General features: G+C 56.4%; 440 protein-coding genes, 5 tRNA genes, 4 rRNA genes, 1 other RNA gene, 4 pseudogenes and 1 riboswitch (2 of these 455 only partly in view). Of the genes and pseudogenes, 274 read left to right on the top strand and 180 right to left on the bottom strand.

The window, feature by feature from the left end:
* The 11 genes from livH to ugpQ form a co-directional block, all read left to right on the top strand.
* Nucleotides 1-519 carry the 3' portion of a high-affinity branched-chain amino acid ABC transporter permease LivH gene (livH, locus tag ES815_RS08395; protein ID WP_039032510.1) on the top strand. Its footprint begins 408 nt before the window's first position, so only the last 519 of its 927 coding nucleotides appear in the window; the start codon falls outside the window, past its left edge; its stop codon occupies nucleotides 517-519.
* Nucleotides 516-1793: a high-affinity branched-chain amino acid ABC transporter permease LivM gene (locus ES815_RS08390; protein ID WP_142487423.1), complete on the top strand. Its 1278-nt coding sequence runs from the start codon at nucleotides 516-518 to the stop codon at nucleotides 1791-1793. Before livH ends, ES815_RS08390 begins: the two co-directional genes overlap by 4 nt.
* Complete coding sequence (livG, locus tag ES815_RS08385; protein WP_142487422.1) at nucleotides 1790-2557, top strand: high-affinity branched-chain amino acid ABC transporter ATP-binding protein LivG; 768 nt, start codon at nucleotides 1790-1792, stop codon at nucleotides 2555-2557. The genes ES815_RS08390 and livG overlap by 4 nt, the downstream gene beginning before the upstream one ends.
* Nucleotides 2558-2574: 17 nt before the next feature.
* The gene (gene livF, locus ES815_RS08380; protein ID WP_072250910.1) at nucleotides 2575-3288 is read left to right on the top strand and encodes a high-affinity branched-chain amino acid ABC transporter ATP-binding protein LivF; all 714 of its coding nucleotides are present in this window, start codon (nucleotides 2575-2577) and stop codon (nucleotides 3286-3288) included.
* Nucleotides 3289-3435: 147 nt separating this feature from the next.
* On the top strand, nucleotides 3436-3657 hold the full coding sequence (locus tag ES815_RS08375; RefSeq protein WP_142487421.1) for a type II toxin-antitoxin system Phd/YefM family antitoxin: 222 nt from the start codon (nucleotides 3436-3438) through the stop codon (nucleotides 3655-3657).
* Nucleotides 3654-4022, top strand: coding sequence for a type II toxin-antitoxin system death-on-curing family toxin (locus tag ES815_RS08370; protein WP_142487420.1), 369 nt, complete (start codon nucleotides 3654-3656; stop codon nucleotides 4020-4022). The genes ES815_RS08375 and ES815_RS08370 overlap by 4 nt, the downstream gene beginning before the upstream one ends.
* Before the next feature lie 152 nt (nucleotides 4023-4174).
* Entirely contained in the window at nucleotides 4175-5491 is a 1317-nt protein-coding gene (gene ugpB / locus ES815_RS08365; protein ID WP_142487419.1) for a sn-glycerol-3-phosphate ABC transporter substrate-binding protein UgpB, read from the top strand.
* A gap of 100 nt (nucleotides 5492-5591) precedes the next feature.
* Complete coding sequence (ugpA, locus tag ES815_RS08360; RefSeq protein ID WP_142487418.1) at nucleotides 5592-6479, top strand: sn-glycerol-3-phosphate ABC transporter permease UgpA; 888 nt, start codon at nucleotides 5592-5594, stop codon at nucleotides 6477-6479.
* Nucleotides 6476-7321 (top strand): sn-glycerol-3-phosphate ABC transporter permease UgpE, encoded by an 846-nt coding sequence (gene ugpE, locus ES815_RS08355; protein WP_142487417.1) that lies wholly within the window; start codon nucleotides 6476-6478, stop codon nucleotides 7319-7321. The genes ugpA and ugpE overlap by 4 nt, the downstream gene beginning before the upstream one ends.
* Nucleotide 7322: 1 nt before the next feature.
* Nucleotides 7323-8393: a sn-glycerol-3-phosphate import ATP-binding protein UgpC gene (locus ES815_RS08350; RefSeq protein ID WP_142487416.1), complete on the top strand. Its 1071-nt coding sequence runs from the start codon at nucleotides 7323-7325 to the stop codon at nucleotides 8391-8393.
* Complete coding sequence (gene ugpQ, locus ES815_RS08345) at nucleotides 8390-9130, top strand: glycerophosphodiester phosphodiesterase (protein ID WP_142487415.1); 741 nt, start codon at nucleotides 8390-8392, stop codon at nucleotides 9128-9130. The genes ES815_RS08350 and ugpQ overlap by 4 nt, the downstream gene beginning before the upstream one ends.
* Here the strand turns inward: ugpQ and ES815_RS08340 are convergent.
* Nucleotides 9127-9504, bottom strand: coding sequence for a DUF2756 family protein (locus tag ES815_RS08340; protein ID WP_106995241.1), 378 nt, complete (start codon nucleotides 9502-9504; stop codon nucleotides 9127-9129). The genes ugpQ and ES815_RS08340 overlap by 4 nt on opposite strands.
* Nucleotides 9505-9626: 122 nt before the next feature.
* On the opposite strand from ES815_RS08340, the gene ggt reads away from it, so the two are divergent.
* Nucleotides 9627-11372 carry a gamma-glutamyltransferase gene (ggt, locus tag ES815_RS08335; protein WP_185902394.1) on the top strand — a complete coding sequence of 582 codons (1746 nt, stop codon included), beginning with the start codon at nucleotides 9627-9629 and terminating at the stop codon, nucleotides 11370-11372.
* A gap of 77 nt (nucleotides 11373-11449) precedes the next feature.
* Here the strand turns inward: ggt and yhhY are convergent, their stop codons facing one another.
* Entirely contained in the window at nucleotides 11450-11938 is a 489-nt protein-coding gene (gene yhhY, locus ES815_RS08330) for an N-acetyltransferase (protein WP_142487414.1), read from the bottom strand.
* A 218-nt stretch (nucleotides 11939-12156) separates the two neighbouring features.
* Nucleotides 12157-12807 carry a polymer-forming cytoskeletal protein gene (locus tag ES815_RS08325; RefSeq protein WP_142487413.1) on the bottom strand — a complete coding sequence of 217 codons (651 nt, stop codon included), beginning with the start codon at nucleotides 12805-12807 and terminating at the stop codon, nucleotides 12157-12159.
* Between the two features lie 173 nt (nucleotides 12808-12980).
* Between ES815_RS08325 and ES815_RS08320 the strand changes: the two genes are divergently transcribed.
* The 5 genes from ES815_RS08320 to gntU all read left to right on the top strand — a co-directional run bounded on the left by ES815_RS08320 (nucleotide 12981) and on the right by gntU (nucleotide 17930).
* Entirely contained in the window at nucleotides 12981-14018 is a 1038-nt protein-coding gene (locus ES815_RS08320; RefSeq protein ID WP_142487412.1) for an oxidoreductase, read from the top strand.
* Between the two features lie 123 nt (nucleotides 14019-14141).
* A complete protein-coding gene (locus ES815_RS08315) occupies nucleotides 14142-14837 on the top strand; it encodes a pirin family protein (RefSeq protein WP_142487411.1) in 696 nt (231 codons plus the stop codon).
* A gap of 99 nt (nucleotides 14838-14936) precedes the next feature.
* Complete coding sequence (gntR, locus tag ES815_RS08310) at nucleotides 14937-15932, top strand: gluconate operon transcriptional repressor GntR (RefSeq protein WP_142487410.1); 996 nt, start codon at nucleotides 14937-14939, stop codon at nucleotides 15930-15932.
* Nucleotides 15933-16058: 126 nt separating this feature from the next.
* Nucleotides 16059-16586 (top strand): gluconokinase, encoded by a 528-nt coding sequence (gntK, locus tag ES815_RS08305; protein ID WP_142487409.1) that lies wholly within the window; start codon nucleotides 16059-16061, stop codon nucleotides 16584-16586.
* Between the two features lie 3 nt (nucleotides 16587-16589).
* Nucleotides 16590-17930: a gluconate transporter gene (gene gntU / locus ES815_RS08300; RefSeq protein ID WP_142487408.1), complete on the top strand. Its 1341-nt coding sequence runs from the start codon at nucleotides 16590-16592 to the stop codon at nucleotides 17928-17930.
* Between the two features lie 91 nt (nucleotides 17931-18021).
* Here the strand turns inward: gntU and ES815_RS08295 are convergent, their stop codons facing one another.
* The gene (locus tag ES815_RS08295; RefSeq protein WP_032614883.1) at nucleotides 18022-18615 is read right to left on the bottom strand and encodes a YhgN family NAAT transporter; all 594 of its coding nucleotides are present in this window, start codon (nucleotides 18613-18615) and stop codon (nucleotides 18022-18024) included.
* A 177-nt stretch (nucleotides 18616-18792) separates the two neighbouring features.
* Here ES815_RS08295 and asd point away from each other — a divergent pair, with 177 nt between their 5' ends.
* The 6 genes from asd (at nucleotide 18793) to glgP (ending at nucleotide 29518) form a co-directional block, all read left to right on the top strand.
* Entirely contained in the window at nucleotides 18793-19896 is a 1104-nt protein-coding gene (asd, locus tag ES815_RS08290) for an aspartate-semialdehyde dehydrogenase (protein WP_142487407.1), read from the top strand.
* A 248-nt stretch (nucleotides 19897-20144) separates the two neighbouring features.
* Nucleotides 20145-22331 carry a 1,4-alpha-glucan branching enzyme gene (gene glgB, locus ES815_RS08285; protein WP_142487406.1) on the top strand — a complete coding sequence of 729 codons (2187 nt, stop codon included), beginning with the start codon at nucleotides 20145-20147 and terminating at the stop codon, nucleotides 22329-22331.
* Nucleotides 22328-24304, top strand: a complete 1977-nt coding sequence (gene glgX / locus ES815_RS08280; RefSeq protein ID WP_142487405.1) for a glycogen debranching protein GlgX — start codon at nucleotides 22328-22330, stop codon at nucleotides 24302-24304. Before glgB ends, glgX begins: the two co-directional genes overlap by 4 nt.
* Nucleotides 24305-24322: 18 nt before the next feature.
* The gene (gene glgC / locus ES815_RS08275; protein WP_142487404.1) at nucleotides 24323-25618 is read left to right on the top strand and encodes a glucose-1-phosphate adenylyltransferase; all 1296 of its coding nucleotides are present in this window, start codon (nucleotides 24323-24325) and stop codon (nucleotides 25616-25618) included.
* Nucleotides 25618-27051: a glycogen synthase GlgA gene (gene glgA / locus ES815_RS08270; RefSeq protein WP_142487403.1), complete on the top strand. Its 1434-nt coding sequence runs from the start codon at nucleotides 25618-25620 to the stop codon at nucleotides 27049-27051. The genes glgC and glgA overlap by 1 nt, the downstream gene beginning before the upstream one ends.
* A 19-nt stretch (nucleotides 27052-27070) precedes the next feature.
* Complete coding sequence (gene glgP, locus ES815_RS08265; RefSeq protein WP_142487402.1) at nucleotides 27071-29518, top strand: glycogen phosphorylase; 2448 nt, start codon at nucleotides 27071-27073, stop codon at nucleotides 29516-29518.
* Between the two features lie 90 nt (nucleotides 29519-29608).
* Here glgP and glpD read toward each other — a convergent pair whose 3' ends face one another.
* Nucleotides 29609-31117: a glycerol-3-phosphate dehydrogenase gene (glpD, locus tag ES815_RS08260; RefSeq protein ID WP_142487401.1), complete on the bottom strand. Its 1509-nt coding sequence runs from the start codon at nucleotides 31115-31117 to the stop codon at nucleotides 29609-29611.
* 207 nt (nucleotides 31118-31324) lie between these two features.
* Between glpD and glpE the strand changes: the two genes are divergently transcribed.
* Genes glpE through ES815_RS08245 form a run of 3 tightly spaced genes read left to right on the top strand, consistent with a single transcriptional unit; the run spans nucleotide 31325 to nucleotide 33306 of the window.
* The gene (gene glpE, locus ES815_RS08255) at nucleotides 31325-31654 is read left to right on the top strand and encodes a thiosulfate sulfurtransferase GlpE (RefSeq protein ID WP_032614862.1); all 330 of its coding nucleotides are present in this window, start codon (nucleotides 31325-31327) and stop codon (nucleotides 31652-31654) included.
* 44 nt (nucleotides 31655-31698) lie between these two features.
* Nucleotides 31699-32529, top strand: coding sequence for a rhomboid family intramembrane serine protease GlpG (glpG, locus tag ES815_RS08250; protein ID WP_142487400.1), 831 nt, complete (start codon nucleotides 31699-31701; stop codon nucleotides 32527-32529).
* Between the two features lie 18 nt (nucleotides 32530-32547).
* Nucleotides 32548-33306 carry a DeoR/GlpR family transcriptional regulator gene (locus tag ES815_RS08245; protein ID WP_142487399.1) on the top strand — a complete coding sequence of 253 codons (759 nt, stop codon included), beginning with the start codon at nucleotides 32548-32550 and terminating at the stop codon, nucleotides 33304-33306.
* A gap of 130 nt (nucleotides 33307-33436) precedes the next feature.
* On the opposite strand, the gene malT is transcribed toward ES815_RS08245, so the two are convergent.
* Entirely contained in the window at nucleotides 33437-36142 is a 2706-nt protein-coding gene (malT, locus tag ES815_RS08240) for an HTH-type transcriptional regulator MalT (protein ID WP_142487398.1), read from the bottom strand.
* 584 nt (nucleotides 36143-36726) lie between these two features.
* On the opposite strand from malT, the gene malP reads away from it, so the two are divergent.
* Together malP and malQ are read left to right on the top strand one after the other, a co-directional pair.
* Entirely contained in the window at nucleotides 36727-39120 is a 2394-nt protein-coding gene (gene malP, locus ES815_RS08235; protein WP_142487397.1) for a maltodextrin phosphorylase, read from the top strand.
* A gap of 9 nt (nucleotides 39121-39129) precedes the next feature.
* Nucleotides 39130-41217 carry a 4-alpha-glucanotransferase gene (gene malQ / locus ES815_RS08230; RefSeq protein ID WP_142487396.1) on the top strand — a complete coding sequence of 696 codons (2088 nt, stop codon included), beginning with the start codon at nucleotides 39130-39132 and terminating at the stop codon, nucleotides 41215-41217.
* An 85-nt stretch (nucleotides 41218-41302) separates the two neighbouring features.
* Here malQ and ES815_RS08225 read toward each other — a convergent pair whose 3' ends face one another.
* The 6 genes from ES815_RS08225 to gntX all read right to left on the bottom strand — a co-directional run bounded on the left by ES815_RS08225 (nucleotide 41303) and on the right by gntX (nucleotide 50787).
* Nucleotides 41303-42484: a T6SS immunity protein Tli4 family protein gene (locus ES815_RS08225; protein ID WP_142487395.1), complete on the bottom strand. Its 1182-nt coding sequence runs from the start codon at nucleotides 42482-42484 to the stop codon at nucleotides 41303-41305.
* Between the two features lie 2 nt (nucleotides 42485-42486).
* Nucleotides 42487-44904 (bottom strand): phospholipase D-like domain-containing protein, encoded by a 2418-nt coding sequence (locus ES815_RS08215; RefSeq protein ID WP_260609677.1) that lies wholly within the window; start codon nucleotides 44902-44904, stop codon nucleotides 42487-42489.
* Between the two features lies 1 nt (nucleotide 44905).
* On the bottom strand, nucleotides 44906-47671 hold the full coding sequence (locus ES815_RS08210) for a type VI secretion system Vgr family protein (RefSeq protein WP_142487394.1): 2766 nt from the start codon (nucleotides 47669-47671) through the stop codon (nucleotides 44906-44908).
* A gap of 177 nt (nucleotides 47672-47848) precedes the next feature.
* Entirely contained in the window at nucleotides 47849-49165 is a 1317-nt protein-coding gene (gntT, locus tag ES815_RS08205; protein WP_142487393.1) for a gluconate transporter, read from the bottom strand.
* Nucleotides 49166-49469: 304 nt separating this feature from the next.
* The gene (gene nfuA, locus ES815_RS08200) at nucleotides 49470-50045 is read right to left on the bottom strand and encodes a Fe-S biogenesis protein NfuA (protein ID WP_142487392.1); all 576 of its coding nucleotides are present in this window, start codon (nucleotides 50043-50045) and stop codon (nucleotides 49470-49472) included.
* A 58-nt stretch (nucleotides 50046-50103) separates the two neighbouring features.
* Entirely contained in the window at nucleotides 50104-50787 is a 684-nt protein-coding gene (gene gntX / locus ES815_RS08195) for a DNA utilization protein GntX (RefSeq protein WP_142487391.1), read from the bottom strand.
* Nucleotides 50788-50823: 36 nt separating this feature from the next.
* Here gntX and bioH point away from each other — a divergent pair, with 36 nt between their 5' ends.
* Together bioH and ES815_RS08185 are read left to right on the top strand one after the other, a co-directional pair.
* Entirely contained in the window at nucleotides 50824-51597 is a 774-nt protein-coding gene (bioH, locus tag ES815_RS08190; protein ID WP_142487390.1) for a pimeloyl-ACP methyl ester esterase BioH, read from the top strand.
* Nucleotides 51598-51710: 113 nt separating this feature from the next.
* On the top strand, nucleotides 51711-51980 hold the full coding sequence (locus tag ES815_RS08185) for a YdgH/BhsA/McbA-like domain containing protein (RefSeq protein WP_142487389.1): 270 nt from the start codon (nucleotides 51711-51713) through the stop codon (nucleotides 51978-51980).
* Nucleotides 51981-52020: 40 nt separating this feature from the next.
* Here the strand turns inward: ES815_RS08185 and feoC are convergent, their stop codons facing one another.
* From feoC to greB, 5 genes are all read right to left on the bottom strand, one after another.
* Entirely contained in the window at nucleotides 52021-52257 is a 237-nt protein-coding gene (gene feoC, locus ES815_RS08180; protein ID WP_142487388.1) for a [Fe-S]-dependent transcriptional repressor FeoC, read from the bottom strand.
* 8 nt (nucleotides 52258-52265) lie between these two features.
* Entirely contained in the window at nucleotides 52266-54584 is a 2319-nt protein-coding gene (gene feoB / locus ES815_RS08175; protein WP_142487387.1) for a Fe(2+) transporter permease subunit FeoB, read from the bottom strand.
* A gap of 30 nt (nucleotides 54585-54614) precedes the next feature.
* Nucleotides 54615-54842 (bottom strand): ferrous iron transporter A, encoded by a 228-nt coding sequence (gene feoA, locus ES815_RS08170; protein ID WP_142487386.1) that lies wholly within the window; start codon nucleotides 54840-54842, stop codon nucleotides 54615-54617.
* Nucleotides 54843-55193: 351 nt separating this feature from the next.
* The gene (locus ES815_RS08165) at nucleotides 55194-57518 is read right to left on the bottom strand and encodes a Tex family protein (protein ID WP_142487385.1); all 2325 of its coding nucleotides are present in this window, start codon (nucleotides 57516-57518) and stop codon (nucleotides 55194-55196) included.
* 101 nt (nucleotides 57519-57619) lie between these two features.
* Nucleotides 57620-58093: a transcription elongation factor GreB gene (greB, locus tag ES815_RS08160; protein WP_142487384.1), complete on the bottom strand. Its 474-nt coding sequence runs from the start codon at nucleotides 58091-58093 to the stop codon at nucleotides 57620-57622.
* A 227-nt stretch (nucleotides 58094-58320) separates the two neighbouring features.
* On the opposite strand from greB, the gene ompR reads away from it, so the two are divergent.
* Together ompR and envZ are read left to right on the top strand one after the other, a co-directional pair.
* The gene (gene ompR, locus ES815_RS08155; protein WP_001157751.1) at nucleotides 58321-59040 is read left to right on the top strand and encodes a two-component system response regulator OmpR; all 720 of its coding nucleotides are present in this window, start codon (nucleotides 58321-58323) and stop codon (nucleotides 59038-59040) included.
* Complete coding sequence (gene envZ, locus ES815_RS08150) at nucleotides 59037-60383, top strand: two-component system sensor histidine kinase EnvZ (RefSeq protein ID WP_142487383.1); 1347 nt, start codon at nucleotides 59037-59039, stop codon at nucleotides 60381-60383. The genes ompR and envZ overlap by 4 nt, the downstream gene beginning before the upstream one ends.
* 38 nt (nucleotides 60384-60421) lie before the next feature.
* On the opposite strand, the gene pckA is transcribed toward envZ, so the two are convergent.
* The 5 genes from pckA to ES815_RS08125 all read right to left on the bottom strand — a co-directional run bounded on the left by pckA (nucleotide 60422) and on the right by ES815_RS08125 (nucleotide 66605).
* Nucleotides 60422-62041: a phosphoenolpyruvate carboxykinase (ATP) gene (gene pckA / locus ES815_RS08145; RefSeq protein ID WP_142487382.1), complete on the bottom strand. Its 1620-nt coding sequence runs from the start codon at nucleotides 62039-62041 to the stop codon at nucleotides 60422-60424.
* 380 nt (nucleotides 62042-62421) lie between these two features.
* Nucleotides 62422-63300, bottom strand: a complete 879-nt coding sequence (gene hslO, locus ES815_RS08140) for an Hsp33 family molecular chaperone HslO (protein WP_142487381.1) — start codon at nucleotides 63298-63300, stop codon at nucleotides 62422-62424.
* 23 nt (nucleotides 63301-63323) lie between these two features.
* The gene (gene hslR / locus ES815_RS08135) at nucleotides 63324-63725 is read right to left on the bottom strand and encodes a ribosome-associated heat shock protein Hsp15 (RefSeq protein WP_142487380.1); all 402 of its coding nucleotides are present in this window, start codon (nucleotides 63723-63725) and stop codon (nucleotides 63324-63326) included.
* Nucleotides 63722-64405, bottom strand: coding sequence for a GMP/IMP nucleotidase (yrfG, locus tag ES815_RS08130; protein ID WP_142487379.1), 684 nt, complete (start codon nucleotides 64403-64405; stop codon nucleotides 63722-63724). Before yrfG ends, hslR begins: the two co-directional genes overlap by 4 nt.
* A gap of 64 nt (nucleotides 64406-64469) precedes the next feature.
* On the bottom strand, nucleotides 64470-66605 hold the full coding sequence (locus tag ES815_RS08125) for an intracellular growth attenuator family protein (RefSeq protein ID WP_142487378.1): 2136 nt from the start codon (nucleotides 66603-66605) through the stop codon (nucleotides 64470-64472).
* A 326-nt stretch (nucleotides 66606-66931) separates the two neighbouring features.
* On the opposite strand from ES815_RS08125, the gene nudE reads away from it, so the two are divergent.
* On the top strand, nucleotides 66932-67492 hold the full coding sequence (nudE, locus tag ES815_RS08120) for an ADP compounds hydrolase NudE (protein ID WP_142487377.1): 561 nt from the start codon (nucleotides 66932-66934) through the stop codon (nucleotides 67490-67492).
* 41 nt (nucleotides 67493-67533) lie between these two features.
* Here nudE and mrcA read toward each other — a convergent pair whose 3' ends face one another.
* The gene (gene mrcA / locus ES815_RS08115; protein ID WP_142487376.1) at nucleotides 67534-70086 is read right to left on the bottom strand and encodes a peptidoglycan glycosyltransferase/peptidoglycan DD-transpeptidase MrcA; all 2553 of its coding nucleotides are present in this window, start codon (nucleotides 70084-70086) and stop codon (nucleotides 67534-67536) included.
* Nucleotides 70087-70206: 120 nt separating this feature from the next.
* Here mrcA and ES815_RS08110 point away from each other — a divergent pair, with 120 nt between their 5' ends.
* From ES815_RS08110 to trpS, 12 genes are all read left to right on the top strand, one after another.
* A complete protein-coding gene (locus tag ES815_RS08110) occupies nucleotides 70207-70989 on the top strand; it encodes a DNA utilization protein HofM (RefSeq protein ID WP_142487375.1) in 783 nt (260 codons plus the stop codon).
* Complete coding sequence (locus ES815_RS08105) at nucleotides 70986-71525, top strand: PilN domain-containing protein (protein WP_142487374.1); 540 nt, start codon at nucleotides 70986-70988, stop codon at nucleotides 71523-71525. Before ES815_RS08110 ends, ES815_RS08105 begins: the two co-directional genes overlap by 4 nt.
* Complete coding sequence (locus tag ES815_RS08100; protein WP_142487373.1) at nucleotides 71509-71970, top strand: hypothetical protein; 462 nt, start codon at nucleotides 71509-71511, stop codon at nucleotides 71968-71970. The genes ES815_RS08105 and ES815_RS08100 overlap by 17 nt, the downstream gene beginning before the upstream one ends.
* Complete coding sequence (locus tag ES815_RS08095; protein ID WP_142487372.1) at nucleotides 71960-72355, top strand: HofP DNA utilization family protein; 396 nt, start codon at nucleotides 71960-71962, stop codon at nucleotides 72353-72355. The genes ES815_RS08100 and ES815_RS08095 overlap by 11 nt, the downstream gene beginning before the upstream one ends.
* Nucleotides 72270-73505, top strand: coding sequence for a DNA uptake porin HofQ (gene hofQ / locus ES815_RS08090; RefSeq protein WP_142487371.1), 1236 nt, complete (start codon nucleotides 72270-72272; stop codon nucleotides 73503-73505). Before ES815_RS08095 ends, hofQ begins: the two co-directional genes overlap by 86 nt.
* A 296-nt stretch (nucleotides 73506-73801) precedes the next feature.
* Nucleotides 73802-74323: a shikimate kinase AroK gene (aroK, locus tag ES815_RS08085; RefSeq protein ID WP_010436374.1), complete on the top strand. Its 522-nt coding sequence runs from the start codon at nucleotides 73802-73804 to the stop codon at nucleotides 74321-74323.
* 57 nt (nucleotides 74324-74380) lie between these two features.
* Nucleotides 74381-75469, top strand: coding sequence for a 3-dehydroquinate synthase (aroB, locus tag ES815_RS08080; protein ID WP_077226865.1), 1089 nt, complete (start codon nucleotides 74381-74383; stop codon nucleotides 75467-75469).
* 92 nt (nucleotides 75470-75561) lie between these two features.
* Nucleotides 75562-76848 (top strand): cell division protein DamX, encoded by a 1287-nt coding sequence (gene damX / locus ES815_RS08075; protein WP_142487370.1) that lies wholly within the window; start codon nucleotides 75562-75564, stop codon nucleotides 76846-76848.
* A gap of 67 nt (nucleotides 76849-76915) precedes the next feature.
* Nucleotides 76916-77728 carry an adenine-specific DNA-methyltransferase gene (gene dam / locus ES815_RS08070; RefSeq protein ID WP_142487369.1) on the top strand — a complete coding sequence of 271 codons (813 nt, stop codon included), beginning with the start codon at nucleotides 76916-76918 and terminating at the stop codon, nucleotides 77726-77728.
* 41 nt (nucleotides 77729-77769) lie between these two features.
* On the top strand, nucleotides 77770-78447 hold the full coding sequence (rpe, locus tag ES815_RS08065; protein WP_142487368.1) for a ribulose-phosphate 3-epimerase: 678 nt from the start codon (nucleotides 77770-77772) through the stop codon (nucleotides 78445-78447).
* The gene (gene gph / locus ES815_RS08060; protein ID WP_142487367.1) at nucleotides 78440-79201 is read left to right on the top strand and encodes a phosphoglycolate phosphatase; all 762 of its coding nucleotides are present in this window, start codon (nucleotides 78440-78442) and stop codon (nucleotides 79199-79201) included. Before rpe ends, gph begins: the two co-directional genes overlap by 8 nt.
* Entirely contained in the window at nucleotides 79194-80198 is a 1005-nt protein-coding gene (gene trpS / locus ES815_RS08055; RefSeq protein WP_142487366.1) for a tryptophan--tRNA ligase, read from the top strand. The genes gph and trpS overlap by 8 nt, the downstream gene beginning before the upstream one ends.
* 141 nt (nucleotides 80199-80339) lie before the next feature.
* Here trpS and ES815_RS08050 read toward each other — a convergent pair whose 3' ends face one another.
* From ES815_RS08050 to nirB, 5 genes are all read right to left on the bottom strand, one after another.
* Nucleotides 80340-80510 carry a YhfL family protein gene (locus ES815_RS08050; RefSeq protein ID WP_032614785.1) on the bottom strand — a complete coding sequence of 57 codons (171 nt, stop codon included), beginning with the start codon at nucleotides 80508-80510 and terminating at the stop codon, nucleotides 80340-80342.
* 134 nt (nucleotides 80511-80644) lie between these two features.
* On the bottom strand, nucleotides 80645-82018 hold the full coding sequence (gene cysG, locus ES815_RS08045; protein ID WP_142487365.1) for a siroheme synthase CysG: 1374 nt from the start codon (nucleotides 82016-82018) through the stop codon (nucleotides 80645-80647).
* 14 nt (nucleotides 82019-82032) lie between these two features.
* Entirely contained in the window at nucleotides 82033-82842 is an 810-nt protein-coding gene (nirC, locus tag ES815_RS08040; RefSeq protein ID WP_142487364.1) for a nitrite transporter NirC, read from the bottom strand.
* A 156-nt stretch (nucleotides 82843-82998) separates the two neighbouring features.
* Nucleotides 82999-83325 (bottom strand): nitrite reductase small subunit NirD, encoded by a 327-nt coding sequence (gene nirD, locus ES815_RS08035; RefSeq protein WP_039031530.1) that lies wholly within the window; start codon nucleotides 83323-83325, stop codon nucleotides 82999-83001.
* Nucleotides 83322-85865: a nitrite reductase large subunit NirB gene (nirB, locus tag ES815_RS08030; RefSeq protein WP_142487363.1), complete on the bottom strand. Its 2544-nt coding sequence runs from the start codon at nucleotides 85863-85865 to the stop codon at nucleotides 83322-83324. Before nirB ends, nirD begins: the two co-directional genes overlap by 4 nt.
* Before the next feature lie 240 nt (nucleotides 85866-86105).
* Between nirB and ES815_RS08025 the strand changes: the two genes are divergently transcribed.
* Nucleotides 86106-87422: a cytosine deaminase gene (locus tag ES815_RS08025; RefSeq protein ID WP_142487362.1), complete on the top strand. Its 1317-nt coding sequence runs from the start codon at nucleotides 86106-86108 to the stop codon at nucleotides 87420-87422.
* A 4-nt stretch (nucleotides 87423-87426) separates the two neighbouring features.
* Here ES815_RS08025 and tsgA read toward each other — a convergent pair whose 3' ends face one another.
* Nucleotides 87427-88611, bottom strand: a complete 1185-nt coding sequence (gene tsgA, locus ES815_RS08020) for an MFS transporter TsgA (protein WP_142487361.1) — start codon at nucleotides 88609-88611, stop codon at nucleotides 87427-87429.
* Between the two features lie 278 nt (nucleotides 88612-88889).
* Between tsgA and ppiA the strand changes: the two genes are divergently transcribed.
* From ppiA to ES815_RS07995, 5 genes are all read left to right on the top strand, one after another.
* Nucleotides 88890-89462, top strand: a complete 573-nt coding sequence (ppiA, locus tag ES815_RS08015) for a peptidylprolyl isomerase A (RefSeq protein ID WP_142487360.1) — start codon at nucleotides 88890-88892, stop codon at nucleotides 89460-89462.
* A gap of 108 nt (nucleotides 89463-89570) precedes the next feature.
* The gene (locus ES815_RS08010) at nucleotides 89571-89738 is read left to right on the top strand and encodes a YhfG family protein (protein ID WP_142487359.1); all 168 of its coding nucleotides are present in this window, start codon (nucleotides 89571-89573) and stop codon (nucleotides 89736-89738) included.
* Nucleotides 89728-90330 carry a putative adenosine monophosphate-protein transferase Fic gene (locus ES815_RS08005; RefSeq protein WP_142487358.1) on the top strand — a complete coding sequence of 201 codons (603 nt, stop codon included), beginning with the start codon at nucleotides 89728-89730 and terminating at the stop codon, nucleotides 90328-90330. The genes ES815_RS08010 and ES815_RS08005 overlap by 11 nt, the downstream gene beginning before the upstream one ends.
* 30 nt (nucleotides 90331-90360) lie before the next feature.
* Nucleotides 90361-90924, top strand: a complete 564-nt coding sequence (pabA, locus tag ES815_RS08000) for an aminodeoxychorismate synthase component 2 (protein WP_142487357.1) — start codon at nucleotides 90361-90363, stop codon at nucleotides 90922-90924.
* A gap of 87 nt (nucleotides 90925-91011) precedes the next feature.
* Nucleotides 91012-92232, top strand: coding sequence for an aspartate aminotransferase family protein (locus ES815_RS07995; RefSeq protein WP_142487356.1), 1221 nt, complete (start codon nucleotides 91012-91014; stop codon nucleotides 92230-92232).
* 75 nt (nucleotides 92233-92307) lie between these two features.
* Here ES815_RS07995 and ES815_RS07990 read toward each other — a convergent pair whose 3' ends face one another.
* Together ES815_RS07990 and crp are read right to left on the bottom strand one after the other, a co-directional pair.
* The gene (locus ES815_RS07990; protein WP_142487355.1) at nucleotides 92308-94395 is read right to left on the bottom strand and encodes a YccS/YhfK family putative transporter; all 2088 of its coding nucleotides are present in this window, start codon (nucleotides 94393-94395) and stop codon (nucleotides 92308-92310) included.
* Between the two features lie 56 nt (nucleotides 94396-94451).
* A complete protein-coding gene (gene crp / locus ES815_RS07985; protein ID WP_000242758.1) occupies nucleotides 94452-95084 on the bottom strand; it encodes a cAMP-activated global transcriptional regulator CRP in 633 nt (210 codons plus the stop codon).
* 309 nt (nucleotides 95085-95393) lie between these two features.
* On the opposite strand from crp, the gene ES815_RS07980 reads away from it, so the two are divergent.
* Complete coding sequence (locus ES815_RS07980; RefSeq protein WP_142487354.1) at nucleotides 95394-95798, top strand: OsmC family protein; 405 nt, start codon at nucleotides 95394-95396, stop codon at nucleotides 95796-95798.
* Between the two features lie 88 nt (nucleotides 95799-95886).
* Here ES815_RS07980 and ES815_RS07975 read toward each other — a convergent pair whose 3' ends face one another.
* From ES815_RS07975 to ES815_RS07965, 3 genes are read right to left on the bottom strand one after another with little or no spacing between them, the layout of a single operon-like run.
* Nucleotides 95887-96756, bottom strand: coding sequence for a phosphoribulokinase (locus ES815_RS07975; RefSeq protein ID WP_142487353.1), 870 nt, complete (start codon nucleotides 96754-96756; stop codon nucleotides 95887-95889).
* 30 nt (nucleotides 96757-96786) lie between these two features.
* Complete coding sequence (locus ES815_RS07970) at nucleotides 96787-97005, bottom strand: YheU family protein (RefSeq protein ID WP_106995183.1); 219 nt, start codon at nucleotides 97003-97005, stop codon at nucleotides 96787-96789.
* Nucleotides 97002-98024, bottom strand: a complete 1023-nt coding sequence (locus ES815_RS07965) for a hydrolase (protein ID WP_142487352.1) — start codon at nucleotides 98022-98024, stop codon at nucleotides 97002-97004. The genes ES815_RS07970 and ES815_RS07965 overlap by 4 nt, the downstream gene beginning before the upstream one ends.
* A 227-nt stretch (nucleotides 98025-98251) precedes the next feature.
* On the opposite strand from ES815_RS07965, the gene mdcA reads away from it, so the two are divergent.
* The 8 genes from mdcA (at nucleotide 98252) to mdcH (ending at nucleotide 105306) form a co-directional block, all read left to right on the top strand.
* Nucleotides 98252-99907 (top strand): malonate decarboxylase subunit alpha, encoded by a 1656-nt coding sequence (mdcA, locus tag ES815_RS07960; RefSeq protein WP_142487351.1) that lies wholly within the window; start codon nucleotides 98252-98254, stop codon nucleotides 99905-99907.
* Nucleotides 99907-100764, top strand: coding sequence for a triphosphoribosyl-dephospho-CoA synthase (locus ES815_RS07955; RefSeq protein ID WP_142487350.1), 858 nt, complete (start codon nucleotides 99907-99909; stop codon nucleotides 100762-100764). The genes mdcA and ES815_RS07955 overlap by 1 nt, the downstream gene beginning before the upstream one ends.
* A 9-nt stretch (nucleotides 100765-100773) precedes the next feature.
* Nucleotides 100774-101073 (top strand): malonate decarboxylase acyl carrier protein, encoded by a 300-nt coding sequence (mdcC, locus tag ES815_RS07950; RefSeq protein WP_142487349.1) that lies wholly within the window; start codon nucleotides 100774-100776, stop codon nucleotides 101071-101073.
* Nucleotides 101066-101899 (top strand): biotin-independent malonate decarboxylase subunit beta, encoded by an 834-nt coding sequence (locus tag ES815_RS07945; RefSeq protein WP_142487348.1) that lies wholly within the window; start codon nucleotides 101066-101068, stop codon nucleotides 101897-101899. Before mdcC ends, ES815_RS07945 begins: the two co-directional genes overlap by 8 nt.
* Complete coding sequence (mdcE, locus tag ES815_RS07940) at nucleotides 101899-102699, top strand: biotin-independent malonate decarboxylase subunit gamma (RefSeq protein ID WP_142487347.1); 801 nt, start codon at nucleotides 101899-101901, stop codon at nucleotides 102697-102699. Before ES815_RS07945 ends, mdcE begins: the two co-directional genes overlap by 1 nt.
* 128 nt (nucleotides 102700-102827) lie before the next feature.
* On the top strand, nucleotides 102828-103787 hold the full coding sequence (locus ES815_RS07935; RefSeq protein WP_142487346.1) for an AEC family transporter: 960 nt from the start codon (nucleotides 102828-102830) through the stop codon (nucleotides 103785-103787).
* Nucleotides 103788-103789: 2 nt separating this feature from the next.
* Nucleotides 103790-104410, top strand: coding sequence for a malonate decarboxylase holo-ACP synthase (locus ES815_RS07930; RefSeq protein ID WP_142487345.1), 621 nt, complete (start codon nucleotides 103790-103792; stop codon nucleotides 104408-104410).
* Complete coding sequence (gene mdcH / locus ES815_RS07925; RefSeq protein WP_142487344.1) at nucleotides 104407-105306, top strand: malonate decarboxylase subunit epsilon; 900 nt, start codon at nucleotides 104407-104409, stop codon at nucleotides 105304-105306. The genes ES815_RS07930 and mdcH overlap by 4 nt, the downstream gene beginning before the upstream one ends.
* Here mdcH and ES815_RS07920 read toward each other — a convergent pair.
* Together ES815_RS07920 and ES815_RS07915 are read right to left on the bottom strand one after the other, a co-directional pair.
* Nucleotides 105296-106234 (bottom strand): LysR family transcriptional regulator, encoded by a 939-nt coding sequence (locus ES815_RS07920; RefSeq protein ID WP_142487343.1) that lies wholly within the window; start codon nucleotides 106232-106234, stop codon nucleotides 105296-105298. The genes mdcH and ES815_RS07920 overlap by 11 nt on opposite strands.
* Before the next feature lie 15 nt (nucleotides 106235-106249).
* Nucleotides 106250-108154 carry an ABC transporter ATP-binding protein gene (locus tag ES815_RS07915; protein WP_142487342.1) on the bottom strand — a complete coding sequence of 635 codons (1905 nt, stop codon included), beginning with the start codon at nucleotides 108152-108154 and terminating at the stop codon, nucleotides 106250-106252.
* A gap of 121 nt (nucleotides 108155-108275) precedes the next feature.
* Between ES815_RS07915 and kefG the strand changes: the two genes are divergently transcribed.
* From kefG to slyD, 4 genes are all read left to right on the top strand, one after another.
* Entirely contained in the window at nucleotides 108276-108830 is a 555-nt protein-coding gene (gene kefG / locus ES815_RS07910) for a glutathione-regulated potassium-efflux system ancillary protein KefG (RefSeq protein WP_142487341.1), read from the top strand.
* A complete protein-coding gene (kefB, locus tag ES815_RS07905) occupies nucleotides 108830-110635 on the top strand; it encodes a glutathione-regulated potassium-efflux system protein KefB (protein ID WP_142487340.1) in 1806 nt (601 codons plus the stop codon). Before kefG ends, kefB begins: the two co-directional genes overlap by 1 nt.
* An 11-nt stretch (nucleotides 110636-110646) precedes the next feature.
* A complete protein-coding gene (locus tag ES815_RS07900) occupies nucleotides 110647-110847 on the top strand; it encodes a YheV family putative zinc ribbon protein (RefSeq protein WP_039031545.1) in 201 nt (66 codons plus the stop codon).
* A gap of 94 nt (nucleotides 110848-110941) precedes the next feature.
* Nucleotides 110942-111532 carry a peptidylprolyl isomerase gene (gene slyD, locus ES815_RS07895; protein ID WP_142487339.1) on the top strand — a complete coding sequence of 197 codons (591 nt, stop codon included), beginning with the start codon at nucleotides 110942-110944 and terminating at the stop codon, nucleotides 111530-111532.
* A gap of 45 nt (nucleotides 111533-111577) precedes the next feature.
* Here the strand turns inward: slyD and ES815_RS07890 are convergent, their stop codons facing one another.
* A complete protein-coding gene (locus ES815_RS07890; protein ID WP_142487338.1) occupies nucleotides 111578-111796 on the bottom strand; it encodes a protein SlyX in 219 nt (72 codons plus the stop codon).
* A gap of 236 nt (nucleotides 111797-112032) precedes the next feature.
* Between ES815_RS07890 and fkpA the strand changes: the two genes are divergently transcribed.
* The 11 genes from fkpA to bfr all read left to right on the top strand — a co-directional run bounded on the left by fkpA (nucleotide 112033) and on the right by bfr (nucleotide 120228).
* On the top strand, nucleotides 112033-112851 hold the full coding sequence (gene fkpA / locus ES815_RS07885; RefSeq protein WP_142487337.1) for an FKBP-type peptidyl-prolyl cis-trans isomerase: 819 nt from the start codon (nucleotides 112033-112035) through the stop codon (nucleotides 112849-112851).
* 164 nt (nucleotides 112852-113015) lie between these two features.
* Complete coding sequence (locus tag ES815_RS07880) at nucleotides 113016-113738, top strand: transcriptional regulator (RefSeq protein ID WP_032614730.1); 723 nt, start codon at nucleotides 113016-113018, stop codon at nucleotides 113736-113738.
* Nucleotides 113738-114124 carry a sulfurtransferase complex subunit TusD gene (gene tusD, locus ES815_RS07875; protein WP_142487336.1) on the top strand — a complete coding sequence of 129 codons (387 nt, stop codon included), beginning with the start codon at nucleotides 113738-113740 and terminating at the stop codon, nucleotides 114122-114124. The genes ES815_RS07880 and tusD overlap by 1 nt, the downstream gene beginning before the upstream one ends.
* A complete protein-coding gene (gene tusC / locus ES815_RS07870; RefSeq protein ID WP_142487335.1) occupies nucleotides 114124-114483 on the top strand; it encodes a sulfurtransferase complex subunit TusC in 360 nt (119 codons plus the stop codon). Before tusD ends, tusC begins: the two co-directional genes overlap by 1 nt.
* 7 nt (nucleotides 114484-114490) lie before the next feature.
* The gene (gene tusB, locus ES815_RS07865; RefSeq protein ID WP_142487334.1) at nucleotides 114491-114778 is read left to right on the top strand and encodes a sulfurtransferase complex subunit TusB; all 288 of its coding nucleotides are present in this window, start codon (nucleotides 114491-114493) and stop codon (nucleotides 114776-114778) included.
* 124 nt (nucleotides 114779-114902) lie between these two features.
* Nucleotides 114903-115277: a 30S ribosomal protein S12 gene (gene rpsL, locus ES815_RS07860; protein ID WP_003023654.1), complete on the top strand. Its 375-nt coding sequence runs from the start codon at nucleotides 114903-114905 to the stop codon at nucleotides 115275-115277.
* Nucleotides 115278-115373: 96 nt separating this feature from the next.
* Complete coding sequence (gene rpsG / locus ES815_RS07855; RefSeq protein ID WP_004106370.1) at nucleotides 115374-115844, top strand: 30S ribosomal protein S7; 471 nt, start codon at nucleotides 115374-115376, stop codon at nucleotides 115842-115844.
* 96 nt (nucleotides 115845-115940) lie between these two features.
* Nucleotides 115941-118055 (top strand): elongation factor G, encoded by a 2115-nt coding sequence (gene fusA / locus ES815_RS07850; protein ID WP_142487333.1) that lies wholly within the window; start codon nucleotides 115941-115943, stop codon nucleotides 118053-118055.
* A gap of 69 nt (nucleotides 118056-118124) precedes the next feature.
* A complete protein-coding gene (gene tuf / locus ES815_RS07845; protein ID WP_142487332.1) occupies nucleotides 118125-119309 on the top strand; it encodes an elongation factor Tu in 1185 nt (394 codons plus the stop codon).
* 177 nt (nucleotides 119310-119486) lie between these two features.
* Nucleotides 119487-119681, top strand: coding sequence for a bacterioferritin-associated ferredoxin (bfd, locus tag ES815_RS07840; RefSeq protein WP_003863268.1), 195 nt, complete (start codon nucleotides 119487-119489; stop codon nucleotides 119679-119681).
* A gap of 70 nt (nucleotides 119682-119751) precedes the next feature.
* Nucleotides 119752-120228, top strand: a complete 477-nt coding sequence (gene bfr / locus ES815_RS07835) for a bacterioferritin (protein WP_142487331.1) — start codon at nucleotides 119752-119754, stop codon at nucleotides 120226-120228.
* On the opposite strand, the gene ES815_RS07830 is transcribed toward bfr, so the two are convergent.
* Complete coding sequence (locus ES815_RS07830; RefSeq protein ID WP_142487330.1) at nucleotides 120212-120685, bottom strand: prepilin peptidase; 474 nt, start codon at nucleotides 120683-120685, stop codon at nucleotides 120212-120214. The genes bfr and ES815_RS07830 overlap by 17 nt on opposite strands.
* Before the next feature lie 387 nt (nucleotides 120686-121072).
* Here ES815_RS07830 and rpsJ point away from each other — a divergent pair, with 387 nt between their 5' ends.
* The 31 genes from rpsJ (at nucleotide 121073) to ES815_RS07675 (ending at nucleotide 135930) form a co-directional block, all read left to right on the top strand.
* The gene (gene rpsJ / locus ES815_RS07825; RefSeq protein ID WP_001181005.1) at nucleotides 121073-121384 is read left to right on the top strand and encodes a 30S ribosomal protein S10; all 312 of its coding nucleotides are present in this window, start codon (nucleotides 121073-121075) and stop codon (nucleotides 121382-121384) included.
* A 32-nt stretch (nucleotides 121385-121416) separates the two neighbouring features.
* Nucleotides 121417-122046: a 50S ribosomal protein L3 gene (gene rplC, locus ES815_RS07820; protein WP_016538466.1), complete on the top strand. Its 630-nt coding sequence runs from the start codon at nucleotides 121417-121419 to the stop codon at nucleotides 122044-122046.
* Between the two features lie 10 nt (nucleotides 122047-122056).
* Entirely contained in the window at nucleotides 122057-122662 is a 606-nt protein-coding gene (rplD, locus tag ES815_RS07815) for a 50S ribosomal protein L4 (RefSeq protein WP_003031119.1), read from the top strand.
* Nucleotides 122659-122961: a 50S ribosomal protein L23 gene (gene rplW, locus ES815_RS07810; protein ID WP_004868363.1), complete on the top strand. Its 303-nt coding sequence runs from the start codon at nucleotides 122659-122661 to the stop codon at nucleotides 122959-122961. Before rplD ends, rplW begins: the two co-directional genes overlap by 4 nt.
* Nucleotides 122962-122978: 17 nt before the next feature.
* Nucleotides 122979-123800, top strand: coding sequence for a 50S ribosomal protein L2 (gene rplB, locus ES815_RS07805; protein ID WP_000301869.1), 822 nt, complete (start codon nucleotides 122979-122981; stop codon nucleotides 123798-123800).
* 16 nt (nucleotides 123801-123816) lie between these two features.
* A complete protein-coding gene (gene rpsS / locus ES815_RS07800; protein ID WP_001138115.1) occupies nucleotides 123817-124095 on the top strand; it encodes a 30S ribosomal protein S19 in 279 nt (92 codons plus the stop codon).
* A 14-nt stretch (nucleotides 124096-124109) separates the two neighbouring features.
* Nucleotides 124110-124442, top strand: a complete 333-nt coding sequence (rplV, locus tag ES815_RS07795) for a 50S ribosomal protein L22 (RefSeq protein ID WP_002919773.1) — start codon at nucleotides 124110-124112, stop codon at nucleotides 124440-124442.
* Nucleotides 124443-124459: 17 nt separating this feature from the next.
* A complete protein-coding gene (gene rpsC / locus ES815_RS07790; protein WP_000529945.1) occupies nucleotides 124460-125161 on the top strand; it encodes a 30S ribosomal protein S3 in 702 nt (233 codons plus the stop codon).
* A 12-nt stretch (nucleotides 125162-125173) separates the two neighbouring features.
* The gene (gene rplP / locus ES815_RS07785; protein ID WP_002919759.1) at nucleotides 125174-125584 is read left to right on the top strand and encodes a 50S ribosomal protein L16; all 411 of its coding nucleotides are present in this window, start codon (nucleotides 125174-125176) and stop codon (nucleotides 125582-125584) included.
* On the top strand, nucleotides 125584-125775 hold the full coding sequence (gene rpmC / locus ES815_RS07780; protein ID WP_032614707.1) for a 50S ribosomal protein L29: 192 nt from the start codon (nucleotides 125584-125586) through the stop codon (nucleotides 125773-125775). Before rplP ends, rpmC begins: the two co-directional genes overlap by 1 nt.
* The gene (gene rpsQ / locus ES815_RS07775) at nucleotides 125775-126029 is read left to right on the top strand and encodes a 30S ribosomal protein S17 (protein WP_008503489.1); all 255 of its coding nucleotides are present in this window, start codon (nucleotides 125775-125777) and stop codon (nucleotides 126027-126029) included. Before rpmC ends, rpsQ begins: the two co-directional genes overlap by 1 nt.
* Before the next feature lie 165 nt (nucleotides 126030-126194).
* Entirely contained in the window at nucleotides 126195-126566 is a 372-nt protein-coding gene (gene rplN / locus ES815_RS07770) for a 50S ribosomal protein L14 (protein ID WP_004160583.1), read from the top strand.
* 10 nt (nucleotides 126567-126576) lie between these two features.
* Nucleotides 126577-126891: a 50S ribosomal protein L24 gene (gene rplX / locus ES815_RS07765; RefSeq protein ID WP_003863287.1), complete on the top strand. Its 315-nt coding sequence runs from the start codon at nucleotides 126577-126579 to the stop codon at nucleotides 126889-126891.
* 14 nt (nucleotides 126892-126905) lie between these two features.
* Nucleotides 126906-127445 (top strand): 50S ribosomal protein L5, encoded by a 540-nt coding sequence (gene rplE / locus ES815_RS07760; protein ID WP_032614703.1) that lies wholly within the window; start codon nucleotides 126906-126908, stop codon nucleotides 127443-127445.
* Between the two features lie 14 nt (nucleotides 127446-127459).
* Nucleotides 127460-127765: a 30S ribosomal protein S14 gene (gene rpsN, locus ES815_RS07755; protein WP_032614701.1), complete on the top strand. Its 306-nt coding sequence runs from the start codon at nucleotides 127460-127462 to the stop codon at nucleotides 127763-127765.
* Between the two features lie 30 nt (nucleotides 127766-127795).
* Nucleotides 127796-128188, top strand: coding sequence for a 30S ribosomal protein S8 (rpsH, locus tag ES815_RS07750; protein WP_032614699.1), 393 nt, complete (start codon nucleotides 127796-127798; stop codon nucleotides 128186-128188).
* A 12-nt stretch (nucleotides 128189-128200) separates the two neighbouring features.
* Nucleotides 128201-128734, top strand: a complete 534-nt coding sequence (rplF, locus tag ES815_RS07745) for a 50S ribosomal protein L6 (RefSeq protein ID WP_142487329.1) — start codon at nucleotides 128201-128203, stop codon at nucleotides 128732-128734.
* 9 nt (nucleotides 128735-128743) lie between these two features.
* Nucleotides 128744-129097: a 50S ribosomal protein L18 gene (gene rplR, locus ES815_RS07740; RefSeq protein WP_032614694.1), complete on the top strand. Its 354-nt coding sequence runs from the start codon at nucleotides 128744-128746 to the stop codon at nucleotides 129095-129097.
* Between the two features lie 14 nt (nucleotides 129098-129111).
* Nucleotides 129112-129612, top strand: coding sequence for a 30S ribosomal protein S5 (gene rpsE, locus ES815_RS07735; protein ID WP_007369821.1), 501 nt, complete (start codon nucleotides 129112-129114; stop codon nucleotides 129610-129612).
* A 6-nt stretch (nucleotides 129613-129618) separates the two neighbouring features.
* Nucleotides 129619-129798, top strand: a complete 180-nt coding sequence (gene rpmD / locus ES815_RS07730; protein ID WP_003863301.1) for a 50S ribosomal protein L30 — start codon at nucleotides 129619-129621, stop codon at nucleotides 129796-129798.
* 3 nt (nucleotides 129799-129801) lie between these two features.
* A complete protein-coding gene (gene rplO / locus ES815_RS07725) occupies nucleotides 129802-130236 on the top strand; it encodes a 50S ribosomal protein L15 (RefSeq protein WP_032614692.1) in 435 nt (144 codons plus the stop codon).
* A gap of 7 nt (nucleotides 130237-130243) precedes the next feature.
* Nucleotides 130244-131575: a preprotein translocase subunit SecY gene (gene secY / locus ES815_RS07720; RefSeq protein ID WP_039032064.1), complete on the top strand. Its 1332-nt coding sequence runs from the start codon at nucleotides 130244-130246 to the stop codon at nucleotides 131573-131575.
* Nucleotides 131576-131606: 31 nt separating this feature from the next.
* A complete protein-coding gene (gene rpmJ / locus ES815_RS07715; RefSeq protein ID WP_000868187.1) occupies nucleotides 131607-131723 on the top strand; it encodes a 50S ribosomal protein L36 in 117 nt (38 codons plus the stop codon).
* Nucleotides 131724-131869: 146 nt separating this feature from the next.
* Nucleotides 131870-132226, top strand: coding sequence for a 30S ribosomal protein S13 (gene rpsM, locus ES815_RS07710; protein WP_003031135.1), 357 nt, complete (start codon nucleotides 131870-131872; stop codon nucleotides 132224-132226).
* A gap of 16 nt (nucleotides 132227-132242) precedes the next feature.
* Entirely contained in the window at nucleotides 132243-132632 is a 390-nt protein-coding gene (rpsK, locus tag ES815_RS07705) for a 30S ribosomal protein S11 (RefSeq protein ID WP_003863312.1), read from the top strand.
* Between the two features lie 34 nt (nucleotides 132633-132666).
* Nucleotides 132667-133287 (top strand): 30S ribosomal protein S4, encoded by a 621-nt coding sequence (rpsD, locus tag ES815_RS07700; protein ID WP_032614687.1) that lies wholly within the window; start codon nucleotides 132667-132669, stop codon nucleotides 133285-133287.
* 25 nt (nucleotides 133288-133312) lie between these two features.
* Nucleotides 133313-134302 carry a DNA-directed RNA polymerase subunit alpha gene (locus ES815_RS07695; protein WP_002919219.1) on the top strand — a complete coding sequence of 330 codons (990 nt, stop codon included), beginning with the start codon at nucleotides 133313-133315 and terminating at the stop codon, nucleotides 134300-134302.
* Nucleotides 134303-134342: 40 nt separating this feature from the next.
* A complete protein-coding gene (gene rplQ / locus ES815_RS07690) occupies nucleotides 134343-134726 on the top strand; it encodes a 50S ribosomal protein L17 (protein WP_001216368.1) in 384 nt (127 codons plus the stop codon).
* 106 nt (nucleotides 134727-134832) lie between these two features.
* Nucleotides 134833-135201: a DUF1992 domain-containing protein gene (locus ES815_RS07685; RefSeq protein ID WP_142487328.1), complete on the top strand. Its 369-nt coding sequence runs from the start codon at nucleotides 134833-134835 to the stop codon at nucleotides 135199-135201.
* Between the two features lie 2 nt (nucleotides 135202-135203).
* A complete protein-coding gene (zntR, locus tag ES815_RS07680; RefSeq protein ID WP_142487327.1) occupies nucleotides 135204-135629 on the top strand; it encodes a Zn(2+)-responsive transcriptional regulator in 426 nt (141 codons plus the stop codon).
* Between the two features lie 55 nt (nucleotides 135630-135684).
* Entirely contained in the window at nucleotides 135685-135930 is a 246-nt protein-coding gene (locus tag ES815_RS07675; protein WP_142490029.1) for an alternative ribosome-rescue factor A, read from the top strand.
* On the opposite strand, the gene mscL is transcribed toward ES815_RS07675, so the two are convergent.
* From mscL to def, 5 genes are all read right to left on the bottom strand, one after another.
* On the bottom strand, nucleotides 135898-136314 hold the full coding sequence (gene mscL, locus ES815_RS07670) for a large-conductance mechanosensitive channel protein MscL (protein WP_142487326.1): 417 nt from the start codon (nucleotides 136312-136314) through the stop codon (nucleotides 135898-135900). The genes ES815_RS07675 and mscL overlap by 33 nt on opposite strands.
* 147 nt (nucleotides 136315-136461) lie before the next feature.
* On the bottom strand, nucleotides 136462-137838 hold the full coding sequence (gene trkA / locus ES815_RS07665; protein WP_142487325.1) for a Trk system potassium transporter TrkA: 1377 nt from the start codon (nucleotides 137836-137838) through the stop codon (nucleotides 136462-136464).
* A 22-nt stretch (nucleotides 137839-137860) separates the two neighbouring features.
* Nucleotides 137861-139147, bottom strand: coding sequence for a 16S rRNA (cytosine(967)-C(5))-methyltransferase RsmB (gene rsmB, locus ES815_RS07660; RefSeq protein ID WP_142487324.1), 1287 nt, complete (start codon nucleotides 139145-139147; stop codon nucleotides 137861-137863).
* Between the two features lie 52 nt (nucleotides 139148-139199).
* On the bottom strand, nucleotides 139200-140147 hold the full coding sequence (gene fmt / locus ES815_RS07655; RefSeq protein WP_142487323.1) for a methionyl-tRNA formyltransferase: 948 nt from the start codon (nucleotides 140145-140147) through the stop codon (nucleotides 139200-139202).
* Between the two features lie 25 nt (nucleotides 140148-140172).
* Complete coding sequence (gene def / locus ES815_RS07650) at nucleotides 140173-140682, bottom strand: peptide deformylase (RefSeq protein ID WP_142487322.1); 510 nt, start codon at nucleotides 140680-140682, stop codon at nucleotides 140173-140175.
* A 127-nt stretch (nucleotides 140683-140809) separates the two neighbouring features.
* Here def and dprA point away from each other — a divergent pair, with 127 nt between their 5' ends.
* The 6 genes from dprA to ES815_RS07620 are packed head-to-tail and all read left to right on the top strand — an operon-like array spanning nucleotide 140810 to nucleotide 144593.
* Nucleotides 140810-141934, top strand: coding sequence for a DNA-protecting protein DprA (gene dprA, locus ES815_RS07645; RefSeq protein WP_142487321.1), 1125 nt, complete (start codon nucleotides 140810-140812; stop codon nucleotides 141932-141934).
* Entirely contained in the window at nucleotides 141906-142379 is a 474-nt protein-coding gene (gene smg / locus ES815_RS07640; RefSeq protein WP_142487320.1) for a DUF494 family protein Smg, read from the top strand. Before dprA ends, smg begins: the two co-directional genes overlap by 29 nt.
* A 26-nt stretch (nucleotides 142380-142405) precedes the next feature.
* The gene (locus tag ES815_RS07635) at nucleotides 142406-142960 is read left to right on the top strand and encodes a type I DNA topoisomerase (protein WP_142487319.1); all 555 of its coding nucleotides are present in this window, start codon (nucleotides 142406-142408) and stop codon (nucleotides 142958-142960) included.
* Nucleotides 142953-143525 (top strand): L-threonylcarbamoyladenylate synthase type 1 TsaC, encoded by a 573-nt coding sequence (gene tsaC / locus ES815_RS07630; protein WP_142487318.1) that lies wholly within the window; start codon nucleotides 142953-142955, stop codon nucleotides 143523-143525. The genes ES815_RS07635 and tsaC overlap by 8 nt, the downstream gene beginning before the upstream one ends.
* A 4-nt stretch (nucleotides 143526-143529) precedes the next feature.
* A complete protein-coding gene (aroE, locus tag ES815_RS07625; protein ID WP_142487317.1) occupies nucleotides 143530-144348 on the top strand; it encodes a shikimate dehydrogenase in 819 nt (272 codons plus the stop codon).
* Nucleotides 144345-144593: a DUF1488 domain-containing protein gene (locus ES815_RS07620; protein WP_142487316.1), complete on the top strand. Its 249-nt coding sequence runs from the start codon at nucleotides 144345-144347 to the stop codon at nucleotides 144591-144593. The genes aroE and ES815_RS07620 overlap by 4 nt, the downstream gene beginning before the upstream one ends.
* Here the strand turns inward: ES815_RS07620 and ES815_RS07615 are convergent.
* A complete protein-coding gene (locus tag ES815_RS07615) occupies nucleotides 144569-145123 on the bottom strand; it encodes a gamma carbonic anhydrase family protein (protein ID WP_142487315.1) in 555 nt (184 codons plus the stop codon). The two genes, ES815_RS07620 and ES815_RS07615, sit on opposite strands and share 25 nt — an antisense overlap.
* Nucleotides 145124-145594: 471 nt before the next feature.
* On the opposite strand from ES815_RS07615, the gene ES815_RS07610 reads away from it, so the two are divergent.
* The 6 genes from ES815_RS07610 to rrf (ES815_RS07585) all read left to right on the top strand — a co-directional run bounded on the left by ES815_RS07610 (nucleotide 145595) and on the right by rrf (ES815_RS07585) (nucleotide 150868).
* Nucleotides 145595-147136 (top strand): 16S ribosomal RNA (locus tag ES815_RS07610).
* 87 nt (nucleotides 147137-147223) lie between these two features.
* Nucleotides 147224-147298 (top strand) — tRNA-Glu (locus ES815_RS07605).
* 210 nt (nucleotides 147299-147508) lie between these two features.
* A 23S ribosomal RNA gene (locus ES815_RS07600) occupies nucleotides 147509-150414 on the top strand.
* Nucleotides 150415-150508: 94 nt separating this feature from the next.
* A 5S ribosomal RNA gene (gene rrf, locus ES815_RS07595) occupies nucleotides 150509-150624 on the top strand.
* A 14-nt stretch (nucleotides 150625-150638) separates the two neighbouring features.
* Nucleotides 150639-150714 (top strand) — tRNA-Thr (locus ES815_RS07590).
* A 38-nt stretch (nucleotides 150715-150752) separates the two neighbouring features.
* Nucleotides 150753-150868: ribosomal RNA gene (gene rrf, locus ES815_RS07585) — 5S ribosomal RNA — on the top strand.
* The 16S, 23S and 5S rRNA genes sit together here with 2 tRNA genes alongside, the layout of an rRNA operon.
* 99 nt (nucleotides 150869-150967) lie before the next feature.
* On the opposite strand, the gene ES815_RS07580 is transcribed toward rrf (ES815_RS07585), so the two are convergent.
* From ES815_RS07580 to ES815_RS07550, 7 genes are all read right to left on the bottom strand, one after another.
* Nucleotides 150968-151726 carry an amino acid ABC transporter ATP-binding protein gene (locus tag ES815_RS07580; protein ID WP_142487314.1) on the bottom strand — a complete coding sequence of 253 codons (759 nt, stop codon included), beginning with the start codon at nucleotides 151724-151726 and terminating at the stop codon, nucleotides 150968-150970.
* Between the two features lie 7 nt (nucleotides 151727-151733).
* Nucleotides 151734-152837: an amino acid ABC transporter permease gene (locus ES815_RS07575; protein ID WP_142487313.1), complete on the bottom strand. Its 1104-nt coding sequence runs from the start codon at nucleotides 152835-152837 to the stop codon at nucleotides 151734-151736.
* A 9-nt stretch (nucleotides 152838-152846) separates the two neighbouring features.
* Nucleotides 152847-154028 (bottom strand): amino acid ABC transporter permease, encoded by a 1182-nt coding sequence (locus ES815_RS07570; RefSeq protein WP_142487312.1) that lies wholly within the window; start codon nucleotides 154026-154028, stop codon nucleotides 152847-152849.
* Nucleotides 154029-154096: 68 nt separating this feature from the next.
* Nucleotides 154097-155122, bottom strand: a complete 1026-nt coding sequence (locus ES815_RS07565; RefSeq protein ID WP_142487311.1) for an amino acid ABC transporter substrate-binding protein — start codon at nucleotides 155120-155122, stop codon at nucleotides 154097-154099.
* 418 nt (nucleotides 155123-155540) lie between these two features.
* Complete coding sequence (locus ES815_RS07560) at nucleotides 155541-155762, bottom strand: lipoprotein (RefSeq protein WP_142487310.1); 222 nt, start codon at nucleotides 155760-155762, stop codon at nucleotides 155541-155543.
* Between the two features lie 318 nt (nucleotides 155763-156080).
* Nucleotides 156081-159194: an efflux RND transporter permease subunit gene (locus ES815_RS07555; protein ID WP_142487309.1), complete on the bottom strand. Its 3114-nt coding sequence runs from the start codon at nucleotides 159192-159194 to the stop codon at nucleotides 156081-156083.
* Between the two features lie 10 nt (nucleotides 159195-159204).
* The gene (locus ES815_RS07550; RefSeq protein WP_142487308.1) at nucleotides 159205-160344 is read right to left on the bottom strand and encodes an efflux RND transporter periplasmic adaptor subunit; all 1140 of its coding nucleotides are present in this window, start codon (nucleotides 160342-160344) and stop codon (nucleotides 159205-159207) included.
* A 394-nt stretch (nucleotides 160345-160738) separates the two neighbouring features.
* On the opposite strand from ES815_RS07550, the gene envR reads away from it, so the two are divergent.
* Entirely contained in the window at nucleotides 160739-161386 is a 648-nt protein-coding gene (envR, locus tag ES815_RS07545; protein ID WP_142487307.1) for an acrEF/envCD operon transcriptional regulator, read from the top strand.
* Between the two features lie 14 nt (nucleotides 161387-161400).
* Here the strand turns inward: envR and ES815_RS07540 are convergent, their stop codons facing one another.
* The 13 genes from ES815_RS07540 to ES815_RS07480 all read right to left on the bottom strand — a co-directional run bounded on the left by ES815_RS07540 (nucleotide 161401) and on the right by ES815_RS07480 (nucleotide 173519).
* Nucleotides 161401-163482 carry a putative bifunctional diguanylate cyclase/phosphodiesterase gene (locus ES815_RS07540; protein WP_142487306.1) on the bottom strand — a complete coding sequence of 694 codons (2082 nt, stop codon included), beginning with the start codon at nucleotides 163480-163482 and terminating at the stop codon, nucleotides 161401-161403.
* Nucleotides 163483-163609: 127 nt separating this feature from the next.
* The gene (locus ES815_RS07535; protein WP_142487305.1) at nucleotides 163610-163774 is read right to left on the bottom strand and encodes a DUF2556 family protein; all 165 of its coding nucleotides are present in this window, start codon (nucleotides 163772-163774) and stop codon (nucleotides 163610-163612) included.
* A gap of 201 nt (nucleotides 163775-163975) precedes the next feature.
* Complete coding sequence (gene fis, locus ES815_RS07530) at nucleotides 163976-164272, bottom strand: DNA-binding transcriptional regulator Fis (protein ID WP_000462905.1); 297 nt, start codon at nucleotides 164270-164272, stop codon at nucleotides 163976-163978.
* Nucleotides 164273-164295: 23 nt separating this feature from the next.
* Nucleotides 164296-165261, bottom strand: a complete 966-nt coding sequence (dusB, locus tag ES815_RS07525; protein ID WP_142487304.1) for a tRNA dihydrouridine synthase DusB — start codon at nucleotides 165259-165261, stop codon at nucleotides 164296-164298.
* A gap of 377 nt (nucleotides 165262-165638) precedes the next feature.
* On the bottom strand, nucleotides 165639-166520 hold the full coding sequence (gene prmA, locus ES815_RS07520; protein ID WP_142487303.1) for a 50S ribosomal protein L11 methyltransferase: 882 nt from the start codon (nucleotides 166518-166520) through the stop codon (nucleotides 165639-165641).
* A gap of 11 nt (nucleotides 166521-166531) precedes the next feature.
* Nucleotides 166532-167983, bottom strand: coding sequence for a sodium/pantothenate symporter (gene panF, locus ES815_RS07515; RefSeq protein ID WP_142487302.1), 1452 nt, complete (start codon nucleotides 167981-167983; stop codon nucleotides 166532-166534).
* Nucleotides 167973-168218, bottom strand: a complete 246-nt coding sequence (locus ES815_RS07510; protein WP_142487301.1) for a YhdT family protein — start codon at nucleotides 168216-168218, stop codon at nucleotides 167973-167975. The genes panF and ES815_RS07510 overlap by 11 nt, the downstream gene beginning before the upstream one ends.
* Before the next feature lie 108 nt (nucleotides 168219-168326).
* Nucleotides 168327-169676, bottom strand: coding sequence for an acetyl-CoA carboxylase biotin carboxylase subunit (gene accC, locus ES815_RS07505; protein WP_142487300.1), 1350 nt, complete (start codon nucleotides 169674-169676; stop codon nucleotides 168327-168329).
* A 10-nt stretch (nucleotides 169677-169686) separates the two neighbouring features.
* Nucleotides 169687-170157, bottom strand: a complete 471-nt coding sequence (gene accB, locus ES815_RS07500) for an acetyl-CoA carboxylase biotin carboxyl carrier protein (protein WP_142487299.1) — start codon at nucleotides 170155-170157, stop codon at nucleotides 169687-169689.
* Nucleotides 170158-170179: 22 nt separating this feature from the next.
* Nucleotides 170180-170632 (bottom strand): type II 3-dehydroquinate dehydratase, encoded by a 453-nt coding sequence (gene aroQ / locus ES815_RS07495; RefSeq protein ID WP_142487298.1) that lies wholly within the window; start codon nucleotides 170630-170632, stop codon nucleotides 170180-170182.
* A 233-nt stretch (nucleotides 170633-170865) separates the two neighbouring features.
* Entirely contained in the window at nucleotides 170866-171465 is a 600-nt protein-coding gene (gene msrQ / locus ES815_RS07490) for a protein-methionine-sulfoxide reductase heme-binding subunit MsrQ (protein ID WP_142487297.1), read from the bottom strand.
* Complete coding sequence (msrP, locus tag ES815_RS07485; RefSeq protein ID WP_142487296.1) at nucleotides 171466-172467, bottom strand: protein-methionine-sulfoxide reductase catalytic subunit MsrP; 1002 nt, start codon at nucleotides 172465-172467, stop codon at nucleotides 171466-171468.
* Between the two features lie 77 nt (nucleotides 172468-172544).
* Nucleotides 172545-173519 (bottom strand): MDR family oxidoreductase, encoded by a 975-nt coding sequence (locus tag ES815_RS07480; RefSeq protein ID WP_142487295.1) that lies wholly within the window; start codon nucleotides 173517-173519, stop codon nucleotides 172545-172547.
* A gap of 184 nt (nucleotides 173520-173703) precedes the next feature.
* Here ES815_RS07480 and csrD point away from each other — a divergent pair, with 184 nt between their 5' ends.
* From csrD to tldD, 8 genes are all read left to right on the top strand, one after another.
* Complete coding sequence (gene csrD, locus ES815_RS07475; RefSeq protein WP_142487294.1) at nucleotides 173704-175644, top strand: RNase E specificity factor CsrD; 1941 nt, start codon at nucleotides 173704-173706, stop codon at nucleotides 175642-175644.
* Nucleotides 175645-175923: 279 nt separating this feature from the next.
* Nucleotides 175924-176967, top strand: a complete 1044-nt coding sequence (gene mreB, locus ES815_RS07470) for a rod shape-determining protein MreB (RefSeq protein WP_000913396.1) — start codon at nucleotides 175924-175926, stop codon at nucleotides 176965-176967.
* Nucleotides 176968-177029: 62 nt separating this feature from the next.
* Nucleotides 177030-178046 (top strand): rod shape-determining protein MreC, encoded by a 1017-nt coding sequence (gene mreC / locus ES815_RS07465; protein WP_142487293.1) that lies wholly within the window; start codon nucleotides 177030-177032, stop codon nucleotides 178044-178046.
* On the top strand, nucleotides 178046-178534 hold the full coding sequence (gene mreD, locus ES815_RS07460) for a rod shape-determining protein MreD (protein WP_032614566.1): 489 nt from the start codon (nucleotides 178046-178048) through the stop codon (nucleotides 178532-178534). Before mreC ends, mreD begins: the two co-directional genes overlap by 1 nt.
* Before the next feature lie 9 nt (nucleotides 178535-178543).
* A complete protein-coding gene (locus ES815_RS07455; RefSeq protein ID WP_142487292.1) occupies nucleotides 178544-179137 on the top strand; it encodes a Maf family protein in 594 nt (197 codons plus the stop codon).
* The gene (gene rng, locus ES815_RS07450) at nucleotides 179127-180596 is read left to right on the top strand and encodes a ribonuclease G (protein WP_142487291.1); all 1470 of its coding nucleotides are present in this window, start codon (nucleotides 179127-179129) and stop codon (nucleotides 180594-180596) included. The genes ES815_RS07455 and rng overlap by 11 nt, the downstream gene beginning before the upstream one ends.
* Before the next feature lie 44 nt (nucleotides 180597-180640).
* Entirely contained in the window at nucleotides 180641-184438 is a 3798-nt protein-coding gene (yhdP, locus tag ES815_RS07445; RefSeq protein ID WP_142487290.1) for an AsmA2 domain-containing protein YhdP, read from the top strand.
* Between the two features lie 86 nt (nucleotides 184439-184524).
* On the top strand, nucleotides 184525-185970 hold the full coding sequence (tldD, locus tag ES815_RS07440) for a metalloprotease TldD (protein ID WP_142487289.1): 1446 nt from the start codon (nucleotides 184525-184527) through the stop codon (nucleotides 185968-185970).
* A gap of 37 nt (nucleotides 185971-186007) precedes the next feature.
* Here the strand turns inward: tldD and aaeR are convergent, their stop codons facing one another.
* Nucleotides 186008-186931 (bottom strand): HTH-type transcriptional activator AaeR, encoded by a 924-nt coding sequence (gene aaeR / locus ES815_RS07435; protein ID WP_142487288.1) that lies wholly within the window; start codon nucleotides 186929-186931, stop codon nucleotides 186008-186010.
* Nucleotides 186932-187108: 177 nt separating this feature from the next.
* On the opposite strand from aaeR, the gene aaeX reads away from it, so the two are divergent.
* The 5 genes from aaeX to ES815_RS07410 all read left to right on the top strand — a co-directional run bounded on the left by aaeX (nucleotide 187109) and on the right by ES815_RS07410 (nucleotide 192085).
* Nucleotides 187109-187312, top strand: a complete 204-nt coding sequence (gene aaeX / locus ES815_RS07430; protein WP_032614553.1) for a p-hydroxybenzoic acid efflux pump operon protein AaeX — start codon at nucleotides 187109-187111, stop codon at nucleotides 187310-187312.
* Nucleotides 187313-187319: 7 nt separating this feature from the next.
* Nucleotides 187320-188252, top strand: a complete 933-nt coding sequence (gene aaeA / locus ES815_RS07425) for a p-hydroxybenzoic acid efflux pump subunit AaeA (protein ID WP_142487287.1) — start codon at nucleotides 187320-187322, stop codon at nucleotides 188250-188252.
* Nucleotides 188253-188257: 5 nt separating this feature from the next.
* Nucleotides 188258-190225, top strand: a complete 1968-nt coding sequence (gene aaeB / locus ES815_RS07420) for a p-hydroxybenzoic acid efflux pump subunit AaeB (protein WP_142487286.1) — start codon at nucleotides 188258-188260, stop codon at nucleotides 190223-190225.
* 87 nt (nucleotides 190226-190312) lie between these two features.
* On the top strand, nucleotides 190313-191767 hold the full coding sequence (locus tag ES815_RS07415; protein ID WP_142487285.1) for an NAD-dependent succinate-semialdehyde dehydrogenase: 1455 nt from the start codon (nucleotides 190313-190315) through the stop codon (nucleotides 191765-191767).
* Between the two features lie 45 nt (nucleotides 191768-191812).
* On the top strand, nucleotides 191813-192085 hold the full coding sequence (locus ES815_RS07410) for a barstar family protein (RefSeq protein ID WP_142487284.1): 273 nt from the start codon (nucleotides 191813-191815) through the stop codon (nucleotides 192083-192085).
* A 59-nt stretch (nucleotides 192086-192144) separates the two neighbouring features.
* Here the strand turns inward: ES815_RS07410 and yhcN (ES815_RS07405) are convergent, their stop codons facing one another.
* The 3 genes from yhcN (ES815_RS07405) to argR form a co-directional block, all read right to left on the bottom strand.
* Complete coding sequence (gene yhcN / locus ES815_RS07405) at nucleotides 192145-192411, bottom strand: peroxide/acid stress response protein YhcN (protein ID WP_142487283.1); 267 nt, start codon at nucleotides 192409-192411, stop codon at nucleotides 192145-192147.
* 113 nt (nucleotides 192412-192524) lie between these two features.
* Nucleotides 192525-192788 (bottom strand): peroxide/acid stress response protein YhcN, encoded by a 264-nt coding sequence (yhcN, locus tag ES815_RS07400; protein ID WP_142487282.1) that lies wholly within the window; start codon nucleotides 192786-192788, stop codon nucleotides 192525-192527.
* Nucleotides 192789-193166: 378 nt separating this feature from the next.
* Nucleotides 193167-193637, bottom strand: coding sequence for a transcriptional regulator ArgR (argR, locus tag ES815_RS07395; RefSeq protein WP_032614540.1), 471 nt, complete (start codon nucleotides 193635-193637; stop codon nucleotides 193167-193169).
* A 404-nt stretch (nucleotides 193638-194041) separates the two neighbouring features.
* Between argR and mdh the strand changes: the two genes are divergently transcribed.
* On the top strand, nucleotides 194042-194980 hold the full coding sequence (mdh, locus tag ES815_RS07390) for a malate dehydrogenase (protein WP_032614538.1): 939 nt from the start codon (nucleotides 194042-194044) through the stop codon (nucleotides 194978-194980).
* 68 nt (nucleotides 194981-195048) lie between these two features.
* Here mdh and degS read toward each other — a convergent pair whose 3' ends face one another.
* The 3 genes from degS to zapG form a co-directional block, all read right to left on the bottom strand.
* Entirely contained in the window at nucleotides 195049-196116 is a 1068-nt protein-coding gene (gene degS / locus ES815_RS07385) for an outer membrane-stress sensor serine endopeptidase DegS (RefSeq protein ID WP_142487281.1), read from the bottom strand.
* A gap of 88 nt (nucleotides 196117-196204) precedes the next feature.
* Nucleotides 196205-197569 carry a serine endoprotease DegQ gene (degQ, locus tag ES815_RS07380; RefSeq protein ID WP_142487280.1) on the bottom strand — a complete coding sequence of 455 codons (1365 nt, stop codon included), beginning with the start codon at nucleotides 197567-197569 and terminating at the stop codon, nucleotides 196205-196207.
* Nucleotides 197570-197739: 170 nt separating this feature from the next.
* The gene (gene zapG / locus ES815_RS07375; RefSeq protein ID WP_142487279.1) at nucleotides 197740-198138 is read right to left on the bottom strand and encodes a Z-ring associated protein ZapG; all 399 of its coding nucleotides are present in this window, start codon (nucleotides 198136-198138) and stop codon (nucleotides 197740-197742) included.
* A gap of 190 nt (nucleotides 198139-198328) precedes the next feature.
* Here zapG and zapE point away from each other — a divergent pair, with 190 nt between their 5' ends.
* From zapE to ES815_RS07320, 10 genes are all read left to right on the top strand, one after another.
* Nucleotides 198329-199453 carry a cell division protein ZapE gene (zapE, locus tag ES815_RS07370; RefSeq protein WP_142487278.1) on the top strand — a complete coding sequence of 375 codons (1125 nt, stop codon included), beginning with the start codon at nucleotides 198329-198331 and terminating at the stop codon, nucleotides 199451-199453.
* A gap of 289 nt (nucleotides 199454-199742) precedes the next feature.
* Entirely contained in the window at nucleotides 199743-200171 is a 429-nt protein-coding gene (rplM, locus tag ES815_RS07365; RefSeq protein ID WP_024551131.1) for a 50S ribosomal protein L13, read from the top strand.
* A gap of 15 nt (nucleotides 200172-200186) precedes the next feature.
* A complete protein-coding gene (rpsI, locus tag ES815_RS07360; RefSeq protein WP_003025138.1) occupies nucleotides 200187-200579 on the top strand; it encodes a 30S ribosomal protein S9 in 393 nt (130 codons plus the stop codon).
* Between the two features lie 312 nt (nucleotides 200580-200891).
* Complete coding sequence (gene sspA / locus ES815_RS07350) at nucleotides 200892-201530, top strand: stringent starvation protein SspA (protein WP_059307097.1); 639 nt, start codon at nucleotides 200892-200894, stop codon at nucleotides 201528-201530.
* 5 nt (nucleotides 201531-201535) lie between these two features.
* A complete protein-coding gene (gene sspB, locus ES815_RS07345; protein ID WP_142487276.1) occupies nucleotides 201536-202027 on the top strand; it encodes a ClpXP protease specificity-enhancing factor in 492 nt (163 codons plus the stop codon).
* 356 nt (nucleotides 202028-202383) lie between these two features.
* Entirely contained in the window at nucleotides 202384-203097 is a 714-nt protein-coding gene (locus ES815_RS07340) for a DUF1120 domain-containing protein (protein ID WP_142487275.1), read from the top strand.
* Between the two features lie 224 nt (nucleotides 203098-203321).
* Entirely contained in the window at nucleotides 203322-203933 is a 612-nt protein-coding gene (locus ES815_RS07335) for a fimbria/pilus chaperone family protein (protein WP_185902393.1), read from the top strand.
* A gap of 20 nt (nucleotides 203934-203953) precedes the next feature.
* Nucleotides 203954-206326, top strand: a complete 2373-nt coding sequence (locus ES815_RS07330; RefSeq protein WP_142487274.1) for a fimbrial biogenesis usher protein — start codon at nucleotides 203954-203956, stop codon at nucleotides 206324-206326.
* The gene (locus ES815_RS07325) at nucleotides 206323-206853 is read left to right on the top strand and encodes a hypothetical protein (RefSeq protein WP_142487273.1); all 531 of its coding nucleotides are present in this window, start codon (nucleotides 206323-206325) and stop codon (nucleotides 206851-206853) included. The genes ES815_RS07330 and ES815_RS07325 overlap by 4 nt, the downstream gene beginning before the upstream one ends.
* Nucleotides 206850-207551, top strand: a complete 702-nt coding sequence (locus ES815_RS07320) for a DUF1120 domain-containing protein (protein ID WP_260609669.1) — start codon at nucleotides 206850-206852, stop codon at nucleotides 207549-207551. The genes ES815_RS07325 and ES815_RS07320 overlap by 4 nt, the downstream gene beginning before the upstream one ends.
* Nucleotides 207552-207589: 38 nt before the next feature.
* Here the strand turns inward: ES815_RS07320 and ES815_RS07315 are convergent, their stop codons facing one another.
* Both ES815_RS07315 and gltB read right to left on the bottom strand, forming a co-directional pair.
* The gene (locus tag ES815_RS07315) at nucleotides 207590-209008 is read right to left on the bottom strand and encodes a glutamate synthase small subunit (protein WP_142487272.1); all 1419 of its coding nucleotides are present in this window, start codon (nucleotides 209006-209008) and stop codon (nucleotides 207590-207592) included.
* A 9-nt stretch (nucleotides 209009-209017) separates the two neighbouring features.
* Nucleotides 209018-213478: a glutamate synthase large subunit gene (gene gltB, locus ES815_RS07310; protein WP_142487271.1), complete on the bottom strand. Its 4461-nt coding sequence runs from the start codon at nucleotides 213476-213478 to the stop codon at nucleotides 209018-209020.
* A gap of 683 nt (nucleotides 213479-214161) precedes the next feature.
* Between gltB and ES815_RS07305 the strand changes: the two genes are divergently transcribed.
* On the top strand, nucleotides 214162-215103 hold the full coding sequence (locus ES815_RS07305; protein ID WP_142490027.1) for a TIGR01212 family radical SAM protein: 942 nt from the start codon (nucleotides 214162-214164) through the stop codon (nucleotides 215101-215103).
* Here the strand turns inward: ES815_RS07305 and ES815_RS07300 are convergent.
* A complete protein-coding gene (locus ES815_RS07300; protein ID WP_142487270.1) occupies nucleotides 215083-216585 on the bottom strand; it encodes a helicase HerA-like C-terminal domain-containing protein in 1503 nt (500 codons plus the stop codon). The genes ES815_RS07305 and ES815_RS07300 overlap by 21 nt on opposite strands.
* A 137-nt stretch (nucleotides 216586-216722) precedes the next feature.
* On the opposite strand from ES815_RS07300, the gene ES815_RS07295 reads away from it, so the two are divergent.
* A complete protein-coding gene (locus ES815_RS07295; protein ID WP_142487269.1) occupies nucleotides 216723-218360 on the top strand; it encodes a dihydroxyacetone kinase subunit DhaK in 1638 nt (545 codons plus the stop codon).
* A 44-nt stretch (nucleotides 218361-218404) separates the two neighbouring features.
* Here ES815_RS07295 and ES815_RS07290 read toward each other — a convergent pair whose 3' ends face one another.
* The 5 genes from ES815_RS07290 to pepA form a co-directional block, all read right to left on the bottom strand.
* On the bottom strand, nucleotides 218405-219424 hold the full coding sequence (locus ES815_RS07290) for an NAD(P)-dependent alcohol dehydrogenase (RefSeq protein WP_142487268.1): 1020 nt from the start codon (nucleotides 219422-219424) through the stop codon (nucleotides 218405-218407).
* A gap of 82 nt (nucleotides 219425-219506) precedes the next feature.
* Nucleotides 219507-220010: a GNAT family N-acetyltransferase gene (locus tag ES815_RS07285; protein WP_142487267.1), complete on the bottom strand. Its 504-nt coding sequence runs from the start codon at nucleotides 220008-220010 to the stop codon at nucleotides 219507-219509.
* Nucleotides 220011-220021: 11 nt separating this feature from the next.
* Complete coding sequence (locus ES815_RS07280) at nucleotides 220022-222877, bottom strand: valine--tRNA ligase (protein WP_142487266.1); 2856 nt, start codon at nucleotides 222875-222877, stop codon at nucleotides 220022-220024.
* On the bottom strand, nucleotides 222877-223320 hold the full coding sequence (gene holC / locus ES815_RS07275; RefSeq protein ID WP_142487265.1) for a DNA polymerase III subunit chi: 444 nt from the start codon (nucleotides 223318-223320) through the stop codon (nucleotides 222877-222879). The genes ES815_RS07280 and holC overlap by 1 nt, the downstream gene beginning before the upstream one ends.
* Before the next feature lie 121 nt (nucleotides 223321-223441).
* On the bottom strand, nucleotides 223442-224953 hold the full coding sequence (gene pepA, locus ES815_RS07270; RefSeq protein ID WP_142487264.1) for a leucyl aminopeptidase: 1512 nt from the start codon (nucleotides 224951-224953) through the stop codon (nucleotides 223442-223444).
* Nucleotides 224954-225219: 266 nt separating this feature from the next.
* Between pepA and lptF the strand changes: the two genes are divergently transcribed.
* The 5 genes from lptF to mtgA all read left to right on the top strand — a co-directional run bounded on the left by lptF (nucleotide 225220) and on the right by mtgA (nucleotide 231474).
* Nucleotides 225220-226320: an LPS export ABC transporter permease LptF gene (lptF, locus tag ES815_RS07265; protein WP_142487263.1), complete on the top strand. Its 1101-nt coding sequence runs from the start codon at nucleotides 225220-225222 to the stop codon at nucleotides 226318-226320.
* The gene (gene lptG / locus ES815_RS07260; protein WP_142487262.1) at nucleotides 226320-227402 is read left to right on the top strand and encodes an LPS export ABC transporter permease LptG; all 1083 of its coding nucleotides are present in this window, start codon (nucleotides 226320-226322) and stop codon (nucleotides 227400-227402) included. Before lptF ends, lptG begins: the two co-directional genes overlap by 1 nt.
* A gap of 134 nt (nucleotides 227403-227536) precedes the next feature.
* Entirely contained in the window at nucleotides 227537-229870 is a 2334-nt protein-coding gene (gene arcB, locus ES815_RS07255) for an aerobic respiration two-component sensor histidine kinase ArcB (protein WP_142487261.1), read from the top strand.
* Between the two features lie 228 nt (nucleotides 229871-230098).
* On the top strand, nucleotides 230099-230752 hold the full coding sequence (gene elbB, locus ES815_RS07250) for an isoprenoid biosynthesis glyoxalase ElbB (protein ID WP_142487260.1): 654 nt from the start codon (nucleotides 230099-230101) through the stop codon (nucleotides 230750-230752).
* Nucleotides 230749-231474, top strand: a complete 726-nt coding sequence (gene mtgA, locus ES815_RS07245) for a monofunctional biosynthetic peptidoglycan transglycosylase (protein ID WP_370649949.1) — start codon at nucleotides 230749-230751, stop codon at nucleotides 231472-231474. Before elbB ends, mtgA begins: the two co-directional genes overlap by 4 nt.
* Here mtgA and npr read toward each other — a convergent pair.
* The 11 genes from npr to ES815_RS07190 all read right to left on the bottom strand — a co-directional run bounded on the left by npr (nucleotide 231471) and on the right by ES815_RS07190 (nucleotide 239390).
* Nucleotides 231471-231743: a PTS phosphocarrier protein NPr gene (gene npr, locus ES815_RS07240; protein ID WP_032614489.1), complete on the bottom strand. Its 273-nt coding sequence runs from the start codon at nucleotides 231741-231743 to the stop codon at nucleotides 231471-231473. The genes mtgA and npr overlap by 4 nt on opposite strands.
* Nucleotides 231740-232594 (bottom strand): RNase adapter RapZ, encoded by an 855-nt coding sequence (gene rapZ / locus ES815_RS07235; RefSeq protein WP_142487259.1) that lies wholly within the window; start codon nucleotides 232592-232594, stop codon nucleotides 231740-231742. The genes npr and rapZ overlap by 4 nt, the downstream gene beginning before the upstream one ends.
* A 45-nt stretch (nucleotides 232595-232639) precedes the next feature.
* Nucleotides 232640-233131 (bottom strand): PTS IIA-like nitrogen regulatory protein PtsN, encoded by a 492-nt coding sequence (ptsN, locus tag ES815_RS07230; protein WP_039031625.1) that lies wholly within the window; start codon nucleotides 233129-233131, stop codon nucleotides 232640-232642.
* 82 nt (nucleotides 233132-233213) lie between these two features.
* On the bottom strand, nucleotides 233214-233501 hold the full coding sequence (gene hpf, locus ES815_RS07225) for a ribosome hibernation promoting factor (RefSeq protein WP_142487258.1): 288 nt from the start codon (nucleotides 233499-233501) through the stop codon (nucleotides 233214-233216).
* Between the two features lie 22 nt (nucleotides 233502-233523).
* Nucleotides 233524-234957 carry an RNA polymerase factor sigma-54 gene (gene rpoN / locus ES815_RS07220; RefSeq protein WP_142487257.1) on the bottom strand — a complete coding sequence of 478 codons (1434 nt, stop codon included), beginning with the start codon at nucleotides 234955-234957 and terminating at the stop codon, nucleotides 233524-233526.
* A 47-nt stretch (nucleotides 234958-235004) separates the two neighbouring features.
* The gene (lptB, locus tag ES815_RS07215; protein WP_142487256.1) at nucleotides 235005-235730 is read right to left on the bottom strand and encodes an LPS export ABC transporter ATP-binding protein; all 726 of its coding nucleotides are present in this window, start codon (nucleotides 235728-235730) and stop codon (nucleotides 235005-235007) included.
* Nucleotides 235731-235736: 6 nt separating this feature from the next.
* On the bottom strand, nucleotides 235737-236291 hold the full coding sequence (lptA, locus tag ES815_RS07210; RefSeq protein WP_142487255.1) for a lipopolysaccharide ABC transporter substrate-binding protein LptA: 555 nt from the start codon (nucleotides 236289-236291) through the stop codon (nucleotides 235737-235739).
* Nucleotides 236260-236835, bottom strand: a complete 576-nt coding sequence (gene lptC, locus ES815_RS07205) for an LPS export ABC transporter periplasmic protein LptC (RefSeq protein ID WP_142487254.1) — start codon at nucleotides 236833-236835, stop codon at nucleotides 236260-236262. The genes lptA and lptC overlap by 32 nt, the downstream gene beginning before the upstream one ends.
* A complete protein-coding gene (kdsC, locus tag ES815_RS07200) occupies nucleotides 236832-237398 on the bottom strand; it encodes a 3-deoxy-manno-octulosonate-8-phosphatase KdsC (protein ID WP_106994894.1) in 567 nt (188 codons plus the stop codon). The genes lptC and kdsC overlap by 4 nt, the downstream gene beginning before the upstream one ends.
* A gap of 14 nt (nucleotides 237399-237412) precedes the next feature.
* Complete coding sequence (gene kdsD / locus ES815_RS07195; protein ID WP_142487253.1) at nucleotides 237413-238399, bottom strand: arabinose-5-phosphate isomerase KdsD; 987 nt, start codon at nucleotides 238397-238399, stop codon at nucleotides 237413-237415.
* Nucleotides 238400-238412: 13 nt separating this feature from the next.
* Complete coding sequence (locus ES815_RS07190) at nucleotides 238413-239390, bottom strand: calcium/sodium antiporter (RefSeq protein WP_142487252.1); 978 nt, start codon at nucleotides 239388-239390, stop codon at nucleotides 238413-238415.
* Between the two features lie 230 nt (nucleotides 239391-239620).
* Between ES815_RS07190 and mlaF the strand changes: the two genes are divergently transcribed.
* The 7 genes from mlaF to murA all read left to right on the top strand — a co-directional run bounded on the left by mlaF (nucleotide 239621) and on the right by murA (nucleotide 244411).
* Nucleotides 239621-240433 (top strand): phospholipid ABC transporter ATP-binding protein MlaF, encoded by an 813-nt coding sequence (gene mlaF, locus ES815_RS07185; RefSeq protein ID WP_032614468.1) that lies wholly within the window; start codon nucleotides 239621-239623, stop codon nucleotides 240431-240433.
* A gap of 7 nt (nucleotides 240434-240440) precedes the next feature.
* Entirely contained in the window at nucleotides 240441-241223 is a 783-nt protein-coding gene (gene mlaE, locus ES815_RS07180; protein ID WP_142487251.1) for a lipid asymmetry maintenance ABC transporter permease subunit MlaE, read from the top strand.
* A 4-nt stretch (nucleotides 241224-241227) separates the two neighbouring features.
* On the top strand, nucleotides 241228-241788 hold the full coding sequence (gene mlaD, locus ES815_RS07175; RefSeq protein ID WP_106994830.1) for an outer membrane lipid asymmetry maintenance protein MlaD: 561 nt from the start codon (nucleotides 241228-241230) through the stop codon (nucleotides 241786-241788).
* Between the two features lie 3 nt (nucleotides 241789-241791).
* Nucleotides 241792-242427, top strand: coding sequence for a phospholipid-binding protein MlaC (gene mlaC, locus ES815_RS07170; RefSeq protein WP_142487250.1), 636 nt, complete (start codon nucleotides 241792-241794; stop codon nucleotides 242425-242427).
* Nucleotides 242427-242720, top strand: a complete 294-nt coding sequence (mlaB, locus tag ES815_RS07165; protein ID WP_142487249.1) for a lipid asymmetry maintenance protein MlaB — start codon at nucleotides 242427-242429, stop codon at nucleotides 242718-242720. Before mlaC ends, mlaB begins: the two co-directional genes overlap by 1 nt.
* 125 nt (nucleotides 242721-242845) lie before the next feature.
* Nucleotides 242846-243100, top strand: a complete 255-nt coding sequence (ibaG, locus tag ES815_RS07160; RefSeq protein WP_032614457.1) for a BolA family iron metabolism protein IbaG — start codon at nucleotides 242846-242848, stop codon at nucleotides 243098-243100.
* A gap of 51 nt (nucleotides 243101-243151) precedes the next feature.
* Complete coding sequence (murA, locus tag ES815_RS07155) at nucleotides 243152-244411, top strand: UDP-N-acetylglucosamine 1-carboxyvinyltransferase (protein WP_039031637.1); 1260 nt, start codon at nucleotides 243152-243154, stop codon at nucleotides 244409-244411.
* A gap of 60 nt (nucleotides 244412-244471) precedes the next feature.
* Here the strand turns inward: murA and sfsB are convergent, their stop codons facing one another.
* Both sfsB and ispB read right to left on the bottom strand, forming a co-directional pair.
* Nucleotides 244472-244759 (bottom strand): DNA-binding transcriptional regulator SfsB, encoded by a 288-nt coding sequence (gene sfsB, locus ES815_RS07150; protein WP_142487248.1) that lies wholly within the window; start codon nucleotides 244757-244759, stop codon nucleotides 244472-244474.
* A 228-nt stretch (nucleotides 244760-244987) separates the two neighbouring features.
* Nucleotides 244988-245959 carry an octaprenyl diphosphate synthase gene (gene ispB, locus ES815_RS07145; protein ID WP_142487247.1) on the bottom strand — a complete coding sequence of 324 codons (972 nt, stop codon included), beginning with the start codon at nucleotides 245957-245959 and terminating at the stop codon, nucleotides 244988-244990.
* A gap of 256 nt (nucleotides 245960-246215) precedes the next feature.
* On the opposite strand from ispB, the gene rplU reads away from it, so the two are divergent.
* The 4 genes from rplU to cgtA all read left to right on the top strand — a co-directional run bounded on the left by rplU (nucleotide 246216) and on the right by cgtA (nucleotide 249056).
* Nucleotides 246216-246527, top strand: coding sequence for a 50S ribosomal protein L21 (rplU, locus tag ES815_RS07140; protein WP_106994824.1), 312 nt, complete (start codon nucleotides 246216-246218; stop codon nucleotides 246525-246527).
* Nucleotides 246528-246546: 19 nt separating this feature from the next.
* Complete coding sequence (rpmA, locus tag ES815_RS07135) at nucleotides 246547-246804, top strand: 50S ribosomal protein L27 (protein WP_007673187.1); 258 nt, start codon at nucleotides 246547-246549, stop codon at nucleotides 246802-246804.
* A gap of 96 nt (nucleotides 246805-246900) precedes the next feature.
* The gene (locus tag ES815_RS07130) at nucleotides 246901-247884 is read left to right on the top strand and encodes a DMT family transporter (protein ID WP_142487246.1); all 984 of its coding nucleotides are present in this window, start codon (nucleotides 246901-246903) and stop codon (nucleotides 247882-247884) included.
* The gene (gene cgtA, locus ES815_RS07125) at nucleotides 247881-249056 is read left to right on the top strand and encodes an Obg family GTPase CgtA (RefSeq protein ID WP_106994822.1); all 1176 of its coding nucleotides are present in this window, start codon (nucleotides 247881-247883) and stop codon (nucleotides 249054-249056) included. Before ES815_RS07130 ends, cgtA begins: the two co-directional genes overlap by 4 nt.
* A 37-nt stretch (nucleotides 249057-249093) precedes the next feature.
* Here the strand turns inward: cgtA and pmrB are convergent, their stop codons facing one another.
* Genes pmrB through dacB form a run of 3 tightly spaced genes read right to left on the bottom strand, consistent with a single transcriptional unit; the run spans nucleotide 249094 to nucleotide 252232 of the window.
* Nucleotides 249094-250137 (bottom strand): two-component system sensor histidine kinase PmrB, encoded by a 1044-nt coding sequence (gene pmrB, locus ES815_RS07120; protein ID WP_142487245.1) that lies wholly within the window; start codon nucleotides 250135-250137, stop codon nucleotides 249094-249096.
* Nucleotides 250134-250796 carry a two-component system response regulator PmrA gene (gene pmrA / locus ES815_RS07115; RefSeq protein ID WP_142487244.1) on the bottom strand — a complete coding sequence of 221 codons (663 nt, stop codon included), beginning with the start codon at nucleotides 250794-250796 and terminating at the stop codon, nucleotides 250134-250136. Before pmrA ends, pmrB begins: the two co-directional genes overlap by 4 nt.
* A gap of 2 nt (nucleotides 250797-250798) precedes the next feature.
* A complete protein-coding gene (dacB, locus tag ES815_RS07110) occupies nucleotides 250799-252232 on the bottom strand; it encodes a serine-type D-Ala-D-Ala carboxypeptidase (protein WP_142487243.1) in 1434 nt (477 codons plus the stop codon).
* Between the two features lie 246 nt (nucleotides 252233-252478).
* On the opposite strand from dacB, the gene greA reads away from it, so the two are divergent.
* On the top strand, nucleotides 252479-252955 hold the full coding sequence (gene greA / locus ES815_RS07105) for a transcription elongation factor GreA (RefSeq protein ID WP_142487242.1): 477 nt from the start codon (nucleotides 252479-252481) through the stop codon (nucleotides 252953-252955).
* A 152-nt stretch (nucleotides 252956-253107) separates the two neighbouring features.
* Here the strand turns inward: greA and yhbY are convergent, their stop codons facing one another.
* Complete coding sequence (yhbY, locus tag ES815_RS07100) at nucleotides 253108-253401, bottom strand: ribosome assembly RNA-binding protein YhbY (RefSeq protein WP_095099897.1); 294 nt, start codon at nucleotides 253399-253401, stop codon at nucleotides 253108-253110.
* 122 nt (nucleotides 253402-253523) lie between these two features.
* On the opposite strand from yhbY, the gene rlmE reads away from it, so the two are divergent.
* The 6 genes from rlmE to ES815_RS07070 all read left to right on the top strand — a co-directional run bounded on the left by rlmE (nucleotide 253524) and on the right by ES815_RS07070 (nucleotide 259114).
* Nucleotides 253524-254150 (top strand): 23S rRNA (uridine(2552)-2'-O)-methyltransferase RlmE, encoded by a 627-nt coding sequence (gene rlmE / locus ES815_RS07095; protein ID WP_032614435.1) that lies wholly within the window; start codon nucleotides 253524-253526, stop codon nucleotides 254148-254150.
* Nucleotides 254151-254252: 102 nt separating this feature from the next.
* Nucleotides 254253-256187, top strand: coding sequence for an ATP-dependent zinc metalloprotease FtsH (ftsH, locus tag ES815_RS07090; RefSeq protein WP_142487241.1), 1935 nt, complete (start codon nucleotides 254253-254255; stop codon nucleotides 256185-256187).
* A gap of 94 nt (nucleotides 256188-256281) precedes the next feature.
* Nucleotides 256282-257130 (top strand): dihydropteroate synthase, encoded by an 849-nt coding sequence (folP, locus tag ES815_RS07085; protein ID WP_142487240.1) that lies wholly within the window; start codon nucleotides 256282-256284, stop codon nucleotides 257128-257130.
* Nucleotides 257123-258460, top strand: a complete 1338-nt coding sequence (gene glmM, locus ES815_RS07080) for a phosphoglucosamine mutase (protein ID WP_142487239.1) — start codon at nucleotides 257123-257125, stop codon at nucleotides 258458-258460. Before folP ends, glmM begins: the two co-directional genes overlap by 8 nt.
* Nucleotides 258461-258681: 221 nt before the next feature.
* A complete protein-coding gene (secG, locus tag ES815_RS07075) occupies nucleotides 258682-259014 on the top strand; it encodes a preprotein translocase subunit SecG (protein WP_032614427.1) in 333 nt (110 codons plus the stop codon).
* Nucleotides 259015-259027: 13 nt separating this feature from the next.
* Nucleotides 259028-259114: transfer RNA gene (locus tag ES815_RS07070), tRNA-Leu, on the top strand.
* A gap of 146 nt (nucleotides 259115-259260) precedes the next feature.
* Here the strand turns inward: ES815_RS07070 and argG are convergent.
* On the bottom strand, nucleotides 259261-260607 hold the full coding sequence (gene argG / locus ES815_RS07065; protein WP_142487238.1) for an argininosuccinate synthase: 1347 nt from the start codon (nucleotides 260605-260607) through the stop codon (nucleotides 259261-259263).
* Between the two features lie 286 nt (nucleotides 260608-260893).
* Between argG and ES815_RS07060 the strand changes: the two genes are divergently transcribed.
* The 12 genes from ES815_RS07060 (at nucleotide 260894) to mtr (ending at nucleotide 274597) form a co-directional block, all read left to right on the top strand.
* Nucleotides 260894-260970 (top strand) — tRNA-Met (locus tag ES815_RS07060).
* Nucleotides 260971-261177: 207 nt separating this feature from the next.
* Nucleotides 261178-261630, top strand: coding sequence for a ribosome maturation factor RimP (gene rimP / locus ES815_RS07055; RefSeq protein ID WP_142487237.1), 453 nt, complete (start codon nucleotides 261178-261180; stop codon nucleotides 261628-261630).
* 27 nt (nucleotides 261631-261657) lie between these two features.
* Nucleotides 261658-263145 (top strand): transcription termination factor NusA, encoded by a 1488-nt coding sequence (nusA, locus tag ES815_RS07050; protein ID WP_142487236.1) that lies wholly within the window; start codon nucleotides 261658-261660, stop codon nucleotides 263143-263145.
* Between the two features lie 24 nt (nucleotides 263146-263169).
* A complete protein-coding gene (gene infB / locus ES815_RS07045) occupies nucleotides 263170-265860 on the top strand; it encodes a translation initiation factor IF-2 (protein ID WP_142487235.1) in 2691 nt (896 codons plus the stop codon).
* A 104-nt stretch (nucleotides 265861-265964) separates the two neighbouring features.
* Nucleotides 265965-266366: a 30S ribosome-binding factor RbfA gene (gene rbfA, locus ES815_RS07040; RefSeq protein WP_039031654.1), complete on the top strand. Its 402-nt coding sequence runs from the start codon at nucleotides 265965-265967 to the stop codon at nucleotides 266364-266366.
* A complete protein-coding gene (gene truB / locus ES815_RS07035) occupies nucleotides 266366-267310 on the top strand; it encodes a tRNA pseudouridine(55) synthase TruB (protein WP_142487234.1) in 945 nt (314 codons plus the stop codon). The genes rbfA and truB overlap by 1 nt, the downstream gene beginning before the upstream one ends.
* Nucleotides 267311-267462: 152 nt before the next feature.
* Nucleotides 267463-267732 (top strand): 30S ribosomal protein S15, encoded by a 270-nt coding sequence (gene rpsO / locus ES815_RS07030; RefSeq protein WP_032614416.1) that lies wholly within the window; start codon nucleotides 267463-267465, stop codon nucleotides 267730-267732.
* 241 nt (nucleotides 267733-267973) lie between these two features.
* Nucleotides 267974-270106 carry a polyribonucleotide nucleotidyltransferase gene (gene pnp, locus ES815_RS07025; RefSeq protein ID WP_142487233.1) on the top strand — a complete coding sequence of 711 codons (2133 nt, stop codon included), beginning with the start codon at nucleotides 267974-267976 and terminating at the stop codon, nucleotides 270104-270106.
* A 110-nt stretch (nucleotides 270107-270216) separates the two neighbouring features.
* Entirely contained in the window at nucleotides 270217-271101 is an 885-nt protein-coding gene (gene nlpI, locus ES815_RS07020; RefSeq protein ID WP_142487232.1) for a lipoprotein NlpI, read from the top strand.
* Between the two features lie 110 nt (nucleotides 271102-271211).
* Entirely contained in the window at nucleotides 271212-271292 is an 81-nt protein-coding gene (yrbN, locus tag ES815_RS24125; RefSeq protein WP_138370335.1) for a protein YrbN, read from the top strand.
* Nucleotides 271285-273210, top strand: coding sequence for a DEAD/DEAH family ATP-dependent RNA helicase (locus ES815_RS07010; protein WP_142487231.1), 1926 nt, complete (start codon nucleotides 271285-271287; stop codon nucleotides 273208-273210). The genes yrbN and ES815_RS07010 overlap by 8 nt, the downstream gene beginning before the upstream one ends.
* 142 nt (nucleotides 273211-273352) lie before the next feature.
* Nucleotides 273353-274597 (top strand): tryptophan permease, encoded by a 1245-nt coding sequence (gene mtr, locus ES815_RS07005; protein ID WP_142487230.1) that lies wholly within the window; start codon nucleotides 273353-273355, stop codon nucleotides 274595-274597.
* A gap of 84 nt (nucleotides 274598-274681) precedes the next feature.
* On the opposite strand, the gene ES815_RS07000 is transcribed toward mtr, so the two are convergent.
* The 3 genes from ES815_RS07000 to ES815_RS06990 form a co-directional block, all read right to left on the bottom strand.
* Entirely contained in the window at nucleotides 274682-275689 is a 1008-nt protein-coding gene (locus ES815_RS07000; RefSeq protein WP_142487229.1) for a luciferase-like monooxygenase, read from the bottom strand.
* A 78-nt stretch (nucleotides 275690-275767) separates the two neighbouring features.
* Nucleotides 275768-276646: a U32 family peptidase gene (locus ES815_RS06995; RefSeq protein WP_142487228.1), complete on the bottom strand. Its 879-nt coding sequence runs from the start codon at nucleotides 276644-276646 to the stop codon at nucleotides 275768-275770.
* A gap of 8 nt (nucleotides 276647-276654) precedes the next feature.
* A complete protein-coding gene (locus ES815_RS06990; protein WP_142487227.1) occupies nucleotides 276655-277650 on the bottom strand; it encodes a peptidase U32 family protein in 996 nt (331 codons plus the stop codon).
* A 221-nt stretch (nucleotides 277651-277871) separates the two neighbouring features.
* Between ES815_RS06990 and ES815_RS06985 the strand changes: the two genes are divergently transcribed.
* Together ES815_RS06985 and ES815_RS06980 are read left to right on the top strand one after the other, a co-directional pair.
* Nucleotides 277872-278396, top strand: a complete 525-nt coding sequence (locus ES815_RS06985; RefSeq protein WP_142487226.1) for an SCP2 domain-containing protein — start codon at nucleotides 277872-277874, stop codon at nucleotides 278394-278396.
* On the top strand, nucleotides 278390-278893 hold the full coding sequence (locus tag ES815_RS06980; protein ID WP_142487225.1) for a GNAT family N-acetyltransferase: 504 nt from the start codon (nucleotides 278390-278392) through the stop codon (nucleotides 278891-278893). Before ES815_RS06985 ends, ES815_RS06980 begins: the two co-directional genes overlap by 7 nt.
* Here ES815_RS06980 and ES815_RS06975 read toward each other — a convergent pair.
* A pseudogene (locus ES815_RS06975) lies at nucleotides 278880-279220 on the bottom strand (GIY-YIG nuclease family protein). The gene ES815_RS06980 and the pseudogene ES815_RS06975 sit on opposite strands and share 14 nt — an antisense overlap.
* A gap of 14 nt (nucleotides 279221-279234) precedes the next feature.
* Between ES815_RS06975 and ES815_RS06970 the strand changes: the two are divergent.
* Nucleotides 279235-279663 carry a YhbP family protein gene (locus ES815_RS06970; protein ID WP_142487223.1) on the top strand — a complete coding sequence of 143 codons (429 nt, stop codon included), beginning with the start codon at nucleotides 279235-279237 and terminating at the stop codon, nucleotides 279661-279663.
* On the opposite strand, the gene ES815_RS06965 is transcribed toward ES815_RS06970, so the two are convergent.
* On the bottom strand, nucleotides 279649-280167 hold the full coding sequence (locus ES815_RS06965) for a type 1 glutamine amidotransferase domain-containing protein (protein ID WP_142487222.1): 519 nt from the start codon (nucleotides 280165-280167) through the stop codon (nucleotides 279649-279651). The two genes, ES815_RS06970 and ES815_RS06965, sit on opposite strands and share 15 nt — an antisense overlap.
* A gap of 126 nt (nucleotides 280168-280293) precedes the next feature.
* Between ES815_RS06965 and ES815_RS06960 the strand changes: the two genes are divergently transcribed.
* The gene (locus ES815_RS06960; protein ID WP_142487221.1) at nucleotides 280294-280938 is read left to right on the top strand and encodes an NAD(P)H-binding protein; all 645 of its coding nucleotides are present in this window, start codon (nucleotides 280294-280296) and stop codon (nucleotides 280936-280938) included.
* A 34-nt stretch (nucleotides 280939-280972) separates the two neighbouring features.
* On the opposite strand, the gene dolP is transcribed toward ES815_RS06960, so the two are convergent.
* The 4 genes from dolP to ES815_RS06940 are packed head-to-tail and all read right to left on the bottom strand — an operon-like array spanning nucleotide 280973 to nucleotide 284613.
* Nucleotides 280973-281548: a division/outer membrane stress-associated lipid-binding lipoprotein gene (gene dolP, locus ES815_RS06955; RefSeq protein WP_142487220.1), complete on the bottom strand. Its 576-nt coding sequence runs from the start codon at nucleotides 281546-281548 to the stop codon at nucleotides 280973-280975.
* A 9-nt stretch (nucleotides 281549-281557) separates the two neighbouring features.
* A complete protein-coding gene (gene diaA / locus ES815_RS06950; protein ID WP_032614385.1) occupies nucleotides 281558-282148 on the bottom strand; it encodes a DnaA initiator-associating protein DiaA in 591 nt (196 codons plus the stop codon).
* A gap of 21 nt (nucleotides 282149-282169) precedes the next feature.
* Nucleotides 282170-282565, bottom strand: a complete 396-nt coding sequence (locus tag ES815_RS06945) for a YraN family protein (RefSeq protein WP_142487219.1) — start codon at nucleotides 282563-282565, stop codon at nucleotides 282170-282172.
* Entirely contained in the window at nucleotides 282523-284613 is a 2091-nt protein-coding gene (locus tag ES815_RS06940; RefSeq protein WP_142487218.1) for a penicillin-binding protein activator, read from the bottom strand. The genes ES815_RS06945 and ES815_RS06940 overlap by 43 nt, the downstream gene beginning before the upstream one ends.
* 62 nt (nucleotides 284614-284675) lie before the next feature.
* Here ES815_RS06940 and rsmI point away from each other — a divergent pair, with 62 nt between their 5' ends.
* Nucleotides 284676-285539 (top strand): 16S rRNA (cytidine(1402)-2'-O)-methyltransferase, encoded by an 864-nt coding sequence (gene rsmI / locus ES815_RS06935; RefSeq protein WP_142487217.1) that lies wholly within the window; start codon nucleotides 284676-284678, stop codon nucleotides 285537-285539.
* Nucleotides 285540-285543: 4 nt separating this feature from the next.
* A pseudogene (locus ES815_RS06930) lies at nucleotides 285544-286337 on the top strand (Fic family protein).
* An 88-nt stretch (nucleotides 286338-286425) separates the two neighbouring features.
* Here the strand turns inward: ES815_RS06930 and garD are convergent.
* Entirely contained in the window at nucleotides 286426-287997 is a 1572-nt protein-coding gene (gene garD / locus ES815_RS06925) for a galactarate dehydratase (protein WP_142487216.1), read from the bottom strand.
* 415 nt (nucleotides 287998-288412) lie between these two features.
* On the opposite strand from garD, the gene garP reads away from it, so the two are divergent.
* The 8 genes from garP (at nucleotide 288413) to ES815_RS06885 (ending at nucleotide 296580) form a co-directional block, all read left to right on the top strand.
* Nucleotides 288413-289747 (top strand): galactarate/glucarate/glycerate transporter GarP, encoded by a 1335-nt coding sequence (gene garP / locus ES815_RS06920; protein ID WP_142487215.1) that lies wholly within the window; start codon nucleotides 288413-288415, stop codon nucleotides 289745-289747.
* Nucleotides 289748-289762: 15 nt separating this feature from the next.
* Nucleotides 289763-290533, top strand: a complete 771-nt coding sequence (garL, locus tag ES815_RS06915; protein ID WP_142487214.1) for a 2-dehydro-3-deoxyglucarate aldolase — start codon at nucleotides 289763-289765, stop codon at nucleotides 290531-290533.
* Nucleotides 290534-290564: 31 nt separating this feature from the next.
* A complete protein-coding gene (garR, locus tag ES815_RS06910; protein ID WP_142487213.1) occupies nucleotides 290565-291455 on the top strand; it encodes a 2-hydroxy-3-oxopropionate reductase in 891 nt (296 codons plus the stop codon).
* A gap of 60 nt (nucleotides 291456-291515) precedes the next feature.
* Nucleotides 291516-292661: a glycerate 2-kinase gene (gene garK / locus ES815_RS06905; protein ID WP_142487212.1), complete on the top strand. Its 1146-nt coding sequence runs from the start codon at nucleotides 291516-291518 to the stop codon at nucleotides 292659-292661.
* Between the two features lie 32 nt (nucleotides 292662-292693).
* An RNA gene (gene rnpB / locus ES815_RS06900) (RNase P RNA component class A) lies at nucleotides 292694-293071 on the top strand.
* 156 nt (nucleotides 293072-293227) lie between these two features.
* Nucleotides 293228-293638: a Spy/CpxP family protein refolding chaperone gene (locus tag ES815_RS06895; RefSeq protein ID WP_142487211.1), complete on the top strand. Its 411-nt coding sequence runs from the start codon at nucleotides 293228-293230 to the stop codon at nucleotides 293636-293638.
* Nucleotides 293639-293922: 284 nt separating this feature from the next.
* The gene (locus ES815_RS06890; RefSeq protein ID WP_142487210.1) at nucleotides 293923-295254 is read left to right on the top strand and encodes an amino acid permease; all 1332 of its coding nucleotides are present in this window, start codon (nucleotides 293923-293925) and stop codon (nucleotides 295252-295254) included.
* Nucleotides 295255-295275: 21 nt separating this feature from the next.
* The gene (locus ES815_RS06885; protein ID WP_142487209.1) at nucleotides 295276-296580 is read left to right on the top strand and encodes a serine dehydratase subunit alpha family protein; all 1305 of its coding nucleotides are present in this window, start codon (nucleotides 295276-295278) and stop codon (nucleotides 296578-296580) included.
* Between the two features lie 38 nt (nucleotides 296581-296618).
* Here ES815_RS06885 and ES815_RS06880 read toward each other — a convergent pair whose 3' ends face one another.
* Nucleotides 296619-297320, bottom strand: coding sequence for a pirin family protein (locus ES815_RS06880; protein WP_142487208.1), 702 nt, complete (start codon nucleotides 297318-297320; stop codon nucleotides 296619-296621).
* 105 nt (nucleotides 297321-297425) lie between these two features.
* Between ES815_RS06880 and ES815_RS06875 the strand changes: the two genes are divergently transcribed.
* Nucleotides 297426-298322 carry a LysR family transcriptional regulator gene (locus tag ES815_RS06875; protein ID WP_106994774.1) on the top strand — a complete coding sequence of 299 codons (897 nt, stop codon included), beginning with the start codon at nucleotides 297426-297428 and terminating at the stop codon, nucleotides 298320-298322.
* Between the two features lie 39 nt (nucleotides 298323-298361).
* On the opposite strand, the gene ES815_RS06870 is transcribed toward ES815_RS06875, so the two are convergent.
* The 11 genes from ES815_RS06870 to ES815_RS06820 all read right to left on the bottom strand — a co-directional run bounded on the left by ES815_RS06870 (nucleotide 298362) and on the right by ES815_RS06820 (nucleotide 305715).
* A complete protein-coding gene (locus ES815_RS06870) occupies nucleotides 298362-298727 on the bottom strand; it encodes a DUF805 domain-containing protein (RefSeq protein ID WP_142487207.1) in 366 nt (121 codons plus the stop codon).
* Between the two features lie 107 nt (nucleotides 298728-298834).
* Nucleotides 298835-299821 carry a glutathione S-transferase family protein gene (locus ES815_RS06865; RefSeq protein ID WP_142487206.1) on the bottom strand — a complete coding sequence of 329 codons (987 nt, stop codon included), beginning with the start codon at nucleotides 299819-299821 and terminating at the stop codon, nucleotides 298835-298837.
* A gap of 65 nt (nucleotides 299822-299886) precedes the next feature.
* Complete coding sequence (locus ES815_RS06860; RefSeq protein WP_181247303.1) at nucleotides 299887-300279, bottom strand: DoxX family protein; 393 nt, start codon at nucleotides 300277-300279, stop codon at nucleotides 299887-299889.
* Between the two features lie 221 nt (nucleotides 300280-300500).
* Nucleotides 300501-300815, bottom strand: coding sequence for a YqjK-like family protein (locus ES815_RS06855; protein ID WP_142487204.1), 315 nt, complete (start codon nucleotides 300813-300815; stop codon nucleotides 300501-300503).
* The gene (locus ES815_RS06850) at nucleotides 300812-301210 is read right to left on the bottom strand and encodes a phage holin family protein (RefSeq protein WP_142487203.1); all 399 of its coding nucleotides are present in this window, start codon (nucleotides 301208-301210) and stop codon (nucleotides 300812-300814) included. The genes ES815_RS06855 and ES815_RS06850 overlap by 4 nt, the downstream gene beginning before the upstream one ends.
* 2 nt (nucleotides 301211-301212) lie before the next feature.
* Nucleotides 301213-301518, bottom strand: coding sequence for a YqjD family protein (locus ES815_RS06845; RefSeq protein ID WP_142487202.1), 306 nt, complete (start codon nucleotides 301516-301518; stop codon nucleotides 301213-301215).
* A 29-nt stretch (nucleotides 301519-301547) separates the two neighbouring features.
* A complete protein-coding gene (locus ES815_RS06840) occupies nucleotides 301548-301916 on the bottom strand; it encodes a DUF1090 domain-containing protein (protein WP_142487201.1) in 369 nt (122 codons plus the stop codon).
* A 155-nt stretch (nucleotides 301917-302071) separates the two neighbouring features.
* The gene (mzrA, locus tag ES815_RS06835) at nucleotides 302072-302455 is read right to left on the bottom strand and encodes an EnvZ/OmpR regulon moderator MzrA (protein ID WP_142487200.1); all 384 of its coding nucleotides are present in this window, start codon (nucleotides 302453-302455) and stop codon (nucleotides 302072-302074) included.
* Between the two features lie 4 nt (nucleotides 302456-302459).
* Entirely contained in the window at nucleotides 302460-303122 is a 663-nt protein-coding gene (gene yqjA, locus ES815_RS06830) for a DedA family general envelope maintenance protein YqjA (RefSeq protein WP_059307126.1), read from the bottom strand.
* Between the two features lie 351 nt (nucleotides 303123-303473).
* Nucleotides 303474-304250, bottom strand: a complete 777-nt coding sequence (gene exuR / locus ES815_RS06825; protein WP_142487199.1) for a transcriptional regulator ExuR — start codon at nucleotides 304248-304250, stop codon at nucleotides 303474-303476.
* Between the two features lie 166 nt (nucleotides 304251-304416).
* Entirely contained in the window at nucleotides 304417-305715 is a 1299-nt protein-coding gene (locus ES815_RS06820) for an MFS transporter (RefSeq protein WP_142487198.1), read from the bottom strand.
* 479 nt (nucleotides 305716-306194) lie between these two features.
* Here ES815_RS06820 and uxaC point away from each other — a divergent pair, with 479 nt between their 5' ends.
* The gene (gene uxaC, locus ES815_RS06815) at nucleotides 306195-307607 is read left to right on the top strand and encodes a glucuronate isomerase (RefSeq protein WP_142487197.1); all 1413 of its coding nucleotides are present in this window, start codon (nucleotides 306195-306197) and stop codon (nucleotides 307605-307607) included.
* An 18-nt stretch (nucleotides 307608-307625) separates the two neighbouring features.
* A complete protein-coding gene (locus ES815_RS06810; RefSeq protein ID WP_142487196.1) occupies nucleotides 307626-309113 on the top strand; it encodes a UxaA family hydrolase in 1488 nt (495 codons plus the stop codon).
* A gap of 76 nt (nucleotides 309114-309189) precedes the next feature.
* Here ES815_RS06810 and sstT read toward each other — a convergent pair whose 3' ends face one another.
* From sstT to ES815_RS06790, 4 genes are all read right to left on the bottom strand, one after another.
* Nucleotides 309190-310431 carry a serine/threonine transporter SstT gene (sstT, locus tag ES815_RS06805; RefSeq protein WP_142487195.1) on the bottom strand — a complete coding sequence of 414 codons (1242 nt, stop codon included), beginning with the start codon at nucleotides 310429-310431 and terminating at the stop codon, nucleotides 309190-309192.
* Between the two features lie 261 nt (nucleotides 310432-310692).
* Complete coding sequence (locus tag ES815_RS06800) at nucleotides 310693-311661, bottom strand: TerC family protein (RefSeq protein WP_142487194.1); 969 nt, start codon at nucleotides 311659-311661, stop codon at nucleotides 310693-310695.
* Between the two features lie 424 nt (nucleotides 311662-312085).
* Nucleotides 312086-313084, bottom strand: a complete 999-nt coding sequence (locus tag ES815_RS06795) for a Gfo/Idh/MocA family protein (RefSeq protein ID WP_142487193.1) — start codon at nucleotides 313082-313084, stop codon at nucleotides 312086-312088.
* 70 nt (nucleotides 313085-313154) lie between these two features.
* Nucleotides 313155-313658, bottom strand: a complete 504-nt coding sequence (locus ES815_RS06790) for a YgjP-like metallopeptidase domain-containing protein (protein WP_142487192.1) — start codon at nucleotides 313656-313658, stop codon at nucleotides 313155-313157.
* Between the two features lie 85 nt (nucleotides 313659-313743).
* Here ES815_RS06790 and rlmG point away from each other — a divergent pair, with 85 nt between their 5' ends.
* A complete protein-coding gene (gene rlmG / locus ES815_RS06785) occupies nucleotides 313744-314880 on the top strand; it encodes a 23S rRNA (guanine(1835)-N(2))-methyltransferase RlmG (protein ID WP_142487191.1) in 1137 nt (378 codons plus the stop codon).
* Between the two features lie 130 nt (nucleotides 314881-315010).
* On the opposite strand, the gene ES815_RS06780 is transcribed toward rlmG, so the two are convergent.
* From ES815_RS06780 to lsrR, 3 genes are all read right to left on the bottom strand, one after another.
* Nucleotides 315011-317032: an NADPH-dependent 2,4-dienoyl-CoA reductase gene (locus tag ES815_RS06780; protein ID WP_142487190.1), complete on the bottom strand. Its 2022-nt coding sequence runs from the start codon at nucleotides 317030-317032 to the stop codon at nucleotides 315011-315013.
* A gap of 182 nt (nucleotides 317033-317214) precedes the next feature.
* A complete protein-coding gene (gene lsrK / locus ES815_RS06775; RefSeq protein WP_142487189.1) occupies nucleotides 317215-318792 on the bottom strand; it encodes an autoinducer-2 kinase in 1578 nt (525 codons plus the stop codon).
* 32 nt (nucleotides 318793-318824) lie between these two features.
* Entirely contained in the window at nucleotides 318825-319796 is a 972-nt protein-coding gene (gene lsrR, locus ES815_RS06770) for a transcriptional regulator LsrR (protein WP_142487188.1), read from the bottom strand.
* Between the two features lie 214 nt (nucleotides 319797-320010).
* Here lsrR and lsrA point away from each other — a divergent pair, with 214 nt between their 5' ends.
* Genes lsrA through lsrG form a run of 6 tightly spaced genes read left to right on the top strand, consistent with a single transcriptional unit; the run spans nucleotide 320011 to nucleotide 325697 of the window.
* The gene (lsrA, locus tag ES815_RS06765; protein ID WP_142487187.1) at nucleotides 320011-321498 is read left to right on the top strand and encodes an autoinducer 2 ABC transporter ATP-binding protein LsrA; all 1488 of its coding nucleotides are present in this window, start codon (nucleotides 320011-320013) and stop codon (nucleotides 321496-321498) included.
* Nucleotides 321495-322526, top strand: a complete 1032-nt coding sequence (gene lsrC / locus ES815_RS06760; protein WP_142487186.1) for an autoinducer 2 ABC transporter permease LsrC — start codon at nucleotides 321495-321497, stop codon at nucleotides 322524-322526. Before lsrA ends, lsrC begins: the two co-directional genes overlap by 4 nt.
* Nucleotides 322527-323507: an autoinducer 2 ABC transporter permease LsrD gene (gene lsrD / locus ES815_RS06755; RefSeq protein WP_142487185.1), complete on the top strand. Its 981-nt coding sequence runs from the start codon at nucleotides 322527-322529 to the stop codon at nucleotides 323505-323507.
* A complete protein-coding gene (gene lsrB, locus ES815_RS06750) occupies nucleotides 323507-324508 on the top strand; it encodes an autoinducer 2 ABC transporter substrate-binding protein LsrB (protein ID WP_142487184.1) in 1002 nt (333 codons plus the stop codon). Before lsrD ends, lsrB begins: the two co-directional genes overlap by 1 nt.
* Nucleotides 324509-324519: 11 nt before the next feature.
* Nucleotides 324520-325407, top strand: coding sequence for a 3-hydroxy-5-phosphonooxypentane-2,4-dione thiolase (lsrF, locus tag ES815_RS06745; RefSeq protein WP_142487183.1), 888 nt, complete (start codon nucleotides 324520-324522; stop codon nucleotides 325405-325407).
* The gene (gene lsrG / locus ES815_RS06740) at nucleotides 325404-325697 is read left to right on the top strand and encodes a (4S)-4-hydroxy-5-phosphonooxypentane-2,3-dione isomerase (protein ID WP_142487182.1); all 294 of its coding nucleotides are present in this window, start codon (nucleotides 325404-325406) and stop codon (nucleotides 325695-325697) included. Before lsrF ends, lsrG begins: the two co-directional genes overlap by 4 nt.
* A 184-nt stretch (nucleotides 325698-325881) precedes the next feature.
* Here the strand turns inward: lsrG and ES815_RS06735 are convergent, their stop codons facing one another.
* The 4 genes and pseudogenes from ES815_RS06735 to ES815_RS23945 all read right to left on the bottom strand — a co-directional run.
* Nucleotides 325882-326277, bottom strand: coding sequence for a hypothetical protein (locus ES815_RS06735; RefSeq protein ID WP_142487181.1), 396 nt, complete (start codon nucleotides 326275-326277; stop codon nucleotides 325882-325884).
* Nucleotides 326278-326279: 2 nt separating this feature from the next.
* A complete protein-coding gene (locus ES815_RS06730; protein WP_142487180.1) occupies nucleotides 326280-327458 on the bottom strand; it encodes a hypothetical protein in 1179 nt (392 codons plus the stop codon).
* A gap of 2 nt (nucleotides 327459-327460) precedes the next feature.
* On the bottom strand, nucleotides 327461-327982 hold the full coding sequence (locus ES815_RS06725; RefSeq protein WP_142487179.1) for a PAAR domain-containing protein: 522 nt from the start codon (nucleotides 327980-327982) through the stop codon (nucleotides 327461-327463).
* 58 nt (nucleotides 327983-328040) lie between these two features.
* Nucleotides 328041-328290: pseudogene (locus tag ES815_RS23945) on the bottom strand (resolvase); the annotation flags it as partial.
* 14 nt (nucleotides 328291-328304) lie between these two features.
* On the opposite strand from ES815_RS23945, the pseudogene ES815_RS06715 reads away from it, so the two are divergent.
* A pseudogene (locus tag ES815_RS06715) lies at nucleotides 328305-328472 on the top strand (antibiotic biosynthesis monooxygenase); the annotation flags it as partial.
* A 92-nt stretch (nucleotides 328473-328564) separates the two neighbouring features.
* Here the strand turns inward: ES815_RS06715 and ES815_RS06710 are convergent.
* Nucleotides 328565-329254, bottom strand: a complete 690-nt coding sequence (locus ES815_RS06710) for a B3/4 domain-containing protein (protein ID WP_142487178.1) — start codon at nucleotides 329252-329254, stop codon at nucleotides 328565-328567.
* A 63-nt stretch (nucleotides 329255-329317) separates the two neighbouring features.
* Here ES815_RS06710 and ES815_RS06705 point away from each other — a divergent pair, with 63 nt between their 5' ends.
* Entirely contained in the window at nucleotides 329318-329899 is a 582-nt protein-coding gene (locus tag ES815_RS06705; protein WP_409518833.1) for a helix-turn-helix domain-containing protein, read from the top strand.
* A gap of 90 nt (nucleotides 329900-329989) precedes the next feature.
* Here the strand turns inward: ES815_RS06705 and ygjG are convergent, their stop codons facing one another.
* Nucleotides 329990-331369: a putrescine aminotransferase gene (gene ygjG, locus ES815_RS06700; protein ID WP_185902392.1), complete on the bottom strand. Its 1380-nt coding sequence runs from the start codon at nucleotides 331367-331369 to the stop codon at nucleotides 329990-329992.
* A gap of 430 nt (nucleotides 331370-331799) precedes the next feature.
* On the opposite strand from ygjG, the gene ES815_RS06695 reads away from it, so the two are divergent.
* On the top strand, nucleotides 331800-333320 hold the full coding sequence (locus ES815_RS06695) for a PAS domain-containing methyl-accepting chemotaxis protein (protein ID WP_142487175.1): 1521 nt from the start codon (nucleotides 331800-331802) through the stop codon (nucleotides 333318-333320).
* Between the two features lie 336 nt (nucleotides 333321-333656).
* On the top strand, nucleotides 333657-335216 hold the full coding sequence (locus ES815_RS06690) for a methyl-accepting chemotaxis protein (protein ID WP_142487174.1): 1560 nt from the start codon (nucleotides 333657-333659) through the stop codon (nucleotides 335214-335216).
* Here the strand turns inward: ES815_RS06690 and ES815_RS06685 are convergent.
* Entirely contained in the window at nucleotides 335213-335758 is a 546-nt protein-coding gene (locus ES815_RS06685; protein WP_142487173.1) for a PadR family transcriptional regulator, read from the bottom strand. The two genes, ES815_RS06690 and ES815_RS06685, sit on opposite strands and share 4 nt — an antisense overlap.
* 237 nt (nucleotides 335759-335995) lie before the next feature.
* Between ES815_RS06685 and ES815_RS06680 the strand changes: the two genes are divergently transcribed.
* Nucleotides 335996-336760 carry a siderophore-interacting protein gene (locus tag ES815_RS06680; protein ID WP_142487172.1) on the top strand — a complete coding sequence of 255 codons (765 nt, stop codon included), beginning with the start codon at nucleotides 335996-335998 and terminating at the stop codon, nucleotides 336758-336760.
* Here the strand turns inward: ES815_RS06680 and ES815_RS06675 are convergent, their stop codons facing one another.
* On the bottom strand, nucleotides 336761-337930 hold the full coding sequence (locus tag ES815_RS06675; RefSeq protein WP_142487171.1) for a DNA repair protein: 1170 nt from the start codon (nucleotides 337928-337930) through the stop codon (nucleotides 336761-336763). It lies immediately after the preceding gene.
* Between the two features lie 530 nt (nucleotides 337931-338460).
* Here ES815_RS06675 and bcsO point away from each other — a divergent pair.
* Genes bcsO through ES815_RS06640 form a run of 7 tightly spaced genes read left to right on the top strand, consistent with a single transcriptional unit; the run spans nucleotide 338461 to nucleotide 349809 of the window.
* Nucleotides 338461-339078, top strand: coding sequence for a cellulose biosynthesis protein BcsO (gene bcsO / locus ES815_RS06670; RefSeq protein WP_142487170.1), 618 nt, complete (start codon nucleotides 338461-338463; stop codon nucleotides 339076-339078).
* The gene (gene bcsQ / locus ES815_RS06665; RefSeq protein WP_142487169.1) at nucleotides 339069-339875 is read left to right on the top strand and encodes a cellulose biosynthesis protein BcsQ; all 807 of its coding nucleotides are present in this window, start codon (nucleotides 339069-339071) and stop codon (nucleotides 339873-339875) included. Before bcsO ends, bcsQ begins: the two co-directional genes overlap by 10 nt.
* Before the next feature lie 20 nt (nucleotides 339876-339895).
* A complete protein-coding gene (gene bcsA / locus ES815_RS06660; protein ID WP_142487168.1) occupies nucleotides 339896-342016 on the top strand; it encodes a UDP-forming cellulose synthase catalytic subunit in 2121 nt (706 codons plus the stop codon).
* Nucleotides 342013-344457 carry a cellulose biosynthesis cyclic di-GMP-binding regulatory protein BcsB gene (gene bcsB, locus ES815_RS06655; RefSeq protein WP_409518824.1) on the top strand — a complete coding sequence of 815 codons (2445 nt, stop codon included), beginning with the start codon at nucleotides 342013-342015 and terminating at the stop codon, nucleotides 344455-344457. Before bcsA ends, bcsB begins: the two co-directional genes overlap by 4 nt.
* Nucleotides 344458-344470: 13 nt before the next feature.
* Nucleotides 344471-348343, top strand: a complete 3873-nt coding sequence (locus ES815_RS06650) for a cellulose biosynthesis protein BcsC (protein WP_142487167.1) — start codon at nucleotides 344471-344473, stop codon at nucleotides 348341-348343.
* Nucleotides 348343-348810, top strand: a complete 468-nt coding sequence (gene bcsD, locus ES815_RS06645) for a cellulose biosynthesis protein BcsD (RefSeq protein WP_142487166.1) — start codon at nucleotides 348343-348345, stop codon at nucleotides 348808-348810. Before ES815_RS06650 ends, bcsD begins: the two co-directional genes overlap by 1 nt.
* A 9-nt stretch (nucleotides 348811-348819) precedes the next feature.
* Nucleotides 348820-349809, top strand: coding sequence for a glycosyl hydrolase family 8 (locus tag ES815_RS06640; protein WP_142487165.1), 990 nt, complete (start codon nucleotides 348820-348822; stop codon nucleotides 349807-349809).
* A 40-nt stretch (nucleotides 349810-349849) separates the two neighbouring features.
* Here the strand turns inward: ES815_RS06640 and ES815_RS06635 are convergent, their stop codons facing one another.
* Nucleotides 349850-351103, bottom strand: a complete 1254-nt coding sequence (locus ES815_RS06635) for a PTS ascorbate transporter subunit IIC (protein WP_142487164.1) — start codon at nucleotides 351101-351103, stop codon at nucleotides 349850-349852.
* A gap of 707 nt (nucleotides 351104-351810) precedes the next feature.
* On the opposite strand from ES815_RS06635, the gene ES815_RS06630 reads away from it, so the two are divergent.
* The 15 genes from ES815_RS06630 (at nucleotide 351811) to ES815_RS06560 (ending at nucleotide 365788) form a co-directional block, all read left to right on the top strand.
* The gene (locus ES815_RS06630) at nucleotides 351811-352929 is read left to right on the top strand and encodes a 1-propanol dehydrogenase PduQ (protein ID WP_142487163.1); all 1119 of its coding nucleotides are present in this window, start codon (nucleotides 351811-351813) and stop codon (nucleotides 352927-352929) included.
* A 139-nt stretch (nucleotides 352930-353068) separates the two neighbouring features.
* A complete protein-coding gene (locus ES815_RS06625; RefSeq protein WP_142487162.1) occupies nucleotides 353069-353755 on the top strand; it encodes a phosphate propanoyltransferase in 687 nt (228 codons plus the stop codon).
* Nucleotides 353748-354566, top strand: a complete 819-nt coding sequence (eutJ, locus tag ES815_RS06620; RefSeq protein WP_142487161.1) for an ethanolamine utilization protein EutJ — start codon at nucleotides 353748-353750, stop codon at nucleotides 354564-354566. The genes ES815_RS06625 and eutJ overlap by 8 nt, the downstream gene beginning before the upstream one ends.
* A gap of 10 nt (nucleotides 354567-354576) precedes the next feature.
* Nucleotides 354577-355293, top strand: a complete 717-nt coding sequence (locus ES815_RS06615) for a flavoprotein (RefSeq protein WP_142487160.1) — start codon at nucleotides 354577-354579, stop codon at nucleotides 355291-355293.
* A gap of 11 nt (nucleotides 355294-355304) precedes the next feature.
* Nucleotides 355305-355577 carry a EutN/CcmL family microcompartment protein gene (locus ES815_RS06610; RefSeq protein WP_142487159.1) on the top strand — a complete coding sequence of 91 codons (273 nt, stop codon included), beginning with the start codon at nucleotides 355305-355307 and terminating at the stop codon, nucleotides 355575-355577.
* 23 nt (nucleotides 355578-355600) lie between these two features.
* Nucleotides 355601-356098, top strand: coding sequence for a GlcG/HbpS family heme-binding protein (locus ES815_RS06605; protein WP_142487158.1), 498 nt, complete (start codon nucleotides 355601-355603; stop codon nucleotides 356096-356098).
* A gap of 30 nt (nucleotides 356099-356128) precedes the next feature.
* The gene (gene tdcD / locus ES815_RS06600) at nucleotides 356129-357328 is read left to right on the top strand and encodes a propionate kinase (protein WP_142487157.1); all 1200 of its coding nucleotides are present in this window, start codon (nucleotides 356129-356131) and stop codon (nucleotides 357326-357328) included.
* 204 nt (nucleotides 357329-357532) lie between these two features.
* On the top strand, nucleotides 357533-357814 hold the full coding sequence (grpH, locus tag ES815_RS06595; RefSeq protein ID WP_002438304.1) for a propanediol utilization system shell hexameric protein GrpH: 282 nt from the start codon (nucleotides 357533-357535) through the stop codon (nucleotides 357812-357814).
* Nucleotides 357815-357835: 21 nt separating this feature from the next.
* Complete coding sequence (gene grpI, locus ES815_RS06590) at nucleotides 357836-358621, top strand: propanediol utilization microcompartment protein GrpI (protein WP_142487156.1); 786 nt, start codon at nucleotides 357836-357838, stop codon at nucleotides 358619-358621.
* A gap of 47 nt (nucleotides 358622-358668) precedes the next feature.
* Nucleotides 358669-360189: an aldehyde dehydrogenase family protein gene (locus tag ES815_RS06585; RefSeq protein WP_142487155.1), complete on the top strand. Its 1521-nt coding sequence runs from the start codon at nucleotides 358669-358671 to the stop codon at nucleotides 360187-360189.
* Between the two features lie 23 nt (nucleotides 360190-360212).
* Nucleotides 360213-360512, top strand: coding sequence for a propanediol utilization system shell hexameric protein GrpK (gene grpK / locus ES815_RS06580; RefSeq protein WP_142487154.1), 300 nt, complete (start codon nucleotides 360213-360215; stop codon nucleotides 360510-360512).
* A gap of 10 nt (nucleotides 360513-360522) precedes the next feature.
* On the top strand, nucleotides 360523-361098 hold the full coding sequence (locus ES815_RS06575) for a DJ-1/PfpI family protein (protein ID WP_142487153.1): 576 nt from the start codon (nucleotides 360523-360525) through the stop codon (nucleotides 361096-361098).
* Nucleotides 361099-361146: 48 nt separating this feature from the next.
* Nucleotides 361147-363699, top strand: a complete 2553-nt coding sequence (gene grpM / locus ES815_RS06570; protein ID WP_142487152.1) for a glycyl radical diol dehydratase GrpM — start codon at nucleotides 361147-361149, stop codon at nucleotides 363697-363699.
* Between the two features lie 111 nt (nucleotides 363700-363810).
* Entirely contained in the window at nucleotides 363811-364728 is a 918-nt protein-coding gene (locus ES815_RS06565; RefSeq protein WP_142487151.1) for a glycyl-radical enzyme activating protein, read from the top strand.
* Between the two features lie 154 nt (nucleotides 364729-364882).
* On the top strand, nucleotides 364883-365788 hold the full coding sequence (locus ES815_RS06560) for a permease (RefSeq protein WP_142487150.1): 906 nt from the start codon (nucleotides 364883-364885) through the stop codon (nucleotides 365786-365788).
* A 66-nt stretch (nucleotides 365789-365854) separates the two neighbouring features.
* On the opposite strand, the gene ES815_RS06555 is transcribed toward ES815_RS06560, so the two are convergent.
* The 5 genes from ES815_RS06555 to ES815_RS06535 form a co-directional block, all read right to left on the bottom strand.
* Nucleotides 365855-366328, bottom strand: coding sequence for a BMC domain-containing protein (locus ES815_RS06555; RefSeq protein WP_142487149.1), 474 nt, complete (start codon nucleotides 366326-366328; stop codon nucleotides 365855-365857).
* 47 nt (nucleotides 366329-366375) lie between these two features.
* A complete protein-coding gene (metK, locus tag ES815_RS06550; RefSeq protein ID WP_142487148.1) occupies nucleotides 366376-367527 on the bottom strand; it encodes a methionine adenosyltransferase in 1152 nt (383 codons plus the stop codon).
* Nucleotides 367528-367645: 118 nt separating this feature from the next.
* Nucleotides 367646-368710: an AraC family transcriptional regulator gene (locus tag ES815_RS06545; protein ID WP_142487147.1), complete on the bottom strand. Its 1065-nt coding sequence runs from the start codon at nucleotides 368708-368710 to the stop codon at nucleotides 367646-367648.
* A gap of 17 nt (nucleotides 368711-368727) precedes the next feature.
* Entirely contained in the window at nucleotides 368728-369957 is a 1230-nt protein-coding gene (locus ES815_RS06540) for a PocR ligand-binding domain-containing protein (protein WP_142487146.1), read from the bottom strand.
* Between the two features lie 380 nt (nucleotides 369958-370337).
* A tRNA-Ile gene (locus ES815_RS06535) sits at nucleotides 370338-370413 on the bottom strand.
* 125 nt (nucleotides 370414-370538) lie between these two features.
* Between ES815_RS06535 and mug the strand changes: the two genes are divergently transcribed.
* Nucleotides 370539-371045 (top strand): G/U mismatch-specific DNA glycosylase, encoded by a 507-nt coding sequence (gene mug, locus ES815_RS06530; RefSeq protein ID WP_106995868.1) that lies wholly within the window; start codon nucleotides 370539-370541, stop codon nucleotides 371043-371045.
* 212 nt (nucleotides 371046-371257) lie between these two features.
* On the opposite strand, the gene rpoD is transcribed toward mug, so the two are convergent.
* The 3 genes from rpoD to rpsU form a co-directional block, all read right to left on the bottom strand.
* The gene (rpoD, locus tag ES815_RS06525) at nucleotides 371258-373105 is read right to left on the bottom strand and encodes an RNA polymerase sigma factor RpoD (protein WP_142487145.1); all 1848 of its coding nucleotides are present in this window, start codon (nucleotides 373103-373105) and stop codon (nucleotides 371258-371260) included.
* 149 nt (nucleotides 373106-373254) lie between these two features.
* Nucleotides 373255-375000, bottom strand: a complete 1746-nt coding sequence (dnaG, locus tag ES815_RS06520) for a DNA primase (protein WP_142487144.1) — start codon at nucleotides 374998-375000, stop codon at nucleotides 373255-373257.
* A gap of 236 nt (nucleotides 375001-375236) precedes the next feature.
* Nucleotides 375237-375452 carry a 30S ribosomal protein S21 gene (rpsU, locus tag ES815_RS06515; RefSeq protein ID WP_001144069.1) on the bottom strand — a complete coding sequence of 72 codons (216 nt, stop codon included), beginning with the start codon at nucleotides 375450-375452 and terminating at the stop codon, nucleotides 375237-375239.
* 236 nt (nucleotides 375453-375688) lie between these two features.
* On the opposite strand from rpsU, the gene tsaD reads away from it, so the two are divergent.
* Nucleotides 375689-376702 (top strand): tRNA (adenosine(37)-N6)-threonylcarbamoyltransferase complex transferase subunit TsaD, encoded by a 1014-nt coding sequence (tsaD, locus tag ES815_RS06510; RefSeq protein WP_142487143.1) that lies wholly within the window; start codon nucleotides 375689-375691, stop codon nucleotides 376700-376702.
* Between the two features lie 17 nt (nucleotides 376703-376719).
* On the opposite strand, the gene ES815_RS06505 is transcribed toward tsaD, so the two are convergent.
* Entirely contained in the window at nucleotides 376720-377391 is a 672-nt protein-coding gene (locus tag ES815_RS06505) for a response regulator transcription factor (protein ID WP_142487142.1), read from the bottom strand.
* Nucleotides 377392-377749: 358 nt separating this feature from the next.
* On the opposite strand from ES815_RS06505, the gene ES815_RS06500 reads away from it, so the two are divergent.
* The gene (locus ES815_RS06500; RefSeq protein ID WP_142487141.1) at nucleotides 377750-379729 is read left to right on the top strand and encodes a S8 family peptidase; all 1980 of its coding nucleotides are present in this window, start codon (nucleotides 377750-377752) and stop codon (nucleotides 379727-379729) included.
* Between the two features lie 32 nt (nucleotides 379730-379761).
* On the opposite strand, the gene ureG is transcribed toward ES815_RS06500, so the two are convergent.
* The 10 genes from ureG to plsY all read right to left on the bottom strand — a co-directional run bounded on the left by ureG (nucleotide 379762) and on the right by plsY (nucleotide 388166).
* Nucleotides 379762-380379: an urease accessory protein UreG gene (gene ureG / locus ES815_RS06495; protein ID WP_142487140.1), complete on the bottom strand. Its 618-nt coding sequence runs from the start codon at nucleotides 380377-380379 to the stop codon at nucleotides 379762-379764.
* A gap of 9 nt (nucleotides 380380-380388) precedes the next feature.
* Entirely contained in the window at nucleotides 380389-381060 is a 672-nt protein-coding gene (locus tag ES815_RS06490) for an urease accessory protein UreF (protein WP_142487139.1), read from the bottom strand.
* On the bottom strand, nucleotides 381060-381599 hold the full coding sequence (locus ES815_RS06485; RefSeq protein ID WP_142487138.1) for a HupE/UreJ family protein: 540 nt from the start codon (nucleotides 381597-381599) through the stop codon (nucleotides 381060-381062). Before ES815_RS06485 ends, ES815_RS06490 begins: the two co-directional genes overlap by 1 nt.
* Before the next feature lie 9 nt (nucleotides 381600-381608).
* Entirely contained in the window at nucleotides 381609-382073 is a 465-nt protein-coding gene (gene ureE / locus ES815_RS06480; protein ID WP_142487137.1) for an urease accessory protein UreE, read from the bottom strand.
* 9 nt (nucleotides 382074-382082) lie between these two features.
* Entirely contained in the window at nucleotides 382083-383786 is a 1704-nt protein-coding gene (gene ureC / locus ES815_RS06475) for an urease subunit alpha (protein ID WP_142487136.1), read from the bottom strand.
* Complete coding sequence (locus ES815_RS06470; RefSeq protein ID WP_142487135.1) at nucleotides 383779-384093, bottom strand: urease subunit beta; 315 nt, start codon at nucleotides 384091-384093, stop codon at nucleotides 383779-383781. The genes ureC and ES815_RS06470 overlap by 8 nt, the downstream gene beginning before the upstream one ends.
* 9 nt (nucleotides 384094-384102) lie before the next feature.
* Complete coding sequence (locus tag ES815_RS06465; protein WP_142487134.1) at nucleotides 384103-384405, bottom strand: urease subunit gamma; 303 nt, start codon at nucleotides 384403-384405, stop codon at nucleotides 384103-384105.
* 10 nt (nucleotides 384406-384415) lie between these two features.
* Nucleotides 384416-385243 (bottom strand): urease accessory protein UreD, encoded by an 828-nt coding sequence (locus ES815_RS06460; protein ID WP_142487133.1) that lies wholly within the window; start codon nucleotides 385241-385243, stop codon nucleotides 384416-384418.
* A 722-nt stretch (nucleotides 385244-385965) separates the two neighbouring features.
* Entirely contained in the window at nucleotides 385966-387432 is a 1467-nt protein-coding gene (locus ES815_RS06450; protein WP_142487132.1) for an MFS transporter, read from the bottom strand.
* A 119-nt stretch (nucleotides 387433-387551) separates the two neighbouring features.
* Nucleotides 387552-388166 carry a glycerol-3-phosphate 1-O-acyltransferase PlsY gene (gene plsY / locus ES815_RS06445; protein ID WP_142487131.1) on the bottom strand — a complete coding sequence of 205 codons (615 nt, stop codon included), beginning with the start codon at nucleotides 388164-388166 and terminating at the stop codon, nucleotides 387552-387554.
* Between the two features lie 107 nt (nucleotides 388167-388273).
* Here plsY and folB point away from each other — a divergent pair, with 107 nt between their 5' ends.
* The gene (folB, locus tag ES815_RS06440) at nucleotides 388274-388642 is read left to right on the top strand and encodes a bifunctional dihydroneopterin aldolase/7,8-dihydroneopterin epimerase (RefSeq protein ID WP_106995853.1); all 369 of its coding nucleotides are present in this window, start codon (nucleotides 388274-388276) and stop codon (nucleotides 388640-388642) included.
* 105 nt (nucleotides 388643-388747) lie between these two features.
* Entirely contained in the window at nucleotides 388748-389566 is an 819-nt protein-coding gene (bacA, locus tag ES815_RS06435; RefSeq protein WP_142487130.1) for an undecaprenyl-diphosphate phosphatase, read from the top strand.
* A 13-nt stretch (nucleotides 389567-389579) separates the two neighbouring features.
* On the opposite strand, the gene ES815_RS06430 is transcribed toward bacA, so the two are convergent.
* Nucleotides 389580-390821 (bottom strand): multifunctional CCA addition/repair protein, encoded by a 1242-nt coding sequence (locus ES815_RS06430; protein WP_142487129.1) that lies wholly within the window; start codon nucleotides 390819-390821, stop codon nucleotides 389580-389582.
* 61 nt (nucleotides 390822-390882) lie between these two features.
* Entirely contained in the window at nucleotides 390883-391503 is a 621-nt protein-coding gene (locus ES815_RS06425; RefSeq protein ID WP_106995850.1) for a TIGR04211 family SH3 domain-containing protein, read from the bottom strand.
* Between the two features lie 238 nt (nucleotides 391504-391741).
* Here ES815_RS06425 and ES815_RS06420 point away from each other — a divergent pair, with 238 nt between their 5' ends.
* From ES815_RS06420 to hldE, 3 genes are read left to right on the top strand one after another with little or no spacing between them, the layout of a single operon-like run.
* Nucleotides 391742-393043: an inorganic triphosphatase gene (locus ES815_RS06420; protein WP_142487128.1), complete on the top strand. Its 1302-nt coding sequence runs from the start codon at nucleotides 391742-391744 to the stop codon at nucleotides 393041-393043.
* 18 nt (nucleotides 393044-393061) lie between these two features.
* The gene (glnE, locus tag ES815_RS06415) at nucleotides 393062-395920 is read left to right on the top strand and encodes a bifunctional [glutamate--ammonia ligase]-adenylyl-L-tyrosine phosphorylase/[glutamate--ammonia-ligase] adenylyltransferase (RefSeq protein ID WP_142487127.1); all 2859 of its coding nucleotides are present in this window, start codon (nucleotides 393062-393064) and stop codon (nucleotides 395918-395920) included.
* Nucleotides 395921-395960: 40 nt separating this feature from the next.
* Entirely contained in the window at nucleotides 395961-397391 is a 1431-nt protein-coding gene (gene hldE / locus ES815_RS06410; RefSeq protein ID WP_142487126.1) for a bifunctional D-glycero-beta-D-manno-heptose-7-phosphate kinase/D-glycero-beta-D-manno-heptose 1-phosphate adenylyltransferase HldE, read from the top strand.
* 101 nt (nucleotides 397392-397492) lie between these two features.
* On the opposite strand, the gene ubiK is transcribed toward hldE, so the two are convergent.
* The gene (gene ubiK, locus ES815_RS06405; RefSeq protein ID WP_142487125.1) at nucleotides 397493-397789 is read right to left on the bottom strand and encodes a ubiquinone biosynthesis accessory factor UbiK; all 297 of its coding nucleotides are present in this window, start codon (nucleotides 397787-397789) and stop codon (nucleotides 397493-397495) included.
* Between the two features lie 120 nt (nucleotides 397790-397909).
* Nucleotides 397910-398060: riboswitch (FMN riboswitch) on the top strand.
* 104 nt (nucleotides 398061-398164) lie between these two features.
* On the opposite strand from ubiK, the gene ribB reads away from it, so the two are divergent.
* A complete protein-coding gene (gene ribB / locus ES815_RS06400) occupies nucleotides 398165-398818 on the top strand; it encodes a 3,4-dihydroxy-2-butanone-4-phosphate synthase (RefSeq protein ID WP_142487124.1) in 654 nt (217 codons plus the stop codon).
* Nucleotides 398819-398858: 40 nt separating this feature from the next.
* On the opposite strand, the gene zupT is transcribed toward ribB, so the two are convergent.
* Nucleotides 398859-399632 carry a zinc transporter ZupT gene (gene zupT, locus ES815_RS06395; RefSeq protein ID WP_142487123.1) on the bottom strand — a complete coding sequence of 258 codons (774 nt, stop codon included), beginning with the start codon at nucleotides 399630-399632 and terminating at the stop codon, nucleotides 398859-398861.
* 196 nt (nucleotides 399633-399828) lie between these two features.
* On the opposite strand from zupT, the gene ygiD reads away from it, so the two are divergent.
* On the top strand, nucleotides 399829-400617 hold the full coding sequence (ygiD, locus tag ES815_RS06390; RefSeq protein ID WP_142487122.1) for a 4,5-DOPA dioxygenase extradiol: 789 nt from the start codon (nucleotides 399829-399831) through the stop codon (nucleotides 400615-400617).
* Nucleotides 400618-400696: 79 nt separating this feature from the next.
* Here ygiD and ES815_RS06385 read toward each other — a convergent pair whose 3' ends face one another.
* The 3 genes from ES815_RS06385 to tolC all read right to left on the bottom strand — a co-directional run bounded on the left by ES815_RS06385 (nucleotide 400697) and on the right by tolC (nucleotide 404130).
* Nucleotides 400697-401857, bottom strand: a complete 1161-nt coding sequence (locus ES815_RS06385; RefSeq protein WP_142487121.1) for a glutathionylspermidine synthase family protein — start codon at nucleotides 401855-401857, stop codon at nucleotides 400697-400699.
* 2 nt (nucleotides 401858-401859) lie between these two features.
* Nucleotides 401860-402534 (bottom strand): DUF1190 family protein, encoded by a 675-nt coding sequence (locus ES815_RS06380; RefSeq protein WP_142487120.1) that lies wholly within the window; start codon nucleotides 402532-402534, stop codon nucleotides 401860-401862.
* Between the two features lie 174 nt (nucleotides 402535-402708).
* Complete coding sequence (tolC, locus tag ES815_RS06375; protein WP_142487119.1) at nucleotides 402709-404130, bottom strand: outer membrane channel protein TolC; 1422 nt, start codon at nucleotides 404128-404130, stop codon at nucleotides 402709-402711.
* A gap of 203 nt (nucleotides 404131-404333) precedes the next feature.
* Between tolC and nudF the strand changes: the two genes are divergently transcribed.
* From nudF to parE, 5 genes are read left to right on the top strand one after another with little or no spacing between them, the layout of a single operon-like run.
* Complete coding sequence (nudF, locus tag ES815_RS06370) at nucleotides 404334-404966, top strand: ADP-ribose diphosphatase (protein ID WP_142487118.1); 633 nt, start codon at nucleotides 404334-404336, stop codon at nucleotides 404964-404966.
* Nucleotides 404963-405385, top strand: a complete 423-nt coding sequence (locus ES815_RS06365; protein ID WP_032614182.1) for a DUF1249 family protein — start codon at nucleotides 404963-404965, stop codon at nucleotides 405383-405385. The genes nudF and ES815_RS06365 overlap by 4 nt, the downstream gene beginning before the upstream one ends.
* A gap of 27 nt (nucleotides 405386-405412) precedes the next feature.
* Nucleotides 405413-406240, top strand: a complete 828-nt coding sequence (cpdA, locus tag ES815_RS06360; RefSeq protein WP_142487117.1) for a 3',5'-cyclic-AMP phosphodiesterase — start codon at nucleotides 405413-405415, stop codon at nucleotides 406238-406240.
* Nucleotides 406240-406821 (top strand): esterase YqiA, encoded by a 582-nt coding sequence (yqiA, locus tag ES815_RS06355; protein WP_142487116.1) that lies wholly within the window; start codon nucleotides 406240-406242, stop codon nucleotides 406819-406821. The genes cpdA and yqiA overlap by 1 nt, the downstream gene beginning before the upstream one ends.
* Before the next feature lie 28 nt (nucleotides 406822-406849).
* Nucleotides 406850-408742, top strand: a complete 1893-nt coding sequence (parE, locus tag ES815_RS06350; protein ID WP_142487115.1) for a DNA topoisomerase IV subunit B — start codon at nucleotides 406850-406852, stop codon at nucleotides 408740-408742.
* A gap of 131 nt (nucleotides 408743-408873) precedes the next feature.
* On the opposite strand, the gene ES815_RS06345 is transcribed toward parE, so the two are convergent.
* Complete coding sequence (locus tag ES815_RS06345; RefSeq protein WP_142487114.1) at nucleotides 408874-409710, bottom strand: helix-turn-helix transcriptional regulator; 837 nt, start codon at nucleotides 409708-409710, stop codon at nucleotides 408874-408876.
* A gap of 166 nt (nucleotides 409711-409876) precedes the next feature.
* Between ES815_RS06345 and ES815_RS06340 the strand changes: the two genes are divergently transcribed.
* From ES815_RS06340 to ES815_RS06330, 3 genes are read left to right on the top strand one after another with little or no spacing between them, the layout of a single operon-like run.
* Nucleotides 409877-411685 carry a DUF2264 domain-containing protein gene (locus ES815_RS06340; RefSeq protein WP_142487113.1) on the top strand — a complete coding sequence of 603 codons (1809 nt, stop codon included), beginning with the start codon at nucleotides 409877-409879 and terminating at the stop codon, nucleotides 411683-411685.
* Between the two features lie 31 nt (nucleotides 411686-411716).
* Entirely contained in the window at nucleotides 411717-412961 is a 1245-nt protein-coding gene (locus ES815_RS06335; RefSeq protein WP_185902391.1) for an oligosaccharide MFS transporter, read from the top strand.
* 28 nt (nucleotides 412962-412989) lie between these two features.
* Nucleotides 412990-414177: a glycoside hydrolase family 88 protein gene (locus ES815_RS06330; protein ID WP_142487111.1), complete on the top strand. Its 1188-nt coding sequence runs from the start codon at nucleotides 412990-412992 to the stop codon at nucleotides 414175-414177.
* 18 nt (nucleotides 414178-414195) lie between these two features.
* Here ES815_RS06330 and ES815_RS06325 read toward each other — a convergent pair whose 3' ends face one another.
* The 6 genes from ES815_RS06325 to qseB all read right to left on the bottom strand — a co-directional run bounded on the left by ES815_RS06325 (nucleotide 414196) and on the right by qseB (nucleotide 418405).
* The gene (locus ES815_RS06325) at nucleotides 414196-414723 is read right to left on the bottom strand and encodes a hypothetical protein (RefSeq protein WP_142487110.1); all 528 of its coding nucleotides are present in this window, start codon (nucleotides 414721-414723) and stop codon (nucleotides 414196-414198) included.
* Nucleotides 414724-414746: 23 nt separating this feature from the next.
* Complete coding sequence (lysM, locus tag ES815_RS06320) at nucleotides 414747-415187, bottom strand: peptidoglycan-binding protein LysM (RefSeq protein WP_142487109.1); 441 nt, start codon at nucleotides 415185-415187, stop codon at nucleotides 414747-414749.
* A gap of 180 nt (nucleotides 415188-415367) precedes the next feature.
* Nucleotides 415368-415682 (bottom strand): putative quinol monooxygenase, encoded by a 315-nt coding sequence (locus ES815_RS06315; protein WP_142487108.1) that lies wholly within the window; start codon nucleotides 415680-415682, stop codon nucleotides 415368-415370.
* 29 nt (nucleotides 415683-415711) lie between these two features.
* Entirely contained in the window at nucleotides 415712-416293 is a 582-nt protein-coding gene (locus ES815_RS06310; protein ID WP_032614156.1) for an NAD(P)H-dependent oxidoreductase, read from the bottom strand.
* Between the two features lie 106 nt (nucleotides 416294-416399).
* Nucleotides 416400-417749, bottom strand: coding sequence for a quorum sensing histidine kinase QseC (gene qseC / locus ES815_RS06305; RefSeq protein ID WP_142487107.1), 1350 nt, complete (start codon nucleotides 417747-417749; stop codon nucleotides 416400-416402).
* On the bottom strand, nucleotides 417746-418405 hold the full coding sequence (gene qseB / locus ES815_RS06300; RefSeq protein ID WP_142487106.1) for a quorum sensing response regulator transcription factor QseB: 660 nt from the start codon (nucleotides 418403-418405) through the stop codon (nucleotides 417746-417748). The genes qseC and qseB overlap by 4 nt, the downstream gene beginning before the upstream one ends.
* 285 nt (nucleotides 418406-418690) lie before the next feature.
* Between qseB and ES815_RS06295 the strand changes: the two genes are divergently transcribed.
* The 5 genes from ES815_RS06295 (at nucleotide 418691) to ES815_RS06275 (ending at nucleotide 426137) form a co-directional block, all read left to right on the top strand.
* Complete coding sequence (locus tag ES815_RS06295) at nucleotides 418691-419092, top strand: YgiW/YdeI family stress tolerance OB fold protein (RefSeq protein ID WP_142487105.1); 402 nt, start codon at nucleotides 418691-418693, stop codon at nucleotides 419090-419092.
* Between the two features lie 119 nt (nucleotides 419093-419211).
* Nucleotides 419212-421470, top strand: coding sequence for a DNA topoisomerase IV subunit A (gene parC, locus ES815_RS06290; protein WP_142487104.1), 2259 nt, complete (start codon nucleotides 419212-419214; stop codon nucleotides 421468-421470).
* 122 nt (nucleotides 421471-421592) lie between these two features.
* Nucleotides 421593-422330 (top strand): 1-acylglycerol-3-phosphate O-acyltransferase, encoded by a 738-nt coding sequence (plsC, locus tag ES815_RS06285; RefSeq protein WP_142487103.1) that lies wholly within the window; start codon nucleotides 421593-421595, stop codon nucleotides 422328-422330.
* A 59-nt stretch (nucleotides 422331-422389) separates the two neighbouring features.
* Complete coding sequence (gene ftsP / locus ES815_RS06280; protein ID WP_142487102.1) at nucleotides 422390-423802, top strand: cell division protein FtsP; 1413 nt, start codon at nucleotides 422390-422392, stop codon at nucleotides 423800-423802.
* A 163-nt stretch (nucleotides 423803-423965) separates the two neighbouring features.
* A complete protein-coding gene (locus ES815_RS06275; RefSeq protein ID WP_142487101.1) occupies nucleotides 423966-426137 on the top strand; it encodes a YgiQ family radical SAM protein in 2172 nt (723 codons plus the stop codon).
* 31 nt (nucleotides 426138-426168) lie between these two features.
* Here the strand turns inward: ES815_RS06275 and dkgA are convergent, their stop codons facing one another.
* Nucleotides 426169-426996 (bottom strand): 2,5-didehydrogluconate reductase DkgA, encoded by an 828-nt coding sequence (gene dkgA / locus ES815_RS06270; protein WP_142487100.1) that lies wholly within the window; start codon nucleotides 426994-426996, stop codon nucleotides 426169-426171.
* A gap of 105 nt (nucleotides 426997-427101) precedes the next feature.
* Entirely contained in the window at nucleotides 427102-428265 is a 1164-nt protein-coding gene (yqhD, locus tag ES815_RS06265) for an alcohol dehydrogenase (RefSeq protein ID WP_142487099.1), read from the bottom strand.
* Nucleotides 428266-428448: 183 nt separating this feature from the next.
* Between yqhD and ES815_RS06260 the strand changes: the two genes are divergently transcribed.
* On the top strand, nucleotides 428449-429345 hold the full coding sequence (locus ES815_RS06260; protein ID WP_142487098.1) for an AraC family transcriptional regulator: 897 nt from the start codon (nucleotides 428449-428451) through the stop codon (nucleotides 429343-429345).
* A 50-nt stretch (nucleotides 429346-429395) separates the two neighbouring features.
* Here the strand turns inward: ES815_RS06260 and yghB are convergent, their stop codons facing one another.
* Nucleotides 429396-430055, bottom strand: a complete 660-nt coding sequence (gene yghB / locus ES815_RS06255) for a DedA family general envelope maintenance protein YghB (RefSeq protein ID WP_142487097.1) — start codon at nucleotides 430053-430055, stop codon at nucleotides 429396-429398.
* Nucleotides 430056-430196: 141 nt separating this feature from the next.
* A complete protein-coding gene (gene metC, locus ES815_RS06250) occupies nucleotides 430197-431384 on the bottom strand; it encodes a cystathionine beta-lyase (RefSeq protein WP_142487096.1) in 1188 nt (395 codons plus the stop codon).
* Nucleotides 431385-431635: 251 nt separating this feature from the next.
* Here metC and exbB point away from each other — a divergent pair, with 251 nt between their 5' ends.
* A complete protein-coding gene (gene exbB / locus ES815_RS06245) occupies nucleotides 431636-432367 on the top strand; it encodes a tol-pal system-associated acyl-CoA thioesterase (protein WP_142487095.1) in 732 nt (243 codons plus the stop codon).
* A gap of 6 nt (nucleotides 432368-432373) precedes the next feature.
* The gene (exbD, locus tag ES815_RS06240; RefSeq protein ID WP_142487094.1) at nucleotides 432374-432799 is read left to right on the top strand and encodes a TonB system transport protein ExbD; all 426 of its coding nucleotides are present in this window, start codon (nucleotides 432374-432376) and stop codon (nucleotides 432797-432799) included.
* Nucleotides 432800-432918: 119 nt separating this feature from the next.
* On the opposite strand, the gene ES815_RS06235 is transcribed toward exbD, so the two are convergent.
* The 3 genes from ES815_RS06235 to ES815_RS06225 form a co-directional block, all read right to left on the bottom strand.
* The gene (locus ES815_RS06235) at nucleotides 432919-433815 is read right to left on the bottom strand and encodes an SDR family oxidoreductase (protein WP_142487093.1); all 897 of its coding nucleotides are present in this window, start codon (nucleotides 433813-433815) and stop codon (nucleotides 432919-432921) included.
* Between the two features lie 119 nt (nucleotides 433816-433934).
* Nucleotides 433935-434387: a cytoplasmic protein gene (locus tag ES815_RS06230; RefSeq protein WP_142487092.1), complete on the bottom strand. Its 453-nt coding sequence runs from the start codon at nucleotides 434385-434387 to the stop codon at nucleotides 433935-433937.
* Nucleotides 434380-434784: a hypothetical protein gene (locus ES815_RS06225; RefSeq protein ID WP_142487091.1), complete on the bottom strand. Its 405-nt coding sequence runs from the start codon at nucleotides 434782-434784 to the stop codon at nucleotides 434380-434382. The genes ES815_RS06230 and ES815_RS06225 overlap by 8 nt, the downstream gene beginning before the upstream one ends.
* Nucleotides 434785-434889: 105 nt before the next feature.
* Between ES815_RS06225 and ES815_RS06220 the strand changes: the two genes are divergently transcribed.
* Nucleotides 434890-435393: an ESA_00282 family adhesion-associated protein gene (locus ES815_RS06220; protein WP_142487090.1), complete on the top strand. Its 504-nt coding sequence runs from the start codon at nucleotides 434890-434892 to the stop codon at nucleotides 435391-435393.
* 81 nt (nucleotides 435394-435474) lie between these two features.
* Nucleotides 435475-435963 carry a TIGR00645 family protein gene (locus tag ES815_RS06215; protein WP_103822854.1) on the top strand — a complete coding sequence of 163 codons (489 nt, stop codon included), beginning with the start codon at nucleotides 435475-435477 and terminating at the stop codon, nucleotides 435961-435963.
* Nucleotides 435964-436009: 46 nt separating this feature from the next.
* Here the strand turns inward: ES815_RS06215 and ES815_RS06210 are convergent, their stop codons facing one another.
* Nucleotides 436010-437050: an aldo/keto reductase gene (locus tag ES815_RS06210; RefSeq protein ID WP_142487089.1), complete on the bottom strand. Its 1041-nt coding sequence runs from the start codon at nucleotides 437048-437050 to the stop codon at nucleotides 436010-436012.
* Between the two features lie 82 nt (nucleotides 437051-437132).
* On the opposite strand from ES815_RS06210, the gene yghX reads away from it, so the two are divergent.
* Both yghX and ES815_RS06200 read left to right on the top strand, forming a co-directional pair.
* Nucleotides 437133-438020, top strand: coding sequence for a YghX family hydrolase (gene yghX, locus ES815_RS06205; RefSeq protein ID WP_142487088.1), 888 nt, complete (start codon nucleotides 437133-437135; stop codon nucleotides 438018-438020).
* A gap of 370 nt (nucleotides 438021-438390) precedes the next feature.
* Nucleotides 438391-439938, top strand: coding sequence for a methyl-accepting chemotaxis protein (locus ES815_RS06200; RefSeq protein ID WP_142487087.1), 1548 nt, complete (start codon nucleotides 438391-438393; stop codon nucleotides 439936-439938).
* Here the strand turns inward: ES815_RS06200 and fucR are convergent.
* The gene (fucR, locus tag ES815_RS06195; protein WP_142487086.1) at nucleotides 439935-440651 is read right to left on the bottom strand and encodes an L-fucose operon activator; all 717 of its coding nucleotides are present in this window, start codon (nucleotides 440649-440651) and stop codon (nucleotides 439935-439937) included. The genes ES815_RS06200 and fucR overlap by 4 nt on opposite strands.
* Nucleotides 440648-441631, bottom strand: a complete 984-nt coding sequence (locus ES815_RS06190; protein ID WP_142487085.1) for a GGDEF domain-containing protein — start codon at nucleotides 441629-441631, stop codon at nucleotides 440648-440650. The genes fucR and ES815_RS06190 overlap by 4 nt, the downstream gene beginning before the upstream one ends.
* A 167-nt stretch (nucleotides 441632-441798) precedes the next feature.
* Between ES815_RS06190 and ES815_RS06185 the strand changes: the two genes are divergently transcribed.
* Together ES815_RS06185 and ES815_RS06180 are read left to right on the top strand one after the other, a co-directional pair.
* Nucleotides 441799-442851: an ABC transporter substrate-binding protein gene (locus ES815_RS06185; protein WP_142487084.1), complete on the top strand. Its 1053-nt coding sequence runs from the start codon at nucleotides 441799-441801 to the stop codon at nucleotides 442849-442851.
* The gene (locus ES815_RS06180) at nucleotides 442851-443534 is read left to right on the top strand and encodes a molybdate ABC transporter substrate-binding protein (protein ID WP_142487083.1); all 684 of its coding nucleotides are present in this window, start codon (nucleotides 442851-442853) and stop codon (nucleotides 443532-443534) included. Before ES815_RS06185 ends, ES815_RS06180 begins: the two co-directional genes overlap by 1 nt.
* An 84-nt stretch (nucleotides 443535-443618) precedes the next feature.
* Here ES815_RS06180 and yghU read toward each other — a convergent pair whose 3' ends face one another.
* A complete protein-coding gene (yghU, locus tag ES815_RS06175; protein WP_142487082.1) occupies nucleotides 443619-444488 on the bottom strand; it encodes a glutathione-dependent disulfide-bond oxidoreductase in 870 nt (289 codons plus the stop codon).
* A 262-nt stretch (nucleotides 444489-444750) separates the two neighbouring features.
* Between yghU and ES815_RS06170 the strand changes: the two genes are divergently transcribed.
* From ES815_RS06170 to cobT, 11 genes are all read left to right on the top strand, one after another.
* On the top strand, nucleotides 444751-446340 hold the full coding sequence (locus ES815_RS06170; RefSeq protein WP_142487081.1) for an ABC transporter substrate-binding protein: 1590 nt from the start codon (nucleotides 444751-444753) through the stop codon (nucleotides 446338-446340).
* A 58-nt stretch (nucleotides 446341-446398) separates the two neighbouring features.
* Entirely contained in the window at nucleotides 446399-447352 is a 954-nt protein-coding gene (locus ES815_RS06165; protein WP_142487080.1) for an ABC transporter permease, read from the top strand.
* Nucleotides 447353-447358: 6 nt separating this feature from the next.
* Nucleotides 447359-448204 (top strand): ABC transporter permease, encoded by an 846-nt coding sequence (locus ES815_RS06160; RefSeq protein ID WP_142487079.1) that lies wholly within the window; start codon nucleotides 447359-447361, stop codon nucleotides 448202-448204.
* Nucleotides 448197-449174, top strand: a complete 978-nt coding sequence (locus ES815_RS06155) for an ABC transporter ATP-binding protein (RefSeq protein ID WP_142487078.1) — start codon at nucleotides 448197-448199, stop codon at nucleotides 449172-449174. The genes ES815_RS06160 and ES815_RS06155 overlap by 8 nt, the downstream gene beginning before the upstream one ends.
* Nucleotides 449171-450148 (top strand): ABC transporter ATP-binding protein, encoded by a 978-nt coding sequence (locus ES815_RS06150; RefSeq protein WP_142487077.1) that lies wholly within the window; start codon nucleotides 449171-449173, stop codon nucleotides 450146-450148. The genes ES815_RS06155 and ES815_RS06150 overlap by 4 nt, the downstream gene beginning before the upstream one ends.
* A 174-nt stretch (nucleotides 450149-450322) precedes the next feature.
* Nucleotides 450323-450874: a peroxiredoxin gene (locus ES815_RS06145; protein ID WP_142487076.1), complete on the top strand. Its 552-nt coding sequence runs from the start codon at nucleotides 450323-450325 to the stop codon at nucleotides 450872-450874.
* A gap of 31 nt (nucleotides 450875-450905) precedes the next feature.
* On the top strand, nucleotides 450906-452429 hold the full coding sequence (locus ES815_RS06140; RefSeq protein WP_142487075.1) for a cobyric acid synthase: 1524 nt from the start codon (nucleotides 450906-450908) through the stop codon (nucleotides 452427-452429).
* Entirely contained in the window at nucleotides 452426-452971 is a 546-nt protein-coding gene (gene cobU / locus ES815_RS06135; protein WP_142487074.1) for a bifunctional adenosylcobinamide kinase/adenosylcobinamide-phosphate guanylyltransferase, read from the top strand. Before ES815_RS06140 ends, cobU begins: the two co-directional genes overlap by 4 nt.
* Nucleotides 452968-453726, top strand: a complete 759-nt coding sequence (cobS, locus tag ES815_RS06130; RefSeq protein ID WP_142487073.1) for an adenosylcobinamide-GDP ribazoletransferase — start codon at nucleotides 452968-452970, stop codon at nucleotides 453724-453726. The genes cobU and cobS overlap by 4 nt, the downstream gene beginning before the upstream one ends.
* A gap of 2 nt (nucleotides 453727-453728) precedes the next feature.
* Nucleotides 453729-454328 (top strand): alpha-ribazole phosphatase, encoded by a 600-nt coding sequence (gene cobC / locus ES815_RS06125; RefSeq protein WP_185902390.1) that lies wholly within the window; start codon nucleotides 453729-453731, stop codon nucleotides 454326-454328.
* An 11-nt stretch (nucleotides 454329-454339) separates the two neighbouring features.
* Nucleotides 454340-455389, top strand: coding sequence for a nicotinate-nucleotide--dimethylbenzimidazole phosphoribosyltransferase (gene cobT, locus ES815_RS06120; protein ID WP_142487072.1), 1050 nt, complete (start codon nucleotides 454340-454342; stop codon nucleotides 455387-455389).
* On the opposite strand, the gene ES815_RS06115 is transcribed toward cobT, so the two are convergent.
* On the bottom strand, nucleotides 455373-455816 hold the 3' portion of the coding sequence (locus tag ES815_RS06115) for a DUF2238 domain-containing protein (protein WP_142487071.1). 174 nt of this gene lie beyond the right edge of the window; the window shows 444 of its 618 coding nt (coding positions 175-618); the start codon falls outside the window, past its right edge; its stop codon occupies nucleotides 455373-455375. The genes cobT and ES815_RS06115 overlap by 17 nt on opposite strands.

Raw genomic sequence — 455816 nt, 5'->3', positions numbered from 1 at the left:
TTCAACGGCCAGTGGATTGTCGGGGCCAGCGAGAACTTCTCGGCGTCGATCACCACCATGCAGCTGGTGATCTGGATTGTCACCTTCCTCGCCATGCTGGCGCTGACCCTTTTCATCCGCTACTCCCGCATGGGTCGCGCCTGTCGCGCCTGCGCGGAAGACCTGAAGATGGCGAGCCTGCTGGGTATCAACACCGACCGCGTGATTGCCCTGACCTTCGTGATTGGTGCGGCGATGGCGGCGGTGGCTGGCGTGCTCCTCGGTCAGTTCTACGGCGTAATCAACCCGTACATCGGCTTTATGGCCGGGATGAAAGCCTTTACCGCAGCGGTGCTGGGCGGGATCGGCAGTATTCCGGGCGCCATGATCGGCGGCCTGATCCTCGGCGTGGCCGAAGCGCTCTCCTCTGCGTACCTGAGTACCGAATATAAAGACGTGGTGTCGTTTGCCCTGCTGATTCTGGTTCTGCTGGTCATGCCTACCGGTATTCTGGGTCGTCCGGAGGTAGAGAAAGTATGAAACCGATGCATTTTGCCATGGCGCTGCTCTCAGCGGCGATGTTCTTTATCCTGGCGGCCGTCTTTATGGGCGTTCAGCTGGAGCTGAGCGGCACTAAGCTGGTAGTGGATTCCGCGTCGGATATCCGCTGGCAGTGGGTCTTTGTCGGCACCGCGGTGGTCTTCTTCTTCCAGCTGCTGCGTCCGATGTTCCAGAAGACACTGAAAAGCGTCTCCGGGCCGAAGTTTGTCCTGCCAGCGATTGACGGCTCGACCGTCAAACAGAAGCTGTTCCTGGTGGCGCTGCTGGTGGCTGCCGTGGCCTGGCCGTTCGTGGTCTCCCGCGGCACGGTGGATATCGCCACCCTGACCATGATTTACGTGATCCTCGGCCTCGGTCTGAACGTGGTGGTGGGCCTGTCCGGCCTGCTGGTGCTGGGCTACGGCGGCTTCTACGCCATCGGCGCTTACACCTTCGCCCTGCTGAACCACTATTACGGTCTCGGCTTCTGGACCTGTCTGCCGCTGGCGGGGCTGGTCTCTGCTGCCGCCGGTTTCCTGCTTGGTTTCCCGGTGCTGCGTCTGCGCGGCGACTATCTGGCGATTGTGACCTTAGGCTTCGGTGAAATCGTCCGTATCCTGCTGCTCAACAATACCGAAGTGACCGGCGGCCCGAACGGTATCAGCCAGATCCCGAAACCGACCTTCTTCGGACTGGAGTTCAGCCGTTCCGCGCGTGAAGGCGGCTGGGACACCTTCAGCAACTTCTTTGGTATCAAGTACGACCCGTCCGACCGCGTGATCTGGCTCTATCTGGTGGCGCTGCTGCTGGTGGTCATCACCCTGTTCGTGATTAACCGTCTGCTGCGCATGCCGCTGGGCCGTGCGTGGGAAGCGCTGCGTGAAGATGAGATCGCCTGTCGCTCCCTGGGCCTGAACCCGACCCGCATCAAGCTGACCGCCTTTACCATCAGCGCCGCGTTTGCCGGTTTCGCCGGAACCCTGTTTGCCGCGCGTCAGGGCTTTGTCAGCCCGGAATCCTTCACCTTTGCGGAGTCCGCTTTCGTGCTGGCGATTGTAGTGCTCGGCGGGATGGGCTCGCAGTTCGCGGTGATTCTCGCGGCTGTCCTGCTGGTGGTCTCCCGTGAGCTGATGCGTGACTTTAACGAATACAGCATGCTGATGCTGGGTGGTTTGATGGTACTGATGATGATCTGGCGTCCGCAGGGCTTGCTGCCGATGACCCGTCCACAGCTGAAACTGAAAAACGGGCAAGCGAAAGGAGAGCAGGCATGAGTCAGCCATTATTATCCGTTAACGGCCTGATGATGCGTTTTGGCGGCCTGCTGGCGGTCAACAACGTCTCGCTGGATCTGCACCAGAAAGAGATTGTCTCCCTGATCGGCCCGAACGGTGCCGGTAAAACCACGGTCTTTAACTGTCTGACCGGTTTCTACAAGCCGACGGGCGGTACCATCATGCTGCGCGATCAGCACCTCGAAGGCTTACCGGGCCAGCAGATTGCCCGCATGGGCGTGGTGCGTACGTTCCAGCACGTGCGTCTGTTCCGCGAGATGACGGTAATTGAGAACCTGCTGGTGGCGCAGCATCAGCAGTTGAAAACCGGGCTCTTCGCCGGCCTGCTGAAAACCCCGGCGTTTCGCCGGGCGCAGGACGAAGCCCTGGATCGCGCCGCCACCTGGCTCGACCGTATCGGCCTGCTGCAGCACGCCAACCGTCAGGCCAGCAACCTGGCCTACGGCGATCAGCGTCGTCTGGAGATTATCCGCTGCATGGTAACGCAGCCGGAGATCCTGATGCTCGACGAACCGGCGGCGGGACTGAACCCGAAAGAGACCAAAGAGCTGGACGAGCTGATCGTCGAACTGCGTGACCATCACGACACCACCATCCTGCTGATTGAGCATGATATGAAACTGGTGATGGGCATTTCTGACCGCATCTACGTGGTGAACCAGGGCACGCCGCTGGCGAACGGTACGCCGGAAGAGATTCGCAACAACCCGGACGTGATCCGCGCCTATTTAGGTGAAGCATAATGGGGGCGAGCCATAAGATGGATAAAGTAATGTTATCGTTTGACAAGGTTAATGCCCACTACGGCAAGATCCAGGCCCTGCACGACGTCAGCCTGCACATCAACCAAGGCGAAATCGTCACCCTGATTGGGGCTAACGGCGCGGGGAAAACCACGCTGCTCGGTACCCTGTGCGGCGATCCGCGCGCCACCAGCGGACGTATCGTCTTTGATGGTAAAGACATTACCGACTGGCAGACGGCGAAAATCATGCGCGAAGCGGTGGCGATAGTCCCGGAAGGGCGTCGCGTCTTCTCGCGTATGACGGTAGAAGAGAACCTGGCGATGGGCGGCTTCTTTGCCGAGCGCGAGCAGTTCCAGACCCGCATCAAGCGCGTGTATGACCTCTTCCCGCGCCTGTTTGAGCGCCGTATTCAGCGGGCAGGCACCATGTCCGGCGGGGAACAACAGATGTTGGCAATCGGCCGCGCGCTGATGAGCCAGCCGCGTCTGCTGCTGCTCGACGAACCTTCGCTCGGGCTGGCGCCGATCATCATCCAGCAGATCTTCGACACCATCGAACAGCTGCGTAGCGAAGGGATGACCATCTTTCTCGTGGAGCAGAACGCCAACCAGGCGCTGAAGCTCGCGGATCGCGGCTACGTGTTGGAGAATGGCCGTGTGGTGCTGGAAGACACCGGTGACGCGCTGCTGGCGAACGAAGCGGTGCGGAGTGCTTACCTGGGCGGCTGAGCCGTCTGTATTGCCCGGTGGCGCTACGCTTACCGGGCCTACAACAGCGTGCCGTACGTAGGCCGGGTAAGGCGAAGCCGCCACCCGGCTTTTTTGTTTTTTGTACGCTTTACTTGTACAATTGACTTGTACTTAAAAGGGGGCAATATGCGTACAATGAACTATAGCGAAGCACGTCAGAATCTTGCCTCAGCGCTGGATTCTGCCGCGACGGGAACACCCGTCACCATCACGCGTCGCGGTCATAAACCTGCCGTGATTATCAGCGCAGAAGAATTTGAACGTTATCAGGTGGCAAAACTGGATGCCGAGTTTGACGCCATTATGGGTATTCATGGCAACGAAATTAGGGAACTGGCTGACAAATGACCCTGCAATTTATCTCAGCGGAAGAGATAGTCCTGTTTCATGACAAACTCCTCAGCGTCACGCCTGGCGTCGCGGGAATGTCGGATCCGGGTCGTGCTGAAGCGCTGCTCTATCGCGTGTTAAACAAATATCAATACGAAGGGGTGACCGATGTCTGGATCCTGGCGGCGATGCATTTGCTGGCCATCTCCCGCGGCCATATCTTCAATGATGGTAATAAACGCACGGCATTGTTTATCACCTTGCTTTTCCTCAAACGTAACGGCATTTCGCTGAAGGCCAATCCGGATTATGTGGCGATGACGGTTGAGGCTGCTGCGGGCCGTCTGTCGCTTGAAGAAATTGTGGAGCGTTTACGCCGCTAGCCACTGCCTTCACATTTCCATCATCCCTCTGACGCTCTGCTGTCATATCTCTGTAAACAAACGGTTATTTTTCTGTAATTCGAGCATGTCATGTTACCTCGCGAGCACAAAACGCGTGATATCGCGCATCCGGCACAATAAGAGAGATGACAATGACATCGTTACGACACACAGCTTTGGGTCTGGCAATGGGTCTGGTTTTTGCGGGCAACGCAATGGCCGTCACCACTATTCCGTTCTGGCATTCCATGGAAGGGGAGTTGGGTAAAGAAGTTGACTCCCTGGCGCAGCGTTTCAACGACACCCACCCGGATTACAAAATTGTGCCGGTGTACAAAGGTAACTACGAGCAGAGCCTGAGCGCCGGTATCGCCGCGTTCCGTACCGGCAACGCCCCGGCGCTGCTGCAGGTATACGAGGTAGGCACCGCCACCATGATGGCTTCCAAAGCCATCAAGCCGGTGTACGAAGTGTTCAAGGACGCGGGCATCAACTTCGACGAATCCCAGTTTGTGCCGACCGTCTCCGGGTACTACACCGACTCCAAAACCGGGCACCTGCTTTCTCAGCCGTTTAACAGCTCCACCCCGGTGCTCTACTACAACAAAGACGCCTTCAAGAAAGCTGGCTTAGATCCTGAGCAGCCGCCAAAAACCTGGCAGGATCTGGCCGCGTACACCGCCAAACTGAAAGCGGCGGGCATGAAGTGCGGCTACGCCAGCGGCTGGCAGGGCTGGATCCAGATCGAGAACTTCAGCGCCTGGCATGGTCAGCCTGTTGCCACCGAGAACAACGGTTTCAACGGCACCAACGCGGTACTGGAATTCAACAAGCCGGAGCAGGTGAAGCACATCGCGCTGCTTCAGGAACTGAACAAGAAGGGCGATTTCAGCTACTTCGGGCGTAAAGACGAATCCACTGAGAAGTTCTACAGCGGTGATTGCGCCATTACTACTGCTTCATCCGGCTCGCTGGCGGATATCCGTCACTACGCCAAATTCAACTACGGCGTGGGCATGATGCCGTACGACGCCGACTCGAAAGGCGCGCCGCAAAACGCCATCATCGGCGGGGCCAGCCTGTGGGTGATGCAGGGTAAAGACAAGGACACCTACAAGGGCGTAGCGGAGTTCCTCGACTTCCTGGCAAAACCGGAAAACGCAGCCGAATGGCACCAGAAGACCGGCTATCTGCCGATCACCAAAGCCGCGTATGACCTGACCCGCGAGCAGGGCTTCTACGACAAAAACCCGGGCGCAGACATCGCCACGCGCCAGATGCTGAACAAGCCACCGTTGCCGTACACCAAAGGCCTGCGCCTGGGCAACATGCCGCAGATCCGTACCATCGTGGATGAAGAGCTGGAGAGCGTGTGGACCGGTAAGAAATCCCCACAGCAGGCACTGGATGCTGCAGTAGAGCGCGGCAACCAACTGCTGCGCCGCTTTGAGCAGTCGACCAAATCGTAATGTGAAATGCCGGGTGGCGGCTTCGCCTTACCCGGCCTACGCGAACCTGTAGGCCGGATAAGCGTAGCGCCATCCGGCGCTGTTCAGGAACTCAATCCCCATGTCATCTTCCCGTCCGGTGTTCCGTTCCCGTTGGCTGCCGTACCTGCTGGTCGCGCCGCAACTGGTCATCACCGTCATCTTCTTTATCTGGCCTGCGGGCGAAGCGCTGTGGTACTCGGTACAGAGCGTCGATCCGTTCGGGCTCTCCAGCCAGTTCGTCGGCCTGGATAACTTCGCCGCCCTGTGGCACGACAGCTACTACCTCGATGCTTTCTGGACGACGATCAAATTCAGCACCCTGGTCACCGTCAGCGGTCTTCTCGCCTCGCTGTTTTTCGCCGCGCTGGTGGATTACGTGGTGCGCGGCAGCCGTCTGTATCAAACCCTGATGCTGCTGCCCTATGCCGTAGCGCCGGCGGTCGCCGCCGTGCTGTGGATCTTCCTGTTTAACCCGGGGCGCGGACTGATCACCCATTTCCTCGGCGAGTTCGGCTATGACTGGAACCATGCCCAGAACAGCGGTCAGGCGATGTTCCTGGTGGTCTTCGCCTCGGTGTGGAAGCAGATCAGCTACAACTTCCTGTTCTTCTTTGCCGCGCTGCAGTCCATTCCGCGCTCGCTGGTAGAAGCCGCGGCGATTGACGGCGCAGGCCCGGTCCGCCGCTTCTTCAGGCTGGCGCTGCCGCTGATCGCCCCGGTGAGTTTCTTCCTGCTGGTGGTCAACCTGGTCTATGCCTTCTTCGACACCTTCCCGGTGATCGATGCCGCCACCGCCGGCGGCCCGGTACAGGCCACCACTACGCTTATCTATAAGATCTATCGCGAAGGTTTTGCCGGTCTGGATCTCTCGGCCTCTGCCGCCCAGTCGGTGGTGCTGATGTTCCTCGTCATCATCCTCACGGTGGTGCAGTTCCGCTATGTCGAAAGTAAGGTGCGCTACCAATGATTGAGAACCGTCGCGGGCTGACGATTTTCAGCCATACCATGCTGATTTTGGGCATCATCGTCATCCTGTTCCCGCTGTACGTGGCCTTCGTCGCCGCCACGCTGGATCGCAACGCCATCTTTGAAACCCCGATGACGCTGGTCCCGGGCGGGCATCTCTTTGAGAACATGGCGACCATCTGGACCCAGGGCGTCGGCGTTAACAGCGCCCCGTTCTGGCTGATGATGCTCAACAGCTTCATCATGGCGTTCGGCATCACGGTGGGCAAAATCACGGTGTCGATGCTGTCGGCGTTTGCCATCGTCTGGTTCCGCTTTCCGCTGCGCAACCTGTTCTTCTGGATGATCTTTATCACCCTGATGCTGCCTGTGGAGGTGCGCATCTTCCCGACGGTGGAGGTGATCGCCAACCTCGGGATGCTCGACAGCTATGCGGGGTTAACCCTGCCGCTGATGGCCTCGGCCACCGCCACTTTCCTGTTCCGTCAGTTCTTTATGACCCTGCCGGACGAGCTGATTGAGGCGGCGCGCATCGACGGTGCCTCGCCGATGCGCTTTTTCCGCGACATCGTGCTGCCGCTGTCGAAAACCAACCTCGCGGCGCTGTTTGTTATCACCTTTATCTACGGCTGGAACCAGTATCTGTGGCCGCTGCTGATTGTCCAGGACGTCAATCTCGGCACCGCCGTGGCGGGCATCAAAGGGATGATTTCAACCGGCGAAGGCACCACCCTCTGGAACCAGGTGATGGCGGCGATGCTGCTCACCCTTATCCCTCCCGTAGTCATTGTTTTAGCCATGCAGCGTGCGTTTGTCCGCGGCCTGGTCGATAGCGAGAAATAAAATGGCAGGTTTAAAATTACAGGCAGTCACCAAAAGCTGGGATGGCAAAACCCAGGTCATTCAGCCGTTAACGCTCGACGTGGCGGACGGGGAATTTATCGTGATGGTCGGCCCGTCCGGCTGCGGCAAATCCACCCTGCTGCGGATGGTGGCGGGGCTGGAGCGCGTAACGTCCGGGGATATCTGGATTGACCGCCAGCGCGTCACCGAGATGGAGCCGAAAGACCGCGGGATTGCGATGGTGTTCCAGAACTACGCCCTCTATCCGCACATGAGCGTGGAGGAGAACATGGCCTGGGGGCTGAAAATCCGCGGAATGGGCAAAAGCCATATCGACGAGCGCGTCAAAGAGGCAGCGCGCATTCTGGAGCTGGATGGTCTGCTGAAGCGCCGCCCGCGCGAGCTCTCCGGTGGCCAGCGTCAGCGCGTGGCGATGGGCCGCGCCATCGTGCGCGATCCGGCGGTGTTCCTGTTCGATGAACCGCTCTCTAATCTCGATGCCAAACTGCGCGTGCAGATGCGCCTCGAGCTGCAGCACCTGCACCGTCGCCTGAAAACGACTTCACTCTACGTCACCCACGATCAGGTGGAAGCCATGACCCTCGCCCAGCGGGTGATGGTGATGAACAAAGGCATCGCCGAGCAGATTGGCACCCCGGTGGAGGTGTATGAAAAGCCCGCCAGCCGCTTTGTGGCGAGCTTTATCGGCAGCCCGGCAATGAACCTGCTGGAGGGGCGCATCAGCGCCGCGGGTACCCATTTCGAACTGGAGAGCGGCATGGCGCTGCCGATCAACTGGTTCTATCGCGGCTATGCCGGACGCAAAATGACGCTGGGTATCCGCCCGGAACATATTGCGCTAAGCTCCCAGTCGGAAGGCGGGGTGCCGCTGGTAATGGATACCCTCGAGATGCTGGGTGCCGATAACCTGGCGCACGGACGCTGGGGCGAGCAGAAGCTGGTGGTGCGTATGTCGCATCAGGAGCGCCCGAAAGCGGGCAGCACGCTGTGGCTGCATCTGCCGGAAAATCATCTGCATTTATTCGATGGCGAAACAGGACAACGTGTATGAGTTATTGGCCTTATCCCCACATCGTCGCCCACCGTGGCGGCGGTAAACTGGCACCGGAGAACACCCTGGCGGCGATTGACGTCGGTGCGCGCTACGGCCACACCATGATCGAATTCGACGCCAAACTGTCGCAGGACGGGGAGATCTTCCTTCTGCACGATGACAACCTCGAGCGCACCAGCAACGGCTGGGGCGTGGCGGGTGAACTGCCGTGGCGCGATCTGCTGAAGGTGGATGCCGGAAGCTGGTTCAGCGGGGAGTTCAAAGGCGAGCCTTTGCCGCTGCTGGCTGAAGTGGCCGACCGCTGCCGGAAGCTAAGGATGATGGCCAATATCGAAATCAAGCCGACCACCGGCACGGGACCGCTCACCGGCAAAGTGATTGCGCTGGCGGCACGTGAGCTGTGGGAAGGCATGACCGCACCGCTACTGTCATCCTTTGAGATCGACGCCCTGGAAGCGGCGCAGGTAGCAGCCCCCGAGCTGCCGCGCGGTTTACTGCTGGATGAGTGGCGTGAAGACTGGCGCGAGCTAACCACCCGGCTGGGCTGCGTGTCGCTTCATCTCAACCATCGTCTGCTGGATGAGACGCGGGTGAAAGCAATTAAGGCCGCTGGCCTGCATATCCTGGTCTATACCGTCAACCAGCCCCAGCGGGCAGCGGAGCTGCTGCGTTGGGGCGTGGATTGCATCTGTACCGATGCGATTGCCCTGATTGGTCCGGACTTCCAGCCCTAAGGGTTATTCAGCATTGAGCCGTTCTGCTGCTGCGGCAGCATATGTTGCTGCTGCACACCGCCCGACGACTCTACGCCGCTAAGCATCCCGCCGCTGGTGTTAGGCAGAACCTGCACGCCCGGCTGGCTCTGCTGAACCCGCAGGGTGTTGTTGTTCATCTGCGTTTGCAGATGCTGCTGCTGGACGCGGGTCTGCGTCTGCAGCTGCTGATTGAGCATCCCTGTCTGTTGCTGCTGCTGGATCATCATCTGATTTTGCATCCGCTGCTGGCTGGGGTTTTGATAGCCCGGCTGGTTGGGGTTGTTCAGGGTGTTGATGGGCTGCGCGAGCACGGCAAACGGCAGTAACGCCGCAACAAGAATCAGTCGTTTCATTGTTACTCCCTCCTTCTGAGGCCTCCTTTAAGTTTACCTCGGATCCTGCACTACGATGATTTTTTAAGAGTTATGAACCAGGCTTAAGCGGGAGCATGAGTCCCTGTACCTGGAGAATAACAATGATGAAACCAACGTTTTTACGCTGGGTAGCGATTGCTGCCCTGACGGCAGGCGGTACGTTTTGCGTGGCAGCGAATCCGCCTGCTGCGCCCCCGGTCTCCTACGGCGTGGAAGAAGATGTGTTCCATCCCGTGCGGGCGCAGAAGGGGATGGTCTCTTCGGTGGATGCCCTCGCCACCCAGGTAGGGGTGGATATCCTCAAACAGGGCGGTAATGCGGTGGATGCGGCGGTGGCGGTCGGCTATGCGCTGGCGGTGACGCACCCGCAGGCGGGTAACCTCGGCGGCGGCGGTTTTATGATGCTGCGTACCAAAGATGGCGTGACCACGGCGATCGACTTCCGTGAAATGGCCCCCTCCCAGGCCACGCGCGACATGTTCCTCGACGAGCAGGGCAACGCCGACAGTAAAAAATCCCTCACCTCCCATCTGGCTACCGGCACACCGGGTACGGTTGCGGGCTTCTCGCTGGCGCTGGATAAGTACGGCACCCTGCCGCTGAACAAAGTGGTCCAGCCGGCCATCAAGCTGGCGCGCGACGGTTTTGAGGTCAACGACGCCCTGGCCGACGATCTGAAAACCTATGGCAGTGAAGTGCTCCCTAACCATGAGAGCAGCAAAGCGATCTTCTGGAAGGAGGGCGAGCCGCTGAAGAAGGGTGACAAGCTGGTGCAGACCAACCTCGCCAAAAGTCTGGAGATGATTGCCGAGAACGGCCCGGACGCCTTCTATAAAGGGGTCATTGCCGACCAGATTGCCGAAGAGATGAGCAAGAACGGCGGGCTGATCACCAAAGCCGATCTCGCGGAGTACAAAGCCGTGGAGCGCACGCCGATTAGCGGGGACTATCGCGGGTATCAGGTCTACTCCATGCCGCCGCCGTCTTCCGGCGGGATCCACATCGTGCAGATCCTCAACATCCTCGAGAACTTCGATCTGCATAAGTTTGGTTTCGGCAGTGCCGATACCATGCAGGTGATGGCCGAGGCGGAAAAATATGCCTACGCTGACCGCTCGGAGTATCTGGGTGACCCGGATTTCGTCAAGGTACCGTGGCAGGCGCTGACCAATAAAGCCTATGCCAAAACCCTGGCCGATCAGATCGATATCAACAAAGCCAAACCCTCTAGCGAGATCCGCCCGGGCAAACTGGCGCCGTACGAGAGCAACCAGACCACCCACTTCTCGGTGGTGGATAAAGACGGTAACGCGGTGGCGGTGACCTATACGCTCAACACCACCTTTGGTACCGGGATCGTGGCAGGTAACAGCGGTATTCTGCTCAACAACGAGATGGACGACTTCTCCGCCAAACCGGGCGTGCCGAACGTCTACGGGCTGGTGGGCGGGGATGCCAACGCCGTCGGGCCGAAGAAACGCCCGCTGTCGTCGATGTCGCCGACCATCGTGGTGAAAGATGGCAAAACCTGGCTGGTGACCGGCAGCCCAGGCGGCAGCCGCATTATCACCACCGTGCTGCAGATGGTGGTCAACAGCATCGATTACGGGATGAACGTGGCAGAGGCCACCAACGCGCCGCGCTTCCATCACCAGTGGCTGCCGGATGAGCTACGGGTGGAGAAAGGCTTTAGTCCGGACACCCTGAAGCTGCTGGAGCAGCGCGGGCAGAAGGTGGTGGTGAAAGAGGCGATGGGCAGCACCCAGAGCATTATGGTCGGGCCGGATGGCGCGCTGTATGGGGCATCGGATCCGCGTTCAGTAGATGATTTGACGGCGGGGTATTAAACCTTTTACCTCTCCCCAATGGGGAGAGGTATCCATAACCGTAGGCCGGGTAAGGCGAAGCCGCCACCCGGCAATGCTTACCTGATGCGCGCCATAAAGTGCGCATCCACATACTCGCCGTTACGCAGGGCGAACTTCTTCCCGGTGCCTTCCACCACAAAGCCGTATTTACGATACAGGGCGATGGCAGAGGCATTGTCGACAAACACCGTCAGCTCGATGCGCTCGATGCGCAGCCAGTTGTCGCACAGGTTGATCATCTCCCGCATTAACGCGCTGCCCGCGCCGCGGCCTTGCACCTCGGCTGAAACGCCGATCCCGAACGTCGCGACATGGCTGCGACGGGGGTTTTCCATCACGTCCAGCACCAGGTGACCGATGACCTTATCGTCCAGGCAGGCTACCAGATGGCGCCTGCCCGGTTTTGCGGCCACGCGTTCCTTCCACATGTCCATCGATGGATGAGGAAGCTGTAGTGTGTTGTGATACACCCCTGGCTGGGCGTTAATCAGGCGTAAAGCTTCGGCATCGGCGGCTTCAACGTGGCGTATCACTATCTCACTCATTCCTTCTTCCTCAGTCAGTTAGGTTCCTTTTCAACATCCATGAGTTTGAAATGTGAGTCAACAAGCATTTTTTGCAAAAAAGGAGTGGACAAGTGCGAATGAGAATGATTATTATTGCTCTGCATTCAGGAGAACCGACACGGGAACCTGAAAGCACGACATTGCTCACATTGCTTCCAGTATTATTTTAGCCAGCTTCCAGCTGGCTTTTTTTTGCCCTAAAGCTTTTGCAGCTGCACGAGATCGAGCGGGTCGGGGGTGCTCTCTTTCATCAGACCCACCACGTTGTTCTTTTCTGCGACAGCCGGCAAAAGCTCAGCCTGGCCGGAAAACTGACCGCCTTTTTTAACCGCCAGAGTGCGATAGCCAAGGGTGCCCGTGACCTGACCATGCTCGCAGATCTCAATCACATCGCTGCTGCACTGGCCGACGATCTTGCCATCCACGATCAGCTCCCGACAGGTAACGTTCCCCTCCACCTGGCCCCCACGCATAATCTTTATCAGGCTCTCACTGGAATCGATATTGCCGATAAGCGTCCCGTGAACGTAGACGTGCCCGCCGGAAACGATATTACCTTCAAAGCGCACATCGCTGGCGATAACCGTGGTGCCGTGTTTCTCCGTAACGGTGGGCTCTTTTTCGCTGACGGGCACCTGTGGAAGGGCGATGTCTGGCTTGCCAGTCTCGATGGTTTTGCTCTTTTTAAACATGATCTTGACCTGATTAAGTAGAAGGGAGGTGCCAAAGCTCAGTAAGGACAATGCAGCGAACAGCCACGTCAGGAAGAGGGCGCCTGAGCACCAGGACACCAGCGCGAGCAGCCAGAAGAGAAGTGCGCTATTTAACGCGAGATATTTTCTTTCCATAGAAAATGAGCGCGACTCCTTTCGCGAGCATGGGGTTTTGGCCGTCCCCTTATCCTGTTAATTCCGGCCAGGATCAAGGTTCCGACCGCCATTTTAGGATTCGTTATAGAAATATATTTCGCCGCCAGGTTGCGCTATGGTTGAAAGCAGAGACCTAAGCCAGGAAAACCACTATGACACTACACTGCGCATTTATTGGATTTGGCAAAAGCACCACCCGCTATCACCTTCCGTATGTTCTCACCCGTAAAGCCAGCTGGCATGTGGCGCACATCTTCCGCCGCCACCCGAAACCGGAAGAGCAGTCCCCGCAGTACGCCCATATTCATTTCACCAGCGATCTCGATGAGGTCCTGAACGACCCCGAGGTTAAGCTGGTGATCGTCTGCACCCACGCCGACAGCCACTTTGAGTACGCGAAACGCGCCCTGGAAGCCGGTAAAAACGTGCTGGTGGAAAAACCCTTCACCCCGACGATGGCCGAAGCGAAAGAGCTGTTCGCGCTGGCTCGCAGTAAAGGGCTGACCGTGAGCCCGTATCAGAACCGTCGCTTTGACACCTGCTTCCTGACCGCCAGACAGGCGATTGAGAGCGGTAAGCTGGGCGAAATCGTCGAAGTAGAAAGCCACTTCGATTACTACCGTCCGGTGGCGGAGACCAAACCCGGCCTGCCGCAGGATGGCTCCTTCTATGGCCTCGGCGTCCACACCATGGACCAGATCATCTCCCTGTTCGGTCGTCCGGACCATGTGGCCTACGACATCCGCAGCCTGCGCAATAAAGCCAACCCGGACGATACCTTCGAAGCCCAGCTGTTCTATGGCGATCTGAAAGCGATCGTCAAAACCAGCTATCTGGTGAAGATCGACTACCCGAAATTTATCGTCCATGGCACCAAAGGCTCGTTTATCAAGTACGGCATCGACCAGCAGGAGACCAGCCTGAAGGCCAACATCATGCCGGGCGAGCCGGGGTTTGCGGCGGATGAGTCCGTGGGCGTGCTGGAGTACGTCAACGACGCGGGCGTAACGGTGAAAGAGGAGATCAAACCGGGCACCGGCGACTACGGGCAGGTCTACGATGCGCTGTATGAGACGCTGACAAAAGGTACCCCTAATTACGTCAAGGAAATTGAAGTGATGACCAATCTTGAAATCCTTGAACGGGCCTTTGAACAGGCCTCACCTGCCACGGTAACCCTTGCCAGATAAGCCTGAAAGACTCCTCTGTTCTTGTTCAGATATTTTGAACAGAGGAGTCAATTTTCACCCTCTATGATCCCGGGTCGATTGCGTCCACACTTACTCCATCGAAACGAACTGAGGGTAAAAACAATGATCTTCTTACGCAAAGCAAACGACCGCGGTCACGCAAATCATGGTTGGCTGGACTCATGGCACAGCTTCTCGTTTGCCGATTATTATGACCCGAACTTTATGGGTTTCTCGGCACTGCGAGTGATTAACGATGACGTGATCGATGCCGGCCAAGGCTTTGGTACCCACCCGCACAAAGACATGGAAATCCTGACCTACGTTCTGGACGGCGCAGTTGAGCACCAGGACAGCATGGGTAACAAAGAGCAGGTTCCTGCGGGTGAGTTCCAGATTATGAGTGCGGGTACCGGGGTGCGTCACTCCGAATACAACCCAAGCAAAACCGACCGCCTGCGTCTGTACCAGATCTGGATCATTCCGGAAGCGAAAGGTATCACCCCGCGCTACGAGCAGCGTCGCTTTGACGCCGAGCAGGGGAAACAGCTGGTTCTGTCTCCGGATGCCCGTGACGGCTCGCTGAAAGTGCATCAGGATATGGAGCTGTACCGCTGGGCGCTGGCGAAAGACGAGCAGTCCGTGCACCAGATCGCCGCGAACCGCAAAGTGTGGATCCAGGTGGTAAAAGGCGAGGTGACCATCAACGGCACCAAAGCGACCACCAGCGATGGTCTGGCCATCTGGGATGAGCAGGCGATCTCCGTCCATGCCGACAGCGCCGCTGAAATTCTGCTGTTCGACCTGCCGCCAGTCTAAAGAGTAAATAATTGTCCAGCCTTCCCTAATGGCAGGGAAGGTTGGTCTTTGTCCGTGATAAACTGAGGGAATCTATCACTACCGGTTTCTCTCAGGACGATGAAAAAGAAAAGACCCGTACTTCAGGATGTAGCCGATCGCGTCGGTGTGACTAAAATGACGGTCAGCCGTTTCTTACGTAACCCGGAGCAGGTTTCCGTGGCGTTACGTGGCAAGATTGCCGCTGCTCTCGATGAACTGGGTTATATCCCCAACCGCGCTCCCGATATTCTCTCCAATGCGACCAGCCGTGCGGTAGGCGTCCTGCTCCCCTCCTTAACCAACCAGGTCTTCGCGGAAGTGCTCCGCGGCATCGAAAGCGTCACCGACGCCTTTGGCTATCAGACCATGCTCGCTCACTATGGGTACAAACCGGAACTGGAAGAAGAACGTCTGGAGTCGATGCTCTCCTGGAACATTGACGGCCTGATCCTGACCGAACGCACCCACACCGCGCGCACGCTGAAGATGATCGAAGTGGCGGGTATTCCGGTGGTCGAGCTGATGGACAGCCAGTCGCCCTGTCTTGATATCGCCGTCGGGTTCGATAACTTTGAAGCCGCCCGCCAGATGACGGCAGCAATCATCGCCCGCGGTCATCGTCATGTCGCCTATCTTGGCGCACGTCTGGATGAACGTACTATCATCAAACAGAAGGGATACGAGCAGGCGATGCTCGACGCGAGCTTAACGCCCTACAGCGTGATGGTAGAGCAGTCTTCTTCCTACACCTCCGGCATTGAGCTGATGCGCCAGGCCCGTCGCGAGTATCCGCAGCTTGATGGCATCTTCTGTACTAACGATGACCTCGCGGTCGGCGCCGCCTTTGAATGCCAGCGTCTGGGGCTGAAGATCCCGGGTGATATGGCGATTGCCGGTTTCCACGGTCACGACATCGGTCAGGTCATGGAGCCGCGTCTGGCAAGCGTCCTGACCCCGCGTGAGCGCATGGGCCGTATCGGTGCGGAACGCCTGCTGGCGCGCATTCGTGGCGAAACGGTGACGCCTAAAATGTTAGATTTAGGTTTCACGCTGTCACCAGGTGGATCTATTTAGGGTGACAAGTTTGAACTAGCTCACACTTATTCACTTCGCACACGTTTGGATATTGCTTCTCGTCAGCCCCGGCAGGACAATGTTACCGATAACTGTTACCCGTAACAATTGACTGAGGGACATACTTTGAGCACCACAAATCCAGATCACCACGTTTATGTCCTGATGGGCGTTTCCGGTAGCGGTAAATCCGCCGTTGCCAGCGAAGTGGCGCATCAAATTCATGCCGCGTTTCTTGATGGTGACTTTCTCCATCCGCGCAGCAATATCAACAAAATGGCCTCTGGCGAGCCGCTGAACGACGACGATCGTAAGCCGTGGTTACAGGCGCTGAACGATGCTGCATTTGCCATGCAGCGCACCAATAAAGTGTCGCTGATTGTCTGCTCCGCGCTGAAAAAGACCTACCGCGACCAGCTGCGTGAAGGTAACGCCAATCTCTCCTTTATCTACCTGAAGGGCGATTTCGACGTGATTGAAACCCGCCTGAAAGCGCGTAAAGGGCACTTCTTCAAAACCCAGATGCTGGTAACGCAGTTCGAAACCCTGCAGGAGCCGGGCGTGGATGAAAGTGATGTGCTGGTCGTGGATATCGATCAGCCGCTGGACGGTGTTGTCGCAAGCACCATTGAGGTCATTAACAAAAGGCAGTAAGTTTTGAGTACGTTAACGCTTGTTTTAACAGCAGTCGGCTCCGTGCTGTTGCTGCTGTTTTTGGTAATGAAGGCCCGTATGCACGCCTTCGTTGCTTTGATGGTGGTATCCATTGGTGCAGGTCTCTTTTCCGGAATGCCGCTCGACAAAATCGCCGCGACCATGGAAAAAGGGATGGGAGGCACGCTAGGCTTCCTGGCGATTGTGGTCGCGCTTGGCGCGATGTTTGGCAAAATCCTGCATGAAACCGGCGCGGTCGATCAGATCGCCGTCAAAATGCTGAAATCTTTCGGCCACAGCCGGGCGCACTACGCGATTGGTCTGGCCGGTCTGATCTGCGCGCTGCCGCTGTTCTTTGAGGTGGCCGTCGTGCTGCTGATTAGCGTGGCCTTCTCCATGGCGCGCCATACCGGCACTAACCTGGTGAAGCTGGTGATCCCTCTGTTTGCCGGTGTGGCAGCGGCGGCGGCATTTCTGCTGCCGGGGCCTGCGCCGATGCTGCTGGCCTCGCAGATGCACGCTGACTTCGGCTGGATGATCCTGATTGGCCTCTGCGCCGCGATCCCGGGCATGCTGATTGCCGGTCCGCTGTGGGGCAACTTCATCAGCCGTTACGTTGAGCTGCACATCCCGGGCGACGTCACCGAGCCGCACCTGGGCGAGGGCAAAATGCCGTCGTTCGGCTTCAGCCTCGCGCTGATCCTGCTGCCGCTGGTGCTGGTGGGGCTGAAAACCATCGCCGCGCGCTTTGTTCCGGTCGGTTCAAGCGCTTACGAGTGGTTTGAGTTTATCGGCCATCCGTTCACCGCGATTCTGGTCGCCTGTCTGGTTGCCATCTATGGCCTGGCGATGCGTCAGGGGATGCCGAAAGACCGGGTGATGGAGATCTGCGGTGCTGCGCTGCAGCCTGCGGGTATTATCCTGCTGGTTATTGGTGCGGGCGGCGTGTTCAAGCAGGTGCTGGTGGATTCCGGCGTCGGCCCGGCTCTAGGCGAAGCCCTGACCGGGATGGGCCTGCCGATTGCGGTGACCTGTTTCGTGCTGGCTGCGGCTGTACGTATTATTCAGGGCTCCGCCACCGTAGCCTGCTTAACGGCAGTGGGCCTGGTGATGCCGGTGATTGAGCAGCTGAACTACTCCGGTGCGCAGATGGCAGCGCTGTCTATCTGTATCGCGGGTGGGTCGATTGTGGTGTCACACGTTAACGATGCGGGCTTCTGGCTGTTCGGTAAATTTACCGGCGCGACCGAAGCGCAAACCCTGAAAACCTGGACGATGATGGAAACTATCCTCGGCACCACCGGGGCGATTGTCGGGATGATTGCGTTTACGCTGTTGAGCTAGCGGCAGTGCCCGGCGGCGCGTTGCTTGCCGGGCCTACAAAACCAGACCGTAGGCCGGGTAAGCGCAAGCGCCACCCGGCTTTTTTACATCCTCACCCCTTCATCCACGCCCTGATCCCATCCAGGAACATCTGCGTCGCCATCATCACCAGAATTAACCCCATCAACCGCTCCAGCGCATTGACCCCTTTCTCGCCCAGCAGGCGTAAAAACAGCGATGACTGCAGCAGGATGATGAAGGTCCCGCCCCAGGCTATCAGCAGGGCAATCACCAGATGGCTCATCTGATTCGGGTACTGATGCGACAGCAGCATCAGGGTTGCCAGAATGGTCGGCCCGGCGACCAGAGGAATGGCCAGCGGCACAATAAATGGCTCTTCACCCGCAGGCAGGCCGCTGCTGCTGCCTTCGCTGCTCGGGAAAATCATTTTGATGGCAATCAGGAACAGAATAATCCCGCCGGAGATGGAGACCGTTTCAGCGCGCAAATTCAGGAATGCGAGGATTTTCTCGCCGGCAAACAGGAAGATAAACATCACCAGCAGGGCGATGAGCAGCTCGCGGATCATGATGGCCCGACGGCGCTTCGGCTCGGTGTGCTTCAGCACCGACATGAAGATCGGCAGGTTTCCGAGTGGATCCATAATTAGGATCAATAAAACAGCTGCGGAAATGATTTCACTCATCGTAGGTTATCCCTGATACTTGTATGGTTTCTCGGATGATTAGCTCTTTTTCTGATAGCCGGGCAATCATCGATTAATTTCGCTTGCGACTTTGGCAGCATTTTGTAATGTGAAGCATATCCCAGTTCAATACTGGCTTGCATAAACAGCACACACCCTCTGCAGGAAAAAAATGCTATGAAAAACGTTGGTTTTATCGGCTGGCGCGGTATGGTCGGCTCTGTACTCATGCAACGCATGGTTGAAGAGCGCGATTTCGACGCTATCCGCCCGGTCTTCTTCTCCACTTCCCAGCTCGGCCAGGCTGCACCGTCCTTTGGGGGTACCACAGGCACGTTGCAGGATGCTTACGATCTGGAAGCGTTGAAGGCGCTGGACATTATTGTCACCTGCCAGGGCGGCGATTATACCAACGAAATTTATCCAAAGCTTCGTGAAAGCGGCTGGCAGGGCTACTGGATTGACGCGGCCTCTTCGTTGCGCATGAAAGACGACGCGATCATCATTCTTGACCCGGTTAACCAGGACGTCATCACCGATGGCCTGAACAAAGGCGTCAAAACCTTCGTGGGCGGTAACTGTACGGTCAGCCTGATGCTGATGTCGCTGGGCGGTCTGTTTGCCCAGGATCTGGTGGAGTGGGTCTCTGTGGCGACCTACCAGGCGGCCTCCGGCGGCGGCGCGCGCCATATGCGCGAGCTGCTGACCCAGATGGGCCAGCTGCACCACAGCGTGGCACAAGAGCTGGCAAACCCGGCGTCCGCTATTCTCGATATCGAGCGTAAAGTCACTCAGCTGACCCGCAGCGGCGAGCTGCCGGTAGATAACTTCGGCGTACCGCTGGCCGGTGGCCTGATCCCGTGGATCGACAAACAGCTGGATAACGGCCAGACCCGCGAAGAGTGGAAAGGCCAGGCGGAGACTAACAAAATCCTGCGTACCGCTTCCGCGATCCCGGTTGATGGCCTGTGCGTGCGCATCGGCGCGCTGCGCTGCCACAGCCAGGCATTCACAATTAAAATGAAAAAAGATGTATCCATACAAACTGTGGAGGAATTGCTCGCTTCGCACAATCAGTGGGCAAAAGTCATCCCTAATGACCGCGATATCACCATGCGTGAGCTGACCCCGGCTGCGGTCACCGGCACATTATCTACCCCTGTAGGACGCCTGCGTAAACTAAATATGGGCCCGGAATACCTGTCCGCCTTTACCGTCGGCGATCAGCTTCTGTGGGGTGCCGCAGAGCCGCTGCGCAGGATGCTACGCCAGCTGGCGTAATAAATACTTAATACTTAGGGGTGATTTATCACCCCTTTTTTTGCGTACTAAAGGACGAAAACGCAAATGATTCATTATTTTTCGGGAGTCATATAAAGCGTTGGCTATGCTTTATGCGGGATGTCACATATTCCGCCTGGAGGTTGGATGGAACAGAGAGGATGCACAAGGTGCTGTTCCATCCAGGTCACATTAAGGTCGTACCCGGTGGCGAAAGGGGCGGCAACTAAAAAAACAGGATGAATACCATGTCCGTTCGTATTGATAGAGACGTGATTAATGCGCTTATTGCGGGTCACTTTGCGGATCCATTTTCTGTACTTGGCATGCACCGCACTGAAGCTGGACTGGAAGTCCGTGCACTGTTACCTGACGCGACGGAGGTGTGGGTCATCGAACCCAAAACCGGGCGCAAGGTCGGTAAACTCGAATGTATCGATTCACGCGGCTTCTTCGCCGGCGTGATGGCCCGCCGTAAAAACGTCTTCCGTTATCAGCTCGCCGTCATCTGGCATGGTCAGCAGAACCTGATCGACGATCCCTATCGCTTCGGTCCGCTGCTGCAGGAGATGGATGCCTGGCTGCTGTCTGAGGGGACGCACCTGCGTCCCTATGAGACGCTCGGCGCCCATTCTGACACCATGGACGGCGTGACCGGCACCCGCTTTACCGTCTGGGCTCCGAATGCCCGGCGCGTGTCGGTGGTGGGGCAGTTCAACTACTGGGATGGCCGTCGCCACCCGATGCGCCTGCGTGGCGAGACCGGCATCTGGGAGCTGTTTATCCCCGGCGCGCAAAACGGCCAGCTGTACAAGTACGAGCTGATCGATGCGCACGGCAATCTGCGCATCAAAGCCGATCCCTATGCCTTCGAAGCGCAAATGCGCCCGGAAACCGCATCGCTCATTTGCGGTCTGCCGGAGAAAGTCGCCCAGAGCGAAGAACGCATCCGGGCCAACCAGTTCGATATGCCGATCTCCATTTATGAAGTCCATCTTGGCTCCTGGCGTCGTCATACCGATAACAACTTCTGGCTCAGCTACCGGGAGCTGGCCGACCAGCTGATCCCGTATGTGAAATGGATGGGCTTTACCCATCTGGAGCTGCTGCCCATTAATGAACACCCGTTCGACGGCAGCTGGGGTTATCAGCCGACCGGCATGTATGCCCCAACCCGCCGTTTCGGCACCCGCGACGACTTCCGCTACTTTATCAACGCCGCACACGCCGCCGGGCTGAACGTGATCCTCGACTGGGTGCCGGGCCACTTCCCGTCCGATGACTTTGGTCTGGCGGAGTTCGACGGCACCAGCCTGTATGAGCACAGCGATCCGCGCGAAGGCTATCACCAGGACTGGAATACCCTGATCTACAACTACGGTCGTCGGGAAGTGACCAACTATCTGGTGGGCAACGCGCTTTACTGGATCGAGCGTTTCGGCATTGATGCCCTGCGCGTGGACGCCGTCGCCTCGATGATCTACCGCGACTACAGCCGCAAAGAGGGAGAGTGGATCCCGAACGAGTTCGGCGGTCGTGAAAACCTGGAAGCCATTGAGTTCCTGCGTAACACCAACCGTATTCTTGGGGAGCAAACACCGGGTGCGGTGACGATGGCGGAAGAGTCCACGGACTTCCCGGGCGTTTCTCGGCCACCTTCGATGGGCGGCCTCGGCTTCTGGTTCAAGTGGAACCTCGGCTGGATGCACGACACCCTGGACTACATGAAGCTGGATCCGGTGCATCGCCAGTATCACCACAACAAGCTGACCTTCGGCATGCTCTACAACAGCACCGAAAACTTTGTTCTGCCGCTCTCCCACGACGAAGTGGTCCACGGCAAAAAATCGATTCTCGACCGTATGCCGGGCGATGCCTGGCAGAAGTTTGCCAACCTGCGCGCCTACTACGGCTGGATGTTCGCCTTCCCGGGCAAAAAACTGCTGTTTATGGGCAACGAGTTCGCCCAGGGCCGGGAGTGGAACCACGATACCAGTCTCGACTGGAACCTGCTGGAAGGGGGCGACAACTGGCATCACGGCGTTCAGCGTCTGGTGCGCGACCTCAACCATACCTATCGGCACCACAAAGCGCTGCACGAGCTGGACTTTGATGATTACGGCTTCGAGTGGCTGGTGGTGGATGACAACGAGCGCTCGGTGCTGATCTTTGTCCGTCGTGACAAAGTGGGTAACGAAATCATCGTTGCCAGTAACTTCACCCCGGTCACGCGTCACCACTACCGTTTCGGCATCAATCAGCCGGGCAAATGGCGTGAGGTGCTGAACACCGACTCCATGCATTACCACGGCAGCAACGCGGGCAATGGCGGGCTGGTGCAGAGCGATGAGCAGGAGAGCCATGGTCGACCACAGTCCCTGAGCCTCACTCTGCCGCCGCTGTCCACGATCTGGCTGGTGCGGGAGGGGGAATGACGCAGCTCGCTGCAGGTAACCCGGCGCCGCTCGGCGCACGCTACGATGGCAAAGGGGTGAACTTCACCCTCTTTTCCGCCAATGCGGATCGGGTTGAACTCTGCGTGTTTGACGAGAAGGGCATTGAACATCGTTACGATCTGGTGGGTCGCAGCGGCGATATCTGGCATGGCTACCTCGAGCATGCCCGGCCAGGCACCCATTATGGTTTCCGGGTGCATGGCCCCTGGGATCCGGCCAAAGGGCTGTTCTTTAACCCGGCCAAGCTGCTGCTCGACCCCTGTGCGTATCAGGTTGAAGGCACGCTGAAGGACGATGTTCTACTGCACAGCGGCAAAGTGACCGCCGATCACCGGGACAGTGCCGCGGTGGCACCCCGCAGCGTGGTGGTCAGCGACGATCGCTACGACTGGGAAGAGGACGCCGCCCCCAATACGCCCTGGGGCAAGACGGTCATCTATGAAGCCCACGTGAAAGGGCTGACGTATCTGCACCCTGGCATTCCGGAGGCGATCCGCGGCACCTACCGGGCGCTCGGTCACCCGGTGATGATTGCTTATTTTAAGCATCTCGGGATCACCGCCCTGGAATTATTACCGGTAGCCCATTTTGCCTCCGAGCCGCGACTGCAGCGCCTCGGTCTCAGCAACTACTGGGGCTATAACCCGATGGCGATGTTTGCCCTCGACCCGCGCTATGCCTCGCATCCCGAGCGGGCCCGGGATGAGTTTCGTGATGCGGTGAAGGCGCTACACGAAGCGGGTATTGAGGTCATTCTGGATATCGTGCTCAACCACAGTGCCGAGCTGGATCTGGAAGGCCCGACGTTCTCCCTGCGCGGAATTGATAACCCTAGCTATTATTGGTTAAGAGAGGATGGCGATTACCACAACTGGACCGGTTGCGGTAACACCCTCAATCTCAGCCATCCGGCGGTGGTGCAGTACGCGTATGAATGCCTGAAGTATTGGGTGGAAACCTTCCATATCGACGGCTTTCGTTTTGACCTGGCGTCAGTGATTGGACGCACGCCGGAATACAGCCCGCAGGCGCCGCTGTTTGAGGCAATTAAGAACTGCCCACTGCTCTCGGGCGTGAAGCTGATCGCGGAGCCCTGGGATATCGGCCCGGGCGGCTACCAGGTGGGGAATTTCCCGCCGCCGTTTGCCGAGTGGAACGACCACTATCGCGATACCGCGCGCCGCTTCTGGCTGGCGCGCGATCTGTCACTCGGCCAGTTTGCCGGGCGTTTCGCAGCTTCAAGCGATCTGTTCAAGCGCAACGGGCGACTGCCCTCCGCGTCGATCAACCTGGTCACCGCGCACGACGGGTTCACCCTGCGTGACTGCGTTTGTTTCAATCAGAAACACAATGAAGCCAATGGCGAAGAAAATCGTGATGGCACCTTCAATAACCACAGTTTTAACCATGGTATTGAAGGATTAAGTGGCAATCTGAATGTGATTGAGCGGCGCCGCGCCAGCGTGCACGCGCTGCTCACCACGCTGCTTTTGTCGCAAGGAACGCCGATGTTGCTGGCAGGCGATGAACATGGCCACAGCCAGCACGGTAACAACAATGCGTATTGCCAGGATAACCCGTTAACCTGGCTGGACTGGCAACAGGCCAACAGTGGATTAGCCGACTTTACCGCTGCGCTGATCCATCTGCGTCAGCAGATCCCGGCGCTCACCCTGAATCAGTGGTGGGAAGAGGGCGACGGCAATGTGTGCTGGCTGAATAAAGAGGCGCAACCGTTGGAAGCGAGTGAGTGGCAAAGCGGCGTGCCGTGCCTGCAAATCCTGCTTTCGGATAGCTGGCTTATCACGCTTAACGCCACAGATGAGGTCGCAGAAATTGTTTTACCCGAAGGGGAGTGGCGGGCCATCCCCCCATTTGCCGGAGAGGATAATCCGGTCGTTATGACTGCCTGGCATGGGCCTGCGCACGGTGTATGTGTATTCCAGAGATGATAATAAAAGGAGTTGATCATGGTTAGGTTAGATAAGAACGACCCTCTAATGTTGGCGCGTCAGCTGCCATTGAAGTCTGTTGCCCTGATTCTTGCTGGCGGCCGCGGTACCCGATTAAAAGATTTAACGATTAAGCGCGCCAAGCCCGCCGTCCACTTCGGCGGTAAATTCCGTATTATCGATTTTGCCCTGTCAAACTGCCTGAATTCAGGCATTCGCCGTATTGGCGTGATCACCCAGTACCAGTCACACACTCTGGTGCAGCATATTCAGCGCGGCTGGTCGTTCTTCAGTGAGGAGATGAACGAGTTTGTCGACCTGTTACCTGCCCAACAGCGCGTGCACGGCGAAAACTGGTATCGCGGTACTGCCGATGCGGTGACGCAAAACCTCGACATTATTCGTCGCTACGACGCCGAGTATGTGGTGATCCTCGCCGGGGACCACATCTACAAGCAGGACTACTCGCGCATGCTCATCGACCATGTCGAAAAAGGGGCGCGCTGCACCGTAGCCTGTATGCCGGTGCCCGTTGCCGAAGCGACGGCCTTTGGCGTGATGGCGGTGGATGAAAACGACAAAGTGATCGATTTCGTTGAAAAACCGGCGAACCCGCCATCCATGCCGGGGGACGACACCAAAGCGCTGGCCAGTATGGGGATCTATGTCTTTGATGCTGATTACCTTTATCAGCTGCTGGAAGAAGACGACAAGGATGAGAAATCCAGCCACGACTTCGGCAAAGATATCATCCCGAAAATCACCAAATCTGGCATGGCCTATGCACATCCGTTCCCACTGTCCTGCGTACAGTCCGATCCTAATTCAGAACCTTACTGGCGCGATGTCGGCACCCTGGAAGCGTACTGGAAGGCGAACCTCGATCTGGCCTCGGTGACCCCGGAACTGGATATGTACGACCACAACTGGCCGATCCGTACCCATATGGAATCCCTGCCGCCGGCGAAATTTGTGCAGGACCGCTCGGGCAGCCACGGCATGACGCTGAATTCGCTGGTCTCCGGCGGGTGCATTATTTCCGGCTCGGTGGTGGTGCAGTCGGTGCTGTTCCCGCGCGTGCGGGTGAACTCCTTCTGCAACATTGATTCGTCAGTATTGTTACCCGACGTCTGGGTTGGCCGCTCGTGCCGCCTGCGTCGTTGCGTTATCGACCGTGCCTGCGTCATTCCGGAAGGCATGGTAATTGGAGAAAACGCGGAAGAGGACGCGCGCCGTTTCTACCGCTCAGAAGAAGGCATCGTGCTGGTTACGCGTGAAATGCTGCGTAAACTGCAGATCAAACAGGAGCGATGATGCAGGTTTTACACGTTTGTTCTGAGATGTTCCCGTTGCTGAAAACCGGCGGGTTGGCGGATGTGATTGGGGCGCTACCGGCGGCGCAAATTGCCGGTGGGGTCGATACTCGCGTGCTGTTACCCGCTTTTCCCGATATTCGTCGCGGCATCCCTGACGCCCAGATCGTCAGCCGCCGCGATACCTTTGCCGGGCGCATCACATTACTGTTTGGTCATTACAACGGTGTGGGCATTTACCTGATTGACGCCCCGCATCTGTATGACCGCCCAGGGAGCCCGTACCACGACACCAACTTATTTGCCTATACCGATAACGTGCTGCGTTTTGCGCTGCTCGGCTGGGTCGGGGCGGAGATGGCCTCCGGGCTGGATCCGTTCTGGCGCCCGGACGTAGTGCACGCCCACGACTGGCACGCCGGGCTGGCTCCGGCGTATCTGGCGGCGCGTGGCCATCCGGCGAAGTCGGTCTTTACCGTGCATAACCTGGCCTATCAGGGGATGTATTTAGCCAAACATATGGATGACATCGATCTGCCATGGTCGTTCTTTAATATCCATGGGCTGGAGTTTAACGGGCAGATTTCATTCCTTAAGGCCGGGCTGTACTACGCCGATCACATCACCGCCGTGAGCCCGACCTACGCGCGGGAGATCACCGAGCCGCAGTTTGGCTACGGCATGGAGGGGCTGCTCGCGCAACGCCAGCGCGAAGGACGTCTGTCGGGCATTCTCAACGGCGTGGATGAAAAAATCTGGAGTCCGGAGTCGGACCTGCTGCTGACCGCGCGCTACAACCGCGATTCGGTGGAAGATAAGGCCGAGAACAAACGTCAGCTACAGATCGCCATGGGGCTGAAGGTCAACGAAAAGGTGCCGCTGTTTGCGGTAGTGAGCCGTCTGACCAGCCAGAAAGGGCTCGATCTGGTGCTCGAGGCGCTGCCGGGCCTGCTGGAGCAGGGCGGACAGCTGGCGCTGCTGGGTGCCGGCGATCCGGTATTGCAGGAGGGCTTCCTCGCGGCCGCGGCCGAGCATCCGGGTCAGGTGGGCGTGCAGATCGGCTATCACGAAGCGTTTTCGCACCGCATCATGGCGGGCGCCGACGTTATCCTGGTCCCGAGTCGTTTTGAGCCCTGTGGCTTAACCCAGCTGTATGGCCTGAAGTACGGCACGCTGCCTCTGGTGCGTCGTACCGGCGGGCTGGCGGATACCGTATCCGACACCTCGCTGGAGAACCTGGCAGACGGAATCGCCAGCGGATTTGTCTTTGAGGACAGTAATGCCTGGTCGCTGTTACGCGCGATTCGGCGTGCCTTCGTGTTGTGGTCCCGTCCCTCTTTGTGGCGTTTTGTTCAGCGCCAGGCGATGGCCATGGATTTTAGCTGGCAAGTTGCGGCGCAGTCCTACCGCGATCTTTATCAACGCTTGATGTAACAATGCTGGAATCAGAGATATGAATGCACCTTTTTCCTATGCGTCTCCCACGGTAAGCATTGAGGCGTTAAAGCACTCAATCGCTTACAAGCTGATGTTCACCATCGGCAAAGATCCGGTGATTGCCAACAAACACGAATGGCTTAACGCCACCCTGTTTGCCGTGCGCGACCGGCTGGTTGAACGCTGGCTGCGCTCTAACCGCGCCCAGCTCTCACAGGAGACCCGTCAGGTTTATTATCTGTCGATGGAGTTTTTGATTGGCCGCACCCTCTCCAATGCGCTGTTGTCGCTGGGAATCTATGACGACGTAAAGACCGCACTGGAAGAGATGGGGTTAGATTTAGAAGAGCTGATTGACGAAGAGAACGACCCCGGCTTAGGCAACGGCGGTCTCGGTCGTCTGGCGGCCTGTTTCCTCGACTCGCTGGCAACGCTCGCCCTGCCGGGACGCGGCTACGGTATCCGCTACGATTACGGCATGTTCAAACAGAACATCGTCGATGGCCGGCAGAAAGAGTCCCCGGACTACTGGCTGGAGTACGGCAACCCGTGGGAGTTCAAGCGTCACAACACCCGCTATAAAGTCCGCTTTGGCGGCCGTATCCAGCAGGAAGGCAAAAAGAGCCGCTGGGTCGAAACCGAAGAGATCCTGGCCGTGGCCTACGACCAGATCATCCCGGGCTACGACACCGACGCGACCAACACGCTGCGCCTGTGGAATGCCCAGGCCAGTAGCGCGATTAACCTCGGTAAATTCAATCAGGGCGACTACTTCGCGGCGGTGGAAGACAAAAACCACTCCGAGAACGTCTCCCGTGTGCTGTACCCGGATGACTCCACCTATTCCGGGCGCGAGCTGCGTCTGCGTCAGGAGTACTTCCTGGTCTCCGCGACCATTCAGGACATCCTGAGCCGCCACTACCAGCTGCATAAAACTTACGCCAACCTGGCGGAAAAAACCGCCATCCACCTCAACGACACCCACCCGGTGCTGTCGATCCCGGAGCTGATGCGCCTGCTGATCGACGAACATAAGTTCAGCTGGGAAGAGGCGTTCGAGGTGACCTGCCAGGTCTTCTCCTACACTAACCACACGTTGATGAGCGAAGCGCTGGAAACCTGGCCGGTGGATATGCTCGGCAAAATCCTGCCGCGCCACCTGCAGATCATTTTTGAGATCAACGACTTCTTCCTGAAAACCTTGCAGGAGCAGTACCCGCACGACACCGGCCTGCTGAGCCGTACCTCGATCATTGATGAATCCAATGGCCGCCGGGTGCGCATGGCGTGGCTGGCGGTGGTGATCAGCCACAAGGTCAACGGCGTGTCGGAGCTGCACTCCAACCTGATGGTGCAGTCGCTGTTTGCCGACTTCGCGAAGATCTTCCCGATGCGTTTCTGCAACGTGACCAACGGGGTAACGCCGCGCCGCTGGCTGGCACTGGCGAACCAGCCGCTCTCCGACGTGCTCGACGAGAACATCGGCCGCAACTGGCGTACCGACTTAAGCCAGCTAAGCGAGCTGGAACAGCACGCCGATTTCCCGACGGTGAATAAAGCGGTGCGTGATGCCAAGCTGCTGAACAAAAAGCGGCTGGCGGTGTGGATGGCGCTGCATCTCAACGTGGTGGCCAACCCGAAAGCGCTGTTCGACGTGCAGATCAAACGTATCCACGAGTACAAGCGTCAGCTGATGAACGTGCTGCACGTGATCACCCGCTACAACCGCATCAAGGCCGATCCCGATGCCGACTGGGTGCCGCGTGTGAATATCTTTGCCGGTAAAGCGGCCTCGGCCTACTACATGGCGAAGCACATCATTCACCTGATCAACGACGTGGCGAAGGTGATCAACAACGATCCGCAGATTGGCGACAAGCTGAAGGTCGTCTTTATCCCTAACTACAGCGTGAGCCTGGCCCAGCTGATTATCCCGGCCGCCGATCTCTCCGAGCAGATCTCCACCGCGGGCACCGAAGCTTCCGGCACCAGTAACATGAAGTTTGCTCTTAACGGCGCGCTGACCATCGGCACGCTGGATGGCGCAAATGTCGAGATGCTGGAGCACGTGGGCGAAGATAATATCTTCATCTTCGGTAACACCACGGAAGAGGTTGAGGCCCTGCGTGCCAAAGGCTACTCGCCGCGTGATTATTACGAGAAGGATGAAGAGCTGCGTCAGGTGCTGACCCAGATCGCCACCGGGGTCTTTAACCCGGACGAGCCTGGCCGCTATCGCGACCTGGTGGATTCGCTGATTAACTTCGGGGATCACTACCAGGTGCTGGCAGACTACCGCAGCTATGTGGATTGTCAGGACAGGGTCGACGAGCTGTACCGCAAGCCGGAAGAGTGGACCACCAAAGCGATGCACAACATCGCCAACATGGGCTACTTCTCATCCGATCGCACCATCAAAGAGTATGCCGAGACCATCTGGCATATTGATCCGGTGAAGTTGTAAAAAATGCCGGGTGGCGGCTCCGCCTTACCCGGCCTACGATCCTGTGTCTTTTGTAGGCCCGGTAAGCGTTAGCGCCACCGGGCATTACTCTCAGGACGCCAGCGATAACTCACGCTTTCCCGTCCGCTCGGCCAGCCACAGCGCCACGCGGGACTGCTGCTCCGCATTCAGCCACATCCCTTCTTTGGTGCGACGCCACAGCGCATCGTCCGCGCGGCGTACCCACTCGTGGTCGGCTAAATAACGTAATTCCGCCTCGTAGAACTCGTGACCAAAATGTTCGCCCAGATCGCTGAGATCCTTCGCGTCACTCAGGATCAGCTCACTGTTGCTGCCGTAGGTGCGGGCAAAGTGGCGGGCCATGGATTCGCTGATAAACGGATAGCGACGGCGCAATTTCGCCGCGTAGTCATCGCGGTTGCCGCCGATATCACCGCCGGGCAGCACCGCGCCTTTGGTCCACGCCGGGCCGATACCCTGATAGAACGGGGCCAGTTTTTCCATCGCATGCTCTGCCAGCTTGCGATAGGTTGTGAGCTTACCGCCAAACACCGACAGCAGCGGCGCCTTGCCGTGGTCATCGTGAATATCGAGGGTGTAGTCGCGGGTGATGGCCTGCGGTGAGTCAGACTCGTCATCGCACAGCGGACGCACCCCGGAGTAGCTCCAGACCACATCGTCACGCGCCAGCGATTTCTTGAAGTGCGCGTTATACACCTTCAGCAGATAGCTGATTTCGCTTTCGTCGATAGCGACGCTTTTCGGATCGCCTTTGTACTCCACGTCGGTAGTACCGATGATAGAGAACTCATCTATCCATGGGATCACAAACACGATGCGCTTGTCTTCGTTTTGCAGAATATAGGCCTGCTTCTGGGTATGTACCCGCGGCACCACGATGTGGCTGCCTTTAATCAGACGGATGCCATACGGCGACGGCAGTTGCATCCCCTCGTCGAAGAACTGCTTCACCCACGGGCCGGTGGCGTTCACCAGACCGCGGGCCTGCCAGCTGAAACGCTCGCCGGTATCAATATCTTCGGCCTCGACGATCCACAGCCCTTTTTCCCGGCGGGCGGAAATGGCACGGGTACGGGTTTTCACCTCGCCGCCTTTGCGTTCAACCATTTGCGCGTTGGCGAGCACCAGGCGGGCATCATCCACCCAGCAGTCGGAATATTCGAATCCGCGCACGATTTCAGGCTTCAGCACCGAATCTGAGCCAAAACGCACACCGGCAGAAGCGGGCAGGCTGGTGCGTTTGCCCAGGTGATCGTACATAAACAGGCCAATGCGGATCATCCAGGCCGGACGCAGATGCGGACGGTGCGGCAGACGAAAACGCATCGGAGTCGCGATATGGGGGGCCATTTTCAGCAGCACTTCACGCTCGGCCAGCGCCTCACTGACCAGGCGGAACTCGTAGTGCTCCAGATAACGCAGGCCACCGTGGATCAGCTTAGAGCTGGCGGAGGAGGTAGCGCAGGCGAGATCCTGCGCTTCCAGCATCAGGACAGATAATCCGCGCCCGGCAGCGTCCGCCGCAATGCCCGCTCCGTTGATTCCGCCACCGATAACAATCAGATCTTTGGTTTCCATTGTATCCTCACGCACTTTCGTTAAAGCTCAAAAATGTTCGATATCGCTCATACTAGCAAAGGAAATGGATTTTAGTAACATCAAAAAAACAAATTTGAGTGATACAGCTAACATAATGGCGTTTACCCGCCGCCAGGACGTACACTAGCCGATAAGATAGTGAGGGCATCAGGCCGCACTGCACCTGCACAAACAACAGAGAGCACCATGGAACAATTTGAATGTATTAACGTAGAAGAAGCCCACCAGAAGATGCACCAGGGACTGGCGGTGCTGGTGGACATTCGCGATCCGCAAAGTTTCGCGATGGGCCACACGCCGGGCGCGTTTCATCTGACCAACGCTTCCCTGAGCGAATTTATGCGCGATAACGATTTTGAAACGCCGGTGATGGTGATGTGCTATCACGGCAACAGCAGCAAAGGCGCGGCGCAATACCTGCTGCAGCAGGGCTTTGAAGCGGTCTACAGCGTGGACGGCGGATTCGATGCATGGCACCGTCATTTCCCGGCAGAAGTCGAGCACGCCGGCATTTAGGGTATATACTGTCCCCTTTTGTGTGGAATAAGCGACTGCCGCCGATGCTGATGATTACCTCTTTTACCAACCCGCGCGTCGCCCAGGCGTTTGTCGATTACATGGCGACGCAGGGTGTTATCCTCACCATTCAACAACATACCCAGACCGACGTCTGGCTGGCGGATGAGAGCCAGGCCTCCCGGGTCAACGCCGAGCTGGCGCGTTTTCTGGAGAATCCCGGCGATGCGCGCTATCTGGCGGCAAGCTGGCAGTCCGGCCATACCGGCAGCGGGCTGCACTACCAGCGTTTTCCTTTTCTGGCGACCGTGCGTGAACGCGCGGGGCCGTTCACCCTGGTCTTAATGGCGGCCTGTATTCTGGTCTTCATTCTGATGAGCGTGGTGGGCGATCAGCAGGTCCTGCTGATGCTGGCCTGGCCGTATGATGCCTCCGTTGAGTTCGAGTTCTGGCGCTACTTCACCCACGCGCTGATGCACTTCTCGGTGCTGCATATCCTCTTTAACCTGCTGTGGTGGTGGTATCTCGGCGGGGCGGTGGAGACACGGCTCGGCAGCGGCAAGCTCATCGTGCTTACCCTTATCAGCGCACTGCTCAGCGGCTTTATCCAGCATAAGTTTGGCGGCCCATGGTTTGGCGGCCTCTCTGGCGTAGTCTACGCGCTGATGGGCTATGTCTGGCTGCGCGGCGAGCGCGATCCCGCGAGCGGCATCTACCTGCAGCGCGGTTTAATGGCCTTTGCATTAATCTGGATTATTGCCGGATGGTTTGATCTGTTTGGCATGGCGATTGCCAACGGCGCACACATGGCCGGGCTGGCAGTCGGGCTGGCGATGGCGTTTGCCGATACGCTAAATGCGCGAAAACGAACATAATTCTGGCAGGGAACTCTGATGAAACAAACACAACGTCATGACGCCATTATTGAACTGGTGAAAAAGCAGGGATACGTCAGCACCGAAGAGCTGGTGGAGCAGTTTGCCGTCAGCCCGCAGACCATTCGTCGTGACCTCAACGATCTGGCCGATCAGAACCGTATCCTGCGCCATCACGGGGGCGCGGCGCTGCCGTCCAGCTCGGTGAATACCTCCTGGCACGATCGCAAGGCGACGCAGACCTCTGAGAAAGAGCGTATTGCCCGCAAGGTGGCGAGCCAGATCCCCAATGGCGCGACGCTGTTTATCGACATCGGCACCACGCCGGAAGCGGTGGCCCACGCCCTGCTGAACCATGAGAACCTGCGGGTCGTCACCAACAACCTCAACGTGGCCACCACCCTGATGCAGAAAGAGGATTTTCGCATCATCCTGGCGGGCGGCGAGCTGCGCAGCCGTGACGGCGGCATTATTGGCGAAGCGACCCTCGACTTTATCTCCCAGTTCCGCCTCGACTTCGGCATCCTCGGCATCAGCGGGATCGATACCGATGGCTCATTGCTGGAGTTTGATTACCACGAAGTACGCACCAAGCGGGCGATTATCGAGAACTCGCGCCACGTGATGCTGGTAGTGGATCACTCCAAGTTTGGCCGTAACGCGATGGTGAATATGGGCAGTATCAGCATGGTGAACGCGGTTTACACCGACGTGATGCCGCCAGCGGGTGTGTTGAAGGTCATTAAAGATAATAACTTGCAGTTAGAACTGTGCTGAGTTTGTGCCGGGTGGCGGCTTCGCCTTACCCGGCCTACAAAACCGTAGGCCCGGCAAGCGTAGCGCCGCCGGGCAATGAATGGCAACAAAACCGTAGGCCCGTGCAAGCGTAGCGCCGCCGGGCAATGAATTACACCCCGTACCCCATCATCTTCAACAGCTGCTGCGCATGCAGCACCGCGTCCTGGCGGTGGGCGACACCCAGCTTCTGATACAGATTCCGGATATGCGTTTTGATGGTGGTGGCCGCCACGGCCAGCTCGCCGGCGATCTGCTCGTTGCTGTAACCTGAGTAGATCAGCCCCAGCACCTGCCACTCACGCTGGGTCAGCGGGCTGGTGCGGATCAGTTCCGGCACTTCCGGATGGGTCAGCAGACGCTCCACGAAAGTCTCATCGAAATGGGCGAACTTATGGCGATGATGCTGGTTAATCTCCCGCAGGATGCGCTGGGCGCGATGCTGGTCCAGCTCCGGCAGAGTGTTCAACTGAATCAACTGACGCAGCTGCTGCGCCATGGTCTCGCCTTCAATCACAAAGTGGCTGATAAACCCGGTGCGGTTCGCCAGCTGCAATGCTTCCAGCAGCACGCGCTGGGCGTCATTCTTGCGGCCGGCCTGCCAGTAAAGCTGGTTCTGCAGCAGCAGGTTGCGGTTGAGATCGCTCATCAGTCGCAGGCTGCGGGCATTTTCATTTAACTCTTCCAGCACCATTTCGGCCGGTTCAAATTCGCCTAACAGGATCTGCGCCCGGGCAATATTGCGCCACTGGCTCTGCAGGAAGTGGTTATTAGCAAACTCCGGCTTCGGCGTCTGGCGCAGCCAGTTGGCCGCCGATTTCTTGTCGCCGGTCATCTGCCAGTAAATCACCCGCACCTTATCGGCGTTGGATACCCAGTCGCTGTGATACTGACCGTTGCCGAGCAGGTTCTCCAGACGGTTAAGGTGGTTGCGGGCGTTATCCAGATCGCCGCGTGCCAGCGAGCACTGCACCAGCAGGCCCAGACACTGCAGCTGCTGCTGCGGCTGATAGGTGGAGAGCACGTCGACCCCATGACGGGCGGTGCTTTCGGCTTCGTCCAGTCGGGCCCATGCCCACAGCAGCTGGGCGCGGATGCGCAGCAGGAACTCGTGCATCGGCAGCTGTTCCAGGTGCTGATCGCGGATCAGTGTAAAGGCTTTCTCCTGGGTCTCCCAGGCGGCCTGCAGGAAGCCCTGGGCAAACAAAATTTCGCTCTGCTGGATCAGGCTCCACAGGGCGTAGTGCCAAACGTCATGGCGGCGCGCCATCTGCTCCGTCTGCTGCATCAGCGACAGGGAGCGGGTGAGATCGCCTTTACAGTGCAGCACTTCGCCGTGCACCGAGGTGGCGACGATACGGCTGTAGAAGTTCGCCAGCGGCAGCTCCTCCAGCGCTCCCAGGGCCAGGCGCTGGGCCTCTTCCGGGTTGCCGTCGTTGATGGCTACCTGCGCGCGTAGGGCGTTGAATTCGCCGTGCAGGGCGGCGTCCATCTCGCCTTTCATCTCCTGCTCGGCGCGGGCCAGCAGGGTATTCACTTCGCTGTAGCGGTGCTGGCTCTGCATCAGCCAGGCCTGCAGCAGCACAAGACGCGGATTCTCCAGCAGGCTCTCCCACGGCAGGGCGCGGAGCGACTCCTCCAGCAGGGCCAGCTCGCTGTGGTTAAACAGGCTCCAGGCATGGTTGAGCAGAATATCGCGCAGCATATGGGCATCGCCCGCCGCCAGGGCGTGGTGAATGGCCTCGCTCGGGAAACCCTGCGCCATCCAGCTTTCGGCGGCGGCACGGTGAATTTCCGGTAATTCGGTTGCCAGCTCCCACTGACAGCGCTGGCGCAGGAAGCTGCCAAACAGCGGGTGGTAGCTGAACCACTCCCCGGAGTCGTCCATGCGCTGCAGGAACAAGCCCTGACGTTCGATCTCCTCCAGGCGCATCTGGCCGTTGTCTTCGCCGGTGACGCGCACGATCAGCGCATCGTTCATCGAGCGCAGCAGGGAGCTTTTCAGCAGGAACTGACGGGTGGATTGATCGACGCTGTCGAGCACTTCATCCACCAGGTAATCGGAGAGGTGGCTGGCATTGATCCCCGACAGACGACGGGCGGATTGCTGCGTCGAGCTGTTGTTATGTCGGGCCGACAGGGCAATCAGCTGCAGGGCGGTGGCCCAGCCTGCCACGTCATCGCACAGGCGGCTGCTTTCGGCCACTTCGATTGGGGATTTCAGGCGACAGTCAAAGAACTGCTTCGCTTCCTGATGGGTAAAGGAGAGCTGTTGGCTGCCCACTTCCAGCAGCTGATCGCGCACGCGCAGGTTGGCAATGCCCAGCTGCGGCAGGTTACGCGACAGGATCACCAGGGTCAGGTTTTCCGGCTGGTGGCGCAGGAAAAAGCGCATCGACTCATGGATAACCGGATTGGTGATCAGATGGTAGTCATCAATGACCAGGTAGAGCGGGCGGTGCCATTCGGCTAGCTCGATAAACAGTTGGGAAAACAGGGACGAGAGGCTGGCGTACTGACGCTTTTGCACCATCACTTCGCTGGTCACACAGTGTCCGTTGGTCGCCTGCTGAATGGCGGCGATCAAATAGCTGGCAAAACGCTCCTGCTGGTTGTCGCCCTCATCAAGGGAGTACCAGCCGAGATCGGTCTTACCGGAAGCCCACTGTGAAATGAGCGTGGTTTTGCCGTAGCCGGCAGGGCTCGTTACCAGCGCCAGTCGAAAATTGTTCGCGCCGGAAAGTTTCGCCAGCAAGCGTTCGCGGACCACAGTATGGTCAAGACGAACCGGGCGACTTAATTTGGACGGAATCAACATAGTTTTCACTTCACTGTGTGGAAATCGAGATTTTTGATTTTTTTGCGCTTCGTAATTAATCCTTATAAGGTCGGTCAGAAACCCTTTTATTGCAAGTTATGTCCGGGTTTTATGTCCCTTAATTTGCACTCGGTCACAAAAATATATCGATGGGGGAGGGAACTTTTTCGATGGGCCTCGAAAGCGCATGGATACTGGCGTGGCGTGTTTCCAGGAGGTTAAGCATAAAAAGGAATATAGAAGCGTAAAGGCGGTGAAAAGTTAATAAAGTTCCGGGAAGGTTACGGGGCTGAAATAACATTCTGCTATGCAGTAAATTCTGAGCAATATTACGTCGGGTAAGTAATTATTTCCGCATGCCTATATTTCAGGCGAAACCGCATTTCATTTTTTTGACTCCCTTCCCGGAAATCGCGGCCTGAATGCCCCACACTTTCGCCGCAGAAGGTGGCCGCGATCACACTTTAGCGCTCATCCCCGCTACTCCTCCCTGTCTAATCCCCGCCAGGAGGAGGAAGAGGCATGAGGAGCCAGGCACACTAGCACCAACGCCTCATTTTCTCTCTACAGGATGCAGATTCCCTATGTCACAGCCTACTTTCAACAAAGCTCAATTCCAGGCTGCCCTGACGCGTCAGTGGCAGCGTTTTGGTTTACACGCCGCCGAAGACATGACCTCCCGCCAGTGGTGGCAGGCCGTCAGCGGAGCGCTCGCCGAGCTGCTGAGTGCCCAACCCGCGGTGAAGCCCGTCGAAGGCCAGCGCCACGTTAACTATATCTCTATGGAATTCCTGATTGGCCGTCTGACCGGCAACAACCTGCTGAACCTCGGCTGGTATCAGGAGGTCAGCGATGTGCTGAACACCCATAACATCCACCTGACCGACCTGCTGGAAGAGGAGATCGATCCGGCGCTGGGCAACGGCGGTCTGGGTCGTCTGGCGGCCTGCTTCCTCGACTCGATGGCGACGGTAGGCCAGTCGGCGACCGGCTACGGTCTGAACTATCAGTATGGCCTGTTCCGCCAGTCCTTTGCGGGCGGCCAGCAGATGGAAGCCCCGGACGACTGGCATCGCGGCAGCTACCCGTGGTTCCGCCACAACGAAGCGCTGGACGTGCAGGTCGGCATTGGCGGTAAAGTGACAAAAGCGGGCCAGTGGGAACCGGGCTTTACCATTACCGGCCAGGCCTGGGATCTGCCGGTGCTGGGCTATCGTAACGGCGTGGCACAGCCGCTGCGCCTGTGGCAGGCGACGCACGCTCACCCGTTCAACCTGACCAAATTCAACGACGGCGACTTCCTGCGTGCTGAGCAGCAGGGCATCGACGCCGACAAGCTGACCAAAGTCCTCTACCCGAACGACAACCATCTGGCGGGCAAAAAGCTGCGCCTGATGCAGCAGTACTTCCAGTGCGCCTGTTCCGTGGCCGACATCCTGCGTCGCCACCACCTGGCGGGCCGCAAGCTGGTGGAGCTGGCGGATTACGAAGTGATCCAGCTGAACGATACTCACCCGACCATTGCCATTCCGGAACTGCTGCGCGTGCTGATCGACGAACATCAGCTGAGCTGGGACGACGCCTGGGCGATCACCAGCAAGACCTTCGCCTACACCAACCACACCCTGATGCCAGAGGCGCTGGAGTGCTGGGACGAGAAGCTGATTAAAACCCTGCTGCCGCGCCATATGCAGCTGATCAACGAGATCAACAACCGCTTTAAGAAACTGGTGGATAAAACCTGGCCGGGCGACAAAGCAGTATGGGCGAAGCTGGCGGTGGTGTTCGACAAGCAGGTGCGTATGGCTAACCTGTGCGTGGTCAGCGGCTTTGCGGTGAACGGCGTGGCCGCGCTGCACTCTGACCTGGTGGTGAAAGATCTGTTCCCGGAATATCACCAGCTGTGGCCGAACAAGTTCCACAACGTCACCAACGGCATCACGCCGCGTCGCTGGATCAAACAGTGCAACCCAAAACTGGCCGCGCTGCTGGATTCCTCGCTGGATAAAGAGTGGGCGAACGATCTCGACCAGCTGATCAACCTGGAGAAGTATGCCGACGATGCGGCGTTCCGCGAGACGTACCGCAACATCAAGCTGGACAACAAGGTGCGTCTGGCGGCGTTCGTCAAAACCCGTACCGGGATTGAGATCAGCCCGAACGCGATTTTCGATATCCAGATTAAACGTCTGCACGAGTACAAGCGTCAGCACCTGAACCTGCTGCACATTCTGGCGCTGTACAAAGAGATCCGCGAGAACCCGCAGGCCGACCGCGTGCCGCGCGTGTTCCTGTTCGGTGCGAAAGCGGCGCCGGGCTACTACCTGGCGAAAAACATCATCTTCGCTATTAATAAAGTGGCCGACGCGGTGAACAACGATCCGAAGGTGGGCGACAAGCTGAAGGTGGTCTTCCTGCCGGATTACTGCGTCTCGGCGGCGGAGCTGCTGATCCCGGCGGCGGACGTCTCTGAGCAGATCTCTACCGCGGGCAAAGAGGCCTCCGGCACCGGCAACATGAAGCTGGCCCTGAACGGCGCGCTAACCGTCGGTACGCTGGACGGCGCGAACGTTGAGATTGCCGAGCAGGTGGGCGACGAGAACATCTTTATCTTCGGCCATACTGTGGAAGAGGTGAAAGCCATCAAAGCCAAAGGTTACGACCCGGTGAAATGGCGTAAAAAAGACAAACTGCTGGATGCGGTGCTGAAGGAGCTGGAGAGCGGCAAATACAGCAACGGCGACAAGCATGCGTTCGACCAGATGCTGCACAGCATCGGCAAACAGGGCGGCGATCCGTACCTGCTGATGGCTGACTTTGCGGGCTACGTTGAGGCCCAGAAGCAGGTCGATGTCCTGTATCGCGACCAGGAAGCCTGGACCCGGGCGTGCATTCTGAATACCGCGCGCTGCGGCATGTTCAGTTCTGACCGTTCAATCCGCGACTACCAGGCCCGTATCTGGCAGGCAAAACGCTAAGGAAGCGCGATGGAAAGTAAACGTCTCGATAATGCCGCCCTGGCGGCGGGGATCAGCCCCAGCTATATCAATGCTCATGGTAAACCGCAGTCTATTGGTGCTGAGACCAAGAGGCGTTTGCTGGATGCTATGCACAAAGCCAAACCCGTCGCGAAAGCGGCGGTCACCGCCGTCCCGAACGTGATGGTCTATACCGCGGGCAAAAAGATGCCGCTGATGATTGAAGGCAGCGGCGACTTTAGCTGGCTGCTGACCACCGAAGAGGGGCATCAGCACAAAGGCCACGCCACGGGCGGCAAAAATCTCAACCTGCCGGCAAAACTGCCGGAGGGTTACCACACCCTGACGCTGACTCAGGATGCCCATCGCTGGCACTGCCGGGTGATCGTCGCGCCAAAACGCTGCTACGAGCCGCAGGCGCTGAAAGAGGGCAAGAAACTGTGGGGCGCCTGCGTGCAGTTATACACGCTGCGCTCGGAGGCTAACTGGGGCATTGGCGACTTCGGCGATCTGCAGAAGATGCTGACCGACGTCGGCAAGCGCGGCGGGGCCTTTATCGGCCTCAATCCGATCCATGCGCTCTATCCGGCGAATCCGGAGAGCGCCAGCCCGTACAGCCCGTCATCCCGCCGCTGGCTGAACGTGATTTACATCGACGTTAACGCCGTGGAGGATTTTCGCAACAGTGACGAGGCGCAGGCCTGGTGGAAGATGGAGACCACCCGGCAGGCGCTGCAACGCGCCCGCGATGCCGAGTGGGTCGATTATGCTTCGGTCACCGCGCTGAAGATGGCCGCACTGCGCATGGCGTGGAAAGGCTTTGCCCGGCGTGACGACGAACAGATGGCGGCCTTCCGGGCGTTTGTTGCCCGCGAAGGGGAGAGCCTGTACTGGCAGGCGGCGTTCGATGCGCTGCACGCGTATCAGGTGAAAGAGGACGAAATGCGCTGGGGCTGGCCGGTGTGGCCTGAGCAGTACCAGTCCGTTGATTCCCCGGCGGTGAAAGCGTTTTGCGAAGAGCATACCGATGAGGTCGATTTCTATCTCTGGCTACAGTGGCTGGCGTACACCCAGTTTGCCGCCTGCTGGCAGGAGAGCCAGGGCTACGATATGCCGATTGGCCTCTACCGTGACCTGGCGGTCGGCGTGGCCGAGGGCGGGGCAGAGACCTGGTGCGATCGCGAGCTCTACTGCCTGAAAGCCTCCGTCGGTGCGCCACCGGATATTCTTGGCCCGCTGGGTCAGAACTGGGGCCTGCCGCCGATGGACCCGCACGTGATTGCGGCTCGCGCCTATGAGCCCTTTATCGAGCTGCTGCGCGCCAACATGCAGAACTGCGGCGCGCTGCGTATCGACCATGTGATGTCGGTCCTGCGTCTGTGGTGGATCCCCTACGGTGAAACCGCCGACCACGGGGCCTACGTGCATTATCCGGTCGACGATCTGCTCTCCATCCTTGCGCTGGAGAGTAAGCGCCATAACTGCATGGTGATCGGGGAAGATCTCGGCACCGTGCCGGTTGAAATCGTCAGCAAGCTGCGTGACAGCGGCGTTTACTCTTATAAAGTGCTCTATTTTGAAAACGACCTTGAGAAGAACTTCCGCGCGCCGGAGGCGTATCCAGAACAATCAATGGCAGTCGCGACGACGCATGACCTTCCTACGCTTCGTGGCTGGTGGGACAGCGGCGACCTTACCCTGGGCAAAACGCTGGGCCTCTACCCTGACGAAGTGATGCTGCGTGGGCTGTATCAGGATCGCGAGCTGTCGAAGCAGGGGCTGCTGGATGCGTTGCACGCGCACGGTTGCCTGCCGAAGCGCACCGGGCGCAAGGCATCGTTGATGTCGATGACCCCGACGCTCAACCGCGGGTTGCAGCGCTACATTGCCGACAGCAACAGCGCCCTGCTGGGGCTGCAGCCGGAAGACTGGATTGATATGGCGGAGCCGGTCAACATCCCGGGCACCAGCTATCAGTACAAGAACTGGCGTCGCAAGCTCTCTACGTCTCTTGAAGCGATGTTTGCCGATGACGGGGTGAACAAGCTGATTAAGGATTTGGATAAGCGCAGAAGGGCTGTGGGTAAGAAGCGTTAATTATTTCTTTTGTAAGTACTGGTCTCAATACGATAAAACGTATTGAGGCCAGGGCCGCGGGGATCTCCGGAAAAGTACAAATGAATTACCGCCGTTTAATCGAACTGACGATTTGTTCAGCCATTTTTTTCAGCTGATCCTTGTCCATTGGCGGGTTGCCTTTGGCCTGTCGGCTGTCACGCATAACATAAAATAACAAATCAGGTTCGTCAGGGATTGTGCCTTTGACAAATGCTACGTATCCATAATCTATTTCTTTACTGAATCGCGTGAATTTTGCGAATGCTGCAACAGCTTTTCGATTATCTATCTCAGGGTAAGTAAATTCCTTGCCGTATAATTTTATCTTGCGGAATGAATGCCCATACCTCCTGTTCCAGAAGTAAGTCACGTAATCCTTTGCACTCATATTGGGGTCTGGGCGTCTTTCTCCGGGGCCTGGGTTTGGTCCTAAATCCTGAAAAAATATGGTTATATCCGGGTGGTTTTTAAGCCGGTATGTCACTCCCATATTACGGGGCTCATGGCCTGAATCACCTGCAATAAAGCCGTAGGGAATACAGAATCCCGGCTCTGGGGGTACTTCGTAGAGCTCACGTGGTCTGAAACGCTTCAGAAGAGAAAGCACTTCAGGTTCGGATTTTTTTATTTGCGCTTCAGCAGTCTGAGATTTTTCTCCTGTCGATTTTTGGTTCTTTCCCCAAAAATGATATAAGTGTTTGCCTCTATTTATATATATTGTATATCCCCTGTAATCGTAATCTACGAAAGCACTGGGATAATCCTTAAGGATATGTTTATGTTTCCTTAAGAATTCAGACTTTTCATCCATCGGTTTATTAAGTAATTTCAAATCACGCTCTTGGTATTTCCTATCTACCTCGCTACCAAAAGTTATATTATCAACTATCATATTTTTATATTTAGTGAAATTTACTTGGGTTTCGCTTTCAGATGAAATATCAAGTTCATAATCACCGTAATAAAATGAAGTAAATTGCGCCTGAACAGTATCTATTGTCGCTGTATCAAATTTACCACCAAATGTTATACCATTGTTTGCATATCGACCAGTTATGAAAAAACCATTGGTTTCTGGTTGTCTGTCTGGTTTAATGAAACCTTCAATAGGATATAACCCCGCTTCTAGGTTATCAGGTAACTGCATTTGATAATAACCTACGCATTCGTTCTTCCATTCTTGGCCCAGTGCATTGTGTGATATTACAAGAGTAATCCCCAGTAGTTGTAATGAGAATATTTTCATGGTTAACTTACCTGTGATTTATTTGTGTTTTCATTATTGGCAATCTGAATGGAATTATCGCTCTGCAAACGATTGCTGGCGATTAGTCGAATGTTATATGGAATTAAATTATTTTCACCTTCCGTCCAGTGAACAGGGAGCGTAGTAAAAAATCCTTTTATATTTTTTAAATTAAAACTTTGCCTTTTATATCCATTCCAAAAAGATGTGGAAAACGGCATGCTATCTTCATTAGCAATGATCTCTCGTGAATTAGCTGCTATAACTGGCCATAATGATGTTCGAATTTTAACGCTTTGACCTTTATCTCCCTTTCTGTCGTTGCTATGATCAGATTCATTAGTTATGAAATCATTTCGTGGGATAAAATTGAATATGTTCTCATAAACTACTACATTTTCCTTGGCGAGAGTTTGAATCTTCTCCCAACTGGCTGGTAAAGCTGGTTTATCGAGCGCCTCCGCACATTCTCCCGCCGCGCTCCCCAACCATTTACGCCACGCCTTTTGCCGCAGTTCGCGGGCAAAATTACGGCAGGGGACGGCGGTTCTACTACCATTCAGGTCGGTGTAACCATGTCCAGTATCTGATATCAGCACCGCCAGCTCAGAGTCCCTGTCGCCCATCAGGCTGCGGTCATTAATGTTCGCGCTGCCCACCAGGACATAGCGGTCGTCCACAATCGTTAGTTTACTGTGCACATAAATCTGCTCTGTCACTGCCATTCCGTTGAGTTCCGCATGGTCACGCAGGTTTAATAGCGTCACGTATTCATCGCAGCCTTCCAGTGCAATAGTGGTATACGCTTTCCCGCATTGTGCTTCCAGCTCCGCTATTTTCCTGCACCATTCCTTGCGCGGTATCGCCTGTGTTTCAAGCTCCTGCCGGACCCACAGGCTACGCCGGATACGGTTTAACAGGCTGTGTGAACCAAATACCAGCGACTGCCGGGTCAGATGAATCTGCGCCACTATGGCCGGGTCATCAAGTCGCCCTTCCGGATATACCGGCAGCACGATATAGACATGAAAAGGCTGTTTCATGTGGCTGAAAATCGCCCGCTTAATTCTGTCTCCCAGCCATTCCGCTACCGGGTTTTGTGGCATGTCATCGTCCGGTAACAGACGGGTTGCCCAGCTACCTAATTTCGGATTCAGTTTGTCAGCAACCGGACTCAGTTCACTATCGTGAGGAATTGATGATTCCCCAAATGCCGATACAAAAAACTGATTCTCAATATAAATATAGTGTTCTGCCTTGCTGATAAGCAGATGAAGGCTGCGTAAGATATCATCCTGTTTCATTCGTGCCTTCGGCGCAACGTCTGGCATTCCCTTATATTCTTCGCGCCGCATATACAGTGAGGCACTGCGTAATACCTGTACCTGACAGTTCCCTTTGTTTACGGAGTGAGTAACGGGCATTTCCAGTTCGGGGATTTGCGTCTGTAATGGGTTATCAGGATAAGGATGCGAATAGCTGTTCCAGCGCAGCACAAAGTTTCTGACCAGGTCACCCACTGCAGGGCCTTCAATCTGCACCTGATAATCCTGCCAGGGCATCCGCGGCTGAATTTGTGGATTCAGATACAGACTGTCTTTCGAACTGCCTTGGGATTGCCAGAGCTCATGCTTTGCTACGGTAGTAATAACACGCTGGACGCTGTCAGCCTGATGCTTTTCCTTCTGTTTAAGCGCATCACCTTGCTGTTTTCGTGAATACTCGTTAACCGGGACGACATATTCATTCATCGGGTCATAGCCTTTACTGTGAACCATTGGCGGAATGCAGGGATTGTACATGTTCATGCCTTGCCGCCCTTCTGCATCTGCCTGCAAGCCATAATTATCATCGTAACGTCCGTAAGCCAGATCAATACCGCCGACGAACGCCACATTTTCATCAACAATTACGCATTTCTGGTGATGGGAAAAGAAAACACCGGATTTCTCACCTGCACACTGAATATAAAAAGCCTGCCGTCCGAGATGGGTATTCATGGCAGCAAACACGCGCTTCGTGGCCGCCGCATAGGTTTCTACCAGTGCTGGGTTCTCCCACGGCATAATATAAATCTTTAGGTCTGGCGTTTTCTGCGCAGCCTCCATTAATGCATCAACCAGGCGAATTCCCTCTGCCAGTTGTGCATCCCAGTTCACCTGCCAGCCAGTGATATAAATTTTCTTTTTTGCCTGATTAAAGTTTGCCAGAAGTGCTGCGAAATATTCTTTTCCACCAAGAAATGCCTTTACAGCATTACCTTCTGTGTATTCTGAGAAGTTTTCTGACTGACGTTCCGGGCCGCTGGTGTAATGCACCCAGTGATTATGAGTAGCCGTTGCCACGAAACTTTCTTCGTGCTGGTCATCAAAGTAGATGCTGCATTGGTTCATGCCATCATCAAGCTTAAGCGATCCCATCTTATTTACCCTCCCTGAGTGATTTGAGCATTGTTCCATTCACCTGCTGCTCGGTCTTAATACACACGTTGAGTTTTTCACCCGGAATTATCTTCCCGGAAATAGTATTAAAGGCACGATGGAAGCCCATCGTATCCTGTGCACAATAATCTTTAACGTCTTCGTGGGCAGTATCAGAAATCACATTGAAATACAGGCGGTGGGCTCGATGTCCGGCAACCAGCCATAACTGGTTCGCATATTGTGTCGCCAGTTCTGTCAGCTGAAGCTGCTGTGCATCAGACTGCAACACTTTACCTTCTGCATCAGACTCGCCGTTCATTAAGACTTCATCTGTTGTCACGGCCTGCATATAAGAATCAGCTAAAACAATTTGCCACTTACAGCCAGGCTGAACTAGTCCGTTGACTCCTGGTGCTTCTGCAATACGAAATACCGGCTTCAGCTTTGTTTTCTTCTGTTCTGGAGAATCCCCTGTTGCCTGGCTTGCTACCCGAGAGATAAATAGATCTGCCAGGGGCATTAAAGGTAAATGTAAAGGCAGTGAGGCTGGCCCGGCTTTCATTGTCCGCTTCGTCCGCCGCAGGTAGGTTCCCAGGGTCCCGTACTCGATTTTCCCCGCCTCAAGCCGCAGGTAGCTCCCGCCACCAATCAGCATGATGCGCTTCTTCCCCGCAAACGAAATGTCACCCGCCGAGCTCAGGGTGAGCTTCTTCTCTGCAAACAGCTGCATCCTGCCGTTCTGGGCCTGCACCTCCACCGGCCCTTCTCCGGATTTCAGACTCAGCTGGCCCGTCCGGGCAAACAGCCCGAGTTTTTCTCCGGCCAGCGCCGTCATGTTGCCCATCACCCCGAGGCTAGCATCCCTGCCTGAATTGATGGCGACATTCTTCGCGGCTGTCATCTGCATATGCTCCCCGCTGGTGAAGGCCATCCCGTCCGGGGCGGAGAACAGCAGGGCCTCGTTGAGCGGTTTCAGCCGTTGCTCAAACATCTGTATCTGGTCGTCCACATGTGCCTTCAGGGCCTGCGCCTGCTCTGCCGCCATCTCCAGCTGCTGCAGCTGCTGATTAAGCTGGTCGATTTCCTTCAGCGTGGCATCCATGTCCAGCACCTCACCCTGTGCCTTTGGCTGCCCGTCGGCGCTGACAAACAGCCCTTTCCCGGCGCGTATTGTGCCCCACTCATCGGTGCGCAGCTCTGAGCCCTGGCCACGAAGTTTCCCCTGATTATCCACCAGATGCCCGCTATTCAGCTGCGTTTTGCCGTACTCCGTGGCGAGCTTGATATGCTCCTCCCCGCGCCTGTCTTCCATCCGCAGCTTGTTGTTCGAGGGCGTGCGCAGGATGTTGCGGGTGTGGTTGTCGCGGGTGACGGGGTCAGGGTGTTCTGAATCGTGCAGGGCATATGCAATGTACGGCAGGTCAATATCGCCGTTGCTGTACGCAATCGCCACTTCGGTGCCGTCGGTGAGCGGGGTGTGCCAGCCGTAAGTCTCGCCAGAATACGACTTCGCCATCCGCAGCCACAGGTACGCGAACCCCTGCTCACTGTCGCTCCGGTCAAAGTCCAGCCTGACGCGGTAGCGGCCCTGGTCGTCCAGGTGGGCGTAAACAGCATTTTTCTCCCGGCTCTCAATCCGGGCCGGAAGCGAGCCGTGAATTTCAGGACGCGGGATTTCTGCCGGACGGTAACAGTAGCGCTCGGTGTAGGGCATGCCGTCGACGGCGACATGCAGCCGGGTATCCCGGGCGGCGTGGTAGTTTATCTCGGTGATGAGCACGCCCTCCCTGAGTGCCCGGATGACATTGCCCTGCGGCTCCAGCACCTGGCCCGGCAGCAGGCAGGCGGCGTTACTGTCGAGATGAATGCGGGCCGACTGGTTCAGCTCCCGCTCATGGTGGATGCGGGCATAAAACGCCCCGGATTCGGTTTCCGGAGCTGGGTCAGTGTCATCCCCTGCGATTCGGTATGGCTCTGCGTAGCGCCAGTGCTCCCCGCTGGTCACCGCCTCGCTGCGCACACTTACCGTCGCATCCATCGGCGTGGTGGCGGTGCGGTAGTTATAGTCCCGAGTGCTGACCATACCGGTGACCACCAGATTTGTGGTGCGCACGTCCCAGACCGATTCCGCCGCCCCGTCGTACAGCCCGGAGGGCTCGCTGTACGGCAGGCGCACGTCAAAGCGGTAGTTAAGCTGGCTGTCGGCCAGGATATATACATCCAGACCGCGCCCGTCATCCATCTCCGTGCGCCAGTAAATCCCCACTTCAGACAGAATACGCTGAATGAACTGCAAATCCGTTTCCCGCCACTGGGTGATAATTTCACGCGCCGGGTAGGTGTGCTCCAGGCGGAAGTCAAAATCCGCGCCTTCCAGGCCGTGCTGACGCAAAACCTGCTCCACCACCTCCGGCACCGACAGGTTCTGATAGACGGTGTTCTGCCGGGTGTATCCCAGCAGCGCCAGGCGGGAGCTCAGGACCACCCGGTAACGGGACTGGTCGGCAGTGGTGGAAATCCACTCCAGACCGGTAAGGATGCCGTGAACGGTTTTCCCGCTGCGCATCCGCAGGGAGGCGTATTTCATCAGCACCTGTTCCGGGGTGATATTATCCTGCTGCGTGGTGAAGTCGATTTCCCAGCGAAACGGCTCGGTGAGTGCTTCGTGTCCGGTAAAATTCAGCACGTCAGGTTTTACCGTACTGTCGTTAATATCCAGAGAATAGCGGGTCTGTCCGTCGAAAAGTGCCAGCCAGTTATCCATAACAAAGACCTGATTTAGCTTAAGGTTAATCAGGATGGTTGCATGAAGCAGGGAAACTGTAAACGGCTGAAAAAGGGATTAAATTCTTAAAAATGGATGAATGAAACGAAGTTCTTACGAAGGAATGAGAGAAGACTAGCCGGGTGAGCAATCGCACCCCCCCGGCTTATTTTTACATCACACCACCGCACCCAGCAGCAGACACCCAATCAGCCCGCAGACGGAGATGATGGTTTCCAGCATCGACCAGGACTTGATGGTCTCACCGATGGTCAGGTTGAAGTACTCTTTGAACAGCCAGAAGCCCGGATCGTTTACGTGAGAGAAAATCACGCTACCGGAACCCACCGCGATAACCATCAGTTCTGGGCTGACGCCGGTGGTGGCAATCAGAGGGGCAACGATACCGCCCGCGGTAATGGCCGCAACGGTCGCAGAACCCAGGGCAATACGCAGCACCGCCGCGATAGACCACGCCATCAGGATTGGGGAGATGTTGGTGTCATGCATCATGGAGGCGATGTATTTGTCCACGCCGCTATCAACCAGAACCTGTTTGAACGCACCGCCACCACCGATGATCAGCAGCATCATGGCGATGATTTTGATCGAAGAGCTCAGGGTATCGTTAATCTGATCCATGGAACGGCCACGGTTCAGACCGAAGGTGAACAGCGCAATCAGGACCGCAATCAGCGTTGCCATGACCGGGTCACCGAGGAACTCCGCCACGCCGAGAACCGGATGGCCTTTCGGCAGCACCATTTCACAGACGGCACGCAGGGCCATCAGCACTACCGGTACCAGAGAGGTCCAGACGCTGACGCCAAAGCTCGGCATCTCTTCTTCAGTAAAGGTTTTCGCGCTGTACAGACCTTCCGGGATCGGCTTGTCGATGCCTTTCAGGCAACGCGCAAACACCGGCCCTGCGAGGATAACGGTCGGGATCGCCAGAATGGTACCGAACAGCAGGGTTTTACCCATGTCCGCATGGAAGATGGTGGCGATAGCGGTTGGGCCCGGGTGCGGCGGCAGGAAGCCGTGGGTCACGGACAGCGCAGCGGCCATTGGCACACCCACGTACAGCAGCGGGATGCTGGCAGAGGCGGCGATGGTGAACACCAGCGGCAGCATCAGCACGAAGCCCACTTCGTAGAACAGTGCAAAACCGACGGTGAAGCCGGTTAAGACCACTGCCCACTGAATATTATTTTTGCCGAACTTTGCAATCAGCGTGGTCGCGATGCGCTGTGCGCCACCGCAGTCAGCCAGCATTTTGCCGAGCATAGCGCCGAAGCCCATGATCAGCGCGAGGCTACCGAGCGTACCGCCCACACCGGCTTTAATGGAGCTGATAACTTTTACCAGCGGCATCCCTTGCATCAGGCCGACAGCAAGGGCCACCAGTACAAGGGCAATGAAGCCGTTCATTTTGAAACGGATCATCAGGAGCAGTAACAGGACTACACCGATAGCGACGATGACTAATGGCATGATTATCTGGCCTTTAAAATTGTTATGGGTAACGTCATTGTTTCAACGACATATTAATGTTGCCCCAACTGGGAACAGCGTACTTCCTGGCACAAAGACAGGCTGCCTTCTAAATCATTAAGCTTAGTCGGTCGGCGTGAAGGTGTTTGAGTGCCCGCGAGAATGATACGGGTAACATGTGCGGATTGAGAATGACCCTGGCGGTCAAAATGTGAAATCTGAGACGCAGGTCATGTTCTGAAGCAGGGGAGAAGGGGGAGAGGCCCGGATCGCTACGCGTCACCGGGCAACAGATAACGGCAACTTAATAGTAGGAGTGTTCGCCGCGCTGGTGTTCGGTGAGATCGCGCACGCCTTTCAGCTCCGGGAACTCGTTCAGCAGCTGCTTCTCGATCCCCTCTTTCAGGGTCACGTCGACCATGGAACAACCGTTACAGCCGCCGCCAAACTGCAGAATGGCCAGACCGTCTTCGGTGATCTCCATCAGAGTGACGCGACCACCGTGGCCTGCCAGCTGCGGGTTAATCTGGGACTGCAGCAGGTACTCAACGCGCTCCATCAGCGGGGCGTCATCGGTCACTTTACGCATTTTGGCGTTGGGTGCTTTCAGGGTTAACTGGGAACCCAGTTGGTCGGTCACAAAATCAATTTCCGCATCTTCCAGATACGGGGAGCTCAGCTCATCGACATAGGCAGTGAGTTGCTCAAATTTCAGGGCAGTGTCAGTTGCTTCCACAGCATCCGGTGGGCAATAAGAGACGCCGCATTCTGCATTCGGGGTGCCCGGGTTGATCACGAACACGCGGATCTGGGTCCCTTCTTCCTGATTTGCCAGCAGTTTGGCAAAGTGCGCTTGTGCAGCATCGGAAATACGGATCATAGCATTGGCCTAATAGTTGACTAAAATACCTGGGTATAATACGCCCAACCTGAGGGCGCTACAAGGTTCGACACAGACACCATACCTGAACCGACGCCGCGCCGCTTCGCAAAAGCAGGCGGGAGAGTTCCGCGACGGTAGCGCCTGTGGTCACGACATCATCCACCACAGCGATATGGCGCCCGACGACCGGTAATTCAAGAGTAAAAGCGTGCTGCAGGTTGCGTTTACGCAACCTGGCGCTGAGCTGATGCTGGGCCGGGGTGGCGCGGTTGCGGCGAATGGCATCGGGAACATAGCAGCAGTTTAGCCAGCGGGCCAGCGGGCGACAGAGCAGGTCGCTCTGGTTAAACCCGCGCCGCCAGTGACGCCGTGACCAGAGCGGTACGCAGACCAGCATATCAACATCCGGCAACCCCCGGCTGCGCCTGGCGCGCAGCAGCGCCAGCAGTAACAGCCTCGCCAGCGGTTTTGCCAGCTGACTGCGGCGGGAAAACTTCAGCTGATGCACCAGCTGGCTCAGCGGCGGTGTATAGCCGCTCACCGCCACCAGCGCCTGCCAGGGCGGCGGTCTGCGCAGGCAGCGGCCGCAGGGCAGGTGGAGATGAATGGCCGGTAAACCGCACTGCGGACAAACACCTGTCCGCCCTGTCAGCCCCTTTTCGCACACGGAACAGACGCCCCAGTGGCTGAGCGCAAGCGGCATCCGGCATAGCCAGCACAAGCCGGGCACTGTTAGCATAGACAACCTCCTTGTGAAAAAAGAGAACAGTAATCGATGAATAACCTTTGGTGGCAGACCGTCGGGACAGGAAATTGCCATCTTGTGCTGCTGCACGGATGGGGGCTGAATGCCGAAGTATGGCGTTGCATCAGCGAGGAACTGGCCTCGCAATTCACGCTGCACCTGGTGGATCTGCCGGGCTTTGGCCGCAGCCGTGATTTCGGCGCAATGCCTCTTGCCGACATGGCGGAGCAGGTGCTGGCGCAGGCCCCGGATAAGGCGATCTGGCTGGGCTGGAGCCTGGGCGGGCTGGTGGCGAGCCAGATTGCCCTGACGCATCCTGAGCGGGTGCAGGCCCTGGTGACCGTCGCCTCCTCCCCGTGTTTTAGCGCCCAGGCGGAGTGGCCGGGGATCAAACCCGAGGTGCTGGCCGGTTTCCAGCAGCAGCTGAGCAACGATTTCCAGCGCACGGTGGAGCGTTTTCTTGCGCTACAGACCATGGGCACCGAAACCGCACGCCAGGACGCCCGGACGCTGAAAACCACGGTGCTGGCGTTGCCAATGCCGGAGGTGGAAGTGCTGAATGGCGGGCTGGAGATCCTGAAAACGGCCGATCTGCGCGCGCCGCTGGCGTCGCTGACGCTGCCGCATCTGCGTATTTATGGTTACCTCGACGGGCTGGTCCCGCGCAAGATCGTGCCGCTGCTGGATGAGCAATGGCCGCAGAGCGAAGCCCTGATTGTCGCCAAAGCGGCGCATGCGCCCTTTATCTCTCACTCCGCCGAGTTTTGCGCGGCGTTGATTGCCTTAAGTCAGCGTTTAAACTGATTATTTTTCATTCCCGCTGGAAAAAGTGACATACCGCAACAATACTCAATATATCGTTGCGGGTATCCCGCCTTCGATAATCAAAACTACAATCCTCTTTGGGAGTCATGGCTATGAAACTTGTTACAGGTATTGTTGCTTCTCTGGTTATTGGTTCACTCTCTTTTGGCGTTATGGCGGCAGAAGAGATCCAGAAAGATAAAGTGAAAGAGATGAATTTGACGAAGGTTGGCGATATCTCTACATCTGATACCACTGCGCCAATGGATGCGAGAAAAGAGCTTTCCCAGAAAGCAGATGAGCTGGGCGGTAAGTACTATGTCGTCACCAGCGCCAACAAAGATCAGAAAGACATCCGCGCGACCGCAGACGTCTACAAATAAACACATAAAGCCGGGCAGAGTTGCCCGGCTTTATTAACGATTAACGCAGCGCCCACCACTCCCTGAGGCAGGCTTTTCCTTCAGGACAGCTTTTACAGCTGCCGGATAAGCAGCCGTCGGGATCCTCCTGGATGCGCTGCGCTTTCCCCATCGCCTCCAGACGCTCCAGCATGGCCTCGATCATCGCCTGCGGCATGCGCAGGATCTGGCTGAGCTGGGTGGCTTCCATTCTCCCCTGTAGCGCCAGTAAATCACGAACCTCAATTAACGATGCCATGCCGCCTCCTAATGACAGTTGCTGGCCGGGCTGTCACAGCAGGCCGCTGCGGTTCTGCCTTTCGCCAGCAGGTTAACGTCCACGCGGCTGCGCGCCCGGCGTAACAGGCCCATCACCACCACGTTAAACAGCACCACCGCCAGGATACAGACCAGGCTGTAGTGCGGATGCTGGCTGAAATTGACCGTCTGGTAGTACACCGTTGCCAGCGAGTAAGCGATATTCAGCCCCCACAGGACGGAGAAGCCCATCCAACCGCGGCTCGATTCGCGGGCAATCGCCCCCATCACCGATATGCACGGAATGTAGAGCAGGACGAAGATCAGGTAGCTGTAGGCCGCCGAGGCGCTGCCAAACTTCTCGCTCATCACGCCCATCGCCCCGGTCGCCATCTCCCCGTCGCCTTTGCTGGCTTCAATCGGGTTCGCCAGCACGCTCAGGCTGAAGGTCTCTTTCAGGCTCTGCCAGGTTTCATCCACGGCGCTGAACAGTTCGTCCCCGAGGTGAAACGCCGCCGGGTTAAACGCCTCTTCCTGAATATTCTCTGCGGTGTAGAGGGTGTTCAGCGTGCCGACCACCACCTCTTTCGCCATCGCGCCGGTGAACAGCCCGACGGTGGCCTGCCAGTTGTCTTCATGTACGCCAATTGGTTTAAACAGCGGGGTGATGACGCGGCTGACGGAGGCCAGCGCCGAGTCGTTAATGTTGTCTACCGCCTTGCCGCTGAGTGAGAAGCTGTTCAGCGCGCTGAGGAAAATACTGACTACCACAATCACTTTACCCGCCCGCAGGACAAAACCTTTCAGCCGCTGCCAGGTCTGGATCAGCAGGCTTTTCATGTGCGGAACGTGATAGACCGGCAGCTCCATCACGAACGGCGACGCCTCGCCACGCATGATGGTGTGTTTGAGCATCAGGCCGGTGAGGATCGCCATCACGATGCCGAGCACGTACAGCGAGAAGACCGCCAGCGCCCCCTCCTGGCCGAAGAAGGCCGCGGCAAACACCGCGAAGATCGCCAGCCGTGCGCCGCAGGACATAAACGGCGCCATCATGATGGTCATCAGCCGTTCGCGAGGCGCATCCAGAGTGCGGGCGCCCATCACCGACGGCACGTTGCAGCCGAAGCCGACAATCAGCGGTACAAAGGATTTGCCGGGCAGGCCGAGCGCCTGCATCAGGCGATCCATCACAAAGGCCGCGCGGGCCATATAACCGGAGTCCTCAAGGAACGAGAGGAACAGATACATCATGCCGATCTGCGGCACCAGCGGCAGCACGGTGTTGATCCCGCCGCCCAGCCCCTGGGCGAGGAAAATGGTCAGCCATTCCGGCAGGTGCAGGGTGTAACCCAGCCACTGAATGCCGTGAATGAAGATGGCCACCGAGCCGACATCAAACAGCGGCTGTAGCGCGCCGCCGATGTTAATGGCCAGCAGGAACATCACGTACATCACCAGCAGGAAGACCGGCAGGCCGAGAAAACGGTTGAGGATCAGGGTGTCCATCGCCCGGGTAAAGCGGCTTGGTTCGGCGGTAAGGGCGTTGCTCACCACGTCGCAAATGGCATTGATGCTCTGATAGCGCGCATCGGCAATGTGCAGGGCCGGGTCGTCCAGCTCATCGTTCAACCGTGCGAGGGAGACATCCAGATATTGCGCGGCATCACCGGCATAGGCGCGGCTGTAGATATCGCCTTCCAGCATCTGCAGGCCGAGCCAGTGACGCTGTTTGAACGGCATGCTGTGCGCCATCTCCTGGGCGAGGATCCCGGCTTCCCGCAGCAGCGGCTGGGCGTAATGCACCAGCTCCACGTCGGCATTGCGGGTGTGGCGGTCAATGGCCAGCTTAAGGGCGTCGATCCCGCGGGCACGGGTGGAGACCAGCGGCACCACCGGGCAGCCCAGACGGGCGGAGAGGGCGTCGACGTCGATGCGGATCTGCTGCTTTTCCGCAATATCGAGCATGTTCAGCGCCACCACGCAGGGGATGCCCAGCTCCAGCAGCTGTAACGTCAGGTAGAGGTTGCGCTCGAGGTTCGAGGCATCCACCACGTTGATCAGCAGGTCGGCGTCGCCGCTGAGAATGTAGTGGCAGGCGATCTGCTCATCCAGCGAGGTCTGGGAGGAGATGGTGGTTAATGAGTAAGTGCCGGGCAGATCGACGAGGGTGACCTGATTATCGGTGGTGGCGAACTGGCCCTCTTTACGTTCGACCGTCACACCCGCCCAGTTACCGACCCGCTGACGCGCGCCGGTAAGCTGGTTAAATAAGGTGGTTTTGCCGGAATTCGGATTGCCAATTAAGCCAATGGTTAATTTTTTCATTGTATTCGACTCGCTGCGGGAGCTGGCGTGTTATTGGGACAGGGCTTCAACTTCTATTAAGGCGAGATCTTTCTTACGCAGAACCAGATTCACACGTCGGGTTTCGATATGCACCGGATCGCCCAGCGGGGCAACGCGCACCACCTGGAAAGAGGAGCCGGGTAGCATCCCTAATGAGAGCAGTTTCTGCCGATAGGCCGGGCTTATTTCGCGGGTGAAGCCGGTAATTTTCCACGCGCTGGCTGGAGTGAATTGCATAGTGCCTACTTAACGGACGGTTAAATAATCAACAGGCACAATGGTAATGAGAATGGTTTCTCTCATCAATATTAAATATGTGACGGAATGTAGATACGGCTATTAATTTGCGGGCTGATTGACCTTGCTCAATATTTTCGGGCAATGATGGTAAGCGATAAAAAGATTTATTGTTAACGGAGTGATAATTATTGGTTTAAATACGGATATGCAATCGGTTCCATATTTATAAGAAATAAGAGAGTATATTTTTATTTTAATTTTTGCGGTCTGTTTGCCGGGCGGCACTGCGTTTGCCCGGCCTACAAACCGTAGGCCCGGTAAGCGAAGCGCCACCGGGCACTGCCTATGTTAGCGCTTTTTACCCATCGCCGCCGCCAGCGCATCCATCATCGCGCTGTTGCCGGATGGCTGTGCTTCACGCCCGCGCGGTTTCGCCGCTGGACGCTGCTGCTGGCGCGCATCGCTGTTGCCGCCGCCACGACGGGCGTTGGTCTCGCCAGGCTGCTCGTCCAGACGCATGGTCAGGGCGATACGCTTGCGCTGCAGATCCACCTCCAGCACCTTCACCTTCACGATGTCGCCGGCTTTCACCACGGTGTGCGGATCTTCCACGAACTTATCGGCAAGAGAGGAGATATGGACCAGGCCATCCTGATGCACGCCAATATCGACAAAGGCACCAAAGTTGGTGACGTTGGTGACTGCACCTTCCAGCACCATGCCCGGCAGCAGGTCGTTCATGGTCTCGACGCCTTCGGCGAACTGCGCGGTTTTGAACTCCGGACGCGGGTCGCGGCCCGGCTTCTCCAGCTCTTTGATGATGTCGGACACCGTCGGCACGCCGAACTTCTCATCGGTGAAATCCACCGCTTTCAGATTACGCAATTCGCTGCTGTTGCCCATCAGCACTTTCAGCGCCTGCTGGGTGGCAGCCAGAATGCGCTCGACAACCGGATAGGCTTCCGGGTGAACGGTGGAGGCATCCAGCGGGTTGTCGCCGTGGTTGATACGCAGGAAGCCCGCGCACTGCTCGAACGCTTTCGGCCCCAGACGGCTCACTTTCAGCAGCTGTTGGCGGTTCTGGAACTGACCGTTCTCATCACGCCAGGCGACGATATTCTGCGCCATCATCCGGGTTAACCCCGCCACGCGGGTCAGCAGGGCGACGGAGGCGGTGTTCAGATCAACGCCGACGGCGTTCACGCAGTCTTCCACCACCGCATCCAGCTTGCGCGCCAGCTGCGTCTGGCTGACGTCGTGCTGGTACTGGCCCACGCCGATGGATTTCGGGTCGATCTTCACCAGCTCAGCCAGCGGATCCTGCAGGCGGCGGGCGATAGAGACCGCACCGCGCAGGGAGACGTCCAGATCCGGGAACTCCTGCGCGGCCAGCTCGGACGCCGAGTACACCGACGCGCCCGCTTCGCTGACAATCACTTTTTGCGCCGTCACTTTCGGGAACTGCTTTTGCAGATCGAGGAAGAAGCGCTCGGTTTCGCGGGAGGCGGTGCCGTTGCCGATCGCCACCAGCTCCACGTTGTGCTTCTCGCACAGCGCCGCCACGGCGACCGCAGCTTTGGCTGCCTGGCCGGTGTGCGGATAAATGGTGTCGGTGGCAACCAGTTTGCCGGTGCCATCCACTACCGCCACCTTCACGCCGGTACGCAGGCCCGGATCGAGACCCATGGTCGCGCGCAGGCCTGCCGGGGCGGCCATCAGCAGATCGTGCAGGTTACGGGCAAAGACGTTAATCGCTTCGTCTTCGGCGCGTTCGCGCACGGTGCCCATCAGTTCGGTTTCGAGATGCATCAGCACCTTGATACGCCAGGTCCAGCTCACCACCCCTTTGCGCCAGCTGTCCGCCGGAGCGTTGTTCAGGCGCAGGCCAAGATGGTCGATGATGATCTGCTCGCCGTGGCTCTCTTTCGGCGGCTCGTCAAACTGCGGGTCGGCATTCAGGGAGAGTTGCAGCACACCTTCATTGCGGCCGCGGAACATTGCCAGGGCGCGGTGAGAAGGGGTGGAGGAAATCGGTTCATGATGATCGAAGTAGTCGCGGAATTTCGCCCCTTCTTCCTCTTTGCCGTTCACCACGGTGGAGACGATATGGGCGTTCTTCCACAGGTAATCACGCACTTTAGCCAGCAGGGCGGCGTCTTCGGCAAAGCGCTCCATCAAAATGTAGCGTGCGCCATCGAGGGCGGCTTTAGTGTCGGGCACGCCTTTATCGGCATCGATAAACTTCGCGGCTTCGGTTTCCGGGTCGTGGGACGGCGTCGTCCACAGCAGATCCGCCAGCGGCTCCAGACCGGCTTCAATAGCGATCTGCCCGCGGGTGCGGCGTTTTTGTTTGTACGGCAGATAGAGGTCTTCGAGTTCAGTCTTATTCAGGGTGCCGTTGATGGCTTTGGCCAGCTCGTCGGTCAGCTTGCCCTGTTCACCGATGGATTTCAGGATCGCCTGACGCCTGTCTTCCAGTTCACGCAGATAGCCAAGGCGGGTTTCCAGGTTACGCAGCTGCGTATCATCCAGACCGCCAGTCACTTCCTTACGATAACGTGCGATAAACGGCACGGTGTTCCCTTCATCAAGCAGGCGAACGGCAGCTTCTACCTGTTCAGCCCTTGCCTGAAGTTCACCCGCAATAATGCGGCAGAGCGAATCTTTCATCATGGCTATTTCATCTTGTGGGTCGAAAAATCAGGGGATAGTTATACGGACTGGCACGGCAAAATGCCAGTCGCCGCGCCAGGCTCTCGGATTGTTCCGGCGGGTTATTTCACATAGTCGATGGCGTTCACATACCAGGTCGCTTCCCCGGCCGGAGTGTGCACGACGGCCAGATCGCCGACCTCTTTTTTCAGCAGCGCCCGGGCCATGGGCGAGTCGATGGAGATGTAATCCTTACGACCAAAAATTTCATCGTAGCCGACAATCCGAAAACGCTTAAGCTCGCCGTCGTCGTTTTCGATCTCCACCCACGCGCCGAAAAAGACTTTGCCCTCCTGCTGCGGGGAGTAATCGACGATTTTCAGGTTCTCAAGGCATTTGGTCAGATACCGCACCCGGCGGTCGATTTCGCGCAGCCGTTTCTTGTTGTACTGGTAGTCGGCGTTTTCACTGCGGTCACCGAGGCTCGCGGCCCAGGTCACTTTTTTGGTCACCTCCGGGCGCTCTTCCCGCCACAGCGTGTCCATCTCTTTCTTCAGATTTTCATACCCTTCGCGGGTGATCAGGGGCGTTTTCATTCTCTGGCCTTACGACTTAGGTTGCATACCTTGCGCACATTACGTATCACTTAGCTTAACAGACAGGATTAATAATGAGTTATGTGATGAAATGTGCAGATAAGCTCCTGTTAAATATGCTTTGTAACAATTTCGACTAGAATTTATACCAGAATTAGCTGGTCGTGAACGCCCACTTTTTTAGAATACGCTGTTCAAGATTATCCGAACCTTTGGGAGTACTGACAATGCAAGAGAATTATAAGATTCTGGTGGTGGATGACGACATGCGCCTGCGCGCACTGCTCGAGCGTTATCTGACCGAGCAGGGCTTCCAGGTTCGTAGCGTTGCCAACGCCGAACAGATGGATCGCCTGTTGACCCGCGAATCCTTCCACCTGATGGTGCTGGATCTGATGCTGCCTGGCGAAGATGGCCTCTCCATCTGCCGTCGTCTGCGTAGCCAAAGCAACCCGATGCCGATCATTATGGTAACGGCGAAAGGGGAAGAGGTTGACCGTATCGTGGGCCTGGAAATTGGCGCCGACGACTACATTCCAAAACCGTTTAACCCGCGTGAACTGCTGGCGCGTATTCGCGCCGTACTGCGTCGTCAGGCAAACGAACTGCCTGGTGCACCGTCGCAGGAAGAGGCGGTGATCGCCTTCGGTAAGTTCAAGCTGAACCTCGGTACCCGCGAGATGTTCCGTGAAGACGAGCCTATGCCACTCACCAGCGGCGAGTTTGCGGTACTGAAAGCCTTAGTCAGCCACCCGCGTGAGCCGCTCTCCCGCGATAAGCTGATGAACCTGGCGCGTGGCCGTGAATATTCCGCGATGGAGCGTTCCATCGACGTGCAGATCTCCCGCCTGCGTCGCATGGTGGAAGAGGATCCGGCGCATCCGCGCTATATCCAGACCGTCTGGGGTCTGGGCTACGTGTTTGTCCCGGACGGCTCTAAAGCATGAGGCGAATGCGTTTCTCGCCGCGTAGCTCGTTTGCCCGCACCCTGTTACTGATCGTCACCCTGCTGTTTGTCAGCCTGGTGACGACCTACCTGGTGGTGCTGAACTTTGCGATCCTGCCGAGCCTCCAGCAGTTTAATAAGGTCCTGGCCTACGAAGTGCGTATGCTGATGACCGATAAACTGCAGCTGGAAGATGGCACGCAGCTGGTGGTGCCACCGGCGTTTCGCCGTGAAATCTACCGTGAGCTGGGGATATCGCTCTATTCCAACGAAGCGGCGGAAGACGCAGGCCTGCGCTGGGCGCAACACTACGAATTCCTCAGCCAGCAGATGGCGCAGCAGCTGGGCGGCCCGACGGAAGTGCGCGTTGAGGTCAACAAAAGCTCCCCGGTAGTCTGGCTGAAAACCTGGCTGTCACCCAACATCTGGGTGCGCGTGCCGCTGACCGAAATCCATCAGGGCGACTTCTCGCCGCTGTTCCGTTACACCCTGGCGATCATGCTGCTGGCGATAGGCGGCGCCTGGCTGTTTATTCGTATCCAGAACCGACCGCTGGTCGACCTTGAGCACGCGGCGCTCCAGGTCGGTAAAGGCATTATCCCGCCTCCGCTGCGCGAGTATGGCGCGTCGGAAGTGCGGTCGGTGACCCGCGCCTTCAACCATATGGCGGCTGGCGTTAAACAGCTGGCCGACGATCGTACCCTGCTGATGGCCGGGGTCAGCCATGACCTGCGCACTCCGCTGACGCGTATTCGCCTCGCCACTGAAATGATGGGCGAGGAGGATGGCTACCTGGCGGAGTCCATCAACAAGGACATCGAAGAGTGCAACGCCATTATCGAACAGTTCATCGACTACCTGCGCACCGGGCAGGAGATGCCGATGGAGATCGCAGAGCTGAACGCGGTGCTGGGCGAAGTGGTGGCGGCCGAAAGCGGTTACGAGCGTGAGATTGAAACCGACCTGCAGCCGGGCGATATCACCGTGCGCATGCACCCACTCTCCATCAAGCGTGCAGTGGCGAATATGGTGGTTAACGCCGCCCGCTACGGCAACGGCTGGATCAAGGTCAGCAGCGGCTCTGAACTGAACCGCGCCTGGTTCCAGGTTGAAGATGATGGTCCGGGCATCAAGCCGGAGCAGCGTAAACACCTGTTCCAGCCGTTTGTGCGCGGAGACAGCGCGCGCAGCACCAGCGGCACCGGTTTAGGCCTGGCGATTGTGCAGCGTATCGTGGATAACCATAACGGTCTGTTGGAGATTGGTACCAGCGAGCGGGGCGGATTAAGTATCCGCGCGTGGCTGCCGGTTCCGTTTACCCGTGGACAGGTGAAAGAGAGTTAAAAATACGCCGGGTGGCGCAGCGCCACCCGGCACAGCCTCTACAGCTTAGGCCCCGCACTCACCAGCGCCGCACCTGCCGGCGTATCGGTGTACTTCTCGAAGTTTTCCACGAACAGTTTCGCCAGGGTGGTGGCTTTTTCCTGCCACTGCTCCGGCGAAGCGTAGGTATTGCGTGGATCGAGGATACGGCTGTCCACGCCCGGCAGTTCGGTCGGGATCGCCAGATCAAACATCGGCAGGGTGAAGGTTTCCGCATCATCGAGCGAACCGTTCAGAATGGCGTCGATAATAGCGCGGGTATCTTTGATTGAGATACGCTTGCCGGTACCGTTCCAGCCGGTGTTGACCAGATACGCCTGGGCGCCAGAAGCCTGCATGCGTTTCACCAGCACTTCGGCGTACTGCGTCGGGTGCAGCGACAGGAAGGCCGCGCCGAAGCAGGCGGAGAAGGTCGGGGTCGGCTCAGTCACGCCACGCTCGGTACCGGCCAGCTTGGCGGTAAAACCGGAGAGGAAGTGATACTGGGTCTGGCTTGCGGTCAGGCGTGAAACCGGCGGCAGCACGCCAAACGCGTCGGCGGTGAGGAAGATCACCTTGGTCGCATGGCCTGCTTTCGACACCGGCTTAACGATGTTATCGATGTGGTAGATAGGGTAGCTGACGCGGGTGTTCTCGGTTTTCGACGCATCGTCAAAATCGACCGTGCCGTCGGCACGCACCGTTACGTTCTCCAGCAGCGCATCGCGACGGATGGCCTGGTAGATATCCGGCTCCGCTTCTGCCGACAGACGAATGGTCTTGGCGTAGCAGCCGCCTTCGAAGTTGAACACGCCGTCATCATCCCAGCCGTGTTCGTCGTCGCCAATCAGGCGGCGTTTCGGATCGGTGGAGAGGGTGGTTTTACCGGTGCCGGACAGGCCGAAGAACACCGCCACGTCGCCTTTCTCGCCAACGTTCGCCGAGCAGTGCATGGAGGCAATGCCCTGTAACGGCAGCAGGTAGTTCATTACCGAGAACATCCCTTTCTTCATTTCGCCGCCGTACCAGGTCCCGCCGATCAGCTGGATACGCTCGGTCAGGTTAAAGGCGACAAAGTTCTCCGAGTTCAGCCCCTGCTCTTTCCAGTTCGGGTTGGTGCACTTCGCGCCGTTCATCACCACAAAGTCAGGTTCGAAGCTCCGCAGCTCTTCATCGGTGGGGCGAATGAACATGTTCTTCACGAAATGCGCCTGCCAGGCGACTTCGGTGATAAAGCGGACGGAAAGGCGGGTGTCGGCGTTAGCGCCGCAGTAAGCATCGATGATGAACAGACGCTTGCCGGAGAGTTGTTGGGTAACGAGGGATTTCAGCTGCTGCCAGGTTTCAGGGGAGATCGCTTTGTTGTCGTTCTTCCCTTTGCCATTATCTGACCACCACAGGGTGTCGCGGGTGGTGTCGTCACGGACAATGTACTTATCTTTCGGCGAACGGCCGGTAAAGATACCGGTATCGACAGCGATAGCGCCGGTGGTCGTCAATATACCGCGTTCGTATCCTTCCAGTGCTGGATTGAGCTCTTCCTGGTACAGCGTATCGTAATCGGGGTTGTAGACGATATCGTGAGCGTCGTTGATACCATAAGCCTTGAGATCTTGCGGGGTTAAACCATTAACACGCATATCACTGCTCCTTAGCCAATATATACTGCCTGAAATTGTAGGGTTTTTCCTCGAATGTTAACCGCGACCGGGCTCATAGATTTGCGTATCTGGACAAAAACCCTTTATGACGGAAAACGCTGTGACTCCTGTCACTTCGCGGAGCAGATTATGGCAGGAATCACTTTTTGGTTGGTGAAAATGTTCTGAAAAGGTTAATTGCTGGTAAATTTAACTGCGAGAATGTGAGTGTAAGCGCATACATGAAAGAAAGTTACGAAAGTCTTTCATCACTGATAACGATTCAGCAGGTGAGGGGAAATAGTGAATAAAATGAAAGGGTAGCCGAGCGGAAGGAAAGGGCAACTGCCCCCACGTGAGAGGGCAGTTAACGGGACAACTTAGTGCAGCTGAGGATCGGCCGGGGAGGCGTTATTGCGGATCTCGGCAATGTCCATCGAATTGAAGATGTAATGCGAACCGCAGTAGTCGCAGTGCATGTCGATCTTGCCCTCTTCCGCCATGATGCTGTCGATCTCTTCATCCGGCAGGGTTTTCAGCGCGCCCGCGCAGCGTTCACGGGAACAGGTGCATTTGAACTCGACGTCCTGCGGATCGTACAGCGTCACCTCTTCTTCGTGGTACAGGCGCCACAGCACTTCGTTCGCTGGCAGGGTGAGCAGCTCTTCGGCTTTGATGGTTTCGGTCAGCGTTGCCAGATGCTCGAAATCATTGGTCTGCGCATCCTGCGCAGGCAGTACCTGGAGCAGCATACCGCCGGCTGCAGGCTGGCCATCCACTTCACCGGTACGGATGAACAGGCGGGTTGGCAGCTGTTCGGAACGCATGAAGTAATCTTCCAGGCAGGCGGCAAGCGTATCGCCTTCCAGACCGACCACGCCCTGATAGCGTTCACCCTCTTCCGGAGAGATGGTGATCACCAGGTAGCCGTTGCCGACCAGCGTTTTCAGGTCTGCGCCTTCCGGGATTTCGCCCTGTACGCGCGCCACGCCGCGCATCTGCTGCTGGTTGTTGCCGTTGATCACCGCCAGGCTCATCGGGCCATCGCCCTGCAGCTGCACGGTGATATCACCGGCGAATTTCAGGGTTGCGGTCAGCAGGCTGGTGGCAACCAGCAGCTCGCCCAGCATGGTTTTCACCGGCAGTGGGTAGTTGTGGTTTTCCAGGATCTGTTTCCAGGTTTCGGATACCGTCACCAGCTCGCCGCGAACGGCAAATTGTTCAAACAGATAGCGGTGTAATTGGTCGTGTTGGGCCATAGTCATCTCTCGTTCAGCAAGAATCACTCATTCTCGCCATTTTTAAATTTAATCAGATCGCGACGTTCTTTCTTGTCCGGTCGCCTGTCGGGATGCGGCATGGTCAGGGCATTCAGCTTACGTGCCTGCGCCATCTTCTCTCGCTTTTCAACGCTCTCGGCCGTCTCTTCATACAGGGTGCTGGCTTCCGTTGCCGGACGACGCTGTTCGGTGACGTTTTTCACGATCACTGTCCGTTCGTCGTTGCCCTGACGCAGGGTCAGGGTGGCGTTCAGCTCCACGAGCTTGCTCGGTTTGCTGCGCTGCCCGTTGTAATGCACTTTGCCGCCTTCAATCATTTCCCGGGCGAGGGCGCGCGTTTTATAAAAGCGGGCAGCCCACAGCCATTTGTCCAGTCTTACCCCTTCGGAGGGCTTCTCTTTCATGGCTTCTCCTTCACGGTGAGTGAGGGGATCATCCGGCGATAGTCGTTCAGCCCCGGATGCCGCAGATAGCTTTTTTCAGCCAGGCCAGAATCAGGATTGGTCACGCCAAGGCAATAACGAATGCCAAAGGTTGCCGCCGCATCCAGAATCGGTTCGCTGTCATCAATGAACAACGTTCTCTCTGGTTGCAGGCCGGTCTCTTCTGCCACCGCCTGCCACAATCGCTGATCCTCTTTCGGATAACCAAATGTGTGGGTGGAAAGTAATAAATCAAGGTGTGAGGCCAGACCGGTATGTTCCAGCTTCACCGCCAGATTATGCGGATGCGCGTTGGTCAGCAGGATACGCCGCTTGCCGCTCGCTTTCAGGGCATCGAGAAAGGGAACGGTATCTTCACGCAGCACGGCGTGCGGGCCCTGAGCGGTAGTCATCGCGCAAATATCCAGACCGAGGCGTTCGCTCCAGTAGTCCAGGCAGTACCAGTTTAGCGTATGTTGTACGGCGGTATATTGCTGGCGTATGAATTCCTGCGCTTCTGCCGGGGAGATCCCCTGCTGCTCGCCGTAGGTCTCCGGCACCAGTTTTTGCCAGAAGTGATTATCAAACGCGAGATCGAGCAACGTGCCGTCCATATCCAGCAGGACGGTATCGACGTCCTGCCAGGCGATATCAAAATGCATGGGGGAATACTCCAGCCAGAAGAAACGTGCGCGACAGGGTAGCATATCCTGTCGCGCGGGAGCGTTATCCGATCAGGCTCTCAGGCGCGGGGATAAGCTTCGGGTTGAGGCAATTTTCGTAGTATTGCTGAATATCGGCCAGGCGGGTGCGCGAGCGCTGATAGCGGCGCAGCGCCATAAAGGCGTTCCAGAGCATGCAGACCACCATCGTCAGCATCAGCAGCGAGGTAGCGATGTAGCGCCATAACCCGGCGCTGTCCGGCATGCTGTGCAGCTCGACATGGCGGGTACCGTTGGCATCGGTAAAGAGGCCGGTCACAATCCCTTCGGCGCTGAACGGCGTGCGCATCAGCATCTGCGCCAGGCGCTGGAACTCGCCCCATTGCTGTTGGGCCGGGTAATCATACAGCGCTACCGATGGGTAAGGCTGATCGACCAGCTCGCTGCCTTCGTCGCTGACGATCACAAAGCCGCCGGGGGCAGGGCTGTTAAGTGCCTGGGCGGCACGTGAGGTTTCGCGCATGACGAACGGCGCGGTAGAGGTGGCGACCAGATTTTCCAGCGACTCTGCGCTGACCGGACGCAGCAGCACGTTGACGCCATCGAGACGGCCGCCATCGGCACGTTTCACCAGCGCCTCCCAGTCTTTGCTGTTGCCGAGGTTAACCAGCGCATTTTTCAGCCTGACGCACTCGTCCTGCTCTGCACACAGCTCCTGGGTTTTCAGGACGATATCGCCAAAGTCATCCAGCAGGATCATGCCGGACTTCTGAATAGCGGAGCGTAATGCCGGGCTGACGCGTGAATTATCTTCCGGTTTGGGATGCAGCTGGCTCGTCAGGGCCTGGGTCAACGCCGTGGCTTTGTTGACGATATCGGATTCCGGCAGCGGCAGGGGCGCCGCGTCATTCCAGATCACCTGCGAGCAGTCAAACGGCGTAAAGGGTGAGCTCTGGCGGGCGTTCCAGGTTCCAGGAGCATGGATATTACACATCCCGGTACCCTTCAGGCGCAGCGTATCGCCAATACGTACACCTGCACTTTCGAGCTCCCCGACGCTGGTGGCTTCAATGGTCTGGGCGCCTTTAATCCACGACAGGGTAAATTTGATCGGCATATCCAGCGGGACGAGGAAAACCAGCATCGCCAGCACCAGCCCGGCGCCACCGGCAATCACCGTGCTGCGCAGCCAGTGCTGCAGCGGGAAATTTTTGACCTCATCATGCAGGGATAGATAGCGGCCCTGGCGTACGACGTGCCGGTCCAGATAGATATCAATATCGGTTTTTTGCCCTAAATCCTGGGCCAGCCACGGCTGCCAGTGGCGGGGATAGATCAGATCGATAATGCCCAGCGAGATATTGTTGACGTGATCCTGATCGTTTTCGCCAAACAGGCCCCAGCGTTTTGGCGTGCCGCGCAGGCAGTGGATCTCACGCAGCGCATTTTTGGCAGGCGGGGCGAATAATCCCCAGAGTCCCGCCGCCAGTAGCAGCACGCCGCCCCCGGCAAGCCAGGGAGCAAAAACATCAGGGCTCATCAGGCAGAAGAAGAAGAGCAGGAACGCGGCGACAATCAGCAGCGCTTCCCGAATGCCATCCGGGCGGCTCAGGGCGTACTCTTCGTGGGTTTCCTGACGAATATTCAGCAGCTCAATCTGCTCGGTCTCTTCGCCACGAATCGACGCCTGGGTTGAACTGACATGCTCCAGCGCAAAGTGGGGCGCTTCCTGGACATACTCCGCGATGGAGTGACCATTGAGGGCGATCACCAGCGGGATGGAGTCGGTGTGGATCAGCTCAACGCTGTTTTCATCATTAATGTACTGTTCCCAGAACGGCGGCAGATGCACCTCAGCCGAGTCGAGGTAGTAACGCCATTTATTGGGATCGTCAGTGGTAATACCGTAGCGGGTAATGGAGCGCGTCACGCAGAGCACGGTGTTGCTCTGGGCATTGAGGCTTAACGAGACCGGCGCGGCGCTGGCGCCTGTCGCCGGCGTCTGCTGGATGCGGTTAAAGGACTCGAGATATTGCTCAATCGCGCTGCGTTCTTCAGCGGTGAGCTTGCGGGTGTTCGCCCCGGCAAAGGCATTGAGATACGGCAAGCGATATCGACGCTGTGCCCGACGCCTGTACAACCACCCTGCAATGAATGCGCAGGCCAGCATAGCAGCGATGACAATTACAATGGTGCTCATGCTTTCCCCATCTTACTTTTTCTTACAGGTGTAGTCAGTAGCACCTTATTTAACAGTGAACGCGTGTCTGTGGTTGGCTATCGGCATGTAAGGTGTTGAACTTGAGCAATATGAAGCGCATCCCAGTGATCGCTGATAATAGCAAAGCTAACCCTGACGGGATATCAGCAAATTCCTGGAATAATTTCAAGCTCTTGACTTTTGACCTGAAATAAGGAATGAATCTGCACAGGTTACATAAATGTAAATAAAGCGCGATTGACATTGCCGAAACCGTGCGGCGTATCGCACAATGACGCCAGTTCACTCAGCAAAGACCCGTCAAAATGAGCAAACCTTTACAAAAGCCCACCATCCTGAATGTTGAGACCGTCGCGAAATCGCGTCTGTTTAATGTTGAAAGTGTGGACCTGGAGTTCAGTAACGGCGTGCGCCGCGTCTACGAGCGTATGCGTCCCTCCACGCGCGAAGCCGTCATGATTGTGCCCATTGTTGACGAGCATCTGATCCTGATCCGCGAATATGCGGTGGGGACCGAGTCATACGAACTTGGCTTCTCCAAAGGGCTGATCGATCCCGGTGAATCGGTTTTTGAAGCCGCGAACCGCGAGCTGAAAGAAGAGGTTGGGTTTGGTGCGAAGGAGTTAACCTTCCTGAAAAAGCTCAGCATGGCTCCCTCCTATTTTTCCAGCAAAATGAATATCGTGCTGGCGGAAGATCTCTATCCGGAATCGCTGGAAGGGGATGAACCCGAGCCGCTGCCGCAGGTGCGCTGGCCGCTGGCGCATCTGATGGATCTGCTGGAAGAGCCCGACTTTAACGAAGCCCGGAACGTGAGTGCGCTGTTCCTAGTGCGGGAGTGGCTGAAAGGGCAGGGAAGGCTGTAGCCGAAGGATCCCCCTCTCCCAACGGGAAAGGGGGCAGACGTTTAGAACAGTTCTTGTGTCTCGCCGTTGTCAATCAGCGTTGTACCCACCTCATGCACCGCCTGATGCGTTGGCTGCGTGCCTTCGATGAAATACTCTTCCCGGCTGCTGCCGCCATTGGACAGCTGACCGCTGTAGCGATCGATATTGACCGTCACCACGCCTGGCGGTGGCGTTAATGGCTGCTCTGGCACGCCGTCCAGCAGCATCTTCATAAAGGCATCCCACGCGGGCTGAGCGCTTTTGGCCCCGCCTTCGTAACCGGAAATTTGATCCTTGATCGCCCCGGAGGCCGTGGTACGACCTAAATCACGGCGGTGATCGTCAAAGCCGATCCACACCGAGGTCACCGCGCCTGGACCATAACCCGAGAACCAGGCATCTTTCGAGCTGTTGGTGGTCCCGGTTTTGCCGCCGATATCCTTGCGCTGCAGATCGCGACCGGCACGCCAGCCCGTACCCTGCCAGCCTGGCTCGCCAAAGATATTGCTGTTCAAGGCGCTTTTGATCAGGAACGCCAGCGGTGTGTTAATCACGTGCGGGGCGTACTCCTGAGCACCGGTCTGCGCAACCAGCGCCTGGTTTGCCTGCTCGAGCTGCGGCATTGGCACTGCCGCGTTTTGCTGCGCCTGAGAAATGGCGACATCTTCCATATCCTGATTGTTCAGGGATTCTGATTTAGGCGTATCGCCATAAATCACCGGAATATCACACTCTGCGCAGGCGATTTTCGGTTTCGCTTCGAACAGGACACCGCCCTGATCGTTCTCGATTTTGCTGATGAAGAACGGATCGACCAGGAAGCCGCCGTTCGCCATTACCGCATAACCGCGCGCAACCTGCAGCGGGGTAAAGGAGGCAGAGCCCAGCGCCAGCGACTCGGTATGCACAATATTCTGTGCCGGGAAGCCAAAGCGTTGCAGATACTCCGCCGCATAATCGACCCCCATGGCGCGCATGGCGCGAACCATCACCACGTTCTTAGACTGTCCCAGACCCTGACGCAGACGAATCGGCCCGGCGTACTCGGCCGGTGAGTTCTTCGGTCGCCAGTCGGAACCGGCCCCGGCATCCCAGCGGGAGATGGGCACGTCATTGAGGATGCTGGCGAGGGTCAGGCCTTTATCCATTGCCGCGGTGTAGAGGAACGGCTTGATATTGGAACCGACCTGGCGCAGCGCCTGGGTGGCGCGGTTAAATTTACTCTGGTTGAAATCGAAGCCGCCGACCAGCGCCAGCACCGCGCCGTTATGCGGATCGATAGAGACCAGCGCGGAGTTAACGTCCGGGATCTGCCCCAGCCACCAGGCGTCGTTAACCTGACGGACCCAAATCTGCTGACCCACCTGTACCGCATCGGTCACTTTGCGCGGGGTCGCGCCCTGCTGCGTATCAGAACGATACGGACGCGCCCAGCGGACGCCCTCCATGCGCAGCGACACCGAGGTGCCGTCCGCGAGCATCGCGGTGGCTTCCTGCGGACTGGCTTGGGTCACGACAGCCGCAACAAACGGCCCGTAGCCCGGGAGCGGTTTCAGGGTGTCGGCGATCTTTTTACTGTCCCAGGCGGATTCACCTACCTTCCACAGCACGTTTGACGGGCCGCGGTAGCCGTGGCGCATGTCGTAATCAATCACGTTATTACGCACCGCCTGCTGCGCGCCCTGCTGGACGTTGCGGCTGATGGTGGTGTAGACGCGGTAGCCATCTTCGTAGGCCTGCTCGCCGTAGCGGGAGACCATCTCCTGACGCACCATCTCGCTGAGGTACGGCGCGGAGAACGCAATTTCCGGCGCATGGTAGTTGGCGTCAATCACGTCGCTGCGGGCCTGATCGTACTGGGTCTGGCTGATATAGCCTTCGCTCAGCATACGCGACAGCACCACGTTGCGGCGGGCGGTAGCGCGATCCAGCGAGTAGAGCGGGTTGAAGGTGGAGGGGGCCTTCGGCAGACCGGCGATGGTGGCCATTTCACTCAGGGTTAACTGGTCAATGGATTTGCCAAAATAGACCTGCGCTGCCGCGCCCACGCCGTAGGCACGGTAGCCGAGATAGATCTTGTTGAGGTAGAGCTCGAGGATCTCATCTTTATTCAGCATCTGCTCAATACGGATTGCCAGGAACACTTCCTTGATCTTACGCATCAGCGTTTTTTCAGGACTCAGGAAGAAGTTACGCGCCAGCTGCTGGGTGATAGTACTCGCACCCTGAGAGGCATGGCCGGAGAACAACGCCACGCTTGCGGCACGGAAAATCCCCACCGGATCGACGCCATGGTGCTCATAAAAACGGCTGTCCTCGGTGGCAATAAAGGCTTTCACCATGACGGGTGGGATCTGATTCAGGGTCAGCGGGATACGGCGCTTTTCACCGTACTGGGCGATAAGCTCGCCGTCCGTGCTGTACACCTGCATCGGGATCTGGAGTCGTACATCACGAAGCGTAGCGACATCAGGCAGTTGCGGCTCAATATATTTGTACAAACCAAAAATCGAGCCTGCTCCAAGCAGAATGCAACAGACTGCAAGGATCAATAAATACTTTACGAACTTCACTGGAGATTTCCCATTTAGTTTGAACTGGGCAGTTTCTAAACAATCGCGCGGTAGTATAAAGGCAAGCCTGTAGCATTGATATAGCCGTTATCCCCCGGGACGATAAGGAGATCGTGAAGCATGGCGTTTAAAACATGGCATACAGGCGTTCATATTCAACAGGATAAGGTTCTGGCCGTCGCGCTGGTACGCGAAAAGTCGGGGTGGGGATTGCGCCGCTGGTGGCAGCTCCCCCTGGCGGCGGACATTATCCGCGACGGGCAAATTCTTCAGCCCGAACAACTGGCTGCGGCACTGCGCGAGTGGCGCCAGATGCTGCCTCATCAACATCAAATCTTTCTCGCCTTTCCGGCCGCCCGCACTCTACAGCGCACGCTACCGCGCCCTTCGATGATCCTGCGCGACAGCGAACGGACCGCCTGGATCGCCTCGGCGATAAGCCGTGAGCTGGAGATGCCCCCCGACGCCCTGCGGTTTGACTATGCGGAGGATACCTTCAGCCAGGCTTATCACGTAACGGCGGCACAGAATAAGGAGATTGCGACGCTGCTCGAACTGGCCCAGGTGCTGCGTCTGCGGCTGGCCGCGATCACGCCCGACGCCGGAGCGCTGGCCCACCTGTTGCCCTTTGTGCAAGCTCCGGCCCAGTGCGTCGCCTGGCGCGACCGGGATCAGTGGCTATGGGCGATGCGTCACCAGTGGGGCAGGCGCGGGCTGGCGGAGGCTCCTGACGTCGATCGGCTGGCTGCTCTGCTGGCACTCAGGGTCGACGAGATCGCCTGCTGTGGTGCAGGCAGTTTTGACCCCTGGTGCGCGTTATCCCGCACGCAGCCGCCGCTGCCTGAAAATGGGGCGGATTTCAGCGTCGCGCTGGCGCTGGCGACCGGAGAACACTCGCGATGAGGGCGGCCAATCTTCTGCCTTGGCGCCAGCGGCAACAGCGTCGCTGCCTGCGCTACTGGGGGCTGATGTTTACCGGTTCGTTGCTGGTGACGCTGATGCTCTGCGCAGCCAGTCGGGCCTGCGATCCTCTGGTAACACGCGCCAGCGCGCTGCGGCATGCCAGCGATCTGGCGCTACGTCAGGGGCTGGAGCAGCGGCAAAAGCAGTGGACGGCTTTACAGGCCCGGCATCAGCAACAGCAGCGGTGGGCGCTGCAAAAAGCGAAAACGGAAGCCTGGCAACCGGCATTGATCGCCTTATCCCGCCTCCTGCCGGAGCAGGCATGGCTGGCGCAGCTGCACTTTCAGCAGTCCACCCTTTCGCTGACCGGCTATGCCGCCACGCTGCCCGCCCTTGCCGGGCTGGAGACGGCGCTCCGCCAGGTGCCGGGCTTTACCCCCGGAGCACCGGGCGAGATGCGACAGGACGCCCAGGGGCGCTGGCTGTTCAGCTGGACGTTGACCCGCAAGGAGCGTGCTGATGCGGATCCATCCTGACAGCTGGTATGCCATGACGCCGCGCGGGCGCTGCCTGTGCTGGGGCATCAGTTCAGCGTTACTCCTGGCTGGCGTCACCGGATGGCAGTGGCGAATGCAGGATCGGCAGATAGCAACGCAGGAGGCCAGGCTGGTACGGAACGCAGAGACCCATTCCCGGCTGTGGACCGCGGTGCGTAAGCTCTCACCCCCTGACAACGCGCAACCTTCCGTGGCGGCACTGCCTTTTTCATCTTTGGCGTTTGATACCGATGAGCTGCGGATGGTTCGCTGGCAGCCCAGGGGAGCAGGAGGAGAACTGGTGATTAAGGCGACCTGGGCGCAGATCCCCTCGCTGTTTGCCACTCTCGCCCGGCGAGATATGGCGGTGGGGCGCTTTAGCATTCAGCCAGAGCAGAACCGGTTACAGATAGTGATGCAGCTGGAGCGCCAGGATGCGGGTTAAGTGCAGGGTGCTGTTATTACTGCCGCTGCTTCTCGGCATGCGCGATCCCTTTCAGGCCCCGGTCTCACGCTGCCCGGATGCCGCGCTGCGGCAGTGGCGCTATACCGGGGTGGTGCTGGGTCCGGTGCCGGTGGCGATCGTCAGAGATGAAAAGTCGCGCTGGCTGCGCCTTCGTCGCGGCGACACGCTGACGCAAGGCGGGAAGGTGAGGGCGTTGGACGAAAAGGAACTGGTCATCGATATGCCCGGGGCGTGTGAGCCCTCGCAGTGGCGATGGCAACGACAAGGAACCAAACAGGATGAAAACAGGGATCGTGGGATTACTGCTGACAGGCAGTCAGGCGCTGGCCGCGGGGCCAGCTCCGGTGAGCCTGGTGGTGGATGAGGTGCCGGTGGCCCAGCTTCTGCAGGCGCTGGCGGAGCAGGAGAACCGCAACATGATTATCTCCCCGGACGTCAGCGGCAATGTCTCTCTGCGTCTGCAGGAGGTCCCCTGGCTGCAGGCGATACAGACGGTGGTCACCGGTGCCGGGCTGGTGATGCGCCAGCAGGCGGGCATTTTTTATATCCACACCGCCGCCTGGCAGCAGCAACAGCAGGCCAAAAAAGAGGCCGAGCGAACAAAGCGGCAACTCAGCGCGCCGCTGGAGGCACGCAGTTACCCCCTCTCCTATGCTGATGCGGGGGATTTGCAGTCAGCTGCCGAAAAGCTCCTCAGCCCGAAAGGCAGCCTGGCGGTAGACAAGCGCACCAATCGCCTGCTGGTACGCGACAACCGGGCTGCGCTGGAGGCATTACAACACTGGGTGGCGCAGATGGATCTTCCTGTGGCTCAGGTAGAGCTGGCCGCGCACATCGTTAGCATGAGTGAAAAAAGCCTGCGCGAGCTGGGGGTGAAGTGGAATCTGGCCCAGGGGCAGCAGGCCGGTAAGCCAGGACAGCTGACGATGCTCAGCAGCGATCTGGCCGTTACCAACGCCACCACCCAGGTGGGATTCAATATCGGGCGGATTAATGGCCGGTTACTGGATCTCGAACTTTCCGCCCTGGAACAAAAACAGCAGGTCGACATTATCGCCAGCCCTCGCCTGCTGGCCTCACACATGCAGCCCGCCAGCATTAAGCAGGGCAGCGAGATCCCCTATCAGGTTTCCAGCGGCGAGAGCGGCGCGACCTCGGTTGAGTTTAAAGAGGCGGTGCTGGGGATGGAGGTGACGCCGGTGGTACTGGCCAACGGGCGCGTGCGCCTGAAGCTGCGCATCAGCGAGAACGCCCCGGGCCAGGTTTTGCAGCAGGCCGACGGCGAAACGATGGCAATAGATAAGCAGGAGATTGAAACTCAGGTAGAGGTCAAAAGCGGTGAAACGCTGGCCTTAGGCGGAATTTTTTCCCAGAGGCATAAAACCGGCAGCGAAAGTGTGCCAGGCTTGAGCCGTATTCCCTTACTGGGGAAACTTTTTCGCCATCAGGGGAAAGACAACGAACGCAGGGAGTTAGTGGTTTTTATCACCCCTCGTCTGGTTGCGACGCCATAATGTCCCGCGATGCCCCGCGTGATTTTGCATTCTGTTTGTTGCAGATGTTTGACGTGGGGCATGAATTAGCATACAAGGAGTACCGATTTGAGAATCAGCTTACTCAATCACACTCCTTAATAACTTAAGCGGCAAGCCTGATGATTTAATCTGTTGCCAAACAAGCCGGAGTATTGAGATAATTTTTAGTCTGACTCTCGCTCTATCGCATATGAGGTTTCAGTTCATGTCCTGCTACGCCCGATATCGGTGAAGCGGGTTTACCATTAACGAATAGTCTTAGTAGTACCGAAAAAATGGCAGAGAAACGCAATATCTTTCTGGTTGGGCCTATGGGTGCCGGCAAAAGCACTATTGGGCGCCAGTTAGCTCAACAACTCAATATGGAATTTTACGATTCTGATCAAGAGATTGAGAAACGAACCGGAGCTGATGTGGGCTGGGTCTTCGATGTAGAAGGCGAAGAGGGTTTCCGTGACCGTGAAGAAAAAGTCATTAATGAACTTACGGAAAAACAGGGCATTGTGCTGGCAACTGGCGGCGGCTCTGTAAAATCTCGCGAAACTCGCAACCGTCTCTCCGCCCGCGGTGTCGTGGTCTATCTTGAAACGACCATCGAGAAACAACTGGCGCGTACGCAGCGTGATAAAAAACGCCCGTTGCTGCAGGTTGAGACGCCTCCACGCGAAGTTCTGGAAGCCCTTGCTGGTGAACGCAATCCGCTGTACGAAGAGATTGCCGACGTCACCATTCGCACAGACGACCAGAGCGCTAAAGTGGTCGCAAACCAGATTATTCATATGCTGGAAAGCAACTGATTCTGGCTTTATATACACTCGCCTGCGGGTAAAAGCATTTAAGGTGGATGTCGCGCTATGGAGAGGATTACAGTCACTCTCGGTGAACGGAGTTACCCTATCACTATCGCGGCTGGTTTGTTTAACGACCCAGCTTCCTTCTTACCACTGAAAGCGGGTGATCAGGCAATGCTGGTCACCAATGAGACTCTGGCTCCGCTTTATCTCGACAACGTGCGTCAGCGCCTTGAACAGGCTGGCGTAAAGGTCGACAGTGTGATTCTGCCTGATGGCGAGCAGTATAAAAGCCTGACGGTACTGGATACCGTCTTTACCGCATTACTGCAAAAACCGCATGGTCGCGATACTACACTGCTGGCATTAGGCGGCGGTGTTGTTGGCGATCTTACGGGGTTTGCTGCGGCAAGCTATCAGCGCGGCGTCCGTTTTATTCAGATTCCTACCACGCTGTTGTCGCAGGTCGACTCATCTGTTGGCGGCAAAACGGCCGTTAACCATCCGCTTGGCAAAAACATGATTGGCGCGTTCTACCAGCCCGCTTCGGTGGTGGTGGATCTCGACTGTCTGCAAACGCTGCCTCAGCGTGAGCTGGCTTCAGGTCTGGCGGAAGTGATCAAGTACGGCATTATTCTGGACGGCGCATTCTTTAGCTGGCTGGAAGAGAATATGGATGCCTTACTGCGCCTGGATGGTCAGGCGATGGCGTACTGTATTCGCCGCTGCTGTGAGCTGAAAGCAGAAGTCGTGGCCGCAGACGAGCGCGAAACAGGCTTACGTGCTTTACTGAATCTTGGGCATACCTACGGTCATGCTATCGAAGCCGAAATGGGCTACGGTAACTGGCTGCATGGCGAGGCCGTTGCGGCGGGGATGGTGATGGCCGCGCGCACCTCGGAGCGTCTGGGTCAGTTCAGCAAGGCGGATACGCAGCGCATTATCACGCTGCTTGAGCGTGCCGGGTTACCGGTTACGGGGCCGCGTGAAATGTCGGCGCAGGCCTACCTGCCGCATATGATGCGTGATAAAAAAGTATTAGCAGGCGAGATGCGTCTGGTGCTCCCGCTTGCAATAGGTAAGAGTGAAGTGCGTGGCGGTGTGCCGCACGATGTGGTTCTTGGCGCTATTGCTGATTGCCAGCAGGCGTAACTATTAGAAAGGTCCGGCTGCGGTAAAACGTAGCCATTTTGCTTCAGGTGATGTGCAAAGTCGTAGGCATAAGCCTTTTAGTGGGGTGTTAAATGGATGAATTCAAACCAGAAGACGAGCTGAAACCCGATCCCAGCGATCGTCGTACTGGTCGTACTCGCCAATCTTCAGAACGTGATAACGAGCCGCAAATTAACTTTGACGAGGTCGATCTCGAAAACGATGACCCTCGTCCTTCGCGTGGCCGTGCTGCCCGCGACGAGCGTGAAGAAGAAGATTTTGAGTCTGAAGATGATTCAGTGGATGAAGTGCCCGTAGAGCGCCGCCCGCGTAAGCGTAAAGCCGCGCTGGCGAAGCCCGCTTCCCGCCAGTACATTATGATGGGGCTGGGCGTGCTGGTCCTGCTGCTGCTGATTATCGGCGTCGGCTCTGCACTCAAAGCCCCGTCGAGCAATCCGGCCGATCAGAGCGCCTCTGCTGAGAAGAGTGTCGATCTGTCCGGCAATGCGGCCGATCAGGCCAACGGCACCCAGCCTGCGCCGGGTACCACTTCCGCCGAGCAGACTGCCGGCAATACCCAGCAGGAGATCTCTCTGCCGCCGGTCGCGTCCACGCCAACGCAGGGTCAGACACCGGCAACCCCGGCAGGCCAGCAGCGTGTTGAAGTGCAGGGCGATCTGAACAATGCACTGACGCAGCCGCAGAACCAGCAGCAGGTCAACAACGTGGTGGTCAACTCCACGCTGCCGACCGAGCCTGCGACCGTGGCGCCAATTCGTGGTGCGACCGGGCAACAGCAGACGGCGGCGACAGAGAGTGCGCCACGTCAGACTAAGCCTGCCCAGCATCAGGAACGTAAGCAGACGGTGATTGAGCCGAAGCGTGAAGTGAAGCCGCAGCCTGTTGCGAAAGCGGAAGAACCGAAAGCGACTGCCCAGCCGAAGCGTAGCGAAACCGTGACCAGCGCACCGGCGAAAGCCCCTGCTACGACAGCGACGGCACCGAAAGCGACCGCAACGCCAGCCCCGACGGCGACAGCCTCTGCGCCAGCGGCAGCAGCACCTGCGGCCACTGCCAGCACCGGTAAAACGACAGGGAACGTGAGTTCACTGAAGTCTGCCTCATCCAGCAACTACACGCTGCAGTTGAGCAGTTCTTCCAGCTATGACAACCTCAACAGCTGGGCGAAAAAGTCGAACCTGAAAAACTTCGTTGTCTATGAGACTACCCGTAACGGTCAGCCATGGTATGTGCTGGTGAGCGGCGTGTATGCTTCGAAAGATGAAGCAAAACGCGCGGTCGCAACACTGCCAGCTGATGTTCAGGCGAAAAACCCGTGGGCGAAGCCGATCCGTCAGGTTCAGTCCGATTTGAAGTAATCTGTGAAGCGCAGGATGCTGTCGGAGCTTTCTCCACAGCCGGAGAAGGTGTAATCAGTTAGTCAGCATGAAAAAAAATCGCGCTTTTCTGAAATGGGCAGGGGGGAAATACCCCCTGCTCGATGATATTAAACAACGCCTGCCTGCGGGCGAGTGTCTTGTCGAACCCTTTGTGGGCGCGGGCTCGGTATTCCTCAATACCGACTACTCCCGTTATATCCTTGCGGATATCAACAGCGACCTTATCGACCTCTATAACATCGTAAAGCTGCGTACCGACGAGTACGTTGATGAGGCGCGCAAGCTATTTACCCCAGAGAACAACAACCCGGACGTTTACTACCTGCTCCGCGCTGAGTTTAATCAGTGTCAGGATAAGTTCCGTCGGGCGCTGCTGTTCCTCTACCTTAACCGCCATGGCTACAACGGCCTGTGCCGGTATAATCTGCGTGGTCAATTCAACGTGCCTTTCGGTCGCTACAAGCGCCCCTATTTCCCTGAGGCTGAGCTGTATCACTTTGCTGAAAAAGCGCAGAATGCGGAGTTCTACTGCCTCTCGTATGAAGAGTGTATGGACCGTGCTGACGGTAACTCGGTAGTCTACTGTGACCCACCGTACGCCCCTCTGTCGGCAACGGCGAATTTTACCGCCTACCACACCAACAGCTTCAGCCCTGCCGAGCAGGCGCGTCTGGCGGAAATGGCGGAAAAGCTGGTCAGCAAAAGAATTCCGGTGTTAATTTCGAATCATGACACGCCTGATACGCGCGAATGGTACAAAGCCGCAGAGCATTTTCAGGTCAAAGTCCGGCGCAGCATCAGCAGCAACGGCGGTACACGTAAAAAGGTGGACGAACTGCTGGCTCTCTATCTACCCTGAGCCGTTTCGCCCGCCGTTAAACAAAGTTCAAGGAGATGCGGATGAAACAGTATTTGATTGCACCCTCAATTCTTTCGGCTGATTTTGCCCGGCTGGGCGAAGATACCGCGAAAGCCCTCGCTGCCGGTGCGGATGTCGTTCATTTCGACGTTATGGATAACCACTACGTGCCTAACCTGACCATCGGCCCGATGGTCCTCAAGGCACTGCGCAACTACGGCGTGACCGCCCCTATTGACGTGCACCTGATGGTGAAGCCGGTCGACCGCATCGTGCCGGATTTTGCCGCCGCGGGTGCCAGCATCATCACCTTCCATCCTGAAGCCTCCGAACACGTTGACCGCACCCTGCAGCTGATCAAAGAGCACGGCTGTAAGGCGGGCCTGGTATTTAACCCGGCCACGCCGCTGAGCTATCTCGATTACGTGATGGACAAGCTGGACGTGATTCTGCTGATGTCCGTCAACCCCGGCTTCGGCGGGCAGTCTTTCATCCCACATACTCTGGATAAGCTGCGTGAAGTGCGTCGTCGCATCGACGAATCAGGCTTTGATATCCGTCTCGAAGTGGACGGCGGCGTGAAGGTAAGCAATATTGGCGAAATCGCCGCGGCGGGCGCAGATATGTTCGTGGCCGGTTCGGCGATTTTCGATCAGCCGGACTACAAAAAAGTCATTGATGAAATGCGCAGTGAACTGGCGAAGGTAAGTCATGAATAATTTGCAGGCAATTCGGGGCGTTGCGTTTGACCTCGACGGCACGCTGGTGGACAGCGCGCCAGGCTTAACCGCGGCGGTTGACCAGGCGCTGTATGCGCTGGAACTGCCGGTGGCGGGCGAAGATCGCGTGATAACGTGGATTGGTAACGGGGCAGACGTGCTGATGGAGCGCGCGCTGACCTGGGCCCGTCAGGAGCGCGCCATTCAGCGTGCGGCGCAGGGCAAACCTGGCGTCGATCACGCGGATATCCCGCAGGAAGAGCAGATTCGCCTCCTGCGTAAGCTGTTCAACCGTTTCTATGAAGAGACGGTAGAAGAGGGCAGCTTCCTGTTCCCGGATGTGGCCGGTACGCTGAGCGCGCTGCATGAAGAAGGCATGCCGCTGGGGCTGGTGACCAACAAACCAACCGCCTTTGTTGCACCGCTGCTGGAAGCGCTGGATATCGCAAAATACTTCTCGGTGATTGTCGGTGGCGATGACGTGCAGAATAAGAAGCCGCATCCCGAACCGTTGCTGCTGGTGGCAGGAAAATTATCCTTAACACCGGACGCGCTGCTCTTTGTAGGGGATTCGCGCAATGATATTCTGGCGGCCAGGGCCGCAGGTTGCCCGTCCGTTGGCCTGACCTATGGCTATAACTACGGTGAATCCATTACGTTGAGTGAGCCGGATTTCGTCTTCGACCACTTCAAAGATTTACTGCCCGTTCTCGGGCTTTCGCACAGTGAAAATCAGGAATTGAAAAATGACTAAGCCCATCGTATTTAGTGGCGCACAGCCCTCAGGTGAACTGACCATTGGCAACTATATGGGTGCGCTGCGTCAGTGGGTGAACATGCAGGATGACTATCACTGTATCTACTGCATCGTTGACCAGCATGCCATTACCGTGCGCCAGGATCCGCAGCAGTTGCGTAAAGCGACGCTCGACACCCTTGCGCTGTATCTGGCCTGCGGTATCGATCCTGAGAAAAGCACCATCTTCGTTCAGTCTCACGTCCCGGAACATGCGCAGCTGGGCTGGGCCCTGAATTGCTACACCTATTTCGGTGAACTGAGCCGTATGACCCAGTTCAAGGATAAATCTTCCCGTTACGCTGAAAACATCAACGCCGGTCTGTTTGACTATCCGGTACTGATGGCGGCTGACATTCTGCTGTATCAGACCAACCAGGTGCCGGTGGGTGAAGATCAGAAGCAGCACCTGGAGCTGAGCCGCGACATTGCCCAGCGTTTCAACGCGATTTATGGCGACGTCTTCAAGGTGCCTGAGCCGTTCATTCCGAAGTCCGGTGCCCGCGTGATGTCCCTGCTGGAGCCGACCAAGAAGATGTCCAAGTCGGACGATAACCGCAACAACGTGATCGGTCTGCTGGAAGATCCGAAAGCGGTGGTTAAGAAGCTCAAGCGTGCAGTCACCGACTCTGACGAGCCGCCTGTTGTGCGTTACGACGTGCAGAACAAAGCGGGTGTCTCTAACCTGCTGGATATTCTCTCTGCCGTGACTGGCCAGAGCATTCCAGAGCTGGAGCAGCACTTCGAAGGCAAAATGTATGGCCATCTGAAAGGTGAAGTGGCGGATGCGGTCTCCGGCATGCTGACCGAACTGCAGGCGCGCTACCACCAGTTCCGCAATGACGAAGCCTTCCTGCAGAAGGTGATGAAAGACGGCGCCGAGAAAGCCAGCGCACGCGCTTCTGTGACCCTGAAAGCGGTGTATGAAGCGATTGGGTTTGTGGCTAAACCTTAAGTTTTTTTGCCGGGTGGCGGCTGCGCCTTACCCGGCCTACGCGAACTTACAGGCCGGGTAAGCGTAAGCGCCACCCGGCGAGACAGCCGCACTAATAAAAAAACCGGGGAATCCCCCGGTTTTTTTGTACCTGAAAAAGAGTTACTGATTTGCCGCCGGGCCGCAGCCGCCGATGATCTTGGAGATGGAGATCGCCGGGTGCAGCAGGTAGTCGTAGCTGCAGTTATTTTTGGTGTTTTGCACGTGGCCGGTGCACGCCGTCAGGGTAGTTAAGATGCCTGCAACCAGGGCAATCTTTGCCAGTTTGAACATAACGCTTCCTTGTCTGTAACATGAGGGAATATATAGAAAATGTGCTTTCGCGGAAGGTATGTTATCGACAGCGGTAAGCGAGGAGTAGTCCATAACAGGACTACTCATTTCGCGGGGAATATGTTCAGTCTGACTTAATGGTTTGAAAACCAGTTGAGCTTGTCGCGCAGCGCCACCACACGGCCTACGACAATCAGCGCCGGGCTTTCAACCTGCTGCGCCAGGTCGCCCAGCTGGGTCAACACGCCACTGACCACACGCTGTTTAATCGACGTGCCGTTCTCCACCAGCGCCACCGGCATTGCTGCATCCATACCATGTTCGAGTAGCTTAGCCTGAATGGTCGCCGCCTGGTTCAGGCCCATATAGAACACCAGGGTCTGTTTCTCTGCGGCCAGGTTATGCCAGTCCAGCTCGCTGCCGGTTTTCAGGTGGCCGGTAACCAGACGCACGCTTTGGGCATAGTCACGGTGAGTCAGTGGAATGCCCGAATAGGCAGAGCAGCCTGAGGCGGCGGTAATACCCGGTACCACCGAGAACGGAATGCCCGCTTCACAGAGGGTTTCCAGCTCCTCGCCGCCGCGTCCGAAGATAAAGGGATCTCCGCCTTTCAGACGCACCACGCGTTTACCCTTCTGCGCTTCACGCAGCAGGATCTGGTTAATCTCTTCCTGAGGTACGCAGTGATATCCGGCACGTTTGCCAACAAACACCCGATCCGCATCGCGACGCACCAGGTTCATGATGTCGTCGGAGACCAGACGGTCATAAACCACGATATCCGCCTGCTGGATCTGCTGTAGCCCTTTCAGGGTCAGCAGGCCGGCATCCCCTGGACCCGCGCCCACCAGCACCACTTCGCCCCGGTGATCGAGCGGGGCATTGATCAGCTGCTCTGTGGTTTCATCCACGGCTTTCCGATCCTGGTTCGCCAGCGACTGCGCCAGCCGGTCGTTCACAAAGAATTTTTCCCAGAAGCGGCGGCGTTCACCCACTGTGGCGAACTGCTTTTTCACGCGCGAGCGCAATTGCCCGGCATAGTGGGCCACCTGGCCGAGATGCTGCGGCAGGATCGCTTCCAGCTTTTCGCGCAGCAGGCGCGCCAGCACTGGCGACGTCCCGCCGGAGGAGACGGCGACCATCAGCGGCGAGCGGTCGATAATCGACGGCATGATAAAACTCGCCTCTTTCGGCGCATCCACCACGTTGCAGAAGATCCGCCGCGCTTCACAGGCGTCGCTGACGCGCTGGTTAACCGCATCGTCGTCGGTGGCGGCAATGGTCAGCCAGCAGGTATCAAGCAGTGATTCGTTGAACTCACCCTCGACGAGGGTGAGCATCCCTTCCTGCGCCCACACGGTAAATTGTGGGGCGAAGGCAAGGGCGTTGACGGTGAGCCGGGCACCTGCCTCCAGCAGCAGGCGGGCTTTGCGTTCAGCCACATCGCCACCCCCCACGAGCAGGCAGTCGCGATTGCGTAATTGACAGAATATTGGCAGGTGATCCACGACATTACCTCTTCTTACTGGTTGGCTTTCGCCTGAACGGTTGCGATGGTAGCCGGAGTCGGACGCTCCGCTTTAGGGGTAGCATACCAGTAACCCCAACCCATAAATACAACCCCAGAAAGAGTATTGCCAAGCGTTACCCACAACAGGTTATGGCCGATACCAGACAGGGTATAGGCTTCGCTGTGGTGACCGAACCAGGAGAGGGCAAACAGCGTCATGTTGGCAACGGAGTGTTCGTAGCCGGAAGCGATAAAGGCCAGCAGACACCACCAGATGGCGATGAATTTCGCGGCGCCTTCAGTACGGATTGCCATCCAGATAGCAAGACACACCAGCCAGTTACAGAGCGCGCCTTTGAAGAACAGCACCATCGCCGGTGCGGAGGTTTTTGCCAGCGCGACGGTGTGCACGAGGCTGGTATCGACCGGCAGGAGGCTACCGCCGCCCCAGCTGTAGAGCAGGGCGACAAACACGGAGCCGACCAGGTTGCCGAGCCAGGTTTGCGGCAGGATCGCCCACATCTGGCCCTGAGTGATAGTGCCCGCTTTTACGCCCAGGGTCAGGAACATGGTATGACCGGTGAACAGTTCAGAACCGGCGATGATCACCAGAGTCAGGGCGATACCAAAGGTGGCACCCATCACCAGCGGACGCACGGAGGGATCGAGCAGATTGCCGAGGGTGAAAATTAAAATAATCCCCAGTCCGACATAGGCACCCGCCATGGCGGAGCTGACCCAGAATCCGAGAGGACTGTTTTTACTGAGGCGTGCAATTCGCGCAGCGTTATCCGCACACTTATTAATAGTGTCTGTAAACATTTGATTATCCTGAGTAATGAAAAAGAAAAGCTAAAAATTAAATCGTAGGCCGGATAAGAAGCTTGCTTCGCCATCCGGCAATTGCCCGGCGGCGCTGCGCTTGCCGGGCCTACAAAATCAAAAACAAATAACGGGGGCGTTGCATCCCCGTATTAATCAGCCTCTCAGCTGTACCTTGCCGTCTTTGACCCGCACGTCATAGTGCTTCACGGAGTGGCTCTCATCTTCCATGCAGTGACCGTCGCTCAGGCGGAAACGCTGCTTTTTCAGCGGGCTGGCAACCCATAGCTCGCCCTGGTGTTCAGCGATGATCCCGCGGGAGAGCACGCTGGCCTCGAAGAACGGGTCGATATTGCTGATGGCAAAGACCTGTTCGTCGTGGCGTGGACGGAAAATGGCAACCTGCTCATGACCTAACAGCGCGCACACGCCGGTGGCAGGCAGGATCTCGTCGATTTTGCAGATGTTGACCCACTGACTCATACGTTTTCCTCCACTAGCATGACCGGAATGCGTTCATAAGGTGTCGCCGGGCGATGCTGCTCGCGCTCTGGCACCACCTGCACGCTCGGGTCGCGCTGGGTGCTGTTGATAAAGTGTTTGAAGCGAACCTGCGCCGCTGGGGTGTTGACGGTTTCAGTCCATTCACAAATCACGGCGTCACGCAGGCGCGCCATCTCTTCTTCCAGCGTCGCGTTCAGGCCAAGTTTGTCGTCGATAATGACGGATTTCAGGTAGTCGATGCCGCCTTCCAGGTTATCCAGCCACGGCGCGGTACGGGTCAGTTTGTCCGCGGTACGGATGTAGAACATCATGAAGCGGTCGAGATACTTGATCAGCGTTTCACGATCGATATCCGCCGCCAGCAGATCCGCATGACGCGGTTTCATCCCGCCGTTACCGCAGACGTACAGGTTCCAGCCTTTCTCAGTGGCGATGATACCCACGTCTTTACCCTGCGCTTCGGCACATTCACGGGTACAGCCGGAGACGCCGAACTTCATTTTGTGCGGGGTACGGATGCCTTTGTAGCGGTTTTCCAGCTCAACGCCGAAGCCGACGCTGTCGCCCACGCCGTAGCGGCACCAGGTGCTGCCCACGCAGGTTTTCGCCATACGCAGCGCTTTGGCATAGGCATGGCCGGTTTCGAAACCTGCTTCAATCAGCTGACGCCAGATTTCCGGCAGGTCGTCTTTCTGCGCACCGAACAGGCCGATACGCTGGGAACCGGTAATTTTGGTGTACAGATTAAACTCGCGGGCGATGCGGCCCACTGCCACCAGGCCTTCCGGGGTAATTTCACCGCCGGCAGAGCGTGGGATGACGGAGTAGGTGCCGTCTTTCTGGATGTTCGCCAGGAAGTTGTCATTGGTGTCCTGCAGCGGGGTGTGCTGCGGCTTGAGCACATACTCATTCCAGCAGGAGGCCAGCAGAGAACCGACGGTCGGTTTACAGACTTCACACCCATAACCCTGGCCATGTTTCTGCAGCAGCTCGTCGAAGGATTTGATGCCTTCAACGCGGATCAGGTGGTACAGCTCCTGGCGAGAGTAAGCGAAGTGCTCGCACAGGTTGTTGTTTACTTCGATACCCTGTTTCGCCAGCTCGGCGTTGAGCACCTGAGTAACCAGCGGGATACAGCCGCCGCAGCCGGTACCGGCTTTGGTTTCGGCCTTCAGCGCCGCCACGGTGTGGCAACCTTTGTTGATGGCGGAAATCAGCATGCCTTTGGTGACATCGAAGCAGGAGCAAATCTGCGCGCTGTCCGGCAGTTTATCGACACCAATCGAAGGCTTACCGCTGCCAGCGTGGGCAGGCAGGATCAGCGCGTCCGGGTTTTCCGGCAGTTCGATGGCGTTCAGCACCAGCTGCAGCAGGTTGCCAAAATCGCTGGTATCACCCACCAGCACCGCACCGAGCAGGGTTTTGTTATCCGGGCTGACGATAAGACGTTTATAAACTTCTTTGCTTTCATCGAGGTAGACGTAGCTGCGGGAGTTTGGCGTGCGGCCGTGCGCATCGCCGATACCGCCCACGTCAACGCCCAGCAGTTTCAGCTTGGCGCTCATGTCTGCGCCTTCGAAGGCGTTTTCATTGCCGAGGATATGGTCAACGGCGACCTGCGCCATTTTGTAGCCAGGGGCAACCAGACCGTAGACGTGATTTTCCCAGCTGGCGCACTCGCCAATGGCGTAGATATCCGGATCGGAGGTCTGGCAGGTGGCGTTGATCATAATGCCGCCGCGCTGGGCAACCGCCAGGCCGCACTGCGTAGCCAGCTTGTCGCGCGGGCGAATACCGGTGGAGAAGACGATGAAGTCGACTTCCAGCTCGCTGCCGTCAGCAAAGCGCATGGTTTTACGCGCCTCGGTGCCTTCCTGCACGATCTCTTTGGTATTTTTGCTGGTGTGAACTTTCACACCCATGCTCTCAATTTTGCGTTTGAGCTGATCGCCACCCATGTGGTCGAGCTGCTCTGCCATCAGCATCGGGGCAAATTCGATGACGTGGGTTTCAACGCCTAAGTTTTTCAGCGCGCCCGCGGCTTCGAGGCCGAGCAGGCCGCCGCCGACTACCGCGCCGCGTTTGCTGCGGCGGGCGCAGGATTCGATAGCGTTGAGATCTTCAATGGTGCGATAGACGAAGCAATCCTGAGTTTCTGACCCTTTGATCGGTGGGATCCACGGGTAAGAGCCAGTCGCCATGATCAGTTTGTCGTAAAAAACCGTGCGTCCCGCACTGGAATGAATCACTTTTTCCTGACGGTTGATGGTAATCGCGCGTTCGCCTACCAGTACCTTCACGCCATGTTTCTCGTATAAACCTTCGCGTACCAGAGAGAGCTCTTCGGCGGTGTGGTGAGAGAAATAGGAGGAGAGGTGCACGCGGTCGTACGCCTTACGGGGTTCTTCACAGAACACGGTAATGTCGAACTGGGCGGCATCGGCTTTATCAAGAAGATCCTCAATAAAGCGGTGACCGACCATGCCGTTACCGATAATCGCGAGTCTGACTTTGCTCATTTTTGCCTCGATTTCTTTTCTATTACTGCCTACCTTAACGATTCAGCAAAGCCACTTATTGATGCAAATCAAATACGCCTTCAACTACTCCTTAGTGAGTAGATGGCTGATTTGTCAGGTTTTTTCTAAGTAGCGGAATTAGCAGGCTTTTCGTGATAGCCGATTTTGTGTACAAATTAGGGGCCTAATCTTTAATTTTCGTTACCTCTAAATTTCAGCCCTCTTTTTCGGGAGAATATGATGTCTACAGCACCGCTTTGGCTTATCCAGAACGTCCGATTACCGGGTCGGGACGGGTTATGGCAACTGGCTATTGAGAACGGTCGTTTTGGCGAAATCACCCCGACGGGCGAGGGACAGAGCGAGAGCTATGAAGTGTTAAACGCGCGCGGTGGGCTGGCCCTGCCGCCGTTTATCGAGCCGCATATTCATCTTGATACCACCCAGACCGCGGGTGAGCCGAACTGGAACCAGTCCGGCACGCTGTTTGAGGGCATCGAGCGCTGGGCAGAGCGCAAGGCGCTGCTCAGCCATGAGGATGTCAAAACCCGGGCGTGGAAGACCCTGAGATGGCAGATCGCCAACGGCATCCAGTTTGTGCGTACCCATGTGGACGTCTCCGACCCGACCCTCACCGCCCTGAAGGCGATGCTGGAGGTGAAGCAGGAGGTGGCCCCGTGGGTCGAGCTGCAAATTGTCGCCTTCCCGCAGGAGGGGATCCTCTCTTACCCCAACGGCGCCGCCCTGCTTGAGGAAGCGTTAAAGCTGGGGGCCGACGTGGTAGGCGCCATTCCGCACTTTGAGTTCACCCGCGAGTACGGCGTGCAGTCGTTGCATATCGCCTTTGAACTGGCGAAGAAGTACGACCGGCCGCTGGATATTCACTGCGATGAAATCGACGACGAGCAGTCGCGATTTGTCGAAACGGTAGCAACGCTGGCGTACGAGGCCGGGATTGGTTCGCGCGTCACCGCCAGCCATACCACCGCGATGCACTCTTACAACGGGGCTTATACTTCACGGCTGTTTCGTCTGCTGAAGCTCTCCGGGATTAACTTTGTGGCCAATCCGCTGGTGAATATCCATCTGCAGGGGCGCTTTGACGACTATCCGAAACGCCGGGGTATCACCCGCGTGAAGGAGCTGCTGGAGGCGGGGATTAACGTCTGCTTCGGTCATGATGACGTGTTTGACCCCTGGTATCCGCTGGGCACCGGAAATATGCTGCAGGTCCTGCATATGGGGCTGCACGTCTGCCAGATGATGGGCTATCAGCAGATCGACCGCGGTCTTGACCTGATCACCCACAACAGCGCGCGTACCTTTGGCCTGACCGGTTACGGTATTGAACCGGGGAACCCGGCGAATCTGGTGATCCTGCCTGCGGAGACGGGTTTTGATGCGGTGCGTTGTCAGGTGCCGGTACGCTGGTCGATTCGTCAGGGGCGGGTGATAGCCACCACGCAGCTGGCACAGACGTGGATACAGACGGATCGTGGGGGAGAAGAGGTGTGTTTTACCAGAAACCGCCCCTCTGCAGAAAGCAAAGGGGCGTAAGGGATCAGTGAGACGCTGCCGCTGTGTTGTGCTGGCGGTGGCGGGTCACAAAGCCCAGCACCAGGCACATCACGAACACCACGGCATAGAGACCGTTAGCGGTGTGTAACGCTGCCAGCGGGCCGCTGTGCGCCACAATCGGGCCAGTGACCACGAAGGTCAGCATGGTGCCGATGGTGCCGCAGGTGAGCACGAAGTTAACCAGTTTTGGCGAGGCTACTTTGGTCTGCAGGGAGCCCAGGGTAATGATCGAGGTGTAAATGGCGCTGGAGAAGAAGCCAAGCGTCAGGATAAACCACGGCATATGTTCCGGCGAACCGTTGATAAACAGGTACATCAGCACGGTGGCGGCACCCGCCAGCACGGTGAGGATCCGCTGCAGATCGAAGAAGCGCAGGATAAAGCTGAATGCCCACATGCCGAACATGTACGACATCCAGAAATCACTCACCAGCTGACCGGCATCGTTCAGGCTCATTCCCAGCCCCTTGGCATACTCCGGCACCCAGGAGATAAAGCCCAGCTGGCCGAGGATGTAGCACAGGGCGGCAACGGCGAGGAACAGCACGCCGACACCCCACTTCTCTTTCACCACCGGCTCGCTGGTGGTCTGGGCTTTTTTACCGAGAACCGGGAAATCACAGCCGAAGGTCAGGACAAAAATCGCCACGTAGACCAGGCCAATGCAGGCATAAACCCAGTACCATTCAATGCTGCGTGCCAGCAGCGCTGCGGCCACCATCGGGAAGATCATCCCTGCCATGCTGAAGAAGGAGTCGGTAAACAGCAGACGCGCGCCGCGCTGGCGGCCTTCATACATGTGGGTAATGAGAAATGTCCCGATGGACATGGTGATCCCGCTCACCAGCCCGAGCACAAACATAGCGGCGGAGAACAGGGCGATGCTGTGGCTGAGCATCAGGCCGGCGACGGCAAGCACCATCAGCACAAAGCCGAAACGCAGCTGCGTCTTCAGGGGGACGATTTCCATCAGCCAGGCGTTCAGGAAGATGGAGATCAGGATCCCGGCGTTCAGGAAGGTGAAGGTGTTACTCATGCTGGAAACGGGCAGGTTGAAATAGTCTGCGATATTCCCCATCACCATCCCGGTGACGATCACCAACGCACCGGTAAGGGCGTAGGAGAAGAAGCTGATCCATGTGAGCTTGATACGATTGCTGTTAGTCATGACTGGCCTGTGAATAGAAATGTAAAGCGCGTTGACGGCGCTGCGAGCGGCCAGATTTTAAGCGCGAATGTGATCTAATTAAATCTTTTATGATTAATTAAACGAAAATTGCAGTTTTCAGTGTGATTTAGATCACGTTAATGACCGTGGCGCCAGTTTGCCCGACGGTTACATCTGTTTCAAATGCGTAAAATTAGGTAAATGGCTGGCCTGGATTCATACTGCTCTTTAGAATCAAGCCATTCGCTTTCTTTACTGCGCTTTGTTAAGGAATTCTCATGCTCAAATCAACCCTGGCGGCTGTCGCGGCTGTACTTGCTCTCTCAGCCCTCTCTCCTGCTGCGCTGGCAGCCAAAGGAGACCCGCACGTTCTGTTGACCACCTCTGCCGGTAACATTGAGCTGGAACTGAACAGTCAGAAAGCCCCTGTTTCTGTGAAAAACTTCCTCGATTATGTGAACAGCGGTTTTTATAACGGCACCACCTTCCACCGCGTGATCCCGGGCTTTATGCTCCAGGGCGGCGGTTTCAACGAACAGATGCAGCAGAAACAGCCGAACCCGCCAATCAAGAACGAAGCGGATAACGGCCTGCGCAACAGCCGCGGCACCATCTCAATGGCGCGTACCGCCGATAAAGACAGCGCCACCAGCCAGTTCTTCCTCAACGTGGCGGATAACGCCTTCCTCGACCACGGCCAGCGTGATTTTGGTTATGCGGTCTTTGGTAAAGTTGTGAAAGGCATGGACGTGGCCGACAAAATTTCTCAGGTACAGACGCACGACGTCGGCCCTTACCAGAATGTGCCGACAAAACCGATAGTTATCCTCTCTGCGAAAGTCCTGCCTTAATCCCTACTGGCGCGGGCAGGCATTGCCCGCGTTGCCTTTACCTCCCTGCGAAACCGCAGTTTGCTGCTTATACTTGTGGCAACACGAGCACAATCAGGGAGGTAACAGGTGAAAAAGCTCACTGAAAAGCAAAAATCCCGTCTCTGGGAACAACAGCGAAACGCGAATTTTCAGGCCAGTCGCCGCCTTGAGGGGGTCGACAGCCCGTTAGTTACCCTCAGCGCAGATGAGGCGCAGATCCGTCTTGAAGCGTTAGGGAGGCAGCATGAGCGATAAATACGGCAACGATCGCGATCCTTATCTCTATCCGGAACTGAATGTGATGCGTAACCGGCTGGGCATTCGTCAGGCTGAGCGTCTGGCGCAGGCGGCGTATGAATTCACCGCGCTACGTGCGGCAACCCTGAGCCTGGGGCCGCTGTTGCGCGGTCTGCCGCACCTGTGCGCCATCCACCACCATCTCTACCAGGACATTTTTGACTGGGCGGGAGATATTCGTGAAATGGATATTTATCAGGGCGACACCCGGTTCTGCCACTTTGCCTATATCGAAAAAGAGGGCAATGCCCTGATGCAGGATCTTGAGGAGGAGGGGTATCTCGTCGGGCTCGAGAAAGCGGATTTTATTAACCGCCTCAGCCACTACTACTGCGAAATCAACGTTCTGCATCCTTTCCGCATCGGAAACGGGATTGTTCAGCGCATCTTCTTTGAACAGTTAGCGATCCATGCAGGCTATCAACTTGACTGGCGCGGTATCGACCCGGAAGAGTGGGCGCAGGCCAACCAGAGCGGTGCGATGGGCGATCTGAGCGCGCTGAACACAATCTTCAGCAAAGTGGTAAGCGAAGCCCGGGAAACTGAGTAGAATAGGGCGGCCATTTTTTCGGGAGCCGCCATGATTCTGCTGATTGATAACTACGATTCCTTCACCTGGAACCTGTACCAGTATTTTTGCGAGCTGGGGGCGGAGGTGGTGGTCCGGCGCAACGACGTGCTCTCTCTGGAAGATGTCGCGGCGCTGAACCCGCAGAAAATCGTTATCTCTCCCGGCCCCTGCACGCCGGACGAGTCCGGTATCTCGCTGGCGGCGATCGAGCACTATGCCGGTAAATTGCCGATCCTCGGCGTCTGCCTCGGGCATCAGGCCATCGGTCAGGTTTTTGGCGCGACCATTGTTCGTGCCGCTAAAGTGATGCACGGCAAAACCTCTCCCGTCACCCACACCGGTACGGGGGTCTTCTCTGGCCTCAATAACCCCCTTATCGTGACCCGCTATCACTCCCTGGTTATTGACCCACCCACCTTACCCGACTGCTTTGAAGTCACCGCCTGGAGCGAGACCCGGGAGATTATGGGTATCCGCCACCGGGAATGGGATCTGGAAGGGGTGCAGTTCCATCCGGAAAGTATTCTTAGCGAACAGGGCCACCAGCTGCTGGCTAATTTTCTGCATCGTTGATTTTTAGTTGCCATAAAGTGATTTTTTAAGCATATTTCGTGATTATATTTTCACTTCTGCTTCTTGCTTAAAAAAGGGTGGGGTTACATGGCAACTGAACAATCTGCAATTACGCGCGCAACATTCGATGAAGTTATCCTGCCAATTTATGCACCGGCTGAGTTTATCCCGGTGAAGGGGAAAGGCAGCCGCGTCTGGGATCAGCAGGGTAAAGAGTACATTGATTTTGCGGGTGGTATTGCGGTGACGGCGTTAGGCCACTGTCACCCGGCGCTGGTCGAGGCGCTTAAAACGCAGGGCGAAACCCTGTGGCACACCAGCAATGTCTTTACCAACGAACCGGCGCTGCGTCTGGGGCGTAAAATTATCGACGCTACCTTTGCCGAGCGCGTGCTGTTTATGAATTCCGGCACCGAAGCCAACGAAACGGCCTTTAAGCTGGCGCGCTACTACGCTTCCACCCGCCACAGCCCGTTCAAAACCAAAATCATCGCCTTCCACAACGCCTTCCATGGCCGGTCGCTGTTTACCGTGACCGTGGGCGGACAGCCAAAATATTCTGATGGCTTTGGCCCGAAACCGGCCGACATTATTCACGTCCCGTTTAACGATCTGCATACGGTGAAAGCGGTGATGGACGATCACACCTGCGCGGTGGTGGTGGAGCCGATTCAGGGCGAGGGCGGCGTAATGGCGGCGGCCCCGGAATTCCTGCAGGGGCTGCGCGAGTTGTGCGACCAGCACCAGGCCCTGCTGGTGTTTGATGAGGTGCAGAGCGGCATGGGCCGTACCGGGGATCTGTTTGCTTACATGCACTACGGCGTGACGCCAGATATCCTCACCAGCGCCAAAGCGCTCGGCGGCGGTTTCCCGGTCAGTGCGGTGCTGACCACCCAGGATATCGCTTCGGCGTTCCACGTGGGTTCTCACGGCTCCACCTACGGCGGTAACCCGCTGGCGTGTGCCGTGGCTGGCGCGGCGTTTGATATCATCAACACCCCGGAGGTGCTGAGCGGCGTCAACACGAAGCGCGAGCAGTTTGTGAAGCACCTCCAGCAGATTGATGCCCAATACGATGTCTTCAGCGATATTCGCGGTATGGGGCTGTTGATTGGCGCCGAGCTGAAGCCGCAATACAAAGGCCGGGCGCGCGATTTCCTCTACGCTGCCGCCGGTGAAGGGGCAATGGTCCTCAACGCCGGGCCGGACGTGATGCGCTTCGCCCCGTCGCTGCTGGTGGAGAGCGAGGATATCGATGAAGGGATGAATCGCTTTGCCGCCGCGGTGAAGCGGGTGGTTCAGAAGTAGCTGTGTTGCCCGGCGGCGCTACGCTTACCCGGCCTACGGTTTTGTAGGCCGGGTAAGCGCAGCGCCACCCGGCATTTAGTACGGCGTCCGCTTCAGCCGTCGGATCAACCAGATCCCATGATGCGGGCGCTGACGCCATGCCACCGACGAAATGGTGTGCATGGTGTTCAGATGCCCAATGGTGCGCTGCAGATGCTGCTCCAGCGTACTCATGGGGCCTTGCGTCAGGGTCTCTGGCGCTTCCAGAATATTGCTGTCCCCGCTTTCGCCCGGCGCGTCATACTCCAGACGCTGCTGGCAGCGCTGAAGCGCAATTTCACACGACTGCAGATATCGCTGCGCCAGGTCTGGCGTCAGCATCGTATGCTCCCGCGCCAGGGTCGTCATCGCGTTGATATGCTCGACGATAAACTGGCTGTGCGTCACCCACAGCTTCATGTCCGCCAGATACGCCGAATTGAAGCCCGGCTCCTGCATCGCCTGGTTCAGAGAGTTGAACAGCGCGTTGTGCGCCTGATTGACCTTCATGCGTTGCCACGCCAGCGGCGTCGGCTGCGGATCGTCGCTGAGGATCAGGCGGATAGCCTCCTGATCCGCTTCCAGCGCGTCGTGGGCATTCTGCCGCAGAAGCCCGCTCTGCCACTGCGGCCATAGCCAGACCATCCCCCCGAAGGCGATCAGGCAGCCAATCAGGGTATCGGCCAGCCGGGCGACAATAAACTGCTCGCCGTTCAGGGTCAGCAGCTGCAGGGTGTACACCGCCGTGACCGTAAAGCCCACCGTCGCCCAGCCGTAGCTCTTGCGTATGATCAGGTAGCTTACCAGCGTCACCATCAACATCCCGGCAAGGGTGTAGCCTTCCGGGACGTGGAAGTGCAGGGTCACGCCGGCAATAATCAGCCCCGCCAGCGTGCCGGCCGCCCGGTGGAGAATACGCACCCGCGTCGCGCTATAGCCGTTTTGCGTCACCAGCAGTACGGTCATTAAGATCCAGTAGGGTTTCGGCAGGTGCAGCGCCACGCCCATCAGGCTGGCGATACTCAGCATCACGCTGATGCGCGCCGCGTTACGCAGGGCGGCAGACTTCAGCGACAGATAGCTTCTCAGGGCGGGGATCAGCGGCAGGCGTTTCTGCTTGTCCGCCATCAGGTCGCGCGGGTAGAGCGGACGCTGGGTGCGCAGCACGCGGGCGATACGGCTGAAGTGCCAGGCGCAGAACTGACCCACCGGGTTATCCGGATGCTGACGGGCGATTTTTTCCAGGGCGCCGAGCTGCTTGTCCATGGTGAAACGGGTGGGGTAGCGATGATAGAGAATGTCGTCTGCCAGCACCCGCAGGCGTGCCGCAACGGTCTGCGCGTTCCAGCGGATCACCGCTTCAGCGTGACTGCGCTCCACCAGCTTCTGCACCTCCTTCGGGTGATGCAGGCTGACGGAGATGTGCTCCTGTAGATCCAGCCCCACCTGGAAGGTGCGCAGCAGGCGTTTGTATTCATGATTCCTGTTGGCCGCCAGCATATGCAGCTGTTGGTAACAGAGGCTGATGAGATCCACCACCTTCTGCTGGCGGGCCAGCAGCGGCGGCAACGATTTTTCAGGGTCGGTGTGCTGCGTCAGCAGGGTGTATTTTGCTTCGCAATAATCCGCCAGCTGTTGATAGAGCATGCTCAGCGACTCACGCAGCGGCTGTTCACGCCACATCCAGAACCAGAACCAGTTAAACAGCCCGTACCAGAGGGTGCCCAGCGTATAGAGGAGTAGCGGTTCCCAGACCGGCATATTCCCCGCCAGGCTCAGGGTAAAGATGGCCGCAATCAGCGAGGCGGGCAGCAGTCGCGCATGCAGGGCGCTGATCTCAGCCGTGACCCCTAGCGTCATCGCCAGCACGGTCAGAATCAGAGGCAGCGGAATATCCCGCGCCAGCAGCAGCTGTACGGCCAGGCTACAGCCCGCGAACAGGCAGCCGCCAATAGTCAGACGTTTAAAGAAGCGCTTATGCGGCGTGTCCAGACCGGCAATGTTGCAGCAGGCAGGAACGAGAGAGAAGAGCAGGCCGTGTTGCAGATGACCGAAGATCAGACCCACAGCCACAGGGAGACACAACACCAGGGTTTGCCGCAGTGCGTAGTTAACTTCCGGGTGATAAATGAGCCTGCGCCACATGGGGATAGAGACAAAAACGGCGTGTCATCGTGCGATGCCACGCCGTTTTAGCGGAATTAACGTGTTCCGTAAACCACGATGGTTTTACCGTGGGCGGAAATCAGGTTTTGATCTTCCAGCATTTTCAGGATACGACCCACTGTCTCACGAGAACATCCGACGATCTGACCAATTTCCTGACGGGTAATTTTAATTTGCATACCGTCCGGGTGGGTCATGGCGTCTGGCTGTTTCGCCAGGTTCAGCAGGGTCTGGGCAATACGGCCCGTTACGTCGAGGAAGGCGAGGTTACCCACTTTCTCGGACGTGACCTGCAGACGGCGAGCCATCTGCGAAGAGAGGCGCATCAGGATATCCGGATTCACCTGGATCAGCTGGCGGAATTTCTTATAAGAGATCTCAGCCACTTCACAGGCCGTTTTTGCACGAACCCAGGCGCTACGCTCCTGACCTTCTTCAAACAGGCCCAGTTCGCCGATAAAGTCTCCCTGATTCAGGTAAGAGAGGATCATCTCTTTGCCTTCTTCATCTTTGATCAGCACTGCCACTGAGCCTTTGACGATGTAGTACAACGTTTCCGCTTTTTCACCCTGGTGAATCAGCGTGCTCTTCGATGGGTACTTATGAATATGGCAATGAGACAAGAACCATTCGAGAGTCGGGTCTGTTTGCGGTTTGCCAAGCACCATGCGCTGTTATCCTCTGTTATAAGCTGTCTCCAGAGTCTGGCTATGTACCTGTACTCTGGGGTTGCAATCGAATTCTTCCCCCTGCCTGGGGTCTGGCTGGCACAATAATTAGCAGCCTGTAATGTGTGATGTCCTCTGCATACATGTGTAACGTCAATGTATTACTGTAGCATCTCGACTGTTTTAGCATAGCTTTTGCCGCGTGTCTCCTGGTGTCTCGCTTCAGCTTGATGCAGGTCGACTTCCGTTGTCAGAATTGTTACTGGCGCGTAATCTGTCAGGAAAAATGCAATCCTGGAGTTAATAAAAATGCAAGCACGTGTGAAATGGGTTGAAGGGCTAACGTTCCTCGGTGAGTCGGCTTCCGGGCACCAGATTTTGATGGACGGTAACTCCGGCGATAAAGCGCCAAGCCCGATGGAAGTGGTCCTGATGGCGGCAGGAGGATGCAGCGCGATCGACGTGGTGTCGATCCTGCAAAAAGGGCGTCACGATGTGACCGACTGTGAAGTGAAACTGACCTCAGAGCGTCGTGAAGAGGCGCCGCGCCTGTTCACCCATATCAACCTTCACTTCGTGGTCACCGGCAAAGCGCTGAAAGACGCGGCGGTATCCCGCGCGGTCGATCTTTCTGCGGAGAAGTACTGCTCCGTGGCGCTGATGCTGGAGAAAGCGGTAAATATTACCCACTCGTATGAAGTGATCGAGGCGTAAGCCCGTTGCCCGGTGGCGCTGCGCTTACCGGGCCTACAACGGCACGAACGTAGGCCGGATAAGCGCAGCGCCACCGGGCAACAAGGCTTCAATCGATTTTCTTGCCTTCCATCAACCGCTGCACCAGCGGCATCATGATTAACTCCATCGCCAGCCCCATCTTCCCGCCCGGAACCACCAGCGTATTGATATGCGAAATAAACGAACCCTGTAGCATCGCCAGCAGCCAGGGGTAATCGATATTGTCCAGATTGCGGAAATGGATCACCACGAAGCTCTCGTCCAGGGACGGGATAGCCTTGGCGGCAAAGGGGTTCGAGGTGTCTACGGTCGGAACGCGCTGGAAGTTAATGTGGGTGCGGGAAAACTGTGGCGTCAGGAAGTTAATGTAATCTTCCATTGAGCGCACCACGGAGTCCATCACCGCCTCGCGGGAATGACCGCGCTCGCTGGTATCCCGCGTCAGCTTCTGGATCCACTCCAGGTTAACAATCGGCACCACGCCCACCAGCAGATCGACATGGCGCGCCACGTCGTGTTGCGGCGTGACCACCCCGCCATGCAGGCCTTCATAAAACAGCACGTCGGTGGGTTCCGGCAGCGGCTGCCAGGGTGTGAAAGTGCCCGGCACCTGGTTCCAGGGCACCGCTTCGTCATAGGTGTGCAGGTATTTGCGCGCCTGACCGGTGCCGCTTCGCCCGTATTCAGCGAAGGTTTGCTCCAGCAGACCAAAGTCGTTGGCATCCGGGCCAAAGTAGCTGATGTGTTTGCCGAGATCGCGGGCCTTGCGGATCGCCATATCCATTTCAGGGCGGGTAAAGCGGTGAAAACTGTCGCCTTCCACTTCCGCGGCGCGCAGATGCAGCTGCGAGAAGATCTTACGAAAGGCGAGGCTGGTGGTGGTGGTACCCGCACCACTCGACCCTGTAACGGCAATAACCGGATGTCTGGCGGACATAGCAACTCCCTGAATGGAAAGATGTCGCGGTTAACCGCGAAATTGATTGCGAGGCATGATGTTGACGGTTTCGTGCAGCTCGGACCATACGACCAGCACCTCACCGCTTTGCAGCTGGCGCCTGACGTCGGCAACCTTCTGCTCAAGCGAAAGCTCCTGTTCACCATAATCGGTGCCTTCGCGTAACACAAAGCTTTCAATCAGATTATCCAGCGTTTCGGGAGCCAGATCTTGCCAGGGAATAATCATCTTATCGGTTCCAGGTATGTGGTCAGCCAGTCCGGGATACGCGTTTCCAGCCACATCATCGGGCGACGCAGCGTGCCGCCGACAAAACCCACGTGTCCGCCGTGTTCGGTCAGCTGATACTGCACGTTAGCGGGCAAAAATTCCTGCGCGGGTATCGAGTGATGATCCATAAAGGGATCGTCTTTAGCATGAATAATCAGCACAGGTTTCGTGATGTTGCTGAGCAACGGCATGGCGCTGCACTGGCGATAGTAGTCAATAGCATCGGCAAAACCATGAATTTTGGCGGTGATCAAATCGTCAAATTCGCGCAGGCGACGCACTTTTTTCAGCTGTCGCAGACTGACCGGCAGCGTATCCGGGTATGCCTTCAGTTTGCGTGCCGCATTGGCTTTGAGCAAGTTAAGCAGATAACGCTGATAAACGCGCGAAAAGCCCTTATCCATATGATAGCTGCAGTGTTCCAGCATGAACGGAGCAGAGACGATGGCGGCGGCGTCCAGAGGAATATTGTCGCCCTCTTTTGCCAGCAGGCAGGCGAGCATGTTTCCGCCCAGCGAATAGCCCACCGCCGCCGTAGGGGCCGGGCCGTGGGTCTCTGCCAGCCAGCGCAGGAACCAGGTGCCATCTTCTGTTTCGCCGGAATGATAGATGCGTTTCTGGCGATTGGGTTCGCCGCTGCATCCCCTGAAGTGCATCACTACCCCCAGCCAGCCGCGCGCTTTCGCCGCCTGAATCAGGCCGTGAGCATAGGGGCTGTGCAGGCTGCCCTCGAGGCCATGAAAGACCACCAGCCGGGGTTTGTGCCGGGCCTGAAGCGGATCTTCACTCCAGGCTAAATCAACGAAGTCATCATCCGGCAGGTCAAGGCGCTGCCAGACGGGGGTGAAAAGCACTTTACGACGGATGAGGCGCGGCAGCATGGTCTGCAGATGGCGATTAGCCACGCCCCGCATGGGGACAAATTCTGCGCTCTCGTCGGGTGCAATGTTGAAGTCTGATGGAATGATTTGGGCCATAAAGGTGATGCTAATTATTGTCTGTTATTTACGATACCTTCCGAATTGTACCCCGTTTAGCCTGGTTTTCCGAAACATGAACTGATCCCGATCACAAATATTTACCTTGATTATTACTCTCAGGCTAATGATTCACCTGCGCGCTTAATTGATGACTTTATCACCAGGGCGCACACTTAACTCAACGTTAAGCAAACCTAAAGATGTGCTGAATCAGGAGGTTAACAATGTTATCAGGGCAAACGCCAGCCCGGAACTGGAACACGCGTCGCACTGAAAAAGCGCGCCGCCTGGCTTCCGTCCCGGTGCAGGGCAAGGTACTGCCAACAGGCGACCTTGTCGCCATGCTGGAAAAACTGATCGCCCCAGGCGACAAAGTCGTACTGGAAGGGAATAACCAAAAACAGGCAGACTTTCTCTCCCGCTCGCTGGCCGAAGTGAACCCGCAAATTGTTCACGATCTGCATATGATTATGCCGAGCGTCGGTCGTAGCGAACACCTGGATATTTTTGAGAAGGGCATCGCCCGCAAACTCGACTTCTCTTTCTCAGGTACCCAAAGCCTGCGTATTTCGCAGCTGCTGGAAGACGGGCAGCTGGAGATCGGTGCCATCCACACCTACATCGAACTCTACTCCCGCCTGTATGTCGATCTCTCGCCGAACGTGGCGCTGATTGCCGGTTTTAAAGCCGACCGTAAAGGTAACCTTTATACCGGTGCCAGTACCGAGGATACCCCGGCGCTGGTCGAAGCCGCCGCCTTCCACGACGGCATCGTCATCGCTCAGGTGAACGAGCTGGTGGACGACGAGTGCGATCTGCCGCGTGTGGATATCCCCGGCTCCTGGATTGATTTCGTGGTGGTGGCAGACAAGCCGTTCTTTATCGAACCGCTGTTCACCCGTGACCCGCGCCTGATCAAACAGGAACACATTCTGATGGCGATGATGGCCATCAAAGGCATCTATGCGGAACACCAGGTTCAGTCCCTGAACCACGGTATCGGCTTCAACACCGCCGCTATTGAGCTCCTGCTGCCGACCTACGGCGAGCAGCTCGGCCTGAAAGGCAAAATCTGTAAACACTGGACGCTGAACCCGCATCCAACGCTGATCCCGGCTATTGAAAGCGGCTGGGTGGAGAGCGTGCACTGCTTCGGCGGTGAGCTGGGGATGGAAGAGTACATTCGTGCCCGCCCTGACATCTTCTTTACCGGCGCCGACGGCTCCATGCGCTCCAACCGCGCCTTCTGCCAGCTGGCAGGGCAGTACGCGGTGGATATGTTTATCGGCTCCACGCTGCAGGTTGATGGCTATGCCAACTCCTCTACCGTGACCCGCGGCCGTCTTTCCGGCTTCGGCGGTGCGCCCAACATGGGACACGACCCGCACGGTCGTCGTCATGCCACCCCGGCCTGGCTGAACATGATCACCGAACCTGACCCCATGCAGCGCGGTAAAAAGCTGGTGGTGCAGATGGTGGAAACCTTCCAGGCGGGCGTGAAACCGACCTTCGTCGAAAAACTCGATGCTGTTGAGGTGGCGAAAGCCTCCGGTATGCCGCTGGCCCCGGTCATGATCTACGGCGATGACGTCACCCACGTGCTGACGGAGGAGGGGATTGCTTACCTCTACCGGGCCAAAGATCTTGAGGAACGTCGTGCCATGGTCGCTGCCGTCGCGGGTATTACCGACATCGGCCTGGGTGTGGACGCCAAACGCGTCGCCGAGCTGCGCCAGAGTGGCAAAGTGCTCTACCCGGAAGATATGGGCATTCGCCGCACCGACGTCACCCGCTCTCTGCTGGCGGCTGGCAGCGTGTCTGACCTGGTTGAATGGTCGGGCGGTCTGTACAACCCACCTGCGAAATTCCGGAGCTGGTAATGAAACTTCTCCCCCGGATCCAGGTTGAAGGCGGTGCCGAATGGCTGGCGCGAACCGCCACGCAGTGTCTGATTGACGAAGCGCGACTCAGCCCGAAACCCGGTCTGGTGGACAGTCGGGGGAACGGCGCGCATCACGATTTATCGCTCGCGCTGATGGAGCGTTCGGCGCATAGCCTGACCCCCACGTTTCAGGCGCTGGCGCTGCAAAGCTGGCAGCGTCCGGCCGATATCGCGCTACGGCAGACCGTGGGGCGGCTGGGGCGCGAAGGCGAGCAGCAGATGATGGCCGCCACCGGCGGGGTGAATACCCACCGGGGCGCTATCTGGGCGCTGGGCTTGTTAGTCAGCGCCGTGGCGATGCTCGGTGGCAATGCGCAAGCCCGGACGATAGCCGACACCGCCGCGCAGCTGGCGAAACTGCCGGATGACGCCGCGCCGAAAGTGTTCAGTAAAGGACTGCGCGCCACCCACCGTTATCGGGTGCCGGGCGCGCGCGAAGAGGCGCAGCAGGCATTTCCGCACATTATGCAGCGAGCGTTGCCTCAGCTTCGCCTGAGCCGGCTTAACGGCGGTACCGAAGCCCATGCCCGGCTCGATGCGCTGATGGCGATCATGACCTCGTTAACCGATACCTGCGTGCTCTCCCGCGCCGGTATGGAGGGGTTAGACACCATGCAGGACGGGGCCAGGGCGGTATTAGCCGCCGGCGGCACCGCACAGCCAGAGGGGCAACGCGCGCTCGCCGTATTAGATAAAAAGATGCTCTTGCTCAATGCCTCTCCGGGCGGCGCGGCCGACCTGCTTGCCGCCACGCTGTTCCTTGACCGCATAGAGACGCCTTATTTAGCGAATTAAGAGGATGTTATGGAAAAAATTACATTAACTCTGCCCGCCAGCCGTAACCTGAACGGCAAAGCGCTGGCAGGCGTTGTTGGCTCCGGGGATATGGAGGTGTTATTTACCGCCGACCAGGGCCAGTCATTAACCATCGAGATCACCACCTCGGTCGATAACAGCCGTAACCGTTGGGATGCGCTGTTCAACAGATTGCAAACCGTCAGCAGCCTGCCGGCGGGCAAACTGACCATCCACGACTTTGGCGCAACGCCGGGCGTGGCACGCATTCGTATCGAACAAGTCTTTGAGGGGGTGAGCCATGCGTGATGACAGCAGCTTTATCGAATTAAAAGCGCGCCAGCGTGCGCAGGCCCTGCTCGACGAGGGCAGCTATCGCGAACTGCTGGATCCGTTTGAAGGGATTATCTCTCCGTGGCTGGGGCCGCAGGGCATTGTGCCGCAGGCCGATGATGGCATGGTGGTGGCGAAAGGCACCATCAACGGCAAACCCGCGGTAGTCGTGGCAATTGAAGGCGCGTTCCAGGGCGGCAGCATGGGCGAAGTGTCTGGTGCAAAAATGGCGGCTGCGCTGGAGCTGGCGGCGGAAGATAACCGTAACGGCATTCCAACCCAGGCGGTATTAAGCCTTGAAACCGGCGGCGTACGTTTGCAGGAGGCGAATCTCGGCCTGGCGGCGATTGCCGATATCCACGCCGCGATTGTCGATCTGCGCCGCTATACCCCGGTCATCGGCATTGTCGCCGGTACCGTTGGCTGCTTCGGCGGGATGTCCATTGCGGCCGCGCTGTGCAGCTATCTGATTGTGACCCGCGAAGCGCGTCTGGGGCTGAACGGCCCGCAGGTTATTGAGCAGGAGGCGGGCATTGAAGAGTATGACTCCCGCGACCGTCCGTTTATCTGGAGCATGACCGGGGGCGAGATTCGCTATCAAAGCGGGCTGGTGGATGCGCTGGTGGGCGATGGCGTCAACGCGGTGAAAGCGGCGATGAACGACGCGATTGCGAAAGGCGTGCCGGCAAAACACCGCACCGACAATTACGACTGGTATCTCGAACGCCTGACCAACTTCGATACCCGCAAACAGGCGGATACTGAACAGATTCACGCGCTCTTTGCCCGGGAGGTGAAATGATGAGTACTTCAATTAGCCGTGGTGAGCTCTGGCTGGAAACCCTTGCGCCGAATGCCAAACGTCTGGAGGGGCTCTGCCCGTCGGTTCAGGCGGCGGACGGCGAGCTGAATGGCGAAGCGGTGCGCTTTGTTGCGGTGGTACCGGATGCCAACAACCACTATCCACGTGCGGCACGAGGTGAAGTCGGTCTGCTGGAAGGCTGGACCCTGGCCAAAGTGGTGAGTGAAACCGTCGCGGCCGATGCTGACAAAGCGGTTAAACGCCCGATTGTGGCGGTGATCGACGTGCCGAGCCAGGCCTATGGCCGTCGCGAAGAGGGATTTGGTATTCACCAGGCGCTGGCCGGTGCTGCTGCGGCCTATGCTAATGCGCGTCTGGCGGGCCATCCGGTGATTGGCCTTATCGTCGGCAAAGCGATGTCCGGGGCGTTTTTGGCCCACGGCTATCAGGCCAACCGGCTGATCGCTTTTAATGACCAGGGCGTATTAATCCACGCGATGGGGAAAGAGTCTGCCGCACGCATCACGCTGCGTACCGTGGACGCACTGGAAAAACTGGCGGCAACCATCCCGCCAATGGCGTATGACATCAGTAACTACGCCACCCTGGGACTGCTGGAAAACCTGCTGGATATCAGCAATCCGGACGCACCTTCCTCTCTCGATCTGGCGCTGGTTAAAACCACCTTACAACAGGCCATTGATGACGCTCGCCGGGATCCGACGCTGAAAAGCCGTCTGGGTGCCGACAATCGCCACAGCTCGGCTCTCGTACGCGAACGTATGCGAGCAAGCTGGTAACACCAAAAAGAAAAGACCTGCCAGATGCACGCCCCGTGGGCGCACCCGTTGCGCCCACGAGGGAACCTGCATCCTGAAAATAATAACCATCGCGTCAGTGCTTAAACTTCTTTTTTTACAGGTGATTTATGACTTATGTGATTGTTCATGCCCTTGCACCCATTTTTGTCATCATGCTGCTCGGCTTCTGGGCCGGTAAAGCCAAAATGGTGGATAACAAAAATGTGTCTCTGCTTAATATCTTCGTGATGGATTTTGCATTGCCCGCCGCGCTGTTCAGCGCCACGGTGCAAACGCCCTGGACAGGTATCATTGCCCAGTCGCCGCTGATCCTGGTCCTGACCCTGGCGATGTGGATAACCTATGCGGCCATCTACTTCCTCGCCACCAAAGTTTTCAAAAAGTCACCGCAGGATGCCGCCGTGCTGACCCTGACCGTGGCGCTGCCGAACTATGCGGCGCTGGGCCTGCCGATTCTGGGCAGCGTGTTGGGCGAAGGTTCTGCAACTTCACTCTCCGTGGCGGTTTCCATTGCCTGTGGCTCCGTGCTGATGACGCCGTTCTGTCTGCTGATTCTGGAACGCGAGAAAGCCCGTGCGGAAGGCGCAAACAGTGGCTCTACCCTGGCGATGCTGCCGGTGCTGATGTGGCGCTCAATTAAGAAACCAATCGTGATGGGCCCGCTGCTGGGTGTGATTCTGTCCGCGATTGGCATCAAAATGCCAGACCTGGTGCTGGCAGCGATTAAACCGCTCGGCCTGGCAGCAACTGCGGCAGCGCTGTTCCTGACCGGCGTGATCCTGTCGGCCCGTAAGCTGCAGATCAACACCATGGTGATTAGCGCGACCATCACCAAGCTGCTGATCCAGCCGGCGATTGCCTGGGGTATTGTGCTGATTTTGGGTCTGCACGGCTCGGTGGCGATTACCGCAATCCTGATGATTGCCCTGTCTGCCGGTTTCTTCGGCGTCGTGTTTGGTAACCGCTTTGGCGTACAGTCTCCGGATGCGGAAGCGGTGCTGCTGTTAAGCTCCGTCCTGTGTATCCTGTCGCTGCCGCTGTTTATCTCGCTGACTTCAGGAATGTAATCATGACCACAACATTACGCCCGCACGACTTAATCTGGTTGACCACACGTGATGCGCTGGAGGATATCCACGAGTCCTGGGTGGATACGGCCTGGCATACCGGGCTGCCGGTAGTGGTGCGGCGTGATGTTGATGGTAACGGGCGTATACCGGTCGGGGTACGTGGCCTTAAGCGCGATCAGCGCGCGGCGGGCTGGGTTAACCCCCACCAGATTGCCCGTATCGTCTCCCCCGAACAGCTGAGCGCAGAAGAGAGTCTGCTGCGCTCGCCCTTTATCACTCAGCCACCGGTTCAGGTGGCGGTACAGCTTTCCCGCACCTCGTGGCCCTGGACATGGGGCATCACCGGCAGCACCGGCTATGCGCTGTCCACCGGCATTGCGGTGATCCACGCCGACAGCGATCTCGATCTGCTGATCCGCGCGCCGGAGCCGCTTTCGCGTACGGTGTTACTCAACTGGCAGTCACAGCTTGAAGGGGCGCTCTGCCGGGCCGATACCCAGGTTGAGACGCCGCTGGGCGGCTTTGCGCTCAACGAATGGCTACGTGATGGAAAAACGTTGCTGAAAACCGACCGGGGGCCGCGCCTGACGGCGAACCCCTGGGCATGGGAGGAACAATGAAGATCCTGTTTACCTTTCCGGGTCAGGGGACGCAGCATCCCGGTATGCTGCAAAACCTGCCGGGAACCGAGCTGGCTCAGGCGCGTGAAGTGCTGGGTGCCAGTGAAGTGGACGCGCTGGACTCCCCGGCGGCGCTACAGCACACCCGCGCGGTACAGCTGGCGCTGTTGATCGCGGGCGTCGCCTGGGCGCGTGAGCTGGCACGTCGCGGCGTGGCGCCGGATATCGTCAGCGGCCTCTCTATCGGCGCATACCCTGCGGCGGTCATCTCCGGGGCGCTCGATTTTGCTGATGCCCTGAAGCTGGTGGCCCTGCGTGGCGATCTGATGGAGCAGGCTTATCCGCAGGGCTACGGCCTGACGGCGATTATGGGGTTAACTCTTGCGCAGGTCGAAACCCTGATGGAAGGCACCGGCACCTATATTGCCAACCTGAATGCCGAGACGCAGATTGTGATCGCTGGTGCCGATGACGGCATGGCGGAAGTGGCGGCACGCGCGCTGGCGAAAGGGGCCAATAAAGCCCGCCGTCTGACGGTAAGCGTCCCGTCGCACTGCGAACTGCTAGCTGAACCGGCGCAAAAACTGGTCGCGGCCTTCAGCCGGGTCACGCTCTCTCGCCCCCGCTGCGCTTATCTGAGCGGCAGCACCGGACGCGTGCTCTGGCAGCCAGAGAAAATAGCTGATGACCTGGCCATGAACATGGCCCGGACGGTGCGCTGGCAGGAGGCGGTGATTGCCGCTAACGAGCGTGAAGCGCGGCTGGCGATTGAGATGCCACCCGGCGGTGTGCTCACCTGTCTGACGCGTCAGGCGGCCTGGGAAGGGGAGTCTGTCTCTCTGGAGCGCAGCGGCATCGACGTCGCGGTGCATCTCGCACGGCGTCTTAAGGTGTAGTGTTCTGCTCAAGGCGGCGGGCGTACATGCGGCCTTCCGCCGCCAGCGCCCGCAGGCTCGGATCCTGCTCGCGGTTGCGGGCAAAGACGATGGCGATCAGCTGCTGCATTTGATAAGGCTGGGCCAGCTTTAACAGCTGTACCGAGTTTTCATACACCTTTTTCATCCTGCCCGGCATCAGCGTAAAGCCCACCCCCGCCTGTACCAGACTCAGCATCGAAAAAATATCGTTTACCCGGGTGACGATCTCCGGCTCGAAACCGGCGATATGAAACGCCTCCTGGAAGCCCGCGTAGGTGGCGAAGCCCTCAGCCAGAGCAACAAACTTCTGGTCCTTATAGTCGCGTAGATCTGCCAGCTCGTCGGTATTGAGCTGCGCCGAGGCCGGGGCGGCAAGACAGATATCATCGTGGAACAGGGGCAGCACTTCGAGGTTATTACGGTCAATTTCGCTTTCGGAGATTGAGATGAGAATGGCATCGAGCGAGCCTTCATCCAGCATATGCAGCAGGGTGTCGTTGGATCCCATGGTGAGATCCATCTCCAGATCCGGGCGACGCAGCTTCATGCCCATAATCAACTGCGGCACCGTTTCGAGCGTCAGAGAGTAGAGCGTCCCCACCCGCAGACGGCCCTGGCCGATGCCAGCCGTTTTACGCGCCTCTTCCAGCCCGCGCTCCATCACCTGCATCACCTCCTGGCAGTACTCCAGCAGCGTCCAGGCGGCGGGCAGGGCGATCAGATTCCGGCCTTTGTGGGTGAACAGCGGGCAGCGGACGTTCTCTTCCAGGGTGTGCAGGGCACGATGGACGCTGACCCCGCTGAGGTTCAGTACCTCAGCGGCACGGGCGATATTGCCCGTCTCCATAAAGGTCATGAAGATGCTAAGTTTGCGGAAGGTAATCTCGCTGGTCAGGTCCGGTATCATTGCCCCTCTCCCGGGTTAGTCGCTCTGGAGCATCCCTTCGAGCTGTTCCTGTGCGTCCAGCCAGGCCATCTCGCACTCCTCAAGGCTGGATTTGGTTTTGGCCTGCACCTGCAGACATTCGGTTAGCTCGGCTTTACGCGTCTGGTCATACAGCCCGCTGTCGCCCAGCTTCTCTTCAACTGTGGCAAGCGTGGCGTTGAGCTTCTCCATCTCTTTTTCCAGACGGGTGATCTCTTTACGCAGCGGCTGGGTTTGCGTACGCAGCTCCGCGTCGCGGCGCTTCTGGTCTTTACGCGCCTGGGCGCTGTTGGCGTTCTCTTTCGTTGCCTCTTCCGGCTGGTTTTCCTGCTTCTGCACGTCCGTCAGCCACTGCTGATAATCCTCCAGATCGCCGTCGAAAGGCTCAACTTTACTGTCGTGTACCAGGTAGAGATCGTCGGTGGTGGAGCGGATCAGGTGACGATCGTGCGAAACGACAACCAGCGCGCCTTCAAACTCAATCAGCGCTTCGGTCAGGGCCTGGCGCATGTCCAGATCCAGGTGGTTAGTCGGTTCATCGAGCAGCAGCAGATTCGGGCGCTGCCAGACGATAAGCGCCAGCACCAGACGGGCTTTTTCGCCGCCGGAGAAGCGCTCGGTCTTCTCGGTCACTTTATCGCCCTGGAAGCCGAAGCCGCCCAGGTAATCCCGCAGCTTCTGCTCCATCTCCTGCGGGGCCAGACGCGCCAGGTGCTGCAGCGGCGATTCATCCGCGCGTAAAAATTCCAGCTGATGCTGGGCGAAATAGCCCAGCTTGATGCCCTTCGCCAGACCGATATCCCCGCGGACCGGCGCCAGCTCGCCCGCCAGCAGCTTAATCAGGGTCGATTTACCGGCACCGTTGCGCCCGAGCAGACCGATACGGGAGCCCGGGACCAGGTTGAGCTTAATCGAGTCGAGAATGATGCGGTCACCATAGCCGGCGCTGACCTTTTCCATTTTCAGCAGTGGATTAGGCAGGCTTTCCGGGGCGCGGAAGCTGAAGTGGAACGGGTTATCGACGTGTGCCGGGGCAATCATCTCCATCCGTTCCAGCATCTTGATGCGGCTCTGGGCCTGTTTGGCTTTGGAGGCCTTGGCCTTGAAGCGATCGACAAAGCTCTGCAGATGCGCCACCCGCTGCTGCTGGCTTTCGTACATCGCCTGCTGCTGGGAGAGACGCACCGCGCGCTGGCGCTCAAAGGAGCTGTAGTTGCCGGTATATTCGAACATCGATTCCTGTTCGATATGAATAATTTTGTCCACCACCGGGTCGAGGAAGTCACGGTCGTGCGAAATCAGAATCAGAGTGCCCTGATAGCTTTTCAGCCACTTCTCCAGCCAGATAACGGCATCGAGATCGAGGTGGTTAGTCGGTTCATCGAGCAGGAGCAGATCGGAGCGGCAGATCAGCGCCTGGGCCAGGTTGAGACGCATACGCCAGCCACCGGAGAAGTCGCTGACCGGACGTTCCAGCTGTTCATTGCTGAAACCCAGCCCGTGCAGAAGCGTGGAGGCGCGGGAGCGGATGGTCCAGGCGTCGATAGCGTCGAGTTTGCCGTGGACGGTGGCAATCGCGTGGCCGTCGTTGCGTTCGTTGGCGGCGTGCAGTTCGGCTTCCAGCTTGCGGTACTCCCGGTCGCCGTCAATAACATAGTCCATCGCCGGTACGCTCAGGGCAGGCGTCTCCTGGTTTACCCAGGCCAGCTGCCAGTTGCCAGGGTAGGTAAAGTTACCGCCGTCGGCACCGATCTCGTTTTTCAGCAATGACAGTAACGTGGATTTACCGCAGCCGTTTTTGCCCACCAGGCCCACTTTCTGGCCCGGGTTAATGGTGGCTGTAGCGTTGTCCAGCAGGACGCGTACGCCGCGACGAATTTGTAATGAGGAGAAAACAATCATAGAGCGCCGTATGTTCCGACTATGTTAAGTTGTCATTATAATCAGGTTAAATGTGCCGCCACGCGCCGCGTGGGTGTGCCATGGTAGCCCAAAATAACAGTGATGACGACCCGGGAGAGGAATGATGTCCCAGACAGCAAAAGTGCTGCTGCTGTATGCCCATCCGGAGTCGCAGGACTCGGTCGCCAACCGGGTTTTGCTCCAACCGGCATTACAGCTCAGTAATGTGACGGTGCACGATCTCTACGCGCACTACCCCGATTTTTTTATCGACATCCCTCATGAGCAGGAGCTGCTGCGCCAGCACGACGTCATCGTGTTCCAGCATCCGCTTTATACCTACAGCTGCCCGGCGCTGCTGAAAGAGTGGCTGGACCGCGTGCTGAGCCGCGGCTTTGCCAGTGGCCCGGGAGGAAACCAGCTGGCGGGAAAGTACTGGCGGAACGTCATTACTACCGGCGAGCCGGAGAGCGCGTATCGCCACGATGGGCTTAACCGCTACTCAATGAACGATATCCTGCGCCCGTTCGAGCTGACGGCGGCCATGTGTCGCATGCACTGGCTGAGTCCGATCGTTATCTACTGGGCGCGTCGGCAGCATCAGGATGAGCTGGCCAGCCATGCCAAAGCCTACGGTGCCTGGCTGGCTGCACCCAATCTGACGGGAGGCCGCTGATGGAAGGTTCCGATCTGTTACTGGCGGGAGTGCTGTTTCTGCTCGCCGCCGTGGTGGCGGTGCCGCTGGCTGCGCGACTGGGTATTGGCGCGGTGCTCGGCTATCTGCTGGCGGGTATCGCCATTGGCCCCTGGGGGCTGGGATTTATCAGTGATGTGGACGAAATCCTGCACTTCTCGGAGCTGGGCGTCGTCTTTCTGATGTTTATTATCGGCCTGGAGCTGAACCCGGCGAAGCTCTGGCAGCTACGGCGCTCCATCTTCGGCGTGGGCGCCGCACAGGTGATCGGTAGCGCGGTGATCCTTGGTGGGCTGCTGATGCTGGACCATTTCTCATGGCAGGCGGCGGTAGTGGGCGGGATCGGGCTGGCGATGTCCTCCACCGCGATGGCCCTGCAGCTGATGCGCGATAAGGGCATGAACCGTAATGAGGCGGGGCAACTGGGTTTCTCCGTGCTGCTGTTTCAGGATCTGGCGGTGATCCCGGCGCTGGCCCTGGTTCCGCTGCTGGCGGGCTCAGGCGACGAACATTTCGACTGGATGAAAATCGGCATGAAGGTGCTGGCCTTTGCCGGCATGCTGGTGGGCGGGCGCTATCTGCTGCGTCCGGTGTTCCGCTTTATTGCGGCGTCCGGGGTACGGGAGGTGTTTACCGCGGCCACGCTGCTGCTGGTGTTAGGCTCGGCGCTGTTTATGGATGCGCTGGGGCTGTCGATGGCGCTGGGAACCTTTATTGCCGGCGTACTGCTGGCGGAGAGCGAGTACCGGCATGAGCTGGAGATCGCCATCGATCCGTTTAAAGGGCTGCTGTTAGGGCTGTTCTTTATCTCGGTCGGTATGGCGTTGAACCTGGGCGTGCTTTATACCCATATCCTGGCCGTGGTGCTGGGCGTGGCGGTGCTGATCGCCGTTAAAATGCTGGTGCTGTACGGGCTGGCGCGGGTATACGGCCTGCGGCACCCGGAGCGCGCGCAGCTCGCCGGGGTGCTGAGTCAGGGGGGAGAGTTCGCTTTTGTGCTCTTCTCCACAGCATCGTCCCAGAGATTGTTTCAGCATGATCAGATGGCGTTGCTGCTGGTGACCGTCACGCTGTCGATGATGACCACGCCGCTGCTGATGAAGCTGATTGATAAACGCCTGTCGCGCCGTATTAATGCTGCTGACGATGAGCATGAAGCGCCCTGGGTCGACGATGATAAACCGCAGGTGATCGTGGTGGGCTTCGGACGTTTTGGTCAGGTAATTGGCCGCCTGCTGATGGCGAACAAAAAGCGTGTGACGGTGCTGGAGCGCGATATCAGCGCGGTTAACCTGATGCGGAAGTACGGTTACAAAGTCTATTACGGTGATGCCACCCAGGTCGAACTGCTGCGCTCTGCTGGCGCAGAGGCGGCGGAGTCGATCGTCATCACCTGTAACGAGCCGGAAGACACCATGAAGCTGGTGCAGATCTGCCAGCAGCATTTTCCCCATCTGCACATCCTGGCGCGAGCGCGCGGGCGTGTAGAGGCGCATGAACTGCTTCAGGCCGGGGTGAAGCAATTCACCCGCGAGACCTTCTCCAGTGCGCTGGAGCTGGGGCGCAAAACGTTAGTGACGCTGGGTATGCATCCGCATCAGGCCCAGCGCGCGCAGTTACACTTTCGCCGTCTGGATATGATGATGCTGCGCGAGTTGATGCCGGTGCATACCGATACGGTGCAAATTTCCCGGGTACGGGAAGCGCGCCGCGAGCTGGAAGAGATCTTCCAGCGTGAGATGCAGCAGGAGCGTCGACAGCTGGACGGCTGGGATGAATTTGAATAACGAGGTGGAGAATGGCGGTACGTAAACGCTTTATCGCCGGTGCGAAATGCCCGGCCTGCCAGGCGCAGGATTCCCTGGCCATGTGGCGAGAGAACAATATCGATATTGTTGAGTGTGTTAAGTGCGGGCACCAGATGCGTGAAGCGGACAAAGAGGCTCGCGAGCATGTTCGCAAGGAAGAGCAAGTGATCGGGATTTTTCATCCGGACTAGCGATATGCCCTGAGTTTTTTTAAGCTAAAGGGTACACGGGTGCAGATTTCCGTTACAATCTGCGCCAGCAATTTTCCCACGCTCAGGAGATATCATGAAAGTAGCAAAAGACCTGGTGGTCAGCCTGGCCTATCAGGTACGTACAGAAGACGGTGTGTTGGTTGATGAGTCTCCGGTGAGTGCGCCGCTGGACTACCTGCACGGTCACGGTTCCCTGATTTCCGGTCTGGAAAACGCGCTGGACGGTCACGAAGTTGGCGACAAATTTGACGTTGCTGTAGGCGCGAACGACGCTTACGGTCAGTACGATGACAACCTGGTGCAGCGCGTTCCTAAAGACGTGTTCATGGGCGTTGACGAACTGCAGGTTGGCATGCGTTTCCTGGCTGAAACTGATCAGGGTCCGGTTCCAGTAGAAATCACCGAAGTTGAAGATGACCACGTTGTGGTTGATGGTAACCACATGCTGGCTGGCCAGAACCTCAAGTTCAACGTTGAAGTGGTTGCAATCCGCGAAGCCACTGAAGAAGAGCTGGCTCACGGCCACGTTCACGGTGCGCACGGCCATGACCACGATCACGATCATGGTCACGACGGCTGCTGCGGCGGTCACGGCCACGATCACGACCATGGTCACGACCACGGTAAAGGCGGTTGCGGTAATGGCGGCTGCGGTTGCCACTAAGCTTCAGGCTCCAAAAAAGCGGGAATATCCCGCTTTTTTTACGTCTCAATAATGGGGCGGTGGCGTCTCTTCCGACTGCGACGCAATGTGCGATGCTTGCGACGCTTTCACTTTTTCGGTTAACAGACGCAGCAGATCCCGCAGCTTTGCCATCTCCAGCTCGTGGGCCGTCACGGTCTGGTTCAGCTCATCGATGGTGATCTCCTGAAAAGCCAGGCGGCTTTCAAGCTCAGCCAGTCGTGCTTCCATATCTGTATTCTGCATGATTCACCTCGTTGGTCTCGTTTACCCCGTTCGGGGCTGGCGGCGGCGGATTTTACCCGAGATTATCCGCGCGCGCAGTAAACATCCCCTTGCTGCGAAACTAATTTAAACAAAAATAGTCTGAAATGTGGTGCTAATCAGGGGTGTCTACCTGTAGATTTGTTCCTCAACGTTTTATAGTACGCTTCTCATTTACGCTTAATACGGGGTGAGAGTCCCCGGCCCTGGAGAAATGGATGAAATCACTGTTTAAAGTAACGCTGCTGGCGACCACGATGGCTGTCGCTCTGCATGCGCCGCTGACTTTCGCTGCCGATACCGCGGCGAAGCCTGCTGCGGCAGCTGACAGTTCTGCGGCGTTCAAAAATGACGACCAGAAGTCAGCCTATGCGCTGGGCGCATCTCTGGGCCGTTACATGGAAAACTCTCTGAAAGAGCAAGAAAAACTGGGCATTAAACTGGATCAGACTCAGCTGATCGCCGGTGTTCAGGATGCGTTTGCTGATAAGAGCAAACTGTCAGACCAGGAAATCGAGCAAACTCTGCAGGCTTTCGAAGCGCGCGTGAAAGGCGCAGCGCAGGAGAAGATGGAGAAAGACGCGGCTGAAAACGAAACGAAAGGCAAAACCTACCGTGAAGCTTTCGCTAAAGAGAAAGGCGCTAAAACCTCTTCTACTGGCCTGGTCTATAAAGTAGAGAAAGAAGGTACCGGCGACGCACCGAAAGACAGCGATACCGTCGTCGTAAACTACAAAGGTACTCTGACCGACGGTAAAGAGTTCGATAACTCTTACACTCGTGGTGAGCCGCTTTCCTTCCGTCTGGACGGTGTTATCCCTGGCTGGACTGAAGGCCTGAAGAACATCAAGAAAGGCGGTAAAATCAAGCTGGTCATCCCACCGGATCTGGCCTACGGCAAAACTGGCGTCCCGGGTATCCCGGCTAACTCCACGCTGGTATTTGACGTAGAGCTGCTGGATATCAAGCCAGCGCCAAAAGCGGATGCCAAGGCGGACGCGAAGTCAGAAGCGCCTGCTGAAGCCACCAAGAAGTAAATCGGTAACAACCGCCGCCTCTGAAGCGGCGGTTTTTTTATTATGGTGCAGATATAATTAACACTGGAAGCGCTACCTACGCTGTATTAATTTAGTTGCCCGTGTAAATAATGAGCCTGCCCTGAAAACCTACCGACAGGCTCCTGAAAAGGAGTGTTTTTTTCATGACCAGGTCGCTTTTAACCAACGAAACCAGCGAACTTGATCTGCTGGATCAACGTCCTTTCGATCAGACCGATTTCGATATTCTGAAATCCTACGAAGCGGTAGTGGACGGGTTAGCGATGCTCATTGGGTCCCACTGCGAAATCGTATTGCACTCCCTGCAAGATCTGAAATGTTCTGCCATCCGCATTGCCAATGGTGAGCATACTGGCCGTAAAATTGGCTCGCCAATCACCGACCTTGCACTGCGTATGCTGCACGACATGACCGGCGCGGACAGCAGCGTCTCAAAATGTTATTTCACCCGCGCGAAGAGCGGTGTCCTGATGAAGTCCGTGACGATTGCTATCCGCAACCGCGACCATCGGGTGATTGGTTTGCTGTGCATCAACATGAACCTCGATGTACCGTTCTCCCAGATCATGAACACCTTCATTCCGCCAGAAACCCCGGATGTCGGCTCTTCCGTTAACTTTGCCTCCTCGGTTGAGGATCTTGTCACCCAGACGCTGGAGTTCACCATCGAAGAGGTGAATGCCGATCGCAATGTGTCTAACAATGCCAAGAACCGCCAGATCGTGCTTAACCTTTATGAAAAAGGCATTTTCGATATCAAAGATGCGATTAACCAGGTAGCCGATCGTCTCAATATTTCCAAACATACGGTGTATCTCTATATCCGTCAGTTCAAAAGCGGCGATTTCCTGGGGCATGAGAAGTAATGCGTTTTGCGTTAATGGTGACAGGCCCGGCTTACGGTACGCAGCAGGCCAGCAGTGCGTTGCAGTTTGCGCGCGCGCTGCTTGCAGCAGGACATGAACTGGTCAGCGTCTTTTTTTATCGGGAAGGCGTCTATAACGCCAACCAGCTGACGTCACCCGCCTCTGATGAGTTTGACCTGGTGCGTGCATGGCAATCGCTAAACCAGCAGCACGGCGTTGCGCTGCACATCTGTGTGGCGGCTGCGCTGCGTCGCGGCGTGAGCGATGCGAACGAAGCGCAGCGTCTGGGCCTGCCTGCCGCCAATCTTAATGACGGCTTTTCACTTAGCGGCCTCGGGGCGCTGGCAGAAGCTGCATTAACCTGCGACCGAATGGTGCAATTCTGATGAACCGCGTTGCTTTTGTCTTTACCTCTGCGCCTCATGGTAGTGCCGCCGGAAGGGAAGGGCTGGATGCATTACTGGCGACCTCCGCGCTTACTGAGGAGATCGGTGTTTTCTTTATTGGCGACGGTGTGTTTCAACTGCTTACCGGGCAACAGCCGCAATCTGTGCTGGCGCGCGACTACATCGCGACCTTTAAAGTCCTGCCGCTGTATGACATCGAGACGTTTTACGTCTGTGCTGCCTCCCTGCAGAGGCGCGGTTTGAGTGAAAACACGCCTTTTGTTCTCGACACCACGGTGGTTGTGCCGGAGGTGTTGCGTGAACATCTCTCCCACTTCGACACTATCCTGACATTCTGAGGCCGTCATGCTCCATACCCTGAGCCACTCTCCCTGGCAATGTGACATCGAAAGCCTGTTAAGCATGGTGCGTGAAGGCGATGCTCTACTGTTGATCCAGGATGGGGTCCTGGCGGCGGTAGAAGGCAGCCGCTTTGTTGATATTCTCAATAATGCCCCCATCTCTGTCTCTGCGCTTAAAGATGACATCGATGCCCGCGGTCTTGCTGGTCAAATTTCAACCAAAATTAACGTGGTTAGCTATACTGATTTCGTTAATCTGGCTGTCCAGCACACCGGTTACATGAACTGGTGATGCGAGATCGCTGTATATTTCTTGACACCTTTTCGACGTAGCCCTAAAATTTCGCGTCCTCATATTGTATGAGGGCGTTTTATTACGTGTTTACGAAGCAAAAGCTAAAACCAGGAGCTATTTAATGGCAACAGTTAACCAGCTGGTACGCAAACCACGCGCTCGCAAAGTTGCAAAAAGCAACGTGCCAGCGTTGGAAGCCTGCCCGCAGAAACGTGGCGTATGTACTCGTGTATATACCACCACTCCTAAGAAACCAAACTCCGCACTGCGTAAAGTATGCCGTGTGCGTTTGACTAACGGTTTTGAAGTGACTTCCTACATCGGTGGTGAAGGTCACAACCTGCAGGAGCACTCCGTGATCCTGATCCGTGGCGGTCGTGTAAAAGACCTTCCGGGTGTTCGTTACCACACCGTTCGTGGTGCGCTTGACTGCTCCGGCGTTAAAGACCGTAAGCAATCTCGCTCCAAGTATGGCGTGAAACGTCCTAAGGCTTAATGGTTCTCCGTTAAGTAAGGCCAAACTGATTTATCTTAATGTCATACTAAACTCTTAGAGTTTTGGACAATCCTGAATTAACAACGGAGTATTCCCATGCCACGTCGTCGCGTCATTGGTCAGCGTAAAATTCTTCCAGATCCGAAATTCGGATCAGAACTGCTGGCAAAATTTGTAAATATCCTGATGGTAGATGGTAAAAAATCTACTGCAGAAGCAATCGTATACAGCGCGCTTGAGACCCTGGCTCAGCGTTCTGGTAAAAATGAACTGGAAGCTTTCGAAGTCGCTCTCGACAACGTTCGCCCAACTGTAGAAGTTAAGTCCCGCCGCGTTGGTGGTTCTACTTATCAGGTTCCAGTTGAAGTTCGTCCGGTTCGTCGTAATGCTCTGGCAATGCGTTGGATCGTTGAAGCTGCTCGTAAACGCGGTGATAAATCCATGGCTCTGCGTCTGGCGAACGAACTTTCTGATGCTGCAGACAACAAAGGTACTGCAGTTAAGAAACGTGAAGACGTTCACCGTATGGCAGAAGCCAACAAGGCGTTCGCACACTACCGTTGGTAATCCCTTCGGAGTCTTAGTCACCAGGCGGGCGCTTCAGCGAAGCAGCCCGCTTTGGGTTACTTAACTGAACGCCTAAAAAGATAAACGAGGAATCAAATGGCTCGTACAACACCCATCGCACGCTACCGTAACATTGGTATCAGTGCGCACATCGACGCCGGTAAAACCACTACCACCGAACGTATTCTGTTCTACACCGGTGTAAACCATAAAATCGGTGAAGTTCATGACGGCGCCGCTACCATGGACTGGATGGAGCAGGAGCAGGAGCGTGGTATTACCATCACCTCCGCAGCGACTACTGCATTCTGGTCTGGTATGGCTAAGCAGTATGAACCGCATCGCGTAAACATCATCGACACCCCGGGGCACGTTGACTTCACAATCGAAGTAGAACGTTCCATGCGTGTTCTTGATGGTGCGGTAATGGTTTACTGCGCAGTTGGTGGTGTTCAGCCGCAGTCTGAAACCGTATGGCGTCAGGCAAACAAATACAAAGTTCCACGCATCGCGTTCGTTAACAAAATGGACCGTATGGGTGCTAACTTCCTGAAAGTTGTTGGTCAGATCAAATCCCGTCTGGGCGCGAACCCTGTTCCGCTGCAGCTGGCAATTGGTGCTGAAGAAGGCTTCACCGGTGTTATCGACCTGGTGAAAATGAAAGCCATCAACTGGAACGAAGAAGACGCAGGCGTTACCTTCACCTACGAAGATATCCCAGCAGACATGCAGGACCTGGCTGACGAATGGCACCAGAACCTGATCGAGTCCGCAGCGGAAGCTTCAGAAGAGCTGATGGAAAAATACCTGGGTGGTGAAGAACTGACTGAAGAAGAGATCAAAAAAGCTCTGCGTCAGCGCGTTCTGAACAACGAAATCATCCTGGTAACCTGTGGTTCTGCGTTCAAGAACAAAGGTGTTCAGGCGATGCTGGATGCGGTAGTTGACTACCTGCCATCCCCGGTAGACGTTCCTGCGATCAACGGTATCCTGGACGACGGTAAAGACACGCCGGCTGAGCGTCACGCAAGTGATGATGAGCCGTTCGCTGCTCTGGCGTTCAAAATCGCTACCGACCCGTTCGTAGGTAACCTGACGTTCTTCCGTGTGTACTCTGGTGTGGTTAACTCCGGTGACACCATCCTGAACTCCGTGAAATCTGCACGTGAGCGTTTCGGTCGTATCGTACAGATGCACGCGAACAAACGTGAAGAGATCAAAGAAGTTCGTGCGGGCGACATCGCTGCTGCTATCGGTCTGAAAGACGTGACTACTGGTGACACCCTGTGTAACCCAGATCACCCAATCATTCTGGAGCGTATGGAGTTCCCTGAGCCGGTAATCTCTATCGCCGTTGAACCAAAAACCAAAGCTGACCAGGAAAAAATGGGTCTGGCTCTGGGCCGTCTGGCTAAAGAAGACCCATCATTCCGCGTATGGACTGATGAAGAATCTAACCAGACCATCATCGCTGGTATGGGTGAACTGCACCTCGACATCATCGTTGACCGTATGCGTCGTGAATTCAACGTTGAAGCTAACGTAGGTAAACCTCAGGTTGCTTACCGTGAAGCGATTCGTCAGAAAGTTTCCGATGTTGAAGGTAAACACGCTAAGCAGTCTGGTGGTCGTGGTCAGTATGGTCACGTTGTGATCGACATGTACCCACTGGAGCCGGGCTCTAACCCTAAAGGTTACGAGTTCATCAACGACATTAAAGGTGGTGTGATTCCTGGCGAATACATCCCTGCCGTTGATAAAGGCATCCAGGAGCAGCTGAAGTCTGGTCCACTGGCTGGTTATCCGGTAGTAGACATGGGTGTTCGTCTGCACTTCGGTTCTTACCATGACGTTGACTCCTCTGAACTGGCGTTTAAACTGGCTGCTTCTATCGCCTTTAAAGAAGGCTTTAAGAAAGCGAAACCAGTTCTGCTTGAGCCGATCATGAAGGTTGAAGTAGAAACTCCTGAAGAGAACACCGGTGACGTTATCGGTGACTTGAGCCGTCGTCGCGGTATGCTGCGTGGTCAGGAATCTGAAGTAACTGGCGTTAAGATCCACGCTGAAGTTCCGCTGTCTGAAATGTTCGGATATGCAACTCAGCTGCGTTCTCTGACCAAAGGTCGTGCATCATACACCATGGAATTCCTGAAGTATGATGATGCGCCGAACAACGTTGCTCAGGCCGTAATTGAAGCCCGTGGTAAATAATCCACAGGATTAAAACCTAAGTCCCGTGCTCTCTCCAAAGGGGAGAGCACTATAGTAAGGAATATAGCCGTGTCTAAAGAAAAATTTGAACGTACAAAACCGCACGTCAACGTTGGTACTATCGGCCACGTTGACCACGGTAAAACTACCCTGACTGCTGCAATCACTACCGTTCTGGCAAAAACCTACGGCGGTGCTGCTCGTGCTTTCGACCAGATCGATAACGCACCAGAAGAAAAAGCTCGTGGTATCACCATCAACACTTCCCACGTTGAATATGACACCCCGACTCGCCACTACGCACACGTAGACTGCCCGGGCCACGCCGACTATGTTAAAAACATGATCACCGGTGCTGCGCAGATGGACGGCGCGATCCTGGTTGTTGCTGCGACTGACGGCCCTATGCCTCAGACCCGTGAGCACATCCTGCTGGGTCGTCAGGTAGGCGTTCCTTTCATCATCGTGTTCCTGAACAAATGCGACATGGTTGATGACGAAGAGCTGCTGGAACTGGTTGAGATGGAAGTTCGTGAACTCCTGTCCCAGTACGACTTCCCGGGCGACGATACCCCAATCGTTCGCGGTTCCGCGCTGAAAGCGCTGGAAGGCGAAGCAGAGTGGGAAGAGAAAATCATCGAACTGGCTGGCTACCTGGATTCCTACATCCCGGAACCAGAGCGTGCGATTGACAAGCCGTTCCTGCTGCCTATCGAAGACGTATTCTCCATCTCCGGTCGTGGTACCGTTGTTACCGGTCGTGTAGAGCGCGGTATCGTTAAAGTTGGCGAAGAAGTTGAAATCGTTGGTATCAAAGAGACTGCCAAGTCTACCTGTACCGGCGTTGAAATGTTCCGCAAACTGCTGGACGAAGGCCGTGCCGGTGAGAACGTTGGTGTTCTGCTGCGTGGTATCAAACGTGAAGAAATCGAACGTGGTCAGGTTCTGGCTAAGCCAGGCTCCATCAAGCCGCACACCAAGTTCGAATCTGAAGTGTACATCCTGTCCAAAGACGAAGGCGGCCGTCATACTCCGTTCTTCAAAGGCTACCGTCCACAGTTCTACTTCCGTACTACTGACGTGACCGGTACCATCGAACTGCCAGAAGGCGTTGAGATGGTAATGCCAGGCGACAACATCAAAATGGTTGTTACCCTGATCCACCCAATCGCAATGGACGATGGTCTGCGCTTCGCAATCCGCGAAGGCGGCCGTACCGTTGGCGCGGGTGTTGTTGCTAAAGTTCTGGGCTAATTAATTATCCCTGAATTAAAAAGGACGCTTCGGCGTCCTTTTTTGTTGTCTGGCGCTTCTCCCTGTCACAAATTTTCGCATTTTTTGTTGGCCCCCGCCCCGTATCTGCGCGCTTGTGCTATTGTAATCATAATTATTCTCACTTACACTTTGCGCATATTTTGAACGGGAGTGGTTATGTACGTTTGCTTATGTAATGGTGTGAGTGATAAAAAAATTCGTCAGGCCGTTCGCCAGTTTCAACCACAATCTTTTCAGCAGCTGCGTAAGTTTGTTCCAGTGGGAAATCAATGCGGTAAGTGCGTTCGCGCTGCCCGTGAGATCATGCAGGACGAATTGATGCAGATCCCGGAATTCAAAGAGATTGCCTGAGGCTCGTTCTTTTTTTTGACATCCCTGTAGCCCCATCTACGCTTCAATAAGTGGAAGCGGAGGGACTATAATGAAAGGTGATATTAAAATCATAAGTTATCTCAATAAATTATTGGGAAATGAGCTTGTCGCAATCAATCAATACTTTCTCCACGCGAGAATGTTCAAAAACTGGGGCCTGACTCGCCTCAACGATGTTGAATACCATGAATCCATTGATGAAATGAAACACGCCGATAAGTACATTGAGCGTATTTTGTTTCTTGAGGGGATCCCCAACCTGCAGGATCTCGGCAAGCTGGGTATCGGTGAAGACGTCGAAGAGATGCTGCGATCCGATCTGGCGCTGGAACTTGATGGAGCAAAAGATCTTCGTGAAGCTATCGCTTATGCGGATAGCGTTCACGATTACGTCAGCCGCGATATGATGATTCAGATCCTGGCCGATGAAGAAGGGCACATCGACTGGCTCGAAACTGAGCTGGATCTTATCGGTAAAATCGGCCTGCAAAATTACCTCCAGTCGCAGATTAAAGTGGAAAGCTGACCAGGCTTTCTCCACCTGTCATCAAACCTGCTGCCGCCATGAAAGGTCCAAAAGGCAGCGGGTTTTTTAATACCTGTTCCCGGGGTTTACACAGAGATAGTATCAAAAGATACAGTGTCGCCAGCAGGGCTGCCGATAATGCCAGAGCAGGAAGCACACACCAGCCATGCCATGCGCCTAGCGCCCCCAGATATTTCACATCACCGTATCCCAGCCCTTCACGTTTGCGTATCAGTTTATAAGCCCAATAAATAATCGCGAAGCCGGCATATCCCGCGATCGCACCTAAGACCGCACTTGTCAGGAAATCGGGATGAAGACAGAGGTGATACAGCAGACCTGCCCAGAGAAGGGGACAGAGGTATTTGTCCGGAAGCAGATGCGAACGAATATCCTCTCGGACTAATAAACAGGTTAAACCCAGGTAGACAAACAGGAAGGGGAGGGTAGTGAGCATCGTTCATGGCCTCTATATAATGTGTGCGGCCATACTCCACTCAATCCGTAAGGTTAAACAAACCGCAAAACAAAACTCTGCGTAAAGCCTTCCCGACTATCGACATGCCGCTGCAATATCACAAAATAATTACGAGCCGCCACGCAAAACTGAACAGTGCCGTCTATTTCCTAAACGGGGCTTGCGTCCTGCCCAGATTTACGTATAATGCGCGGGCTTGTCGTAATTGACAGCTGGTTCAATCTGAACCCAGGCAACACTGTTTTTCGTTGCCTAACAATGCTCCCAATTGGGGGGCTACGTAAGAACGGTTACACTCTCCCATCAATCGTAATGGGTTTGAGTAGTAATCATTTTCGTTTATAAAATAATTGGAGCTCTGGTCTCATGCAGAACCAAAGAATCCGTATCCGTCTTAAAGCGTTTGATCATCGTCTGATCGATCAATCAACCGCGGAAATCGTCGAGACTGCTAAGCGCACTGGTGCGCAAGTCCGTGGTCCGATCCCGCTGCCGACCCGCAAAGAGCGCTTTACCGTTCTGATCTCTCCGCACGTTAACAAAGACGCGCGTGATCAGTACGAAATCCGCACTCACAAGCGTCTGGTTGACATCGTTGAGCCAACCGAGAAAACCGTTGATGCTCTGATGCGTCTGGATCTGGCTGCCGGTGTAGACGTGCAGATCAGCCTGGGTTAATCAGGTCATCGAGCGATTGAGAGGTTGATACAATGATTGGTTTAGTCGGTAAAAAAGTGGGCATGACCCGCATCTTCACTGAAGATGGCGTATCTATCCCAGTAACCGTAATCGAAGTTGAAGCAAACCGCGTTACTCAGGTTAAAGACCTGGCTAACGATGGCTACCGTGCCGTTCAGGTTACCACTGGTGCTAAAAAAGCTAACCGTGTAACCAAACCGGAAGCGGGTCACTTCGCTAAAGCTGGCGTTGAAGCTGGCCGTGGTCTGTGGGAATTCCGTCTTGCTGAAGGCGAAGAGTTCACCGTAGGTCAGGACATTAGCGTTGAGCTGTTTGCAGAAGTTAAAAAAGTTGACGTAACCGGTACCTCTAAAGGTAAAGGTTTTGCTGGTACCGTTAAGCGTTGGAACTTCCGTACTCAGGATGCCACGCACGGTAACTCCTTGTCCCACCGCGTTCCGGGTTCTATCGGTCAGAACCAGACTCCGGGCAAAGTGTTCAAAGGCAAGAAAATGGCAGGTCAGCTGGGTAACGAACGTGTGACCGTTCAGAGCCTGGACGTAGTACGTGTTGACGCTGAGCGCAACCTGCTGCTGGTTAAAGGTGCAGTTCCGGGTGCAACCGGTAGCGACCTGATCGTTAAACCAGCTGTGAAGGCGTAAGGGGATAGCAATGGAATTAGTATTGAAAGACGCGCAGAGCGCGCTGACTGTTTCCGAAACTACCTTCGGTCGTGATTTCAACGAAGCGCTGGTTCACCAGGTTGTTGTTGCTTATGCAGCTGGTGCTCGTCAGGGTACTCGTGCTCAGAAGACTCGTGCTGAAGTAACTGGTTCCGGCAAAAAGCCGTGGCGCCAGAAAGGTACCGGCCGTGCGCGTTCAGGTTCTATTAAGAGCCCGATCTGGCGTTCCGGTGGTGTGACCTTCGCTGCTCGCCCGCAGGACCACAGTCAAAAAGTTAACAAAAAGATGTACCGCGGCGCGCTGAAAAGCATCCTGTCCGAGCTGGTACGTCAGGATCGTCTGATCGTTGTCGAATCTTTCTCTGTAGAAGCGCCTAAAACTAAGCTGCTGGCACAGAAACTGAAAGACATGGCTCTGGAAGATGTGCTGATCATCACCGGTGAGCTGGACGAGAACCTGTTCCTGGCCGCACGTAACCTGCACAAGGTTGACGTACGCGATGCGACTGGTATCGACCCGGTTAGCCTGATCGCCTTCGACAAAGTCGTAATGACTGCTGATGCTGTTAAGCAAGTTGAGGAGATGCTGGCATGATTCGTGAAGAACGTCTGCTGAAGGTGCTTCGTGCACCGCACGTTTCTGAAAAAGCGTCTGCTGCGATGGAAAAAACAAACACCATCGTTCTCAAAGTTGCTAAAGACGCGACCAAAGCAGAAATCAAAGCTGCTGTGCAGAAACTGTTTGAAGTCGAAGTCGAAGTCGTTAACACCCTGGTAGTTAAAGGGAAAGTTAAACGTCACGGACAGCGTATCGGTCGTCGTAGCGACTGGAAAAAAGCTTACGTCACCCTGAAAGAAGGCCAGAACCTGGACTTCGTTGGCGGCGCTGAGTAAGTCGGAGGAGTAATACAATGGCAGTTGTTAAATGTAAACCGACATCTCCGGGTCGTCGCCACGTCGTTAAAGTGGTCAACCCAGAGCTGCACAAGGGCAAACCTTTTGCTCCGCTGGTTGAAAAAAACAGCAAATCCGGTGGTCGTAACAACAATGGCCGTATCACCACTCGTCACATCGGTGGTGGTCACAAGCAGGCTTACCGTATTGTTGACTTTAAACGCAACAAAGACGGTATCCCAGCTGTTGTTGAGCGTCTTGAGTACGATCCGAACCGTTCCGCGAACATCGCGCTGGTTCTGTACAAAGATGGCGAGCGCCGTTACATTCTGGCCCCTAAAGGCCTGAAAGCTGGCGACCAGATTCAGTCTGGCGTTGATGCTGCAATCAAAGCAGGTAACACCCTGCCGATGCGCAATATCCCGGTTGGTTCTACCGTTCATAACGTAGAAATGAAACCAGGTAAAGGCGGTCAGCTGGCACGTTCCGCTGGTACTTACGTTCAGATCGTTGCGCGCGATGGTGCTTATGTCACTCTGCGTCTGCGTTCTGGTGAAATGCGTAAAGTCGAAGCAGACTGCCGCGCTACCCTGGGCGAAGTTGGCAATGCTGAGCATATGCTGCGCGTTCTGGGTAAAGCAGGTGCTGCACGCTGGCGTGGTGTTCGTCCTACCGTTCGCGGTACTGCGATGAACCCAGTCGACCACCCACATGGTGGTGGTGAAGGTCGTAACTTTGGTAAGCACCCGGTAACTCCGTGGGGCGTTCAGACCAAAGGTAAGAAGACCCGCAGCAACAAGCGTACTGATAAATTTATCGTACGTCGCCGTAGCAAATAATATTAGAGGATAAGCCATGCCACGTTCTCTCAAGAAAGGTCCTTTTATTGACCTGCACTTGCTGAAGAAGGTAGAGAAAGCGGTGGAAAGCGGAGACAAGAAGCCCCTGCGCACTTGGTCCCGTCGTTCAACGATCTTTCCTAACATGATCGGTTTGACCATCGCTGTCCATAATGGTCGTCAGCACGTTCCAGTCTTTGTTTCCGACGAAATGGTCGGTCACAAACTGGGTGAATTCGCACCGACTCGTACTTATCGCGGCCATGCTGCTGATAAAAAAGCGAAGAAGAAATAAGGTAGGAGGAAGAGATGGAAACTTTAGCTCAACATCGCCATGCTCGTTCTTCTGCTCAGAAGGTTCGCCTTGTTGCTGACCTGATTCGCGGTAAGAAAGTGTCGCAGGCCCTGGACATCCTGACCTATACCAACAAGAAAGCTGCGGTATTGGTTAAGAAGGTACTGGAATCTGCCATTGCTAACGCTGAACACAACGATGGCGCTGACATTGACGATCTGAAAGTCGCGAAAATCTTCGTAGACGAAGGCCCAAGCATGAAGCGCATTATGCCGCGTGCGAAAGGTCGTGCAGATCGCATCCTGAAGCGCACCAGCCACATTACTGTGGTTGTGTCCGATCGCTGAGACTCTGGAGACTAGCAATGGGTCAGAAAGTACATCCTAATGGTATTCGCCTGGGTATTGTAAAACCATGGAACTCAACCTGGTTTGCGAACACCAAAGAATTCGCTGACAACCTGGACAGCGATTTTAAAGTACGTCAGTACCTGACTAAGGAACTGGCTAAAGCGTCTGTATCTCGTATCGTTATCGAGCGTCCAGCTAAGAGCATCCGTGTGACCATTCACACCGCTCGCCCTGGCATCGTAATCGGTAAGAAAGGCGAAGACGTAGAAAAACTGCGCAAGGTCGTAGCGGATATCGCTGGCGTTCCTGCACAGATCAATATCGCTGAAGTTCGTAAGCCTGAACTGGACGCTAAATTGGTTGCTGACAGCATCACTTCACAGCTGGAACGTCGCGTTATGTTCCGTCGTGCTATGAAGCGTGCTGTACAGAACGCAATGCGTCTGGGCGCTAAAGGTATCAAAGTTGAAGTTAGCGGCCGTCTGGGCGGCGCGGAAATCGCACGTACCGAATGGTACCGCGAAGGTCGCGTACCGCTGCACACTCTGCGTGCTGACATCGACTACAACACCTCTGAAGCGCACACCACTTACGGTGTAATCGGCGTTAAGGTATGGATCTTCAAAGGTGAGATCCTGGGTGGTATGGCTGCTGTTGAACAACCGGAAAAACCGGCTGCTCAACCTAAAAAGCAGCAGCGTAAAGGCCGTAAATAAGGAGCGTCGCTGATGTTACAACCAAAGCGTACAAAATTCCGTAAAGTGCACAAAGGCCGCAACCGTGGTCTGGCGCAGGGTACGGATGTTAGCTTCGGCACTTTCGGTCTGAAAGCTGTTGGCCGTGGTCGTCTGACTGCACGTCAGATCGAAGCAGCACGTCGTGCTATGACCCGTGCAGTTAAGCGTCAAGGTAAAATTTGGATCCGTGTATTCCCGGACAAACCAATTACCGAGAAGCCGCTGGAAGTTCGTATGGGTAAAGGTAAAGGTAACGTGGAGTACTGGGTTGCCTTGATCCAACCGGGCAAAGTCCTGTATGAAATGGACGGTGTTCCGGAAGAGCTGGCCCGTGAAGCCTTCGGCCTGGCAGCAGCGAAACTGCCTATCAAAACCACCTTTGTAACTAAGACGGTGATGTAATGAAAGCAAATGAGCTGCGTGAAAAAAGCGTAGAAGAGCTGAACGCTGAGCTGCTGAACCTGCTGCGTGAGCAGTTCAACCTGCGTATGCAGGCTGCAAGTGGCCAGCTGCAACAGACTCACCTGCTGAAGCAGGTTCGTCGTGATGTTGCACGCGTTAAGACTTTACTGACTCAGAAGGCGGGTGCGTAATGACCGATAAAATCCGTACTCTGCAAGGTCGTGTTGTTAGCGACAAAATGGAGAAATCCATCGTTGTAGCTATCGAACGTATTGTGAAACACCCGATCTACGGTAAATTCATCAAGCGTACGACCAAACTGCACGTACATGACGAGAACAACGAATGTGGTATCGGCGACAAGGTTGAAATCCGTGAATGCCGTCCACTGTCCAAGACTAAGTCCTGGACGCTGGTTCGCGTTGTAGAGAAAGCGGTTCTGTAATAGAGTAGCCTTCTCGATACGAATAAACGGCTCAGCAATGAGCCGTTTATTTTTTCTACCCATATTGCAGAAGCGGTGTTATAATGCCGCGCCCTCGATATGGGGCTTTTTAACGGCTCTGATTTTAGAGTCTCAGGTAGTAGTTGACATTAGCGGAGCACTGAAATGATCCAAGAACAGACTATGCTGAACGTCGCCGACAACTCCGGTGCACGTCGCGTAATGTGTATCAAGGTTCTGGGTGGCTCGCACCGTCGCTACGCAGGCGTAGGCGACATCATCAAGATCACCATCAAGGAAGCAATTCCACGTGGTAAGGTCAAAAAAGGTGATGTGCTGAAAGCGGTAGTGGTGCGCACCAGGAAGGGTGTTCGTCGCCCTGACGGTTCTGTCATTCGCTTCGATGGTAATGCATGCGTTATTTTAAACAATAACAGCGAGCAGCCTATCGGCACGCGTATCTTTGGGCCGGTAACTCGTGAACTTCGTACTGAAAAGTTCATGAAAATTATCTCTCTGGCACCAGAAGTACTCTAAGGAGCGAATCATGGCAGCGAAAATCCGTCGTGATGACGAAGTTATCGTGTTAACCGGTAAAGATAAAGGTAAACGCGGTAAAGTAAAAAATGTTCTGTCTTCCGGCAAACTCGTCGTTGAAGGTATCAACCTGGTTAAGAAACATCAGAAGCCGGTTCCGGCCCTGAACCAGCCAGGTGGCATCGTTGAAAAAGAAGCTGCAATTCAGGTTTCTAACGTTGCAATCTTCAATGCGGCAACCGGCAAGGCTGACCGTGTAGGCTTTAGATTCGAAGACGGCAAAAAAGTCCGTTTCTTCAAGTCTAACAGCGAAACTATCAAGTAATTTGGAGTAGTACGATGGCGAAACTGCATGATTACTACAAAGACGAAGTAGTTAACAAACTCATGACTGAGTTTAACTACAATTCTGTCATGCAAGTCCCTCGGGTCGAGAAGATCACCCTGAACATGGGTGTTGGTGAAGCGATCGCTGACAAGAAACTGCTGGATAACGCAGCAGCTGATCTGACAGCAATCTCCGGTCAAAAACCGCTGATCACCAAAGCACGCAAATCTGTTGCAGGCTTCAAAATCCGTCAGGGCTATCCGATCGGCTGTAAAGTAACTCTGCGTGGCGAACGCATGTGGGAGTTCCTTGAGCGCCTGATCTCTATTGCTGTTCCACGTATCCGTGACTTCCGTGGCCTGTCCGCTAAGTCTTTCGACGGTCGTGGCAACTACAGCATGGGTGTCCGTGAGCAGATCATCTTCCCAGAGATCGACTACGATAAAGTCGACCGCGTGCGTGGTTTGGATATTACCATTACCACTACTGCGAACTCTGACGAAGAAGGCCGCGCTCTGCTGGCTGCGTTTGACTTCCCGTTCCGCAAGTAAGGTAGGGTTACTGAATGGCTAAGCAATCAATGAAAGCACGCGAAGTAAAGCGCGTAGCTTTAGCTGATAAATTCTTCGCTAAACGCGCTGAACTGAAAGCGATCATTTCTGATGTGAACGCTTCCGACGAAGATCGTTGGAATGCTGTTCTCAAGCTGCAGTCTCTGCCGCGTGATTCCAGCCCGTCTCGTCAGCGTAACCGCTGTCGTCAAACAGGTCGTCCACATGGTTTCGTGGGCAAGTTCGGGTTGAGCCGTATCAAACTGCGTGAAGCCGCCATGCGCGGTGAAGTACCAGGCTTGAAAAAGGCTAGCTGGTAATTACCAATTGAATCACGGGAGTAAAGACAGATGAGCATGCAAGATCCGATCGCGGATATGCTGACCCGTATCCGTAACGGTCAGGCCGCGAACAAAGTTGCGGTCACCATGCCTTCCGCCAAGCTGAAAGTGGCAATTGCCAACGTGCTGAAGGAAGAAGGTTTTATCGAAGATTTTAAAGTTGAAGGCGACACCAAGCCGGAACTGGAACTTACTCTTAAGTATTTCCAGGGTAAAGCTGTTGTAGAAAGCATTCAGCGTGTCAGCCGCCCAGGCCTGCGCATCTATAAGAAAAAAGATGAGCTGCCAAAAGTTATGGCCGGCATGGGTATCGCAGTTGTTTCTACCTCTAAAGGTGTTATGACTGATCGTGCAGCGCGCCAAGCTGGTCTTGGTGGCGAAATTATCTGCTACGTAGCCTAATCGGAGGAAAAAATGTCTCGTGTTGCTAAAGCACCGGTCGTTATTCCTGCCGGCGTTGATGTAAAAATCGACGGTCAGGTTATTACGATCAAAGGTAAAAATGGCGAGCTGACTCGTACCCTCAACGATGCTGTTGAAGTTAATCATGCAGACAATGCTCTGACCTTCGGCCCACGTACTGGTTACGTTGATGGCTGGGCTCAGGCTGGTACCGCGCGTGCCCTGCTGAACTCAATGGTTGTTGGTGTTACCGAAGGCTTCACTAAAAAGCTTCAGCTGGTTGGTGTAGGTTATCGTGCAGCGATCAAAGGGAATGCAGTAGGCCTGTCTCTGGGCTTCTCACACCCTGTTGAGCATCCGCTGCCGGCCGGTATCACTGCAGAATGCCCGACTCAGACTGAAATCGTGCTGAAAGGCGCTGATAAACAGCTGATCGGTCAGGTTGCAGCAGATCTGCGCGCCTACCGTCGTCCTGAGCCTTACAAAGGCAAGGGTGTTCGTTACGCCGACGAAGTCGTGCGTACCAAAGAGGCTAAGAAGAAGTAAGGTAACACTATGGATAAGAAATCTGCTCGTATCCGTCGTGCGACCCGCGCACGCCGCAAGCTCAAAGAGCTGGGTGCAACTCGCCTGGTGGTACATCGTACCCCGCGTCATATTTACGCACAGGTAATTGCACCAAACGGTTCTGAAGTTCTGGTAGCTGCTTCTACTGTAGAAAAAGCTATTACTGAACAATTGAAGTACACCGGTAACAAAGACGCCGCTGCAGCTGTAGGTAAAGCTGTTGCTGAACGCGCTCTGGAAAAAGGCATCACAGTTGTGTCCTTTGACCGTTCCGGGTTCCAATATCATGGTCGCGTCCAGGCACTGGCAGATGCTGCCCGTGAAGCTGGCCTTCAGTTCTAAGGTAGAGGTGTAAGATGGCTCACATCGAAAAACAGGCTGGCGAACTGCAGGAAAAGCTGATCGCGGTTAACCGCGTATCTAAAACCGTTAAAGGTGGTCGTATTTTCTCCTTCACAGCTCTGACTGTTGTTGGTGATGGTAATGGCCGCGTTGGTTTTGGTTACGGTAAAGCGCGTGAAGTTCCAGCAGCGATCCAGAAAGCGATGGAAAAAGCCCGTCGCAATATGATTAACGTCGCGCTGAACCACGGCACCCTGCAGCACCCAGTTAAGGGTACTCACACGGGTTCTCGTGTCTTCATGCAGCCAGCTTCCGAAGGTACCGGTATCATCGCCGGTGGTGCAATGCGCGCCGTTCTGGAAGTTGCTGGAGTTCATAACGTTCTGGCTAAAGCATATGGTTCCACCAACCCGATTAACGTGGTTCGTGCAACTATTGATGGCCTGGAAAATATGAAATCTCCAGAAATGGTCGCTGCCAAGCGTGGTAAATCCGTTGAAGAAATTCTGGGGTAATTGACCATGGCAAAGACTATTAAAATTACACAAACCCGCAGTGCAATCGGACGTCTGCCGAAACACAAGGCAACGCTGCTTGGCCTGGGTCTGCGTCGTATTGGTCATACCGTTGAGCGCGAGGATACTCCTGCTGTTCGTGGTATGGTCAACGCGGTTTACTTCATGGTTAAAGTTGAGGAGTAAGAGATGCGTTTAAATACTCTGTCTCCGGCCGAAGGCTCTAAAAAGGCGGGTAAACGCCTGGGTCGTGGTATCGGTTCTGGCCTCGGCAAAACCGGTGGTCGTGGTCACAAAGGTCAGAACTCTCGTTCTGGCGGTGGCGTACGTCGCGGTTTCGAGGGTGGCCAGATGCCACTGTACCGTCGTCTGCCGAAGTTCGGCTTCACCTCTCGCAAATCAGCGATCACAGCCGAAGTTCGTCTGTCTGACCTGGCGAAAGTTGAAGGCGGCGTTGTAGACCTGAACACGCTGAAAGCAGCAAACATTATCGGTATCCAGATCGAGTTCGCGAAAGTGATCCTGGCTGGTGAAGTTTCTACTCCGGTAACTGTTCGTGGCCTGCGTGTTACTAAAGGTGCTCGTGCTGCTATCGAAGCTGCTGGCGGTAAAATCGAGGAATAAGTAGCAGATGGCTAAACAACCGGGATTAGATTTTCAAAGTGCCAAAGGTGGCTTAGGCGAGCTGAAACGCAGACTGTTGTTTGTAATCGGTGCGCTTATTGTGTTCCGTATTGGCTCTTTTATTCCGATCCCTGGTATTGATGCCGCTGTACTTGCCAAACTGCTTGAGCAACAGCGTGGCACCATCATTGAAATGTTTAACATGTTCTCTGGTGGTGCTCTCAGCCGTGCTTCAATCTTTGCATTGGGTATCATGCCGTACATTTCGGCATCGATCATTATCCAGCTGCTGACGGTCGTTCATCCGACCCTGGCAGAGCTGAAGAAAGAAGGGGAGTCTGGTCGTCGTAAGATCAGCCAGTACACCCGTTACGGCACTCTGGTGCTGGCAATATTCCAGTCGATCGGTATTGCTACCGGTCTACCGAATATGCCTGGTATGCAGGGCCTGGTTATTAACCCAGGCTTTGCATTCTATTTCACCGCTGTTGTAAGTCTGGTCTCAGGAACCATGTTCCTGATGTGGCTCGGCGAACAAATTACTGAACGTGGTATCGGTAACGGTATTTCGATCATTATTTTCGCTGGTATCGTTGCGGGACTCCCGCCAGCCATTGCCCATACTATCGAGCAAGCGCGTCAAGGCGACCTGCACTTCCTCCTGTTGCTGTTGGTTGCAGTATTAGTATTTGCAGTGACGTTCTTTGTTATCTTCGTTGAACGTGGTCAACGCCGCATTGTGGTAAACTACGCAAAACGTCAGCAAGGTCGTCGTGTCTATGCTGCACAGAGCACACATTTACCGCTGAAAGTGAATATGGCAGGGGTAATCCCGGCAATCTTCGCTTCCAGTATTATTCTGTTCCCGGCGACCATCGCGTCATGGTTCGGGGGCGGGACTGGTTGGAACTGGCTGACAACAATTTCGCTGTATTTGCAGCCTGGGCAACCACTTTATGTGTTACTCTATGCGTCTGCGATCATCTTCTTCTGTTTCTTCTACACGGCGTTGGTCTTCAACCCGCGTGAAACAGCAGATAACCTGAAGAAGTCCGGTGCATTTGTACCAGGAATTCGTCCGGGAGAGCAAACGGCGAAGTATATCGATAAAGTAATGACTCGCCTGACTTTGGTTGGTGCGCTTTATATTACTTTTATCTGCCTGATCCCGGAGTTCATGCGTGATGCAATGAAAGTACCGTTCTACTTTGGTGGGACTTCACTGCTTATCGTTGTTGTCGTGATTATGGACTTTATGGCTCAAGTGCAAACTCTGATGATGTCAAGTCAGTACGAGTCTGCATTGAAGAAGGCGAACCTGAAAGGCTACGGCCGCTAACAGGGCGCCCGAGAAGTTACGGAGAGTAAAAATGAAAGTTCGTGCTTCCGTCAAGAAATTATGCCGTAACTGCAAAATCGTTAAGCGTGATGGTGTCATCCGTGTGATTTGCAGTGCCGAGCCGAAGCATAAACAGCGCCAAGGCTGATTATTTCGCATATTTTTCTTGCAAAGTTGGGTTGAGCTGGCTAGATTAGCCAGCCAATCTTTTGTATGTCTGTACGTTTCCATTTGAGTATCCTGAAAACGGGCTTTTCAGCATGGTGCGTACATATTAAATAGTAGGAGTGCATAGTGGCCCGTATAGCAGGCATTAACATTCCTGATCAGAAACATGCTGTGATCGCATTAACTTCGATCTACGGCGTCGGCAAGACCCGTTCCAAAGCCATTCTGGCTGCAGCGGGTATCGCTGAAGATGTTAAGATCAGTGAGCTGTCTGAAGAACAAATCGACACGCTGCGTGACGAAGTTGCCAAATTTGTCGTTGAAGGTGATCTGCGCCGTGAAGTTAGCATGAGCATCAAGCGCCTTATGGATCTTGGTTGCTATCGCGGTTTGCGTCATCGTCGTGGTCTCCCGGTTCGCGGCCAGCGTACCAAGACCAACGCACGTACCCGTAAGGGTCCGCGCAAACCGATCAAGAAATAATCGGGGTGATTGAATAATGGCAAAGGCACCAGTTCGTGCACGTAAGCGTGTAAGAAAACAAGTCTCTGACGGCGTGGCTCATATCCATGCTTCTTTCAACAACACCATCGTTACTATTACTGATCGTCAGGGTAACGCACTGGGTTGGGCAACAGCCGGTGGTTCCGGTTTCCGTGGTTCACGCAAATCAACTCCGTTCGCAGCTCAGGTTGCAGCAGAGCGTTGCGCTGAAGCCGTAAAAGAATACGGCATCAAGAATCTGGAAGTTATGGTAAAAGGTCCGGGTCCGGGTCGCGAATCTACTGTTCGTGCTCTGAACGCCGCTGGTTTCCGCATCACTAATATTACTGATGTGACTCCGATCCCTCATAACGGTTGTCGTCCGCCGAAAAAACGTCGCGTATAACGCGTTCGTTTTCTAGGATTGTTGGAGATAGAAAATGGCAAGATATTTGGGTCCTAAGCTCAAGCTGAGCCGTCGTGAGGGCACCGACTTATTCCTTAAGTCTGGCGTTCGCGCGATCGATACCAAGTGTAAAATTGAACAAGCTCCTGGCCAGCACGGTGCGCGTAAACCGCGTCTGTCTGACTATGGTGTGCAGTTGCGTGAAAAGCAGAAAGTTCGCCGTATGTACGGTGTGCTGGAGCGTCAGTTCCGTAACTACTATAAAGAAGCAGCACGTCTGAAAGGCAACACCGGTGAAAACCTGTTGGCTCTGCTGGAAGGTCGTCTGGACAACGTTGTATACCGTATGGGCTTTGGCGCCACTCGTGCTGAAGCACGTCAGATGGTTAGCCATAAAGCAATCATGGTAAACGGTCGTGTTGTTAACATCGCTTCTTATCAGGTTAAAGCGAATGACGTTGTTAGCATTCGTGAGAAAGCGAAAAAGCAATCTCGCGTGAAAGCCGCTCTGGAGCTGGCTGAGCAGCGTGAAAAGCCAACCTGGCTGGAAGTTGATGCTGGCAAGATGGAAGGTACGTTCAAGCGTCAGCCGGAACGTTCTGATCTGTCTGCGGACATTAACGAACACCTGATCGTCGAGCTTTACTCCAAGTAAAGCTTAGTACCAAAGAGAGGACACAATGCAGGGTTCTGTGACAGAGTTTCTAAAACCGCGCCTGGTAGATATCGAGCAAGTGAGTTCGACGCACGCCAAGGTGACCCTTGAGCCTTTAGAGCGTGGCTTTGGCCATACTCTGGGTAACGCACTGCGCCGTATTCTGCTCTCATCGATGCCGGGTTGCGCGGTGACCGAGGTTGAGATTGATGGTGTACTTCATGAGTACAGCACCAAAGAAGGCGTTCAGGAAGATATCCTTGAAATCCTGCTCAACCTGAAAGGGCTGGCGGTGAGAGTTCAGGGTAAAGATGAAGTTATTCTTACTCTGAATAAATCTGGCATTGGCCCTGTGACTGCAGCCGATATCACCCACGACGGTGATGTCGAAATCGTCAAGCCGCAGCACGTGATCTGCCACCTGACCGATGAGAACGCAGCTATTAGCATGCGTATCAAAGTTCAGCGCGGTCGTGGTTATGTGCCGGCTTCTGCCCGAATTCATTCGGAAGAAGATGAGCGCCCAATCGGCCGTCTGCTGGTCGACGCATGCTACAGCCCTGTAGAGCGTATTGCCTACAATGTTGAAGCAGCGCGTGTAGAACAGCGTACCGACCTGGACAAGCTGGTCATCGAAATGGAAACCAATGGCACAATCGATCCTGAAGAGGCGATTCGTCGTGCGGCAACCATCCTGGCAGAACAACTGGAAGCTTTCGTTGACTTACGTGATGTACGTCAGCCGGAAGTGAAAGAAGAGAAACCAGAATTCGATCCGATCCTGCTGCGCCCTGTTGACGATCTGGAATTGACTGTCCGCTCTGCTAACTGCCTCAAGGCAGAAGCTATCCACTATATCGGTGATCTGGTACAGCGTACCGAGGTTGAGTTGCTGAAAACGCCGAACCTGGGTAAAAAATCTCTTACCGAGATTAAAGACGTGCTGGCTTCACGTGGTCTGTCTCTGGGCATGCGCCTGGAAAACTGGCCACCGGCAAGCATTGCTGACGAGTAACCGGATCACAGGTTAAGGTTTTACTGAGAAGGATAAGGTCATGCGCCATCGTAAGAGTGGTCGTCAACTGAACCGCAACAGCAGCCATCGCCAGGCTATGTTCCGCAACATGGCAGGTTCACTGGTTCGTCATGAAATCATCAAGACGACCCTGCCTAAAGCGAAAGAGCTGCGTCGCGTAGTTGAGCCGCTGATTACTCTTGCCAAGACTGACAGCGTTGCTAATCGTCGTCTGGCATTCGCCCGTACTCGTGATAACGAGATCGTGGCAAAACTGTTTAACGAACTGGGCCCGCGTTTCGCGAGCCGTGCCGGTGGTTACACTCGTATTCTGAAGTGTGGCTTCCGTGCAGGCGACAACGCGCCGATGGCTTACATCGAGCTGGTTGATCGTTCAGAGAAAGCAGAAGCTGCTGCAGAGTAATCTGTAGTAACGTAAAAAAACCCGCCCCGGCGGGTTTTTTTATATCTACTGGATCCCCACTTTCCTACAATAGTTATATTCTTTCCATTTTCTGCGGAGTTTTGCTATGTGGTTACTCGACCAGTGGGCAGAACGACACATTCTTGATGCCCAACGCCAGGGCGAATTTGATAACCTGCCCGGAAGTGGCCAAGCGCTGATACTGGACGATGATTCACATGTTCCTCCTGAACTGCGGTCAGGCTATCGGATGTTGAAAAATGCAGGTTGCCTGCCGCCAGAGCTTGAGCAGCGTAAAGAGGCGGTTGAGCTTACCCAATTACTCAATACGGTCAGTCAGGGCTCTGCCGAGCACATGGAGTACAGCCGTCGTCTCACGCTTCTGGAGCTTAAGCTTCGACAGGCGGGCGTGAGTACAGAATTCCTGCACGGCGACTACGCTGATCGGTTAGCGCGAAAAATGAGTGAGGACTAACGATGTATCGTATTGGTGAAATTGCGAAGCTGGCTGACGTCACGCCTGACACCATTCGTTATTACGAAAAGCAGCAGATGATGGAGCATGAGGTACGCACTGAAGGGGGCTTTCGGCTGTATACCGATAAGGATCTTCAGCGTCTGAAATTTATTCGCCATGCCCGACAGCTGGGATTTACCCTGGAATCGATCCGCGAGCTGTTGTCGATCCGCATCGATCCTGAACATCATACCTGCCAGGAATCAAAAAGCATTGTGCAGGCGAGGCTGAGTGAAGTCGAAGCGCGCATTGAAGAGTTACAAACGATGCGTCTGTCTCTGCAGCGGCTGAACGATGCCTGTTGTGGCACTGCGCACAGCAGCGTTTACTGCTCCATCCTTGAAACACTTGAACAAGGTGCAAATGGAGGAGCGCACGGCTGTTGATTTTATTGCCAACGACTTCTACACTTGCGTCGATTTACATTATACCGGAGAAATTATGAGCCATTATCAGCACAAGAAAGGTCAAATCAACGATAACGCTATCGAAGCATTATTACATGATCCTTTATTCAGGCAGCGGATTGAGAAGAATAAGAAAGGGAAAGGAAGTTATCTGCGTAAAACTAAACATGCAAAACGGGGTAACTGGGAGGCCAGTGGCAAGCAAGCAAATCGCTTTCTTACCACTGGCCTTCTTGCTTTCAGAGTCTTACAAAGTGCGGTTGGTCTGCGCTTTCAGTAAGTCACGAATTTCCGTCAGCAACACTTCTTCTTTCGATGGAGCTGCAGGCGCAGCCGGTTCTTCTTTTTTCTTACGGTTCAATCTGTTGATGAGCTTAATAGCCATGAAGATGGCGAAAGCAACAATCACAAAATCAAATACGTTCTGAATAAACACGCCGTAGTGCATGACTACCGCAGGTATATCACCCTGGGCTTCACGCAGGGTTATAGCGAATTGTTTGAAATCAATCCCGCCAATCAATAGTCCGAGTGGGGGCATGATGATATCGGCAACCAGTGATGAAACGATCTTACCAAACGCTGCACCAATAATTACACCCACAGCCAAATCCACTACATTTCCGCGCATCGCAAATTCGCGAAACTCTTTAATAAAACTCATTATGTTCTCCTTGTGCCAGCTGACAGATACAAGTTTAACAAATCATTAGCGGATTGCCATTGAAGAGAGACATGCGTCACAGAAATATAACCCTTACATATTATTGGGTTAAAAAGAAAAGGTGCTGATAACAGCACCTTTCTGGTATTACAGGAAGAAAGGACTTGGCTGGAACAGGCGTTCGACGTCGGTAATAAACTTTTTATCAGTCAGGAACATGATGACGTGATCGCCCTGCTCGATACGCAGATTATCATTGGCGATCATCACATCATTACCCCGCACTACCGCACCAATGATAGTACCCGGCGGGAGCTTAATCTCGTCAATGGTTCGTCCAACTACGCGGGACGTGCTCTCATCGCCATGAGCCACGGCTTCGATAGCCTCCGCAACTCCACGACGCAGGGAAGACACCCCCACGATATCCGCTTTACGTACATGGCTCAGCAGGGCAGAAATGGTGGCCTGTTGTGGGGAAATCGCAATATCGATAACGCTTCCCTGCACCAAATCGACATAGGCTTTGCGCTGGATGAGCACCATAACCTTCTTCGCACCCATCCGTTTTGCCAGCATCGCTGACATGATGTTGGCTTCGTCGTCGTTGGTGACCGCAATGAAAAGATCGACTTGATCGATATGTTCTTCGGCAAGCAACTCCTGATCCGACGCATCACCATAGAAAACGATCGTATTCTGCAGTTTTTCTGCCAGCTCAGAAGCACGCTGCTGATCGCGTTCGATCAATTTTACGCTGTAATCTTTTTCCAGCTGGCGAGCCAGACCAGCACCGATATTACCGCCCCCGACCAGCATGATCCGTTTATAGGGTTTCTCCAGTCGCTGAAGCTCACTCATCACGGCACGAATATGCTGCGATGCGGCAATAAAGAAGACTTCATCCCCGGCTTCGACAATGGTAGAGCCTTGTGGTCGGATAGGGCGGTCATGACGGAAAATCGCGGCAACACGGGTATCGATGTGCGGCATATGTTCGCGCATGGTGGAGAGCGCGTTACCAATTAATGGGCCCCCGTAATAGGCTTTCACCACCGCAAGGCTGACTTTGCCTTCCGCAAAATTCACCACCTGCAGCGCACCCGGGTATTCGATAAGCCGGTAGATACTGTCGATAACCAGCTGTTCTGGCGCGATCAAATGATCGATAGGAACCGCATCGGAATTGAACAACTTATCGGCGTCACGCACGTAATCCGGGGAACGGATGCGTGCGATGCGGTTCGGAGTGTTGAATAGCGAATAGGCGACCTGACAGGCAACCATATTGGTTTCATCTGAACTGGTAACAGCAACCAGCATGTCGGCATCATCAGCACCGGCTTCACGTAACACCCGCGGATGAGAGCCATGCCCCTGAACCACGCGCAGATCGAATTTATCCTGCAGGCCGCGCAGACGATCGCCATTAGTATCAACGATAGTGATGTCGTTATTCTCACCGACCAGGTTTTCTGCCAGCGTTCCGCCCACCTGTCCCGCGCCCAGAATGATTATCTTCATATCTTGTGACCCGTTATCAACATCACTCTTTGATTAGCTTAGCGTAAAAGAAGCCGTCGCCTTCTTCTGCCCCAGGCAGGTTTTGTTTGCCGGGCTGCTCTGGTGTACCGGTCAGATGCAGACGGGCATCAGGCGTACGCTTCAGGAACGCCGCGATCTGCTGACAGTTTTCCTCTGGCAGTACGGAACAGGTAGCATAAACCAGCGTGCCACCTGTTTTCAGATGTGGCCAGATGGCGTCCAGGATCTCTGACTGCAGCTGCGCCAGCTCATTGATATCCCGGTCACGGCGTAACCATTTAATATCCGGATGACGGCGGATCACTCCGGTAGCGGAACAAGGCGCATCCAGTAAAATACGGTCGAACTGCTCATCTGCGCACCACTGAGCAGGCGTCCGTCCGTCGCCCTGCTTAACCTCGGCCTTCATGCCCAGACGTTTGAGATTCTCATAAACACGGGAAAGACGCTGTTCGTCAACGTCGACGGCCATAACGCTTGCCTGCGGTGCGACTTCAAGGATATGCGTGGTCTTGCCGCCTGGCGCGGCGCACAGATCGAGAATACGCTCGCCATTTTGCGGTTCAAGCCAGGTCATACAACCCTGGGCGGAGGCATCCTGAACGGTAACCCAGCCTTGTTCAAATCCAGGAAGAGCATGCACCGGCGCCGGTGCGGCCAGACGAACCGCATCGCTATAATCCGGATGCGGGAATCCGCTCATCCCGGCTTCTTCCAGCAGTGCCAACCAGGCATCGCGAGAGTGGTGGTTGCGGTTGACGCGTAACCACATTGGCGGCCGCTGGTTATTGGCCTCAATCAGTGTTTCCCACTGCTGCGGATAGGCTTTTTGCAGACGCTTTAATAACCAGTCAGGATGCAGGAAGCGTTTTTCCGAGCGGGCAAATTCACCCAGCAACTCATCCTGTTGGCGCTGGAACTGACGTAACACGCCGTTAACCAGTCCTTTAAGCTGCGGGCGCTTTACCGCAACCGCACCTTCTACTGTCTCGGCCAGTGCAGCATGAGGCGGAATACGGGTATGCAGTAACTGATAGAAACCGACCATGATCAGATAGTGAAGCACGCGCTGTTTACCCGCCATCGGGCGTGCCATCAGTTTGCCGATCAGCCACTCCAGCTGGGGCAGCGTGCGCAGGACGCCAAAGCACAACTCCTGAAGCAGTGCCTTGTCTTTATCGGAAACTTTTTGCTGGAACGGTGGCAGGACATTGCTCAGTGATTGGCCCTGTTCGACCACTTGCTCAATCGCCTGTGCTGCCAGGCTGCGTAAATTTTGTTTTTTCATAAGTGCAAAAATAAAAATGCCCGGAAACACCGGGCCTTAAATGGAGATGATCTCAGGCGAGACTATTGCCAGGCGTAAACCATTCACGGCGTGAGTTCAGAAGGTCCTGCGCGCTCATGGCTTTTTTACCTGCAGGTTGTAAGGATTCCAGATTCAGGATCCCTTCAACAGTTGCGACCTGGATACCCTGCTTGCTGGCTTCAATAATCGTGCCGGGAGCGGCGCTTGCCTGTCCGGCAATTACGGAGGCCTGCCAGACTTTCACCGGCTGCCCGTCTATCTCCAGCCAACTCATTGGCCAGGGATTAAATGCGCGGATACAACGTTCAAGCTGAGCAGCGGAAAGTGACCAGTCGAGGCGAGCCTCTTCTTTGCTGAGCTTTTCGGCATAGGTCACCAGGGCTTCGTCCTGGACTTCAGGCTGAGTACGGTTATCTGCCAGCTGTTGCAGCGTCTCAATTAGACCTTTTGGCCCAAGCTCCGCCAGTTTGTCATACAGCGTAGCGCTGGTGTCTTCGGCAGTAATCGGGCAAGACAGCTTATAAAGCATGTCGCCAGTATCCAGACCCACGTCCATCTGCATGATCGTCACACCTGTATCGGCATCCCCTGCCCACAACGAACGTTGTATTGGTGCCGCACCGCGCCAGCGCGGAAGCAGTGAGCCGTGGACATTAATGCAACCCAGGCGCGGCATATCCAGCACCGCTTTTGGCAGGATGAGGCCATATGCCACAACCACCATGACATCCGCATTTAAATCAGCGACCAGCTGCTGGTTTTCCTGCGGCCGTAACGAAGCAGGCTGAAACACCGGTAAGCCGTGTTCTTCTGCCAGCACCTTAACCGGGCTCGGCATCAATTTTTTACCGCGGCCTGCCGGGCGATCGGGCTGAGTAAAAACGCCAACAACCTGATGGCCAGACGACAACAGCGCGTCCAGATGACGCGCTGCGAAGTCAGGTGTTCCTGCGAAGATGATACGTAGTGATGTAGACACGTTATTCCTTGTATCCGGGGTCACGTTATGCGCGAGCGCGCATGCGATCCAGTTTCTCTACTTTCTGACGAATGCGTTGCTGTTTCAGTGGAGAGAGGTAATCGATAAACAGTTTACCAACCAGATGATCCATCTCGTGCTGAATGCAGATGGCCAGCAGATCGTCCGCTTCCAGTTCGAATGGCTTACCGTCGCGATCGAGCGCGCGGATTTTAACTTTCTCTGCACGAGGAACCAGCGCTCTCTGCTCAGGAATAGAGAGGCAGCCTTCTTCGATACCGGTTTCGCCGCTTTTTTCCAGTAATTCCGGGTTAATTAATACCAGGCGTCCTTCACGGTTTTCGGAGACATCAATCACGATGATGCGCTGATGAATATCAACCTGCGTAGCCGCAAGACCGATGCCTTCTTCGGCATACATTGTATCGAACATATCATCGACGATACGTTGAATTTCTGCATTCACTTCTTTAACCGGCTCGGCGACTTTGCGAAGGCGCTCGTCCGGGATATGTAACACTTGCAAAACTGCCATATTTTTCCAGAGTCGTGTTCAGGAGTTGATAAGAATATACCCTCTATTCTAGACAAAACCCCCTCTGATTGACAGCATCAGTGACCAATCGCAAAGATTGCTATAGCGGCTTGTGGCAGGGGAAAGGATGACATCCACAGAGATATGGTTACGCCTCATAAGCATTGGGGATTTGTACGGCGATAAGATGGTGGCAATAGCGCAGCAGCTGCAGCGCGAGATCCATATTGACGACGCTGTGCTGGCAGGAATGGGGCTGACTCAAAAGCAAAAGACGCGGTTTTTTTCATTTTCGCCGCGTGAAATTGAGCGCAGCATGCAGTGGTTGGCTGAGCCGGGTCATCATCTGATATGTGCAGATAGCGTCCTGTACCCAGCCCAGCTACGCGCAATTGCGGACTATCCGGGTGCACTTTTCGTCAGGGGGAACGTGCAGGCGCTATCGAGCCTGCAGCTGGCTGTCGTTGGCAGTCGTTCCCACTCCTGGTACGGGGAGCGCTGGGGAACGATTCTTTGCGAACAGCTAGCCCAGGCGGGCCTGACGATTACCAGTGGTCTGGCATGCGGGATTGATGGAGTCGCGCATCGTGCCGCACTCACCGTTAAGGGGAAAAGCGTGGCGGTTTTGGGGAATGGCTTATCAGAGGTCTATCCACGCCGGCATACTTCGCTGGCCACGCGCCTTGTTGACAGCGGTGGCGCCGTAGTGTCGGAGTTTCCCCTTGCTACATCCCCCTGGCCCGGTAACTTCCCCCGGCGCAATCGCATCATTAGCGGCCTCAGTCAGGGGGTATTCGTCATAGAAGCCCAGATAAGAAGCGGTTCACTCGTTACCGCGAAATGCGCACTTGAACAGGGACGTGAAGTCTTTGCGCTGCCGGGCGCGATAGGAAATCCCGGATGTGAAGGTCCTCACTGGCTAATAAAACAAGGCGCCACGCCAGTGACGGAGGCAGCCGATATTCTGGAAAGTTTGCGACATGGCTTTAACTGGCTGCCTGAGGATCCCGAAAACTGGCTTTATTCATCAGATCAGGACCAGGTAGCATTGCCATTTCCTGAGCTCCTGGCTAACGTAGGAGATGAGGTAACACCTGTTGACGTTGTCGCTGAACGTGCCGGCCAACCTGTGCCAGTAACGGTAGCACAGCTACTCGAACTGGAGTTAGCAGGATGGATCGCAGCTGTACCCGGCGGCTATGTCCGATTAAGGAGGGCAAGCCATGTTCGACGTACTCATGTATTTGTTTGAGACTTACATCCATAACGAAGCTGAAGCACGCGTGGATCAGGACAAACTTACACGCGATCTTACCGATGCAGGTTTCGAACGGGAAGATATTTACAACGCGTTAATATGGCTGGAAAAATTGGCTGATTATCAGGAAGGCCTTGCCGAACCGATGCAGTTGATTTCCGACCCGCTGTCTGTACGCATCTATACGGCTGAAGAGTGTGAAAGGCTGGATGCCAGTTGCCGGGGATTTATCTTATTCCTTGAGCAGATTCAGGTGCTGAACCTCGAAACGCGAGAAATGGTGATAGAGCGTGTCATGGCGCTGGATACGGCAGAATTTGAGCTGGAAGATCTGAAATGGGTCATCCTGATGGTTCTGTTCAACATTCCAGGCTGTGAAAATGCCTATCAGCAAATGGAAGAATTACTCTTTGAAGTGAATGAAGGTATGCTGCATTAATTCACGATGCAGCACCAAGAGTTGTTATGGCCAAATCAGCACTATTTACGGTGCATAAAAACGAGCCCTGCCCGCAGTGCGGGGCAGAGCTTGTTATCCGGTCCGGTAAGCACGGGCCGTTTCTCGGTTGTTCACATTATCCAGACTGTGATTATGTCCGTCCCCTGAAAAGCCAGGCGGATGGGCATATTGTTAAAGTTCTGGAGGGACAGGCATGCCCGCAATGTGGCGGCGATCTGGCGCTACGTCAGGGCCGTTTCGGCATGTTTATCGGCTGCAGCCGCTATCCTGAATGCGATCACACTGAACAAATTGATAAACCCGATGAAACAGCCTTAGCCTGTCCGCAATGCGACAGCGGCCATCTTGTTCAACGGCGTTCACGTTATGGTAAGACATTCTACTCCTGCAATCGGTATCCTGAATGTCAGTTCGTTACCAATTTCAAACCGGTGGCGGGGAGTTGTCCTGAGTGCCACTACCCGCTACTTATCGAGAAGAAAACGGCGCAAGGCACGAAGCTTTTTTGCGCCAGTAAACAATGTGGAAAGCCGGTTTCGGCGGATCAAAAAAGTGAATAATAACCTGCAATCAGGCTCCATTGCGCATGCGGTGGACGTACTGAATAACGAAGACGTCATCGCTTATCCAACAGAAGCTGTTTTTGGGGTGGGATGCGATCCCGACAGCGAAATTGCCGTAACGCGCCTGTTAACACTCAAGCAGAGACCGGTTGAAAAAGGGCTGATTCTCATCGCCGCCTGTTTCGAACAGCTTAAACCTTATATTGATGATTCCACGTTGACGTCAGCGCAGCGTGAGACCATTTTTGCGGCCTGGCCGGGTCCTGTGACCTTTGTATTCCCGGCTCTGCCAACAACGCCGCGTTGGCTGACGGGACGGTTTGATTCACTCGCCGTTCGCGTGACAGACCATCCATTGGTGATCGAACTCTGTAATCGTTTTGGTAAACCGCTGGTCTCTACCAGCGCCAATCTGACGGGCTTGCCTCCTTGCCGCACTTCAGAAGAGGTGTTGGCGCAGTTTGGTGACGATTTCCCTGTGGTTATCGGTGAAACCGGTGGCCGCCTGAATCCGTCAGAAATCCGTGATGCTTTGACCGGCGAACGTTTTCGCCAGGGGTAATCAAATGGAAGCATACGCCGTTTTTGGTAATCCAATCGCTCACAGCAAGTCACCGTTTATACATCAGCAGTTTGCGCAGCAGCTGCGGATCGAGCACCCATATGGTCGTGTGCTTGCGCCTGTTGATGCCTTTGTGACGACGCTGGATAGCTTCTTTGCTGGTGGCGGAAAAGGTGCCAATGTCACCGTGCCTTTTAAAGAGGAGGCATTCGAGCGCGCCGATGAGTTAACGGAGCGTGCGTCCCTGGCAGGCGCTGTGAATACCCTTAAGCGGCTTGAAGATGGTCGGATTCTGGGGGACAACACGGACGGTATTGGCTTACTGAGCGATCTGGAACGCCTGTCATTTATCAAACCTGGCGCACGTATTCTGCTGATCGGTGCGGGTGGTGCTTCGCGTGGGGTGATCCTCCCGCTGCTCTCGCTGGATTGCGCAGTGACCATTACCAATCGTACTTATTCTCGTGCGGTAGAGCTGGCCACCCTGTTTGCCCATACCGGCAGTATTCACGCAGTAGCCATGGACGACCTGAGCGGGCATGAATTTGATCTGATCATTAATGCAACCTCAAGCGGTATTGCTGGCGACGTTCCCGCCATTCCCTCTTCATTAGTTAACGCGCAGGTTCACTGCTATGACATGTTCTACCAAAAGGGCAAAACGCCTTTTCTGAACTGGTGTGAACAGCAAGGCGCAAAACATCTCGCTGATGGGCTGGGGATGCTGGTGGGGCAGGCCGCACATGCCGTAATGCTGTGGCACGGTGTATTGCCTGCAGTAGATCCGGTTATTGAAAAGCTTAAACAGGAACTGTCAGTATGAATCAGGCGATCCAGTTTCCGGATCGGGAAACGTGGGACGATGAAAAGCTGGCCGTCTGTTTTCCCGCTCTGGTGCATGGCATGCAAATGATGTGTGCTATTGAAGGGGCAACGCTGGTGCGTCGTTTTGGCGACGGTCTTCCACTGGATCTTTTTCGCGAACATCGCTGGGATCTGGAAGAAGAAGCCAGCGATGTGATTCGCGCGGGCGAAGAAGACGATCAGGGATGGTTCTGGCTCTGCTGATCCAGATAGTCATTCTTCCATTTAACATAGTTATTGGCTGAATACTTCAGACCTTCCTTTTCCGCTTCCGTCAGGGGGCGGATCTGTTTTACCGGACTGCCTAAATAGAGAAAGCCACTTTCCAGCCGTTTGTTTTGCGGCACCAGACTCCCGGCACCAATCATCACCTCATCTTCTACTACTACCCCATCCAACAAAATCGATCCCATACCCACCAGAACGCGATTGCCAATCGTGCAGCCGTGCAACATCACTTTGTGGCCGACAGTTACTTCTTCGCCAACGATCAGTGGATTGCCTTCGGGGTTATAAGAGGATTTATGGGTGACATGCAGTACGCTGCCATCCTGAATATTGGTGCGTGCGCCAATAGAGACATAGTTAACATCGCCGCGTATAGCGACCAGGGGCCAGATACTGACGTCATCGTCCATTCGGACATCGCCAATGACCACGCTACTGCTGTCGATCATGACGCGATCGCCTTGTTTAGGGAAAAGATCTTTATAGGGACGGAGTACTGCGGACATATCAACCTCTACTAATGAGCATTATAGAGAAGACTGTGATCCTATTATTCGGCTTGATCAAGGGAGAATTGCGTCATTATTTGAGCGGATCGCGTGGGATTTCGGCGAAAAGAACGAAAAAAGAACAGTCAGCAGAAAAGATCGAAAAAATGCTTGTGCTAAAAACTGGGATCCCTATAATGCGCCTCCATCGACACGGCGGATGTGAATCACTTCACACAAACAGCCGGGTCGGTTGAAGAGAAAAGCGAAAATAAACGCTTGACTCTGAAAGAGGAAAGCGTAATATACGCCACCTCGCAACGGTGAGCGAAAGCCGCGTTGCACTGCTCTTTAACAATTTATCAGACAATCTGTGTGGGCACTCAAAGTGACATGGATTCTTAATGTCTTCGGACAATAAATGAATACCAAGTCTCTGAGTGAACATACGTAATTCATTACGAAGTTTAATTCACGAGCATCAAACTTAAATTGAAGAGTTTGATCATGGCTCAGATTGAACGCTGGCGGCAGGCCTAACACATGCAAGTCGAGCGGTAGCACGGGGGAGCTTGCTCCCTGGGTGACGAGCGGCGGACGGGTGAGTAATGTCTGGGAAACTGCCTGATGGAGGGGGATAACTACTGGAAACGGTAGCTAATACCGCATAACGTCGCAAGACCAAAGAGGGGGACCTTCGGGCCTCTTGCCATCAGATGTGCCCAGATGGGATTAGCTAGTAGGTGGGGTAATGGCTCACCTAGGCGACGATCCCTAGCTGGTCTGAGAGGATGACCAGCCACACTGGAACTGAGACACGGTCCAGACTCCTACGGGAGGCAGCAGTGGGGAATATTGCACAATGGGCGCAAGCCTGATGCAGCCATGCCGCGTGTATGAAGAAGGCCTTCGGGTTGTAAAGTACTTTCAGCGAGGAGGAAGGTGTTGCGGTTAATAACCGCAGCAATTGACGTTACTCGCAGAAGAAGCACCGGCTAACTCCGTGCCAGCAGCCGCGGTAATACGGAGGGTGCAAGCGTTAATCGGAATTACTGGGCGTAAAGCGCACGCAGGCGGTCTGTCAAGTCGGATGTGAAATCCCCGGGCTCAACCTGGGAACTGCATTCGAAACTGGCAGGCTAGAGTCTTGTAGAGGGGGGTAGAATTCCAGGTGTAGCGGTGAAATGCGTAGAGATCTGGAGGAATACCGGTGGCGAAGGCGGCCCCCTGGACAAAGACTGACGCTCAGGTGCGAAAGCGTGGGGAGCAAACAGGATTAGATACCCTGGTAGTCCACGCCGTAAACGATGTCGACTTGGAGGTTGTTCCCTTGAGGAGTGGCTTCCGGAGCTAACGCGTTAAGTCGACCGCCTGGGGAGTACGGCCGCAAGGTTAAAACTCAAATGAATTGACGGGGGCCCGCACAAGCGGTGGAGCATGTGGTTTAATTCGATGCAACGCGAAGAACCTTACCTACTCTTGACATCCAGAGAACTTAGCAGAGATGCTTTGGTGCCTTCGGGAACTCTGAGACAGGTGCTGCATGGCTGTCGTCAGCTCGTGTTGTGAAATGTTGGGTTAAGTCCCGCAACGAGCGCAACCCTTATCCTTTGTTGCCAGCGGTTAGGCCGGGAACTCAAAGGAGACTGCCAGTGATAAACTGGAGGAAGGTGGGGATGACGTCAAGTCATCATGGCCCTTACGAGTAGGGCTACACACGTGCTACAATGGCGCATACAAAGAGAAGCGACCTCGCGAGAGCAAGCGGACCTCATAAAGTGCGTCGTAGTCCGGATTGGAGTCTGCAACTCGACTCCATGAAGTCGGAATCGCTAGTAATCGTAGATCAGAATGCTACGGTGAATACGTTCCCGGGCCTTGTACACACCGCCCGTCACACCATGGGAGTGGGTTGCAAAAGAAGTAGGTAGCTTAACCTTCGGGAGGGCGCTTACCACTTTGTGATTCATGACTGGGGTGAAGTCGTAACAAGGTAACCGTAGGGGAACCTGCGGTTGGATCACCTCCTTACCTTAAAGAACCTGCCTTTGCAGTGCTCACACAGATTGTCTGATGAAAAGTAACGAGCAAGACGGCTGCGAAGTCGCGACACATCGTGTCCCCTTCGTCTAGCGGTTAGGACTCCGCCCTTTCACGGCGGCAACAGGGGTTCGAATCCCCTAGGGGACGCCACTTGCTGGGTGTGAGTGAAAGGCACAACCAATCAGTATCTCAAAACTGACTGTTAAGTCATGTTTGAGATATTTGCTCTTTAAAAATCTGGATCAAGCTGAAAATTGAAACGACACGCCGTGTCTGTTCTCCGAAACAGGAACAGATAAGCGGTGTGTCAGAGTCTCTCAAATTTTCGCAATCATGAAGTGAAACATCTTCGGGTTGTGAGGTTAAGCGACCAAGCGTACACGGTGGATGCCTAGGCAGTCAGAGGCGATGAAGGACGTGCTAATCTGCGATAAGCGTCGGTAAGGTGATATGAACCGTTATAACCGACGATTTCCGAATGGGGAAACCCAGTGTGACTCGTCACACTATCGTTAAGTGAATACATAGCTTAACGAAGCGAACCAGGGGAACTGAAACATCTAAGTACCCTGAGGAAAAGAAATCAACCGAGATTCCCCCAGTAGCGGCGAGCGAACGGGGAGCAGCCCGGAGTCTGAATCAGCATGTGTGTCAGTGGAAGCGTCTGGAAAGTCGCAGGGTACAGGGTGATACTCCCGTACACGAAGATACACTTGCTGTGAACTCGAAGAGTAGGGCGGGACACGTGGTATCCTGTCTGAATATGGGGGGACCATCCTCCAAGGCTAAATACTCCTGACTGACCGATAGTGAACCAGTACCGTGAGGGAAAGGCGAAAAGAACCCCGGCGAGGGGAGTGAAAAAGAACCTGAAACCGTGTACGTACAAGCAGTGGGAGCACCCTTGTGGTGTGACTGCGTACCTTTTGTATAATGGGTCAGCGACTTATATTCTGTAGCAAGGTTAACCGTATAGGGGAGCCGAAGGGAAACCGAGTCTTAACTGGGCGTTAAGTTGCAGGGTATAGACCCGAAACCCGGTGATCTAGCCATGGGCAGGTTGAAGGTTGGGTAACACTAACTGGAGGACCGAACCGACTAATGTTGAAAAATTAGCGGATGACCTGTGGCTGGGGGTGAAAGGCCAATCAAACCGGGAGATAGCTGGTTCTCCCCGAAAGCTATTTAGGTAGCGCCTCGTGAATTCATCTCCGGGGGTAGAGCACTGTTTCGGCTAGGGGGCCATCCCGGCTTACCAACCCGATGCAAACTGCGAATACCGGAGAATGTTATCACGGGAGACACACGGCGGGTGCTAACGTCCGTCGTGAAGAGGGAAACAACCCAGACCGCCAGCTAAGGTCCCAAAGTCATGGTTAAGTGGGAAACGATGTGGGAAGGCACAGACAGCCAGGATGTTGGCTTAGAAGCAGCCATCATTTAAAGAAAGCGTAATAGCTCACTGGTCGAGTCGGCCTGCGCGGAAGATGTAACGGGGCTAAACCATGCACCGAAGCTGCGGCAGCGACACTATGTGTTGTTGGGTAGGGGAGCGTTCTGTAAGCCGTTGAAGGTGTGCTGTGAGGCATGCTGGAGGTATCAGAAGTGCGAATGCTGACATAAGTAACGATAAAGCGGGTGAAAAACCCGCTCGCCGGAAGACCAAGGGTTCCTGTCCAACGTTAATCGGGGCAGGGTGAGTCGACCCCTAAGGCGAGGCCGAAAGGCGTAGTCGATGGGAAACAGGTTAATATTCCTGTACTCGGTGTTACTGCGAAGGGGGGACGGAGAAGGCTATGTTGGCCGGGCGACGGTTGTCCCGGTTTAAGCATGTAGGCGGAGGTTCCAGGTAAATCCGGAACCTTGTTAACGCTGAGGTGTGATGACGAGGCACTACGGTGCTGAAGCAACAAATGCCCTGCTTCCAGGAAAAGCCTCTAAGCATCAGGTAACATCAAATCGTACCCCAAACCGACACAGGTGGTCAGGTAGAGAATACCAAGGCGCTTGAGAGAACTCGGGTGAAGGAACTAGGCAAAATGGTGCCGTAACTTCGGGAGAAGGCACGCTGATATGTAGGTGAAGCCCCTGCGGGTGGAGCTGAAATCAGTCGAAGATACCAGCTGGCTGCAACTGTTTATTAAAAACACAGCACTGTGCAAACACGAAAGTGGACGTATACGGTGTGACGCCTGCCCGGTGCCGGAAGGTTAATTGATGGGGTTAGCGGCAACGCGAAGCTCTTGATCGAAGCCCCGGTAAACGGCGGCCGTAACTATAACGGTCCTAAGGTAGCGAAATTCCTTGTCGGGTAAGTTCCGACCTGCACGAATGGCGTAATGATGGCCAGGCTGTCTCCACCCGAGACTCAGTGAAATTGAAATCGCTGTGAAGATGCAGTGTACCCGCGGCAAGACGGAAAGACCCCGTGAACCTTTACTATAGCTTGACACTGAACACTGGTCCTTGATGTGTAGGATAGGTGGGAGGCTTTGAAGCGTGGACGCCAGTCTGCGTGGAGCCATCCTTGAAATACCACCCTTTAATGGCTGGTGTTCTAACGTAGACCCGTAATCCGGGTTGCGGACAGTGTCTGGTGGGTAGTTTGACTGGGGCGGTCTCCTCCTAAAGAGTAACGGAGGAGCACGAAGGTTAGCTAATCCTGGTCGGACATCAGGAGGTTAGTGCAATGGCATAAGCTAGCTTGACTGCGAGAGTGACGGCTCGAGCAGGTGCGAAAGCAGGTCATAGTGATCCGGTGGTTCTGTATGGAAGGGCCATCGCTCAACGGATAAAAGGTACTCCGGGGATAACAGGCTGATACCGCCCAAGAGTTCATATCGACGGCGGTGTTTGGCACCTCGATGTCGGCTCATCACATCCTGGGGCTGAAGTAGGTCCCAAGGGTACGGCTGTTCGCCGTTTAAAGTGGTACGCGAGCTGGGTTTAGAACGTCGTGAGACAGTTCGGTCCCTATCTGCCGTGGGCGCTGGAGAATTGAGGGGGGCTGCTCCTAGTACGAGAGGACCGGAGTGGACGCATCACTGGTGTTCGGGTTGTCATGCCAATGGCACTGCCCGGTAGCTAAATGCGGAAGAGATAAGTGCTGAAAGCATCTAAGCACGAAACTTGCCCCGAGATGAGTTCTCCCTGACTCCTTGAGAGTCCTGAAGGAACGTTGAAGACGACGACGTTGATAGGTCGGGTGTGTAAGCGCAGCGATGCGTTGAGCTAACCGATACTAATGAACCGTGAGGCTTAACCTTACAACGCCGAAGCTGTTTCGGCGGATTTGAGAGATTTTCAGCTCTGATACAGATTAGTCACTGCGCCTGCGGGCGGGGTGAACAACAGAATTTGCCTGGCGGCTGTAGCGCGGTGGTCCCACCTGACCCCATGCCGAACTCAGAAGTGAAACGCCGTAGCGCCGATGGTAGTGTGGGGTCTCCCCATGCGAGAGTAGGGAACTGCCAGGCATCAAATTAAGTGTGCTGATATGGCTCAGTTGGTAGAGCGCACCCTTGGTAAGGGTGAGGTCCCCAGTTCGACTCTGGGTATCAGCACCAGTTTTTAGGTTAAAGTTCGGCGCTTAGAAAAGAATTTGTCTGGCGGCTGTAGCGCGGTGGTCCCACCTGACCCCATGCCGAACTCAGAAGTGAAACGCCGTAGCGCCGATGGTAGTGTGGGGTCTCCCCATGCGAGAGTAGGGAACTGCCAGACATCAAACAAGTGAAAAGGCCATCCGGAAGGATGGCCTTTTTGCGTTTGCGCGACAAAAAATGCCAGACCCGGGGCGCAAAGCGCCACCGGGCAGGGTATTTAGTGAATAACCTGGGATAAAAACGCGCGCGTACGTTCTGATTTCGGGTGGGAGAAGAACTCTTCCGGCGGTGCCTGCTCGACGATTTCCCCGCGATCCATAAAGATCACCCGATCCGCTACGGTTCTGGCGAAACCCATCTCATGCGTCACACAGAGCATTGTCATTCCCGATTCTGCCAACCCTATCATGGTATCCAGAACCTCTTTCACCATCTCCGGATCCAGGGCTGAAGTGGGCTCATCGAACAGCATAATTTTAGGTTTCATGCACAGAGAGCGGGCGATCGCCACGCGTTGCTGCTGCCCACCTGAGATCTGCCCCGGGAATTTATGGGCATGTTCTGCAATGCGTACGCGTTCCAGATAGTGCATGGCCAGCGCCTCCGCTTCCTTTTTCGGCATTTTACGCACCCAGATGGGCGCCAGGGTGCAATTCTGCAGCACGGTCAGGTGCGGGAATAAATTGAAATGCTGGAAAACCATGCCGATTTCCTGGCGAACACGCTCCACGTTACGGATATCATCGTTCAGCTCGATACCATCAACAACGATCCGTCCCTGCTGATGCTCTTCCAGATGGTTAATACAGCGGATAGTCGTGGATTTACCCGAGCCTGAAGGCCCACAAAGAACAATACGCTCGCCTTGTTTCACCTTCAGGTTAATGTCTTTCAGAACGTGAAATTGCCCGTACCACTTATTCACATTATCCAGGGTAATCATCGCGTCAGTGGGGGTCATAGTTATCTGGCTCATAGGTTCCTCAGTGCGGTGTACGCCCGGTGTTAAAGCGCTTTTCCAGATGCTGGCTATAGCGCGACATGCTAAAACAAAAAATCCAGTAGATAAGTGCTGCAAAAACATAGCCTTCTGTCGACATACCGAGCCACGCCGGGTCAACGGTAGCCTGCTGCACACTACTGAAAAGATCGAATAATCCAATGATAATCACCAGACTGGTGTCTTTGAACAGCGCGATAATGGTGTTCACCAGCCCGGGGATGACCAGCTTTAGCGCCTGCGGCAGGATCACTAATCCCTGGGTTTTCCAGTACCCCAGCGCCAGCGATTCGGCGGCTTCGTACTGGCCCTTAGGCAGCGCCTGTAACCCACCGCGTACGACTTCAGCCACATAGGCAGACTGAAAAAGAATGACGCCAACCAGGGCGCGGAGCAGTTTGTCGATGGTAGTGCCCTCCGCCATAAACAGCGGCAGCATCACTGAAGACATAAACAGCACCGTGATCAGCGGAACGCCGCGCCAGAACTCAATAAAAATCACCGAGAGGACGCGAACGACCGGCATGGTTGAGCGGCGGCCCAGTGCCAGCAAAATGCCTAATGGCAATGCGCCGGCGATCCCGACCGAGGCGATGATCAGCGTCAGCGTCAGACCACCCCACTGCCGGGTTTCCACCCGCTCAAGTCCCAGCATCCCGCCATACAGCAGGAACCAGACGATAAGCGGATAGACCACCGCCCAACAGACGATGTACCGTCCCCGCTGCGGCATTCCTTTCCAGAACATCGGGATAATGGAGAGCAGCCCGACGAGCAGCGCAAGATTGATGCGCCAGCGCTGGTCGTGCGGGTAGAGCCCATACATAAACTGGCCGAAGCGCTGATGAATAAAGACCCAGCAGGCTCCCTCTTTCGTACAGTCGGCGCGGGTGGTGCCGACCCAGTTAGCCTGCAGAAACGCCCAGTTGAGCAGCGGCGGGATCAGCTCCCACATCAGCCAGAAGCAGAACAGGGTGAGCAGGCTGTTGCTCCAGCTGGAGAACAGATTTTTACGTGCCCAGAGAATAATGCGCCCGTTGCCGGTAGTGGCCGGACGCGCAGGGTGAGACAAGACGGCTTTTGTCATCATGGTTCCTTAGCGTTCAACCAGGGCGATGCGACGGTTATAGATATTCATCAGCAGGGAGATGGTCAGGCTGATAATCAGGTAGACCGACATGGTGATGGCGATAGTCTCGATGGCCTGGCCCGTCTGGTTAAGGACGGTGCCGGCAAACAGAGAAACCATATCTGGATAGCCAATCGCAGCCGCAAGGGATGAGTTCTTCACAATGTTGAGATACTGGCTGGTCAGCGGCGGAATGATGACCCGCAGAGCCTGGGGGATAATGACCTGACGCAGCGTGATCGGATTCGGCAGGCCGAGTGAGCGGGCGGCTTCATGCTGACCATGAGGTACGGCCTGGATCCCGGCGCGAATAATCTCTGCGATAAAGGCCGAGGTGTAGATCGAGAGTGCCAGCGTCAGAGCGGCCAGCTCCGGGATCAACACCATGCCGCCGCGGAAGTTAAAGCCCTGTAAATGCGGCACATCCCAGTGCATCGCCGGGCCCACAATCCCGTGCGCCAGACCCGAAAGGATCACCAGCAAGGCCAGCGAGACAGGCCAGGTGCGCCGTAGCTGCCCGGTTTTCATCTGATGCATGCGGTTGTAGCGGAACAGCCCGACTGAGACCACCGCCACACATCCCAGAGCCGCCAGCAGCGCCAGCATCCCTTCGGCAATCTGCGGTGCTGGTATATACAAACCGCGATTGCTTAAGAAAGCCAGATCGAACGCATCCACCGCCTGACGTGGCCCGGGCAGATTGCGCAATACGGCGAAATACCAGAAGAAGATCTGCAGCAGCGGCGGGATATTACGGAAGGTCTCGATATAAAATGTGGAGAGCTTACGCAGCAGCCAGTTATCAGACAGGCGAGCGAGCCCAAGGAAAAAGCCCAGCAGAGAAGCAAAAACAATGCATAACCCGGAGACCAGCAGGGTATTCATCAGGCCGACCAGGAATACGCGGCCGTAAGTATCCCCTTCATCGTAATCAATTAAATGCTGAACGATGCCAAATCCCGCACTGCGGTCAAGGAAGGCAAAGCCCGAAGTAATGCCGCGTGTGCTCAGGTTGATAACCGTGTTATGGAACAGGTAGATCGCGACGGCCAGGACAGCGAGAACGGCGAGGATTTGGAACAGCCAGGCGCGAACCGCAGGATTGGAAAAGGAGAGGGCTCCTTTCAGGGCTAAGCGGCGATGGAACATAAAAAACCTCGGGTAACCATGACTCTGGACTGGGCACCGCACCGGCAGTGCCCGTTACAGCAAGCTGCTTAGCGTACTGGCGGTGCGTACTGGATGCCGCCATTGTTCCAGAGGTTATTCTGACCGCGGCTGATCTTCAGCGCGCTTTCAGAGCCGACGTTGCGCTCGAAGATCTCAGCGTAGTTCCCCACCTTTTTAATGATGTTGTACGCCCATTTGTTATCCAGCTTCAGATCCTTGCCGTAATCCCCTTCTTTACCCAGCAGGTGGGCCATATCCGGTGTGGATGGATTGGCGGCTTTCTCATCGACGTTCTTCGAGTTGACGCCCATCTCTTCTGCGTTGAGCATGGCAAACAGCGTCCAGCGCACAACCGAGTTCCACTCCTCATCTCCGCGGCGTACCACCGGCCCCAGCGGCTCTTTGGAGATCACTTCCGGCAGAACGATCCACTCTGCCGGATTACTTAGCTTGATCCGCAGCGCGTACAGCTGGGACTGATCCGAAGCGAGGGTGTCGCAGCGGCCCGATTCCAGCGCTTTGGCGGATTCGTCAGAGCGGTCGAAAGTGACTGGCGTATATTTCATGTTGTTGGCTTTGAAGTAATCCGCGACGTTCAGCTCGGTATCAGTACCTGCCTGAATACAGACCGTCGCGCCATCCAGCTCTTTTGCACTCTTCAGGCCTGCTTTATTGTGGGTCAGGAAGCCAATGCCGTCATAATAGGTCACGCCGGTAAAGGACATGCCCATACCGGTATCACGGGACGAGGTCCAGGTAGTATTACGCGACAGCATATCCACTTCGCCGGATTGCAGGGCGGTAAAACGCTCTTTCGCCGTCAGCGGGGTATATTTCACTTTGGTGTCGTCGCCTAATACCGCGGCAGCAACGCCACGGCACACGTCGACATCGATACCGGAGAATTTACCGTTGGCATCTGCGTAAGAGAAACCCGGCAGACCGTCGCTGATCCCACATTGCACAAAACCTTTCTGCTTAACGGCATCCAGAGTCGCACCCGCCTGAGCCTGGCCGGTCATTGCAACAAGCACACCTGCAGCGGCGAGGCTGGCCATCATCATCTTTTTCATAATGCATCCTGTGTGGCGAAAAATTATCGTTATAGTGAAGCGCTTATAAACGCTTTAACCTGTCTGTGGCTGTGGCCGACGTTAATAAAGCAAACGCGATGCCAGGTTTTGCATTTGACGTAATAAACGATTACGCAACGCGTAAAGCAGAGTGTAGACAGTGATAATTAAATCAAGCGCCCTGAAATGGTGCGAAATTACAACCTGCGCCACAAATCAGAGCAAAAGTCTGATTAAGAAAAGAGGAATTTAAGGGGCGTTTTATGGCGTGAATATTAGAAGTCAGCAAGCTGTGAATAACATCACGTCGCTGGATTGAAAAGAAAATAAAACAGCAAAAAGATGTGAGTAAATGCAGGTTTATTTATTAACCTAAATCGGAAAAAGCAAAAGCGCGAACGAATTCGCGCTTTCCGGATTACTTAGACACGGCAATGATGCCCAGCGTCAGGCCTGCAACAGCTGCTGCGCCACCGGCTATCGCCCCTGCAGTTTCCCAGTTGTCCTGTGTGGTCCCTTTCATACAGGTATTGGTATGAACCAGTCGGCCTTGATCGTCGTATGTCGGTACGCACGGAGAGTCGTGCGCGCAGCCCGCAAGTAACGCGGTAAGGAGTGCAACCGAAATGAATCTTTTCATGGTGTTACCTCAAAATGAAATCTAACTTTGCGATATAGTCAGTAAGGTCTTCTGCAAAGCTGATGGCTATATTACCACCGCTTAAAAACAGCCATGAAGAGTGAATAATCTCAAATTATTTGGATTGTAAAAAAGATGGAGGAATCCTTCTTACGCATGCCAATTATGGAGAGATAAGGGAGGCGGATTGATTAAATGTGCAAGTTAAAAATCGCAAGCAAACAATTCATTGGCGTGCTAATTAATAAGAAGAATATATAGGTAAAACGAATTTTTTGTTTATTATCATAAATAAAGGCGCCGAAGCGCCTTTATCGATTACTGTTCCTGATGACGCGTAAAGCGTCTGCGAACCACCACAAAGAAGACCGGCACAAAGAAGATAGCCAGCAGGGTGGCCGACAGCATGCCGCCCATCACCCCGGTACCGACGGCGTTTTGCGCGCCGCTGCCAGCTCCGTGGCTGATGACCAGCGGCATCACGCCGAGAATAAACGCCAGCGAGGTCATCAGGATCGGACGCAGGCGCATGCGGGATGCCTCCAGCGTGGCTTCAACAATGCCTTTCCCCTCTTTCTCCATCAGGTCCTTGGCAAACTCGACGATCAGAATGGCGTTCTTTGCCGACAGGCCGATAGTGGTGAGCAGACCCACCTGGAAATAGACATCGTTATTCAGCCCACGCAGGGATGCGGCCAGCAGGGCACCTACCACCCCTAAGGGCACCACCAGCATCACCGAGAACGGAATCGACCAGCTCTCATAGAGTGCAGCAAGGCAGAGGAACACTACCACCAGCGAGATGGCGTACAGGGCGGGTGCCTGGTTGCCTGACAGCCGCTCCTGGTATGACATCCCCGTCCAGTCGTAACCAATACCTGTAGGAAGCTTCGCCGCCAGTTGCTCCATTAACACCATCGCTTCACCGGTACTTTTCCCTGGCGCGGCCTCACCGAGGATCTCCATGGACGGGGTACCGTTATAGCGTTCGAGGCGCGGCGAACCGTAGATCCAGTGCGACTGGCTGAATGCCGAAAGCGGCACCATTTCACCGCTGGCGCTGCGAACATACAGGCGATTGATATCCTCGGGTAGCATCCTGAATTGCGCATCCGCCTGGACATAAACTTTCTTCACCCGGCCACGATCGATGTAGTCGTTAACGTAGGTCCCCCCCAGGGCGGTAGAGATGGTCTGGTTGATGTCCGACACGCTAACTCCCAGCGCCTGGGCCTTTTCCTGATCGATATCCAGCTTAAACTGCGGCGTATCTTCCAGACCATTAGGCCGCACGCGAACCAGCAGATCGGAGTGGGCTTTGATCATGCCCAGCAGCTGGTTTCGGGCCTGCGTCAGCTGGTTATGACCCAGGTTGGCCTGGTCAATCAGCTCAAAGTCAAAACCTGTCGCGGTACCCAGTTCGATAATGGCGGGCAGGTTAAACGGGAAAACCAGCCCATCTTTGATCTTGCTGAAGGCCCGCGTGGCACGGCTGACGATGGCCCCAACGCTGTTAGCGGCACCCGGGCGCTCCTCCCAGGGTTTAAGGCTGATAAACGCCCCGCCGGCATTTTGCCCCTGGCCGCTGAAGCTGAAGCCGTTAACGGTAAAGACCGACTCGACGTTGGCTTTTTCGGTGGTGAGATAATAGTGCTCAACCTGATCCAATACCTGCTGAGTGCGGGTTTGGGTGGCGCCCGCCGGGAGCTGCACCATGGTCATAAAGACGCCCTGGTCCTCTTCTGGCAGGAACGAAGTCGGCAGGCGCAGGAACAGTACCGCCATGCCGCCGACAATCAGGACATAGACCACCAGGTAGCGGCCGGTCTTACGCAGAATATGGCTGACGCTGTTGCTGTAGTGCGCCACGCTCCTGTCGAACAGGGCATTAAACCAGCCGAAGAAGCCGCCTTTGTGCTCATGATGCTCGCCCGGCGCTTTAAGCAGGGTGGCGCACAGCGCTGGGGTGAGGATCAGCGCCACCAGTACGGAAAGCGCCATCGCGGAGACAATCGTCAGGGAGAACTGACGATAAATCGCCCCGGTAGAACCACCGAAAAAGGCCATCGGGATGAACACCGCCGACAGCACCATGGCGATGCCGACCAGCGCCCCCTGGATCTGCGACATCGATTTTTGCGTTGCCTCTTTTGGCGGCAGCTTCTCCTCAACCATCACGCGCTCGACGTTCTCCACCACCACGATGGCGTCATCCACCAGCAAACCTATCGCTAACACCATGCCGAACATGGTCAGGGTGTTGATGGAGAAGCCAAACGCCGCCAGTATCGCGAAAGTGCCCAGCAGCACCACCGGCACGGCGATGGTCGGGATCAGTGTAGCCCGCAGGTTTTGCAGGAAAAGGTACATCACCAGGAAGACGAGAATGATGGCTTCAAACAGCGTCTTCACCACTTCATGAATGGAGATCTTCACAAAAGGCGTGGTGTCGTAGGGGTAGACCACCTTCAGCCCCTGCGGGAAGAAGGTCTGCAGCTGCGCCAGTTTGCTTTTGATCGCCGCAGCGGTATCCAGCGCGTTGGCACCGGTGGCGAGCTTGATCCCCAGCCCGGTCGCCGCCTGGCCGTTAATTTTGGTCACCATGTTGTAGTTTTCACCGCCGGGCGCAATCCGGGCCACATCTTTCAGATGCACCATCGACCCGTCCTGATTGACCTTCAGGGTGATGTTGCCAAACTCTTCGGCGGTTTTCAGGCGCGTCTGGGCGATGATCGAGGCGTTGAGCTGTTGGCCCGGCACCGACGGCGTACCGCCCAACTGACCGGCGGCAATCTGGTTATTCTGGGTTTTGAGCTGATTGATCACGTCCAGCGGCGTCAGCTGATAGGCGTTCAGCTTATTCGCATCCAGCCAGATACGCATCGCATACTGCGCGCCAAACAGCTGCACATCCCCCACGCCGGAGGTGCGGCTGATGGCATCCTTGACGTTAGAGGCCACATAGTCAGAGATATCGTCCTGGCTCAGGTCCTTATTGTCCGAGACGAAGCCCGCTACCAGCAGGAAGCTGCTGCTCGATTTCTCCACGCCGATCCCCTGCTGCTGTACTTCCTGCGGCAGCAGCGGCATCGCCAGCTGCAGCTTGTTCTGCACCTGAACCTGGGCGATATCCGGGTCGGTACCCGACTGGAAGGTCAGGGTGATGGTCACGCTGCCCGCCGAATCGCTGGTGGAGGACATGTACATCAGATTATCGATGCCGTTCATGTTCTGCTCGATCACCTGGGTCACCGTATCCTGCACCGTCTGCGCGTCAGCGCCGGGGTAGGTCGCCGAGATCGCCACGGCAGGCGGGGCAATGGTGGGATACTGGGCGATCGGCAGCTTCAGGATCGCCAGCCCGCCCGCAATCATCAGGATGATGGCAAGAACCCACGCAAAAACCGGGCGCTGAATAAAGAAGTTGGCCATGCTCTGTTCCTTATCCCGCTTTCTGCGCGGCGGTATCTGGCGTTGCGATAACCGCGACGCCAGGACGCACTTTTTGCAGCCCGCTGACGATCACCCGATCGCCCTCCTGCAGGCCGTCAGCGATCAGCCATTGATCGCCAATTGCCTGAGGGGCGACAACGCTTCGCGCTTCGGCCTGATTTTTCGCATTCACCACCATCACGCTGGCCTCACCGCGTGGGGTGCGAGTGACCCCCTGCTGCGGCACCAGGATGGCGTGGGGCTGGGTGCCCTCATCAATGCGCGCCCGGACAAACATGCCGGGCAACAGGATATGCTGCGGGTTGGGGAAGATCGCCCGCAGGGTAATGGAGCCGGTGCTCTCGTCCACGGTGACATCGGAGAACTGCAGCGAGCCTTTCAGCGGGTACGGCTGCCCATTCTCCATCAGCAGCTGTACGCTGCTGGCGCCATCGCCCGTCTGCAGGCTGGACTGCTTAAGACGCATAAAATCGTTGCTGGATTGGGTCACATCGACATAAATCGGATCCAGCTGCTGCACCGTAGCCAGCGCCGAGGCCTGGCCGTTCGCCACCAGCGCTCCTTCGGTGACGCTGGATTTGCCGATACGCCCGCTGATAGGGGATGTCACTTTGGTATAAGCCAGATTAATGCGCGCGGTCTCGACGGCCGCCTTGGCCGCAATCACCGAAGCATCGGCCTGCCGGGCAGTGGCAACGGACTGATCGTACTCCTGCTTACTGACGTACTGGGTGCCCATGAGCGGTAAATAGCGTTTCACGGTCAGGTGGGCGATGTTGGCAGCGGCCTGAGCTTTGGCCAGCTCGCCTGACGCACTGTCAAAGGCAGCCTGATAGGTGGCCGGATCGATCTGATACAGCGATTCCCCTGCTTTTACGTCGCTGCCCTCGGTAAAGTTGCGCTTCAGGACAATGCCGCTCACCTGGGGGCGAACCTCTGCGACGCGATACGCATCGGTACGGCCTGGCAGTTCGGTGGTAACAACCAGCGGTGCGCTTTTCACAACATGGACCACAACCTGCGGTGAAGGCGGCTGCTGGGCTTGTTCACTGTGGTCATCACAACCCACGAGTAATGCGGCACCGATGATAAAACCGGATAAGGGTAAATACCTGAAATGAGGCGTCATGGCTATTCCTTCAAAATCATCAACCCGCATTAACCGACAGCGGTTAAGCGTTAAGAGGAGGTAAACAGAAAACGGCGGGCGCCATAATAAAGAATGGCCGGGCGGCTTTTTGATTTATAAGTGCGGAGAAAGAATTGAAGAGAAAAAAAACGGGGATGAATGTGATTAAACAACGGGATAGCATTTCAGATTATGGATTCACATCCGTTTTGCTTTAGATGTACATATGTGTTTAATGAATGAAATCATATTCAAATATCATTGAGATTTATAAATTAAGCGCGTTGACGTTTTTTGTTCAAAATTATTTTCCGCAGTGATGGATAATTCACGTTCTGACGATTATCACCGTTGTTTGATAAATGTAATTAATCCGTTAATAGAGTGACTCCCTATGGCGCGCAAAACGAAGGCCGAGGCGCAGAAGACACGCCAGTTGTTGATTGAGGCAGCGATCGAGCAGTTTGCCGTACGGGGTGTGGCAAACACCACGCTGACCGATATTGCTGATGCCGCCAGCCTGACCCGGGGGGCCGTTTACTGGCATTTCAGCAGCAAAACGGAGATATTTAATGCCATCTGGCAGGAGCAATGCCCGCTGCGCGAGATAATCCGCGGTTTGTTATCTCAGGGAAAAGAGGACGATCCGTTGGTTATTTTACGAGAACTGTTTGTTACCGCTTTGCAATATATTGCCCGGGATCGTCGCCAGCGCACGCTATTGCAGATCCTGTATCACAAATGCGAATTTGAATCGGGCATGATTTCAGAATATGAAATTCGGGAGCGGATCGGCTTCAACTATGAAAACGTTCGCCAAATCCTGAAAAAATGCATTGCGGCAGGGCGTATTTCAACGCAGATCAATATCGATATGACGTTAATTGTTTTTCACGGTTTTTTTTGCGGGCTGATTAAGAACTGGTTAATGAGCCCGGAAAGGCTGGATCTGTATCAACAGGCCCCGGAGCTGGTGGATAACATTCTCTCGACGTTACCGGCGGCCCCGGCGGCGCGCCGGTTTTTTGAGGCCGCCTCGTAGCGGAACCGGCCCGGTCAGATTTGCTGCGCCAGCATGGCTTGCGGATCGTGGCTCAGGGCCTTAATGGTCTGCGCCGAAACGGGTTTTCCCAGCAGATAACCTTGCAAGGTGTTACACCCCAGCTCGGTCAAAAACGTTTGTTGCTCCTGGGTTTCCACCCCTTCGGCAACCACCTTCAGGTTGAGGGTCTTTGCCAGCGCCACAATGGCGGAAACGATAGTGGCATCGTCACCTTCGCCGTTGAGATCTTTGACAAACGCCCGATCGATTTTCAGCTCACAGGCCGGCAGCTTTTTCAGGTACAGCAGGCTGGAATAGCCCGTACCAAAATCATCGATGGACGCTTTCACCCCCGCCTGCGTCAGTTCGGTCAGCACCCGCACGCTCTCATCCGGGTTATTCATGGCCGTCGTCTCGGTCACTTCCAGGATCAGGGTATGGGGCGGAATTCGGTGTCGCGCCAGGCTGTTCATCACCGTATCTACCAGCTGGGGCTGTTCAAACTGTAGCGTGGAGAGGTTCACCGCCATCGACCATTCTGTATGCCCTTCAAGATGCCAGACGCGGAGCTGGCGACAGGCCTCATCGATCACCCAGTTGCCGATAGGAATAATCAGCCCGCTCTTTTCTGCCAGCGGCAGGAACTGGTCAGGGGATAACAACCCCTGCGAAGGATGCTGCCAGCGCAGCAAGGCCTCAAAGCCAACGATGGGGCCAACCGGGGCCTGGAACTTCGGCTGATAAACCAGATGCAGTTCCTGGCGCTCCTGCGCCAGCCAGAGATCGTTCATCAGCTGCAGCTGTTTCTGCGCCAGGGTATTCATCGACGGCTGGAAGAAATGGTAGCCGTTACGCCCCATATGCTTGGTGTGGTACATCGCCGCATCGGCGTTAAACATCAGCTCCCGCTGGTTTTTACCATCGTGCGGATAGATAGCAATCCCCACGCTGAGGGTCACCATCAGGTCGTACAGCTCAAGGCTGAAGGGTTGGTCGATCGCATGCACCAGCGAGCTTGCCAGCGATGCGGCATCATTCGGGGTATCGATCTCGGCCAGCAGCACAAACTCGTCGCCGCCAATACGGGCAAGGGTGTACTGACCTTTCAGCGGCTGTTCCAGACGTTCGGTAACGGCAACCAGCAGCTTATCGCCGGTGTCATGCCCGTAGGCATCGTTGACGGCTTTGAAGCCGTCCAAATCCATAAACAGCAGCGCGAAGAGCTTCCCTTCGCGATCGGCTTTGTTAATCGCCTGTTCAAGACGGTCCTCCAGCAGGACGCGGTTTGGCAGGCGCGTGAGCGTGTCGTGCAGCGCCAGCTGCGCCAGTTCGCGGTTCGCTTCCGCCAGCGACGAGGCCAGAAGGGCGGTGCGGGCCTGTAGCCTGGCATCAAACATCGAGACCAGCAGCGTAATGCCCAGAATGGAGAGCGCAACGACGCTCACCAGCACCGCCAGCCAGCTGCCGTTTACGCCCTGATGATGCATATGGGTCTGAACCGGGAACTGGGCGGCCTTCATCCCCGTGTAGTGCATGCCGGCAATGGCAACGCCCATCAGCACGGCGGCGCCCGCACGCATCAGCGCGACCTGGGCGGCATCGCGACGCAGACGAAACGTGAGCCACAGGGCGGCCAGCGAGGCGAGCAGGGCAATCACTACCGACAGCGCAACCCAGCGCATATCCCAGACGATAGCGGGCTCAACCTGCAATGCCGCCATTCCGGTGTAGTGCATCGCGACGATGCCGGTGCCCAGAATCACTGCGCCGGTGGACAAACGACGCCTGCGCAAGTGATCCCGGCTCACCAGCCAGAGGGCGAACAGTGAGGCGCCGATAGCAATGAACATCGAGAGGGCCGTTTGCGGCAGGTTATAGTTCAGCCGCATGGAGACATCCATCGCCAGCATGCCGATAAAATGCATGGCCCAGATGCCGATGCCCATGGCAATACCGCCGCCCGTCAGCCAGATACGTGCCGCGACGCCCGTACTGCCAACAACCCGGCCTGCCATATTCAGGGCGGTGTAGGAGGCAAGAATGGCGACAACAAAAGAGATAACCACAAGAAGTTGGTCGTATTGGCTAACCAGCATGATCTCATCAACTCAGACGCAGGGAGGTATTACGTGATACGGGGTGTGACGGGCTGAGACATTATCATCCAACAGGGATGCCTCAAAGGCTTTTAAGCCCGCACATTTTTCGAGGGAAACCAGGGGATTAATCCAGATCCGAGCAATTGATGAGCTTGAGTGGGTTCACCGAATCCATGTTGCGGCATTTGTCCGTTTCCGTAGACATCAACTCAATCCACTGCATTATCAGTGCATCAAAAAGGAAAACGCTAATCGCGAAGACGACTAACCACCCATACTTACGGATCATTCGGAGTTTCCGACAACAAAGGAAAAAGAGTGCAGGAAATATACACGAAAAATAGCGGCTGAGAAGTGGGCAGACGGATGTTTACGTTTCGGCTGTTAGCAGCGTGATGAGGGGAGCAAAACGGGGAGAGGCAGGGCATAAAAAAAGGCGCTTCCCCATGCCGGTTCGCGCCTTTTTATACAAGCATTTAGCTAATCGAAATTAGTTCATGCCGTACTTTTTCAGTTTCTTACGCAGCGTACCACGGTTGATGCCCATCATCAGGGCAGCACGGGTCTGGTTACCGCGGGTGTATTGCATCACCATGTCCAACAGGGGCTGTTCAACTTCAGCCAGTACCAGCTCATACAGGTCGTTAACGTCCTGACCATTCAGTTGAGCAAAATAGTTCTTCAGTGCCTGTTTAACCGAGTCACGCAGGGGCTTTTGAGTTACTTGATCCTGAGAGTTAACGGTGGAAACGGTCAGTACGTCAGAATTTACGCGTTGTTCGAACATAGTTCTGTCAGCTCTTTATTTCATTACGCAAGATTTTCGAAGTATGCCTCCAACGCCTCCAGCTGATCGCTGGCATCCTCTATGGCGTTGAATGTGCGCCGAAACTGGTCATTTGGAGCGTGCTCCTGGAGATACCAGGAGACGTGTTTACGCGCAATTCGGTACCCTTTTGTCTGACCATAAAAGTCATGCAATTCCCGAACGTGCGAACAAAGCAAGCGCTTAACCTCTGCCAGCGGCAGCGGGGTAAGCAGCTCCCCAGTGTCCAGATAATGCTGGATTTCCCGAAAGATCCAGGGTCTTCCCTGAGCCGCACGTCCTATCATCAGAGCATCAGCTCCCGTATAGTCGAGCACAGCTCTGGCTTTAAGCGGGTCAGTAATGTCGCCATTCGCGATAACCGGAATGGAAACTTTCTGCTTAACTGCCCGAATGCTGTCGTATTCAGCTTCGCCGTTGAACAAACAGGCGCGGGTGCGTCCATGTATGGTCAGGGCCTGAATGCCACAATCTTCGGCCAGTTGGGCAATCTCTACACAGTTACGGTGATCCGGCGACCAACCCGTGCGAATCTTCAACGTAACAGGAACGTCCACTGCGCTGACAACCGCCGTCAGGATGGACTTCACCTGGTCGGGGTATTGCAGAAGGGCTGAACCTGCAAGCTTGCGATTCACCTTTTTGGCCGGGCACCCCATATTGATATCAATAATCTGGGCACCACTTTCCACGTTAATACGCGCGGCGTCTGCCATCTCTTCAGGCACGCTCCCGGCAATTTGCACGGTGCGGATACCTGGTTCGTCAATGTGCACCATCCGAAGACGGGATTTATCGCTTTCCCAAACCTGCGGGTTAGACGACATCATCTCAGAAACGGTTAATCCTGCTCCCATCTCATAGCACAGCGTCCTGAAGGGCCGGTCGGTAATACCTGCCATAGGTGCTGCGATCAGGCGATTTCTGAGCTGGTGGTTTCCGATACGCATGAGTTAAGAAATGACCATACTGTGACTGCAAGGCGGCGTATCTTACGCATTTTTTGCACGAGATGAAAGGCCAAACTTTGAACAATCACCTGTTGCAGATCATGGAATCAGGCACAAAGCATAAGCCATAAAATTATATTCCATACAAATCATTCACTTAAATGCGTGTGGCGATTTTATGGTCGCTTACAATTTCCCAAAACTTCTCGTTTTTTCTTAAAGAATGAAACCTTAAGCGGAATAATCTGCTGTTTTAAGCAGCAGATTTCCGCAGTTCTTTGCGATCTGCGTCGCATTTTAGAACATGATCGTGATAGCTGGATTGCCTGTTCCTTAACCAAAAGGGGAGTTTAAAAAACAGGCAAACGAATAACCACTTACTTTTTACGACCGGTAATGCGGCACCACTCTTCTTTTTCAACCACCGGGTCGAGTGCGAAGAGATCGGTGTAGGCTTCGCATACGCTTTCAGCCTGGGTGGCAAGAATACCGGACAGGCCCAGCAGACCGCCCTCAACGGGCAGGACGCTGATTAACGGTGCCAGCTCGCGTAGCGGGCCAGCCAGGATGTTGGCGACCACCACGTCGGCTTTCATCACCGCTGGCTGGTCATTCGGCAGGTAGAGCTCAAGACGGTCGGAGACGCCGTTGCGCTGCGCGTTATCGCGGCTGGCCTGAATCGCCTGCGGATCGATGTCGATCCCGATCGCTTTTGCGGCACCCAGCTTCAGGGCGGCGATAGCGAGGATCCCGGATCCGCAGCCAAAGTCGATCACCGTTTTACCGTCCAGATCCAGACCATCCAGCCATTGCAGACACAGGGAGGTGGTCGGGTGGGTGCCGGTACCGAACGCCAGGCCCGGATCGAGCATCACGTTAACCGCATTTTCGTCCGGCACGTCGCGCCAGCTCGGGCAGATCCACAGACGCTTGCCGAACTGCATCGGGTGGAAGTTATCCATCCACTCGCGCTCCCAGTCCTTGTCTTCCAGCTGTTCAATCTTGTGCGCAAAACCGGCGCCCAGCAGCGGGTGATTTTCCAGAATCGCGACCACTTCGGCCATATCAGTTTCGGCATCAAACAGGCCGATGACGTCGGTATCGCCCCACAGGCGGGTTTCACCCGGCAGCGGTTCAAACACCGGAGTGTCATGCGTGTCCTGGAAGGTGACAGAGACCGCACCGGTCTCTACCAGCGCATCACTCATCTCTTCGGCGTTAGCACCGGTTGTATTCAGTTTTAGTTGGATCCACGGCATGGCAAAACTCTTTATTTATCAGTAGAAATCACGGCTGCCTGCGGCAGGGATTGGCCGAAACGGTTCCCTACCACAAACGCCAGCAAACTTAGCAGTAGCGAGGGCACAATCGGATGGAAGCCCAGATACTGAATTTTAAAGGAGGCGAGCACGGCATAGAGCACGCCACCGACGATCATTGCGCTCAGGGCACCGGCCGCGTTGGCGCGCTCCCAGTAGAGGCCCAGCACCAGCGGCCAGAGGAACACCGCCTCCAGACCCCCAAATGCCAGCAGGTTCAGCCAGATAATCATCTCAGGCGGCTTCCACGCGGCCAGCAGCAGCAACGCCCCCAGCACCAAGGTGATCATCGCAGACATCCGTTTCAGGCGACGCTCATTAGTCATCTGCTCCGGGCGCATGTTCAGGTAGAGATCTTTAATGATCGTAGCGGAACTTTGCAGCAGCTGGGCGTTAATTGTCGACATGATCGCCGCCATGGGTGCAGCAAGGAAGATCCCGGCAGCAAACGGAGGCAGTACTTTTACCATCAATGTTGGGATCACCAGGTCCGGCACGGTTAAGTCCGGGATCACCGCCCGGCCCAGTGCCCCGGCCAGGTGCATACCGAGCATCAGGATCGCCACCACGATGGTGCCGATGATAATCCCGCGGTGTACTGCCTTGCTGTCTTTATAGGAGATGCAGCGCACGGCCGTATGCGGCAGACCAATCACCCCGAAGCAGACCAGTACCCAGAAGGAGGTCATAAAGGTAGGGGAGAGGATGTCATCCGCGCCCTGCGGCGATACCAGCTTCGGATCGATGGTCTGCAGCGTTTCCACCGCATGGGTTAAACCCCCCGCTGCATGCACCACGCCTACCAGCAGCACAATGGTGCCAATCAGCATCACCATGCCCTGCATGGTGTCGTTGAGCACGCTGGCGCGGAAACCGCCAAACGCGGTGTAGAGCGCGATACTGATACCAAAAATCAGCAGCCCCGTTTCGTAAGGGATCCCGGCGGCAGTTTCTAGCAGGCGCGCGCCGCCGATAAACTGCACGGTCATGGCGCCGATAAAGGCCACCAGCAGGCTCAGGCTGGCCAACCAGACCAGCAGGCGGCTCTGATAGCGGGCAAACAGCATGTCGTTGAGGGTCACCGCATTATAGCGGCGCGCCAGAATCGCGAATTTTTTCCCCAGAATACCCAGCGAGAGCCAGACGGCAGGCAGCTGGATCATCGCCAGCAGCACCCAGCCCAGCCCGTACTTATAGGCTGCACCTGGGCCGCCAATAAAGGAGCTGGCGCTGATATAGGTGGCAGTAAGGGTCATCGCCAGCACAATACCGCCCATCGAGCGGCTACCGAGGAAATACTCGTTCAGGAAGGTGCCCGCCGTTCTTTTACGCATGGCGTAAACGGACAGACCAAAAACAACAAACAGATACGCGACGAGCGGCAGGATTACTTCAAGCTGCATTATCGTCATCCTCCAGCGGAATATCGCGATAGATGAACTTCACCATCGCCCAACAGAGCAGAATAAACACCAGCGGGATCAGCAGACAGGCCATCTCAAACCAGTGCGGAAGGCCGGTAACACCGATAGCAGAATCAGGTAAGTAAGCAGCTACTAACCACGCGGCGAGATAGAGAAGGGTTAACCACAGCGCCCAACGCGCTTCTTTGTGGGCCTGAACAAAACGTTTGTCCATTTTTTGTCCCTTGTGGATGAAGAAAGCGGGGATTGTACATGATGGGGCGTTCCAGGCCCCAAAAATAAAAAAGGCCGGATTATCCGGCCTTTTAGTAAAGATGCTGTATTACTTCTCGTTCAGACCGAGTTTCTTCTCCAGATAGTGGATGTTGGTGCCACCATGCTGGAAGTTCTCGTCGCTCATAATACGCATCTGCAGATCAACGTTGGTTTTGATACCGTCGATGATCAGCTCCTGCAGGGCGTTCTTCATGCGGGCAATCGCCACGTCACGGGATTCGCCGTAGCAGATCAGCTTGCCGATCATTGAGTCATAATACGGCGGTACGGTGTAACCGGCGTAAATATGGGACTCCCAGCGCACACCAAAGCCACCCGGCGCGTGGAAACGCGTGATTTTACCCGGGCTCGGCAGGAAGGTGTTCGGATCTTCGGCGTTGATACGGCATTCCACCGCATGGCCTTTAACCTGAACTTCTTCCTGCTTGATGGAGAGCGGTTGACCCGCCGCGATACGCAGCTGCTCTTTGATCAGGTCAACGCCGGTGATCATTTCGGTAACCGGGTGTTCAACCTGAATACGGGTGTTCATCTCGATGAAGTAGAACTCACCGTTTTCGAACAGGAACTCGAAGGTACCTGCCCCGCGATAGCCGATATCCACGCAGGCTTTGGAGCAACGCTCGCCGATGTAGCGACGCAGTTCCGGGGTGATACCCGGCGCTGGTGCTTCTTCGACCACTTTCTGGTGACGACGCTGCATGGAGCAGTCACGTTCCGCCAGATAGATCGCGTTACCCTGACCGTCTGCCAGCACCTGAATTTCGATGTGGCGTGGGTTTTCCAGGTATTTTTCCATGTACACCATGTCATTGCTGAAAGCTGCTTTCGCTTCCGCTTTGGTCATGGAGATGGACTGAGCCAGTTCAGCATCGCTGCGCACAACGCGCATACCGCGACCGCCGCCGCCGCCAGACGCCTTGATGATAACCGGGTAGCCAATGCGTTTCGCATGAGCACGGTTAGCATCCATGTCGTCGGTCAGAGGACCGTCGGAGCCCGGTACGGTTGGAACACCGGCTTTTTTCATCGCGGTGATCGCAGACACTTTGTCGCCCATCAGGCGGATGGTGTCGGCTTTCGGGCCGATGAAGATAAAGCCAGAGCGTTCTACCTGTTCAGCAAAGTTGGCGTTCTCAGAGAGGAAGCCATAACCCGGGTGAATCGCTACCGCGCCAGTGATCTCAGCGGCGCTGATGATAGCCGGGATGTTCAGATAGCTTTTTACGGACGGAGCCGGGCCGATACAGACCGTCTCATCCGCCAGTAATACGTGTTTCAGATCGCGGTCCGCGCTTGAGTGCACAGCGACGGTCTTGATGCCCAGCTCTTTACAGGCACGAAGAATACGCAGTGCGATCTCGCCGCGGTTGGCGATAACAATTTTATCCAGCATGTTCGCCTCGTTACTCGATGACGACCAGCGGCTCGTCAAATTCAACCGGCTGACCACTTTCGACCAGAATCGCTTTCACAGTACCTGACTTGTCAGCTTCGATCTGGTTCATCATTTTCATGGCTTCAACGATGCACAGGGTATCGCCCGCGTTAACTTTCTGGCCCACTTCGATGAACGCTTTAGCGTCCGGGCTCGGGGTGCGGTAGAAAGTACCAACCATTGGGGAACGTACGATGTGACCACTGATTTCCGCTGCTGCTGGCGCTTCCATTGCTGGAGTAGCCGCCGGAGCGACAGCGTTAGACAGAGCTGGCTGCTGCATCATTGGTGCAGCATAAGCTTGTTGCATAACCGGGAAGCCTGCGTTTGGCGCGGCACGGCTGATGCGTACAGACTCTTCGCCTTCAGAAATTTCCAGTTCGGAGATGCCTGATTCTTCAACCAGCTCGATCAGTTTTTTAATCTTACGAATATCCATGAGTGGGTTCCGTACTCTTTGTTTAGTGTGATTGTGACAGGCGTTTTACCGCTGTCTGTAAAGCGAATGAATAACCGTCAGCCCCCAGTCCACAGATGACGCCAGAGGCGATATCCGACAGGTAGGAGTGGTGGCGGAACGGCTCCCGCGCATGCACGTTGCTGAGGTGGATCTCAATAAATGGGATGCTCACTGCCAGCAGCGCGTCGCGGATAGCAACACTGGTGTGCGTAAACGCGGCCGGATTAATCAGGATATAGTCCGTTGTGTCTTTAGCCTGATGAATGCGGTCGATGAGTGCGTACTCCGCGTTTGACTGAAAATGGTCAAGTTCCACATTGAGCGTCGCCGCTTCGCTACCCAGACGGTTAACAATATCGGTTAACGTCAGCGTGCCATACTTCTCGGGTTCACGGGTGCCGAGCATATTCAGGTTCGGTCCGTTTAAAACTAAGATGTGAAACTTGTCAGCCATTGTGCCGCTATCTCCTGCGATTCTCCGGTAAAAAACAAAATATACCTTAGATGCGCGATTGTCACCCTTTCCGGGTCTGAAAAACCCGTCGGGGAAACCAAAGTCGCACATTATAACGATTTCGTAGCATTTGGCAGCTAAATACTGGTCTTATCAGGGAAGATTATCAACAGCATTCGGATAAACACCCGGGAAGGATAAACGATCTGCGGGAATCAGCACATTTTCGCCCGTTATCGCCACCACTGGCGAAACTTCTTATAACGCCATGCCAGAAGCACGCCTGCCAGCACAGCGTAGATGATCGGCTGCGGCGAGAGGATTTTCACTGACCAAAGGTAGTGGATGGGGGCAAGGATCGCGACAAGATAGACAAAATTATGCAGAAGTTGCCAGCGCCTTCCCAGTTTTCGCTGGGCGTACTGGGTAGAGGTGAGGGTCAATGCCAGTAAAACTATCCAGCTGATAATCCCCAGGGTTAAGTAAGGACGAGTCACCAGTTCGCGTCCCAGCAGAGCCAGATTGTTAATCCCCAGCTCCAGAAACGCATAGCTGGTGAGGTGCAGCGTCGCCCAGGCGAAACACCATAGCCCAAGCAGGCGGCGGGTGCGGATCAGTAAGGGCTGTTTCGCGTAGCGCGCCAGAGGGGGGACCAGCAGGGTCGCCAGTAAAAATTTCAGCGCGGTGCGGCCGGTAAAATGTTGAATATCTTTTGCCGGATCGGCACTCAGGCCGCCGTGATTGATGGCCCAGAATAGCCATATAAAAGGAAGCAGCCCCGCAAGATGCAGGGCGACCTTCAGCCAGGTAATCTGTTTTGCCGTCAGACGCACTTAGAAAAACTCCCGTAAGTCGAGACCGCGGTAGAGCGATGCTACCTGGTCGGCATAGCCGTTAAACAGCAGGGTGGGCTGACGTTTGACATCCAGCGCGCCGCCCGAGCCAATAAACCGCTCGGTAGCCTGCGACCAGCGCGGGTGATCCACGTGCGGGTTCACGTTAGCGTAGAAGCCGTACTCATCCGGGGCCGCAAGGTTCCAGGTGGTGGGTGGGCGCTCGCGGGTCAGCTTGATACTGACGATCGATTTGATGCCCTTAAAGCCGTATTTCCACGGCACGGTCAGGCGGATGGGGGCGCCGTTTTGCGGCGGCAGGGCTTTACCGTAGACGCCAACGGTAAGCAGCGTCAGCGGGTGCATCGCCTCATCAATACGTAATCCCTCCACGTACGGATAATCGAGTCCGCCGCCAATGAACCGGTCTTTCTGACCGGGCATGATCTCCGGTGCGTAAAGGGTCTGAAAGGCGACGTACTTCGCGTTGCTGGTGGGCTCTACCATCGCCAGCAGTTTATGCAGCGGAAAACCAATCCACGGCACCACCATCGACCAGGCCTCGACGCAGCGCATGCGGTAGATACGCTCTTCCAGCGGGAAGCGGGTGGTCAAATCGTTATAATCAAGGGTCAGGGGTTTTGCCACTTCCCCGTCGATTTTCAGCGTCCAGGGATCGGTCTTCAGGCTGCCGGCGTTGGCCGCCGGATCGGCTTTATCCAGGCCGAACTCATAGAAGTTGTTATAGCCTGTCACTTTCTCTTCAGGGGTTTTGGCGAGGTTGCTTTGCCACTGGGCGGGCTGGGTAAAAGTCAGGGGCTTCCCGGAGGGCGCTTTCGGACGATCGTTGCCCTTAAACCAGTCCAGCAGGTCGGCCTGGGCGAGAGGCGAGAGCGTCAGCGCACCGGCACCGATCCCCAGCATCTTCAGGATCTGGCGGCGCTTGAGCATAAAAACGGATTCCGCGGTGATATCGGCTTCCGTCAGGGGTTTCACTTTCATGGCATCCTCCGTCATGCGTTTTTCTAAGCATGACGGAGGAGCAGGGTTAAAGCGAATATGTCACGAAAATTTGAAGATTAACCCAGCTTCACCAGCGTACGGCCCTGAATCTGGTTACTGATGATCTTCGCGGCATACTCCGGGGCCTGCTCAAGGCTAATCTGGGTGGCGCTTTGCGTATAGAAGGAGGCTGGCAGATCGCGAACCAGTCGCTCCCATGCCTGGGCGCGACGCTCTGGCGGGGTCATCACCGAATCGACGCCCTGCAGGCGGACGTTGCGCAGAATAAACGGCATCACCGTGGTCGGCAGGGCAAATCCGCCCGCCAGGCCGCACGCCGCCACGCAACCGCCGTAGTTCATCTGCGCCAGCACTTTCGCCAGCACTTTATCCCCGACGGTATCGACGGCACCGGCCCAGATCTGTTTCTCCAGCGGGCGGGTCTCAGCGAACTCGTCGCGGCCCAGAATGCGGCTGGCACCCAGGGAACGCAGATAGTCATGGGTGCTTTCACGGCCGGAAACCGCCGCCACCTGATAGCCCAGATTGTGCAGCAGGGCAACCGCGGTACTGCCGACGCCGCCGCTGGCACCTGTTACCACTACTTCACCGGACTGCGGGGTGACCCCGGCCTCTTCCAGCGCCATCACGCACAGCATGGCGGTAAACCCGGCGGTGCCGATGATCATCGCCTTACGGCCATCGAGCCCGTTCGGCATTGGCACCAGCCAGTCGCCGTTGACGCGTGCCTGCGCGGCCAGCCCGCCCCAGTGATTTTCGCCCACGCCCCAGCCGGTCAGCAGCACCTGCTGGCCGACATGGAAACGCGGGTCTTCGCTGGCGTGCACGCGGCCCGCAAAGTCGATACCTGGAACCATTGGGAAATTACGAATAATCTTGCCGGTGCCCGTAATGGCGAGCGCGTCTTTGTAATTCAGACTGGACCAGTCGATATCAACGGTCACGGCCCCTTCCGGCAGGCGGCTCTCTTCGATAGATTGCACTGATGCAAGAGTTTTGCCTTCCTGCTGTTCTAAGATCAAAGCCTGCATACGAATTCCTTACTCAGCATGATGATTGGAAAAAATTTTTTGAAGACTATACTCGCTCATTGACATGCAATGCCGATTTAACGCAATAAATTGCCAGATACACCGGATTTGGTAGTATGCCGATGCCGTATTGCGAGTTAGTGCTCACTTGCTATCCTCATCAACTCACGGAGTAATCTCAAGGATGCGATTATCGACGAAGTTCTCCGCTTTTATCGCCTTGCTAACCGGGTTGACCATCTTTGTCACCCTGATCGGCTGTTCGCTCAGTTTTTATAATGCGATCCAGGGAAAGCTGGTGAACCGCGTCCAGTCCGTGGCGTCGGTGGTTGATTCCCGCCTTGTCAGCACGCCCTTTCCAGAACTTTCCCGTCAGTTGGACGAGCTGATGGCTCCGGTTGATATCACGCGTGTGGAGATTAAGCAGGGCGGAAAAACCATTTTCAGCCACAGCGGGCAAAAGGGTTATCGACCGGCCGGTGCGCCCCCCCAGATTTTCGAGCTAACCGTCCCCTCCCTGAAAAACCCCGGTATGACCATAAGCCTGGCCTATCTGGACCCGATGAACAGTTATTTTCGTTCATTGATGACCACTGCGCCGCTGACGGTGGCGGTGATCTTCGTGGTGATGCTGATCTTCCTGGCGGTGCGCTGGCTGCGTCGCCAGCTCTCGGGGCAGGAGCTGCTGGAGTCGCGTTCGGTGCGGATCCTTAACGGAGAACGTGGGGCCCAGGTGCGCGGGTCCGTCTATGAATGGCCGTCACGCACCAGCAGTGCGCTGGATGTTCTGCTGTCCGAAATTCAGTTTGCCAGCGACCAGCGCAGCCGGATGGATACGCTGATCCGCTCCTATGCCGCCCAGGACAACAAAACCGGCCTCAACAATCGTCTTTTCTTTGATAATCAGCTGGCTACCCTGCTGGAAGATCCTGAAAAAGTGGGCTCGCACGGGGTGGTGATGCTTGTCCGCCTGCCAGACTTCGACCTGCTGAAAGACAACTGGGGGCGGGCGGTGGCGGAAGAGCATCTGTTTATGCTCATCAATATGCTTTCCACCTTTATGATGCGCTATCCCGGCGCGCTGCTGGCGCGCTATCACCGCAGTGATTACGCCGTGTTGCTGCCGCATCGCACCCTGAAAGAGTCAGAGAGCATTGCCAGCCTGCTGTTAAAGTCGGTGGATGCGCTGCCGCCCAGCAAAATGCTGGATCGTGATGACATGGTGCATATCGGCATTTGTGCCTGGCGCGGCGGTCAGACCACCGAGCAGGTGATGGAGCACGCGGAAGCCGCCACCCGCAATGCCGTATTGCAGGGGGCCAACGGCTGGGCGGTTTATGATGACTCCCTGCCGGAGAAAGGGCGCGGCAACGTGCGCTGGCGGACCTTGATTGAACAGATGCTTACCCGCGGCGGGCCGCGGATTTACCAAAAGCCGGCGGTACTGGCCAATGGCCAGGTCCATCACCGGGAGCTGCTCTGCCGCATCTTTGACGGCAACGAAGAGGTGGTGTCGGCGGAGTATCTGCCGATGGTATTGCAGTTTGGTCTGTCCGAAGAGTATGACCGCCAGCAAATTTCGCGATTGATGCCATTCTTATCCTTCTGGCCGGAAGAACATCTGGCGCTGCAGGTGACGGTAGAGTCGTTGATCCGCCCGCGATTCCAGCGCTGGCTGCGCGATGTGCTGATGCAATGTGAAAAATCGCAGCGTAGACGGATTATTTTTGAACTTGCAGAGGCGGATGTTTGTCAACACATCAGTCGGTTACAGCCGGTCGTTCGGCTGATCAATGCGTTGGGGGCTCGTGTAGCGGTGACGCAGGCGGGTCTGACACTGGTCAGCACCAGCTGGATTAAGGCGCTGGAGGTAGAGCTGCTGAAGCTGCATCCGGGGCTGGTAAGGAATATCGAAAAACGTACGGAAAACCAGCTGCTGGTACAGAGCCTGGTTGAAGCCTGTAAGGGAACGCAAACGCATGTATTTGCCACAGGTGTACGGTCACGAACGGAATGGCATACGTTGACAGAGCGCGGAGTTACAGGGGGTCAAGGAGATTTTTTTGCGGCCTCTCAGCCTCTTGACAGCAATGTGAAAAAATATTCGCAAAGATACTCTGTTTAACCTGCCGTTTAGTGAGTTTTCACGTAGAATATCGCGCCTGTAGCGTGATGTATGACGAGCAAAATGACAGTGAGCGACCTTTAACGGGTTACAAATGAACGTGAGGAACGCTGTTTTTTCTCAGCCCTGAGGGAGTCAGGCGACGATTTGTAACAAAGGAAACGTGCTGCACAAATTTTCACCGTAGCAGGCGATTTTTGCGCCTTGTCGCTGCTGCGTGTGGTTGGTAAAGTAAGCGGATTTTGTTTTCCGCCCCAGCTTTCAGGATTATCCCTTAGTATGTTGAAAAAATTTCGTGGCATGTTTTCCAATGACCTGTCCATTGACCTGGGTACCGCGAATACCCTCATTTATGTAAAAGGACAAGGCATCGTACTGAATGAGCCTTCAGTTGTGGCCATTCGTCAGGATCGTGCTGGTTCACCGAAAAGCGTAGCGGCCGTCGGCCATGACGCTAAGCAGATGCTTGGTCGTACGCCGGGTAATATCGCTGCCATTCGTCCGATGAAAGACGGCGTTATCGCTGACTTCTTCGTGACCGAGAAAATGCTTCAGCACTTTATCAAACAGGTGCACAGCAACAGCTTTATGCGTCCAAGCCCGCGTGTTCTGGTGTGTGTGCCGGTTGGCGCTACCCAGGTAGAACGTCGTGCTATTCGTGAATCCGCTCAGGGCGCTGGTGCGCGTGAAGTCTTCCTGATTGAAGAGCCAATGGCTGCCGCTATCGGTGCTGGCCTGCCGGTTTCCGAAGCGACCGGCTCCATGGTGGTGGATATCGGTGGCGGTACCACTGAAGTGGCCGTTATCTCCCTGAATGGTGTGGTTTACTCCTCTTCCGTACGTATCGGTGGTGACCGCTTCGATGAAGCCATCATCAACTACGTTCGCCGTAACTACGGCTCTCTGATCGGTGAAGCCACCGCAGAGCGTATTAAGCACGAAATCGGTTCTGCTTACCCGGGTGACGAAGTGCGCGAGATCGAAGTGCGCGGTCGTAACCTGGCCGAAGGCGTTCCACGTGGCTTTACCCTGAACTCCAACGAAATCCTCGAAGCGCTGCAAGAGCCGTTGACCGGCATCGTCAGCGCCGTCATGGTTGCCCTCGAGCAGTGCCCGCCGGAACTGGCTTCCGATATCTCTGAGCGCGGTATGGTTCTGACCGGTGGTGGTGCGCTGCTGCGTAACCTCGACCGCCTGTTGATGGAAGAGACAGGAATTCCTGTCGTAGTTGCAGAAGATCCACTGACTTGCGTAGCCCGTGGCGGCGGCAAGGCGCTGGAAATGATCGACATGCACGGCGGCGACTTGTTCAGCGAAGAGTAGTCAGGTGTGAAAGGGTAGCGGATGGCTACCCTTTCTCTCTGACGCGAGAGTACGCATAGCCTATGAAGCCAATTTTTAGCCGTGGCCCGTCGCTACAGTTTCGCCTGATCCTTGGGGTGTTGGTAGCGCTTGGTGTCATTATTGCCGATAGCCGCCTCGGTACGTTCAGCCAGATCAGAACGTACATGGATACCGCCGTCAGTCCTTTCTACTTTGTATCAAATGGTCCCCGTGAATTACTCGACAGCGTCTCGCAAACCCTGTCCTCACGAGATCAACTCGAACTTGAAAACCGCGCGTTACGTCAGGAACTGCTGCTGAAAAACAGCGAGATACTGATGCTGGGCCAGTACAAGCAGGAGAATGCTCGTCTGCGTGAGCTGCTGGGTTCCCCGCTGCGTCAGGATGAGCAGAAGATGGTGACCCAGGTGATTTCCACCGTTAACGATCCGTACAGCGATCAGGTGGTGATCGACAAGGGCAGCGTCAATGGCGTGTACGAAGGCCAGCCGGTGATCAGCGATAAAGGCGTCGTCGGCCAGGTGGTTGCAGTCGCCAAGCTGACCAGCCGCGTGCTGCTGATTTGTGATGCCACCCATGCGCTGCCGATCCAGGTACTGCGTAACGATATCCGCGTGATTGCGGCCGGTAACGGCTGTACGGACGATCTGCAGCTGGAACATCTGCCGGCGAATACCGATATTCGCGTGGGCGATGTGCTGGTGACATCGGGTCTGGGCGGTCGCTTCCCGGAAGGTTATCCGGTTGGGGTGGTCTCCTCCGTGAAGCTGGATACCCAGCGCGCCTACACCGTGATTCAGGCTCGTCCAACGGCGGGTCTGCAGCGCCTGCGCTATCTGCTGCTGCTGTGGGGTGCCGATCGTAACGGGACTAACCCGATGACCCCGGAAGATGTGCATCGCGTGGCGAATGAACGTCTGATGCAGATGATGCCGCAGGTTCTGCCTGCGCCAAACTCGATGGGGCCGCCTGCGCCAGTTCCTGCGCCGGCAACCGGGCTGACCCAGCCGCCGCCTGATGCGCCACCGCCACCGCAACTCTCCCCGGGAGGGCAATAGTGGCAAGCTACCGTAGCCAGGGACGCTGGGTTATCTGGCTCTCGTTTTTGATCGCGCTGTTGCTGCAAGTGATGCCCTGGCCGGACGACATTCTCGTTTTCCGGCCAAACTGGGTGCTGCTTATTCTGCTCTACTGGATCCTCGCCCTGCCGCACCGCGTAAATGTGGGCACAGGTTTTGTGATGGGTGCCATACTGGATCTGATTAGTGGCTCAACGCTTGGCGTTCGCGCTCTGTCCATGAGTATCATCGCATACCTGGTCGCTCTGAAATTCCAGCTCTTTCGTAATCTGGCGCTCTGGCAACAGGCGCTGGTGGTGATGTTGTTATCCATGGCCGCGGATATCATTGTTTTCTGGGCAGAGTTTTTAGTGATCAACGTCTCTTTCCGTCCGGAAGTGTTCTGGAGTAGTGTAGTAAACGGTGTGCTCTGGCCATGGTTGTTCCTGCTGATGCGTAAGGTTCGTCAGCAATTTGCCGTGCAATAAAAGGTTTCTATGACGTCTTTGTATCTCGCTTCCGGCTCTCCGCGCCGTCAGGAACTCCTGACGCAGTTAGGGGTATCTTTTGAACGCATCGTCACCGGCATTGAAGAGCAACGTGCCGAGGGTGAAAGCGCACAACAGTATGTTTCCCGTCTGGCACGGGAGAAAGCGCAGGCAGGCGTGGCGCAGGCGCCGCGTGATTTACCGGTGCTGGGCGCAGATACCATCGTGATCCTTAACGGTGAAGTCCTCGAGAAACCGCACGACGATGAACATGCGTTTACGATGCTGCGCAAATTGTCCGGCCATACGCATCAGGTGATGACCGCCGTCGCGCTGGCAGACCGCCAGCACGTGCTCGACTGTCTGGTGGTCACCGATGTCACGTTCAGAGTACTCACAGAAGAGGATATCGCCGGTTATATCGCCAGCGGTGAACCAATGGATAAAGCAGGTGCATACGGTATTCAAGGGTTGGGTGGCTGTTTTGTCAGGAAGATCAATGGCAGCTATCACGCCGTAGTCGGCTTACCGCTGGTGGAAACGTATGAGTTGCTAAGCAATTTTAACTCACTGCGTGAGGGAAGGGATAATTATGACGGCTGAATTGTTGGTAAACGTAACGCCCTCGGAAACCCGTGTGGCCTATATCGATGGCGGAATTCTTCAGGAAATTCATATCGAGCGTGAAGCGCGGCGCGGAATAGTAGGCAATATCTACAAAGGTCGTGTCAGTCGTGTACTACCGGGTATGCAGGCGGCATTTGTAGATATTGGCCTGGATAAAGCGGCATTTCTGCATGCCTCCGATATCATGCCGCACACCGAATGCGTGGCGGGTGAAGAGCAAAAACAGTTTACCGTCCGTGATATCTCCGAGCTGGTGCGTCAGGGCCAGGATCTGATGGTGCAGGTGGTAAAAGACCCGCTGGGCACCAAAGGCGCGCGTCTGACCACCGACATCACCTTACCTTCCCGTTATCTGGTCTTTATGCCTGGCGCCTCTCATGTTGGCGTTTCCCAGCGTATAGAGAGCGAAAGCGAGCGCGACCGGCTGAAAAAAGTGGTTGGCGCCTACTGTGATGAGCAGGGCGGGTTTATCATTCGCACCGCCGCAGAGGGGATCAGCGAAGAAGACCTCGCCTCTGATGCCGCCTACCTGAAACGCGTCTGGACCAAGGTGATGGAGCGTAAAAAACGCAACCAGACGCGCTATCAGCTGTACGGTGAGCTGGCGCTGGCCCAGCGCGTACTGCGCGACTTCGCCGATGCCCAGCTGGATCGCATCCGCGTCGATTCCCGTCTGACCTATGATGCGCTGCTCGAATTTACCGCCGAGTACATTCCGGAAATGCCGGGTCTGCTGGAGCACTACACCGGACGCCAGCCGATCTTCGATCTCTACGATGTCGAGAACGAAATCCAGCGCGCGCTGGAACGTAAAGTCGAACTCAAGTCCGGTGGCTATCTGATTATCGACCAGACCGAAGCGATGACCACCGTGGATATCAATACCGGGGCGTTTGTCGGTCACCGCAATCTGGACGACACCATTTTCAATACCAATATTGAAGCGACGCAGGCCATTGCGCGTCAGCTTCGTCTGCGCAATCTGGGTGGTATTATCATCATCGACTTTATCGATATGAGTAACGAAGACCACCGCCGCCGCGTGCTGCACTCCCTGGAGCAGGCGCTGAGTAAAGATCGCGTGAAAACCAGCATCAACGGCTTCTCCCAGCTTGGGCTGGTTGAGATGACCCGCAAGCGCACCCGTGAGAGCGTGGAGCATGTGCTGTGCAACGAGTGCCCGACCTGTCATGGCCGCGGCACGGTGAAGACGGTGGAAACGGTCTGCTATGAGATCATGCGGGAGATTGTTCGTGTGCATCACGCCTACGACTCCGACCGCTTCCTGGTCTATGCTTCTCCTTCGGTGGCGGAAGCCCTGAAAGGGGAAGAGTCCCACGCGCTGGCAGAAGTGGAAATCTTCGTCGGCAAACAGGTAAAAGTGCAGATAGAGCCGCTCTATAACCCGGAGCAGTTTGACGTGGTGATGATGTAATCCGCAGGTACTGCGAGACAAGAACGGCTGACAAGGAGAGACGCGTGAGGCGACTGCCGGGGATTTTACTGCTTACAGGGGCAACGCTGATCGTGATTGTCGCGCTGCTCGTAAGCGGGCTGCGCCTCATATTGCCGCATCTGGACGCCTGGCGCCCGCAGGTGCTGGAGAAGATCGAATCCGCGACCGGCATGCCCGTCGCGGCCAGCCAGCTCAACGCGAGCTGGCAAAATTTCGGCCCGACTCTTGAAGTGCGCGACATCAACGCGCAGTTGAAAGACGGCGGCCATCTGAAAATCAAACGCGTGACTCTGGCGCTGGACGTGTGGCAAAGCCTGCTGCACCTGCGCTGGCAGTTTCGCGATCTTACCTTTTATCAACTGCAGTTTCTGACCAACACCCCGCTGCGCAGTGACGACCAGGGCGAAGGCTTCGAGGCCAACCGCGTCAGCGATCTGTTCCTGCGCCAGTTCGATCATTTCGATCTGCGCGACAGTGAAATCAGCTTTATTACTCTCTCAGGACAGCGTGCCGAACTGGCGATCCCTCAGCTTACCTGGCTCAACGGCAAAGAGCGGCACCGTGCGGAAGGCCAGGTCAGCCTCTCCAGCCTGAACGGACAGCATGGCGTGATGCAGGTGCGGATGGATCTGCGTGATGATAAGGGGCTGCTGAATAACGGCAAAGTATGGATGCAGGCCGATGACGTGGACGTCAAACCCTGGTTGGGTGAGTGGGTGCAGCAGAATATGCAGCTGGAAACCGCGCGCTTCAGCATTGAAGGATGGATGACCCTCACCGATGGCCAGTTCGCCAGCGGCGATATCTGGCTGAAGCAGGGGGGCGCCAGCTGGCCGGGGAAGGCGCGCCAGCATCAGCTTTCGGTTGATAATCTGACCGCGCACGTCACCCGCGAGAAAGAGGGCTGGCAGTTCGCCATTCCGGATACCCGCATTACCATGGACGACAAGGCGTGGCCGCGCGGGGCGCTGGCCCTGGCCTGGATCCCCGGGCAGGACGTGGGCGGTGCTAATAACACACGCAGCGACGAGCTGCGCATTCGTGCCAGCAATCTGGAGCTGTCAGGCCTTGAGGGGCTGAGAACCATTGCAGCGAAGCTCTCCCCGTCGCTGGGCGACGTCTGGCAGGCTACCCAGCCGGTGGGCGCGATCAACGCCCTGGCGCTGGATATTCCACTGCAGGAGACGGAAAAAACGCGCTTCAACATCGCCTGGACCGATCTCGCCTGGAAGCAGTGGGAGCTACTGCCGGGCGCCGAGCATTTCAGCGGCACATTGCAGGGCAGCGTGGAAAATGGCCGCCTGGTGGCCCATATGCGCGATGCGAAAATGCCTTACGAAACCGTCTTCCGCGCCCCGCTGGAGGTGGAGAAAGGCACCGCTACCCTCCACTGGTTGAAGAACGAGAAGGGTTTCCAGCTCGACGGACGTGACATCGACGTGAAAGCCAAAGCGGTGCATGCCCGGGGTGATTTCCGCTATCTGCAGCCGGCTGGCGATGAGCCCTGGCTGGGGATCCTGGCGGGCATCAGCACCGACGATGGGTCACAGGCCTGGCGCTATTTTCCTGAAAACCTGATGGGCAAAGCGCTGGTGGACTACCTGAGCGGCGCCATTCAGGGCGGGCAGGCGGATAACGCCACCCTGGTGTATGGCGGTAACCCGCACCTGTTCCCCTACAAGCACAACGAAGGCCAGTTCCAGGTTCTGGTGCCGTTACGCAACGCCACCTATGCCTTCCAGCCTGAGTGGCCGGCGCTGAAAAACCTCGATATTGAGCTTAACTTCATCAACGACGGGTTGTGGATGAAGACCGACGGCGTGGCGCTGGGCGGGGTAAAAGCCAGTAACCTGACCGCAGTGATCCCGGACTATTCGAAAGAAAAGCTGCTGATTGACGCTGATATCAACGGGCCCGGAAAAGCCGTTGGGCCGTACTTTGACGAGACGCCGCTGGATGATTCCCTGGGCGCCACCCTTCAGCAGCTCCAGCTGGATGGTGATGTGAATGCTCGCTTACATCTGGATATCCCGTTCGACGGCACCATGACCACCGCCAAAGGCGACGTCAGGCTGAAGAATAACAGCCTGTTCATCAAGCCGCTGAACAGCACGATTAACAATCTGAGCGGCCAGTTCAGCTTTGTGAATGGCGATCTCAAAAGCGGGCCGCTGACCGCAAGTTGGTTTAATCAGCCGGTGAATATCGACTTCTCCACCACCGAAGGCGCGAAAGCCTATCAGGTGGCCGTGAATCTCGATGCCAGCTGGCAGCCTTCGCGGATGGATGTACTGCCAAATGTCATCAGCCAGTCGCTGGAAGGCCGCCTGCCGTGGAACGGCAAAGTCGCGATTGAGCTGCCTTATCGTGGCGATGCCCAGTATAAAGTGGATATCAGCGGCGAGCTGAAGAACGTCAGCAGCGACCTGCCGTCGCCGCTGGAGAAGAGCGCGGGTGAGCCGCTGCCGGTGAAACTGAACGTCGACGGGGATCTCAACAGCTTTACCCTGACGGGCAATGCCGGTGGTAAGAATCACTTTAACAGCCGCTGGTTGCTGAACCGCAAGCTGACGCTGGATCGCGCCATCTGGACCAGCGACAGCCGCACGCTGCCGCCGCTGCCGGAACAGGCGGGCGTCGAACTCAACCTGCCGCCGATGGATGGCGCCGAGTGGTTAGCCCTGTTCCAGAGCGGCGTCGGGCAAAACGTGGATGAGTCGGCACAGTTCCCGCAACATATCACGGTACGCACTCCGGCCCTGACGCTGGGTGGACAGCAGTGGAATAACCTGAGCATCGTCTCGCAGCCGACCCTGAACGGCTCAAAAGTCGAGGCGCAGGGGCGGGAGATCAACGCCACCCTGCTGATGCGCGACACCGCGCCATGGCAGGCGGCGATCCGCTATCTTTATTACAATCCGGCGAGCGTCACTGCCGGGAAAGGCAATACAGTTTCGCCGTTAGCCAGTACCTCGCGGGTTAATTTCAGCAGCTGGCCTGATTTACAGCTGCGCTGCGCCGAGTGCTGGCTGTGGGGGCAAAAGTACGGTCGTATCGATGGCGATTTCACCATTAAGGGCAACACCCTTACCCTGGCGGGCGGACTGATTGATACCGGCTTTGGTCGTCTGACCGCCAACGGCGAGTGGGTGAACGGTGCCGGGGAGCAGCGCACCTCGCTGAAAGGGCAAATCAAAGGCAACAAGCTGGATGCGGCATCAAATTATTTCGGTATCACCACGCCGATTCGCGGTTCGTCGTTTGATCTCGACTACGATCTGCACTGGCGCGACCAGCCGTGGAAGCCTGACGAAGCCACGCTGAACGGCATTCTGAAGACCCGGTTAGGCAAAGGTGAAATAGCGGATCTGAGCACCGGCCATGCGGGGCAGCTGCTGCGTCTGCTCAGCTTCGACGCTCTGCTGCGCAAGCTGCGCTTTGACTTCAGCGATACCTTTAATGAAGGATTCTACTTTGACTCCATCCGCAGCACCGCGTGGATCAAGGATGGGGTCCTGCACACGGATGATACGCTGGTCGACGGGCTGGAGGCGGATATTGCCATGAAAGGCTCCGTCAATCTGGTGCGTCGCGAACTGGATATGGAAGCGGTGGTGGCACCGGAAATCTCCGCCACCGTTGGCGTGGCAGCAGCCTTCGCCGTTAACCCGATTGTCGGCGCGGCGGTGTTTGCCGCCAGTAAAGTGCTGGGGCCGCTGTGGAGCAAAGTCTCTATTCTGCGCTACCACATCACCGGCCCGGTCGATAAACCGCAGATTAATGAAGTGCTGCGTCAGCCACGCAAAGATGCACAGCAATGATTTGACGCGGGCAATTAATTGCCTCACTCTCAATAGATAATATCTTAGATACGTCCTGTGGACGGCAACGAACGAGTAGCAAAACGATGAGTCTGAACCTGGTAAGTGAACATCTGCTGGCAGCGAACGGCCTGAGCCATCAGGACCTGTTTTCCATTCTTGGTCAACTGACCGAACGCCGTCTCGACTACGGCGATCTCTACTTTCAGTCGAGCTATCACGAATCCTGGGTTTTAGAAGACAGCATCATCAAAGATGGCTCTTATAACATCGACCAGGGCGTTGGTGTCCGCGCCGTTAGCGGTGAGAAAACCGGTTTTGCCTATGCGGACCAGATTAGCCTGACTGCTCTGCAGCAGAGCGCGCAGGCAGCACGTACCATCGTGCGCGACAGCGGTGATGGTCGGGTGAAAACCCTGGGCGAAGTGCAGCACTCTGCGCTCTACACCAGCGTCGATCCGCTGCAAAGCATGAGCCGCGAAGAGAAGCTGGATATTCTGCGTCGGGTAGACAAAGTCGCCCGTGCGGAAGATAAGCGCGTGCAGGAAGTCTCTGCCAGCCTGAGTGGCGTATATGAGTTGATTCTGGTGGCGGCAACCGACGGCACCCTGGCCGCCGACGTGCGTCCGCTGGTCCGTCTCTCCGTCAGCGTGCTGGTGGAAGAGGACGGCAAACGCGAGCGTGGCTCCAGCGGCGGCGGCGGTCGTTTCGGTTACGAGTGGTTCCTGAACCCGGTTGAGGGCGAAGTGCGCGCCGACGCCTGGGCGAAAGAGGCGGTGCGGATGGCGCTGGTCAATCTCTCTGCCGTCGCGGCACCTGCGGGTACTCTGCCGGTGGTTCTGGGCGCAGGCTGGCCTGGCGTGCTGCTGCACGAAGCGGTGGGTCACGGGCTGGAAGGCGACTTCAACCGTCGCGGCACCTCGGTCTTCAGCGGCCATATGGGCGAGCTGGTGGCCTCTGAGCTTTGCACCGTGGTGGATGATGGCACCATGACCGATCGTCGTGGCTCGATCTCCATCGATGATGAAGGAACGCCGGGTCAGTACAACGTCCTGATCGAGAATGGTATCCTGAAGGGCTACATGCAGGACAAACTGAATGCGCGCCTGATGGGTGTGGCGCCAACCGGTAACGGCCGTCGCGAATCTTACGCGCACCTGCCGATGCCGCGTATGACCAACACCTATATGCTGGCGGGTAAATCCACGCCGCAGGAGATCATCGAGTCGGTTGAATATGGCATCTACGCGCCAAACTTCGGTGGCGGCCAGGTGGATATCACCTCCGGTAAATTTGTCTTCTCAACCTCAGAAGCCTATCTGATTGAGAAGGGCAAAGTGACCAAAGCGGTGAAAGGGGCGACCCTGATTGGCTCCGGCATCGAAGCGATGCAGCAGATCTCGATGGTCGGTAACGATCTGAAGCTGGATAACGGCGTCGGCGTCTGCGGTAAAGAGGGCCAGAGCCTGCCGGTGGGCGTCGGTCAGCCGACCCTGAAGGTGGATAACCTCACCGTCGGCGGTACCGCATAATTCCCCTTCCGAAATACCCTCTCCCTGTGGGAGAGGGTTATTCCTTCCTTCCCCGCATCTCCTGAAACAGCGCCGCCACCTGCACGAAATAATCCGTCAGATAGTTAATGCACACCTGCACCTTCAGCGGCAGTTTGTCCTTTTCGGTATAGACCGCATAAACCGGGCGCGGGTCCGACTGATAGCGCGGGAAGAGGATCTCCAGCTCGCCGCTGTTGATCTCGTTGATCACCCACATCAGCGGGACGTAAGCGATCCCGGCCCCGGCCACCAGCCAGCGGGAGATCGTCATCGGATCGTTGGTAACAAAGCGCCCCTGCGGCAGCAGTTTTGTCGAGAGCCCTTCCGGCGCGACCAGCTCAAATTCATTATCCGGGCGCACGCTATACTCCAGCCAGGCGTGATTGCTGAGATCCGCCGGCTTCTCCGGGCTCCCCGCTCTGGCGAGATACTTTTTCGCCGCGCATACCACCATCGGCATACTGCCCAGGCGGCGGGAAAAGAGGCTGGAGTCCTGCAACGCCCCGACCCGGATCACCACATCCAGCCCGTCGGCAATCAGATCCGGGGCGGGAATACCAGTGACCAGATTGACCGTCAGCCCCGGGTACTCCTGCAACATGTCGGCGGTCATTCCGGCCAGCACATTTTGTGCCATAGTTGAAGAGCACCCGATACGCAGCGTACCGATGGGAGTGTTGTTGAAGGCGTAAAGTTGCTCATGCACCGACTGGGCCTCATACAACATCCGCCGACAGCCCTGATAATAGATTTTGCCGGCTTCGGTCAGACCAAGGCTGCGGGTGCTGCGGTTGAGGAGCTTCACCTGGAGGTCATCTTCCAGTTTGGCGACGGTCTGACTGATTGACGAGACGCTCATTTGTAGTTGCCTGGCCGCGGCTGTGAAGGAGCCCAGCTCAACGACTTTGGCAAAAACTGACATCCGTTTTAGACGTTCCATTATTCACTCTGGCTTAAAAGTGATTTAGATCACATATGATAGATAACAGCATAACAGTTACGCTAATATATTATTAATACATTATAGCTACGCCACTCTCGCCCGGCTTTTCTTGCCCCTTCTGCGGTGCCGTATGCTGAATAATTCTTTCGCCTGCTCGCTCTAATCAAGGTCAACATGAGTCTGTTTCCCGTTATCGTGGTGTTCGGATTATCGTTCCCCCCGATATTCTTCGAACTTCTTTTATCACTGGCGATTTTTTGGCTGGTGCGAAAGGTGCTGGCTCCTACCGGGATCTATGATTTCGTCTGGCACCCTGCATTGTTCAATTCCGCGCTGTATTGCTGCCTGTTCTATCTGGTATCGCGCCTGTTTGTTTGAGGTAGATGTGAAAACGCTAACAAGAAAAATCTCCCGTACCGCCATTACCCTGGCACTGGTTATCCTCGCGTTCATCGCGATTTTTCGCGCATGGGTTTATTACACCGAGTCGCCCTGGACGCGCGATGCGCGCTTTAGCGCCGACATCGTCGCCATTGCGCCGGACGTGGCGGGCCTGATCACTGCCGTCAATGTGCATGACAACCAGCTGGTGAAAAAGGATCAGGTGCTGTTCACCGTCGATCAGCCTCGCTATCAGAAATCGCTGGAAGAAGCGGAGGCGGATGTCGCCTACTACCAGGCGCTGGCTGCGGAGAAACGCCGTGAGGCGGGGCGCCGTAATCAGCTGGGTGTGCAGGCGATGTCCCGCGAGGAGATCGATCAATCCAACAACGTGCTGCAAACCGTGCTGCATCAGCTGGCGAAGGCCGAAGCCACGCGCGATCTGGCGAAGCTCGATCTTGAGCGTACCGTGATCCGCGCGCCGTCCGACGGCTGGGTGACCAACCTCAATGTCTATACCGGGGAATTTATTACCCGCGGCTCCACCGCCGTGGCGCTGGTCAAACAGCACTCCTTCTATGTGCTCGCCTATATGGAAGAGACCAAGCTGGAGAACGTCCGTCCGGGCTATCGGGCGGAAATCACCCCGCTGGGCAGCAACCGTGTCCTGAAAGGGATGGTCGACAGCGTGGCGGCAGGGGTGACCAACTCCAGCGCCACCCGTGACAGTAAAGGGATGGCGACCGTCGACTCCAATCTTGAGTGGGTGCGTCTGGCGCAGCGCGTGCCGGTGCGTATTCGACTGGATGAACAGCAGGGCAACCTGTGGCCTGCGGGCACCACCGCCACGGTGGTGATCACCGGTGAGAAAGATCGGGACGCCAGCCATGACTCGCTGTTCCGCAAAATTGCTCACCGCCTGCGTGAGTTTGGTTAATCGCCATGGGCATCTTCTCCATCGCCAATCAGCACCTGCGCTTTGCGATTAAGCTGGCCTTCGCCATCGTGCTGGCGCTGTTCGTTGGCTTTCACTTTCAGCTGGAAACGCCCCGCTGGGCGGTACTGACCGCGGCGATTGTCGCCGCAGGCCCGGCCTTTGCGGCGGGCGGGGAACCTTACTCCGGGGCAATACGCTATCGCGGGATGCTGCGTATTGTCGGCACCTTTATTGGCTGTATCGCCGCGCTGACCATCGTCATTTTGATGATCCGCACCCCGCTGCTGATGCTGATGGTGTGCTGTATCTGGGCCGGTTTTTGCACCTGGATCTCCTCCCTGGTACGGGTGGAAAACTCTTACGCCTGGGGCCTTTCCGGCTATACCGCGCTGATCATTATCATCACCATTCAGACCAACCCGCTGCTGGCGCCGCAGTTTGCCGTGGAGCGCTGCAGTGAGATCGTGATGGGGATTGTCTGTGCGATCGTGGCGGATCTGCTGTTCTCCCCCCGCTCCATTAAGCAGGAGGTGGATCGCGAGCTGGATGCGCTGATCGTCGCCCAGTATCAGCTGATGCAGCTGTGCATTAAGCATGGCGACAGTGAAGAGGTCGATAACGCCTGGAGTGCGCTGGTGCGACGTACCACCGCGCTGGAAGGGATGCGCAGCAACCTCAATATGGAGTCGTCGCGCTGGTCGCGAGCCAACCGCCGCCTGAAGGCGCTCAATACCGTCTCCTTAACCCTGATCACCCAGGCCTGCGAAACCTATCTGATCCAGAATACCCGCCCCGAAGCGATCACTGATACCTTCCGGGAGCAGTTTGCCACCCCCGTTGCCACCGTGCAGGATGTGCATAAACAGCTCAAAAGGATGCGGCGAGTCATCGCCTGGACCGGCGAGCGCGATACTCCGGTCACCATCTACACCTGGGTTGGGGCGGCGACGCGCTACCTGCTCCTCAAGCGTGGCGTGATTGGCAATACCAAAATCAGCGCCACCGAAGAGGAAGTCCTGCAGGGCGAGGTAGTGGTTAAAGCCGAGTCGGCGGAACGTCACCATGCGATGGTCAACTTCTGGCGCACCACGCTCGCCTGTATGCTCGGGACGCTGTTCTGGCTATGGACCGGCTGGACCTCCGGCAGCGGTGCGATGGTGATGATCGCCGTGGTCACTTCGCTGGCGATGCGTCTTCCCAATCCGCGGATGGTGGCGCTCGATTTTCTCTACGGCACCCTGGCAGCACTGCCGCTTGGGGCCTTCTATTTCCTGGTGGTTCTGCCCTCGACCCAGCAAAGCATGCTGTTGCTCTGTATCAGTCTTGCCGTAATGGCCTTCTTTATTGGTATCGAGGTACAGAAGCGACGCCTGGGCTCGCTCGGGGCGCTGGCCAGCACCATCAATATTCTGGTGCTGGATAATCCGATGACGTTCCACTTCAGCCAGTTTCTCGACAGCGCGCTGGGGCAGATTGTCGGCTGTTTCCTCGCGATGATGGTCATTCTGCTGGTGCGTGATAACTCACAGGCCCGCACCGGACGCGTGCTGCTGAACCAGTTTGTTTCTGCCGCCGTCTCTGCGATGACCACCAACACCGCCCGGCGCAAAGAGAACCATCTGCCCGCGCTCTATCAGCAGCTGTTTTTACTGCTGACCAAATTCCCGGGCGACATCGCCAAATTCCGTCTGGCCCTGACCCTGATCATCGCCCACCAGCGTCTGCGCAATGCGCCGGTGCCGGTTAATGACGATCTCTCGGCGTTCCACCGCCAGCTGCGGCGCACTGCCGATCATGTCATTTCGGCCACCAGTGACGATAAGCGGCGCCGCTATTTTGCTCAGCTGCTTGAGGAGCTGGACATCTACCAGGAAAAACTGCGCATCTGGGAGGCACCGCGACAGGTGACCGAACCGGTGCAGCGGCTGGTGGGGATGCTGCATCGCTACCAGAATGCACTCACCGACAGCTGATCCTCCTGAAAACCGACGCCGTAAGCGTCGGTTTTTTTGTGACTATACTTATTCGGGCAAGTACTTAAACCCGGAATGGGAGGATACATGACTACCCAGGCTCTTCAGGACAGCGCGCTATTTCAGACAGGATATCTGGTTGATGGCGTATGGAAAACGCTCGACACCACATTCGATGTACTTAACCCGGCCACCGGCGAGGCGATCGCTAAAGTGGCAAAAGCGGGCACCAAAGAGACCGAAGAAGCTATCGCCGCCGCAAGCCGTGCTTTTCCGGCTTGGCGGGCCAGAACCGCAAAAGAGCGCTCGACCATCCTCTACCGCTGGTATGAATTAATCATTGAAAACAAGCAGTGGCTTGGACAACTGATGACCACCGAGCAGGGCAAACCGCTGAAAGAGGCGGAAGGCGAGGTTGAGTATGCGGCCAGCTTTATTCAGTGGTTCGCCGAGCAGGCCAAACGCGCCAACGGCGAAATCATTCCCCCGGTTAAACCCGGCTCCCGCATTCTGGCCACCCGCGAACCGGTTGGCGTGGTGGCGGCCATCACGCCGTGGAACTTCCCGATGGCGATGCTGACCCGCAAGCTGGGTCCGGCGCTGGCAGCAGGCTGCACCGGGGTGATCAAACCAGCTAACAATACGCCGCTCAGCGCTTTTGCACTGCTGACCCTTGCCAAAAAAGCGGGCGTCCCGGACGGTGTACTCAATGCGGTGGCGGGCAACACCTCTGAGATAAGCGATGCGATCATGGCCAGCCATGAAGTGCGCAAAATCTCCTTTACCGGCTCGACGGCGGTCGGCAAAACGCTGGTGCGCAATGCCGCCGAGACCATGAAAAAAGTCTCGATGGAGCTGGGCGGGAATGCGCCTTATATCGTCTTCGACGATGCCGATATTGATGCTGCGGTAAAAGGGGCCATCGCCAACAAATTCCGCAATGCGGGCCAGGTCTGCGTCAGCGTTAACCGTTTCTATATTCAGGAGTCAGTGTATGACGCCTTCGTCAGCCAGCTCGCCGCCGCCGTCAACGACTTAAAAGTGGGTAACGGCCTGGAGGAGGGCACCGTTGTCGGTCCGCTGATTGAACCTGCCGCAGTGAAAAAAGTGCGCGAGCATGTCGAGGACGCGGTCGCCAAAGGGGCGACGGTACTGGCAGGGGGCAAGGCGCACGATCTGGGCGGCAATTTCTGGCAGCCGACGGTATTGGGCGATTGCCATGAAGGGATGGCGCTGGCCAGCGAAGAGACCTTTGGGCCCGTGGCGGCCTGCTTCCGTTTCACCTCGGAAGAGGAAGTGATTCAGCGCGCCAATAATACGCCCTTTGGTCTGGCCGCCTATTTCTATACCCAGAATCTGCAGCGGGTGTTCCGCGTTTCGCAGGCCATTGAGAGCGGGATGATCGGGATTAACGAATGCGCGGTCTCCACCGAGCTGGGGCCGTTTGGTGGGGTAAAAGAGTCCGGGCTGGGTCGTGAGGGCTCTGTACTGGGACTGGAGGAGTTCCTTGAAGTAAAAACCCTGCATATCGGGGGATTATAATTGGCAGGGCGGCATCAGCCGCCCGCCTGGACGGGGTAGCGGGAAATGAATATTTATACCTTTGATTTTGATGAAATCGACAGTCAGGAAGACTTTTACCGTGAGTTTTCACGTACCTTTGGCATCGCGCGGGAGAGTGTGACCAACCTGGATTCTTTATGGGAGATCGTAACCGGCAATCAGCTGCCGCTGCCGCTTGAAATCGAGTTTACCCATTTGCCGGAGAAGCTGCGCAGACGCTTCGGCGCGCTGATCCTGCTGTTTGATGAAGCGGAAGAGGAGCTGGAAGGCCAGATCCGCTTTAACGTTCGCCCGTAAAAAGGCAAAAAAAAGCCCCTGCGAAGCAGGGGCAAGTCGTAGTTCAATACGACGAGGGTTTATTTGTACAGCTCAGCGGTTGCATGCCAGTGGTCACCGGTATTCAGCTCGGTAACGCGATAGCTGCTGGCACCCGCTTTTTCAGCTTTTGCTGCCAGGGCCTGACGGATATCCATCGGGGAACCGGCAACTTCGGTAACGCCTACGCTACCCATTGATTGCAGGCCTTGTGCTTGTTCCGCGGTAACCTGATGCACAGCTGCACTGGCACCGAATGAGAGAACGGAAGCTAAACCAAGGGTGGCGATAATTAATTTAGTGTTCATAGTCTTTACTCCTTACAGGGCACATTCAACGACCAGAAGGGTTGTGCTGCTATTTTTATACCTGGTGTCGTTGAACTGAGATAACGGGTATATCGGATATTGCTCGGTACGGCTTATTTGTACAGCTCAGCAGTAGCATGCCAGTGGTCACCGGTACGCGCTTCGATAACGCGATAGGAGGAGGCACCCTGTTCCTGCGCTTTCTTGTTCAGCATCTGATTCATGTCCATCGGAGAAGTACCGACTGCACCAACAGAAACGGTACCAATTGACTCACGGGACTGAGCCTGATCGGCGTTAATCGCATCGGCGGCAAAAGCACCGAAAGACAGAACAGAGAGAATGCTTAGTGTGGCTACGGTAGTTTTGATTTTCATGATTTTCTTCCTCGTCATATTCTTTACTGGGGTCTTCGTTTCGTGACCCTCATCACAAAATCAAGTATACACTAATAACGGCAAAAATTAATACCATGCTAATTGTTTCTCGTGAAATTACGTATTAAGAAGATAGATTTTTATAACTGATAGGAATAAAAAAGGCTTGGTTAAACGCGTGGTATCGATTTATTTCCATTAAAATCATGGGGATGAGGTGATTTGATTATTTGTGCGGTCGCGCAGCGGATCATCCACTGTATGAATGAATTGAACCAGAAAAACGCACTATTTGTTAAATCACAGATAACAGATTGTAAGGAGAAACGAGGCGGGAGCCGAAGATTCCCCGCTGCGGTACGCAGCAGGGCAGGGGGATCAGAGTTCCTGTTCGAACAGCACCAGAATGGCTTCGTAGAGATCTTTCACCGAGAAACCATTGGCCGGGGTAGTGAAGATGGTATCGTCCCCGGCGATAGTGCCGAGAATACCTTCTGCTTTGCCGAGCGAGTCGAGCAGACGCGCAATCAGCTGGGCTGCGCCCGGGCTGGTGTGGATCACCACCACGGCATCGTTATAGTCAATATCCAGCACCAGATTCTTCAGCGGGCTTGAAGTTGTCGGTACGCCCAGCTCAGCAGGCAGACAGTAAACCATCTCCATTTTGGCGTTGCGGGTACGCACCGCGCCAAATTTGGTTAACATGCGGGAGACTTTCGACTGGTTGATATTTTCGAAGCCTTCTTCCTGTAAGGCCTGGACGATCTCACCCTGAGAACTAAACTTTTCTTCTTTAAGCAGCGCTTTAAACGCCTTAACCAATTCTTCTTGTTTAGAAGAGATTCGCATAAATCACCCGAAATATAGCGGTAGAAACAACATTATTATGCACATGGATGAATTTTTATGCAAACTATCTGCCCAATCTTAGGCTGAAATAATGTTATGAAAGGGAGTGATTTTATCAAATTTCGTTATCAAGGAACATGCCTGCGTCACGCCTCGCAAATAAGGTTAAAAGTAAATTAAATGTTATCAAATTGATGTTGTTTTGGTGGCTGGCGAGGGTGTATTGTAATCCCCTCTTAATTCGTTGCTTAGTTATCGCATAACGCCCGATAGTCTTCCGGCAGAGGCGAAAAGCGCGTGACCGCTAATTCTCACATTATGAAGATTGTAATTATTGATCTGCTGAATTAAGGTCGCCGCGACGGAGTAACAGAAAGTTAGCTCACCATAATAAGGAGTTTAGGATGAAAGTCGCAGTCCTCGGCGCTGCTGGCGGTATCGGCCAGGCGCTTGCCCTACTACTGAAAACTCAGCTGCCTGCAGGCTCAGAACTCTCTCTGTACGACATCGCCCCGGTAACCCCTGGTGTGGCGGTTGACCTGAGCCACATCCCGACGGCTGTCAAAATCAAAGGCTTCTCCGGTGAAGATGCGCGCCCGGCGCTCGAAGGCGCAGACGTTGTGCTGATCTCCGCAGGCGTGGCGCGTAAGCCTGGTATGGATCGTTCCGACCTGTTCAACGTGAATGCGGGTATCGTTAAGAACCTGATTCAGCAGGTAGCAACAACTTGCCCGAAAGCCTGCATCGGTATCATCACTAACCCGGTTAACACCACCGTGGCTATTGCAGCAGAAGTGCTGAAAAAAGCGGGCGTGTATGACAAGAACAAACTGTTTGGCGTGACCACGCTGGACATCATCCGCTCCAACACCTTTGTGGCGGAACTGAAAGGCAAGCAGCCAACCGAGCTCGAAGTTCCGGTTATCGGCGGCCACTCTGGCGTGACCATTCTGCCACTGCTGTCCCAGATCCCAGGCGTCAGCTTCACCGAGCAGGAAGTGGCTGACCTGACCAAACGCATCCAGAACGCTGGCACCGAAGTGGTGGAAGCGAAGGCGGGTGGCGGCTCTGCAACCCTCTCTATGGGTCAGGCTGCAGCACGTTTCGGTCTGTCTCTGGTACGCGCCCTGCAGGGCGAGCAAGGCGTGGTGGAATGTGCGTACGTTGAAGGCGACGGCGAGCACGCACGCTTCTTCTCTCAGCCGCTGCTGCTGGGTAAAAACGGTATCGAAGAGCGTAAATCTATCGGCACCCTGAGCGCGTTCGAGCAGCAGGCGATGGCCGGCATGCTGGACACGCTGAAGAACGATATCGTCCTGGGCGAAGAGTTCGTTAATAAGTAAGCGACTCGCTTCCCGTCAGGGCAATAAAAAACCGGAGCCAATGCTCCGGTTTTTTTATCTCTGCTGACTCAGTTGGTGGCCGGGTATTCCTGAATGGTCACCTGCAGCGTCAGTTTCTTATCATCCCGCATCACTTCCACCGGAATGATGGAGCCAGGCCTGATTTCAGCCACCTGATCCATGGTCTCGAGAGCCGATATCGCCGGTTTACCGTTCACCGAGACGATAACGTCGTTGACCTTGATGCCCGCTTCCGCCGCCGGACCGCCAGAGGTGACTTCGTTCACTACAATCCCCTGAATCTGGTCGATGCCGCCACCCTGGGTATGCAGCGGAGCAATCTCACGCCCGCCAATGCCAATGTAGCCACGGATAACCCGTCCATCGCGAATGAGCTTATCCATAATCTTGTTGGCCAGCTGGAACGGGATGGCGAAGCCGATGCCTTCGGGGGTTTCCCCATCGTTGCTCTTATCAAACGAGAGGGTATTGATGCCCATCAGTTCGCCCAGCGAGTTCACCAGCGCGCCGCCGGAGTTACCGTGGTTGATGGAGGCATCCGTCTGCAGGAAGTTCTGCCGCCCGGAGGGGTTCAGGCCAATACGCCCCGTCGCGCTAATAATCCCCTGGGTGATGGTCTGCCCGAGGTTATACGGGTTACCGATCGCCAGCACCACGTCACCGATATGCGGGGTACGTTTACGGTTGATGGGGATGACGGGCAGGCCGCCCGTGGCGGTGATTTTGAGGACCGCCAGATCCGTCAGGCTGTCGGAGCCGACCAGCAGGGCTTCAAAGACGCGGCCATCCTGCAGCGCAACGATGATCTGATCGGCATCGTTGATCACATGTTTGTTAGTAATGATGTAGCCGCGTTCATCCATAATTACCCCGGAGCCCAGAGTGCGGATCTCCAGCTGATTATGGCTGGTGCTGTTCAGCCCACGGTTATAGACGTTAACCACCGCAGGGGCGGCGCGGCGTACTGCCTGATTGTAACTGGCAGGCGTTTCATCTGCGCTGTCAAACTGCGGCGCAGCCAGCTGATTAAACTGACGTAAAGAGGGCATCGCGACCAGTAACAGGCCACCTACAACCAGGCCGATGGCGACCGAACGAATGAGCTTTAAAACCATGATACGGGCGTCGTTAAGGGAAGATCGCAAGCAGCATAGCATGACTTATCCGGACATCACACGGGGTGATGCCCGGACGCGTACAGGCTTAACGCAGCAGAATATAGAGTGTGTCGTTGCCGCGTACGATCTGCAGGGCAATAACGGTAGGTTTACTTTCCAGCACTTTGCGCATTTCGGCAATGGACTGCACGCGAACGCGGTTCACCCCGACGATCACATCATTCTCATGCAGACCGGCCTGCGCGGCAGGGCTGCTTTTCTCGACGCTGTCGAGAGTGATGCCTTTGGTACCGTCTTTTAACTGCCCGTCGCTTAAGGTCGCCCCCTGCAGTGCCGGGGCAATCATCTCTGCGCTGGCCGATGATGAGGTGCTTTTATCCAGCGTGACCTGTAGATCCAGCGGTTTGCCTTCACGCAAAATGCCGAGCTTAACCGTGGCACCCGGCTCCGTGGTGGCAATGCGCGAGCGCAGTTCGGCAAAACTGCTTAACGGTTTATCATTCAGGCTAACGATCACGTCCCCGGATTTGACCCCCGCTTTTGCCGAGCCGGAATTCGGTATCACTTCGCTGACGAAAGCGCCGCGCTGAACGTTCAGGTTGAACGCTTTGGCAATATCTGCGCTCATTTCCGTGCCTTTAATGCCCAGCAGCCCGCGCTTCACTTCACCAAACTCAATCAGCTGCTGTGCCAGGGTGCGGGCCATGTTGCTGGGAATCGCAAAACCAATCCCCACGCTGCCGCCGCCAGGCGCCAGAATGGCGGTGTTAATGCCGATCAGCTCCCCGTTCAGGTTCAGCAACGCACCGCCGGAGTTGCCGCGGTTAATGGAGGCGTCGGTCTGGATAAAGTTTTCCAGACCCTCAAGGTTTAGGCCACTGCGGCCCAGCGCAGAGACGATGCCCGAGGTAGCCGTCTGGCCCAGACCGAAAGGATTACCGACCGCGACGGCGAAATCCCCAACGCGCAGCTTATCGGAATCGGCGATGGCGATTTGCGTCAGGCCGGTTGGGTTCTGTAACTGCAGCAGGGCGATATCGCTCTGATCGTCCCCGCCAATCAGTTTGGCGTCAAACTCCCGCCCATCGTTCATCTGGACGCTAATTTTATCGGCATGACTGATAACGTGGTTATTGGTCAGCACGTAGCCTTTCGCGGCATCGATCACCACGCCGGAGCCCAGCCCTTCAAAAGGCTGCGCCTGGTCGGGGGCATCGTCGCCAAAATACTTTTTCAACTCTTCCGGGATGCGCTGGCTTTGCACGGCGGTGCCTTCGACCTGCACGCTGACCACCGCGGGCAGGACTTTTTCCAGCATCGGCGCAAGGCTCGGAAGCGCGGCCTGGCCCGGAACCTGTGAAGGGATGGCTGCCGCCGCTGGATACGATGCCGACAGCGATAATCCGATACTCAATGCTAACGCGCTCAACAGCTGATTTTTTTTGTTCATTTATGCTGGCTCTCGCAACCTGGAATGGAGGAATAACGGCCCTGAAACAGTCTGATGTTATTGAATTTTAAAACGCTGAACAATGAGGTGTTTGACTAAATAATAGCTGGGGTCGGGAAGAAAGGACGGGCGCAATGGCTGCGCCCGTAAAATTTATTTGCGATGTGCGATTAATCGCGCTTTGCACCACCGCGCAGCAGGCCGGATGCGCCTTCGGAGTAGTCACGTGGCATCTGCACTGGCGCCTGATCGTTACCGGCTTCGGACTCTGCCAGACGGTTGCGGAACGGGTTGTTCTCTGCGCTCATCTCCGGCAGCAGGCTGCTGGAGCTTTTCGCCATGTGCTGATAAAGCTTGCGGTAATCATGAGCCATGTTGTCCAGCAGCTCGGCGCTCTGGGCAAAGTGGTTTACCAGCTCTTCACGATACTCATCCAGTTCAGCTTTGTTCTTTTCCAGTTCGTACTGCAACGCCTGTTGCTGGCGCAATTTGCGATTTCCAAAACGCATGGCCACGGCACCGATAGCGATGCCGACGACTAAACCAATTAGCGCATATTCCCAGGTCATGAACTTCTCCCGTTGTCTTGTGGTTCCGTAGGGTATTGGCTCGGCTTCATGCCTGTGCCTGATTATGCCACTATAACCGCTATTTCCTTAGAAGTGGAATCCCACCGCATCATCGCGTACTGTAGAACGGCCTTTTTTTCGCCAACTGAACAGGCTGGCGGGTATTAATTGAAGGAATAACAATAAGATTATGCAAAGCCTTTCCCCAACATCGCGTTACCAACAGGCCCTGAACGAGGGCTCCCACCAGCCAGATGATGTACAGCATGAAGCGGTAAGGCGTCTGGACAGCATCTGGCAGGCGCTGACCACCCAGCCGGCCGAAGCCGCGCCTGCTGGGGGACTCAAAGCCGCGTTTGGGCGGTTATTGGGGAAGAAAGCGCCGCAGAGCGTCACGCCGGTACGCGGCTTATATATGTGGGGAGGGGTCGGACGCGGCAAAACCTGGCTGATGGATCTGTTCTATCAGAGCCTGCCGGGAACGCGTAAGCAGCGCCTGCATTTTCACCGCTTTATGCTGCGGGTACATGAAGAGCTGACGGCCCTGCAGGGACAGAGCGATCCGCTGGATATCGTTGCCGAGCGTTTCAAAGCCGAAACCGACGTGCTGTGCTTCGATGAGTTTTTTGTCTCTGACATTACCGACGCCATGCTGCTGGGCGGGCTGATGAAAGCGCTGTTTGCTCGCGGCATTACGCTGGTAGCAACCTCCAACATCCCACCGGATGAGCTGTACCGTAACGGTCTGCAACGCGCCCGCTTCCTGCCCGCGATCGATGCGATAAAAGCGCATTGCGACATTATGAATGTGGATGCCGGCGTCGATTATCGCTTGCGCACCCTGACCCAGGCCCATCTGTGGATTTCACCGTTAAACGATGACACGCAACAGCAGATGAACAAACTGTGGCTGGCGCTGGCCGGGGCCGAGCGTGATAACGCCGCCGTGCTGGAGGTGAACCATCGCCCACTGCAAACCCTGGGCGTTGTCAATCAAACCCTCGCGGTGTCGTTTGCCACCCTGTGTGTCGATGCCCGCAGCCAGCACGACTATATTGCGCTCTCGCGCCTGTTCCATACGGTGATGTTGTTCGATGTGCCAGTGATGACCACGCTGATGGAGAGCGAAGCCCGACGCTTTATCGCGCTGGTTGATGAGTTTTACGAACGCCACGTCAAGCTGGTGGTGAGCGCCGCCGTCCCTTTATATGAGATCTATCAGGGGGAGCGACTAAAGTTTGAGTTCCAGCGCTGCCTGTCGCGCCTGCAGGAGATGCAAAGCGAAGAGTACCTGAAGCGCGAACACATGCCATAAATGCCATCCTCGAAACACCCATTAGCCGGGTAGGACGCAGCCGCCACCCGGCTTTTCGACCTACCCGGAAAAACCCGCGTCAAATCACAATTAGGGGTCGACCTTTACCCCCGACTTCTCTATAATCTTGCGACCCCACGTTACAAGAAGGTTTTTTTCCCAAAACTTTCTCTGCGCCGGCATAGGCTATTCGAAGGGGTAGGTTTGCTGGACAATGTCGTGTGAACCTCAACTACTAAACGTTTGGGTGTTCACCAACGTGTAACTTATTTATTTGGGTAAGCTTTTAATGAAAACTTTTACAGCTAAACCAGAAACCGTAAAACGCGACTGGTATGTTGTTGACGCGACCGGTAAAACTCTGGGCCGTCTGGCTACCGAACTGGCTCGTCGCCTGCGCGGTAAGCACAAAGCGGAATACACTCCGCACGTAGATACCGGTGATTACATCATCGTTCTGAATGCTGACAAAGTTGCTGTAACCGGCAACAAGCGTACTGACAAAGTGTACTATCACCACACCGGCCACATCGGCGGTATCAAACAAGCGACCTTTGAAGAGATGATTGCCCGCCGTCCTGAGCGTGTGATTGAAATCGCGGTTAAAGGCATGCTGCCAAAAGGCCCGCTGGGTCGTGCTATGTACCGTAAACTGAAAGTTTACGCAGGTAACGAGCACAACCACGCGGCACAGCAACCGCAAGTTCTTGACATCTAATCGGGATTATAGGCAATGGCTGAAAATCAATACTACGGCACTGGTCGCCGCAAAAGCTCCGCCGCTCGCGTGTTCATCAAACCGGGCAGTGGTAAAATCGTTATCAACCAACGTTCTCTGGAACAGTACTTCGGTCGTGAAACTGCCCGCATGGTAGTTCGTCAGCCGCTGGAACTGGTCGACATGGTTGAGAAACTGGATCTGTACATCACTGTTAAAGGTGGTGGTATCTCTGGTCAGGCTGGTGCGATCCGTCACGGTATCACCCGCGCTCTGATGGAGTACGACGAGTCCCTGCGTGGCGAACTGCGTAAAGCTGGCTTCGTTACTCGTGACGCGCGTCAGGTTGAACGTAAGAAAGTCGGCCTGCGTAAAGCACGTCGTCGTCCACAGTTCTCCAAGCGTTAATTGGTTTCTGCTTCGGCAGACAACAATTGGCGAAAAACCCGCTTCGGCGGGTTTTTTTATGGGTAACGTTCAGGTTATCCACATGCAGACATCCTTTGTGACCTCTTTTTCCGCATTTCCAGAATCCCCTCACCACAAAGGCCGCAAAATCTGGTAAACTATCATCCACTTTTCTGTCCAAATAACGGTGAATGCTCGATTTTTGTTCTCTTTTTGAACAAGAGGAGAAATTCTCAGGGATGGACAACAAAACATCTGGCTGGCCTGTATGGCTGGTAGCAGTAAAAATTCTGAATATACCTGGAGGTTTTCATGGCTGTCGCTGCCAACAAACGTTCGGTAATGACGCTGTTTTCTGGTCCTACTGACATTTATAGCCATCAGGTTCGTATCGTGCTGGCCGAGAAGGGTGTCAGTTTTGAGATCGAGCATGTGGAAAAGGATAACCCGCCTCAGGATCTTATCGATCTCAATCCAAGCCAGAGCGTGCCAACGCTGGTGGATCGTGAGCTGACCCTGTGGGAATCCCGTATCATTATGGAATACCTGGATGAGCGTTTCCCGCATCCGCCGCTGATGCCGGTCTACCCGGTTGCGCGTGGTGAAAGCCGCCTGTACATGCAGCGTATTGAGAAAGACTGGTATACGCTGATGAACGTCATTGTGAATGGCTCCTCCTCAGAAGCTGATGCAGCGCGTAAACAGCTGCGTGAAGAGCTGCTGGCGATTGCACCGGTGTTCGGTCAGCGTCCCTTCTTCCTGAGCGACGAGTTCAGCCTGGTCGATTGCTACCTGGCACCATTGCTGTGGCGTCTGCCGATTCTGGGCGTCGAGTTTAGCGGCCCGGGTGCGAAAGAGCTTAAAGGCTATATGACCCGTGTCTTCGAACGCGATTCTTTCCTTGCTTCTCTGACTGAAGCTGAACGTGAAATGCGTCTCGGCCGGGGTTAATGATTGTGGAAATGTCACAGCTGTCTCCGCGCCGTCCGTATCTGCTGCGTGCCTTCTATGAATGGCTGCTGGATAACCAGCTCACGCCGCACCTGGTAGTGGATGTGACGTTACCGGGCGTGCAGGTTCCTATGGAATATGCACGTGACGGACAAATCGTACTGAACATCGCGCCGCGTGCGGTGGGTGGTCTTGAGCTGGCGAACGATGAAGTACGCTTCAATGCCCGCTTCGGTGGCGTACCCCGTCAGGTTTCTGTGCCTCTGGCTGCCGTACTGGCTATCTACGCCCGTGAGAACGGTGCAGGCACCATGTTTGAGCCTGAAGCGGCTTATGATGAAGAGGTTGCCAGCCTGAATGATGAAAATGGCGTGGCCGGGAGCGAAAGCGAAACGGTGATGTCGATCATTGATGGTGATAAGCCGGATCATGATGACGATCCTGACGATACTCCGCCTCCGCGCGGCGGCCGTCCGGCTTTACGTGTCGTAAAATAAAATAAAAGGACCTTAGGGTCCTTTTTTATTATCAATGATTTAATCTCTGAATGTATTATCAAGTAAATATCTTTGATTTTTAAAATGGCATGCATAATTTATAAATATGAAGGGTTCATTTCTTATTTTTTGAGGTTGTATTCATTCAATATATTTCAGACAAATATGTTTTAAGTCAAAGTTGATAAAATATGTAGATATCTTAAATGTCCTTCGTAAGAATGTCCTGTAATCTTGCTGACACTATTTATTACAAATAGTCTATGAATGATGTATTTCATAGTAAACCGTATGCAGTTGTAGAAATGTGGCCAACCGGGAAAGTTGTTGGTTGATAAAATTAAGGAAAGAACAAAATGACTCTATTTAAGAAGAATGCCGCGGTGCTGGCAATGGGTGCTGCGCTGCTGGTGGCAGCTCAGGCGAATGCCGCAGGAGATGTAACGCTGAAAGTATCTGGCAACATCATTCCGGCTGCATGCACCCCAGCATTAAGCAACAGCGGTGAAGTCGCTTTTGGTTCCATTGCTGCCGCATCAATTCGTAATGCTGCTTCTGACAATACTCTGGTGCAACTGGGTTCTAAAGAAGTTACCCTGACCGTCAAATGTGATGCAGCAACGGCCATTGGCTTCAAAATCCTCGATAACCGCTCTGCTTCAGCTGTAGCGCTCTCTTCAACCGCATTTATTAATGCTCCGATCGAAGGCGGCGCGAGCGCAACACAAAGCTATTTCGGCTTTGGTCTGGGTTTAGCTAACAATGAGGCGAAAGTCGGCGCGTATACTGTTGCCGTAGACAGCGCAACCTTAACCGCAGATGGTGCACCGGCAAGCCTGCTTGTTTCTGATGATGAAGGCGAGAACTGGCAGACCGGTGGTGCTGCTTATCAGCTTAATGACAACTCGCGCATTATCACTGCCGGTAACACGGGTTCCACAGAACCGAAGATGTTCAGCGAACTGTCTGCGCCTCTGAAAATTTCAGCAGCCGTGCAGACAAGTTCTGTTTTGGGTTCTGATGAAATTACTCTGGATGGTAATGCCACTCTGAGCCTCGTTTATCTGTAAGCCGTTATAATAATATGTGCGGCGATTTAATAATAAAAACACGCCGCATTGCATTTAACTTTAAATAAATTATTTACTGTAAATATTTTTAATTTCAGGGTTCATAATAAATTCCCTCTGGGAATTAACACTCACTTTCTTTATTAGCATTTGATGGGAATATTATGAAGCGTAGCATTATTCTCTCTCTTTTATTTATTTCTGTGCGAATTTAGGCTTCCGGTATGGTACCAGAAACATCGGTCTTATTAATTGACGCCGAAAAAGGGGAAGCCAGTATGAACGTGACGAATACGGATTCCAGACCTGCGTTGCTTTATACCAATATTGTGGATTTACCGGAAAGCGATGAATCTGTACGCCTGATTGTTTCTCAGCCTGTTGTCAGAGTGGAGGCGGGAGCGGTGCAACGGATGCGTTTTATATTGCAGACGCAAAAGCCGCTTATGCAGGAAGAGCTCAAGAGAGTGACCTTCGAAGGTATTCCGCCGAAAGAAAAAGGTAAGGAACGTCTCGCGGTCACCATTCGCCAGGATCTACCGGTAATTATTCACCCTGCGGGTCTTGCGCAAGATCTTGCCCCCTGGAAGCATCTTAAATGGCACAAACAGGGAAGCTCTCTGGTTGTCACAAATCCATCGAGCTATGTCGTTCGTATGGCGACAGGGTTTAGGTCATTACCCTCCGGTAAACAAGGGGCGTTGAAAACTACCTATTTATTGCCACAGTCCAGTATGACCCTGGCATTGCCGAATAAAGCGGATACAAAAGTGGAATTTTATCCCGCCAGTCGTTACGGGTACAAAGGTGACAGCTATATAGCGCCATTACAGTAAGTCGTTCAGGGAAAACATGGATGTTTAAAAGAACGCTGCTCATGTGCGCAGTCAGCTTGATCTGTGCGCGACAAGGGAAAGCCGCAGAAATCGAAGCCGGCGCCCTCGAATTTGATAATGAAACGTTAAAATCGCTGGGTATCAACCCCGCGGTTTCGGCATATTTTGCAACGAAATCACGCTTTATGCCCGGGCAGGCGACCGTGACCCTGAAAGTGAACGGACAGGAAAGAGGGCGCATGGTTGCGCGTTTTCAGCCGCAGGGCGAACTCTGTTTCGATAAGTCATTAATGGAATATGCGCATATACGCATCCCCGACGACTATCAGGAAGGGTGTTACGATTATCTGAGTTTTCGCCCGGAAACCGTTGTAACTGCCGATCCCGGGCAAGAGTTGATTGAATTAATTGTATCCCCCGATGAAATCAACCGTCAGGGCATGCCCGTAACGGACTTTGCTATGGAGGGGTCGGGGGGCGTCCTGAACTATTCGGTCATGTCGTCCCGCAGTGAATACAGCGGCGGCAGCTCCACCTGGTCTCAGGCCCAGCTTGATGGTGGGGTGAATGTTGCGGGCTGGCTACTGCGTACCAATCAGCTATTAAGCCAGTCGCAAGGTCAATTTAACAGCGAAAACAGCCAGACCTATATGCAGCGTACCTTCGTCAATTTGCGCACTACTGCAAAAATGGGTGAAGTCACTATGAATAACGCGTTGCTGGAGGGCGCTGGCTTATATGGTGTGTCGTTATCGCCGGAACATGGCCTTGATGCACAGGAGAACATGGTCAGAGTAAGCGGGATCGCCAATACGCCGCAGGCACGAGTGGAGGTACGCCAACAGGGTACATTGGTCTATTCGACGCTGGTTCCCGTGGGGCCTTTTACGCTCACCGATTTTTCTCTGCGCAACTATACCAGTGACCTCAACGTGACGGTGGTCGAGACCGATGGCACGCAGCATAGCTATGTGATCCCCGCCTCCCTTTATCTTCAGCGTCTGGGGAAACCGGCAGGCCTGTTCCTGGCCTTTGGGCAAGTGAGTGATGATTACAACAAAAAACCGCTGGTGCTGAGCGCGTCGGGCGGCTGGCGGCTTCTGCCCGGCAGTAACATTAACCTGGGGATGATCCTGGCCCAGGATTTCCAGACTGCTGGCGTCAGTATTAACACCGCCCCCTCTGCTTCAACCCTGCTGAGCCTTAAGATCAATCAGTCCTATGATCATGAAAATGCGCGGCAGGGACAAAGCTATCGTATGGAAGCCAGTCTTACATCGGCGCTGGGCGTAAGCGTGACCGCGTCGACGGGCTACTATTCGCCAGGCTATCGGGAGTTCTCGCAGTTTATTGATAGTGGTTTAACAACGGTAAAACAGCATGAATATGCCGTTGGATTGCAATGGCAAACCCGTAAGGCAGGAACGTTCAGTGCCAGCCTCTATGAAACGAAAAACCGCAACCAGTCAGGTAAAACGCGTTATATCAATGCAGGGTGGGGCAGTAACCTGTTTTCGGCCTATGTTTCTGCTAACTGGCAGCATCAGTTAGGTGATGGAAAGGGGAAGAAGGACGATCTGTTCTATTTCAATATCAGCTTCCCGCTGGGCAAAAACAGTATGAACACCTACGCACGCCGTGAGGGCGGTGCGACCCGCTATGGATCCACACTCATGGGGAATCTCTCTGACGATAACGCTTATTCGTTAGGGACCGAGTATGACCATAAAGAGAAGGATAGCAGCATCAGTGCGGGGCTAAGCAGCAATCTGCACTATTCCCAGCTGATGCTAAATGCCAGCGTGGCCAGTGAAAACCGCCGTAGCTATTCTGGCTCTCTGCAGGGGGGGATCGTGGCACATGACGAGGGTGTGACGTTTTCACCCTTGCCAGTACGTGACACCTTCGGTGTTGCCTCGCTGGATCAACCCGTCGCGGGCGTTAAAATCGACACGCCACAAGGACCGGTGTGGACGGATGAACGCGGCTATGCGGTGCTGCCTTCGCTGAATGCGTGGCAAAAATCGCGCGTGGAGGTGAGTACCGAAACCTTGCCTAAGAATATGGATATCGGTAACGGTACACGTTTCCTCAGCCAGGGGCGGGGCTCGGTAGGTAAGGTTCAGTTTGCGGCAGTGACCCAGCGTCGCGTCTTGCTCGAAGTCACTATGAAGGATGGCAAAAAACTGCCAAAAAACAGAGCCATTACGGATACACAGGGTAATTATCTCACCACCTCGGTTGATGATGGCGTGGTATTCCTGAACAACGTCAGCACCCGGCAAGTTCTGGTGGCACAAGACGACTCCGGCAGTTGCCGCATCCCGCTGACCCTGCCAGAAAAAGCGCAGACGGGGGTATTTTATGAAACGGCAAAAGGAGTGTGCCAATGAAACGTTATTTGCTGATGGCGGCGATAGGGTTAGTACCTTGCCAGAGCTGGGCGGCGTGTGAGCTTATCGCCAGCCAGCAAAAGATCGTTTACAGCCGCCTGACGCCAGCAGAACGGCAGCAGGGCAACATGCCATGGATAACGCTACCGGAAAAACAGATTCAGGTACAAGTTAACTGTAGCGAACCGCAGCGTATCCGCCTGTTCCTCGGCAGTGACCTGCCGCGTAATGGTACCTTTTCATTGGGTAGCGAAGGGGAAATGCGCATTACCGCTTCACATGCATATGTTGACGATCGCCCTGTGCGTATCGCACCAGTACACAGAACAGATACCGTGCTCCGTTCCGGTGGCAGCGAAGCGCTACAGGCATCGCTGAATGAGGGTTTGGGGTTCAGCAACGGTGAGGAGGTATACGGGAAAAACGCCTCGGTTTCACTGTTGGTGGCAGCCCGGATAAAACTCGGTCCAGTGACAGAACTCACCACCTGGCGCGGAAACCTGAATATAAACCTGGAGGTGCAATGATGCGTGGCATTTGCCTGCTTCTTGCGGCCTTCATTGCTGTGCCTGTGGTCGCGAAGGACAGCGTTAGTATCGATTTTGAGCTGACCGCGGATGCTGCGGCCTGTATTCCCGTTCTGAGCAATAACGGCGTCGTGGATTTCAACTCCCGCAGCGCCGGGAGCTTATCCCGCAATGCCTTTACGCAACTTGGGACACGCGATCTGGTCTTAAGCCTCACCTGTGAGTCGTCCACGGCGGTCGCTATTACCGCGCGGGATACACGGGCCGCTTCGGTCACCTGGGGCAAAGATGAAAAAGGCCAGCAAGGTCCACGCTTCCAGATTAATGGTGGTCAGTATGTCAATGAGGGATCACGACTGTTTGGCCTGGGCATGACGGCGGAAAACAAGCCTGTCGGCAGCTATGCCGTACAGATTGATGCCACGAACGTAATGGCGGCAGATGGCGATCGCAGCGTGGCGGTAGAGGTGGCCGGCTCGGCAAACCAGCAAGGACCCTGGGTAAAAACCGAATTGCTACCGTTACCTGCGAGACAGGATTATTTCTATACGTTTGTGCAGAAGGGGACGCTGAATCCGCAACCCGTTAGCGCCGCCACGATACCGTTACAGGTAAGTGCTACGGTGGCAAACGCGTTGGGCAGTAGCCAGACAATCAAGCTGGATGGTGAAGCGGTAATCAGCATCGTCTATCTGTAATGGCGGATCGACGAGCCTGGCTCGTCGATCCGGGAGGATCACACTTCGAGGAAGTTCATAATGCCGTCTGCCGCTTTACGACCTTCGGCAATGGCGGTCACCACCAGGTCAGAACCGCGAACGATATCGCCACCGGCGAAAATTTTCGGATTGCTGGTCTGGAACGCGTTATCGCTGCCTTCCGGGGCGATAATGCGGCCCTGAGAGTCCAGCTCGACGCTGTGCTTCGCCAGCCACTCCATGCTGTGAGGACGGAAACCAAACGCCATTACTACCGCATCTGCCGGGATCACATACTCTGAACCGGCAACGATCTCCGCGCGACGACGGCCTTTCGCATCCGGTGCGCCCATTTCAGTGCGCGCCACTTTTACGCCGCTCACTTTGCCGTTGGCATTCACTTCAATACCCAGAGGCTGGATGTTGAACTGGAACTCCACACCCTCTTCACGCGCGTTCTTCACTTCGCGTTTTGAGCCCGGCATGTTCTCTTCGTCACGACGATAGGCGCAGATAACGTGTGCTGCATTCTGACGAATGGAAGTACGCACGCAGTCCATCGCGGTATCACCGCCACCGAGAACTACAACGCGCTTACCTTCCATGCTGACGTACGGCTCAGCGGCGGTTTCGCCGTAACCCATCATCTGCTTGGTGTTGGCAATCAGGAACGGCAGGGCATCGAACACGCCTGTGGCATCTTCGTTTTCCAGCCCGCCACGCATCGACTGATAGGTGCCGACGCCCAGGAACACGGCGTCGTAATCCTTCAGCAGATCGTCGAGCTGCACGTCGCGGCCCACTTCCACGTTCAGTTTGAACTCAATGCCCATGCCGGTGAAGATCTCACGGCGACGGGTCATGACCTCTTTTTCCAGCTTGAAGGCCGGGATACCGAAGGTCAGCAAACCGCCGATTTCCGGGTGACGGTCAAATACCACCGCCTTCACGCCGTTACGGGTCAGCACGTCGGCGCAGGCCAGGCCTGCCGGGCCTGCACCGATGATCGCCACGCGTTTGTCGGTCTGACGTACGCCGGTCATGTCCGGGCGCCAGCCCATCTCGAACGCTTTATCGTTGATATAGCGTTCGATGTTGCCAATGGTCACTGCACCGAACTCGTCATTCAGGGTACAGGAACCTTCACACAGACGATCCTGAGGACACACGCGGCCGCATACTTCCGGCAGGGTGTTGGTCTGGTGAGACAACTCAGCGGCCTCGAAAATACGCCCTTCGTTGGCCAGCTTCAGCCAGTTCGGGATGTAGTTATGGACCGGACACTTCCACTCGCAGTACGGGTTGCCGCAGGACAGGCAGCGGTCTGCCTGTGCTTTGGCCTGGCCTTCGGAAAACGGCTCGTAGATTTCAACAAATTCAATTTTACGGATCTTCAGCGGCTTCTTCGGCGGATCCACACGCTGCAGATCGATAAACTGGTAAACATTCTGGCTCATCTGAATTCCTTACTGCGCCTGCACACGCAGCTCTGCTGCGCTACGACTACGGTGACCCAACAGGGCTTTAACATCGCTGGACTTCGGTTTAACCAGCGCGAATTTCGCAGAGAACGCCGGCCAGTTGGCCAGGATCTCTTCGCCGCGCACGGAACCGGTATGATGTACATGCTCGGTGATCAAACCACGCAGGTGCTCCTCGTGGATCGCCAGGCTTTCAACATCCAGCACTTCCACCAGTTCCGGGTTCACGCGTTTGCGGAAGTCACCGCTTTCGTCCAGGACATAGGCGAAACCACCGGTCATACCTGCGCCGAAGTTAACGCCGGTTTTGCCCAGCACGCAGACAATCCCACCGGTCATGTATTCACAGCCGTTATCGCCGATACCTTCCACCACGGTGATGGCGCCGGAGTTACGCACCGCGAAACGTTCACCTGCACGCCCTGCGGCAAACAGACGACCACCGGTGGCACCGTACAGACAGGTGTTGCCGATGATGCTGGCATCGCAGCTGCGGAAGGCGGAGCCGACCGGCGGACGCACCGCCAGCAGACCGCCCGCCATGCCTTTACCGACGTAGTCGTTGGCATCGCCAGTCAGATACAGCTCAACGCCGCCTGCGTTCCACACGCCGAAGCTCTGGCCTGCGGTACCGCTGAAGTGCGCCGTAATCGGGTCGGCTGCCAGGCCCTGGTCGCCGTGCGTCTGCGCAATGTAGCCCGAGAGCGTTGCGCCTACTGAACGGTCGGTGTTGCGAATATCAAACCAGAAGGTTTTGCTCTGCTTGTCATCCACAAACGGCTTCGCCTGCTGCAACAGCTGCGCGTTCAGCACGCCATTGTCGAACGGCGGGTTGTTCTCGGTGCAGTACACCGCTTTGCCCGGATGTGGTTCAGCCGTTTCCAGCAGACGGGACAGCTTCAGGTTCTGCTGCTTAGCCGTGAACCCTTCCAGCTCTTTCAGCAGGTCGGTACGGCCAATCAGATCCACCAGACGCGTTACGCCCAGTTGCGCCATCAGCTCGCGGGTTTCGCGGGCGATGAAGTCAAAGTAGTTGGTCACTTTGAACGGCAGGCCATGGTAGTGGTTCTTACGCAGCTTCTCGTCCTGGGTTGCAACACCGGTTGCGCAGTTGTTCAGGTGACAAATACGCAGGTATTTACAGCCCAGCGCCACCATCGGGCCGGTACCGAAGCCAAAGCTCTCTGCGCCGAGGATTGCCGCTTTGATGATGTCGAGGCCAGTTTTCAGACCGCCATCCACCTGCAGACGGATCTTGTGACGCAGACCGTTAGCCACCAGCGCCTGCTGGGTTTCCACCAGCCCCAGCTCCCACGGACAGCCCGCGTATTTCACGGAGGAGAGCGGGCTCGCGCCGGTACCGCCGTCATAACCGGCGATGGTGATCAGATCCGCATAGGCTTTCGCCACGCCGGTAGCGATAGTGCCCACGCCCGGCTCGGAAACCAGCTTCACGGAGATCATCGCTTTCGGGTTGACCTGTTTCAGGTCGAAAATCAGCTGCGCCAGATCCTCGATAGAGTAGATATCGTGGTGCGGCGGCGGGGAGATCAGCGTCACGCCCGGCACCGAGTAGCGCAGTTTGGCGATGTACGGGGTCACTTTATCACCCGGTAACTGACCGCCTTCGCCCGGTTTCGCACCCTGAGCGACTTTAATCTGAATCACGTCGGCATTAACCAGGTACGCCGGGGTCACACCAAAGCGACCGGAAGCGACCTGCTTGATGCGCGACACTTTGTTGGTGCCGTAGCGCGCCGGATCTTCACCGCCTTCGCCGGAGTTGGAGTTCCCGCCGATGCTGTTCATCGCTTCTGCCAGCGCCTCGTGGGCTTCCGGGCTCAGCGCGCCGATAGACATCGCCGCAGTATCAAAGCGTTTGAACAGTTCAGTCGCCGGTTCAACATCATTGATGCTGACGGCGGTATCGCCCGGGTTCACTGCCAGCAGATCGCGCAGCGTGGCCGCCGGACGGTTGTTCACCAGCTCAGCATACTGCTGATAATCGCTGTACTCGCCGCTCTGGACGGCCTGTTGCAGGGTGCGCACTACGTCCGGGTTATAGGCGTGGTATTCGCCGCCATGGACATACTTCAGCTGCCCGCCCTGATCCAGCGGTTTACGTGCCAGCCAGGCGCGTTTGGAGAGGTTCAGCAGATCCTGCTGGAAGTCGCTAAAGCCCGCACCGCCGATACGGCTGATCACGCCCTGGAAGCACAGGTCGGCAACATCGTCATGCAGACCGACAGCTTCGAACAGCTTCGAGCAGCGGTAAGAGGCGATAGTCGAGATGCCCATCTTGGACATGATCTTGTACAGGCCTTTGTTGATGCCGTTACGGTAGTTCAGCATCACGGTACGGTAATCTTTGTCGATGGCCTGGCCGTCGACCAGTTTTGCCAGCGTTTCGTAGGCCAGGTACGGATAAATTGCCGTCGCACCGAAGCCCAGCAGCACCGCGAAGTGGTGCGGGTCACGTGCGCTTGCGGTTTCCACAATGATGTTGGCGTCGCAGCGCAGGCTCTTATCAACCAGACGCGTCTGGATAGCACCGACGGCCATTGGCGCCGGCACCGGCAGACGGTTCTTCGCAATGTTGCGGTCGGACAGCACCAGCAGAACGGTACCGTTACGCACCATCTGTTCCGCTTTATCACACAGCGCCTTCACCGTCTCTTCGAGGGTCGCTTCGGTCGCGTCGAACGTAATATCGAGCGTGTCGGCGCGGTAGTGCTCCTCTTGCATGGTGGTGAGCTGTTTGAAATCGGAGTACAGCAGGATCGGCGATTTAAAGGTCAGACGGTGGGCCTGGCCTTCGGCTTCGCAGAAGACGTTCATCTCACGACCGATGCTGGTGGCCAGAGACATCACGTGGGCTTCACGCAGCGGATCGATTGGCGGGTTAGTTACCTGCGCAAACTGCTGGCGGAAGTAGTCGTAAATGATACGCGGCTGGCTGGAGAGCACGGCAAACGGGGTATCGTCACCCATGGAGCCGACCGCTTCCTGGCCATTTTCACCCAGTACGCGGATAACGGAGTCCAGCTCTTCCGCGCTGTAGTTAAACTGTTTCTGGTAGCTGGCGAGGGTATCATCATCCAGCTCGCGGCTGCCCACGTCCTGATCCGGCAGATCTTCAAACGGCACCAGACGGCGAACGTTTTTCTCCATCCACTCTTTGTACGGATGACGGCTTTTCAGGTCGTTATCGGTTTCCGCGGAGTGGAGAATGCGACCGCCACGGGTGTCGATCACCATCAGTTCGCCAGGCCCTACGCGGCCTTTTTCGACCACTTCGTCAGGCTGGTAATCCCAGATCCCCACTTCAGAGGCGCAGGTGATCAGCTTGTCTTTAGTGATGACGTAGCGCGCCGGGCGCAGGCCGTTACGGTCGAGGTTACAGGCCGCAAAGCGCCCGTCGGACATGACGATACCGGCCGGACCATCCCACGGTTCCATGTGCATGGAGTTGAAGTCGAAGAAGGAACGCAGTTCAGGATCCATATCCGGGTTGTTCTGCCAGGCTGGCGGAACCAGCAGGCGCATGGCGCGAACGATGTCCATCCCGCCGGCCAGCAGCAGCTCCAGCATGTTATCCATTGAGCTGGAGTCAGAGCCGGTTTCGTTGACGAACGGCGCTGCATCGTGCAGATCCGGGATCAGCGGGGTCTGGAATTTATAGGTACGGGCGCGGGCCCACTGGCGGTTACCGGTGATGGTGTTGATTTCACCGTTGTGCGCCAGATAGCGGAACGGCTGAGCCAGCGGCCAGCGTGGTACGGTGTTGGTGGAGAAGCGCTGGTGGAACAGGCAAATGGCCGATTCCAGACGCAGGTCCGCCAGGTCCAGGTAGAAGCGCGGCAGGTCAGCCGGCATACACAGACCTTTATAGATGTTCACCAGGTTCGAGAGGCTACAGACGTAGAATTCTTTATCTTCCTGGAGACGTTTTTCAATGCGGCGACGGGCGATAAACAGGCGGCGTTCCATATCACGTGGACGCCAGCCCGCAGGCGCGTTGACAAAAATTTGCTCGATACGAGGCAGCGAGGAGAGGGCGATTTCACCGAGTACCCCTTCGTTGGTGGGCACTTCGCGCCAGCCGACGATAGACAGGGTTTCGCGTTGAAGTTCTTCTTCGACGATGCGGCGTGAGATAGCTGCTTTTTCCGCGTCCTGATTCAGGAACAGCATGCCGACAGCGTAGTTTTTGGCTAAACGCCAGCCGCGCTCTTCCGCCACGATGCGAAAGAAACGATCCGGTTTTTGCAGCAGCAGACCGCAACCGTCGCCGGTTTTACCATCCGCAAGGATAGCGCCACGGTGCTGCATACGGGCCAGTGCGTGTATAGCGGTACGCACTACCTTGTGGCTAGGTTCGCCTTCTATGTGGGCGATCAGGCCGAAACCACAGTTATCCTTCTCAAGGGATTTATCGTACAACATATCAGTGAACCTCCCCAGGCTCTTCGGGACTTCTCTCTGGACCGTGGCGCACAGGCACAGCAAGAGCGCGGCGACGGGGTTTGCGTTTCATACGCGTACCTCGCATTCGCCCTCTTAATATCCTTTTCGCACAGGTCAAACAAGTTTGAGGACTTGCTTCAGAGGGAATCTCAACTACTGCATAAATATGATGAGCAGGCTGCTCATCCAGAAAGCTTCCAGCGGATTTCCAACTTATCGGGAATCCGTACACAGGTCAAATGGCAATCTTATTTATACAGAAATGTGCTAAGGGGAGGTTATCAATCTGATTTTGTTAGTTATTTAACGTGTTTCACATCCCTGTAACCTTCCTGTGGGCTTTAAGGTAGTGTGATCTGACTCACTATATGAAAGCGGTATTATCGCTGTAGCATGCTGAATAGTGCGATTTAAGCAGGATATAATCCTACCACAGGGGGAAAGCCCGCATGATGTCACTGTTTTTCAGCGCAGACGATATAAATGAAAAAATCCTGCAGAACATAAGGAAAAGTAATTAGAAAGACGATGAATGAAATTGCAATTATCCTGGTTAATTATGCAAAGGATAAAAGCACGCCGGGACGATTGATCCAGGTCATCGCCGTCGGAGGTTAAAAATGGCAGGCTTGTCCCCTTTCAACGGGGCAGTCTATCAGATTATGCAGTTACAGAAATTAGTCAATATGTTTGGTGGGGATCTTTCACGCCGGTACGGGCAAAAGGTTCATAAGCTGTCGCTGCACGGGGGTTTTAGCTGCCCGAATCGCGACGGTACTATCGGGCGCGGCGGCTGTACCTTCTGTAATGTGGCCTCGTTTGCCGATGAGGCGCAGCAGCATCAGTCCATTGCGGCGCAGCTTGCCCACCAGTCGGCGCTGGTGAATCGGGCGAAACAGTATCTGGCCTATTTTCAGGCCTATACCAGCACATGGGCAGAAGTACAGGTACTGCGCTCGATGTATCAACAGGCGGTGAGCCAGGCCAATATCGTCGGACTCTGTGTCGGCACCCGGCCTGACTGTGTGCCGGAGGCGGTACTCGATCTGCTCAGCGAATACAAAGAGCAGGGGTATGAGATCTGGCTGGAGCTGGGCTTGCAGACCGCGCACGATAAAACGCTGCATCGTATTAATCGCGGCCACGATTTTGCCTGCTATCAACGTACCACCCGACTGGCGCGTGAACGCGGGCTGAAGGTCTGTACCCATCTGATTGTCGGCCTGCCGGGTGAAGGGCAATCCCACGCCCTGGAAACCCTGCATAAGGTGGTGGAGACCGGCCTTGATGGTATTAAGCTGCACCCGCTGCATATCGTGACGGGAAGCATTATGGCTAAAGCCTGGGAGGCCGGGCGACTGAACGGTATCGAGCTGAACGAGTATGTAGTGACGGCCGGAGAGATGATCCGCCACACGCCGCCGGAAGTGGTGTATCACCGCATCTCCGCCAGCGCCCGCCGCCCAACGCTGCTGGCACCGCTGTGGTGCGAGAACCGCTGGACGGGGATGGTGGAGCTGGACCGCTATCTGAACGCGCAGGGGGTTCAGGGCTCGGCGCTGGGCGCACCCTGGGTGCCCGCGTTATCTTCGGCGTCCGCCTAATAAGCTGCCCAGCACACCGCGTACAATCTGATTCGTCACCTGACGCGCCGCGCTTTTCGCCATGGTTTGCACCACCCCGTCGCGTTTACCACCGCGTGGACCGGTGCTGCCAAACAGGATGTCCTTCAACCCGCCGAGGATCCCGTCATCGACCGCAACGGACTGGCCTTTCGCGGCGGGGGCCTCCTGCTGCGCCGTACTGTTTTGCACCCCTTTTTGCAGCATCTCAAAGGCAGACTCTCTGTCCACCCGATCCTCGTACTTTCCGTAGACAGGCGAATGGTTGATCAGCCCGTTACGCTCATCGTCGCTGACCGGTCCCATCCGGGAGTTGGGGGCGATAACCATCGCGCGCTCCACCACTGACGGGCTGCCTTTGGCATCGAGAAAGGAGATCAGCGCCTCGCCGGTTCCCAGCGCCTGAATAGCCGCTTCGGTATCAAAGGCGGGGTTGGCGCGCATGGTCTGCGCAGCGGCTTTCACCGCCTTCTGGTCTTTGGGCGTAAAGGCGCGCAGCGCATGCTGGACGCGATTGCCCAGCTGGCCCAGCACGTTGTCGGGAATATCAGACGGGTTCTGCGAAACAAAATAAACGCCCACCCCTTTGGAGCGGATCAGGCGGATCACCTGCTCGATCTTATCCAGCAGCACCTGTGGCGCATCGCTGAACAGCAGATGCGCTTCGTCAAAGAAGAAGACCAGCTTCGGTTTTTCCAGGTCGCCGGCTTCCGGCAGTTGCTCAAAGAGATCGGAGAGCATCCACAGCAGGCTGGCCGCGTAGAGCTTCGGCATCTGGTAGAGCTTCTCTGCACTGAGGATATTGATGATGCCTTTGCCGTTGCTGTCGGTACGCATCCAGTCTTTGATATCCAGCATAGGCTCGCCAAAGAAGTGTTCGGCGCCCTGTTGTTCCAGCGTCAGCAAACCGCGCTGGATAGCCCCCACGGAGGCGCTGCTGATATTGCCGTACTGATTCTGAAACGATTTGGCGTTATCCCCTATGTACTGAGTAATGGCCCGCAGATCCTTGAAGTCGAGCAGCAGTAGCCCCTGATCGTCGGCAATGCGGAAGATGATGTTCAGCACGCCGGACTGTACCTCGTTCAGATCGAGCAGACGCGCCAGCAATAGCGGGCCGAGATCGGACACGGTAGCGCGCACCGGATGGCCTTTTTCACCGAAAATATCCCAGACCACCACCGGATTGCTCTCCGGTTGCCAGTCGGTGACGCCGATATTGTTCAACCGTTCAAGAAGCTTCTCTGAGCCGACACCCTCCCGGGCAACACCGCTGAGATCGCCTTTCACGTCAGCCATAAATACCGGCACGCCGATACCTGAAAATGACTCGGCCAGCTTTTGCAGCGTCACCGTTTTACCCGTGCCGGTAGCGCCGGTAATCAGGCCATGACGGTTTGCCATTGCGGGCAGGAGATAGAGTTCGTTATCCAGCGTCCGGGCAATCAGCAGGGGTGTACTCATGATGGGCTTCCTCGTTCAGTCCTGCGTGGAGTATAGGCAACCTGACGGTAAAAAGAGCGGGTCAATTTCTGACTTTGCGGCGCATTACGCAACGCGGACTATGCTTTTACACAGGGTAAACAACATATTGGAAAGCTATGTCCAGATTCTTCTTTAACGACCGCAAACAGCTGGTTAATGACGCCATTGAAGGTATGCTCATTTCCGCCCCGCATGGCAATCTCGTCAAACTGGATAGCGATCCGGCTATCCGCGTGGTGGTGCGCGCCGACTGGGATAAAAGCCGCGTGGCGGTGATTTCGGGGGGCGGATCCGGCCATGAACCGGCGCATGCGGGATTTGTGGGTAAAGGGATGCTGACTGCTGCCGTCTGTGGCGATCTGTTTGCTTCACCGAGCGTAGAGGCGGTGCTGAATGCCATCGTGGCGGTGACGGGCGATCGTGGCTGTCTGCTGATCGTCAAAAACTACACCGGGGATCGCCTCAACTTTGGCCTCGCGGCGGAAAAAGCCAGGTGCCTTGGGCTCAAAGTGGAGATGGTGATTGTGGCCGATGATATCGCCCTCCCGGATAACAAACAGCCGCGCGGCATCGCCGGAACCGCGCTGGTGCATAAGATTGCCGGGTACGCCGCCGAACAGGGGAAATCGTTAAATGAGGTGCGGGACATGGCTCGTCAGGCCTGCGACAACCTCTGGAGCCTGGGCGTAGCGATGCAGACCTGCAACCTGCCGGGCAGCGACGATGAAGAGGGGCGTATCAGGAAAGGCCATGTTGAGCTGGGGCTTGGGATCCACGGTGAGCCCGGGGCCTCGGTGGTCGAGACACAAAACAGCAGGGCGATTATCGATACGCTGGTGAAACCCTTGCTGGCGCAGGCAGGTGTTGGGCGGCTGGCCGTGCTGATCAATAACCTCGGCGGCGTCTCGGCGCTGGAGATGGCACTGCTGACCAAAGAGCTGGCGCATTCGGCCCTGAAGGATCAGATCGCCTGGTTGATTGGCCCGGCGCCGCTGGTGAGTTCGCTGGACATGAAAGGCTTTTCGTTATCCCTGCTGAAGCTGAATCCGGCCTTTGAGCAGGCGATTACCGCGCCGGTGGAGACGCTGGGCTGGCAAAAGCCGGTGGCCTTTGCGCCGCTGCGCACGCTGGCGCACACTCCGCTGCATGACAGCGTGGAGTTTACGCCGTCGGCGAACGCAAACGTCGCGCGGTATCTCGCCGCTGCCACGGGCTGCTTAATCGCCCTGGAAAATCGCCTTAATGCCCTGGATGCGAAAGTAGGGGACGGCGATACGGGATCGACCTTTGCGCAAGGCGCGCGGGATATTGCGCAATGGCTTGAAGAGGAACGCCTGCCGCTGAACGATCTGCCGCAATTGTTGCTGGTGGTGGGGGAGCGGCTGGCGACGGTGATGGGGGGATCGAGCGGGGTGTTGATGTCAATCTTCTTTACCGCCGCCGGGCAGGCGCTGCGTGGCGGTAAGCCCTTGCCCGATGCCTTACTGACCGGACTTGCGCAAATGAAACATTATGGCGGGGCCGATCGCGGCGATCGTACCTTGATCGACGCACTCCAGCCCGCGCTGGAAGCGCTGCAGAGCGGGGATCTTGAGGCCGCCGTCAGTGCGGCACAGCAGGGCGCTGATGCCACAGCAAGCATGAGCAAAGCCGGAGCGGGGCGCTCGTCCTATGTGAATAAGGAGAATCTCGATGGGGTAGCCGATCCTGGCGCGGTGGCGGTGGCCGAGGTGTTTGGCGCGTTAGTGCGGTAGTGGTTAAATGCCCGGTAAGCGTAGCGCTACCGGGCAACAACAGCTTAAAAGTCTGCTTTCAGCACCACGCGGTAACGGGCTTTGCCGTCACGAACGTGCTGGAGCGCTTCGTTGATTTTCGACATCGGATACATCTCGATGGTCGGAGAGACTTTGGTGCGGCCGGCAAACTTCATCAGCTTACGCAGCTCATAAGGTGTGCCTGTTGCAGAACCCGATACGCTGCGATCGCCGCCAATCAGCGTGAACGCAGGAACCGGCAGTGGCTTCAGGACGGCACCGACGGTATGGAAGTTGCCGCCGTAGGCCAGCGCTTCAAAGTACGGCTGCCAGTCGAGATCGACGTTCACGGTATTGATGATTAAATCAAACTGACCTGCCAGGGCTTTCAACAGCTCAGGATCCCGGCTGTTCACCACCTTATCAGCCCCCATCGCCAGCACTTCTTGCTCTTTTGCCGGGTTGGAACTGAACGCCGTCACTTCGCAGCCCATGGCATGCAGAAGCTTGATGGCAATATGGCCCAGACCACCGATACCAATGACCCCCACGCGGCTGGTGGCGGTGATATGGTGCATCAGCAGTGGTTTGAAAACCGTGATCCCGCCGCACAGCAGTGGACCGGCGGATTCGATATCGATCTGATCAGGGAGAGGAATGACCCACTGCCAGTCGGCGCGCAGTTTGTCGGCGAAACCGCCGTTATTGAGGATGGTAGGCGTGGCGCCTTCCAGACAGTTAATCTGGTTGCCGCTGATACAGGCGTCACAGTGACCGCAGCTGCGTGCGGTCCAGCCAATGCCCACGCGCTGGCCAATCTTCAGCCCTTTTTCCTGCGCGGCACTGCCCAGGGCCACCACGCGGCCAATGACTTCGTGCCCGGCAATCAGCGGGTATTGCGAGAAGCCCCATTCATTGTCGATCATCGACAGATCGGAATGGCAGATCCCGCAGTAATCGACCTGAACTTCAACGTCTTCTGCTTTCAGCTCGCCCGCATCGTATTCGTACAGCTCAAGCTCTGCACCCGCCTGCGGTGCGGCGTAGCTTTTTATCTTCGACATGATATTACCCCCTGATGGTGTGGAACTGAGAGTGTAGAGCATTCAGTTTACAGTCGCTTAACAGAAGGGGGCAGGAAAGGAATTATAACGTTTTTAACATCCGCACTTCGCAATCAACATGTCCGGTACATCCCAGCGGCTGGTCGATATGCTCAAAGCCGAGATGTTCGTACAGTCTGATGGCGTCGGTCAGAAAGGCAGTGGTTTCGAGATAGCAGCGTTTAAAACCCTGCTCGCGGGCATGATCCAGCGCCTGTAACGCCAGTTTTTTTGCTAAGCCTTGTCCACGGACGACGGGTAGGAAATACATTTTTTGCAGTTCGCAGATGTCCGGCTCGCTGCAGGAGAGCGGCGCAACGCCGCCGCCGCCCACAACCTGGCCGTTCTGCTCAACAACCCAATAGGCATGCCCCGGCTGGCTGTACACCGAATACAGTTCGTCGAGATTGGGATCCGCAACGGTATAGCCTTTATCGGCCGTCAGGCCGTATTCGGCTGATACCCGGCGGATAACGCCGGCAATTGCCGGGTTATCCGTGGCGGTGATACGGCGCAGATGCGCCGTTACAGAGGCATTTACATGCATAGCTTCACTCATCACAGCGCGCTAATGACAGCCTGTTGCTCAATCAGTTTCGCTTTCGCATCGGCGAAACCAACCAGACGCTCACGCTCTTTAGCGATAACCGCTTCCGGTGCGCGGGCGACAAAGCCTTCGTTAGACAGTTTGCTTTCGATCTTACCGATTTCGATTTCGACTTTGGCCACTTCTTTCGCCAGACGTGCCAGCTCAGCATCTTTGTCAACCAGGCCAGCCATCGGGATCAGCAGCTCGGCGCCGTCGATGATTTTGGTCACGGAGACCGGACCTTTATCATCCGCAGGCAGCACGGTGATGCTCTCCAGACGCGCCATGGTCTGCAGGAAGGTGCTGTTCTCGGTGACGCGACGAACCGCCGCCTCGCTGCAGCCACGCAGCAGCAGCGCCAGCGGTTTACCCGGGGAGATGTTCATCTCTGCACGGATGTTACGCACGGCAACGATCGCCTGCTTCAGCCACTCGGTATCGGCGGCTGCGGCCTCATCAACCTGCGCAGCATCGAATTCCGGGAACGGCTGCAGCATGATGGTGTCAGCACTGATACCGGCAATGACCTTCACGCGCTGCCAGATGGTTTCGGTGATGAACGGGATGATCGGGTGCGCCAGGCGCAGCAGACCTTCCAGCACGGTAATCAGGGTGTTGCGCGTGCCGCGCAGTTCCGCTTCAGTTCCGCCGTTCATTACCGGTTTGGTCAGCTCCAGGTACCAGTCACAGAACTGGTTCCAGGTGAACTCGTACAGGATGCCTGCCGCGATATCGAAGCGATAGCTATCCAGCGCCTCACGGAACGCTTTAGTGGTCTGGTTGAATTCCGCCAGGATCCAGCGGTCGGCCAGCGACAGGGTCATTTCGCCGCCGTTAAAGCCGCAATCCTGATCTTCGGTGTTCATCAGCACAAAGCGGCTGGCGTTCCACAGCTTGTTACAGAAGTTGCGGTAACCTTCCAGACGCTTCATGTCCCAGTTGATGTCACGACCGGTAGAGGCCAGCGCCGCCAGGGTGAAACGCAGGGCGTCGGTGCCGTGTGGCTCGATGCCGTCCGGGAACTGCTTCTCGGTACGCTTGCGGATCTTCTCAGCCAGCTGCGGCTGCATCATGTTGCCGGTACGTTTCTCCAGCAGGTCTTCCAGCGAGATACCGTCAACCATGTCCAGCGGGTCAATAACGTTACCCTTGGACTTGGACATCTTCTGGCCTTCGTCGTCACGGATCAGACCGGTCATGTAGACGGTATGGAACGGAACCTGCGGCTTGCCGTCTTCATCTTTGATGAAGTGCATGGTCATCATGATCATGCGGGCGATCCAGAAGAAGATAATGTCGAAGCCGGACACCATCACGCTGGTTGGGTGGAACTGACGCAGCGCGTCGGTGTTCTCTGGCCAGCCGAGCGTGGAGAAGGTCCACAGCGCGGAGGAGAACCAGGTGTCCAGCACGTCCTCGTCCTGACGCAGGGCAACGTCAGCGCTCAGGTTGTTTTCCTGACGCACTTCGTCTTCAGTGCGACCAACGTAGACGTTGCCTTCGTTGTCATACCACGCCGGAATGCGGTGACCCCACCACAGCTGACGGGAGATACACCAGTCCTGAATATCGCGCATCCAGGAGAAGTACATGTTTTCGTACTGTTTCGGTACGAACTGGATGCTACCGTTCTCAACCGCTTCAACCGCCGGTTTCGCCAGCACGTCGGCGCGGACGTACCACTGGTCGGTCAGCATCGGTTCGATCACCACGCCGCCACGGTCACCGTAAGGAACGGTGAGGTCGTGCGGTTTGATCTCTTCCAGCAGGCCGAGAGCATCAACAGCGGCAACCACTGCTTTACGCGCGGCAAAACGCTCCAGCTTCTGGAACTCAGCCGGGATGTCGCTGGAATAAACGTCAGACTCTTCGCCTTTGGTGTCATACACTTCCGCGCTTTCACGGATGTCGCCATCAAAGGTCAGGATGTTGATCATCGGCAGGGCGTGACGACGACCGACTTCGTAGTCGTTAAAGTCGTGCGCCGGGGTGATCTTCACGCAGCCGGTGCCTTTTTCCATGTCAGCGTGTTCATCGCCCACAATCGGAATGCGGCGGTTTACCAGCGGCAGCACCACGAACTTGCCAATCAGATCTTTATAACGCGGATCTTCCGGGTTCACGGCTACGCCGGTATCGCCCAGCAGGGTTTCCGGACGCGTAGTGGCGACCACCAGATAATCTTTACCGTCTGCGGTTTTCGCACCGTCGGCCAGCGGATAGCGGATGTGCCACATGGAGCCTTTAGACTCGCGGTTTTCCACTTCCAGGTCAGAGATGGCGGTGCGCAGTTTCGGGTCCCAGTTTACCAGGCGCTTGCCGCGGTAAATCAGGTCTTCTTTATACAGACGGACGAACACTTCTTTTACGGCGTTGGAAAGACCTTCGTCCATGGTGAAGCGCTCGCGCTCCCAGTCCACGGAGTTACCGAGACGGCGCATCTGACGGGTAATGGTGCCGCCGGATTCTGCTTTCCACTGCCAGATTTTGTCGATAAAGGCGTCGCGGCCGTAGTCGTGACGGGTTTTACCTTCTTCAGCGGCAATCTTGCGTTCGACCACCATCTGGGTAGCAATACCCGCGTGGTCAGTACCGGCCTGCCACAGGGTGTTTTTACCCTGCATGCGCTGGTAACGGATCATGGTGTCCATGATGGTCTGCTGGAAGGCATGACCCATATGCAAACTGCCGGTGACGTTCGGCGGCGGGATCATGATGCAGAAGGACTCTTTGCTTTCATCGCCGTTAGGCTTGAAATAGCCCTGCTGTTCCCAGTGCTCGTAAAGCGGCTGTTCGATATCGCGTGGGTTGTATGTCTTTTCCATTATTTCCAGGTTGCCGTATTCAGGTTAAAACCAGCCAGGCGGTACGCTTTATAGCGTTCGCGCGCCAGTTGTTTCAAAGAATCTTCGTGAGGGACAAAGTCTACCACTTCTGTGAAAGCGGTGGCAAAATCTGCAAAGCCGGTACGCAGGCTGATTAAAATATCCCGCGGGCTGCTGTTGCGTTTTTGCGGCCAGGCGATCTCCACCGGCGCGCCACCGCGCGGTCCTTCCCCCGCGAGATTATGCGGAACAAAACTTTCTGACGGTCGTGCCCACAGGGCTTCATCCAGACGGATGGCCTGCTGTTCATCTTCGCAGGCAATGAGCACGCGTTTTCCACCGCGCCAACGTTCTGCGGCAATCTCACACACCAGCTGTTCGACGGCGCTTAAGCCATCCTGTTGCGTGTCATTGTCCAGAAGATAGAACGTTGCGTTTTTCATATATGGGGCTTCTTGTTTTGGATTTAAATGCAAAGCCGGGTGGCGCTACGCTTACCCGGCCTACAAACGGCATTTTCCGTAGGCCCGGTAAGCGTAGCGCCACCGGGCAACAGACGATGAATTACTCTTCGCCGTTAAACCCGGCGCGGTTCAGCAGGAACTGCGACAGCAGAGCAACAGGGCGGCCGGTAGCGCCTTTGGCTTTACCGGAACGCCATGCGGTACCGGCGATGTCCAGGTGGGCCCAGTTGTATTTGCGGGTAAAGCGCGCCAGGAAGCAGGCGGCAGTAATGGCCCCGCCAGGACGCCCACCGATGTTGGCCATATCCGCAAAGTTGGACTCCAGCTGCTCCTGGTACTCATCGGCCATCGGCAGACGCCACGCACGGTCACCCGCCTGTTCAGAGGCGCCAATCAGCTCGTGGGCCAACGGGTTGTGGTTCGACATCAGACCGGTGATGTGATGCCCCAGCGCAATTACACAGGCGCCGGTCAGAGTTGCTACGTCGATCACCGCTTCTGGCTCGAAGCGCTCAACGTAGGTCAGTACGTCGCAAAGCACCAGACGGCCTTCAGCGTCGGTGTTCAGCACTTCCACGGTCTGCCCCGACATGGTGGTGAGCACGTCGCCAGGACGATAGGCGCGACCACCCGGCATGTTTTCACAGCCGGCCAGCACGCCGATCACGTTGATGGGCAGCTGGAGTTCCGCGACCATGCGCATCACGCCGTAGACCGCTGCCGCACCGCACATGTCGTACTTCATCTCGTCCATGCCTTCGGCAGGCTTGATAGAGATACCGCCGGAGTCGAAGGTCAGGCCTTTACCGACCAGTACAATCGGACGCACATCTTCAGACGGGCTGCCCTTATACTCAATGACCGACATCAGGGATTCATTTTGTGAACCGTTCCCGACGGCCAGATAGGAGTGCATACCCAGCTCTTTCATCTGCTGTTCGCCAATCACGCGGGTAACAACGTTTTTGCTGTAGGAGTCTGCCAACTGGCGCGCCTGGGAGGCGAGATAACCCGCGTTACAGATGTTTGGCGGCATATTGCCGAGGTCTTTCGCAGCCTTGATCCCGGCAGCGATGGCCAGACCATGCTGGATGGCGCGCTCGCCGCTGGTCAGCTCACGACGGGTCGGGACGTTAAAGACCATTTTACGCAGCGGACGACGGGGTTCGCTTTTGGTGGTTTTCAGCTGATCAAAGCTGTACAGCGTCTCTTTTGCTGTCTCAACCGCCTGACGCACTTTCCAGTAGGTGTTGCGGCCTTTGACGTGCAGTTCGGTCAGGAAACACACGGCCTCCATTGAGCCAGTATCATTCAGCGTATTAATCGTTTTCTGAATAACCTGTTTGTACTGGCGCTCATCCAGCTCGCGCTCTTTGCCACAGCCAATCAGCAGGATACGCTCGGACAGTACGTTCGGCACATGATGCAGCAGCAGCGTCTGTCCCGGTTTGCCTTCCAGCTCGCCACGGCGCAGCAGGGCGCTGATGTAGCCGTCACTGATTTTATCGAGCTGCTCTGCGATCGGAGAGAGTCTGCGGGGTTCAAACACGCCGACAACGATGCAGGCACTCCGCTGTTTCTCCGGGCTACCGCTTTTTACACTGAACTCCATGAACTACGCTCCTGAATCTTAAAGACAACAGCAGCAGCTACGGATAGAATTGAAACCTTTCGTAACTCATGCCCGCTGTTGCGGTGACTTCGTGTTAATCTTACGTTATTACGGTTTCGACACGTCATAGCAACTGCTGAAGCGCGAATCCGCCGGGTGTTCTAATCTTAGCGATGATTTCGACGACTCAAGAGAATAAATGACGTTTAAGCCATGAAACAAGCGATTTTCCTGCAAAAAGACGGGTTTTTACGGGCGTATTTAATGTGATAATCATAAGATATCTGGTGCGGGAGACGCTAAAAAGCCAGCTGGCGATACTCTTCATCCTGCTTCTGATCTTTTTCTGTCAGAAACTGGTGAGGATCCTCGGCGCGGCTGTCGACGGCGAAATTCCCACAAATCTGGTGCTTTCTCTGCTCGGGTTAGGCGTGCCTGAAATGGCGCAGCTTATCCTGCCATTAAGCCTTTTCCTCGGACTGCTGATGACGCTCGGTAAACTCTATACCGAAAGCGAAATCACCGTCATGCATGCCTGTGGTTTGAGTAAAGCGGTTCTGATTAAGGCCGCCATGGTCCTGGCGCTGTTTACCGGCATCGTCGCCGCGGTGAACGTGATGTGGGCTGGTCCTGTCTCTTCCCGTCATCAGGATGAGGTGCTGGCTGAAGCGAAAGCGAACCCCGGCATGGCCGCACTGGCGCAGGGGCAGTTCCAGCAGGCTACAGATGGTAATTCCGTGCTGTTTATCGAAAGCGTGGATGGCAGCAGCTTTAACGAGGTTTTCCTCGCGCAAATCCGCCCTAAAGGCAATGCTCGTCCGTCGGTGGTGGTAGCCGACTCCGGTCAGCTCGCGCAGGGTAAAGACGGTTCGCAGATCGTGACCCTGAATAAAGGCACCCGCTTTGAGGGCACGGCGCTGCTGCGCGACTTCCGCATCACCGACTTCCAGAACTATCAGGCGATTATTGGTCATCAGGCGGTGGCGCTGGATCCCAGCGATACTGAGCAGATGAGCATGCGTACGCTGATCAATACCGATACCAATCGTGCCCGCGCGGAGCTGCACTGGCGTATTACTCTGGTATTCACCGTCTTTATGATGGCGTTGATGGTGGTGCCGCTCAGCGTGGTCAACCCACGCCAGGGCCGCGTGCTTTCCATGCTGCCCGCGATGCTGCTGTATCTGGTGTTCTTCCTGCTGCAAACCTCGATCAAATCGAATGGCGGTAAAGGAAAAATCGACCCGTTTATCTGGACCTGGGTGATTAACGGACTCTATCTGCTGTTGGCCGTCATCCTCAACCTGTGGGATACCGTGCCGATGCGCCGTGTACGAGCCCGGTTTACGCGTAAAGGAGCGGTGTAATGCAGGCGTTTGGCGTTCTTGACCGCTATATCGGTAAAACCATTTTTACCACCATCATGATGACGTTATTCATGCTGGTGTCTCTCTCCGCCATCATCAAGTTTGTCGACCAGCTGAAAAAGGCCGGGCAGGGGAGCTATGATGCGTTGGGGGCGGGTATGTATACCCTGCTCAGCATTCCGAAAGATGTGCAAATCTTCTTCCCGATGGCGGCGCTGTTAGGCGCCCTGCTGGGGCTGGGGATGCTGGCGCAGCGCAGTGAGCTAGTGGTAATGCAGGCGTCGGGCTTTACCCGTATGCAGGTTGCGCTGTCAGTGATGAAAACCGCAATCCCGCTGGTATTGCTGACGATGGCGATGGGCGAGTGGGTTGCACCGCAGGGCGAGCAGATGGCGCGTAACTATCGCGCACAGATGATGTATGGCGGCTCGCTGCTCTCTACCCAGCAGGGGCTGTGGGCGAAAGACGGCAATAACTTTGTCTATATCGAACGTGTTACCGGCGATAACACGCTCGGCGGCGTGAGCATCTACAGCTTTAACGATCAGCGCCGTTTGCAGGCGGTTCGTTATGCCACGTCGGCCACCTTCGATACCGATAAAAAGGTCTGGCGTCTGTCCCAGGTGGATGAGTCAAACCTGCAGGATCCAAAGCAGATCACCGGTTCGCAAACGGTCACTGGCACCTGGAAAACCAACCTGACCCCCGACAAGCTCGGCGTAGTAGCCCTCGATCCGGATGCGCTGTCCATCAGCGGGCTGCACAACTACGTGAAGTACCTGAAGTCGAGCGGCCAGGACGCCGGACGTTACCAGCTCAATATGTGGAGCAAGATCTTCCAGCCGCTCTCCGTGGCGGTGATGATGCTGATGGCGCTGTCGTTTATCTTCGGCCCGCTGCGTAGCGTTCCCATGGGGGTACGCGTCGTCACCGGCATCAGCTTCGGCTTTGTTTTCTACGTTCTCGATCAGATCTTCGGTCCGTTGACGCTGGTTTACGGTATCCCGCCAATTATCGGCGCGCTACTGCCGAGCGCCTCCTTCTTCCTGATCAGTCTCTGGATGCTGTTGAAGCGCTCCTGACCCTACACACCTCATCTCCTCCTTTGGGAGGTGAGGTGCCTCCTCTGTTTTACCCCTCAATTTTTTGCACAACCTTCAACGTCTTGCCTGGAATTTGAGTATTATTGTGCGATGACGTCGTGAAGAGATCCCCTATGAAGCAAATTCGGTTACTGGCGCAATACTATGTCGATCTGATGATGAAGCTTGGCCTGGTCCGCTTCTCCCTGTTGCTGGCGCTGGCGCTGGTGGTGCTGGCGATTGTGGTGCAGATGGCCATTACCATGGTCCTGCACGGCCAGGTTGAGAGCATAGACCTCATCCGGTCTATTTTCTTCGGCCTGCTGATCACCCCCTGGGCGGTCTATTTCCTCTCGGTGGTGGTTGAACAGCTGGAAGAGTCCCGCCAGCGGCTGACCCGGCTGGTGGAAAAGCTGGAGGAGATGCGCGAGCGCGATTTGAAGCTCAACGTGCAGCTGAAAGATAACATTGCCCAACTGAACCAGGAGATCTCAGACCGCGTAAAAGCGGAGGCCGAGCGCCAGACCACGCTGGAACAGCTGAAAATCGAAATGAAAGAGCGCGAGCAGACGCAGATCCAGCTTGAGCAGCAATCCTCATTCCTGCGCTCGTTCCTCGATGCCTCCCCGGATCTGGTCTTCTACCGTAATGAAGACAAAGAGTTCTCAGGCTGTAACCGGGCGATGGAGCTCCTGACCGGTAAAAGCGAAAAGCAGCTCGTCAGCCTGCGTCCGCAGGACGTCTACTCACCCGAGGCGGCCGCCAAAGTTATCGAAACCGATGAGAAGGTATTCCGTCATAACGTCTCCCTGACCTACGAACAGTGGCTCGACTACCCGGACGGGCGTAAAGCCTGTTTTGAAATCCGTAAAGTGCCTTATTACGACCGCGTCGGGAAACGCCACGGGCTGATGGGCTTCGGGCGAGACATTACCGAGCGTAAGCGCTATCAGGATGCTCTGGAGCGCGCCAGCCGCGATAAGACCACCTTTATCTCCACCATCAGCCATGAGCTGCGTACCCCGCTCAACGGCATCGTTGGCTTAAGCCGCATTCTGCTCGATACCGAACTGACGACCGAGCAGGAGAAATATCTGAAAACAATCCACGTTTCAGCGGTCACGCTCGGTAATATCTTCAACGATATTATCGACATGGATAAAATGGAGCGACGCAAAGTCCAGCTGGATAACCAGCCGGTGGACTTCACCAGCTTCCTTGCCGATCTGGAAAACCTCTCCGGCCTGCAGGCGCAGCAGAAAGGGCTACGCTTTGTGATGGAGCCAACTCTGCCGCTGCCGCACAAGGTGGTGACTGACGGCACCCGCCTGCGTCAGATCCTGTGGAACTTGATCAGCAACGCGGTCAAGTTTACCCAGAACGGACAGGTTGCGGTTCGCGTGCGTTACGGCGAGGGCGAGATGCTGCACTTCGAGGTGGAGGATTCCGGTATCGGTATTCCGCAGGAGGAGCAGGACAAGATCTTCGCCATGTATTATCAGGTTAAAGACAGCCAGGGCGGCAAGCCAGCCACCGGCACCGGCATTGGCCTGGCGGTATCACGCCGGCTGGCGAAGAGCATGGGGGGCGACATTACCGTAGCCAGTAATCCTGGGCACGGCTCCCTGTTTAAACTCAGCGTTCACGCCCCGGCCGTGGCGGAAGAGGTCGAGGATACCTTTGCTCACGACGATATGCCGCTGCCTGCCCTGCACGTGCTGCTGGTGGAAGACATTGAACTGAACGTGATTGTTGCGCGTTCGGTGCTGGAGAAACTCGGCAGCAGCGTGGACGTCGCCATGACCGGTAAAGCCGCGCTGGAGATGTTCACCCCGGGAGAATACGACCTGGTGCTGCTGGATATTCAGCTCCCGGACATGACCGGGCTGGACATCTCCCGTGAACTGACCAGCCGCTACGCCAGCGACGAGCTGCCGCCGCTGGTGGCGCTCACCGCCAACGTGCTGAAAGACAAAAAAGAGTATCTCGATGCCGGTATGGACGACGTACTGAGTAAACCGCTGGCGGTACCGGCCTTAACCGCCATGATTAAGAAGTTCTGGGACACCTGTGACGAAGAGGAGAGCACCATGACGACGGTAGATACGGGAAAAGCGCAGTCTTTGCTGGATATCGAAATGCTGGAGCAGTACATCGAGCTGGTGGGTCCGAAGTTGATCACGGACGGTATAGCCATATTCGAAAAGATGATGCCGGGTTATCTGAACGTGCTGGAGTCTAATCTGACGGCGCGGGATCAGAAAGGCATCGTTGAAGAGGGTCATAAGATCAAAGGTGCCGCCGGATCTATCGGATTGCGCCATCTACAACAGTTAGGTAAGCAGATCCAGTCCCCGGATTTACCGGCGTGGGAAGATAACGTGGGTGAATGGGTTGAAGAGATGAAGCAGGAGTGGCAAAACGATGTGGCCGTTCTGAAAGCCTGGGTGGAGAGCAGAAAAAAATGACCCCGGCTAAACCGGGGTGCGCGAATACTGCGCCAACACCAGGGAAATCATGGCTGCGCCTTAAGACGTTATTTTAGGATAATGGCGTAGCCGGAAAATTCAGGCCGCAAGCAGTTAAGATAGCAAATCTTAAATACTTTGTTACATGAATCAGTTAAATGTGTGAAGCACACCGTTTTAATCAGAATTTTTAATGTGCATGTAACATTTTTCGAGAGGGATCGCAGGATGAAAAAGGTTGGTGTAGTACTGAGCGGTTGCGGTGTTTACGATGGTTCTGAAATTCATGAGGCGGTTCTGACGCTGCTGGCGCTGGCGCGTAACGGCGCAGAAGCGGTCTGTTTTGCCCCCGACAAAGCCCAGTCCGATGTTATTAATCACCTGACCGGCGAACCGCTGGCGGAAAGCCGAAATGTTCTGACTGAAGCGGCGCGGATCGCGCGCGGGCAGATCCGCCCGCTCAGTGAGGCGCGTGCCGCGGAGCTGGATGCGCTAATTGTCCCGGGCGGTTTTGGCGCCGCAAAGAACCTCAGCGATTTTGCCCACCAGGGCAGCGCCTGCCGGGTGGAGAACGATTTAAAAGCTCTGGCGCTGGAGATGCATGAGGCCGGGAAACCGCTGGGCTTTATCTGTATTGCTCCCGCGATGCTGCCGGCTATCTTCGATATCCCGCTGCGTCTGACCATCGGCACCGACATCGATACCGCCGAGGCGATTGAGGATATGGGCGGTGAGCATATCACTTGTCCGGTGGACGACATCGTGGTTGATGAAGAGAACAGGATTGTGACCACCCCTGCGTACATGCTGGCGCAAAATATTGCGGAAGCCGCGACGGGCATTGAGAAGCTCGTCGCTCGCGTACTGGTGCTGGCGGCATGAGATTGAAGCGTCCCCGATCCGGCTGGGTAAGACGGATCGTCATTCGCGTTTTGCTGGTGATGGCGGTCTTCTGGGGGGGCGGCATCGCCCTGTTTAGCTTTGTGCCGGTGCCGTTTTCGGCGGTGATGATTGAACGTCAGCTGGGAAGCTGGCTGAGAGGGGATTTCAGCTATGTTGCCCATTCTGACTGGGTGAGTATGGATGAGATCTCGCCGTGGATGGGGCTGGCCGTTATTGCCGCCGAAGATCAAAAATTCCCGGACCACTGGGGGTTTGACGTGGGGGCGATAGAGAAGGCGTTAGCGCATAACGAGCGTAATGAGAGCCGTATTCGCGGCGCATCGACGCTTTCTCAGCAAACGGCGAAAAACCTGTTTTTGTGGGATGGACGCAGCTGGATGAGAAAGGGATTTGAAGCCGGGCTGACGCTGGGGATCGAAACGGTGTGGAGTAAGAAACGCATCCTGACGGTGTACCTGAATATCGCGGAGTTTGGCGAGGGCGTCTTTGGTGTTGAAGCCGCCGCCCAGCGTTATTTCCACAAACCTGCCAGCCGCCTGTCGGCATCTGAAGCCGCGCTGCTGGCCGCCGTGTTACCGAACCCAATCCGCTTTAAGGCCAGCGCACCCTCAGGCTATGTGCGCAGCCGTCAGGCGTGGATCCTGCGCCAGATGCGTCAGCTGGGTGGGGAAGGGTTTATGCAGGCAAATAAGCTGCATTAATCCTCATCAAATCCGGCGTTAAACAGCGCAATCACCGCCGCCAGCGCCTCGACTTCCTGCGGGCCGGTGGCTTCGATTTCGATCTGGCGGCCCTTGGCGGAGTCCAGCATCAGCAGCGCAATCACGCTGTTGGCTTCGGCTTCGGTGCCTTCGTCATTACGCAGCAGAACTTCCGCGTCAAACCCCTGCATCAGTTCAAATAACTTCATCGCCGGGCGTGCATGCATGCCCAGCTTATTGGTGATCTCAACGGTCTGCTTTACGGTCATGTTTTACGTTTTTCCAGCGTACGATGACGGGACTGCACGTTTTTGCCGCGCGAGCGGAAATAGTCAGCCAGTTGCTCAGCTATGTAGACCGAACGGTGTTTGCCCCCGGTACAGCCAATCGCCACCGTCAGGTAGCTGCGATTGTTTGTCTCCAGCATCGGCAACCAGAGTTCAAGGTAGCTGCGCGTCTGATAGATAAAGTTATGTACTTCCGTATGTCTGTCAAGGAACGCGGCAACCGGCTTATCCAGGCCGGTCATCGGACGCAGCTTGGGATCCCAGTGCGGGTTCGGCAGGAAGCGCACGTCAAACACATAGTCTGCGTCGATAGGGATGCCGTGCTTAAAGCCGAAGGATTCAAAGACCATCGTCAGCTCACGCTCGCGTTTGCCCAGCAGGCGGGTACGCAGCATCTCCGCCAGTTCATGGACGGACATTTCAGAAGTATCGACGATCAGATCGGCGCGGGAGCGCAGCGGCTCCAGCAGATCGCTCTCCTGGTCAATGGCGCTTTCCAGCGACAGATTTTTGCTGGAGAGCGGATGCAGACGGCGGGTATCGCTGTAGCGACGGATCAGCGTATTGCGATCGGCATCAAGGAACAGCAGCTGAGGTGAAAATGCCTCTGGCAAATTGCTCATCGCCTGCTCAAAGATCTCCGGCGATTCAGGCATGTTACGCACGTCGATGCTGACCGCGGCCGAAATCTGCCGATCGGCCAGCGATTTCGCCAGCTCGGGCAGCAGCACCACCGGCAGGTTATCTACGCAGTAAAAGCCCATATCTTCCAGCGCTCGCAGGGCGACCGATTTCCCGGATCCCGAACGACCGCTGACGATCATCAGCACCATGTACCATTTCTCCTCAGGACTACAGATGTCAAAGCCATCACCCGATTACGCATCATCCTGATTGCCTTCCGTTTCCGTAATGATTTGATAGAGCTCCTCATCGCTCTGTGCCGCACGCAAACGGCGACAGATGGTTTTATCCGCCAGTCGTTTGGCCACCAGCGAGAGGGTATGCAAATGTGTTTTGGTCTGATCCGCGGGTACCAGCAGGGCAAACAGCAAATCGACAGGCTGGTTATCAATGGCATCAAAGGCGATAGGTGTTTCCAGCTGAACAAACACGCCTACAGCACGCAGAGTATCTTCTTCAAGTTTGCCATGGGGAATGGCAATGCCGTTGCCGATGCCGGTACTGCCCATTTTTTCACGGGTCAGGATCGCTTCAAACACCACCTGGGGCGGCAGGCTCAGCTGCTTTGCGGCCAGTTCACTGATGATCTCCAGCGCACGTTTTTTGCTCTGGCAGTGGACGGCACTGCGGGTACATTCCTGATTAAGGACACTGCTCAGTTGTAGAGTTGAATCGTTATTCATCATAATTTCACCTAAGCGCTAACTGTACAAAGGGCCCGTTGTGTTTCACAACAGGCCAACCTGCACCCGTTAACTGCCCGGACAATTAGTGTTGTTTCAGTTTATCTTTATGTTTGTTTAGCTGTCGTGCCAGCTTGTCAATCAAGCCGTCGATAGCCGCGTACATGTCTTGCCCTTCCGCACTGGCATGGATTTCGCCCCCGTTGACGTGCAGGGTCGCATCCGAGATATGAGTCACTTTTTCCACTTTTAACACAATGTAGACCTGATTGATCCTCTCAAAATACTGCTCAAGCTTAGCGAATTTTGCATTCACAAAATCGCGCAGGGCCTCAGTGATTTCGACGTTGTGTCCAGTGATGTTGAGCTGCATAGTGTCTTCCTTATCGGTAGAGTCAGACCAGTTGTTTACGCTGGTTTGACGGCGGAATGGATAAAGACTCTCGATACTTCGCAACAGTGCGGCGTGCAACCATGATACCTTGATCGGACAGCATGGTGGTTAACTTACTGTCGCTCAGTGGTTTCGCGGGGTTTTCCGCGGCGATCAACTTTTTCACCAGCGCCCGGATGGCCGTCGACGAAGCTTCGCCGCCGCCTTCGGTGTTGACATGGCTGGAGAAAAAATACTTAAGCTCAAAAATACCGCGCGGACTATGCAGATACTTCTGCGTCGTCACGCGGGAAATCGTCGATTCATGCATCTCGACGGCCTGGGCGATATCGGCCAGCACCATCGGCCTCATAAATTCTTCACCTTGTTCAAAGAACGCCTGCTGCTGCTCCACGATGCAACGGCTGACGCGCAGCAGCGTATCATTGCGGCTCTCCAGGCTCTTGATTAGCCAGCGCGCTTCCTGAAGATTACTGCGGATATATTGGTTATCCGAGTCGTTGCGCGCGCTGGTGCACATCGAGGCGTACTGCTGATTTATTTGCAGGCGAGGGATGCTGTCGGAATTCAATTCCACGGTCCACAGGCCGTTATGCTTGCGCACCAGTACATCGGGAATGACGTACTCGGGCTCGCTGGTCTGGATAGACTGCCCCGGACGCGGATCCAGCGACTGAATCAAATTGACCGCTTCTTTCAGGATCTCTTCCTTCAGCCGCGTCACGCGCATCAGGGAGCGGAAGTCGTGGTTAGCCAGCAGATCCAGATGCTCGCTGACGATCAGGCGAGCCTCTTCCAGCCACGGCGTCTCTTTAACAAACTGCGAAAGCTGAATCAGCAGGCAGTCACGTAAATCGCGTGCGGCGACGCCGACCGGATCAAAACGCTGAACGCGCTTCAGAACCGCTTCGATCTCTTCGAGATCGATCTCATCATCACCGATGCTTTCCAGAATGTCGTCCAGCGACACGGTCAAATAGCCGGTCTCATCGACGGCATCGACAATAGAGGTGGCGATGGCGCGATCGGTATCGGAAAAGGGCGTCAGCTCCACCTGCCACATCAGGTAATCCTGCAGCGACTGGGTAGTCTCGCCCTGATACACCGGCAATTCATCATCCTGGTAGTCTGCGCGCGTGCCGGATGGCGTGCCGGCGGTGTAGATCTCATCCCAGCTGGCATCGAGAGGAAGCTCGTCAGGCATCTCTTTTTGCTCCAGCGCATCAACGCTGTCGAGAGTTTCGTTATCCTGGGTTTGCTGAGTTTCTACCTCATCGTGAAGATCGGTTTGCTCAAGCAGGGGATTACTGTCCAGCGCCTGCTGGAGTTCCTGCTGAAGTTCCAGCGTTGACAGCTGCAACAGACGAATAGCCTGTTGTAACTGCGGCGTCATTGCCAGCTGTTGGCTGAGCCTTAATTGCAAACCTTGCTTCATGTTCAGAGCATTTTTCTCCGTTTACGCGAGACTGAACTTCTACCCTATCAGAGTCTGAAGTCTTCCCCAAGATACACGCGCTTAACATGCTCATCTTCGAGGATCTGTTGCGGTGTACCGTGGGCAATAAGATGGCCCTGGCTGACGATGTAGGCTCGCTCACAGACCGCCAGCGTCTCGCGTACGTTGTGGTCGGTGATAAGCACGCCCAGGCCACTGTCGCGCAGATGCTCAATAATACGTTTGATATCGATAACCGAAATCGGGTCAACACCCGCGAAAGGTTCATCGAGCAGGATAAATTTCGGGTTGGCCGCCAGCGCGCGGGCAATTTCCACACGGCGGCGTTCACCACCGGAGAGCGCCTGGCCCATGCTGTCGCGCAGATGTTCGATATGGAACTCTTCCATCAGTTCGTTGGCGCGATCCTGACGCTGTTCGGAGGTCAAATCGTCACGGATTTGCAGCACCGCCATCAGGTTGTCGAAGACGCTGAGACGGCGAAAAATTGAGGCTTCCTGCGGCAGGTAACCGATGCCGCGGCGCGCACGCGCGTGAAGGGGCAGCAGGCTGATGTCTTCGTCATCAATGATGATGTTGCCCGCGTCGCGCGGCACAATGCCTACCACCATATAAAAGGTGGTGGTTTTACCTGCACCGTTAGGACCCAACAGGCCGACAATTTCGCCGGAGTTGACGGTCAAACTGACATCTTCCACTACGCGACGGCCCTTGTAGGCTTTGGCGAGATTCTTTGCAGTTAATGTTGCCATAACGAATTAGTTACTCTTTTTCTGTGCCGGGGCCTGAGTGTTGTTTTTGTCCTGCAGCTGCGATGGAACCAGAACGGTCGTCACGCGTTTGCCTTTTTCACTGAAGGCCTGCATTTTTTGCTCTTTCACCAGATAGGTAATCTTGTCGCCCTTGATGTTGCTGTCGAGCTGCTCCAGGAACGCATTACCGGTCAACACCACGAAGTCTTTCGCCAGCTCGTAGTGCATCTGGGAGGCGTGCCCTTTCACCGGCTTGCCGTTGTCCTGCATCTGGTAGAAGGTAGCTGGGTTGCCGTAGCCATCGATAATCTCTTTACCGTCTTCACCGCCAGGACGCGTCACCACCACCTTGTCGGCGTTGATTTTGATGGTGCCCTGAGTCACGACGACATTGCCGGTAAAGGTCACAACGTTACCCTGCATGTCGAGCGATTGCGTATCGGATTCGATATGAATCGGCTGCTCGGTATCACCCGTCACAGCAAGCGCAGGCAGGCTGACGGCCAGCAGCGCGCTGGCAATAACAAATTTAAGGCTGAGTTTGTTTGCTTGGAATTTCATAGGAGGTTCTAACCTTTTCAATCAGCTCTGCGTTCTTGCTGCGTAAGTTCCCGCGCATTCTCAGACCGCTGGAATTAAATGTTGTGCCGTATAGCGTAACCAGATCCTGCGACGTGACATCCTGCGTCACAAGGTTAATCTGTGCGTTATCGGTTGTGATTTTGCGCAGCTGTGAGTCTGCGGTCAGCGCATTCACCTCAACATGACCATACAGATAAAGCATACGGTCATTCGTCAGTTTTGCCCGGTCTGATTTAATCGACCAGGTCGGAATTTTATTGACATCAAAGGTGGTCATCACCGGTTGGGTAAACCAGGAGACGCCCTGTTCGGAAAAATACTCAACATGCTGAGCGATAAGGCGATAATTCAGCGCCCCTTCCGGACTGTAGACCACGGTATCGCTATGATCGCTTTTATATGTTGGATCGTTAGTATTGACCGTCGGCGCTTGTTCGTCGTCCCGGTCAGCGAGATTCACGCCAATCAGTACCAGTGCTACCAGCGAAAGCAGAATAATAACCCAACGTCTGGTTTTACTCATATCGATTGCCCTTTGGCCTCATCAAGCTTACCTTGCGCCAGCAGCAGCAGGTCGCAGACTTCTCTCACTGCGCCGCGGCCACCGTTAATACGGGTGACATAGTCAGCGCGCGGGATCAAAAGCGGATGCGCATCGGCAACGGCGACGCTGAGTCCCACTTCTGCCATCACTGGCCAGTCAATAAGATCGTCTCCGACATAGGCGACGTTTTCCGGGGCAATGGCAAGTTTACCAAGTAAGTCCCTGAAAGCGACCATCTTATCGGACTGCCCCTGATAGAGATGGGTAATGCCCAGCGTTTCGCAGCGATCTTCTACCAGTTTAGCCTTACGCCCGGTGATAATGGCAACTTCTATGCCAGAAGTGAGCGCACAGCGAATACCGTAGCCATCACGTACGTTGAAGGCTTTCAGCTCTTCGCCATTGTTGCCCATATAAATCAGGCCGTCAGACAGCACGCCATCCACATCCAGGATCAGCAGGCGAATGTTTTCGGCCTGCGACATCATCTGCGCACTGACCGGGCCATAACAGGTTGCAAGGGATGCACCCGCATTAATCATTGTCTTATCCTTCATTACACTACGCCTGCGCGCAGCAGATCATGCATATGTACCACACCCAGCAATTGGTCGCCATCAGCAACCATAACGGAGGTGATATTGCGGGACTGCATCAGGTTTAATACTTCAACAGCAAGCAGGCCGGGACGCACCCGAATCCCCCCGGGGGTCATCACATCGGCGATACCCAGCTTACGAACATCTACCCCCATATCGAATACGCGGCGTAGATCCCCATCGGTGAAAATCCCGTCAATTTTCATCTGCTCGTCGCAGATGACGGTCATACCAAGATTTTTACGGGTGATCTCCAGCAGCGCATCGCGCAGGGAGGCGTCTTTACTGACGCGCGGAATTTCATCCCCGGTGTGCATGATGTCATTCACCCGCAGCAGCAATTTACGCCCCAGCGCGCCGCCCGGATGGGAGAGGGCGAAATCTTCGGCGGTAAAACCGCGGGCTTCGAGCAGGGCAACGGCCAACGCATCCCCCATTACCAGCGCAGCGGTGGTGCTGGAAGTCGGAGCCAGCCCCAGCGGGCAGGCCTCTTTCGGCACTTTGACGCACAGATGGATATCCGCAGCGCGCGCCATGCTGCTCTCAGGACGGCTGGTAACACAGATGAGGGGAACGTGAAGTCGCTTCAGCACCGGGATCAGCGCCAGGATTTCATTTGATTCGCCGGAGTTCGATAACGCGATAACGATATCCTGCGCCGAGACCATCCCCAGGTCACCGTGCGCCGCTTCACCGGGGTGAACGAAAAAGGCGGTCGTGCCGGTACTGGCGAACGTGGCTGCCATTTTACGACCAATGTGCCCGGATTTGCCCATTCCCATCACCACGACTTTGCCGGTGCAGTGGAAAAGTTTTTCACACGCGAGGCTAAAGTCCTGATTAATGTATTGATCTAACTGCGCCAGACCTTCACGTTCTATCTCCAGAACTTCTTTTCCTGCTTTCTGAAAGTCAAAACCCGGCTGCAATTCTATTTGCGACATAATGCGTTTCCGTTTACCCAGAGAGAAGAGGCGAGAGCCAGTACAGCATCGCCATCCATACGATAAATCCCACCGTCAGCAGCGCGCCAGCACCCTGACCAATCTGCCTTTTACGCCGCCAGCAGAGCAGAGCGAAGATGACGCTGACTAACAGCATCACCCCATAATCCCGGCTGAACGCCAGCGGATTAAACGCGCCAGGGGCAATCAGGGCCGGCAGGCCCAGCACGATGGCAATATTGAAAATATTGGAACCGATAATATTACCAATCGCCATGTCGTCTTCGCCTTTACGCGCGCCGGCAATCGCCGTGGCAAGCTCAGGCAGGCTGGTGCCAATGGCAATCACCGTCAGGCCGATGGTCAATTCGCTCATGGCGAAGTAGTTGGCCAGCACCGTAGCGTTATCAACGATCATCTGTGTCGCCATCGGCATGATGATTAACGCTACACCCAGCCAAAGCAGCGCGACGGGTAAATTCCCCTCACGCGGCAGTTCGGCAACCTGCTCGCGGGTCAGGGAGTCATTGCCCTGCTTCTCCGCCGCCCGGGCCAGCTTAACAATGTAAAACAGCCAGATGACCGCCAGTGCCAGCAGGAAAATGCCATCGCTAAGGGTTAACTGTCCGTCATATAACACGTAACCAGCGAGCAGACTGACAATTAACATTAGCGGCAATTCACGCCGCAGAACATCAGAATGCACGCGAAATGGATGCAGCAGCGCAGCAAGCCCCAGGATGAGTAAAATATTGACGATATTGGAGCCAATGGCCGTTCCCACGGCGAGATCAACTTGATCGTGCAGCGAGGCGGCGACAGAGACGATGATCTCCGGCAAGGAGGTGCCAACGCTGACCACCGTCATCCCAATAATTAGGGGGGGTATGCCCAATAAACGACACAGAATTGATGCGGAGAACACCAGACGGTCGGCACTGTAGACCACCAAAAGTAAACCAATTATTAACAGTGCCGTTGCAAGAAGCATCAAAAGTCCTTTCTTCAGGTATACTCGCCGGTCCACTGAGAAAAAAATCTCTGCCGCTGCATACTGTCTGTAGACGTAACGTATTCCTAATTTTGACTTTATGCGTTGTAAAAGTAAAACAAATGCCAGCTTTCGCTTACCTGCAGAGGTAATATTCTGTAAAAATGTTGGGTTTGCGGCGAAATCAGGCATCAAGCCGATCCTGAACCGGCAATAGAAAGGAAATGTACATGAGCCTGAATGGGGCGAATATAGTCGATGTCCGTGGCGTCAGCTTCACGCGCAGCAGCCGGGTCATTTTTGACAACATCTCTCTCACCGTGCCTCGCGGTAAAATCACCGCCATTATGGGGCCCTCCGGCATTGGTAAAACGACATTACTGCGCCTGATTGGCGGGCAGATCCCCCCGAGCCAGGGCGAGATCCTCTTTGATGGCGAAAATATTCCGGCCATGTCCCGCTCGCGCCTCTACACCGTGCGTAAACGCATGAGCATGCTTTTTCAGTCCGGGGCACTTTTTACTGACATGAATGTCTTCGATAATGTCGCCTATCCGCTGCGTGAGCATACTCACCTGCCGCCGGAACTGCTGAAAAGCACCGTGATGATGAAGCTTGAGGCCGTCGGCCTGCGTGGTGCCGCTAAACTGATGCCTTCCGAACTCTCTGGCGGCATGGCCCGTCGTGCGGCCCTGGCGCGCGCGATCGCGCTGGAACCCGATCTGATCATGTTCGATGAGCCGTTCGTCGGCCAGGATCCCATCACCATGGGCGTGCTGGTCAAACTGATCTCTGAACTGAACAGCGCGCTGGGCGTGACCTGTATTGTGGTCACCCACGACGTACCAGAAGTGCTGAGCATTGCCGATTACGCCTATATCGTGGCGGATAAGAAAATTGTGGCGCACGGTAGCGCGCAATCATTACAGAGCAACAGCGATGCGCGTGTCCGTCAGTTCCTCGACGGCATTGCAGATGGCCCCGTGCCGTTCCGTTATCCGGCGGGCGATTATCATAAAGATTTATTGGGAATAGGGAGTTAAGCCACTCATGCTGTTAAATGCGTTGGCCGCTCTCGGACACCGTGGCATAAAAACCATCAGGACGTTCGGGCGTGCCGGGTTGATGTTATTCAATGCGCTGGTCGGGAAACCGGAATTCCGCAAACATGCCCCTCTGCTGGTACGCCAGCTGTATAATGTCGGCGTACTGTCGATGCTCATTATCATCGTTTCCGGCGTCTTCATCGGGATGGTGCTGGGGCTGCAGGGGTATCTGGTTCTCACCACCTACAGTGCGGAAACCAGTCTCGGAATGCTGGTGGCGCTCTCCCTGTTGCGTGAGCTGGGTCCGGTGGTCGCGGCGCTGTTATTCGCCGGGCGTGCCGGTTCGGCGCTGACGGCGGAAATCGGCCTGATGCGCGCCACCGAGCAGCTCTCCAGTATGGAGATGATGGCCGTGGATCCGCTGCGTCGGGTGATCGCGCCGCGCTTCTGGGCGGGCATGATCTCGTTGCCGTTGCTGACTATTCTCTTTGTTGCGGTCGGGATCTGGGGCGGATCGATGGTTGGCGTGCAGTGGAAAGGGATCGATGCCGGTTTCTTCTGGTCTGCGATGCAAGGTGCGGTTGACTGGCGTCTGGATCTGGTTAACTGCCTGATTAAAAGCGCGGTATTTGCCGTGACGATCGCCTGGATTGCACTGTTCAATGGCTACGATGCAATCCCGACGTCTGCCGGTATCAGCCGGGCAACCACCCGCACCGTTGTTCATTCGTCGCTGGCCATACTGGCTCTGGATTTTGTGCTCACCGCACTGATGTTTGGGAAATGAGTTCATGCAAACGAAAAAAGTAGAAATTTGGGTAGGCGTATTTGTTTTGCTGGCACTGCTGGCCGCACTGTTTTTAAGCTTCAAAGTGGCGGATGTTACGACGATCCGCACCGAGCCCACATATCGCATCTATGCCACCTTCGATAATATCGGCGGCCTGAAAAGCCGTTCTCCGGTGCGCATTGGCGGGGTAGTGGTAGGGCGTGTGGCCGATATCACCCTCGACGAGAAAACCTATCTGCCGCGCGTCGCGCTGGATATTGAAGAGCGCTACAACCACATTCCGGATACCAGCTCCCTGTCTATCCGTACCTCCGGCCTGTTAGGTGAACAATACCTGGCGCTGAACATCGGTTTTGAAGATCCCGAACTGGGAACGACTATCCTTAAGGACGGTGGCGTAATTCAGGATACGAAGTCAGCCATGGTGCTGGAAGATATGATTGGTCAGTTCCTTTACAACAGCAACAGTAAAGGGGGTGACGAGAATCAAGCTGCTCAGACACCTGCGCAGAGTGACATTACGCCGCCTGTTGGCACGACGAATTCATCTCAGGAGAAGTAATTCATGATTAAACGACTGTTAATGGTTGCCATGCTGATGATTGCCCCTTTGACTGCTGCTAACGCAGCCGACCAGAGCAATCCTTATCAACAGATGAATGAGGCGGCTAAGAAAACCTTCGATCGCCTTAAGAACGAGCAGCCGAAAATTCGTTCCAATCCCGACTACCTGCGCGATGTGGTCGATCAGGAGCTGCTGCCGTATGTTCAGGTAAAATATGCCGGGGCTCTGGTGTTGGGTCGTTACTACAAAGACGCCACGCCAGCGCAGCGCGATGCTTATTTTGCTGCGTTCCGTGAGTACCTGAAGCAGGCCTACGGCCAGGCGCTGGCCATGTACCACGGCCAGACGTATCAGATTGCGCCGGAACAGCCGCTGGGCTCTGCCACCATCGTTCCTATCCGCGTGACTATCGTCGATCCAAACGGTCGTCCGCCAGTGCGCCTGGATTTCCAGTGGCGTAAGAACAGCCAGAACGGTAACTGGCAGGCTTACGACATGATTGCCGAAGGCGTCAGCATGATCACCACCAAGCAGAACGAATGGAGCGATCTGCTGCGTACTAAGGGCATTGATGGTCTGACTGCTCAGCTGAACAGCATCTCGCGTCAGAAAATTACCCTGGATGAGAAAAAATAATGACGTCGCAGCTCAGCTGGACCCGAGAGGGTGAGACGTTGTTACTCACTGGCGAGCTGGATCAGGATTATCTGAATCCTCTGTGGGATGCGCGCCATGAAGCCATGCAGGGCGTCTCCTGTATTGACCTTGGCGGCATTTCCCGCGTGGATACGGCGGGCGTCGCATTGCTGGTTCATCTGGTGGCGGCAGGCAAAGGGCAGGGCAAGCAGGTAGCGCTTGCGGGCGTCAGTGATAACGTCATCACCCTGGCTCAGCTCTATAATCTGCCGGAAGACGTATTGCCCCGCTAATTTTTTCAGTACGTTACTATCAAAAGCCCCGACTGTTTCATCGTCGGGGCTTTTTGCTTGTTTAAGACCGCGCCACTTTGCTCTAAGATGTTGGGCTTGTTTTCACACCAGATGATAGAGATCCCATGGAAAATCATGAAATCCAGACCGTGCTGATGAATGCACTTGCCCTCCAGGAAGCCCACGTCTCCGGCGACGGCAGCCACTTTCAGGTTATTGCTGTGGGAGAGATCTTTGACGGCATGAGCCGCGTGAAAAAGCAGCAGGCTGTATACGCGCCGCTGATGGAATATATCGCGGATAACCGTATTCATGCCCTGTCGATCAAGGCGTTCACCCCGACTGAGTGGGCACGCGATCGCAAACTAAACGGTTTTTGAGCTGAGGGTGATTTGCCCGCAGCACGGTTGAATTCATACAGAGAGTAAATCATGGACAAATTTCGTGTTCAGGGGCCTACGCGTCTCCAGGGCGAAGTCACAATTTCCGGCGCCAAAAACGCCGCGCTGCCGATCCTCTTCGCCGCACTGCTTGCGGAAGAGCCGGTAGAGATTCAGAACGTCCCGAAACTGAAAGACATTGATACCACCATGAAGCTGCTCGGCCAGCTGGGTACCAAGGTGGAGCGTAACGGATCCGTGTGGATCGACGCCAGCAACGTGAATAACTTCTCCGCGCCGTACGATCTGGTGAAAACCATGCGCGCCTCTATCTGGGCGCTGGGTCCGCTGGTGGCCCGTTTTGGTCAGGGTCAGGTCTCTCTGCCTGGCGGCTGCGCTATTGGCGCGCGTCCGGTCGATCTGCATATTTTCGGCCTCGAGAAGCTGGGTGCTGAAATCAAGCTGGAAGAGGGCTACGTCAAAGCCTCCGTCAATGGCCGCCTCAAGGGCGCGCATATCGTGATGGATAAGGTGAGCGTTGGCGCGACCGTCACTATCATGTCTGCGGCTACGCTGGCAGAAGGCACCACCATCATCGAGAACGCCGCGCGCGAACCGGAGATTGTGGACACCGCCAACTTCCTGAACACTCTGGGGGCGAAGATCACCGGTCAGGGTACCGACCGTATCACCATCGAAGGCGTTGCACGTCTGGGTGGCGGTGTGTATCGCGTTCTGCCTGACCGTATCGAAACCGGGACCTTCCTGGTCGCAGCGGCCATCTCCGGTGGGAAGATCGTCTGCCGTAATGCCCAGCCTGATACCCTGGATGCGGTACTGGCTAAGCTGCGTGAGGCGGGTGCCGACGTCGAAACCGGTGAAGACTGGATCAGCCTGGATATGCACGGTAAGCGCCCTAAAGCCGTCAACGTGCGGACTTCCCCGCATCCGGCCTTCCCGACCGATATGCAGGCGCAGTTCACGCTGCTGAACCTGGTGGCCGAGGGTACAGGTGTGATCACCGAAACGATCTTTGAAAACCGCTTTATGCACGTACCGGAGCTGATCCGTATGGGCGCGCATGCTGAGATCGAAAGCAACACTGTGATTTGTCATGGCGTGGAAAAACTGTCCGGTGCGCAGGTGATGGCGACGGATCTGCGTGCATCTGCGAGCCTGGTGCTGGCGGGCTGTATTGCTGAAGGTACCACGCTGGTGGACCGTATTTATCACATCGATCGCGGCTATGAACGCATCGAAGATAAATTGCGTGCACTGGGTGCAAATATTGAGCGTGTGAAAGGCGAGTAATCGTTAAGGCAGCCCCCTGCCATCTCGACCGGGGGGTTGCTATTCCCGTTTAAAGGAGCGTCATTGTTGGCGCTCTTTTTCTTGTCTTCTCTGGCGCATCATGCGCGTTCTGTCGACAAACTCATGGGTTATCGGGTCATGGTAGCGTGATGGCCAAATTACCCAGGGATCGGTACCTAACGCCGTGGCAATGATCAGTTCTCCCTTCGGCCAGGGGCGCGTCAGCGCATTTGCCAGAGTAGATGAACTGAGACCATTACGGCGGGATTCTGCAGCCAGTGATGTTCCCTTCTTGCGCAGCGCGGCAATAATATCGGCCGAGTGCCAGTCGATAAATTTCTTATCCATACAGTAGTCCCTCTGTTCTGGTACGTTCACGTCATTTCAATTAAATGACGTATTTACTATACCTTCTTCGAACAGCGGTTCTAAAAAGTTCGCATTACTGGAAGCAATATTCAGATTTTGCCAGGGCTTTAATCATGCGGCCTGTAAGCGGATTCTTTAACAACGTTATGGCTATTATTTGGAACTTACAGGAACTCTATTTTCATGTAAAAGAGAGTTCCCTTGTCCTTATCGATCGCGCTGAACAGCGATATGCGCGAGACCGATCAGAGCATCTCGCCATGGGCTGTCTGGGATAACCTGAAGTGCGGTGATGGCTTTATCGGCCTCTTCCTCGGCACGCTGACGGGTCCATTCCAGAGAACCACAGGTCGCCATTGCTTCCAGTACGGGTTCCAGAAGGTGTCGGCCGTTTCCTTGCTCAATAGCTTCACGGATCAGGTTTGCCTGCTCAGGAGTGCCGTTACGCATGGCATGCAGCAGCGGTAGCGTCGGTTTGCCCTCGTTGAGGTCGTCACCGACGTTTTTGCCCAGGGTTTCGCCATCGGCGCTGTAATCGAGCAGATCGTCGATCAGTTGGAAGGCGGTGCCAAGGTAGCGTCCGTAGCCCTGCAGGCCACGTTCCTGCTCCTCAGTACAGCCAGCAAGGATACCAGAGCACTGTGCGGCAGCCTCAAACAGACGCGCGGTTTTGCTGTAGATCACCCGCATGTAGTTCTCTTCGGTGATGTCCGGGTCGTTGACGTTCATGAGCTGCAGAACTTCGCCTTCCGCGATCACGTTCACCGCTTTGGACATCACTTCCAGGACCTTCAGCGAACCGAGGCTGGTCATCATCTGGAAGGCGCGGGTATAGATAAAATCACCTACCAGTACGCTGGCAGCATTGCCAAACGCCGCGTTGGCGGTGGCTTTGCCACGACGCATATCGGACTCATCGACAACGTCATCATGCAGCAGCGTGGCGGTATGAATAAATTCGATCAGCGCCGCGATCGTGACGTGCGCATTCCCCTGATAACCTACCGCGCGAGCGGCGAGTACCGCGATCATCGGACGGATGCGTTTACCCCCGCCGCTGACGATGTAGTAACCCAACTGATTGATTAGGGAAACGTCAGAATCGAGCTGTTCCAGGATCGCTGCATTTACACCCGCCATATCTTGCGCGGTTAACTCATTGATTTTTTCTAAATTCATCGCAAAAGCCGGGCTTGTAGTCCTGTTTTCCACATTTCAAATGGGCTAACGTAGGGTTCGGTTTATCAATAGTAGCGCTGATTGTACTGAAAAAACGCCTCAGATAAACGTTACCGTACGTGTTGTGTTTTTTTTCTTCATGTATTGACGGTAGCACTTGTCAAAGGCTCGCGTTTTGCGTAATATTCGCGCCCTATTGTGAATATTTATAGCGCACTCTGAATCACACGAGGATGTGCGCGGAAGCGGAGTTTATATGTACGCGGTTTTCCAAAGTGGTGGTAAACAACACCGAGTAAGCGAAGGTCAGACCGTTCGCCTGGAAAAGCTGGACATCGCAACTGGCGAAGCTGTTGAGTTCGCTGAAGTTCTGATGATCGCAAACGGTGAAGAAGTCAAAATCGGCGTTCCTTTCGTTGATGGCGGCGTTATCAAAGCTGAAGTTGTTGCTCATGGTCGTGGCGAGAAAATTAAGATCGTTAAGTTTCGTCGTCGTAAACACTACCGTAAGCAGCAGGGCCACCGTCAGTGGTTCACTGATGTGAAAATTACTGGCATCAGCGCCTAAGACCTGAGGAGAGATTTAAATGGCACATAAAAAGGCTGGCGGCTCCACACGTAACGGTCGCGATTCAGAAGCTAAACGCCTTGGCGTTAAGCGTTTCGGTGGCGAAACCGTTCTGGCGGGTAGCATCATCGTTCGTCAGCGTGGCACCAAATTCCACGCTGGTAACAACGTAGGTTGCGGTCGTGACCACACTCTGTTTGCTAAAGCAGACGGTAAAGTGAAATTTGAAGTTAAAGGCCCGAACAACCGTAAATACATCAGCATTGTTGCTGAGTAAGGTTTTCTCGGTCCGGTAACGGATTAAAGCCCCGCAACGTGTTGCGGGGCTTTTTACATTGGAAACCCGGTAATTTTTTCTGTAGGGAAAACGGGCATGAAGCAGCAGGCCGGCATTGGTATTCTTTTGGCGCTCACCACCGCAATGTGCTGGGGTGCACTGCCAATTGCAATGAAGCAGGTACTGGAAGTGATGGAGCCGCCTACGGTGGTGTTCTACCGCTTCCTGATGGCCGGTATAGGGTTGGGAATTATCCTTGCGATAAAAGGTAAGCTTCCCCCTCTGCGCATCTTTCGTAAACCGCGTTGGCTGGTGATGCTGGCGATTGCGACAGGTGGCCTGTTTGGCAACTTCATATTGTTCAGTTCTTCCCTGCAATATCTCAGCCCTACGGCATCGCAGGTTATAGGCCAGCTTTCACCGGTCGGTATGATGGTGGCCAGCGTCTTCATCCTTAAAGAGAAGATGCGCGGTACGCAGATTATCGGGGCAATGATGCTGCTTTGCGGTCTGGTGTTGTTCTTCAATACCAGTCTGATAGAGATATTTACTCGCCTGACGGATTACACCTGGGGTGTGATTTTCGGCGTGAGTGCGGCGGCGGTGTGGGTAAGTTATGGCGTCGCGCAAAAGGTGTTATTGCGTCGCCTGGCGTCACAGCAGATCCTGTTTTTGCTGTACACTTTATGTACTATTGCACTGTTGCCGCTGGCGAAGCCGGGAGTGATTACCCAGTTAAGCGACTGGCAGCTGGCGTGTCTGATCTTTTGTGGTCTGAACACGTTAGTCGGTTATGGCGCGCTGGCAGAAGCGATGGCGCGCTGGCAGGCAGCACAGGTGAGCGCACTGATTACGCTGACCCCGCTGTTTACGCTGTTATTTTCAGATTTATTATCAATGGCCTGGCCCGATTTCTTCGTCAAACCGATGTTAAACCTGTTGGCTTATCTCGGTGCGTTTGTCGTGGTTGCGGGCGCGATGTATTCCGCCATTGGTCATCGTCTTTGGGGACGTTGGCGCAAAAATGAAGCGGCTGTAGTGTCCCCCGCTCAGGCGAATGATTTACGGAGAGTAAAATGAAGTTTGTTGATGAAGCAACGATCCTGGTCGTGGCAGGTGATGGCGGTAATGGTTGCGTAAGCTTCCGCCGTGAAAAATATATTCCCCGTGGCGGCCCTGACGGCGGCGACGGCGGTGACGGCGGTGACGTATGGCTTGAAGCCGACGAAAACCTTAACACGCTGATCGATTACCGTTTCGAGAAAGCATTCCGCGCAGAGCGTGGCCAGAACGGCCAGAGCCGTGACTGTACCGGCAAACGCGGGAAAGACGTCAGCGTGAAGGTACCGGTCGGGACACGCGTTATCGATCAGGGTACGGGCGAAACCATGGGTGATATGACCAAACACGGTCAGCGCCTGATGGTCGCAAAAGGCGGCTGGCACGGCCTGGGCAACACCCGTTTCAAATCCTCCGTGAACCGTTCCCCGCGTCAAAAAACGATGGGTACACCGGGCGACAAGCGCGATCTGCAGCTCGAACTGATGCTGCTGGCTGACGTCGGGATGTTGGGGATGCCGAATGCCGGTAAATCTACTTTCATCCGCGCGGTCTCTGCGGCTAAGCCAAAAGTGGCTGACTATCCATTTACCACCCTGGTGCCAAGCCTCGGCGTGGTGCGTATGGACACCGAGAAGAGCTTCGTGGTTGCGGATATTCCGGGCCTGATCGAAGGCGCCGCGGAAGGGGCTGGTTTAGGGATCCGCTTCCTGAAACACCTTGAGCGCTGCCGCGTTCTGCTGCACCTCATCGATATCGATCCGATCGACGGTTCCGATCCGGTGGAGAACGCCCGTATCATTATTGGCGAGCTGGAAAAATACAGTGATAAGCTGGCTGCTAAGCCGCGCTGGCTGGTCTTCAACAAGATCGACCTGATGGACAAAGCAGAAGCCGAAGCGAAGGCGAAAGCCATTGCTGAAGCGATGGGCTGGGAAGATAAATACTATCTCATCTCCGCTGCAAGCCAGATGGGCGTGAAGGATCTGTGCTGGGACGTGATGACCTTTATCATCGAAAACCCGGTTACTCAGGCAGAAGAAGCGAAACAGCCTGAAAAAGTCGAATTCATGTGGGATGACTACCACCGTCAGCAGCTTGAAGAGCAGACGGAAGAAGAAGACGACGAAGACTGGGATGACGACTGGGACGAAGACGACGAAGAAGGCGTCGAATTCATCTACAAGCGTTAAGACCGTCAATGGCCCCCTTATCAAGGGGGCTTTTTTTTTAGTTTAGTTTTGACGGTAGCCAACAGCCGACCGTCAGCCCGCCTTCAGGACGGTTTTCCAGCGTCAGTTTACCGCGGTGCAGCTGCACGATACGCTGCACGATGCTCAACCCTAGCCCGCTACCGCCATAACGTTGATCGATACGACGAAACGGTTCGGTAATGGACTGGCGATGTGCCTCATCAATGCCTGGCCCCCGATCGCAGACGCTCACCAGCGTGCCATCGTCGACTTCCTGCATTCTGACTTCAATGGTGGTTCCCGCCGGGCTGTAACGCACTGCGTTCTCCAGCAAATTGCGCAGCATCAGTCGTAGCAGGGTTGCGTCCCCCTGAACGCTCTGGGAGCCAGTCTGCGGCCAGATCATTGTGTGATCCCGGGTATCATTCTCCAGTGCCAGCGGTGCAAAAATAGATTCGCTCCAGTTAACCGTATCGTAATGCCCACTGGCCAAAGCCTGGCCCGCGCGAGCCAGCATCAGGAGTTGCTCCACGGTATGCATCAGCTGGTCGATACGGGCAATCAGCGTTGTCGCCTGGGGCGAGCCTGACTGCGCCATCAGCTCCAGGTGCAGGCGGATACCCGCCAGCGGCGTTCGCAGCTCGTGTGCGGCGTCAGCGGTGAAGAGGCGCTCCTGTTGAATGGTTTGATCCAGCCGGGCAAGAAGCTGATTTAGCGAGGTGGTGACGGCGCCAATTTCTTCCATGTCGGAATACATCGGCAGCGGGGAGAGATTATCAGCAGAGCGGTTTGCCAGGCTGGAGCGGAGCTGGTTGAGCGGGCGGGTGATCCAGGTGACCGCCCAGAAGGAGAAGAGCAGCGTAAAACCGACCATCACCAGCGAAGGTACCAGCAACGAGGCGATCGCCTCCCGGATCTCTTTCTCCACATGCTGGTTGCGCGCTTTGGCGGAAAGCGTCTCGTTGACCAGAAAGCCGATTTGCTCCCGGCTTTCATGCCAGAGCCAGATAACGCTGACCAGTTGAAAGAACAGCAGAATGACTGCCAACAGCACCATCAGACGACGGCGCATGCTGTTCATTTTTGGCTCTCCAGACGATAGCCCACGCCGCGCACGGTTTTGATCCGATCTTTACCCAGCTTACGCCGGAGGTTATGAATATGAACCTCCAGCGTGTTCGAGCCGGGATCGTCCTGCCAGGAATAGATGTCCTGCTGTAAGGTTTCACGGTGGACGGTCTGCCCGGTGCGCATGATGAGCCGCGTCAGCAGGGCGAACTCTTTTGGTGTTACCTCTACCGGCTGGGACTGTTGTAACACCTGCTGCGTTTGCAGATTTAGCGTCAGATCGCCGTCACTGAGCAGATTATCGCTGTGCCCCTGATAGCGCCGAATCAAGGCTCTGGCCCGCGCCTGCAGTTCCGCCAGGGCAAAGGGTTTCACCAGATAGTCGTCAGCGCCGGAGTCCAGGCCGTTGATGCGATCTTCCAGGGCATCACGCGCCGTCAGGATCAGCACTGGATTATCCACCCCGCGACGACGCCACTGGCTGAGCAGGGTGGCTCCGTCTTTGTCCGGTAACCCAAGATCGAGGATTACAAGGCCATATTCACCGCTCTGGATAAGGCCATCAGCCTCGGCGGCAGTGCCAGCACAATCAAGCGTATAGCCCTCGGCTGAGAGCGCCAGAGCCAGTCCTTCCTGTAGCAGCAGATCGTCTTCGACAATGAGTAATTTCATCGCTAGTTATTCTGATAAATATCCTTGTAAAGCCGGCTCTCAAAGCGCACCAGCGGGATACGGCGATTGCGTTGGTCTGCAGGTTCAACCGCGTAGCCTGAAAGATACTGCACAAATGCCATCCGCTGCCCACTGGCCGTGGTGATAAATCCGGCAAGGTTATATACCCCCTGCAGTGAGCCCGTCTTAGCGGAGACTTTGCCATCCACACCCGCGGCATGCAGGCCGGCCCGGTACTGCAGGGAGCCGTCATAACCGGCGAGCGGCAGCATCGAGATAAAGTTTAGTTCAGTGTCGTGCTGAGCAATGTACTGAAGGACCTGCATCATGGTGGCAGGCGAGATCAGGTTATGGCGCGAAAGACCGGAGCCATCGACCGCGATGGTATTCCCGAGCTCAATACCGGCCTGCTGACGCAGGATCTGCCGGACCGCATCCGAACCGGCACGCCAGGTGCCTGGTACGCCGAAGCGGGCATGGCCGATCATGCGAAACACGGTATCGGCGATCATGTTGTCTGATTTTTTCAGCATGATCTTCAGCAGATCGTGCAGCGGTGCCGATTGCTTACTGGCAATCACGGTGCCCGGTTCGTTGCTCTGAGTCTGGCGCAACAGCGTGCCGCTGTAGGTGATATTGGCCTGCTTCAGTTCGTCTTTCAGGATCGCTCCGGCATAGCCTGCGCCATCCTGAATAGCGAAGGCCAGCGGCAGCGGATCGGCGCGTTGCGTCAGACAACCGGTTAGCGTAAAGCGGTTGAGATCGCCCGGGACCACATCCAGCTCGCAGTACTGCGCTTCCGGCGATCCTTTCGCCAGGGTTCGTACCTGGCTGAACATGGTGACCGGATAGTAGGACGCCACCCGGATAAAGGCTAAATCGTTGGGTTTTGGCGCGCTGTACAACGAAATGGAGAAGCAGTTGCGATCGACGATCGCGGCCGCAGGCGGTGCGCTAAAGCACTGGGTCATATCGTTCCACGGCCAGCCCGGGGCCTTATCGTGGCTGGCGAAGATGGAGGTGTCGATAAGCACATTGCCTTCAATGCGCTGCACGCCCGACTTCTTTAGCACGGCGACCATGTTGCGGATATCCTGACGCTTAAATGTCGGATCGCCGCCAAAACGGGCAATAAGATCGCCTTTCAGCACGCCGCTTTCGACGTTGCCTTTGCTCTCGAGCGTGGTGGTGAAGCGAAAATCGGGCCCCAGCTGCAGCAGGGCGGCCAGCGCCGTGATCACCTTTTGCGTACTGGCGGGCAGGGCCATCTGCTGACTGTGATAATCGATCTCAGGCGCCTGGGCGCCGACCTTCTGCACCATCAGGGCAAGGTTGGCGCCATCGGGCAGCTGATTAATATACTCGTCCACGTTCGCTGCCTGGACAGTGAACGCAATCGTGGTGGTCAATCCGATGATAAATCTGGAAAATCGCATAATCTCGCGCTAACAACCCGGAAACAAACCGTCATACTACGGCCCAACGCCCTGTAAAGTAAACGATGACCCATACTGAACTTCGCGGTAAAATACGTATCAAATTGAAAAATTACTGCTGACCTGGAACTTTGCTTCCGGGTCAGTTTTCTTTTGCTTCTGACCTGTGCCAGGCTGTGATGCCTGCGGGGCCAGTCGTCGGGTCGGTTACCCGTACCCAACAGGAATGTCAAAGAGGTATAACAAATGCAAGCTATTCCGATGACCTTACGTGGGGCTGAAAAACTGCGCGAAGAACTGGATTTTCTGAAATCTGTGCGCCGCCCTGAAATCATTGCCGCTATCGCGGATGCGCGTGAGCATGGCGATCTGAAAGAGAACGCTGAGTACCACGCTGCGCGTGAGCAGCAGGGTTTCTGCGAAGGTCGTATTAAAGATATCGAAGCTAAGCTGTCGAATGCGCAGGTGATTGATATCACCAAAATGCCAAATAACGGGCGTGTCATTTTTGGCTGCACCGTTACCGTGATCAATCTGGATAACGATGAAGAGGTTTCTTACCGCATCGTGGGTGATGACGAGGCAGATTTTAAGCAGAATCTGATCTCGGTAAACTCGCCGATTGCCCGCGGTCTGATTGGCAAAGAGCAGGACGATGTGGTCACTATCCGCACCCCGGGTGGGGAAGTGGAGTTCGAAATTATCAAGGTTGATTACCTGTAATTCGCATCTCCCGCCAGATGTTGATACATTGTAAAGATAGGAAAAAGGCCGCTTAGCGGCCTTTTATCAACTCAAGGAGCATGGCATTTTGCTCACCTGCTAAAGAAAAACCCCTCGTTTTACACAGAAAATGTGTTCAATTCAGGATAATCTTAGCGTGGCAGCGAGATTTTACGCTCTTTAGATGGGCGGTAGAGCACCAGCGTTTTACCGATGACCTGTACATTACAGGCGCCGGTTTCGCGCACGATTGCTTCCACGATCAAAGTCTTGGTCTCTCTGTCTTCAGAGGCGATTTTCACTTTGATTAATTCGTGGTGCTCCAGCGCTTGTTCAATCTCGGCCAGTACCCCTTCGGTCAAACCATTGTTGCCAAGCATTACTACAGGCTTGAGCGGATGTGCCAGACCTTTAAGGTGCTGTTTTTGTTTAGTACTCAGATTCATCGTATATTTTTGCTTACGTTGGGATTGAAAACGGTTCATTCTACCGCCATCTCCCTAATATCGCCAAATTGCTGAGTGGAAATTTACACCACAGGCTACGATGAACCAGGACGGAAAGTTAAATGACAGGTAAAAAGCGTTCTGCAAGCTCGAGCCGCTGGCTCCAGGAACACTTTAGCGATAAATATGTTCTACAGGCACAGAAAAAGGGGTTACGTTCCCGTGCCTGGTTTAAACTTGATGAAATACAGCAAAGTGACAAACTCTTTAAGCCGGGGATGACGGTTGTCGACCTCGGTGCAGCGCCCGGTGGATGGTCGCAATATGCGGTGACACAAATCGGCGGAACCGGCCGAATCATCGCCTGCGATCTTTTGCCTATGGATCCCATCGTTGGTGTGGACTTCCTTCAGGGCGATTTTCGTGATGAATTAGTACTGAAAGCGTTACTTGAACGGGTAGGTGACAGTAAAGTTCAGGTTGTCATGTCCGATATGGCGCCAAATATGTGCGGAACACCGGCGGTGGATATCCCTCGCTCCATGTATCTGGTAGAACTGGCGTTAGAAATGAGTCGTGATGTATTAGCGCCGGGTGGTAGTTTTTTAGTGAAGGTGTTCCAGGGCGAAGGTTTCGAGGAGTATCTGAAGGAAATTCGCTCCCTGTTTACGAAGGTCAAAGTTCGTAAGCCGGACTCTTCACGTGCGCGTTCACGTGAAGTGTATATTGTAGCGACCGGGCGAAAATGATAGCCGGTGGATTTCAGGCGAAAGTTTGAAATAAATCGGATACAGAGTATCCTGACGCTGTTTTTAACACAGTTGTAATAAGAGGTTAATCCCTTGAGTGACATGGCGAAAAACCTAATACTCTGGCTGGTCATTGCCGTTGTGCTGATGTCAGTATTCCAGAGCTTTGGGCCCAGCGAGTCTAATGGCCGTAAGGTGGACTACTCTACCTTCCTGCAAGAGGTCAACCAGGATCAGGTTCGCGAAGCGCGTATCAACGGACGTGAGATCAACGTTACCAAGAAAGATAGTAACCGTTACACGACTTACATTCCGGTGAACGATCCTAAGCTGCTTGATAACCTTCTGACTAAAAACGTCAAGGTGGTAGGTGAGCCGCCGGAAGAGCCAAGCCTGCTGGCTTCTATCTTCATTTCCTGGTTCCCGATGCTGCTGCTTATCGGCGTCTGGATCTTCTTTATGCGTCAAATGCAGGGCGGCGGTGGCAAAGGTGCCATGTCGTTCGGTAAGAGCAAGGCGCGTATGTTGACGGAAGACCAGATCAAAACCACTTTTGCTGACGTCGCAGGCTGCGATGAAGCAAAAGAAGAGGTGGGTGAACTGGTTGAATACCTGCGTGAGCCGAGCCGTTTCCAGAAACTGGGCGGTAAGATCCCGAAAGGCGTTCTGATGGTAGGTCCTCCTGGTACCGGTAAAACCCTGCTGGCGAAAGCTATCGCCGGTGAAGCGAAGGTACCGTTCTTTACCATTTCCGGTTCTGACTTCGTGGAAATGTTCGTTGGTGTTGGTGCATCCCGTGTGCGTGACATGTTCGAACAGGCCAAGAAAGCTGCACCGTGCATCATCTTCATCGATGAAATCGACGCCGTAGGCCGCCAGCGTGGCGCAGGCCTGGGCGGTGGTCACGATGAACGTGAGCAGACGCTGAACCAGATGCTGGTTGAGATGGATGGCTTCGAAGGTAACGAAGGCATTATCGTTATCGCGGCAACTAACCGTCCGGACGTTCTTGACCCTGCGCTGCTGCGTCCAGGCCGTTTTGACCGTCAGGTTGTAGTCGGTCTGCCAGACGTTCGTGGTCGTGAGCAGATCCTGAAAGTGCACATGCGTCGCGTACCGCTGTCTCCGGACATCGATGCGGCAATTATTGCGCGCGGTACCCCGGGCTTCTCCGGTGCCGATCTGGCTAACCTGGTGAACGAAGCTGCACTGTTTGCTGCTCGCGGCAATAAGCGTGTGGTCTCGATGGTGGAGTTCGAGAAAGCGAAAGACAAAATCATGATGGGTGCGGAACGTCGCTCTATGGTGATGACGGAAGCGCAGAAAGAGTCCACGGCTTACCACGAAGCAGGTCATGCGATTATCGGTCGTCTGGTGCCGGAACACGATCCGGTGCATAAAGTGACGATTATTCCGCGTGGTCGTGCGCTGGGCGTAACGTTCTTCCTGCCGGAAGGCGATGCCATCAGCGCCAGCCGTCAGAAACTGGAAAGTCAGATTTCAACCCTCTACGGTGGTCGTCTGGCAGAAGAGATTATCTACGGTGTGGAACATGTTTCGACCGGTGCGTCCAACGACATTAAAGTCGCGACCAACCTGGCGCGTAACATGGTGACCCAGTGGGGCTTCTCCGACAAACTCGGGCCGCTGCTCTATGCGGAAGAAGAGGGCGAAGTCTTCCTCGGCCGCAGCGTGGCGAAAGCGAAGCATATGTCCGATGAGACAGCACGTATCATCGACCAGGAAGTGAAGTCGCTCGTTGAACGTAACTACGGTCGCGCGCGTCAGATCCTGAATGACAATATGGATATCCTGCACGCGATGAAAGATGCGCTCATGAAATATGAGACTATCGATGCACCGCAGATCGACGACCTGATGGCACGCCGCGATGTGCGTCCGCCAGCGGGTTGGGAAGATCCAGGTACGTCCAACAACTCTGACAACAATGGCACGCCACGTGCGCCGCGTCCGGTCGATGAACCGCGTACGCCAAACCCGGGCAACACCATGTCAGAACAGTTGGGCGACAAATAAGTCACCGCTGTAGATGATGTTCTCTTTACCTGAAACCCTGGGGCTTGCCCCGGGGTTTTTCTTGTCTGCTTAACCAAAAACTCAGGGATTTGCCATGAAACTCTTCGCCCAGGATTCTTATCTCGATCTGACTCATCCGCATGTGATGGGGATCCTGAACGTCACGCCAGACTCTTTCTCCGATGGCGGTACGCATAACACGCTGATTGAGGCGGTCAGACATGCGAATCTGATGATCAACGCCGGGGCGACCATCATCGATGTTGGCGGGGAGTCGACGCGACCGGGCGCGGCTGATGTCAGCGTGGACGAAGAGTTGTCCAGGGTGATCCCGGTGGTCGAAGCCCTTGCGCAGCGTTTTGAGGTCTGGATCTCGGTGGATACCTCTAAACCTGAGGTCATTCGCGAATCAGCGAGAGTGGGCGCTCACATTATTAATGATATCCGCTCCCTTACCGAGCCGGGGGCACTTGAGGCCGCCGCAGAGACTGGGTTGCCGGTTTGTCTGATGCATATGCAGGGCCAGCCGAAAACCATGCAGGATGCGCCGAAATATGACGACGTGTTTGCTGATGTGAACCGCTATTTTGTTGAACATATTGCGCGTTGTGAGCGTGCCGGCATCTCAAAAGAGAAATTGCTGCTCGACCCGGGATTCGGTTTCGGTAAAAATCTCTCTCATAACTTCGAGCTTCTTGCGCGCTTATCTGAGTTTCACCATTTTGGCCTGCCGCTACTGGTCGGGATGTCACGAAAATCAATGGTAGGTCAGTTGCTTAACGTTGGGCCTTCAGACCGCCTGAACGGGAGTCTGGCCTGCGCGGTCATTGCAGCGATGCAGGGAGCGCATATAATTCGCGTCCATGACGTAAAAGAGACAGCAGAAGCCATGCGAGTGGTGGAAGCCACACTGGCAGCTAAGGAAAACAACCGCTATGAGTAATCGTAAATTTTTTGGTACCGACGGCATTCGTGGACGCGTGGGCGATGCGCCAATCACACCTGAGTTTGTGCTGAAGTTAGGCTGGGCGGCTGGCAAAGTGCTGGCAAGCCACGGCTCGCGCAAAATCATTATCGGCAAAGATACGCGTATCTCTGGCTATATGCTCGAATCGGCGCTGGAAGCGGGTCTTTCCGCGGCGGGGCTCTCAGCCTCCTTTACCGGTCCAATGCCGACGCCAGCCGTAGCCTATCTCACCCGTGCCTTCCGCGCAGAAGCGGGAATTGTAATCTCTGCATCTCATAACCCGTTCTACGATAACGGCATCAAATTCTTCTCAATCGACGGCACCAAACTGCCGGACGATGTCGAAGAGGCCATCGAAGCGGAAATGGAAAAAGAGCTGACCTGCGTTGACTCCGCTGAACTGGGTAAAGCCAGCCGTATCGTCGATGCTGCGGGCCGCTACATTGAATTCTGTAAAGGCACTTTCCCGAACGAGCTGAGCCTCAGCCATCTGAAAATCGTGGTCGACTGCGCGAACGGTGCAACCTACCACATCGCGCCAAACGTGTTCCGCGAACTGGGTGCGCAGGTTGTGGCCATTGGTTGTGAACCTAACGGGCTGAACATTAACGCTGAAGTGGGGGCTACGGATGTTCGCGCACTGCAGGCGCGCGTCCTGGCAGAGAAGGCCGATCTGGGCATCGCCTATGACGGCGACGGCGACCGTGTGATCATGGTTGACCACGAAGGTAATAAGGTCGACGGGGATCAGATCCTCTATATCATTGCCCGTGAAGGCCTGCGCCAGGGGCAGCTGCGCGGCGGTGCCGTCGGGACGTTGATGAGCAACATGGGCCTGGAGCTGGCGCTTAAACAACTCGGTATTCCGTTTGTGCGCGCGAAAGTGGGCGATCGCTACGTGCTGGAAAAACTGCAGGAGAAAGGCTGGCGCATCGGTGCGGAAAACTCCGGTCACGTGATCCTGCTCGACAAAACCACCACCGGTGACGGCATAGTGGCAAGTCTGCAGGTGGTCGCGGCCATGGTACGTAACCATATGTCCCTGCACGATCTGTGCAGCGGGATGAAAATGTTCCCGCAGATCCTGGTTAATGTCCGCTTCACGGCCGGTAAAGGCGATCCGCTGGAAAACGACAATGTTAAATCGGTGATGGCTGAGGTCGAAGCGGCCCTGGGCTCACGTGGCCGCGTCCTGCTGCGTAAGTCTGGCACCGAGCCGCTGATCCGCGTGATGGTGGAAGGGGAAGACGAAGCGCAGGTGACTGAATTTGCGCATCGCATCGCCGATGCCGTAAAAGCAGCATAATTCTCGTTAAGTGTCTAAAAAGGCGGCGCTTGCCGCCTTTGTTTTGCTCAGTGGCTGCGGTTTTGCTGTTTTTTTCCGCACTTGATACAATGAGCTGAAATTGCCCTTGCGAAGGTCATTCGCTTTGGTTAGTATTCACACCCGCTTCAGTGGGAAAGCAAAACTCCTGCTTATTGGTTGAAGCATTGGTATGCGGCAAATCCGCAAGGAACAGGTTGATTATGTACGAAGCTCTTTTGGTAGTTTTCCTTATTGTAGCCATCGCTCTGGTAGCGTTGATTATGCTGCAGCAAGGTAAAGGCGCTGATATGGGGGCCTCTTTTGGAGCAGGCGCTTCTGGTACGCTGTTCGGTTCAAGTGGTTCTGGTAACTTCATGACCCGCGCAACGGCGATTCTGGCAACGCTGTTTTTCATCATCAGTCTGGCGCTTGGCAATATCAACAGCAACAAGACCAGTAAAGGAAGCGAGTGGGAAAATCTGAGTGCACCGGCGAAATCCGAGCAGACTCAGCCAGCTGCACCGGCTAAGCCGACCAGCGATATCCCACAGTAATAGAAGTAACAGTGCTGAGGTGGTGGAATTGGTAGACACGCTACCTTGAGGTGGTAGTGCCCTAACGGGCTTGTGGGTTCGAGTCCCATCCTCAGTACCAATATTCCGAAGAAAAGACGTCGCAAGACGTCTTTTTTTTCGTCTGTAGTTTGTGATATTGCCCGGCGGTGCGATGCTTGCCGGGCCCGGGAAAACACAACAACAAAAAAGGCGCCCTCAGGCGCCTTTTGCATTTTTTGTTCGCGATTACTGCTTATCGCTGTTTTCCAGATTCTCGACCTGCGGCAGACCGTTACCTGTTGATACGGAGAGCAGACCGTTCTCGGTATAGGTGAACAGCTTGGCACGAGTATCGGTGATATCCAGGTTGCGCATGGTCAGCTGACCGATACGATCGTCCGGGGAGAAGACGGACTCGCCTTTTTCCATGGTCAGACGCTCTGCCTGATAGGTCAGGTTGTCAGACACGGTATTCAGAATCGAGTAGTCGTTACCGCGACGCAGTTCCAGGGTCACTTCACCGGTAATCGCGCTTGCCACCCAACGCTGCAGGGCATCACGCAGCATCAGCGCCTGCGGATCGAACCAACGGCCCTGATACAGCAGTTTGCCCAACTGACGGCCATGAGAGTGGTACTGCTCAATGGTGTCTTCGTTGTGAATACCGGTCAGCAGACGCTCATAAGCGATGTGCAGCAGCGCCATCCCCGGCGCTTCATAGATGCCACGGCTTTTCGCTTCGATGATACGGTTTTCAATCTGATCGCTCATGCCCAGACCATGACGGCCGCCGATGCGGTTTGCTTCCAGCATCAGTTCCACATCGTCAGAGAAGGTCTGGCCGTTCAGGGCAACCGGGTGGCCGCGTTCAAAACGCACGGTCACTTCTTCCGCCTGAATTTTGACGTTTTCGTCCCAGAACTTCACGCCCATGATCGGGTTAACGATCTTCACGCTGGAGTTCAGGAATTCCAGGTCTTTTGCTTCGTGCGTTGCACCCAGCATGTTGGAGTCGGTGGAGTAAGCTTTCTCGACTGACATTTTGTAGTCAAAGCCACAGGCGATCATAAATTCGGACATTTCGTGACGGCCACCGAGTTCGTCGATGAAGTCAGTATCCAGCCATGGCTTGTAGATCTGCAGTTCAGCGTTAGTCAGCAGGCCATAACGGTAGAAACGCTCAATGTCGTTGCCTTTATAGGTACTGCCATCACCCCAGATGTTAACGCCATCGTCTTTCATCGCGGCAACCAGCATGGTGCCTGTAACGGCACGGCCCAACGGGGTGGTATTGAAATAGGTCAGGCCGCCGGTAGTGTTATGGAATGCGCCACACTGAATGGCAGCGATACCTTCGGCAACCAGCTGCTTACGGCAGTCAATCAGGCGTGCGTTCTCTGCACCGTACTCCATGGCACGACGAGGGATCGCATCATAATCGTCCTCATCCGGCTGACCCAGGTTCGCAGTATATGCATAAGGAACCGCTCCCTTCTGGCGCATCCACAGCAGTGCAGCGCTGGTATCCAGGCCGCCTGAAAAAGCGATGCCAATACGTTGTCCTTGCGGAAGATGCTTGAGAATCGTCGTCATAAAATAAAACCCTGCTTGATTGACTGATGAGTGATCGCTTTCACCCTAAATGCATTTTTATGCAGAATAAGTGAGTTTTCATTTAATCATCTTTTGGCAAGTACCGAAAGTGATTCGTGTATTTTTTGTAAAAATTTCCCGCCTGAATCGCTGTGGTTCACAGGGTTGACAGGCGGCGTCCACTATCAATATACTGTACGCCGATTTTACGTCCCGTCCTCGGTACCAAATCCCAGCATTATTTGCATTTTTTACCCACAGCGAGTAGAATTTGCCACGTTTCAGGCGCGGGGTGGAGCAGCCTGGTAGCTCGTCGGGCTCATAACCCGAAGGTCGTCGGTTCAAATCCGGCCCCCGCAACCACTTTCCTATAAAGTCCTTTTTCAAATATACTGTGAAGACTTAGCGCCTTCGTAGCTGGATTTGAAAAAATTCTTTTTGAAAGTGCTCCAGGCCACTGTTGTGGCTATAGGGTTCAGTTATCTAAAGCCCCGATTTATCGGGGTTTTTTGTTATCTGACTACAGAATAACTGGGCTTTATGCCCTTTTTTTACGTCTTGGGGGTGGGCTTGTCCACATTAGACCAAAAATTAACAGAGATGATTAAAGCACCAGTCGAAGCACTGGGCTACGAACTGGTCGGCATCGAATTCATTCGCAGCCGTACATCCACGCTGCGCATCTATATTGATAGTGAAGATGGCATCAATGTTGATGATTGTGCTGATGTTAGCCACCAGGTGAGTGCGGTTCTTGATGTTGAAGATCCTATTACCGTCGCCTATAACCTGGAAGTTTCCTCGCCTGGTCTGCATCGCCCGCTGTTCACTGCTGAACACTACACTCACTACATTGGTGAAGAGGCGGCTCTCGTTCTGCGTATGGCTGTACAAAACCGCCGTAAATGGCAGGGCGTTATTAAGGCCGTTGATGGTGAGATGATCACAGTAACAGTCGAAGGCAAAGATGAAGTGTTCGCGCTGAGTAATATCCAGAAGGCGAACCTGGTTCCCCACTTTTAACAGTCTGGATGAGGTGAAAAGCCCGCGATGAACAAAGAAATTTTGGCTGTTGTTGAAGCCGTTTCCAACGAAAAATCACTGCCGCGCGAGAAGATTTTCGAAGCGCTGGAAAGTGCACTGGCTACGGCAACCAAGAAAAAATACGAACAAGAGATCGATGTCCGCGTTGAAATCGATCGCAAAAGCGGCGACTTCGATACATTCCGTCGTTGGGTTATTGTTGAAGAAGTCACCCAGCCTACGAAAGAGATCACCCTGGAAGCGGCACGTTTCGAAGACGAAAGCCTGAACCTCGACGATTACGTTGAAGATCAGATCGAATCCGTAACCTTCGACCGTATCACCACCCAGACTGCTAAACAGGTTATCGTTCAGAAAGTACGTGAAGCTGAGCGCGCCATGGTCGTTGACCAGTTCCGCGAGCACGAAGGCGAGATCATTACCGGCGTGGTGAAAAAAGTTAACCGCGACAACATCTCCCTGGATCTGGGTAGCAACGCCGAAGCAGTTATTCTGCGTGAAGATATGCTGCCGCGCGAAAACTTCCGCCCGGGTGACCGCATTCGTGGCGTACTGTACTCCGTGCGTCCAGAAGCACGTGGCGCACAGCTGTTCGTAACCCGTTCTAAACCTGAAATGCTGATCGAACTGTTCCGCATTGAAGTGCCAGAAATTGGCGAAGAAGTGATTGAGATTAAAGCCGCTGCCCGCGATCCGGGTTCCCGTGCGAAAATCGCGGTGAAAACCAACGATAAGCGTATCGATCCGGTAGGTGCTTGCGTCGGTATGCGTGGCGCGCGCGTTCAGGCTGTTTCGACTGAACTCGGCGGCGAGCGTATTGATATCGTTCTGTGGGACGACAACCCGGCGCAGTTCGTGATTAACGCGATGGCACCGGCTGATGTAGCGTCTATCGTAGTAGACGAAGACAAGCACACCATGGATATCGCCGTTGAAGCAGGTAACCTGGCGCAGGCTATCGGCCGTAACGGTCAGAACGTCCGTCTGGCTTCACAGCTGAGCGGTTGGGAACTCAACGTAATGACCGTTGACGACCTGCAGGCTAAGCATCAGGCAGAAGCCCATGCAGCCATTGATACCTTCACTAAGTACCTGGACATTGACGAAGACTTCGCCACCGTTCTGGTTGAAGAAGGTTTCTCAACGCTGGAAGAGTTGGCCTATGTGCCAATGAAAGAACTGCTGGAAATTGACGGTCTGGATGAAGCAACCGTTGAAGCCCTGCGTGACCGCGCTAAAAACGCACTGACCACCCTGGCACTGGCTCAGGAAGAAAGCCTTGGTGATAACAAGCCGGCTGATGACCTGCTGAATCTGGAAGGTCTTGATCGTGCGATTGCGTTCAAGCTGGCTGCCCGTGGTGTTTGTACGCTGGAAGATCTCGCTGAACAAGGCGTTGATGACCTGGCTGATATCGAAGGTTTAACCGACGAGAAAGCCGGCGAGCTCATCATGGCCGCACGTAATATTTGCTGGTTCGGCGACGAAGCGTAATAAACTGTAGCAGGAAGGAACAGCATGACTGATGTAACTGTAAAAACGCTGGCTGCTGAGATTCAGACTTCCGTGGACCGCCTGGTACAGCAATTTGCTGATGCAGGGATCCCGAAGTCCGCTGATGACTCAGTGACCGCGCAAGAGAAACAAACCTTATTATCGCACCTGAACCGTGAACACGGTTCAGCGCCTGATAAACTGACGTTACAGCGTAAAACGCGCAGTACGTTAAATGTTCCAGGTACCGGTGGAAAAAGCAAATCGGTACAAATCGAAGTCCGCAAGACGCGCACCTTTGTAAAACGTGATCCGCAAGAGGCAGAACGCCTTGCCGCGGAAGAGCAGGCACAGCGTGAAGCGGAAGAACAAGCTCAGCGTGAGGCAGAAGCAACTGCCAAGCGTGAGGCAGAATTAAAAGCTGAACGTGAGGCCGCAGAAAAAGCGAAGCGCGATGCCAGTGATAAAGCGAAGCGTGACGCGGCGGAAAAAGACAAAGTGAGCAATCAACAGACTGACGAAATGACCAAAACAGCCCAGACGGAAAAAGCCCGTCGTGAAAATGAAGCAGCTGAACTGAAGCGTAAAGCGGAAGAAGAAGCTCGCCGTAAGCTGGAAGAAGACGCACGTCGTGTTGCTGAAGAAGCGCGCCGTATGGCAGAAGAAAACGAGAAGAATGGTGTTAATCCTGTTGAGCAGACAGAAGACACCAGTGATTACCACGTAACCACTTCTCAGCACGCGCGCCAGGCAGAAGACGAAAACGACCGTGAGGTTGAAGGTGGCCGTGGCCGTACCCGCACCGCATCGAAAACTGCCCGTCCTCAGAAGAAAGGCAACAAGCACGCTGAATCCAAAGCCGATCGTGAAGAAGCGCGTGCAGCGGGTCGCGGCGGTAAAGGCGGCAAGCGTAAAGGTTCCGCGCTGCAGCAAGGCTTCCAGAAGCCAGCTCAGGCCGTTAACCGTGACGTAATCATTGGCGAAACCATCACCGTTGGCGATCTGGCTAACAAGATGGCCGTTAAAGGCTCTCAGGTCATCAAAGCGATGATGAAGCTGGGCGCTATGGCGACCATCAACCAAGTTATCGACCAGGAAACCGCACAGCTGGTTGCCGAAGAGATGGGCCACAAAGTTATCCTGCGTCGTGAAAACGAGCTGGAAGAAGCGGTAATGAGCGACCGTGACACTGGCGCAGCCGCTGAGCCGCGTGCACCGGTTGTGACCATCATGGGTCACGTTGACCACGGTAAAACCTCTCTGCTGGACTACATTCGTTCCACGAAAGTGGCCTCCGGCGAAGCAGGCGGCATTACCCAGCACATCGGTGCCTACCACGTAGAAACCGACAACGGGATGATCACCTTCCTGGATACCCCGGGCCACGCCGCGTTTACCTCTATGCGTGCTCGTGGTGCGCAGGCAACGGATATCGTTGTTCTGGTGGTAGCAGCAGACGATGGCGTGATGCCGCAGACAATCGAAGCTATCCAGCACGCAAAAGCGGCGCAGGTGCCTCTGGTTGTTGCAGTGAACAAAATCGATAAGCCAGAAGCGGACATGGATCGCGTTAAAAACGAACTGTCCCAGTACGGCGTTATGCCGGAAGAGTGGGGCGGCGAGTCTCAGTTCATCCCGGTTTCTGCAAAAGTGGGTACCGGTATTGATGACCTGCTGAACGCTATCCTGCTGCAGGCTGAAGTTCTGGAGCTGAAAGCGGTTCGCAATGGTATGGCAAGCGGCGCGGTGATCGAGTCCTTCCTGGACAAAGGTCGTGGCCCGGTTGCTACCGTTCTGGTACGTGAAGGTACCCTGAACAAAGGCGACATCGTGCTGTGTGGCTTCGAATATGGCCGTGTTCGTGCAATGCGCGACGAACTGGGTCGTGAAGTTCTGGAAGCAGGTCCGTCCATTCCTGTGGAAATCCTGGGCCTGTCCGGTGTTCCGGCTGCCGGTGATGAAGTGACCGTTGTCCGTGACGAGAAGAAAGCGCGTGAAGTTGCGCTGTACCGTCAGGGCAAATTCCGTGAAGTCAAACTGGCTCGCCAGCAGAAATCTAAACTCGAGAACATGTTTGCCAACATGACCGAAGGCGAAGTTCACGAAGTGAACGTCGTTCTGAAGGCGGACGTGCAGGGTTCTGTGGAAGCGATCTCCGACTCTTTACTGAAACTGTCTACCGACGAAGTGAAAGTGAAGATCATCGGTTCTGGCGTAGGTGGTATCACCGAAACCGACGCAACCCTGGCTGCAGCGTCCAACGCAATTCTGGTTGGCTTCAACGTCCGTGCCGATGCTTCGGCGCGTCGCGTGATCGAATCGGAAAGCCTGGATCTGCGTTACTACTCCGTCATCTATCACCTGATCGACGAAGTGAAAGCGGCGATGAGCGGCATGCTGTCTCCGGAACTGAAACAGCAGATCATCGGTCTGGCTGAAGTACGTGATGTGTTCAAATCACCGAAATTCGGTGCGATCGCGGGCTGTATGGTTACCGAAGGTAACATCAAGCGTCACAACCCAATCCGCGTCCTGCGTGACAACGTGGTTATCTATGAAGGCGAGCTGGAATCCCTGCGCCGCTTCAAAGATGACGTTAACGAAGTCCGTAACGGCATGGAATGTGGTATCGGCGTGAAGAACTACAACGACGTTCGCGTTGGCGATATGATCGAAGTGTTCGAGATCATCGAGATCCAACGCAGCATCGACTAATCCCCTGCGGATAAGTCCACATGTAAGCCGGGATCGCCTCGCGCCACCCGGCAAGAATTAATAAAAAGGGGCTAAGAGCCCCTTTTTTGTCTGGAGAATTTATTATGGCGAAAGAATTTGGTCGCCCACAGCGCGTTGCCCAGGAGATGCAAAAAGAGATCGCAATCATCCTGCAGCGCGAAATTAAAGACCCACGCCTGGGCATGATGACGACGGTGTCCGGTGTTGAAGTGTCCCGCGATCTGGCCTATGCCAAAGTGTTCGTGACCTTCCTGAACGATCAGGATGAAGCCGCGGTTAAGCTGGGCATCAAAGCCCTGCAGGATGCCTCCGGTTTTATCCGCTCTCTGCTGGGCAAAGCCATGCGCCTGCGTATCGTGCCGGAACTGACCTTCTTCTACGACAACTCACTGGTTGAAGGGATGCGCATGTCCAACCTGGTCACCAGCGTGGTGAAGCAGGATGATGAGCGTCGTGTGAACCCGGACGATAAAAAGGAGGACTGATGAGTCGTCCTCGTCGTCGCGGTCGCGACGTGCACGGCGTGCTGCTGCTGGATAAGCACCAGGGTGCTTCCAGTAACGACGTGCTGCAAAAAGTAAAACGTCTCTACAATGCTAACCGTGCCGGTCATACCGGTGCGCTGGATCCGCTGGCGACCGGCATGCTGCCGGTTTGCCTGGGTGAAGCGACGAAGTTTTCCCAGTACCTGCTGGATTCTGACAAACGCTACCGCGTGATTGCAAGGCTGGGCCAGCGCACGGATACCTCCGATGCGGATGGTCAGGTCGTAGAAGAGCGTCCGGTAACGTTCAGCGCTGAACAGCTTGAAGCTGCACTGGAGAGTTTCCGCGGCGACACCGAGCAGGTGCCGTCGATGTATTCAGCACTGAAATATCAGGGCAAAAAACTCTACGAGTATGCGCGCCAGGGTATCGAGGTGCCGCGTGAAGCCCGCCCGATTACGGTGTACGAGCTGCTGTTCATTCGCCACGAAGGTGATGAGCTGGAGCTGGAAGTTCACTGCTCAAAAGGCACTTATATCCGTACTATCATTGACGATCTGGGCGAGAAGCTGGGCTGTGGCGCACACGTGATCTATCTGCGTCGTCTGGCGGTCAGTAAGTATCCGGCGGAACGGATGGTGACGCTGGAGCAGCTGCAGGCGCTGGTTGAGCAGGCACAGGTGCAGGGTATCGATGCAGCCGATCTGCTGGACCCACTGCTGATGCCGATGGACAGTCCAGCTTCGGACTATCCGGTGGTCAATTTGCCGTTAACCTCGTCTGTTTACTTTAAAAATGGTAATCCGGTGCGCACCACTGACGTCCCTCATCAGGGGCTGGTACGCGTTACCGAAGGCGATGACAACACCTATATCGGCATGGGTGAAATCGACGACGAAGGTCGTGTTGCACCGCGCCGTCTGGTGGTCGAATATCCGGCATAAGCTGACGCCTTACCTTGCGATAAGCAGGGGAGGCGGGTAGAATATTGCCGCTTAACGTCTGGTGAATTGTTTAACAATTGGCAAGCGTTATACATGGGATAGCTGAATTAGAGATCGGCATCCTTTCATTCTTTATACTTTGGAGTTTTAAAATGTCTCTAAGCGTTGAAGCTAAAGCTAAAATCGTTTCTGAGTTTGGTCGTGATGCTAACGACAGCGGTTCTACTGAAGTTCAGGTTGCACTGCTGACTGCACAGATTAACCACCTGCAGGGTCACTTTGCAGAGCACAAAAAAGATCACCACAGCCGTCGTGGTCTGCTGCGCATGGTTTCTCAGCGTCGTAAACTGCTCGACTACCTGAAACGTAAAGATGTTGCACGCTACACCGCGCTGATCGAGCGTCTGGGCCTGCGTCGCTAAGTCTTGCGAGTTTCAGAAAAGGGGGCCTTATGGCCCCTTTTTTCAACCAGACCGCAGCAATTCACTGGAAACTAATGTATTGTTGCTATAAATGATCTTCATTGCAGAGGTTCGCGCGGCTAATGAGAGGCTTCACCCATGGGGGTGTCGGTTGTCATTAGTCGCGAGGATGCGAAGAAGGTCCGGTTAAACGTCAGCACGCCTCTGGTGTGCTGTCATTCATTTAAGAAAGGACAGAATCTTGCTGAATCCGATCGTTCGTAAATTCCAGTACGGTCAGCACACCGTCACGCTGGAAACCGGCATGATGGCGCGTCAGGCTACTGCTGCCGTTATGGTAAGCATGGATGACACCGCGGTATTCGTAACCGTGGTTGGCCAGAAAAAAGCAAAACCAGGTCAGGACTTCTTCCCTCTGACCGTTAACTACCAGGAGCGTACCTACGCTGCCGGTAAAATCCCGGGTGGCTTCTTCCGTCGTGAAGGCCGTCCAAGCGAAGGCGAAACCCTGATTGCGCGTCTGATTGACCGCCCGGTTCGCCCGCTGTTCCCGGAAGGCTTCGTTAACGAAGTTCAGGTTATCGCGACCGTTGTTTCCGTTAACCCACAGGTTAACCCGGACATCGTGGCGATGATCGGCGCATCTGCAGCCCTGTCCCTGTCTGGTATTCCATTCAACGGTCCAATTGGTTCTGCTCGCGTGGGTTACATCAACGACCAGTACGTTCTGAACCCGACTCAGGACGAGCTGAAAGAGAGCAAGCTGGACCTGGTTGTTGCGGGTACAGAAGCGGCGGTACTGATGGTTGAATCCGAAGCAGAACTGCTGAGCGAAGACCAGATGCTGGGCGCGGTGGTCTTTGGCCACGAGCAGCAGCAGATCGTTATCCAGAACATCAACGATCTGGTGAAAGAAGCCGGTAAACCACGTTGGGACTGGCAGCCAGAAGCGGTTAACGAAGCGCTGAACGCGCGCGTTGCTGCCCAGGCTGAATCACGTCTGAGCGATGCTTACCGCATCACCGACAAACAAGAGCGTTATGCTCAGGTTGACGTCATCAAATCTGAAACCATCGCTACGCTGGTTGCAGAAGATGAGTCCCTGGACGCGAACGAGCTGAGCGAAATTCTGCACGCTATCGAGAAAAACGTTGTTCGTAGCCGCGTTCTGGCTGGCGAGCCGCGTATCGATGGCCGTGAAAAAGACATGATCCGTGGTCTGGATGTGCGTACTGGCGTTCTGCCACGTACTCACGGTTCCGCACTGTTCACCCGTGGTGAAACTCAGGCGCTGGTTACTGCGACCCTGGGTACTGCCCGTGACGCACAGAACATCGACGAACTGATGGGCGAGCGCACTGACAGCTTCCTGTTCCACTACAACTTCCCTCCGTACTCCGTTGGTGAGACCGGTATGGTAGGTTCGCCGAAGCGTCGTGAAATTGGTCACGGTCGTCTGGCGAAGCGCGGTGTTCTGGCTGTTATGCCAGATGCTGATAAATTCCCGTACACCGTTCGCGTGGTTTCTGAAATCACCGAATCTAACGGTTCTTCTTCCATGGCTTCCGTGTGTGGTGCTTCTCTGGCACTGATGGACGCGGGTGTTCCGGTGAAAGCTGCCGTTGCGGGTATCGCGATGGGTCTGGTGAAAGAAGGCGACAACTACGTTGTTCTGTCTGACATCCTGGGCGACGAAGATCACCTGGGTGATATGGACTTCAAAGTTGCGGGTTCCCGCGAAGGTATCTCTGCCCTGCAGATGGATATCAAAATTGAAGGCATCACCAAAGAGATCATGCATGCTGCGCTGAACCAGGCGAAAGGTGCACGTCTGCACATCCTGAGCGTGATGGAACAGGCGATTAACGCGCCACGTGGCGACATTTCTCAGTTCGCACCACGTATCCACACCATCAAGATCAGCCCGGACAAGATCAAAGACGTTATCGGTAAAGGCGGTTCTGTTATCCGTGCTCTGACCGAAGAGACCGGCACCACCATCGAAATCGAAGATGACGGTACTGTGAAGATCGCAGCGACCGACGGCGAGAAAGCGAAATTTGCTATCCGTCGTATCGAAGAGATCACCGCAGAGATCGAAGTGGGCCGTATCTACAGCGGTAAAGTGACCCGTATCGTTGACTTTGGCGCATTCGTTGCCATCGGTGGCGGTAAAGAAGGTCTGGTTCACATCTCTCAGATCGCTGACAAGCGCGTTGAGAAAGTGACCGATTACCTGCAGATGGGTCAGGAAGTTCCGGTTAAAGTTCTGGAAGTTGACCGTCAGGGCCGTATCCGTCTGAGCATTAAAGAAGCGACTGAGCAGTCATCTGCCGCTGCACCGGAAGCTCCGGCAGCAGAACAGGGCGAGTAAGGTTGCTGTTTGCCCTCCGCGCAAGCGGGGGGCTTGTTATCAGGCAGGACGCCTTGTTGAGCCGCCGGGGGACAGGACGTTCATCCAATAGTTGTCTTCGGGAGTGGGAAATGAAGCCTTTTCTGCGCTGGTGTTTCGTTGCGACAGCTTTGACGCTGGCAGGATGCAGCAACTCTGCCTGGCGTAAAAGTGAAGTCCTCGCAGTGCCACTGCAACCGACTTTGCAGCAGGAAGTGATTCTGGCACGCATGGAACAAATTCTTGCCAGTCGGGCTTTAACCGATGACGAACGCGCACAGCTTTTATATGAGCGCGGAGTGTTGTATGATAGTCTCGGTCTGAGGGCACTGGCGCGAAATGATTTTTCACAAGCGTTGGCGATCCGACCGGATATGCCGGAAGTATTCAACTACTTAGGCATTTATTTAACGCAGGCAGGCAATTTTGATGCTGCCTATGAAGCGTTTGATTCTGTACTTGAGCTTGATCCAACTTACAACTACGCGCACTTGAATCGCGGGATCGCCCTGTATTACGGCGGTCGTGACAAGTTAGCGCAAGATGATCTGCTGGCGTTTTATCAAGACGATCCTAACGACCCTTTCCGTAGCCTGTGGCTTTACCTTGTTGAGCAGAAGCTCGATGCGAAGCAGGCCAAAGACGCGTTAAACCAACGCTTCGAAAAATCGGACAAGGCACAGTGGGGATGGAATATTGTCGAGTTCTACCTGGGCAACATCAGTGAAGCAACGCTGATGGAAAGGCTCAAGGCAGACGCAACGGATAACACCTCGCTCGCTGAGCATCTCAGTGAAACCAACTTCTATTTAGGTAAGTACTACCTAAGTCTGGGGGATATGGACAGCGCCACGGCACTGTTCAAATTAGCGGTTGCTAACAACGTACACAACTATGTTGAGCACCGTTATGCATTGTTGGAATTATCGCTCTTGGGCCAGGAGCATGACGACCTGGCAGAATCGGACCAGCAATAGCTGACGACATAAACATCAGCCCGTAATCATTTTTTTGATTGCCATCATCTTAACGGGTGAGGGCGTTGTTGTTCGTCAATACACCTACTTTGAGCCGGTTCACACTTTCAATGAAAATTACCGAAAATTTTCACGATGAGTTATGTAGACTGGCCGCCATTGACATTGAGGCACTCGTACTACATGGCTGAATTCGAAACCACTTTTGCAGATCTGGGCCTGAAGGCTCCTATCCTTGAATCCCTTAACGATCTGGGTTACGAAAAACCATCTCCGATCCAGGCAGAATGTATCCCACATCTGCTCTCTGGTCGTGACGTGCTGGGCATGGCCCAGACTGGTAGCGGTAAAACTGCAGCGTTCTCGCTGCCGCTGCTGAATAACATCGATCCGGACCTGCGTGCACCGCAGATCCTCGTACTCGCTCCGACCCGTGAACTGGCTGTTCAGGTTGCGGAAGCGATGACTGAATTCTCTAAACATATGCGCGGCGTAAACGTGGTTGCCCTGTACGGCGGCCAGCGTTATGACGTGCAGTTACGCGCCCTGCGTCAGGGCCCACAGATTGTCGTCGGTACGCCGGGTCGTCTGCTGGATCACCTGAAACGCGGTACGCTGGATCTCTCTAAACTGAGCGGTCTGGTGCTGGATGAAGCTGACGAAATGCTCCGCATGGGCTTCATCGAAGACGTAGAAACCATTATGGCGCAGATCCCGGAAGGTCATCAGACCGCTCTGTTCTCTGCAACCATGCCGGAAGCGATCCGTCGTATTACCCGTCGCTTCATGAAGGATCCGCAGGAAGTGCGTATCCAGTCCAGCGTAACCACTCGCCCGGACATCAGCCAGAGCTACTGGTCTGTATACGGCATGCGTAAAAATGAAGCGCTGGTTCGTTTCCTGGAAGCAGAAGATTTTGATGCGGCGATCATCTTCGTTCGTACCAAAAATGCGACCCTGGAAGTGGCTGAAGCCCTGGAGCGTAGCGGCTACAACAGCGCCGCGCTGAACGGCGACATGAACCAGGCTCTGCGTGAGCAGACTCTGGAGCGTCTGAAAGACGGTCGTCTGGATATCCTGATTGCAACCGACGTGGCAGCACGTGGTCTGGACGTTGAGCGTATCAGCCTGGTTGTTAACTATGACATCCCGATGGACTCCGAGTCTTACGTTCACCGTATCGGCCGTACCGGTCGTGCAGGTCGTGCGGGCCGTGCGCTGCTGTTCGTTGAGAACCGCGAGCGTCGTCTGCTGCGCAACATCGAACGCACCATGAAGCTGACCATTCCAGAAGCTGACCTGCCTAACGCAGATCTGCTGGGCAAACGCCGCCTGGAAAAATTCGCCGCGAAAGTACAGCAGCAGCTGGAAAGCAGCGATCTGGATCAGTACCGTGCGCTGCTGGCGCAGATCCAGCCAACCGCTGAAGGCGAAGAGCTGGATATGGAAACGCTGGCTGCCGCTCTGCTGAAGATGGCTCAGGGTGAACGTTCCCTGATCGTGCCACCAGATGCACCGATGCGTCCTAAGCGTGAATTCCGTGACCGTGACGATCGTTTCGAACGTCGTGGCGACCGTAATGACCGCAACGATCGTGGCCCACGTGGCGACCGTCCAGAGCGTGGTGGTGAAGACCGTCCGCGTCGCGAACGTCGTGACGCTGGCGAAATGGAACTGTACCGCATTGAAGTGGGCCGTGATGACGGTGTTGAAGTTCGTCACATTGTTGGCGCGATCGCTAACGAAGGCGACATCAGCAGCCGTTACATCGGTAACATCAAGCTGTTTGGTACCCACTCCACCATCGAGCTGCCAAAAGGTATGCCGGGCGAGGTTCTGCAGCACTTTACCCGTACCCGCATCCTGAACAAGCCGATGAACATGCAGCTGCTGGGTGATGCTCAGCCGCGTCCGGACCGTGGTCCGCGTCGTGAGGGCGATCGTCCTGCTGGCCGTGGTTTCGGTGGCGGTGAGCGTCGTGAAGGCGGCCGTGGTCCTCGTCGTGAAGGCGCTGCACCAGGTGCAGGTCGTTTCAGCGGTGAGCGTCGCGAAAGCCGCGGCCCACGTCGTGAAGATGGCGGTGCTCCAGCCCGTCGTCGTGACGCGTAAGCCTTACGCTTCAGTCGTAAAGTAAAATATACAGCCCCGATATTGTTATCGGGGCTTTTTTTATTCCCTTTGTACTATTGTACTGGTACAGTGCAGCACATTAAGATGCAGGTCCCAAATTATTGACTGGAGAATAGGCTGTATGGCGACACTAACCACCACCCAAACGTCACCCTCACTGCTCGGCGGTGTGGTGATCATCGGCGGTACCATCATTGGCGCAGGGATGTTCTCCCTGCCGGTGGTGATGTCCGGGGCGTGGTTCTTCTGGTCGCTGGCAGCGCTGGTCTTCACCTGGTTCTGTATGCTGCATTCAGGCCTGATGATCCTTGAAGCAAACCTCAACTATCGTATTGGATCGAGCTTCGACACCATCACCCGCGACCTGCTCGGCAAACGCTGGAACATCGTCAACGGCATCTCCATTGCCTTTGTGCTCTATATCCTGACCTACGCCTATATCTCGGCGAGCGGCTCGATTCTGCATCACACCCTCTCGGAGATGTCGCTGGACGTTCCGGCGCGGCTGGCGGGGCTGTGCTTTGCGCTGGGCGTGGCGTTTATTGTCTGGATGAGCACCAGGGCGGTCAGCCGGATGACAGCCATTGTGCTGGGTGCGAAGGTCATCACCTTTTTCCTGACCTTCGGCAGCCTGCTGGGGCACGTCACGCCTGCCACCCTGTTTAACGTGGCGGAGAGCAACACCTCGTACTCGCCGTATCTGCTGATGACTCTGCCGTTCTGTCTGGCGTCGTTTGGCTATCACGGCAACGTGCCGAGCCTGATGAAGTATTACGGCAAAGATCCGCGCACCATCACCCGCTGCCTGGTCTACGGTACGCTGCTGGCGCTGGGTCTGTATGCGATCTGGCTGCTGGGGACGATGGGTAACATCCCACGTCCGGAGTTCATCGGTATTGCGGAGAAGGGCGGTAATATTGATGTGCTGGTGCAGGCGTTGAGCGGGGTGCTGAACAGCCGCAGTCTGGATCTGCTGCTGGTAATCTTCTCCAACTTTGCCGTGGCCAGCTCTTTCCTCGGCGTGACCCTGGGCCTGTTTGACTATCTGGCCGATCTGTGTGGCTTTGATGATTCTGCCCTGGGCCGTCTGAAAACTGCGCTGCTGACCTTCCTGCCTCCGGCGATCGGTGGCCTGCTGTGGCCGAACGGTTTTCTGTACGCCATCGGCTATGCAGGGCTGGCGGCAACCATCTGGGCGGCAATTGTGCCAGCGCTGCTGGCACGCAAATCACGTAAACGCTTTGGCAGCCCAAAATTCCGCGTCTGGGGCGGCAAGCCGATGATTGCGCTGATTCTGGTGTTTGGGATTGGTAACGCGCTGGTGCATGTGCTGTCGAGCTTTAATCTGCTGCCGGTGTATCAGTAAGTTTTGTGCCGGATGGCGGCTACGCCTTATCCGGCCTACGCGATCCCGTAGGCCCGGTAAGCGAAGCGCCACCGGGCAAAAAGGCTACCCCACCAACTCTTCTTTCACCTGCATCGCCAGATCGAACGAATGCAACCGCGCCTGGTGATCGAAAATCTGCCCGTTCACCATGATCTCGTCGGCCTGGGTTTCACGCAGCACCGCCTCCAGCCCGTGGCGCACTTTTGCTTTATCTCCCACCAGCGACATGCTCAGTGCCTGCTGCACGCCATACTGCTCTGAGGCGGACCACAGCTGATGCATATTCTCCACCGGCGGCGGCAGCTGTCCCGTTTCGCCGCGGCGCAGCTTCATAAATGCCTGCTGCATGGAGGTAAACAGGAATTCCGCATCGCGGTTGCTGTCGGCGGCAATGATGTTGATACAGACCATCGCGTACGGTTTTTCCAGCCGCGCAGAAGGTTTGAAGTTCGTGCGATAGAGATGCAGCGCCTGATGCAGCATATCCGGTGCAAAGTGCGACGCGAATGCAAACGGCAGTCCCAGTTGGGCGGCCAGCTGGGCGCTGTACAGACTTGAGCCCAGCAGCCAGACCGGGATCTGCTCGCCGTAGCCCGGCACCGGACGTACCTGCGGGTTCGGATCCTGGGCGTCAAACCAGTCCACCAGCTCCGCCACGTCGCGCGGGAAGTTATCAATATCACCACTCATATGACGGCGCAGCGCGCGCATGGTCGGCTGATCGCTGCCCGGCGCACGGCCCAGTCCCAGATCGATGCGGCCAGGGTAGAGCGTATTCAGGGTGCCAAACTGCTCGGCAATCACCAGCGGGGAGTGGTTTGGCAACATCACGCCGCCCGAGCCTAAATGCAGGGTGGTGGTATTGGCCGCCAGATAGCCGAGCAGCACCGAGGTGGCTGCGCTGGCGATCCCGACCATATTGTGATGCTCCGCCAGCCAGTAGCGATGATAGCCGCGCTGTTCAGCCAGGCGGGCGAGATCCAGAGAGTGGGTAAAGGCTTCTCTTGCCGAGGAGCCTTCAGGGATCGGCGCCAGGTCCAGCACCGAAAACGGAATGGATTTATCAGTCATAACAGCTCACTTTGTCGACGGTGAATCTTCAATATTGCATTAAAGTTTACCCATCATTGTTAACAAAGTGAGCCTTTTTTAGGCCTGCAGATCCAGCCCGGCAAGGCGTCGCCAGTAGCCGTTGCATTCGCTGTTCGCGGTAAGCGGCAGCGGGGCAGCGCCATTCTCGTTGGCGCGGAAGGCGTTAATCATTGCGAACACGCTGTTGTCCAGCGGCGACAGACGCACCATATCCACCAGCCCCTGCATTGAGGCCAGCTCGTTACCGAGGTTGTAAACGTAACCGCTCATGGTCTGAATGCCGTTCAGGACAAACACCTGCTGATTCTCCTGCGACAGCATGCTGCGCCCGTTCGGGTATTTGATGCAGCAGGTTTCGCACTCGTCTTTCGGCAGGTTCTCGGAGCGCGCGGTAAAGCAGCGGGCGGAGTATGCCAGCGGCAGATGGCCGTAGCTCAGCACCTCCACCTCAAACTGGTTGCGGATCCCCAGCTCGTCGCACTGGGCCAGTATGTTGACCAGCCAGTCACGGGAAAGCTCCACCGGCATACACCAGCGCGTCATGCCTTGTTTAAGCAGCAGACGCAGGGTAACGGCGTTATAGCAGTTCAGGGCATGCCCGGCGACAAAGGGCAGTTTGCGCTCGGCGCACAGGTTCACCACGCCCAGATCGCTGGCTTCCAGCAGAAACTCGCCGTTATCGACGTAGCGTTTCAGCTCGTTCAGTTCCGACGAAGCCTGCACCAGCGCCAGGGTGGAAAGCACCACCTGCTTGCCGCTGTCGGCCAGGCTTTTCGCCATATCCAGCCAGTCGCCCACTTTGGTGGCGCGACGCTTACTGCATACTGTCTCACCCAGATAAATCACATCGGCCTGGCTGGTTGCCGCCTGCTGGTAGAAATCCTCCAGCGTCTCTTTTGACCAGTAGTAGAGCACCGGCCCTAATGAATATTTCATGCGTTATCTCACTGCCATTTACGGTGATACGCGCCCAGCGTGGTCTGGGTACCTTCGGACATCGCGCCCAGGGTCTCCATCCATGCGGGCTGCGGTGCATATTGCTTCGGATCCGCCATGCAGCGATCGATCGCCTGGCGCCACACTTTTGCTACCTGGCTGACGTACGCCGGGCTGCGCTGGCGACCTTCGATTTTCACCGACGCGATATTGGCGGCCAGCAGCTCCGGCAGCAGCTCCAGGGTGTTAAGGCTGGTAGGCTCTTCCAGGGCATGATAGCGTTCGCCATCCACCAGATAGCGGCCTTTACACAGCGTCGGATAGCCGGCGTTCTCATCGTCCTGATAGCGGTCGATCAGCACCTCGTTCAGCCGTGATTCCAGCCCCTGCGGCGTTTGCTGCCAGCGCACAAAGCGAGCCGGAGAGCAGGCGCCCACGGTATTGGGAGATTCCCCGGTTAAGTAGGAGGAGAGGTAACAGCGTCCTTCGGCCATGATGCACAGGCTGCCAAAGGCAAAAACTTCCAGCGGAACTGGCGTGACGCGAGCCAGTTGCTTAACCTGATGAATAGAAAGCACGCGCGGCAGCACCACGCGCGCCACGTCGAAGTGACGATGGTAAAAGCGAATGGCCTCTTCGTTGGTGGCCGATGCCTGAACCGAGACATGGCGCTCAATATGGGGATAGCGTTCGGCGGCATACTCCAGCATGGCGAGGTCGGCAAGGATCAGCGCGTCGGCACCCAGCTGTGCCGCCATATCCACCGCGCGCTGCCAGCGTTGATAGCCGTCGGGGTGAGCAAAGGTATTAATAGCGATATGCAGCTTGCGGCGGTGCTGGTGCACGAAGCTCACCGCTTCCTGCAGCTTTTTCTCGGTAAAATTGAGACCAGCGAAGTGACGGGCATTGGTATCGTCCTTCAGCCCGATATAAACCGCATCGGCGCCGTTTTCGATGGCCGCCTTAAGCGCCGGTAGATTTCCAGCAGGGCAGAGCAGCTCCATAATTTATCCTGACGTTCGCAGCCCCATGGGGATGCAAAATTGTTATCGAACAGCGATTTTAATTAACCATCAGGCGACAATTTTTGATTTAAGGCAGCTAATGGCGTATTGATGGCACCAATAATGGATTACGCCGGACGCCACTTTGTTGATTTACGCCGCTATACCCACGACTGGATATGGCAAAATATCAGGACTATAGATATCAGGGAGTATTGCTCGTGCTGGATAAACTGCGTTCACGTCTCGTACAATTTGGCCCGTCGCTGCTGAGCGTGCCGGTGAAACTGGCGCCCTTCGCGCTAAAGCGCCAGGTGCTGGAGCAGGTGCTAAGCTGGCAATTCCGTCAGGCGCTGGCGGAAGGCGAGCTGGCGTTTCTGGAAGGGCGCTGGTTAAGTATCGAGGTGCGGGATATCGGCCTGCGCTGGTACACCTCCGTTGAAAACGAACAGCTGGTGGTACGCGAATCCGCAGAGGCGGATGTCAGCTTCAGCGCCGACGCCAGCGATCTGCTGATGATCGCGGCGCGTAAACAGGATCCCGACACGCTCTTTTTCCAGCGCCGTCTGGTGATTGAAGGCGATACCGAGTTAGGTCTGTATGTCAAAAACCTGATGGATGCCATCGAGCTGGAGCAGATGCCAAAGCCGCTGCGCGTGGCGCTGCTGCAACTGGCCGATTTTGTCGAGGCGGGTTTGAAAACTCCGCCGGAGAGTAAACACACTTCTGTAGGTGAGCCATGTTGATTCGAGTAGAGATTGGGATCGATGCGCCGGGTATCGATGCCTTATTACGCCGGACCTTCGAAGGGGACGGAGAGGCGCAGCTGGTTCAGGACCTTCGTGAAGATGGCCTGATTACCCTGGGTCTGGTGGCTACCGACGATGAGGGGCAGGTGGTGGGCTACGTCGCCTTTAGCCCGGTCACCGTGCAGGGTGAAGAGCTGCAGTGGGTTGGCATGGCGCCGCTGGCGGTGGATGAAAACTACCGCGGACAAGGCCTGGCGCGTCAGCTGGTCTATGAAGGGCTGGATTCGCTCAATGAGTTTGGCTATGCCGCCGTGGTAACGCTGGGCGATCCGGCGTTCTACAGCCGTTTAGGCTTCGAGAAAGCCGCTCATTACGATCTGCGCTGCCGCTGGCCGGGCACCGAGTCGGCCTTCCAGCTGCACGGTCTGGCTGATGATGCGCTTAACGGCGTCAGCGGCCTGGTCGAATACCACGACCACTTTAATCGCTTTTAATTAGCGGCGCTTGCAGGCTCTCGCGTAGCGCCTCAAACGTTCCATCTCCGCTGACGAGGCGCTCTTTCTGGCGCTTCGTCAGCTGTTTGATCCGGTACTCCAGCCTCAGCGCCAGCGAGCGATCCCCCACGACGGCGGAAAATGCCAGCGTCAGCTCCCCTTTGCCGCGTAACGCCTTCGCCCCTTTTCCGGTTTGATGTTGCAGGAAGCGACGCGGGACATCGGTAGTAATGCCCGTATAGAGCGCATTATCAGCGGTTCGAACAAGATAGAGAAACCAGCACACGGCGAAAGATTCAGTATGTTAAGGTGAACGCACCTTAGCACGAGAGAGAAGCGAAATGGAAACTCTGGCCGCCATCAACCGCTGGCTGGCGAAGCAGCATGTCGTCACCTGGTGTGTTCACCATGAGGATGAGCTGTGGTGCGCAAATGCCTTTTACTATTACGACCCCCAGCGCGTGGCCTTTTACGTTTTAAGCGAAGATAAAACCCGCCATGCGCAGATGAGCGGCAAGCAGGCCAAAGTAGCGGGCACCGTCAACGGGCAGCCGAAAACCGTGGCGTTGATCCGCGGGGTGCAGTTTAAAGGGGAGATCCGTCGTCTGGAGGGGGAGGAAAGCGACGCGATGCGTAAGCACTATCTTCGTCGCTTTCCGGTTGCCGCGGCCATGCCAGCTCCAGTATGGGAGATCCGCCTGGATGAACTCAAGTTCACTGACAACACCTTAGGCTTTGGTAAAAAACATCACTGGCTACGCGCCGAGTAAGCGCAGCGCCTCACGATTAAAGGCGATAAGATCTTCCGGCGTCCGGCTGGTGACCAGCTGATCCTTATCGACCACCACCTCCTGATCGTGAAAATCCGCCCCGGCGTTTTTGAGATCGATGGCAATCGATTTTACGCCCGTCAGTTTGCGGCCGCGCACCACTTCGGCGCTGATCAACAGCTGCGGGCCGTGGCAGATGGCAAATACCGGTTTGCCGGATGCGACAAAATCACGGGTAAAGGTCACGAAGCGCGAGTCGCTGCGCAGCGAGTCCGGGGAGTGGCCGCCGGGCAGCAGCAGAGCATCAAAGTCTGCGGGCCGTACCTCGTCGATGGCCTTATCAATAGGAACGCTGGCTTCGCCTTTGTGGCCTTTCACCGTTTTCCCCGCCTGTTTTTCGATTGTGATCACCTCATGCCCCGCTTTGCGAAACGCCTCGGCAGGCGAGGTGAACTCTGAATCTTCAAACTCGTCGGTGATCAAGACTGCAATTTTCTTGCTCATGTTTCCTCCGTTGTTTTGGCTTCAGACAGCTTTTTCTTCGCTTGTGGTAAATACTTAGCGATGAGACTACTAAGTGTGGTTGAGGGATGTGAAATCGCATACGGACTAATCTGCAAAGGAGGAGTCATGAGTCAGGTTTTAATTACCGGTGCGACCGGCCTGGTGGGCGGGCACCTGCTGCGGATGCTTATTCAGGAGCGGAAGGTCAACTATATCGCCGCCCCGACGCGTCGCCCGCTGGGCGATATTGAAGGGGTGTTTAATCCGCACGATCCGCAGCTGACCGATGCGCTGGCCCAGGTTCAGGATCCGGTGGACACCGTCTTTTGCTGTCTGGGCACCACGCGGCGTGAGGCGGGCAGCAAAGAGGCCTTTATCCATGCCGACTACACCCTGGTGGTGGATACGGCCCTGACCGGCAAACGGCTCGGAGCGAAGCATCTGCTGGTGGTCAGCGCGATGGGCGCTAACGCGCACTCGCCGTTCTTCTACAACAAGGTGAAAGGCAAGATGGAAGAGGCCCTGATCGCCCAGAAGTGGGAGCGGCTGACCATCGTGCGTCCGTCGATGCTGCTGGGGGAGCGGGAGAAGCATCGCTTCAGCGAATCGCTGTTTGCACCGCTGTTTAGCCTGTTGCCCGGCAATCTGAAGTCAATAGACGCACGGGATGTGGCGCAGGTGATGCTGCAGGAGGCGCTGGGGGCGTCACCGGCTGGCGTCAATATTATTTCGTCAGCGAAGCTCAGGGAGATGGCGCAGGGCGAGGGGTAATGGCCCTCTGCCGATGGCAGAGGGCAGGAGAGAACTACTTCAGGTAGGTAAAGGCGGTGGTAACGTGCTTGACGCCGCTCACCCGGCTGGCGATATCCGCCGCCGCTTTCCCTTCACGATCGGTTACCAGGCCGAGCAGGAACACTTCGCCGTTCTCGGTGGTCACTTTCACGTTAGACGATTTCACCTGATCGCTGCCCAACAGCTGGGAGCGCACTTTGGTGGTGATCCAGGTATCGTTGGATGCATCGCCCAGGCCAATCGGCTGGCCCTGACGCACCTCGTTAAACACCTCGGTTGCGCCCTCTACGCCCATGGCGATCTGCTTCGCGCGGGCAGCAAGTTCGGTATTCGGTGCCTGGCCTGCCAGCAGCACTTTGCCCTGGTAAGCCGTGACGTTGATGCGCGCTTCTTTCTTGATCTGCTGGTCTTTGGACAAGGCGCTGTTCACGCGCAGTTCCAGGGTGCTGTCATCCACCTGTGTGCCCACGGAACGCGGGTCAGTCGCGGCTTTAGTGCCTACTGCGGCAGTACCCACTACCGCTGCAGCCACACATCCCTGAAGCAGCAGCGCAGAAATAAGGACTGCGAGGGGCGAAAATGCCTTCATGTATACTCCTTAATCATCCTGGTGAGGGAAAAGCGTGTTATCGATCAGATCGCATAAACAGTTCACCGTCAGCATGTGCATCTCCTGAATGCGCGCGCTGCGGTGGGAAGGAATACGGATCTCAACATCATGAGGACCTAACAGCCCCGCCAGCTCGCCACCATCGTAACCGGTCAGGGCAACGATGGTCATATCGCGCGTGACGGCGGCTTCAACGGCCTTGACGATGTCGCGGCTGTTGCCGCGCGTAGAGATCGCCAGCAGCACATCACCGGCATGCCCTAACGCACGCACCTGTTTGGCATAGATCTCATCATGGAGACGATCGTTAGCAATCGCCGTTAAGACCACGTTATCGGTATTAAGTGCAATGGCAGGTAAACTGGGGCGCTCTGTCTCAAAACGATTGATCATACTGGCAGCAAAATGCTGTGCGTTGGCGGCCGAGGTGCCGTTGCCACAACAGAGGATTTTGTTGCCGTTGAGCAGGGATTGTACCAGCGTCATCGCCGCACGGGAGATGGCGTCCGGCAGCGCTTCTGCCGCTGCGATCTGAGTCTGAATGCTTTCGGTGAAGCACACCTTAATTCTTTCGAGCACGATATCCCTTAACGATCTGATTTACGCGTCTGCGCCGAAGGCGTTTTTGAACCATTCGATGGCGTTTCCGGTGAAGGCTACCACATCGAACCGGCAATCCACAGTATCAAAGCTGCCATTATGCCGGACAAGCCACAACTGGGCGGTGAGTAATAATTTTTGTTGCTTGGCCCGGGTCACGCTGGCAGCGGCACCGCCATAGCGGGCTGACTGGCGGTAGCGCACCTCAATGAACACGATGGTCGGGCCGTCCTGCATGATAAGGTCAATTTCACCGCCGCGGACGCGAACGTTCGCGGCGATAAAGCGCAGTCCTTTGCGCTCAAGCCAGCGACGCGCCTGAAGCTCGCGCGCGTCGCCGGTCTGTTTGCGGGTTAACTCGCCGGAACGATCTGTCCCTGCTGGTATTTGAGCCATGATAACTTCCTGTTAATCACGCAGTCCTGAGTGGCGGTGAGATCGCCGGTATTGCCGTTAAGGGTGAAGCCTGGCACCTGGCGCATCTGGGTGAAATGGTTCGCCAGCGCCCATGCGTCCACGCCCATGGCATACAGACGCGCCAGCGAGTAGTCGTTACGTACGCTGCTCAGCGCCTGCTGCATTAGCGCCGGGTTGGCGCCTGCCAGCATTGGAATTTCGCTGTACTGCAGGCCCTCCATCTCAAGACGGAAGTCCGGGCCGGCGGTGCCCTGCGCGCTGCGCGAGCTGGCATACAGCGACACGCCAGCCTGGCTGCCGTTACGCATGGCGATCATCGGTTTGATAAAGGCGATCTCTTCCGGGGTGGCAACGATGTAAGCCGCATCGACATTGCCGCCGCCGCTAATCTGCGCGTCCGTTGGCGGTGCCGGGATGGTCAGGCCACCAATCGTCACGCCCTGCTGCTGCGGCAGGCTGGAGGTGACCGGGCTACCGGTCAGAGCAATACCTGCCCCGCCGTTAACGCCTGCACGCAGTTCAGAGCTTGAGCCAAACTTCTGCTGCAGAACAATGCCGCCGCCCAGCTGCTGCCACTCCTCGGCAAAGGCGGTGGCGACGCGATCGCCCAGCTGGCTGCGCGGGATCAACAGCAGAGGAGCCTGCTTACCTTGCTCGTGGATATGGCGCGCGGCATCGCGAGCTTCGTCTTCTGGCGACAGGGCGAAGTAGCAGACGTTAGGGAGATTCTGTACCTGCTCCGGCTGGTTCAGCGCCAGCACGTTCAGCGAGGTATTGCTCTTCATCAGCTCTTCGACGTTGTTTTTCAGCAGCGGGCCTACCACGATGCTGGCGCCATCCTGCTGGACCTGGTTCAGCACCTGGTCGAGCGGCTGGGTGCTGGTGTCATACACCTTCACCTCGGCGGCCGGGTTGGCGAGTGCCGTGGCCTGAGGTGACTGCGCGGCGACAGGAGCCTGCTGCGGATCCTGCACGGTGTTATCCGGCGCGGTGACGGGCTGGGTGGTTTCAGGGGCCTGGACCGGCTCCTGCATCGTACCTTCCTGGGCGATGACAGGTTGGGCCGTGGTCAGATCGTTGGTTTCGGCACTGGACGGGCTCACCACATCGCCGGCGTTGGCAGCCTGGGCAACCTGGGCAGGGACGGCGCTACCGGTGACGGCCGCCGTGCCATTTCTCGCTGCGTCAAAACCTTGCTGGATAGTGCGGCCAAAGACGGCGGCCTGGCCATCCAGGGGCAGCAGTAGCGCGATTTTGCTGGTGGAGGCGGGCTTGAAGTTCTGCACATTGACCAGCTGCGTTGGCAGCATGGTCGCCCCCGGGTTGTTCGGGTAGCGGGTCTGCCAGTCTTTGATCCCGGCTTTCAACATATTGGGATCGTTGCGGTTATCGAACCAGACGCGCTGCAGATCCAGCCAGCCCTGCAGGATATTTTCGTCGGCATTGATCACCAGCGCATTGGCCTGATCGGGATTCATGGCGGAGAGCGACTGCCAGGTGGCATCAATATTTTTCTGTTTTTCGGCGGCGGCGAGCAGCGGCTCCTGGGCAATCAGCGCCCGCAGCAGCGTCAGGGAAGGGCGCCCCTGTTCCGCGGCAATACCGGCCTGCCAGAAACGTGCCTGCTGGTTTTTATCGAGCGTGCTGAGGTCGATATTCCCGAGGATCTTCTTCGCTCCGGCAACGTCGTTCTGCGCAATTTTCAGTTCAGCGGCCAGCAGCGACTGCTCGCGGCGCTGGGTGTCGCTCAAATCCTGCGGCAACTGATTAAACAGATCGGCGGCATGCTGGGTTTTACCCTCTTTCAGCAGTGCACGAATGGCGAGTAATTGCCAGTTGATCCGGGTATCATCGGAGCTCTGCTCCATCTGGTGCAGATAGAAGCCGGAGTCGGCCTGCGCGGCACCCTCCATATGGGCAGCACTTTGATCGGGCGCCTGGGTACCGCAGCCAGCAAAGATCAGGGCTGCCAGCACCAGCGGAAGGCTGCGCGTGACTTTATTATGAAGAAACGTTAAGGGTACCATACTGTATCCAGTGATATTTTTTACGCAATGCTCAATATTAAATCGGCAATACGGATGAAACAATGAAACAACACGAAACGGCAGATAATTCTCAGGGTCAGCTTTATATTGTACCTACTCCTATCGGGAATTTATCTGATATTACCCAACGTGCGCTCACCGTGTTGCAAAGCGTTGATCTTATTGCTGCTGAAGATACCCGGCACACCGGCCTGCTCCTGCAACATTTCGCGATTAACGCCCGCCTGTTTGCCCTGCACGATCATAACGAGCAACAAAAAGCCGAAACGCTGGTGGCTAAGCTGAAAGAGGGGCAGAACATCGCCCTGGTATCCGATGCCGGTACGCCGCTGATCAACGACCCGGGGTATCACCTGGTCCGCACCTGCCGCGAAGCCGGTATTCGCGTAGTACCGCTGCCGGGTCCGTGCGCGGCCATTGCTGCCCTGAGCGCCGCGGGCCTGCCGTCGGATCGTTTCTGCTATGAAGGTTTCCTGCCTGCCAAATCCAAAGGCCGTCGCGACGTGCTGAAGGCGCTGGAAGCCGAACCCCGCACCCTGATCTTCTACGAATCCACCCACCGTCTGCTGGAGAGTCTGGAGGATATGGTGGCGGTCTGGGGCGAAGCCCGTTACGTAGTGCTGGCGCGCGAGCTGACCAAAACCTGGGAGACCATCCACGGCCTGCCGGTGGGCGAGCTGCTGGCCTGGGTGAAAGAGGACGAAAACCGCCGCAAGGGCGAAATGGTGCTGATTGTCGAAGGGCACAAAGCGACAGAAGACGCGCTGCCTGCCGACGCGCTGCGCACCCTCGCGCTGCTGCAGACCGAGCTGCCGCTGAAAAAAGCGGCCGCGCTGGCGGCGGAGATCCACGGCGTGAAAAAGAACGCGCTGTATAAGTACGCCCTGGAGCAGCAGGGGGAGTAACCTGGTGAGCCGTTATCAACCCCCTTTTACGATTACCTCTGCAATCCTAAATCTGGTGGTTGAGACGGGAGAATTGCTGGGGCATTGGGCTGCGTATACGGGGCGAGCTTCACCTCTGCTGCGCAAAGAGAACCGTATTCGTACCATCCAGGCGTCGTTAGCCATCGAACATAATTCGCTGACTATCGGGGGGATGTCGGGATCTACCGTGGTAACCAACTGGTGCATATGGCGCCTCCTGCGTCTCAGGTCCCTCGTCTGGTGGATGAGCTGCTTGGCTGGCTGAGTATAACAGACCTGCACCCGCTGATAGCCAGCTCTGTATTCCACTATGAATTTGAATTTATCCATCCATTTGCCGACGGCAATGGCCGTATGGGGCGCCTCTGGCAGACTCTTATTCTCAGTCAGTGGCGTGCCGAACTGGCCTGGCTGCCCGTAGAAACGCTGATCCACTTTCAGCAAGAGCGGTACTACGCCATCCTTGGGCAGTGTGACAAAGCCAGCGACTGCACGGCTTTTGTGGAATTCATGCTACGGAATCTTGCCGATGCGCTGCGTGAAAGCATCTCGTCGCCACATACAATGTCGGAAAGAATGTCGGAACAAATGTCGGAAAAAGAGGATACCATCCTGCAACTTCTGATTGCCCAACCAAAGATGACCGCTTCCACCCTGGCCTCAATGCTTGGAGTGACCTCCCGTACGGTAGAACGCTATCTCAGTGCGTTACAAAGCAAGGGTAAGGTACAACGAGTCGGTGCCAGAAAAGGAGGATACTGGCAGGTCTTAAGATAGCCTGCCCGTGTCCCGCCTGACGATAATCAGAACGAAAGGCAAAAAAAAAGCATGGCCGGAGCCATGCTAAAAGAGGTTTACTGCAAACTCAGGTCACAGGTGCCGGGTTAAATACCGCCAGCTGGTTGTGTAATCCCCACTGATCGGAGAAGGTTTTCTTGCGGCCGCTGGCCACGTCGAGAATGAAGTGGAACAGCTTCCAGCCCACGTCCTCAATGCTCTCTTCGCCGGTGGCGATGGTGCCCGCGTTGATATCCATCAGATCAAACCAACGGTTAGCCAGTTCGGTACGGGTCGCCATTTTAATGACCGGAACCGCCATCAGGCCGTACGGGGTGCCGCGCCCGGTAGTGAACACCTGCACGGTGATCCCGGAGGCCACCTGTTGGGTGCCGCAGACGAAATCGCTGGCCGGCGTGGCGGCATAGATCAGGCCGCGTTTGGTTGGGCGCTGGCCCGGGGAGAGCACCTCGACAATGGCGCTCTGGCCCGATTTGGCGATAGAGCCCAGGGCTTTTTCCACCACGTTCGCCAGGCCGCCTTTCTTGTTGCCCGGGGAGGGGTTAGCGCTGCGGTCGGTTTTGCCCATGTCGAGATAGTTATCGTACCAGGCCATCTCTTCCAGCAGGCGTTTGCCTACCTCTTCGTTGATGGCGCGTGGGGTGAGCAGGTGGATCGCATCGCGCACTTCGGTGACTTCCGAGAACATTACCGTTGCGCCGCAGCGCACCAGCAGATCCGAGGCATAGCCCACGGCCGGGTTTGCGGTTACGCCGGAGAAGGCGTCGCTGCCGCCGCACTGCATCCCCACCACCAGCTCAGAGGCCGGGCAGGTTTCACGCTTGCGCTGATTCAGTTTTGCCAGATGGCGCTCTGCAACCTGCAGAATATCATCGACCATCGAACGGAAACCGACGTGCTGATCGTCCTGCAAACGCACGATGCTGGCGTTATCCACCGGGATAGCCTGGGTATCCTCGGTGCCCTGCAGCAGTTTTTCAGGCACGAGTTTTTCGCAGCCAAGGCCCACCACCATCACTTCGCCGCCGAAGTTCGGGTTGAGGGCAATATTGTGGATGGTGCGGATCGGCACAATGGCCGCCGGGGCGTTGATCGCCACGCCGCAGCCGTACAGGTGGTTCAGACCGACCACGCCGTCAACGTTCGGGTATTTTGGCAGCAGGTCGCGCTCGATGATCTTCACTACAAAATCGACAACCCCCGCCACGCAGTGCACGCTGGTGCTGATGCCGAGCAGGTTTTTGGTGCCGACGCTGCCGTCTGCATTGCGATAGCCTTCGAAGGTGTAGCCTTCCAGGGCTGGCATTGGCTCCGGCACGCGGGTCGCCAGCGGCAGGGTGTTCAGCGGCGGTGCTTCCGGCAGGGCTACCAGCGACTCGTCAATCCAGCTGCCCTGCGGGATCGCCCGCACGGCATAGCCAATGACTTCGCCATAGCGCACGATTTCGCCCTGCGCCGGGATATCGACCAGCGCCACTTTATGGCCCTGCGGAATATGCTCGATCAGTTCAAGCCCGTCAGGGAAACGCGTTCCGGCTTTTAACCCCTGATCGTTAACAATAATCGCCACGTTATCGGTGTCGTGCACCTTAATATAAAACGCGCCCGGCGACGTTTGTCGAATTTCGATGTCGGCCATTGTCCAGTATTCTCCAGCGAGTGGGGGATAATTAATTCGTAAAAGAGTACGTGTATTTTCTTGTTATCGGAAATAAAGACTCTGCTCAGTGGAATAAAGAATGTCAGGCGCAGGGAATTAAAAACGTGATCGCGATCACTCATTTTTGACCTTAGTCTGTGCATAAGGGGGGCAATAGCGAAATCTGTGCATCAGCGCCCAGGGTGTTGTGCATATGCTCAAAATAATATTCACAAGACCTTATATAATTGAGCGGTTACACAATGCGCGTCCTGGGGTGGTTGATTATACTCATTAACGATTTCATGGTATCGGATTAATTATCCGTATTTGCCTGCCATTACTGAAATAATCAGGAATGCCTCTTTCTTAAAATAATAAAAATAATTTCGCTGATGTGCCAGAGGAAATAAAAATGTTGCTGGATACTACCGTTGAAACAAAAAAGGGTGCCCCAACCCGCTATTTAATATTGCTCATTATATTTATTGTAACCGCGGTCAATTACGCCGACCGCGCCACGCTCTCTATTGCCGGTACGGAAGTCGCCAAAGAGCTCCAGTTGAGCGCCGTGTCGATGGGCTACATCTTCTCCGCCTTCGGCTGGGCCTACCTGCTGATGCAGATCCCCGGCGGCTGGCTGCTGGATAAGTTCGGTTCGAAAAAGGTTTATACGTACAGCCTGTTCTTCTGGTCGCTGTTCACCTTTATGCAGGGCTTTGTCGATTTCTTCCCGCTGGCATGGGCGGGCATCTCGATGTTCTTTATGCGCTTTATGCTCGGCTTCTCCGAGGCGCCGTCCTTCCCGGCCAACGCCCGTATCGTGGCGGCCTGGTTCCCGACCAAAGAGCGCGGTACGGCCTCTGCCATCTTTAACTCTGCACAATATTTCTCGCTGGCGCTGTTCTCCCCTTTGCTCGGTTGGCTGACCTTCGCCTGGGGCTGGGAACATGTCTTTACCGTGATGGGGGTGATTGGTTTTGTCCTGACCGGGATGTGGGTGAAGTTTATCCACAACCCAACCGACCACCCACGCATGACCGCGGAAGAGCTGAAGTTCATTAAGGACGGCGGCGCGGTGGTCGACATGGATCATAAAAAGCCGGGCGACAAAGCGGCCAGCGGTCCGAAGCTGCATTACATCAAACAGTTATTGTCCAACCGCATGATGCTGGGCGTGTTTTTCGGGCAATACTTTATCAACACCATCACCTGGTTCTTTCTCACCTGGTTCCCGATTTACCTGGTGCAGGAGAAGGGGATGTCGATTCTGAAGGTGGGTCTGGTGGCTTCCATTCCGGCGCTGTGCGGTTTTGCCGGTGGCGTGCTGGGCGGGGTGTTCTCGGATCACCTGATTAAGAAAGGCAAGTCGATTACCCTGGCGCGTAAGCTGCCGATTGTGCTGGGCATGCTGCTGGCCTCCTCAATCATTCTGTGCAACTACACCAATAACACCGCGCTGGTGGTAGCCCTGATGGCGCTGGCCTTCTTCGGTAAAGGGTTTGGTGCCCTGGGCTGGCCGGTGATTTCCGATACCGCACCAAAAGAGATTGTTGGGCTGTGTGGTGGTGTGTTTAACGTCTTTGGCAACGTAGCGTCAATTGTCACTCCGCTGGTGATTGGCTATCTGGTCAGTGAACTGCATTCGTTCAACGCGGCACTGGTATTCGTAGGCTGTTCCGCGCTGATGGCGATGTTCTGCTACCTGTTCGTAGTGGGTGACATCAAACGTATGGAATTGCAGAAATAAGCAAAGGTATAAGCGATGAGTAACGATATTTTCCCGAACAAATTTAAAGCGGCCCTCGCGGCACATCAGATTCAGATCGGCTGCTGGTCGGCGCTGGCAAGCCCAATCAGCACCGAAGTGCTGGGGCTGGCAGGTTTTGACTGGCTCGTACTCGACGGTGAACATGCTCCGAACGACGTCACCACCTTTATCCCGCAGCTGATGGCGCTGAAAGGCAGCCACAGTGCGCCGGTGGTACGTGTCCCGACCAATGAGCCGGTGATCATCAAACGCCTGCTGGATATTGGCTTCTACAACTTCCTGATCCCGTTTGTGGAAAACGTCGAAGAGGCTGTGCAGGCGGTGGCGTCCACCCGTTATCCGCCAGAAGGCATTCGCGGCGTGTCGGTCTCCCATCGCGCCAATATGTTTGGCACCGTGCCGGACTACTTCGTCCAGTCGAACAAAAACATCACCATCCTGGTGCAGATTGAGAGCCAGCAGGGCGTGGACAACGTCGATGCGATCGCCGCCACTGACGGCGTCGACGGCATCTTCGTCGGCCCAAGCGACCTGGCGGCCGCCTTTGGTCATCTGGGGAATGCGAATCACCCGGAAGTCCAGCGCGCCATTCAGCATATCTTTGCCCGCGCCAAAGCGCACGATAAGCCGTGCGGCATCCTGGCGCCGGTCGAGGCCGATGCGCGCCGTTACCTGGAATGGGGCGCGACTTTTGTTGCCGTTGGCAGCGACCTCGGCGTGTTCCGCTCCGCGACTCAGAAGTTAGCGGATTCCTTCAAGAAATAATCACCACCACTGAATAAAGAGAGACGCAATTATGACACTGAAAGTTGGTTTTATTGGCCTGGGTATCATGGGTAAACCAATGAGTAAAAACCTCATCAAAGCAGGTTACTCACTGGTGGTTGCTGACCGTAACCCGGAAGCCATTGCCGAAGTGATTGCCGCAGGCGCAGAGACCGCTACCACGGCAAAGGCGATTGCTGAGCAGTGCGATGTGATCATCACCATGCTGCCAAACTCCCCACACGTGAAAGAGGTGGCGCTGGGCGAAGGCGGCATTATTGAAGGGGCCAAACCGGGCACCGTGCTGATCGACATGAGCTCCATTGCACCGCTGGCCAGCCGTGAAATCAGCGAAGCGCTGAAAGCGAAAGGCATCGACATGCTGGATGCGCCGGTGAGCGGCGGCGAGCCAAAAGCCATCGACGGCACCCTCTCTGTAATGGTGGGCGGCGACAAGGCGATTTTCGACAAATATTACGATCTGCTGAAAGCGATGGCCGGCTCCGTGGTGCACACCGGTGAGATTGGTGCAGGTAACGTCACCAAGCTGGCAAACCAGGTGATTGTGGCCCTGAACATCGCGGCGATGTCCGAAGCCCTGACCCTGGCGACCAAAGCGGGCGTTAACCCGGATCTGGTGTATCAGGCGATCCGCGGCGGCCTGGCGGGCAGCACCGTGCTGGATGCTAAAGCACCGATGGTGATGGATCGTAACTTCAAGCCTGGCTTCCGTATCGATCTGCACATCAAGGATCTGGCCAACGCCCTGGACACCTCCCACGGCGTGGGTGCCCAGCTGCCGCTGACCGCGGCGGTGATGGAGATGATGCAGGCCCTGCGTGCCGACGGGCTGGGGACTGCTGACCACAGCGCCATTGCCTGCTATTACGAAAAACTGGCGAAAGTGGAAGTCTCTCGCTAACAAAGACGGGCGCGGGAACGCGCCCGCTATTTTTGCCTTAAGCGGTAACAGGCTATAACTATGAAAATCGTAATCGCCCCTGACTCTTACAAAGAAAGCCTGTCTGCCACCGAGGTAGCGCGGGCGATAGAAAAAGGCTTTCGGGAGATCTTTCCCGATGCAGAGTATGTTTCGGTTCCCGTGGCGGATGGCGGGGAAGGAACGGTTGAAGCGATGATTGCCGCCACCAACGGCACGATGCAGCACGCGGTTGTGACGGGACCACTGGGCGAAAGCGTTAACGCCTGCTGGGGGATCTCCGGCGATGGCGTGACGGCGTTTATTGAGATGGCAGCGGCAAGCGGACTGGCTCTGGTTCCTCCGGCCCAGCGCAACCCGTTGATTACCACCTCCCGCGGCACGGGCGAGCTGATCCTCGCCGCACTCGATAAAGGTGCGCGCAATATTATTATCGGGATTGGCGGCAGTGCCACCAACGACGGCGGCGCCGGAATGGTGCAGGCGCTGGGTGCAAAACTGACTGACGCCAACGGCACCGATATCGGCCACGGCGGCGGCAGCCTGATGGCGCTGAACAATATTGATATTTCGACGCTCGATCCGCGCCTGAAAACCTGCGCGATCCGGGTGGCCTGTGATGTGAGCAATCCGCTGATCGGCGAGCAGGGCGCATCCCGCATCTTTGGCCCGCAGAAAGGGGCCACGGAAGCCACTATCCTGGAGCTCGATAACAATCTTTCTCACTACGCTGATGTGATACATACCGCACTGCGTATTGATGTCAAAAATGTCCCTGGCGCGGGTGCGGCTGGCGGCATGGGCGCTGCGCTGATGGCGTTCCTCGGTGCGGAGCTGAAGAGCGGCATCGAAATCGTCACCCAGGCGTTGAATCTCGAAGAGCATATTCATGACTGCACCTGGGTGGTGACGGGTGAAGGTCGTCTGGACAGTCAAAGCATTCACGGCAAAGTGCCGGTAGGCGTGGCGCGCGTCGCCAGCAAGTATCATAAGCCGGTGATCGGTATTGCCGGCAGCCTGACCAGCGATGTCGGCATTGTGCACCAGTACGGTATCGACGCGGTGTTCAGCGTCCTGACCAGCATCAGCACTCTCGAAGAGGCATTCCGCGGCGCGTTTGACAATATTTATCGCGCTTCGCGCAATATTGCCGCCACCCTGCGGGTCGGGATGCTCACCGAAGGGTGACAGCGGGGCGCAAACCCTCTATACTGCGCGCCGAAGCTGACCAGACAGTCGCCGCTTCGTCGTCGTCCCTTTCGGGGGAGACGGGCGGAGGGGAGGAAAGTCCGGGCTCCATAGGGCAGGGTGCCAGGTAACGCCTGGGGGGGAAACCCACGACCAGTGCAACAGAGAGCAAACCGCCGATGGCCCACGCAAGTGGGATCAGGTAAGGGTGAAAGGGTGCGGTAAGAGCGCACCGCGCGGCTGGTAACAGTCCGTGGCACGGTAAACTCCACCCGGAGCAAGGCCAAATAGGGGTTCACATGGTACGGCCCGTACTGAACCCGGGTAGGCTGCTTGAGCCAGTGAGCGATTGCTGGCCTAGATGAATGACTGTTCAACGACAGAACCCGGCTTATCGGTCAGCTTCACCATTTTCAAACAAAAACCCGCTTCGGCGGGTTTTTGCTTTCTGCATTCTCTGCCGGTTCTTACATACAAAATTGTTTATATACTTCATCACAGATCGACATCCGTAATTGAAAAATACTCCCGGGGTTCTTCCCTGACAGATAATTAAGGATTGTGAGATGAAAAAGATTTTCCGCATCGCGCTGATGACGGCAGCCCTGACGGGCGTGATGGGTGTGGCGCAGGCGGCAGAGGTCGCCACCGCGCCCGCGCCGACGCAGGATCCGATCGTACAGCAGCTGAAACTCAGCAGTGAGCAGACCACGAAAATCAAGGCTCTGCACCAGCAGCTGGAAGATAACGTCGCTAAGATCTCAACCGACAACGTGAAAAATGGCACTCTGATTAACGTCATCCAGTCAGGCAAGTGGGATGAAAAAGCGGTCAAAGATCAGCTGGCGGCGTTCAGCCGTATTGAAGAGCAGGCGCGTTACTACCGCGTGAAATATTACTTCGATGTGAGCCAGGTGCTGACTCCTGAACAGCGCGCCGAGGTCCGCTCGCAAATCGCTCAGGCGATGACCCAATAAGCGACTCGCCCCTGACAGGAGAGCATCAACCCGCGCCTGTCGCGGGTTTTTTATTTCTTGAAGTGCATCACAATGAGAAAATAGCCTCTCTTCTCATTTTATAAAGAGTATTTTTTTCTCTGAATCGGCAAAATCCACATTAATGTTGTGACTTTTTTCTCTTCCTCTCCCGGTATGATTTTTCCATTCAAATAACAAACACCTGCACCTCTCTGAATCATTATCGCTGATGAGCAGATACCCATAAAAATAACTGTCTACCCTACAAAATAAGCGAGAGCCTAATGGATACGGCGACAAACAGCAGCGTGATTGTGAACGACTCCCCGGCGGCAAGACGGGCAGGAATGAGTGAAAGTGAATGGCAGGAAGCGATTAAATTCGACAGTACCGATACCGGTTGGGTCATCATGAGTATCGGGATGGCCATTGGCGCGGGCATTGTTTTTCTCCCGGTGCAGGTTGGCCTGATGGGACTGTGGGTTTTTCTGCTGTCCTCGATTATCGGTTATCCGGCCATGTACCTGTTTCAGCGGTTATTTATTAACACCCTGGCGGAATCACCGGAGTGCAAAGACTACCCGAGCGTGATTAGCGGCTATTTAGGCAAAAACTGGGGCATCTTATTAGGAGCGCTCTATTTCGTGATGCTGGTTATCTGGATGTTCGTTTACTCCACGGCGATCACCAATGACAGTGCATCCTATCTGCATACCTTCGGCGTGACCAACGGCCTGCTGTCAGAGAACCCGCTCTATGGTTTGTTTCTGATCTGTATTCTGGTGGCAATCTCCTCGCGCGGCGAAAAGCTCTTGTTTAAAGTTTCCAGCCTGATGGTGCTTACCAAATTGCTGGTGGTGGCTGCGTTAGGATTATCGATGATCGGCATGTGGCATCTGTATAACGTCGGGACGTTACCGCCGGTGGGGCTGTTGATTAAAAACGCCATTATTACACTGCCCTTTACCTTAACCTCCATTCTGTTTATTCAGACGCTCAGCCCGATGGTGATCTCCTACCGCTCACGTTCGAAATCGATTGAAGTGGCGCGGCATAAAGCCCTGCGGGCGATGAATATCGCGTTTGGCATTCTGTTTGTGACCGTCTTTTTCTACGCGGTTTCTTTTACCCTTGCGATGGGGCATGACGAAGCGGTTAAGGCCTATGAGCAAAATATCTCTGCCCTGGCGATTGCCGCGCAGTTTATCAGCGGTGACGGCGCGGGTTGGGTCAAAATCGTCAGCGTGGTGCTGAATATCTTCGCAGTCATGACGGCATTCTTTGGTGTCTATCTCGGCTTTCGTGAAGCCACTCAGGGCATCGTCATGAACATCCTGCGTCGCAAATTGCCAGCGGAAAAAATCAATGAACGTACCGTACAGCGCGGCATTATGCTCTTCGCCATTCTGCTTGCCTGGAGCGCCATCGTATTAAACGCGCCGGTGCTGAGCTTCACCTCTATCTGCAGCCCCATTTTCGGCATGGTGGGCTGCTTAATTCCGGCGTGGCTGGTCTACAAGGTCCCTGCGCTGCACAAATACAAAGGCGTGTCGCTGGTGATCATTATCATTACCGGGCTGCTGCTTTGTGTTTCTCCTTTCCTCGCATTTTCGTGAGGCGCAATGAAGGTCGTAACGATGTCTGAGCAAATGAATCCTTTGTGGAACCTGTTTATTCACGCGGTGCAGGAAGAGGTAAAACCTGCGCTGGGATGTACGGAGCCTGTTTCGCTGGCGCTGGCCTGTGCTATAGCGGCTAAGCAGTTGAGTGGTGAAATTACACAAATAGAAGCGTGGGTTTCACCGAATTTAATGAAAAATGGACTGGGTGTGACGGTGCCAGGCACCGGAATGGTGGGGCTACCGATTGCTGCCGCGCTGGGGGCTATCGGTGGCAATGCCCAGGGCGGGCTGGAGGTGTTAAAAGATGCCTCCGCAGAGGCCGTCGCCCGAGCGAAAGCGTTACTTAAGGCTGGAAAGGTGCAGGTGAAGTTGCAGGATCCCTGTGACGAGATCCTCTATTCCCGTGCACGTGTTTATGCCGGGGATAAATCGGCAAGCGTCACCATTGCAGGCGGTCATACCCGGGTTGTGCAGATTGATTGTCAGGGTAAAACCTGTTTCAGGCTCGATGAGCAACCGCAGGGGTGTACCGACGATCCGCTGGCGATGCTTTCGCGCGCCACGCTGTCGCAGATCCTCGAGTTTATTGAGCATGTGCCGTTCCCGGCGATCCGTTTTATTCTGCAGGCGGCGCGTCTGAACGATGCGTTATCCCGGGAAGGATTATCCGGCAAATGGGGGTTACATATCGGCGCGACCTTGCATAAACAGCAGGCGACCGGTTTTTTTGCCCGGGATCTTGGCTCGGAAATTGTGATCCGCACCAGTGCCGCGTCGGATGCCCGCATGGGCGGTGCGACGCTGCCCGCCATGAGCAATTCCGGATCGGGTAATCAGGGGATTACTGCCACCATGCCGGTAGTGGTGGTCGCTGAGCATGTTCAGGCTGATGACGAAAAACTGGCGCGGGCGCTGATGCTTTCGCACCTGTCGGCGATTTATATCCACTATCAGCTTCCTCGGCTGTCGGCACTGTGTGCGGCAACCACGGCAGCCATGGGGGCAGCGGCAGGTATGGCATGGCTACTGGATGGCCGTTATAACGCTATCGCGATGGCGATAAGCAGTATGATTGGTGATGTCAGCGGGATGATCTGTGATGGTGCGTCTAACAGCTGTGCGATGAAGGTCTCGACCAGCGTAAGCTGCGCCTGGAAGTCGGTGATGATGGCGCTCGATGACTCTGCTGTTACCGGCAACGAAGGGATTGTGGCGCATGATGTCGAACAGTCTATCGCCAATCTCTGCTCACTGGCATGCCGCTCAATGCAGGCGACCGACCAGCAGATTATCGAAATAATGGCGCAAAAGGTGTCCTGAAATAATGCCCCTCTCTCCTTGCGGAGCGAGGGGCCGTCTTACACCGGCAAATCAATCAGCAGCGCCCGCAGGGGCGTATCGGCCACCAGGGTGATATTCGCCTCGTCGCGGATAAACGCCCCATCTCCGCAGGTCAGCGCTTCCCGCTCTTCGGCTGGCGTTAACGCATGAACCGTGCCATGAATGGACTGCAGATAGGCGCGCGGGCCGTGCAGCTGGAAGCTCAGGCGCTCCCCTTTATTCAGCTCGATATGATGCACCCACACCTGCTGGCGTAACTGCAGGCTGCCTGCGCTGCCGTCGGGCGAGGCCAGCAGCTGCTGCTTCCCTTCCAGCAGATCGATCTTCTGGAGCGGCGGGTTTTCACGCTCCGGGCAGGCATCCAGCCACAGCTGCATCCGCGTCAGCGTCTTATCTTTGCTGAGGTTGTGCTCGCTATAGCTAATGCCTGGCTGAGTGGCTATCAGCAATGCTTCACCGGCTTTCGCCTGGACATGGTTGCCCTCGCTGTCGCGATACTCTGCTTCGCCTTCAAGAATCAGGTTCAGGATATCCACTTTTGGATAGGTACGCGGCTGGAACGAGGCCCCGGGTGCGAGTACCTCCTGATTCAGTACGCGCAAAGAGGCATAGCCCAGCAGCTTCGGGTCAAAGTAGTGTCCAAAGGAAAAGGTGTAGCGGGCCTGCAGCCAACCGAAATCGGCTTGTCCGCACTGTTTGGCTGTTCTTGTCGTAATCATAAAACTTGACCTCTCTTTACACTAAAACAATGGTAAAGGTATGGACGCTGCATTGTTAGCCAGATATTCTGCCCGGTATGTTCAAATTTACTGAATGAGAACGCCATGGCTAAAGAGAGAGCATTGACCCTTGAAGCACTGCGGGTGATGGACGCGATCGATCGACGCGGTAGCTTCGCCGCAGCAGCGGATGAACTGGGGCGCGTGCCATCTGCCCTGAGCTATACCATGCAGAAGCTGGAAGAAGAGCTGGATGTGGTGCTGTTTGACCGCTCCGGTCACCGAACAAAATTCACCAACGTCGGGCGAATGCTGCTGGAGCGCGGTCGCGTACTGCTGGAAGCGGCGGATAAACTGACCACCGATGCCGAAGCCCTGGCCCGCGGCTGGGAAACGCACCTGACGCTTGTCACCGAGGCCCTGGTGCCCACCACTGCGCTCTACCCGCTGGTGGATCGCCTGGCGGATAAAGCCAATACCCAGCTGTCGATTATCACCGAGGTACTCGCCGGGGCGTGGGAGCGTCTGGAGCAGGGACGGGCCGATATCGTCATCGCCCCGGACATGCACTTCCGCTCTTCGTCCGAAATCAACTCCCGCAAGCTCTATAAAGTGTTGAACGTCTACGTCGCAGCACCGGATCATCCGATCCACCAGGAGCCGGAGCCGCTCTCCGAAGTGACCCGCGTGAAGTACCGCGGCGTGGCGGTGGCGGATACTGCCCGCGAGCGCCCGGTATTAACTGTCCAGCTGCTCGATAAACAGCCGCGTCTCACCGTCAGTACCCTGGAAGATAAGCGTCAGGCGCTGCTGGCCGGGCTGGGCGTGGCCACCATGCCGTATCCCTTTGTGGAAAAAGATATTGCCGAAGGACGGCTGCGGGTCGTCAGCCCGGAGTACACCAGTGAAGTGGATATCATAATGGCGTGGCGACGTGACAGCATGGGCGAAGCCAAATCCTGGTGTCTGCGCGAGATCCAGAAGCTGTTTACCCAGAAGTAATCTGAAGGCCCGGCAGGCGCAGCGCCGCCGGGCAATCCATCAGTTGTTTAGCAGCGGATCCGGCCCAAAACGGTTTTCGCCTACCGTTCCGCGCTGGCAGTTGAAGATCAAAATAATTATCCAGCCGAGCACCGGGATCAGTACCAGCAGCAGCCACCATGCCGACCTGTCGGTATCGTGCAGTCGGCGAAACAGTACCGCCCACCCCGGCAGAAACACCAGCAGGCCATATACCGTGGTGAGAATGCCCTCGCCGCCAGCCCGCTCCCAGCCCAGCATTTTGTCAATGAGGCCCAGGACGCAGATCAGAATGAAGTTCACCAGAATAAACATCCAGTATTCTTTGCGCCGGGCGCGCCCTTTAAACCCAATATAATTTCGCAGTACTTTTAGATACCAGTCCATTTGTTGTGGCCTCAGTAGCAATTAATCACTTGTTTTCTAAGGGTGCAAATAAAGCATAGACGGGAATAAAAGAGGGGTAAAGGGCGCCAGAAAAGCGCCCCTGAGGCTTAGTCGAAGCGAGCGTCGCGGCCGTGCGGTTCAGTCAGATCCTGCCACGGGCCGATGGAAATAATGCCCGTCGGATTAATGGTTTTGTGGCTGCGGTAATAGTGGTTACGGATATGGTCAAAATCGACCGTCTCCGCAATTCCCGGCATCTGATAGATGTCGCGCAGGAAACCGTACAGATTGAGGTAATCGCTGATCCGGCGTTTGTCGCATTTAAAGTGGGTCACGTAAACCGGGTCGAAGCGAACCAGAGTGGTCCACAGGCGAATATCGGCTTCGGTCAGCTGGTTACCGGTCAGATAGCGGTGCTGACCCAGGATTTGCTCCAGACGCTCCAGTGACGCAAAGACGTTATTCACGGCTTCGTCATAGGCTTCCTGGCTGGTGGCAAACCCGGCCTTATAGACGCCGTTATTGACGTTGTCGTAGATCCAGCTATTCAGGTCATCAATTTTATCGCGCAGCGCCGGCGGATAAAAATCGCCCGCCCGGGCGCCGTGAGCATCAAACGCGGTGTTCAGCATGCGGATGATCTCCGCCGATTCATTGCTGACAATGGTCTGATTTTTCTTGTCCCACAGTACCGGAACGGTTACCCGGCCGGTGTAGTGCGGGTCGGCGCGCAGGTAAAGCTGATAGAGAAAATCGTGGTGATAGAGTGAATCGCCGGTGGCCGCCGGGAAATCGCTGCCGAAGGTCCAGCCATTTTCCAGCATCAACGGATGCACCACCGAGACGGGGATCAGCGTCTCCAGCCCCTTCAGGGCGCGGACGATCAGCGTGCGGTGTGCCCACGGGCAGGCAAGCGAGACATAGAGATGGTAACGATCTTTCTCTGCCGCAAAGCCGCCTTCGCCGCTCGGGCCAGGCGCGCCGTCCGCGGTAAGCCAGTTACGGAAGGCCGAAACGGAGCGCTTAAAACGCCCTCCGGTGGATTTGGTGTCATACCAGGTATCCTGCCAGACGCCGTCTACGAGTTGTCCCATCTTTTCCTCCTTAGATAGCAAAAGCGAGGAGATATCTCCTCGCTTTTTGATTCAGTATAGCGTGCTTACCACTTCTTATTCAGAACGCGGTCGATGCTGTATGCACCCGGGCCGGTGATGGCCAGCAGCAGGAAACCGCCTGCGATGGTCAGGTTTTTCATGAACATCAGGGAGTTCACGCCTTCCGCAAAGTTGCTGTGGAACAGGAACGCCGTCAGCAGGGTGAAGCCTGCGGTAAACAGTGCCGTAGTGCGGGTCAGGAAACCGAACAGGATCGCCAGACCACCCCCAAACTCAAGCAGAATGGTCAGCGGCAGCAGGAACCCCGGAACGCCCATCGCTTCCATATACTGTTGCGTACCGGCGTAGCCACCGATTTTGCCCCAGCCTGCGGTAATAAACAGGATTGGCATCAGGATACGCGCAACCAGTACACCAACATCTTCTAATTTTTTCATCTTACTCTCCAGGGAACCACTAGGGCTGTAAATACAATTTAGTGTGCAAAATCGGGCGGATGCCGCGGTCTCGCTGTCGATGGAGAGAATCATAAACGGGGTTAATGGGGATTGTTAGCAAGGAAAACTGTCAATCTTTTTCAAAGATATTGAGCAAGGCGGGACGGCACAAAAAAGTAAAGCGCCAGAAGGCGCTTTACCGGGTGAGGCAGAGGACAACGTCAGCGTGCGTCGGATTTGCGTAACTGCTGCTGATTAATCGTCGATTTCACCAGCTTCCAGGCACTCCAGATACCGAAACCGCGGCGCGCCCAGCGGATCAGCATGTTCGGATGTCGGACTGCCCGCACCGCCATAATGCTGCTCGCCACCAGCGCCCAGGCACGGAGGCTCAGGAAGGTATTCCAGCCACGGTCGTAAGCGTGGGTCGCTCCCAGCCAGTCGCGGCTGCCTGCTGACAGATCAATCCGCTGCTGCTGGATCTGGCTTAGCAAAAATGCCTTCTCTCGCTGACGTTCTGATCTGCTTCTGCTCACTTTTTCTCATCCTCCAGCAATGACCGGTCGTTAGCCAGTTCCTTACGGGTATGGTGCAACAGGGTCGAGTGGCGCACCTTGCGCATCGTCCATATTCCACCTATCAGAGCGGCGAGCAGCAGTACCACGGTTGTGCCAATCATCACATTGAGGCGGTATTGCGGATCGACTGCCCAAATAATTAATACCATAAGGCTCATCAGGCCAAACGCGGCGAAGAGCATGGTCAACCCCAACATCAGTAGCAGCTGGAAGATGTTTGCTTTCTCTTCTTCCAGTTCAACCACTGCCAGACGGATACGCGTCTCCGCGATGCCGACGAGAGTGGTTAAAATCCGCTGTCCGATACCGAGGACGTTTTTTGCGGGCCCTTGTGGTTGACGTGAATCTTCCATAATTAACGTCGCGTAAGGAGCATGCCGATGACGACGCCAACCGCAGCACCGAGACCTACCCCGGCCCACGGATTTTCACGTACGTACTCATCGGCGCGCGCAGCGGCTTCACGGGTCTGTTTCGCCAGCACATCGCTGGTTTCGCCCAGACGGTAACGGCTCTCATGCAGGGCCTGCTCCGCTTTATTGCGCAGTTTACTCAGCTCTTCTTTCGACTTACTGCTCGAGGAGCTCAGCACCTCTTCCAGGGTATCCGCCAGGGACTTCAGTTCAGCGCGTAAATGGTCTGACGTAGTATCTTTTGACATGATTCTCTCCTGTTAAGATGTCCATTAAATCAGTAATCGCGAGACTCCAGCGCTTTCAGCTCGTTCTGCGCCTCCAGCAGCTTATGCTCACGTTTTGTAATCTTGTCCGCATCGCCTTTCTCTTTTGCCTCCGCCAGATCTTGGCGGCGTTCAGCAATCTCCTCTTTCTGATCGGCAATTTTGCGCTGATGATCGGCACGCAGCTTGCTGTCTGAACAGTTAGCTTTAACTTCGCTAAGGGACTTCTGCAGCCCGTTGATTCGACTCTGATTGTTATGCTTTTCAGCGTAGCTGATCTCGCGTTGAATGTCCTTTTCCTTCTCCTGACACAGAGAAGACGCGAATGATGCTGCGCTTAAAGAAAAAAGGGCGAGGCCCAGGGCGATGCGGTAATTCATTATGAAAACCTTCCATTGTTTTTCGACATAACCTGCGGGAATGTCGATTTCCAGAGTTGTGCGGAGTACGAGTGGGAGGTGCTCCGCGTACTTAAGCATAGTAAGTAAACGGTGATATCACCAAAGTGAGTGAAAAGATTCAGAATAGTGGAAATTTAGCCTAACAGGCGCGAGGTATCACGCAGACGCGTCAGCCAGGCGGACGCCTGATTACCCTCATCCTGTTGGGCAATGATATAACCGTGCGGCAGGCTTCGGTCGAGCACCTTCTTCGCTGCGGCGCTCTGCACGCTGGAGTCGAAGGTAATCAGCAGCACGTCATTCTGTGGGGTAATGCTCTTGAACTGAATGCCGTTCGCATCCAGATGGTGCCAGATGGAGAAGCCATCTGGCATGCTGGTGCCCTGATTAACGGAGCGGATCGCCAGCGTTGATTCCTGCTTTTGCAGCGCCGTCCAGGCCAGCAGCAAGGCGCTGAACATCATCAGCGCAACCATGGCGTAAGAGAGACGGCGCAGTGACGGTGTTGAATTGCTCATTGCTTTAACCCTGACTTCCATGTTTTTTCTTCCACAACACCACCAGCGAACCAATCAGGCCAAACACCAGCAGCACGACGGGCAGCAGCATCAGGCAGGACATCAGCTGATCTTCGTACTTCAGGAATACCGGGGTCTTACCGAGCAGGTAGCCGAGGGTAGTCAGGATCAGCACCCATAGCAGGCCGCTCATCCAGTTAAAGAACTGAAAACGGGTGCTGCTGAGGCCGGAGAGCCCGGCAATCGTTGGCAGAAGGGTACGGACAAAGGCGATGAAGCGGCCCACCAGCAGCGCGGAGAGCCCGTGCTTATGGAACAGATGGTGCGCTCGCTGATGATAGTGTGCCGGGAGATGGGAAAGCCAGTTTTGCACGATGCGCGTATTGCCGAGCCATCGCCCCTGGATATAGCTCAACCAGCAGCCGAGGCTGGCGGCAATGGTTAGCAGCAGCACGGTTTGCGGGAACTGCATTGCCCCTTTTGCACAGAGCACGCCCACCAGCACCAGCAGACTATCGCCGGGCAGGAAAGCGGCAGGCAGCAGACCGTTTTCAAGAAACAGGATCATAAACAGGACAAAATAGAGCATGCCAATCATGGAAGGATTGGCCAGCGTTTCGAAATCCTGAGCCCATAAGGCGTTCAGTAGTTGGGTCAAAAGTTCCATTCAGTGTTCCTGAAAATCGGTTAACGGCACACCTGTCAACCGGGTCAAACAGCACGGCGACATTTTTTATAATTTCATTATGGTCGCTCGCGGACACAATGTGTGGCCAGAACTGTTCCCTGTTAAGTGGCAAAGTAAGCAAGCACTAACTAACAAGCTAAACGGCTAAATGCATCTAATTGTAACAAAGCCTGAAGGGATCCGTCACAGTATTTGCATCATTCCCGGATTGATTTTGGCTTAACCCAGGCAGGGGACGCGAGGTCTTTTACAAACGCTGACACTCTAAAGGTTTGCTTACCCACCGGGGCCGGAAGGCGCAGCGAAGCGCCTGTCGGTAGAAAAAGGGGCTTATTTCGCGTGGCTAACGGCGGTATCGAGGTGAACCACCGGATTCTCGGCAAAAAGATAGCGGTCGGCGTTGAATTCGAAGTCGTCGCTGGTTTCATTGAACAGCATCTGTTTGGTGTTCTCGAGATGCTGCCACATCGCCAGTTTTGCCGCATGCGGGTCTTTACGGATCAGGGCCTTGAGGATCTGGTCATGATCGTCGCACCAGTTATCCACGGTACGGGAATCGATGTGATCGTGCAGTTTTTTCCAGTACGGGTTATGAACGCGCTGAGTCCACATTTTTTCGACAATTGCCGCCAGGGCGGTATTTTGCGTGGCGAGGGCCACCTGGACGTGGAACTGCAGATCCCATTCGGAGTCGCGGAAGCATTTTTCTTTACGCGCGTTATCCTGGATCTCCATCAGCTTCATGATGTCCTGCTTGGTCACCTGCGTCGCCGCGAACTCGGCGATATTGCTTTCGATAAGCTGACGGGCCTGGAGCAGCTCAAAGGGGCCGTAGTTGGCAAACTCCAGATTTTCGTCCGGGGCCGGGGAGTGTTTTGCCTGACTGGAGATGACATGAATGCCTGAACCCTTACGCACTTCAACATAGCCTTCAACTTCCAGCATGATGATGGCTTCACGAACCACGGTGCGGCTTACGCTCTTCTCATCAGCAATAAAACGCTCGGCAGGTAATTTGTCACCTACCAGATACACGCCTTGCTCGATACGAGCTTTCAGCTCGGCAGCAAGTTGCTGATAAAGACGACGGGGTTCGTTGATTTCCATATGCGCTCCAGGCAGGGTATGGCTAATGATTTGTTATACCACTTTTACCCGTTTGTCTCCAGATTTGACCCGCAAAAAAGCCGCTCAGGAGCGGCCTTTATATGCCCGGCGGCGCGGGCCTCCGGGTTCTGTAGGCCGGGTAAGCGCAGCGCCACCCGGCATTACACTAACTCTGCGTTGCCGGCCTTCCAACAGACTCTTGCTGCAACTCATCCGCAGATTTGTTTTTCAGCACCGTCCAGATAAGCACCGCACCCATCAGGTCGAACACCGCCAGGACCGCGAACAGCGGGCTGAAGCCGATGGTGTCAGCCAGCGCACCTACCACCAGGGCAAACATGGTGCTGGCAGTCCAGGCAGCCATCCCGGTCAGGCCGTTGGCAGTCGCCACTTCGTTACGACCAAAGACGTCAGAAGAGAGCGTAATCAGCGCACCGGACAGAGACTGGTGAGCAAAACCACCGATACACAGCAGACCAATTGCCACGTATGGGCTGGTGAACAGGCCGATCATACCCGGGCCAATCATCAGCAGGGCGCCCATGGTCACCACCATTTTACGGGAGACGATCAGGTTCACGCCAAACCAGCGCTGGAACAGCGGTGGCAGATAGCCGCCGACGATACAGCCGAGGTCAGCAAACAGCATTGGCATCCAGGCGAACATGGCGATCTCTTTCAGGTTAAAGCCGTAGACTTTAAACATGAACAGCGGGATCCAGGCGTTGAAGGTACCCCAGGCCGGTTCTGCCAGGAAGCGCGGCAGGGCGATACCCCAGAACTGACGGGTGCCGAGGATCTGCAGAACAGACATCTTCTTGCCGTTGTTGGTCTGGTGCTGAGACTCCTGGCCGCCGATGATGTAGTCGCGTTCTTCTTCAGAAAGCTTCTTCTGATCGCGCGGGTGTTTGTAGAAGATCAGCCAGGACATTGCCCAGGCGAAGCTCAGCACGCCGGAGAGAATAAACGCAAGCTGCCAGCTGTGCATCACGATAGCCCACACCACCAGCGGCGGAGCAATCATTGCGCCGATAGAGGAACCCACGTTGAAGTAGCCCACCGCAATGGAACGCTCTTTCGCCGGGAACCACTCGGACGCCGCTTTCAGACCCGCAGGGATCATCGCCGCTTCCGCCGCACCGACTGCGCCGCGGGCCAGCGCCAGGCCGCCCCAGCTGCCTGCCAGCGCGGTTGCGCCGCAGAAGATAGCCCAGGTGACGGCGAAGACCGCGTAGCCGACCTTGGTACCCAGAATATCCAGCACGTAGCCTGCTACCGGCTGCATGATGGTATAAGCCGCGGAGTAGGCCGCGATAATATAAGAATATTGTTGCGTGGAGATGTGCAGCTCTTCCATCAGCGTCGGTGCAGCCGCCGCTATGGTGTTACGCGTCAGGTAGCCCAGCACGGTGCCGAGCGTCACCAGTGCGATCATGTACCAACGTAACCCTTTAATTTTACGCATGTAAAACCTCATCGTTATGTTATTGCCGCACCGGAGTACGGGCATCCCTACGCCAGGCGTGAGATGTTTATCAACGGGAGGGTGTTACCGGGATGACTCCCGGAACGACCCGAACCTTGCCATAAGTAAACGTGCATAAGTCGGTATCCTTACCGCTGAGTCCGATGCCTGTGGCACCGGTAACGCATTCCGTCGGCTTATAATTTGCGACGGCGAAAAGATAACTTGTCATACAACTTTAAAAGGTGAGTGACATCACAAAAGTGTCAATCTTTGTAAGGACAATGTCTCCGCTCTGTCAGGCCAGAGCTGGCGCGGGGTTTAGCGGTATTTACCACTTTGGATGTAGATTATTTGTCGACGTTTATTGATCTAACTCACGAAAAAATCATCGGCCTCTGGAAATTGGTGTGATAACTTTGCAGCATCTGAACATTACTTTTCTGACGCACTCGTAGGCTCGTAAGAGGAAGACGATAATGACCCCGTTTATGACTGAAGATTTTCTGTTAGATACCGAATTTGCCCGCCGTCTGTATCATGATTACGCAAAAGACCAGCCGATTTTCGACTACCACTGCCACCTTCCGCCGCAGCAGGTTGCCGAAAATTACCGTTTCAAAAACCTGTATGACATCTGGCTGAAAGGTGACCACTACAAGTGGCGTGCTATGCGCACTAACGGGGTGGCGGAACGCCTCTGTACCGGCAATGCCTCCGATCGTGAAAAATTCGACGCCTGGGCCGCAACCGTGCCGCACACCATCGGTAACCCGCTGTACCACTGGACCCATCTGGAGCTGCGCCGTCCGTTTGGCATTACCGGCAAGCTGCTCTCTCCGGCTACCGCCGATGAGATCTGGAACGAATGCAACGAACTGCTGGCGCAGGACAAATTCTCTGCCCGCGGCATCATGAAGCAGATGAACGTCAAGATGGTCGGCACCACCGACGATCCGATCGACTCGCTGGAACATCACGCTGTTGTCGCGAAAGACAGCTCGTTTGACGTTAAAGTGCTGCCAAGCTGGCGCCCGGACAAAGCCTTCAACATTGAGCAGGCGACCTTTGCTGACTACATGGCGAAGCTGAGTGAAGTCTCTGATACCGAGATCCGCCGTTTCGGCGATCTGCAGACCGCGCTGGCGAAGCGTCTGGATCACTTTGCGGCTCACGGCTGTAAAGTGTCTGACCATGCTCTGGACGTGGTGCTGTTTGCCGACGCCAACGAAGCCGAGCTGGACAGCATTCTGGCGCGTCGTCTGGCCGGTGAAAGCCTGAACGAACACGAAGTGGCGCAGTTCAAAACTGCGGTACTGGTCTGGCTGGCGGCAGAATATGCCCGTCGCGGCTGGGTGCAGCAGTACCACATCGGCGCGCTGCGCAATAACAACCTGCGCCAGTTCAAACTGCTGGGCGCTGACGTCGGTTTTGACTCCATTAACGACCGTCCGCTGGCGGAAGAGCTGTCGAAACTGCTGAGCAAACAGAACGAAGAGAATCTGCTGCCGAAAACTATCCTCTACTGCCTGAATCCGCGTGATAACGAGGTGCTGGGCACCATGATCGGCAACTTCCAGGGCGAAGGGATGCCAGGCAAGATGCAGTTTGGTTCCGGCTGGTGGTTCAACGACCAGAAAGACGGCATGGAGCGTCAGATGACCCAGCTGGCGCAGCTCGGCCTGCTGAGCCGCTTTGTCGGGATGCTGACCGACAGCCGCAGCTTCCTTTCTTATACTCGCCATGAATATTTCCGCCGCATTTTGTGCCAGATGATTGGCCGCTGGGTGGCAGCGGGCGAAGCCCCGGCCGATATCCAGCTGCTGGGCGAAATGGTGAGAAACATCTGCTTTAACAATGCGCGCGACTACTTCGCTATTGAACTGAACTAAGGCCTTCTGAGGGTTGATATGCAATACATCAAGATCCATTCGCTGGATAACGTAGCGGTCGCGCTGGCCGACCTGAGCGAAGGTCTGGACGTGACGTTTGAAAACCAGACCGTCACGCTGCGCCAGGACGTGGCGCGCGGGCACAAGTTCGCCCTGCAACCCATTGCCAAAGGGGAGAACGTCGTTAAATACGGTCTGCCTATCGGCCATGCGCTGGCGGATATCGCGGCGGGTGAATTCATTCACTCCCACAATACGCGCACCAATCTGAGCGATCTGGATGAGTACAGCTATCAACCTGAGTTACAGGCTGAGGCCAGCCAGGCGGCGGATCGTGACGTTCAGATCTACCGCCGCGCCAGCGGGGAGGTGGGGATCCGCAATGAACTGTGGATCCTGCCGACCGTCGGCTGCGTCAACGGCATCGCCCGTCAGATCCAGAGCCGGTTCCTGAAAGAGACCGGGCAGGCAGAAGGGACTGACGGCGTTCATCTGTTCAGCCACACCTACGGCTGTTCCCAGCTGGGCGACGACCACGTCAACACCCGCACCATGCTGCAAAACATGGTGCGCCACCCGAACGCCGGGGCGGTGCTGGTGATCGGCCTTGGCTGCGAGAACAACCAGGTCGATGCCTTCCGCGAAACGCTGGGGGATTTCGATCCGGCACGCGTGCACTTTATGGTCTGTCAGCATCAGGATGACGAAGTGGAAGCCGGGCTGGAGCATCTGCATCAGCTGTATGAGGTGATGCGTCACGACAAACGTGAAGCGGGCAAGCTGAGCGAGCTGAAGTTTGGTCTGGAGTGCGGCGGCTCGGACGGCCTGTCCGGCATTACCGCCAACCCGATGCTGGGTCAGTTCTCCGACTACGTCATCAGCAACGGCGGCACCACCGTGCTGACCGAAGTGCCGGAGATGTTCGGCGCGGAGCGCATTTTGATGAGCCACTGCCGCGACGAAGCGACCTTTGAAAAGACCGTTACCATGGTCAACGACTTCAAGCAGTACTTTATCGCCCACAACCAGCCGATTTACGAGAATCCATCCCCGGGTAACAAAGCGGGCGGGATCACGACGCTCGAGGAGAAATCCCTCGGCTGCACCCAGAAAGCGGGCGCCAGCCAGGTGGTGGATGTCCTGCGCTACGGCGAGCGGCTGCAAACTCACGGGCTGAACCTGTTAAGCGCGCCGGGCAATGACGCCGTGGCCACCAGCGCCCTGGCGGGTGCGGGCTGCCATATGGTGCTGTTCAGCACCGGTCGCGGTACGCCGTACGGCGGTTTTGTGCCGACGGTAAAAATTGCCACCAACAGCGAGCTGGCGGCGAAGAAAAAGCACTGGATCGATTTTGACGCCGGTCAGCTGATCCACGGCAAAGCGATGCCGCAGCTGTTAACGGAGTTTGTGGATGTGATTGTTGATATCGCTAACGGCAAGCAGACCTGCAACGAGAAAAACGACTTCCGCGAGCTGGCGATCTTTAAGAGTGGTGTAACGCTGTAAGTGTGTTTGCCGGGCGGTACTGCGTTTGCCCGGCCTACGAGAGTAAAAGGCCCGGTCACTGACCGGACCTTTTTTATTAGCTGCGCAGCGCGTTTTTCGCCAGACGCGCGTCTTCAGCCTGACAGGCCGCGGCGGTAAACAGCACGTCAGTCGAGGAGTTCAGCGCCGTTTCGCAGGAGTCCTGCAGCACGCCAATGATAAAGCCGACCGCTACGACCTGCATGGCCACTTCATTCGGGATACCGAACATATTACAGGCCAGCGGGATCAGCAGCAGCGAACCGCCCGCCACACCCGATGCGCCGCAGGCGCACAGCGATGCCACGACGCTCAACAGCAGCGCGGTTGGCAGATCCACCGGAACGCCCAGGGTATGTACAGCCGCTAAGGTCAGCACGGTGATGGTGATCGCCGCACCCGCCATATTGACGGTCGCACCCAGCGGGATGGAGACGGAGTAGGTGTCACGATCCAGGTTCAGCTTCTCGGCCAGGGCCATGTTCACCGGAATGTTTGCCGCAGAGCTGCGCGTAAAGAAGGCGTAGACGCCGCTTTCACGCAGGCACGTCAGCACCAGCGGATATGGGTTACGGCGGATCTGCCAGAACACCAGCAGCGGGTTGATCACCAGCGCCACCAGCAGCATGCAACCAACCAGCACGAACAACAGCTGGGCGTAGCCCCACAGGGTTTCAAACCCGGTGGTGGCCAGGGTGGAGGAGACCAGGCCGAAGATACCGATCGGCGCAAAGCGGATCACCACTTTCACCATAAAGGTCACCGCGTTGGACATGTCGTTAACCAGGTTTTTGGTGGTGTCGTTACCGTGGCGCAGGGCAAAGCCCAGCCCGACGGCCCACACCAGAATGCCGATATAGTTGGCATTCAGCAGAGCATCAATCGGGTTAGAGACCATGCTCATCAGCAGGCCGCGAAGCACCTCGACAATGCCGGATGGCGGGGTGATATCTCCCGCGGCAGTGGTAAGTTGCAGCGTGGACGGGAACAGGAAGCTAAACACCACCGCCGTCAGGGCAGCAGAGAAAGTACCCAGCAGATAGAGGAACAGAATCGGACGAATGTTGGTTTTCTGGCCGTGCTGGTGGTTGGCAATGGAGGCCATCACCAGCATCAGCACCAGCACCGGTGCGACGGCTTTTAACGCGCCAACGAACAGGGTGCCGAGCAGGCCGGTGGCAATAGCGGCCGGTTTAGAAACCAGTGCCAGTAAAATACCCAGCACCAGGCCTATCAGTATTTGTTTGACGAGGCTGCCCTGCGTCAGACGCGCGAGCAGGCCAGTAGATTGTGTGGTCATGGAAAATTCCTTCAGTGAAATTGCGTTCCGTCCCGGAGGTGCTCTCAGGCACTTATCATCCCGGTTAGAGGTGTGTGGTTTGCAAGATTGAGTATATTGAAAGCGCAATGCGAGGGAAGCGTAAAATGCTGGGTTTTACGTGCTGCGTCATATTTTTTAACTGTATATTTACATTTTTGTCGGGTGGCGCTGCGCTTACCCGGTCTACAAACCGTAGGCCCGGCAAGCGTCGCGCCGCCGGGCATCAAACCGCACAAACCCTTACTGGATCTGCCGCTTCTTATCGTTCTGGTGGTTCACCCAGGCGTTGATAAGCAGGGTCAGGACCAGGATACCAAACACCACGCCCAGCGAGATGGCGATCGGGATGTGGTAGAAATCGACAATCATCATCTTGATACCGATAAACACCAGGATCACCGACAGGCCGTACTTCAGCATTGTGAAGCGCTCCGCTACGCCCGCCAGCAGGAAGTACATGGCACGCAGGCCGAGGATGGCAAAGAGGTTCGACGTCAGCACGATGAACGGGTCAGTGGTCACCGCGAAGATCGCCGGAATGCTGTCGACCGCGAAAATCACGTCGCTCAGCTCCACCATGATCAGCACCAGCAGCAGCGGGGTAGCGAACAGCAGCCCGTTCTTGCGCACGAAGAAGTGCTCGTTCTCGATGGTGTCGGTCATGCGCAGGTGGCCGCGGATCCAGCGCACCAGCGGCTTCTCGCCAATACCGGTTTCGTCTTCCTTCGCCAGCGCCATCTTCACACCGGTAAACAGCAGGAACGCGCCGAAGATATAGAGCAGCCATTCGAACTGCGAGATCAGCCAGCTGCCGGCGAAGATCATGATGGTACGCAGGACGATCGCGCCCAGCACGCCATACACCAGCACCCGACGCTGCAGGGCAGCCGGTACGGCAAAGTAGCTGAACAGCATCAGCCAGACGAAGACGTTATCCACTGCCAGGGCTTTTTCAATCAGATAGCCCGTCAGGAACGCCAGCGCCTGGGGATCGGCCACCGCGCGGCCCTGAGTGATAGAGAGATACCACCAGAAGGCGGCACAGAAGAGCAGGGAGAGGGTGACCCACACCAGCGACCAGGCGGCCGCCTGTTTCATGGTCATGCCATGTGCGCCGCGACGCCCCTGTAAAAAGAGATCGATCGCCAGCATGATCAGGACCACGACTGCGAATCCGCCCCACATCAGCGGAGTACCGACAGTATTCATAAAATTTTCCTTCCTGTACGAGCCTACCCCACAAGGCTATTTTGCTTGCCATTTTGAACCTGGGCAGTGCTCGCAATCCTCACGTACTACGTGTACGTTCCGGTTGCTGCGCGCTGTCCGTGTTCAAACTGTCTGCGCCAATTACGCCTTCTGGGGTAGGCTCTAAAAAACAAAAACGGCTATGGTCAGAAGACGATAGCCGTTGCGTTTTTTATGCATAGACCTCGCCTTCCGGCAAGGTCTCACTTACAACAAGAAAGGAATACGTTAATCGCATTCCTTTTTCGTTGCCCGGCGACCGGATGCGGGATTAAACGCATCGTAATGACGATCCACCGGCCAGGAAGTTACTCCCCTTTGCAGGTAACAAAATATGTCAGGCCATTGATTTCGTCAATGGCCTGCGCGAATTCATTACACAGCTTTACGCGGTAACTTCTGCATTCAGGCCATCCGCCGGGAACACCACCCCCGTCTGACGACGGATCTCGGTCTGTAGCTTCGCCGTGGTACGGCTCACCGCCAGGCCCGGATGGTTCACTTCCTGGGTTTCGACCAGACGCGCAAACACCTCTGCCTCATACAGCATAGTGTTGATATGTTGAGGCTGCGTCAGCTCCTGCGCCTTGCCGCCGCGCGGCACGTAGCTCAGCTTCTGGCACTCGGAGATCTTCTCGACCACCAGCGAGCCGTTTTCGCCCTGAATCTCGCTCGGCAGCACCGAGTCGCTCACCTTGGAGTGCTGCAGCGTGACGCTGAAATCACCGTAGTCCAGCACCACCAGACCGTGGGCATCAACACCGCTCTCCAGCAGGCTGGCGGTTGCCTGCACCCGGTGCGGCTCGCCCCACAGCGCCACCGCCGAGGCCAGGCAGTAGAAGCCGATGTCCATAATCGAGCCGTTGGAAAACGCCGGATTAAAGGTGTTCGGGTTCTCGCCGTCGAGATAGCGCTGATAGCGCGACGAGTACTGGCAATAGTTAATAAAGGCTTTGCGTACGCGGCCCACTTTCGACAGGGACTGCTGTAGCAGCAGGAAATTCGGCAGGCTGGCGGTTTTAAACGCTTCGAACAGCACCACCTGGTTTTCCCGCGCAAGCGCAATGGCGGCTTCCACTTCCTCTATATTGGAGGCCAGCGGCTTCTCGCAAATCACATGTTTTTTGTGGCTGAGGAACAGCGTCGTCTGCGGGAAATGCAGTGAATTCGGGCTGGCAATATAGACCGCGTCAATGGCATCGCTTTGCGCCATCGCCTCCAGAGAGGTAAACAGATGCTCGACGAGATAGTCGTTAGCAAAGGCCTGAGCCTGTTCAAGGCTGCGGGAATAGACTGCGGTGAGCTTATATTTGCCGGTCTCATGGGCGGCATCGACGAACTGGCGAGTGATCCAGTTCGTCCCAATGACTGCGAAACGTATCATAAACGTTCACGAACTCCGTAGCTGGGAACCTTTAGCCACTGTAGCACGTCAGAATGACAAAACGAGTGCGCTAATCCGCATTACTATTTAACGATAAATGCGTAAGCCACAAACGGGTATCAAACTCCAGCTGGTGATACTGCGGTTCCATATGGCAGCACAGGGAGTAGAACGCTTTGTCGTGCTCTTTCTCTTTCAGGTGCGCCAGCTCATGCACCACAATCATGCGCAAAAAGGCTTCCGGTGCGTTGCGGAACACGGTCGCCACGCGGATCTCGGCTTTGGCCTTCAGCTTGCCGCCCTGCACGCGGGAGATGGCGGTGTGCAGACCCAGGGCGTTCTTCAGCACGTGGATCTTGTTGTCGTACATCACCTTATTGATCGGCGGGGCGCTCTTCAGATATCGGTTTTTCAGATCCTGCGTATACTGCCAGAGGGCTTTATCGGTGGCGAAATCGTGGGTCCCCGGGTAGCGTTTTTCCAGCACCGCGCCCAGCTTCTGCTCGGCAATCAGGCTGCGAACCTGAGAAAGTAAATGCTCCGGGTAGCCCTGGAGATAAGTCAGTTGGTTCATCAAAGCCCCAAAATAATTTGAAAACGGGTATACTCACGCACCCTTTTCAGGGATAACGCCGAAATTTTACCATTCAGGAGGGCCGATGAGCCACTTAGACAACGGTTTCCGTTCACTCGACTTAAAACGTTTCCCGGAAACGGACGACGTTAACCCGCTTCAGGCGTGGGAAGCGGCGGATGAATATCTGCTGCAACAGTTGGATGAGACAGAAATTAGCGGCCCGGTTCTGATCCTGAATGATGCTTTCGGCGCATTGGGTTGTGCGCTGGTCGAACATACACCGTACAGCATCGGTGATTCCTATCTGAGCGAGCTGGCGACGCGCGAGAACCTGCGCCACAACGAGCTCGATGAAGGCAGCGTGAAGTTCCTCGACAGCACCGCAGAGTATCCGCAGGCGCCGGGCGTGGTGCTGATTAAGATCCCGAAAACCATGGCTTTGCTGGAGCAGCAGCTGCGTGCCCTGCGTAAGGTTGTGACGCCAGAGACGCGCATTATTGCGGGTGCCAAGGCGCGTGATATCCACACCTCCACCATCGAACTGTTCGAGAAAGTGCTGGGTCCAACCACCACCACGCTGGCGTGGAAAAAAGCCCGCCTGATCAACTGCACTTTCAGTGCTCCGCAACTTGCCGACGCGCCAGAAACCCTGAGCTGGAAGCTGGAAGGCACCGACTGGACTATCCACAACCACGCCAACGTCTTTTCACGTACCGGGCTGGATATCGGCGCGCGCTTCTTTATTGAACATCTGCCGGAGAACCTGGAGGGGGAGATCGTTGACCTCGGCTGCGGTAATGGGGTGATCGGTCTGACGCTGCTGGCGAAGAATCCGGAGGCCAGCGTGGTCTTCAGCGACGAGTCGCCGATGGCGGTGGCCTCCAGCCGTCTGAACGTGGAAACCAACATGCCGGAAGCGCTGGATCGCTGCGAGTTTATGATCAACAACGCGCTGTCGGGCGTGGAGCCGTTCCGCTTTAACGCGGTGCTGTGTAACCCGCCATTCCACCAGAAGCATGCCCTGACGGATAACGTCGCCTGGGAGATGTTCCACCACGCGCGTCGCTGCCTGAAAATTAACGGTGAGCTCTATATCGTGGCTAACCGCCATCTGGATTACTTCCACAAGCTGAAGAAGATTTTCGGCAACTGCACCACCGTAGCCACCAACAACAAGTTCGTGGTGTTGAAGGCGGTTAAGACGGGTCGCCGTCGTTAAGATTGTTATGCCGGGCGGCGCTGCGCTTGCACCGGCCTACGGTTTTGTAGGCCCGGTAAGCGCAGCGCCACCGGGCATCAGACCACACACAATGTAGGCCGGGCAAGCGAAGCGCCGCCCGGCAATGCCGTTAGATCTCCAGCGCTAATTTCGTCCCCTGGGCAATCGCCCGCCGGGCATCCAGCTCCATCGCCACGTCGCACCCGCCAATCAGATGCACCGTTTTACCTGCTTCGCGCAGCGGATCCGCCAGATCGCGCTTCGGCTCCTGACCGGCACACAAAATCACATGATCGACGCGCAAGAGCTGCGGTTCACCGCCGATCAGTACGTGAAGTCCTTCGTCGTCGATCTTCTGATAACTGACCCCCGGGATCATCTTCACACCGCGCGAGAGCAGGGTGGTGCGATGGATCCAGCCGGTGGTTTTCCCCAGTCCTTCGCCCGGTTTGCTGGCCTTACGCTGGAGCATCACGATCTGACGCGCGCTTTTCGGCTGCTGCGGCCCCTCCGGACGCAGGCCGCCCACCTGATTCAGGCTGGTATCGATACCCCACTCCTCGCAGAATTCCGCAATATTCTGGCTGGTGGGCTCGCCTGCCTGGCTCAGGTACATGGCGGTATCAAAGCCGATCCCGCCGCAGCCGATAATCGCCACCCGATCGCCCACCGGTTTTTTATCGCGCAGCACGTCGAGATAGCTCAGCACCTTCGGATGATCGATGCCCTCGATCGCGGGGGTGCGCGGGGCGATCCCGCTGGCGAGGATCGTTTCGTCAAAGTCGATCAGATCCTGCGCGCTTACCCACTGGTTAAGTCGCAGATCGATCCCGGTGAGGTCGATCATCCGCGCGTAATAGCGCAGGGTCTCGTAAAACTCCTCTTTGCCGGGGATCTGCTTGGCGATATTAAACTGCCCGCCGATTTCAGCAGCGGCATCAAACAGCGTCACGCTGTGCCCGCGCGCCGCGGCATTCACCGCAAACGCCAGCCCCGCCGGACCTGCACCCACCACCGCCAGCCGTTTTTTGTTCACCGCAGGCACCACCGGCATTTTCGTTTCATGGCAGGCGCGCGGGTTGACGAGACAAGAGGTGACCTTGCCGACGAAGATCTGATCCAGACAGGCCTGGTTGCAGCCGATACAGGTATTGATCTCATCCGCACGGCCGCTCTGCGCTTTGGAGAGGATCTCCGCATCGGCGAGGAAAGGCCGCGCCATCGACACCATATCGGCATCGCCTCTGGAGATCACATCCTCCGCCACCCGGGGATCGTTAATGCGGTTGGTGGTCACCAGCGGGATCGACACTTTGCCTTTCAGCCTGCGCGTCACCCAGCTGAACGCCGCGCGCGGCACCGGGGTGGCGATGGTCGGGATCCGCGCCTCATGCCAGCCGATCCCGGTGTTGATGATGGTTGCGCCTGCGGCTTCAATGGCCTGCGCCAGCTGGACGGTTTCCTCAAAGGTGCCGCCGCCCTCCACCAGGTCGAGCATCGACAGGCGGAAGATAATAATAAAGTCGCTCCCGGCGCGTTCCCGCACCGCGCGTACCACTTCGATCGCAAAGCGCATCCGCCGGGCATAGTCCCCGCCCCATTCGTCATCGCGTTGGTTGGTACGCGCGGCGAGGAATTCGTTGATCAGATAGCCTTCGGAGCCCATCACCTCCACGCCGTCGTAACCCGCCTCGCGGGCCAGGGCGGCGCAGCGGGCGAAGTCATCAATCAGGATCAGAATTTCATCATGGCTGAGGGCATGCGGCTTGAAGCGGTTGATTGGGGCCTGGATCGCCGACGGGGCTACCAGGTTCGGCTGATAGCTGTAGCGTCCGGTATGCAGAATTTGCAGGGCGATTTTGCCGCCCTCCTGGTGGACGGCATCGGTAACGATCCGGTGGTGCGGCAGCTGTGCCACATCGTTCAGCACCGCGCCGCCCTCCATCGTGACGCCAGAAAGCGCAGGGGCCACGCCGCCGGTGACGATCAGCGCCACCCCGTGACGGGCACGTTCGGCATAGAAGGCCGCCAGCCGCTCCGCGCCGTCCGGCCGCTCTTCCAGACCGGTATGCATCGAGCCCATCAACACACGGTTTTTGAGCGTGGTGAACCCCAGATCAAGGGGGGCGAACAGCGACGGGTAGTGGCTCATAAACGCTTCCATTGTAAAATTATTGTTATGTGGTCGGATGAGTTACTAATTTAGCCAGCGGCGGGGGAAAGGTAAAAGCGGGATTAAATGATTGTGATGGGATTCAAAGAAAGCCCCCGGTGGCGCTGCGCTGACCGGGGCAACCAAACCGTAGGCCGGGCAAGCGTAGCGCCGCCCGGCGTTTAGCGTGCTGCGCGCACCAGCCCCGGTGCCTGCCACATCGACGTGGTCAGCCCGCTGTCCACCAGCCCCAGCTGGTCGGCGTACACCGCCTGCCATTTCTGCATCATGCCGTCGTACAGTTCCCGGTGCGCCGGGTTCGGCGTAAACTCCCGGCTCCACTTCACCAGCTTCTCGCCCGTGGAGGCCATATCGGCATACAGCCCGGCCCCGGTGCCGGCGGCAATGGCGCACCCCAGCGCGGTCGCCTCTTTCACCTCCGGCACCCGCACCGGCAGGCCGGTAACGTCGCTTAAGATCTGGCTCCACAGCGCCCCTTTCGCGCCGCCGCCGGCAAACACCAGGCCGTCAAAATTTACGCCGGAGAACTGCGATATCTGCGCCAGATTGCAGGCGGAGACAATGGCCGCATTCTCCTCCAGGGCGCGGAACAGGGTGGCCTTATTGCACTTTTCCGGGTCGATGGAGAGGTTAATAAAAGACGGCGCAGCGTGGTACCACTGCTTAAAATGCATGGCGTCGGAGAAGATCGGCATCACCCCGTGGGAGCCTGCCGGCACCCGGCTGGCCATCTCCTCCATCAGAGCGTAAGTGTCCATCCCCATCCGCTCGGCAATCAGCTTCTCTTCGGCGCAGAAGGCGTCGCGGAACCAGCGCATGGTCAGCCCGGTGAAGAAGCTGATCGACTCCGCCTGGGCCATGCCGGGGATCACGTGCGGGTTCACCCGGATGTTCATCTGCGGATCGGTTCGCACCTGCGGCAGGTTGACCACCTGCTGCCAGAAGGTGCCGCCCAACACCGCGGTCTGCCCGGCGCGCACCACCCCCAGCCCCAGACAGCCCAGCTGCACATCGCCGCCGCCCATCACCACCGGCGTGCCTTCCCGCAGGCCGCTCTGCTGCGCAGCCTCTTTGTTGATCGCGCCCAGCAGGGTGCCGGTCTCTTTAACGGGAGAAAGAATGTCGGCACGCAGCCCGGCCATATCCAGCAGCGCCGGTCGCCAGTCGCGGGAGAACAGATCCAACATGCCGGTGGTGCCCGCGTTAGAAGGGTCGACGGCCAGTTCGCCGGAGAGCTTCGCCGCCAGCCAGTCGCTGATCATGGTGATGGTGGCCGCTTTGCGGTAGATGTCCGGGCGATGGTGCGCCAGCCACAGCAGGCGCGGCATGGCGCTCAGGGCCAGGGTCTGGCCGGAGACGTCATACACTTCGGATTCAAAGCGGAAGTCGTGGATCTCTTTCAGCTCGGCCACTTCGCGGCTGGCGCGGGCATCGACGTTGGCACAGGCCCAGATGGCGTCGCCGTTGCGGTCGTAGAGGACGATCCCTTCCCGCATCGAGCAGCAGGCGACGGACTGAATATCCGCCGCGCTCAGGTGCGCCCGCTCAAGCGCCTGGTGGATACACTGGCAGGCCAGCCGCCAGTTGGTGTCGAGGTCGAACTCCATCGAGCCGGGGACGTTCTCCACGCTCAGGTGTTTCCACTCCGCCTGGCCGACAGCTATCTGGTTGCCCTGCAAATCGAAAATAACGGCGCGAACGCTGCCTGTCCCTGCATCTAACGCTAAAAGGTAACTCATGAGCTTGCCTCGTGTCAGGCGCAGGGCGACTCTTATCCGGCCAGAGCCAGCACCGCGCGGGCTGTCGTCTCTTCCGTCACCAGGCCATTGATACGGCGACCGTTCAGTGCGGCATAAATCGCATCGGCTTTCTCTTCTCCTCCGGCGACCCCGACGATGACCGGCAGCTGCGCCAGTTCATCGAGGGTGACGCCAAGTAATTCCCGGTGGATCTCCAGCTCTTCTACCCGCTCGCCGTTGGCGTTAAGGAAATAGCCCAGAATGTCGCCCACCGCGCCTTTACGGGCAAACATCAGCTGCTCGCCCTCGCTGATATAGCCGGAGCGCAGTATGGTGGCGTCCCGGCGCTGGTTCACTGAACCAATCCCCACCACCGCCACATCGGCAGCGGTGGCGGCGAGGATCACGTCCCGCACGCTGGTTTCCCGCTTTAAGATCCCGGCCACTTCCGCCGAGGACACCCGCAGCGGGGCGGGGATCATGCTGATACTACAGGCGGCATCCAGCTGGCCGATGCCGGTCATGTAGGGCCCGACGCCGCCGGAGAGGGTCACCAGCCGCACCTGCTGGGAGCTGATAAAGCCGCTTAAGTGCTGAATGCAGCTCATGGTGGTTTCACCAAATCCCACCGCCAGCAGCTGGCCGGGTTCCAGCACGCCCATGAGCGACTGCGCGGCGCCAATCCCTAAGCGCACGCTCATCGGCGGGGTGTTGAGGGCCGGCAGCACGCGGGTAAGCCGCAGGCCGAAACGCTGTTGAAGCTCGGTCTCCAGCGCCAGACAGCCTTCGTAGCGGGAGTTGATCTGCACGCGGATCACCCCGGACTGTCGACCCTTTTCCAGCAGCCGCGAAATCTTGAGCCGCGGTAATCCCAGCCGCTCGCCGATATCGTTCTGCGTCAGGCCGTCGTGGTAGTAGCACCACGCCACGCGCGCCACCAGTTCCTCTTCCGTCAGCGCCAGTCCGGCAAATCGTCCCTCTTCGGCAACGCGTTTCTCAGCCATATTTGAACTCTTATCAAAATTTAGATCATATGTTCGCCCTGCCGCAGGATGAATGTGTGAGCCACACGGCAAAACGGATATTCCGGAATGTTTCTGCATTATCGGGATCATATCCATAAAACTGTGATCCCTGCACGGTTGTAAATATAGTTCACCGTCTACGCTTTTGAACATTATTAATTTGAAAAATCATTTGTTCAATAGCGGAGCGATAATGACAGCACTTATCGAGGCGCGCGGGATCCAGAAGCAGTTTTCCGGCGTTCCTGTATTGAAAAACATTGATTTCACTCTGCTTGCGGGCCAGGTGCATGCCCTGATGGGCGGCAACGGCGCCGGGAAATCCACCCTGATGAAGATTGTCGCCGGGGTCGAAACTGCCGACCGCGGTGAACTTTCTATCGCCGGTCAGCCTTTTGCTCGCCTGAAGCCAGGCCAGGCGCACCAGCTCGGCATCTATCTGGTGCCGCAGGAGCCGATGCTGTTTCCGAATCTCAGCGTGCGGGAAAACATCCTCTTCCGTCTGCCGCGCGGGCAGGCCACCGCCCGGCGTCTTGCCGATAAGCTCGAGCAGCTTCAGTGCCAGCTCAATTTAGAGGCCGCCGCCAGCACCCTGGAGGTGGCGGATCAGCAGATGGTGGAGATCCTGCGCGGGCTGATGCGCGAGGCGAAGATCCTGATCCTCGATGAACCCACCGCCTCGCTGACGCCCGGCGAAACCGAACGCCTGTTCCGCCAGATCCGCGCCTTACAGGCGACGGGGGTCGGCATCGTCTTTATCTCCCACAAGCTGCCCGAAATCCGCCAGCTCGCCAGCCACGTCTCGGTGATGCGCGACGGGGCGATCGTCCTGAGCGGCGAAACCGCGCAGTTCGATGACAACGCGCTGATCGCTGCCATGACCCCGGTCAGCCGCGACCAGGGCCTGAGCGACACGCAAAAGCTGTGGCTGGCCCTGCCGGGCAATCGCCGCACCCAGGCCCAGGATTTTCCGGTGCTGCGGGTAGAGAGCCTTACCGGGGAAGGATTTATCGATCTGAGTCTTGAGATCTACGCCGGGGAGATCGTCGGGCTGGCCGGATTAGTGGGCTCCGGGCGCACCGAGTTTGCCGAGACGCTCTACGGCCTTCGCCCGCCGCGTGGCGGCAGGATCTGGCTCGAAAACCAGCAGATCGACAACGATCCGGTCAGCACCCGGCTGGAGAAAGGGCTCGTCTATCTCCCGGAGGACAGGCAGGCGTCCGGCCTGTTTCTCGATGCGCCGGTACGCTGGAACACCGTTGCCCTTAACGAGCCTTCCCTCTGGCAGCAGCGCAAGCGCGAGTCGGCGGTGGTGGAGCGCTATCACCGGGCGCTGGGGATCAAACTCAATAGTGCCGATCAGACCGTGCGCACGCTGTCGGGGGGTAATCAGCAGAAGGTACTGCTGGCGCGCTGCCTGGAGGCCAATCCGCTGCTGCTGATCGTCGATGAGCCGACCCGCGGGGTGGACGTCTCGGCCCGCGCCGATATCTATCAGCTCATCAAAAGCGTGGCGGCGCAAAACGTGGCGGTGCTGATGATCTCCAGCGACATGGATGAGTTTCCGGGCCTCGCGGACCGCGTGCTGGTGATGCATCAGGGCGTGCTCAGCGGAGAACTGCCGCGTCACGCCGTCAGTCTGGATCGGATGATGGCTCTGGCCTTCGGAGGGCAGGCATGAAAACACTGCTGAAAAACCGCGAACTTACTGCGCTACTGGCGATCCTGGCCCTGTTTGTGGTGCTGGTGGCGCTCAACCCGGCCTATCTCAGTTTGCAGACCCTGGGGATGATCTTTGCCAGTTCACAGATCCTGATCCTGCTGGCGCTCGGTGCCGGGCTGGTGATGCTGACCCGCAACATTGACGTCTCGGTCGGCTCGATAGTCGGGCTGTGCGCCATCGCCGTGGGAGTGGCGCTGAACAACGGTTACGGCCTGCCGGTGGCGATCCTGTTTGCGCTGGCCATCGGGGCGCTGGCGGGCGCCTTCAACGGCCTGCTGGTGGTGGGGCTGCGCATTCCGGCGATTGTCGCCACTCTCGGCACGCTGGGGCTGTGGCGCGGGGCGATGCTGCTCTGGACCGGTGGGAAATGGATTGAGGGCCTGCCGGTGAGCCTGAAATCCCTGTCGGAGCCGGTGGCGCTCGGGGTCTCTCCGCTGGGTATCGTGGTGCTGGTGATTGCCGCTCTCGGGGCATGGACGCTGTCGCGCACCGCCTTTGGCCGCGATTTTTACGCCGTCGGGGATAACCTTGCCGCCGCCCGCCAGCTTGGCGTGGCGGTCAACCGCACCCGGATGGCGGCCTTCACCCTCAACGGCGTGCTGGCGGCCTGCGCCGGGATCGTCTTTGCCGCACAGATCGGCTTCGTACCGAACCAGACCGGCAGCGGGCTGGAGATGAAAGCCATTGCCGCCTGCGTGCTGGGGGGTATCTCCCTGCTCGGCGGCACCGGGACCTTAATCGGCGCGCTGCTGGGGGCCTTCTTCCTGACCCAGATCGATACCGTGCTGGTGCTGTTCCGCCTCCCGGCCTGGTGGAACGACTTTATCGCTGGCCTGGTGCTGCTGGGGGTGCTGGTGCTCGACGGGCGGCTGCGCCAGGCGCTGGCGCGTCATCAGCGGGCGCTGAAGTACGGCCGCTTCCAGCCGGGCAACAAAGGGGGGAAGCACGTCACCCCGTTTCGCAAACGCAACAAAGAGGTGGCGTAAATGAAGCTTAACTGGGAGTGGGCGCTGCTGCTGTTACTGGTGCTGGAGATCCTGCTGTTTGGCACCCTCAACCCGCGGATGCTCGACATCAACATGCTGCTGTTCAGCACCAGCGATTTTATCTGTATCGGCATCGTGGCGCTGCCGCTGACGTTAGTGATCATCAGCGGCGGGATCGACATTTCGCTCGGCTCGACCATCGGCCTGTGCGCCATCGCGCTGGGGGTGATGATGCAGTCCGGCGTGCCGATGGCGGCGGCGATCCCGCTCACCCTGCTGCTCGGGCTGCTGTGCGGGCTGTTCAACGCGGCGCTGATCCACTACACCGGCATCAGCCCTTTAGTGATCACCCTCGGCACGCTCTACCTGTACGGCGGCGGGGCGCTGCTGCTTTCCGGCATGGCCGGGGCCACCGGCTACGAAGGCATTGGCGGCTTCCCGGAGAGCTTCACCGCCTTTGCCAACCTGACGGTTATAGGGCTGCCGATCCCGCTGGTGCTCTTCGCGTTCATCACCTTCTTCTTCTGGCTGATCGTCCACCGCGGGCGTTTTGGCCGCCACCTGTTTCTGATTGGGCAAAACCCGCGCGCGGCGCGGTATGCGGCGCTGTCGGTGAACGGGTTGCCCTATGCGCTCTATGGCCTGGTGGGCGTGGCCTCGGCGATCGCCGCCCTGGTGATGGTCTCCTATTTCGGCTCGGCGCGCTCCGATCTGGGGCGTGACCTGCTGATGCCTGCGCTCACCGCGGCGGTGCTTGGCGGGGCGAATATTTATGGGGGTTCAGGTTCGGTACTGGGTACGGCGCTGGCGGCATTGCTGGTGGGGTATCTGCAGCAGGGGTTACAGATGGTCGGCATCCCCAACCAGGTGTCGAGCGCGCTGTCAGGGGCGCTGCTGGTTGTGGTGGTGATGGGGCGTTCGCTGAGCTTGCACCTTGAAGGGGTGCGGTCTCTTCTCACAAAAAATACCCGGAGCGTATGATGAAAATAAAACTGATGGTGCTGGCCGTGGCGTTAAGCGTGGCGACGGCGCAGGCGGCGGATCGCATCGCGTTTATCCCGAAACTGGTGGGGGTCGGCTTCTTTACCAGCGGCGGTAACGGCGCAAAAGAGGCGGGTAAAGAACTGGGGACGGAGGTCACCTATGATGGCCCGACCGAGCCGAGCGTCTCCGGGCAGGTGCAGCTGATCAATAACTTCGTTAACCAGGGCTACAACGCCATTATCGTCTCGGCGGTGTCGCCGGATGGGCTCTGCCCGGCGCTGAAACGCGCCATGCAGCGCGGGGTGAAAGTGCTGACCTGGGATTCCGACACCAAGCCGGAGTGCCGCAGCATCTACATCAACCAGGGCACTCCGGAACAGCTCGGTGGTCTGCTGGTGGACATGGCCTCGAAGCAGGTCACCAAACCGGCCGCCAAAGTGGCCTTCTTCTACTCCAGCCCCACCGTTACCGACCAGAACCAGTGGGTGAAAGAGGCGAAAGCCAAAATCGCCAAAGATCATCCCCAGTGGCAGATCGTCACCACCCAGTTTGGCTATAACGATGCCACCAAATCCCTGCAGACCGCCGAGGGGATCTTAAAAGCGTACCCGGATCTGGATGCGATCATCGCCCCGGACGCCAACGCCCTGCCAGCGGCGGCCCAGGCAGCGGAAAACCTGAAGCGGGAAGGGGTGGCGATTGTCGGCTTCAGCACGCCAAACGTGATGCGTCCGTACGTCGAGCGCGGCACGGTGAAAGCCTTCGGCCTGTGGGATGTGGTGCAACAGGGCAAAATTGCGGTCAATGTCGCCGATCGTTTGCTGAAAAAAGGCGATCTTAACGTGGGCGACAGCGTGGAAGTAAAAGATATCGGCGCCCTGAAGGTCGAGCCGAACAGCGTCCAGGGCTATCAGTATGAAGCGAAAGGCAATGGCATCGTGCTGCTGCCGGAGCGGGTGGTGTTCACCAAAGAGAACATCAACAACTACGACTTCTGACAGGGGGGAACATGGCTGATTTAGACGACATCAAAGAGGGTAAGAACTTTGGCATCGACCGGCCGCAGCAGAACGTGCCCTTCACCCTGAAGGGCTGCGGGGCGCTGGACTGGGGAATGCAGTCGCGGCTGGCGCGTATCTTTAACCCGGCCAGCAATCGTACGGTGATGCTGGCCTTCGATCATGGCTACTTTCAGGGGCCGACCACCGGGCTCGAGCGTATCGATCTCTCCATTGCGCCGCTGTTCGCCGAAACCGACGTGCTGATGTGTACCCGGGGCATTCTCAGGAGCCAGGTGCCGCCCGCCACCAACAAACCGGTGGTACTGCGCGCCTCCGGGGGGAACTCGATGCTGGGCGAACTTTCCAACGAGTGCGTGGCGGTGGCGATGGAGGATGCCCTGCGGCTGAACGTCTGCGCGGTGGCGGCGCAGGTCTATATCGGCAGTGAGTATGAGCACCAGTCGATCAATAACATCATCAAGCTGGTGGATGCGGGCAATCGCTACGGTATGCCGACTCTGGCGGTGACCGGGGTCGGTAAGGAGATGGCCCGGGACGCGCGCTACTTCTCGCTCGCCAGCCGTATCGCCGCCGAGATGGGGGCGCAGTTTGTTAAAACCTATTATGTGGAAGAAGGGTTCGAGAAAGTGACCGCCAGCTGCCCGGTGCCCATTGTTATCGCCGGGGGCAAAAAGCTGCCGGAGCACGAGGCGCTGGAGATGTGCTTCCGCGCCATCGACCAGGGCGCGTCGGGTGTCGATATGGGGCGCAATATCTTCCAGTCCAGCGCGCCGCTGGCGATGCTGAAGGCGGTGAAGAAGGTGGTGCACGAGAAGATGAGCGCCCGCGAGGCGTACCAGTTCTGGCAGGAGGAAAAACAGGGAGAATCACAATGAACGTGACTTTAGTGGAGATCAACATTAAGCCGGACCGGGTGGACGAGTTTCTGGCGGTGTTTCGCGCCAACCATGAAGGGGCGATCCAGGAGCCGGGCAACCTGCGGTTCGACGTGCTGCAGGATCCGCGGGTGAAAACCCGGTTCTTTATCTACGAGGCTTACAAGGATGAGGAGGCGGTGCTGGCGCATAAGCAGACCCCGCACTATCTGGCGTGCGTGGAGAAGCTTGAAGACCTGATGTCGGAGCCGCGTAAAAAACGCTGTTTTGTCGGCTTAATGCCGGCGTAGCAATTGTGCGGACTGATACCCGGTGGCGCCACCGGGCACCAGTCCGCACAATTCGGGGTCAGTTTGGATATTAAAGATTATTGTACGTTAAGGTTTTTTTTAACCACTCAGGTGTGAGAAAACCGCTCTCTGAGCGGATTCTCGTATCTTGATGAGCGATGCTGAGATCTTCTCTAAAACGATCTTAAGAAGATCCTTCTGAATCTTTGATCGTGATAGTATAGGTTTTGTCGAAATCTCCTGTTTTTGAAAGCATTCCGCCACCTAAGCCGCCATGTATTCGTACTTTAGCTATACCTGCTTTTGTTGGTGTCCCCCTAATCTGAATGCAATTATTGAATTCATTAGCATCACAATACTGTAGGTGGAGACCTAAATTATCTGGATAAATATCTCCTGCAATGACTTGCTTACCATAAATATCATAAGAAAGAACTACTCCACCAAATATATTTATTTGGTTATAATAGGGTACCCCAACAGTTGCGTCATGAAGAGTTTCTCCTTCTGGAGTAAATTCTGCCTGTAACGAACAGGCGGATAATAAAAACAAAGATACAATAAAAAATGTTTTTCTCATTTTCATTTCAATGGTTTAAAAACCATTCCTCCAAAAAACCTGTTAATGAAAAATTGCAGATCTCTTTTAGGCTTTATCCAGTTTCTTGTTTTTCCCCAAGAAAATAAATTCAAACTAACATATCCATTATCACCTTGCGTTACAGAACCATCCCATACAACCCAGTGCGTAGGTAACGTTGTGGGATTTGTACTACCTTCAAGCAAGCCATCATTTATTAATGTCACGACTTTATAACCTTGCTCTACATACTTATTTAGATCTCTGATTCCCTGGACACCTGCCTGAGTGATTCCTACATTACTAAAAACTATTTCATAACCGGCCTTTTCAAACCACTCCGTCAGTGTTTGCCACATTGTGATCCCCGCCACTGGAGAATCAAGAGCATCAAAGCTCAGCACAGTATTCTCTGAATCCCTTAGCCCGGCCAGCGTCATCCAGTCAGTACCGGCTATCTTTGGCCTGCCGTCATCAAAGTAAAATGTACCTGTTGGGTGGCGACAGCCTTCACCAGGTGAGATGATTAAGTCACCTATTTTAGTTTTCCCGTACCGCCAAAGTTCACGGGAAGCTTGCGCATACACATCAGGGCGATCCTTTTGCAGACAGTAAAAAAATGCAGCAGGTCCACATACACTAGCTGCTATTTGATTAGGAAAATCAAATCCGTTAAATCTTTCATCTATTTGACGTTCTATTAAATTTTTATCAAAAGGGTCTTTGGGATTACCAATGGGGTATTCTTTCGCAATAAATGGTCGTTCCGGGATGGTGATTTTAATTTGTTTTGTTTCGCCACCCTGACTCTCAGGCTTCATTGTCCCTTTTGATTCAAAATAGCAAGGGTTCTCCCGCTTCACCGGAGACCAGGCTTTGCCTGATGCAAATTCTTCCAGCGTGTACATTTTAGTGAACGGAACAGGCGTTACACAGTGCGTATGCAACATGGTTTTTCGATAAAGTTTCATTTCCATAATATAAATTGTCGAGAGTGACTCATTTATATTTCCGGTCATGTGACTCTGTGTTTCATAATTGCCCAGAAACGGCTGTTGCTTCACATCCACCAGGGGGAATTTATTCCTGCTGGAGTCCATGCGATAAATGCACAGGTCATACAGCAAAGAATCAGCCGGGACATTAGAGTTAATACGGGTACTGAGATGGTAAACAGCCATAATTAATCCATTAATATATGCAGGTTAATATTTTCAGCGGATTCAGCATAATGCCATCCCGTAACCCCGTGTTCATTGGTAACGCCAGCTTCAGAACGCCCGTCCGGGAACATCAGGGTGTAGCGACAGCTTACCATTAGCTGACCATCGTCACCGGCACACTGAAAGCGAATACAGTTCCGGGCACCGGAATCCTGTGCCTGCTGCGCCGGTACAGGCGACTGACAGGTATTGCGGGAGGTCAGAGAGCCAGTACCTGTGCTGGTAGACTGCGTGGCTGAACCGTAAACATAGTGGTCGGGGCAACGGCACAGCACCCTGTCACCTGTGGCAGCATACGCTTTGCCTTCTTCTGCCCAGTCCTGTGCGGAGGCTAGGATTTCAAAATACCCGTTGCATTTGCGGCATGATGCCTTGTCGCCGGTCCGGGCTATTGCTTTACTTCCTTCAAACCAGGACGCAGTCGCTGAAATGATTTCTCCGTTACTCGTTTTATCACCAAGACAGGCCAGTGCTCTTGCCATCATTAATCCCTCAATATATAGGCGGTTATCCTCACTGGCATCATACAACAATCACAACTTAACCAAAATTACCCGTTTCTGATTGCCGATGTAGTGCCTGAATGCGGCATATCCGGGAGGGGCTGTACCCTGTCACATCTGCCGTTTCACGGATACTCAGTTTCTTGACCTGCCGGTAGTACAGGACTTTCTGGTGTCGTTCCTGATCGGCCTGTTTTCCCCGGTATTTTCCCAGTGTATGAGCCCGTTCGATTCCCTGTTTGCCGCTGGCGGCTCAGCCAGTCCTTATGTGACATTGCGGCCAGTATTACTCGACCACTACAATCCGCGGGTGAATACCCGGTTATTTATCTACGAGGCTTACAAGGATGAGGAGGCGGTGCTGGCGCATAAGCAGACCCCGCACTATCTGGCGTGCGTGGAGAAGCTTGAAGACCTGATGTCGGAGCCGCGTAAAAAACGCTGTTTTGTCGGGTTGATGTCGGCGTAAAAAATGCCCGGTGGCGGCTGCGCCTTACCGGGCCTACGGGATGGTGCGGGTGGTTTTGTAGGCCGGGCAAGCGCAGCGCCGCCCGGCGTTTTTCAGGCCAGCGCCAGCAGCTGGACCCGCGCCGTGGCCCCCGGCATCAGCCGCTGCAGGTTGCTGACCAGCTCATCCCCGGCCGCTTCCAGCGCCGCTAACGGCATGGCGGGCAGGCTTTCGAGAATAAACCACATGGTCTGCGCCTGGCTGTCGAGCCGGGTGCGGAATCCTTGCCGCCAGTTCCAGCGTCGGCAGGTCACTCCCACGTCGTCGCGCCAGATAACTTCGCCCGCATCGGGATGCTCCACGCCCGGCTGACCCTCTTTAACGGTGTCAAAAGGCTCACTGCCGTCGGCCAGCGTCAGGCGCGGTGCCCCGGAGTAGGCGGCAAGGTTTTCACCGCCTACCGGAATGGCATAGCGGATGCTGATCGCATTGTAGATATCCACCACAGGATCGAGCGGCGGCAGCGTGCCCTCTTTCAGCACCCGCTTGCGCAGGGCGCTGGCGGAGCAGGGAGTGCGTTTCGGTTTGGCGCCAAAGGCTGTAAACACCTCATCCCAGGCGGCGAGATGGGCCTGCGCCCAGGGAAAGTCATCGTTTAACATTTGCTGGCAGGCCTGATCTAACGCGGCAGAGGCTACGCCGGGAGCAGTAATGGGCGCGGCTTCGACCACGATGCTCAGCGCGCGGAACCCCGGCGCGATCCCGGCAAGACGCGGATCTATTGACGGCGTGAGGAGGGGCATAAATAATCCTGTATCGACTGTTTTATACCATGGTAATGACCAGTGACCGATAAAGTCAATATAATGACTGCGCAGGGCGCAGATGTGGCCCAGGTAAGCCTGGCGGTCGCGAACCGTATCCGCAACTGGCGGAAAGAGAAAAAGCTGTCGCTGGATGAGCTCTCGCGTCGCGCCGGCGTCAGCAAGGGGATGCTGGTGGAGATCGAAAAAGGGGCCGCCAACCCCAGCATTGCGATCCTCTGCAAACTGGCGGCGGCGCTGGGCGTGTCGGTGGCCGATATCGTTAACGTCGCCAGCGAGCCGCAGGTGCACATTATTGAGGAAGCGGCGATCCCGGTGCTCTGGCAGGGCGAGAAGGGCGGCAGCGCCCGATTGCTGGCAGGCACCGCTGGCCCGGATATGATTGAACTCTGGCGCTGGGAGATGCAGCCCGGGGAGAATTTTAGCTCGCCCGGTCATCCGGCAGGCACCTTTGAACTGCTTCATGTCGAGGCGGGGGTATTAACGCTGAAGATTGAACAGAGCATCACGCAGGTGAACGCTGGCGCGTCGGCGGTAGCGAAAACCGAAGCGGCGCACAGCTATGCGAATGAAGGGAAGAGCGTGCTGCGGTTCACCATGACGGTGGCGGAGTTTCACCGTTAACATGAGATGCCGGGGGCGCTACGCTTGCCCGGCCTACAAAATTCCGCAGAATCATGTAGGCCGGGCAAGCATCGCGCCGCCCGGCGCTTTTTACGCTTCAGCCACGCTCACCCGCAGCGCCGCCAGCGCCTTACGGGCTGCTTTCAGCACCTGCTCACACTGCTCAACGGTCAGCGTCAGCGGCGGTTCAATGCGAATGGTTTTCGAGTTGTTGAGCGTTCCCGCCACCAGCACCCGCTGGCGGAACATCTCACTCGCGAAGCTGTAGCCGGTTTCGTTATCGACAAACTCAATCGCCATCAGCATCCCTTTGCCGCGCGCGTCCTGCACCAGGTCCGGGTATTCACGTCCCAGCTGGCGGAAGCCATCCAGCAGCATGTCGCCTTTCTGCTCCGCCTGGGCGGGCAGGTTCTGCTCCAGCAGCACGTTGATGGTCGCCAGCGCCGCGGCACAGGCCAGCGGATTACCGCCAAAGGTGGTGGTATGCAGGAAAGGATTGTCGAACAGCACCGAGAACACCTCTTCGGTGGCGACCGTGGCCCCGATCGGCATCACGCCGCCGCCCAGCGCTTTGGCCAGGCACAGAATGTCCGGCTGCACGTTCTCGTGCTCGCAGGCAAACATCTTGCCGGTACGCCCCATCCCGGTCTGCACTTCGTCGAGGATCAGCAGCGCGCCAAACTCATCGCACAGCTGACGCACCGCCGGCAGATAGCCCACTGGCGGCAGGATCACCCCGCCTTCGCCCTGGATAGGCTCGAGGATCACCGCGGCCACGTCGTCGCCGGTTTTACGGCATTCGGACAGCGCGGAGCGCATGGCGTTAATGTCGCCGAACGGCACGTGGCGGAAGCCCGGCAGCAGCGGCATAAACGGCTTACGGAAGGCGGATTTCGCCGTGGCAGAGAGGGCACCTAACGACTTGCCGTGGAAAGCGCCGCTGGTGGCAATAAAGGTGAATTTCCCGCGCGGCGACTGGTACGCCTTGGCGAGTTTGATCGCCGCTTCGACCGATTCCGTGCCGCTGTTACAGAAGAAGCTGTATTTCAGTTTCCCTGGCGTCAGTGCCGCCAGCGTTTTTGCCAGCATCGCCCGCAGGGGATCCAGCAGTTCCTGGCTATGAAGGGGTTGTTTTGCAAGCTGATTTTGTACGGCGGAAACCACTACTGGATTACGGTGCCCCACGTTGAAAATACCAAATCCACCCAGGCAATCTATAAACTCCTGTCCCTGGGTGTCGACAAGCGTATTCAGACTCCCCGCCTGCCACTCTACGGCTCCGTAATCCCCGCCTGCTGTTACAGATTTTCTGTATTCCAAAAACCCGGGATTTACATGCTCTTTGAAGTAATCAATCACCTCGCGGTTAAGTTGTTTCATCTCCTCATGATCAAGCGTTCGCTTCTCAATGAGATTCAATGCGTGCGCGGTACAGGCCAGGGCCGACGCGCTGGAGGGTAACCTGTTCAAGATGTGCTCCCGGGAATGGCGTATCACATGATACTGGATTAAGTATTGCAGGCTTTGCGCCACTTCCGGTGAGGGGGCAAAAATCGGGATAAACGCCAGGTTAAAATAATGTTACACAATATTTAATCATGCGAAACGGAATTTAGACGGCAACGCTTCGGCATTTTCCGGTGTCAGAATGCGCGTTTGCAGTGCATTCGCCCTGTTTTAGTGCGGTTGGGTCTCGGACAGGCGGATCGGGCGATCCCCCTTTGGGAGTAGTTTCAGAGCGAAATCATTTAATATCAATACATTAGAAAAACACACAAAAAATGCGGTTTAGTCGCGTTTTGCGATCTCAGGCATGTTTAACAACTAAAGATAAAACCGTTAACGCCGAAAAATCTTTACGCTACAAAAATAACATTCAAGTAACCTGCAAGGGATGCCTATGTCGCCTCAAAGATTTGTCACACAGTGTGAATACCCGCTGAATGATGACACCACCCTGATGTCCACCACCGATCTGCATAGCTACATTACCCAGGCCAATGACACCTTCGTCCAGGTAAGCGGGTACTCGCTGGGCGAACTGGTGGGTCAGCCGCACAACCTCGTTCGCCATCCTGACATGCCAAAAGCCGCCTTTGCCGACATGTGGTACACCCTGCAACAGGGGGAACCCTGGAGCGGTATCGTGAAGAACCTGCGTAAAAATGGCGATCACTACTGGGTGCGCGCTAACGCCGTGCCGATGGTGCGCAACGGCCAGACCACCGGGTATATGTCCATCCGCGTGAAAGCGACCCCGGAAGAGATTGCCGCCGTCGAACCTTTATATAAGGCACTGAATGAAGGGCGCTGTAATAAGCGGGTGCATAAGGGGCTGGTGGTGGCGAAAGGCTGGATCGGCAAGCTGCCGGCGATGCCGCTGCGCTGGCGGGTGCGCAGCGTGATGAACCTGCTGTGGCTGGTGCTGGCGGGAGCCCTGTTCGCCACCGGTGCGAGCTGGGCGGCAATGGGGGTCAGCGCGCTGGTGATGCTGCTGGGAACAATGCTGTTTGAGCAGCAGATTGTGCGTCCGGTCGAGAACGTGGCGCGTCAGGCGCTGAAGGTGGCAACCGGCGAGCGCAACAGCGTGGAGCATCTTAACCGCAGCGACGAGCTGGGGCTGACCCTGCGTGCGGTGGGGCAACTCGGCCTGATGTGCCGCTGGCTAATCAATGACGTCTCCAGCCAGGTAGTGAACGTGCGTGACGGCAGCGACCAGCTGGCGAAGGGGAATGATGACCTCAACGATCGCACCCACCAGACGGTGTCAAACGTGAAACAGACCGTGGAGACGATGAACCAGCTGGCGATGACGGTGCAGAACAACACCCGAACCGCGGTGGATGCCGATAAGCTCTCCATCGCCGCCAGCGACGCCGCCACCGAAGGCGGGCACGCGATGCAAACCGTGGTCAACACCATGGACGAGATTGCCGACAGCACCCAGCGTATCGGCTCGATCACCAAGCTGATTAACGACATTGCCTTCCAGACCAACATCCTGGCGCTGAACGCGGCGGTAGAAGCGGCCCGGGCGGGCGAGCAGGGGAAAGGCTTTGCGGTGGTGGCCGGGGAAGTGCGCCATCTGGCCAGCCGCAGCGCCAGTGCCGCCAACGATATCCGCAAGCTGATCGACGCCAGCGCCAGCAAAGTAATGTCGGGTTCCGAGCAGGTGCATGCCGCCGGACGCACGATGGACGATATCGTGGAGAAGGTGCAGAACGTCACCCGGCTGATCGCGGAGATCAGCCAGTCGACCTCGGAGCAGGCCTCCGGGCTGTCGGAGCTGACCCGCGCGGTAGCCGAACTGGATTCCATTACCCAGAAAAACGCCGCGCTGGTGGAAACGAGCGCGCAGGTTTCCGCAATGGTGAAGCACCGCGCGAAACGTCTGGAAGATGCCGTCACCGTGCTCCATTGAGTCAGTAACGTTCCAGAAAGCCGTTTGCTCCTGACGGAGTGAACGGCTTTGTTATTTGTGAGTTGTGATTATTTTTATCGGTTACTGTTAATGTAATATTAAATAACTAAAAAAAACGCCTCAGTTAATTATTCCTGCCTAAGTCAGTTTTCCCCGATGCTCTGTCAAAAATCCCCGTTTCCGTGGTTACGTAACGATCGATGCGGCTAAATTAATAGCTCACGCCTATCTGTTGTCGGAATTATGGAAGAAAAAAGCGATCAAAGTCATAAAGTTAGCGATGAAGTTACCGATAACGCTGATCGTCTGAGAAATAATCACATCGATGGAGTAAATATGTTCTTACATGACGTAAAAATCGGCACGAAATTATTTCTGGCGTTTGGGTTCTTTATTGTCCTGATGGGGATAAGTGCAAGTTTATCCCTGTTGAGCCTTAATCGGGCAAATAACGGGATGCAATCCATTATCACCAGCGATTATCCCACCACGGTAAAAGCGAACCAGTTAATCGACAACTTCCAGGAATTTATTAGCACCCAACAGCTCATGCTGCTGGACGATCGGGGCACGTACAGGGCCCAGTCAGAACAGCAGCTGAAGGCGATCAGCGAACGTATCACCGGGATCCTCGGCGACCTGAACAGTGCCCTGCAGGATAAAGCGTCCCAGCAGGTGCTGAGCGATATCCGCGGGGTACGCCAGCAGTATCTCGACTCCCGCTACCGTATCCTGCAGGCGGTGCAGAGCAACGATCGGGCGGGTGCGATTCAGGAGATGATGACCAATACCCTCAGCCTGCAGCAGGCCTATAAGGCGAAAGTGCAGGAGCTGATTGCCATACAGAACACACATATGCAGCGCGCAGGCGTGGAGGTAGACGGCGACTTCAGAACCAACCGCCTGCTGCTGATCCTTATCACTCTGTTCAGCGTGGCGGTGGGCAGCCTGATGGGATGGTTTATCGTGCGCTCGATTACCCGCCCGCTGGGCGAGGCGGTCAATTTTGCCCAGTCTATTGCCGATGGCGATCTCACCGGGAACATCGCGTCGCACGGTAAGGACGAAACCGGCCAGCTGCTCTCTGCGCTGATGGAGATGAAAAACCGTCTGCTGGAGATTGTGCAGCAGGTACAGTTCGGCTCGGAAAATATCTCCACCGCGGCGGCGCAGATTGTGGCGGGCAACCAGGATCTGGCCGCGCGGACGGAAGAGCAGGCCAGCTCCGTGGAACAGACGGCAGCGTCGATGGAGCAGATCACCGCGACGGTGAAAAACACCGCATCACATACCGGTGAAGCCACTCATCTCTCCGCAGATGCGGCTCGGGTGGTGAAAAGCAACGGCGAGATGATGAAGCAGGTCACCAGCAAAATGCGCCTGATTAACGAGACCTCCAACCGGATGTCCGACATCATCAACCTGATCGACTCCATCGCCTTCCAGACCAATATTCTGGCGCTGAACGCGGCGGTAGAGGCGGCGCGCGCGGGTGAACACGGCCGCGGCTTTGCGGTGGTGGCCGGTGAAGTTCGCCAGCTTGCCCAGAAGAGCGCCACCTCGGCCAGTGAAATTCGCCAGCTGATTGAGAGCTCAACCAGCCAGACCCAGGACGGGATGGCGCTGGTGGAAAAAGCCAGCGGGCTGATTAACGGCATGGTGGGTAACGTCGAGGAGATGGATGGCATCCTGCGCGAGATCCGCCAGGCAAGCCATGAGCAGACGGAAGGCATCTCGCAGATCAACAGCGCGATTGGCCTGATTGACTCCACCACCCAACAGAACTCCGCCCTGGTGGAGGAGTCTGTCGCGGCGGCCTCATCCCTTAACGAGCAGGCGATAAACCTGAAAGATCTGGTGAAAGTGTTCCGCGTTCGCGCAGAAGCCACCGCTTAATCCAGCTGGGAGATCTCCAGCGCCGCGCGGTCGATCACGCCGATAATCTGTTTGATCTGCGCGTCGCTGGTCTCTTCCTGATTCACCTTCAGATCCAGCACCGCCTTGAAGTTATCCAGCGCCCGCTTCATCTGCGGGTTTTTACGCAGCTGGAATCCCACGCAGCGTGCTTTGACGCGCTCCTGAATGTGCTCCAGATGCTCCAGGTTTTCCTCCAGCCACTGCTGTCCGGCAAGGGTAATTTCAATCTTTTTACGCCCGGTCTCCTCCTCGGTGAGGGTGATGAACTGCTGATCCTGCAGAAAATCGAGCGTCGGATAGATCACGCCCGGGCTGGGCGTGTAGTTGCCCTGAGTCAGGGTCTCAATCGCCTTGATCAGCTCGTAGCCGTGGCTGGCGTTGCGGGTCAGGATATCGAGGATCACCAGGCGTAATTCGCCGTGCCCAAAGAAACGCTGACGGCGGCCGCCGCCGTGATGGTGCTCGCCGCCCCGTCCGCGGTGGTGGTGCTCGTGGTTGTCGCTGCCGTGAGAGTGTCGCATCGTCTTTCTCCGTGTTTTTGATATATCTAATTTATATCTAAAATGTGAAAAGTAGCAATGCCAGTAAAAGATATTAATGTAATTACTTGAAATTAAACTGTTTAATTTTTTCTTTTTGAATCAATACACGCGATCGCAGACTATATCAAAAAAATTCTTGCAATCTGTTTAATTAGCAATCATTATCATTTAACTTTCATTTTCGATATATCTGTTTCACTTTCACGAAGGCAAATTATGACCACATCCCGCTACCCCCAACGTGTCCGTAACGACCTGCGCTTTCGCGAGCTGAACGTGCTCCGCGTTGAGCGCGTCAGCGCCGGTTTTCAGCGCATCGTGTTAGGCGGCGAGGCGCTGGAGGGCTTTAGCTCCCGCGGCTTCGACGACCATTCCAAGGTCTTTTTCCCGGAAAAGGGCACGACCTTTGTGCCGCCGGTGGTAACGGACGAGGGCGTGGACTGGGGTGATAGCGTGCGTCCGCAGGCGCGGGATTACACCCCGCTGTATGACGCGGCCCGTCACGAGCTGGCGCTCGACTTCTTTATCCATGACGGTGGGGTGGCAAGCAGCTGGGCGGTAGAGGCGAAGCCGGGAGATACTCTCTCCATCGGCGGCCCGCGCGGTTCGCTGGTGGTGCCGGAAGATTACGCCTGGCAGCTGTACGTCTGCGATGAGTCGGGCATGCCCGCGCTGCGCCGCCGTCTGGAGGCGCTGCGCGCGCTGCCGGTGCGCCCGGAGGTTCACGCCGTGGTGACCGTTGCCGATGCCGCCTGTCAGGACTATCTGGCCCACTTAAGCGAGTTCAACATCAGCTGGGTGGTGGGGCATAACGAGCAGGCGGTTGCGGATCGTCTGGCGACGCTCAGCGTGCCGGCAGAAGATTACTTTATCTGGCTGACCGGGGAAGGGAAGGTGGTGAAAAACCTGAGCCGCCTGTTTGAAACCGACGCCATCGATCAGAAGCTGGTGCGTGCCAGCGCATACTGGCACGCCAAATAATCAGGCCACGTCGTCGAGCTGCGCTTCGCTGACCTGATGTTCGAGCGAGGCGCGCACCTCGTGCAGGGCCTTCTCCTGCTGGGCAAAGTAGGCTTCCATATTGCTCAGCGAGGAGACCAGCAGCCAGGACTCCTCTTTTTCCAGCTCCGCCAGCTCGCTCAACAGGGTGTCGATCTGCTCCCGGACCTGGGCCATCTTTTTGCGGATACGCGTCAGGTCGTTCAGTCTGTCGCTGGCCATCAGCGGCTCCAGCCCCTGATGCAGACGGGCTACCAGAGAGCGGATCGCTTTTACATCGCCACGCTGCTTCGCCTGGTTCAGCTGCACCATCATGGCGTTCGCCTCTTCCTTCAGCTCGTCCGCCACCAGATCCGGGTGACAGAGCTTGCTCGCCTGGCGCCAGAGCCGTTTTAGCTCATTCTGATCCTCTTCCGACAGATCCTTGCCCTTGCGCAGGCGGATCTCCGCTTCATGCTGCTGCTCGCGGTATTTTTCATACTCGTCATTGGCTTCGTCCCGCGCCTGACGGGCGGGCTCCTCTTCGCGGGTTAAGCCTGTTTCCAGCTCCTGGGCTTCGGCCAGCAGGTTGGCGATGAGGTTGCTTTGCTGTTGCAGATGCTTACGCGCCGCGGCGGCCTGCACCGAGTCGGCGGGCAGATCGCGCCAGTGTCGGGTCAGCGTGGTCAGCACCTCCACCGCCTGAGCAACGTACTGCTGGCAGCGGCGATAATCCGCCTCCCGGCGGCGCGCCTCCGCCTGCTGGCGGCGCAGATTAAGCTCCGCCAGGGTTTTGCGCAGGGCGAGGATCTGGCTCATCAGCGGGCCGAGACGGGTGAGGTAGATATCGTTAAATTCATCCAGCTGCTGAACGCGGGCGTTACGCCTGTCGATCAGATCGCGCAGGCGTTCTTCCAGCGCTTTCAGCTCCAGCTTGCTGGCGGCCAGCTGCGGATCGCGCCACGTTGTCACGGCACGCTGGCTTTGCAGCCAGTGGGTAATGGCCGCCATCGCCCCGGTGTAGTTTTTCTGCTCAAGCGCCACGACGATCGCCCGCAGCTCCTCGTCAAAGGCTTCGCTTTTCAACCGTGCCAGCTGACTCTCGATGATGTCGTCATCTTCCAGTTCAATGGCATTTTTAATGATTTCCAGCCGTTTGATCGGTGTGCTCATGATGCTTTTCGCTTTGGCGCTTAAGTATTTGAGTTAAGGATAGTTGTCAGGAAAACAACAGGGAATAATACACATGTCTGATGAATGGCGCGACGGGGGAATGCGTTAATTTTGCGCCAGGTAATGGTATGAGGGTTATGCGACTCCCACCTCCAGTACTACGACTTTTCGCGTTTTTTCATAAATCCTGCTTATAGTTACTCTCCGGTATTTAACCGCAATTACACTATTTTTCCGGTCAAATGTTTCAATTACGTAACATAAAACAACATTTTATGTTTAAGTTGTAGGTTGTTAATGGGGAAAAGTGGAGAAAATGTGTGATCTATCGATAAGCTTGTAGATAGTATTAGCTCTACGTAATATGCATTAGAATATTCGGTAAACAAATATTAGCGCCAGCGATGGCGGGGCGATGATAGTTGTTAACCCTTCACTCCCTTTACATGTTCGTAATCCCATAAAACTGTTGTCCCTGGCAAAGTCATGCAGGAAACAAAAATACTGACTTGTGAATCAAGAGTAATACCATGAAAAATTATGATGATTTGCAGCGTTTTAAGGATAAAACGCGCACCGGTGACATCCACTTTAAGGACCTGTCAGCGCAAAACAAACAGGCCTCAAGCAGCAGCTGGGCGATTATCAACCAGCTGGCGGGTGTGGACAGTGACGCAGTGCTGGCTAAGGCTGGCAGCGTTGCGGTGCCCGTGCCGCAGGCCGTTAAGCCCGGCGAACTGGATGCTGCTTTTGCCAGCCTGACGAAGACGCCCGTGGCGGAGCCTGCCGGTTCAGCCCCGTCTATCCTGCAGAGCATAACCAGCGGCAGCGCAGATAAGGAGGCGCAGACGCAGCTTCATCCGGCGTCACCCTCTTTGTTCGATCAGCTGCGCCCTGAGGCGGCCCCCCGCGCGGTCGTGAAAGAGACGCCTGTTGCGGCGGCGCCATCCGCATTCCATTCAGCACCCGCGCTGGCGCCGGTACCTGCATCTGTACCCGTACCTGCTGCGGCAGTGAACACGCCGAAACCGGCGGAGCCGGTGCGCTTTGAGCAACTGTTCGCGACTAAAACGTCCGGGCGTGCCAGCCATCCGGTGAAAGATCTTCCGTTACAACCGCTCCTGGAGAAAATCGCTTCATGCCGTTAGTGTGTATTTGCTCGCCAAAAGGCGGAGTAGGGAAAACCACGGTCACGGCCAACCTCGCTTATGCTCTGGCACGTTCCGGCAATAAAGTTCTGGCCATTGACTTCGATGTACAGAACGCGCTGCGTCTGCATTTTGGCGTGCCCTTGTCTGACGGGCGCGGCTACGTTGCGCGTGCCAATGAGTCGGCAGACTGGAGCCAGTCGGTGCTGACGGCGGGCAGCAATATGTTCGTCCTGCCCTATGGCGAAGTGACGGAAGAACAGCGCCTGATCTTTGAGCATAATCTGACCAGCGACAGCAACTTCCTGGCGCGAGGCTTAAGCTCCCTGCTGAACTACCCGGGGCTGATCATCCTGGCCGATTTCCCTCCAGGGCCGAACCCGGCGCTGAAGGCGATCTCTCCGCTGGCCGATCTGCATCTGGTGACCCTGCTGGCCGACACCGCATCACTGTCTCTGCTGCCCCACATCGAAAATCACCGGCTGACCGGCGGCGAACCGCCAGAGAACAAGGCCGGATACTATTTCCTGGTTAACCAGAGTGACAACCGGCGCCATATCAGCCGTGACGTCACCGCCTTCTTACAGCAACGCCTCGGTGACCGCCTGCTTGGTGTGATCAACCGGGATGAAAGCGTGCCTGAGGCCAATGCCTCACAGCAATCGATACTGGATTTCAGCGCCACCTCGGCGGCTGCGTTTGATATCGAGCTGGTGAGTAAGCGTATCGCGGGTATTTTGGGTATCCAGGTCGGTGACGGCGCCGTGCACGCCAGCCTGAGAACCTCCAGTTTCTGACGACAATTTCAGGACGTCCTATGAAAAAGGCGCTGTTTTATCTACTGCTATTGGTCTTAGCACCCATCGCCGTATTAATTATTATCACCCCAATGGATAGCCAGAAGCAGTATATCTTCGGTCTAATCACTATCGGGGTACTATTCCTGCTGGGCTTTAGTAAACATCATCGTATATCGATAATCATGATGGTGGTGGCGGTATTAATGTCCACCCGATATATCTGGTTCCGCGCCACGCAGACGCTGCACTTTAATTCCGAAATAGAAACCATACTGGGCATCGGGTTATTTCTTGCCGAGCTCTACATCTGGGTAATTATTATTTTAAGTTACCTGCAAAACCTGTTTCCTCTCCAGCGCAAGATTGTGCCGCTACCCGATGATATGGCGCAGTGGCCGACGGTGGATATCTATATTCCGTCATACAACGAAAGCCTGGAGGTGGTGCGCGATACCGTACTGGCGGCGCAGTGTCTCGATTACCCGGCAGACAAGCTCAAGATCTATCTACTGGATGACGGTAAACGCAGCGAGTTTGCGGTGTTTGCCGCCAACGTCGGGGTAGGGTACATCACGCGTAACGATAACTCCCACGCCAAAGCCGGTAACCTCAACCACGCCATGAAGCTCACAAAAGGCGAGCTGATCTGCGTCTTTGACTGCGACCACGTGGCGACGCGTATCTTCCTGCAGGCGACGGTCGGGGCCTTCCTGATCGATCCTAAACTGGCGCTGATGCAGACCCCGCACTACTTCTACTCGCCGGATCCGTTCGAGCGTAACCTTTCCGCAGGCCGCGATATCCCTAATGAAGGCCAGCTGTTCTACGGGCAGATCCAGCGCGGTAATGATAACTGGAATGCCACCTTCTTCTGCGGCTCCTGCGCGGTGATCCGTCGCAGCGCGTTAGAGGAGATTGGCGGCTTTGCGGTGGAGACCGTGACCGAAGATGCCCACACCGCGCTGAAGATGCAGCGTCTGGGCTGGAAGTCGGCCTATCTCGATATCCCCCTGGCGGCAGGGCTGGCGACCGAGCGTCTGGTGGTGCACGTCATTCAGCGTACCCGCTGGGCGCGCGGCATGACGCAGATCCTGCGTGTCGATAACCCCCTGTTTGGCCGCGGCCTGAAGTGGCAGCAGCGTCTTTGCTATCTGAACGCCATGCTGTCGTTCCAGTTTGCTCTGCCGCGCGTGGCGTTCCTCACCGCCCCGCTGGCTTACCTGCTGTTTAACCTGAACATTATCCACTCCTCGGCGAGCCTGATTTTCGCCTACATGTTGCCGCACCTGTTCCTCTGTATTTATGTGAACTCGCGGGTCAACGGGCGTTTCCGCTACAGCTTCTGGGGGGAGATCTACGACCTGGTGCTGGCCTTCCATCTGGTGTTGCCGACGGTGATTACCCTCATCTTCCCGAAGCGCGGCAAGTTCAACGTGACGGATAAAGGCGCCCTGCTGGATGTGGGCTACTTCGATTTCAGTATTGTCCGCCCGCACCTGATCATTGCGCTCCTGCTGGCGGCAGGAGTCATTGCCGGGATTGTGCGCGCCGTCGCCTACGACTACTTCAGCGTGGATCCGATGGTTATCGCTCTCAACGTCGGCTGGGGCCTTTACAGCCTGATCTTCCTGCTGGCGGCCATTGCCGTGGCGCGGGAAACCCGCCAGACGCGTAAAACTATCCGTATCGATGCCAACGTGCCGGTGGTGATCCACTACGCCAGCGGGATCTCCTCGCGTAGCCATACCCTGGATCTCTCCATGGGCGGCTGCCGTATTGCGGTCGTGGACGATCGTCACCTGACCGATGAAATCGAAGAGATTGAGCTGCAGCTGCAGTCCGGGGCCATCAGTATTCCGGTCAGCGTGATTGCGCACGATGAGCAGTATATTCGCCTGATGTTTGCCGAAATCCCGCTGGATCGCCGCCGCGAACTGGTGCGGGTGGTACTGGCGCGCGCCGATGCGTGGATCAACCCGCCAAAACAGCAGGACAACCCGTTCCGCTCGTTGTTGATCATTATTCGCAGCGTATTCGATCTGTTCTGGCTGACCTGGAAAGACCGTCGTGATAAGCGTCGTCGCAGTCATGAGGACGCTCGCCGCAGGAATAAAGCCAACGAGGATACCGCTGTATGAAAGGGATGACCCGTAAAGCGCTACAGTTGGTGCTGATGTTCGGCGTGCTGGTGCAGCCGGTCACGGCGGAAGAGCCGACCACCGTCGAATCGCTGCTGCCGGTGGATCTCCCGCCGCCGGTAACGGACGCCGCGCAGCCCGCTGCTGATGCCGCGCCTGCTGCGGACGAAGCGGTTCCGGCGGCCCTGCCTGCTCCCGATACCCTGCCAGCCTTCCAGACCCCGCCGGTGACGGAGGCTGTTCCGACGCCGGATGCCGCGCCTGCGATGCCGGCACCGATGGGCATCACTCCTGGCACCACCAGCAGCATCACCGTTGCCCAGATGGGACAGCCAAACGGCGTGGTGTTGAGCGGCGGCCAGCTGCAGGGCGGGATCGATTTTACCCTCTCGGCAGATCAGGTGATCACCAACGCCCAGCTGGAGCTGAACCTGAAGGTCTCCCCGGCGATGGCGGCACGCAACACCACCCTGCAGCTGATGCTCAACGGCCAACCGCTGGGGACAGTGCCGCTGGGCTCCGCCGACAGTAATGTCTCGAACTATCAGCTGGATATTCCGGCGGCTATGGTGGTGTCACGCAACAACATTAGCTTCAAAATCAATGACGGCGATGCACTGCTGTGCCAGCGCGATCTGTCGGACAGCTACCAGGTCACCATCATGCCGAACACCCGGCTGGATCTGGAGGCGCAGCAGCTGAATATCGGTGCGGATCTGAGTCACTTCCCGCGCCCGTTCCTCGATGAAATGCAGATGACGCCCACCCGGCTGACCTTCGCGTTTCCGGGCAAAACCCTGCCGGAGCAGGTAGGGGCGGCGGCGCTGATCGCCTCCTGGCTGGGCATCGAAGCAGACTATCGCGGTATTTCCTTTGATGCGCTACATGACCAACTGCCGGAAAAAAACGGCATCCTGTTGGGTAAACCGGGTGAGTCTATCGGTGGGTTAACGCTGCCGGCCTCGAACGGGGCCACGCTGCACGTGGTCGATAACCCCGTTAACCCGATCTACAAGCTGCTGCTGGTGGTGGGCAATAACGAGCAACAGCTGAGAAGCGCCGCGTGGCGTCTGACGCGTGGGCAGTTCCACGCCCAAACCACCAGCCTGCCGGTTGAGGCGCAGAACATCCCGCTCAGCAAACCCTATGATGCCCCGCGCTGGATCGCCACCGATCGCCCGGTGCTCCTGAGCGAGCTGATGCGTAAGGATCAGAGCCTGACGGTGACCGGCATCTGGCACGAATCGCTGTCCCTGGCATTCCGTGCCGCCCCCGACCTGTTTATGTGGGATGGCGACACCATTCCACTGAAAATTTCCTATCGGTTCCCGTCCGAGAGCTGGATTGACGAGCAACGTTCGTACCTGTCGATGACCTTCAACGGCGCGTTCCTGCGTAACCTGCCGGTCAATAAACAGGGGCTGCTCGAAAGCCTGTGGCATAAGCTCGGCGGCGATGCGCGCCAGGAGCATATTAATATGCCGCTGGAGCCGTACCTGATCTACGGTGACAACCAGCTGCAGCTCTATTTCAATATTGAGACCAAAGAGGCCGCGCCATGCAGCGTGCTGCTCAATAACAACATCAAGAGCCGTATTGACGAAGACTCCAGCATCGACCTGAGCAAAACACGCCACTTCACGCTGCTGCCGAATCTCTCTTACTTCGTCGGTGCGTCGTTCCCGTTCACCCGCCTGGCGGACTTCTCGCAGACGGTGCTGTTGCTGCCGGAGAACCCGAGCGAAAGCGAGATCGGCACCCTGCTGGATCTCTCTGCCCGTTCCGGTAACGCTACCGGCACCGCGCTGAACAATAACCGCGTGATCTTTGGTCTGCCGTCCGGCGGGGCGAACCTGCTGCGCCTGAGCGAAAGCGACGTGCTGGCGGTCTCCTCTCTGGATCAAACCGCCTTTAACCGCGCCCTGCTGGCCCAGTCGCCGTTTGTCAGTAACGAGCACACCTTTGGCGTGCGCGAGCCTAAGCTGCTGGAAAAAGTGCAGAGCTGGCTGGAGGGCGACTGGAACGCGTCGGGGGTTGATGCTGACCGCTACTTCTCGTCGAACGAGTCCTGGCGCGGCTTTGTCAGCTTCCGCTCTCAGTGGAACCCGGAACGTCTGGTGGTGATGGCGATCGGCAGCAACGACGAACAACTTTCCCGTCTGCATACCGACCTCAACTCCGCCCGCATCAATGCCGGGATCCGCGGCGATACGGCGATCATCACCGATGAGAACGGCGTGCGCAGCTTCCGCGTTGGCCCGCAGTTCCCGAGCGGCCAGATGCCCTGGTACATGATGGTGGTGTGGTATGCCACGCAGCACTCCGCCATGCTGGCGATTTTTGGACTGCTGTTCGCGACGATTATTGGCCTGAGCCTCTACTCGTTACTGAAAAAACGCGCGCACAAACGTCTTAACCCACAGGATTCAGATCGTGAGTAAGGGTGGTAACACTATGGAAAATAAAAACAAAACCGCCGGACATCTGCCTGTGCTTTGCCTGTTCAGCGGGCTGGCGATCGGGGGCATCCAGGGTGCCCAGGCGGCGGACGCCGCGCAATCCGCCAATAACCCGGCGCTGAAAGCGTTATTCGACCAGGCGAACTACTGGCACGAAAAATCTCACGATAACCTGGCGATGGAATCGCTGAAAAAAGTGCTGATGGTGGATGCCAACAACACCCAGGCGTTGTACCTGATGGCCCTGTGGTCGCAGCAGGCCGGTGACATCAAAGGGGCGGCCCAGTGGCGCGAGCGCTTAAAGGCGATTTCGCCGCAGGATGCGAATTTGCAGGCGCTGGATAACGCCAAACAGATGCAGCAGGTGCCGCGTGGGCAGCTGGAGCTGGCCCGTCAGCAGGCGCGCAGCGGCAACATTCCCGCCGCGCTGACCACCTGGCAGACCCTGTTCACCGGCAGTCAGCCGCCACCGAGCCTGGCTCCGGAATACTATCTGACCATGGCGGGAGATAAGTCCCTCTATTCGCAGGCGGTAAGCGAGCTGCGTCAGCTGCGGGTGCAGTATCCGCAGGATAACAACGTCAAAGTTGCGCTGGGCAAAGTGCTGACCTATCAGGAAAGCTCCCGTCGCGAGGGGATGAACATCCTGCAGGATCTGGCCAGCGGCAGTCAGGATGCGGATAAATCGCTGCGTCAGGCCCTGCTGTGGCTCGGGCCGCAGGCGGGCGACGAAGCGTATTACCAGACGTACCTCCAGCGTCATCCGAACGATACCGCCGTGCAGGATTACTATCGCAAGAGCATCGGCGGAGCGGCAAAGGGCGAAGGCTATGTGGCGCTGAACAGCGGCAATACCGATACCGCCCGCAGCCAGTTTGAGCAGGTGCTGAAGACCAACCCGGAAGATGCCGATGCGCTGGCCGGGATGGGCTACGTGGCCCTACGCAAGGGTGACTACGCCGCAGGCGCGCAGTATCTGAGTCGCGCGGCCAGCCTCGGCGGCACCGCTTCTGACGAGCGTAAGCAGCAGGCGCAGGACGCTGAATTCTACGGCCAGCTGGCACAGGCGCAGGCGGCCTACAAGCAGGGTAACGTCAGCCAGGCGCTGGCCCTGAGCGCTCCTCTGACCCAGCGCAGCGGCGAGCAGGGCGCGGCGGCAAAGCTGTTCCGTGCCGACGTCCAGCGGCATAACAAAGATTACACCGCGGCAGAACAAACCCTGCGCGGCCTGCTGACCGAGCAGCCGAATAACGGCTCGGCGCGGGAAAACCTCTACTACGTCCTGCGCGAGCAGAACAAAACCGCCGAAGCTCAGGCGATGTTGCAGACCCTTCCCGGCAGCCTGCAGGCAAAATTGCAGCCGCGCGTCTCCGGGGGCAACCCGACCGATCCGCTCCGTCGTCAGGCCCAGCAGGCCGTGTCCAGCGGCGATCCGCAGCGCGCTATCGCCCTGTTACAGCAGGGCACGGCGCAGTATCCGTCCGATCCCTGGCTGCGTCTGGATTTAGCTCGTCTGCTGCAGAAGCAGGGGCGTAGCGCGGAGGCGGCCAACGCCATGGCACCGGCGTTCCGCCCGAACGCCAGCAACAGTGAACTCTATGCCGCCGCCCTGTTCGCCAGCGAAAATAACGCCTGGCAGCAGTCGCAAACGCTGCTGTCACGCATTCCGGCCTCGAGCCAGAACGGCGATATGCGCGAGCTGTCCCGGCGGGTCAATTACAACCTGCAGATGGACGTCGCCGAACGCTATCTGGCCCAGGGCGACCGGACCGCGGCAGCCAACACCCTGAAAGCGCTGGCGGCACGACCGCCGCAAAGCCCGGCCGATGCCGGCAAGCTGGCGCGAATGCTGGCCCAGAGTGGCGATGTCACCACCGCGGTGAGCGTGGTGCATGACAACATGCGCCGCGGCGTGCAGGGTAACGCCGGGGATTATGCCGATCAGGTTGCGGTTCTGAACCAGGCCGGCCTGGGCAGCGAAGCTCAGGCCTGGCTTGCCAGCCCGGAGCTGCAGTCGCGCAGTACCCCGACCCAGCTGGCGAGCATTCGCAATGGCTACGTGATCAACGAGGCCGATCGTCTGCGCGTGCAGGGCAACTACGCGGCGGCCTACGACAAGCTGATCCGCGCCATGCAAAACGATCCGCAGAACACCGATCTGATGTTTGCCATGGCGCGCGTCTATCAGTCCGGGAAGATGAACAAAGAGGCGGGGGTGGTTTACGACTACCTGATGACCCGCGATACGCCGCAGCAGGATGCGCGCGCCGGGGCGATCGACGTGGCGCTGGCCAGCAACAACGTGGATAAAGCGAAGCAGCTTTCCGCCGGGCTGACCAACGACAGCACTCCGGAACGCTTACTGCTGCTGGCCCGGGTCTCCGAAGCCCAGGGCAATCATCAGCAGGCGATGAGCTACCTGCGCACCGCGCGCGGCAAACTGCTCGGCCTGCAGAACAACAACGGCGAAACGGCGCCGATGTTGGGTGGCCTGGCGCTGGCCGACAACCCGTTTGTCGGGACGTCCAGCACGGGCGCAGTGACAGATTCTACGTCACTCTACGGCCAGGCGATGCCGTGGCAGGTGGCGCAGCTGGCTCGTAATCCACAGACCGCGCCGCCGGGCACCGTGCGCACCGATCTTCCGGTGGAAACCGCCCAGGCCGGGACGCTGCGGCAGGTGGATAATATGATGGAGATGCTGGTCGACAAAACCGCCACCTGGGCGCGGGGTTCAACCTCCCTGCGCGCGCGTGACGGTGAAGAGGGGCTGAGCAAGCTGACGGAGATCAAGGCGCCGCTGCAGTGGTCTACCGTGCCGTTCGGCGATTCGCGTCTGGATGTTAACGTCACGCCGATCAGCCTCGATGCCGGCACCTCGTCTGATGAATCCAGCCGCCGGTTTGGTACCGGGGCGCTGATCCAGGGTATGGTGGCCGAAGAGCTGTATGACGCCTCCACGACCACGCCGCCTGAGCTGCCGAATATCGACAAAATCAAGGTGCCGTCGCAGGGCTCGCAAAGTGCGCAGGGCGTCGAAGTGGCGATGGCGCTTACCGGCGAGCAGTACAAAATTGATGTTGGATCCACGCCGCTGGGCCAGGATCTGAATACCCTGGTGGGGGGCGTGCAGTGGTCGCCGCAGCTGACGGATTACCTCAAGCTGGTGCTGACCGGCGAGCGTCGCGCGGTGGTGGACAGCCTGCTCTCGTATGTCGGGGTAGAAGACAAGTACAGCGGCAAGAAGTGGGGCCAGGTTACCAAAAACGGCGGCAGCGCCCAGCTGAGCTATGACAATACCGATGCAGGCTTCTACGCCGGGTTTGGCGTGTATGACTACATCGGGGAAAACGTCCCGAGCAACACCAGCGTCAACGGCTCGGCGGGAGTCTACTTCCGTCCGTACTATGCTGCCGATCGCGAGTTAAAAGCCGGCATCAACATGAACTACATGAACTTCGACAAGAACCTGAGCTACTTCAGCTACGGTCAGGGGGGGTATTTCAGTCCGCAGGATTATATCAGTGTCTCCTTCCCGGTGGATTACACCCAGAAGTTCGACAGCTGGAAGCTGGGACTGGGAGCCTCGGTGGGCTATCAGTCCTACTCCCAGGATGAGAGTCCGTACTTCCCGACGGATAAAGCTATGCAGAATCAGCTGGAAGATTACGTGGCTCGTGGCTTTGCCAAAGAGGCGTTCTACAAAGGCAACAGCGAGAACGGTCTGGGGTACACGCTGCGCGCGTCGACGGACTACAAACTGAATAAAGATATGACCATCGGCGGGCAGGTGGGTTATGACACCTTTGGTGATTACAACGAAAGTACCGCGAGCCTCTACTTCCGCTACCTTCTGGGGAATAAGTAATGAATGACCAACAGCTTTTGCAGTATTACCAGAATCAACAGACGCAGTCCGGTTGGTTTTCGCTGATACACGTGATGATTGAGAGTATGGTAGCCAACGTCGGCGAAGCGCAGAGCCGCTCGTTCCTCGTGCAGATGGGCGACTCGCTGGGCGAACGCTTCCCGCTGGCGCTGGCCCATACCGTGGGCGAGCTCGAAGCGCAGATCAACGCCCGGCTCGCAGCCTTTAACTGGGGCTATATCGATATCGATGCCAGCGACACGGCGATCCGCATCGCGCATACGGCATTGCCGGTTCCGCCTGAAGAGGCGAAGCAGATGGCGTGGAACCACGCCTTCAGCGCGGTGCTGGAGGGGCTATACGCCCGCTGGCTGCGCGAGCAGGGCGGAAAATCACACGTATCGCTGTGGCGGGAGGCATCCCCCTCGGCTACGGTTATCCATTTCAGATATCAAAATAATCAATAAGGATCGGCCATGTGGCAGCGAAGTAAAACCCTGGTTCTGGTGCTGGGGCTGATATTAAGTCATCAGGCCTTTGCCGGCCCCGCCTGGGACAGTTACAAAGCGCGATTTTTGATGGCGGACGGTCGCATCATTGATACCGGCAACAACAGTGTGAGCCACACTGAGGGGCAGGGCTTCGCCATGATGATGGCGGTGCGTAACAACGATCGCGCCGGTTTTGACAAAATCTGGAACTGGACGAAAAAGAATCTGCAAAACCCGCAGACTGGCCTGTTTTACTGGCGCTTTAACCCGGTAGCGGCCGATCCGATTATGGATAAAAACAATGCCACCGATGGCGATACCTTTATCGCCTGGGCGCTGTTAAAAGCGGGGACCCAGTGGAACGACAGCAACTATCTGAACGCCTCGGATGCCATTACCAAATCGCTGCTGGCCCGCAACGTGATCAGCTTTGCCGGTTACCGCGTAATGCTGCCCGGCGCGAAAGGGTTTAATCTCAACAGCTATGTGAATCTTAACCCGTCCTATTTCATCTTCCCGGCCTGGGAAGACTTTGCGAAACGCAGTCATCTGACGGTGTGGCGTGACCTGATCAATGACGGGCAGAAGCTGCTGGTGAAAATGCGTTTCGGCAATACCCAGCTGCCGGCGGACTGGGTTTCTCTCTACGCCGACGGTCACGTGACCCCGGCAAAAGAGTGGCCGGCGCGCTTTAGCTACGATGCGATCCGCGTGCCGCTGTATATCAAGTGGGCGAATGCCTCCAGCCCGCTGATGGCCCCGTATACCGCTTACTGGGGACGCTTTGCCCGTAACCAGACGCCTGCATGGGTGAATGTCACCACCAACGATCCGGCGCCCTATATGATGGAAGGCGGCCTTCTGGCGGTGCGTGATTTGGCGATGGGGCAGCTCCCGGCGGGCGATCCGCAGATTACGGCTCAGGAGGATTACTACTCTGCGAGCCTGAAGATGCTGGTGTCGCTGGCGAAATAAATGCAGTAAAAACCGGCCCGATTACGGGCCGGTAGCAGGATTAATGCGCCAGACCGAAGGTGTATTTGATAATCGCCGACAGGAAGGTGAAGTCCGGATCGGCAAAGGTTACCGCCGTCACGCCCAGGTGATTAAACAGCGGCAGAACCAGCGCCGGCAGGAAGCACAGCAGCAGGCCATTCACGAAGCTCGCCAGTACCGCCCCACGGAACCCACCGGTTGCATTACCAAAGATCGCCGCGCTACCGCCGGTAATAAAGCTCGCCATAATGCCCGGGATAATGATCGGCAGACCGATAAACGGGAAGATCGCCACGCAGCACAGTTCCGCCACAAAGCTCACCAGGAACCCAACCAGTACCGCGTTCGGTGACTTGTCGAACAGCACCATCGGATCCACGGCCGGAACAGAACCCGGCGCCACGACCTGCGAGAAGCCTTTGAAAGCCGGGACGATCTCTTCGGTGAACATCACCACGCCTTTTTTGGCGATATATAACCCGCCCGCGAAGGTGGCGGATTTCTCCAGCAGCCAGACAAAGTAAGGTTTATTCGCCAGCACGTTGTTAAGGAAGGCTTCTTCCGCAAAGATGGAGGAGATCCCCAGCAGGAAGAACATGGTAATAAAGGTCGCCACGTCCGGGTTTTTCAGGAAGCTGAATTTACCGCTGACTTTGACCTCTTCGACGTTGACCGAGGTATCACCAAACCATTTCCCGAGATAGGAACCGATAATATAGGAGCTGGAGGCGGCGTGGGCGATACAGTAATCGTTATGGCCGATAATTTTACGGCTAAAGCGTGACAGGATAGTCGGGAATACCGCCATATACGTGCCGATGACCAGCGAGCCGAAAATAATAGCGAACTGCTCGCTGTAACCTAATCCCACCAGGGCGGCGGTCACCGAGAAGGCCATAAAGACGATCAGGTGCAGCGACAGGTAAATAGATTTAAAGCGGGTGTAGCGGGCCAGCAGCACGTTAATGATCATCGCGAAGAACAGGATGAACGCCGCCGGTCGGCCCAGAGTATCGATGGTCAGCGCCATAATCGCTTCGTTGCTGGGCACGACCCCGCGCAAGCCAAACGCATTGGTAAAGATATCGCTGAACATGGTTAATACGCCGCCGAGAATACTCCCACCGGTTTTAATTAATACAAAACCAATAAAGGCGAGGAGGGTGCCTTTAATAATGTCGGTGAGGCTACTTCTTTGTAGCGCCAAGCCTAAAAAAGCAATGAACGCGACGATAATCGCAGGCGTGCCAAGTATTTTAATAATGTAATCCACGATAGTTTTCCGTATTTAAGAGATATCAAAATAGTTAATAAAAAATTATCAGGCCGAGCGAATGCCACCAGCGTAATCACGCTGGTTATTTTGTTGGCGCTGTAATAATAAAATGTTAAATCCGTGTGTTGTTTTTAAATAAAAGCGCTAATACATGCTCCTCGTTTCTCACACCTGTTAGTTATCTGCACAAAAACCTTACTGTCTGTATGGGCGGATATCTTAACAACTTCCGAAAAGCAAATTGTGATGAAGATATCTAAAACGATATTTCATTTTACAAAAAATGACGATTCGTTTTTGCAGGGAGAGATGAAACGGGAGAAGGATTCTACTTTTGACGGGTTGGGGAGAGGCGTAGGATGAGGGCGTTGCAGGAGAAACTGCAACCGGGCGCAGGAACCTGAACAACTCGACGGAGGTTGCCTTGTGGCTACGATCCCAACCTTGTGTTATCCCGAATTTGACGAAAGCGTTACTCATCATCTGGTCACTGCACCGCTTCCCGCCACTGCCGTCCTGTTTTTATCCCGCTGGGCTGGTTTCATTACCCCTTGAGGACTTTTTTGCCCAAGGTAAAACAATCGCGCAAAATAATCCTCCACCTGCACAAACATGCTTAGCCTCTCAAAAATAGTGCCATGTTAGTTTACCCCCATTGTTTATTACTGCTTACCATGCCGGTATCCAGATAAGGGTTGCAACACATGGCCAGTTGTTCTTTTTCCTGTCCTCAGATCTATTTTGGCGAAGAGGCGATCACCTCGCTGAGCCAGTTTAATGATAAACGCGTCGCGATTGTCACCGACGATTTTATGGTGACATCAGGTAAAACCCGTTATTTGATTGATTACATGCCCCAGGCATCAGTCTCTATTTTTGGCGAGGTCAAACCCGATCCCGATATTGATATTCTGATCGCGGGAGCGGCACGTTTTAAAACCTTTAAACCTGACGTGATTATTGCTCTCGGCGGCGGTTCCTCGCTGGATGCGGCGAAAGGGATCAAAGTGACGCTGGAAGAGTATTTTACCGATCATCACATCGAACTCATCGCCATTCCCACCACCAGCGGCTCCGGATCGGAAGTGACCGCCTATGCGATCGTTTCCGATCCGCATAACGGGCGTAAATATCCGCTGATCTCCGGACATCTGGTGCCGGATATCGCCATTCTCGATCCGAACCTGGTATTAACCGTGCCGCGCCATGTGGCGGTGGATACCGGTATGGATGTGCTGACCCATGCCATCGAAGCGTTTGTCGCCACTGGCGCGAACGACTTTAGCGATGCGCTGGCGGAAAAGGCCATCGCGCTTACCTGGCGCTACTTGCCGCAGGTGTTTAACGATGAAAAAGACATTGTGGCGCGTACCCATATGCACAATGCCTCCTGCATGGCCGGGATGGCGTTTAACGCCGCCGGGCTGGGGCTGGTCCACGGCATGGCCCATGCCATTGGCGGCATGCTGCATATTCCCCACGGCAAAATTAACGCCATGCTGCTGCCGATTGTGATCGACTTCAACAGCCAGCAGGTCGCTGCACACACCCGCGATCGCTACCACCGCTGCGCGCAGATCATGGGGATCGAGCATGCCGCTCCCGGGCAGGCTATCACGCAGATGACGCAGGCTATCCGTCAGATTAACCGCCATTTCGGTATTCCCGCCACGCTGAGCGAGTTGGGCATTGACCGGGCGAAAATCAGCGCGCTGCGAGCGGCACTGGTGAGTTCCGCGCTGGCCGATGGATGCACCGCGTCAAACCCACGGTCTGCTAACGCCCGGGACGTAGAAGCGCTGCTTGATCAGGTGACGGGCTAACGGGACACATTTGTCCTGCTCGCATGAAGCGGGCAAAAAAGTCCTGTTGATCAACAAATATCGGGCGTCGTGACTCCCTATCCTGATGAACAGACGCTCAGTAACCACGCGATAACCCAATAACCAGGTCGTTTCCGTTATGAATTACACCGAACAACAAGCTGAATGGATCACTCAGCAAATCCTTCAGGAACTCGCCACCGGTAAAAGCCCGGCTGCGCCCGTCGCCGCACCCGTTGCGCTGGATATTCCGGTGGGCGTGTCTAACCGCCACGTTCACTTGTGCCGGGAAGATATGGACATCCTGTTTGGCTACGGCTCCACGCTGACCCGTTTTAAAGCCGTCAAACAGCCCGGGCAGTATGCGGCCGAAGAGATGGTGACGCTGCGCGGCCCGAAAGGCGAGCTGAGCAAAGTGCGGGTATTAGGCCCGTTGCGTAATACCACCCAGGTGGAGATCTCCGTCGCCGATGGTTTTGCGCTGGGTGCCCAGGCGCCGGTGCGGATGTCGGGCGATCTACTGGATTCGCCGGGAATTGACATCATCGGCCCGAAAGGGCGAGTGGTGAAGCACAACGGCATGATTGTCGCCTGGCGGCATATCCACATTTCACCTCAGGAAGCCGAGCTGCATGGCCTGCGCGACGGGATGGAAATCGACGTTCAGACCAACGGCCCACGCGGCGGCGTGCTGAGCCACGTGGTGGTGCGCGTCACGGCGGATGCGGTGCTGGAACTGCATATTGATGTGGAAGAGGCCAACGGTTTCGGTCTGCGCAATGGCGACAGGGTGCGCGGTATCAAACAGGATGTGCGTCATGGCTGACAACCCCGAAAACCGCCGATTGCACGCCCTGGCTGCCCTGATTGACAGCGGTGAATGTCGGCCCTGCACCGGTGCGTTGAAGGTGGGGGTGGATCTCGGTACGGCCAATATCGCGATAGTGGTGGTGGATGAAGATAACCAGCCGGTGGCAGGAGTGACCTACCCCTCCAGCGTAGTGAAAGACGGCGTGGTGGTGGATTACCTCACCGCCAGCCGGGTCGTATCGCGACTGAAAAGCCTTCTCGAAGAAAGGCTGGGCCGCACCCTCGATCGCGCGGCAACCGCCATTCCGCCGGGCATTTCCGACGGCAACACAAAGGTGATCGTTAACGTTGTGGAGTCGGCGGGCTTTACCGTCACTAACGTGCTCGATGAGCCGGTGGCGGCCGCCAGCGCGCTGAATATTAAAAACGGTGCGGTGGTGGATGTCGGAGGCGGAACTACCGGAATGAGCATTTTAAAAAGTGGCAAAGTGACCTTTAGCGCCGATGAACCCACTGGTGGCAGCCATATGACGCTGGTTATCGCGGGGGCGCTCGACCTGGAATATGCCGAGGCGGAAGCGATGAAAAAAGATCCGGCGCTGGAAGCGCAGGTCTTTACCCTGGTGCTGCCGGTGGCGCAAAAAATGGCCAGCCTGGTATCGGGATGGCTCACCACGCAGCGGGTGAAAAATATCTATCTGGTGGGCGGCGCCAGTAGCTTCAGCCAGTTTGCCGCGGTGTTCAGCAAGTACACCGGCAAAAACGTGGTTCCGTCGGTGGAGCCACTGTTAGTGACGCCGTTAGGTATCGCAATGAATGCGGGGTAAATGAGAACCGATGGACAGCCAGACCTTATCGCAGCTGCTTGACCGGGCGATCGCCGAATTGCTGGCGCAGTCCGTGGCGCAAAAAAATGTTCGCGTGGTGGTGACCGGTGACGACCTTTCTTCACTCCCTGAAACCCTGAACTGTCTCGCGGCGCTGGAGCAGGCGGGCTATGCGCTATGGGTGAGTTTTTCCCACAGCGCCAGCCAGTCGGCGCTGAAAGCGGCCTGCATTGACGCGTTACGCCAGCGCGGCTCCCGCGCCGGATTCGACCGCCAGCGCGCAGATTACGATGCCCTCTATTTACCGGCACTTTCGGTCAACAGCATGAGCAAAATCGCGCTGGGTATCCGCGACAACCTGGCATGCGAGGCGGTATTTCAGGCCTTGCAGCAGCGTAAACAGGCGATCGCCACGCTGCATCCGCAGTGCCATGACGACCGCTTGCCGCTGACGCTGTTGGCCCGGCTGGCCGGTTACGCTCAGGTACTGGAAAGCTACGGCGTGACGATTGCTGGCAAAAAAATGGCCCACGTCGATCCTCACCCGGTAAGCCTGTCCGTGCCCTCCACCAGCCTGCCAACCGCCGGGAAAAAACGCTTAATTACCCTGCGCGATATTCGCCTGCTTGCCCCCGGCGAAGAGCTGTGGGTCGAGCGCGATACGCTGATCACCCCTGCCGCCAAAGATGAAATCTCGCGGCGCAATCTCACCCTTATTTACGGCTAGCCGGAGGAAGTATGTACCTCGCAAAAGTCACGGGTGCGTTGGTTTCCACTACCAAACACACCTCTCTGAATGGCTCGAAACTGCTGATGGTGGCGCGCCTGGATGAAAACTATCAGCCTACCGGCCACGCTCAGGTGGCCGTGGATACCGTCGGCGCGGGTAACGGCGAGATTGTTATCGTGACCACCGGTAGCTCGGCGCGGATGAGCAACAGCAAAGAGCACTCGGTGATTGATGCTGCCGTGGTGGGCATCGTCGACTCGCTTGAACTGAACGGCAAATAGCGGCGATCCAGGGAGAATAAGGTATGGCTACACACGATGCTGTGCTCGACAACTGGATCAATGACGCCATCGCTACGCAACTTCCGGAGCGGCAAATGTCCCTGAGCCTGGACGATGCTGAACTGCTGGCGAAGCTGGTGCGGGAGGCCGCTACGGCTTGCCATGTGCCTGTTGTTTTCAGCCTGGCGGATGCCTGCGGGCATCAGCGGTTTTTTTTCAGCATGGATCACGCTCTGCTGGTGAGCCATACCCTGGCACCGCAAAAGGCCTGGACCGCCGTGGCGCTAAAGATGGCGACGCATGAACTGGCGAGGCGGGTACAGCCGGGCGGAGAGTTATACGGTCTTGATAAAGAAAAAGGGATCTGTTGCTTCGGCGGCGGGTTTCCCTGCTGGTCAGGCGGACGCCTGCTCGGCGGGATTGGCGTCAGCGGCGGCAGCGTGGAAGACGATATGCGTATCGCCCGCCAGGCGATGGCGCGGTTTAGCGCGCTGCGTTTTCCCCTCGCAATAACCTGTTAATTTTCATCGCAGTCCATATCAGGGGTCATCATGTCCTTAGCTTGTGTATTAGTCATTAACTGTGGTTCTTCTTCGATGAAGTTCTCGGTCATCCCCCAGGATGCCGATCGGCCGGTGCTGTCTGGGCTGGCGGAGCGGTTGGGGATTGATCGTGCCACCATCACCTTTAAAGATCGCGACGGTAATTCATCCAGCATGGCGCTGGCAGAAGCCAGCCATCAACATGCGTTAGACGTCCTGTTCGGGAAGCTCGCGGAGCGGCAACTGCTGAACAGCCTTACCGCCATCGGTCATCGCGTGGCGCACGGTGGGAGTGATTTTAAACGCTCGGTGCGGGTGACCGACGAGGTGATTGAAAAAATCCGTGCGCTGTCGGCCCTGGCGCCGCTGCACAATCCCGCCAACCTGATCGGCATTGAGGCGGCGCGTGCGCTGCTGCCTGCGCTACCGCAGATTGCAGTGTTCGATACCGCGTTCCATCAGACGTTATCCCCGGCCGCCTATACCTACGCCATTCCGCTGGAGTACCAGCACGATTATCAGGTGCGTCGCTACGGTTTCCACGGCACCTCCCATCGCTATATCGCCAGCGAAGCGCTGAACGCGCTGGAACTTGACCCGGCAGATCACGGTATCGTGATTGCTCATCTGGGGAATGGCTCTTCCCTTTGCGCCGTACAGAACGGCGAGAGTGTCGATACCTCAATGGGCATGACGCCGCTGGAGGGGCTGGTGATGGGCACACGCTGCGGCGATCTGGATTTTGGTGCCGCCGCCTATCTGGCGAAGTGCACCGGGCAGCCTGTCGATGCGCTGTACAAAATGGTCAACAACCAGTCCGGCTTACTGGGGATTTCAGGGTTATCCAGCGATTGTCGTACGTTGCAGGAAGCCCGGGCGGCGGGGCATGCGCGGGCGACGCTGGCCATCGAGGTGATGGTACACCGCCTGGCCCGGCATATCGGCGGCCATGTCACGGCGCTTAAACGCTTCGACGCCCTGATTTTTACCGGCGGCATTGGCGAGAACTCGGCGCTGATCCGTGAACTTACCGTACAACGCCTCCAGGCGTTGGGGCTGGAGCTGGATAACGCGCGCAATCAGCAGTTATTCGGTGGCCGCGGCGGGCTGATTTCCAGAACGGGCTCGACAAAGATTGCGGTTATCCCGACCAATGAAGAAAAAATGATTGCCACAGATGCGGCGGACCTCGCCCGTTGCGCGGCATAGAAATAAGGCGGTTATTGCCGCAGGCAGGTGGATTTTATTGTCGGGAAGATGATCCTGAAAACAAGATAGTCCGGCTAGCGCGCAAAACATTTTGTCCGAATAACCTTAGTATCAGAATGCATAAATAATTAACGCACAGGGCCAATCCATGGATTGCTATTCCTGTGTGCACATTTTCTTTCAAGCGGAAATATCGAGGTTGGTATGCAACAAGAAGCATTAGGAATGGTTGAAACGAAAGGCCTGGTCTCGGCAATCGAAGCAGCAGACACCATGGTGAAATCCGCCAACGTGACCCTGGTGGGCTATGAAAAAATCGGTTCCGGCCTGGTAACTGTGATGGTTCGCGGCGATGTAGGGGCCGTAAAAGCCGCTACTGACGCCGGGTCTGCCGCTGCGGGTAAAGTGGGCGAACTGGTCTCCGTACACGTTATTCCGCGTCCGCACATTGAGGTGGAAAAAATTCTGCCGAAGGCCGTCGGTTAATAACAAAAAAGGATACTGATCATGAGAGATAATCTTGTTGAGCAGATTATATCTGACGTAATGAATAAACAAACCGACACGAAGCCGAAGGCTAAAACCGCCGCCAACTTTGCCGGTTGCGGAATTACGGAATTTGTCGGCACTGCGTTGGGGCACACTATCGGCCTGGTGATTGCCAATGTCGATAATCAGTTGCATGAAATTATGAATATCGACAAGAAATATCGCTCGATCGGTATTCTGGGGGCACGTACCGGCGCAGGTCCGCAAATTTTTGCGGCGGATGAAGCCATCAAAGCGACCAATAGTGAAATTATCTCTATCGAGCTGGCTCGCGACACGGAAGGTGGCGGCGGGCACGGCTGCTTAATTATTTTTGGCGCGTCTGATGTTTCCGACGTCAGACGTGCGGTGGAAGTTGCGCTGGCAGAAATTGAACGCACCATGGGCGACGTCTACGGCTCGCCGGCAGGCCACCTTGAATTTCAATACACCGCACGCGCCAGCTATGCGCTGCATAAAGCGCTGGGCGCGCCGATTGGAAAATCCTTCGGGATGACCTGTGCCTCGCCTGCGGCGATTGGCCTGGTGATTGCTGATGCTGCGGCGAAATCCGCCGTTGTTGACCCGGTGGGCTACGCCAGTCCGTCGAAAGGCACGAGCTTCAGTAACGAAGTGATCTTTACCTTTTCCGGTGATTCCGGCGCGGTACGCCAGGCGGTGATTGCTGCACGAGAAGTGGGGCTGCAACTGCTCTCCACGCTAGATCCGGCGGAAATTAAATCCACCACGACGCCGTATATCTAAGCCGCGGGAGACGACGCGCGACGCGGTCGGTAGTAAGGAATTTAAAGATGAATGATATTGAAATCGCTCAGGCTGTCTCGACCATTCTGAGCAAATTCACCAAAGCAACACCGGATACGGTTCCGGCAGTGACTCCCGCCACCTCAGAGGCAGGGCGGGTTGAAGGCCTGGATGATATCGTCGCTAAGGCGCTGGCGCAGCAGCAGTCCGGGCGCGCCGCCAGTGCACCGTCTCAGGTCGCAAGTGCCGGAACGGGCGCATTCGAGACCATGGACGAGGCGATTTCAGCGGCCGTGCTGGCGCAGGTGCAGTATCGCCACTGTTCTATGCAAGACCGTGCCACGTTTATTAATGGCATTCGCGATGTCTTCCTGCAGGAGGATGTGCTGCGCGCCATTTCCCGTATGGCGGTGGACGAAACCGGCATGGGGAATTACGAGGACAAACTGATTAAAAACCGCGTCGCCGCGCTGAAAACGCCAGGTCTCGAAGACCTGGCCACCCGCGCGATAACCGGAGACGGGGGGTTAACGCTGATCGAGTACTCCGCGTTCGGGGTGATTGGTTCGATCACACCCACCACTAATCCGACCGAGACCATCATTAACAACAGCATCAGCATGCTGGCGGCGGGCAACACCGTGGTGTTTAGTCCCCACCCGCGTTCGCGGAAAGTCTCGCTGTACGCGGTTGAGCTTATCAATCACAAGCTGGCTCAGCTGGGCGCGCCGGCAAATATGGTCGTCACGGTGACGAAACCCTCTATCGATAACACTAACGCCATGATCAACGACCCGCGCGTCAACATGCTGGTGGCTACTGGCGGTCCTGCCATTGTAAAAACCGTTATGTCATCCGGCAAGAAAGCGATTGGCGCAGGCGCAGGCAACCCGCCAGCGGTGGTGGACGAAACGGCGGATATCGAAAAAGCAGCGTGCGATATCATCAAAGGTTGCAGCTTTGACAACAACCTGCCGTGCGTGGCCGAAAAAGAGGTGATTGTGGTGAATCAGGTGGCTGATTATCTGATCCACTGCATGAAGAAAAGCGGCGCGTATCTGCTATGCGACAAGAAGCTGATACAGCAATTGCAGACCCTGGTGCTGAACGAAAAAGGCACCGGGCCGAATACCGGTTTTGTCGGTAAAGATGCACGTTACATCCTTCAACAACTGGGTATCACCGTGGGTGATGACATTAAAGTCATCTTAATCGAGACGGAGAAAAACCATCCCTTTGTGGTGCATGAGCTGATGATGCCGGTCCTGCCGGTGGTACGCGTCGATAACGTTGATGAAGCCATCGAACTGGCAGTGCACGTAGAGCACGGCAATCGCCATACCGCGATTATGCACTCCACCAACGTCGAAAAGCTGACCAAAATGGCGCGCCTGATCCAGACCACCATCTTTGTGAAAAATGGTCCCTCTTATGCGGGGATCGGGGTGGGTGGCGAAGGGCATGCCACCTTTACGATCGCCGGGCCGACCGGTGAAGGGCTTACGTCAGCACGCGCGTTTGCACGGCATCGTCGCTGCGTAATGGTTGAAGCGTTGAATATTCGCTAACCATCGTGAAGGGTAACGCAAAGATGAAAAAACGGATCATAAACGCGCCGACCCCGGAGATCCTGGCCATGTTGAAGCGGCGCATGCCCGGGGAGTTTCGTTCGCGTCTGGAGTTGATTCGCATTGACGCCATTGGATTGTTAATGCTGCCGGTTCCGGATCTCTATTTTTATGCCGATGTGGCCAGCAAAAGCGCCAGTGTGGTGGTATCGGAAATCTTTGGCAGTTGCCCCCAGCACGTCACCACCCTGGCCATTTTCGGCGAAGTCGCGGCGGTGCATGAAGCCATGCGAATCATTGAGGAAGACGATAACCAGTTTTGAGAGTTCGCTTATGAAAAAGATATTACTTATCGCAGGCGATTTCTCTGAAGACTATGAAGTCATGGTGCCATGGCAGGCATTAAGCATGTTAGGTTTCAGAGTGGATGTTGTATGTCCGGGTAAACGAACCGGCGAGTTTATTAAAACCGCGATTCATGATTTTGAAGGTGACCAAACCTACACTGAAAAACCCGGACACCTTTTTAGATTAACCGCATCATTTGACGAAATAAAGTTACAGGAATATAGCGGTGTGTATATTTCAGGCGGGCGTTCACCGGAATACCTGCGATTAAATAAATCGGTCCTGAATATTATGCACTACGCAATGAATTTCTCATTACCTGTTGCCGCAATTTGTCATGGCCCACAAATTCTGGCCGCTGCGGGGGTAATAAAAGACAGGAAATTGACAGGCTATTTTACGGTGCAACCGGAAGTGGAGATGGCGGGTGGCCTGTGGGTCACTGCTGCGGATGATGAGGCCGTCGTTGATGGCAACCTCATTACGGCGGCCACCTGGATGGGGCATCCGGCAATATTACGTCACTTTATTACACAGACAGGTATCAGCATTATTCATTAATACCCCGGCACCGCCGCAAGGTTATCAAAATATATTCGGGAGTTTTATATGTTAGAGAAAGGCTTTTCTAATCCGACCGATCGTGTTGTACGACTGAAAAATATGATTCTGACGGCGAAACCGTATGTGGAATCAGAGCGCGCTGTGCTGGCAACACAGGCCTATAAAGAGACTGAACAACTGCCAGCCATTATGCGGCGTGCGAAAGTTGTAGAAAAAATTTTTAATGAATTGCCAGTGACGATTCGCCCGGACGAATTAATCGTGGGCGCAGTAACCATTAATCCACGCTCGACTGAAATCTGCCCGGAATTCTCTTACGACTGGGTAGAGAAAGAGTTCGGGACGATGGAGCACCGCATCGCCGACCCGTTCATTATCTCGAAAAAGACCGCTCAGGAGCTGCATGAAGCGTTCAAATACTGGCCGGGTAAAACCACCAGTTCTCTGGCCGCCTCTTACATGTCGGACAGCACCAAAGAGAGTATGGCGAGCGGCGTGTTCACCGTAGGCAACTACTTCTTCGGCGGTGTCGGCCACGTTAGCGTTGACTACGGTAAGGTGCTGAAAATCGGTTTTCGCGGCATCATTAACGAGGTGACCCGCGCTCTCGACGCGCTGGACCGCACCGAACCTGGTTATATCAAGAAAGAGCAGTTCTATAACGCGGTATTGATAAGCTATAACGCGGCGATCCGTTTTGCCCATCGATATGCGGAAGAAGCATCCCGCCTGGCGCAGCTGGAAAGCAACCCGACCCGTAAACGCGAGCTGGAGCAAATCGCGCAGAACTGTACCCGCGTACCGGAATACGGTGCGACCACGTTCTGGGAAGCGTGCCAGACCTTCTGGTTCATCCAGAGCATGTTGCAGATCGAATCCAGCGGTCACTCTATCTCCCCGGGCCGTTTCGACCAGTATATGTATCCGTATCTGGCGGCGGACAAGTCCATCTCCCGCGAATTCGCGCAGGAGCTGGTCGATTGCTGCTGGATCAAACTCAACGACATTAACAAAACCCGTGACGAAGTGTCTGCCCAGGCGTTCGCCGGGTATGCCGTGTTCCAGAACCTGTGCTGTGGCGGCCAGACCGAAGACGGGCGCGACGCGACCAACGATCTGAGCTACATGTGTATGGAAGCGACCGCACACGTACGTCTGCCGCAGCCGTCTTTCTCCATCCGCGTATGGCAGGGCACCCCGGACGCTTTTCTCTATCGCGCTTGCGAACTGGTGCGCATGGGCCTTGGCGTGCCGGCGATGTACAACGATGAAGTGATTATCCCGGCGCTGCAAAACCGTGGCGTATCGCTGCGTGACGCGCGTGATTACTGCATCATCGGTTGTGTGGAGCCGCAGGCACCGCACCGCACCGAAGGCTGGCATGACGCGGCGTTCTTTAACGTGGCAAAAGTGCTGGAAATTACCCTTAACAACGGCCGCGTCGGTAGCAAACAGCTGGGTCCGGTAACGGGTGAACTTACGCAGTACACCGGTATGGATGATTTCTACAGTGCGTTTCAGAAACAGATGGCGCACTTCGTTCATCAACTGGTTGAAGCCTGTAACAGCGTGGATATCGCCCACGGAGAACGCTGCCCGCTGCCGTTCCTCTCTGCTCTGGTAGACGATTGTATCGGTCGCGGTAAATCCTTGCAGGAAGGTGGCGCTATCTACAACTTCACTGGCCCGCAGGCGTTCGGCGTTGCTGACACTGGCGACTCCGTCTACGCCATCCAGAAGCAGGTGTTCGAAGATCGCAAGCTCTCCCTGAGCGAGCTGAAAAGCGCGCTGGAGAATAACTTCGGGTACCCGGTAGGTGCTAACCCGCACACTCCGGCGGCGAAATCCTCGCTTAATGAGCAGGACATCTACGAGGTGGTGAAACGCATCATTGAGCAGCATGGCGCGCTGGATCCGACGGCGATTAAAAACGAAGTCTATCGTCAGCTGACATCCGACAATGCGGCTGCGGCACAATCCGGCAACCTGTCCCGTCATGAAGAAATCCGCCGTATCCTGGAAAATACCCCATGCTTCGGCAACGATATCGACGACGTGGATTTAGTGGCCCGCCGATGTGCCCTGATCTACTGCCAGGAAGTGGAGAAATACACCAACCCGCGTGGCGGCCAGTTCCAGGCCGGTATCTACCCGGTGTCCGCGAACGTGCTGTTTGGGAAAGACGTTGCCGCGCTGCCGGATGGCCGACTGGCGAAAGAGCCGCTGGCCGATGGCGTGTCACCACGTCAGGGTAAAGATACTCTCGGCCCAACCGCCGCAGCCAATTCGGTGGCCAAGCTTGACCACTTTATTGCCTCCAACGGCACGCTCTACAACCAGAAATTCCTGCCGTCTTCACTGGCTGGCGAGAATGGTCTGCGTAACTTTAGCGGCCTGGTGCGTAACTACTTCGATAAGAAAGGGATGCACGTCCAGTTCAACGTGATCGATCGCAACACCCTGATTGAAGCGCAGAAAAACCCTGAGCAGCATCAGGATCTTGTGGTGCGTGTGGCAGGTTACAGCGCTCAGTGGGTCGTGCTGGCGAAAGAGGTGCAGGACGACATCATTAGCCGTACGGAGCAGCAACTGTCGTAAATAACATACGGGCCAGGGAGTTTCCTCTGGCCCGCTATTATTCATTGTTACACCGTCTGGTTTTTATTTTACCTGTAAGGGTAATTTAACTGGCTACTATAGAGTGATGTTATGAATAAAGTTGAGTACGAAACCGAAGGCGTCATTTTTAATATTCAACGCTATTCTTTGCATGATGGGCCGGGCATTCGCACCATCCCTTTTTTTAAAGGTTGCCCGCTTTCCTGCAAATGGTGTAGTAATCCTGAATCACAACGTCCGCAGCCAGAGCTGTTATTTAAAAAGAACGATTGTATTCGCTGTGGAAAATGTATTGATGTCTGTCCGCAACAGGCATTGTCAACCAGCAATAGCTGGTTTATCGATCGTGACCGCTGTATCCAGTGCGGGAAATGTACCGATGTCTGCCCGACCCGCGCGCTGGAAATGAAAGGCAAGCGGATGTCGGTAGCGGCAGTCATGCGCGAGCTGGAAAAAGAAGAGAACTTGTACCGTCGTTCCGGCGGGGGCATTACCCTGTCTGGCGGCGAACCCCTGGCGCAGCCTGAATTTGCCCGCGAGCTGCTGAAAGCCTGTAAGGCGAAGGGCTGGCATACCGCCATTGAAACCACCGGTTTCACCACTAAAGCCGTGATTGACGCAGTGTTTCCCTACGTGGATCTGGCACTTACCGATATCAAAGCGATTGATCCCGAAGTTCATCAGCGTAACACCGGTGTGAATAACAGCGTGATTCTGGAAAACCTGCTGCGCATTTCATTTTTAACCAAAGTGGTGGTGCGTATTCCGGTGATCCCCGGCGTGAACGACAATCCGCAGGAGATTCATAATATCGCTGAATTTGCTCGCTTAATGCAAAATGTCGATACCATACACCTGTTGCCTTATCACAGCTTTGGTGAAAATAAATATAATTTATTGGGTCGGCAATATCCGCTGAGCGAGGCGAAAAGTATTGCTGAAGCCAGCATGGCAACTTTAAAAGCGACGGTTGAATCATCAGGTTTTAACTGTCACATCGGTGGTTAATTAACTGAGTTATTATGGCGCGGCACAATAATGCTGCGCTTTTTTATTTTTTCAATACATCTTATTTTAATTATAAATATACCCGGAGCCATTCTGCATTCTGCATTTCATTGACGTTGTCCTTTACTTTAATCCCATTACAGAGGTGAGCTATATGAATAGCTTAGATATTCTCGTTGCCTTTGGCGGCGGCATATTCGGCGCGGCGATTGGCGCGCTGGCGGCGTTTGAATTTGTTGGACTGCTGGTGATCGCCATGGCGGTCGTGCAAATTATTACCGGCGCACCGTCAGATTTTATTACCTTCCCGTTTGGGCTGTTTGGGCCGCATACCGGCGGATTTGCTGCGGGCGTGGCGGCGACGGCGTACGCGGCAAAGAGAGGCAAACTGGGCTCGGGACGCGATATCACCGCCGGGCTGAGCGGGCTGGCGGCCTATGATGTGCTGCTGGTGGGTGGGATTTTCGGGGCGGGGGGCTATGTCATTGCCTGGGTGCTCAACCAGATCCCAGCGTTCCCGTCCGGTAATGCCTGGACCGATACCGTGGCGCTAACGGTGGTGATCTCCGGGGTGATTAGCCGACTGGTGTTCGGAAAAACAGGCCTGTTTGGCAAGCCGGAGCAGGGGATCCGCCACTGCTACCCGCCGCAGGATAAATGCTGGATGCCTTATCATAGTCGCATTCCGCAGCTCTCAGTGCTGGGGCTGGGGATCGGCCTGATGGCCGGATTTTTAGGGCTCAAGTTCGGTGGCAACGGCGCGCTGCTGGCGTTCGGCATTTCTGCGTTTTCACTGATCTTTTTGCATTTCAATACCCAGGTGCCCGTGTCGCACCACATCGCGCTGCCCGCCGCGCTGGTGGCGGTGCTGTCCGGCAGCCTGCTATGGGCGGGAATTGTCGGTATTATTTGCGCGCTGTTAGGCGAACTGATGTCGCGTATCTTTCTGGTTCATGGTGATACCCATATTGATCCGCCGGCAATGGCCATTGCCATAATGACAACAGCGGTTAACCTGCTGGCGACTATCGGGCTGTTCACGCTGATTCCGCTCATGTAATGCCTTGAGAGAGAAAAAAAGCCAGCGGGGTAACCCGCTGGCTTTTTTGTTTTACTCCCGATAGCGTTATTTTTTCTTCGGCCCCGGACGCGGCCCTTTCTTCACGGGATCGTGCGGTGTTTCTTCAGCAAGGTCCATGCAGGATGCATCGTTGGAGGTATCAATATTGATTAGCGGGATAGTCTGCACTGGCGTTTCTTCAGTCTGATGGGTGACAGCAGGCGCTGGCGTTTCAGGTTCAGGCCGCACGATGCCGACCGTCTCTGTCGAGTGAATAATATGCTCAATATGCTGCGCGGTGCGGGCAATGACCTTGTGGGCGTATACGCTACCCACCCGGCCCGCTGCGCTGATGGCAGCCGCCACGGCGGCGTTTATCGCCCCAATTTCCCCTTCCAGCTTCACCGTGACCATCCCGCCGCCTTTGGTTAACTCATAGCCCACCAGGCTGACGTTAGCGGATTTCATGGCGGCATCCGCGGCTTCCACCGCCGCAGCCATTCCGACGGTTTCGATCAAGCCTAAACTTTGCCCGGACATATACTTCTCCTGTAGAAAAATTCACATTATGCTGCGCGCGCGTCGGCTTAACGGCCAACGTCTTCGCGTAATAGCGCCGCTTTATCCGTGCGTTCCCACGGAAAGCTGTCGCGACCAAAGTGGCCGTAGCAGGCCGTTTTACGATAGCGGGGGACCAGCAGGTCGAGCATGCTGATGATGCCGTAGACGCTGAGATCAAAATGGCGGTTAACCGCCTGCTGCAACGCCTCTGTTGACACGACTTGTGTGCCAAAGGTGTTGATCCTGACGGAAACGGGGCGGGGGAGGCCAATAGCCCATCCCAGCTGCACTTCGCAGCGCGACGCAAGGCCGGCAGCGACAATATTATTCGCCACATAGCGAGCGGCGTAGGCTGCGGAACGATCGACCTTTGAGGGGTCTTTACCGGAAAATGCGCCACCGCCGTGGCAGGCTGCTCCGCCATAGGTATCGACAATGATTTTGCGCCCGGTTAACCCACAATCGCCCACCGGGCCGCCAATCACAAAAGCGCCTGCCGGATTGACCAGAAAGCGGGTATGGGGCGTGAGCCAGTGTGACGGCATGACCGGTTTGATGATCTCTTCGATAACGGCTTCACGCAGTGTCGCCAGCGAAATATCCGGGCTGTGCTGGGTGGACACAACCACAGTATCCACCGAATGCACCAGGTTATCCTGATAGCGCAGGGTGACCTGGCTTTTGGCATCGGGAAGTAAAAACGCCAGCCGCTGAGACTTACGCAGCTGCGCCTGGCGCGCCATCAGACGATGGGCGTAAACCAGCGTGGCGGGCATCCGTTCCGGGGTTTCATCGCAGGCGTAACCGAAGGTGATGCCCTGGTCGCCTGCGCCCAACGCGTCCGGGGTGTGACTGCGAATACCGTCGGCAATATTGCTGGACTGTTTGCCGAGAATATTCAGGACGCCACAGGTGTTGCCGTCGAAGCCCAACCGGGAATGATCGTAGCCAATCTCTTTAATGGTGTTGCGGACGATCTGCTCGATATCCACCGTGGCGTGGGTGGAGATTTCGCCTGCGACGATAGCGACGCCGGTTTTGACCAGGCATTCGCAGGCCACTTTGCCCCAGGGGTCCTGCAGGAGAATGGCATCCAGAATGGCGTCGGAAATCTGATCGGCCATTTTGTCGGGATGCCCTTCGGCAACGGATTCGGAGGTAAACAGGTAATCGTTCAAAGCGAGTCACTTGTCTGGAAGTTTTATTCCTATCTTAGGGGGCAACCAGACAAGGGGGCGTACACTATCTTGCGGGTCTGTTGGACTATTTTGTTTTCATTTACGGGCCAGCGCAAAATTACGCCACGGCCTCATCCTCTCCCGATGTCACGATTTTCCGATAATCAGACGGTGCCATGCCGGTCTCTTTTTTAAAGATCCGACAGAAGTAGTTGGCGTCCTGGTAGGCCAGCTCCAGCGCAATGGTATTTACCTTCAGATCGCTGAACTGCAACAACGATTTGGCGATAGCGATCTTGCGCATGGCAATATAATTCGAAAACCCAATGCCGGTGATTTTCTTGAACGCCCGGCTCAGGTAGCAGGAGCTGACGAAGGATTTTGCCGCTATGTCGTCCAGAGTCAGGTTGCGGAGGATGTTTTTCTCAATATGAAATTTTGCACGCTCAATAAAATCGATATTGCCGGTATAGCCTTTGAACGCGTAATCAAACAGCTCCTCGCTGAGGGTCAGCAGGCCGATCATCACCCGAAAGTAACGGCTCTCTGTAATACCGTACTGATTAACGTCTTTGAGCAGGGCGGCGACTTTACGTTGGGCGGGGGCTAACTTTTCACCCTGTGCGATCACATACTGGCTAATGATTTCCAGAAAATCGATGACTTCTTTGCGTTTGTCCTCGTCAGGCCTGTCCAACGTACACGCGCCATTAATCATATCGAAAATCAGGCTGTGCCACGGGGCATAATGGCATTCGTCGATCAGGGTAAACACTTTTTGCTTCATCGCCCGGGATTTTTCGTTATCGCCTTCATCAACGTCGAGGGTTTTTTTAATGGTATCGGTCAGGATGCTTTTTTTCACCGGCTTCAGCAGGTAATCATTCACTTTGAGGTTATACATACTGCGCACGATATCGAAATCATCGTTCGCCGTGGTGACGATGACTTTGGTCTCGGTGTTTTTTTTCCTCAGGTATTCAATAACCTGATTGCCGTTTGGCAACGGAATGTTGATATCCACAAAGATCATGTCGATGTGGTTTAATTGATCAATTAACTGAATCGCTTTTTTGCCGGTGGAGGCTTCGTGAATCACGGCGTTTTCCACGCACTGGGAAACGATCCGGTTCAGGGATTCAAGCTCAATAGGCTCATCTTCAACGATAACAATGTTAAACATATGTCCTCTTTTTGCTATCAGGCTTCCAGCATCGGGAACCGCAGTTTAATAGTGGTGCCCATCCTGGGCTTGTGGGCGCTCATGATCTCCAGGCCATAGCTCTCGCCAAATAACAGCTTTAATCTATTTTTTATGTTGTTGATGCCGATGCTGCCTTTTTGCAGATTTTGGTCGCCGGATAAAATCTGATCGATGGCATTCGCAGAGATGCCGTCGCCATTATCGGTGACCTCTATAATGACATCCTGACCGTCATCGGTGGCGCGGATCAGCAGATGGCTGCTGGTGTCGCGTGGTTCTACTACGTAGTTGAAGAAGTTCTCTACCAGCGGTTGCAGGATCAAAAAGGGGCAGACTACATCCAGATATTTCTCGGGGATGTCGTAACGATAATCGAAGCGGTCGCTCATGCGCACTTTTTGAATCGACATATAGCTGTTGACGTAATTCATCTCATTGCGCAGCGTAATCAGCCCATGATTATTTTTGCGTAGCAGGTAGCGCATCATGTCAGAAAAATCATGCACCATGGTTTCGGTACGCTGGGCATCTTCAAGAAACGCCAGACGACCAATGGTGTTTAATACATTAAATAAAAAGTGTGGGTTGATCTGATAAGAGAGCGCTTTAAATTCTGCTTCATGTAATGAACGTTCAATTTCAACACGGATTCTTAATTCATTCGTTAACTCCTGGTCCTTTTTACGCAACTCACGTTGAATATTATTGGCGTGTGCCTGTTCCACCAGATAGGACGAAACGTGTAATAGCGTTGATGCTGTGGATTCAAAACGCTCATAGTTCATTCGGCGCGTATTTTGATGCAAATTAATCAACCACGGATTTTCTTCCCAGATTTCATTGTTATTCAAAATATAGGGAATGCTGCGCTCTTTTTCCTCTTCCACTTTGACCTGGCCGGAAATAAATGCCCCGAGGTAATGATCGTTAATCATGATAGGAACGGCAAACTCGACAAAACCGCAGTAGCAGCGATACACCACCGGCTCGCGCGCCTGCATTGCGGCACGCCCGCCAGCTTTGTCGCTTTCATAACAGTGATGAGTCAGGTTAGGGTTGAGGCGCGAGCGCGCGCAGAAGTCTGAAAACCCGCTGGGCCTGGTGACGGGAACGCCGTTTTCATCCACCACGACCAGCGCGATCATCATCGATTTTGAAAAGTTATCCTGCAGAGTCTGAAGTCGTTGTACGTCCAAAAATTCATGTAGCTTGTAATGAGTCATCATACTTTCAGCCTGCATTTTTAAAGTCCTGTCGCATATTTAAAACTAAACGATCTGATGCAGGAAAATATTGAAATGGGTCACGGCAATAAAAATGGTATTAAAATTCATGTTAATATCATGTCGATAATGTTGGGCAAATGTAACGGAAATAGATAATTATCCGGATATTGGATTAATCTTAATAACAATCGGATGTGTTCAGTTTAGAGGTTATTTTAATGTAAGCCGCTAATACGCGAGAGAGATATTATGGGTAATAAGGCGATCCTGATGTCAGGAGATTGCTCACGCGTGTAAGGGAAAAATAAGGCTACAGTCAGGCATTCAGAAGCGATACAAAGCAAAAGGGCCGGAGATTTCTCTCCAGCCCTTGCTGTATCTGGTGGCCCCTGCTGGACTTGAACCAGCGACCAAGCGATTATGAGTCGCCTGCTCTAACCACTGAGCTAAGGGGCCGTGGCGGAGGATTATAAAGTAACTCCTCGCCGCAATCCAGACCTACCCACCTGCCTGCTGTTTTTATAAACAACCCATTTTCAATCTCTTATACTTAGAGCCTGAACCATTAAGCGGGAGTAATCATGATCAACGACATCCTTGCGCCAGGCCTGAGGGTGGTGTTCTGCGGCATCAACCCGGGAAAGTCCTCCGCCCATACCGGTTTTCATTTTGCTCACCCCGGAAATCGCTTCTGGAAGGTGATCTACCAGGCCGGGTTTACCGACAAGCTGCTGAAGCCGGAAGAGGAGCAACAGTTGCTGGACACGCGCTGCGGCATCACTATGCTGGTGGAGCGGCCGACGGTGCAGGCGAGCGAGGTGAATCTGCATGAGCTGCGCAGCGGCGGGCGGGAACTGATTAAGAAGATTGAGGACTATCAGCCGGCAGCGCTGGCTATCCTGGGTAAACAGGCGTACGAGCAGGCTTTCAGCCAGCGGGGCGTACAGTGGGGAAAGCAGAGTATCACCATCGGCGTGACCCAGGTGTGGGTGTTGCCTAATCCGAGTGGGCTGAACAGGGCGACGGTGGAGAAACTAGTGGAGGCGTATCGGGAGCTGGATGAGGCGCTGGTGACGCGCGGGCTTTAGCTCCTTTGCTGGCTGATGCCCTCAGCCTGACCTCTCTATGGGAGAAGGCGCGAACTGCCGGATGGCGGCTACGCCTTACCCGGCCTACGGGATCCGTATGCCCGTGCAAGCAAAGCGCCGCCGGGCGTTTTTTAGGGAGCACTCTGCCACAGAGCGAAGTGAAAAAAGCCAAAAAAAAGCTCCCCGTAGGGAGCTTTTTACGTTCAGGACGCTTAGTCGTCCAGGAAGCTACGCAGCACTTCAGAGCGGCTTGGATGGCGCAGTTTACGCAGCGCCTTCGCTTCGATCTGACGGATACGTTCACGGGTAACGTCGAACTGTTTACCCACTTCTTCCAGCGTGTGGTCGGTGTTCATGTCGATACCGAAACGCATACGCAGGACTTTCGCTTCACGGGCGGTCAGGCCAGCCAGCACGTCGTGCGTGGCGGCACGCAGGCTCTCGGTGGTCGCAGAGTCCAGCGGCAGCTCGAGGGTGGTATCCTCGATGAAATCACCCAGATGCGAATCTTCATCGTCGCCGATTGGCGTTTCCATGGAGATTGGCTCTTTGGCGATCTTCAGCACCTTACGGATCTTGTCTTCCGGCATCAGCATGCGCTCGGCCAGCTCTTCTGGCGTCGGCTCGCGGCCCATTTCCTGCAGCATCTGGCGGGAGATACGGTTGAGCTTGTTGATGGTCTCAATCATATGCACCGGAATACGGATGGTGCGCGCCTGATCCGCGATAGAGCGGGTAATTGCCTGACGGATCCACCAGGTGGCGTAGGTGGAGAACTTATAACCACGACGGTATTCGAACTTATCAACCGCTTTCATCAGACCGATGTTGCCTTCCTGAATCAGATCCAGGAACTGCAGGCCACGGTTGGTGTATTTCTTGGCGATAGAGATAACCAGACGCAAGTTCGCTTCAACCATCTCTTTCTTCGCACGGCGGGCTTTCGCTTCACCGATGGACATGCGACGGTTAATGTCTTTTACCTGCTCAATGGTCAGGCCGGTCTCTTCTTCAATCTGCTGCAGCTTCTGCAGGCCACGATGGACGTCGTCAGCCACATCACGCAGCTTTTCAGACCATGGCTTGTTCATCGCGATAGCCGCGTTGAACCAGGTTTCGCTGGTTTCGTTGCCGGTGAACAGGGTGATGAAGTTCTTCTTCGGCATTTTGCACTGTTCAACGCACATTTTCATGATGATGCGTTCCTGGGTACGGACGCGGTCCATCATGACGCGCATGCTGTTAACCAGGTAATCGAACTGTTTTGGCACCAGACGGAACTGTTTGAACACTTCAGAAAGCTTCAGGATCTCTTCCTGAGCGGCTGCGTGGCTGCGGCCTTTGGCTTTAATGGTGTCGCGGGTCACTTCATACTGCTTACGCAGCTCACCGAACTTCTCACGCGCCAGTTCAGGGTCGATGCTGTTGTCATCGTCGCTGCTGTCATCGTCGCCGTCTTCTTCATCTTCGTCTTCGTCATCATCCATCTCTTCCTGAGACAGTTCAGACCCGACGTGCGTCGCCGTTGGCGCCATGTCTTCTTCCGCGTTCGGATCGACAAAGCCGGTGATCAGATCGGACAGACGCGCTTCTTCTGCTTCCACACGATCGTACTGCTCGAGCAGATAGGTGATGGCTTCAGGGTATTCGGCAACGGAACACTGAACCTGGTTGATCCCGTCTTCGATACGTTTAGCGATGTCAATTTCGCCTTCGCGGGTCAACAGTTCAACGGTACCCATTTCACGCATGTACATGCGCACCGGGTCCGTCGTGCGGCCGATTTCAGATTCAACGCTCGACAGAACCTGTGCAGCAGCTTCTTCTGCATCTTCATCGGTGTTGTTTGAGTTTTCAGCAAGCAACAGATCATCGGCATCAGGGGCTTCTTCCATCACCTGAATACCCATGTCATTGATCATTTGGATGATGTCTTCGATCTGATCGGAGTCGACGATATCTTCCGGCAGATGGTCATTGACCTCGGCATAGGTCAGATAGCCTTGCTCCTTACCACGTTGGACAAGAAGTTTCAGCTGTGACTGCGGGTTTTGCTCCATAAGACGGTATCCACACTTATTCGTTTGATTGGTGTCGGCGATACGGCTGCCAACCTTTAAAGCGAGGGCGTACTTGTATTTTTGCCGCTGCCTCTCAGTGCGGCTGTCGGGATCTACCCGAACGATATTCGGCACTTAAGCCGTTAAATTCATTTCCGGGCACGTGCTTCAGTAATCACACGCACCTCTTCGCGTTCTGCTGGCGTTAACCCATGGGTCCGCGAGCGGGCGATCAATTCAGAGAGCCGTAGCTCAAGCATCGAATCAAACATATGGTTGAGCGAGTCGGTGAAGGTCTCTTCAGCGATATCTTTATCTGCTATATCGTCCCACATCGACAGTTTTTCAAGGGTTGCGGACGCTTTTGTTCCGCGATAGTGCTCTAAAAGTTGCCCGGTGGTCAGACCTGGCTGTGAGAGACAAGTGTTGACCAGTTCTGCAAATAAGCCAAGTCCCGGCAGCTTTTCATGGTCCAGACCTGCCAGGGAAGGCACTTTCGGTGCCAGTTCCGGATTCTGCACCAGCAGTCCTATCAGTATACGCATGGTTGTGCGTTTTAGCTGAGGCGCGGGGCGAGCCGCTCCGCTCTCCGCCAGCTTTGGCATTAAACGTTCAAGCTGACTGTCATCCAGAATGCCGAGTTTTTTACCCAGCTCCTGACGCAGATAGATGCGCAACGTTTCGCCCGGCACCTGAGTAATCAGCGGCAAAGCCAGCGTGCTCAGCTGGGCGCGGCCATCCGGGGTGCTCAAATCCACCTGCGGCATCAGGCTGTTAAACAGAAACGTGGAGAGCGGCTGAGCCTGCTCCATCCGCGCTTCAAAAGCCGCTTTGCCCTCTTTACGCACCAGCGTATCCGGGTCTTCGCCGTCGGGCAGAAACATAAAGCGTAGCTGACGCCCGTCGGTCATATAAGGCAATGCCGTCTCCAGCGCGCGCCAGGCGGCTTCGCGCCCGGCACGGTCGCCGTCGTAACAGCAGACCACGGTGTTGGTCACCCGAAACAGCAGCTGAATATGGTCGGCGGTCGTGGAGGTGCCCAGAGACGCAACGGCATAGTTAATGTCGAACTGCGCCAGCGCCACCACATCCATATAGCCTTCGACCACCAACAGGCGCTGCGGTTCAGCGTTATCCTGCTGGGCTTCATACAGGCCGTACAGCTGGCGGCCTTTATGGAAAATGTCGGTTTCCGGGGAGTTAAGGTATTTCGGCAGGGCATCGCCCAGCACGCGTCCACCAAAACCAATTACCCGGCCACGCTTGTCGCGAATAGGGAACATCACCCGTTCGCGGAAGCGGTCATAGCTGCGTCCCTTGTCATTAGTGACCAGCATGCCCGCGTCGATGAGGGATTTACGATCTTCGCTATTGCCGCCAAAACGCTTTAACACGTTATCCCAGCCGGGAGGGGCGTAACCAATAGCGAAACGCGCAATAACATCGTCGCTCAGTCCGCGCTGGTTCAAATATTGACGCGCAGGCTCAGCGGCAGGTTGCTTAAGAGACTGTTGATAAAATGCGTTCAGGCCGTCCATCAGCTGATACAGCGTTTGTCGTTGATGACGCTCTATCTGGCTTGGCCCGCTGCCTGCTTCATACGGCACTTCAAGGTTGTGCATGGCAGCCAGCTCTTCGACGGTTTCAACGAACTCGAGCTTGTCGTAGTTCATCAGAAAGTCGACGGCGTTGCCGTGCGCCCCACAGCCGAAGCAGTGGTAGAACTGTTTTTCACCGTTTACGGTGAAAGAGGGGGTTTTTTCGTTATGGAATGGACAGCACGCATGGTAGTTTTTGCCCTGCTTCTTCAGCTTTACCCGCGCGTCGATAAGATCGACGATGTCGGTTCTTGCCAGCAAATCATTGATAAATACGCGTGGGATTCGTCCAGCCATAGGCCCCGTGATTACACTTCATCCTTCAAACTGTCTCTGCGTTGGCTGCGCTCGTTCACCCCTGTCACTTACTTAAGTAAGCTCCGGGGATTCACTCACTTGCCGCCTTGATACAGCGTGAATGATTTTGTGTAAATCCTGATTCATAAACGAAAACAAGCCGCGCATTCCTTCCGGAAGCACGGCCTTACGACTACTACTCTGTCTGACAATTGAGGACGCGCGTCCTCAAAAGATTAGTACAGACGAGTACGGCGTGCGTTTTCGCGAGCCAGTTTCTTCGCGTGACGTTTCACAGCAGAAGCTTTAGCGCGCTTACGTTCGGTCGTTGGTTTTTCATAGAACTCACGACGACGAACTTCAGCCAGAACACCTGCTTTCTCGCATGAACGCTTGAAGCGACGCAGTGCTACGTCGAACGGCTCGTTTTCACGTACTTTAATTACCGGCATGTAACTCTCACCTTTATAAATTCGGTTTGCCGCTGGCATCAACGCCAGCTTATTTCAAAATGGTGCGGAATTTTACTGCAATTGCTGCTGCTTTGTAAAGCACCGCGGCCGTTTTTGAAAGGGACTTTTATAAGGGTGAGGAGTATACACGAAGAGAACTCCAGGGGTGAGGAAAGTTTTACATCAACCCGCCCAGGCTCTACACTGCGCGGTATCTGAGTGAGGTAAAACAAGTCATGCGTGTACTGGGTATTGAAACATCCTGCGATGAAACCGGCATCGCAATTTACGACGATGAAAAAGGGCTGGTCGCCAACCAACTGTATAGTCAGGTGAAATTACATGCTGACTACGGCGGCGTGGTGCCGGAGCTGGCCTCCCGCGACCATGTACGTAAAACGGTGCCATTGATTCAGGCAGCGCTGAAAGAGGCGGGCTTAACGGCAAAAGATATCGACGCCGTGGCCTACACCGCCGGTCCGGGTCTGGTCGGCGCGCTGCTGGTGGGCGCGACCATCGGGCGTTCGCTGGCGTTCGCGTGGGATGTGCCGGCGATCCCGGTTCACCATATGGAAGGGCACCTGCTGGCGCCGATGCTGGAAGACAATCCACCGGCATTTCCGTTCGTGGCGCTGCTGGTTTCCGGCGGCCATACCCAGCTGATCGGCGTCACCGGAATCGGTCAGTATGAACTGCTGGGCGAATCCATTGACGATGCGGCGGGTGAAGCCTTCGACAAAACCGCCAAGCTGCTGGGGCTCGATTACCCTGGCGGCCCGATGCTGTCGAAGATGGCGTCGCAGGGTACGGAAGGGCGCTTCGTCTTCCCGCGCCCGATGACCGATCGTCCGGGGCTCGATTTCAGTTTCTCCGGTCTGAAAACCTTTGCGGCGAATACCATCCGTAATAATGAAAACGACGATCAGACTCGCTCCGATATCGCCCGTGCCTTTGAGGATGCGGTGGTGGATACGCTGATGATCAAGTGCAAGCGTGCGCTGGATCAGACCGGCTTTAAGCGTCTGGTGATGGCGGGTGGCGTCAGCGCCAACCGTACCCTGCGCGCGAAGCTGGCGGAGATGATGCAAAAGCGTCGCGGTGAAGTGTTCTATGCCCGTCCGGAGTTCTGCACCGATAACGGGGCGATGATCGCTTATGCCGGGATGGTGCGTCTGAAGCCCGACGCGACGGCAGATTTGAGCGTCTCCGTTCGTCCGCGCTGGCCGCTGGCTGAACTGCCTGCCGCCTGATGGCAAACGCCCGGATGTCAGATAACGATATCGAACATCCGGGTTTTGGCTAACAGACAGTAAAGCTGACAGCCGTTTTTCACCCCCAGCTTCTCCATCGCCCGCATTTTATGCGCACTCACGGTTTTGATGCTCAGATGCATACGCCGTGAAATATCCGTCAGGCTTAACCCTTTGCAAATCAAACGCAGCACTTCTGTTTCCCGTGGCGAGAGCGCCTCGTTGCTGGTTTTACCTTTCTGAAAGAGGGTATTCATCAGGGTGCGCTCGACAAACACCTCGCCGCTCATCACCGATTGCAGCGCCTGGCCAAGGATTTTCTCATTCGTATGCCGACTGAGATAAGCCCTGGCACCCGCCTCCAGCGCCAGGCGGATCATCAGCGGATTGGTATCGGGCGAGAGCATAATGACCTTTAGCGTGGGGTAGTGATGCATTAACCATTTCACCAGCGTCAGCCCCTCCATATCGTTCAGCGACTGGATGAGGGTGTAGCCCAGCAGCAAAATATCGGTTTTATTCTGTGCCAGCAGGTTCAGCAGCTCGCTGGTTGATGCCGCCTCGCCAGTAACGCAAAGGTTAAGCGGGGAGTGGGTATCCGTCAGATGCGTATGGTTGTCCATGATCATGGCGCGCACACCCCGACGAATAATGGTGTGTTCATCAGCAATCGCAATCTTGATTGTCATCGGGGTTCCTTTCGCGTGCTACCGCACTATTTTGATGTGCTCAGATAAAAAGCAATTTTACCGGATATGTTTATTTTGCTGTTGCGCTGGAATAAACATTTTTATTATAAAGTGTCCTTGCGCGGTTATTTTAAGTGAGATGCAGGTAGGTAATAAAGTTTTCCATCAGGTATTTAAGTTAATTTTATTCTCAGTCGTCATTGACATCTTTTATATTTCATTATTCCTTCATCCTGACGTCTTGGCAGGAAAATTCTTGCTTTCTTGCCAGAGCGCTCTTATTGGTGGTGGGGCGTTTTTAATTCAAGCTGAAAAAAGGATGTGTGTTTATTTATGACCTAATGGAATATTGGCTAAAATGAAAAAAAGTATATTGTCCCTGCTAATTTGCGCAGCCGTCACCTGTTCAGCCTATGCAGAAACGGCCCCGCAGGTAGAACTCGCTCAGAACGGCGAATCTTATGTCGCCATTGTGGTTAAACTGAAGCCCAGCAAACCGCTTTTGAAATCAACCGGCACGACCAGCGCCAGCACCACGACTAACCAGCTAACCCTGAGCGATCCATCGCTGGTGCCGACCAGCATGTTCCGTCCGAACAAACTGCGCAGCACCCAATCCGATGAGTTCGCCCAGCTTAATGCGCGGTACGGTTTCGATCGTTATCTGCGTATTGAATTACCGGAAAGTAAAGCGACCGACAGAACCTATATCAATAATATGATTGCGGAGCTGGAACAAAACCCCAATGTCGACATCGTGTATCCCGAAAGCCTGCCGGTATCGCTGGATAAATATCATGTTGGAAATGAACAAAACCAGCCGTTGCTGAAATCCACGGTGCAAAGTTCAGTCGGTGCCTCAACGGTGCCAGATTTCCGTCATCTGCAATATTACACTAAAGCGCCAACGGACAAACGCCAGGGATATTATATGGGCGGGGTCAACCGTGACAGTGTGAATCAATATCCGGGTAATGCAGGCGAAGGTGTGACCATTATTTCCATGGAAAACGATATCTGGAATGTGAACCACATAAATCTGCCGACGCCTGCGTTAACCCAGGGAAATACGAAGTACATCGACGATCACGATACCGCTTCCGTGGCGATTATGGCGGCCAAAGATATTGGCGCTGGGGTGCGTGGTCTCAGCTGGAAAAGCCGTGTCGGCTTCTCAGACTGGAAGTATAACAACCTCTATAACATGATCCCTTTGCTGAAAGCGGGCGACGTGGTGCAGATCGGGATGCAAACCGGCGGCGGGGAGATAACCGGTTGTACCACTAAAGACTGCTATGTCCCGCAGGAAAACGTGCAAAGCTATTACGACGTGATTAAGGCCCTGACTGACAAAGGCGTGTACGTCATAGAAGCCGCGGGGAATGGCAATATCAACCTCGACCATTCGGCGTTTAAGGGGAAATTTGACGTTCATACCCGCGATTCAGGTGCCATCATTGCCGGGGCATTCTGCGCCAAAGACGGCAAAAAAGCGTCGTTCAGCACCTACGGATCGCGTGTGACCAGCTCCTCATGGGGTTGCTGGGATGTCGTGACTGCCGGCTACGGTAGTCTTTATAATGCCGCAAACGCGCAATATACCAACACCTTCGCTGGCACCTCCTCCGCCAACCCTATCATTGCAGGCGTCGTGGCCAGCCTGTCAGGGATTGCCAAAGCGAACGGTATCACCGTCACCCCGGTGCAGATGCGTCAGATCCTCCAGGACACCGGCACCTCGCTGGCGAACGGAGAGTCGGCTAAAGTGGGAACCCATCCTGATATGGAACGTGCGGTCGCGCGGATCCTGGCCCTGAAGGATGGCGGCAAAACCGCCCCAGCCCCGACAGCAGCCGCAGGTGCGGACTACACCATGGTTTCACCTGCCAGCGGCGTAAGCACTTATCCGCTGGATGGCAGTAAGAGCCTGAACGTGAAGTCGTTTAACTGGAGCGTCACCAAAGGGGCCGGCACCTTCTGGCTGCAGGAGAAGCTGAACGGCTCGCTGGTCAACAGCGTGAACAGTGCGCATGCCTGGGCGGTGATCCCGGCCAATACCGAAGGTGAAGTGACCTATACGCTGACCACTACCGGCGAAGACGGGCGTACCGCGCAGGACAGCATGACCATTAAGGTCAGCAAACCGGCAGCGCCAGCGCTGGATGTCCCGGCCTATAACGCAAAAATCGCCTATCCGACCAAATGCACGAAAGTGTCGTATAACGGCAAGATCTGGATGAACCAGTGGTACGTCAATCCGGGCCAGGAAACCCCGGGCACTGGCGGCACCTGGGGCGTGTGGCGTCAGCCGGGCGCAACGGGCAACAGCTGTAAATAACATCCACAGCCTGGCGTCACGCCAGGCTTTTTTTACATCTTCAGCATCCCTTTTTCTTCCAGGAAGCCAATAATCGTTGCCAGCCCGTCGCCCGCTTTCAGGTTAGTGAAGGTCCAGGGACGCTCGCCGCGCATCCGGTTGGTGTCACGCTCCATGACCTCCAGCGATGCGCCAACATAGGGGGCGAGATCGGTTTTATTGATCACCAGAAAATCGGATTTGGTGATCCCCGGCCCGCCTTTACGCGGGATCTTTTCCCCTTCCGCCACGTCGATCACATAGATCGTCAGATCCGCCAGCTCCGGGCTGAAGGTGGCGCTCAGGTTATCTCCGCCGCTCTCGACAAAGATCAGGTCCAGATTGCCGAACTTCTCGCTTAACGCTTCCACTGCCGCCAGATTCATCGAGGCATCCTCGCGGATCGCAGTGTGCGGGCAGCCGCCGGTTTCCACCCCGACAATGCGCTCCGGCTCGAGTGCCCCCGCTTCGGTGAGGATGCGCTGATCCTCTTTGGTGTAGATATCGTTGGTCACCACCGCCAGCTGATACCGATCGCGCATCGCTTTACACAGGGCTTCCAGCAGGGCGGTTTTGCCCGACCCCACCGGGCCGCCGACGCCTACGCGCAGGGGGTGTTTGTACTCAGACATAGAGACTCCTCAGGAACGGAATAACCGTGAATATTGGGTTTCATGACGCGCTGAAGCGATGGCGGAGAGCGGCGTGGCCGCCCCCAGCTGGTCATCGCGGCGCAAAAGCGCCTGCTCCAGCCCGTCGGCAAAGCGATCGCAAAGTTCGATGATCAACAGCTGGGCCGCCTGCTGGCCGAAGGGCACCAGCTTGACGCCCGCCATTACCGCGCTCTCAATCCAGCTGTAGCCGAGGCTTAACGCCAACTCGCGCAGGCCGATTCCCCAGCGCACGCCGAGCCATGCCATGCCGCACAGCTGGCTTTGCGAGAACAGCGGCAGCCAGTCGGGCGGGCAGTCCGCCTCCCAGCTTTTGATCAGCCGGGTGAAGGCCGCTCCGCGGTTACGCTCCTCTTCCCGAAGTTCGCGAGTCTCGCGGCAGGCCAGCAGGTATGCCGTCCAGCGCGAGGCGGCTGCGATATCGTTCTGCTCGCAGGCGCGATACAGACGGGAAAACAGCGGCAGATCGACGCAGAAAAAGCTCTGCTCCATCTGCTGACATTGCCAGGCTTTGAACGCGGCCGGGGTGGTGACCCAGCCCGCTTCCGCCGCCCACTCCAGCCCCTGCGACCAGGTATAAGATCCCACCGGCAGGCTGCTGCTGGTGAGCTGCATCAGGCGCAGCTGGCGGGAGGGCTTCATCAGCTCATCAGTGCCAGTAGGGCGGAGGCGATCAGCCCGCCGCCGAAGGTTTTACGCAGCCCATCGTGACGGCGCAGCAGCATACCGGCAGCAAAGCTGACGCACAGCACCGCCGCGCTGGCGAGCATAAAGCCGCTGGTGAAAAGCCAGAAGCTGTGGCCTGCCATCTCGACGCCGTGGGCCCAGCCGTGGAACATCGCCAGCGCCGGTACGGCCAGCAACAGACGGTTTTCGGTTTTGAACATCATCACGCCGCACACCGCCAGCGAGGCGATAATCAGCATCTCCATGCCGCTAAAGCCCCCCAACAGGCTGCCCGCGACGGCGCCGGTCAGCATCATCCCGAGGGTGGCGAAGGGCATCAGCAGCCTGCGGCCGCTCAGGGCGGCGAGCACGCCTGCGCCGGTCAACATCAGCAGATGATCCAGCCCGGTCAGGGGATGGAAAAAGCCGGCCTGAAAACTGTCGCTGCCGTGCCCCGGATGGGCCAGCGCGGGCAGGGAGAAGGCCAGCAGCAGCAGGGGTAATAACTTACGCATGATGGATCCTTAATGTGAATGTGCGTGAGAGTGCGAATGGGAGTGGCCTTCGCTGGCGTAGGCGCCCGCTTCCGGCTCAAAAGGCAGGCTGGCGAAAGTCACCTCGAGATCGAACAGCTTTAGCATCTCGTCCAGGACATGATCGTGGTGATAGCGCAGCTCGCCGGGCAAGATTTGCAGCGGCACGTGGCGGTTGCCCAGGTGATAGCAGGCGCGGGCCAGCAGGAAGGGATCGGCGCAGCGCACCACCGACAGCGGCTCGGCGGCGGCAACGACCTCCACCACCTCACGCTCGTCGTCGCTGGCGAGCAGGTCGCCGCCCCGCAGCAGCAGGCCGCGCGGCAGTATCAGCCCGGCATCGCGCCCGTCGTCCAGCACCACGCGGGCACGGCTCTTGACCCGGACATCAATCGGCAGCGTCACGCGGGCGGTCACGGCATGGGGATGGTCAAGGCGTTGGGTTAAGGTGATCATGATTCCTCCTCAGAACAGAAAATAGCGTTGCGCCATCGGCAGGATCTCTGCTGGCTCACTGGTGATCGGTTCCCCGTCGATGCGCACCTCATAGGTTTGCGCGTCGACGGTAATGTTCGGCTGCAGGCCGTTGTGGATCATGTCGGCCTTTTTCACCGTCCGGCAGCCTTTGACCACCGCGATGGCGCTCTGCAAATTCAGCTCCTGCGGGATGCCGTTGTCGGCAGCGGCCTGCGAGACAAACGTCAGGCGAGTGGCGTGGCGGGCGGCACCCAGCGCGCCAAACATCGGCCGGTAGTGCACCGGCTGCGGGGTGGGGATCGAGGCGTTAATGTCGCCCATCGGCGCGCAGGCGATCATCCCGCCTTTGACGATGGTGGCGGGCTTCACGCCAAAGAAGGCCGGGGACCAGACCACCAGATCCGCCAGCTTTCCGGCCTCAATCGACCCGACCTCGTGAGCAATGCCGTGGGTCAGCGCCGGGTTGATGGTGTACTTGGCGATATAGCGCTTCACCCGCAGGTTATCGTTATCGCCGCGCTCGTCCGCCAGCGGGCCGCGCTGCACCTTCATGCGGTGCGCCACCTGCCAGGTACGGATAATCACTTCGCCCACCCGGCCCATCGCCTGCGAATCCGACGAGGTGAGGGAGAAGGCGCCGATGTCATGCAGCACGTCCTCGGCGGCGATGGTCTCCCGACGAATGCGCGATTCGGCAAAGGCCACGTCCTCAGCGATATCCGGGTCGAGGTGATGGCAGACCATCAGCATGTCCAGATGCTCGTCGATGGTGTTGACCGTGTAGGGCAGGGTCGGGTTGGTGGAAGAGGGCAGAATGTTAGGGTGTGCGCAGGCGGTGATGATATCCGGCGCATGGCCGCCGCCCGCCCCTTCGGTGTGGAAGGTATGGATGGTGCGCCCGGCGATAGCCGCCAGGGTGTCCTCGACAAACCCGGCCTCGTTGAGGGTGTCGCTGTGCAGCGCCACCTGAATATCCATCTCATCCGCCACCGTCAGGGCGCAGTCGATCGCTGCGGGCGTTGAGCCCCAGTCCTCATGAATTTTCAGGCCGATGGCCCCTGCGGCAACCTGCTCGCGCAGGGCATCGGGGTTGGAGCCATTGCCTTTTCCCAGCAGGCCGATATTCACTGGCAGCGTATCGGCGGCCTGTAGCATCCGCGCGATATACCAGGGTCCTGGCGTGCAGGTGGTGGCATGGGTGCCGGCAGCAGGTCCGGTGCCGCCGCCGATCATGGTGGTAACGCCGGAGACCAGCGCCTCTTCCGCCTGCTGCGGGCAGATCCAGTGGATATGGGTATCGACCCCGCCTGCGGTAACGATCTTGCCTTCGGCGGCGATCACCTCGGTGGCCGCGCCAATCGGGATGGTTACGCCGGGCTGAATATCCGGGTTACCGGCTTTGCCCACGGCGACGATCCGGCCGTCCTTCACGCCGATATCGGCTTTGACGATCCCCCAGTGATCGACGATTAGCGCGTTGGTCAGCACCAGATCCACGCACTCCTGCGCCGTCATCTGCCCCTGGCCCATGCCGTCGCGGATCACCTTCCCGCCGCCGAATTTGACCTCTTCGCCGTAGATCGTCAGATCCTGTTCCACCTCGATCCACAGCTCGGTATCGGCCAGCCGCACCTTATCCCCGGTGGTGGGGCCAAACATGTCGGCATAGGCCTGACGCGAGATCTCAGCCATGATCCACCTCGCCCATCACCGCGCCGCGGAAGCCGACAAGGCGCTGCGCGCCCGCCACCTGCACCAGCGTGACGGCGCGCTTTTGCCCCGGCTCGAAGCGCACGGCGGTGCCCGCGGCAATATTCAGCCGGTAACCTTTGGTGGGCTCACGATCGAACTTCAGGGCCGGGTTCACCTCGTAAAAATGGTAATGGGATCCGACCTGGATCGGACGATCCCCGTGGTTCTCGACGATCGTCGTCAGCGTGTTGCGCCCGGCATTAATAACGATCTGCCCGGGTTGTATCTGATATTCGCCTGGGATCATGCTCCCCCCTTACAGGATCGGATTGTGAACGGTGACCAGCTTGGAGCCGTCCGGGAAGGTGGCCTCCACCTGAATGTCCGGGATCATCTCCGGCACGCCCTCCATCACCTGGCTGCGGGCCAGAACGTGGCGACCGGCTTCCATTAATTCCGCCACCGTCTGCCCGTCGCGCGCCCCTTCCATAATGAAGGCGCTGATCAGGGCCACCGATTCCGGGTAATTGAGCTTTACGCCGCGGGCGAGACGGCGCTCGGCCACCAGCGCGGCGGTAAACAACAACAGCTTGTCTTTTTCTCTGGGGGTCAGTTCCATCGTGCGTCTCTCAGGTGTGCCAGATTCGGGGCGAGCAGGGGGCTTTGGCGGTGAGCTGCGGGCGCAGGCGTTGCCAGATCTCGCGCATCGCCTGCTGGCAAATCAGGTTGTCATGGGCCAGAAAACGGACCGACAGCAGGCCGTCGGTGAGGGTAGCGCCCGCAAAATCGTTCAGTGGGGTCAACAGCTCACGGGCATCATCCAGCTGCGTTTCGGTTGCCGGATAAAACAGCAGGGTGCCGATCCAGGGGTGTTCCGCCACTGGCGACAGATCGCCGTCCGCCAGATGCTGGCGCTCGATCAGCAGCGGTTCGCCCTCGAGCCAGATTTCAAGGCGGCTCTCAATGCGTCCGTGGCTGAAGGGCTCATTGATCACCGGGCGACCGAGGCAAAACAGCTCCCAGGCCAGCAGGGTGCTGCTGCGCTGCAGATGAAACACCGAGCGCAGGGCGGCATTCGCGCCGGGGAAGAAAATGGTGTCCTGCGGTAGCCACTCCAGAATGGCGTTTTCGTCCAGCGTGAAGTGCTGATCCAGCCGCGCCAGCGCGCCAGTGCTGCGATAGAACTTGCTGGCGCCGGGCATGGTGATCAGCGCATGGCTGCGGGCCTCAAGGTGGACGTCGATCGTCAGTTCATCCCCGCCAACAATCCCGCCCGGCGGATGCAGCAGATAGAGGTGGCAGGTCTCGCCTTCGGGATAGAACGGACGTTGTACGGTAAGGGGACCGACGTGACGGGCAGCGTGAAGGAGGGTTTTTTCAGGGGTGTGACAAAACTGCAAAGCAAGCGAGGCCTGCCAGCCTTTTACTGTTTTATCAACCATCTGAGTTGCTGACATGCTTCATCCATCTGCTCGCCATCGGGGTGTTTTTTAGTATGCCCTGGCGGAAATGAAGGCTGTCATATGAGTCACTTATGGATGAGGCGTTCGCTAAGAGCTCACTTATTTTCTGGAGTGGTGGAATTGTTCCGTTCACTATGACTTCTCTGCGTTATGTGCGCCCCGCTGCGGTGAACGTGTTAAGGGGGCTGCCGCCGCCCCCTTAACAATCCCGGCTCCCGGCAAAGAAAATCGCCGCTTCGCGGTGCCTTCGGCTTATTCCCTTCGGCTATCGGGTCGGGCGTGATCCTACATCCATGTAGGTCACGCCCTCTCGGCGCATCCATGCGCCTTGCCCCGGCCTGCGGTCAACGCCTCAGCGATTTTCAGCCGGACTTTCGCTCCCTCAACCTTCTCTGCGGTTTGAATGTGGCACGGGTGTTGAGTCCCCGCTGAAATCGGCGAACCGGAGACCGGATGACAAGGGCTGGACGCCAGGGATGGCGGCCAGAGGCGAATCGAGACAGGATGTCGAGTTGAGCCGACCGCAGGCGTCAGGTCGGGAGGTGAGCGTAGTGCGAAGCACCGATTTCGTCGCGGGGCCGCGGGGATTGATAAGGGGGCCGCGGTGGCCCCCTTATCACGTTCACAGGTTCCGTTCATTTCATATTCTGCTGGACATGAGGTGAACGGAACCATTCCACTCCTGCTACATAATGCCTTACCAGACAGGTAATACCTTACCGGTAATCCTCCGCATCAATATCATACCCGGAGGGCTCCCAGCGGATCGCCAGCAGCGAAACCAACCCAATCAGCGGCGCCAGGGCGATCACCCAGAACACCGCCGTATCCATCGAGGCCACCAGCAGCGGGAACATAAACAGCGACAGCGTTGAGCTGCTGCGCATCAGCGTCTGGTTCAGCCCCACCCCCACACCGCGCAGCGAGGTCGGGTAGCTGAGCGAGGCAAAGGTCATCGTATGCGCCCCCGGGCCAAAGCCCTGGCCGAACAGGAACAGGGCCAGCATCGCCACCGCCGCGATCCCCTCCGCCGAGCCTTCCGGACGACCGATAATCGCCAGCCCCAGCAGGGCAATCAGCTGACAGCTATAACCCCCCAGCGACATCCGCCAGGCGCCAAAACGCGGTACCAGCCGCACCGCCAGCAGGCCGCCGACAAAGGCGAACAGCAGGTTCAGGGCCAGGGAGATCAGAATCGTGGTCAGCATCGACTGCACAAAGAAGCTGGAGATAATCACCGGCAGGCCAAAGGCCACGGCGTTATAGGCGAAGGACGACACAACCGACAGCAGCGTGGCAAGCGTAGTGCGGCGCAGATAGACCCCACGGAACAGATTCAGGTAGTTACGCCAGCTGGCTTTGTTCACCACCGGGGCGGGCTGATCGAGCGCCTCCTGCGGCACGTGGGCATTAATGTTATACGCCTTGCGCAGAATCGAGGCTGCCTCTTTCAGGTTGCCCTGATTCGCCGCCCACACCGGCGATTCGCTCATGTACTTACTGCGGATGGCAATGATCACCAGCGCGGGGATCGCCCCGAAGCCGAGGATAATTCGCCACAGCCAGTCACTGTGCGTCTCCGGCAGCACGCCATAGAAGAAGAGCACCAGCAGATAAGAGATGCTGATTGCGGCATACCAGGTGGGACACCACATGGCGACGCTGGCGGCTTTGTTGCCGGGGCCTTTCAGCCTGGCGAACTCGCTTAAGAAGGCCATCGCCACGGGGAGGTCGATCCCCACGCCCAGGCCCATCACAAAGCGCGCCCCTGCCAGCACGTACTCGTTCGGGGCAAACGCGCAGGCGATGGCCGCGACCACAAAGAACACCATGTCGGCCATAAAGACCCGGTAGCGACCGATTTTATCCGTCAGGTAGCCGCCAATCAGCGCCCCGACAATTGCGCCGAAGGTGATCGCCGAGGCCACCATGCCGGTGCCTGCGGGCGTAAGGTTGAACTCGCGGGTAATGTCTTTGATCCCGAACGCCAGCGCGCCCAGGTCGTAGGCATCCAGGAAGATACCGCCCAGCGCAATGCCGATGACGATGCGCGCATTGGCCCGGCCCTGGGAGCCTTCATTAACCAGTTGGGTGACGTCCGCTGCGTTACGGACCCATTTGATCTCCCCGTCGGGAGTTTTTCCTGCCGTTGCAAGTGAGGTTGGATCTGCGATCTCTGTCATTTTCTTATGTTGTGTTGGCTGTACGAACAAAAAGAGTACTCACCGCAAGAAAACGATCTAAATCACATTTGGTTATAAGGCATAACTAAGGGGGCAGGCGAAAGGGGGGCAGAGTCGCCTTACTGCGGATCTTTCTTCTTTCTCTTCAGCCTGGCCCAGATTTTGGTCTCCTGACGACGCCACAGGCGCTGGATATTGTCATGATGACGCAGCAGGATCAGGCAGGAGAGCATCGACACCGGGAAGGTGAACTGCGGTTTGAACCACCAGACGTAAAACGGGGCAATCAGCGCGCTGACGATAGCGCCAAGAGAGGAGTAGCCGCTGAGCAACACGCTGAGCAGCCAGGTGCCGGCCATTACGCCGGTGAGATCCCAGCCAATAGGGGCAATGGCGCCGAATGCGGTGGCCACGCCTTTACCGCCTTTGAAACCGAAGAATACCGGCCAGATATGGCCCAGGCAGGCGGCGATGGCAATCAGCCCCAGCCAGAATGGCGTCACGCCCAGCGCATACGCGCCCCAGACGGGAAGCATGCCTTTCAGGACGTCAAAAATCAGAACCGCTACGGCTGCTCCTTTGCCGCCAATTCGTAGTACATTGGTCGCCCCCGGATTCCCGGAGCCGTTCTCGCGTGGATCGGGTAATCCGGCGATACGGCAGACCAGAATGGCGCTGGAAATTGAGCCGCAAAGGTAGGCGAGGAGGATCATTCCAGGCGCGATTGCACTCATAACGCTGTTCCGTTTTGAAAATATCGTTTTGTACTTAGCATCTGTGGATAATACGCATAATTCGCCGGGAGTGGTATCCGGTTTAGCCAAAAACCAGGCAGGTCGTGATGGATATAGTATTTATAGAGCAACTTTCGGTAATCACCACTATCGGGGTGTATGACTGGGAACAAACCATCGAACAGAAGCTAGTGTTCGATATCGAAATGGGCTGGGATAACGTCGCCGCCGCGAAAAGCGATGATGTGAACGATTGTCTCAGTTATGCCGACGTCAGCGAAACCGTCATTAGCCACGTGGAAGGTCAGCGTTTTGCGCTGGTGGAACGCGTGGCGGAAGAGGTGGCGGAGCTGCTGCTCAGCCGCTTTAATTCCCCGTGGGTGCGCATCAAAGTCAGCAAGCCGGGCGCGGTAGCCCGGGCGGCCAATGTGGGCGTCATCATTGAGCGTAGCCAAAATCTGAAAGGAAATATTTAACGGTATAATAGTTAAACCAATTCCTGTTAAATCAGTCTTACAGCTGTTCCTTCTGCGGTTGCCCCCCCGGGTAACCCGTTTTTTTGTCTTTTTAGGGGTTTATTGATGAGCGATATGCACTCCCTGCTGGTGGCAGCAATACTGGGTGTAGTCGAAGGATTGACAGAGTTTCTGCCGGTTTCCAGTACGGGCCATATGATTATCGTCGGCCATCTGCTGGGGTTTGAGGGCGAAACGGCGAAAACCTTTGAGGTGGTGATCCAGTTAGGCTCCATTCTGGCGGTCGTGGTGATGTTCTGGCGCCGCCTGTTCGGGTTGATTGGCATTCACTTTGGTCACCCGCCGCATGAAGGCTCCGGCAAAGGGCGTTTGACCCTGCTGCACATTCTGCTCGGGATGATCCCGGCGGTGGTGCTGGGTCTGGTGTTACATGACACCATCAAATCGCTGTTTAACCCGATTAACGTGATGTACGCGCTGGTGGTCGGTGGCGTACTGCTGATTGCCGCGGAGCTGCTGAAGCCAAAAGAGCCGCGCGCGCCGGGTCTGGATGATATGACCTACCGCCAGGCGTTTATGATTGGCTGCTTCCAGTGTATGGCGCTGTGGCCGGGCTTCTCCCGCTCGGGAGCGACAATTTCAGGCGGGATGCTGATGGGCGTGAGCCGCTATGCCGCCTCTGAGTTCTCGTTCCTGCTGGCGGTGCCGATGATGATGGGAGCGACCGCGCTCGATCTCTACAAGAGCTATCACTTCCTGACCGCAGGCGACATTCCGATGTTTGCCGTGGGCTTTATCACCGCCTTTATCGTGGCGCTGATTGCCATCAAAACCTTCCTGCAGCTGATCAAGCGTATTTCGTTTATCCCGTTCGCCATCTATCGCTTTATCGTGGCGGCCGCGGTCTACGTGGTCTTCTTCTGATGACCGACTGCCCTCAGTCTTTTGGCTGAGGGCAACGCTGTTCCTTCCAGTACGCTACCGCCTGAATCCGCCGTTTCGTTAACTCTTCCCGAATCTCTGGCCCTTTAAATCCGGCCTCGACCACCGCTTTGGTCGGCACGGCTTTCGCCACCTCCCAGGCTTCGCGCAGCAACCGCCCCTGCGGATAGTCGCTGGCTTCAAACCCGGTGCGCCCGCGCACGTCGGCTTCGCTGGTCAGGGCGATCTGCTCCACGCGCTGCGGCTTACGCCAGGCGTCGATGCTGTCGAACAGCTTGACGATGGTGGCCGGTTTGAGGATGGGGAAGGTGTGGATCAGGTCATGGAACTCGGCGACCAGCTTTGCCAGATCGCGGATCTCGTTCGGCACCCGCATGCGCTGGCAGACTTTTTCAACCAGCCTGACGCCGGCCGGGCCGTGGCCGTGATGGCGCGGCCACAGTTCGGGTGGCGTTAAGCCCTTGCCGAGGTCGTGACAGAGGGTGGCAAAGCGCACGTCCACGTCGGGGCTCAGCATCGCCGCCATGCTCAGGGTCATCAGGGTATGGATGCCGGTGTCAATTTCGGGGTGCCACTTCGCCGGGGCAGGCACGCCGAACAGTGCATCCACTTCCGGGAACAGCACTTTGAGCGCCCCACAGTCGCGCAGTACCTGGAAGTATACCTGCGGATTGCGGGTGGTGAGCGCATTCTCGGTCTCTTTCCACACGCGCTCAGGCGTAAGGTGTTCCAGCTCGCCCGCGTCGGTCATCTCCGTCATCAGGGCCATGGTTTCGTCGGCAATGCGGAAGCTCAGATGGGCATAGCGGGCAGCAAAGCGCGCCACGCGCAAGACGCGGAGCGGATCTTCCGAGAAGGCAGGGGACACATGACGCAGGATGCGGTTTTGCAGATCCTGTTTACCGCCGTAAGCATCGACGATATGACCGTTTTCATCCTGTGCGAGGGCGTTGATGGTCAGATCCCGGCGCTGCAAATCGTCTTCGAGGGTGACATCAGGGTCGGCATGGCAGATAAACCCGGTATAGCCGACGCCGGATTTGCGCTCGGTACGCGCCAGGGCGTACTCCTGACGGCTTTGCGGGTGCAGAAAGACAGGGAAATCGCGGCCTACCTGCTGGTAACCCGCATCGAGCATGGCCTGAGGGGTGGCTCCCACCACCACCCAGTCCTTATCTTTGACCGGCAGACCTAACAACGCATCACGAACCGCACCACCGACCAGATAAATCTTCACGCCACACTCTCCCGTATCAAATATTGGCAAAATAATACGTAAGTGTGGCAGAGATGGCGACTTAGTTCATCCAACGGTCTTTACGTTTACGGCTCGGCACCAGATGTGGCAGCACCAGACCCAGCAGCAGACCCATACCCAGCACGCCGCCGCCATACATAAACCACTGCATGATGATGGTGCGCTGTTTGTCATCCAGCTGCAGGTTGGCCGCGCTCACCTTTTTCTGGGCGACGATCAGCTCGTTCTTCAGCTTCTGGTTCTCATCTTTGAGGCCGTTGATCACCCCATCGCTCTGGGCCACTTTCTGCTGCATTTCAGCGGTGCGCTGGTTCCAGGTGGCGTCGATATTGGTCAGCTTGTCGGTCAGGGTTTTGACCTGGTTTTCCAGATCCGGCACGCGGGTGCGCAGGCTCGGGTCGGTGCTAAGCTCTTTCAGGGGGATCCAGGCGGTACGGCCGCTGCTGTCGCGTACCTGGCCATAGTTGGATTCCGCATTGCTCTGCAACAGCACCACTTCCTCGCCGGCATTAATCGTACCCACGAGGCGATAATTGTCACCCGGACCGCTGCGTACCCAGGTGTTCAGTTCGTCAGAAACGTAGCGCTTCTCTTCTGCGTGGACCACGGTCGCGGCGCTTAAAGCAAGTAATGTCAGTCCGATCAGGCGTAATTTAGGCATCAGGCAGTCGTTATTTTCATAAAAAGTGGAACGATATTAGTGGAAACAGTCTTCAGGCTCAAAGGATTCGTCAGCATTCGGAATCCTCTGTGCCCTGATGGCCACTGTAGCAAACTTTACGCCCGTCAAATTGCCCATTGCGTGGCAATCTGGCGCAAAATACTATCTACTGACAAAAAAGTGGCGAGTAAGTTCGCCGTAATTTACCCCGCGATGTTGCAATCAAAAGAACAAGGCCATGGCTCAGGAAATCGAATTAAAGTTTATCGTTGAAAGCGGCAGCGTTGACGCGCTGCGAAATCACCTGCATCAGCTGAACGGCGAGCATCACGCGCCGGTGCAGCTGCTCAACATCTATTACGAAACCCAGGACCTGTGGCTGCGCCGTCACGACCGGGGTCTGCGCATCCGCGGCGTGGACGGGCGTTATGAGATGACCATGAAAATCGGCGGTCGCGTGGTCGGCGGCCTGCATCAGCGCCCGGAATACAACATTGAGATTGGCCAGCCCGAGCTGGAGCTCGCGCGCTTCCCGGCGGAAGTGTGGCCGGAAGGTGGGCTGCCAGACGGGCTGGCGGAGAGCGTCAGCCCGCTGTTCAGCACCGATTTCTGGCGCGAGAAGTGGCTGGTGAACGAAGGTAAAAGCCGGATCGAAATCGCCCTGGACCTGGGTGAAGTAAAAGCGGGCGAGTTCCAGGAGCCGATCTGCGAGCTGGAGCTTGAGCTGCTGGAAGGCCACGCCGATGACGTGCTGAAGCTGGCCCGCAAGCTGGTGACCCAGAGCGGCCTGCGTCAGGGCAGCCTGAGCAAAGCCGCCCGCGGCTATCATCTGGCCCAGGGCAACGCGCCACGCCTCCTGAAGCCGACCGAAATTCTGCGCGTCGCGCCGAAATCCTCCGTCGAGCAGGGCTTTGAAGCCTCGCTGGAGCTGGCGCTGAGCCAGTGGCAATACCACGAAGAGCTGTGGATCCGCGGCGTGAAAGGCGCAAAAGAGCACGTGCTGGCGGCGATGGCGCTGGTGCGTCACAGCCTGACGCTGTTCGGCGGCATTGTGCCGCGTAAAGCGAGTGCTCACTTACGTGATCTGCTGACCCAGGCCGACGCCCTGATGGCCTCTGATGTTTCTGCCGAGACGGCGGTCTACAGCCCGCAAACCGCTATCGCTAAGCTGGCGCTCACCGAGTTCCTGGTGACCCGGGGCTGGCGCAGCTTCCTCGATGCGAAGGGGGAGACCAAAATGGCGGAAAACTTCAAGCGTTTCGCCGACATCCACCTGTCCCGTCACGCCGCTGAACTGAAAACCATTTTCGGGCATCCGCTGGGCGATCAGTATGGCGATCAGCTGATCCGGCTGGCGCGTAACGTCGACAGCATTCTGCTGCTGGCAGGGGCCTATGACGGACCGGTCGCCCGCGCATGGCTGGAGAACTGGCAAGGGCTGCTGTATGCCATCAAGACCCGCCAGCACATTGAAATTGAGCATTTCCGCAACGAAGCCATTTCGCAGGAGCCATTCTGGCTGCACAGCGGAAAACGTTAACGCAGGCAAGGAACCCCCATGATGCCGCTTTCTTCACCCTTACAGCAGCAGTGGCAGACAGTATGTGAGCGTCTGCCGGAAGCATTACCCGCCTCGTCGTTAAGCGATCAGGCCCGCCAGGTGTTGACCTTCAGCGACTTTGTGCAGGAGAGCGTTACCGCCCATCCTGACTGGCTGGCGGAGCTTGAGGCTTCGCCACCCCAGGCGGACGAGTGGCAGCACTACGCGCAGTGGTTACAGGACGCGCTGGCGGAAATCAGCGATGAAACCGCGCTGATGCGCGCGCTGCGCCAGTTCCGTCGACGGGTGATGGTGCGCATCGCCTGGGCGCAGGCGCTGATGCTGGTGAGTGAAGAGAGCACGTTGCAGCAGTTAAGTCACCTGGCTGAGACGCTGATCGTCGCCGCCCGCGACTGGCTGTACGACGCCTGCTGCCGCGAATGGGGCACCCCGTGCAGCGAGGACGGCACCCCGCAGCCGCTGCTGATTTTAGGCATGGGCAAACTGGGCGGCGGCGAACTCAATTTTTCCTCGGACATCGATCTGATCTTCGCCTGGCCGGAGAAGGGGGCCACTCGCGGCGGACGTCGCGAGCTGGATAACGCCCAGTTCTTCACCCGGCTGGGGCAGCGGCTGATTAAGGCCCTGGATCAACCAACCCAGGACGGCTTTGTCTACCGGGTGGATATGCGCCTGCGCCCGTTCGGCGACAGCGGCCCGCTGGTGCTGAGCTTTGCCGCGCTGGAGGATTATTACCAGGAGCAGGGGCGCGACTGGGAACGCTACGCGATGGTGAAGGCGCGGATCATGGGCGATACCGGCGATGCGTATGCCAACGAGCTGCGCGCCATGCTGCGCCCGTTCGTCTTCCGTCGTTACATTGATTTCAGCGTCATTCAGTCGCTGCGCAACATGAAAGGAATGATTGCCCGGGAAGTGCGGCGTCGCGGCCTGAAAGACAACATCAAGCTGGGGGCGGGCGGCATCCGCGAGATCGAGTTTATCGTCCAGGTGTTCCAGCTGATCCGCGGCGGGCGCGAGCCCTCGCTGCAGTCCCGCTCCCTGCTGCCAACCCTGGCCGCCATCGCCCAGCTGAACCTGCTGCCGGAAGGCGATGACCGGATCCTGCGCGAGGCCTACCTCTTTTTACGGCGGCTGGAGAACCTGCTCCAGAGCATTAATGACGAACAGACCCAGACCCTGCCGGGAGATGAGCTTAACCGCGCCCGCCTCGCCTGGGGGATGCGCCTGGACGACTGGCAGGCGCTGATCGACGCGCTGGATGCGCACATGGCGGCGGTGCGCCGCATATTTAACGATCTGATCGGCGACGACGAGAGCGAATCCCAGGACGATGCGCTGTCCGAGCACTGGCGCGAGCTGTGGCAGGATGCGCTGCAGGAGGACGACACCACCCCGGTGTTGACCCACCTCAGCGATGACGATCGCCATCGGGTAGTGGCGCTGATCGCTGATTTCCGCCTTGAGCTGAACAAGCGCGCCATTGGCCCACGCGGTCGCCAGGTGCTGGATCACCTGATGCCGCATCTGCTCAGCGACGTCTGCTCCCGGGCCGATGCCCCGGTGCCGCTGTCGCGTCTGACCCCGCTGCTGAGTGGGATCATCACCCGTACCACCTATCTGGAGCTGCTCAGCGAGTTCCCGGGTGCGCTCAAGCACCTGATTTCGCTCTGCGCTGCCTCGCCGATGATTGCCAGCAAGCTGGCGCGCTATCCGCTGCTGCTGGACGAGCTGCTCGATCCCAACACCCTTTACCAGCCGACGGCGACCGACGCCTATCGCGATGAGCTGCGCCAGTATCTGCTGCGCGTGCCGGAAGAGGACGAAGAGCAGCAGCTGGAGGCGCTGCGTCAGTTTAAGCAGGCGCAGCTGCTGCGCGTGGCGGCGGCGGATATCTCCGGGACGCTGCCGGTGATGAAAGTGAGCGATCACTTAACATGGCTGGCGGAAGCGATTATCGATGCGGTAGTCCATCAGGCGTGGGTGCAGATGGTGGCCCGTTACGGCCAGCCGAAGCATCTGGCCGATCGCGAAGGACGCGGTTTTGCGGTGGTGGGCTACGGCAAGCTGGGCGGCTGGGAGCTGGGCTACAGCTCCGATCTGGATCTGATCTTCCTGCACGACTGCCCGGTGGATGTGATGACCGACGGCGAGCGCGAGATCGACGGCCGTCAGTTCTACCTGCGCCTCGCCCAGCGCATCATGCACCTGTTCAGCACCCGCACCTCGTCCGGCATTCTGTATGAGGTGGATGCCCGTCTGCGGCCGTCCGGGGCGGCGGGGATGCTGGTTACCTCTACCGATTCCTTCGCGGATTATCAGCAGAATGAGGCCTGGACCTGGGAGCATCAGGCTCTGGTGCGCGCCCGGGTGGTGTATGGCGATCCGCAGCTGAAAGCGCAGTTTGATACCATTCGCCGCGACGTGCTCACCGCCACGCGCGAGGGGCCGACGCTGCAAACCGAAGTGCGCGAGATGCGCGAGAAGATGCGCGCCCATCTGGGAAATAAACACCGGGATCGCTTTGATATCAAAGCCGACGAGGGCGGCATTACCGACATTGAATTTATCACCCAGTATCTGGTGCTGCGTGACGCCCACAGCAAGCCGAAGCTCACCCGCTGGTCGGATAACGTGCGCATTCTGGAGCTGCTGGCGCAAAACGACATTATGGACGAGCACGAGGCGCTGGCATTGACCCGCGCCTACACCACCCTGCGCGATGAGCTGCACCATCTGGCCCTGCAGGAGCAGCCGGGTCATCTGCCGCTCGACTGTTTTAACGCCGAGCGAGAGCTGGTGCGGGCCTGCTGGCAGAAGTGGCTGGTGGAACCGTGCGTAACAAAACAAGTGTGATATTATCGCGCGCAAATTGTGAATCTTTCTGGAGTCAGGAATGAAAGTAACACTGCCAGAGTTTGAACGTGCTGGAGTTATGGTGGTTGGCGATGTGATGCTGGATCGCTACTGGTATGGGCCAACCAGCCGCATTTCCCCGGAAGCCCCGGTCCCGGTGGTGAAGGTGGATACCATTGAAGAGCGTCCTGGCGGCGCGGCAAACGTGGCGATGAACATTGCTTCTCTCGGCGCGCATTCGCGTCTGGTGGGGCTGACCGGCATCGACGACGCCGCGCGGGCGCTGAGCAAGACGCTGGCGGATGTGAACGTCAAATGTGATTTTGTTTCTGTCCCGACGCACCCGACCATCACCAAGCTGCGCGTGCTGTCGCGTAACCAGCAGCTGATCCGCCTCGACTTTGAAGAGGGTTTTGAAGGCGTGGATCCTGAGCCGCTACACGAGCGCATCAACCAGGCGCTGGGTAACATCGGCGCGCTGGTGCTCTCCGATTACGCCAAAGGGGCGCTGGCCAGCGTGCAGCAGATGATTACGCTGGCGCGTACTGCCGGTGTACCGGTGCTGATCGACCCGAAAGGCACCGACTTCGAGCGCTATCGCGGGGCAACGCTGCTCACGCCGAACCTGTCCGAATTCGAAGCCGTGGCGGGTAAATGCAAAACCGAAGATGAGATCGTTGAGCGCGGCATGAAGATCATCGCCGATTTCGACTTCTCCGCGCTGCTGGTGACCCGCTCCGAGCAGGGGATGACCCTGCTGCAGCCGGGCAAAGCGCCGCTGCATATGCCAACCCAGGCGCAGGAAGTGTATGACGTCACCGGTGCCGGTGATACCGTTATCGGCGTGCTCGCAGCCACCCTGGCCGCGGGTAATACGCTGGAAGAGGCCTGCTACTTTGCCAATGCCGCCGCAGGCGTGGTGGTGGGTAAGCTGGGGACCTCTACCGTTTCACCTATCGAACTGGAAAACGCGGTACGCGGTCGCGCCGATACCGGTTTTGGCGTGATGAGCGAAGAGGAGCTGAAAGTGGCGGTAGCCGCGGCACGTAAGCGTGGCGAGAAAGTGGTGATGACCAACGGCGTGTTCGACATTCTGCACGCGGGCCATGTCTCTTATCTGGCGAACGCGCGCAAGCTGGGCGACCGTCTGATTGTGGCGGTCAACAGCGATGCCTCCACCAAACGCCTGAAAGGCGAGACCCGGCCGGTGAACCCGCTTGAGCAGCGCATGATCGTACTCGGCGCGCTGGAAGCGGTGGACTGGGTGGTCTCGTTCGAGGAAGACACGCCGCAGCGCCTGATTGCCGGGATCCTGCCGGATCTGCTGGTCAAAGGCGGAGACTACAAGCCTGAACAGATCGCCGGTAGCGAAGAGGTGTGGGCCAACGGCGGAGAAGTGATGGTGCTCAACTTTGAGGACGGGTGTTCAACCACCAACATCATTAAGAAGATCCAGAAAGACAGTCAGTAGTCGTCTGTAAATGCCCGGCGGCGCTACGCTTGCACGGGCCTACAGATCGTGCGGTGTGTAGGCCCGGTAAGCGAAGCGCCACCGGGCATTACAGGCTGCACTTATGCTTCATCATCCACCGGTGGGATTGCCGGAGCCGGTTTCACTTCGTCAACGACGCTGCGGTTTTCCAGCTCGGTCAGACGCTGTTCCAGTAGGGCGATTTTCTCGCGGGTACGCAGCAGCACCTGCGTCTGCACGTCAAATTCTTCACGGCTGACCAGATCCAGACGCATCAGCTGCGACTGCAGCACCTGGCGGATCTTCTTCTCAACATCATCACCAAACTCACGTACGCCTTTCGGCATGGATTCATGGACCTGGCGGGCAAGTTGTTCAATTTTTTTTGGGTCGATCATGGTAGTTCCCTTGAAGAAAAGGTGTTAACGACCATTGTAGCGCGTAACCGCGATCCTTAAACCAGAATTGTGTGAAGCTTATGCGTTGCCGAACATAATCATTAGCGTTATAGTTATCCCGCTTATTCTCAGGGCGGGGCGAAATTCCCCACCGGCGGTAAATCAGCGCTACGCTGAAAGCCCGCGAGCGCTTTGGGTGCAAACTCAAAGGTCAGCAGATCCGGTGTAATTCCGGGGCCGACGGTTAAAGTCCGGATGGGAGAGAGTAACGAACCAGCCGGGCGAGGCCCGCTCACGTTATTTTTTTGCCGTACTACGGCGCTCCTAAGACTGCCCTGATTCTGGTAACCATAATTTTAATGAGGTTTTTTTACCATGAATCAGACGCTCCTTTCCTCTTTCGGTACCTCTGCTGACCGCGTTGAGCAGGCGCTTGCTGCGCTTCGTGAAGGTCGCGGCGTGATGGTGCTTGACGATGAAGACCGTGAAAACGAAGGCGATATGATTTTCGCCGCCGAAACCATGACCGTTGAGCAGATGGCGCTGACCATCCGTCACGGCAGCGGTATTGTTTGCCTGTGTATCACCGAAGATCGCCGTAAGCAGCTGGAACTGCCGATGATGGTAGAGAACAACACCAGCGCCTATGGCACCGGTTTTACCGTGACCATCGAAGCGGCCACCGGTGTGACCACCGGCGTGTCTGCTGCTGACCGCGTGACCACCGTGCGTGCAGCCATTGCCGATGGCGCAAAACCTTCTGATCTGAACCGTCCGGGCCACGTATTCCCGCTGCGCGCGCAGCCGGGCGGCGTTCTGACTCGCGGCGGCCACACCGAAGCGACCATCGACCTGGTGACCCTGGCCGGCTTCAAGCCTGCCGGTGTGCTCTGTGAACTGACCAATGATGATGGCTCAATGGCGCGCGCGCCGGAGTGCATCGAATTTGCCGGCAAACACAACATGGCTGTGGTCACTATCGAAGATCTGGTGGCGTACCGCCAGGCGCACGAGCGCAAAGCCAGCTGATAACGCATCATAAAAAACGCCGGGTTAACCCGGCGTTTTTTTAGCCAATTCCTGCCGTCTGGAGTAGCACCAGACTGAGCCCCATCACCGACATTCCGCACAGTACCCCATAGCTGGGATTGTTGTTCGGGTCGATCTCTTTGGCGAGCGGCATCAGCTCATCCACCGACAGCGCCACCATAATCCCTGCCACCGCCGCCATAATGGCTGCCATCACCACCGGCGAAATCAGGCTGCCGAGGATCAACCACGCCAGCACGCCGCCCGCGATCTCCGCCATGCCGGAAATACCCGCCCAGAACACCGCTTTACGCTTGGATCCGGTAGCGGCATAAACCGGGCCCGCCACCGCCAGCCCCTCGGGGATATTGTGCAGCGCCACCGCCAGCGCAATGCCAAAACCCAACTCCAGATTATTACTGGCAGTCACGTAGGTGGCGACGCCCTCAGGGAAGTTATGCAGGCTGATGCCCAGAGTCAGCAGCAGCGCGGTGCGTCGCAGGTTACCGGGCAGCGGCTGACTGCCTTTTTGCATCAGATCCTGCGGGTGCGCGTGGGGTAACATCTTATCCAGCGCAAAGTAGCCCAGCAGGCCAATGACAAACATTCCGTAGCCCAGCACCGGCGACATGCCTTCCGTGCCGAGGGCAGCGGGCAGCATCTCCATCAGGGAGATAAGCAGCATAATGCCGGCCGCAAAGCCGAGAGAAAAGGCCAGTAGCCGGTTAGAGGGCTTCTGGCCCAGTACGCCGAGCATGGCGCCGATAAAAGTGGCTGCGCCTGCAAGAATAGTCAGAATCAGGGGAACTGACATTCACCTCTCCTTATGATAATGATTCTCATTCATATTAAAGGCTAAACGCGCGTAACGCGAGCGGGTACAGACGCCTTTACAGATCCCTTACATTCAAATTTCCTGATGATCTTCATCATGGTTATCTGAGTTCATCTTATCCGGATTACGGGTAAGGTAAAGCTATCAAATCGACACCTTGTGTAAGGATATCATCATGACTTCATCTCGTATGCCAGCGCTGTTTTTGGGTCACGGTAGCCCGATGAACGTGCTGGAAGATAACGTCTACACCCGCGCCTGGCGGCATCTGGGCGAGACGTTGCCGCGTCCGAAGGCTATCGTGGTGGTGTCTGCACACTGGTTTACCCGTGGAACCGGGGTCACCGCCATGGAAACACCGAAAACCATCCATGATTTTGGCGGTTTCCCGCAGGCGCTGTACGACACGCACTATCCGGCACCGGGATCCCCGGCGCTGGCGCAGCAGCTGGTAGATCTGCTGGCCCCGATCCCTGTCACCCTCGATAAAGAGGCGTGGGGGTTTGACCATGGCTCCTGGGGCGTGCTGATCAAGATGTACCCGGATGCCGACATCCCGATGGTGCAGCTCAGCATCGACAGCACCAAACCTGCGGCCTGGCACCTGGAGATGGGCCGTAAGCTCGCGACTCTGCGTGATGAAGGTATTATGCTGGTGGCCAGCGGCAACGTGGTGCATAACCTGCGCACCGCCCGCTGGCACGGGGAAAACACGCCTTATCCGTGGGCGACGTCCTTCAATGATTACGTGAAAACGAACCTGAACTGGCAGGGTGCGGCAGAAGAACATCCGCTGGTCAATTATCTGGCGCACGACGGCGGCTCGCTCTCGAACCCGACGGCGGAACACTTCCTGCCGCTGCTCTATATCCTGGGGGCGTGGGACGGTAAGGAGCCTGTTACCATACCGGTGGATGGCATCGAGATGGGCAGTTTGAGTATGTTGTCGGTGCAGGTGGGGTAAATCGCCCGGTGGCGCTGCGCTTGCCGGGCCTGCGGATTTGTAGGCCGGGTAAGGCAAAGCCGCCACCCGGCACCACAAACTACTCCACAAAAATATGCGGATAGAAGCGGGACAGATCCTGGGTGATCAGCGCCCGATCTTCGCGAATACCAATCCCGGCTGGCTGATCGTTGATCAGCCAACTGCCGATCAGCATATAGCTGTCGCCATACTTCGGTAGCTGACAGAACTGCTGGACGATCATCCCCTCTTCGCCATACGGGCCTTCTACCGCTTCCACGGTATTACCGTTTTCGATAATCGACACGTTGGCACCCTCGCGGGAGAAAATCGGCTTTTTGACGTACTTATCCATTTGCGTATAGTCATCTTCCGCGAAGTACGCCGGCAGCAGATTCGGATGATCCGGGAACATCTCCCACAGCAGCGGCAGCAGGGCTTTGTTGGAGATAATGCTTTTCCACGCCGGCTCCAGCCAGCGCACGCCCGCATCTTCCAGCTTGGTGGAAAACACTTCGCGCAGCATGTATTCCCACGGATAGAGCTTGAACAGGTTACTGATCACCTGATCCTGGGTGTCGGTGAACTGACCTTTTTCGCCCAGCCCGATATCTTCTATATAGAGAAATTCAGTGGCGACCTCCGCTTCGGCGGCGCAATCCTGCAGATACTGCACCGTGCCGCGATCTTCGACCGTGTCACGACAGCAGGCAAAGTGCAGCAGATTGAAGCCGTGCTGCTCGCGCAGTTCAGCGAAACGTTCGATCAGCTTTTCCTGCAGGCTGTTGAACTGATCGCTGCCTTCCGGCAGACGGCCCGCGTTCTGCTGATCTTCCAGCCAGATCCACTGGAAGAAGGCCGCTTCATACAGCGAGGTGGGCGTATCGGCGTTGTTCTCGAGCAGCCTGGGCTCGCCGGTGCCGTCCCACGCCAGGTCAAGGCGCGAGTAGAGCGATGGCTGATGCGTCAGCCATGACTGACGCACAAAGCCCCAGGTGTGCTTCGGAATGCGGAATTTGGTCAGCAGTTCATCGCTGGCAATGACCTTTTCCACGACCTTGAGGCACATCTGATGCAGCTCTGCCGTGACCGCTTCCAGCTTTTCCACCTGGGCGAGGGTCAGTTGGTAATAGGCATCTTCACACCAGTACGGCTCGCCGTACATGGTGTGAAAGTTGAAACCGTATTCGGTGGCTTTTTCGCGCCAGTCCGGGCGCTCAACAATACTGACTCGTTCCATTCTCAGCCGCCCATAGAGCGTGTTGAGGTACCGGCCGCGCTACGCTGCATGGTGTTCTGTTTGGCAACAGAATCACCGAAGCCGCCGCGGGTAACGGTGCTGGTGGTGGCCGGTTTTGGCGCCATCGCGGTCTTAGGCACGTTCATGGTGCGGCCTGGCTGGGCTGCACCATAACCTTTACCGCTGGCATCGGTGTACTGGCCGTAAGCCGGGCTGGCCGGATTCTTCGAGCTGAACAGCGGCTGCTGCTGATAGCCTGCGCCGCCGCTCATCAGACGGCCCATCATGTAACCCGCCATCAGCGGCATCCAGAAGCTGCCGCTGGACTGTGCCTGCGCCTGGTTTTCTGCTGGCGCGGTGCCTGCCTGAGCCGGGGCCGGTGCCTGCTGGCACTGGCCTTCACCGAACTCTGCCACGCAGTCTTCACGGCTGGCGTATTTCGGCGCGGTACGTTCCGCTTCCTTCAGGGCGTTGTTGTACGAGGTAGTACACTCCGCGCTTTTGCCGGTAGCGGCCGCACAGTCATCGGCATTCTGATAGAGAGAAACCGTTTCGTCGGTTTTTTCACAGCCTGCCAGCATAAACGCGGCGCTCAGCGCCAGAGCGACAGGGGTGAAATGACGCGCGTTCCAGCTTTTGCGGAACGAGGCGTGATTAATGGATTTTGTCCGTTTCATAATTGTCTTCCAGGACCCAGTGGTAAAACACAGAAAATAACGCTCAGAATAGAGGATGAGTGGTGGAAATTGAAGCGACGGGGGCGAAACTGGGGGATCTTTACGTTGGCTTACGTATTTTTGTCGGACTGGGAGGATTTACCCGGCCTGGTGAACCCAGACCGGGTAGCAGCATCAGTTGCTGGTGGTGCGTGCAGCAGCGGCGGTGTAACCGTCAGCAGAGGCATCCTGCTGTGGGTTTTCCGGCGCCACGGCTTCTGGCGTAGTGGAGATCGGCTTACCTAATGAACCGTTCAGCGCCACCAGATCCTGCTCGTTCAACGTACCCAGCGCTTGCTTGATGTTCAGCTGGTTGATCAGGTAGTTGTAACGCGCATTGGAGAGCTGTTGTTTAGCGTTGTACAGCGTGGTGGTCGCGTCCAGCACGTCAACAATGGTACGGGTACCCACCGAGTAGCCGGCTTCCGACGCATCCAGTGAGCTCTGGGCAGAGACAACGGCCTGTTTGTAGGCGTTGATGCTGCTGACAGAGGCGTTCACGTTGTTGAAGGAGGAACGCACGGTCTGCACTACGCTGCGGTGCGCGCTTTCCAGCTGCTCGCTGGCACCCACAAAGTTGTACTGCGCCTGTTTGACCTGCGAATTGACCTGGCCGCCCTGATAGATTGGCAGGGAGAAGTTCAGGCCGATTTTGTTCTGGCCAACGTCGCTGTCGTTGTACTGACCATTGCCGGTTCTGGAACCGCTGTAGCTGGTGTTAGAAATGCTGCTGGAGGCGCTCAGGCTCAGGGTAGGCAGATGGCCATCCTGCGCCAGGCGAATCTGCTCGCGGGCCAGATCCTGGCTCAGACGAGCCTGCAACAGGCTGAGGTTACGGTTTTCAGCCTCTTTCAGCAGGGCATTCACCGCCTGCGGCTTTTCGGCTTTGAAGTGCTCAACGTTCAGCGATGCCAGCTGCGGGTAGTAGTTACCGGTGACCTGACGCAGCTCTTCGACGGCGTTATCCAGGTCGTTACGCGCGGTAACTTCGTTGGCCAGCACATTATCGTATTGTGAACGGGCGTTCTGCACGTCGGTGATCGCCACCAGGCCCACGTTGAAACGCTGGGTGGTCTGATCGAGCTGACGATAGATAGCCTGTTTCTGTGCTTCAACGTAGGAGAGCGTATCGATCGCGCTCAATACTCTGAAGTAGGCGGTTGCGGTATTGAGGATCAGCGTTTGCTGGTCGGTCTGATAGGTGACATCCTGAATACCGGCAGATTTTTCCTGCAGGCTCAGGTTACGCCATCTGGACATATCAAACAGCGTCTGGGTTAACTGGAGCGAACCGCTGGTGACGTTAGAGTCGACGCCGTTAGCATCCCGGTAACCGTTATTGTAGGTATAGTCGGCACCCAAACCCAGCTGTGGTAATAATGGGCTGCGTGCTTCATTAATTTTTTCAAATGCAGCATCACGATCGGCGGCGGATTTACGCAATTCCGGGTTGCTCAGACGTGCCTGCTTATAAACCTGTATCAGGTCCTCTGCCTGACTCAACGCGCTGAAACCCGTCAGGCTCAGGCCGATGAGGATGGGGAGCAATTTCTTCATTTGCTTTCCTTGTTGTGAAGCTTAGTTAGCGCTGATCTAATTAAAAAATATCTACCGATTCTAGCAGACTTCGCCACTGCAAAAGGTTGGCGTTCCGTGCCATGCGGCAGTAACTTGCACCAATTTACCATACTGTAGTAGAAACCGCAGTTTAGCAGAATTGAATTTCACCTTAACGCCACCATTTATACCAGGATGCAAACATGGATAAACCAGAAAAGTTGCCAGTGACTTTTACAAAAAACGATGTAGAAATTATTGCACGAGAAACGCTCTACAGCGGATTTTTTTCACTGGAATTATACCGTTTTCGCCATCGTTTGTTTAACGGTGAAATGAGTGGCGAAGTCAGACGCGAAATTTTTGAGCGCGGGCATGCCGCAGTCTTGCTACCCTTTGACCCAGTGCGTGACGAAGTGGTACTGATAGAGCAGATCCGCATTGCCGCGCTGGATACCAGCGAAAGCCCGTGGTTACTGGAGATGGTGGCCGGGATGATCGAAGAGGGCGAAACGCCGGAAGATGTCGCCCGCCGCGAGGCAATGGAAGAGGCCGGGCTTGACGTTGGTCGGACAAAACCGATCACCAGCTATCTGGCAAGCCCCGGGGGCACCAGCGAGCGCCTGTCAGTTCTGGTTGGCGAAGTGGACGCCACGACCGCGCAAGGGATTCACGGTCTGGTTGATGAAAACGAAGATATTCGTGTTCATGTGGTAAGTCGGGAGCAGGCTTATCAATGGGTAAAAGAGGGGAAAATCGACAACGCGGCTTCTGTCATCGCTTTGCAATGGCTACAGCTGCATTATCAGGAATTACGAGACGAGTGGAAAAAATGAAGCGTTATACACCTGACTTCCCTGAAATGATGCGCCTGTGCGAGACCAATTTCGCACAATTGCGCCGATTACTGCCACGTAACGACGCGGTCGGTGAAACAGTGAGCTATCAGGTGAGCAACGCGCAGTATCGGTTAACCATTGTTGAATCAACCCGTTACACTACGCTGGTGGAAATTGAGCAAACCGCGCCGTCCATCAGCTACTGGAGCCTGCCGTCAATGACGGTGCGGCTCTACCATGACGCGATGGTCGCTGAAGTGTGTTCAAGTCAGCAGATCTTCCGCTTTAAAGCGCGGTATGATTACCCAAATAAAAAGTTGCATCAACGTGACGAAAAGCATCAAATTAACCAGTTTTTAGCCGACTGGCTAAGATATTGTTTAGCACATGGAGCAATGGCGATTCCGGTTTGTTAGCGTCGTAAACCTACCTAAGGACACCATTTGGAAAGCCTGTTGAACCTGACTGTTGCTGGTGGGGCGCCAGTCAGGGTATTGCAAATTACTGATACTCACCTGTTTGCCAAAAAGCATGAAACCCTGTTGGGTGTTAATACCTGGGAGAGTTATCAGGCTGTTCTGGAAGCCATTCATGCCCAGAAGCGCGAATGCGACCTGATTGTCGCCACGGGCGATTTGGCGCAGGATCAAACCTCCGCGGCTTATCAGCATTTTGCTGAAGGTATCGCGAGCTTTAACGCGCCCTGCGTCTGGTTACCCGGTAATCACGATTTTCAACCTTCGATGTACAGCGCGCTTCAGGATGCGGGGATTTCCCCTGCGAAGCGGGTCCACTCGGGCGACAACTGGCAAATCCTGCTGCTCGACAGCCAGGTTTTCGGCGTGCCGCACGGCGAGCTGAGCGAGTTTCAGCTGGAGTGGCTCGAAGCAAAGCTGGCGGCCGATCCTGAGCGCCATACTCTGCTTTTATTGCATCATCATCCGTTGCCGGCAGGATGCAGCTGGCTCGATCAGCACAGCCTGCGCAACTCTGCCGCTCTCGATCGGGTGCTGATGAAATTCCCGCGGGTTAATAACTTACTCTGCGGCCATATTCACCAGGAGCTGGATCTCGACTGGAACGGTCGTCGCCTGTTGGCTACGCCGTCCACCTGCGTCCAGTTCAAACCGCACTGCGCGAACTTCACTTTAGACACCATTGCCCCAGGCTGGCGCTGGCTGGAACTGCATGCCGACGGCTCGTTAACGACCGAAGTCTGCCGCCTGCAAAGCACGCAGTTCCGCCCGGATACTGCGTCAGAAGGCTACTGATGTCTGCGCTTCTCTATCTGCACGGATTCAACAGTTCCCCGCGCTCGGCTAAAGCGACGCTGTTTCGACAGTGGCTGGAGGTGCATCATCCCCACGTCGAGATGATCGTGCCTCAGCTGCCGCCGTATCCGGCCGAAGCCGCCGAAATGCTGGAGGCGATTGTCCTGGCGCACGGCGGCGAGCCCTTTGGCGTGGTGGGGTCATCCCTCGGCGGCTACTACGCCACCTGGCTGTCCCAGTGCTTTATGGTGCCCGCGGTGGTCGTCAACCCGGCGGTACGGCCTTTTGAGCTGCTGGTGGGCTATCTGGGGCACAACGAGAACCCCTACACCGGACAGCAATATGTGCTAGAGTCACGCCATATTTACGACCTCAAAGTTATGCAGATTGATCCGCTGGAAGCGCCAGATCTTATCTGGCTGCTGCAACAGACGGGTGATGAAGTGCTGGATTACCGCCAGGCGGTGGCGTACTACGCCTCTTGCCGCCAGACTATAGAAGAGGGCGGTAATCATGCCTTCACGGGCTTTGAGGATCATTTCACCCAGATTGTCGACTTTCTTGGTCTGCACAGCCTCTGACAATCGCTGCGAATTGCTAGTTTAAATCATGACGCAAACCTATAACGCTGATGCCATTGAGGTACTCACCGGGCTTGAGCCGGTTCGCCGCCGTCCGGGGATGTACACCGATACCACGCGCCCAAACCATCTGGGCCAGGAAGTAATTGATAACAGCGTCGACGAAGCGCTGGCGGGTCATGCCAAACGCGTCGACGTTATTCTGCACGCCGACCAGTCGCTGGAAGTGATCGACGACGGTCGCGGCATGCCGGTGGATATTCACCCGGAAGAGGGTGTTCCGGCGGTTGAGCTGATCCTCTGCCGTCTGCACGCGGGCGGCAAATTCTCCAACAAAAACTACCAGTTCTCGGGCGGTCTGCACGGGGTAGGTATCTCCGTGGTCAACGCCCTGTCAAAACGGGTTGAAGTTACCGTTAAGCGCGACGGCCAGGTGTACAACATCGCCTTTGAGAACGGCGACAAAGTCCAGGATTTGAAGGTGATCGGCACCTGCGGCAAACGCAATACCGGCACCAGCGTCCACTTCTGGCCGGACGAGAGCTTCTTCGACAGCCCGCGTTTCTCGGTCTCACGCTTAACGCACATTCTGAAAGCGAAAGCGGTCCTCTGCCCTGGGGTGGAAATTACCTTTAAGGATGAGGTCAACAACAGTGAACAGCGCTGGTGCTATCAGGACGGTCTGAACGATTACCTGGGCGAAGCGGTCAACGGCCTGCCAACCCTGCCGGAAAAACCGTTCATCGGTAATTTTTCTGGTGATACGGAAGCGGTGGACTGGGCGCTGCTGTGGCTGCCGGAAGGCGGCGAGCTGCTGACCGAAAGCTACGTCAACCTGATCCCAACCATGCAGGGCGGGACGCACGTTAACGGCCTGCGCCAGGGGCTGCTGGACGCGATGCGCGAGTTCTGCGAATACCGCAATATCCTGCCGCGCGGCGTGAAGCTGTCGGCGGAGGATATCTGGGATCGCTGCGCCTATGTGCTGTCGGTCAAAATGCAGGATCCGCAGTTTGCCGGGCAGACCAAAGAGCGTCTCTCCTCGCGCCAGTGCGCGGCCTTCGTCTCCGGCGTGGTGAAAGATGCTTTCAGCCTGTGGCTGAACCAGAACGTTCAGGCTGCGGAAATGCTGGCCGAGATGGCGATTTCCAGCGCCCAGCGTCGTCTGCGGGCGGCGAAGAAAGTGGTGCGTAAAAAGCTCACCAGCGGTCCTGCGCTGCCGGGCAAGCTGGCGGATTGTACCGCGCAGGATCTGAACCGCACCGAGCTGTTCCTGGTTGAAGGGGACTCGGCGGGCGGATCGGCCAAGCAGGCGCGCGATCGTGAATATCAGGCGATCATGCCGCTGAAGGGGAAGATCCTCAACACCTGGGAAGTCTCTTCCGATGAAGTGCTGGCGTCGCAGGAGGTGCACGACATCTCCGTGGCGATCGGTATCGATCCGGACAGCGAGGATCTGAGCCAGCTGCGTTACGGCAAGATCTGTATCCTTGCGGATGCGGACTCCGATGGCCTGCACATCGCCACCCTGCTGTGTGCGCTGTTCGTGAAGCACTTCCGTACGCTGGTGAAAAACGGTCATGTCCACGTGGCGCTGCCGCCGCTGTACCGTATCGATCTCGGCAAAGAGGTCTATTACGCCCTGACGGAAGAAGAGAAGGCGGGCGTGCTGGAGCAGCTCAAGCGCAAGAAGGGCAAACCGAACGTGCAGCGCTTTAAAGGGCTGGGCGAGATGAACCCGCTGCAGCTGCGTGAAACCACGCTCGATCCTAATACCCGCCGTCTGGTGCAGTTGACCATCAGCGATGAAGACGAGCAGCAGACCAACGCGGTGATGGATATGCTGCTGGCCAAGAAGCGCTCGGAAGACCGCCGCAACTGGCTGCAGGAGAAGGGCGACCTGGCGGATATTGAAGGCTGATAAAATGCCGGTCGGCAGGGATCGTGCGGGCTATTTGCCCGGCGGCGCTTCGCTTGCACGGGCCTACGGGACTTGCGTGGGCCTACGGATTTTGTAGGCCGGGTAAGGCATCGCCGCCACCCGGCATCTCCTCAGGCCGCATGATTCTTTCTATACTGTAAGGGCGTCTCTCCGATGCCCTTTTTAAATGCGCTGATAAAATAGGTCACATCCGAAAACCCCACCCGCGCGGCAATATCCCGCACGCTCGCCTCCGAGTGCAGCAAACTTTCGCAGGCCTTGCGCAGGCGTAACGTATTCAGATAATCGTGAATTTTTTCCCCCGTTTCGGCATGGAATTTCCGTGACACGTAGCTGCGGGATTTCCCCAGCTCGCCTGCCAGCGCATCGAGGCTGAATTTTTGCTGGTAATGCTCATCCAGCCAGAACATCACCTGGCTGGCGATCCCCTGACTGTTACCGGGCTGGCCTTCGTCATCGTGCGGCAGCATGGCAAACAGGCCGATCAGCAGGCTGGCGACGCGCTCGCTGTTCATCGGCGGCGGATAACAGCTGAACAGATGATCGAGATGGCTGTGGCAGTGCGCCATATCCGCCACCCAGGCCTCCCCTCCGCGCTGCGACAGCTTCTGTAGCCGCTGCTGGGTTTGCGGAAAATCACGCAGCGCCTTCAGGACCGCATGCTGATCGAGATGAATAATGGTGCGGCGATAGTTCGCTTCGGCCTGAGGATCGACCATCACCTTGTGCAGGGTAAAAGGCGGAAAGAAAAACAGCCGTCCCGGGCGCATGGTGTAGTGGCGATTATCGACAATCGCTATGCCAAATCCTTCTTCGACATAGAGAATTTCCAGACACTGGTGCCAGTGATGGTAGCGCACGGTGTTGGCGAAGAGGCGACTGAACGACACGATGGTATCGTTCAGGGCGATCAGCTCAAGATGTTCCGCCGTGGGTGTTTTGCGCATAGTGCAATAAAACTCAATTTTTTCCTTTTCCTGCCTCTTTATAAACCACCTTTTTAAATTTCCTCAACTGCGGGTTTATTCATCTCTCACACCTGTGACCCGGCTAACATTTCTGTCCCTCGCTGTTTAACTATTCTTTGCCGCAGTTGATTACGAGGACGACCCTATGTGCGCGGCAAACAAAGAAAAATCAAATCCGTTGTCATCCCGTCAGGATCTGGTGGCGGCGCTGAACACTCTACTGGAAGCAGTGGACAGGCAGTTCCCGGCGGGTAGCTCCCGCTTTTCGCTGGGCGATACCAGTGCGCATTACGCCACGGATGTGGCGCAGATGGAGGGGCTGTCCCGGGTGCTGTGGGGGCTGTTTCCGCTGATGGCCGCAGGCGACAGCACGCCGTTCAGCGACAAATACATCGCCGCCATTAAGCAGGGCACCGACCCGCAAAGCGCAGGTTACTGGGGCGAAGCCGGGCCTTACGATCAGCGTCTGGTGGAGATGGCGGCCTACGGTCTCGGGCTGGCGTTGCTGCAGGACAAACTCACCGATCTGTTCAGCGAGCGCGAGGTGATGAACCTTCATGCCTGGCTGAACCAAATCACCGATGCGACGATGCCGGACAGCAACTGGAACTACTTCGCCATCATGGTGCAGCTCGGCTTTAAGCGTGCCGGGCTGCCTTATGACCAGCAGGCCATCGATCGCCGCTTCGCGATGATGGACGCCTACTATCTGGGGGAGGGCTGGTACTCCGACGGTCCGGGGCGGCCAAAGGATTACTACATCTCAATGGCGTTTCACTTCTACGGTCTGATCTACGCCACCCTGAGCGGCGATGAGGCGCGGGCAGAGGTGCTGCGCCAGCGTTCGCGTCTGTTTGCTGAAGACTTCATCTACATGTCCGCCGCTGACGGTGCCTCAGTGCCCTTTGGCCGCAGCCTGACCTACCGCTTCGCGATGGTCGCCTTCTGGAGCGCGGTGGCCTTCTCCGGGCTGGAGGTGTTCACGCCGGGCATCGTGAAGGGGATTATCCTCCGCCATCTGCGCTGGTGGCAGCAGCAGCCGATTACCGATCGCGACGGGATCCTGACCCTCGGGTTCGCTTACCCGAATCTGGCGATGTGCGAGGACTATAACTCCCCCGGCTCGCCGTACTGGGCGCTGAAAACGTACCTGATCCTGGCCCTGCCGGAGAGCCATCCGTTCTGGCAGGCCGACGAACAGCCGCTGCCAGCGCTGGCCGAAAAGCGCGTTATCCCCCATGCCCAGCAGATCCTGATCCACACCGATCATGTGACCCTGCTCACTGCCGGACAGCTGGAGCTGAACAACTACGTTAATACCGAGGCGAAATACACCAAATTTGCCTACTCCAGCCGCTTTGGTTTCACCATTGAGCGTGCGCGTTTCGGCCTCAAGCACGCCGCCTGCGATTCCATGCTGCTGCTGGCCGATGGCGATAACTACTTCCGCGGACGCCGCGAGTGCGAGGAAGTCCGTGTTGACGAAAATTGTATTTTTTCGCGCTGGTCGCCGTGGCATGACGTCCATATCGAGAGCTGGCAGGTGCCCTTCGGCGAGTGGCATCTGCGTCTGCACCGCATCAACAGCGCACGCACGCTGCAAACGGTCGAGGGCGGGTTTGCAGTGATCAAAGCCGAGCCGCAGCTGCACGGTCGGGGCAGTTATCTGAGCGCGGACAACGGCAGTAGCGCCATCGTCGATCTCTCACCAAACATCACCCGCCAGCCCGACAGCGTGGTGACGCCGCCAAACAGCAGCATCATGTTTGCCGAATGCGCCGCTATTCCGGTGCTCAGCACCACCATCCCGAAAGGGGAGAGCTGGCTCTGCTGCGCGGTGACGGCCTCTGCACAGAATAAAAACCGGGCGGAAAGCCCCCAACTGCACATCAACAATAACCAGGTGGTGATTCGCGCACCTGGAAGCGAACGTCAGCTGTCGTTCATTTTATAAAGCCCTTACCCTGGATATCGGCGAGGATGGTATGAATAACAAAACTGAATATTACAAAATCAGCAGTTTTATCTTTCTCTATTTCTTTACCTGGTCGGCGAGTATTGGCCTGCTGGCGATCTGGCTCGGACAAAAAGCCAATCTCAGCGGGTCGGTGATCGGTACCGTATTTGCGGTTAACGGGATCTTCTCCGTTATTCTGAAACCGATCTACGGCTATATTCTGGATAAGATCGGCATGAGCAAATACCTGCTCTATTTTGTGGTGGCGATGTCCGCCCTGATGGCGCCGTTCTTTATTTACGTTTATCAGCCGCTGTTAATGTCCAACACCATGCTGGGGATTATTATCGGCGCGCTCTATTTAAGCTTCGCCTGGTATGCGGGCGTGGCGGCGTGCGAATCCTATTCTGACCGTTTCAGCCGCCTTAATGGCATGGAGTTTGGTCAGATCCGCATGTGGGGTTCATTGGGTTGGGCGGTGGCTTCCTCGTTCTCCGGCCTGCTGTTTAACCTCTCCCCGGCGTACAACTTTATTATGGGCAGCGTGGCGTCGGTGATTATGCTAATCGTCCTGCTGAACCTGAAAGTGAACACCAACTCGGCCCATGCCGGTGAGGTGCTGACCAAAGAGAAAATCGCTCCGGCGGACGTCTATGCCCTGTTGCGCAGCCGCAAGTTCTGGGCCTTCTGCCTGTACGTGGCGGGGGTGGCGTGGATGATGTTTATCGCCGAGCAGCAGTTCTCCCGCTATTTCGTCACCTTCTTCGATGATATTCACCAGGGTAACGCGGTGTTTGGCTATTTGGGTACCGTGCAGTCTGGGATGGAGTTCGTCATGTATATGGTGATCCCGCTGTTCGTTAACTTTATCGGGGCCAAACGCGGACTTTTGATTGTCGGCCTGATTGTCGGAGCGCGACTGATTATTTCCGGGATGTGCGACTCGCACCTGTTAATTTCGGTTCTCAAGCCGCTGTACGGTCTGGAAATCTGTCTCCTGCTGGTGTCGGTATTTAAATATATCGCCGAGCATTTCGATAAACGCGTCAACGCCACCATGTATCTGCTGGGCTATCAGGCGATGCTCTACGTCGGCAATGTCGTAGTGTCCTCACCGGCCGGTTATATGTATGACCGCATCGGCTTTGAGCAGACCTATATCATCATGGGCGCTACGGCGCTGACCTTTACCCTGATTTCTGCGTTTACCTTATCCGCCTGCCAGAGCAAATGGCGCGGCGCTAAAACGCTGAACGTTGCAGAACACCACTAATTTACGCCGTCAAAGAAGGAATCGAATTATGTTAAGTCATATCACCGAGGAACGTCTGGCCGATATTCCCGCCCCCGTGGATGAACGCGCCTTTAGCGATGAGTTAAGCTCGGCGCGCAGCCACGTCCTCGACCTGATTAGCCGTCATTTAACGGAGTTCGGCGACAAATTTCCGGCAGAAACCTGCAAGGAGGGGTATTACCCGCTGACTGACAACGTCGAGTGGACCACCAGCTTCTGGACCGGGCAGCTGTGGCTGGCGTGGGAGATGAGCGGTGATGAAAAATTCCGTGCCATGGCCGAGAAACACACCCGCTCGTTTGGCCTGCGCATCGCCGGGCGCAGCGACACCAACACCCACGATCTCGGTTTCCTCTACACGCTCTCCTGCGTGGCGGACTGGCGGCTGACCGGCAGCCGTGAGGCGCGCGGTTTCTCGCTGCTGGCCGCCGAAGCGCTGCTGGAGCGCTTCCACGAGAAAGCGAAGATCATCCAGGCGTGGGGGGATCTGGCGGATCCGGAACAGGCCGGGCGGATGATTATCGACTGCAACATGAACCTGCCGTTGCTCTACTGGGCGACCGAGCAGACCGGGGATCCGCGCTTTGCCGAGGCCGCTAAAGCCCACGTGATGCAGGCCGCGACGTATCTCATCCGCGAAGATGCTTCGACCTTCCACACCTACTATATGGACGTGGTTACCGGCGCACCGCGCTACGGCAACACCCAGCAGGGCTATGCGGATGACTCCTGCTGGTCGCGCGGCCAGGCGTGGGGGGTTTACGGTTTCCTGCTGAGCTATATCTATACCGGCGACGCGACCATGATCGCCCTGTCAAAACGGCTGGCGAACTACTTCCTCAACCGCCTGCCGGAGGATCATGTCTGCCACTGGGATCTGGCTCTGGTGGGCACCGACGCCCTGCGCGATTCGTCATCGGCGGCGATTGCGGTGTGCGGCCTGCTGGAGCTGGTGAAGCATCTGCCGGCGACCGACCCGGACCGCGAGCGCTATCTGGCGTGGGCGAAAGGGATAATGTCCTCGCTGACGAAGCACTATCTGATGGGCAAAGAGGAGAAGGGCAACGGTCTGCTGAAGCACTCGGTTTATCACCTCGCCAGCAATAAGGGCGTGGATGAGTGCGCCAGTTGGGGGGACTACTTCTATGTAGAAGCTCTGGTGCGTTTTACCCAGAGTTGGAAATTGTACTGGTAAATAAAAGCTGGGGTGAGGTCACCACCCCAGCACCTCTTTTATGACTCGCCGGTAAGGAGTGTCGATCTGCTCCGGCACCTGGTCGATGTAGTTCCGCGCGTGCTGGCGGGCCTCGCCGCTCAGGCTGTCCAGATAGACAATGGCTTCGTCCACGGTGGGCACCCGGCCCTCCAGCGAGGCGCTTCTCGGCGGCAGTCCGGTCCAGATCACCGCCTCGATACCTCTCTCCACTGCCCATTCTGAAAGCAGACCGGTGTGGCGACCGGCGATCGGCAGCGAGCCGATGCCGTCACAACGTTCCTCCGGGATCCCCTCGCGCTCGCGCAACGCCTGACAGGCCACGCTCAGCGTTTCCGCGTTGAGCCATGCCCAGAGCACCGGTACGGCAGGGGCATTCATACAGATGGCGGTAGCCAGTTCACCGCCGTCGCTGACCCGGCAAAACTCGACGGGCAGCGACGGCCCGTCGGTTTTCCACTCCCCGGCGACGGGGAGTGAGCCGCTTTTCCATATCAACGAGCCCCAGCCCAGACAGGCTATCTTCATTATCGTCCCTCTATGCGACGCTATCAGGCTTCAGGAATACGCAGCGTCTGCCCCGGATAAATTTTATCGGGGCTGGAGAGCATAGGGCGGTTGGCTTCAAAGATTTTGTTGTATTTCGACGCATCGCCATACACGGTTTTGGAGATGGCGCTCAGGGTGTCGCCCGATTTTACCGTGTAGTAGGTGGCTTCATGCTGGGTGTCGGTGGCGGTGATGGTGTTCTCCACCTCGCTGACCCCTGCGATGTTCCCCACCGCGACCTGGATTTTCTCCTTCTGCTCCTGGGTCAGCCCGTCGCCCGTCACCACGGCCTTACCGTCGTTGACGTTGACCTGCACCTTTTCGGCACCCGGTATGTTGAGCTTTTTAAGGTGCTCCGAGACTTTATCACTTTGACCTTTGTGATCGGTCAGGTTATCCCACAGCTTTTCACCTGCTTCTTTAACGAAGTTAAAAATTCCCATTCCTTCCTCCAGATAACAATGAAATCAGGAATAAGCATAGCAGCTGCGCTTTAAGGTGATAAAAAAAGCCCGGTAACCTAAGGTTACCGGGCTTCTGTTTTGCCCGGTGGCGCTACGCTTACCGGGCCTACAAAACCGTAGGCCGGGCAAACGCAGTGCCGCCCGGCGATACCGTGGAGGTTAAACCCCCTGCTCCAGAATACGGATATGGGTTTCCAGAACGTCACCTTTCACCGCCTCGCTCCACGCTTTCATGTGCGGGGTTTGCAGGTGGGCTTCGAGGTGGGCCACGGTCTCCCACAGCTCAACCATCACAATGGAGTCCGGGGCGGTGGTCTGGAAGCTGACGCCTGCGGCGGTGTCCACCATCGGCGCGTAGCCGTGGCAGCCAGCCTCTTCTAAAACGGTTGGGATAATTTTTGCGAACTGATCCAGCACCGCCTGACGGTGATGTTGCCCAGGACGGGTGCGAATTTCAGCAATAACGGTAAGCATGGTCATTTCTCCTGATAACATGCCATCAGTTAAGCAAAAATTTCCGCGAGATGCTTGCGATATTCTGCGATATAGCGTGGCACATCCGGCATTTTGATCACGTCGTTGGTGATAAAGGTCGGCAGGGCTTCCATTCCGAGGAACTGGTTAGCCTTGTGGAACGGCAGATAAACACCGTCAACGCCCACGCCGTGGAAGAACTGATCTTCTTCGGTGAAGGCTTCCATCGGTGCGTTCCAGGTCAGGGAGAGCATGTATTTTTTCCCCTGGATCAGGCCGCCGGAGCCGTATTTCTTCGATGCATCAGAGCGGGTGCGGCCGTCGCTGGCATACAGCGCGCCGTGACCTTCGGTAAAGACGTCGTCCATGTACTTTTTCACGGTCCATGGCGCGCCCATCCACCAGCCAGGCATTTGCCAGATTACGACGTCGGCCCAGAGGAAGTTCTGCACTTCGGCCTGGATATCGTACTCGCCGTCGGTGCGCACGACCTTAACATCATGCCCGGCGTCGCGCAGGAAGCCGTCCGCGACCTCGGTCAGGGTGTCATTCAGTTGGCCATTAGAGTGGGCGAATTTTTTCGCGCCGTTGATAATCAGGATATTGCTCATTAAGTTGTCCTCAGAGTAGCGAGTCTGAGGGCCATTCTACGCGCGACAGCGGTGCGGTGAAATTAGCAAAATGTGCAAAGTCTTTTGCTGAAAAAGCAATAATGCCTTACCAGCCGATCCTGACCTCAAATCCGCCATTCTGCCCGTTGCGTAGCGAAACCGTCATTCGGTGCAGGGCGGCGATGCGCTTCACAATCGACAGACCCAGGCCGCTGCCGGTCTGATCCTGACCGGGTGGGCGATAAAAACGCTCCCCGATCCGCGCCAGGGCGTCGGGGGAAATACCCGGGCCGGTGTCGCGTACGGTCACGCTGTGGGCGTCGAGCGTCACCTCCACCTGGCTACCGCGCGGGCTGTAGCGCACGGCGTTGTCCAGCAGGTTGCGCACCAGCAGGCTCAGAAGTAATTGCTGCCCGGAGCGGGTGACCTGCGGAGCGTGGATGTTGAGCCGAATGTCGATTCCGGCCTGCTGCGCCGGGTGATAGATATCCATCACTGCCGACTGGAGTAAATCGGCCATGTTAAGGGTTTCGACATCGTCCAGATTTTCCAGCGAATCCAGGCGCGACAGCGTCAGGAGCTGTTCAACCAGCCTTGATGCCCGGTCGATCCCGGCATGCAGCTGGGTCAGGGCTTTCGCCTGCGCCTGCGGATCGTCCAGCGACAGCTGCGCCACTTCGGTCTGCACTTTCAGGGCGGTTAACGGGCTGCGCAGCTCGTGGGCGGCATCCGAAGTAAAACGACGCTCCCGGGCCATCATCTCCTGGGTGCGGGCGAAAAGCTGATTCAGCGCGTCCACCAGGGGGCGAACCTCAACGGGCACGCCATGCGTCGCCAGCCGGTCAGTGGCATCGGGGGAGCGGGCGCGCAGGGTTTGGGTCAGCTTTTTCAGCGGCCAGAGTTCACGGCTCAACAGGACGATCAGCAGCAGCAGCATCACCGGCAGGGCCACCAGCCACGGGGTGAGCTGCGATCTCACCACGTCCAGCGCCATCTCCTGGCGGTACTCCCGCTCCTGGCCGACCACCACCCGGTACTTTCCGTCCGGCGCGGTGAGCCATAAGAATCGCCATTCGTCGTTATCGTCGTTGAGCTGGCCGTTATCAAAACCTTCCCGGCGATAGTGCCAGGGAATATCGCGCCCGTTTTCACCGTCGTTGAGCACCATTTTGCCGTCGGGGGTGTAGATGGCGAAGGCCAGCGCATCGTCGTCCAGATGCCCGTGTTTCGCTTTTTTCGGCACCTCGCGCATCCGTTGTGGGGCGCGGATCTCATCCAGATCCATGGTCAGCAGCCGTTTGGCAAACAGCATCTGCTGGGTGTCGAACAGCTTATCGAGCTTATCGCTGGTCTGGTGCCAGGCGACCAGGCTGGCGGCAAACCACGCCGTCAGCGACAGGGCGAGGAACAGCAGCGTGAGGCGCAGCTTGAGGCTCAGGCGTTGGGTCAGTTTCATGCGTCACCCAGGGTGTAACCGATGCCGTGCACGGTGCGGATAAAATCGCTGCCGAGCTTGCGGCGCAGATGGTGAACGTGGACTTCTATGGCGTTGCTGGAGACATCGTCGTCCCAGGTATAGAGCTTCTCTTCAATCAGCTTGCGCGGCAGCACGCGGCCCGCGTTGCGCATCAACAGCTCCAGCAGGGCGAACTCTTTGGGCTTGAGCACCAGGGTTTCGCCATTTAGGCTGGCCACCAGCCGGCTGGGATCGAGCGTTACGCCGCCGTGGCGCAGTTCGCTGCGCGCCTGGCCGTGGCTGCGGCGCACCAGCGCTTCAAGACGGGCGGCCACTTCGATCAGGGCAAAGGGTTTGCAGAGATAATCGTCGGCCCCGAGGCGCAACCCTTCGACGCGCTGGTTGAGCGCGTCCCGCGCGGTCAGGATCAGCACCGGCTCGCTGCGGCCCCGTTCCCGCCAGTCGCGCAGGATCTGTAGCCCGTCGATGCCGGGTAGGGTCAGATCCAGCACCACGGCATCATAGGGGGCGCTGTAGAGCGCGGCTCTGCCGGTTTCACCCTCGGTGAACCAGTCCACGCTGAAGCCCAGTTTTGTCAGCCCGGCCTTAATGCCGTCGCCAATCAGCTTGTCGTCTTCTACCAGTAAAATGCGCATGTGCCCTCCCTGTTGCGGTCAGTAAACCCTCTCTAACCTTCAGCTGTACAGTAAAAAAATTTAAATTTTCCGCTTAAGAAGTTGTTAAGGTTTACCCTGTTAAATGGACTGCGAAACAACATCAACAGCCTATCCCGTTAGGCTATTTTATTTGCCATTTTGAACCTGGGCAGTGCTCACAATCCTCACGTACTTCAAGTACGCTCCGGTTGTTCCGCGCTGTCCGTGTTCAAACTGTCTGCAACAAATACGCCTACCGGGACAGGCTCTAAAGGGAGAGTTAAGATGAAAAAATACGCTGCGATTGCTGCCATCATGATGATCACCACCGCGCCGGTTTTTGCGGCTCAGGGCGGGTTTAACGGCCCATCCGCGACGGCAACCCAGACGCAAACCCAGCAGGGCGGTTTTGTCGATAACGACGCCAACCTCACCACGGCGCAGAAGGTCAAGGATCAGAAGGACGACAGCTGGGTGAAACTGCGCGGGAACATCACCGAGCGCTTGTCCGATGACCGCTACACCTTCCGCGACGAGAGCGGTACGGTGGTGGTCGAAATTGACCACAAGCGCTGGAACGGCGTGACCGTCACCCCGCAGGATAAGGTTGAGCTGCAGGGTAAAGTCGATAAAGAGTGGAACGATTTCGAAATCGACGTGAAACAGGTTATCAAGCTGAGTAAATAACCCGAAAAAGGGCCGCCATTGCGGCCCTTTTTCTCTGTGACTCGACTCGCCAGATAAGGTAGTATCTGCGGCAATATTGCCTGAAACCAACCGGTTTCTGAGTTGAGGAATCCCATTTAATGAGCGATATGGCAGAGCGCCTCGCGCTACATGAATTCACGGAAAACGCCTACCTGAACTACTCCATGTACGTCATCATGGACAGGGCGTTGCCGTTTATCGGTGATGGGCTGAAACCCGTTCAGCGCCGCATCGTTTATGCGATGTCTGAGCTGGGTCTGAACGCCAGCGCCAAGTTTAAAAAATCCGCCCGTACCGTGGGCGACGTGCTGGGTAAATACCATCCGCACGGCGACAGCGCCTGTTATGAAGCCATGGTGCTGATGGCCCAGCCGTTCTCTTACCGCTATCCGCTGGTCGACGGCCAGGGGAACTGGGGTGCGCCGGACGATCCGAAATCCTTCGCGGCGATGCGTTACACCGAATCCCGCCTCTCTAAATATGCCGAACTGCTGCTCAGCGAGCTGGGCCAGGGCACCGTGGAGTGGGTGCCGAACTTCGACGGTACGATGCAGGAGCCGAAAATGCTGCCTGCGCGTCTGCCGAATATTCTGCTGAACGGCACTACCGGTATTGCCGTGGGGATGGCGACGGATATTCCGCCGCACAACCTGCGTGAAGTGGCGAAAGCGGCCATCACCCTGATTGAACAGCCAAAAACCTCGCTGGATGAGCTGCTGGATATCGTCCAGGGGCCGGACTACCCAACCGAAGCGGAGATCATCACCTCCCGCGCGGAAATCCGCAAAATCTACCAGAACGGTCGCGGCTCCGTGCGCATGCGCGCGGTGTGGACCAAAGAGGACGGCGCGGTGGTGATCACTGCGCTGCCGCATCAGGTTTCCGGCGCGAAAGTGCTGGAGCAGATCGCCTCCCAGATGCGCAATAAAAAGCTGCCGATGGTGGATGACCTGCGCGATGAATCCGACCACGAGAACCCGACCCGTCTGGTGATTGTGCCGCGTTCCAACCGCGTGGACATGGAGCCGGTGATGAACCATCTGTTCGCCACCACCGATCTGGAAAAAAGCTACCGTATCAACCTGAACATGATCGGCCTGGACGGGCGTCCGGCGGTGAAAAACCTGCTTGAGATCCTCACCGAGTGGCTGACGTTCCGTCGCGATACGGTGCGCCGTCGTCTGAACCATCGCCTGGAAAAAGTGCTCAAGCGCCTGCATATCCTCGAAGGTTTGCTGGTGGCGTTCCTCAACATCGACGAAGTGATTGAGATCATTCGTACCGAGGATGAGCCGAAGCCGGCCCTGATGTCGCGCTTTGGCATCAGCGAAACTCAGGCCGAAGCGATCCTTGAGTTGAAACTGCGCCATCTCGCCAAACTGGAAGAGATGAAGATCCGCGGCGAGCAGAACGAGCTGGAAAAAGAGCGCGATCAGCTGCAGGCGATCCTCGCCTCCGATCGCAAGATGAACAACCTGCTGAAGAAAGAGCTGCAGGCGGATGCCGACGCCTTTGGCGACGACCGTCGCTCTCCGCTGCACGAGCGCGAAGAAGCGAAAGCGATGAGCGAGCATGACATGCAGCCGTCCGAGCCGGTGACCATCGTGCTGTCGCAAAGCGGCTGGGTACGCAGCGCCAAGGGGCACGACATCGACGCCCCGGGTCTGAGTTACAAAGCGGGCGACAGCTTCAAAGCTGCGGTGAAGGGCAAGAGCAACCAGCCGGTGGCCTTTATCGACACTACCGGGCGCAGCTACGCCATCGATCCGATTACGCTGCCGTCGGCGCGCGGGCAGGGCGAGCCGCTGACCGGCAAGCTGACGCTGCCGCCGGGTGCGACGGTTGAGCATATGCTGATGGAAGGCGACGAGCAGAAGCTGCTGCTGGCCTCCGATGCGGGCTACGGCTTTATCTGTACCTTTAACGATCTGGTGTCGCGTAACCGCGCGGGCAAGGCGTTGATTAGCCTGCCGGATAACGCCCGCGTCCTGACGCCGCTGGTGATTGAGGACGAGAGCGACATGCTGCTGGCGATCTCCGCCGCAGGCCGGATGCTGATGTTCCCGCTCAGTGACCTGCCGCAGCTGTCGAAAGGTAAAGGTAACAAGATCATCAACATCGCAACGGCGGAAGCGGCCGCAGGTGAAGACAGCCTGGCGCACCTCTTTATTCTGCCGCCGCAGAGCACCCTGACCATCCACGTGGGTAAACGCAAAATCAAACTGCGCCCGGAAGAGCTGCAGAAAGTGGTGGGCGAACGTGGACGCAGAGGGTCGTTGATGCGCGGCCTGCAACGCATCGACCGCGTGGAGATCGACTCTCCGAACCGCGGTAATGCGAGCAACAACGAAGCGTAACAGAGCACCTCCCCCTCCGTTCAGGAGGGGGTCTCGCGTTAAACATCCGTTATAAAAACAAAAGAGTTACCAGTGAACAGTTGCAGTATAATCGTCAGCTGTCAGGGGTTTTTGAGGTCGCTATGCTATTAATTGTTCGTTCCATTCTTGCCGTTATTTACTGCATTCTGGTCTGTATTTTCGGCTGTATTTACTGCCTGTTCAGCCCGCGTAATCCAAAGCACGTTGCCACTTTTGGCCACATGTTTGCCCGTCTGGGGCCACTGTTTGGACTGAAAGTAGAAACGCGTCTGCCGGAAGGGGCAGAGAAACATGGCAACGCTATCTATATCGGTAACCATCAGAACAACTACGATATGGTCACCGCGGCTAAAATCGTCCAGCCGCCAACCGTTACCGTGGGCAAAAAAAGCCTGCTGTGGGTGCCGTTCTTCGGTCTGCTCTACTGGCTGACCGGCAACCTGCTGATCGACCGTAACAACCGCGCCAAAGCGCACGGCACCATCGCCGAGGTGGTAAACCACTTCAAAAAGCGCAGAATCTCCATCTGGATGTTCCCGGAAGGGACCCGCAGCCGCGGTCGCGGCCTGCTGCCGTTCAAAACTGGCGCGTTTCACGCCGCAATTGCGGCAGGTGTACCTATTATTCCGGTGTGTGTTTCCAACACATCGAATAAGATTAACCTCAACCGCCTGCGTAACGGTCTGGTTATCGTCGAGATGCTGCCGCCGGTCGATGTCAGTAAATATGGCAAAGATCAGGTGCGCGAGCTGGCGGCTCACTGCCGCGAATTAATGCTGAATAAAATCGCTGAACTCGATAAAGAAGTCGCAGAGCGCGAAGCCGCTGGCAGGGTTTAAGCCGGCTTAAAGGGAAAACGAGTTCCCGCGTTGTTAGTACGTTTATACATGGAGCTAATATGTCACTCAGTCGCCGTCAGTTTATTCAGGCATCGGGTATCGCCCTTTGTGCAGGTGCGGTTCCGCTGAGGGCAAACGCTGCCGGGCAGCAGCAGCCGCTGCCCATCCCGCCGTTACTTGAATCCCGCCGCGGTCAGCCGCTGTTCCTGACATTGCAGCGCACCCACTGGTCGTTCACCCAGGGGACGCGGGCGAACGTCTGGGGCGTTAACGGACGCTACCTTGGCCCGACCGTGCGCGTCTGGAGCGGCGATGACGTCAAACTGATCTACAGCAACCGCCTGGCGGAGAACGTCGCCATGACCATCAGCGGCCTGCAGGTGCCGGGCCCGCTGCTGGGCGGTGCGCCGCGCATGATGTCCCCGAGCGCCGACTGGGCGCCGGTTCTGCCGGTTCGCCAGAACGCCGCCACCCTCTGGTATCACGCCAACACCCCAAACCGCACCGCGCAGCAGGTCTACACCGGGCTGGCGGGGATGTGGCTGGTGGAAGATGAGATCAGCAAATCCCTGCCGATCCCGAATCACTACGGGGTCGATGACTTCCCGATCATCATTCAGGACAAGCGACTGGATAACTTCGGTTCGCCGGAGTACAGCGAGCCGGGCAGCGGCGGTTTTGTTGGTGACACGCTGCTGGTGAACGGCGCACAGAGTCCGTATGTAGAGGTGTCACGCGGCTGGGTGCGCCTGCGCCTGCTGAATGCATCCAACTCACGCCGCTATCAGTTGCAGATGAGCGATGGCCGGGCGCTGCACGTGATTGCTGGGGATCAGGGCTTTTTACCGGCCCCGGTGCCGGTGAAGCAGCTGGCGCTGGCCCCGGGCGAGCGGCGCGAAATTCTGGTGGATATGACCAACGGCGATGAAGTGTCGATCACCTGCGGCGAGGCGGCGAGCATCGTTGACCGCCTGCGCGGCTTCTTTGAACCGTCGAGCATTCTGGTCTCGACCCTGGTGTTGACCCTGCGTCCAACCGGCCTGTTACCGCTGGTGACCGATACCCTGCCGATGCGCCTGCTGCCGGACGAGGTCCTGAGCGGGACGCCGGTGCGCACCCGGGATATCAGCCTCGGTGACGATCCGGGCATCAACGGCCAGCTGTGGGATGTGAACCGCATTGATATCACCGCCCAGCAGGGCACCTGGGAGCGCTGGACGGTGCGCGCCGATATGCCGCAGTCATTCCATATCGAAGGGGTGAAGTTCATGGTGCGCAACGTCAACGGCGCCATGCCGTTCCCGGAAGACCGGGGCTGGAAAGATACCGTCTGGGTCGACGGGCAGGTCGAACTGCTGGTCTATTACGGTCAGCCCTCCTGGCCGCACTTCCCGTTCCTGTTCCACAGCCAGACGCTGGAGATGATGGACAGGGGCTCGGTGGGGCAAATGTTAATCAATCCGGCACCGTAAATCTTGCCGGGTGGCGGCTTCGCCTGACCCGGCCTGCAGGCCCGTAGGCCCGGTAAGCGCAGCGCCACCGGGCATTAACATCCCCGCACAATACTCCTTCATTTCCCACATTGATCCAGCGTATAATCCCGCTCCTTTTGTCTATTTTTTCTTCGGAAGCATTATGAGCGCAATTTCCCTGATCCAGCCGGATCGTGACCTCTTCTCCTGGCCCCAGTACTGGGCGGCCTGCTTTGGACCGGCGCCGTTCCTGCCGATGTCTCGTGAAGAGATGGACCAACTTGGCTGGGACAGCTGCGACATTATTCTGGTGACCGGCGATGCCTATGTCGATCACCCGAGCTTTGGCATGGCGATCTGCGGTCGTATGCTTGAAGCCCAGGGCTTCCGCGTCGGGATCATTGCCCAGCCGGACTGGAACAGCAAAGAGGACTTTATGCGCCTCGGTAAACCGAACCTGTTCTTCGGCGTCACCGCGGGCAATATGGACTCGATGATCAACCGCTACACCGCCGATCGCAAACTGCGTCACGACGATGCCTACACCGCGGATAACGTGGCGGGCAAGCGTCCGGACCGCGCCACTCTCGTGTACACCCAACGCTGCAAAGAAGCATGGAAAGACGTGCCGGTCATCCTGGGTGGCATCGAGGCGAGCCTGCGCCGTACCGCCCATTACGACTACTGGTCTGATACCGTACGCCGTTCGGTGCTGGTGGACTCCAAAGCCGACATGCTCATCTTCGGCAACGGCGAGCGTCCGCTGGTGGAGGTGGCGCACCGTCTGTCGCAGGGCGAGCCGGTAGGCAACATCCGCGACGTGCGCAACACCGCGATCATGGTGAAAGAGGCGCTGCCGGGCTGGAGCGGGGTGGATTCACGCATCATCGATATGCCGGGCAAAATCGACCCGATCCCGCACCCGTACGGCGAAGATCTGCCCTGTGCCGATAACAAGCCTGTTGAGCCGAAGAAAGCCGAAGCCAAAGCGATCACCGTTCAGCCGCCGCGTCCAAAGCCGTGGGAAAAGACCTACGTGCTGCTGCCATCCTTTGAGAAAGTCAAAGCTGACAAAGTGCTCTACGCGCATGCGTCGCGCATTCTGCACCATGAAACTAACCCGGGCTGTGCCCGTGCGCTGATGCAAAAGCACGGCGAGCGTTATATCTGGGTCAACCCGCCGGCGATCCCGCTCTCCACCGAAGAGATGGACAGCGTCTTTGCCCTGCCGTACAAGCGCGTGCCGCACCCTTCATACGGCGACAGCCGCATTCCGGCGTATGAGATGATCCGCTTCTCGATCAATATCATGCGCGGCTGCTTCGGCGGCTGCTCCTTCTGCTCCATTACCGAGCACGAAGGGCGCATCATCCAGAGCCGTTCCGAAGAGTCGATTGTCAACGAGATCGAAGCCATTCGCGACACGGTTCCGGGTTTTACCGGCGTGATCTCCGATCTGGGTGGCCCGACCGCCAACATGTATATGCTGCGCTGTAAGTCGCCGCGTGCGGAACAGACCTGCCGTCGTCTCTCCTGCGTCTATCCGTGCATTTGCGAGCACATGGACACCAACCATGAGCCGACGATTAACCTGTATCGTCGCGCCCGCGACCTGAAAGGCATCAAGAAGATCCTCATCGCTTCCGGCGTGCGTTACGACATCGCCGTGGAAGATCCACGCTACATCAAAGAGCTGGCGACCCACCACGTGGGCGGCTACCTGAAGATTGCTCCTGAGCATACCGAAGAAGGCCCGCTGTCGAAGATGATGAAGCCGGGGATGGGCAGCTATGACCGCTTCAAAGAGCTGTTCGACACTTACTCCAAACAGGCCGGGAAAGAGCAGTACCTGATCCCGTACTTCATCTCCGCCCACCCCGGTACGCGTGATGAGGACATGGTGAATCTGGCCCTGTGGCTGAAGCAGCGCCGCTTCCGTCTGGATCAGGTGCAGAACTTCTATCCGTCACCGCTGGCGAACTCCACCACCATGTATTACACCGGCAAGAACCCGCTGAGTAAGATTGGGTATAAGAGTGAGGATGTGGTGGTGCCGAAGGGGGACAAACAGCGTCGCCTGCATAAAGCCCTGCTGCGCTATCACGATCCGGCTAACTGGCCGCTGATCCGCCAGGCGCTGGAAGAGATGGGTAAAAAGCACCTGATCGGCTCACGTCGCGACTGCCTGGTGCCTGCGCCAACGCTGGATGAGATGCGCGAAGCGCGTCGCCAGAATCGTCATACCCGCCCGGCGTTGACCAAGCACACGCCGATTGTGCATCAGCGTTCGAACGCGGGGGCAACCGCGAAGAAACCCGTAAAACGCAAAGCATAAAATAAAACCCCGGCTCGCCGGGGTTTTTTATTTATCCGCCAAACTGATCCGGATCCGGCCCTAAACGCTTGCCTTTATCCAGCTTCGCAATTTCACCCAGCTCATCTTTATCCAGACGGAAATCCCACACCTTGAAGTTTTCCGCGATGCGCGACGGGGTGACGGATTTCGGGATCACCACCAGGCCGCAGTCCAGATGCCAGCGAATGACAATCTGTGCCGGGGTTTTGCCGTACTTATCGGCGAGATCGCGGATGATTTTCTGATCGAACACCCCTTCGCCGCCCTGTGCCAGCGGGCTCCAGGATTCGGTCTGGATCTTGTGGGTCGCATTCCAGGAGTGGAGTTGACGCTGCTGCATCAGCGGGTGCAGTTCAATCTGGTTGATGACAGGGGCCACGCCCGTCTCATCAATCAGGCGCTGCAGATGGTGAACCTGGAAATTACAGACTCCGATGCTCTTCACCAGCCCTTCTTTCTGCAGCTCAATCATCCCTTTCCAGGCGTCGACATAGTGATCGATCGCCGGTACCGGCCAGTGCATCAAGTAGAGATCGACGAAATCGAGTTGCAGCTTGTCCAGGCTCTCCTGGAGCGCTTCTGCAGGGCGCTTCTGGTCGTTGTTCCACAGCTTGGTGGTGATGAATAACTCATCGCGTGACACACCGGCGCTGGCCAGCGCTTTGCCCACGCCGTCCTCATTTTTGTAGGCGGCCGCGGTATCAATGGAGCGATAGCCGACTTCCAGTGCTTTATGAATGGCGGACACGACCTCGTCGTTACCGGCTTTCCATACGCCGAGCCCCAACTGGGGCATTACGTTGCCGTCCTGAAGCTTGATTACGGTTTGGTTTGCCATTTTTCCTCCTTCATTGGACATCCACCAGAGGTACTCCTCTGGTGGCGTATGTGCATTAAGCCTGGCCTAAATGCCGAAAAACGAAAGGTAAGCGTGCAAAATCGCTTAGCGAGCGGCCTCGTAAATACGGCGGCTCACGTCGAGGGTAATGTCGTGATGCTCACCGATCTGGGTCATGCCGTGTTCTTCCAGTTTCGCCAGCAGGGCAGGGATGGAGCTGCCGTCCAGGCCGTAGCCGGAGAGGCGAGTTGGCACGCCCATCTGCTCGAAGAAGTTGCGGGTGGCGGCGATAGCGGCATCGATGCGCTCCTCTTCCGAACCGGCGGTGATACCCCATACGCGCTCAGCGTACTGCAGCAGTTTGCCGCGTTTGGTGTCGCGTTTCTCATTCCACAGCGCAGGCAGAACGACCGCCAGGGTCTGGGCGTGATCGAGGCCGTGCATCGCCGTCAACTCGTGGCCCAGCATGTGGGTGGCCCAGTCCTGCGGCACGCCGGCACCAATCAGGCCGTTCAGCGCCTGAGTCGCGGCCCACATCACGTTGGCACGCACTTCGTAGTTTTCTGGCTCTTTCAGCGCCACCGGGCCGTCTTCAATCAGAGTCAGCAGAATACCCTCGGCGAAACGATCCTGAATTTTGGCGTTCACCGGGTAAGTGACGTACTGCTCAACGGTATGAACAAAGGCGTCCACTACGCCGTTCGCCACCTGACGCGGCGGCAGGGTGTAGGTGTAAACCGGATCCAGTACCGCAAACACCGGCTGCACGTGCTCGTTCATAAAGGCCTGCTTGTCGCCGGTGGTTTTACGGGAGATCACCGCACCTTTGTTGGACTCAGAGCCGGTTGCTGGCAGGGTCAGCACGGAGCCCATCGGAATGGCGCTTTTGATGTCGCTGCCGCCGGTCTGCAGGATGTGCCACGGGTCGATGCCGTCAGGATAGTGGGCCGCCGCAGCGATAAACTTGGTGCCGTCCAGCACCGAGCCACCGCCCACCGCCAGCAGGAAGGTGATCTTCTCGTCGCGGGCGATTTTCACGGCGTTCATCAGGGTTTCGTAAGAGGGGTTCGGCTCGATGCCGCCAAACTCACGCACGTCCAGACCTTGCAGGGCGCTATAGACCTGATCCAGCACGCCGTTTTTCTTCACGCTGCCGCCGCCATAGGTGACCAGCACGCGGGCGTCTGCCGGGATCTGCCCGCGCAGATCGGCGATAGCGTCTTTACCAAACAGAATACGGGTCGGGGTATGCAGATTAAAATTGTTCATTGTTCGTTCCCTTAGGTGGGTGAAAATACCGGGCTAACTGATGGTGCCCATTGTGGCGAGCGCAGGCTCTCCTCTCAATGCACATTCCTGCCGTTGTCTTGCCCATTTCTACACGGAGCTGGAGAAACTGCGAAAAACCGCGCACACTGCAACAGTCGGAAACCCTGGACGGATCGAGCAAAGATGAACCGCGATGAAACCTGCCTGCATCTAACGGCGCAAATTAACAGACTGAAAGATAATGCAAATAATCTCGGCGACCTGCTGCCGGACGTGCGCCTGCTGTACGGCACTCAGCCCGGCACCCGCACGCCGGTGATGTACCAGCCGGGTATCATTTTTCTCTTTTCCGGGCATAAAATTGGCTATATCAACGAACGGGTATTCCGCTATGACCCGCGCGAATATCTGCTCCTGACAGTACCTTTACCCTTTGAATGTGAAACCTTCGCGACAGAAGCCGTGCCGCTGGCGGGGATTCGTTTAAATGTGTATATCCTGCAACTGCAGGAGCTGCTGATGGACATTGGCGAAGACGAGCTGTTTTGTCCGTCGATGGCGGCAAGCGGGATCAACTCCGCCACGCTGACGGATGAGATCCTCTGCGCCATTGAGCGTCTGCTGGACGTGATGGAGCGGCCGCTGGATGCCCGCATTCTGGGTAAACAGATCGTGCGTGAAATTCTCTATCACGTGCTGCTGGGGCCTGGCGGTGGGGCGCTGCTGGCACTGGTCAGCCGTCAGACCCACTTCAGCCTGATCAGCCGGGTGCTGAAGCGCATCGAGAGCCAGTACACCGAGAACCTGAGCGTCGATCAGCTGGCGGCAGAGGCCAACATGAGCGTCTCGGCGTTTCACCATAACTTCAAATCGGTGACCAGCACCTCGCCGCTGCAATATCTCAAGAGCTACCGCCTGCACAAGGCGCGGATGATGATGATTCACGACGGAATGAAGGCCAGCGCGGCCGCGCTGCGGGTGGGGTATGAAAGCGCGTCGCAGTTCAGTCGGGAGTTCAAACGTTACTTCGGGGTGACGCCAGGGGAAGATGCGGCGCGGATCCGGATGATGCAGGGGTAGGGTGTTCAAGTTCCCTCTCCCCTATGGGGAGAGGGTGAAGAGTATAGCTGTCAGGCGTTGCAGTACTTCTTACGGATCACCACCACGATGGTTCCCACCAGCCCTGCTACCAGCAGGAACAGCGGCAGGATCATCAGGAAGGTCATGACCTGATCTTCGTGGCGTTTCACGAATGGGATCATGCTCAGCGCATAGCCGAAGGTGGTCACTACGCCGACCCACAGCAGCGCGCTCAGCCAGTTAAAGAACTGGAAGCGGCGGTTAGAGAGGCCGGAAATGCCCGCCATGGTGGGCAGCAGGGTGCGCACAAAGGCCAGAAAACGCCCGGCGAGCAGCGCCAGCAGGCCGTGGCGATCGAACATGCAGGTCGCCCGCTGATGGTATTTATGCGGCAACTGCGCCAGCCAGCTTTTGACCACCCGCGTATTGCCCAGCCAGCGGCCCTGCAGGTAGCTGAGCCAGCAGCCCAGGCTGGCGGCGGAGGTGAGGATCACCATCGTCGGCGCAAAGTCCATTACCCCTTTACCGATTAACGCTCCCGCCAGCAGCAGCAGGCTGTCGCCCGGTAAAAATGAGGCAGGCAGTAACCCATTTTCCAGAAACAGCGTGGCGAACATCACCAGATAAACAATCCCAACCACGTGAGGGTCCGCCAGTGCTGCAAAATCGTGTTGCCAGAGTGCAGCGATAATATCTTGAATAACAGCCATGGGCTTTCCTGTGGAACAGCGTATATGAAGTTATTGTACTCCCTATTTAGCCCGATGGGTTTGATCGAGGACCCAACAAATCAGACTTTTCTGGAGGTGGTGTCCAGAAATGCCTACTTTGCGGCCTCTTTTGTCCACGAGCTATTCGATACGAGCAAACCCGGCCTCTAAATCCGCAATCAAATCGTCGACGTTTTCCAGCCCGATATGCAGACGGATCAGGGTGCCGGTAAAGTCCACTTTTCCGCCCGGACGCAGCTCGGCAATCTGCTCTGGCTGGTTCGGCAGGATCAGTGACTCAAAGCCGCCCCATGAGTAGGCCATGCTGAAAAGCGAGAAGTTATCGAGGTAGTTGGCCAGCTCGTCATTGCTCAGACGCTTGTTGAGCACAAAGGAGAACAATCCGCTGCTGCCTGTAAAGTCACGTTGCCAGAACTCATGGCCCACGCTGCCCGGCAGGGCTGGATGGTTAACGCGCGCCACCTGCGGATGCTGCGCCAGCCACCGGGCGACTTTCAGGCTGCTTTCATGATGCTGACGCAGACGAACGCTCAGGGTGCGCAGGCCGCGGCTGGTCATGTAGGCGGTATCGGCATCCACCATTTGTCCCATCAGATAGGCATTTTCACACAGTTGCTCCCAGCAGCGGGCGTTGGAGACCGCCGTACCGATCATGCCGTCCGAGTGGCCAATCAGGTATTTGGTCGCCGCCTGGATAGAGATGTCGATACCAAAATCGAGCGCCTTAAACAGCACGCCTGCCGCCCAGGTGTTATCGATCATAATGATGGCGTCCGGCGCTTTGCTGCGTACCGCCTGCACAATGGCCGGCACATCATGCACTTCCATGGTGATGGAGCCCGGCGATTCAAGGAACACGATCCGGGTGTTGGGCTGGATCAGATCGGCAATATTGGCGCCGATCTGCGGATCGAACCAGCCGGTGGTCACGCCCAGCTTGCTGAGGATTTTGGTGCAGAAGTCCTGGCTGGGCTCGTAGGCGGTGTTGGTCATCAGAATGTGATCGCCCTGCTCGACAAACGCCAGAATGGTATTGGCCACCGCCGCCGCGCCACAGGGGAACAGCGCACAGCCTGCACCGCCTTCCAGCTCGCACATCGCTTCCTGCAAAGAGAAGTGGGTCAGCGTCCCGCGACGCCCGTAAAACAGCTCGCCCTTCGCCCGGTTACGGGTGGCGTGCTTTTTGGCCTCGACGGTATCAAATACCAGCGAGGAGGCGCGCTGAATAACGCTGTTTACCGAACCGAGGGTGTATTTCTTGCTGCGTCCCGCCTGGACAAGGGTGGTATCAAGATGCTTCTCTTTCATGTCTGCGCAACCTGTTTTTATACGTCTGGACGTCCACACTATCACGAAAGTAAAAAAGGTCGCGAGGAGGGGGATAGGATCAGCGGAAAATTTTTTAAAATTTGTTTCCGGGAAATTTTTCCTGCGTAAGCGCAAGGAAAATGAAACGAATTTACGGCAGTATGTAAATACTAATGAGAACTACTATCAATTCGACGCTGTTTTGATATTATTATGCTCAGATTTTGTGATTTGCGTCCTGGAGATACCGAGTGGGTAATAATTTGATGCAGACGGACCTCTCCGTCTGGGGCATGTATCATCATGCCGACATCGTAGTGAAGATTGTGATGATCGGCTTGATTCTGGCGTCCGTCGTCACCTGGGCTATTTTCTTTAGCAAGAGCGTAGAGCTTCTCTCGCACAAGCGTCGTCTTAAGCGCGAGCAGCAGCAGCTGGCCGAGGCCCGCACCCTGAATCAGGCGAGCGACATGACCTCTTCCTTCCAGGCCAAAAGCCTGACCACCCAGTTAATCAACGAAGCCCAGAACGAGCTCGAACTTTCTGCAGGCAGCGAAGATAACGAAGGGATTAAAGAGCGTACCGGCTTCCGCCTCGAGCGTCGCGTTGCGGCCATTGGTCGTCATATGGGCCGTGGTAACGGCTACCTGGCGACTATCGGTGCGATTTCACCGTTCGTTGGTCTGTTTGGTACGGTCTGGGGCATCATGAACAGCTTCATCGGCATCGCCCAGACGCAAACCACTAACCTCGCGGTTGTGGCACCGGGCATCGCAGAAGCCCTGCTGGCGACGGCGATTGGTCTGGTTGCAGCTATCCCGGCGGTAGTCATCTACAACATCTTCGCCCGTATGATCGGCAGCTACAAAGCCACCCTCGGTGACGTTGCCGCTCAGGTCCTGCTGCTGCAAAGCCGCGATCTGGACCTCAGCGCCAGCTCGGTGAAGCCGGTCCGTTCTGCTCAGAAATTACACGTAGGTTAATTCGTCATGGCAATGCGTCTTAATGAAAATCTGGACGATAACGGCGAAATGCACGAAATCAACGTGACGCCGTTTATCGACGTCATGCTGGTTCTGCTGATTATCTTCATGGTTGCTGCGCCGCTGGCGACGGTGGACGTGAAGGTCAATCTGCCCGCGTCATCCAGCCAGCCGCAGCCGCGCCCGGAAAAACCGATTTATCTGTCCGTGAAAGCCGATAAATCCATGTTCCTGGGTAACGATCCGGTGACTGAGGAGTCGGTGATCCCGGCGCTGAATACCCTGACCGACGGCAAGAAAGACACTACCGTCTTCTTCCGTGCCGATAAGACCGTCGACTACGAAACCATGATGAAGGTAATGGACACGCTGCATCAGGCGGGTTACCTGAAGATTGGCCTGGTCGGCGAAGAGAAGACAGTCGCGAAATAAACAAAAACGGCAACCCCAAGGGTTGCCGTTTTTGTATTTGCCCGGTGGCGCTACGCTTACCGGGCCTACGTTCAACATGTAGGCCGGGTAAGGCGAAGCCGCCACCCGGCGCTGCACCACTATCCCAGATGTTCCCCGCCGCACACCCCGTGCACTTCCGCCGTCACATAGCTTGACTCCTGGCTTGCCAGATAGACATACACCGGTGCCAGCTCCGCAGGCTGCCCTGCGCGCTTCATCGGGGTCTGCTGACCAAACTGCGGGATTTTCTCCTGAGTCTGGCCGCCGGAGATTTGTAGCGCCGTCCAGATAGGCCCTGGGGCCACCACGTTGACGCGCACGCCGCTCTCTGCCACCTGTTTCGCCAGCCCGCGGCTGAAGTTAAGGATAGCCGCTTTGGTTGAAGCGTAATCCAGCAGATGGGCGCTGGGCTGATAGGCCTGGATCGACGAGGTGGTGATAATGCTCGCCCCGGCGGGCAGCAGCGGCAGCGCTTCCTGAGTTATCCAGAACAGCGCGAACACGTTCACCGCATAGGTCTGCTTAAACTGCTCCGTCGTCAGGTCGGCAATCTTTTCGACCGCAACCTGCTTACCGGCCACCAGCGCCAGCACATCCAGCCCGCCCAGTTCCTGATGGGCTTTATGCACCAGTGAACGGGCAAATTTTTCATCGCTCAGGTCGCCGGGGATCAGCACCGCTTTGCGTCCAGCTTCTTCAATCAGCTGCTTCACCTGCTGCGCATCTTCTTCTTCGGCAGGCAGATAGTTAATGGCGACGTCCGCTCCTTCACGCGCGTAAGCGATGGCGGCAGCGCGTCCAATGCCTGAATCGCCCCCTGTCACCAGTGCCTTACGATCCTGTAGTCTGCCGCTGCCCTTATAGCTCTTCTCGCCGCAGTCCGGCACCGGATCCATCTTGCTCTGCACCCCGGGGGCAGGCTGCTTCTGCTGTGGATATTCGCCGGTGTGGTACTGGGTTTTAGGATTCTGAATTTTGCTCTGGGAATTTGCCATTGAGGTTCTCCTTGAGTGGTTAGTCAGGCTTTAAGCTTAGGAGAATCAACCAGGAAGTGAGGATCATTCAGGATAATCCTTAAATCAGCAACGGGCGAGGCGGTACGAACTGGCGGGGTTTACGGCTTTTGCGGAGGGATGTCGGCTTTCGCGGCCAGCACGTCTTCATTCAGTGCGACGGTGGTCACGCTGGATGTGCGATAGCCCTGATCGGCCAGTTTACGGGTAACACGCAGGGTGGCGGTTTCACGTGCCCGCAAATACTGATAATTGGTTTCCAGGCGGGCCAGTATTTTATCTTTTAAGTCTGGTCGCTGCTGCATAATGGCGTTTATTGTCGCGCCGTAGATCTCTTCTTTAACCTGCAAAGGGTAAATTTCACGACGGTTTTGCCATTTCAGACGCACCAGACCGGCGGGAATGGAGAGCAGCTCTTTCGCAATGCGTTGTATTTCCGCATTTTTAATCTCTTTAAGTGCAGCCAGGTTTTGCTCTAAGATAAATTCATCGCTCTTTTTATCATCTAAAGCTAAATAAACGTTGTTGTTATCAACATCCTTCACGTTATTCATCCCCTAGCTTATAAAAAATGGGCGTGTTTTTTTCGCAAGTAATTAGATTCAGCCAGATGTCATTACCGGCTTCGTTTATCTCATCGGTTTTTTCCGTCAATATTTGACTTAGTGCTTGCGCGTCTATTTCCCCCTCCGCTTGCAGATCATTGAGCAAACGGGCGAAGACCTCGATTTTAACTACCCGGAATAACCGGTCCTTTATATGGCGGTCGTGCTCTTCGAGCAACATATTGCGGGAGTTACCGGTACGGGTAACACCAATTAATATATCGGGCGCATAATCTGCGAGTGTTCTTTTCCCCTTAGTGAAATTTGCATTGCTTTCTGCTTCTGGTGGTTTCGGTTCCACGGAAGAAATGTGAAACTTAGCCGGGACCAGATTGTCGGGCAACATTTTATATTTCCTTTAATTTCAACAGGGTAGGGTTGTCTGGAGTGTGAGATTCGTTGACAATAACATGAGGCAAATTTAAAATCAAAAAAAATGGAGCCTGCCTATATGAACAGCATTTTTTATACTGTCATTACTTTGTTATTGCTTACTGCCGTAGTTCTTTTATTGATGCGCGAGTTCAATAAAAGTAGCGAAGCGGAGAATGCGCACGCCTCTGCCCAGCCAGAGCGGATGTCAAAAGAAGAGGGCGAAGACCATTTTTCGGTGTTAATGAATGCGATTACGCCGGTTTGGTACTGGCGTGTTAATCATGAATATATTGATTTCCTCCATGCCACAATTAAACGAATGAATATGGTGGAAATAAATAGCATTCCTGACCTGTTTGAGGCGCAGCGTCGTTGCAGCGATCTTAACTCGGCGGTCTACAAATATTACGACAATATCAAGAAGCGCTGCCTGAATGGTGAGAAAGTGTCGCATTCCGATCTGGAGGTAATGAACCTGAGCCAGTGTTTTCGTGAGTTCAGCCTTGAGGCCTATCCATCGCTGGTCGTACTGGTTTGGCCGGAATATCAACGTCCTGTCGTTAAGCCGGAGCAGGTATAGGGGCGTTGTTGTTTAGTTGTTGCAAACACTTTACCCCGTTGCGATATACTGCGCGCTGGTTTCGTTTGCAGACAGGACTCTATGGAACGCTTCTTTGAAAACGCAATGTACGCCTCCCGCTGGCTGCTGGCCCCGGTCTATTTTGGCCTTTCGCTGGCGCTGGTGGCCCTCTGTATTAAATTCTTCCAGGAAATTTTTCACGTCCTGCCGCATATATTCAGTGTCGCAGAATCCGACCTGATCCTGCTTCTGCTGTCGCTGGTGGATATGACCCTGGTAGGCGGCCTGCTGGTGATGGTGATGTTCTCAGGCTACGAAAATTTCGTCTCGCAGCTGGATATCTCCTCTGATAAAGAGAAGCTGAGCTGGCTGGGTAAAATGGACGCCTCGTCGCTGAAAAACAAAGTGGCCGCCTCGATTGTGGCCATCTCGTCGATCCACCTGCTGCGGGTGTTTATGGATGCCAAGAACATCCCGGATAACAAGCTGATGTGGTACGTGATTATCCACCTGACGTTTGTGCTGTCGGCGTTTGTGATGGGATATCTGGATAAGCTGAGCCGCAAGTAAATACGCGGCCGGGATCCTCTCTCCCCGACGGGGAGAGAGGCAAACACTATTTATCTGATGACGCCTGCCACAGATTCAGCTGCCCGTCGGCCACGTGCCGATCAATCCGCTGCAACTCATCCTCGCTAAAGCGCAGATTATTCAGCGCCTGCACGTTCTCCTCCAGCTGCTCCGGCCGGCTGGCGCCAATCAGCACTGACGTCACGCGCTCATCCTTCAGCAGCCAGCTCAGGGCCATCTGCGCCATCGTCTGACCGCGTTCCTGCGCCATCTCATTCAACAAACGCAGGCTGTTGAGGTTAGCGTCGGTGAGCATATTCTCGGTCAGGCCGCGCGCTTTTTTACCTTCGCGCTGCATACGGGAGCCGTCAGGAATGCCGTTGAGGTACTTCCCGGTCAGCAGCCCCTGCGCCAGCGGCGTAAAGGCGATACAGCCGGTGCCGTTAGCCGCCAGGATATCCAGCAGGCCGCTCTTGTCCACCCAGCGGTTGAGCAGGTTATAAGAGGGCTGATGGATAAGCAGCGGGATTTTCCACTCGCGCAGCAGCTCCGCCATTTTCTGGGTGCGTTCCGGTGAATAGGAGGAGATTCCGACGTACAGCGCCTTACCGCTCTGTACCGTCTGCGCCAGCGCAGAGGCCGTCTCTTCCATCGGCGTGTTCTCATCCACCCGGTGCGAGTAGAAGATATCAACGTAGTCCAGGCCCATCCGCTTCAGGCTCTGGTCGAGACTGGCGAGCAGATATTTGCGCGAGCCGCCCGCTCCGTACGGGCCCGGCCACATGTCATAGCCTGCTTTGGTGGAGATAATCAGTTCATCGCGATACGCCGCGAAATCATCGCGCAGCAGGCGGCCAAAATTTTCCTCCGCGCTGCCCGGCGGTGGGCCATAGTTATTGGCGAGATCGAAGTGAGTAATGCCGCAGTCAAAGGCTTTTCGCAGCAGAGCGCGCTGTGAATCGAGGGCGTGGACGTGGCCGAAACTGTGCCACAGGCCGAGTGACAGGGCGGGTAAGCGCAGGCCGCTTTTTCCACAGTAACGGTACTGCATGGTCTCGTAGCGGTTCGGGGAGGCGTTCCAGGGCATGATGTCTCCTTTCTGATGATTGATTTTCGAAACAGCGTTTCTATTCTATCCTTTGTTCGTTCACAATTCATGGAGATATGCGATGACGCGTATGACCGCCAAAGACTTTCCTCAGGAATTGCTCGACTACTACGATTATTACGCTCACGGCAAAATCAACAAACGTGAGTTCCTCAATCTGGCTGCCCGCTATGCTGTCGGCGGCGTCACGGCGCTGGCGCTGTTCAATATGCTCAAGCCCAATTACGCCCTCGCAGAGCAGGTGAAGTTCACCGATCCCGACATTTTGCCCGAGTACATTACCTATCCCTCGCCGGAGGGTCATGGCCAGGTGCGCGGCTATCTGGTGAAACCGGCTAAAGCCACCGGTAAAGTCCCGGCGGTGGTGGTGGTGCACGAAAACCGCGGTCTTAATCCCTACATTGAGGATGTGGCGCGTCGGGTGGCGAAAGCGGGGTACATCGCGCTGGCGCCGGATGGCTTAAGCTCGGTGGGCGGTTATCCCGGCAACGATGAAGAAGGGAAGGTCCTGCAACAGAAGGTTGATCCAACGAAGTTGATGAACGACTTCTTTGCCGCCGTCGGGTTTATGGAAAAACACCCGGACGCCACGGGCAAGGTGGGGATCACCGGTTTCTGCTATGGCGGTGGGGTCTCTAATGCCGCGGCGGTCGCCTGGCCGGAACTGGCCTGCGCGGTGCCTTTCTATGGCCGCCAGCCCCCAGCGGCGGATGTCGCCAAAATCAAGGCTCCGCTCCTGCTGCATTACGCCGAACTCGACAAGAATGTTAACGAGGGCTGGCCTGCTTATGAAGCCGCGCTTAAATCTAACGGCAAGGTATATGAAGCCTGGATCTATCCTGGCGTAAACCACGGATTCCACAATGATTCTACCCCGCGTTACGACGAGCCCGCCGCGGAATTAGCCTGGAAAAGAACCCTGGGATGGTTTGAAAAATATTTGAGTTAACCTGCCTGAAAATGCCCGGCAGGTATCCCACTGCCGGGTCCGCATTATTTATTTCGCCCGACAATAGTCTTTTTGCTTTATGACATTTTTATTACCGTCAGATGGCTGAAATGCAATGCCACTCATCCCTTAATCATTATGCGGGTAAAGGTGGAATAGATGCTTTATATTTGCAACTTTATGAAATATAAAGGCAGGTTATTTTAAGGGGTAATGCCACCGATGCCGCATCTTAATTTCCACACTTATTAAACAGAAATAAAAAGTTTTATAAAATTAGCCAATAAAAGTACCGCTTCGCATTTTATTGCCGATAACGAGGGTAATACTCGCCTCCGGGCGATATCTCCCTCATGGCAAGGAAATAAATATGCAAGTTTTTCGTAATTTCACGATCCGGTTCGTCATGCTGACGATTCTGGGGATTTTCTGTTTAATGTGGGCGGGCGTTGGGCTGTACGGCTCCTGGGCACTGTCCCGCGTTGCCGATGGCAATGAGGTCGATCGGCAGCTGGTCAAACAGATGACGGTGCTCAGCCAGGGCAACGATCAGTACTTTCGCTTCGTCACCCGTCTGAGCCGGGCGATGGATGTGCAGGCGGCGGGCGGTACGGCGGATCTCACCTCCGTCCAGCAGGCGCTGGACACCATGAGCAATAAGCTTGAGGAGATGAAAGCCATGTCGCCGGGGCCGATGGATGCGCAGATCTCATCCCAGGCGATCGCCAGCTGGCAGGCGCTGCTGGAGAACGGCGTAAAGCCCCAGATGCAGTTCGCGCAGCAGGGCAACGTTGATGCTTATCGCCAGCAGGCGAATAACGTCACCCCGCCGCTGAGCCGGGCCTTTGGCGACAGTGCCGGAAAATTCAATAAAGCCGCCGACAGCATTCTCGACAGTACCCGCGTGACGGTGGACGGCCTGACCAGCTTCACCCGGACGGTGATCGTCACCGCGACCATCATCGGTCTGCTGATCCTGCTGTTCGCCGATCGCTACCTGGTCGCCATGCTGGTGAAACCTCTGGATCAGCTCCGCCACCACTTTCGTCAGATTGCCCAGGGCGATCTCAGCCAGCCGATCGCCCCCTTTGGCCGAAACTGCGTGGGCCAGCTGGTGCCGCTGCTGACGGCGATGCAGGACAGCCTGCGCGAAGCGGTCAGCACCATCCGCAGCGGTAGCGAGAATATCTGGCGCGGCGCCACGGAGATCTCCAGCGGCAATAACGATCTTTCGTCGCGTACCGAAGAGCAGGCGGCGGCGCTGGAAGAGACGGCGGCCAGCATGGAGCAGCTCACCGCCACGGTGAAGCTGAACGCCGACAATGCCCGTCAGGCCAGCGAGCTGGCGGATCTGGCCTCTCTCACCGCCAGCCGCGGCGGGGCGCTGGTGGATAACGTGGTCAACACCATGACCGGCATCTCCGTCAGCTCGAAGAAAATCGCGGAGATCACCAGCGTCATCAACAGTATTGCCTTCCAGACCAATATTCTGGCCCTCAACGCAGCGGTAGAAGCGGCGCGCGCGGGTGAGCAGGGGCGTGGTTTTGCAGTGGTGGCGGGCGAGGTACGTAATCTCGCCAGCCGCAGCGCCAGTGCGGCAAAAGAGATCGAAGGGCTGATTACCGACTCCGTCTCCCGGGTGGAGGAGGGCGCCCGACTGGTGAACGATACCGGCACCACCATGGAGGCGGTGATGCGTGATATTACCGGCGTGACCACCATCATGAAGCAGATTGCCGCCGCCTCGGAAGAGCAGAGTAAAGGCATTTCACAGGTGGGCGTGGCAATTACCCAGATGGATGGCGTGACCCAGCAGAACGCCTCGCTGGTGGAGCAGGTGTCGGCCGCGGCCTCCGCGCTGGAGCGTCAGACCGAGGAGCTGCAACGCTCGGTGCAGAAGTTCCGCCTGGCGAGCTAGCGGCGGCCGGGCTGCACGTCGCTGATCAATTGGGTCACCTGTGAAAGGTGACCAATTTTCACTTCACTGGACCGCTGAAACTTGCTTTTGTCGATTAACAGCAGCGACTGGCTGGCACGGCTGAGAAGCTGCGACTTAAAACCCGCGCTGTGCGGGGTGGGATCCCACATCACACCCTGCTCATCCACCCCCTCGCACGAGAAAATAAACAGGTCGATCTCCAGCGCCTTCAGCTGCGTCACCAGAGCCGGGTTCACATAGCAGCGATATTTCCGCTCCAGCGTTCCGCCCGAGCAGATCAGGGTGATGCGTTCGCGCTTCGCCAGCTCAAGGCAGATGGGCAGGCTGTTGGTAAACACCGTCAGGGCGATATCCGGCAGCTGCCGCGCCAGATGAAAACAGGTTGAGCTGGCGTCCAGGGCCAGAGTCATCCCGTCGGTGACCCAGTCCAGGGCGTGGCGGGCAATGTCGGCTTTGTCGGCGTAATGGCTTTTCAGCCGCGCGCCAAAGGGTTCGCCGCCGTCGCGGTGGTCCGGGTGGATGGCCCGCGCTCGCCCGTGATGGCGAACAATCTTGCCCTGCTGCTGAAGCTGTTTCAGATCCCGGCGAATCGTCTCTTTGCTGACCCTAAGCTCCGCGGCAAGGGCGTCTGTGGTCAGCCAGTCGGACGCCGCCAGCAGGCGGATAAGGTCCTGATGACGGGTGCTTTTCATGACTGCGTTCCGGTTCGGGAAACAGAGATTAGCGTCTGGCCAATCGCCACGCCATTCTTGCCGGTGTGCTTGATCTGGTACATCGAGCGATCGGCGCGGCGCAATGCATCGACGAAATCATCCTGCTCCTGCACCTCATCGATCCCCACCGAGGCCCCCACCTGCGCCTGGCCGTTATCCAGCTCGAACGGCGTCAGCGCCGCATTCAGGCAGAGGTGTGCGGTGCTGTTTACCAGCAGACTGGCGAGCGGGAAGGGCAGCAGCAGGACAAACTCGTCCCCACCCAGACGCCCGACCACAGCGCCTGGCGGGCAGGCGTCGCGCAGACGCTGGCTGAGCTGGATCAATAGCTCATCGCCGCTGCGGTGACCGAAGGTATCGTTCACCGTTTTAAAATCATCCAGATCGATAAAAGCAATGCACAGCGGCCCCTGGGCTTTGAGCTGCGCGAAGTGCGCGAGCAGCGCATGGCGGTTGGCAAGGCCGGTGAGCGGATCGTGGTTCGCCAGCTGGGCAAGCTGCTCCTCGTACTGCTTCTCTTTAGTCATGTCGATGTGCGTGCCGGTCACCTTCAGGGGGGTCCCCTGCTCATCCCATTCGGTGACGCGGCCGCGATCCAGCACCCAGGTGACGGTGCCGTTTTTGTGCTGCATCCGGTGCAGTGCTTCGTAGAAGGGGGTTTTGCCGTGCAGATGATCGTAGAACGCATCGAGCACGTTCTGCCTGTCATCGGGGTGCAGATGCTCACGCCAGATCTCAAACTGCGCGCTCAGCTCCTTGGGCTGATAGCCCAGCATGGAGCCCCAGCGGCGGTTATAGATAATCAGCTTCCCGGTCGGAACATCAAGTTGCCATAAACAGAGACCCGTCCCGTCGAGCGCAGCGCTGAGCTTGTTGCGGGCGTCACGCGCCAGCCTGGCAAGCCGGGCGTTGTGCTTTTTGAGAATCTGAATCTGATGTTCCAGCGCCTTTTCTGACATGCGAATAATCTGAAGAAAGAAATTATTGATGCCAGTTTACCGGATGGTTGTAAATATGCTGTTGAAAAAAGAGGGAGGTTTGCGTTAAGGCCTGTTACCCCTAAAGAAGGCAAGAAGGCATAACCGCATCGCTGTATAATGTTGTATATAGCGAATGCGAGGACATGATGAAACAGCAATTTTGGCAAGCTTTAACCCTGGGCGTAGCGGCTTTACTGCCCCTCTCTTCTCAGGCCTCCCGCACCATCACCGACCAGACTGGACGCACCGTGACGATCCCCGATGAGGTTGACCGCGTGGTGGTGCTTCAGCATCAGACCCTGAACCTGCTGGTGCAAATGAACGCCAGCGACAAAATCGTCGGGGTGATGGCGAACTGGAAACAGCAGCTGGGCGACGGCTATGCGCGTCTGGCCCCCGAGCTGAACCAGAAAACGACCCTGGGCGATCTGACCCACGTCGACCCGGAGAAGCTGGTGGCCCTGAAGCCAGATGTGGTGTTTGTCACCCACTACGCGCCGCAGGAGATGATCGACAAGATAGCCAGCCTCGGTATTCCGGTGGTCGCCATTTCTCTGCGTCACGATGCCGCGGGTGAAAAAGCGAAAATGAACCCCACGATGGCCGATGAAGAGCAGGCTTACGATCTCGGGCTGCGCGAAGGGATTACCTTGATCGGCGAGATTGTTAACAAGCAGCCCGAAGCGAAAGCGCTAATTGACGCCACCGATCGGGGCCGCAGGATGGTCAGCGATCGTCTGAAAGATATTCCGGCGGAAAAACGTGTTCGCGCCTACATGGCTAACCCGGAACTGGCCACCTACGGCGCCGGGAAATACACCGGGCTGATGATGGCGCATGCGGGGGCGGTTAACGTGGCGGCGGCGACCATTCAGGGCTTCAAAACCGTGGCAATGGAGCAGGTGATCGCCTGGAACCCGCAGGTGATTTTCGTCCAGGACCGGTACCCGTCCGTGGTCAACGAAATCAAAACCGGCGCGCAGTGGCAGACCATTGACGCGGTGAAAAATCAGCGCGTCTACCTGATGCCGGACTACGCCAAAGCCTGGGGCTACCCGATGCCGGAGGCGATGGGCATCGGCGAGCTGTGGATGGCGAAAAAGCTCTACCCGGAGAAGTTTAAGGACGTGGATATGCGCAAAGTGGCCAACGACTGGTATCAGCGCTTCTATCGCACCACCTGGCAGGGGATCGACTGATGCGCGTGCTGGCGGCAGGCAGCCTGCGCAGGGTATGGCCGCAATTACTGGCCCACTTTCCGGAACCGGTTGAAACACGGTTCGGCCCGGCTGGGCTGTTACGGGAACGTATTGAATTGGGGGAGGCCTGCGATCTCTTTGCCTCGGCCAATCTTGCCCACCCGCAGTCGCTGCTGGCTGCCGGACGGGCGCAATACGTGGCGTCGTTCGCCAGCAATAGACTCTGTCTGACCGTGCGCAGTGAGGTGCTGCGCGAGGGCGATGACTGGCGCTCGGTGCTGACCCGGGAAGAGCTGCGCATTGCCACCTCGACGGCGGGCGCCGATCCGTCAGGGGATTACACGCAGACGCTCTTTACCCGGATGGGGGGCGCTGGCGGGGCGGTGAAGAGACGGGCGATGGCCCTGGTGGGGGGGCGAGGATCGGCCCCCGTTCCGGCGGGCAGGCTGGCAGCAGAGTGGATTATCCAGAGCGGGCAGGCGGAGGTCTTTATCGGTTACGCCAGCTACGCGGCCACATTGCGCGAGATAGCCGGGCTGACGGTTATCGACATCCCGGCACCCATTAACCCACGTGCAGAATATGCCTGCGCGGTGATGACGGCGCAGGGGCAACGGCTGGCGGATTTTCTACGGTCGGATAAGGCAAAAGCGATCCTGCACCAGGCGGGTTTCGGTGCGTAATTCTGCCGGGTGGCGCTGCGCTTACCCGGCCTACAGGTTCGTAGGCCCGGCAAGCGCAGCGCCGCCGGGCAATGGGTCAGCGCATTAACCCTGACGTTTGTCTTCGGTATTGGTATCAAAATCGCTCGCCGCATGACGCTCATGCAGCTGCTCGTTCAGCTCGCCGTTAGTGCGGTTGACAATACGCCCGCGCTTCACCGCCGGACGGCTGGCGACATCTTTCGCCCAGCGCTGGACGTTCTTGTAGCTCTCTGCGTCGAGGAACTCCGCCGCGCCATAGACCTGGCCGAGCGCCACGCTGCCGAACCACGGCCAGATGGCGATATCGGCGATGCTGTACTCTTCCCCCGCCACGTAGCGGCCGCGCGCCAGCTGTTTATCCAGTACGTCGAACAGGCGTTTGGCTTCCATGGTGAAGCGGTCGATCGCGTACTCAATTTTCACCGGCGCATAGTGATAGAAGTGACCAAACCCGCCGCCGAGGAACGGGGCGGCGCCCTGCAGCCAGAACAGCCAGTTCAGGGTTTCTACCCGGCCCGCCGGATCTTTTGGCAGGAAGTGACCGAACTTCTCCGCCAGATAGAGCAGGATATTGCCGGATTCGAACACGCGGGTTGGCGGCGTGGTGGAGTGGTCGCGCAGGGCCGGAATTTTGGAGTTCGGGTTGACCTCAACAAAGCCGCTGGAGAACTGATCCCCCTCGCCGATGCGGATCAGCCAGGCGTCATATTCTGCGCCGGTCACGCCCAGCGCCAGCAGCTCTTCCAGCAGGATCGTCACCTTCTGGCCGTTCGGCGTGCCCAGGGAGTAAAGCTGCAGCGGATGCGAACCGACCGGCAACGCTTTGTCATGCGTGGCGCCCGAGATCGGACGGTTGATGCTGGCGAACGCGCCGCCGTTGGGGTTCTGCTTCCATTCCCAGACTTTCGCTGGCTGGTAGTTGTTGTCGGACATGTTGATCTGCCTTTTTGGGATGTGTTGAGGCAGTTTAGCAGGCATTACGTGAACGGTTTAACGAAGTGAGCGCATAAGCATATGCACTATTCCTTCTGGCGCTTATGCTTATATATATAAATTCCGCATAAGCTTAATCAAAAACGGCATTTTCATTGTTAATGCGTAAGGGCTTAAAGCTGAATATGATGCGCAAACAGATATCTGTGAAAAATAAAAATTAGCAGTTAAAAAAACTTTCAAGGCAAGGAGTTAGTGAGATATGCGTAAGCCATTAGTATCTGCTGTTCTGGTCGCGCTGGCGCTGGTTGCCGCGGGCTGTGATGATGCCAAAAATAAAGAGACTGCGTCGGCCCCGGCTGCCAAAAGCGATGCGCCGAAAGAGGGCGGTTCACTGATTATCGGCATCACCTCCGGCGACCCGCTGGCCGTTAACCCGCTGTATGCCAGCGACCGTACCACACTGACCATCATGCAGGCGCTCTATGCCCCGCTCTACAGCTTTAACGATGGCAAAATCGAATGGGGTCTGGCCGAAAGCCTGACACCATCCGCCGATAACCTCAGCTATACCCTGACCTTAAAACCCAATCTGAAGTGGCAGGATGGCCAACCGCTGACTGCCGATGACGTGGTGTTCACCTTCAACAAACTGCTGGAGGAGGAGCAGCACAGCTTCTTCCGCAGCATGTTCACCTACGGCGGCAAGCCGGTGGCGGTGAGCAAGGTCGACGATCGCACCGTTAAGTTCACCCTGCCGCAGGTGAGCGCTGCCTTTACCGGCACCCTGGTGCAGATCTACCCGATCCCGCAGCACGTGTTTGCTCATGAAGCGGATCTGGAAAAGAGCACCAAAAACGATGCGCCGGTGGGTTCCGGGCCGTTCAAATTTAAGGAGTACCGCGCCGGGCAGTATTACGCCCTGACCCGTTTTGACGACTACTGGAACGGCAAAGCGAAGCTCGACTCCGTGACCTACCGTTTCGCCAAAGACAGCAACTCCGCCAACCTCGCGCTGCAAAACGGCGAGATCAACCTCAAGATGGTCGATCCGCAGGATGTGTCGCGTCTGAAGAATACCGGCAAGTTTGATTTCGTGGTCTACCCGGAAGGGCGTCTGGCCTACATGACCTTCAACCAGAACGTGCCGGTGATGAAGAGCAAGGAGCTGCGCCAGGCCATCGCGTATGCCATCAACAAAGACGAGCTGACCCAGACCGCGTTCACCTCGCTGGACTACGCCAGACCGGCAACCTCGTTCCTGACTCCGGATACGCTGTACCAGACTGACGACGTGGAGCAGTACAAGTTCGATCAGCAAAAAGCCAAAGATTTGCTGAAAGCCTCAGGCGCGCCGGCAAACCTCAAGCTGCGTCTGGCCTATGTGAATACCAACAAAACCCAGGAGAGCCAGGCGCTCTACATTCAGCAGGCGCTGAAGGGCATTGGCGTGAACGTGGAGCTGATGCCGCTCGACTCCAACGCCATGTCACAGCGCAGCCTCGACATGAACAATACCGCCTGGGAGCTGAACCTCGGCGGCTACATCATGGGTGCCGAGCCGGATGGCTACAAATCGCTGTTCATGAGCAACGAAGCCTATAACTACGCCCACTACAAGAACCCGCAGTTCGATGCCCTGTGGGATAAAGGTGCTGTAGAAACTGACGCTGGCAAACGCGCTGAGATCTACAAGCAGATCCAGCAGACCGTGGCTAACGACATGACCTACTATCCAATCTCCTACACCAACGCCACCGTGGCCGTGGATAAACGCTTTGGCGGCACCCAAGAAGCGGAGCCGAAGCCGGTGTATCTGTTCCAGGATCTGTCAAAAATCTACCAAAAATAAGCTGTCGCCCCGGTCAATCGATCGGGGCGTTGTGTTGGGTAAGTCGTAAGGGCATGTCGTGAACACACTACTGATGCGTCGGCTGCTGCAACTGGTGCCGATGCTGTTCTTTATCTCGCTGGTGGCGTTTTTGCTGGTCAAACTCGCCCCGGGCGATCCGGTGGCGGCGTACATCACCCCGCGGATGGCGCCAGAGGATATCGAGCGTATTCGCCAGAGTCTGGGGCTGGATAAGCCGCTGGTGACGCAATATTTTCTGTGGCTGAAAAACATTCTGCAGGGGGATCTGGGCTATTCGCTGATCTATCACCGCCCGGTGCTGGCGATGATTGCCGAGCGCATTCCGGCCACCCTTGGGCTGATGGGGGCCTCGCTGCTGATGGCGATTATCCTCGCCATTCCGCTGGGGCTGTTGGCCGGGGCGTTTAAGCACCGCTGGCTGGATCATGTCCTGAACCTGTTCGCCTATATTGGCATCTCGGTGCCGATCTTCTGGTTTGGCATTCTGCTGATCACCGTCTTTGCCGTGCAGCTCAACTGGTTCCCCAGCATGGGGATGCGCACCATCGGCATGGAAGATAACTGGCTGGACGTGGTGCGCCACGGCGTGCTGCCGTGCATTGCGCTTACCTTCTATAACCTCTCCAGCTACGTGCGCTACATCCGCTCTAATACCATTTCGCAGCTTTCGGCAGACTACGTGCAGACCCAGCTGGCCTATGGAGCCACCCGTTCCAGCATCCTGTTCCGCCATGTGCTGAAAAACGTGCTGCTGCCGGTGATCACCCTATTTGGCCTGTCGTTTGGCGAGCTGGTTGTCGGAGCCTATGTCACCGAGAGCGTCTTCTCCTGGCCGGGGATGGGGCTGCTGGGGATCCAGTCGATCACCTCCCTCGACTACCCGCTGATTATGGCGATCATCATGCTCTCGTCGCTGATGCTGATCGTCGGCAACCTGATCGCCGATCTGTTATATCGCTTCGCCGATCCCCGCATACGTACCCTGAGGTAATCCCGGATGAGCAGACGCTGGCAACAGGTTCGTCACCAGCTGCGCCGCAATCGTCCGGCGCAGTTCTCGCTTTTTGTACTCTTTATCTTTATCGCCGCCGCACTGTGCGCCGGGCTGAGCCCGTACGATCCGGATCGGATGTCGCTGGGTGCGCGCACCCTGCCGCCGGATGGTGCCCACTGGTTCGGCACCGACGAGTACGGACGCGACTACTTTACCCGCGCCCTGTACGGCGGGCAGATCTCGCTGATGGTCGGCTGTCTGGCGATGGTCTTTTCGACGCTAATCGGCACGATAGTCGGCACGGTAAGCGGCTACTTCGGCGGCTGGCTGGATAACCTGATGATGCGCGCGGTCGACATCCTGATGGCGATCCCGGCCTTCTTCCTGCTGCTGGTACTGAATGCGTACCTGAAGCCCGGCGTGGACAACATCATCATGATCATCAGCCTGCTGACGTGGATGAACATGTCCCGGCTGGTGCGTGCCGAAACGCTGTCCGTTAAAGAGCGCGAGTATGTGCTCTATGCCCGCGCCTCCGGGGAACATCCGCTGCGGATTATCCTGCGCCATATCATCCCCGGCGTGCTGCCGACCATTATCGTCGCCGCCACCCTGAATATCGCCTCGGCCATTCTGATGGAATCCACCCTCAGCTTCCTCGGCCTCGGGGTGCAGGCGCCTGCCGCCTCCTGGGGCAGCATGCTCAATAACGCCCAGTCGTATATCGGCGAGGCCTCCTGGCTGGCGATGTTCCCCGGCATTCTGATTCTGCTGACGGTGTTCAGTTTTAACGTATTAGGCGACGTGTTCCGCACCGCCTTTGAGCCGGGAGCGAACCGCGATGAATAACTTACTTGAACTCGACAACCTGCAAACCACCTTCCGCACCCGCGATGGCGATGTCCACGCGGTGCGCGGGGTGAGCTTTCACGTTCAGCCGGGCGAGCTGGTGGGTATTGTCGGGGAGTCCGGCTGCGGCAAGAGCGTGACCTGCAAATCCATTATCCAGCTGCTGGGCAGCAACGGGCGCATCACCGGGGGGCAGATCCGTTTCGACAATGACGATCTGGCGCAGAAAACCCCGGAGCAGATGCGCGCCATTCGCGGGAACCAGATCGCGATGATTTTTCAGGATCCGATGACCGCCCTGAACCCGGTGCTGACCATCGGCAAACAGATGGCCGAGATCCTGATGCGTAACAAAGGCCTGAACAAAAAAGCGGCCCGCGCGGCGAGCATCGCCATGCTGGAGCAGGTGGGCATTGCCGAAGCGGAGCGCCGTTACGACCAGTACCCGCACGAGTTCAGCGGCGGGATGCGTCAGCGGGTGATGATTGCCATCGCGCTCTCCTGCGATCCCAAACTGCTGATCGCCGATGAACCCACTACCGCGCTGGACGTCACCATTCAGGCGCAGATCCTGCGGCTGTTAAAAAGCTTACAGCAGAAAACCCACACCGCCATCCTGCTGATCACCCACGATCTTGGTGTCGTCGCTCAGGTATGCAGTCGGGTGGTGGTAATGTACGGCGGGCTGGTGATGGAGGAGGGCAGCGTGGAGGATATCTTTTACCGTCCGGCACACCCTTACACCCAGGGGCTGCTGGCGTCCCTACCGCACCCGGAACAGACCAGCCATCGTCTGTCGCCCATCGAAGGATCGCCCCCGGGCCTGCTCAATCCGCCCCCGGGCTGTCCGTTTGCCGAACGCTGTCCGCAGCGGATGCCGCAGTGCGAGCGTCAGCCCGCGTTTTACAGCCCCGAACCGGGGCACCGCGCGGCCTGCTGGCTGCTGGCCGATAAGGAGGTTCAGGCATGAGCGAACAACATTCCCCGCTAGTCAGCGTGCGGGACCTGTATAAGCACTTCACTCTCAACGGCGGCCTGCTGCGCAAAGGGGTGGTGGTGAAAGCGGTGGACGGCGTCAGCTTTAATATCCGCCAGGGGGAGACCTTTGGCCTGGTGGGCGAATCCGGCTGCGGCAAATCGACCCTCGGGCGCGCCATTCTGCGGCTGTTTGATATCACCTCCGGCGAGATTGATTTTGCCGGGCAGGCGATCGCCCAGGCCAGCGAAAAGCAGCTCAAGCCGCTGCGTAAGCGGATGCAGGCCATTTTCCAGGATCCTTATTCGTCGCTGAATCCCGGGATGACCGTCCAGCAGCTGGTGGCGGAGCCGATGCAGATCCACGGCTACAGCCGCGAGGAGCAGCGGGAGCGAACCGAAACCCTGCTCTACAAGGTGGGGCTCAAGCAGGAACATCTTCAGCGCTTCCCGCACGAGTTCAGCGGCGGCCAGCGCCAGCGGATCAGCATTGCCCGGGCGCTGTCGGTGCGCCCGGAGTTTGTCCTGTGCGATGAGCCGCTGTCGGCGCTGGATGTTTCGGTGCAGGCGCAGGTGGTGAACATCCTTCAGGATCTGCAGCAGGAGCTGGGGCTGACCTATCTGTTTATCGCCCACGATCTGTCGATGGTGCGCCATATTTCGACGCGCATCGGGGTGATGTACCTCGGCAAGCTGGTGGAGGTAGCGCCCGCCGATACCCTGTATCAGCATCCGGCGCACCCCTATACCCGGGCCCTGTTAGCCTCGGTGCCGCAGCCCGATCCACGGATCCGCAATCTGGAGCAGGCCACCTTGCGCGGGGAGATCCCCGGCCCGACCTCCGTGCTGCCGGGCTGTAAGTTTTGCAGCCGCTGCCCGCACGTGATGCCGGTCTGCCGACGCGAAGCGCCCGCGATGCAGGAGATTGCTCCCGGCCACTTTGCGGCCTGTTGGTTGTTTAAGGTTTAAGGGTGATGTGCCAACATCCGCCGGGTGGCGGCTTCGCCTTACCCGGCCTACAAAACCCTTAACCCGGTGCAAAATCGTAGGCCCGTGCAAGCGCAGCGCCGCCGGGCAACGGCAACCGCGTAAACCGTTTCGGACTATCCTTCAGAGAACCCCTTCATTCTGCCGGAGTTGACCATGAAACCCTTCTCGATCCTGTCCGCCGCCGTCGTCCTTTCCCTCTCTCTCTTTACCACCCACGTTGAGGCTGCCCTCGAGGCAGGCAGCCATGCGCCCAACTTCACGCTGCAGGGCGCGCTGGCGGGAAAACCTCTGACCTTCTCCCTGCAACAGGCGCTGCAAAAAGGGCTGGTGGTGCTCTACTTCTTCCCGGCAGCGTTCAGCAAGGGTTGCAACATCGAAGCCAACGCCTTTGCCGAAGCGACCGACGAATTTAACAGGCTCGGTGCCAGCGTGGTGGGCGTCACCGCCGGGAATGTCGAACAGGTGGATGAGTTTTCCAGAAAAGAGTGCCGCGATAAATTCACCGTTGCCGCCGATCCCGGGGCGAAGGTCGCCAGGCAGTACCAGACGCTGATGCAGCTGAACGGCAAAACCCTCTCCGAACGCACGTCGTTTGTCATTGCGCCCGATGGTAAAATCCTGCTGAGCTATACCGACCGTAGCCCCGAAGCGCATATCCAGAAAACGATGGCAGCCGTTAAGCAGTACGCCGATTCGCATTCGTAGCGCCGTGGGGGTGTCATAAACAGGAGAGGGCATGACCCAGGCAATAATGCTGCAGGGAACCGCGTCCGATGTGGGAAAAAGCGTGCTGGCCGCCGGCCTGTGCCGCATTTTTTATCAGGACGGCTGGCGCACCGCGCCGTTTAAATCACAGAACATGGCGCTCAACTCCGGCATCACGCCAGACGGTAAAGAGATGGGCCGGGCGCAAATCATGCAGGCCGAAGCGGCCGGGATTGTGCCGGATGTGCGGATGAATCCGGTCCTGCTCAAACCCTCCGCGGGCGGTCAGGCTCAGGTGGTGCTGATGGGCGAGGTGGCAAGCAGTATGGATGCGGCCCGCTATCACGACTTCAAGCCGCGCCTGCGGGAGCAGATCGCCGGGGTGTATCAGAGCCTGGCGCAGGAGCATCAGATCCTGGTCCTGGAGGGGGCGGGTAGCCCGGCGGAGATCAACCTGCGCGATCGCGATATCGCCAATATGGGGATGGCGGAGATCGCCCGGTGTCCGGTGATCCTGGTGGCCGATATCGATCGGGGTGGAGTGTTTGCCGCCATCTACGGCACCCTGGCGCTGTTGCAGGAGCACGAGCGCTGGCGGGTCAAAGGCGTGATCATCAACAAGTTTCGCGGCGATGTGGTGCTGCTCTACTCCGGGTTACAGCAGATTGAGTCCTTAACCGGCGTACCGGTGCTGGGGGTGATGCCGTGGCTGGATCTCGATCTGGAGGAGGAGGATGGCGTGGCGCTCCAGCGGGGCAATACGCGCCATCGTCAGGCGCGCGAGATCGACATTGCCGTGGTGCACCTGCCGCATATCGCCAACTTCACCGATTTTAACGCCCTGTCGGCGCAGCCGGACGTACGCGTGCGCTACGTCAGCCAGCCGCAGGAGCTGGACGAGGCCGACCTGCTGATCCTGCCGGGCAGCAAAAACACCCTTCACGATCTGAACTGGCTGCGCGACAGCGCGATGGCGCATGCCCTGCTGAAGCGACACCGGGACGGCGTGCCGCTGCTCGGGATCTGCGGCGGGTATCAGATGCTGGGCGACACCCTGATTGATGAGGTGGAATCCGGCCTCGGGCGGATGCCCGGTCTGGGGCTGCTCGATACCGTAACGCAGTTTGCCCGTCACAAAACTACCACCCAGGTCAGCGCCCGGATGGCGGCGTCGCTGCCCGGCTGGCTGGCCCCTCTCGCCGGAATGGCGGTGCGCGGGTACGAGATCCACATGGGGCAAACCGCGCGGGCCGACGGGGCGCAGCCGGCGCTGTGGCTGGAAAAAGAGAATGCGCAGGTTGCCGACGGGGCGGTGAGTGACGACGGGCTGGTGTGGGGCACCTATCTGCACGGTCTGTTCGACAGCGATGCCTTTACCCGCGCGCTGGTGGACAGCCTGCGGGCACGTAAAGGGTTACTTCCTCTCGAAACCGCGCCAGAATACGCCAGCTATAAAGACCAGCAGTTTGACCAGCTGGCGCAGGCGATGCGCCAGCACGTTGATATCGCCAGAATCTATCAGATCATGCGTGAGCATCAGGAGTGCAAGGAATGATTGTCGTGACCGGAGGGGCGCGCAGCGGTAAGAGCGCCCACGTTGAGGGGCTGGTCGCCCGCCACTATTCGCAGGTTTTATATATCGCCACCTCCACCGTCACCGACGAGGAGATGGCGGCGCGTATCGCCCGGCATCGCGCCCAGCGGCCCGCCCACTGGCGCACCCTGGAGCGTTATCGCGATCTGGGGGCCGCTATCCACCAGCAGGTTCAACCCGGCGAAGCGGTGGTGATCGAGTGCATCACCACGATGCTGGCGAACCTGCTGTACGACGCCTCGGGCGGGGCCGATCCCGACACCCTGGACTTTGCGGCGCTGGAGTCTGGATTGCAGCAGCATATCGACGATCTGATTGCCGCCTGCCTGGCGACCCGCGCCCCGGTGTACATCGTTACCAATGAGCTGGGGATGAGCATCACCCCGGAAAACCGTCTGGCGCGGCATTTTGTCGATATTGCCGGACGGGCAAATCAGAAACTGGCCCAGGCGGCAGAAGAGGTCTGGCTGGTGGTCTCAGGGATTGGAGTCAAAATTAAATGAGCTTAGCGATGTTGTGGGCGACGCTGCGCCTGATGTCACGCATTCCGGTACCGGAAAAATGGGCCGACGGGGTGGAGTTCCGCCAATTGGCCCGCGGGGTGCCGTGGTTTGTGCTGGTTGGCGCGACGATCGGCGCGCTGGCCGGGCTGCTGGCGCTGGTGGTGAGCCAGACCGGCGGCGGGATCTATATTGCCGCCGCCGCTTACGTGCTGGCGCTGGTGCTGCTCACCGGCGGTTTTCATCTGGACGGACTTGCCGACACCTGCGACGGCATCTTCTCGGCCCGCAGCCGGGAGCGGATGCTGGAGATCATGAAGGACAGCCGGCTGGGCACCTTTGGCGGCCTGGCGCTGGTGTTTGCCATTCTGCTGAAAGTCTTCGCCGTGATTGGCCTGGCGCATCTTCCCGCCAAAGAGTGGTTCATGCTGTTGGTGTGCGCCCCCATCGCCGGACGCGCCGCGCTGGTGCTGGGGATGTACGGCCAGCGCTACGCCCGCGAAGGCGAAGGGATGGGCAGCCTTTATATCGGCCAGGTGAGCTTCCGTAATGCGGCGCTGACCCTGCTGGGCGGGGCAATAGCTGTGGGGCTGATCGGCGGGCTGCACGGGCTGGCGGCGATGCTGGTCACTTACGTCGTGATTTATGGTCTGGTGCACTATCTCCGCCGTCGTCTCGGCGGGCAGACCGGGGATACCCTGGGGGCGCTGGCCGAAACCGCAGAGATCGTCTTTCTGCTGGCATTAATGTGGGTCTGAACATGCGATTTTTTCTGGTTCGTCACGGACAAACCGCGGCCAACGCCAGCGGCCTGTTCTACGGCAGCACCGACGTGCCCCTGACGCCGCTGGGGATTGAGCAAAGCACGCGGGTGGGCGCTTTACTGGCGGAGGTGTCGTTCAGCGAGGCGATATCCAGCCAGCTGCAGCGCGCGCAGCAGACCGCGGAATTGATCGTCCCGGTGACCGGGAGCGATCCGCGGCTCAACGAGATGGATTTTGGCCGCTGGGAGATGCGGCATTTCAGCCATATTGCCGAAGAGGAACCCGAAGCCTGGCAGAGCTGGCTGGATGACTGGCAAAACGCCACCCCCAGCGGCGGCGAGCCCTTCCCGCACTTTGCCGGGCGGGTGAAGGCCGTGGCGGATGAGTTAACCCAGCGCCAGGAGCCGGGCGACATGCTGATCGTGGCGCACCAGGGCGTACTTAGCCTGCTGCTGGCCCACTGGTTAAAAATGCCGACTGACTCCCTGTGGCACTTCCCCTTCCGGCAGGATGCTTACACGATGGTAGAAAATCGCGGCGGATTTATGCTGCTACGCGCCTTTAACGACCGGAGTCCTTTCCGGGAAGAAGAATGAGAACAATACCGATGCAGACAATACAGGACCTGCTGGCCGCTATTGCGCCGCTGGATAAGAACAAACAGGCGCAGGCGGCACAGCATATCGATGGTCTGGTGAAACCGCTCAACAGCCTGGGACGGCTGGAAACCCTGGCTATCCAGCTGGCGGGGATGCGGGGCTTAACCCGGCTCGACGATCTGCAAAAAGAGATCGTTGTGATGTGCGCCGATCACGGCGTCTACGAGGAGGGGGTCGCCATCAGCCCGCAGCAGGTAACGTATCTGCAGGCGCTGAATATGTTGAAAGGCACCTCCGGCGTCTGCGTGCTGGCGAAAAACAGTGGCGCGACTGTGCTGCCGGTAGATATCGGCATCGACTGCGAGCCGATCGAGACGATGCTGAGCCTGAAGGTGGGGCGTGGCAGCGGTAACATCGCCCGCGGCCCGGCGATGAGTCGTGATGACGCCGAACAGCTGCTGCTGCGCAGCGCCCGGCTGGTGCAACAGCGTGCCGCAGAGGGGATCGCGGTGTTTGGCACCGGCGAGCTGGGTATCGCCAACACCACGCCGGCCTCGGCGATTATCAGCGTGCTCAGCGGCTGCGATCCGCAAGAGGTGGTGGGGATTGGCGCTAACCTGCCGGCGGATCGGATCCAGCATAAAGAGGTGATTGTCCGTCAGGCGATTGCGGTCAATCAGCCCGATCCCGGCGATGCCATCGATGTACTGGCGAAAGTGGGTGGCTACGATCTGGTGGGGATGACCGGGGTCATTCTCGGCGCGGGAGCGTGCGGGCTGCCGGTGGTGCTGGACGGCTTTCTCTCCTATGCCGCGGCGATGGCCGCCTGCCAGCTTGCGCCTGAGGTGAAAAACTACTGCATCCCATCGCATTGCTCGGCGGAAAAAGGGTCCCTACGGGCGTTAGACCACCTTGGCTTGACCCCTTATTTGTACCTGGATCTGCGCCTGGGCGAGGGGAGCGGGGCAGCGCTGGCGATGTCGATCGTCAGCGCCGCCGGAGCGATGTATTGCCAGATGGGGGTACTGGCTGAGGGCGGGATCAGCCTGAAAGCGTAACCTGCCGCTGATGCCATCGTCCGAGGAGCAGTACCGTGGTGAGCGCGCCGAGCAGGGCGCAGAACATATCGGACTGCGTATCCCAGGGATCGCCCTGGGTGCCGAGGAAATCATCCGCGCCCTGGCCCATCGCCAGCGCCGCCCACCACTCGATCAGCTCGTAGGTGGCGCTGATCGCCAGCGCAATACAGCACACCAGAAAGGCCGTCATCTTGCGGCCAGTGACGTAGCCGCCGCGCACCAGGATCTCCCGGGCCGCCAGCGCGGGCACCAGCCCCTGGAAAAAGTGCCCCAGCTTGTCGTACGGGTTGCGGCTCAGGTGGAACATCTCCTGAACGTCAAAGCCGATGGGGACTTTGGCGTAGGTATACATCCCGCCCACCATCAGGATGATGGCATGCCAGAAGATCAGCGTGTAGAGCAGGGG

It is taken from the genome of Leclercia adecarboxylata (genome assembly GCF_006874705.1).
GTDB classification, from domain to species: Bacteria; Pseudomonadota; Gammaproteobacteria; order Enterobacterales; family Enterobacteriaceae; genus Enterobacter; species Enterobacter adecarboxylatus_C.
The sequence above is the reverse complement of the archived record's forward strand: the minus strand, read 5'-3'. Positions and strand labels throughout refer to the sequence as shown.

Bases quoted from the DNA above. Each gene is read 5' to 3' on its own strand.
- ES815_RS07575 (WP_142487313.1), bottom strand. From the start codon at position 152,837: ATGACAAAAGCCGTCTTGTCTCACCCTGCGCGTCCGGCCACTACCGGC.
- aaeB (WP_142487286.1), top strand. From the start codon at position 188,258: ATGGGCATCTTCTCCATCGCCAATCAGCACCTGCGCTTTGCGATTAAG.
- ES815_RS08325 (WP_142487413.1), bottom strand. From the start codon at position 12,807: ATGGAAAGAAAATATCTCGCGTTAAATAGCGCACTTCTCTTCTGGCTG.
- exbD (WP_142487094.1), top strand. From the start codon at position 432,374: ATGGCAATGCGTCTTAATGAAAATCTGGACGATAACGGCGAAATGCAC.
- slyD (WP_142487339.1), top strand. From the start codon at position 110,942: ATGAAAGTAGCAAAAGACCTGGTGGTCAGCCTGGCCTATCAGGTACGT.
- ES815_RS06875 (WP_106994774.1), top strand. From the start codon at position 297,426: ATGGCTAAAGAGAGAGCATTGACCCTTGAAGCACTGCGGGTGATGGAC.
- ES815_RS06380 (WP_142487120.1), bottom strand. From the start codon at position 402,534: ATGAAACGGACAAAATCCATTAATCACGCCTCGTTCCGCAAAAGCTGG.
- ES815_RS07955 (WP_142487350.1), top strand. From the start codon at position 99,907: ATGAAACTTCTCCCCCGGATCCAGGTTGAAGGCGGTGCCGAATGGCTG.
- ES815_RS06225 (WP_142487091.1), bottom strand. From the start codon at position 434,784: ATGTTGCCCGACAATCTGGTCCCGGCTAAGTTTCACATTTCTTCCGTG.
- ubiK (WP_142487125.1), bottom strand. From the start codon at position 397,789: ATGATCGACCCAAAAAAAATTGAACAACTTGCCCGCCAGGTCCATGAA.
- hldE (WP_142487126.1), top strand. From the start codon at position 395,961: ATGAAAGTAACACTGCCAGAGTTTGAACGTGCTGGAGTTATGGTGGTT.
- ES815_RS06420 (WP_142487128.1), top strand. From the start codon at position 391,742: ATGGCTCAGGAAATCGAATTAAAGTTTATCGTTGAAAGCGGCAGCGTT.
- ES815_RS06800 (WP_142487194.1), bottom strand. From the start codon at position 311,661: ATGAATACTGTCGGTACTCCGCTGATGTGGGGCGGATTCGCAGTCGTG.
- asd (WP_142487407.1), top strand. From the start codon at position 18,793: ATGAAAAACGTTGGTTTTATCGGCTGGCGCGGTATGGTCGGCTCTGTA.
- ES815_RS06940 (WP_142487218.1), bottom strand. From the start codon at position 284,613: ATGGTACCCTTAACGTTTCTTCATAATAAAGTCACGCGCAGCCTTCCG.
- ES815_RS07325 (WP_142487273.1), top strand. From the start codon at position 206,323: ATGAAACGTTATTTGCTGATGGCGGCGATAGGGTTAGTACCTTGCCAG.
- damX (WP_142487370.1), top strand. From the start codon at position 75,562: ATGGATGAATTCAAACCAGAAGACGAGCTGAAACCCGATCCCAGCGAT.
- ES815_RS06965 (WP_142487222.1), bottom strand. From the start codon at position 280,167: ATGAGCAAGAAAATTGCAGTCTTGATCACCGACGAGTTTGAAGATTCA.
- tsaD (WP_142487143.1), top strand. From the start codon at position 375,689: ATGCGTGTACTGGGTATTGAAACATCCTGCGATGAAACCGGCATCGCA.
- ES815_RS07695 (WP_002919219.1), top strand. From the start codon at position 133,313: ATGCAGGGTTCTGTGACAGAGTTTCTAAAACCGCGCCTGGTAGATATC.
- ES815_RS06315 (WP_142487108.1), bottom strand. From the start codon at position 415,682: ATGCTTACCGTTATTGCTGAAATTCGCACCCGTCCTGGGCAACATCAC.
- livG (WP_142487422.1), top strand. From the start codon at position 1,790: ATGAGTCAGCCATTATTATCCGTTAACGGCCTGATGATGCGTTTTGGC.
- parE (WP_142487115.1), top strand. From the start codon at position 406,850: ATGACGCAAACCTATAACGCTGATGCCATTGAGGTACTCACCGGGCTT.
- rplM (WP_024551131.1), top strand. From the start codon at position 199,743: ATGAAAACTTTTACAGCTAAACCAGAAACCGTAAAACGCGACTGGTAT.
- ES815_RS07320 (WP_260609669.1), top strand. From the start codon at position 206,850: ATGATGCGTGGCATTTGCCTGCTTCTTGCGGCCTTCATTGCTGTGCCT.
- ES815_RS07945 (WP_142487348.1), top strand. From the start codon at position 101,066: ATGCGTGATGACAGCAGCTTTATCGAATTAAAAGCGCGCCAGCGTGCG.
- feoC (WP_142487388.1), bottom strand. From the start codon at position 52,257: ATGGCATCGTTAATTGAGGTTCGTGATTTACTGGCGCTACAGGGGAGA.
- ES815_RS08005 (WP_142487358.1), top strand. From the start codon at position 89,728: ATGAGCGATAAATACGGCAACGATCGCGATCCTTATCTCTATCCGGAA.
- dusB (WP_142487304.1), bottom strand. From the start codon at position 165,261: ATGCGTATCGGAAACCACCAGCTCAGAAATCGCCTGATCGCAGCACCT.
- smg (WP_142487320.1), top strand. From the start codon at position 141,906: ATGTTCGACGTACTCATGTATTTGTTTGAGACTTACATCCATAACGAA.
- glgB (WP_142487406.1), top strand. From the start codon at position 20,145: ATGTCCGTTCGTATTGATAGAGACGTGATTAATGCGCTTATTGCGGGT.
- bcsB (WP_409518824.1), top strand. From the start codon at position 342,013: ATGAAAGGGATGACCCGTAAAGCGCTACAGTTGGTGCTGATGTTCGGC.
- ES815_RS07965 (WP_142487352.1), bottom strand. From the start codon at position 98,024: ATGGCCCAAATCATTCCATCAGACTTCAACATTGCACCCGACGAGAGC.
- lsrD (WP_142487185.1), top strand. From the start codon at position 322,527: ATGAAGCTTAACTGGGAGTGGGCGCTGCTGCTGTTACTGGTGCTGGAG.
- ES815_RS07580 (WP_142487314.1), bottom strand. From the start codon at position 151,726: ATGAGCCAGATAACTATGACCCCCACTGACGCGATGATTACCCTGGAT.
- yghU (WP_142487082.1), bottom strand. From the start codon at position 444,488: ATGTCCGACAACAACTACCAGCCAGCGAAAGTCTGGGAATGGAAGCAG.
- grpM (WP_142487152.1), top strand. From the start codon at position 361,147: ATGTTAGAGAAAGGCTTTTCTAATCCGACCGATCGTGTTGTACGACTG.
- livF (WP_072250910.1), top strand. From the start codon at position 2,575: ATGGATAAAGTAATGTTATCGTTTGACAAGGTTAATGCCCACTACGGC.
- bfr (WP_142487331.1), top strand. From the start codon at position 119,752: ATGAAAGGTGATATTAAAATCATAAGTTATCTCAATAAATTATTGGGA.
- cobC (WP_185902390.1), top strand. From the start codon at position 453,729: ATGCGATTTTTTCTGGTTCGTCACGGACAAACCGCGGCCAACGCCAGC.
- trkA (WP_142487325.1), bottom strand. From the start codon at position 137,838: ATGAAGATAATCATTCTGGGCGCGGGACAGGTGGGCGGAACGCTGGCA.
- mdcH (WP_142487344.1), top strand. From the start codon at position 104,407: ATGAAGATCCTGTTTACCTTTCCGGGTCAGGGGACGCAGCATCCCGGT.
- ES815_RS06560 (WP_142487150.1), top strand. From the start codon at position 364,883: ATGAATAGCTTAGATATTCTCGTTGCCTTTGGCGGCGGCATATTCGGC.
- msrP (WP_142487296.1), bottom strand. From the start codon at position 172,467: ATGAAAGTGAAACCCCTGACGGAAGCCGATATCACCGCGGAATCCGTT.
- ES815_RS06795 (WP_142487193.1), bottom strand. From the start codon at position 313,084: ATGATACGTTTCGCAGTCATTGGGACGAACTGGATCACTCGCCAGTTC.
- ES815_RS07535 (WP_142487305.1), bottom strand. From the start codon at position 163,774: ATGATCCGTAAGTATGGGTGGTTAGTCGTCTTCGCGATTAGCGTTTTC.
- npr (WP_032614489.1), bottom strand. From the start codon at position 231,743: ATGACCGTAAAGCAGACCGTTGAGATCACCAATAAGCTGGGCATGCAT.
- dacB (WP_142487243.1), bottom strand. From the start codon at position 252,232: ATGCGATTTTCCAGATTTATCATCGGATTGACCACCACGATTGCGTTC.
- rpsH (WP_032614699.1), top strand. From the start codon at position 127,796: ATGAGCATGCAAGATCCGATCGCGGATATGCTGACCCGTATCCGTAAC.
- trpS (WP_142487366.1), top strand. From the start codon at position 79,194: ATGACTAAGCCCATCGTATTTAGTGGCGCACAGCCCTCAGGTGAACTG.
- ES815_RS08210 (WP_142487394.1), bottom strand. From the start codon at position 47,671: ATGGATAACTGGCTGGCACTTTTCGACGGACAGACCCGCTATTCTCTG.
- ygiD (WP_142487122.1), top strand. From the start codon at position 399,829: ATGACTTCATCTCGTATGCCAGCGCTGTTTTTGGGTCACGGTAGCCCG.
- parC (WP_142487104.1), top strand. From the start codon at position 419,212: ATGAGCGATATGGCAGAGCGCCTCGCGCTACATGAATTCACGGAAAAC.
- rplN (WP_004160583.1), top strand. From the start codon at position 126,195: ATGATCCAAGAACAGACTATGCTGAACGTCGCCGACAACTCCGGTGCA.
- ES815_RS06340 (WP_142487113.1), top strand. From the start codon at position 409,877: ATGTGCGCGGCAAACAAAGAAAAATCAAATCCGTTGTCATCCCGTCAG.
- yqhD (WP_142487099.1), bottom strand. From the start codon at position 428,265: ATGAACAATTTTAATCTGCATACCCCGACCCGTATTCTGTTTGGTAAA.
- lsrR (WP_142487188.1), bottom strand. From the start codon at position 319,796: ATGGCTGAGAAACGCGTTGCCGAAGAGGGACGATTTGCCGGACTGGCG.
- cobS (WP_142487073.1), top strand. From the start codon at position 452,968: ATGAGCTTAGCGATGTTGTGGGCGACGCTGCGCCTGATGTCACGCATT.
- zntR (WP_142487327.1), top strand. From the start codon at position 135,204: ATGTATCGTATTGGTGAAATTGCGAAGCTGGCTGACGTCACGCCTGAC.
- ES815_RS08025 (WP_142487362.1), top strand. From the start codon at position 86,106: ATGTCTACAGCACCGCTTTGGCTTATCCAGAACGTCCGATTACCGGGT.
- degS (WP_142487281.1), bottom strand. From the start codon at position 196,116: ATGGTTTTAAAGCTCATTCGTTCGGTCGCCATCGGCCTGGTTGTAGGT.
- ES815_RS06610 (WP_142487159.1), top strand. From the start codon at position 355,305: ATGTACCTCGCAAAAGTCACGGGTGCGTTGGTTTCCACTACCAAACAC.
- elbB (WP_142487260.1), top strand. From the start codon at position 230,099: ATGAAAAAGGTTGGTGTAGTACTGAGCGGTTGCGGTGTTTACGATGGT.
- ES815_RS07305 (WP_142490027.1), top strand. From the start codon at position 214,162: ATGCAGTTACAGAAATTAGTCAATATGTTTGGTGGGGATCTTTCACGC.
- ggt (WP_185902394.1), top strand. From the start codon at position 9,627: ATGATGAAACCAACGTTTTTACGCTGGGTAGCGATTGCTGCCCTGACG.
- rplP (WP_002919759.1), top strand. From the start codon at position 125,174: ATGTTACAACCAAAGCGTACAAAATTCCGTAAAGTGCACAAAGGCCGC.
- metC (WP_142487096.1), bottom strand. From the start codon at position 431,384: ATGAAAGAGAAGCATCTTGATACCACCCTTGTCCAGGCGGGACGCAGC.
- rpsC (WP_000529945.1), top strand. From the start codon at position 124,460: ATGGGTCAGAAAGTACATCCTAATGGTATTCGCCTGGGTATTGTAAAA.
- eutJ (WP_142487161.1), top strand. From the start codon at position 353,748: ATGGCTGACAACCCCGAAAACCGCCGATTGCACGCCCTGGCTGCCCTG.
- lptG (WP_142487262.1), top strand. From the start codon at position 226,320: ATGCAGGCGTTTGGCGTTCTTGACCGCTATATCGGTAAAACCATTTTT.
- pckA (WP_142487382.1), bottom strand. From the start codon at position 62,041: ATGCGTGTTAATGGTTTAACCCCGCAAGATCTCAAGGCTTATGGTATC.
- glnE (WP_142487127.1), top strand. From the start codon at position 393,062: ATGATGCCGCTTTCTTCACCCTTACAGCAGCAGTGGCAGACAGTATGT.
- garP (WP_142487215.1), top strand. From the start codon at position 288,413: ATGTTGCTGGATACTACCGTTGAAACAAAAAAGGGTGCCCCAACCCGC.
- ES815_RS07615 (WP_142487315.1), bottom strand. From the start codon at position 145,123: ATGTCCGCAGTACTCCGTCCCTATAAAGATCTTTTCCCTAAACAAGGC.
- argR (WP_032614540.1), bottom strand. From the start codon at position 193,637: ATGCGAATCTCTTCTAAACAAGAAGAATTGGTTAAGGCGTTTAAAGCG.
- ES815_RS06505 (WP_142487142.1), bottom strand. From the start codon at position 377,391: ATGACAATCAAGATTGCGATTGCTGATGAACACACCATTATTCGTCGG.
- mdcA (WP_142487351.1), top strand. From the start codon at position 98,252: ATGTTATCAGGGCAAACGCCAGCCCGGAACTGGAACACGCGTCGCACT.
- ES815_RS07455 (WP_142487292.1), top strand. From the start codon at position 178,544: ATGACGTCTTTGTATCTCGCTTCCGGCTCTCCGCGCCGTCAGGAACTC.
- truB (WP_142487234.1), top strand. From the start codon at position 266,366: ATGAGTCGTCCTCGTCGTCGCGGTCGCGACGTGCACGGCGTGCTGCTG.
- ES815_RS07415 (WP_142487285.1), top strand. From the start codon at position 190,313: ATGACTACCCAGGCTCTTCAGGACAGCGCGCTATTTCAGACAGGATAT.
- ES815_RS07550 (WP_142487308.1), bottom strand. From the start codon at position 160,344: ATGACGCCTCATTTCAGGTATTTACCCTTATCCGGTTTTATCATCGGT.
- infB (WP_142487235.1), top strand. From the start codon at position 263,170: ATGACTGATGTAACTGTAAAAACGCTGGCTGCTGAGATTCAGACTTCC.
- ES815_RS07675 (WP_142490029.1), top strand. From the start codon at position 135,685: ATGAGCCATTATCAGCACAAGAAAGGTCAAATCAACGATAACGCTATC.
- ES815_RS08215 (WP_260609677.1), bottom strand. From the start codon at position 44,904: ATGGGATCGCTTAAGCTTGATGATGGCATGAACCAATGCAGCATCTAC.
- glgP (WP_142487402.1), top strand. From the start codon at position 27,071: ATGAATGCACCTTTTTCCTATGCGTCTCCCACGGTAAGCATTGAGGCG.
- arcB (WP_142487261.1), top strand. From the start codon at position 227,537: ATGAAGCAAATTCGGTTACTGGCGCAATACTATGTCGATCTGATGATG.
- ES815_RS08375 (WP_142487421.1), top strand. From the start codon at position 3,436: ATGCGTACAATGAACTATAGCGAAGCACGTCAGAATCTTGCCTCAGCG.
- ES815_RS06310 (WP_032614156.1), bottom strand. From the start codon at position 416,293: ATGAGCAATATCCTGATTATCAACGGCGCGAAAAAATTCGCCCACTCT.
- aroQ (WP_142487298.1), bottom strand. From the start codon at position 170,632: ATGGCTGACAAGTTTCACATCTTAGTTTTAAACGGACCGAACCTGAAT.
- mdh (WP_032614538.1), top strand. From the start codon at position 194,042: ATGAAAGTCGCAGTCCTCGGCGCTGCTGGCGGTATCGGCCAGGCGCTT.
- ppiA (WP_142487360.1), top strand. From the start codon at position 88,890: ATGCTCAAATCAACCCTGGCGGCTGTCGCGGCTGTACTTGCTCTCTCA.
- ES815_RS06230 (WP_142487092.1), bottom strand. From the start codon at position 434,387: ATGAATAACGTGAAGGATGTTGATAACAACAACGTTTATTTAGCTTTA.
- ES815_RS07300 (WP_142487270.1), bottom strand. From the start codon at position 216,585: ATGAGTACACCCCTGCTGATTGCCCGGACGCTGGATAACGAACTCTAT.
- malP (WP_142487397.1), top strand. From the start codon at position 36,727: ATGTCACAGCCTACTTTCAACAAAGCTCAATTCCAGGCTGCCCTGACG.
- yrbN (WP_138370335.1), top strand. From the start codon at position 271,212: ATGAAAATTACCGAAAATTTTCACGATGAGTTATGTAGACTGGCCGCC.
- yghX (WP_142487088.1), top strand. From the start codon at position 437,133: ATGACGCGTATGACCGCCAAAGACTTTCCTCAGGAATTGCTCGACTAC.
- ES815_RS06425 (WP_106995850.1), bottom strand. From the start codon at position 391,503: ATGCCTAAATTACGCCTGATCGGACTGACATTACTTGCTTTAAGCGCC.
- bfd (WP_003863268.1), top strand. From the start codon at position 119,487: ATGTACGTTTGCTTATGTAATGGTGTGAGTGATAAAAAAATTCGTCAG.
- sfsB (WP_142487248.1), bottom strand. From the start codon at position 244,759: ATGGATAAGAAATTTATCGACTGGCACTCGGCCGATATTATTGCCGCG.
- ES815_RS06180 (WP_142487083.1), top strand. From the start codon at position 442,851: ATGCGCGTGCTGGCGGCAGGCAGCCTGCGCAGGGTATGGCCGCAATTA.
- lysM (WP_142487109.1), bottom strand. From the start codon at position 415,187: ATGGGAATTTTTAACTTCGTTAAAGAAGCAGGTGAAAAGCTGTGGGAT.
- ES815_RS06170 (WP_142487081.1), top strand. From the start codon at position 444,751: ATGCGTAAGCCATTAGTATCTGCTGTTCTGGTCGCGCTGGCGCTGGTT.
- glgC (WP_142487404.1), top strand. From the start codon at position 24,323: ATGGTTAGGTTAGATAAGAACGACCCTCTAATGTTGGCGCGTCAGCTG.
- ES815_RS06215 (WP_103822854.1), top strand. From the start codon at position 435,475: ATGGAACGCTTCTTTGAAAACGCAATGTACGCCTCCCGCTGGCTGCTG.
- garL (WP_142487214.1), top strand. From the start codon at position 289,763: ATGAGTAACGATATTTTCCCGAACAAATTTAAAGCGGCCCTCGCGGCA.
- ftsH (WP_142487241.1), top strand. From the start codon at position 254,253: ATGGCGAAAAACCTAATACTCTGGCTGGTCATTGCCGTTGTGCTGATG.
- mlaC (WP_142487250.1), top strand. From the start codon at position 241,792: ATGATTAAACGACTGTTAATGGTTGCCATGCTGATGATTGCCCCTTTG.
- holC (WP_142487265.1), bottom strand. From the start codon at position 223,320: ATGAAAAACGCAACGTTCTATCTTCTGGACAATGACACGCAACAGGAT.
- ompR (WP_001157751.1), top strand. From the start codon at position 58,321: ATGCAAGAGAATTATAAGATTCTGGTGGTGGATGACGACATGCGCCTG.
- yhhY (WP_142487414.1), bottom strand. From the start codon at position 11,938: ATGAGTGAGATAGTGATACGCCACGTTGAAGCCGCCGATGCCGAAGCT.
- nlpI (WP_142487232.1), top strand. From the start codon at position 270,217: ATGAAGCCTTTTCTGCGCTGGTGTTTCGTTGCGACAGCTTTGACGCTG.
- nudF (WP_142487118.1), top strand. From the start codon at position 404,334: ATGGATAAACCAGAAAAGTTGCCAGTGACTTTTACAAAAAACGATGTA.
- glpG (WP_142487400.1), top strand. From the start codon at position 31,699: ATGCTGATGATTACCTCTTTTACCAACCCGCGCGTCGCCCAGGCGTTT.
- ES815_RS07130 (WP_142487246.1), top strand. From the start codon at position 246,901: ATGAAGCAGCAGGCCGGCATTGGTATTCTTTTGGCGCTCACCACCGCA.
- ES815_RS07190 (WP_142487252.1), bottom strand. From the start codon at position 239,390: ATGCTTCTTGCAACGGCACTGTTAATAATTGGTTTACTTTTGGTGGTC.
- malT (WP_142487398.1), bottom strand. From the start codon at position 36,142: ATGTTGATTCCGTCCAAATTAAGTCGCCCGGTTCGTCTTGACCATACT.
- def (WP_142487322.1), bottom strand. From the start codon at position 140,682: ATGGCAGTTTTGCAAGTGTTACATATCCCGGACGAGCGCCTTCGCAAA.
- mtgA (WP_370649949.1), top strand. From the start codon at position 230,749: ATGAGATTGAAGCGTCCCCGATCCGGCTGGGTAAGACGGATCGTCATT.
- ES815_RS08105 (WP_142487374.1), top strand. From the start codon at position 70,986: ATGAGGGCGGCCAATCTTCTGCCTTGGCGCCAGCGGCAACAGCGTCGC.
- lptC (WP_142487254.1), bottom strand. From the start codon at position 236,835: ATGAGTAAAACCAGACGTTGGGTTATTATTCTGCTTTCGCTGGTAGCA.
- dnaG (WP_142487144.1), bottom strand. From the start codon at position 375,000: ATGGCTGGACGAATCCCACGCGTATTTATCAATGATTTGCTGGCAAGA.
- rpsD (WP_032614687.1), top strand. From the start codon at position 132,667: ATGGCAAGATATTTGGGTCCTAAGCTCAAGCTGAGCCGTCGTGAGGGC.
- ES815_RS07635 (WP_142487319.1), top strand. From the start codon at position 142,406: ATGGCCAAATCAGCACTATTTACGGTGCATAAAAACGAGCCCTGCCCG.
- rplB (WP_000301869.1), top strand. From the start codon at position 122,979: ATGGCAGTTGTTAAATGTAAACCGACATCTCCGGGTCGTCGCCACGTC.
- ES815_RS08390 (WP_142487423.1), top strand. From the start codon at position 516: ATGAAACCGATGCATTTTGCCATGGCGCTGCTCTCAGCGGCGATGTTC.
- ES815_RS06615 (WP_142487160.1), top strand. From the start codon at position 354,577: ATGGACAGCCAGACCTTATCGCAGCTGCTTGACCGGGCGATCGCCGAA.
- nfuA (WP_142487392.1), bottom strand. From the start codon at position 50,045: ATGATCCGTATTTCCGATGCTGCACAAGCGCACTTTGCCAAACTGCTG.
- yhcN (WP_142487283.1), bottom strand. From the start codon at position 192,411: ATGAACACTAAATTAATTATCGCCACCCTTGGTTTAGCTTCCGTTCTC.
- ES815_RS06140 (WP_142487075.1), top strand. From the start codon at position 450,906: ATGACCCAGGCAATAATGCTGCAGGGAACCGCGTCCGATGTGGGAAAA.
- ES815_RS08100 (WP_142487373.1), top strand. From the start codon at position 71,509: ATGCGGATCCATCCTGACAGCTGGTATGCCATGACGCCGCGCGGGCGC.
- ES815_RS07295 (WP_142487269.1), top strand. From the start codon at position 216,723: ATGTCCAGATTCTTCTTTAACGACCGCAAACAGCTGGTTAATGACGCC.
- rplQ (WP_001216368.1), top strand. From the start codon at position 134,343: ATGCGCCATCGTAAGAGTGGTCGTCAACTGAACCGCAACAGCAGCCAT.
- hofQ (WP_142487371.1), top strand. From the start codon at position 72,270: ATGAAAACAGGGATCGTGGGATTACTGCTGACAGGCAGTCAGGCGCTG.
- grpK (WP_142487154.1), top strand. From the start codon at position 360,213: ATGAAAAAACGGATCATAAACGCGCCGACCCCGGAGATCCTGGCCATG.
- ES815_RS06625 (WP_142487162.1), top strand. From the start codon at position 353,069: ATGAATTACACCGAACAACAAGCTGAATGGATCACTCAGCAAATCCTT.
- cobT (WP_142487072.1), top strand. From the start codon at position 454,340: ATGCAGACAATACAGGACCTGCTGGCCGCTATTGCGCCGCTGGATAAG.
- ES815_RS06885 (WP_142487209.1), top strand. From the start codon at position 295,276: ATGTCTGAGCAAATGAATCCTTTGTGGAACCTGTTTATTCACGCGGTG.
- ES815_RS06210 (WP_142487089.1), bottom strand. From the start codon at position 437,050: ATGCCCTGGAACGCCTCCCCGAACCGCTACGAGACCATGCAGTACCGT.
- ES815_RS06490 (WP_142487139.1), bottom strand. From the start codon at position 381,060: ATGAAGCCCTCCCGCCAGCTGCGCCTGATGCAGCTCACCAGCAGCAGC.
- ES815_RS06960 (WP_142487221.1), top strand. From the start codon at position 280,294: ATGAGTCAGGTTTTAATTACCGGTGCGACCGGCCTGGTGGGCGGGCAC.
- bioH (WP_142487390.1), top strand. From the start codon at position 50,824: ATGAATAACCTTTGGTGGCAGACCGTCGGGACAGGAAATTGCCATCTT.
- ES815_RS06585 (WP_142487155.1), top strand. From the start codon at position 358,669: ATGAATGATATTGAAATCGCTCAGGCTGTCTCGACCATTCTGAGCAAA.
- ES815_RS07510 (WP_142487301.1), bottom strand. From the start codon at position 168,218: ATGGACAAACGTTTTGTTCAGGCCCACAAAGAAGCGCGTTGGGCGCTG.
- rpsI (WP_003025138.1), top strand. From the start codon at position 200,187: ATGGCTGAAAATCAATACTACGGCACTGGTCGCCGCAAAAGCTCCGCC.
- ES815_RS06555 (WP_142487149.1), bottom strand. From the start codon at position 366,328: ATGTCCGGGCAAAGTTTAGGCTTGATCGAAACCGTCGGAATGGCTGCG.
- pepA (WP_142487264.1), bottom strand. From the start codon at position 224,953: ATGGAGTTCAGTGTAAAAAGCGGTAGCCCGGAGAAACAGCGGAGTGCC.
- garK (WP_142487212.1), top strand. From the start codon at position 291,516: ATGAAAATCGTAATCGCCCCTGACTCTTACAAAGAAAGCCTGTCTGCC.
- rpsS (WP_001138115.1), top strand. From the start codon at position 123,817: ATGCCACGTTCTCTCAAGAAAGGTCCTTTTATTGACCTGCACTTGCTG.
- ES815_RS06690 (WP_142487174.1), top strand. From the start codon at position 333,657: ATGTTCTTACATGACGTAAAAATCGGCACGAAATTATTTCTGGCGTTT.
- rplC (WP_016538466.1), top strand. From the start codon at position 121,417: ATGATTGGTTTAGTCGGTAAAAAAGTGGGCATGACCCGCATCTTCACT.
- ES815_RS06220 (WP_142487090.1), top strand. From the start codon at position 434,890: ATGAACAGCATTTTTTATACTGTCATTACTTTGTTATTGCTTACTGCC.
- zapE (WP_142487278.1), top strand. From the start codon at position 198,329: ATGCAAAGCCTTTCCCCAACATCGCGTTACCAACAGGCCCTGAACGAG.
- bcsA (WP_142487168.1), top strand. From the start codon at position 339,896: ATGAAAAAGGCGCTGTTTTATCTACTGCTATTGGTCTTAGCACCCATC.
- gntX (WP_142487391.1), bottom strand. From the start codon at position 50,787: ATGCTAACAGTGCCCGGCTTGTGCTGGCTATGCCGGATGCCGCTTGCG.
- ES815_RS06730 (WP_142487180.1), bottom strand. From the start codon at position 327,458: ATGGCTGTTTACCATCTCAGTACCCGTATTAACTCTAATGTCCCGGCT.
- envZ (WP_142487383.1), top strand. From the start codon at position 59,037: ATGAGGCGAATGCGTTTCTCGCCGCGTAGCTCGTTTGCCCGCACCCTG.
- ugpE (WP_142487417.1), top strand. From the start codon at position 6,476: ATGATTGAGAACCGTCGCGGGCTGACGATTTTCAGCCATACCATGCTG.
- ugpB (WP_142487419.1), top strand. From the start codon at position 4,175: ATGACATCGTTACGACACACAGCTTTGGGTCTGGCAATGGGTCTGGTT.
- ES815_RS07970 (WP_106995183.1), bottom strand. From the start codon at position 97,005: ATGATTATTCCCTGGCAAGATCTGGCTCCCGAAACGCTGGATAATCTG.
- ES815_RS08295 (WP_032614883.1), bottom strand. From the start codon at position 18,615: ATGAGTGAAATCATTTCCGCAGCTGTTTTATTGATCCTAATTATGGAT.
- rng (WP_142487291.1), top strand. From the start codon at position 179,127: ATGACGGCTGAATTGTTGGTAAACGTAACGCCCTCGGAAACCCGTGTG.
- ES815_RS06460 (WP_142487133.1), bottom strand. From the start codon at position 385,243: ATGTCAGCAACTCAGATGGTTGATAAAACAGTAAAAGGCTGGCAGGCC.
- ES815_RS07920 (WP_142487343.1), bottom strand. From the start codon at position 106,234: ATGATACCGGACCTGACCAGCGAGATTACCTTCCGCAAACTTAGCATC.
- gltB (WP_142487271.1), bottom strand. From the start codon at position 213,478: ATGTTGTACGATAAATCCCTTGAGAAGGATAACTGTGGTTTCGGCCTG.
- ES815_RS07560 (WP_142487310.1), bottom strand. From the start codon at position 155,762: ATGAAAAGATTCATTTCGGTTGCACTCCTTACCGCGTTACTTGCGGGC.
- qseC (WP_142487107.1), bottom strand. From the start codon at position 417,749: ATGAAACTGACCCAACGCCTGAGCCTCAAGCTGCGCCTCACGCTGCTG.
- aroK (WP_010436374.1), top strand. From the start codon at position 73,802: ATGGCAGAGAAACGCAATATCTTTCTGGTTGGGCCTATGGGTGCCGGC.
- ES815_RS06725 (WP_142487179.1), bottom strand. From the start codon at position 327,982: ATGGCAAGAGCACTGGCCTGTCTTGGTGATAAAACGAGTAACGGAGAA.
- ES815_RS06325 (WP_142487110.1), bottom strand. From the start codon at position 414,723: ATGAAGATAGCCTGTCTGGGCTGGGGCTCGTTGATATGGAAAAGCGGC.
- ES815_RS06810 (WP_142487196.1), top strand. From the start codon at position 307,626: ATGCAATACATCAAGATCCATTCGCTGGATAACGTAGCGGTCGCGCTG.
- feoB (WP_142487387.1), bottom strand. From the start codon at position 54,584: ATGAAAAAATTAACCATTGGCTTAATTGGCAATCCGAATTCCGGCAAA.
- yqiA (WP_142487116.1), top strand. From the start codon at position 406,240: ATGTCTGCGCTTCTCTATCTGCACGGATTCAACAGTTCCCCGCGCTCG.
- ftsP (WP_142487102.1), top strand. From the start codon at position 422,390: ATGTCACTCAGTCGCCGTCAGTTTATTCAGGCATCGGGTATCGCCCTT.
- zupT (WP_142487123.1), bottom strand. From the start codon at position 399,632: ATGTCAGTTCCCCTGATTCTGACTATTCTTGCAGGCGCAGCCACTTTT.
- lsrB (WP_142487184.1), top strand. From the start codon at position 323,507: ATGAAAATAAAACTGATGGTGCTGGCCGTGGCGTTAAGCGTGGCGACG.
- ES815_RS06650 (WP_142487167.1), top strand. From the start codon at position 344,471: ATGGAAAATAAAAACAAAACCGCCGGACATCTGCCTGTGCTTTGCCTG.
- ES815_RS06540 (WP_142487146.1), bottom strand. From the start codon at position 369,957: ATGATGACTCATTACAAGCTACATGAATTTTTGGACGTACAACGACTT.
- ES815_RS06500 (WP_142487141.1), top strand. From the start codon at position 377,750: ATGAAAAAAAGTATATTGTCCCTGCTAATTTGCGCAGCCGTCACCTGT.
- ES815_RS06155 (WP_142487078.1), top strand. From the start codon at position 448,197: ATGAATAACTTACTTGAACTCGACAACCTGCAAACCACCTTCCGCACC.
- rpsO (WP_032614416.1), top strand. From the start codon at position 267,463: ATGTCTCTAAGCGTTGAAGCTAAAGCTAAAATCGTTTCTGAGTTTGGT.
- ES815_RS07280 (WP_142487266.1), bottom strand. From the start codon at position 222,877: ATGGAAAAGACATACAACCCACGCGATATCGAACAGCCGCTTTACGAG.
- ES815_RS06790 (WP_142487192.1), bottom strand. From the start codon at position 313,658: ATGAACCAACTGACTTATCTCCAGGGCTACCCGGAGCATTTACTTTCT.
- plsY (WP_142487131.1), bottom strand. From the start codon at position 388,166: ATGAGTGCAATCGCGCCTGGAATGATCCTCCTCGCCTACCTTTGCGGC.
- sstT (WP_142487195.1), bottom strand. From the start codon at position 310,431: ATGACCACACAATCTACTGGCCTGCTCGCGCGTCTGACGCAGGGCAGC.
- lsrK (WP_142487189.1), bottom strand. From the start codon at position 318,792: ATGAGTTACCTTTTAGCGTTAGATGCAGGGACAGGCAGCGTTCGCGCC.
- aroE (WP_142487317.1), top strand. From the start codon at position 143,530: ATGGAAGCATACGCCGTTTTTGGTAATCCAATCGCTCACAGCAAGTCA.
- ES815_RS06710 (WP_142487178.1), bottom strand. From the start codon at position 329,254: ATGCCCCTCCTCACGCCGTCAATAGATCCGCGTCTTGCCGGGATCGCG.
- ES815_RS06945 (WP_142487219.1), bottom strand. From the start codon at position 282,565: ATGGCTCAAATACCAGCAGGGACAGATCGTTCCGGCGAGTTAACCCGC.
- ureC (WP_142487136.1), bottom strand. From the start codon at position 383,786: ATGGCTGAGATCTCGCGTCAGGCCTATGCCGACATGTTTGGCCCCACC.
- ES815_RS06685 (WP_142487173.1), bottom strand. From the start codon at position 335,758: ATGCGACACTCTCACGGCAGCGACAACCACGAGCACCACCACCGCGGA.
- aaeR (WP_142487288.1), bottom strand. From the start codon at position 186,931: ATGGAACGTCTAAAACGGATGTCAGTTTTTGCCAAAGTCGTTGAGCTG.
- garD (WP_142487216.1), bottom strand. From the start codon at position 287,997: ATGGCCGACATCGAAATTCGACAAACGTCGCCGGGCGCGTTTTATATT.
- tusC (WP_142487335.1), top strand. From the start codon at position 114,124: ATGAACCGCGTTGCTTTTGTCTTTACCTCTGCGCCTCATGGTAGTGCC.
- ES815_RS06605 (WP_142487158.1), top strand. From the start codon at position 355,601: ATGGCTACACACGATGCTGTGCTCGACAACTGGATCAATGACGCCATC.
- ES815_RS08095 (WP_142487372.1), top strand. From the start codon at position 71,960: ATGCGGGTTAAGTGCAGGGTGCTGTTATTACTGCCGCTGCTTCTCGGC.
- ES815_RS06335 (WP_185902391.1), top strand. From the start codon at position 411,717: ATGAATAACAAAACTGAATATTACAAAATCAGCAGTTTTATCTTTCTC.
- ES815_RS06735 (WP_142487181.1), bottom strand. From the start codon at position 326,277: ATGAGAAAAACATTTTTTATTGTATCTTTGTTTTTATTATCCGCCTGT.
- ES815_RS06465 (WP_142487134.1), bottom strand. From the start codon at position 384,405: ATGGAACTGACCCCCAGAGAAAAAGACAAGCTGTTGTTGTTTACCGCC.
- bacA (WP_142487130.1), top strand. From the start codon at position 388,748: ATGAGCGATATGCACTCCCTGCTGGTGGCAGCAATACTGGGTGTAGTC.
- kefG (WP_142487341.1), top strand. From the start codon at position 108,276: ATGATGTCCCAGACAGCAAAAGTGCTGCTGCTGTATGCCCATCCGGAG.
- ES815_RS07890 (WP_142487338.1), bottom strand. From the start codon at position 111,796: ATGCAGAATACAGATATGGAAGCACGACTGGCTGAGCTTGAAAGCCGC.
- rpmC (WP_032614707.1), top strand. From the start codon at position 125,584: ATGAAAGCAAATGAGCTGCGTGAAAAAAGCGTAGAAGAGCTGAACGCT.
- bcsD (WP_142487166.1), top strand. From the start codon at position 348,343: ATGAATGACCAACAGCTTTTGCAGTATTACCAGAATCAACAGACGCAG.
- glpD (WP_142487401.1), bottom strand. From the start codon at position 31,117: ATGGAAACCAAAGATCTGATTGTTATCGGTGGCGGAATCAACGGAGCG.
- ES815_RS06470 (WP_142487135.1), bottom strand. From the start codon at position 384,093: ATGATCCCAGGCGAATATCAGATACAACCCGGGCAGATCGTTATTAAT.
- hslR (WP_142487380.1), bottom strand. From the start codon at position 63,725: ATGAAAGAGAAGCCCTCCGAAGGGGTAAGACTGGACAAATGGCTGTGG.
- rplV (WP_002919773.1), top strand. From the start codon at position 124,110: ATGGAAACTTTAGCTCAACATCGCCATGCTCGTTCTTCTGCTCAGAAG.
- ES815_RS07880 (WP_032614730.1), top strand. From the start codon at position 113,016: ATGACCAGGTCGCTTTTAACCAACGAAACCAGCGAACTTGATCTGCTG.
- ibaG (WP_032614457.1), top strand. From the start codon at position 242,846: ATGGAAAATCATGAAATCCAGACCGTGCTGATGAATGCACTTGCCCTC.
- ES815_RS06160 (WP_142487079.1), top strand. From the start codon at position 447,359: ATGAGCAGACGCTGGCAACAGGTTCGTCACCAGCTGCGCCGCAATCGT.
- ES815_RS07980 (WP_142487354.1), top strand. From the start codon at position 95,394: ATGCAAGCACGTGTGAAATGGGTTGAAGGGCTAACGTTCCTCGGTGAG.
- secY (WP_039032064.1), top strand. From the start codon at position 130,244: ATGGCTAAACAACCGGGATTAGATTTTCAAAGTGCCAAAGGTGGCTTA.
- ES815_RS06980 (WP_142487225.1), top strand. From the start codon at position 278,390: ATGTTGATTCGAGTAGAGATTGGGATCGATGCGCCGGGTATCGATGCC.
- glmM (WP_142487239.1), top strand. From the start codon at position 257,123: ATGAGTAATCGTAAATTTTTTGGTACCGACGGCATTCGTGGACGCGTG.
- cobU (WP_142487074.1), top strand. From the start codon at position 452,426: ATGATTGTCGTGACCGGAGGGGCGCGCAGCGGTAAGAGCGCCCACGTT.
- ES815_RS06865 (WP_142487206.1), bottom strand. From the start codon at position 299,821: ATGGGACAACTCGTAGACGGCGTCTGGCAGGATACCTGGTATGACACC.
- ES815_RS07410 (WP_142487284.1), top strand. From the start codon at position 191,813: ATGAATATTTATACCTTTGATTTTGATGAAATCGACAGTCAGGAAGAC.
- ES815_RS06680 (WP_142487172.1), top strand. From the start codon at position 335,996: ATGACCACATCCCGCTACCCCCAACGTGTCCGTAACGACCTGCGCTTT.
- mscL (WP_142487326.1), bottom strand. From the start codon at position 136,314: ATGAGTTTTATTAAAGAGTTTCGCGAATTTGCGATGCGCGGAAATGTA.
- hslO (WP_142487381.1), bottom strand. From the start codon at position 63,300: ATGGCCCAACACGACCAATTACACCGCTATCTGTTTGAACAATTTGCC.
- ES815_RS06345 (WP_142487114.1), bottom strand. From the start codon at position 409,710: ATGCGCAAAACACCCACGGCGGAACATCTTGAGCTGATCGCCCTGAAC.
- ES815_RS07010 (WP_142487231.1), top strand. From the start codon at position 271,285: ATGGCTGAATTCGAAACCACTTTTGCAGATCTGGGCCTGAAGGCTCCT.
- fucR (WP_142487086.1), bottom strand. From the start codon at position 440,651: ATGAAAAGCACCCGTCATCAGGACCTTATCCGCCTGCTGGCGGCGTCC.
- sspA (WP_059307097.1), top strand. From the start codon at position 200,892: ATGGCTGTCGCTGCCAACAAACGTTCGGTAATGACGCTGTTTTCTGGT.
- rpoD (WP_142487145.1), bottom strand. From the start codon at position 373,105: ATGGAGCAAAACCCGCAGTCACAGCTGAAACTTCTTGTCCAACGTGGT.
- ES815_RS06365 (WP_032614182.1), top strand. From the start codon at position 404,963: ATGAAGCGTTATACACCTGACTTCCCTGAAATGATGCGCCTGTGCGAG.
- ureG (WP_142487140.1), bottom strand. From the start codon at position 380,379: ATGTCTGAGTACAAACACCCCCTGCGCGTAGGCGTCGGCGGCCCGGTG.
- ES815_RS06860 (WP_181247303.1), bottom strand. From the start codon at position 300,279: ATGAAAAAATTAGAAGATGTTGGTGTACTGGTTGCGCGTATCCTGATG.
- rpsU (WP_001144069.1), bottom strand. From the start codon at position 375,452: ATGCCGGTAATTAAAGTACGTGAAAACGAGCCGTTCGACGTAGCACTG.
- secG (WP_032614427.1), top strand. From the start codon at position 258,682: ATGTACGAAGCTCTTTTGGTAGTTTTCCTTATTGTAGCCATCGCTCTG.
- ES815_RS06565 (WP_142487151.1), top strand. From the start codon at position 363,811: ATGAATAAAGTTGAGTACGAAACCGAAGGCGTCATTTTTAATATTCAA.
- ES815_RS07315 (WP_142487272.1), bottom strand. From the start codon at position 209,008: ATGAGCCAGAATGTTTACCAGTTTATCGATCTGCAGCGTGTGGATCCG.
- ES815_RS06705 (WP_409518833.1), top strand. From the start codon at position 329,318: ATGACTGCGCAGGGCGCAGATGTGGCCCAGGTAAGCCTGGCGGTCGCG.
- ES815_RS06150 (WP_142487077.1), top strand. From the start codon at position 449,171: ATGAGCGAACAACATTCCCCGCTAGTCAGCGTGCGGGACCTGTATAAG.
- mdcE (WP_142487347.1), top strand. From the start codon at position 101,899: ATGAGTACTTCAATTAGCCGTGGTGAGCTCTGGCTGGAAACCCTTGCG.
- ES815_RS06840 (WP_142487201.1), bottom strand. From the start codon at position 301,916: ATGAATTACCGCATCGCCCTGGGCCTCGCCCTTTTTTCTTTAAGCGCA.
- mlaF (WP_032614468.1), top strand. From the start codon at position 239,621: ATGAGCCTGAATGGGGCGAATATAGTCGATGTCCGTGGCGTCAGCTTC.
- rplF (WP_142487329.1), top strand. From the start codon at position 128,201: ATGTCTCGTGTTGCTAAAGCACCGGTCGTTATTCCTGCCGGCGTTGAT.
- ES815_RS07340 (WP_142487275.1), top strand. From the start codon at position 202,384: ATGACTCTATTTAAGAAGAATGCCGCGGTGCTGGCAATGGGTGCTGCG.
- ES815_RS06990 (WP_142487227.1), bottom strand. From the start codon at position 277,650: ATGGAGCTGCTCTGCCCTGCTGGAAATCTACCGGCGCTTAAGGCGGCC.
- ES815_RS07555 (WP_142487309.1), bottom strand. From the start codon at position 159,194: ATGGCCAACTTCTTTATTCAGCGCCCGGTTTTTGCGTGGGTTCTTGCC.
- ugpA (WP_142487418.1), top strand. From the start codon at position 5,592: ATGTCATCTTCCCGTCCGGTGTTCCGTTCCCGTTGGCTGCCGTACCTG.
- rsmI (WP_142487217.1), top strand. From the start codon at position 284,676: ATGAAACAACACGAAACGGCAGATAATTCTCAGGGTCAGCTTTATATT.
- lptB (WP_142487256.1), bottom strand. From the start codon at position 235,730: ATGGCAACATTAACTGCAAAGAATCTCGCCAAAGCCTACAAGGGCCGT.
- ES815_RS08370 (WP_142487420.1), top strand. From the start codon at position 3,654: ATGACCCTGCAATTTATCTCAGCGGAAGAGATAGTCCTGTTTCATGAC.
- ES815_RS07915 (WP_142487342.1), bottom strand. From the start codon at position 108,154: ATGATTGTTTTCTCCTCATTACAAATTCGTCGCGGCGTACGCGTCCTG.
- prmA (WP_142487303.1), bottom strand. From the start codon at position 166,520: ATGCCGTGGATCCAACTAAAACTGAATACAACCGGTGCTAACGCCGAA.
- rpmD (WP_003863301.1), top strand. From the start codon at position 129,619: ATGGCAAAGACTATTAAAATTACACAAACCCGCAGTGCAATCGGACGT.
- mtr (WP_142487230.1), top strand. From the start codon at position 273,353: ATGGCGACACTAACCACCACCCAAACGTCACCCTCACTGCTCGGCGGT.
- ES815_RS06970 (WP_142487223.1), top strand. From the start codon at position 279,235: ATGGAAACTCTGGCCGCCATCAACCGCTGGCTGGCGAAGCAGCATGTC.
- ES815_RS07935 (WP_142487346.1), top strand. From the start codon at position 102,828: ATGACTTATGTGATTGTTCATGCCCTTGCACCCATTTTTGTCATCATG.
- bcsO (WP_142487170.1), top strand. From the start codon at position 338,461: ATGAAAAATTATGATGATTTGCAGCGTTTTAAGGATAAAACGCGCACC.
- lsrC (WP_142487186.1), top strand. From the start codon at position 321,495: ATGAAAACACTGCTGAAAAACCGCGAACTTACTGCGCTACTGGCGATC.
- ES815_RS06190 (WP_142487085.1), bottom strand. From the start codon at position 441,631: ATGTCAGAAAAGGCGCTGGAACATCAGATTCAGATTCTCAAAAAGCAC.
- ES815_RS07570 (WP_142487312.1), bottom strand. From the start codon at position 154,028: ATGTTCCATCGCCGCTTAGCCCTGAAAGGAGCCCTCTCCTTTTCCAAT.
- panF (WP_142487302.1), bottom strand. From the start codon at position 167,983: ATGCAGCTTGAAGTAATCCTGCCGCTCGTCGCGTATCTGTTTGTTGTT.
- aroB (WP_077226865.1), top strand. From the start codon at position 74,381: ATGGAGAGGATTACAGTCACTCTCGGTGAACGGAGTTACCCTATCACT.
- ES815_RS06235 (WP_142487093.1), bottom strand. From the start codon at position 433,815: ATGGCAAATTCCCAGAGCAAAATTCAGAATCCTAAAACCCAGTACCAC.
- yhbY (WP_095099897.1), bottom strand. From the start codon at position 253,401: ATGAATCTGAGTACTAAACAAAAACAGCACCTTAAAGGTCTGGCACAT.
- zapG (WP_142487279.1), bottom strand. From the start codon at position 198,138: ATGACCTGGGAATATGCGCTAATTGGTTTAGTCGTCGGCATCGCTATC.
- greB (WP_142487384.1), bottom strand. From the start codon at position 58,093: ATGAAAACGCCCCTGATCACCCGCGAAGGGTATGAAAATCTGAAGAAA.
- ES815_RS06870 (WP_142487207.1), bottom strand. From the start codon at position 298,727: ATGGACTGGTATCTAAAAGTACTGCGAAATTATATTGGGTTTAAAGGG.
- ES815_RS06575 (WP_142487153.1), top strand. From the start codon at position 360,523: ATGAAAAAGATATTACTTATCGCAGGCGATTTCTCTGAAGACTATGAA.
- ES815_RS08320 (WP_142487412.1), top strand. From the start codon at position 12,981: ATGACACTACACTGCGCATTTATTGGATTTGGCAAAAGCACCACCCGC.
- ES815_RS07565 (WP_142487311.1), bottom strand. From the start codon at position 155,122: ATGAAAAAGATGATGATGGCCAGCCTCGCCGCTGCAGGTGTGCTTGTT.
- rbfA (WP_039031654.1), top strand. From the start codon at position 265,965: ATGGCGAAAGAATTTGGTCGCCCACAGCGCGTTGCCCAGGAGATGCAA.
- ES815_RS07975 (WP_142487353.1), bottom strand. From the start codon at position 96,756: ATGTCCGCCAGACATCCGGTTATTGCCGTTACAGGGTCGAGTGGTGCG.
- dolP (WP_142487220.1), bottom strand. From the start codon at position 281,548: ATGAAGGCATTTTCGCCCCTCGCAGTCCTTATTTCTGCGCTGCTGCTT.
- pabA (WP_142487357.1), top strand. From the start codon at position 90,361: ATGATTCTGCTGATTGATAACTACGATTCCTTCACCTGGAACCTGTAC.
- kefB (WP_142487340.1), top strand. From the start codon at position 108,830: ATGGAAGGTTCCGATCTGTTACTGGCGGGAGTGCTGTTTCTGCTCGCC.
- ES815_RS06145 (WP_142487076.1), top strand. From the start codon at position 450,323: ATGAAACCCTTCTCGATCCTGTCCGCCGCCGTCGTCCTTTCCCTCTCT.
- nirB (WP_142487363.1), bottom strand. From the start codon at position 85,865: ATGAGCAAAGTCAGACTCGCGATTATCGGTAACGGCATGGTCGGTCAC.
- rpsL (WP_003023654.1), top strand. From the start codon at position 114,903: ATGGCAACAGTTAACCAGCTGGTACGCAAACCACGCGCTCGCAAAGTT.
- envR (WP_142487307.1), top strand. From the start codon at position 160,739: ATGGCGCGCAAAACGAAGGCCGAGGCGCAGAAGACACGCCAGTTGTTG.
- ES815_RS06485 (WP_142487138.1), bottom strand. From the start codon at position 381,599: ATGCGTAAGTTATTACCCCTGCTGCTGCTGGCCTTCTCCCTGCCCGCG.
- fkpA (WP_142487337.1), top strand. From the start codon at position 112,033: ATGAAATCACTGTTTAAAGTAACGCTGCTGGCGACCACGATGGCTGTC.
- ES815_RS08245 (WP_142487399.1), top strand. From the start codon at position 32,548: ATGAAACAAACACAACGTCATGACGCCATTATTGAACTGGTGAAAAAG.
- ES815_RS06995 (WP_142487228.1), bottom strand. From the start codon at position 276,646: ATGAAATATTCATTAGGGCCGGTGCTCTACTACTGGTCAAAAGAGACG.
- rpsQ (WP_008503489.1), top strand. From the start codon at position 125,775: ATGACCGATAAAATCCGTACTCTGCAAGGTCGTGTTGTTAGCGACAAA.
- ES815_RS07900 (WP_039031545.1), top strand. From the start codon at position 110,647: ATGGCGGTACGTAAACGCTTTATCGCCGGTGCGAAATGCCCGGCCTGC.
- grpH (WP_002438304.1), top strand. From the start codon at position 357,533: ATGCAACAAGAAGCATTAGGAATGGTTGAAACGAAAGGCCTGGTCTCG.
- dprA (WP_142487321.1), top strand. From the start codon at position 140,810: ATGACATCCACAGAGATATGGTTACGCCTCATAAGCATTGGGGATTTG.
- rplW (WP_004868363.1), top strand. From the start codon at position 122,659: ATGATTCGTGAAGAACGTCTGCTGAAGGTGCTTCGTGCACCGCACGTT.
- gntT (WP_142487393.1), bottom strand. From the start codon at position 49,165: ATGCCATTAGTCATCGTCGCTATCGGTGTAGTCCTGTTACTGCTCCTG.
- ES815_RS06880 (WP_142487208.1), bottom strand. From the start codon at position 297,320: ATGATTACGACAAGAACAGCCAAACAGTGCGGACAAGCCGATTTCGGT.
- pmrB (WP_142487245.1), bottom strand. From the start codon at position 250,137: ATGAACAGCATGCGCCGTCGTCTGATGGTGCTGTTGGCAGTCATTCTG.
- ES815_RS07930 (WP_142487345.1), top strand. From the start codon at position 103,790: ATGACCACAACATTACGCCCGCACGACTTAATCTGGTTGACCACACGT.
- ES815_RS06640 (WP_142487165.1), top strand. From the start codon at position 348,820: ATGTGGCAGCGAAGTAAAACCCTGGTTCTGGTGCTGGGGCTGATATTA.
- pmrA (WP_142487244.1), bottom strand. From the start codon at position 250,796: ATGAAATTACTCATTGTCGAAGACGATCTGCTGCTACAGGAAGGACTG.
- ES815_RS06850 (WP_142487203.1), bottom strand. From the start codon at position 301,210: ATGGAAGATTCACGTCAACCACAAGGGCCCGCAAAAAACGTCCTCGGT.
- dam (WP_142487369.1), top strand. From the start codon at position 76,916: ATGAAAAAAAATCGCGCTTTTCTGAAATGGGCAGGGGGGAAATACCCC.
- mzrA (WP_142487200.1), bottom strand. From the start codon at position 302,455: ATGAGCAATTCAACACCGTCACTGCGCCGTCTCTCTTACGCCATGGTT.
- ispB (WP_142487247.1), bottom strand. From the start codon at position 245,959: ATGAATTTAGAAAAAATCAATGAGTTAACCGCGCAAGATATGGCGGGT.
- fusA (WP_142487333.1), top strand. From the start codon at position 115,941: ATGGCTCGTACAACACCCATCGCACGCTACCGTAACATTGGTATCAGT.
- garR (WP_142487213.1), top strand. From the start codon at position 290,565: ATGACACTGAAAGTTGGTTTTATTGGCCTGGGTATCATGGGTAAACCA.
- ES815_RS08185 (WP_142487389.1), top strand. From the start codon at position 51,711: ATGAAACTTGTTACAGGTATTGTTGCTTCTCTGGTTATTGGTTCACTC.
- mreB (WP_000913396.1), top strand. From the start codon at position 175,924: ATGTTGAAAAAATTTCGTGGCATGTTTTCCAATGACCTGTCCATTGAC.
- folB (WP_106995853.1), top strand. From the start codon at position 388,274: ATGGATATAGTATTTATAGAGCAACTTTCGGTAATCACCACTATCGGG.
- plsC (WP_142487103.1), top strand. From the start codon at position 421,593: ATGCTATTAATTGTTCGTTCCATTCTTGCCGTTATTTACTGCATTCTG.
- qseB (WP_142487106.1), bottom strand. From the start codon at position 418,405: ATGCGCATTTTACTGGTAGAAGACGACAAGCTGATTGGCGACGGCATT.
- ribB (WP_142487124.1), top strand. From the start codon at position 398,165: ATGAATCAGACGCTCCTTTCCTCTTTCGGTACCTCTGCTGACCGCGTT.
- lsrF (WP_142487183.1), top strand. From the start codon at position 324,520: ATGGCTGATTTAGACGACATCAAAGAGGGTAAGAACTTTGGCATCGAC.
- nirC (WP_142487364.1), bottom strand. From the start codon at position 82,842: ATGTTTACAGACACTATTAATAAGTGTGCGGATAACGCTGCGCGAATT.
- tusD (WP_142487336.1), top strand. From the start codon at position 113,738: ATGCGTTTTGCGTTAATGGTGACAGGCCCGGCTTACGGTACGCAGCAG.
- ES815_RS06385 (WP_142487121.1), bottom strand. From the start codon at position 401,857: ATGGAACGAGTCAGTATTGTTGAGCGCCCGGACTGGCGCGAAAAAGCC.
- dkgA (WP_142487100.1), bottom strand. From the start codon at position 426,996: ATGGCAAACCAAACCGTAATCAAGCTTCAGGACGGCAACGTAATGCCC.
- greA (WP_142487242.1), top strand. From the start codon at position 252,479: ATGCAAGCTATTCCGATGACCTTACGTGGGGCTGAAAAACTGCGCGAA.
- ES815_RS08350 (WP_142487416.1), top strand. From the start codon at position 7,323: ATGGCAGGTTTAAAATTACAGGCAGTCACCAAAAGCTGGGATGGCAAA.
- rpsN (WP_032614701.1), top strand. From the start codon at position 127,460: ATGGCTAAGCAATCAATGAAAGCACGCGAAGTAAAGCGCGTAGCTTTA.
- ES815_RS07000 (WP_142487229.1), bottom strand. From the start codon at position 275,689: ATGACTGATAAATCCATTCCGTTTTCGGTGCTGGACCTGGCGCCGATC.
- ES815_RS07285 (WP_142487267.1), bottom strand. From the start codon at position 220,010: ATGCATGTAAATGCCTCTGTAACGGCGCATCTGCGCCGTATCACCGCC.
- ES815_RS07990 (WP_142487355.1), bottom strand. From the start codon at position 94,395: ATGTGGCGCAGGCTCATTTATCACCCGGAAGTTAACTACGCACTGCGG.
- ES815_RS06185 (WP_142487084.1), top strand. From the start codon at position 441,799: ATGAAACAGCAATTTTGGCAAGCTTTAACCCTGGGCGTAGCGGCTTTA.
- gntR (WP_142487410.1), top strand. From the start codon at position 14,937: ATGAAAAAGAAAAGACCCGTACTTCAGGATGTAGCCGATCGCGTCGGT.
- hpf (WP_142487258.1), bottom strand. From the start codon at position 233,501: ATGCAGCTCAACATCACTGGACACAACGTCGAAATCACTGAGGCCCTG.
- rplX (WP_003863287.1), top strand. From the start codon at position 126,577: ATGGCAGCGAAAATCCGTCGTGATGACGAAGTTATCGTGTTAACCGGT.
- ES815_RS08125 (WP_142487378.1), bottom strand. From the start codon at position 66,605: ATGAGCACCATTGTAATTGTCATCGCTGCTATGCTGGCCTGCGCATTC.
- rpmJ (WP_000868187.1), top strand. From the start codon at position 131,607: ATGAAAGTTCGTGCTTCCGTCAAGAAATTATGCCGTAACTGCAAAATC.
- kdsD (WP_142487253.1), bottom strand. From the start codon at position 238,399: ATGTCGCAAATAGAATTGCAGCCGGGTTTTGACTTTCAGAAAGCAGGA.
- ES815_RS06820 (WP_142487198.1), bottom strand. From the start codon at position 305,715: ATGCGTAAAATTAAAGGGTTACGTTGGTACATGATCGCACTGGTGACG.
- ES815_RS06895 (WP_142487211.1), top strand. From the start codon at position 293,228: ATGAAAAAGATTTTCCGCATCGCGCTGATGACGGCAGCCCTGACGGGC.
- ES815_RS07290 (WP_142487268.1), bottom strand. From the start codon at position 219,424: ATGTCGAAGATAAAAAGCTACGCCGCACCGCAGGCGGGTGCAGAGCTT.
- tsgA (WP_142487361.1), bottom strand. From the start codon at position 88,611: ATGACTAACAGCAATCGTATCAAGCTCACATGGATCAGCTTCTTCTCC.
- ES815_RS06780 (WP_142487190.1), bottom strand. From the start codon at position 317,032: ATGAGCCACTACCCGTCGCTGTTCGCCCCCCTTGATCTGGGGTTCACC.
- ES815_RS07995 (WP_142487356.1), top strand. From the start codon at position 91,012: ATGGCAACTGAACAATCTGCAATTACGCGCGCAACATTCGATGAAGTT.
- ES815_RS06260 (WP_142487098.1), top strand. From the start codon at position 428,449: ATGAACCGCGATGAAACCTGCCTGCATCTAACGGCGCAAATTAACAGA.
- rpe (WP_142487368.1), top strand. From the start codon at position 77,770: ATGAAACAGTATTTGATTGCACCCTCAATTCTTTCGGCTGATTTTGCC.
- ES815_RS06450 (WP_142487132.1), bottom strand. From the start codon at position 387,432: ATGACAGAGATCGCAGATCCAACCTCACTTGCAACGGCAGGAAAAACT.
- degQ (WP_142487280.1), bottom strand. From the start codon at position 197,569: ATGAACAAAAAAAATCAGCTGTTGAGCGCGTTAGCATTGAGTATCGGA.
- nusA (WP_142487236.1), top strand. From the start codon at position 261,658: ATGAACAAAGAAATTTTGGCTGTTGTTGAAGCCGTTTCCAACGAAAAA.
- mlaB (WP_142487249.1), top strand. From the start codon at position 242,427: ATGACGTCGCAGCTCAGCTGGACCCGAGAGGGTGAGACGTTGTTACTC.
- tldD (WP_142487289.1), top strand. From the start codon at position 184,525: ATGAGTCTGAACCTGGTAAGTGAACATCTGCTGGCAGCGAACGGCCTG.
- rplO (WP_032614692.1), top strand. From the start codon at position 129,802: ATGCGTTTAAATACTCTGTCTCCGGCCGAAGGCTCTAAAAAGGCGGGT.
- mreC (WP_142487293.1), top strand. From the start codon at position 177,030: ATGAAGCCAATTTTTAGCCGTGGCCCGTCGCTACAGTTTCGCCTGATC.
- feoA (WP_142487386.1), bottom strand. From the start codon at position 54,842: ATGCAATTCACTCCAGCCAGCGCGTGGAAAATTACCGGCTTCACCCGC.
- ES815_RS06845 (WP_142487202.1), bottom strand. From the start codon at position 301,518: ATGTCAAAAGATACTACGTCAGACCATTTACGCGCTGAACTGAAGTCC.
- ES815_RS06890 (WP_142487210.1), top strand. From the start codon at position 293,923: ATGGATACGGCGACAAACAGCAGCGTGATTGTGAACGACTCCCCGGCG.
- ES815_RS08050 (WP_032614785.1), bottom strand. From the start codon at position 80,510: ATGTTCAAACTGGCAAAGATTGCCCTGGTTGCAGGCATCTTAACTACC.
- ES815_RS08165 (WP_142487385.1), bottom strand. From the start codon at position 57,518: ATGATGAAAGATTCGCTCTGCCGCATTATTGCGGGTGAACTTCAGGCA.
- rpsJ (WP_001181005.1), top strand. From the start codon at position 121,073: ATGCAGAACCAAAGAATCCGTATCCGTCTTAAAGCGTTTGATCATCGT.
- ES815_RS08315 (WP_142487411.1), top strand. From the start codon at position 14,142: ATGATCTTCTTACGCAAAGCAAACGACCGCGGTCACGCAAATCATGGT.
- ES815_RS06295 (WP_142487105.1), top strand. From the start codon at position 418,691: ATGAAAAAATACGCTGCGATTGCTGCCATCATGATGATCACCACCGCG.
- rplR (WP_032614694.1), top strand. From the start codon at position 128,744: ATGGATAAGAAATCTGCTCGTATCCGTCGTGCGACCCGCGCACGCCGC.
- glgA (WP_142487403.1), top strand. From the start codon at position 25,618: ATGCAGGTTTTACACGTTTGTTCTGAGATGTTCCCGTTGCTGAAAACC.
- rpmA (WP_007673187.1), top strand. From the start codon at position 246,547: ATGGCACATAAAAAGGCTGGCGGCTCCACACGTAACGGTCGCGATTCA.
- aaeX (WP_032614553.1), top strand. From the start codon at position 187,109: ATGAGTCTGTTTCCCGTTATCGTGGTGTTCGGATTATCGTTCCCCCCG.
- malQ (WP_142487396.1), top strand. From the start codon at position 39,130: ATGGAAAGTAAACGTCTCGATAATGCCGCCCTGGCGGCGGGGATCAGC.
- rpoN (WP_142487257.1), bottom strand. From the start codon at position 234,957: ATGAAGCAAGGTTTGCAATTAAGGCTCAGCCAACAGCTGGCAATGACG.
- ES815_RS08340 (WP_106995241.1), bottom strand. From the start codon at position 9,504: ATGAAACGACTGATTCTTGTTGCGGCGTTACTGCCGTTTGCCGTGCTC.
- accB (WP_142487299.1), bottom strand. From the start codon at position 170,157: ATGGATATTCGTAAGATTAAAAAACTGATCGAGCTGGTTGAAGAATCA.
- mug (WP_106995868.1), top strand. From the start codon at position 370,539: ATGATCAACGACATCCTTGCGCCAGGCCTGAGGGTGGTGTTCTGCGGC.
- ES815_RS07830 (WP_142487330.1), bottom strand. From the start codon at position 120,685: ATGCTCACTACCCTCCCCTTCCTGTTTGTCTACCTGGGTTTAACCTGT.
- yghB (WP_142487097.1), bottom strand. From the start codon at position 430,055: ATGGCTGTTATTCAAGATATTATCGCTGCACTCTGGCAACACGATTTT.
- rplU (WP_106994824.1), top strand. From the start codon at position 246,216: ATGTACGCGGTTTTCCAAAGTGGTGGTAAACAACACCGAGTAAGCGAA.
- rsmB (WP_142487324.1), bottom strand. From the start codon at position 139,147: ATGAAAAAACAAAATTTACGCAGCCTGGCAGCACAGGCGATTGAGCAA.
- mdcC (WP_142487349.1), top strand. From the start codon at position 100,774: ATGGAAAAAATTACATTAACTCTGCCCGCCAGCCGTAACCTGAACGGC.
- rpsE (WP_007369821.1), top strand. From the start codon at position 129,112: ATGGCTCACATCGAAAAACAGGCTGGCGAACTGCAGGAAAAGCTGATC.
- rplE (WP_032614703.1), top strand. From the start codon at position 126,906: ATGGCGAAACTGCATGATTACTACAAAGACGAAGTAGTTAACAAACTC.
- rapZ (WP_142487259.1), bottom strand. From the start codon at position 232,594: ATGGTGCTGATGATCGTCAGCGGTCGTTCGGGATCCGGGAAATCGGTC.
- folP (WP_142487240.1), top strand. From the start codon at position 256,282: ATGAAACTCTTCGCCCAGGATTCTTATCTCGATCTGACTCATCCGCAT.
- ES815_RS07335 (WP_185902393.1), top strand. From the start codon at position 203,322: ATGGTACCAGAAACATCGGTCTTATTAATTGACGCCGAAAAAGGGGAA.
- lptA (WP_142487255.1), bottom strand. From the start codon at position 236,291: ATGAAATTCCAAGCAAACAAACTCAGCCTTAAATTTGTTATTGCCAGC.
- uxaC (WP_142487197.1), top strand. From the start codon at position 306,195: ATGACCCCGTTTATGACTGAAGATTTTCTGTTAGATACCGAATTTGCC.
- ES815_RS07540 (WP_142487306.1), bottom strand. From the start codon at position 163,482: ATGCTGGTTAGCCAATACGACCAACTTCTTGTGGTTATCTCTTTTGTT.
- ureE (WP_142487137.1), bottom strand. From the start codon at position 382,073: ATGATCACCTTAACCCAACGCCTTGACCATCCCCATGCCGTGACCGCC.
- ES815_RS07480 (WP_142487295.1), bottom strand. From the start codon at position 173,519: ATGCAGGCTTTGATCTTAGAACAGCAGGAAGGCAAAACTCTTGCATCA.
- rpsK (WP_003863312.1), top strand. From the start codon at position 132,243: ATGGCAAAGGCACCAGTTCGTGCACGTAAGCGTGTAAGAAAACAAGTC.
- csrD (WP_142487294.1), top strand. From the start codon at position 173,704: ATGCGATTATCGACGAAGTTCTCCGCTTTTATCGCCTTGCTAACCGGG.
- tdcD (WP_142487157.1), top strand. From the start codon at position 356,129: ATGTCCTTAGCTTGTGTATTAGTCATTAACTGTGGTTCTTCTTCGATG.
- kdsC (WP_106994894.1), bottom strand. From the start codon at position 237,398: ATGATTAATGCGGGTGCATCCCTTGCAACCTGTTATGGCCCGGTCAGT.
- tolC (WP_142487119.1), bottom strand. From the start codon at position 404,130: ATGAAGAAATTGCTCCCCATCCTCATCGGCCTGAGCCTGACGGGTTTC.
- ES815_RS07330 (WP_142487274.1), top strand. From the start codon at position 203,954: ATGTTTAAAAGAACGCTGCTCATGTGCGCAGTCAGCTTGATCTGTGCG.
- lsrG (WP_142487182.1), top strand. From the start codon at position 325,404: ATGAACGTGACTTTAGTGGAGATCAACATTAAGCCGGACCGGGTGGAC.
- nirD (WP_039031530.1), bottom strand. From the start codon at position 83,325: ATGAGTCAGTGGGTCAACATCTGCAAAATCGACGAGATCCTGCCTGCC.
- ES815_RS08110 (WP_142487375.1), top strand. From the start codon at position 70,207: ATGGCGTTTAAAACATGGCATACAGGCGTTCATATTCAACAGGATAAG.
- rlmE (WP_032614435.1), top strand. From the start codon at position 253,524: ATGACAGGTAAAAAGCGTTCTGCAAGCTCGAGCCGCTGGCTCCAGGAA.
- ES815_RS06200 (WP_142487087.1), top strand. From the start codon at position 438,391: ATGCAAGTTTTTCGTAATTTCACGATCCGGTTCGTCATGCTGACGATT.
- glgX (WP_142487405.1), top strand. From the start codon at position 22,328: ATGACGCAGCTCGCTGCAGGTAACCCGGCGCCGCTCGGCGCACGCTAC.
- crp (WP_000242758.1), bottom strand. From the start codon at position 95,084: ATGGTGCTTGGCAAACCGCAAACAGACCCGACTCTCGAATGGTTCTTG.
- nudE (WP_142487377.1), top strand. From the start codon at position 66,932: ATGAGCAAACCTTTACAAAAGCCCACCATCCTGAATGTTGAGACCGTC.
- glpE (WP_032614862.1), top strand. From the start codon at position 31,325: ATGGAACAATTTGAATGTATTAACGTAGAAGAAGCCCACCAGAAGATG.
- ES815_RS07685 (WP_142487328.1), top strand. From the start codon at position 134,833: ATGTGGTTACTCGACCAGTGGGCAGAACGACACATTCTTGATGCCCAA.
- ES815_RS06675 (WP_142487171.1), bottom strand. From the start codon at position 337,930: ATGAGCACACCGATCAAACGGCTGGAAATCATTAAAAATGCCATTGAA.
- rlmG (WP_142487191.1), top strand. From the start codon at position 313,744: ATGAGCCACTTAGACAACGGTTTCCGTTCACTCGACTTAAAACGTTTC.
- yrfG (WP_142487379.1), bottom strand. From the start codon at position 64,405: ATGCATTTTGATATCGCCTGGCAGGACGTCGATACCGTCCTGCTGGAT.
- ES815_RS06275 (WP_142487101.1), top strand. From the start codon at position 423,966: ATGAGCGCAATTTCCCTGATCCAGCCGGATCGTGACCTCTTCTCCTGG.
- accC (WP_142487300.1), bottom strand. From the start codon at position 169,676: ATGCTGGATAAAATTGTTATCGCCAACCGCGGCGAGATCGCACTGCGT.
- yhcN (WP_142487282.1), bottom strand. From the start codon at position 192,788: ATGAAAATCAAAACTACCGTAGCCACACTAAGCATTCTCTCTGTTCTG.
- ES815_RS06695 (WP_142487175.1), top strand. From the start codon at position 331,800: ATGTCGCCTCAAAGATTTGTCACACAGTGTGAATACCCGCTGAATGAT.
- ugpQ (WP_142487415.1), top strand. From the start codon at position 8,390: ATGAGTTATTGGCCTTATCCCCACATCGTCGCCCACCGTGGCGGCGGT.
- tusB (WP_142487334.1), top strand. From the start codon at position 114,491: ATGCTCCATACCCTGAGCCACTCTCCCTGGCAATGTGACATCGAAAGC.
- mlaE (WP_142487251.1), top strand. From the start codon at position 240,441: ATGCTGTTAAATGCGTTGGCCGCTCTCGGACACCGTGGCATAAAAACC.
- yqjA (WP_059307126.1), bottom strand. From the start codon at position 303,122: ATGGAACTTTTGACCCAACTACTGAACGCCTTATGGGCTCAGGATTTC.
- fis (WP_000462905.1), bottom strand. From the start codon at position 164,272: ATGTTCGAACAACGCGTAAATTCTGACGTACTGACCGTTTCCACCGTT.
- rpsG (WP_004106370.1), top strand. From the start codon at position 115,374: ATGCCACGTCGTCGCGTCATTGGTCAGCGTAAAATTCTTCCAGATCCG.
- mlaD (WP_106994830.1), top strand. From the start codon at position 241,228: ATGCAAACGAAAAAAGTAGAAATTTGGGTAGGCGTATTTGTTTTGCTG.
- ES815_RS07620 (WP_142487316.1), top strand. From the start codon at position 144,345: ATGAATCAGGCGATCCAGTTTCCGGATCGGGAAACGTGGGACGATGAA.
- bcsQ (WP_142487169.1), top strand. From the start codon at position 339,069: ATGCCGTTAGTGTGTATTTGCTCGCCAAAAGGCGGAGTAGGGAAAACC.
- ptsN (WP_039031625.1), bottom strand. From the start codon at position 233,131: ATGATGAATAACGATTCAACTCTACAACTGAGCAGTGTCCTTAATCAG.
- ES815_RS06545 (WP_142487147.1), bottom strand. From the start codon at position 368,710: ATGTTTAACATTGTTATCGTTGAAGATGAGCCTATTGAGCTTGAATCC.
- ES815_RS08225 (WP_142487395.1), bottom strand. From the start codon at position 42,484: ATGAAAATATTCTCATTACAACTACTGGGGATTACTCTTGTAATATCA.
- grpI (WP_142487156.1), top strand. From the start codon at position 357,836: ATGAGAGATAATCTTGTTGAGCAGATTATATCTGACGTAATGAATAAA.
- rplD (WP_003031119.1), top strand. From the start codon at position 122,057: ATGGAATTAGTATTGAAAGACGCGCAGAGCGCGCTGACTGTTTCCGAA.
- ES815_RS06630 (WP_142487163.1), top strand. From the start codon at position 351,811: ATGGCCAGTTGTTCTTTTTCCTGTCCTCAGATCTATTTTGGCGAAGAG.
- argG (WP_142487238.1), bottom strand. From the start codon at position 260,607: ATGACGACGATTCTCAAGCATCTTCCGCAAGGACAACGTATTGGCATC.
- murA (WP_039031637.1), top strand. From the start codon at position 243,152: ATGGACAAATTTCGTGTTCAGGGGCCTACGCGTCTCCAGGGCGAAGTC.
- ES815_RS06330 (WP_142487111.1), top strand. From the start codon at position 412,990: ATGTTAAGTCATATCACCGAGGAACGTCTGGCCGATATTCCCGCCCCC.
- gph (WP_142487367.1), top strand. From the start codon at position 78,440: ATGAATAATTTGCAGGCAATTCGGGGCGTTGCGTTTGACCTCGACGGC.
- lsrA (WP_142487187.1), top strand. From the start codon at position 320,011: ATGACAGCACTTATCGAGGCGCGCGGGATCCAGAAGCAGTTTTCCGGC.
- cgtA (WP_106994822.1), top strand. From the start codon at position 247,881: ATGAAGTTTGTTGATGAAGCAACGATCCTGGTCGTGGCAGGTGATGGC.
- exuR (WP_142487199.1), bottom strand. From the start codon at position 304,250: ATGGAAATCAACGAACCCCGTCGTCTTTATCAGCAACTTGCTGCCGAG.